Origin of the sequence: Paenibacillus faecis (genome assembly GCF_008084145.1) — a bacterium.
Taxonomy (GTDB): domain Bacteria; phylum Bacillota; class Bacilli; order Paenibacillales; family Paenibacillaceae; genus Fontibacillus; species Fontibacillus faecis.
The window spans coordinates 856868-1318240 of record NZ_VSDO01000001.1 but is presented as its reverse complement, the minus strand read 5'-3'; the positions used below and the strand labels follow the sequence as shown (position 1 = coordinate 1318240).

415 protein-coding genes, 9 tRNA genes, 1 other RNA gene, 4 pseudogenes, 4 riboswitches and 2 other annotated features (1 of these 435 running past the window's edge) are annotated in these 461373 nt (G+C 53.9%); of the genes and pseudogenes, 302 read left to right on the top strand and 127 right to left on the bottom strand.

Translation table 11 applies throughout. The annotated features are described in order from the left end of the window. Positions 1-863, bottom strand: the 5' portion of a protein-coding gene (locus tag FRY98_RS06020) for an efflux RND transporter periplasmic adaptor subunit (RefSeq protein ID WP_148450789.1). It extends 445 nt beyond the left edge of the window; only the first 863 of its 1308 coding nucleotides appear in the window; its start codon is at positions 861-863; its stop codon lies beyond the left edge, outside the window. Between the two features lie 278 nt (positions 864-1141). Here FRY98_RS06020 and FRY98_RS06015 point away from each other — a divergent pair, with 278 nt between their 5' ends. After that, positions 1142-1498 carry a DUF4190 domain-containing protein gene (locus FRY98_RS06015; RefSeq protein WP_148450788.1) on the top strand — a complete coding sequence of 119 codons (357 nt, stop codon included), beginning with the start codon at positions 1142-1144 and terminating at the stop codon, positions 1496-1498. Between the two features lie 717 nt (positions 1499-2215). Next, positions 2216-4432 (top strand): Tex family protein, encoded by a 2217-nt coding sequence (locus tag FRY98_RS06010; RefSeq protein WP_211373262.1) that lies wholly within the window; start codon positions 2216-2218, stop codon positions 4430-4432. 142 nt (positions 4433-4574) lie between these two features. Here the strand turns inward: FRY98_RS06010 and FRY98_RS06005 are convergent, their stop codons facing one another. Continuing rightward, positions 4575-5258 carry a Crp/Fnr family transcriptional regulator gene (locus tag FRY98_RS06005; protein WP_225039510.1) on the bottom strand — a complete coding sequence of 228 codons (684 nt, stop codon included), beginning with the start codon at positions 5256-5258 and terminating at the stop codon, positions 4575-4577. Positions 5259-5433: 175 nt separating this feature from the next. Here FRY98_RS06005 and FRY98_RS06000 point away from each other — a divergent pair, with 175 nt between their 5' ends. Both FRY98_RS06000 and FRY98_RS05995 read left to right on the top strand, forming a co-directional pair. Then, a complete protein-coding gene (locus FRY98_RS06000; protein ID WP_148450786.1) occupies positions 5434-6570 on the top strand; it encodes an HD-GYP domain-containing protein in 1137 nt (378 codons plus the stop codon). Positions 6571-6591: 21 nt separating this feature from the next. Continuing rightward, on the top strand, positions 6592-7383 hold the full coding sequence (locus FRY98_RS05995; protein ID WP_148450785.1) for an adenylate/guanylate cyclase domain-containing protein: 792 nt from the start codon (positions 6592-6594) through the stop codon (positions 7381-7383). A 91-nt stretch (positions 7384-7474) separates the two neighbouring features. Here the strand turns inward: FRY98_RS05995 and cmpA are convergent, their stop codons facing one another. After that, positions 7475-7612: a cortex morphogenetic protein CmpA gene (cmpA, locus tag FRY98_RS05990; RefSeq protein WP_148451205.1), complete on the bottom strand. Its 138-nt coding sequence runs from the start codon at positions 7610-7612 to the stop codon at positions 7475-7477. Positions 7613-7692: 80 nt separating this feature from the next. Beyond that, complete coding sequence (locus FRY98_RS05985; protein WP_148450784.1) at positions 7693-8046, bottom strand: hydrolase/acyltransferase; 354 nt, start codon at positions 8044-8046, stop codon at positions 7693-7695. A 118-nt stretch (positions 8047-8164) separates the two neighbouring features. Between FRY98_RS05985 and FRY98_RS05980 the strand changes: the two genes are divergently transcribed. The 11 genes from FRY98_RS05980 (at position 8165) to FRY98_RS05925 (ending at position 17019) form a co-directional block, all read left to right on the top strand. Then, positions 8165-8626 (top strand): SprT family protein, encoded by a 462-nt coding sequence (locus FRY98_RS05980; protein WP_148450783.1) that lies wholly within the window; start codon positions 8165-8167, stop codon positions 8624-8626. A gap of 335 nt (positions 8627-8961) precedes the next feature. Further along, positions 8962-9606 (top strand): Vat family streptogramin A O-acetyltransferase, encoded by a 645-nt coding sequence (locus FRY98_RS05970; RefSeq protein WP_148450782.1) that lies wholly within the window; start codon positions 8962-8964, stop codon positions 9604-9606. Positions 9607-9998: 392 nt separating this feature from the next. Further along, a tRNA-Asn gene (locus FRY98_RS05965) sits at positions 9999-10074 on the top strand. A gap of 7 nt (positions 10075-10081) precedes the next feature. Continuing rightward, positions 10082-10170: transfer RNA gene (locus FRY98_RS05960), tRNA-Ser, on the top strand. Between the two features lie 189 nt (positions 10171-10359). Further along, positions 10360-10434: transfer RNA gene (locus FRY98_RS05955), tRNA-Glu, on the top strand. Between the two features lie 5 nt (positions 10435-10439). After that, positions 10440-10522 (top strand) — tRNA-Leu (locus FRY98_RS05950). Between the two features lie 127 nt (positions 10523-10649). After that, a complete protein-coding gene (locus FRY98_RS05945; protein ID WP_148450781.1) occupies positions 10650-12302 on the top strand; it encodes an AraC family transcriptional regulator in 1653 nt (550 codons plus the stop codon). A gap of 119 nt (positions 12303-12421) precedes the next feature. Beyond that, complete coding sequence (locus tag FRY98_RS05940) at positions 12422-13396, top strand: ABC transporter substrate-binding protein (RefSeq protein WP_148450780.1); 975 nt, start codon at positions 12422-12424, stop codon at positions 13394-13396. Positions 13397-13418: 22 nt separating this feature from the next. Beyond that, positions 13419-14426 carry a FecCD family ABC transporter permease gene (locus FRY98_RS05935; protein ID WP_148450779.1) on the top strand — a complete coding sequence of 336 codons (1008 nt, stop codon included), beginning with the start codon at positions 13419-13421 and terminating at the stop codon, positions 14424-14426. Further along, positions 14419-15441, top strand: a complete 1023-nt coding sequence (locus FRY98_RS05930; protein ID WP_148450778.1) for a FecCD family ABC transporter permease — start codon at positions 14419-14421, stop codon at positions 15439-15441. Before FRY98_RS05935 ends, FRY98_RS05930 begins: the two co-directional genes overlap by 8 nt. 21 nt (positions 15442-15462) lie before the next feature. Continuing rightward, complete coding sequence (locus FRY98_RS05925; protein WP_148450777.1) at positions 15463-17019, top strand: alpha/beta hydrolase; 1557 nt, start codon at positions 15463-15465, stop codon at positions 17017-17019. A 96-nt stretch (positions 17020-17115) separates the two neighbouring features. Here the strand turns inward: FRY98_RS05925 and FRY98_RS05920 are convergent, their stop codons facing one another. Then, a complete protein-coding gene (locus FRY98_RS05920) occupies positions 17116-17964 on the bottom strand; it encodes a Cof-type HAD-IIB family hydrolase (protein ID WP_148450776.1) in 849 nt (282 codons plus the stop codon). A 150-nt stretch (positions 17965-18114) separates the two neighbouring features. On the opposite strand from FRY98_RS05920, the gene FRY98_RS05915 reads away from it, so the two are divergent. Continuing rightward, positions 18115-18432: an AzlD domain-containing protein gene (locus FRY98_RS05915; RefSeq protein ID WP_148450775.1), complete on the top strand. Its 318-nt coding sequence runs from the start codon at positions 18115-18117 to the stop codon at positions 18430-18432. Between the two features lie 14 nt (positions 18433-18446). Continuing rightward, positions 18447-19151 carry an AzlC family ABC transporter permease gene (locus FRY98_RS05910; protein ID WP_148450774.1) on the top strand — a complete coding sequence of 235 codons (705 nt, stop codon included), beginning with the start codon at positions 18447-18449 and terminating at the stop codon, positions 19149-19151. A 6-nt stretch (positions 19152-19157) separates the two neighbouring features. Here the strand turns inward: FRY98_RS05910 and FRY98_RS05905 are convergent, their stop codons facing one another. Beyond that, a complete protein-coding gene (locus FRY98_RS05905; RefSeq protein ID WP_170287033.1) occupies positions 19158-19784 on the bottom strand; it encodes a PAS domain-containing protein in 627 nt (208 codons plus the stop codon). Between the two features lie 210 nt (positions 19785-19994). Between FRY98_RS05905 and FRY98_RS05900 the strand changes: the two genes are divergently transcribed. The 21 genes from FRY98_RS05900 to FRY98_RS05800 all read left to right on the top strand — a co-directional run bounded on the left by FRY98_RS05900 (position 19995) and on the right by FRY98_RS05800 (position 40077). Further along, positions 19995-20360: a helix-turn-helix domain-containing protein gene (locus FRY98_RS05900; protein ID WP_148450772.1), complete on the top strand. Its 366-nt coding sequence runs from the start codon at positions 19995-19997 to the stop codon at positions 20358-20360. A gap of 61 nt (positions 20361-20421) precedes the next feature. Beyond that, positions 20422-20504: transfer RNA gene (locus FRY98_RS05895), tRNA-Leu, on the top strand. A gap of 570 nt (positions 20505-21074) precedes the next feature. Beyond that, positions 21075-22787: an alkaline phosphatase gene (locus tag FRY98_RS05890; RefSeq protein ID WP_148450771.1), complete on the top strand. Its 1713-nt coding sequence runs from the start codon at positions 21075-21077 to the stop codon at positions 22785-22787. Positions 22788-22859: 72 nt separating this feature from the next. Then, positions 22860-23555: an ABC transporter ATP-binding protein gene (locus FRY98_RS05885; RefSeq protein WP_148450770.1), complete on the top strand. Its 696-nt coding sequence runs from the start codon at positions 22860-22862 to the stop codon at positions 23553-23555. Further along, positions 23552-24793, top strand: a complete 1242-nt coding sequence (locus FRY98_RS05880; protein WP_148450769.1) for an ABC transporter permease — start codon at positions 23552-23554, stop codon at positions 24791-24793. Before FRY98_RS05885 ends, FRY98_RS05880 begins: the two co-directional genes overlap by 4 nt. Positions 24794-24806: 13 nt before the next feature. Beyond that, positions 24807-25838, top strand: coding sequence for a hypothetical protein (locus tag FRY98_RS28865; RefSeq protein WP_225039506.1), 1032 nt, complete (start codon positions 24807-24809; stop codon positions 25836-25838). A gap of 89 nt (positions 25839-25927) precedes the next feature. Then, positions 25928-26350, top strand: a complete 423-nt coding sequence (locus tag FRY98_RS05870; protein WP_148450768.1) for an organic hydroperoxide resistance protein — start codon at positions 25928-25930, stop codon at positions 26348-26350. Between the two features lie 182 nt (positions 26351-26532). Then, entirely contained in the window at positions 26533-26811 is a 279-nt protein-coding gene (locus FRY98_RS05865; RefSeq protein WP_148450767.1) for a hypothetical protein, read from the top strand. 85 nt (positions 26812-26896) lie between these two features. Next, entirely contained in the window at positions 26897-27313 is a 417-nt protein-coding gene (locus tag FRY98_RS05860) for a thiol-disulfide oxidoreductase DCC family protein (protein ID WP_148450766.1), read from the top strand. Between the two features lie 138 nt (positions 27314-27451). Next, positions 27452-28633 carry a CpaE/TadZ family protein gene (locus tag FRY98_RS05855; RefSeq protein WP_225039505.1) on the top strand — a complete coding sequence of 394 codons (1182 nt, stop codon included), beginning with the start codon at positions 27452-27454 and terminating at the stop codon, positions 28631-28633. Next, entirely contained in the window at positions 28605-29855 is a 1251-nt protein-coding gene (locus FRY98_RS05850) for a TadA family conjugal transfer-associated ATPase (RefSeq protein ID WP_148451204.1), read from the top strand. The genes FRY98_RS05855 and FRY98_RS05850 overlap by 29 nt, the downstream gene beginning before the upstream one ends. Further along, positions 29852-30661 carry a type II secretion system F family protein gene (locus tag FRY98_RS05845; RefSeq protein WP_225039504.1) on the top strand — a complete coding sequence of 270 codons (810 nt, stop codon included), beginning with the start codon at positions 29852-29854 and terminating at the stop codon, positions 30659-30661. The genes FRY98_RS05850 and FRY98_RS05845 overlap by 4 nt, the downstream gene beginning before the upstream one ends. A 32-nt stretch (positions 30662-30693) precedes the next feature. After that, positions 30694-31551 (top strand): type II secretion system F family protein, encoded by an 858-nt coding sequence (locus FRY98_RS05840; protein WP_148451203.1) that lies wholly within the window; start codon positions 30694-30696, stop codon positions 31549-31551. Between the two features lie 47 nt (positions 31552-31598). Beyond that, the gene (locus tag FRY98_RS05835) at positions 31599-31784 is read left to right on the top strand and encodes a Flp1 family type IVb pilin (protein WP_170287055.1); all 186 of its coding nucleotides are present in this window, start codon (positions 31599-31601) and stop codon (positions 31782-31784) included. 1 nt (position 31785) lies between these two features. Further along, entirely contained in the window at positions 31786-32436 is a 651-nt protein-coding gene (locus FRY98_RS05830; protein ID WP_148450762.1) for a TadE/TadG family type IV pilus assembly protein, read from the top strand. A gap of 117 nt (positions 32437-32553) precedes the next feature. Continuing rightward, positions 32554-34722 carry a hypothetical protein gene (locus FRY98_RS05825; RefSeq protein ID WP_225039515.1) on the top strand — a complete coding sequence of 723 codons (2169 nt, stop codon included), beginning with the start codon at positions 32554-32556 and terminating at the stop codon, positions 34720-34722. Beyond that, positions 34688-35671, top strand: coding sequence for a TadE/TadG family type IV pilus assembly protein (locus tag FRY98_RS05820; protein ID WP_148450760.1), 984 nt, complete (start codon positions 34688-34690; stop codon positions 35669-35671). Before FRY98_RS05825 ends, FRY98_RS05820 begins: the two co-directional genes overlap by 35 nt. A 47-nt stretch (positions 35672-35718) precedes the next feature. Next, complete coding sequence (locus tag FRY98_RS05815; protein ID WP_148450759.1) at positions 35719-36228, top strand: A24 family peptidase; 510 nt, start codon at positions 35719-35721, stop codon at positions 36226-36228. Positions 36229-36249: 21 nt separating this feature from the next. Then, complete coding sequence (locus FRY98_RS05810) at positions 36250-37881, top strand: DUF6382 domain-containing protein (RefSeq protein WP_148450758.1); 1632 nt, start codon at positions 36250-36252, stop codon at positions 37879-37881. 121 nt (positions 37882-38002) lie between these two features. Continuing rightward, positions 38003-39040 (top strand): FecCD family ABC transporter permease, encoded by a 1038-nt coding sequence (locus FRY98_RS05805; protein WP_148450757.1) that lies wholly within the window; start codon positions 38003-38005, stop codon positions 39038-39040. 2 nt (positions 39041-39042) lie between these two features. Then, positions 39043-40077, top strand: a complete 1035-nt coding sequence (locus FRY98_RS05800) for a FecCD family ABC transporter permease (protein ID WP_148450756.1) — start codon at positions 39043-39045, stop codon at positions 40075-40077. Between the two features lie 63 nt (positions 40078-40140). On the opposite strand, the gene FRY98_RS05795 is transcribed toward FRY98_RS05800, so the two are convergent. Continuing rightward, positions 40141-41052, bottom strand: a complete 912-nt coding sequence (locus tag FRY98_RS05795) for a TIGR01777 family oxidoreductase (protein WP_148450755.1) — start codon at positions 41050-41052, stop codon at positions 40141-40143. A gap of 66 nt (positions 41053-41118) precedes the next feature. Next, the gene (locus FRY98_RS05790; protein ID WP_148450754.1) at positions 41119-41589 is read right to left on the bottom strand and encodes a DUF2621 domain-containing protein; all 471 of its coding nucleotides are present in this window, start codon (positions 41587-41589) and stop codon (positions 41119-41121) included. Positions 41590-41830: 241 nt separating this feature from the next. On the opposite strand from FRY98_RS05790, the gene FRY98_RS05785 reads away from it, so the two are divergent. The 16 genes from FRY98_RS05785 to FRY98_RS05710 all read left to right on the top strand — a co-directional run bounded on the left by FRY98_RS05785 (position 41831) and on the right by FRY98_RS05710 (position 63349). Next, positions 41831-42946: a deoxyribonuclease IV gene (locus FRY98_RS05785; protein ID WP_148450753.1), complete on the top strand. Its 1116-nt coding sequence runs from the start codon at positions 41831-41833 to the stop codon at positions 42944-42946. Between the two features lie 29 nt (positions 42947-42975). Continuing rightward, positions 42976-43875, top strand: a complete 900-nt coding sequence (gene purU, locus FRY98_RS05780; protein WP_148450752.1) for a formyltetrahydrofolate deformylase — start codon at positions 42976-42978, stop codon at positions 43873-43875. Positions 43876-44020: 145 nt separating this feature from the next. Further along, positions 44021-46399 (top strand): DUF7408 domain-containing protein, encoded by a 2379-nt coding sequence (locus FRY98_RS05775; protein WP_148450751.1) that lies wholly within the window; start codon positions 44021-44023, stop codon positions 46397-46399. Then, positions 46396-47346: an ABC transporter ATP-binding protein gene (locus FRY98_RS05770; protein ID WP_148450750.1), complete on the top strand. Its 951-nt coding sequence runs from the start codon at positions 46396-46398 to the stop codon at positions 47344-47346. Before FRY98_RS05775 ends, FRY98_RS05770 begins: the two co-directional genes overlap by 4 nt. After that, the gene (locus FRY98_RS05765) at positions 47321-48268 is read left to right on the top strand and encodes an ABC transporter permease (RefSeq protein ID WP_148450749.1); all 948 of its coding nucleotides are present in this window, start codon (positions 47321-47323) and stop codon (positions 48266-48268) included. Before FRY98_RS05770 ends, FRY98_RS05765 begins: the two co-directional genes overlap by 26 nt. 37 nt (positions 48269-48305) lie before the next feature. Continuing rightward, positions 48306-50030 (top strand): phage tail tape measure protein, encoded by a 1725-nt coding sequence (locus FRY98_RS05760; RefSeq protein WP_148450748.1) that lies wholly within the window; start codon positions 48306-48308, stop codon positions 50028-50030. Positions 50031-50068: 38 nt separating this feature from the next. Continuing rightward, the gene (locus tag FRY98_RS05755; protein WP_148451202.1) at positions 50069-51058 is read left to right on the top strand and encodes an AAA family ATPase; all 990 of its coding nucleotides are present in this window, start codon (positions 50069-50071) and stop codon (positions 51056-51058) included. Further along, positions 51055-51945, top strand: a complete 891-nt coding sequence (locus FRY98_RS05750) for a DUF58 domain-containing protein (RefSeq protein ID WP_148450747.1) — start codon at positions 51055-51057, stop codon at positions 51943-51945. Before FRY98_RS05755 ends, FRY98_RS05750 begins: the two co-directional genes overlap by 4 nt. 38 nt (positions 51946-51983) lie before the next feature. After that, positions 51984-53951, top strand: coding sequence for a vWA domain-containing protein (locus tag FRY98_RS05745; protein WP_148450746.1), 1968 nt, complete (start codon positions 51984-51986; stop codon positions 53949-53951). After that, positions 53932-56787, top strand: coding sequence for a VWA domain-containing protein (locus FRY98_RS05740; protein WP_148450745.1), 2856 nt, complete (start codon positions 53932-53934; stop codon positions 56785-56787). Before FRY98_RS05745 ends, FRY98_RS05740 begins: the two co-directional genes overlap by 20 nt. Before the next feature lie 260 nt (positions 56788-57047). Next, a complete protein-coding gene (gene tkt / locus FRY98_RS05735) occupies positions 57048-59072 on the top strand; it encodes a transketolase (protein WP_148450744.1) in 2025 nt (674 codons plus the stop codon). Between the two features lie 34 nt (positions 59073-59106). Beyond that, positions 59107-59427 carry a pyrimidine/purine nucleoside phosphorylase gene (gene ppnP / locus FRY98_RS05730; protein ID WP_148450743.1) on the top strand — a complete coding sequence of 107 codons (321 nt, stop codon included), beginning with the start codon at positions 59107-59109 and terminating at the stop codon, positions 59425-59427. Positions 59428-59605: 178 nt separating this feature from the next. Continuing rightward, positions 59606-60490 (top strand): NAD(P)-dependent oxidoreductase, encoded by an 885-nt coding sequence (locus tag FRY98_RS05725; RefSeq protein WP_148450742.1) that lies wholly within the window; start codon positions 59606-59608, stop codon positions 60488-60490. Positions 60491-60645: 155 nt separating this feature from the next. Beyond that, positions 60646-62001 (top strand): glucose-6-phosphate isomerase, encoded by a 1356-nt coding sequence (locus FRY98_RS05720; RefSeq protein WP_148450741.1) that lies wholly within the window; start codon positions 60646-60648, stop codon positions 61999-62001. A 113-nt stretch (positions 62002-62114) separates the two neighbouring features. Continuing rightward, on the top strand, positions 62115-62747 hold the full coding sequence (locus tag FRY98_RS05715) for a YigZ family protein (protein ID WP_148450740.1): 633 nt from the start codon (positions 62115-62117) through the stop codon (positions 62745-62747). 5 nt (positions 62748-62752) lie between these two features. Further along, positions 62753-63349 (top strand): TetR/AcrR family transcriptional regulator, encoded by a 597-nt coding sequence (locus tag FRY98_RS05710; protein WP_148450739.1) that lies wholly within the window; start codon positions 62753-62755, stop codon positions 63347-63349. A gap of 1738 nt (positions 63350-65087) precedes the next feature. Here FRY98_RS05710 and FRY98_RS05705 read toward each other — a convergent pair. Continuing rightward, positions 65088-65489, bottom strand: coding sequence for a secondary thiamine-phosphate synthase enzyme YjbQ (locus FRY98_RS05705; protein WP_148450738.1), 402 nt, complete (start codon positions 65487-65489; stop codon positions 65088-65090). A 223-nt stretch (positions 65490-65712) separates the two neighbouring features. Here FRY98_RS05705 and FRY98_RS05700 point away from each other — a divergent pair, with 223 nt between their 5' ends. Then, positions 65713-66777, top strand: a complete 1065-nt coding sequence (locus FRY98_RS05700) for a sulfate/molybdate ABC transporter ATP-binding protein (RefSeq protein WP_148450737.1) — start codon at positions 65713-65715, stop codon at positions 66775-66777. A gap of 87 nt (positions 66778-66864) precedes the next feature. Here FRY98_RS05700 and FRY98_RS05695 read toward each other — a convergent pair whose 3' ends face one another. From FRY98_RS05695 to FRY98_RS05685, 3 genes are read right to left on the bottom strand one after another with little or no spacing between them, the layout of a single operon-like run. After that, positions 66865-67917, bottom strand: a complete 1053-nt coding sequence (locus FRY98_RS05695; RefSeq protein WP_373317669.1) for an ABC transporter permease — start codon at positions 67915-67917, stop codon at positions 66865-66867. Next, positions 67914-68888: an ABC transporter ATP-binding protein gene (locus FRY98_RS05690; RefSeq protein ID WP_148450736.1), complete on the bottom strand. Its 975-nt coding sequence runs from the start codon at positions 68886-68888 to the stop codon at positions 67914-67916. The genes FRY98_RS05695 and FRY98_RS05690 overlap by 4 nt, the downstream gene beginning before the upstream one ends. Before the next feature lie 3 nt (positions 68889-68891). Next, a complete protein-coding gene (locus FRY98_RS05685; protein WP_148450735.1) occupies positions 68892-70052 on the bottom strand; it encodes a COG1470 family protein in 1161 nt (386 codons plus the stop codon). A gap of 245 nt (positions 70053-70297) precedes the next feature. Here FRY98_RS05685 and FRY98_RS05680 point away from each other — a divergent pair, with 245 nt between their 5' ends. Genes FRY98_RS05680 through FRY98_RS05670 form a run of 3 tightly spaced genes read left to right on the top strand, consistent with a single transcriptional unit; the run spans position 70298 to position 72544 of the window. Next, positions 70298-70894 (top strand): RNA polymerase sigma factor, encoded by a 597-nt coding sequence (locus FRY98_RS05680; RefSeq protein WP_148450734.1) that lies wholly within the window; start codon positions 70298-70300, stop codon positions 70892-70894. Then, complete coding sequence (locus FRY98_RS05675) at positions 70875-71720, top strand: zf-HC2 domain-containing protein (RefSeq protein ID WP_148450733.1); 846 nt, start codon at positions 70875-70877, stop codon at positions 71718-71720. Before FRY98_RS05680 ends, FRY98_RS05675 begins: the two co-directional genes overlap by 20 nt. Positions 71721-71767: 47 nt before the next feature. After that, the gene (locus tag FRY98_RS05670) at positions 71768-72544 is read left to right on the top strand and encodes an MBL fold metallo-hydrolase (protein WP_211373261.1); all 777 of its coding nucleotides are present in this window, start codon (positions 71768-71770) and stop codon (positions 72542-72544) included. Between the two features lie 329 nt (positions 72545-72873). Here FRY98_RS05670 and FRY98_RS05665 read toward each other — a convergent pair whose 3' ends face one another. Beyond that, positions 72874-73677 carry a Cof-type HAD-IIB family hydrolase gene (locus FRY98_RS05665; RefSeq protein WP_148450732.1) on the bottom strand — a complete coding sequence of 268 codons (804 nt, stop codon included), beginning with the start codon at positions 73675-73677 and terminating at the stop codon, positions 72874-72876. A gap of 379 nt (positions 73678-74056) precedes the next feature. Further along, entirely contained in the window at positions 74057-75061 is a 1005-nt protein-coding gene (locus tag FRY98_RS05660; RefSeq protein ID WP_148450731.1) for a lipoate--protein ligase, read from the bottom strand. A 183-nt stretch (positions 75062-75244) separates the two neighbouring features. Here FRY98_RS05660 and cobD point away from each other — a divergent pair, with 183 nt between their 5' ends. Genes cobD through FRY98_RS05635 form a run of 5 tightly spaced genes read left to right on the top strand, consistent with a single transcriptional unit; the run spans position 75245 to position 79605 of the window. Continuing rightward, complete coding sequence (cobD, locus tag FRY98_RS05655; RefSeq protein WP_148450730.1) at positions 75245-76351, top strand: threonine-phosphate decarboxylase CobD; 1107 nt, start codon at positions 75245-75247, stop codon at positions 76349-76351. Beyond that, a complete protein-coding gene (locus FRY98_RS05650) occupies positions 76348-77085 on the top strand; it encodes an adenosylcobinamide amidohydrolase (protein WP_148450729.1) in 738 nt (245 codons plus the stop codon). The genes cobD and FRY98_RS05650 overlap by 4 nt, the downstream gene beginning before the upstream one ends. Beyond that, positions 77082-78059 carry an adenosylcobinamide-phosphate synthase CbiB gene (gene cbiB, locus FRY98_RS05645; protein WP_148450728.1) on the top strand — a complete coding sequence of 326 codons (978 nt, stop codon included), beginning with the start codon at positions 77082-77084 and terminating at the stop codon, positions 78057-78059. Before FRY98_RS05650 ends, cbiB begins: the two co-directional genes overlap by 4 nt. A 15-nt stretch (positions 78060-78074) precedes the next feature. Next, the gene (locus FRY98_RS05640) at positions 78075-78647 is read left to right on the top strand and encodes a histidine phosphatase family protein (protein ID WP_148450727.1); all 573 of its coding nucleotides are present in this window, start codon (positions 78075-78077) and stop codon (positions 78645-78647) included. A 7-nt stretch (positions 78648-78654) separates the two neighbouring features. Beyond that, positions 78655-79605, top strand: coding sequence for an MsnO8 family LLM class oxidoreductase (locus FRY98_RS05635; protein ID WP_148450726.1), 951 nt, complete (start codon positions 78655-78657; stop codon positions 79603-79605). A 457-nt stretch (positions 79606-80062) separates the two neighbouring features. Here FRY98_RS05635 and FRY98_RS05630 read toward each other — a convergent pair whose 3' ends face one another. Next, on the bottom strand, positions 80063-81634 hold the full coding sequence (locus FRY98_RS05630; protein ID WP_225039486.1) for a serine hydrolase domain-containing protein: 1572 nt from the start codon (positions 81632-81634) through the stop codon (positions 80063-80065). Positions 81635-81873: 239 nt separating this feature from the next. Here FRY98_RS05630 and FRY98_RS05625 point away from each other — a divergent pair, with 239 nt between their 5' ends. The 10 genes from FRY98_RS05625 (at position 81874) to FRY98_RS05580 (ending at position 92647) form a co-directional block, all read left to right on the top strand. Continuing rightward, positions 81874-83178, top strand: a complete 1305-nt coding sequence (locus tag FRY98_RS05625) for a putative DNA modification/repair radical SAM protein (protein WP_148450725.1) — start codon at positions 81874-81876, stop codon at positions 83176-83178. Next, positions 83175-83978, top strand: coding sequence for a TIGR03915 family putative DNA repair protein (locus tag FRY98_RS05620; RefSeq protein ID WP_148450724.1), 804 nt, complete (start codon positions 83175-83177; stop codon positions 83976-83978). The genes FRY98_RS05625 and FRY98_RS05620 overlap by 4 nt, the downstream gene beginning before the upstream one ends. A 245-nt stretch (positions 83979-84223) precedes the next feature. Further along, the gene (locus tag FRY98_RS05615) at positions 84224-85048 is read left to right on the top strand and encodes a TRM11 family SAM-dependent methyltransferase (RefSeq protein WP_225039485.1); all 825 of its coding nucleotides are present in this window, start codon (positions 84224-84226) and stop codon (positions 85046-85048) included. A gap of 127 nt (positions 85049-85175) precedes the next feature. Continuing rightward, positions 85176-85382, top strand: a riboswitch (cobalamin riboswitch). A 203-nt stretch (positions 85383-85585) separates the two neighbouring features. After that, positions 85586-86596 carry an ABC transporter substrate-binding protein gene (locus FRY98_RS05610; RefSeq protein ID WP_148450722.1) on the top strand — a complete coding sequence of 337 codons (1011 nt, stop codon included), beginning with the start codon at positions 85586-85588 and terminating at the stop codon, positions 86594-86596. Then, positions 86593-87639, top strand: coding sequence for a FecCD family ABC transporter permease (locus FRY98_RS05605; protein ID WP_148450721.1), 1047 nt, complete (start codon positions 86593-86595; stop codon positions 87637-87639). The genes FRY98_RS05610 and FRY98_RS05605 overlap by 4 nt, the downstream gene beginning before the upstream one ends. After that, positions 87636-88430, top strand: a complete 795-nt coding sequence (locus tag FRY98_RS05600; RefSeq protein WP_148450720.1) for an ABC transporter ATP-binding protein — start codon at positions 87636-87638, stop codon at positions 88428-88430. The genes FRY98_RS05605 and FRY98_RS05600 overlap by 4 nt, the downstream gene beginning before the upstream one ends. A gap of 92 nt (positions 88431-88522) precedes the next feature. Then, positions 88523-89623, top strand: a complete 1101-nt coding sequence (gene cobT, locus FRY98_RS05595; protein WP_148450719.1) for a nicotinate-nucleotide--dimethylbenzimidazole phosphoribosyltransferase — start codon at positions 88523-88525, stop codon at positions 89621-89623. Beyond that, complete coding sequence (gene cobU, locus FRY98_RS05590; protein ID WP_148450718.1) at positions 89620-90189, top strand: bifunctional adenosylcobinamide kinase/adenosylcobinamide-phosphate guanylyltransferase; 570 nt, start codon at positions 89620-89622, stop codon at positions 90187-90189. Before cobT ends, cobU begins: the two co-directional genes overlap by 4 nt. Then, positions 90186-90998, top strand: a complete 813-nt coding sequence (gene cobS, locus FRY98_RS05585) for an adenosylcobinamide-GDP ribazoletransferase (protein WP_148450717.1) — start codon at positions 90186-90188, stop codon at positions 90996-90998. The genes cobU and cobS overlap by 4 nt, the downstream gene beginning before the upstream one ends. A 53-nt stretch (positions 90999-91051) precedes the next feature. Then, positions 91052-92647 (top strand): cobyric acid synthase, encoded by a 1596-nt coding sequence (locus tag FRY98_RS05580; protein ID WP_225039483.1) that lies wholly within the window; start codon positions 91052-91054, stop codon positions 92645-92647. 112 nt (positions 92648-92759) lie between these two features. Here the strand turns inward: FRY98_RS05580 and FRY98_RS05575 are convergent, their stop codons facing one another. Further along, on the bottom strand, positions 92760-94451 hold the full coding sequence (locus tag FRY98_RS05575; protein WP_148450716.1) for a methyl-accepting chemotaxis protein: 1692 nt from the start codon (positions 94449-94451) through the stop codon (positions 92760-92762). A 298-nt stretch (positions 94452-94749) separates the two neighbouring features. Between FRY98_RS05575 and FRY98_RS05570 the strand changes: the two genes are divergently transcribed. Next, on the top strand, positions 94750-95454 hold the full coding sequence (locus FRY98_RS05570) for a queuosine precursor transporter (RefSeq protein ID WP_148450715.1): 705 nt from the start codon (positions 94750-94752) through the stop codon (positions 95452-95454). Between the two features lie 1112 nt (positions 95455-96566). Here FRY98_RS05570 and FRY98_RS05565 read toward each other — a convergent pair. Beyond that, complete coding sequence (locus FRY98_RS05565) at positions 96567-97652, bottom strand: M24 family metallopeptidase (protein ID WP_148450714.1); 1086 nt, start codon at positions 97650-97652, stop codon at positions 96567-96569. A 161-nt stretch (positions 97653-97813) separates the two neighbouring features. Between FRY98_RS05565 and FRY98_RS05560 the strand changes: the two genes are divergently transcribed. Both FRY98_RS05560 and FRY98_RS05555 read left to right on the top strand, forming a co-directional pair. Continuing rightward, positions 97814-99337: an MDR family MFS transporter gene (locus tag FRY98_RS05560; protein ID WP_276508678.1), complete on the top strand. Its 1524-nt coding sequence runs from the start codon at positions 97814-97816 to the stop codon at positions 99335-99337. Positions 99338-99413: 76 nt separating this feature from the next. Beyond that, positions 99414-99656, top strand: a complete 243-nt coding sequence (locus tag FRY98_RS05555) for a hypothetical protein (RefSeq protein ID WP_148450713.1) — start codon at positions 99414-99416, stop codon at positions 99654-99656. A 110-nt stretch (positions 99657-99766) separates the two neighbouring features. On the opposite strand, the gene FRY98_RS05550 is transcribed toward FRY98_RS05555, so the two are convergent. The 7 genes and pseudogenes from FRY98_RS05550 to queC form a co-directional block, all read right to left on the bottom strand. Then, the gene (locus tag FRY98_RS05550; protein WP_148450712.1) at positions 99767-100735 is read right to left on the bottom strand and encodes a 2-hydroxyacid dehydrogenase; all 969 of its coding nucleotides are present in this window, start codon (positions 100733-100735) and stop codon (positions 99767-99769) included. Between the two features lie 36 nt (positions 100736-100771). Then, positions 100772-101269 carry a preQ(1) synthase gene (queF, locus tag FRY98_RS05545; RefSeq protein ID WP_148450711.1) on the bottom strand — a complete coding sequence of 166 codons (498 nt, stop codon included), beginning with the start codon at positions 101267-101269 and terminating at the stop codon, positions 100772-100774. A 528-nt stretch (positions 101270-101797) separates the two neighbouring features. Continuing rightward, positions 101798-101968 carry a hypothetical protein gene (locus FRY98_RS28860; RefSeq protein WP_249043370.1) on the bottom strand — a complete coding sequence of 57 codons (171 nt, stop codon included), beginning with the start codon at positions 101966-101968 and terminating at the stop codon, positions 101798-101800. Positions 101969-102067: 99 nt separating this feature from the next. Continuing rightward, positions 102068-103023: pseudogene (locus FRY98_RS05540) on the bottom strand (IS110 family RNA-guided transposase); the annotation flags it as partial. 659 nt (positions 103024-103682) lie between these two features. After that, positions 103683-104441 (bottom strand): 7-carboxy-7-deazaguanine synthase QueE, encoded by a 759-nt coding sequence (queE, locus tag FRY98_RS05535; RefSeq protein WP_148450710.1) that lies wholly within the window; start codon positions 104439-104441, stop codon positions 103683-103685. Beyond that, entirely contained in the window at positions 104434-104928 is a 495-nt protein-coding gene (gene queD, locus FRY98_RS05530; protein WP_148450709.1) for a 6-carboxytetrahydropterin synthase QueD, read from the bottom strand. Before queD ends, queE begins: the two co-directional genes overlap by 8 nt. Next, entirely contained in the window at positions 104925-105638 is a 714-nt protein-coding gene (queC, locus tag FRY98_RS05525) for a 7-cyano-7-deazaguanine synthase QueC (protein WP_148450708.1), read from the bottom strand. The genes queD and queC overlap by 4 nt, the downstream gene beginning before the upstream one ends. Positions 105639-105761: 123 nt before the next feature. Continuing rightward, positions 105762-105805, bottom strand: a riboswitch (PreQ1 riboswitch). Between the two features lie 192 nt (positions 105806-105997). Between queC and FRY98_RS05520 the strand changes: the two genes are divergently transcribed. Then, positions 105998-107500, top strand: a complete 1503-nt coding sequence (locus FRY98_RS05520; protein ID WP_148450707.1) for a copper amine oxidase N-terminal domain-containing protein — start codon at positions 105998-106000, stop codon at positions 107498-107500. A gap of 144 nt (positions 107501-107644) precedes the next feature. Continuing rightward, positions 107645-108679, top strand: coding sequence for an ABC transporter substrate-binding protein (locus tag FRY98_RS05515; RefSeq protein WP_148450706.1), 1035 nt, complete (start codon positions 107645-107647; stop codon positions 108677-108679). A gap of 76 nt (positions 108680-108755) precedes the next feature. On the opposite strand, the gene FRY98_RS05510 is transcribed toward FRY98_RS05515, so the two are convergent. Both FRY98_RS05510 and FRY98_RS05505 read right to left on the bottom strand, forming a co-directional pair. Beyond that, positions 108756-109640 (bottom strand): TIGR03943 family putative permease subunit, encoded by an 885-nt coding sequence (locus FRY98_RS05510; protein WP_148450705.1) that lies wholly within the window; start codon positions 109638-109640, stop codon positions 108756-108758. Between the two features lie 15 nt (positions 109641-109655). Beyond that, the gene (locus FRY98_RS05505) at positions 109656-110669 is read right to left on the bottom strand and encodes a permease (protein WP_148450704.1); all 1014 of its coding nucleotides are present in this window, start codon (positions 110667-110669) and stop codon (positions 109656-109658) included. A 208-nt stretch (positions 110670-110877) separates the two neighbouring features. Here FRY98_RS05505 and FRY98_RS05500 point away from each other — a divergent pair, with 208 nt between their 5' ends. Genes FRY98_RS05500 through FRY98_RS05480 form a run of 5 tightly spaced genes read left to right on the top strand, consistent with a single transcriptional unit; the run spans position 110878 to position 114972 of the window. Further along, a complete protein-coding gene (locus FRY98_RS05500) occupies positions 110878-112095 on the top strand; it encodes a GTP-binding protein (protein ID WP_148450703.1) in 1218 nt (405 codons plus the stop codon). A 42-nt stretch (positions 112096-112137) separates the two neighbouring features. Then, positions 112138-112287 carry a 50S ribosomal protein L33 gene (rpmG, locus tag FRY98_RS05495; RefSeq protein WP_148450702.1) on the top strand — a complete coding sequence of 50 codons (150 nt, stop codon included), beginning with the start codon at positions 112138-112140 and terminating at the stop codon, positions 112285-112287. A gap of 17 nt (positions 112288-112304) precedes the next feature. Next, positions 112305-113021 carry a metal ABC transporter ATP-binding protein gene (locus FRY98_RS05490; protein WP_148450701.1) on the top strand — a complete coding sequence of 239 codons (717 nt, stop codon included), beginning with the start codon at positions 112305-112307 and terminating at the stop codon, positions 113019-113021. Beyond that, positions 112958-113833: a metal ABC transporter permease gene (locus FRY98_RS05485; protein ID WP_148450700.1), complete on the top strand. Its 876-nt coding sequence runs from the start codon at positions 112958-112960 to the stop codon at positions 113831-113833. The genes FRY98_RS05490 and FRY98_RS05485 overlap by 64 nt, the downstream gene beginning before the upstream one ends. 2 nt (positions 113834-113835) lie before the next feature. Next, complete coding sequence (locus tag FRY98_RS05480; RefSeq protein WP_148451196.1) at positions 113836-114972, top strand: metal ABC transporter substrate-binding protein; 1137 nt, start codon at positions 113836-113838, stop codon at positions 114970-114972. Between the two features lie 48 nt (positions 114973-115020). Here the strand turns inward: FRY98_RS05480 and speD are convergent, their stop codons facing one another. Both speD and FRY98_RS05470 read right to left on the bottom strand, forming a co-directional pair. Then, positions 115021-115827 (bottom strand): adenosylmethionine decarboxylase, encoded by an 807-nt coding sequence (gene speD, locus FRY98_RS05475; RefSeq protein WP_148450699.1) that lies wholly within the window; start codon positions 115825-115827, stop codon positions 115021-115023. 316 nt (positions 115828-116143) lie between these two features. Continuing rightward, the gene (locus tag FRY98_RS05470) at positions 116144-117262 is read right to left on the bottom strand and encodes a saccharopine dehydrogenase NADP-binding domain-containing protein (RefSeq protein ID WP_148450698.1); all 1119 of its coding nucleotides are present in this window, start codon (positions 117260-117262) and stop codon (positions 116144-116146) included. A gap of 321 nt (positions 117263-117583) precedes the next feature. Between FRY98_RS05470 and FRY98_RS05465 the strand changes: the two genes are divergently transcribed. The 6 genes from FRY98_RS05465 to sdaAA all read left to right on the top strand — a co-directional run bounded on the left by FRY98_RS05465 (position 117584) and on the right by sdaAA (position 123798). Further along, positions 117584-119320: a cellulase family glycosylhydrolase gene (locus FRY98_RS05465; protein ID WP_148450697.1), complete on the top strand. Its 1737-nt coding sequence runs from the start codon at positions 117584-117586 to the stop codon at positions 119318-119320. Between the two features lie 192 nt (positions 119321-119512). Further along, positions 119513-120289, top strand: coding sequence for an ABC transporter permease (locus tag FRY98_RS05460; RefSeq protein ID WP_148450696.1), 777 nt, complete (start codon positions 119513-119515; stop codon positions 120287-120289). Continuing rightward, positions 120286-121086 (top strand): ABC transporter permease, encoded by an 801-nt coding sequence (locus FRY98_RS05455; RefSeq protein WP_148450695.1) that lies wholly within the window; start codon positions 120286-120288, stop codon positions 121084-121086. Before FRY98_RS05460 ends, FRY98_RS05455 begins: the two co-directional genes overlap by 4 nt. Before the next feature lie 15 nt (positions 121087-121101). Next, positions 121102-122091 carry an ABC transporter ATP-binding protein gene (locus FRY98_RS05450; protein ID WP_148450694.1) on the top strand — a complete coding sequence of 330 codons (990 nt, stop codon included), beginning with the start codon at positions 121102-121104 and terminating at the stop codon, positions 122089-122091. Between the two features lie 120 nt (positions 122092-122211). Next, the gene (gene sdaAB, locus FRY98_RS05445) at positions 122212-122877 is read left to right on the top strand and encodes an L-serine ammonia-lyase, iron-sulfur-dependent subunit beta (RefSeq protein ID WP_148450693.1); all 666 of its coding nucleotides are present in this window, start codon (positions 122212-122214) and stop codon (positions 122875-122877) included. A 39-nt stretch (positions 122878-122916) separates the two neighbouring features. Further along, a complete protein-coding gene (gene sdaAA, locus FRY98_RS05440) occupies positions 122917-123798 on the top strand; it encodes an L-serine ammonia-lyase, iron-sulfur-dependent, subunit alpha (RefSeq protein WP_148450692.1) in 882 nt (293 codons plus the stop codon). A gap of 26 nt (positions 123799-123824) precedes the next feature. Here the strand turns inward: sdaAA and FRY98_RS05435 are convergent, their stop codons facing one another. Further along, positions 123825-124409, bottom strand: a complete 585-nt coding sequence (locus tag FRY98_RS05435; RefSeq protein WP_148450691.1) for an LOG family protein — start codon at positions 124407-124409, stop codon at positions 123825-123827. Positions 124410-124630: 221 nt separating this feature from the next. Between FRY98_RS05435 and FRY98_RS05430 the strand changes: the two genes are divergently transcribed. Continuing rightward, on the top strand, positions 124631-125398 hold the full coding sequence (locus tag FRY98_RS05430; protein WP_148450690.1) for a class I SAM-dependent methyltransferase: 768 nt from the start codon (positions 124631-124633) through the stop codon (positions 125396-125398). 56 nt (positions 125399-125454) lie between these two features. Here FRY98_RS05430 and FRY98_RS05425 read toward each other — a convergent pair whose 3' ends face one another. Beyond that, on the bottom strand, positions 125455-126486 hold the full coding sequence (locus FRY98_RS05425) for a LacI family DNA-binding transcriptional regulator (RefSeq protein WP_148450689.1): 1032 nt from the start codon (positions 126484-126486) through the stop codon (positions 125455-125457). A gap of 277 nt (positions 126487-126763) precedes the next feature. Here FRY98_RS05425 and FRY98_RS05420 point away from each other — a divergent pair, with 277 nt between their 5' ends. Both FRY98_RS05420 and FRY98_RS05415 read left to right on the top strand, forming a co-directional pair. Further along, the gene (locus FRY98_RS05420) at positions 126764-127816 is read left to right on the top strand and encodes a 2,3-butanediol dehydrogenase (protein ID WP_148450688.1); all 1053 of its coding nucleotides are present in this window, start codon (positions 126764-126766) and stop codon (positions 127814-127816) included. Positions 127817-128000: 184 nt separating this feature from the next. Further along, positions 128001-128900 (top strand): GNAT family N-acetyltransferase, encoded by a 900-nt coding sequence (locus FRY98_RS05415; RefSeq protein WP_249043331.1) that lies wholly within the window; start codon positions 128001-128003, stop codon positions 128898-128900. A 232-nt stretch (positions 128901-129132) separates the two neighbouring features. Here FRY98_RS05415 and FRY98_RS05410 read toward each other — a convergent pair whose 3' ends face one another. Then, entirely contained in the window at positions 129133-129351 is a 219-nt protein-coding gene (locus FRY98_RS05410; RefSeq protein WP_148450687.1) for a hypothetical protein, read from the bottom strand. Between the two features lie 279 nt (positions 129352-129630). Beyond that, the gene (locus FRY98_RS05405) at positions 129631-130446 is read right to left on the bottom strand and encodes a MerR family transcriptional regulator (RefSeq protein ID WP_148450686.1); all 816 of its coding nucleotides are present in this window, start codon (positions 130444-130446) and stop codon (positions 129631-129633) included. A 202-nt stretch (positions 130447-130648) separates the two neighbouring features. On the opposite strand from FRY98_RS05405, the gene FRY98_RS05400 reads away from it, so the two are divergent. Beyond that, entirely contained in the window at positions 130649-136807 is a 6159-nt protein-coding gene (locus tag FRY98_RS05400; RefSeq protein WP_148450685.1) for a phosphodiester glycosidase family protein, read from the top strand. A gap of 306 nt (positions 136808-137113) precedes the next feature. On the opposite strand, the gene FRY98_RS05395 is transcribed toward FRY98_RS05400, so the two are convergent. Genes FRY98_RS05395 through FRY98_RS05380 form a run of 4 tightly spaced genes read right to left on the bottom strand, consistent with a single transcriptional unit; the run spans position 137114 to position 142128 of the window. Further along, the gene (locus FRY98_RS05395) at positions 137114-137872 is read right to left on the bottom strand and encodes an ABC transporter ATP-binding protein (protein ID WP_148450684.1); all 759 of its coding nucleotides are present in this window, start codon (positions 137870-137872) and stop codon (positions 137114-137116) included. A gap of 8 nt (positions 137873-137880) precedes the next feature. Continuing rightward, positions 137881-140205 carry an ABC transporter permease gene (locus FRY98_RS05390; protein ID WP_148450683.1) on the bottom strand — a complete coding sequence of 775 codons (2325 nt, stop codon included), beginning with the start codon at positions 140203-140205 and terminating at the stop codon, positions 137881-137883. After that, positions 140205-141488: an MFS transporter gene (locus FRY98_RS05385; RefSeq protein ID WP_148450682.1), complete on the bottom strand. Its 1284-nt coding sequence runs from the start codon at positions 141486-141488 to the stop codon at positions 140205-140207. The genes FRY98_RS05390 and FRY98_RS05385 overlap by 1 nt, the downstream gene beginning before the upstream one ends. Continuing rightward, complete coding sequence (locus FRY98_RS05380; protein ID WP_148450681.1) at positions 141481-142128, bottom strand: TetR/AcrR family transcriptional regulator; 648 nt, start codon at positions 142126-142128, stop codon at positions 141481-141483. Before FRY98_RS05380 ends, FRY98_RS05385 begins: the two co-directional genes overlap by 8 nt. Positions 142129-142326: 198 nt before the next feature. On the opposite strand from FRY98_RS05380, the gene FRY98_RS05375 reads away from it, so the two are divergent. Further along, the gene (locus tag FRY98_RS05375; RefSeq protein WP_148450680.1) at positions 142327-142887 is read left to right on the top strand and encodes a YdhK family protein; all 561 of its coding nucleotides are present in this window, start codon (positions 142327-142329) and stop codon (positions 142885-142887) included. A 63-nt stretch (positions 142888-142950) separates the two neighbouring features. Here the strand turns inward: FRY98_RS05375 and FRY98_RS05370 are convergent, their stop codons facing one another. The 4 genes from FRY98_RS05370 to rlmD form a co-directional block, all read right to left on the bottom strand. Beyond that, entirely contained in the window at positions 142951-145047 is a 2097-nt protein-coding gene (locus tag FRY98_RS05370; RefSeq protein ID WP_170287031.1) for a 5'-nucleotidase C-terminal domain-containing protein, read from the bottom strand. 214 nt (positions 145048-145261) lie between these two features. Further along, positions 145262-145723, bottom strand: a complete 462-nt coding sequence (locus FRY98_RS05365; protein WP_148450679.1) for a GNAT family N-acetyltransferase — start codon at positions 145721-145723, stop codon at positions 145262-145264. Positions 145724-145905: 182 nt separating this feature from the next. Further along, positions 145906-146478: a nucleotidyltransferase domain-containing protein gene (locus FRY98_RS05360; protein WP_249043330.1), complete on the bottom strand. Its 573-nt coding sequence runs from the start codon at positions 146476-146478 to the stop codon at positions 145906-145908. Positions 146479-147281: 803 nt separating this feature from the next. After that, positions 147282-148670: a 23S rRNA (uracil(1939)-C(5))-methyltransferase RlmD gene (rlmD, locus tag FRY98_RS05355; protein ID WP_249043364.1), complete on the bottom strand. Its 1389-nt coding sequence runs from the start codon at positions 148668-148670 to the stop codon at positions 147282-147284. Between the two features lie 442 nt (positions 148671-149112). Here rlmD and recQ point away from each other — a divergent pair, with 442 nt between their 5' ends. From recQ to FRY98_RS05315, 9 genes are all read left to right on the top strand, one after another. Beyond that, complete coding sequence (gene recQ / locus FRY98_RS05350; protein ID WP_148450677.1) at positions 149113-150954, top strand: DNA helicase RecQ; 1842 nt, start codon at positions 149113-149115, stop codon at positions 150952-150954. Positions 150955-150965: 11 nt separating this feature from the next. Further along, positions 150966-152741 (top strand): B12-binding domain-containing radical SAM protein, encoded by a 1776-nt coding sequence (locus tag FRY98_RS05345; protein WP_148450676.1) that lies wholly within the window; start codon positions 150966-150968, stop codon positions 152739-152741. Positions 152742-152757: 16 nt separating this feature from the next. Then, the gene (locus tag FRY98_RS05340) at positions 152758-153459 is read left to right on the top strand and encodes a response regulator transcription factor (RefSeq protein ID WP_148450675.1); all 702 of its coding nucleotides are present in this window, start codon (positions 152758-152760) and stop codon (positions 153457-153459) included. Further along, positions 153456-154457, top strand: coding sequence for a sensor histidine kinase (locus FRY98_RS05335; RefSeq protein WP_148450674.1), 1002 nt, complete (start codon positions 153456-153458; stop codon positions 154455-154457). The genes FRY98_RS05340 and FRY98_RS05335 overlap by 4 nt, the downstream gene beginning before the upstream one ends. Positions 154458-154639: 182 nt before the next feature. Further along, positions 154640-155410 (top strand): ABC transporter ATP-binding protein, encoded by a 771-nt coding sequence (locus tag FRY98_RS05330; protein ID WP_148450673.1) that lies wholly within the window; start codon positions 154640-154642, stop codon positions 155408-155410. Beyond that, positions 155385-157340 (top strand): FtsX-like permease family protein, encoded by a 1956-nt coding sequence (locus tag FRY98_RS05325; RefSeq protein WP_148450672.1) that lies wholly within the window; start codon positions 155385-155387, stop codon positions 157338-157340. The genes FRY98_RS05330 and FRY98_RS05325 overlap by 26 nt, the downstream gene beginning before the upstream one ends. A gap of 105 nt (positions 157341-157445) precedes the next feature. After that, a complete protein-coding gene (locus FRY98_RS28645; protein ID WP_225039453.1) occupies positions 157446-157574 on the top strand; it encodes a sporulation protein YjcZ in 129 nt (42 codons plus the stop codon). Positions 157575-157761: 187 nt separating this feature from the next. Then, a complete protein-coding gene (locus tag FRY98_RS05320; protein ID WP_148450671.1) occupies positions 157762-163278 on the top strand; it encodes a HAMP domain-containing protein in 5517 nt (1838 codons plus the stop codon). Between the two features lie 134 nt (positions 163279-163412). Beyond that, the gene (locus FRY98_RS05315) at positions 163413-163655 is read left to right on the top strand and encodes a hypothetical protein (RefSeq protein ID WP_148450670.1); all 243 of its coding nucleotides are present in this window, start codon (positions 163413-163415) and stop codon (positions 163653-163655) included. A gap of 631 nt (positions 163656-164286) precedes the next feature. Here the strand turns inward: FRY98_RS05315 and FRY98_RS05310 are convergent. The 4 genes from FRY98_RS05310 to mnmL are packed head-to-tail and all read right to left on the bottom strand — an operon-like array spanning position 164287 to position 167181. Beyond that, positions 164287-165219: an alpha/beta hydrolase gene (locus FRY98_RS05310; protein ID WP_148450669.1), complete on the bottom strand. Its 933-nt coding sequence runs from the start codon at positions 165217-165219 to the stop codon at positions 164287-164289. A gap of 15 nt (positions 165220-165234) precedes the next feature. Continuing rightward, positions 165235-165630 carry a VOC family protein gene (locus FRY98_RS05305; protein WP_148450668.1) on the bottom strand — a complete coding sequence of 132 codons (396 nt, stop codon included), beginning with the start codon at positions 165628-165630 and terminating at the stop codon, positions 165235-165237. Between the two features lie 10 nt (positions 165631-165640). Beyond that, positions 165641-166231, bottom strand: coding sequence for a tRNA 5-(aminomethyl)-2-thiouridylate-methyltransferase MnmM (gene mnmM / locus FRY98_RS05300; protein ID WP_148450667.1), 591 nt, complete (start codon positions 166229-166231; stop codon positions 165641-165643). Between the two features lie 2 nt (positions 166232-166233). Then, positions 166234-167181 (bottom strand): tRNA modification radical SAM protein MnmL/YtqA, encoded by a 948-nt coding sequence (gene mnmL, locus FRY98_RS05295; RefSeq protein WP_148451193.1) that lies wholly within the window; start codon positions 167179-167181, stop codon positions 166234-166236. Between the two features lie 386 nt (positions 167182-167567). Here mnmL and trmB point away from each other — a divergent pair, with 386 nt between their 5' ends. Then, positions 167568-168275, top strand: a complete 708-nt coding sequence (gene trmB, locus FRY98_RS05290) for a tRNA (guanosine(46)-N7)-methyltransferase TrmB (protein ID WP_148450666.1) — start codon at positions 167568-167570, stop codon at positions 168273-168275. Positions 168276-168343: 68 nt separating this feature from the next. On the opposite strand, the gene FRY98_RS05285 is transcribed toward trmB, so the two are convergent. After that, entirely contained in the window at positions 168344-169483 is a 1140-nt protein-coding gene (locus FRY98_RS05285; RefSeq protein ID WP_148450665.1) for an MGDG synthase family glycosyltransferase, read from the bottom strand. A 51-nt stretch (positions 169484-169534) separates the two neighbouring features. Next, positions 169535-170062, bottom strand: a complete 528-nt coding sequence (locus FRY98_RS05280) for a phosphatase PAP2 family protein (protein WP_148450664.1) — start codon at positions 170060-170062, stop codon at positions 169535-169537. 561 nt (positions 170063-170623) lie between these two features. On the opposite strand from FRY98_RS05280, the gene FRY98_RS05275 reads away from it, so the two are divergent. From FRY98_RS05275 to FRY98_RS05235, 9 genes are all read left to right on the top strand, one after another. Then, complete coding sequence (locus tag FRY98_RS05275) at positions 170624-171862, top strand: glycosyltransferase family 2 protein (protein ID WP_148450663.1); 1239 nt, start codon at positions 170624-170626, stop codon at positions 171860-171862. A gap of 756 nt (positions 171863-172618) precedes the next feature. Next, positions 172619-173113: a translation initiation factor IF-3 gene (gene infC / locus FRY98_RS05270; protein ID WP_148450662.1), complete on the top strand. Its 495-nt coding sequence runs from the start codon at positions 172619-172621 to the stop codon at positions 173111-173113. Positions 173114-173174: 61 nt separating this feature from the next. After that, positions 173175-173375, top strand: a complete 201-nt coding sequence (rpmI, locus tag FRY98_RS05265) for a 50S ribosomal protein L35 (protein ID WP_044477582.1) — start codon at positions 173175-173177, stop codon at positions 173373-173375. A gap of 33 nt (positions 173376-173408) precedes the next feature. Continuing rightward, a complete protein-coding gene (gene rplT / locus FRY98_RS05260; protein WP_148450661.1) occupies positions 173409-173768 on the top strand; it encodes a 50S ribosomal protein L20 in 360 nt (119 codons plus the stop codon). A gap of 318 nt (positions 173769-174086) precedes the next feature. Beyond that, positions 174087-175157, top strand: coding sequence for a BMP family lipoprotein (locus tag FRY98_RS05255; protein WP_148450660.1), 1071 nt, complete (start codon positions 174087-174089; stop codon positions 175155-175157). A gap of 122 nt (positions 175158-175279) precedes the next feature. After that, on the top strand, positions 175280-176818 hold the full coding sequence (locus FRY98_RS05250; RefSeq protein WP_148450659.1) for an ABC transporter ATP-binding protein: 1539 nt from the start codon (positions 175280-175282) through the stop codon (positions 176816-176818). Further along, a complete protein-coding gene (locus FRY98_RS05245) occupies positions 176811-177884 on the top strand; it encodes an ABC transporter permease (protein ID WP_148450658.1) in 1074 nt (357 codons plus the stop codon). The genes FRY98_RS05250 and FRY98_RS05245 overlap by 8 nt, the downstream gene beginning before the upstream one ends. A 1-nt stretch (position 177885) precedes the next feature. Beyond that, a complete protein-coding gene (locus FRY98_RS05240; protein ID WP_148450657.1) occupies positions 177886-178845 on the top strand; it encodes an ABC transporter permease in 960 nt (319 codons plus the stop codon). Positions 178846-179043: 198 nt separating this feature from the next. Beyond that, entirely contained in the window at positions 179044-179355 is a 312-nt protein-coding gene (locus FRY98_RS05235) for a hypothetical protein (protein ID WP_148450656.1), read from the top strand. 4 nt (positions 179356-179359) lie between these two features. On the opposite strand, the gene FRY98_RS05230 is transcribed toward FRY98_RS05235, so the two are convergent. Then, positions 179360-179815 carry a GNAT family N-acetyltransferase gene (locus FRY98_RS05230; protein WP_148450655.1) on the bottom strand — a complete coding sequence of 152 codons (456 nt, stop codon included), beginning with the start codon at positions 179813-179815 and terminating at the stop codon, positions 179360-179362. 654 nt (positions 179816-180469) lie between these two features. Between FRY98_RS05230 and ilvB (FRY98_RS05225) the strand changes: the two genes are divergently transcribed. The 7 genes from ilvB (FRY98_RS05225) (at position 180470) to FRY98_RS05195 (ending at position 188010) form a co-directional block, all read left to right on the top strand. Then, complete coding sequence (gene ilvB / locus FRY98_RS05225) at positions 180470-182218, top strand: biosynthetic-type acetolactate synthase large subunit (RefSeq protein ID WP_148450654.1); 1749 nt, start codon at positions 180470-180472, stop codon at positions 182216-182218. After that, a complete protein-coding gene (gene ilvN / locus FRY98_RS05220) occupies positions 182215-182700 on the top strand; it encodes an acetolactate synthase small subunit (protein ID WP_148450653.1) in 486 nt (161 codons plus the stop codon). Before ilvB (FRY98_RS05225) ends, ilvN begins: the two co-directional genes overlap by 4 nt. Before the next feature lie 195 nt (positions 182701-182895). After that, positions 182896-183888, top strand: a complete 993-nt coding sequence (gene ilvC / locus FRY98_RS05215) for a ketol-acid reductoisomerase (protein ID WP_148450652.1) — start codon at positions 182896-182898, stop codon at positions 183886-183888. Positions 183889-184153: 265 nt separating this feature from the next. Further along, entirely contained in the window at positions 184154-185233 is a 1080-nt protein-coding gene (gene leuB / locus FRY98_RS05210; RefSeq protein WP_148450651.1) for a 3-isopropylmalate dehydrogenase, read from the top strand. Positions 185234-185383: 150 nt separating this feature from the next. After that, positions 185384-185929: a peroxiredoxin gene (locus FRY98_RS05205; protein ID WP_148450650.1), complete on the top strand. Its 546-nt coding sequence runs from the start codon at positions 185384-185386 to the stop codon at positions 185927-185929. Between the two features lie 262 nt (positions 185930-186191). Next, positions 186192-186602: a hypothetical protein gene (locus FRY98_RS05200; protein WP_148450649.1), complete on the top strand. Its 411-nt coding sequence runs from the start codon at positions 186192-186194 to the stop codon at positions 186600-186602. A 301-nt stretch (positions 186603-186903) separates the two neighbouring features. Beyond that, positions 186904-188010 carry an ATP-binding protein gene (locus FRY98_RS05195; RefSeq protein ID WP_148450648.1) on the top strand — a complete coding sequence of 369 codons (1107 nt, stop codon included), beginning with the start codon at positions 186904-186906 and terminating at the stop codon, positions 188008-188010. A 76-nt stretch (positions 188011-188086) separates the two neighbouring features. On the opposite strand, the gene FRY98_RS05190 is transcribed toward FRY98_RS05195, so the two are convergent. The 3 genes from FRY98_RS05190 to FRY98_RS05180 all read right to left on the bottom strand — a co-directional run bounded on the left by FRY98_RS05190 (position 188087) and on the right by FRY98_RS05180 (position 190570). After that, entirely contained in the window at positions 188087-188248 is a 162-nt protein-coding gene (locus FRY98_RS05190; RefSeq protein WP_148450647.1) for a FeoB-associated Cys-rich membrane protein, read from the bottom strand. Between the two features lie 61 nt (positions 188249-188309). Next, entirely contained in the window at positions 188310-190331 is a 2022-nt protein-coding gene (feoB, locus tag FRY98_RS05185) for a ferrous iron transport protein B (RefSeq protein WP_148450646.1), read from the bottom strand. After that, positions 190328-190570 carry a FeoA family protein gene (locus tag FRY98_RS05180; protein WP_148450645.1) on the bottom strand — a complete coding sequence of 81 codons (243 nt, stop codon included), beginning with the start codon at positions 190568-190570 and terminating at the stop codon, positions 190328-190330. Before FRY98_RS05180 ends, feoB begins: the two co-directional genes overlap by 4 nt. A 198-nt stretch (positions 190571-190768) precedes the next feature. On the opposite strand from FRY98_RS05180, the gene FRY98_RS05175 reads away from it, so the two are divergent. The 5 genes from FRY98_RS05175 to FRY98_RS05155 all read left to right on the top strand — a co-directional run bounded on the left by FRY98_RS05175 (position 190769) and on the right by FRY98_RS05155 (position 195813). Continuing rightward, positions 190769-191731, top strand: coding sequence for an aldolase catalytic domain-containing protein (locus tag FRY98_RS05175; protein ID WP_148450644.1), 963 nt, complete (start codon positions 190769-190771; stop codon positions 191729-191731). Positions 191732-191900: 169 nt separating this feature from the next. Beyond that, positions 191901-194027, top strand: coding sequence for a putative bifunctional diguanylate cyclase/phosphodiesterase (locus FRY98_RS05170; protein WP_148450643.1), 2127 nt, complete (start codon positions 191901-191903; stop codon positions 194025-194027). Between the two features lie 103 nt (positions 194028-194130). Further along, a tRNA-Pro gene (locus FRY98_RS05165) sits at positions 194131-194207 on the top strand. Between the two features lie 18 nt (positions 194208-194225). Beyond that, positions 194226-194296: transfer RNA gene (locus FRY98_RS05160), tRNA-Gly, on the top strand. Between the two features lie 518 nt (positions 194297-194814). After that, entirely contained in the window at positions 194815-195813 is a 999-nt protein-coding gene (locus FRY98_RS05155; RefSeq protein WP_148450642.1) for a YsnF/AvaK domain-containing protein, read from the top strand. Positions 195814-195856: 43 nt separating this feature from the next. On the opposite strand, the gene FRY98_RS05150 is transcribed toward FRY98_RS05155, so the two are convergent. After that, positions 195857-196066, bottom strand: a complete 210-nt coding sequence (locus FRY98_RS05150) for a YwbE family protein (RefSeq protein WP_148450641.1) — start codon at positions 196064-196066, stop codon at positions 195857-195859. Between the two features lie 149 nt (positions 196067-196215). Then, positions 196216-196512: a binding site (T-box leader), on the top strand. A gap of 69 nt (positions 196513-196581) precedes the next feature. Between FRY98_RS05150 and pheS the strand changes: the two genes are divergently transcribed. From pheS to zapA, 3 genes are all read left to right on the top strand, one after another. After that, positions 196582-197616, top strand: coding sequence for a phenylalanine--tRNA ligase subunit alpha (gene pheS, locus FRY98_RS05145; protein WP_148450640.1), 1035 nt, complete (start codon positions 196582-196584; stop codon positions 197614-197616). 27 nt (positions 197617-197643) lie between these two features. Beyond that, positions 197644-200094: a phenylalanine--tRNA ligase subunit beta gene (gene pheT / locus FRY98_RS05140; protein WP_148450639.1), complete on the top strand. Its 2451-nt coding sequence runs from the start codon at positions 197644-197646 to the stop codon at positions 200092-200094. 111 nt (positions 200095-200205) lie between these two features. Further along, entirely contained in the window at positions 200206-201753 is a 1548-nt protein-coding gene (gene zapA / locus FRY98_RS05135) for a cell division protein ZapA (RefSeq protein WP_148450638.1), read from the top strand. A 51-nt stretch (positions 201754-201804) separates the two neighbouring features. Here zapA and FRY98_RS05130 read toward each other — a convergent pair whose 3' ends face one another. Together FRY98_RS05130 and FRY98_RS05125 are read right to left on the bottom strand one after the other, a co-directional pair. Further along, complete coding sequence (locus tag FRY98_RS05130) at positions 201805-202179, bottom strand: cupredoxin domain-containing protein (RefSeq protein ID WP_148450637.1); 375 nt, start codon at positions 202177-202179, stop codon at positions 201805-201807. 181 nt (positions 202180-202360) lie between these two features. Continuing rightward, positions 202361-202708, bottom strand: a complete 348-nt coding sequence (locus tag FRY98_RS05125; protein ID WP_148450636.1) for a phage holin family protein — start codon at positions 202706-202708, stop codon at positions 202361-202363. A gap of 152 nt (positions 202709-202860) precedes the next feature. Between FRY98_RS05125 and FRY98_RS05120 the strand changes: the two genes are divergently transcribed. The 4 genes from FRY98_RS05120 (at position 202861) to FRY98_RS05105 (ending at position 207644) form a co-directional block, all read left to right on the top strand. Beyond that, a complete protein-coding gene (locus tag FRY98_RS05120) occupies positions 202861-205224 on the top strand; it encodes an endonuclease MutS2 (protein ID WP_148450635.1) in 2364 nt (787 codons plus the stop codon). 16 nt (positions 205225-205240) lie between these two features. Further along, positions 205241-205657, top strand: a complete 417-nt coding sequence (locus tag FRY98_RS05115) for a DUF350 domain-containing protein (RefSeq protein WP_225040447.1) — start codon at positions 205241-205243, stop codon at positions 205655-205657. A gap of 142 nt (positions 205658-205799) precedes the next feature. Beyond that, a complete protein-coding gene (locus tag FRY98_RS05110; protein WP_148450634.1) occupies positions 205800-206327 on the top strand; it encodes a hypothetical protein in 528 nt (175 codons plus the stop codon). 114 nt (positions 206328-206441) lie between these two features. After that, positions 206442-207644: an MFS transporter gene (locus FRY98_RS05105; RefSeq protein WP_148450633.1), complete on the top strand. Its 1203-nt coding sequence runs from the start codon at positions 206442-206444 to the stop codon at positions 207642-207644. A 47-nt stretch (positions 207645-207691) separates the two neighbouring features. On the opposite strand, the pseudogene FRY98_RS05100 reads toward FRY98_RS05105, so the two are convergent. After that, positions 207692-208875, bottom strand: a pseudogene (locus FRY98_RS05100) (NAD(P)/FAD-dependent oxidoreductase). A 236-nt stretch (positions 208876-209111) separates the two neighbouring features. On the opposite strand from FRY98_RS05100, the gene FRY98_RS05095 reads away from it, so the two are divergent. The 7 genes from FRY98_RS05095 (at position 209112) to FRY98_RS05065 (ending at position 214219) form a co-directional block, all read left to right on the top strand. After that, positions 209112-209612 carry an Lrp/AsnC family transcriptional regulator gene (locus FRY98_RS05095; RefSeq protein ID WP_148450632.1) on the top strand — a complete coding sequence of 167 codons (501 nt, stop codon included), beginning with the start codon at positions 209112-209114 and terminating at the stop codon, positions 209610-209612. 13 nt (positions 209613-209625) lie between these two features. After that, a complete protein-coding gene (locus FRY98_RS05090) occupies positions 209626-210837 on the top strand; it encodes an aminotransferase class I/II-fold pyridoxal phosphate-dependent enzyme (RefSeq protein ID WP_148450631.1) in 1212 nt (403 codons plus the stop codon). Between the two features lie 127 nt (positions 210838-210964). Further along, entirely contained in the window at positions 210965-211234 is a 270-nt protein-coding gene (locus tag FRY98_RS05085) for an aspartyl-phosphate phosphatase Spo0E family protein (protein WP_225040442.1), read from the top strand. Between the two features lie 125 nt (positions 211235-211359). Further along, the gene (locus FRY98_RS05080; RefSeq protein ID WP_148450630.1) at positions 211360-211929 is read left to right on the top strand and encodes a cob(I)yrinic acid a,c-diamide adenosyltransferase; all 570 of its coding nucleotides are present in this window, start codon (positions 211360-211362) and stop codon (positions 211927-211929) included. After that, a complete protein-coding gene (locus tag FRY98_RS05075; protein WP_148450629.1) occupies positions 211926-212894 on the top strand; it encodes an RluA family pseudouridine synthase in 969 nt (322 codons plus the stop codon). The genes FRY98_RS05080 and FRY98_RS05075 overlap by 4 nt, the downstream gene beginning before the upstream one ends. Before the next feature lie 22 nt (positions 212895-212916). Further along, the gene (locus FRY98_RS05070) at positions 212917-213276 is read left to right on the top strand and encodes an arsenate reductase family protein (RefSeq protein WP_211373260.1); all 360 of its coding nucleotides are present in this window, start codon (positions 212917-212919) and stop codon (positions 213274-213276) included. A gap of 46 nt (positions 213277-213322) precedes the next feature. Beyond that, positions 213323-214219 (top strand): 5'-3' exonuclease, encoded by an 897-nt coding sequence (locus FRY98_RS05065; protein ID WP_148450627.1) that lies wholly within the window; start codon positions 213323-213325, stop codon positions 214217-214219. Positions 214220-214693: 474 nt separating this feature from the next. Here FRY98_RS05065 and FRY98_RS05060 read toward each other — a convergent pair whose 3' ends face one another. Next, a complete protein-coding gene (locus tag FRY98_RS05060; protein WP_148450626.1) occupies positions 214694-215692 on the bottom strand; it encodes a helix-turn-helix transcriptional regulator in 999 nt (332 codons plus the stop codon). A 108-nt stretch (positions 215693-215800) separates the two neighbouring features. Here FRY98_RS05060 and modA point away from each other — a divergent pair, with 108 nt between their 5' ends. Together modA and modB are read left to right on the top strand one after the other, a co-directional pair. Further along, positions 215801-216640, top strand: coding sequence for a molybdate ABC transporter substrate-binding protein (gene modA, locus FRY98_RS05055; RefSeq protein WP_148450625.1), 840 nt, complete (start codon positions 215801-215803; stop codon positions 216638-216640). 5 nt (positions 216641-216645) lie between these two features. After that, complete coding sequence (gene modB / locus FRY98_RS05050; protein WP_148450624.1) at positions 216646-217314, top strand: molybdate ABC transporter permease subunit; 669 nt, start codon at positions 216646-216648, stop codon at positions 217312-217314. A gap of 18 nt (positions 217315-217332) precedes the next feature. Here the strand turns inward: modB and FRY98_RS05045 are convergent, their stop codons facing one another. Then, positions 217333-217635, bottom strand: a complete 303-nt coding sequence (locus FRY98_RS05045) for a DUF3055 domain-containing protein (protein WP_148450623.1) — start codon at positions 217633-217635, stop codon at positions 217333-217335. 236 nt (positions 217636-217871) lie between these two features. Between FRY98_RS05045 and FRY98_RS05040 the strand changes: the two genes are divergently transcribed. Then, positions 217872-218882 (top strand): HRDC domain-containing protein, encoded by a 1011-nt coding sequence (locus tag FRY98_RS05040; RefSeq protein WP_148450622.1) that lies wholly within the window; start codon positions 217872-217874, stop codon positions 218880-218882. A gap of 101 nt (positions 218883-218983) precedes the next feature. On the opposite strand, the gene corA is transcribed toward FRY98_RS05040, so the two are convergent. Continuing rightward, complete coding sequence (gene corA, locus FRY98_RS05035) at positions 218984-219919, bottom strand: magnesium/cobalt transporter CorA (RefSeq protein ID WP_148450621.1); 936 nt, start codon at positions 219917-219919, stop codon at positions 218984-218986. A gap of 414 nt (positions 219920-220333) precedes the next feature. Then, a riboswitch (SAM riboswitch) is annotated at positions 220334-220461 on the top strand. A gap of 117 nt (positions 220462-220578) precedes the next feature. On the opposite strand from corA, the gene metA reads away from it, so the two are divergent. From metA to FRY98_RS04960, 16 genes are all read left to right on the top strand, one after another. Next, positions 220579-221514, top strand: coding sequence for a homoserine O-acetyltransferase MetA (metA, locus tag FRY98_RS05030; RefSeq protein ID WP_148450620.1), 936 nt, complete (start codon positions 220579-220581; stop codon positions 221512-221514). Positions 221515-221532: 18 nt separating this feature from the next. Then, positions 221533-222720: a PLP-dependent transferase gene (locus FRY98_RS05025; RefSeq protein ID WP_148450619.1), complete on the top strand. Its 1188-nt coding sequence runs from the start codon at positions 221533-221535 to the stop codon at positions 222718-222720. After that, on the top strand, positions 222717-223886 hold the full coding sequence (locus FRY98_RS05020) for a trans-sulfuration enzyme family protein (RefSeq protein ID WP_148450618.1): 1170 nt from the start codon (positions 222717-222719) through the stop codon (positions 223884-223886). Before FRY98_RS05025 ends, FRY98_RS05020 begins: the two co-directional genes overlap by 4 nt. 154 nt (positions 223887-224040) lie before the next feature. Next, on the top strand, positions 224041-225177 hold the full coding sequence (mqnC, locus tag FRY98_RS05015; RefSeq protein WP_148450617.1) for a cyclic dehypoxanthinyl futalosine synthase: 1137 nt from the start codon (positions 224041-224043) through the stop codon (positions 225175-225177). A 106-nt stretch (positions 225178-225283) separates the two neighbouring features. Then, positions 225284-226210: a putative sporulation protein YtxC gene (gene ytxC, locus FRY98_RS05010; protein ID WP_148450616.1), complete on the top strand. Its 927-nt coding sequence runs from the start codon at positions 225284-225286 to the stop codon at positions 226208-226210. Between the two features lie 379 nt (positions 226211-226589). Continuing rightward, positions 226590-228527: a threonine--tRNA ligase gene (gene thrS / locus FRY98_RS05005; RefSeq protein WP_148450615.1), complete on the top strand. Its 1938-nt coding sequence runs from the start codon at positions 226590-226592 to the stop codon at positions 228525-228527. Between the two features lie 279 nt (positions 228528-228806). Further along, positions 228807-229304, top strand: coding sequence for a 3D domain-containing protein (locus FRY98_RS05000; protein ID WP_412067022.1), 498 nt, complete (start codon positions 228807-228809; stop codon positions 229302-229304). 112 nt (positions 229305-229416) lie between these two features. Further along, entirely contained in the window at positions 229417-229581 is a 165-nt protein-coding gene (locus FRY98_RS28380; protein ID WP_170287030.1) for a hypothetical protein, read from the top strand. A gap of 186 nt (positions 229582-229767) precedes the next feature. Next, on the top strand, positions 229768-230742 hold the full coding sequence (liaF, locus tag FRY98_RS04995; protein WP_148450614.1) for a cell wall-active antibiotics response protein LiaF: 975 nt from the start codon (positions 229768-229770) through the stop codon (positions 230740-230742). Positions 230743-230746: 4 nt separating this feature from the next. Then, the gene (locus FRY98_RS04990; protein WP_148450613.1) at positions 230747-231817 is read left to right on the top strand and encodes a sensor histidine kinase; all 1071 of its coding nucleotides are present in this window, start codon (positions 230747-230749) and stop codon (positions 231815-231817) included. After that, positions 231786-232436 (top strand): response regulator, encoded by a 651-nt coding sequence (locus FRY98_RS04985; RefSeq protein WP_148450612.1) that lies wholly within the window; start codon positions 231786-231788, stop codon positions 232434-232436. The genes FRY98_RS04990 and FRY98_RS04985 overlap by 32 nt, the downstream gene beginning before the upstream one ends. A 149-nt stretch (positions 232437-232585) precedes the next feature. Next, positions 232586-234262 (top strand): S1C family serine protease, encoded by a 1677-nt coding sequence (locus FRY98_RS04980; protein ID WP_148450611.1) that lies wholly within the window; start codon positions 232586-232588, stop codon positions 234260-234262. Positions 234263-234415: 153 nt separating this feature from the next. Further along, positions 234416-235105 (top strand): response regulator transcription factor, encoded by a 690-nt coding sequence (locus FRY98_RS04975; RefSeq protein WP_148450610.1) that lies wholly within the window; start codon positions 234416-234418, stop codon positions 235103-235105. A 2-nt stretch (positions 235106-235107) separates the two neighbouring features. Then, positions 235108-236568, top strand: coding sequence for a sensor histidine kinase (locus tag FRY98_RS04970; RefSeq protein ID WP_148450609.1), 1461 nt, complete (start codon positions 235108-235110; stop codon positions 236566-236568). A 66-nt stretch (positions 236569-236634) separates the two neighbouring features. Further along, positions 236635-237591: a 4-hydroxy-3-methylbut-2-enyl diphosphate reductase gene (locus FRY98_RS04965; protein ID WP_148450608.1), complete on the top strand. Its 957-nt coding sequence runs from the start codon at positions 236635-236637 to the stop codon at positions 237589-237591. A 128-nt stretch (positions 237592-237719) separates the two neighbouring features. After that, on the top strand, positions 237720-238436 hold the full coding sequence (locus tag FRY98_RS04960) for a CAP domain-containing protein (RefSeq protein ID WP_148450607.1): 717 nt from the start codon (positions 237720-237722) through the stop codon (positions 238434-238436). Between the two features lie 270 nt (positions 238437-238706). Here the strand turns inward: FRY98_RS04960 and FRY98_RS04955 are convergent, their stop codons facing one another. Beyond that, positions 238707-239033, bottom strand: coding sequence for a hypothetical protein (locus FRY98_RS04955; RefSeq protein ID WP_148450606.1), 327 nt, complete (start codon positions 239031-239033; stop codon positions 238707-238709). A 218-nt stretch (positions 239034-239251) separates the two neighbouring features. Between FRY98_RS04955 and aroF the strand changes: the two genes are divergently transcribed. Next, entirely contained in the window at positions 239252-240295 is a 1044-nt protein-coding gene (gene aroF, locus FRY98_RS04950; RefSeq protein WP_148450605.1) for a 3-deoxy-7-phosphoheptulonate synthase, read from the top strand. A gap of 244 nt (positions 240296-240539) precedes the next feature. Then, complete coding sequence (glnA, locus tag FRY98_RS04945; RefSeq protein WP_148450604.1) at positions 240540-241964, top strand: type I glutamate--ammonia ligase; 1425 nt, start codon at positions 240540-240542, stop codon at positions 241962-241964. A 108-nt stretch (positions 241965-242072) separates the two neighbouring features. Here glnA and FRY98_RS04940 read toward each other — a convergent pair whose 3' ends face one another. Further along, entirely contained in the window at positions 242073-243095 is a 1023-nt protein-coding gene (locus FRY98_RS04940; RefSeq protein WP_148451189.1) for a LacI family DNA-binding transcriptional regulator, read from the bottom strand. 409 nt (positions 243096-243504) lie between these two features. Between FRY98_RS04940 and FRY98_RS04935 the strand changes: the two genes are divergently transcribed. From FRY98_RS04935 to FRY98_RS04895, 9 genes are all read left to right on the top strand, one after another. Then, a complete protein-coding gene (locus FRY98_RS04935; RefSeq protein WP_148450603.1) occupies positions 243505-244869 on the top strand; it encodes an ABC transporter substrate-binding protein in 1365 nt (454 codons plus the stop codon). Positions 244870-244962: 93 nt separating this feature from the next. Next, positions 244963-245856 carry a carbohydrate ABC transporter permease gene (locus FRY98_RS04930; RefSeq protein ID WP_148450602.1) on the top strand — a complete coding sequence of 298 codons (894 nt, stop codon included), beginning with the start codon at positions 244963-244965 and terminating at the stop codon, positions 245854-245856. A gap of 2 nt (positions 245857-245858) precedes the next feature. Further along, positions 245859-246695, top strand: a complete 837-nt coding sequence (locus FRY98_RS04925; RefSeq protein WP_148450601.1) for a carbohydrate ABC transporter permease — start codon at positions 245859-245861, stop codon at positions 246693-246695. A 104-nt stretch (positions 246696-246799) separates the two neighbouring features. Then, positions 246800-249523 (top strand): GH36-type glycosyl hydrolase domain-containing protein, encoded by a 2724-nt coding sequence (locus FRY98_RS04920; protein ID WP_148450600.1) that lies wholly within the window; start codon positions 246800-246802, stop codon positions 249521-249523. Positions 249524-249626: 103 nt separating this feature from the next. After that, complete coding sequence (locus FRY98_RS04915) at positions 249627-250511, top strand: hypothetical protein (RefSeq protein WP_148450599.1); 885 nt, start codon at positions 249627-249629, stop codon at positions 250509-250511. Between the two features lie 158 nt (positions 250512-250669). Continuing rightward, a complete protein-coding gene (gene serC / locus FRY98_RS04910; protein WP_148450598.1) occupies positions 250670-251758 on the top strand; it encodes a 3-phosphoserine/phosphohydroxythreonine transaminase in 1089 nt (362 codons plus the stop codon). A gap of 730 nt (positions 251759-252488) precedes the next feature. Further along, a complete protein-coding gene (trmL, locus tag FRY98_RS04905; RefSeq protein WP_148450597.1) occupies positions 252489-252953 on the top strand; it encodes a tRNA (uridine(34)/cytosine(34)/5-carboxymethylaminomethyluridine(34)-2'-O)-methyltransferase TrmL in 465 nt (154 codons plus the stop codon). Between the two features lie 51 nt (positions 252954-253004). Continuing rightward, entirely contained in the window at positions 253005-253565 is a 561-nt protein-coding gene (locus FRY98_RS04900) for a maltose acetyltransferase domain-containing protein (protein ID WP_148451188.1), read from the top strand. Positions 253566-253664: 99 nt separating this feature from the next. Next, positions 253665-253910, top strand: a complete 246-nt coding sequence (locus tag FRY98_RS04895) for an AbrB/MazE/SpoVT family DNA-binding domain-containing protein (RefSeq protein WP_148450596.1) — start codon at positions 253665-253667, stop codon at positions 253908-253910. A gap of 318 nt (positions 253911-254228) precedes the next feature. Here the strand turns inward: FRY98_RS04895 and FRY98_RS04890 are convergent, their stop codons facing one another. Both FRY98_RS04890 and FRY98_RS04885 read right to left on the bottom strand, forming a co-directional pair. After that, a complete protein-coding gene (locus FRY98_RS04890; protein ID WP_148450595.1) occupies positions 254229-255296 on the bottom strand; it encodes a phosphodiester glycosidase family protein in 1068 nt (355 codons plus the stop codon). After that, positions 255293-255697 (bottom strand): hypothetical protein, encoded by a 405-nt coding sequence (locus FRY98_RS04885; protein ID WP_148450594.1) that lies wholly within the window; start codon positions 255695-255697, stop codon positions 255293-255295. Before FRY98_RS04885 ends, FRY98_RS04890 begins: the two co-directional genes overlap by 4 nt. Positions 255698-255899: 202 nt before the next feature. Between FRY98_RS04885 and FRY98_RS04880 the strand changes: the two genes are divergently transcribed. Further along, complete coding sequence (locus FRY98_RS04880) at positions 255900-256418, top strand: hypothetical protein (RefSeq protein ID WP_148450593.1); 519 nt, start codon at positions 255900-255902, stop codon at positions 256416-256418. On the opposite strand, the gene FRY98_RS04875 is transcribed toward FRY98_RS04880, so the two are convergent. Beyond that, positions 256415-257197 (bottom strand): DUF2161 family putative PD-(D/E)XK-type phosphodiesterase, encoded by a 783-nt coding sequence (locus tag FRY98_RS04875; protein ID WP_148450592.1) that lies wholly within the window; start codon positions 257195-257197, stop codon positions 256415-256417. The genes FRY98_RS04880 and FRY98_RS04875 overlap by 4 nt on opposite strands. Positions 257198-257380: 183 nt before the next feature. On the opposite strand from FRY98_RS04875, the gene FRY98_RS04870 reads away from it, so the two are divergent. Further along, complete coding sequence (locus FRY98_RS04870) at positions 257381-259276, top strand: PrkA family serine protein kinase (RefSeq protein ID WP_148450591.1); 1896 nt, start codon at positions 257381-257383, stop codon at positions 259274-259276. Positions 259277-259383: 107 nt separating this feature from the next. Here FRY98_RS04870 and FRY98_RS04865 read toward each other — a convergent pair. The 4 genes and pseudogenes from FRY98_RS04865 to yhbH all read right to left on the bottom strand — a co-directional run. Next, positions 259384-260096: pseudogene (locus FRY98_RS04865) on the bottom strand (aldo/keto reductase); the annotation flags it as partial. Positions 260097-260233: 137 nt separating this feature from the next. Beyond that, the gene (locus FRY98_RS04860; RefSeq protein WP_148450590.1) at positions 260234-262381 is read right to left on the bottom strand and encodes an alpha-amylase family glycosyl hydrolase; all 2148 of its coding nucleotides are present in this window, start codon (positions 262379-262381) and stop codon (positions 260234-260236) included. 337 nt (positions 262382-262718) lie between these two features. Continuing rightward, positions 262719-264215 carry a SpoVR family protein gene (locus FRY98_RS04855; RefSeq protein WP_148450589.1) on the bottom strand — a complete coding sequence of 499 codons (1497 nt, stop codon included), beginning with the start codon at positions 264213-264215 and terminating at the stop codon, positions 262719-262721. Next, on the bottom strand, positions 264212-265378 hold the full coding sequence (gene yhbH, locus FRY98_RS04850; protein WP_148450588.1) for a sporulation protein YhbH: 1167 nt from the start codon (positions 265376-265378) through the stop codon (positions 264212-264214). The genes FRY98_RS04855 and yhbH overlap by 4 nt, the downstream gene beginning before the upstream one ends. A gap of 244 nt (positions 265379-265622) precedes the next feature. Between yhbH and FRY98_RS04845 the strand changes: the two genes are divergently transcribed. Then, a complete protein-coding gene (locus FRY98_RS04845) occupies positions 265623-268520 on the top strand; it encodes a PAS domain-containing hybrid sensor histidine kinase/response regulator (RefSeq protein ID WP_148450587.1) in 2898 nt (965 codons plus the stop codon). A 41-nt stretch (positions 268521-268561) separates the two neighbouring features. On the opposite strand, the gene FRY98_RS04840 is transcribed toward FRY98_RS04845, so the two are convergent. Together FRY98_RS04840 and FRY98_RS04835 are read right to left on the bottom strand one after the other, a co-directional pair. Next, the gene (locus FRY98_RS04840) at positions 268562-269413 is read right to left on the bottom strand and encodes a DegV family protein (protein ID WP_148450586.1); all 852 of its coding nucleotides are present in this window, start codon (positions 269411-269413) and stop codon (positions 268562-268564) included. A gap of 38 nt (positions 269414-269451) precedes the next feature. Continuing rightward, on the bottom strand, positions 269452-270309 hold the full coding sequence (locus tag FRY98_RS04835) for a DegV family protein (RefSeq protein ID WP_148450585.1): 858 nt from the start codon (positions 270307-270309) through the stop codon (positions 269452-269454). 744 nt (positions 270310-271053) lie between these two features. Between FRY98_RS04835 and FRY98_RS04830 the strand changes: the two genes are divergently transcribed. Together FRY98_RS04830 and FRY98_RS04825 are read left to right on the top strand one after the other, a co-directional pair. Continuing rightward, the gene (locus FRY98_RS04830; protein WP_170287029.1) at positions 271054-271374 is read left to right on the top strand and encodes a helix-turn-helix domain-containing protein; all 321 of its coding nucleotides are present in this window, start codon (positions 271054-271056) and stop codon (positions 271372-271374) included. A 38-nt stretch (positions 271375-271412) separates the two neighbouring features. After that, positions 271413-272315 carry an IS3 family transposase gene (locus FRY98_RS04825; protein ID WP_249043329.1) on the top strand — a complete coding sequence of 301 codons (903 nt, stop codon included), beginning with the start codon at positions 271413-271415 and terminating at the stop codon, positions 272313-272315. Between the two features lie 318 nt (positions 272316-272633). Here the strand turns inward: FRY98_RS04825 and FRY98_RS04820 are convergent, their stop codons facing one another. Beyond that, positions 272634-273053: a hypothetical protein gene (locus tag FRY98_RS04820; RefSeq protein WP_148450582.1), complete on the bottom strand. Its 420-nt coding sequence runs from the start codon at positions 273051-273053 to the stop codon at positions 272634-272636. Positions 273054-273261: 208 nt separating this feature from the next. On the opposite strand from FRY98_RS04820, the gene FRY98_RS04815 reads away from it, so the two are divergent. Continuing rightward, on the top strand, positions 273262-273642 hold the full coding sequence (locus tag FRY98_RS04815) for a DUF423 domain-containing protein (RefSeq protein ID WP_148450581.1): 381 nt from the start codon (positions 273262-273264) through the stop codon (positions 273640-273642). 95 nt (positions 273643-273737) lie between these two features. Here the strand turns inward: FRY98_RS04815 and FRY98_RS04810 are convergent, their stop codons facing one another. From FRY98_RS04810 to mtnK, 3 genes are all read right to left on the bottom strand, one after another. Next, positions 273738-274256, bottom strand: a complete 519-nt coding sequence (locus FRY98_RS04810) for a hypothetical protein (protein ID WP_148450580.1) — start codon at positions 274254-274256, stop codon at positions 273738-273740. A 110-nt stretch (positions 274257-274366) separates the two neighbouring features. After that, positions 274367-275476: an S-methyl-5-thioribose-1-phosphate isomerase gene (mtnA, locus tag FRY98_RS04805; protein ID WP_148450579.1), complete on the bottom strand. Its 1110-nt coding sequence runs from the start codon at positions 275474-275476 to the stop codon at positions 274367-274369. Continuing rightward, positions 275473-276696: an S-methyl-5-thioribose kinase gene (gene mtnK, locus FRY98_RS04800; protein WP_148450578.1), complete on the bottom strand. Its 1224-nt coding sequence runs from the start codon at positions 276694-276696 to the stop codon at positions 275473-275475. The genes mtnA and mtnK overlap by 4 nt, the downstream gene beginning before the upstream one ends. A gap of 372 nt (positions 276697-277068) precedes the next feature. Between mtnK and FRY98_RS04795 the strand changes: the two genes are divergently transcribed. The 7 genes from FRY98_RS04795 to FRY98_RS04765 all read left to right on the top strand — a co-directional run bounded on the left by FRY98_RS04795 (position 277069) and on the right by FRY98_RS04765 (position 283632). Next, complete coding sequence (locus FRY98_RS04795; protein ID WP_148450577.1) at positions 277069-277542, top strand: Dps family protein; 474 nt, start codon at positions 277069-277071, stop codon at positions 277540-277542. A 287-nt stretch (positions 277543-277829) separates the two neighbouring features. Beyond that, positions 277830-278612, top strand: a complete 783-nt coding sequence (gene sufC / locus FRY98_RS04790; RefSeq protein WP_148450576.1) for a Fe-S cluster assembly ATPase SufC — start codon at positions 277830-277832, stop codon at positions 278610-278612. Between the two features lie 22 nt (positions 278613-278634). Then, positions 278635-279936: a Fe-S cluster assembly protein SufD gene (gene sufD, locus FRY98_RS04785; RefSeq protein WP_148450575.1), complete on the top strand. Its 1302-nt coding sequence runs from the start codon at positions 278635-278637 to the stop codon at positions 279934-279936. Then, the gene (locus tag FRY98_RS04780) at positions 279933-281147 is read left to right on the top strand and encodes a cysteine desulfurase (protein ID WP_148450574.1); all 1215 of its coding nucleotides are present in this window, start codon (positions 279933-279935) and stop codon (positions 281145-281147) included. Before sufD ends, FRY98_RS04780 begins: the two co-directional genes overlap by 4 nt. Further along, positions 281147-281569, top strand: coding sequence for a Fe-S cluster assembly sulfur transfer protein SufU (gene sufU, locus FRY98_RS04775; RefSeq protein ID WP_148450573.1), 423 nt, complete (start codon positions 281147-281149; stop codon positions 281567-281569). Before FRY98_RS04780 ends, sufU begins: the two co-directional genes overlap by 1 nt. Before the next feature lie 19 nt (positions 281570-281588). After that, positions 281589-282986 carry a Fe-S cluster assembly protein SufB gene (sufB, locus tag FRY98_RS04770; RefSeq protein WP_148450572.1) on the top strand — a complete coding sequence of 466 codons (1398 nt, stop codon included), beginning with the start codon at positions 281589-281591 and terminating at the stop codon, positions 282984-282986. Positions 282987-283140: 154 nt separating this feature from the next. Continuing rightward, on the top strand, positions 283141-283632 hold the full coding sequence (locus FRY98_RS04765) for an AAA family ATPase (protein ID WP_170287028.1): 492 nt from the start codon (positions 283141-283143) through the stop codon (positions 283630-283632). A 121-nt stretch (positions 283633-283753) separates the two neighbouring features. On the opposite strand, the gene FRY98_RS04760 is transcribed toward FRY98_RS04765, so the two are convergent. The 3 genes from FRY98_RS04760 to moaD all read right to left on the bottom strand — a co-directional run bounded on the left by FRY98_RS04760 (position 283754) and on the right by moaD (position 285911). Continuing rightward, on the bottom strand, positions 283754-283954 hold the full coding sequence (locus FRY98_RS04760; RefSeq protein ID WP_225038298.1) for a hypothetical protein: 201 nt from the start codon (positions 283952-283954) through the stop codon (positions 283754-283756). Positions 283955-284032: 78 nt separating this feature from the next. After that, positions 284033-285082 carry an HD-GYP domain-containing protein gene (locus FRY98_RS04755; protein ID WP_148450570.1) on the bottom strand — a complete coding sequence of 350 codons (1050 nt, stop codon included), beginning with the start codon at positions 285080-285082 and terminating at the stop codon, positions 284033-284035. 94 nt (positions 285083-285176) lie between these two features. Further along, positions 285177-285911, bottom strand: a complete 735-nt coding sequence (gene moaD / locus FRY98_RS04750; RefSeq protein ID WP_148450569.1) for a molybdopterin converting factor subunit 1 — start codon at positions 285909-285911, stop codon at positions 285177-285179. 142 nt (positions 285912-286053) lie between these two features. On the opposite strand from moaD, the gene FRY98_RS04745 reads away from it, so the two are divergent. From FRY98_RS04745 to FRY98_RS04730, 4 genes are all read left to right on the top strand, one after another. Beyond that, a complete protein-coding gene (locus tag FRY98_RS04745) occupies positions 286054-287496 on the top strand; it encodes a bifunctional metallophosphatase/5'-nucleotidase (protein ID WP_420819696.1) in 1443 nt (480 codons plus the stop codon). A 114-nt stretch (positions 287497-287610) separates the two neighbouring features. Next, the gene (locus tag FRY98_RS04740; protein ID WP_148450567.1) at positions 287611-288717 is read left to right on the top strand and encodes an HD-GYP domain-containing protein; all 1107 of its coding nucleotides are present in this window, start codon (positions 287611-287613) and stop codon (positions 288715-288717) included. Positions 288718-288814: 97 nt separating this feature from the next. Further along, entirely contained in the window at positions 288815-289954 is a 1140-nt protein-coding gene (gene yfkAB, locus FRY98_RS04735) for a radical SAM/CxCxxxxC motif protein YfkAB (RefSeq protein WP_148450566.1), read from the top strand. 32 nt (positions 289955-289986) lie between these two features. Next, positions 289987-291345 carry a hemolysin family protein gene (locus FRY98_RS04730; protein WP_148451186.1) on the top strand — a complete coding sequence of 453 codons (1359 nt, stop codon included), beginning with the start codon at positions 289987-289989 and terminating at the stop codon, positions 291343-291345. A gap of 417 nt (positions 291346-291762) precedes the next feature. Here FRY98_RS04730 and FRY98_RS04725 read toward each other — a convergent pair whose 3' ends face one another. Next, the gene (locus tag FRY98_RS04725) at positions 291763-292953 is read right to left on the bottom strand and encodes an IS4 family transposase (protein ID WP_170287016.1); all 1191 of its coding nucleotides are present in this window, start codon (positions 292951-292953) and stop codon (positions 291763-291765) included. Between the two features lie 74 nt (positions 292954-293027). On the opposite strand from FRY98_RS04725, the gene FRY98_RS04720 reads away from it, so the two are divergent. The 5 genes from FRY98_RS04720 to FRY98_RS04700 all read left to right on the top strand — a co-directional run bounded on the left by FRY98_RS04720 (position 293028) and on the right by FRY98_RS04700 (position 295256). Continuing rightward, positions 293028-293282, top strand: a complete 255-nt coding sequence (locus tag FRY98_RS04720) for a hypothetical protein (RefSeq protein WP_148450565.1) — start codon at positions 293028-293030, stop codon at positions 293280-293282. Between the two features lie 387 nt (positions 293283-293669). Then, positions 293670-293951 carry a hypothetical protein gene (locus FRY98_RS04715; protein WP_148450564.1) on the top strand — a complete coding sequence of 94 codons (282 nt, stop codon included), beginning with the start codon at positions 293670-293672 and terminating at the stop codon, positions 293949-293951. A 188-nt stretch (positions 293952-294139) separates the two neighbouring features. Further along, complete coding sequence (locus FRY98_RS04710; protein WP_148450563.1) at positions 294140-294358, top strand: spore coat associated protein CotJA; 219 nt, start codon at positions 294140-294142, stop codon at positions 294356-294358. Between the two features lie 4 nt (positions 294359-294362). Then, complete coding sequence (locus FRY98_RS04705) at positions 294363-294638, top strand: spore coat protein CotJB (protein ID WP_148450562.1); 276 nt, start codon at positions 294363-294365, stop codon at positions 294636-294638. Positions 294639-294686: 48 nt separating this feature from the next. Further along, positions 294687-295256 (top strand): manganese catalase family protein, encoded by a 570-nt coding sequence (locus FRY98_RS04700; RefSeq protein WP_148450561.1) that lies wholly within the window; start codon positions 294687-294689, stop codon positions 295254-295256. A gap of 123 nt (positions 295257-295379) precedes the next feature. On the opposite strand, the gene FRY98_RS04695 is transcribed toward FRY98_RS04700, so the two are convergent. Beyond that, entirely contained in the window at positions 295380-295583 is a 204-nt protein-coding gene (locus FRY98_RS04695) for a hypothetical protein (protein WP_148450560.1), read from the bottom strand. Positions 295584-295921: 338 nt separating this feature from the next. On the opposite strand from FRY98_RS04695, the gene FRY98_RS04690 reads away from it, so the two are divergent. After that, complete coding sequence (locus tag FRY98_RS04690; RefSeq protein ID WP_170287027.1) at positions 295922-297148, top strand: RCC1 domain-containing protein; 1227 nt, start codon at positions 295922-295924, stop codon at positions 297146-297148. Between the two features lie 247 nt (positions 297149-297395). Here FRY98_RS04690 and FRY98_RS04685 read toward each other — a convergent pair whose 3' ends face one another. The 4 genes from FRY98_RS04685 to FRY98_RS04670 all read right to left on the bottom strand — a co-directional run bounded on the left by FRY98_RS04685 (position 297396) and on the right by FRY98_RS04670 (position 302516). Continuing rightward, positions 297396-299057 carry a glycerol-3-phosphate dehydrogenase/oxidase gene (locus FRY98_RS04685; RefSeq protein ID WP_148451185.1) on the bottom strand — a complete coding sequence of 554 codons (1662 nt, stop codon included), beginning with the start codon at positions 299055-299057 and terminating at the stop codon, positions 297396-297398. Positions 299058-299430: 373 nt separating this feature from the next. Then, positions 299431-300921 carry a glycerol kinase GlpK gene (gene glpK, locus FRY98_RS04680; RefSeq protein ID WP_148450558.1) on the bottom strand — a complete coding sequence of 497 codons (1491 nt, stop codon included), beginning with the start codon at positions 300919-300921 and terminating at the stop codon, positions 299431-299433. Between the two features lie 52 nt (positions 300922-300973). Then, positions 300974-301786 (bottom strand): MIP/aquaporin family protein, encoded by an 813-nt coding sequence (locus FRY98_RS04675; RefSeq protein ID WP_148450557.1) that lies wholly within the window; start codon positions 301784-301786, stop codon positions 300974-300976. 169 nt (positions 301787-301955) lie between these two features. Continuing rightward, entirely contained in the window at positions 301956-302516 is a 561-nt protein-coding gene (locus FRY98_RS04670) for a glycerol-3-phosphate responsive antiterminator (protein WP_148450556.1), read from the bottom strand. Between the two features lie 689 nt (positions 302517-303205). Here FRY98_RS04670 and FRY98_RS04665 point away from each other — a divergent pair. The 6 genes from FRY98_RS04665 to FRY98_RS04640 all read left to right on the top strand — a co-directional run bounded on the left by FRY98_RS04665 (position 303206) and on the right by FRY98_RS04640 (position 311969). Continuing rightward, positions 303206-306382 carry a bifunctional cytochrome P450/NADPH--P450 reductase gene (locus FRY98_RS04665; RefSeq protein ID WP_148450555.1) on the top strand — a complete coding sequence of 1059 codons (3177 nt, stop codon included), beginning with the start codon at positions 303206-303208 and terminating at the stop codon, positions 306380-306382. Positions 306383-307054: 672 nt separating this feature from the next. After that, the gene (locus tag FRY98_RS04660; protein ID WP_148450554.1) at positions 307055-307411 is read left to right on the top strand and encodes a glyoxalase superfamily protein; all 357 of its coding nucleotides are present in this window, start codon (positions 307055-307057) and stop codon (positions 307409-307411) included. Positions 307412-307707: 296 nt separating this feature from the next. Beyond that, a complete protein-coding gene (locus FRY98_RS04655) occupies positions 307708-308445 on the top strand; it encodes an MBL fold metallo-hydrolase (protein ID WP_148450553.1) in 738 nt (245 codons plus the stop codon). Positions 308446-308605: 160 nt separating this feature from the next. After that, positions 308606-308977, top strand: coding sequence for a BlaI/MecI/CopY family transcriptional regulator (locus FRY98_RS04650; RefSeq protein WP_148450552.1), 372 nt, complete (start codon positions 308606-308608; stop codon positions 308975-308977). Positions 308978-308995: 18 nt separating this feature from the next. Continuing rightward, entirely contained in the window at positions 308996-310600 is a 1605-nt protein-coding gene (locus FRY98_RS04645; RefSeq protein WP_225038309.1) for a M56 family metallopeptidase, read from the top strand. A gap of 13 nt (positions 310601-310613) precedes the next feature. Further along, positions 310614-311969, top strand: coding sequence for an ABC transporter substrate-binding protein (locus FRY98_RS04640; RefSeq protein ID WP_170287026.1), 1356 nt, complete (start codon positions 310614-310616; stop codon positions 311967-311969). 385 nt (positions 311970-312354) lie between these two features. Here FRY98_RS04640 and melA read toward each other — a convergent pair whose 3' ends face one another. After that, the gene (melA, locus tag FRY98_RS04635) at positions 312355-313653 is read right to left on the bottom strand and encodes an alpha-glucosidase/alpha-galactosidase (protein ID WP_148450549.1); all 1299 of its coding nucleotides are present in this window, start codon (positions 313651-313653) and stop codon (positions 312355-312357) included. Between the two features lie 212 nt (positions 313654-313865). On the opposite strand from melA, the gene FRY98_RS04630 reads away from it, so the two are divergent. The 7 genes from FRY98_RS04630 to FRY98_RS04600 all read left to right on the top strand — a co-directional run bounded on the left by FRY98_RS04630 (position 313866) and on the right by FRY98_RS04600 (position 320880). After that, the gene (locus FRY98_RS04630) at positions 313866-314717 is read left to right on the top strand and encodes an AraC family transcriptional regulator (protein ID WP_225038275.1); all 852 of its coding nucleotides are present in this window, start codon (positions 313866-313868) and stop codon (positions 314715-314717) included. Between the two features lie 169 nt (positions 314718-314886). Then, the gene (locus FRY98_RS04625) at positions 314887-315804 is read left to right on the top strand and encodes an NAD(P)/FAD-dependent oxidoreductase (protein ID WP_148450547.1); all 918 of its coding nucleotides are present in this window, start codon (positions 314887-314889) and stop codon (positions 315802-315804) included. Between the two features lie 60 nt (positions 315805-315864). Beyond that, the gene (locus tag FRY98_RS04620) at positions 315865-316260 is read left to right on the top strand and encodes an Rrf2 family transcriptional regulator (protein WP_148450546.1); all 396 of its coding nucleotides are present in this window, start codon (positions 315865-315867) and stop codon (positions 316258-316260) included. A 216-nt stretch (positions 316261-316476) separates the two neighbouring features. Then, positions 316477-317304, top strand: coding sequence for a M15 family metallopeptidase (locus FRY98_RS04615; protein WP_148450545.1), 828 nt, complete (start codon positions 316477-316479; stop codon positions 317302-317304). Positions 317305-317309: 5 nt separating this feature from the next. After that, the gene (locus tag FRY98_RS04610) at positions 317310-317537 is read left to right on the top strand and encodes a phage holin (protein ID WP_225038274.1); all 228 of its coding nucleotides are present in this window, start codon (positions 317310-317312) and stop codon (positions 317535-317537) included. A gap of 160 nt (positions 317538-317697) precedes the next feature. After that, on the top strand, positions 317698-318516 hold the full coding sequence (gene thiD / locus FRY98_RS04605; RefSeq protein ID WP_148450544.1) for a bifunctional hydroxymethylpyrimidine kinase/phosphomethylpyrimidine kinase: 819 nt from the start codon (positions 317698-317700) through the stop codon (positions 318514-318516). A gap of 211 nt (positions 318517-318727) precedes the next feature. Beyond that, a riboswitch (cyclic di-AMP (ydaO/yuaA leader) is annotated at positions 318728-318919 on the top strand. 134 nt (positions 318920-319053) lie between these two features. Beyond that, positions 319054-320880 (top strand): APC family permease, encoded by a 1827-nt coding sequence (locus FRY98_RS04600; RefSeq protein WP_148450543.1) that lies wholly within the window; start codon positions 319054-319056, stop codon positions 320878-320880. 41 nt (positions 320881-320921) lie between these two features. On the opposite strand, the gene FRY98_RS04595 is transcribed toward FRY98_RS04600, so the two are convergent. Then, on the bottom strand, positions 320922-321470 hold the full coding sequence (locus FRY98_RS04595) for a 5' nucleotidase, NT5C type (RefSeq protein ID WP_148450542.1): 549 nt from the start codon (positions 321468-321470) through the stop codon (positions 320922-320924). A 144-nt stretch (positions 321471-321614) separates the two neighbouring features. On the opposite strand from FRY98_RS04595, the gene FRY98_RS04590 reads away from it, so the two are divergent. The 3 genes from FRY98_RS04590 to FRY98_RS04580 all read left to right on the top strand — a co-directional run bounded on the left by FRY98_RS04590 (position 321615) and on the right by FRY98_RS04580 (position 327302). Next, positions 321615-322310 (top strand): HAD family hydrolase, encoded by a 696-nt coding sequence (locus FRY98_RS04590; protein WP_148450541.1) that lies wholly within the window; start codon positions 321615-321617, stop codon positions 322308-322310. A gap of 221 nt (positions 322311-322531) precedes the next feature. After that, entirely contained in the window at positions 322532-323773 is a 1242-nt protein-coding gene (locus FRY98_RS04585; RefSeq protein WP_338114590.1) for an MFS transporter, read from the top strand. 733 nt (positions 323774-324506) lie between these two features. Next, entirely contained in the window at positions 324507-327302 is a 2796-nt protein-coding gene (locus FRY98_RS04580) for an endo-beta-N-acetylglucosaminidase (protein ID WP_249043328.1), read from the top strand. 20 nt (positions 327303-327322) lie between these two features. On the opposite strand, the gene FRY98_RS04575 is transcribed toward FRY98_RS04580, so the two are convergent. Genes FRY98_RS04575 through FRY98_RS04550 form a run of 6 tightly spaced genes read right to left on the bottom strand, consistent with a single transcriptional unit; the run spans position 327323 to position 333944 of the window. Then, entirely contained in the window at positions 327323-328432 is a 1110-nt protein-coding gene (locus FRY98_RS04575; protein ID WP_148450540.1) for a YheC/YheD family endospore coat-associated protein, read from the bottom strand. Positions 328433-328438: 6 nt separating this feature from the next. Next, complete coding sequence (locus tag FRY98_RS04570) at positions 328439-328897, bottom strand: GNAT family N-acetyltransferase (protein WP_211373259.1); 459 nt, start codon at positions 328895-328897, stop codon at positions 328439-328441. 5 nt (positions 328898-328902) lie between these two features. Continuing rightward, a complete protein-coding gene (locus FRY98_RS04565; protein ID WP_148450539.1) occupies positions 328903-330036 on the bottom strand; it encodes a YheC/YheD family endospore coat-associated protein in 1134 nt (377 codons plus the stop codon). Beyond that, entirely contained in the window at positions 330033-331409 is a 1377-nt protein-coding gene (locus tag FRY98_RS04560) for a YheC/YheD family endospore coat-associated protein (protein WP_148450538.1), read from the bottom strand. The genes FRY98_RS04565 and FRY98_RS04560 overlap by 4 nt, the downstream gene beginning before the upstream one ends. A gap of 36 nt (positions 331410-331445) precedes the next feature. Further along, positions 331446-332561 (bottom strand): YheC/YheD family endospore coat-associated protein, encoded by a 1116-nt coding sequence (locus FRY98_RS04555; protein ID WP_148450537.1) that lies wholly within the window; start codon positions 332559-332561, stop codon positions 331446-331448. Positions 332562-332576: 15 nt separating this feature from the next. Then, positions 332577-333944, bottom strand: a complete 1368-nt coding sequence (locus FRY98_RS04550) for a YheC/YheD family endospore coat-associated protein (protein ID WP_148450536.1) — start codon at positions 333942-333944, stop codon at positions 332577-332579. A gap of 140 nt (positions 333945-334084) precedes the next feature. Between FRY98_RS04550 and FRY98_RS04545 the strand changes: the two genes are divergently transcribed. The 3 genes from FRY98_RS04545 (at position 334085) to FRY98_RS04535 (ending at position 335996) form a co-directional block, all read left to right on the top strand. After that, entirely contained in the window at positions 334085-335248 is a 1164-nt protein-coding gene (locus FRY98_RS04545) for a DUF445 family protein (RefSeq protein ID WP_148450535.1), read from the top strand. Positions 335249-335282: 34 nt separating this feature from the next. Further along, positions 335283-335627, top strand: coding sequence for a YlbF/YmcA family competence regulator (locus FRY98_RS04540; RefSeq protein WP_148450534.1), 345 nt, complete (start codon positions 335283-335285; stop codon positions 335625-335627). Positions 335628-335702: 75 nt separating this feature from the next. Further along, the gene (locus tag FRY98_RS04535; protein WP_148450533.1) at positions 335703-335996 is read left to right on the top strand and encodes a hypothetical protein; all 294 of its coding nucleotides are present in this window, start codon (positions 335703-335705) and stop codon (positions 335994-335996) included. 86 nt (positions 335997-336082) lie between these two features. On the opposite strand, the gene ilvB (FRY98_RS04530) is transcribed toward FRY98_RS04535, so the two are convergent. Beyond that, the gene (ilvB, locus tag FRY98_RS04530; protein ID WP_148450532.1) at positions 336083-337804 is read right to left on the bottom strand and encodes a biosynthetic-type acetolactate synthase large subunit; all 1722 of its coding nucleotides are present in this window, start codon (positions 337802-337804) and stop codon (positions 336083-336085) included. A gap of 89 nt (positions 337805-337893) precedes the next feature. On the opposite strand from ilvB (FRY98_RS04530), the pseudogene FRY98_RS29420 reads away from it, so the two are divergent. The 3 genes and pseudogenes from FRY98_RS29420 to FRY98_RS04520 form a co-directional block, all read left to right on the top strand. After that, positions 337894-338143 (top strand): annotated as a pseudogene (locus tag FRY98_RS29420) (radical SAM/SPASM domain-containing protein); the annotation flags it as partial. A 490-nt stretch (positions 338144-338633) separates the two neighbouring features. Next, complete coding sequence (locus FRY98_RS04525) at positions 338634-339011, top strand: BlaI/MecI/CopY family transcriptional regulator (RefSeq protein WP_148450531.1); 378 nt, start codon at positions 338634-338636, stop codon at positions 339009-339011. Between the two features lies 1 nt (position 339012). Beyond that, positions 339013-340593, top strand: a complete 1581-nt coding sequence (locus tag FRY98_RS04520; protein WP_148450530.1) for a M56 family metallopeptidase — start codon at positions 339013-339015, stop codon at positions 340591-340593. Positions 340594-340662: 69 nt separating this feature from the next. On the opposite strand, the gene FRY98_RS04515 is transcribed toward FRY98_RS04520, so the two are convergent. Together FRY98_RS04515 and FRY98_RS04510 are read right to left on the bottom strand one after the other, a co-directional pair. Then, positions 340663-341001 carry a hypothetical protein gene (locus FRY98_RS04515; protein ID WP_148450529.1) on the bottom strand — a complete coding sequence of 113 codons (339 nt, stop codon included), beginning with the start codon at positions 340999-341001 and terminating at the stop codon, positions 340663-340665. Between the two features lie 21 nt (positions 341002-341022). After that, the gene (locus tag FRY98_RS04510; RefSeq protein ID WP_148450528.1) at positions 341023-341262 is read right to left on the bottom strand and encodes a DUF2249 domain-containing protein; all 240 of its coding nucleotides are present in this window, start codon (positions 341260-341262) and stop codon (positions 341023-341025) included. A 319-nt stretch (positions 341263-341581) separates the two neighbouring features. Between FRY98_RS04510 and FRY98_RS04505 the strand changes: the two genes are divergently transcribed. Next, entirely contained in the window at positions 341582-342916 is a 1335-nt protein-coding gene (locus FRY98_RS04505) for a DRTGG domain-containing protein (protein WP_148450527.1), read from the top strand. Positions 342917-342936: 20 nt separating this feature from the next. On the opposite strand, the gene FRY98_RS04500 is transcribed toward FRY98_RS04505, so the two are convergent. From FRY98_RS04500 to FRY98_RS04490, 3 genes are all read right to left on the bottom strand, one after another. Next, on the bottom strand, positions 342937-343236 hold the full coding sequence (locus FRY98_RS04500) for a YtpI family protein (RefSeq protein WP_148450526.1): 300 nt from the start codon (positions 343234-343236) through the stop codon (positions 342937-342939). Positions 343237-343301: 65 nt separating this feature from the next. Then, positions 343302-343808 carry a sporulation membrane protein YtrI gene (locus tag FRY98_RS04495; RefSeq protein WP_148450525.1) on the bottom strand — a complete coding sequence of 169 codons (507 nt, stop codon included), beginning with the start codon at positions 343806-343808 and terminating at the stop codon, positions 343302-343304. Then, positions 343805-344134: a YtrH family sporulation protein gene (locus FRY98_RS04490; RefSeq protein ID WP_148450524.1), complete on the bottom strand. Its 330-nt coding sequence runs from the start codon at positions 344132-344134 to the stop codon at positions 343805-343807. The genes FRY98_RS04495 and FRY98_RS04490 overlap by 4 nt, the downstream gene beginning before the upstream one ends. A gap of 176 nt (positions 344135-344310) precedes the next feature. Here FRY98_RS04490 and FRY98_RS04485 point away from each other — a divergent pair, with 176 nt between their 5' ends. The 9 genes from FRY98_RS04485 to argS all read left to right on the top strand — a co-directional run bounded on the left by FRY98_RS04485 (position 344311) and on the right by argS (position 355999). Beyond that, the gene (locus FRY98_RS04485; protein WP_148450523.1) at positions 344311-347934 is read left to right on the top strand and encodes a DNA polymerase III subunit alpha; all 3624 of its coding nucleotides are present in this window, start codon (positions 344311-344313) and stop codon (positions 347932-347934) included. Positions 347935-348059: 125 nt separating this feature from the next. Next, positions 348060-348548 (top strand): phosphatidylglycerophosphatase A family protein, encoded by a 489-nt coding sequence (locus FRY98_RS04480; protein ID WP_148450522.1) that lies wholly within the window; start codon positions 348060-348062, stop codon positions 348546-348548. Positions 348549-349168: 620 nt separating this feature from the next. Beyond that, a complete protein-coding gene (locus FRY98_RS04475; RefSeq protein WP_148450521.1) occupies positions 349169-349357 on the top strand; it encodes a glutamate decarboxylase in 189 nt (62 codons plus the stop codon). A 93-nt stretch (positions 349358-349450) separates the two neighbouring features. Further along, positions 349451-350356: an acetyl-CoA carboxylase, carboxyltransferase subunit beta gene (accD, locus tag FRY98_RS04470; protein ID WP_148450520.1), complete on the top strand. Its 906-nt coding sequence runs from the start codon at positions 349451-349453 to the stop codon at positions 350354-350356. Beyond that, positions 350346-351368 (top strand): acetyl-CoA carboxylase carboxyltransferase subunit alpha, encoded by a 1023-nt coding sequence (locus FRY98_RS04465; RefSeq protein ID WP_148450519.1) that lies wholly within the window; start codon positions 350346-350348, stop codon positions 351366-351368. The genes accD and FRY98_RS04465 overlap by 11 nt, the downstream gene beginning before the upstream one ends. A gap of 110 nt (positions 351369-351478) precedes the next feature. Beyond that, on the top strand, positions 351479-352900 hold the full coding sequence (pyk, locus tag FRY98_RS04460; RefSeq protein WP_148450518.1) for a pyruvate kinase: 1422 nt from the start codon (positions 351479-351481) through the stop codon (positions 352898-352900). Positions 352901-353027: 127 nt separating this feature from the next. Beyond that, on the top strand, positions 353028-353447 hold the full coding sequence (locus FRY98_RS04455; protein WP_148450517.1) for an acyl-CoA thioesterase: 420 nt from the start codon (positions 353028-353030) through the stop codon (positions 353445-353447). An 84-nt stretch (positions 353448-353531) separates the two neighbouring features. Then, complete coding sequence (locus FRY98_RS04450; protein WP_148450516.1) at positions 353532-353924, top strand: FxsA family protein; 393 nt, start codon at positions 353532-353534, stop codon at positions 353922-353924. A gap of 53 nt (positions 353925-353977) precedes the next feature. Further along, positions 353978-354215, top strand: a binding site (T-box leader). Between the two features lie 44 nt (positions 354216-354259). Then, on the top strand, positions 354260-355999 hold the full coding sequence (argS, locus tag FRY98_RS04445) for an arginine--tRNA ligase (protein ID WP_148450515.1): 1740 nt from the start codon (positions 354260-354262) through the stop codon (positions 355997-355999). 31 nt (positions 356000-356030) lie between these two features. On the opposite strand, the gene ytvI is transcribed toward argS, so the two are convergent. Next, on the bottom strand, positions 356031-357149 hold the full coding sequence (gene ytvI / locus FRY98_RS04440) for a sporulation integral membrane protein YtvI (protein WP_148450514.1): 1119 nt from the start codon (positions 357147-357149) through the stop codon (positions 356031-356033). A 413-nt stretch (positions 357150-357562) separates the two neighbouring features. On the opposite strand from ytvI, the gene citZ reads away from it, so the two are divergent. The 4 genes from citZ to FRY98_RS04420 all read left to right on the top strand — a co-directional run bounded on the left by citZ (position 357563) and on the right by FRY98_RS04420 (position 361559). Then, positions 357563-358675: a citrate synthase gene (gene citZ, locus FRY98_RS04435; protein WP_148450513.1), complete on the top strand. Its 1113-nt coding sequence runs from the start codon at positions 357563-357565 to the stop codon at positions 358673-358675. A gap of 77 nt (positions 358676-358752) precedes the next feature. Next, on the top strand, positions 358753-360048 hold the full coding sequence (gene icd / locus FRY98_RS04430) for an NADP-dependent isocitrate dehydrogenase (RefSeq protein WP_148450512.1): 1296 nt from the start codon (positions 358753-358755) through the stop codon (positions 360046-360048). Positions 360049-360063: 15 nt separating this feature from the next. Further along, the gene (mdh, locus tag FRY98_RS04425; protein WP_148450511.1) at positions 360064-361005 is read left to right on the top strand and encodes a malate dehydrogenase; all 942 of its coding nucleotides are present in this window, start codon (positions 360064-360066) and stop codon (positions 361003-361005) included. 125 nt (positions 361006-361130) lie between these two features. Then, on the top strand, positions 361131-361559 hold the full coding sequence (locus FRY98_RS04420) for a hypothetical protein (RefSeq protein WP_148450510.1): 429 nt from the start codon (positions 361131-361133) through the stop codon (positions 361557-361559). A gap of 96 nt (positions 361560-361655) precedes the next feature. Here the strand turns inward: FRY98_RS04420 and FRY98_RS04415 are convergent, their stop codons facing one another. The 3 genes from FRY98_RS04415 to FRY98_RS04405 all read right to left on the bottom strand — a co-directional run bounded on the left by FRY98_RS04415 (position 361656) and on the right by FRY98_RS04405 (position 363016). Continuing rightward, the gene (locus FRY98_RS04415) at positions 361656-362057 is read right to left on the bottom strand and encodes a nuclear transport factor 2 family protein (protein WP_148450509.1); all 402 of its coding nucleotides are present in this window, start codon (positions 362055-362057) and stop codon (positions 361656-361658) included. Between the two features lie 28 nt (positions 362058-362085). Then, positions 362086-362556, bottom strand: a complete 471-nt coding sequence (locus FRY98_RS04410) for a MarR family winged helix-turn-helix transcriptional regulator (protein ID WP_148450508.1) — start codon at positions 362554-362556, stop codon at positions 362086-362088. Between the two features lie 124 nt (positions 362557-362680). Then, positions 362681-363016, bottom strand: a complete 336-nt coding sequence (locus FRY98_RS04405) for a helix-turn-helix domain-containing protein (protein ID WP_148450507.1) — start codon at positions 363014-363016, stop codon at positions 362681-362683. Between the two features lie 175 nt (positions 363017-363191). Between FRY98_RS04405 and FRY98_RS04400 the strand changes: the two genes are divergently transcribed. Next, positions 363192-364073 (top strand): glycosyltransferase family 2 protein, encoded by an 882-nt coding sequence (locus FRY98_RS04400; protein ID WP_148450506.1) that lies wholly within the window; start codon positions 363192-363194, stop codon positions 364071-364073. Between the two features lie 170 nt (positions 364074-364243). Beyond that, a complete protein-coding gene (locus FRY98_RS04395) occupies positions 364244-365113 on the top strand; it encodes an SDR family oxidoreductase (protein ID WP_148450505.1) in 870 nt (289 codons plus the stop codon). Between the two features lie 94 nt (positions 365114-365207). On the opposite strand, the gene yfbR is transcribed toward FRY98_RS04395, so the two are convergent. Continuing rightward, positions 365208-365828, bottom strand: a complete 621-nt coding sequence (gene yfbR / locus FRY98_RS04390) for a 5'-deoxynucleotidase (RefSeq protein WP_148450504.1) — start codon at positions 365826-365828, stop codon at positions 365208-365210. A 119-nt stretch (positions 365829-365947) separates the two neighbouring features. Between yfbR and FRY98_RS04385 the strand changes: the two genes are divergently transcribed. The 10 genes from FRY98_RS04385 (at position 365948) to FRY98_RS04340 (ending at position 378416) form a co-directional block, all read left to right on the top strand. Beyond that, on the top strand, positions 365948-367537 hold the full coding sequence (locus FRY98_RS04385) for a fumarate hydratase (protein WP_148450503.1): 1590 nt from the start codon (positions 365948-365950) through the stop codon (positions 367535-367537). Between the two features lie 2 nt (positions 367538-367539). Beyond that, positions 367540-369342: a two-component system histidine kinase PnpS gene (pnpS, locus tag FRY98_RS04380; protein WP_148450502.1), complete on the top strand. Its 1803-nt coding sequence runs from the start codon at positions 367540-367542 to the stop codon at positions 369340-369342. Between the two features lie 120 nt (positions 369343-369462). Then, a complete protein-coding gene (locus FRY98_RS04375; protein WP_148450501.1) occupies positions 369463-370191 on the top strand; it encodes a response regulator transcription factor in 729 nt (242 codons plus the stop codon). A gap of 549 nt (positions 370192-370740) precedes the next feature. Next, complete coding sequence (locus FRY98_RS04370) at positions 370741-371850, top strand: methyl-accepting chemotaxis protein (RefSeq protein WP_148450500.1); 1110 nt, start codon at positions 370741-370743, stop codon at positions 371848-371850. Between the two features lie 156 nt (positions 371851-372006). After that, positions 372007-372762, top strand: coding sequence for a phosphate ABC transporter ATP-binding protein PstB (gene pstB, locus FRY98_RS04365; RefSeq protein WP_148450499.1), 756 nt, complete (start codon positions 372007-372009; stop codon positions 372760-372762). 19 nt (positions 372763-372781) lie between these two features. Further along, positions 372782-373441, top strand: coding sequence for a phosphate signaling complex protein PhoU (gene phoU, locus FRY98_RS04360; protein WP_148450498.1), 660 nt, complete (start codon positions 372782-372784; stop codon positions 373439-373441). Positions 373442-373578: 137 nt separating this feature from the next. Next, entirely contained in the window at positions 373579-376236 is a 2658-nt protein-coding gene (gene polA, locus FRY98_RS04355; protein ID WP_148450497.1) for a DNA polymerase I, read from the top strand. Between the two features lie 73 nt (positions 376237-376309). After that, the gene (gene mutM / locus FRY98_RS04350) at positions 376310-377263 is read left to right on the top strand and encodes a DNA-formamidopyrimidine glycosylase (RefSeq protein ID WP_148450496.1); all 954 of its coding nucleotides are present in this window, start codon (positions 376310-376312) and stop codon (positions 377261-377263) included. After that, complete coding sequence (gene coaE, locus FRY98_RS04345; RefSeq protein ID WP_148450495.1) at positions 377260-377856, top strand: dephospho-CoA kinase; 597 nt, start codon at positions 377260-377262, stop codon at positions 377854-377856. The genes mutM and coaE overlap by 4 nt, the downstream gene beginning before the upstream one ends. After that, the gene (locus FRY98_RS04340) at positions 377853-378416 is read left to right on the top strand and encodes a lytic transglycosylase domain-containing protein (RefSeq protein ID WP_148450494.1); all 564 of its coding nucleotides are present in this window, start codon (positions 377853-377855) and stop codon (positions 378414-378416) included. The genes coaE and FRY98_RS04340 overlap by 4 nt, the downstream gene beginning before the upstream one ends. Positions 378417-378475: 59 nt before the next feature. On the opposite strand, the gene FRY98_RS04335 is transcribed toward FRY98_RS04340, so the two are convergent. Then, a complete protein-coding gene (locus tag FRY98_RS04335; protein ID WP_148450493.1) occupies positions 378476-378697 on the bottom strand; it encodes an alpha/beta-type small acid-soluble spore protein in 222 nt (73 codons plus the stop codon). A 161-nt stretch (positions 378698-378858) separates the two neighbouring features. Here FRY98_RS04335 and nrdR point away from each other — a divergent pair, with 161 nt between their 5' ends. From nrdR to FRY98_RS04295, 8 genes are all read left to right on the top strand, one after another. Next, a complete protein-coding gene (nrdR, locus tag FRY98_RS04330; RefSeq protein WP_148450492.1) occupies positions 378859-379329 on the top strand; it encodes a transcriptional regulator NrdR in 471 nt (156 codons plus the stop codon). 36 nt (positions 379330-379365) lie between these two features. Continuing rightward, positions 379366-379551 carry a hypothetical protein gene (locus FRY98_RS04325; protein WP_148450491.1) on the top strand — a complete coding sequence of 62 codons (186 nt, stop codon included), beginning with the start codon at positions 379366-379368 and terminating at the stop codon, positions 379549-379551. Positions 379552-379720: 169 nt separating this feature from the next. Continuing rightward, positions 379721-380680 (top strand): phosphate ABC transporter substrate-binding protein, encoded by a 960-nt coding sequence (locus tag FRY98_RS04320; protein WP_148450490.1) that lies wholly within the window; start codon positions 379721-379723, stop codon positions 380678-380680. Between the two features lie 78 nt (positions 380681-380758). Continuing rightward, positions 380759-381661 (top strand): phosphate ABC transporter permease subunit PstC, encoded by a 903-nt coding sequence (pstC, locus tag FRY98_RS04315; RefSeq protein ID WP_148450489.1) that lies wholly within the window; start codon positions 380759-380761, stop codon positions 381659-381661. Beyond that, the gene (pstA, locus tag FRY98_RS04310) at positions 381658-382545 is read left to right on the top strand and encodes a phosphate ABC transporter permease PstA (protein WP_148450488.1); all 888 of its coding nucleotides are present in this window, start codon (positions 381658-381660) and stop codon (positions 382543-382545) included. Before pstC ends, pstA begins: the two co-directional genes overlap by 4 nt. Positions 382546-382555: 10 nt before the next feature. Beyond that, positions 382556-383314: a phosphate ABC transporter ATP-binding protein PstB gene (pstB, locus tag FRY98_RS04305; RefSeq protein ID WP_148450487.1), complete on the top strand. Its 759-nt coding sequence runs from the start codon at positions 382556-382558 to the stop codon at positions 383312-383314. Between the two features lie 162 nt (positions 383315-383476). After that, the gene (locus FRY98_RS04300; RefSeq protein WP_148450486.1) at positions 383477-384001 is read left to right on the top strand and encodes a PadR family transcriptional regulator; all 525 of its coding nucleotides are present in this window, start codon (positions 383477-383479) and stop codon (positions 383999-384001) included. Positions 384002-384141: 140 nt separating this feature from the next. Next, positions 384142-384771: a DedA family protein gene (locus tag FRY98_RS04295; RefSeq protein WP_148450485.1), complete on the top strand. Its 630-nt coding sequence runs from the start codon at positions 384142-384144 to the stop codon at positions 384769-384771. Positions 384772-384830: 59 nt separating this feature from the next. On the opposite strand, the gene FRY98_RS04290 is transcribed toward FRY98_RS04295, so the two are convergent. Beyond that, positions 384831-385037: a hypothetical protein gene (locus tag FRY98_RS04290; protein WP_148450484.1), complete on the bottom strand. Its 207-nt coding sequence runs from the start codon at positions 385035-385037 to the stop codon at positions 384831-384833. Between the two features lie 196 nt (positions 385038-385233). On the opposite strand from FRY98_RS04290, the gene FRY98_RS28640 reads away from it, so the two are divergent. The 5 genes from FRY98_RS28640 (at position 385234) to FRY98_RS04270 (ending at position 389701) form a co-directional block, all read left to right on the top strand. Next, positions 385234-385353, top strand: a complete 120-nt coding sequence (locus FRY98_RS28640) for a YjcZ family sporulation protein (RefSeq protein ID WP_211373258.1) — start codon at positions 385234-385236, stop codon at positions 385351-385353. Positions 385354-385487: 134 nt separating this feature from the next. Then, the gene (locus tag FRY98_RS04285) at positions 385488-386321 is read left to right on the top strand and encodes a patatin-like phospholipase family protein (protein ID WP_148450483.1); all 834 of its coding nucleotides are present in this window, start codon (positions 385488-385490) and stop codon (positions 386319-386321) included. Between the two features lie 348 nt (positions 386322-386669). Beyond that, complete coding sequence (locus tag FRY98_RS04280; RefSeq protein ID WP_148450482.1) at positions 386670-388019, top strand: lytic polysaccharide monooxygenase; 1350 nt, start codon at positions 386670-386672, stop codon at positions 388017-388019. A 132-nt stretch (positions 388020-388151) separates the two neighbouring features. Then, a complete protein-coding gene (locus FRY98_RS04275; protein ID WP_148450481.1) occupies positions 388152-388649 on the top strand; it encodes a DinB family protein in 498 nt (165 codons plus the stop codon). A 59-nt stretch (positions 388650-388708) separates the two neighbouring features. Then, positions 388709-389701 (top strand): helix-turn-helix transcriptional regulator, encoded by a 993-nt coding sequence (locus FRY98_RS04270; protein ID WP_148450480.1) that lies wholly within the window; start codon positions 388709-388711, stop codon positions 389699-389701. A gap of 1 nt (position 389702) precedes the next feature. Here FRY98_RS04270 and FRY98_RS04265 read toward each other — a convergent pair whose 3' ends face one another. Both FRY98_RS04265 and fabV read right to left on the bottom strand, forming a co-directional pair. Then, the gene (locus tag FRY98_RS04265; protein ID WP_148450479.1) at positions 389703-391760 is read right to left on the bottom strand and encodes a HelD family protein; all 2058 of its coding nucleotides are present in this window, start codon (positions 391758-391760) and stop codon (positions 389703-389705) included. A 172-nt stretch (positions 391761-391932) separates the two neighbouring features. Then, positions 391933-393123, bottom strand: coding sequence for an enoyl-ACP reductase FabV (gene fabV / locus FRY98_RS04260; RefSeq protein ID WP_148450478.1), 1191 nt, complete (start codon positions 393121-393123; stop codon positions 391933-391935). Between the two features lie 205 nt (positions 393124-393328). On the opposite strand from fabV, the gene FRY98_RS04255 reads away from it, so the two are divergent. The 5 genes from FRY98_RS04255 (at position 393329) to FRY98_RS04235 (ending at position 397306) form a co-directional block, all read left to right on the top strand. Continuing rightward, positions 393329-394075 (top strand): DeoR/GlpR family DNA-binding transcription regulator, encoded by a 747-nt coding sequence (locus FRY98_RS04255; RefSeq protein ID WP_148450477.1) that lies wholly within the window; start codon positions 393329-393331, stop codon positions 394073-394075. Positions 394076-394078: 3 nt separating this feature from the next. After that, on the top strand, positions 394079-394993 hold the full coding sequence (pfkB, locus tag FRY98_RS04250; RefSeq protein ID WP_148450476.1) for a 1-phosphofructokinase: 915 nt from the start codon (positions 394079-394081) through the stop codon (positions 394991-394993). Between the two features lie 58 nt (positions 394994-395051). Further along, positions 395052-396974, top strand: a complete 1923-nt coding sequence (locus tag FRY98_RS04245; RefSeq protein ID WP_148450475.1) for a PTS fructose transporter subunit IIABC — start codon at positions 395052-395054, stop codon at positions 396972-396974. Between the two features lie 176 nt (positions 396975-397150). Next, positions 397151-397225 (top strand) — tRNA-Ala (locus FRY98_RS04240). A gap of 8 nt (positions 397226-397233) precedes the next feature. Continuing rightward, positions 397234-397306 (top strand) — tRNA-Lys (locus FRY98_RS04235). Between the two features lie 65 nt (positions 397307-397371). Here the strand turns inward: FRY98_RS04235 and FRY98_RS04230 are convergent. Then, a complete protein-coding gene (locus FRY98_RS04230; RefSeq protein ID WP_148450474.1) occupies positions 397372-397686 on the bottom strand; it encodes a hypothetical protein in 315 nt (104 codons plus the stop codon). A gap of 193 nt (positions 397687-397879) precedes the next feature. On the opposite strand from FRY98_RS04230, the gene FRY98_RS04225 reads away from it, so the two are divergent. The 10 genes from FRY98_RS04225 to FRY98_RS04180 all read left to right on the top strand — a co-directional run bounded on the left by FRY98_RS04225 (position 397880) and on the right by FRY98_RS04180 (position 406087). Further along, entirely contained in the window at positions 397880-398764 is an 885-nt protein-coding gene (locus tag FRY98_RS04225) for an AraC family transcriptional regulator (protein ID WP_148450473.1), read from the top strand. An 80-nt stretch (positions 398765-398844) separates the two neighbouring features. Continuing rightward, positions 398845-399837 (top strand): N-acetylglucosamine kinase, encoded by a 993-nt coding sequence (locus FRY98_RS04220; RefSeq protein WP_148450472.1) that lies wholly within the window; start codon positions 398845-398847, stop codon positions 399835-399837. Further along, positions 399834-401147 (top strand): 6-phospho-beta-glucosidase, encoded by a 1314-nt coding sequence (locus tag FRY98_RS04215; protein ID WP_148450471.1) that lies wholly within the window; start codon positions 399834-399836, stop codon positions 401145-401147. The genes FRY98_RS04220 and FRY98_RS04215 overlap by 4 nt, the downstream gene beginning before the upstream one ends. Positions 401148-401657: 510 nt before the next feature. Then, positions 401658-401945, top strand: coding sequence for a Dabb family protein (locus FRY98_RS04210; RefSeq protein ID WP_148450470.1), 288 nt, complete (start codon positions 401658-401660; stop codon positions 401943-401945). A 36-nt stretch (positions 401946-401981) separates the two neighbouring features. Further along, positions 401982-402410 carry a DUF86 domain-containing protein gene (locus FRY98_RS04205; RefSeq protein ID WP_148450469.1) on the top strand — a complete coding sequence of 143 codons (429 nt, stop codon included), beginning with the start codon at positions 401982-401984 and terminating at the stop codon, positions 402408-402410. A 118-nt stretch (positions 402411-402528) separates the two neighbouring features. Beyond that, a complete protein-coding gene (locus FRY98_RS04200) occupies positions 402529-402951 on the top strand; it encodes a YtxH domain-containing protein (protein WP_148450468.1) in 423 nt (140 codons plus the stop codon). Between the two features lie 190 nt (positions 402952-403141). Then, positions 403142-403960 (top strand): glutamate racemase, encoded by an 819-nt coding sequence (gene racE, locus FRY98_RS04195; RefSeq protein ID WP_148450467.1) that lies wholly within the window; start codon positions 403142-403144, stop codon positions 403958-403960. A 182-nt stretch (positions 403961-404142) separates the two neighbouring features. Then, entirely contained in the window at positions 404143-404784 is a 642-nt protein-coding gene (locus tag FRY98_RS04190; RefSeq protein WP_148450466.1) for a TraX family protein, read from the top strand. A gap of 28 nt (positions 404785-404812) precedes the next feature. Beyond that, entirely contained in the window at positions 404813-405721 is a 909-nt protein-coding gene (locus FRY98_RS04185; protein WP_249043327.1) for a M14 family metallopeptidase, read from the top strand. A 93-nt stretch (positions 405722-405814) separates the two neighbouring features. Further along, on the top strand, positions 405815-406087 hold the full coding sequence (locus tag FRY98_RS04180) for a YkvA family protein (RefSeq protein ID WP_148450465.1): 273 nt from the start codon (positions 405815-405817) through the stop codon (positions 406085-406087). Positions 406088-406190: 103 nt separating this feature from the next. Here the strand turns inward: FRY98_RS04180 and FRY98_RS04175 are convergent, their stop codons facing one another. After that, positions 406191-407486 carry an FtsW/RodA/SpoVE family cell cycle protein gene (locus FRY98_RS04175; protein WP_170287025.1) on the bottom strand — a complete coding sequence of 432 codons (1296 nt, stop codon included), beginning with the start codon at positions 407484-407486 and terminating at the stop codon, positions 406191-406193. Continuing rightward, the gene (locus FRY98_RS04170) at positions 407483-407815 is read right to left on the bottom strand and encodes a PadR family transcriptional regulator (RefSeq protein ID WP_170287024.1); all 333 of its coding nucleotides are present in this window, start codon (positions 407813-407815) and stop codon (positions 407483-407485) included. The genes FRY98_RS04175 and FRY98_RS04170 overlap by 4 nt, the downstream gene beginning before the upstream one ends. Before the next feature lie 204 nt (positions 407816-408019). Between FRY98_RS04170 and FRY98_RS04165 the strand changes: the two genes are divergently transcribed. The 5 genes from FRY98_RS04165 to FRY98_RS04145 all read left to right on the top strand — a co-directional run bounded on the left by FRY98_RS04165 (position 408020) and on the right by FRY98_RS04145 (position 411267). Beyond that, positions 408020-408322 (top strand): iron-sulfur cluster assembly accessory protein, encoded by a 303-nt coding sequence (locus tag FRY98_RS04165; RefSeq protein WP_148450463.1) that lies wholly within the window; start codon positions 408020-408022, stop codon positions 408320-408322. 225 nt (positions 408323-408547) lie between these two features. Next, positions 408548-408781: a YuzB family protein gene (locus tag FRY98_RS04160; protein WP_148450462.1), complete on the top strand. Its 234-nt coding sequence runs from the start codon at positions 408548-408550 to the stop codon at positions 408779-408781. A 160-nt stretch (positions 408782-408941) separates the two neighbouring features. After that, positions 408942-409607, top strand: a complete 666-nt coding sequence (locus FRY98_RS04155; protein WP_170287023.1) for a TetR/AcrR family transcriptional regulator — start codon at positions 408942-408944, stop codon at positions 409605-409607. 71 nt (positions 409608-409678) lie between these two features. Continuing rightward, entirely contained in the window at positions 409679-410422 is a 744-nt protein-coding gene (locus FRY98_RS04150; RefSeq protein ID WP_148450460.1) for an SDR family NAD(P)-dependent oxidoreductase, read from the top strand. Further along, entirely contained in the window at positions 410419-411267 is an 849-nt protein-coding gene (locus FRY98_RS04145; RefSeq protein WP_148450459.1) for an EFR1 family ferrodoxin, read from the top strand. Before FRY98_RS04150 ends, FRY98_RS04145 begins: the two co-directional genes overlap by 4 nt. 84 nt (positions 411268-411351) lie before the next feature. Here FRY98_RS04145 and FRY98_RS04140 read toward each other — a convergent pair whose 3' ends face one another. Next, a complete protein-coding gene (locus FRY98_RS04140) occupies positions 411352-413283 on the bottom strand; it encodes an LTA synthase family protein (RefSeq protein WP_148450458.1) in 1932 nt (643 codons plus the stop codon). Positions 413284-413332: 49 nt separating this feature from the next. Beyond that, positions 413333-414484, bottom strand: a complete 1152-nt coding sequence (locus FRY98_RS04135; protein WP_148450457.1) for a THUMP domain-containing class I SAM-dependent RNA methyltransferase — start codon at positions 414482-414484, stop codon at positions 413333-413335. Between the two features lie 540 nt (positions 414485-415024). Here FRY98_RS04135 and FRY98_RS04130 point away from each other — a divergent pair. After that, positions 415025-415654: an O-methyltransferase gene (locus tag FRY98_RS04130; RefSeq protein ID WP_148450456.1), complete on the top strand. Its 630-nt coding sequence runs from the start codon at positions 415025-415027 to the stop codon at positions 415652-415654. A gap of 84 nt (positions 415655-415738) precedes the next feature. Here the strand turns inward: FRY98_RS04130 and FRY98_RS04125 are convergent, their stop codons facing one another. Beyond that, a complete protein-coding gene (locus FRY98_RS04125) occupies positions 415739-416983 on the bottom strand; it encodes an MFS transporter (protein WP_211373257.1) in 1245 nt (414 codons plus the stop codon). A gap of 154 nt (positions 416984-417137) precedes the next feature. Between FRY98_RS04125 and hemE the strand changes: the two genes are divergently transcribed. The 8 genes from hemE (at position 417138) to FRY98_RS04085 (ending at position 425513) form a co-directional block, all read left to right on the top strand. Beyond that, entirely contained in the window at positions 417138-418196 is a 1059-nt protein-coding gene (gene hemE, locus FRY98_RS04120; protein WP_148450454.1) for a uroporphyrinogen decarboxylase, read from the top strand. Between the two features lie 43 nt (positions 418197-418239). Then, complete coding sequence (hemH, locus tag FRY98_RS04115) at positions 418240-419184, top strand: ferrochelatase (RefSeq protein WP_148450453.1); 945 nt, start codon at positions 418240-418242, stop codon at positions 419182-419184. 385 nt (positions 419185-419569) lie between these two features. Next, positions 419570-420925 (top strand): CapA family protein, encoded by a 1356-nt coding sequence (locus FRY98_RS04110; RefSeq protein ID WP_148450452.1) that lies wholly within the window; start codon positions 419570-419572, stop codon positions 420923-420925. Positions 420926-420949: 24 nt separating this feature from the next. Then, on the top strand, positions 420950-421699 hold the full coding sequence (locus FRY98_RS04105; RefSeq protein WP_148450451.1) for a glycerophosphodiester phosphodiesterase: 750 nt from the start codon (positions 420950-420952) through the stop codon (positions 421697-421699). A gap of 46 nt (positions 421700-421745) precedes the next feature. After that, on the top strand, positions 421746-422390 hold the full coding sequence (locus FRY98_RS04100; protein WP_148450450.1) for a fumarylacetoacetate hydrolase family protein: 645 nt from the start codon (positions 421746-421748) through the stop codon (positions 422388-422390). Then, positions 422387-423223 carry a DUF92 domain-containing protein gene (locus tag FRY98_RS04095; RefSeq protein WP_148450449.1) on the top strand — a complete coding sequence of 279 codons (837 nt, stop codon included), beginning with the start codon at positions 422387-422389 and terminating at the stop codon, positions 423221-423223. Before FRY98_RS04100 ends, FRY98_RS04095 begins: the two co-directional genes overlap by 4 nt. A gap of 15 nt (positions 423224-423238) precedes the next feature. Then, positions 423239-425233, top strand: a complete 1995-nt coding sequence (locus tag FRY98_RS04090; RefSeq protein ID WP_148450448.1) for an ABC-F family ATP-binding cassette domain-containing protein — start codon at positions 423239-423241, stop codon at positions 425231-425233. 76 nt (positions 425234-425309) lie between these two features. Further along, positions 425310-425513, top strand: a complete 204-nt coding sequence (locus FRY98_RS04085; protein WP_148450447.1) for a hypothetical protein — start codon at positions 425310-425312, stop codon at positions 425511-425513. Between the two features lie 675 nt (positions 425514-426188). Here FRY98_RS04085 and FRY98_RS04080 read toward each other — a convergent pair. The 6 genes from FRY98_RS04080 to FRY98_RS04055 form a co-directional block, all read right to left on the bottom strand. Further along, entirely contained in the window at positions 426189-426959 is a 771-nt protein-coding gene (locus FRY98_RS04080) for a hypothetical protein (protein ID WP_148451178.1), read from the bottom strand. Further along, positions 426946-427983 (bottom strand): M42 family metallopeptidase, encoded by a 1038-nt coding sequence (locus FRY98_RS04075; protein ID WP_148450446.1) that lies wholly within the window; start codon positions 427981-427983, stop codon positions 426946-426948. The genes FRY98_RS04080 and FRY98_RS04075 overlap by 14 nt, the downstream gene beginning before the upstream one ends. A gap of 17 nt (positions 427984-428000) precedes the next feature. Next, entirely contained in the window at positions 428001-428336 is a 336-nt protein-coding gene (locus tag FRY98_RS04070) for a LapA family protein (protein ID WP_148450445.1), read from the bottom strand. Positions 428337-428415: 79 nt separating this feature from the next. Then, on the bottom strand, positions 428416-430206 hold the full coding sequence (pepF, locus tag FRY98_RS04065) for an oligoendopeptidase F (RefSeq protein ID WP_148451177.1): 1791 nt from the start codon (positions 430204-430206) through the stop codon (positions 428416-428418). Between the two features lie 205 nt (positions 430207-430411). Then, complete coding sequence (locus FRY98_RS04060; protein WP_148450444.1) at positions 430412-430591, bottom strand: hypothetical protein; 180 nt, start codon at positions 430589-430591, stop codon at positions 430412-430414. A gap of 42 nt (positions 430592-430633) precedes the next feature. Next, positions 430634-430867, bottom strand: coding sequence for a hypothetical protein (locus FRY98_RS04055; RefSeq protein WP_148450443.1), 234 nt, complete (start codon positions 430865-430867; stop codon positions 430634-430636). A gap of 223 nt (positions 430868-431090) precedes the next feature. On the opposite strand from FRY98_RS04055, the gene FRY98_RS04050 reads away from it, so the two are divergent. From FRY98_RS04050 to FRY98_RS04040, 3 genes are all read left to right on the top strand, one after another. Continuing rightward, positions 431091-431288: a cold shock domain-containing protein gene (locus FRY98_RS04050; protein ID WP_009222768.1), complete on the top strand. Its 198-nt coding sequence runs from the start codon at positions 431091-431093 to the stop codon at positions 431286-431288. Between the two features lie 192 nt (positions 431289-431480). Next, on the top strand, positions 431481-432485 hold the full coding sequence (locus FRY98_RS04045) for a helix-turn-helix transcriptional regulator (RefSeq protein ID WP_148450442.1): 1005 nt from the start codon (positions 431481-431483) through the stop codon (positions 432483-432485). Between the two features lie 44 nt (positions 432486-432529). Next, complete coding sequence (locus FRY98_RS04040; RefSeq protein WP_148450441.1) at positions 432530-433426, top strand: prenyltransferase/squalene oxidase repeat-containing protein; 897 nt, start codon at positions 432530-432532, stop codon at positions 433424-433426. A gap of 601 nt (positions 433427-434027) precedes the next feature. On the opposite strand, the gene FRY98_RS04035 is transcribed toward FRY98_RS04040, so the two are convergent. After that, complete coding sequence (locus tag FRY98_RS04035) at positions 434028-435251, bottom strand: MFS transporter (protein WP_148450440.1); 1224 nt, start codon at positions 435249-435251, stop codon at positions 434028-434030. A gap of 173 nt (positions 435252-435424) precedes the next feature. Here FRY98_RS04035 and FRY98_RS04030 point away from each other — a divergent pair, with 173 nt between their 5' ends. From FRY98_RS04030 to pfkA, 3 genes are all read left to right on the top strand, one after another. Next, positions 435425-435751, top strand: coding sequence for a hypothetical protein (locus FRY98_RS04030; protein WP_148450439.1), 327 nt, complete (start codon positions 435425-435427; stop codon positions 435749-435751). Between the two features lie 90 nt (positions 435752-435841). Then, positions 435842-436924: a tetraprenyl-beta-curcumene synthase family protein gene (locus FRY98_RS04025; protein WP_148450438.1), complete on the top strand. Its 1083-nt coding sequence runs from the start codon at positions 435842-435844 to the stop codon at positions 436922-436924. Positions 436925-436945: 21 nt separating this feature from the next. Then, positions 436946-437917, top strand: coding sequence for a 6-phosphofructokinase (gene pfkA, locus FRY98_RS04020; RefSeq protein WP_148450437.1), 972 nt, complete (start codon positions 436946-436948; stop codon positions 437915-437917). A gap of 387 nt (positions 437918-438304) precedes the next feature. Here pfkA and FRY98_RS04015 read toward each other — a convergent pair whose 3' ends face one another. The 4 genes from FRY98_RS04015 to FRY98_RS04000 form a co-directional block, all read right to left on the bottom strand. Beyond that, positions 438305-439663, bottom strand: a complete 1359-nt coding sequence (locus FRY98_RS04015) for an MATE family efflux transporter (RefSeq protein ID WP_148450436.1) — start codon at positions 439661-439663, stop codon at positions 438305-438307. Positions 439664-439783: 120 nt separating this feature from the next. Then, positions 439784-440965, bottom strand: a complete 1182-nt coding sequence (locus FRY98_RS04010; protein ID WP_148450435.1) for a putative glycoside hydrolase — start codon at positions 440963-440965, stop codon at positions 439784-439786. Positions 440966-441201: 236 nt separating this feature from the next. Further along, the gene (locus FRY98_RS04005; RefSeq protein ID WP_211373256.1) at positions 441202-441402 is read right to left on the bottom strand and encodes a hypothetical protein; all 201 of its coding nucleotides are present in this window, start codon (positions 441400-441402) and stop codon (positions 441202-441204) included. A 170-nt stretch (positions 441403-441572) separates the two neighbouring features. Further along, positions 441573-442394 carry a YitT family protein gene (locus FRY98_RS04000; protein WP_148450434.1) on the bottom strand — a complete coding sequence of 274 codons (822 nt, stop codon included), beginning with the start codon at positions 442392-442394 and terminating at the stop codon, positions 441573-441575. 262 nt (positions 442395-442656) lie between these two features. Between FRY98_RS04000 and cshA the strand changes: the two genes are divergently transcribed. Beyond that, positions 442657-444237, top strand: a complete 1581-nt coding sequence (gene cshA, locus FRY98_RS03995) for a degradosome RNA helicase CshA (RefSeq protein ID WP_211373255.1) — start codon at positions 442657-442659, stop codon at positions 444235-444237. 97 nt (positions 444238-444334) lie between these two features. On the opposite strand, the gene FRY98_RS03990 is transcribed toward cshA, so the two are convergent. Continuing rightward, a complete protein-coding gene (locus FRY98_RS03990; protein ID WP_148450432.1) occupies positions 444335-444439 on the bottom strand; it encodes a sporulation protein YjcZ in 105 nt (34 codons plus the stop codon). Positions 444440-444617: 178 nt separating this feature from the next. Here FRY98_RS03990 and FRY98_RS03985 point away from each other — a divergent pair, with 178 nt between their 5' ends. The 3 genes from FRY98_RS03985 (at position 444618) to FRY98_RS03975 (ending at position 446261) form a co-directional block, all read left to right on the top strand. After that, a complete protein-coding gene (locus FRY98_RS03985; RefSeq protein ID WP_148450431.1) occupies positions 444618-445409 on the top strand; it encodes a YesL family protein in 792 nt (263 codons plus the stop codon). An 85-nt stretch (positions 445410-445494) separates the two neighbouring features. Next, positions 445495-445685, top strand: a non-coding RNA gene (ssrS, locus tag FRY98_RS03980) — 6S RNA. A gap of 183 nt (positions 445686-445868) precedes the next feature. Further along, positions 445869-446261, top strand: a complete 393-nt coding sequence (locus FRY98_RS03975; RefSeq protein WP_148450430.1) for a DUF1499 domain-containing protein — start codon at positions 445869-445871, stop codon at positions 446259-446261. A gap of 91 nt (positions 446262-446352) precedes the next feature. Here the strand turns inward: FRY98_RS03975 and tpx are convergent, their stop codons facing one another. Further along, positions 446353-446874 (bottom strand): thiol peroxidase, encoded by a 522-nt coding sequence (tpx, locus tag FRY98_RS03970; protein ID WP_148450429.1) that lies wholly within the window; start codon positions 446872-446874, stop codon positions 446353-446355. A gap of 109 nt (positions 446875-446983) precedes the next feature. Between tpx and FRY98_RS03965 the strand changes: the two genes are divergently transcribed. From FRY98_RS03965 to tnpA, 3 genes are all read left to right on the top strand, one after another. Next, the gene (locus tag FRY98_RS03965; RefSeq protein WP_148450428.1) at positions 446984-447598 is read left to right on the top strand and encodes a rhomboid family intramembrane serine protease; all 615 of its coding nucleotides are present in this window, start codon (positions 446984-446986) and stop codon (positions 447596-447598) included. Between the two features lie 142 nt (positions 447599-447740). Continuing rightward, on the top strand, positions 447741-448652 hold the full coding sequence (gltC, locus tag FRY98_RS03960) for a glutamate biosynthesis transcriptional regulator GltC (RefSeq protein WP_148450427.1): 912 nt from the start codon (positions 447741-447743) through the stop codon (positions 448650-448652). Positions 448653-448798: 146 nt separating this feature from the next. Beyond that, positions 448799-449269, top strand: a complete 471-nt coding sequence (tnpA, locus tag FRY98_RS03955) for an IS200/IS605 family transposase (RefSeq protein WP_148450426.1) — start codon at positions 448799-448801, stop codon at positions 449267-449269. A 770-nt stretch (positions 449270-450039) separates the two neighbouring features. Here the strand turns inward: tnpA and FRY98_RS03950 are convergent. After that, a complete protein-coding gene (locus FRY98_RS03950) occupies positions 450040-450720 on the bottom strand; it encodes a zinc metallopeptidase (protein ID WP_148450425.1) in 681 nt (226 codons plus the stop codon). Positions 450721-450775: 55 nt separating this feature from the next. Beyond that, entirely contained in the window at positions 450776-451234 is a 459-nt protein-coding gene (locus tag FRY98_RS03945; protein WP_246565318.1) for a MerR family transcriptional regulator, read from the bottom strand. Between the two features lie 280 nt (positions 451235-451514). Here FRY98_RS03945 and FRY98_RS03940 point away from each other — a divergent pair, with 280 nt between their 5' ends. The 3 genes from FRY98_RS03940 to FRY98_RS03930 all read left to right on the top strand — a co-directional run bounded on the left by FRY98_RS03940 (position 451515) and on the right by FRY98_RS03930 (position 454853). Then, the gene (locus FRY98_RS03940; protein WP_148450423.1) at positions 451515-452963 is read left to right on the top strand and encodes an ammonium transporter; all 1449 of its coding nucleotides are present in this window, start codon (positions 451515-451517) and stop codon (positions 452961-452963) included. 70 nt (positions 452964-453033) lie between these two features. Then, positions 453034-454122: a DUF294 nucleotidyltransferase-like domain-containing protein gene (locus FRY98_RS03935; RefSeq protein ID WP_148450422.1), complete on the top strand. Its 1089-nt coding sequence runs from the start codon at positions 453034-453036 to the stop codon at positions 454120-454122. Then, a complete protein-coding gene (locus FRY98_RS03930; protein WP_148450421.1) occupies positions 454119-454853 on the top strand; it encodes an exonuclease domain-containing protein in 735 nt (244 codons plus the stop codon). The genes FRY98_RS03935 and FRY98_RS03930 overlap by 4 nt, the downstream gene beginning before the upstream one ends. Here FRY98_RS03930 and FRY98_RS03925 read toward each other — a convergent pair. Next, positions 454840-455349 carry a M67 family metallopeptidase gene (locus tag FRY98_RS03925; protein WP_170287022.1) on the bottom strand — a complete coding sequence of 170 codons (510 nt, stop codon included), beginning with the start codon at positions 455347-455349 and terminating at the stop codon, positions 454840-454842. The genes FRY98_RS03930 and FRY98_RS03925 overlap by 14 nt on opposite strands. Before the next feature lie 130 nt (positions 455350-455479). Between FRY98_RS03925 and FRY98_RS03920 the strand changes: the two genes are divergently transcribed. Further along, positions 455480-456085, top strand: a complete 606-nt coding sequence (locus tag FRY98_RS03920; protein WP_170287021.1) for a TlpA family protein disulfide reductase — start codon at positions 455480-455482, stop codon at positions 456083-456085. A 106-nt stretch (positions 456086-456191) separates the two neighbouring features. Here the strand turns inward: FRY98_RS03920 and cimA are convergent, their stop codons facing one another. Next, positions 456192-457811 (bottom strand): citramalate synthase, encoded by a 1620-nt coding sequence (gene cimA, locus FRY98_RS03915; protein WP_148450419.1) that lies wholly within the window; start codon positions 457809-457811, stop codon positions 456192-456194. Positions 457812-457975: 164 nt separating this feature from the next. On the opposite strand from cimA, the gene FRY98_RS03910 reads away from it, so the two are divergent. The 3 genes from FRY98_RS03910 (at position 457976) to FRY98_RS03900 (ending at position 461316) form a co-directional block, all read left to right on the top strand. Further along, complete coding sequence (locus tag FRY98_RS03910; RefSeq protein ID WP_148450418.1) at positions 457976-459295, top strand: DNA polymerase IV; 1320 nt, start codon at positions 457976-457978, stop codon at positions 459293-459295. A 146-nt stretch (positions 459296-459441) separates the two neighbouring features. Further along, positions 459442-459684 carry a ferredoxin gene (locus FRY98_RS03905; RefSeq protein WP_148450417.1) on the top strand — a complete coding sequence of 81 codons (243 nt, stop codon included), beginning with the start codon at positions 459442-459444 and terminating at the stop codon, positions 459682-459684. 180 nt (positions 459685-459864) lie between these two features. Continuing rightward, the gene (locus FRY98_RS03900; protein ID WP_148450416.1) at positions 459865-461316 is read left to right on the top strand and encodes a L,D-transpeptidase family protein; all 1452 of its coding nucleotides are present in this window, start codon (positions 459865-459867) and stop codon (positions 461314-461316) included. Positions 461317-461373 lie beyond the last annotated feature (57 nt).

Here is a 461373-nt window from a genome sequence, read left to right as displayed (position 1 = left end):
ACATTCTTTTTCTCCTCCAACATCACCGTAGCTTCCGCGGACATGCCGACTCGAACTCCCTCGGTCTTCAGAAGCTTTATCGTAACGTCAAACAGGGAAACCCCGTTGGAGGCGACCCCCTCGTCGGCAATATCCGAAACTTCGCCTTCAAAGGTTTGATCGGGCAGCGCATCGATTTGAACGGCAGCCTTCAGTCCCGGTTTTACTTCGGGGATATCCAGCTCATCCACCTGAATCGCAACGCTGAGGTCCTGATAATTATGGATCGCAAACAATTCGGTTCCGGTCTTAGCTTGCTCCCCGGCCGTGATGTTGACGGTGGTCACGGTTCCGTCAATCGGAGCGGTTAGCGGATCCGGGGCAGCCATATCTTCCCGAATCGAGGCGATTTCCTTTTCCGTGCTTTGAATGTTCAGCTCCTGTTTGGCTATCGACTTTTTAATGGAGGTTAACTCCTCCTCCGTCCCGCCGTCCGCGACTTTTTGTTTGAATTGTTCCTGAAGGTCCTGAAGATCCAACTGCTGCGATTTCAGATTCCTTTGCTGCGATTCGAGATTCTCGGTGAGATCATTCGCTTCAAACGTGAGCAGAACTTGTCCTTTCTTGACGACGTCACCGGCTTCGACCAACACCTGCTTCACTTTGCCTTCGTCCTTGGTCCGCACCGTTTCGCTGTCCGTAGCGATCACCGAGCCGGATCCGGAAACGCTGACGGTAATATCGCCCATGGCCGCCTTGGCCGTGCTTTGGACGGGGGAGGGCGATTCCATGTTTCGATCCGGTAAGTTCAATACGATAATTATAGCGACTGCCGCAAGGGCGGCTGCCGTGAGCCCGATCCATAGCCATCTCTTTGCTCTCATTCCATCACTCCAGCTTTCCTTGATATTAGGCACTCTTCATATTAAGGGGGCAAGTTGAATCTATTCTGAAGTGAGGCTGAAAGAAAACTGAAAATTTCCTGCCGTTTTTTTCAATGTATAAATAAGGATGGCACCAAAACTGAGGATGAAGTACAATGTTATTATCTGGACTTTTTTGGGGCATATGTGAGGGCAGGAAATGGATTCCCAAGCATAGGGATATTTTCTGGCTTTCCGGCCATGCGAATATGCAGTAATTTTTTTGAGGAGGCTTCTTCATGGATCAAAATCCGCAAGACCAGTATCAATACACGACATTCAACAATTACCCGCCCGGCTATCCGCCGCCACCCGCCAAGACGAACGGTAAATCGATCGCATCTCTCGTCATGGGCATCCTGTCCATCGTGATTCCTTATATAGGCTTTCTCCTGGGGATTGTGGCCATTGTATTTGCCAGCTTATCCTTCAAGGAGTTGAAGAGAACCGGGGAACAGGGCAAGGGATTATCCATTGCCGGTCTGGTTTGCGGTATCGTCGGAACCGCTTTGTACGGCATCATTCTCTTGATTTTAGTCTTCGCTCTTATCGCGTTTGCTTCGGTAAGCAGCGGAAATATTTACACGAACTTCTAATGGTCATCCATGTTCCCGGAGACACCGCGGCTATACGCAGCCCCGGTGTTTTTTATTAGTGGCTTTAGTCTGTTGAGCTCGCGAAGCGTGCGAAACAACAAACCGCCTGCTATAGCAAAAAAACACCAGATGGGGTCGTTATCATAGGAGTGTTCAAGTTGCTATGTATAGCGAAAGGTAAGGTGGTTTAATGGCTAATCGAAGTGATATGTCACCTACATAGTGGCGCCTAGAGTACTTCCAAGCTTCCAACTCCAAAAAGATGCAAATCTGCAGGTTTTTATGCCGATTCCCGAGCGTATGCGAAAAAAGATGCAAATCTGCAGGAATTTCCAGCGATTTTAGAGAAACGAGCCGGTTTCGCCAAAAATACCTGCAGATTTGCAGGAATTTTGAAATTTTGGGCCCCTAACAAGAAAAAAACATGCACATATGCAGGAATTCTATATTATCAAGGTTGTCTGAAGGGGACTAGCAATAAACGCACCCTTTAAGGGATAGGCAAAAGCGGCAATTGGCATAGTAGCTTGAACGAAGTGAAAGCTAGCTCTTTTAGACGCGAGCCGGTAATAAAGGCTTATAGCCTAAGAGCAAGCCACCCGTTGGACGGGTGTTTTTTATTTCCAAAGGACCGGCATTCATCTGGTGGTGGAAATACCTTGGGAAGTCTGTGATAATACTAAGCACAGAGTATTTTTGAGCGAAAGAGGGATTCTATTGTCACATACGCAAGCGGATGCCATAAAGGCGGAGGAACAAAACGGGAGGGAGAACCGCGAACGGATCGTTCAGCAGGTCGCCAAGGAACTCTCGCTGTCCCAGAAACAGGTACGCACGACGATTTCGCTATTGGACGAAGGGAACACCATTCCCTTCATCGCCCGTTACCGGAAGGAAATGACCGGGGAGCTGGATGAGAACCAGCTTCGCGAAATTGAGGACCGTACGCAGTATTTGCGCAATCTGGAGGAACGGAAGAAGGAAGTCCTTCGCATTATCGCCGAACAGGGGAAGCTGACGGACGACTTGGCCGCGTCGATCGAGAAAGCGGTCAAGCTCCAGGAAGTGGAGGATTTGTACCGCCCTTACCGGCAGAAACGCAAAACAAGAGCGAGTGTGGCCAAGGAAAAAGGGCTGGAGCCGCTGGCCGAATGGCTGAGGTCCGAGCCCAAGCAGGGGGATGCGCTGGTTGAGGCAAGCCGGTACGTGAACCCCGATTTAGGCGTTCAGACGGCGGAAGAAGCGCTCCAGGGCGCTATGGATATCGTCGCCGAAGCGATAGCCGATGAAGCGGCGATCCGCGCATGGGCCCGCAAATATACGATGGACCATGGGATGATGGTATCGGAGGCCAAATCGCCGGAGGCCGAGTCCGTTTACGAGATGTACTACAATTATCGGGAGCCGGCAAAGAAAATGCCTTCCCACCGCATTCTCGCGATGAACCGCGGAGAACGGGAAGACGTCCTCAAAGTGACGCTTGAAGTGGATGCGGAGCCGATTCATCGCTATATCGCGGGACGCTGGATTAAGGGAAATTCCGCCGTGAGCGGCATCCTTCACAGTGTCGTTGAGGACGCGTACAAGCGGTTGATCGCGCCTTCGATCGAGCGCGAGGTTCGCGGCGCCTTGACGGAGCGGGCCGAACAGCAGGCCATCTCCATCTTCGCCGGGAACCTGCGCAGCCTGCTGCTGCAGCCGCCCGTCCGCGGCAAACGCGTGCTCGGCGTCGATCCGGCCTACCGGACCGGCTGCAAGCTGGCCGTGGTCGACGACACGGGCAAGCTGCTGGAGGTCGCGGTGACGTATCCGACGCCGCCGAACAACAAGAAGCGGGAGGCGGCCGCCAAGTTCAGCGAGCTGATCGACAAGTACGCCGTCTCGCTGATCGTGATCGGCAACGGGACCGCCTCGCGCGAAACGGAGCAGTTCGTCGCCGAGGTCATCGCCGAACGGAAAGACAAAGAGCTGGCCTATTTAATTGTCAATGAGGCCGGTGCCAGCGTTTACTCCGCGTCCAAATTGGCGCAGGAGGAATTCCCCGATCTGGATGTAGCCGAGCGGAGCGCGGTTTCGATTGCCCGGCGCCTGCAGGACCCGCTGGCCGAGCTCGTCAAAATCGAGCCGAAGGCGATCGGGGTCGGACAGTACCAGCATGACGTCTCCCAGAAGCAGTTGGACGAGAGCCTGACCGCCGTTGTGGAATCGGCGGTCAACCATGTCGGGGTCGACGTCAACACGGCTTCGCCGTCTCTGCTCTCGTACGTGTCCGGGGTCAACGCGACGACGGCGAAGAATATCGTCAAGTTCCGCGAGGAGAACGGACGGTTCGTCGACCGGAAGCAGTTGCAAAAGGTGCCGAGACTCGGCGCCAAAACGTATGAGCAGTGCATCGGGTTTCTACGGATCAGCGACGGACGGAACCCGCTGGACAAAACGCCGATCCACCCCGAGTCCTATGACGTGGTGAACCGGTTGTTCGCGGAGTTGGGCGTCGATTTGGGACAAGTCGGCTCCAAAGAGCTGGCCGCCAAACTTGCGGCGGTCGACGCGGAAGCGATGGCGGCCCGGCTGGAAGTGGGGGTTCCCACACTTCGCGACATTCTGGACAGCCTTCAGCGTCCGGGACGCGACCCGCGCGAGGAGCTGCCGCTGCCGATTTTCCGCACCGACGTGCTCAAGATCGAGGACTTAACCCCGGGCATGGAACTGCAGGGGACCGTGCGGAATGTCATCGATTTCGGCGCCTTCGTGGATATCGGTATCAAGAACGACGGCCTGGTGCATATCTCCCAGCTCAGCGAAGGATATGTCAAGCACCCGATGGATGTCGTCTCGGTCGGCGACAATGTGACCGTATGGGTCCTGAATGTCGATTTGAAAAAGGGACGCGTCGGACTTACGATGCGAAATCCCCAAAAATCGGCTTTATAGATGACAGACGAAAAACCGGACAGCACATGCCGTCCGGTTTTTTTGCGGTTGCTATGGTGTGCGCCGTTAGGCGGCTTCCTTTTTATGCTAAATCGAAAGAACTTTCCTGATATGTACACAGGCTATATACGCTAGCGAATTGTTACAGACCGGCGGATTGTTTCAGCCTTTCGGGGTCCCGTACCAGCACGACTTTCTTATCGACGGAAATATATTCGCTGTTTTGTAGGTCGAGCATCACCTTGGTTACCGTCTCCCTTACGGTGCCGGACATATCGGCAATCTGCTGATGGGTCAGCTTTAGCCCGATTTGAATGCCGTCCGTTTTGCGGCGGCCATGCTCCTCCATCAGCCGAAGCAGTGTGCGAACGATTCTCGCTCTGGCGTCCAACAAGGTCAGATCTAGGATTTGCTCATTGGCTTTGCGAAGCCGGGTTAGCGCGGTCTCCAGGATCTTGAGCGTAATCTGCGGGTTTACCTTCAGCATCTCGACGAAATCGCGCCGCTTCAAAATGCACAGTACCGATTTCTCAATCGTGCGGGCGGATGCCGAGCGGACTTGTCCGCTTTCCAGCAGAGCCATCTCTCCGAAGAAGTCGCCCTCACGGAGCACCGCCAAAATAATCTCTCTGTTCTCATCATTTCGGTAGATATGGATGGCTCCCGACTGGATCAGAAACAGTTCCTCGCCATCCTCGTTCTCCAAAAAAAGCGTAGTTCCTTTTTCATATGTCCTAGTCATAAAAAGCGGAACGATTTTTTCCAGATCCGCTTCCTCCAGATGCTCAAAGAAAGGAAAATTACGCAAAAAATGCAGGTTTTTCACAGTTTTCCCTCCTGCTTCTTGCTTTGCTACCAAAGTACCGTTACCGAGACTTTTTTCACATTTTGTGGTTCACACTACAAATTCGCGGTTGTAATCCTGTTAATGTTGTCGATAGGAATAATTCGCCATCGACCAGGCATATTCCTCTATTTTGATCGAACAGGGGTAGAAAGCGATGCAAGAGTTTCATGTCAAATTATTGGAACCTGGAGACATTTTAGGTCGGGCCGTGCTTGGACGCACAGGGCTAACGATTCTGGAAGAGGGGACGGTTCTGACGGAGCAATACATCAAGAGAATCAGACAGTTGGGAGTCGTTTCGGTGGTTGTGAAGAACAGGAAACTGCCGATGCCCGAATCGTCTTTGGCGGAACAGGAGAAGCCGGCTTTAAACCATACCCATTTTTCAGCCAGTACGGGAGTGCCGGTTTCCGATTTTCGCGCCCGCAAGCAAACGCTGGCCGAGTTAATGCAGTTGGCGGAATCCGAGAAAGTTCATGGCCGGATTGCCATTCCTTTCGTAGAGCAGCGGTTCAAGCGGCTTTTTCGCGGTCTGGTGTGCGATATATCTTCCCATCAAAAAATAATGGATCTTCTGACCATGCTTCGTACGTATGACCAAGGATTGTTTAAGCACACGCTGAGTGTGACCGCACTTTCCGTGATGCTTGGCATCTCGCTTCAGTACGATAACGCGAAGTTGCTTGATCTCACTGCAGGATCCCTGCTGTTTGATGTCGGAATGACCCGGGTTCCTCAGTCCATCCTGCGGTGCGTTCGGGAACTGACTTTAGAGGAGCGCGTCATTTTGCAAAATCATACGATTGAAGGATATCGCCTTACGGAAGGGCTGGAAGGAGTGTCGGCGGTTTCGGCCAAGTGCTCGCTGCTTCACCACGAACGCTTCGACGGGTCTGGCTATCCGTTCCATATGAAGGGCGAAGACATTCCGGAGATCGTGCAAATCGTGGCTATTTCGGATGTGTATGACGCCTTGATTTCTCCGCGCCCTTACAGACAAGCCTATAGGGAAAGCGAAGCGGTTGAATTTTTGTTCGGCGCCGGCGACCGGTTTTTCGATGCGGAGCTGGTTAAAGCCTTTTTGAAAAATATTTCGGTGTTTCCGATCTCCACCACCTTGAAGCTGAGCAGCGGACAAGTAGGGGTTGTAGCGGCCCATGCCAGCGGACTTAGTCATCGCCCCTTGCTTCGGATCATCCGGGAGGCCGACGGAACACGGGTAAGTCACCCCTATGAGCTGGATTTAGCCAAAAAAAGAGACGTGGTCGTACTGCATTCATGCGTGGAGTAGGGAGAACCGGGGAGTGTAAGTGTGAGGGAACTGATATTAAGCGGCTTACCGTTTTTGCAAGGCAAGATGCCGGCCGGCGGAGTGATGCTTCTGCTCGGCGCTCAAGCCGCGTGTTTGCTATGTATTGTTCTCCTTCGGCTGCGGGGAGAACGCAGACTGCGAAAAGTTGAGCATATTATCGGAAGGTACATGGCGCCGCAGGTGGTTCATCAAATCTTGAACAGCGGAGAAGCCGGACTCAGATTGGGTGGGACTCGCCGCATTCTGACGATTCTCTTTGTCGATATCCGTGGATTTTCCCTGTTGTCTGAAACCGCGGAGCCGGAAGAAGTCGTCGCCATTTTAAACGAATATTTGAACCTCACCGCCGGCTGTATTCTTCGTTATGAAGGGACGTTGGATAAATTTATCGGAGATGCCGCGATGGCGGTCTTCAACGCGCCCTTTTTTCAGGAGGATCATCCGATGAAGGCGGTTCAGGCCGCATGGGCGATGAAAGAAGGCGCCGCAGGCTTGGAGCGAAGGCTTATGGACCGATACGGCCGTCAAGTCCAGTTCGGTATCGGTATCCATACGGGCCCGGCGGTATTCGGCAACATCGGCTCCTTGACGAGAATGGACTACACCGCCGTGGGGGACGCCGTAAATACCGCGGCCAGATTGGAGAGCCTGGCCAAACCGGGGCAAATTCTAATCAGCGAAACGACCTATGAGGCGGTTAAGGACAGGATCCGGGTAAGTTCTCCTGGCAAGCTGCAGATGAAAGGAAAAGAACAGGAAATCGTCGTTTATGAATTGGAGGGGGTTGTGTGACAATTGAAAAGCTGCACCCGTTACCAAGAACAAAGCCCGCCAAAGATGGCGGGCTTTCGTTTTGCACCATGGTTTTTCACGGGGGGATACTTTACTGCAGGTCATGATTCGGACCGCTATCGTCCCGGCGGTTATAATAGAAAAACCAGCAGTCATTCAATAATCGAATCTGTCGGCGGTCGCGCTTATGAAAGGCGCGCATTATCTGGTTGCTGAGCCACTTAGGCAACACGATCTCCTCCTCCGGCACCCTTTGTAGGTAGCATATGGGGAAACGCCGGAAACCGTGCAGGTCCAGCCGGAAGGATGCTAGGCTATTCCTTCTTCCTCGTACCATTGTTCAAGCTGGGCTTGCAATGCCCGAATCTCCGTCAAAAGGGAGATCAGCGGGTAATTTTCTTCGCGGATGGCCGAGAACGCCGCTTCCAAGTCATTGATGTAATCCAATCCGCTTGTGATGAGCAGCGATTCCTGAAGCAAATCCAGATTATCGCATTCCGCTACCGCGATGGGCAGGGCGGGAACCTTGCTGGCGGTCAGTTTATCGATTTCTTTATTCAAACGCAGGTTCAACGCGCTTAGCTGATAGGCATAATCGCGGGGCATTTCTACAAATAACAAGTTTTGCTCCTGCTGCAAAATGACGTATCTCATAAGGGCCATGTACGATATCTCCTTTTTGTTGTATCCTACTTGACAGTGTAGCGTAAGGCGAAGTTAAAATTCAAGTAACAACCTTGAGGGAGAAGATCAGACTTTGGGCGGAAAAGGGGACAAGCCGATGACCAATGAACAACTGCAAGCCTGGGTGGAGCAGATTTCCCACGACTCCTTCGGCCTTCCGTTTAGGCATCGGGCGAGCTTTAACCGGCGCCTTCGGACGACCGGAGGGCGATATTTCATGAAATCCCATGATATCGAGATCAATCCCGCGCAGTTGGAAGTTTACGGGAAAGAAGAAGTAGAGCGGATTATTAAGCACGAACTGTGCCACTATCATCTGCATTTGTCGGGGAGAGGGTACAAGCATGGCGATCCCGATTTTAAGCGACTGCTGGCGCAGGTGGGCGGAAGCCGCTACTGCCAGGGATTGCCCGGGACCGCCAAACGCAGGGTCCTGCCCTATCGGTATAAACTGACTTGTTCCAAGTGCGGGATGGAGTACCTGCGAAAGCGGAAGGTCGACCCGGCCAGATACCGATGCGGAAGATGTGCCGGCCCGCTGCGTTTAAACGCACTGTAAGGGTCAAACATGTGCTATACTTAGCTCAATACATGTAAGGAGTGAACTAAGAATGGCCCAATCGAAAGCTAAGAAAATTCGCCGGAAGCTGATCCGCGAGGGAAAAAGAAACCCGGAACTCGGCCGCAGCCCGTTCTCTTTTGCGGATTTGAGAACCCGAAAAACAAAAACGAAGCAGGATTGCATCACCAAGCAAAAACATAAGAACCACGGTTCCTTTTATGGAGACGATGGTTCTTTTTATTTTGGGAGCAATTATAGCGTATTTAGGCAAAGATTAATCGCAAATCTAAGGTATAATGAAATATCAAAACCATCGAAGGAGGGATTTTTATATGCGATATGGTCCTGATCCTAATGCCATCTACCCGAACGAGCAAATTAAAAGTCTATGTTACATTAAAAACGTGGTCACTCGACCCAATATCATAGTCGGTGACTACACATATTATGACGATATAGACGGGGCAGAAAAGTTTGAAGAGCATGTTACTCATCATTATGAATTTATCGGAGATAAGTTGATAATCGGGAAGTTTTGCGCTATAGCCAAGGGCATTGAATTTGTTATGAATGGTGCAAACCATAGAATGTCCAGCGTAACCACCTATCCTTTTAACATTATGGGCAATGGTTGGGAAAAGTCGGCTCCCACACTGGCAGACTTACCCTTAAAAGGCGATACAGTTATAGGAAACGATGTGTGGATCGGTCAAAATGTTACCGTAATGCCGGGTGTGCATATTGGTGACGGAGCCATTATCGCAGCCAATTCAGTCGTCGTAAAAGATGTTCCTCCTTACCATATCGCCGGGGGGAATCCCTGTAAAGTAATTCGAAAAAGATTTGATGACGAACTCATCGAATATCTACTTTCCATTAAATGGTGGGACTGGCCGGCCCAAAAGATTTTTGAAAATCTGGATGCTCTTTGCAGTGGGGATCTAACAAGAATCAAGGAGATTATCGATATAGGTTGAACTATTGATTTGGTTCGAAATAAAGGGAATTCTTCCCGTTAATTTGGTACGTATTCGGCTGCAGAAGCGAATTAGCTGGAAAACCTCCCGTTAATTCGCCTGAGTTTTTGTATATCGGCAACAGGACCGCGAAATAGATGGAACTTTTCCAGCTAAATCCGATCGAGAGGCCAATAGTGGTAAATTAACAGGAAGTTTTCCCGTTAATGATACGGACTCCGACGGCGGTACTTTATGTCCGAATGCCTATCTCATCCTTGCTCAGTGCCAATCCTTTAGGTCAACCTATCTAGTTATGAATTCCTTATAACCGGAGGTCAAAAATACCGCTAAAATCTTGACTTGTTTACACAAACATGATAAATTTAATTTTGTTCTGACGACACTTCTATTCCCCGATAGCTCAGTTGGTAGAGCACTCGACTGTTAATCGAGTTGTCACAGGTTCGAGTCCTGTTCGGGGAGCCATTTTCCTGGAGAGATACCCAAGTGGCTATAAGGGGACCCTCTGCTAAGGGGTTAGACTGCGTAAGCGGTGCGAGGGTTCGAATCCCTCTCTCTCCGTTCTGAGTTACATCGATCAAGAACCTCCCGTTAAATCCGGGAGGTTCTTTTTGCAGAGGGATGAGAACCCTCAATGGGAAGGTTCGTCGCGAGAGTATCCCTCTATAAAACTTTAAAAATTATTGTTGCAAGGCATTCTAGTTTCTGTTATACTCATTCTTGTCGCCGCTTCTGGGTGACACAGCGTACGGCCCGTTGGTCAAGGGGTTAAGACACCTCCCTTTCACGGAGGTAACAGGGGTTCGAATCCCCTACGGGTCACCATATATGCGGTCGTGGTGGAATGGCAGACACGCTATCTTGAGGGGGTAGTGGGCGTACGCCCGTGGAGGTTCGAGTCCTCTCGACCGCATCCTATGATTTGAGGCAGTCCCGGTAACTTCGGTTATCGGGACTGCTTTTTTTCATTTTCAAACCTAAGCTTAGAGGAATATGGTATATTGATTGATAATGATTCTCAATAAAAGGTGGTTTTTGCATTGCTTGATCCTAAAACCGATCAACCGGACCAATTCCAACCGGGGGGCGGTCCTTGGACCGTTCGCCTGTGGGATCTTGAAATCATAAAAGGGCTGCGACAGCCGGGGGACCAACGGTTAACGCTGCATTCGGCTCTCATTGTATTGCTGGGAGGCGACATCCTTATGGAACGGGATCAGCAGACCTTGCGGATGAGCAAAGGCTCCGCCTGTTTTTGTCCCAAAAACAGCACCTTCGGGATGTCAGCCGAGTCACCGGCGTCGGTAAATGCGATGGTGTTTTACTTTAGCGTTTACCAAGCCAATCAGGCGAATGAGGGGCTTCGCCATGAATTACGCGAGACCGAAATGAATAGGGAAGACGGGGTGGAGGAAAGGATCATCCATTTCCCGGGTTGGGAAGATCGCGCAGCCTTGTTATGCCGGTCCGTCTATGGCCATTTTTATCACAAGGATAAGATAAAACGTTGGAAAGCCCAACTGGACTTTCAGGAGCTGTTGTACGGGATTATAACGGCATCGGGCCATCCGGCCGGAACGGATAAGAGCCAGGCGTTGGAACGGGCGAGAAGCCATATGGAGGAGCATTACGCCGACGAGTTGACCATGGACCAGCTGGCGGGAATTGCGGAGCTCAGTCCGAAGTATTTTGCAGAAGTGTTTCGGAAGGCGTATGGACTCAGCGCGATGGAGTATTTGACGCAAATCCGCTTGAATAAGGCGAAGCAGCTCATCCTGGGAACGGGGGGAAGGCTGCGGGATGTGGCCCACCAGGTGGGGTACAAAGACGAGTTTTATTTCAGTAGGAAGTTCAAAAAAGAGTTCGGTTTGTCTCCAACCGCCTACTCCAGATCGAAGCAGAATAAGCTTGCCGTGTACGGCTCGTCTTCCGTGCTCGGTTTTTTGCTTCCACTGCAAATTACTCCTTACGCCGCGCCTCTTCACCCCAAATGGTCCCGTTCTTATTATCATGCTCTGGCGTCGGTGGTTCCCGTGCATTTGGACGCCTACCGGCAGAATTATAATAAGCGGATGAATTTGCAGAAACTTGCCGATTCCCGGCCCGAGTTGATCATTTGCGCCTCTGGTGTCGAAGCTTGGGAACAAGAAAGGTTGGAGAAGATCGCTCCAGTCTATGAAATGAAGGCCGAAACAATCGGATGGGAATCCCAGTTGGGGGAGCTTGCCGAATTGCTTGATAAAAAGAAGGAAGCCCAAAACTGGCTCGATGGTTTTCACGCCAGAGAAACGGAGATTCGCAATACATTACGGGATCGGTTGAAGGAATCTCCCCGTATTCTGCCGCTCTGTTTGCACTTGGATCAAATGAGGATTAACGAGGGCAGGGGCCTTCGGGAGGTTTTATTTGAGATGATGGGGGCTGAAAATGCGTTGTCCGGCGTCGGTCCAATCCGGCTCGAGGAGCTCGCGGGCCTCCGGGCGGAGCATTTGTTTTTGCTCGTCCGGCAGGATACGGCGACCTTAGCGTACTGGGCCAAGCTGCAATCTTCTCCCCAGTGGCTGGGCATCGAGGCGGTTCGCGCCGGGAAGGTACATCTTCTTTCTTCCTATCCTTGGCGGGAATATTCGCCGGAAGCGATCTGGCGAATGCTTGGGGAGCTGCCGGCCTGCTTTTCCGATAAAAGTCCATGAAACTTCCGTCGATAATCCATGGCGAATCTATGACAGGTTATTTACGATATTAATGATAATAATTATCATTATCATCTGATAGATAGATTCGATTCATGGAAAGGGGCAGCAGAGAAGAGATGAAACAGACGAAATGGGCAGTAGTGGGGTTGTTATTCCTTATATCGGTTGTATTTACGGCCTGCGGTGAAAAGAAAGAGGCCGCCGAGTCCCCGTCGGGGACGGAAAAAGCGGCTTCGGCCGAACAGGCGGAGACAAGAATTATTAATTATCTCGGAAAAGAATACAAGGTCCCGGCCAAAACGGACCGTATTGTCATTACGGGAGCCGTGGAAGCGATGGAGGACGCCATTGTCCTGGACGTCAAACCGGTGGGGGCGATCACCGTAGGCGGCCAATTCCCCGAGCTGTTCCGGCCGATTACGGGGGAAGCCCAATCCGTAGGAGAGAAGACCGAACCGAATTTCGAGACGATTCTGTCCCTGAAACCGGATGTGATCTTGGGCAGCACCAAGTTCAAGCCTGAAGTGATGGAGCAATTGGCTAAGATTGCCCCGACGCTTCCGTATTCCCATGTGTCTACGGATTGGGAAAGCAATCTGCGCCTGCTTGGGGAGTTAAGCGGCAAGCAAGAGCAGGCGGAGCAGGAAATCGCCAAATATAAGTCCGATTTGGAGGATGCCAAAACCAAGCTGAATGATTCCGTAAAGGGTGCGAAGGTGCTTGCGATGCGTATTCGCGTTGGCGAGCTGTACATATATCCGGAGAAGGTGTTTTTTAATCCCGTGCTCTATGAGGATTTGGGCCTAACGGCTCCGGCCGAGGTAAAGGCGGCGAAAGCCCAGGAACTGCTTTCCAAAGAAAGGCTTGCCGAAATGAACCCGGATTACATTTTCCTTCAATTCTCGCCTGATGAAAATAAGGAAAGTCCGAACGCGCTGGAACAATTTCAGAACGACCCGATTTTGAAAAACGTGGCCGCCGTCAAAAACGGAAAACTGTTTATCAATGCGGTAGATCCCCTCATCCAAGGAGGCACCGCTTACAGCAAGATTGAATTTTTGAAAGCGGCGGTGGACCGCCTGACCAAATAGTATAAATAAGGCGTGTTAAATCATGAAGCAGAAAAAAATGCTGCCGGCGTTCATTTTGTTAATGGCTCCGGCAGCCGCTATTTTACTTATCTTAATTTCAACGCGTTACGGTGCAAAACCGATGACACTGGAGACCGTGTGGAATGCGGTATTCGCTTTCGACAAGGAGCTTGTCGACCACCAGATCGTTATGACTTCACGGCTTCCGAGGGCGATAGGCTCCATGCTGATCGGGGCTTTTCTTGCCGTGTCGGGAGCGCTGATGCAGGGGATTACAAGAAACTACCTGGCCTCCCCCTCCATTATGGGCGTCTCGGACGGCTCCGTGTTTGCGGTCACTTTGTTTATGGCCGTACTGCCTGGAGCCACCCCCAATTTGTACATTCTTAGTTCCTTGTTGGGATCTGCGGCCGGGGCGGCGATGGTGTTCGGACTGGCTTGGCTGATCCCGAAAGGAATGACTCCGGTCCGCCTGGCGATTTTAGGTACGGTTATCGGGAGCTTTTTAAGCGGTGTCGCCAATGCGATTCAATCGTATTTTCAAGTATCCCAAAAATTGAGTTTCTGGTTTAATTCCCGGCTGCACCAACTCGACCCGGAGATGATCAAGCTGACCGTTCCCTTTGCCGTGGCGGGTCTGGCGTTAAGCCTGGTATTATCGAAGTCGATTTCGGCTTTGTCGCTGGGCGAGGAAACGGCGGCGGGGCTGGGGATTCGAGTCTGGCTGGTCAAAGGGCTTGCTATGCTGGCCGTCGTTATTTTGACCGGCGTATCCGTGGCCCTGGCCGGGAAAATCGCTTTCGTGGGGCTGATTGTTCCTCATATCGCCCGGTTTATTTCCGGTTCGGATTACCGGTGGATCGTCCCCGTCTCCGGTGTGCTCGGGGGCTTGTTTTTGACGCTTTGCGATTTGCTGGCGAGGTTTATCAACTTTCCGTTTGAAACGCCGGTAGGGGTCGTGACCGCACTGTTCGGCGTTCCGTTCTTCCTTTATCTGATCAAGACCCGGGGAGGCGAGCAGCGTGCGTAAATTTTCGGCCGGAAGAACGGCAGCCGTTCTCGCCAGCGGGCTTTTGCTCATCCTCGTGGCGGTCTATTTCAGCTTAACTTATGGGAATTTTGAGATATCGGTCAAAGATATCGTTAAAACCTTGTTACGGATCGATCCTCAACCGGAATATGATCTGGTCGTTTTTGAGTTCCGTTTGCCGCGGATTGTTTTGGGAGCCTGCATCGGGTTTGCTCTCGGCATAGCGGGCTGCGTTCTTCAAGGGATTACGCGAAACGGGCTGGCCGATCCGGGCGTTCTCGGCATTAATGCCGGGGCCGGCATGGCGGTCGTTCTGTTCATGTTTCTGTTCCAGGGAACCGTAAATTTAACCGGCTGGCTCGGAGTGATGACCATGCCGCTGTTTGGGCTGGCCGGAGGATTTGCGGCCTTGGCCGCGATCTATTCCTTCGCCAGACAAGGAGGAAGACTCGACCCTCAGCGGTTGATTTTGGTCGGTATCGCGATGGGAACCGGTTTTGGGGCCGTGACGATGTATGTTTCGCTCAAAATGAATCCGCAGGACTATGAGATGGCCGCGGTCTGGTTGTCCGGCAGCCTCCATGGCGCGAACTGGAAGTTTGTTGCCGCTATGCTGCCTTGGTTGCTGATCATTCCGCTGGTCATTTGGTTAAGGTCGTCGGTTTTGGATTTGCTTCAGCTGGGCGAGGAAAATGCGAAAGGGTTGGGCGTGGCGCTGGAACGGGAAAAAAATCTTTTGCTGCTGTGCAGTATCGGACTGATTAGCGCCAGCGTAGCTTTTGCGGGGGCCATCGCGTTTGTCGGGTTAATCGCCCCTCATCTGGCGCGGCAATTGGTCGGATTGCAGCATAAGCATATCCTCCCTGTCAGCGGCCTGATCGGCATCGCGATGCTCGTCATCGGAGATTTGATCGGCAAGACGGTATTCGCCCCGGCCGAGTTGGCGGTGGGCGTGGTTATTTCTATTCTTGGCGTCCCCTATTTTGTCTATCTCCTTATTCGAAACAGAAAATAACCCAATTAGCGGGAGGTCCTGATGCGGAAATTCCAACAGTTGAAAATCGGAGAGAGAGAAGTGCTGCTGTATTTACCTCCCTCTTACGAGAAAACCGTTCGCCATTATCCCGTCGTGTATGTGCATGACGGCGGCTTTCTTTTTACGAGCTGCCTCAATTATTTGGAGCATTTATTTCTGTCGGGGCAACTGCCTGAATTGATTTGTGTCGGGGTTGAAACGGCATGCCGAAATGACGAGTACACCCCTTGGCCTGCGGAAGCCCTGGCTCCGACCTCCATCGGCTTTGGCGGGATGGGACGAAGGTATATCGATGAAATTGCGGAGGTGCTTAAACCCTATATTGACCGGCATTACCGGACGATTCCGGCCGCAGACTCCACGGGAATGATCGGCGGCTCGCTCGGCGGATTGATTTCCTGGTTCGCAGGGTATTGGAGGCCGGACGTATTCGGGAAACTCGGTTTGCTGTCGCCTTCCTTTTGGTACCCGGGGGTGCTTGATTTTGTTAGAGGTTCGCAAGGACTGGACCCTAATCTTCGTGTATACATGTCCCTGGGCGGCCTTGAAGGAATCTACAAGCAAACCGTCCAGAAAAATATGGTCTACTGCGGTAAAGAGGTTTATCGCTTGATGGTGGAGCAAGGATTTCCCCAAGAACAATTGACGTTTGCCTGGGACCCGGACGGGACGCATGACGATTTGTTTATGGCTCAAAGATTTCCCGAAGCCCTGCAGCGATTGTTCCATTCAACTCCCGGGTTATTGCAGCCGGTCAAAGAGAACAGCGCGCGCTATCATATCCCGGGAACCGAGGTGTGGCGTATGAGAGCAGACCATACGGGCCGCGAATATCGTGTTTTCGTGGCTGTGCCGGACGCGCCGCCTCCTGAAGCGGGGTACCCGGTTTTGTATTCCCTGGACGGGAACGCCTCATTCGGTTCCCTGGCGGAGGCCATGCGACTGCAATCGCGGGGCCCGCACGGGATTCCGGCCGCGTTGATCGTCGGTATCGGTTATGACTCTCTCGAACCGCTGGTTACAACCGAGAGATTTCGAGATTATACCGTTTACGCCGAGGACGGGGAGTTGCCGGAACGTCCGGGCGGGACGAAATGGCCGGAAACGGGAGGCGCGGATGAGTTTCTCGATTTCCTGGAGAGGCAGCTTAAGCCCGAACTGGGAAGGCGATATCGGATTAACCGGGCAAAGCAAACCTTGTTCGGCCATTCGCTTGGCGGATTTGTCACTCTCTATGCCATGATGACAAGGCGGGAGGCTTTCCAACGCTATGCGGCGGCGAGTCCGTCAGTCTGGTGGAAAAATCATGTGCTCTACACATTATGGGAGCAGGCGGGCGAGACTTTTCCCGACGCTGGGGAATTCTCCCCGGAGATCCTCTTGATCACCGGAACGGAAGAAAAGGAGTCCATGATCCGCGATGCCCGGGAGCTGATGAACCGGCTTACTCAATCCTGCCCTAAGCTTGCGGTGGAATATAAGGAAGTGGAAAGGGAAGGCCATGTCTCCGTACTTCCCGCCTTGATTAGCGAACTGCTGCGATTTGTGACCTCTTGAACAAAATAAACACCGCTGAGCACTTGTGCCTTTCAGCGGTGTTTTCTAATGGTGAAGGTGAATGATCGTCTTAGAACCTCTTAACTTAGCCGGGCCTTAGATTAAATGCCTTAAAGCATAGGCAACACCGTGTTCGTTATTGCTGCGGGTTACTGCGGAACTGAGTTGCTTGACCTCATCAACCGCATTTTCCATAGCGATTCGGGTGCCTGCGATTTGAAACATAGAGATATCGTTATAACTGTCTCCGATCACGACCGTATCACTCAAGGGGATGCTGTAATGGTCGGCGAGAAATTTCAACGCTTTGCCTTTATCCGTAGCGGTGGAGATGATCTCCAAAGTATGATCGGCGGAAGAGGTAGTATGGACATAAGGATGATCGGCAAAATGTTCCTGAATCGCTTGAAGTTTGCGTTCGTTGTAGGTAAACACAAGCAACTTGTAGACGGACGAGCCGGTTTGCAGCACTTGTTGAGGGTGATTCACTTGTCTTATACCGAACTGTACAAATTGGATCATGGCGCTCTTCCACAGCAAATCCCGATCAATCCCGGGATTGGAGCTGAGCAGGACATCCATTTCCGCTCTCAATTTGTCTTCCCCCCGGGAAGGAGAATAGATGGCGTCCGGGCAAAAAATTTCAAAGTATACATCCAGCTCGTGCAAGTATTGCACCGCTTCCTCGGCTATTTTGCGCTCAATCGGCGTTTCGTTCAACAGGCGGCCTTCCCCGTCTATGACCGACGCCCCGTTGAAGGAAATCATAGGCAGATTATCCAAACCGACCAAATTCCGCACATCATAGCTCGCTCTTCCCGTACAAATGGTGACCTTATGTTCACCCGACTTCAGCATTTTGGCAATCTCGGCTATGCCTTCTTCGCTGGGTTTGACTTGGCTTGTCAATAGAGTTCCGTCCAAATCGATGGCGATCAATTTCATGATGGTTCCTCCCGTTTCTCTATGCTCTAGTAATAACCCTTCCGAGTATAATTTATGAAAAGCATTTCAGGTCAACCCATAGGGGTTATGTTACAATGGACCGTGATGTGGGTGACATTAAGTCAAGAGCGATAAGAAGGATGAGAAAGAATGGATGCCACACTTTGGATGATACTGCTGATCGGCTTGGGTACGTATTTGTTTCGGGCCGGATCGTCTGTTCTGGGAAGCCGGATAAAATGGTCCGACAAGACCAGGGAATGGCTGAACTTTGTTTCACCTGCGGTTCTTGGCGCGCTTCTCGGTCCTTTGCTGCTGTTAAACCAAGATCAATGGGTGAATTGGGCGGAAAATAAAGCCCTTATTGCGGCTGTTCCCACCATACTGGTTGCTTGGTGGTCCCGGAGATTGCTGCCGACCGTGGCTTCCGGAGTCGGTTTGTACGCTGTCGCTTATTACTTGCTGTAACAGGGGGTAGGACTATGAACCGACAAGATCGAATCTCGATGGCGCTTAAAGACGCATTGCCGATAGTGATCGCTTATTTTCCAATATCGGTAACCTTTGGGGTATTGGCGGCAGCCAGCGGTTTTTCCTCGCTGTATACGATTCTCGGCTCGGTATGGATTTATTCCGGAGGAGCGCAGTTCATGCTGGTCGGTATGATCGGCTACGCCGCAGTCCCGACCGCAGTGATCACGACGATTTTGCTGGTGAATCTAAGGCACATTCTATATGGAGCCACGATAGGTCCCCATATGAAGACATGGAGCGAGCCGTTAAAGTGGGCTGCGGCTTTTGGTTTGACGGATGAGGTTTATGCGGTCGTTTCCAGTCGTCTCAAAAGTGGAGAACGGCTTATGCCAGCCTATTATTTAACCTTTGCCTTTGCGGCTTACGCCTCCTGGATCGCTGGAACGAGTGTCGGTATCGGCCTAGGCGGGCTCGTTCCTCCGGAACTGTCGGACATTCTGGAATTCGCACTTCCCGCGATGTTTATCGCCCTGCTGTTTGGCGGCGAGATCAACCTGCCGACGCTTGCCTCCGCCACGACCGGTGCCGTGCTGGCTATCACTGCGGGATTGATCGGTTTGGGAGGCGCAGGAATCGTGCTGGGCGGCTTGGGCGGAGCGACCGTGGGCCTGGTTGTAAAAAATTATCAAAATAGAAAGCAAAGGAGCATCTAAGTCCCGTTAGGGATCGCCGGAGTCCAAAATGCGGGAGTATTGGGGATAGTGGGAACGGATGCAATCCGGACAAATATCGTGTGTGAAATCTGCGCAAGTACGGGCTTTGAGATATTCTTCGATGGGAACCCAGGAATTCAGCTCGTCTTTAATTTTCTTGCAGACGGCGCAAATGGGCAGCAAACCATGGAGTATATGGGCTTGGGAGAAGGCTTCGCGAAGTTTGGATTCGGTTTCTTTATATATGGTTATATCGGAGTAGAGCAGGATCAAGCCGCGGATCTCCGATGTTTCGGCATCCCGCAAAGGTACGCCTTCAAGCCTGTACCAGCGCTTACTCGTGGCGCAAAGCTGCATCTCCGCGTTGAAGGAAGGGAGCGTTCCGTCGAGGACCCGTTGAAGCCGGGTCAACCATTCGGTAATATCGGGTTTTCCGCTGTGATTTGCCGGATTTCCGAAATGCTTCAGTACATTCATTCCCGGACGGTCCCAAAGCGGAGAAAGCCCGTATTTCTCCGCCGTACGAATCCAAGTTTGGTTAACGTAACGGATCGTTCCCTCGGGATCAAGGATGGCCAGGCTTATGGGAAGACAGTTGGCGGCTTCCTGCGAAAGGAAAAACGGATCTCTCAAAGCATTCCCTCCTACTCCAGTTATTTGGGGTCAGGTGTCATCGCGCAGTTTGCATAACAAAAATAATTTGTGGAAATTTTGTGGTATAATTGGATGGAGTTAAAGCGGCAGTAAGCTTTGATTTGATTATATACGCAAATACGTCATTTTACAATCCAACAACACGCAAATGCGCGAAAAAAGACATGTACTGAAGGAAGGTCGGAGAGAGTGGCCATTTATGACCGGATCGAGTCGCTTATTAAGGATAGAAAGATGACCAAAAAACAGTTCTGTCTGGACCTGAGCATCAGCACGGGGAATCTGGGAGATTGGAAACGTGGAAAATCGACGCCAAGCACGAACAAACTGATCGAAATTGCGGCTTATTTTAACGTAAGTTTGGATTGGCTCTTGACCAGGCAGGAAGTAAGGCAGCCCTCTATGGTAATGGAACATCAGGCGTCCTACGGCAGGAGCATTGGAGAAATTTTGATGGAATACGGCTATCCGCTGGACCATAGCGAAGCGACGTTCATTCAGGAATACTTGGAATTTATTAAGCACCGCAGACAGAAGGAAAACCGTGGAGATTAATTCCACTTTACATTTCTTAAACACATCGATATAATAAGAATGTTCGCTTATGAACTGCCGCGCGGTCGTGGTGGAATGGCAGACACGCTATCTTGAGGGGGTAGTGGGCGTACGCCCGTGGAGGTTCGAGTCCTCTCGACCGCATCCTATGTTACGCAAGAAAGTCTCCGGGAATCATCCCGGGGGCTTTTTTTTGTTACAGCTTTAGCCAGTTGAGTGCGTGAAAACGCGCGAAACAAAAAACCACCTGCTATGTGGATGGTTAGTGCTGCTTATAGCAAAAAACGACCTGATGGTTTCGTTATCATAGGAGTGTTCAAGCTACGATGTATAACGAAAGGAAAAGGTGGCTTAATGGCTAATCGATGTGATATGTCACATACAAAGAGGCGCCTAGTGAGCTTCCAAGCTTCCAACTCCAAAAGGATGCAAATCTGCAGGCATTTCCAGCGATTTTAGAGAAACGAGCCGGTTTCGTCGAAAATTCCTGCAGATTTGCAGGAGTTTTGAAATTTTTGGCCCCAACCAAGAAAAAACATGCACATATGCAGGAATTCTATGTTATCAAGGTGGTCTGACGGGAGACTAGTGCTAATCGCACCCCTTCAGGGGTGGTGATGTGATTGATTTACCTGGAAGTAACACTTCTCTAACAGTCCCCAAATATTTGGATAATATACTCGATTTAGTTTAAACCAAATAGGAGGGAAGAGCATGAATAAGCTGTGGAGAAGGCTGGCTGTCAGCGGAATGGCTCTGGCGGTTATCGCGGCGGGCCCTGCGGCGATCGCCCAGGAAAACGGAAACAAGGGAGCTTCCCCCGGGAAGGCGTCCTCCAAAAACCTGATCGTGCTGATCGGGGACGGCATGGGACCGGCTCAAATTTCGGCCGCCCGCTATTACCAGCAGTACGTAAAAGGCGTGAAATCGCTCAATCTTGATTCTTATTATGTGGGGCAAGCGACTACATATGCGGATCGTGGCGAGGACGGAGGTACCGTCGTTTCCGGTATCGTCACGGATTCGGCATCCGCCGGCACCGCCTTTGCGACCGGTCACAAAACGTATAATGCCGGCATCAGCGTATCCAACGAAGACGTCTCCAAACCGTTTGCCTCGGTCATTGAAGCGGCGGAAGCCAGCGGGAAGGCCACCGGCCTCGTGACGACGGCACGGATCACCCATGCAACACCGGCTGTTTACGCTTCGCATGTGCGCAGCCGCGATAACGAAAATGCGATCGCGTCCCAATATTTGGATAGCGGAGTGGATGTGCTCTTCGGCGGCGGCAAATCCTTCTTTGTAACAAAAGAGGAAAAGGGAAAACGGACGGATAAGAACCTGATTCCGGAATTTAAAGCGAAGGGATATAAGGTGGTAGAGGATGCCCAAAGCCTGAAGTCATTGACGGCAAAAGACACTAAAGTGCTGGGGCTGTTCGGCGGCTCCCACGTCGATTACGTACCGGATCGGAAAGCGGAAACGCCTAGCCTGGCGGCCATGACCTCCAAAGCGCTTGAAGTATTGTCGGCGGATGAGGACGGCTTTGCCATCATGATCGAAGGAGGACGGATCGACCATGCCGGGCATGCGAACGATCTGCCGACTCTGGTTCAAGAGGCGCTGGATTTCGATGCCGCGTTTAAAGTGGCGATCGATTTTGCAAAGAAGGACGGAAATACGTCGGTAGTCGTCACCGCGGACCATGAAACAGGCGGATTGTCTTTGTCCAGAGATAACATTTATGAAATCAATATCGATTTGTGGGATAAGCAAAAGCATTCTTCGGAATATTTGGTCGGCGCTTTAAACGAAGCCAAAACGTTGGCGGATGTGAAGAAAATCGTGGCGGACAACACCTGGATTACGGATCTGACGGACGAAGAAGCCCAATACATCCTTGATGGCGACGGATCTTCTTATAAACGGGAAGGCGGTTATAACGCGGTGATTTCCAAACGCCTTCTGGTAGGTTGGTCCGGGCACGGCCACTCCGCCGTGGACGTAGGGGTATGGGCCTATGGACCGATCGCCGAAAAGTTGAAGGGCCAGGTCGACAACACCGAAATCGCGGTAGCCGGAGCTGAAGTTATCGGCGTTGATTTGGCTAAGGCGACGGCCGAGCTGCAATCGCGTCATATCTATCCGAAATTTAAGATCAATCGCGATAAAGAGGTGCTGTATCCGGCAAAAGCCTTGACCGAGGCGCTTGGAGGAACATACCAGGAGAGCGGGGCGACCGCTACGCTCACCGTAAGCGGCAAGTCCTTGAAGATCGATCTCGGGGGGAAAGCGGCAAAGGCAAACGGGAAGTACACCATTGATGTCGATAACGGAACCTTGTACCTGCCCCTTGGCGCATTTAACGAGCTGACCGGAAAAACGCTGAAATGGGATGCTTTGTCGGAACGAATCCTATTGAAATAAGGCTTGAAGAAATCATGCAGGAACAGGAGAATCCCTTTTCTCCTGTTCGCTTTATTTTGAAGGGGGATAGGCATGCTGGAATTTCGTGAAGTTAGGAAACAGTTTCAAGTAGCGGGAAAAACGATTCCTATTCTTGATATTCCCGAATGGAACGTCAACCAGGGCGATAAAATCGCGATCACCGGGCCCAGCGGTTCCGGAAAAAGCACGCTGCTTCATTTGATCAGCGGAATTATGAAGCCTGATTCGGGTGTTATCACGCTCGGCGGCGAGCGGTTGTCCGAGATGAACGAGCCTGCCCGGGATTCTTACCGTTCCGCTCATATCGGGTATATTATGCAGGATTTTTATCTGATCCCTTCGTTAACGGCCAAGGAAAACATTGAAATGGCGCTCTCCGGTGCCGCGAAAGGGAAAAGTCGGCGGGGCAGCGTCGATGAATGGCTTGAGCGGGTTGGACTCAAGGATCGGGGAGCCCACAAGCCCGCCCAGCTGTCCCGTGGACAGCAGCAGCGGGTGGCGATCGTCCGGGCGTTGATCCATGAGCCGGAACTGGTGTTGGCCGATGAACCGACGGGAAGCCTGGACTGGGAAACCGCGGACGAAATCGGCAACCTGCTGCTGGAACTGTGCGGCAGCCATAAGCAGACGCTTTTGGTCGTTACCCATGATTTGAATATGGCCGAGCGCTTCCCGGCGACCCAACATATTCATCAAATCAATCGGATGAACCGTACCCTGCAAGTACAGGAGGACGTCGCGATATGAGCATGCTGCGTTACATGCTTCGAAACCTGCTGCACCGCAAGTTTCTGTCACTGCTGACAATTCTGTCGGTGACGGCGACCGTCGGGTTTGTTCTTTTACTATCCATGTCCAAGGCGGGGGTGGAGGAAGGGGCGGAAAACGGGTACGGCCCTTTTGATCTGGTCATCGGCGCTGCCGGAAGCGAAACGCAGCTGGTGCTCAACACCTTCTATCATGTGGGAGCCCCTACCGGCAATATTTCCGAAGAAGCGTGGGAGGCGGTAAGCGAGCATCAGGCGATAGATCGTGCTTTCCCCATGACGACCGGAGATTATTTTAACGAATTCCCGATCGTGGGGATCGACTCCGCCTATTTCATGACAAGATACGGGGATCGGGCCTTATCGGAAGGCGGCCTATACCGGCAAACGGGGGAAGTCGTCGTCGGGGCTCATGTGGCTCAAACGCTGGGACTTCATGTAGGCGACAGCTTTACAGGAGCCCATGGATTGGTGGAAGGATTGCATGATGAGGAGGAGCATGGAGAGGAGCACGAAGAGGAGCACGAAGAGGGGCATGAAGGGGAAGAGCATGATGCGCATGAACAATTCCGGTATACGATTACGGGAATACTGCCGAGATTGAATACGCCGGATGATCGGGCTGTTTTTACGACAGTAGATCATGCATGGGCGGTTCACGGCGTGGAAAGCGGGCATCGGGAGGTTACGGCCGTCCTGGTGAAGCCCAAGACGCTGCTGAGCGGGCAGGAGTTAAGGGATGCGCTTGAGAGCGAAGCCGGGGTTCAGGTGGTGTACACGAGCAAGGCGGTGGCCGATGTGGTGAACCTGGTGGACAGAGGTTCCGAACTGATCGAAATCGTGACCCTGCTGTGCGTGTTGTTGGCTGCCGTGACGATCCTGTTGTCCCTCGTGGCCGCCGCGGGTGAGCGTACCAAGGATGCGGGGCTGCTGCGTCTTTTGGGCAAGTCCAAAGGATATATCATGGCTTCGATGGTGGGAGAGGGGCTCGCGCTTACGGCATTCGGGCTTCTTTTGGGCTATCTAGCCGGGCATGCCGCCGCTTATTTTCTTAAAGAAGCCGTATTCAACTATGCGGGCATTCAGATTAACCCGTTTCAGATAACGGCGGATCACGCGGCCATTGCCGCCGGAGCCTTGGTAATCGGCCTGGCCGCTTCCATGATCCCGGCGTTCCGAATGTATCGGACGGATGCGTTGACTCTTTTTAAAGCATAGGAGGAACAAGAGGATGAGAAACCAAAGACTAATTCCTTTGTTGATGATAGCGATCGCCATTCTCTTGCAAGCATGCGGGCAAAGCAAACCCGCCAGCTCGACCGCGGGAACCTTCGCCCAGGCTGAGGCGGCAGACGCGCCCGTGACCGTGAAGGAAGAGCCGCCGGGGGGGACGCCCGATGAAGAGCCTGACGACAAGCCGCGGCAGGAAGCGGGAGCCCCTGGAGGATCCCTCAACGAGCCCTTGAAGGATCAGGAGAAGGGTTCGATTAAACAGGATGGCGAAATCGAAAATACAGAGGGAACGGGGCAAGTCAAAGAAAATCTAGATGCGGATCTATCAGGCGGCGTTAAAGCAGTAGAGAAGAGCTTACCCCAAGCGGGAACGGCCGACGGGAAGCTGCCGGCAAAAGCGGCATCCGCCGATGGGCGACAACCGGCCAAAACGGACACGGCAAGGGAGGATAAGCCGGAGAAAGCGGAAGCGGTGACAGGAAAGCAGGCGGCAGAATCAGCGGCCGCGGAACAAGAAAACCCCACTGGAAAACAGCCCAAGGAAGCTGACACGGATTCGAAACGGGCGGCCGCCGAAACGAAAACGAAAACAAAAATAACAACGGAGCAGCCTTCCGCCGAGCCGAAAACCGCGGATATAAGCACAAAAAAGCCCGCCAAAGGTCCTCAGACCATCAGCTGGTCCGGATTTTTCGACGGTGAAGACCAGACGACCCCTTCCGAACAGTTCTGGGATCTTAGCGGTACGACGGTTACCATAAAGGGGTTTATGGGGGAGGTGCTGTCCTTTGAAAAAAACTGGTTTTTGCTCATCCCGGAACCGGGTGCGGAATGTCCGTTCGATAACGGGGATGAAACCTATTGGAATAAAATTATGATCGTGTTTGTACCGGACGACGTCAAGCTCCGATACAAATCGGAGCCGCTCCAAGTGACGGGCCGGCTCGATGTGGGAATTAAAATTGACGAGTCCGGCTACAAGACGATGTTCCGCCTTTACGACGCGAAGTTTAAGGAAATTAAGGAATAGGCCAGGGCCGGCAGTTCGCCTTTTGCGTTTCAAGACCCGTGCATTGCTTTAAATGGACAATAGACCGGTTATTGAAGGAGGTGCTTTATATGAAACCATTGTATACGGTCTCTGCCACGGTAAAAGGCGGGCGTACCGGAACGGTGGAAACATCGGACGGCGTCTTAAAGCTCAACCTTAGTATGCCCGAAGCAATGGGGGGACAAGGCGGCGGAGGTACCAATCCGGAGGCATTGTTTGCGGCCGGGTATGGTGCCTGCTTTGCGAGCGCATTGGCCAATGTAGCCCAGAAAGCCGGAGTCAAGGCGGAAGACGCCGAGGTTACCCACCATGTAAGCATCGGCAAAGACGAGGAAGACGGCGGATTTCGTCTCGCCGTACAAATCGATGTGAAGCTGCCGGGAGTGGAGCGCGCCAAAGCCCAGGAATTATTGCATCAGGCGCACGACTTCTGCCCTTACTCCAAGGCGACAAGAGGTAATATCGAGGTTAAATTAAATTTGGTGGAATAGCGCAAACATCAGCTTCAATAAAAAAGACTTCCTTGTGGCATACTAACGGGGAAGTCTTTTTCTAAGCCGGGATTCTCGATGATCGGGATGTCATCCCCTTCCAAGTTGACACATGGATGAAAATTATTTAATATGTCTAAGTACTAAAACAGGTTTTTAAATTGATAATACGGGTGATGACCATGTCTTACAGACCGAATGTAGAGAACGTGACCAAGGCTGGAAGCAATGAAAAAGAAGGTTTGTACGAATTTATCGTCAAGCTGGCCGACGGAACGGAGTGCCGAGTATTTTACCACCGTTTTCCCGAATGGCGGTTAACGAATATCAGCCGTTTGCAGAAAACGCCTTGCCCGGTCTGCCGTAAAGATTTCATTTGCAAATGCATGGATAACTTTTCGGGCGATATCGAGCGCCAAATTACAGACGAACAATGGATTGACAAGGCTTTGGCCGAATAATGAACCGATTCGGTTGCGCATAGTGAGCGCGGGGCGATCATCGCTCCGTGCTTTTCTCTATATAAAAGAGGGGAGAGGAAGCACCGTGGAACAGGATCAGTCAGCCTCCGCGATCGTTTTTTTTGACGGCGTATGCCACCTTTGTCAGGGCGCGGTGAAGTTTATTATCCGGCGCGACCCCCGGGGAAGGTTTCGTTTCGCGTCCCTTCAATCCTCCTCGGCACGGAAACTTCTGGCGGACCGAGCCCCCGATACGGGAGATACGATGCTGCTATTGGAAAAGGGGAGGATATACTCCCGTTCCGCCGCGGCCCTTCGCATCGCCAAGGGATTGCGTTTCCCCTGGCCCCTGCTCTACATCTTTATCGTGGTGCCGCCCGTGGTGCGCAATGCCGTATACCGCTGGATTGCCGCCAATCGCTACAAGTGGTTCGGAAAGGCTGAGGCGTGTATGGTCCCCACCCCGGACATCAAAAGGCGTTTTCTGGAGGATGAGAATTAGGACTTGTCCGATGAAAAAAACTGTGTTATTCTAACTGTAAAATTCAGGAATACGGGAACGGAAGCACCGTCCAAACACCGAGAAATCGGTTTTTGGGCGGTGCTTTTTTTTCGTTCCTTGGAAGGAGCGTGATGCTTGGTGCCTTTAAGGCTTGTGCTAGCCGTTCAAGATGAGCAATATATCGAGCCTTTTCTTCATTTTGCCCGCAGCGGGGAGTTTGACCGGGGATTTTCAGTCACCGCGTTCAGCCGGACGGAGGCGTTTGCGCAATATATGGAACAGTACGGAGGTCAGGTTGACGCTGTTCTTGGGGAAACCGCCTTTTTCGAAGCGGTCCGCCATGACTCCGGGGAGAGAATAACCTGCATCCGTCTTTGTGAGGATGAACAAGCCGAGGCGGTCAATGGATCTTTGTACAAATATCAACCGCTCCCTTTGCTGCTTTCCGCCGTTTTCGAGCATGTTCGGGGGAAGCGTGAGGGAACTGCCGCCCCGGAGGGAAGATCACGAGTTTACGGAGTAACGGGTGCCGTAGGCGGCTGCGGGAAGACCACGCTGGCACTCCACCTGGTCCGGCATTTGGCTTCGGAAGGTAAACGGGTTTTCTATCTGAATTTGGAGACGATTCAAAGCGGGGACTTATCCGCCCCGGGAAGAGGAGCGGCAAGCGCGGAGGCAAACGCCGGACTGGCACGCCTTCTTTATGATCTGAAAGCCGGGGAAGAGCGACAGGCGGTGCCCAAACTCCCGGTCACCGCTTACTGCCTCCGCCACCCGGTTCTTCATGGCGACACGTTTGCACCGCTCGATAATCTGGATGAACTCATGGAGATTGGCAGAAGGGAGGCCGCCGCATTAATGGAGTTCATCGCCGGAAGCGGCCTTTATGATGTTGTGCTCGTCGATACCGATTCTTTTCCGCACGAACGAACGGAAACGGTGATGGAGAAATGCGACAAATTGGTCTGGATGGTCGCGGACGATTGGGGAGCCATCAGGAAAACGGGCGCTTGGCTCGCACATCTGGAGAAAGCACGACCCGCCCTGTTTAACGCGGTCATGTCCAAAACGATGTTTGCGGCCAATCGGATTTCGGGTGAGGTCCAGGCTTTGACTCAGGAGAAAGGCATTCAAATTGCGGCCTTTCTCCCCTTGATCCCGGCTTGGACCCAGGGGAACCGGCAGGGTGGAATCATGCATTCCCCGATATACCAGCGGGAGGTGATGAAACTTATCCGGATGCTGAGCGGCCGAAAGGCGGATTCCGGGAAGGGAGGAGAGGAGCGCTTTGATTCAGGGAGATCTTTTTACCGTGCTTAGAGGGGAAATTCGCTCGGGTTTGGATGTTACCTCCACGCTGGAGGACGAACAATTGATGGCTTACATCGAGCGGCGAGTGCTTGAGGAATCGCGGATAGCCGGCCTGACGGCGGCGGAGAAGCGGAAATGGGTACGACGGTTGTACGATTCCTTCCGGGGGCTGGACGTTCTACAGCCGCTCGTCGACGACCGGAGCATTACGGAGATCATGATCAACGGGCATGATGAGGTTTTTGTCGAAAAAGATGGAAAGGTGCTCCGTCTGCCGGCTCGGTTCGAATCCAGGGAGCGCTTGGAAGACATCATCCAGACGATCGTATCCGGCGTCAATCGGGTGGTGAACGAGTCTTCCCCTATTGTCGACGCAAGGCTTAAGGACGGTTCACGCGTCAATATCGTTCTGCCGCCGATCGCGTTGAAAGGGCCGACGATGACCATCCGTAAATTTCCCGAGCATCCGATGACGATGCGGGATCTGGTCCAGAGGGGGGCGCTCGGACAAGAGGCCGCCGAATGGGTGCAAACGCTTGTGAAGAGCAAATACAACATTTTTATCAGCGGGGGGACGGGGTCAGGCAAAACGACTTTCCTAAACGCATTGTCGCAATACATCCCCTCGGATGAACGGGTGATTACGATCGAGGATTCCGCCGAACTGCAAATCGTCACCGTACCCAATCTGGTTTCGCTGGAGACGCGAAACGCCAATACGGAGGGCAGAGGCGAAATTACGGTGAGGGACTTGATCCGCTCCTCTTTACGCATGCGTCCGAACCGGATAATCGTCGGGGAGGTCCGCGGCCGGGAGGCGCTGGATATGCTGCAGGCGATGAATACGGGACATGACGGCTCCCTTTCAACAGGTCACGCCAACAGTACGGCCGACATGATCAGCCGTTTGGAGACGATGGTGCTCAGCGGAGCGGATCTGCCGATCGCCGTGGTGAGGCAGCAGATTGCCTCGGCAATCGATATTTTCATTCATTTAGCAAGACTTCGGGACCGTTCGAGACGCGTGACCGAAATTTCGGAGGTGATCGGCATGAAAGATGGGGAGGTGATGCTTAACCGGTTATATCAGTTTTGCGAGCATGGGGAGAATGAGGGAAAGATCATCGGCCGGCTGGAAAGGACGGGAAATCGTCTTCTGCATGGAGAGAAACTGGCTATGGCCGGATTCAACCGGGAATGGACGGAGGAAAAAAAGGGGGGAGGCGGGTGAAGGAGCGGATAAGCGGCGGACCGCCGAGATCTAACCGGCAAGAACCGGACAGGGTAAACCGTCCGCTTACGGATTATCGCGTTTACGTATTGTCCGTTCGCCAGAAATGGAGCTGCCTGCTGTTAGGAGGGGTCGGATTATTCGGCATTGGCTTTGTTTTCTTCCATTCCGTAACGATCTCTATGCTGCTGTCGGGAGGAACGTTTTTTCTGCCTAAACATTTGAGCAAATACCTGCTGCGAAGGAGACGGGAAAAGCTTGGCTTGCATTTCAAGCAGGCTTTGTACTCCTTGTCCTCGTCGCTGGCGGCCGGGCGTTCCGTGGAAAACGGCTTTCGGGAAGCCATCGCCGATTTGAAACTGCTCTATCCCGACGGTAGTAATGATCTGATTGCCGAACTGGCCATCATATGTACCCGTCTGGAATACGGGCAGCCGATCGAAGAAGCGCTACAGGATTTCAGCAGGCGGGCAGGCATCGAGGATATCAGCAATTTTGCCGATGTTTTTACCACAAGCAAACGCACTGGAGGAGATTTGGTGGAAATCGTAAGGCGGACTTCCGCCATTATCAGCGAGAAGCTTGAAATCAGTCAGGAGATCGCGGTTATGATCGCTCAGAAACGTTTTGAGGCGAAAGCGATGCTCGCGGCCCCCGTACTCTTTTTGATGTTCATGGACTTGACATCACCGGATTACATGAGGCCTTTGCACAGTGGGGTAGGGCTGCTGATTTCTGCCGTCGCCCTGTTGATTTTTGTGGCTTGTTCATGGCTGATACTTAAAATTATGGACATCCGCATCTAGGAGGTAGTGGCTTTTTGAAGCTCCTGGGAGGAATGTTGTTAGTGTCCCTGCTCGGTTTGTGGGGGAGCTTGTACCTTAAATCCAAAGGAAGATACGAAGCATACAACGGGCTTGTCATGGAGGGAATCCGGCTGCAAAAGATAGCCCCTCCCATGCTGTTTTTGCTGGAGAAGCTGAAATTATCCCAGAGGGTGCCTTTCTTCCTTTTCAAAATTCAACGTACGGTCCAGAAGCTTGCCGGGGATCGAAGGGGCGGTGATTTGGCCCGTCTTTTTCTGGCGGAAATGCTCTCTTACAGCTGGTTGTTGATGACGCTCGGCAGTTTGATGACCTTGCTCATGGGAGGCGATGGGAGCGGGCTATTGTTGGGGGGAATCCTGGCTGTGCTGCTTCCGGCGGCCTTGATCAATGATCTGCATCGCAAGGTAGTCCGGCGCGAAAGAGAGGTACTGCTCGAACTGCCCGAGTTTTTGAACCAGTTGATCTTGCTGGTTGGAGCCGGATCTACCGTCCAGCAGGCGATTAAGCATTGCTTGGAACGAAGGAAGGAAGAACAAAGCCACCCGCTGTATCGCGAACTGCTGCAAATGCAGAGGGAGTGGGAAAGCGGCGATTCGTTTCAGCATGCGATGGAAGGCTTCAGCAAACGATGCGGCATTCAGGAGGTGTCCGTCTTTACAACCGCTGTACTGCTCAATTTTCGCCGTGGTGGCAACGATTTTGTACTGGCTTTGCGCGATTTGTCCCACTCTCTTTGGGAAAAAAGAAAGGCGGTGAGCAAAACGCTCGGAGAGCAGGCCTCTTCCAAACTCGTTTTTCCCATGGTGTTGCTGTTTGTTGTCGTGATTATTTTAGTGGGGGCTCCGGCCTTTATGATTATGGATTTGTAGCGAGGACATTTGAATATATGTAATGGGGAGTGATGCCGGTGTTGGCTATGGTGAACGAAAAATTGAAGGGGTTTTGGCGCAATGACGAGGGGCTTGGCATGCTGGAGATGATTTTGATCATCGCGGTCATCGTAATAATTGCGATTATTTTTCGGACCCAGCTTAAGGAAATCGTCACGAGTCTGCTTGGCAAGGCCAAATCAAAAACGGAAAATTTTATGGACGGACAGTGAAATGCGGCGGCTGCTGCAAAATCAAAAAGGGAGTTTTACCCTTGAAGCTTCCCTTGTTCTCCCGGTTATTTTAACCACATTGCTTATCCTGATATTTTTCTGCATGTTTCTTTATCAACGCGCAATGCTCGGTCAAGTCGCGGCGGTTGCGGCGGAACGCAACGCCTATGTCTGGGATAATAGCCATCGAAAGCCGGAGACCGGCGCATTTGAGGAAGGAAGCTATGACCCGCTGTATTGGAGGTTGACCGATGACGGGATGCTGCAGACTATCTTCGGTATTACCGGCCAAAACACGGAAGTTCTTGCCGCACTTCCCGTAAACGGAGAAAACGAGGAAGGTGCTTTGCCTTTAAGAAAACTCAATCGGGTCGGACAGAACATTCCCCCGGAAATGAAAGGCGGGATTACCTACGATAACAAGCTTTTGCTGCGAAAAGTCGGCGTGACCTTGCATCGCTTCTCCCCGCTGGCCCCGCTTGAAAAGGCCGTTGGGGATATCACTCAAGACGCCTTGGCGGAAGCTTATATCGTCGATCCCGTGGAGTGGATTCGCAGCGTTAATCTGGCTGGATATTACGGAGCCAAATTTAAGGGCGGCGGTATGGACAAGCAAGAGGCGGGAAAAGCGCTTGCGTTGTTCGGAAAGTAGCGGCTTTAAATCTGAAAGATGTTGATTTGCGATTAAAGCTGGTGAGAGGGGACGGTAGATATAAGTTTTTTTAATCGCGAGCGTGGGGAACGGGGAGCCGTTTCGGTATTTTTGATTATGATTTTTGCCGTCGTGTTTGCCTTTGTTTCCATTTTTGTGGATTTTGCCCGCATTTCCGCCCTCCAAGCAAAAGCGGAGATGCTGGCCCATGCCGCTTCCCGTTCTGTTATGTCGACTTATGATCCGCAATTGCTTGAGAAGTACGGTTTGTTTGCTTTCGGGGAAACGGATGCCAATTACTTGATGTCCAAGGTGCTCCAGACGCAATTTGACACGTTGAACTCGAGCGAAAGCTTGCCGATTGTAAACGCCGAGCTCGATTCGTCTTCCGTTGAGCTTCTGCGTCCGCTGGGGACTTATGCGGTATTTGAACAGCAAATCAGGGAGCAGATGAAATACAAAGCGCCGATCGATTTTACGATCGAGATCGTCAACCGCTTCAAACCGATGTCCGGGATGATGAAGGAGGCCTCCAACACGGTCGACTTGCTCGGGAAGCTGCAGAAGCTCTATGAACGCCGGGAAGCGAAGCTGGACGATATGCTGGATAAACAAACAAGGGCTAGCGTCCAGGTCGAAAAATTCGGGATTTGGGTACCGAGGGCGGGCGGTTCGGCCGGAGACGGAGAGCCGGAGGATATCTCCACCGCAGCGGATGTGGCGGCCCAGTACGGAGAGTACGCCCGTAAATTGGAGGAGGACCGTGACAGAGAGCCGCTGGAAAAGATGTATACCCTGGAAATCGGCAGATATCGCTCGGGGGCTTCAAGGGTGTTCGATCGCTTAAGGGATGGCAATAGGGAGGCGGGGCAACTTCATCGGGAACTGCTGCCGGAGGCGAAACGGCTTTTGAATGAGGCTAGGGAAATCAATGCAGAGATGAAACGGATCATCAAAGAGGCGGAGGAACGGCCCGCTCAGAACGGCTATAATGCGATGGCCCATGCGGAAAGCACGGGCGGTAACGATATGTTGTCCGGCGGGGAGCAAATCGATCAGATCCGCCGGAGAAGTCCGGAACTGATCCTCCCGGAGGAGTTGTTCACCGACTTTGAACATGATATTTCGCGGCAAGCCGCTGATTATGCAAAAACGGATGCCGCCGTTTCTTCGTTTTTGGCCGTGGAGGGCTCCGTTTTAGCGGCGGCTTGCTCGGAGGGCGGATTATTTTCGAACCTAGAGCGGATGCGATCGGAAGTGGGCGGGTATGCACGGAATTACGTGGACTCCGGAGCGGGAAATCTGCTGGAGCAAAACCGAAGGAAGCTGGGGGATCACCGTTCCTCGGACGCTGAACGGAAAGCGACCGAGAAGAAAGCCGCGACCAAGCTAAAGGAAGCTGGTAATCTGATTGGACAAATTTCCGGGTTGAAAGAAAAGCTTAAAGAGGAGCAAAAGCAGTTTGACCAATTAGAAGCCTATTTCCACGCTAACCGGGAAGTGAACAGCCATTCCGATTCGGCCAAAGGGGGGAAAGACGCAGATCCGGGGGCAGATCCGTATGAAGCGGGGGGTGAAGCCATGGAGGGAATGGATTCGCTTTATGGAGGATTTTCCGGATTACTGCAGGGGATGACGGACAACTGCTTCCAAACCGAATATATTGCAAGCTATTTCCGATTCTTTGATGTCAGTTCGCTCAAGGGACTGTTGAAGAAAGGGGGCGCGGGAAAAGAAGGGGTGATTTCCGCTGCCTTTACGGCGGACCGTCAGGAAGTGGAGTATATATTGTACGGATTTCATAATCCGGCGGGAAATCTCGCAGCGGCCTACGGGGAAATTTTCACGCTACGGCTGGCGATCAGGACGATGGAAGGATTGGTCAAAAACGCCTCCAAAGGAAATCCGCTGCTGATTTTGGCATCCGCTCTCCTTTACGGGGTGGAGAATGCTATAAAAGACCTCATGGATCTGACCCAAAAAGGCAGTCTTGAGCTAAGCGATTATTTAAAGGTTCAATTTTCCTACAGGGACCATCTACGTCTATTCTTATTGGTTCACGGCCGGAACGGGAACAGGCTGTCCCGGATGCTGGCCGTCATTCGGATGAATACGGGGATTGCGACCGAGGAACGGGCTACGTATTTAAAAGGAAGCGTCAACGTCTCCTCTCCGCTCTGGTTTTTGCCGGGGGTTGCCAAGGCGATGAGTTCGGCGGGGGTTCTCTCGGGAAGGGTGGAAGGAAGCCGATATGTCGCGAGCAAACAAGCGGATTTCTCTTATTAATGAACAGCCTGGGACGAAGGGCAGCATTGTACTCGAGGCTTCCTTGGTCATGCCCCTGTTTGTCATGGTTATCTTCCTGTTCATATACATGGTTCAGATGACCCTGATCTCCACACAGATGCAAGCCGTTGCCGCCAATGCGGTAAGGCAGGTCTCCGCTCATATGTATCCTGTGGCGTTGGCGTTCTCCAAATCAACGGCGGGGGAAGGGGCGAACGGACATGAAGTTGAATCTCGGTCGGACGGTTGGAGGATGCCGGAATTATCTTTGTCCGGGTGGGCGGGCGAATACGCCTCCAAGCTGCCGCCGCCCTTCTCCGGTTGGGTTCAGTCTGCGGCGAACCGGGGGGACGAGCCTTTGCAAGAGGTGAGGGACAGTCTGTCCGAACAAGTTCTCGATCCGGCGTTGAAACCGATGCTGCGTCCTTTTTTAAAGGGGACTTGGCTGAAGGAAGAACGGCTCCATGTTCACCGGGTCACGGTCCCTGATTTGAAGACAGGCAGAAATCCTTATTTCGGCCTCGAAATCAGCTACGAACTTCCGATCAAGGTTCCTTTAACCGGGCGACGGATTTTACTCCGGACGAGGGCGGAAGAGCGGCTGTGGATCGGAGATACCGGGGAGCAAAAAGGCAAGGAGGAGGGGGAAGGCGAATCGGGCCAAGGGAAACCCGCCTCCATTTTATCCAAACCCGAACCCGCCTACGCGGGTCACCGGACTCGTGTGAAGGCCCTTATAGAACCGGGAACGGAAGCCAGACTTACAGTTTATTACAAAAGTGGGGTCAGTAAAGCCAAGTATTTGGGAACCGCAACCGCCGGAAATGACGGAATTGTGGAATGGGAATGGCTTGTTGGCGGAAATACGACACCGGGTACATGGACGCTGGAGATAGAAACGGAAGGCGGACTCAAAACAACCGCACAGTTTAATGTCGAAAGCCCATAATCCGGTTCGACGGGAAATCATTTGCCTTCGCAGGGGGATTGGGGAATATGGCTGGGGAGTATGTAGGGGTTTTTATTTTATTGGGGGCCGCCTTTTTAACGGACCTGAGATCCATGAAAATACCGAACGCCTTGACGATATCCGGCGTCTTGGCCGGGTTGCTGTGGCATCTCCTCGATGAAGGATGGGGAGGCGCTCTGTTCGCTTTGAGAGGGGCGGCCATAGGGTTTGTCCTAATGCTGGTGCTGTATTGCTTCGGCGCGATTGGCGGGGGCGACGTAAAGCTGTTCGCGGGAATCGGCGCATGGACCGGAGCTCAGATGACATTGCATATTATAGTATATTCCATCCTTTGCGCCGGTTTAATCGGGGTGATCATCTTGATTTTGCGGCGGGAAGTATTTGCCCGGATACGCGGTATTCTGCGGAACTTTCTGGGCGCTGTCCTGCTGAAGAGCTGGGCTCCCGTCCGGTCGGGATTGAAGAACCAGCTGCAATTTCCGTTTATGCTTGCGGTTCTTCCCGCAGCGATCCAGGCGGTAATTTATCTATCCTAGCGGGAGGGAGGACATAGGACGATGCCGGAATTGACGGCCGATTTTATTAGAAACGGCGGAACCTACATGGTGTTGGGCGCTAAGGGCGGCCTCCATTCGAGGCAGTTCAACCGGGTTCAGCGGAGCATGCTCTCATCGGTTTCCATCCCGAATTTACTGCGCCTGGATGTCAGGGAAGTCGATTTTGAGGTCAGTCTGCATTATGAGATCACCGGCAAGCGCATGCTGTCCCAATGCTTGAAGCAAGAAAAGATCACGATGCCTGAACTCTACGGTTTGCTGATGCAAATCGCTGAAGCGCTGGATGACTGTAAGCAATTTATGCTGACGCCGCTTAATTTTTACCTGGATGTAGATTTTATATTTGTCGAGGAGCCCTTATCCTCCGGAATTCTCTATTTTACATACTTGCCTTTTACAGAGACGCTCTCGGCCGAATCGCTTTCGGGAGCATTGATCGGACTGATCACCAGGTTGATTACGTCGGTTTCAACGATGGAGGGTGAAGGAATTCAACAACTGCTCCGCCTTTGTTCGGACGAGCTTTTTTCATTGTCCGAGTTTAAGAAGCTGCTGGTCCGTCTGATGGCGGGGGAGGAACCCGCCTCGGCAGGCGGAACGGGCTATCATGGCCCGGAGAAACTTCCCTGCCGCCCGGATTCGCGTTCTTCCGCCGCCACAATCAAGGAATATGTGCCCGAGCAAGATGTTCCTGCTTCCGCCGGCGATTTATATACATCGATCTCCGACATTTACGGGGAAGAAGTTTGCTCGGCTTTTCCCGGCGCATCGGAACCGGGGGGGCGGATTTCGCAATCGTCGGCATCTTCTCGGGTCTACACCTATATTTTTGGCGGGACGGTGCTGGCGGCTGCTCTCCTGTGGAAGCTGATTTACTTCGATCATCCCGGCAGCTTGAACAGAAGCATATGTCTTGCCTTAACGGTATTGCTAATAGCGGCGGCCTTGCTAATATTACGAGGGCGATGGTCTCTGCTGCTTGGAAGCCGACCATTGAAGGTGGGCGATGCTAACAAGAATGAAATGGCGGAACAAGCAGACGAGGATAACGAGGATTCGTCCTGGAAACAAAGCTGGCGCTGGGATCATCCATCCGGTTCCGAACTTGGCAGCACTCCTCCTTTGAATCAAGCTGCTTCAAACCAAACCGCCTCAAACCAGGCGTTCAACATTTGGCATGGAAGCGTTCTTGAACCGCAGGAGTCAGGTCCGGCCGTCCCGTCACCTCCTTTGCCTGAGCAGCGCACGGTGCTGCTCAGGGAAGCGGCGGTGCCGGAGAAGCTATCTTCTTCGACTGCGAGATTTACCCTGGAGCGTCGGCAAACGGAGCAAGCAGCGGAATCTAACCCGGAAATTATCACCCTCCGCAAAGGCAGCTTCGTGATCGGGCGTTCTGAGGAGATATGCCAATATGTGGACGTCACGCCGGGGGTCTCCCGCGCTCATGCGGAACTGATGGTACTGGAGGAGGGGTGCTCGTTAAAAGACCTGGGTTCGCGAAACGGAACGGTGCTCCGGGGAGAACCGATCGCCCCGTATAAGAGCTACCCCATGAATCCGGGGGATTCGTTTACCATTGCCGATTGCACATACATTTTGCGCCAGCGGGGCTTGGGGGCTAATTTGGATTGACCGTAGATAATCCGACCAAAAGGGTGTATAATGATCGAGAATCATTCTCAATTACATTGTTTTGGTTTATAATTGCTTTATGTCTTACTACTGTCAACTTGTCAAAAGGATGGATTAATTCATGGCAGCCACAACCCAAGCTACAAAAGCAAACCGCCGTTCCCGGCCGCTTGCGGCCAGTCTGATTTTGATCGGCGGCGTTATATTGCTCGCTTTCGCCATCGGCTTGTCCATTTCCGTCGGAGCCGCCGATATCAGGCTCTCGACGGTATGGGAAGCTCTGTTTCATTTCGACGCCGGGCGGACCGAGCATCAAATCATTCTCGACATGCGCCTTCCCCGCGCGGTAGCCGCGGCACTGATCGGCGCGGCGCTTGCGGTCGCGGGAGCGATTATGCAGGGAATGACAAGAAACCCGATGGCCGATTCCGGGCTGCTCGGACTGAACTCCGGTGCGGGACTTGCGTTGGCGATTTGTTTCGCGCTTGTCCCGGGGACGCCGTTTCTTCTGATGATGTTGTATTCTTTCATCGGTGCGGCGGCCGGGGCGGGTCTCGTATTCGGTATCGGCTTCCTCTCGAAAGGCGGCATGACTCCGGTCAGACTTACCCTGGCGGGGGCTGCTGTGAGTATGCTGCTCGTTGCGATCAGCGAAGGGATCGCCTTGTATTTCAAGGTCGGCCAGGATCTGGCGTTTTGGTACGCCGGCGCGGTCACCGGGACGACCTGGGAGCAATTGAAATTCGTCGCCGTAGGCGTTGCTGTCGGTTTGGTCGGGGCGCTCTCTCTTTCCAAGTCAATCACCCTGCTTAGTCTGGGTGAGGAAGTGGCTACCGGACTGGGGCAGAGGACGGGGCTGATCAAAGCGCTCAGCATGGTCTTCGTACTGATTTTGGCGGGAAGCGCCGTTTCGCTTGTCGGAGCCATCGGTTTCGTCGGTTTGATGGTCCCTCATGTCACCCGGTTTTTGGTGGGCGTCGATTATCGCTGGGTCGTCCCGTCTTCCGCGGTCTTGGGCAGCTTGCTGATGGTCTTTGCGGATATTTTGGCGCGGATGGTTAATCCGCCCCATGAGGTGCCGATCGGTGCGCTCATCGCCGTCATCGGAGTTCCTTTCTTCCTTTATCTAGCGATGAAGCAGAAAGGAGGGCTCGATTAATTATGAACGGACCGGATTATAGCGCTCATTTGCGGAGGAAAGCGGCGAGATCGTACGGGTTTATCCTGCTATTCGCTGTATTGATTCTAATTGTTTTTGTCATCAGCATGAACACGGGATATATACGGCTTTCGCCAGGCGACGTGTTCCGGACCTTGTTTGGTATGGGGACGGAAAAACAGGAGTTGATTCTCTATGATTTCAGGCTTCCGCGCATTGTCATCTCCGTTCTGATCGGGATGGGAATGGCGGTGTCCGGTTGTATTTTCCAGGGAATCTCCCGCAACCCGTTGGCCGATCCCGGCGTTCTCGGCATCAATGCGGGTGCCGGTTTGGCCGTTGCCTTGTTTATTTCGTTCTACCCTACGACGGCGGCGGCGCCGGTATTTCTGATGCCGGTTCTCGCCCTTTTGGGAGCCGCGTCGGCGGCGGTCCTGATCTATGTGCTCTCTTACAAAAAAAATTACGGACTTCAGCCGATTCGGATGGTGTTGGTGGGAATCGCCGTGGCCGCCGGCATTAATGCGGCGATGATCATTCTCCAGCTCAGGCTTCGTCCGGAAAACTTCCAACTGCTGCAGGTTTGGCTGGTAGGAAGCATCTGGGGCACTTCTTGGAAGTATGTTCTGGCGCTGCTTCCGTGGATCTTCATTCTGATTCCCTATGTATTTATGAAAGCACGGGCGCTCAATGTGCTTAGTTTGGGGGATCAGACGGCAACGGGACTCGGTACGCAAATCGAGCGGTCCCGGCTTGGGCTGTTGGCCGCGGCCGTCGGCTTGACCGGAGCTTCCGTCGCCGTAGGCGGAGGGATTTCCTTTGTCGGGCTGATCGCCCCGCATTTGGCGAGGCGGCTGGTTGGCCCGAAACACGAGTTTTTGATTCCGGCCTCCGCCTTGGCCGGCGGGCTTCTGGTCATCGTCGGCGACACGCTGGGCAGATGGGTACTCCAGCCGACGGAAATTCCGACGGGCATTGTCGTAGCGATCATCGGAGCCCCTTACTTCTTGTATTTGCTCGCGAAATCGAAGAATTGAGAGGTTGGGAGAGTCGCGACATCCTGGAAAAAAGCCGTCCGCTGCAAGCGCGGACGGCTTTTTTTAGGCGTGCAGATCGGCCAAAGCCTCCTGCAACCCGGGGTGAATGAATTGAAATCCGGCTTCGAGCGCGGCCGCCGGAATCACTTTCTGGCCTTCCAACAGCAGCATGGATCTGTCGCCAAGCAGCAGTTTCAGGAGGAAAGCGGGGACGGGAAACCAGCTGGGGGTTCGGTGAACCCGTCCCAATACGGCGCTGAATTGCTCATTGGTCACGGGAAACGGACTGACCGCATTAACGGGACCGGCCATCGCCGGATTCTTAAGGCAGAAGTCTATCAAGCGGATCAGATCGTTTAAGTGAATCCAAGGGACCCATTGCCGACCGGTACCGACCTTTCCGCCTAAGCCGAGACGAAAGGGAAGCCGCATCAGCGGATAAGCGCCGCCGTCGTTGCCGAGAACGACTCCCGTACGCAGCAGGATGAGGCGGCGGTCCGGGAAGCCTTGCTTCGCGGCCGCCTCCCACCGCTCCGTCACCTCCCATAGAAAATCTCCGTTCCCTTCCGTACGCTGGGCCGCTTCCGTAAATTCTCCGGTAAGTGAGGTGCCGTAAATTCCGACGGCGGAGGCCTGGACGACGACCTCGGGTCCTGGACTTAACGCTGCCGCAAACTGAGCGACCTTTCGGGTTGTCGTCAACCGCGACTCCAGGATGATCCGCCTGGCTTTCGGGGTCCATCTTTGGTTGAGTGAAGCGCCCGCCAAATTAACGATGGCTTGAACATCGCTTAACGGAGAAAGATCGCGTTCCAGCTCGCTCCATGTACAATGGATCAGTCCGGACGCGACGGAATGGGATCCACGGTTTCCGCTTTTTCTGGAAACGACGACGACTTCGCTTCCCTCTCTTACCAAATAGGCCGCTAGAGCCCTGCCGATAAACCCCGTTCCGCCAAAGATAGCGATCTTCACGGAAATCCCTCCTTAAGAAAAAGTCCGGACCTGCGATAGTCAGGACCGGATGCCGTTTTTCGAAACCTATTTGTTCATTAAATGCCGATATGGCCGGTAATCAATTTGATTTTTCTCCAGAAACTGAATCAGAAACTTGTTGTCCCGCTTTGGCGTCGCCGTAATATACCCCTTGATGCAATGATCCCGGGTCACTTCGGTGGCTCCTTCCTCCAGGGCGATACGGCCGATTTCCGCCGCGATCGAATGCTTGGCGATATCGCGGAAAGGACCGGGCACAGGCTGCACCAATAGATTAAGAAAAGCCTTGGCATCGTCCCCCCAAAGATGGCGGCTTTTTTCGACCCAGTGGTTTTGCCAGTCCAGCTTGGACATGCCGTCCGCCTTGGGAAGCACTTTCAAAAATTTCCGGAACATAAAAAATCCGCCGATCGTCATCATGCCAAGCAGCACAAAGCCCCAAAAAACGATCGTATTCAAAAACAGGTTACTTGGTCCTCCCGAGGATAGCGGAAGCAGCAGGGCCTGATAGGGCATGGGTACAATCACCTCGATATTCTAACTGTGATTTTTCTCGTTGATAAAAATTATAACGTATTTTCAAGTTTATGACGAGACTCCTTGACCCCGCCGAAAATCTACGGAAGGAACAGGAGGAACCTTTTTTGCATAATGATAGATTTCATGCTCGGGTTGAAGGCTTGGCCTAGCTTTATTTTGCTATTCAAGATAAAATAGGGATGTTTAGCGATTTACTGTCCAAAAGGGGGAAGAAAAAATGCTTAAAATTGGCTCCCATGTTTCGTTTTCGGACAAAGGGCTCTTAAGCGCAACTTCGGAGGCCGCTTCCTACGGCTCCAGCTCGTTCATGATATATACCGGCGCACCGCAAAATACGCGCCGCAAACCGATCGAATCGATGCATATCGAGGACGGCAAGGCGGCGATGGCTACGGCGGGGATCGACGAGATCGTCGTCCACGCTCCATACATCATCAATTTAGGCTCGTATAAGTCCAATACGTATCAGCTCGCGGTGGATTTTTTGCAGGAGGAAATCCGGCGGACCCATGCCCTGGGCGTGAGGAACATCGTCCTTCACCCCGGCGCGTTTACCGATAAAGATGCGGAATACGGCGTCGAACGGATCGCGGAAGGCCTGAACCAGGTGCTGAACGGTACCGATGAAACCGAGGTCAATATCGCGTTGGAAACGATGGCCGGAAAGGGAACGGAGGTCGGCCGCAGTTTTGAGGAGATCGCGGCGATCATCGACAAGGTGCAGCATAATGAGCGGTTGACGATCTGTATGGACACCTGCCATATCCATGATGCCGGATATGATATCGTCAACGATCTTGATGGCGTGCTCCGCCAGTTCGACGACCTGATCGGTCTGGATCGGCTTGCGGTCGTGCACATCAATGACAGCAAAAATCCGATCGGCTCGCGCAAGGACCGCCATACCCCGATCGGCAGCGGCTGGATCGGTTTTGAAGCGATCCACCGCGTCGTTCACCACGAGGCGCTGCAAGGACGTCCTTTTATCCTCGAAACGCCGTGGGTGGGCAAGGATCCCAAAACCCAGCGCCCGATGTACGAGATTGAGATCGCCTTGCTGCGCGGGGATTTAGCCGGGCGTTTCGGCGAGGGCATCTTGACCGAGGTGGAGCAGCTTAGCGCGTTCTTTGCCGGTCAGGAAATTCATCCGCGCGCGTTCGTGCTGGACACCTGGAATTTGCTGAAGAGCGATGCCAAAGCGAAAAAGGCGGACCCGCGTGAGCCGTTGGAACGGCTTTACGATCTCGTGACGGCAGCCGATCTGTTTCCGGAATATAATGAGGAACAGATCAACCAGCGTCTGGTGGCTTGGCTCGCAACCGCTAAAGGATAACAACGACTACAGGGGGATGCAAAGGAAAGATGGAAACTCATATCAAAACCGGCGGCCGCCCCGCCAAACCTTACGAAAGCAACCGCGCCCGGATGCTGATCTCTTGTCCGGACGGACCGGGTATCGTATCGGCCGTATCGCGTTTTCTTCATGAGCACGGCGCGAATATCGTTCAATCGGATCAGTATACGATGGATCCGGAGGGTGGCATGTTTTTTATGCGCATCGAGTTTGACCTCGATCAGCTGGAGGAGCGGGCAGCCGGTCTCCAGGAGGACTTCGCGGCGATCGCCGACAAGTTCGACATGCAATGGAACCTGTACCAGCTAAGCCGCAAGAAGAAGCTGGCGATCTTCGTGTCCAAGGAAGACCATTGTCTGGTCGAGCTTCTGTGGCAGTGGCAGGCGGGGGACCTGGATGCCGAAATTTCCATGGTCGTCAGCAACCATCCGGACATGAAGGAGTACGTTGAATCTTTCGGAATTCCGTACCACCATATTCCGGTGACGCCGGAAACGAAGAAGGAAGCGGAACGAAAGCAGCTGGAACTCGTCAACGGCAAAGTGGATCTGATCGTACTGGCCAGATACATGCAGATCGTATCGCCCGCTTTGATCGAACCGTACCGGAACCGGATCATCAACATTCATCATTCCTTCCTTCCGGCCTTCGTCGGCGGGAAGCCTTATGCTCAAGCCTATGATCGCGGGGTGAAAATTATCGGCGCGACGGCTCACTATGTGACCGAAGAGCTTGACGGAGGGCCGATTATTGAGCAGGACGTCCAGCGGGTCAGCCACCGCGACAATGTGAGCGAGCTGAAGCGCATCGGAAGAACGATCGAGCGCGTAGTGCTCGCAAGAGCGGTGAAATGGCATATTGAGGACCGCATTCTGGTTCATCAGAACAAAACCGTCGTTTTTAATTAAATATCGCTTGTTCCACCGCGCGGCAGAGGCGGATCAGCCGCGCGGTTTTGTTTTTTGGGGAAACTTTTTGCGCCGCCTGCCCGTTAAACATAAAGAAGGAATCTATGGCTGGGAACTTGTTTAGTTCGGAAAGGGGAAACTTGTGTTGCATTCAGTAAAACGATACGTCATGTACGCATGCCTTGGATGGATGCTGGCGGCATTTTGCGTTGCGGGCATTCCGGTATCCGCCGCCGCGGCCGAACCGAAAATCACGGTTCAAAGCGAAGAGGGGTTTGGCGGACTTTTCAAATCCAATGAATGGATCCCCTTAAAAATTTCGCTGACGAGCGATCGGGACATTTCGGGGGAACTGGTGGTGCAAACGGAGGTCCCTTTTACGGGAACCCGCATATCCCACGTACAGCAGGTAGAGTTGCCCGCGGGAACGACGAAGGTGGTTACCTTCGGGATCGAGGGTGACAGTTTCAGCAAAAACAACAATGAAATTCGCTTCTATCAAGGTTCGGCCGAGTCGGGGAAATACATTCCGTTCTCTTCCGGAACACCTTACCTGCAAAGGGCTTCCGTCCGCGGAACGCTGATCGGTGTTCTGGCCGCGGATCCCGATACGATGAATTTTCTCGCGGCCCTTAACGGAAACGTCAACCAGGCGGTGGTCGCCCCGCTAAAAGGGAGCGATATTCCCAACGAGGCGGCGCTGCTGGGCAGCCTGGATGTGCTTGTCATGAACAATTTTCCGGCGGACAGCCTGACCAGGGAGCAGGCGGAAGCGATCCGCTCTTGGGTCGACCGCGGCGGCTCGCTCGTATTGGCCGGCGGACAGGGCTATCCCAAGACCGCAAAAGGGTTTGAGGACCTTTCTCCGGTCGAGTATAAAGGCAGCGCGGATGTATCCTCTTTGCCGAATGTAGCGAAAGCAGGGGGGAAGCCGCTATCTTTAAACGAACCTTTTCCCGTTTCCGAGGCGAGTTTGAAGACGGGGGCAAAGGCGGACATCGCGGAAGGCGATCTGCCCCTGTTCGCCTCCTGGTCCGTCGGTAAAGGAAAAGTCTACTATGCCGCCTACGATGCGGCGATGGCGCCCCTCCAAGGATGGGCGGGGCATCCCGAAGTATGGAACCGGTTGCTGCGGGAGGAGATTTCCGCAAACTCAGGATCCATGGGCCATGGCGGTATGGGCTACGGCAGTAATTTGGCTTCCAATATCAGCTATTTACTGGATTATTTCCCTTCCTTAACGCTGCCTCCATTCTCCGCGCTGTTCTGGCTGCTTCTCGGATACGCCATCCTGGTGGCGCCTGTACTGTATTACATTTTGAAGAGAATCGACAAGCGCGAGTGGGCCTGGGGATTGATTCCCTTGATCGCGGTTTTGGCCAGCGGCGCCGTCTACATGACGGGAACGAGCGGAAAATCGAATCTGCGCAGCCATACGTTAAGCTTCGTGGAGCTGGACGGCAAAGGCCGTGCTTTAAATTCGACGGCTTCGGCTATATTTGTGCCCCGAGGCGGCACTTATAACGTTGCTCTTCCGGCGGGCACCTTTGTATCGGTGACCAGGGAGGACGGATTGCTCTCCGGCGGACAGGCCGGACAATCGAACCGTCAACTGGTCAGAGTTAAACCCGACACAACCGAAGTGAAGCTCCGGGACATGACGCATCGCTCCTTGGCCAAGCTGTGGATGGGCGAAACGATTCTACCCGAGTTCGGGGCCATAAAAATCAATTCCTCGTACGATGACCAGGGGCGCCTGACCGGAACGGTGACGAATGAAACCCATACCGATTTGAAAAAAGCAGCCATTCTTTCCGCGGGGAAAGTCTACCAGATCGGCGATCTCCCCCCAGGGAAAACCGTGCAGATTCCGGCGGGCACCGGTGTGGTTAATACGGGCGATTACGGTTCCACCTTGTATCCGCCGACGGGAAACAAGGAGGATTATTTGCTGCAGCGGCAAAGAGGCATGATCAACCAGTATATGGGCTCGGGATCGGCCTGGACGAAACATACCTTTATCGCATGGAACGAGGAGCCGCTGGAACAGGACCAGTATGAGGTTAACGGAAAGTCGCCGCAGTCCGACCGGCTTAATCTGGTTACCCAATTTTTCGCTCCGAGTTTTGAACAGGGCGGGGCGGTTTCCATTCCTTACGGGATGATAGGGGCCCGGATTACGGAGGTTACAGCAAAAGACTGGGGAACGGAAGGGTCCAACAGAGTCAACATGTCAAACGGAGAAATGACCTTGGAATACACCTTGCCGGATCTTGGCGATCTCCGGATATCAAGATTGATGATCCGCTCCACCTATCCCGGGGATAAAACGACAATAATGATTTGGAACGAAGATCTCGGGAAGTGGGAGAAGTTTGATCTTGGAGCCAAGTTCGAGGCCGACCTCACCAAGAAAGCGGAAGCTTATGTACGCGGGGGGGTTATGAAAGTGAAAATTACAGCCGCAGAATGGACCTACTTCGATCTGCCGGAAATTTCGCTGAAAGGAAAGCAAAACCGATGATTGAAATCAAAAACTTATGCAAGACATACGGCGGTTTTGAGGCGCTGAAGTCGGTGAATCTTACCATTTCCAAAGGAACGGTGTTCGGTTTCGTGGGGCCGAACGGAGCGGGAAAGACGACCACGATGTCGATCCTGGCGACCTTGCTGGCCCCCAGCTCCGGGTCGGCCAGAGTCGGGGGCTTTGAAGTGACGGAGTATCCGCACGAGGTCCGCAAGCGAATCGGATACATGCCGGATTTTTTCGGGGTTTACGACCAGTTCAAAACGACGGAATATCTCCATTTTTACGGGGCCAGCTACGGCATTCCGAGGGACGAAAGAGAGCGGCTGATTCCTCAGTTGCTCGAGCTTGTGAACTTGAGCGATAAAAAAGACGCCTACGTCGACAGCTTGTCCCGCGGGATGAAGCAGCGCCTCTGTCTGGCGCGGTGCCTGGTGCACGATCCCGAGGTGCTGATTCTGGACGAGCCGGCTTCGGGGCTCGATCCCCGGGCTCGCATCGAGATGCGGGAAATTCTGAAGGAACTGAAGCTGATGGGCAAGACGATCATCATCTCTTCTCATATTTTGCCCGAGCTGGCGGAGATGGTCGATGAAATCGGCGTGATCGAGCACGGAACGATGATTGCTCAAGGGCGGGTGAGCGAGATCCAGAATCGGCTCCGGGTCAAAAGAGTGCTGCATATCCGCGTCCTGGACCGGGCCGGCGAACTGGCCGCGCGGCTTAAGGACGAGGCGCATGTCAGCCAGGTCCTCCACGACGAGACGGGCATCCATGTTCATTTCGGCGGTGGCGATGCGGAGCAGTCCCAACTGCTGGGCGGCATCATCGGTTCGGGGTATCAGGTGATCTCTTTCCATGAAGCCCAGAGCAATCTGGAGGATGTCTTCCTGGAAATTACGAAAGGGGGGACGGAACATGAACTGGCGCAACATGTGGATTAATCCCGTCCTGGACAAGGAGTTTCGTCTGCGGATGCGGACGCCGAGGGCCGCGGTGTCGGTGCTTAGTTACGTGCTGGTCATGGGGCTTCTGGCCATGGGCATCATCTACGTGATGACCTCCGGCGGCATGGGCCAGGCCGGAAGAATCGACCCGACCAGCAGCCGGATGATGTTCTATGCGCTAAGCATCGCGCAGCTCGTTCTGATCGCTTTTATGACGCCGGCTCTGACGGCCGGAGTGATCAGCGGGGAGCGGGAAAAGCAGACGCTGAACATGCTGCTGACGACGCAGCAAAGTTCGGCGACGATTATTCTAAGCAAGCTGGTCTCCTCGCTCGGCTTTATAACCCTCCTGATCGTGGCGACACTGCCGGTCTACAGCATCGTGTTTCTGTATGGCGGGGTTTCTCCGAGCCAATTGCTTTCGGTCTTTATTTTCTATCTTTTTGTCATGCTGCTGCTCGGCTCGATCGGAGTGATGTACTCCACGCTGTTCAAAAGAACCATGGTTTCCGTGATCATGACCTACGGGACGGGACTGATCATTTTCTTGGTGACCGGACTCGTGTTCTTGTTTGCCTTAAGCATAGAACAGGCGCAGCAATACGCGGCATCCGGCCCTCCGCAGCCTTATTCCTGGGTCGGGTATGTGCTTGGGCTCAATCCGGCCGGGGCTCTCATCAGCATCCTGGAGCCTTCGTTCTCGGAATCCGCCTTCTTGGTTAACGGGGGCAATTTTCAGGCCAAGGCGCCCATTCCGTTGTGGCTGGAGTTTGTACTCGTTTATGCTGTCGGGATCGTTATTTTTCTCTGGGTGGCCATCCGCAAAATCCGTCCGGTCAGAGGCAAACGATTCCGTCCCGAGAGACCGCGGGAAACAGGCGGCGAAGCGACCGACAAGGTGATGCGAAAGCAGCCATGAATCGTTTAACTAAAAGATGACGGGAGGAGGCGGCAATATGGAGGAGTTCGAGTTCCACCGACAGTTGAAGCTCGTCCGCAGGCGATTACAGCGGTTTCGCGAACTGGACGGGATGAGATGGGGATTTCTGTCGGGGCTTGCCGCCGCCCTTCTGTGGCTGGCTGCCGGCAGATTGTGGCCCTTGGAGGGGCCATGGATGTATGCGGCGGCCAGCATAGGGGTGTTCACAGCGGCCGGCTGGCTGTACGGCCGCTTTAACTGGGTGCCGCTCGCGGAAGCGGCCCGGACGATGGACCGGGCCGAACCGGGGGAGGAGCGGCAGGATCTGCTGGCGACGGCGTTCGCCTTCGCCGGAGAAGACTCGCCGGCCGCCCGTCAGCAACGGGGACAGGCGGAGGCGTACGGCGCGGCCTATATCGGCGAGCTGAAACAGCGCCTGCCGCTGCCGCGCCGCCGCTATTGGCCGCTTGCCGCCGCCGCGGGCCTGCTGGCCGTGCTCCTGCTGGCCGTGCTGCCGAATCCGATGGACGAGACGGTGCGAAAGAACCGCCAAGCGCGGGACTGGGTTCGTACCCAACAGACGGAGACCGAGCGGAAGCTGGAGCAGTTGAAGGCGGAAACGCTGGACCCGCAGGCGAAGACGGCGTTGTCCGACGAGCTGGCCGAGCTCCGGCAGGCTTTGCGGCAGAGTCGAAATCCGGACCAAGCGTTGGACCTTCTCGAGGAAAAAATGCGGAAGCTGGACGAGATGGCGGATAAGCTTGAATTGGAGCAGCGTCGGCGCGAGGATTGGCTCGAGGCCTGGAAAAGCCGCGCCGATACCGGGAAGTTGGGCAAAGCGCTGGAGATGAAGAGCCCCGATGAAGCCGGCAAGGCGGTGGACGAGCTGAGGCAGAAGGCGCCGAGCCTTACCGTGGAGCAGCGGGAGAGCCTGGCGGAAGCGCTTCGGCAACTGGCCGAAACCGCGCCCGACGAAGATGCGGATGCGCAGCGGCTCGGGGAAGCGCTGCGGAAAGCGGCCGCAGCGCTGGAGAGCGGAGAGGCCGCCGGGGCGGACCGGGCGCTGGAGGAATTGGCCGAAGCGATGGAGCGGGACATCCGCGCCTCGGAGACCAAATCCGGCCAAGCCGCGTCCGCGTCCGAGTTGGCGGCGGCCTTGGCGGAGCAGGGGCTGGATTTGGCGGAGGACATGGCCGCCTCCGGGTTGGCCGTTTCGGGCGCCTGGGGCCAGGGCGGCCGGGCGGAGCAGTTGGCCGCCGGAAGCGCCGCGTCCGGCAGCGGCGCTTCTCCCGGCAATGCGCCGGGAGAGAACGCCCCGGGCGGCCGCGGCACCGGTGAAGGAAACGGGCCCGGCGATGGCTCAGGTGCAGGGGCCGGCCAAAGAAGCGGCGGCGGGTCGGGAATCGGCCAAGGCCAGGGCTCGGGTGCGGGGTCCGGAACCGGCGGTCGCGGTCAGGGGATTGGCGCCGGTCAAGGCCAGGGCTCCGGCGCCGGGCTTGGCAGCGGCGGCCGCACGCTGGTGACGACGCCGCGGAGTATTCAGGGCGGCGGCCGGGTCGAAACCGACGGGGGTCCCGCTACCGGAGGCAGTGTGCAAAAAGGAGGCAAGTCTCCGGTCTTGGACGGCGTCAGCCGTCCCTATGAAGAGGTCTACAGCGACTATGCGGCCGAAGCCAAACGGTCGCTGGAGCGGAAGGATCTTCCCCAGCGGATGCAGGGACTGGTCGAGCGTTATTTTACGGAAATTGACCCGGGGTCTTAATCGTTTTTTTGTATTTACAACTAAGGAGGAGATGGATGATGTTGGAACCGATGCCGCAGGTAAAGGCCTGGAGCGACACGATTTCGGCCGTGCGGGAGCAGATCTCCCGTGTGATCGTGGGGCAGACGGACGTGGTGGAGCAGATGTTGTGGTGTATTTTTGCCGGCGGACACGCGCTGCTGGAGGGGATTCCCGGTCTCGGAAAAACGGTGCTGGTCCGAACGATCGCCGATACGCTCGAACTGTCCTTCTCGAGGATCCAGTTTACGCCGGATTTGATGCCGAGCGATATCACCGGGACGAATGTCATCCGGTTCGGGCCGCAGGGGGCGGCGGACGCCGTATTCCAGCCCGGCCCCGTGTTCAGCGGCATCGTGCTGGCCGACGAGATCAACCGGGCTTCCCCGAAAACCCAAAGCGCCCTGCTCGAAGCCATGCAGGAGCAGACCGTTACGGTGGGCGGGGAGACGCGGAAACTGCCGCATCCTTTTTTCGTGCTGGCCACGCAAAACCCGTTGGAACAGGAAGGAACTTATCCGCTGCCCGAAGCCCAGCTTGACCGGTTCATGCTGAAAATTCATGTCGGCTACCCATCCCCGGAAGAGCTTAAGGAAATCGTTCGCCGGACGACCTCAGGGCCCACGCCGGTACCGGACCGACGGACCCAGGTGGCCGATCTGCTGGAGATTCGGCAGGCATCCAGGGAGGTGCTGCTGGCCGACGAGGTGCTGGATTACGGCATACGCCTCCTGATGATGACGCATCCGGAGGAACAGGCCGCACCGGAAGCGGTTCGCAGCTACGTCCGTTTCGGGTCGGGCCCGCGCGGCATTCAATCGATCATTGCGGCGGCCAAGGTGCGGGCGATCTCCAAGGGGCGTCTGCACGTGTCGACCGGCGATATCGCCGCGGTAGCGGTGCCGGCGCTGCGCCACCGGCTGTTCCTCAATTTCGAAGGGCAGGCCATGGGGATCTCGACGGATGCGATCATAAAGGAAATCCTCGCCGTGCTGGAGGGTGCCAGATGAATCAGCCGCTTCTTCCGCCTTCCCTGCTCCCCCGCTTGGAGAGACTGTCCCTGAACTCCGGACGGCAGGTCCGAGGGACGGCCCAGGGCAAGAGACGATCCGGCCGCCTCGGAGCATCCCAGGAGTTTGCCGATTACCGGGAGTACACGCCGGGTGATGACATCCGCCGCTTTGATTGGGGGGTGTACCGGCGGACGGGCCGTCCTTTTGTCCGCCAGTATTGGGACGAGCAGGAATTGATGGTCAGTCTGTATCTGGACGTTTCGGCTTCGATGGATTTCGGCGAGGAGAACAAACTCCGCTACGCGAAAAGGCTGGCGGCTGCGGTCGGCTATATGGCTTTGGCCGCGGACGACCGGGTGGCGGGGGCGGTGTTTACGGATGCGATCCGGCAAAAGCTGCCGGTGATTCGAGGCAAAGCCTCGGTGCTTCGGTTGTTCCGGTTTCTTGAAGAGGCCGTCCCTTCCGGGGTTGGGAACATCCGGACCGCGCTCAGCACCCCCGCTTCGCTGCCCGTCCGTCCCGGCATGGCCTGGATTTTCTCCGATTTGTGGCTGGAGGACGGGGTGGATGGCTTGAAGGACGCGCTCTCCTATCTGCTGGCCGCCGGACAGGATATCGTGCTGGTCCAGATCGTTTCTCCCGCGGAGATCAAGCCGGCCTTTAGCGGGGATTTACGGCTGGTGGACAGCGAGCTGGGAACGGGTAAAGAACTGGCCATAAGCGGCAGAGTCCTGGAGAGCTATGCGGCGGAATGGAAGGATTATACCGGCCGAATTTCGGCTTTCTGCTTGGAGCGAGGTATTCGCTACGTTGTGATCCCCACGGATTTGCCATTGGAAAAGGGGATTTTTCAGACCCTTCGCACTGCGGGGCTCCTCGGTTAAAGAACGGTTTTATAAACAAGGAAAGGGGGGAAGAGCGGATGGAATTCGCTTCCTGGGCCGGCCTGTGGTTCGGACTTGCTTTGCCGGCGATCGTCGTCATGTATCTGTTTAAGCGAAAATATGCGGATATGCTCGTCCCCAGCCATATGCTGTGGAACCGGGTGCTGCGCAATATGGAAGCGAACCGCCCTTGGCAAAAGCTGCAGAACCGGCTGCTGTTGTGGTTTCAGCTGCTTGTGGCCGCCCTCCTCACGGTTGCGTTGATGCTGCCTTTCGTGTGGGTTCAAGGCGGATTTCAAGGCCATACGGTCATCATTATGGACACGTCGGCTAGCATGAGCGCAGCCGCCGAGGCGGGGGAGAACGGTGAGGCGGAGCCGGTCAGCCGGTTAGACCGGATGAAGGAGCGGCTTTCGGAGTACATCGGAAACAAAGGGGTCGACGAGGAAATCACGCTGCTTCAACTCGGCGGCAAACCCGAAGTTTTAATGTCGAAGGAGTCGGACAAGGACAAGCTTCGCCGGGCGGTGTCGGGGATTTCTCCGGATTACGGCTCGGCGGCTTACCGGGAAACGCTGTCCCTGGCCACGGCATTAACACGAAGCGATTCCGGGGCACGCATCATGCTGTTTTCGGACAGCCCCTGGAACGAAGCCTTCGCGGACGTCAACAACGCGGGGAGCGAAACGCCGGTCGAATACGTTCCGGTTGAAGCCGAAGGGGAGGTGCGGAATACCGCCATCGAACAATTCGGCGTGAAGTCGAACGACCATACCCAAACGAGTATCGCCGGGGTGGCGGTCGTGAAGAACTTCGGGAGCGTAGAGACGAAAGCGACCCTGAACCTCTACGGGGACGGGGAACTGCTGGCGACGAAGACCGCGGTACTTCGGGAACAGTCTAAATCAACCTTGACTTTCGAGGACCTCCCCGGGGCCGACGTATATCGTTTGGCGGTTGAGGAGACGGATGCGTATGCTCCGGACGACGAGGCGTTTGCTTTTTTGGAACGGGCCGACTCCCCGAACGTGCTGCTTCTATCCCCGGGGAATTTGTTTCTGGAGAAAGCCGTGCAGCTTACCGGAGCCCGGTTGTCGCGGATGCAGCTTCCGGCGGAGGGAGGCGACGGAGCGGAAGGGAAAGCTCCATCGCTTCCGGAGCGCCGTCCGGATCTTATCATCGTCGACGGTCCGCTGCCGGAGTTCGCGCGGGAAGGGGAGTGGGCCGCGCTGTTTAAGGAAACGCCGCTCTGGAGCTGGGGAGGACGGGGGGACAAAATGCGCCTCGCGTCCAGCGAAGTCGTCATCGGGGAGCACCCGGTTACGCGTTATTTGACGATGGCGGATCCTCCGGCCGGACAACTGCGAAAAGCAGAGATTCCGGTCTGGGCCAAGCCAATCTGGACGGTCGGCGGGCTTCCTGCCGCCTACGCGGGGACTGAGAACGGCGTCCCGCGTCTCGTTTTTTTGTTTGATTTGCAGGACGGGGATCTCCCCCTGCGGCCCGAGTTCCCCATTTTGGTGAAGAACGCCGTGGATTGGCTGAAGGCCGGGGGAACGGCCGGGCTGGGAAGGGCGGTCGCCGGAAGCGAATTGGAGATTCCTTTCGCCGCGGATACGGTCCGGGCGGTTTGGACTCCGCTCGAAGGATACGCCGCCCGCCAGGGGAGCGGCGAAATACCGATATCCCCGGAGAGGGGAGAATTCTCCGCCAATCAGCAGGCTCCCGGCATTCCCGGTTTATGGAGGCTGCGGGTCTTTGCCAATGACGGCGCTGAGGGGCCGGGCTTTCTGCTGGAAGTGACGGCCGATCCGGCGGAATCCTCGCTTCGCGGCCCCGTCTTGTCCGCCGGCGGTGCGGGCACAGCCTCGCAGGAAAAAGAGGCGGAGACCCGTCCGGAGCAGTCAAAAACCCGGTACTCTTTGGTGTATTTGGCTGTGATCCTGGCCATCGCTGTGATTTTGACGGAGTGGGGGGTGTACCGGCGTGGGCGTTCAATTTCATAATCCTTGGGTGCTGTTGCTGCTGCTCCCATTAGGTGCCTTTGTAGTTTACTCGCTTCGCTCCGATTTCGGACTGAAGGGAGGGCGCAAAAAATGGGCCATCGGCCTGAGAACCGCCATCCTTATGCTTCTTCTTATGGTTCTTGCCGGATTTCAAACGTACGCTCTGGTTAAAGAGAAGGAGGTGGTCTTTCTCGTCGACCGCTCGGCGAGCGTCGAGGAAACGGATTCCGCGCAGGAATGGATCCGCAGAGCCTCCGCGGCAAAAGACGAACGGGATCGGGCGGGCGTCGTTTCCTTCGGTCTTGACGGTTTGATCGAGAAAAACCTGGATGCGCGTCCCGTATCCGAAGCAAGCCTGGGGGCGGACGTCAATCCGGGATTCACCCATCTTGCGAAAGGACTTCAGGTCGCGGGCGGGCTGTTTGCGGGCAAAGAGAATCGGAGGATCGTCCTGATCTCGGACGGACGGGAGAATGTCGGCGACGCGGCTGCGGAAGCCGCGCTGCTGAAGGAACGCGGTATCGCGGTCGACGTGGCGGAAATCACGCCGCCGCTCCATACGGACGCAGCGATCGAGGAATTCAGTCTGCCCGAACAACTGTATCCGGGAGAAGCCTTTGCCTTTGAAGTCCTAATCCGCAGCACCTTTGCCGGAGCCGGGGAGCTTCGGCTGTATGAGGACAACCGGGAGATCGGGCGGCATCGGATCGCGCTGGAGCGGGGGGACAACCGCCTTGCCTTGCAAGGATTGGCGAAAGAGCCGGGGCTGCACCGCTACCGGGCCGAATTTTTTGCGGGTGCGGACGAACGCGCCGAGAACAATGTCCATTATGCGTTCACCCGCGTGAAAGGCGAGCCCAAAGTGCTGATCGTCGAAGGAAAGCCGGGAACCTCCTCCAATCTGGAAAACGCGTTGAAATCCGGGCTGATCGATTACGAGGTCATCCCGCCCGGCATGCTGCCCTCGGAACTGGCCAAGTATGCCGGATACGAAAGCATTCTGTTTAATAATGTGTCCGGCGAGCAGGTCGGCGGCAAGCAAATGGAACTGATCGAACAGGCGGTCCGCTCCTTTGGCGTTGGCTTTATGATGATTGGAGGCGAGGACAGCTTCGGAATGGGCGGTTACTATAAAACGCCGATCGAGCAGCTGCTTCCCGTTTCCATGGAACTCGAGGGAAAACGGGAAGTCCCCTCCCTCGGGCTAATCCTGGTTATCGACCGGTCGGGCAGTATGACCGGGGATAAACTGGAGCTGGCCAAGGAATCGGCGATGCGTACGGTGGAACAGCTGCGGCCGAAAGACACGGTCGGCGTGGTGGCGTTCGACGACAAGCCCTGGTGGGTGGTCGAACCCCGGACGCTGGACGATAAAGAAGAGGTGATCGCTCAAATCGGCGGTATACCGAGCGCGGGCGGGACGAATATTTTCCCCGCGGTGTCGGAGGCCGCGGAGAAAATGCTGGCGGCGGAGGCGCAGCGGAAGCATATCATTCTGCTGACGGACGGCCAGTCTGCCGTGAATTCGGGGTATGACGAACTGCTGAAAACGATGGTGGACGGGAAAATCACGATGTCGACCGTAGCGGTCGGCCAGGATGCCGACGTGAATCTGCTGCAATTCTTGGCGAACGGGGCCAAAGGGCGGTATTATCTGGTGGAGGATGCCACGACGCTGCCGGCCATTTTCAGCCGGGAGGCCGCGATGATCGCCAGAACTTATATCGTCGACCGCCCGTTCGTCCCGGCGCTTGTGCAGCCGGGGGATTGGGGCGGCTGGTTCCGTGACGGGACGCCGCGCATCTATGGGTACGTCGCCGCCACGCCTAAGCTTACGGCCCAGACCGTGCTGTCGAGCCCGGAGCCCGACCCCCTGCTGGCCAGGTGGCAGTACGGATCGGGGCGGACGGTGGCCTGGACGAGCGACCTGACGGGGAAATGGTCGAAGGATTGGGTCAAATGGCCGGATTTTCCCGGATGGTTTACGGAGATGGTGAAGTGGACCTTTCCGCAATTTTCCGCGTCCCCTTACGAAGTGAACACTACGGTGACGGGAAATGAAGTGCATTTTGAAGTCACGTCGGAAGCAGCGGACGCTCCGGATGAGCTGGAAGCGGTCGTTACCGGGGAAGAAGGCGGGGAGAGCCGGGTTGCGCTCACGCAGATCTCCCCGGGCGTTTATACCGGATCGACGGACATCCGCACGCCGGGCTCCTTTTTGCTCAACCTGCAGGCCAAAGACGACAGTGGCAGCGGCAAGGCGCTAAACGGCAGCACGGGCACCGGCTTCGTCGTGCCGTACTCGCCGGAATTCCGCATTCCGGCCGGTGGGGCGCAGGAGGACAAGCTGCAGGCTTTGGCTGAGCAGACCGGCGGCCGGGTGCTGGACTGGAACGACCCGGAGGCGGCGTTCCGCTTTGAGGCGCAGCCCGAAAGGTCGCTGCGCGGTTGGGAGCGCCCGCTGCTGGCCGCGGCGCTGCTGCTCTGGCTCGCCGACATCGCCGTCCGGCGTCTGGCGCTGCCATGGTCCCGGCTGGCGGCGTTCCTCGCCGCCGCCAGCCCTTGGCGCCGCCGCGCCCGCGCGCTCGCGGCGGAATCGCCCGCTGCGTCCGCCGCCGGAGCGGACGCCGGGCTCGCCCGGCTGGCCGCGCGGAAATCGCGCGCGGCCGCCTTTTACGGCGCGGGCACCGGCGGCAAAGCCGCCGCCGATGCCCCGCCGCAGCCGCCGGCCTCCCCTCCGCCGGAGGAGGCCGGACAGGAGACCGCGCCCGCCGGGGACGGAGGCGCGGACCGGCTTGGCCGCCTGCTGGAGGCCAAGCGGCGGGGCGGCCGGTAGCGCTTGGCGCTGCCGGATTAGGGCTTCCGCGCGACCGCCGCGGGAGGAGCATTCTTTTTGGCGCTTTCAGGTATTCTTGCCTTCCCCGTGGGAAAGCTATGGACGATTGTTGAGAAAGTCATCTTGTTATGGAAAAGAGATGCAGGTAGTGGTACAATAGATAAAGTCAAAATGATCTTTTCAATTTGAATGTTTAACTTAGCAAGCTCTAGCCTTTCTTGATGCACAACGTATTTTTCCATGACCAAGGAGGAAAAGAAATGCCATTGTCAGACAACAACACCATTGAAAATTTGTCGATCACGACGATTCGTACGCTTGCGATCGACGCCATCGAAAAGGCGAAATCCGGCCATCCGGGGATGCCGATGGGTTCCGCGCCGATGGGTTATCAGCTGTTCGCCAAAACGATGACGCACAACCCGGATCATCCGACGTGGATCAACCGCGACCGTTTCGTCCTGTCGGCTGGACACGGCTCCATGCTGTTGTACAGCTTGCTTCATTTGAGCGGATATGACCTTCCGATGGAAGAGATCAAGCAGTTCCGCCAATGGGGCAGCAAGACGCCGGGTCACCCCGAATTCGGACACACCGCGGGCGTTGACGCCACGACGGGCCCGCTTGGACAAGGGATCGCCATGGCGGTGGGGATGGCGCTTGCCGAAACCCAACTCGCGGCTACCTACAACAAAGGCGATTTGAAACTGATCGATCACTATACTTACGGCATCTGCGGCGACGGAGACTTGATGGAAGGCGTTGCCAGCGAGGCTGCCTCCTTGGCTGGTCATCTGAAGCTGGGCAAGCTGATTTTCCTTTACGATTCCAACGATATCTCGCTGGACGGCGAGCTTAACCTCAGCTTCTCCGAGAAGGTAAGACAGCGTTTTGAAGCTTACGGCTGGCAGACGCTTCTCGTCGAAGACGGCAACGATCTGTCCGCCATCGCGGCGGCGATCGAAGAAGGCAAGCGCGACACGGAGCGTCCGACTTTGATCGAGGTGAAGACGGTCATCGGTTACGGCAGCCCGAACAAGCAAGGCAAGGGCGGCCATGGCGGTACGCACGGTTCTCCGCTTGGCGCGGAAGAAGCCAAACTGACCAAAGATTTTTACAAATGGGTTTATGAAGAAGACTTCTACGTTCCGCAGGAAGTCCGCGACCATTTCGCTCAAGTCAAAGAGCGCGGCATCGCGGCGAACAAAGCATGGGACGAGACATTTGCCAAATATAAAGCCCAGTATCCGGAACTGGCCGCGCAATTCGAAAAAGCGATCTCCGGCGAACTGGAATCCGGTTGGGACAAGGATCTGCCGAAATACAGCGCGGACGACAAAGCGCTGTCCACCCGCGTCGCTTCCGGCAACGCGCTGAACGGATTGACCGGCGGCGTACCGCAGCTTCTCGGCGGCTCGGCCGACCTGGAAAGCTCGACGATGACGCACCTCAAAGGTCTTCCGGTCTATACGCCGCAAAGCCGCGAAGGACGCAACCTGTACTTCGGCGTGCGCGAATTCGGCATGGCCGCGGCGATGAACGGGATCGCGCTGCATGGCGGACTTAAAGTGTTCGGCGGCACGTTCTTCGTGTTCACGGATTACCTTCGTCCGGCTGTGCGTCTTGCCGCGCTTATGAAACTGCCTGTGACCTACGTTCTCACCCACGACAGTATCGCCGTTGGGGAAGACGGTCCTACGCACGAGCCGATCGAGCAGTTGGCTTCGCTTCGCATTATTCCGGGTCTGACGGTCATCCGTCCTGCCGACGGCAACGAAACGTCCGCCGCTTGGGCTTATGCGGTGGAGAACACTTCCAATCCGGTGGCTCTGGTGCTGACTCGTCAAAACTTGCCGATTCTGGAAAAGACGGCCGAACTGGCGCGGGAAGGCGTTAAACGCGGCGGCTATGTCGTGTCGGATGCCAAGGACGGCAAACCGGTTGCCCAGATTATCGCCACCGGTTCCGAAGTGCAGCTTGCGGTTCGGGCTCAGGCCGCTTTGGCGGAAGAAGGCATTCATGTACGCGTGATCAGCCTGCCGAGCTGGGATCTTTTCGACAAGCAGGATCAGGCATACAAAGATTCCGTCATTCTGCCTGACGTGAAAGCCCGCGTTGCCGTGGAAATGGCGCATCCGTTCGGATGGGAGCGTTATGTGGGCGAGAAGGGCAGCGTCATCGGCATCAACACCTTTGGGGCATCCGCGCCTGGAGACAAGGTGATCGAGGAGTACGGCTTTACCGTGGCCAATGTGGTGAAGCACGTTAAGGATCAATTGAAATAACATCCATCAAAGAGGACCGAGGGGAGCGGGAAGCGTGGAGCAATTCAAAAATGTAACTGTAGACAAGGCCGCCAACATTTACTTTGACGGCAAAGTAACGAGCCGGACGGTATGGCTGCAGGACGGAAATAAAATTACGCTCGGAATTATGCTTCCCGGCGAGTATGAGTTCGGTACGGACTCGCTGGAAGTGATGGACATTCTCTCCGGAGACCTGAAGGTCCTGCTTCCGGGCGAAACGATATGGAGAGAGATCAGCGGACGCGGAACGTTTACCGTGCCCGCAAACTCCTCCTTCAAGCTGGTGGTCCAAAGCGTTACGGATTACTGCTGCTCTTACGGTTCAGGGGCTTAAGTTCAAGTTGGATTTCTATCAAAAGGCAGGTACATGCTCAGCGCTGTATCTGCCTTTTCCCATACGGGCGGTTGCCTGAAGGAGCCGAGTTGTGTTATTACTGAAAACACGAACTTGTATCGGTTACGGTACTGATTATGCATTCTAATGCGTATACGGACGAGGAGAGGATACGACTATGACAATCACACCTGAAAGTACATCGGTAGGCTTTATCGGAATCGGGGTTATGGGCAAAAGCATGGCCGGCCACATTCAAAACGCCGGTTATCCGCTGCATGTGTATACCCGAACGGCCGAAAAGGCGAAGGAATTGGTGGAAGGCGGAGCCGTATGGCATGAAACGCCGGGGGATCTGGCTGCGGCATGCGATGTGGTCTTTACGATGGTCGGTTATCCGAAAGATGTGGAGGACATTTATTTGGGAAGCAACGGGCTGGTGGAACGAGCCAAGCCGGGAGCTTATTTAATCGATATGACAACCTCAAGTCCGCTGCTGGCCGGGCGGATTTATGAAGCTTGCGCCGCCCGGGGACTTCACGGTCTGGATGCTCCGGTTTCCGGCGGGGACATCGGGGCCCGCGATGCCAAACTTTCCATTATGGTCGGCGGCGATGAGGCGGACTTTAACGCGGTACTGCCGCTCTTCCGGCTCATGGGCACCAACATCGTGCTTCAAGGCAAAGCAGGGGCAGGCCAGCACACGAAGATGTGCAACCAGATCGCGATCGCCTCGGGGATGATGGGGGTCAGCGAGTCGCTGGCCTATGCGCGGAGCGCGGGGCTTGATCCGGAAACCGTGCTGCGGAGTATCGAGAGCGGAGCGGCCGGCAGCTGGTCGCTCAGCAATTTGGGTCCGCGCATGATCGCGGGGAATTTCGAGCCCGGTTTTTATGTGAAGCATTTTATTAAAGATATGGGAATCGCTCTCGAATCGGTGCGGGAGATGGGATTGGATACGCCGGGGCTCGCTTTGGCCGAATCGCTTTATAAGCAGCTTGCGAGCGAGGGGTATGAGAATAAAGGAACACAGGTGCTTTTTAAGTATTATACGGAACGGTAAAATAGAGCGGGGGAGCCGGTTCCTCCCCCGGAAAGGTGTATAAAGTGCCCTTGTTTTCACGGGTATTTTACAGTATCCTAGTTACAAGTTAATGCACCATGGTTGTCCTCTGGATAGGCAGTGAGACCAATAAATAGATGGAGGTAATTATCAGCATGTCTAAAAAAGTAACGTTTGATTACAGCAAAGCATTGCAATTTGTAGGTCAGCACGAAGTCGATAATTTGGAAGCCCAAATCCGTGCGGCTCACGAGCAATTACATAACGGGACAGGCGCCGGCTCCGATTTCTTGGGTTGGATCGACCTCCCTACGGCATATGATAAAGAAGAGTTTTCCCGGATTCAGAAAGCCGCTGCCAAAATCCAAAGCGATTCCGACGTTTTGATCGTGATCGGGATCGGCGGCTCTTACCTCGGCGCCCGCGCGGCGATCGAGTCGCTTTCGCATTCCTTCTATAATTTGCTTCCTAAGGACAAGCGTAAAACTCCGGAAATCTATTTTGCCGGCAACAACATCAGCTCGACTTACGTCAATCATCTCCTCGACCTGATCGAAGGCAAGGGCTTCTCCATCAACGTCATTTCGAAGTCGGGAACGACGACGGAACCGGCGATCGCTTTCCGTATTTTCCGTGCGGCCCTGGAGAAGAAATACGGCAAAGAAGAGGCGCGCAAACGGATTTACGCTACAACCGACCGCGAGAAGGGCGCCCTGAAGAAGCTGTCCAATGAAGAAGGCTATGAAACATTCGTCATTCCGGACGACGTGGGCGGGCGTTACTCCGTTTTGACGGCGGTAGGTTTGCTGCCGATCGCGACTGCCGGGATTAACATTGAAGAAATGATGCAAGGCGCGGCCGACGCATCTAAGGAATACAGCAATCCGAATCTGGCCGAGAACGCCAGCTACCAATATGCGGCGGTCCGCAACGCCCTGTACCGCAAGGGGAAAGTTACGGAAATTCTGGTGAACTACGAGCCTTCCCTGCATTACGTATCCGAATGGTGGAAACAGCTCTACGGCGAGAGTGAAGGCAAGGATTTCAAGGGGATTTTCCCGGCATCGGTGGACTTCTCGACAGACCTGCACTCCATGGGGCAGTTTATTCAGGAAGGCAACCGCAATATTTTTGAAACCGTTATTCAGGTCACCGAAGTGCCTAGCCACATTACGATCGAATCCGATCCGGCGGATCTGGACGGCTTGAACTTCCTGGCCGGCAAAACGCTCGATTTCGTCAACAAGAAGGCGTTCCAAGGCACATTGCTGGCGCATACCGACGGTCAGGTTCCGAATTTGGTCGTCAATGTTCCGGATTTGACTCCATATTCCTTCGGTTATCTGGTATACTTCTTTGAAAAGGCCTGCGGCATCAGCGGCTACCTGCTGGGCGTAAACCCATTCGACCAGCCGGGCGTAGAGGCGTACAAGAAGAACATGTTCGCTCTGCTTGGCAAACCGGGTTACGAGAAAGAGAAAGCGGAACTGGAAGCAAGACTTTCCGAGTAATCGAGTAATCGACCAGCCTTTGCATAAAGGCAGGAATAAAGCCGCCAGGAAGCAGTTCACCGGATTTTTCCGGCTGGGCTGCTTCTTGGCACATTCATAAGGATGGAAATGACATGCTGGAACGTTACAGAACGGTGCGCCAAGCCGGAGAAAAGGAAATCGTGATCAAGAAGTCGAGATTCATCGGCCAGATCAAGCCGGTGGAGACGGAGGAAGAGGCCGTAGCTTTTATCGAAGAGATTAAGAAACGGCATTGGAACGCGACTCATAATTGCTCGGCGTATATGATCGGGGAAAGGGATGAAATCCAGAAGCAATCGGATGACGGGGAACCGAGCGGGACCGCCGGCAAACCGATCCTGGAGGTCATTCGCAACCAGGGGCTCAAGAACGTGGCTATTGTGGTAACCCGTTATTTCGGAGGCATTATGCTGGGGGCCGGAGGGCTGATCCGGGCATACACGGACGGGGCCGTCGCCGCGACGGAAGCCGGGGAAGTCATTACGCGCGTCCTGCACCGCGAGATTTTTGTGGAACTGGATTACACCTGGCTCGGCAAGGTAGAGAATGAGCTAAGAAACCGAGGCGTTCGCACGGGAGAAACCGGGTTCGCCGATAAGGTAACATTGCGTTGTCTGCCTTTGGAAGGAGAGTCGGACGCCTTTGCGGCATGGATGACCGATCTGACTCAGGGGCAGGCCAAGATGACGGAAGGTGAAAAGGTCTACTTTATTGAAGGGGAATAAAGCCTATGGCAAGAAGAGCAGTAGAGCAGGAGTTGTCAAGGGAACGAATTATGGATGCCGCGAGACATCTTTTTATCACGAAAGGCTATCGCGGAATTTCCATGAGGAGCATCGGGCAGCATTTAGGCTATAGCCACGGTTCCCTTTACTATCATTTTAAGGAAAAAGCGGAATTGTTCTACGCCATCGTCGTCCAGGACTTCAACCATTTGGCCCGGTTATGCGAACAGGTGACCAAGCGTCCGCCAAGCGAAGGTTTGACGAAGGTGGAACAGTTGATGCTGGAATTCATCAAGTTCGGTTTGGAGCATCCGCATCAATATGAAATTATGTTCATGCTTCGGGATGAGGAGATTCTGACTTATTGCCGGGCTGAACAGGCCAAATGTTTTGATATGTTCGACCGGATCATCCGCGGCTTTTTGAAAGAGGAGCGGCATCCCATGGAGGATAATCCATCCTTGCCGTTGAGCATGTTTTTGGGAATCCACGGATTTATCTCGTTTTATATCCAAGATCGCCTGACCTTCGAGGAGATTTCACCCGCCGCTATAGCCCACGTGAAAGTGCTAAGTCAAAGCAGCTATCGATTGACGTCATAGGACGTTTTTGTTTTCAGGTTTTACTTTAATCATTTACACTATCATAGCTGTACTCCTTTATTACGTTGCTTTAATAACGTTATCGACTTCCGAATTGTAATTATCCTCAACGCTGGTATGTGCCCGAAAATAGAAGGACGTGGTTCTCTCGGGAGACCCGCGTCCTTTGTTTGTTTTTCGACGCTTTTATGCAGCTAGCTCCTCCTGTTCCGCAATAATGCCAACTCCTGCTTGAGCCGGTGTTTTTTCCTCTCCACACCGGAAACTCTTCGAAAAGTCAGAAACGATAAAATTACATAACACATATAATCCATGGCCAGGGTATCGGCATGACCATCAGAAATGATTCGCTCCATTGATCCATTCTCCTTTAAGAGTTTTGAGGGGGTGAGTCTGAACGCCCGATTATCGCTGACCTGGTCAGCGCCTTCGCGGTTTTTGGGACGCTATTACGGCCGGAACCGGGCCGAAGCGGGTTCGAAGCAAGGCCGAAGTAGCTACGGAAATCAAGGCCGAAGTAGGTTCGGAACCAGGGCTGAAGCAGGTTCGGACTAGACTCGGAAGCAGGGACGAGGTAGTTCGGAAACTAAGGACGAAGCAGGTACGTAACCAACCCGAGGCAGGCCAGACCAGGCCGAAGCAGGGACTAGGCTCGGAAGCAGGGCCGAAGTAGGGACTAGGCTCGGAAGCAGGGCCGAAGTAGGGACTAGGCTCGGAAGCAGGGCCGAAGTAGGTACGGAAACCAGGAACGAAGTAGGTACGGAAACCAGGGACGAAGCAGGTCCGTAACCAGGCCAGAATCAGGCCGAAGCAAGCCCGAAGAATCTAACGGAAATAGTAGCCGCTATTCCGTCCAAAACGGCCAATTGAGAATTCTAACGGAAGCAGTAGCGGCTATTTAGTCAAAAGGGGGTCTTTTTGGCGGGAATGAGCCCAAATAGGCGCTATTATTTCCGTTAGAGCTCCGAAAATGGTAAAAAGCGCGAAATAGCCGCTATTATTTCCGTTAGAGTAGGGAGGCCTACCGTGGAGGCTAAGCTACACGGTCCGCTTAAGCCTACCCTCGGCATTTGGACCGTAACCGGGCCGAAGCAGGTTCGGCACCAGGCCAGAACGAGGCCAGAACGAGGCTGAACTAGGTACGTAACCAGGCCGAAGCAAGCCCGAAGCAAGCCCGAAGAATCTAACGGAAATAGTAGCCGCTATTTCGTCCAAAGAGGCCGATTGAGAATTCTAACGGAAGCAGTAGCGGCTATTTAGTCAAAAGGGGGTCTTTTTGGCGGGAATGAGCCCAAATAGGCGCTATTATTTCCGTTAGAGCTCCGAAAATGGTAAAAAACGCGAAATAGCCGCTATTATTTCCGTTAGAGTAGGGAGGCCTACCGTGGAGGCTAAGCTCCTCCCGTCCTCCCAGGCTCACCGCGGCCCCCGGTGTAACGGCCGTGCAATCCCCGGGCCCCCGGTGTAACGGCCGTGCAATCCCCGGGCCCCCGGTGTAACGGCCGTGCAATCCCTGGGCCTCGGTGTAACGGCCGTGCATCCCCCAGCCCCGGGCGTAACGGCCATGCATCCCCCGTGTCCCGGGCGTGTCCCGGTTCGGCTAGTGTTGGAGATTCCGGTCCCGGGCGGCCACTCTCCACGGGCACGGTTGCTTTTGCGACAATTGGGCCGCATATATCTTGCCCGGACCTCCAAAGGAAGCCGGTCCCATGAGGACAAGGCCGACCGGCCGCGCATTCTAATCCTCGATCAGCTTCACCAGATACCGGCGCTGTCTTGGGCCGTCAAATTCGCAGAAATAGATGCCCTGCCAGCGGCCCAGCACAAGATCTCCTTCCTGGATGATGACGGTTTGCGAGGACCCGGTCGTGATCGCTTTTAAGTGGGAGGCGGTGTTTCCTTCGGCATGCCGGTATTTGGGATGCTCCCACGGATAAACATCATCCAGCCGCATGAGAACATCATGCTTCACATCGGGGTCCGCATTCTCGTTAATGGTAATGCCGGCTGTGGTATGCGGGCAATAGATGACGGCAAGACCGTTAACGATTCCGCTGTTTTTGACAAGGGAGCGCACTTCTCGGGTGATGTCGCGCATCTCGTCCCTTTTGGCGGTGGATAATTCCAGGGTATGCAGCATGGGCAGATCGCCCTCCTTTACATATACTAATTTAGAAGCGCGTTTTCTAATTGTATTTTACCCGGGCGAGCTTGATCTGCCAAATCACGGCAGCCGGGCGCGTAAATTTGTTGACGAGGTGTTACGGGTTTGATAAAGTGTCAATATATAATAATCCCAAGTAATTTTATAAGAATATATAATTTTATAAATGAGATGACCGAGAAAGGATGTGGCTGTTCCCATGCATGTGGAAGTAAGAAACTTGGATAAACACTTCGGCAGTTTTCATGCCGTGAAGGACGTCAGCTTTGGCATTGAAAAAGGGCAGTTGATCGGGCTGCTCGGACCGAGCGGCGGGGGAAAAACTTCAATTCTTCGCATGTTGGCCGGTCTGGAGCAGCCGGATTCGGGGGAGATTCTTTTTCACGGCAATCGGGTTAACGGCCTGGCGCCCCAAGACCGGGGGATCGGCTTCGTGTTCCAAAGCTACGCTTTGTTCAAGCATATGACGGTATTTGATAATATCGCCTTTGGTTTGCAGGTGAAAAAGGTGCCGAAAAGCCGGATTCATGAACGGGTCATGGAATTGGTGGAGTTGACCGGACTCAAGGGGTTCGAGAAGCGTTACCCGCATCAACTGTCCGGGGGACAGCGGCAGCGGGTGGCTTTTGCCCGGGCGTTGGCGCCTGAGCCGCAACTGCTGCTCCTCGATGAGCCTTTCGCCGCTATCGATGCGAAGATTCGTCAGGAACTGCGGTCTTGGCTCAGAGAGCTGATCGAACGCGTGGGGATCACTTCGATTTTTGTAACCCATGACCAGGATGAAGCGATTGAAGTGGCGGACGAAATTATGATTATCAATGAGGGCAGGCTCGAGCAAAAGGGCACCCCTTGGGATATTTACAAGGAACCGGACACCCCGTTTGTCGCTTCCTTCATCGGACAGTCGACCCTGGTGGATCGGGCGGCGGATTTGAAAGGCTTTGAGGACGAAGCGGGAGACGCGGGGACCCAGGCCCTTATTCGACCGGAATATCTCGAAGTCGGAACCGAGCACGAATTTACGCTCTTGTCCGCCACCGAGCCTGGCGTGGTGAAGCACTTGCATTTCCGCGGCAGCGAATGGCTGGTGGAAGTGGAGGTAGGCGGCCATGTTCTGACGACGTTCCGGTCACTGGAAAAAGAAACGCTGAAGCCCGGCCAGCAGGTGCGCGTGCTCGTTCACAGGGCATATCTGTTCAATAAAGATAGAAGCTGGGTCGTGGAGAACCCGCTGAAGGGCGGGCCGATCAGCGTTATGATCTGATCCAGACGTGACCAGGGGAACAATCCGTTGGATCGCCCATAAAAAAGAACCGCGAGAACGTAAACCGTTCTCGCGGTTCTTTTGCAATTACGCTCTGGAGCGGATTTCCTGACGCATGAACAAGGCATAGGAAATACCGAAGCAGATCATGGTGGCGGCGATCAGGCCGGTCAACTGCGGCCAAATGAGAATCAGACTCTGACCCAGCGACAGCGGGCTGGCGATGGCCCCGACGAGTTGATCCATCGTCAAAGGGCCGAGCGATCGGACGCCGGGCGACAGCATCGTCGTAATCGTCTCCGAGAAGAGTTCGGTGGGCGAAAGACGGTTCAACGTCAGGATAAAATTCATCTGCCGCAGTTGTGCCGCCGGGTTCATTTGCTGCTCGGAAACGGCGGTGGCACTGTCGATCAGATTGATAATCATGCTGTAAAAAATGGTAAAAAACAGCCAGACGGAGATGGAAGACAAAGCCGAGGTAGCGGCCTGGCGGAACCGGATGGAAAAGAGGATGGACAGGTTCAGCCAAAAGCCGATATACACGACCGCAATAATTAGAAACAGGACAATTCTACAAAACTCCTCCGGAGTCGGCGGATAACCGATCGTAAACAGGCTGAGCCCCATGACGAGGAAGCCCAGCGAGAAAACGACGACCGCGATCAGGAACAGGGAGGAGACGAACTTGGCGATAATGAAGTCATCCCGGTAAATCGGCTGCGACAGCAGCCGCCCGAGTGTTCCCTTGTTCCGTTCGGAGTTCACGGCGTCGAAGCCGAGAGCGATCCCGAGCAGGGGACCGAGCCAAGACAAGAAGGTGGCGAACGACGGAACCGACAGGCTCGGGCTGGTGAGCGTAAACATACGCAGGAACAAGAAGGTGTCCCCGGCGGATTGTTCGTCCAGCGAACCGTTCCGTATGGCTGTCACGGCCGAATAGATCGATCCGATGCAGGCCAGAACGATAATGCCGATCAGGATGCCGAAGCGCCAGCTGCGGATATGGTCGCCGATCTCTTTGCCGACCATGACCCAAAACGAGGTATAGTCCCTGCGTTCCCGTCGTTCGGCCGGATTGGCGGCGAACCGCGTCTTCAACTCGGAGGTCTTTTGCTTCAGTTGGGTCCAATATGTCGTCACCGCTCTCCCTTCCTTTCAAAATAACGATGGTAGATATCATCGAGTCCGTATTCCTTCCGCCGCAAATAGGTGAGCTCCGCCTTGCTCGCGATGACGGCTTCCGCGATTAGCGGGGTAAGATCCCGATCGCAGACCACGGTCATGATGGAGGACTCGATACCGCCGGGTCGACCCGGGTCATCCTCCGGCGGCCGTACTTCCCTAACGCCCTCCAGAGCGGCGATGCGCTCAACCAGGCCCTGAGGCCAGCCGGAGGTACCGACCTCGATGAAAATGCTGCCGTCCTCATCAAGCGATTTCGACAGCGTCTTGATATCGCCGGCGGCGATAAGGCGTCCCTGTACGAACAGGCCGACCCGGTCGCAAATTTGCTGAACTTGATGCAAATGGTGCGAGGAAAGGAGCACGGTCAGCCCTTCGTCCCGGCTCAGGGACGAAATCAGCTCCAGCAGCTCCCGCACCCCTTCCGGGTCGATGCCGAGCGTCGGCTCGTCGAGGATAATGACCTCGGGATTTTTGATCAGGACATCGGCGAGACCAAGCCGCTGCCTCATCCCGCGGGAAAAAGCGCCGACCTTTTTGTTCGCATGCTCGGCAAGGCCGGTTTTCTCCAGCAGATGGACGGCCCTTTCGGCCGCCACCGGCTTGGACAGCCCGTTCAAACGGGCGGTATAGACGAGATTGTCCATCGCGGTGCGGTCCTCATAGAAGCCCACATCGTCGGGCAAATAGCCCACTTTCCGCTTGACCTTCAAGGGCTCGCGGGCGGGATCATGGCCGCAGATCCGGGCTTCGCCGAAGGACGGCTCGGTCAAGCCGAGCATCATGAGAATCGTGGTCGTTTTACCGGCCCCGTTGGGACCGAGCAGACCGAAAATTTCCCCTTTGGCAATGCTCAGGTTCAGATGATCGACCGCCGTATACTCTCCGTATTTTTTCGTGAGCTCTTTTAACTCGATAATCGGCGCCATAGTTTATCTTCTCCCGAATTTCCGGAACAGATAGTAGATTCCGGCAATAACCGCCAGAATGATCAGAACGCCTATCCATCCCCATAGTACGGAGGATTTTACGGTCACCCGGAGATCGGCGGCAGCGCTTTTGCCGGAGGAAGAAGCGTTCAAGCTGACGACGTAATCCCCGGCCAGCGCTTTGTCGCTGGATTTGATGATCGCCTGAACCTGCTTGCTTTCCCCGGGAGCGACCGACGTAATCGTCGACGGTTCAAAAGAAACCTCCCATCCTGTCGGCGCGTTCGAGGAGAAGGAAAGGTCTTCGAGGTCGGCGGAACCGGTATTCTGGACGACGAAGTCCATTCTGCGTTCCCCGCCGGCCCGGATGTCGGTGCTTAGCAGATTGTTTTTGGTAGTAAACTGCATTTCATAGGTACCGGTAACCACCGCTTCCAGCTCGGCGTTGGCTGTAGTTTCCCCGCTTGAAGCGGCGATCGGGATGTTGAAGGAGCCGGCCTGCACGTTTTCCGGCGGTTTGATTTCGATGGTGATTGATTTTTCCGCGTTCGGCTCCACTTCGACCGAAGTCACGCTGTTGCTGTCCGCCTTGAAACGGACATCCCAGCCGGCTTCGGCCTGGGCTTGCAACGCGTAGGTTTGTTTTTTGGTCGTTCGGTTCCGCAGTACGGCGCTGTAAGTGAAGGTGGAGTCTGAGTGCCCCTCCATGTTGGCCTGGTCCACGGTAAGTTCGGTTTTGAAGGTGCCCTGCTCGGAAACGTTCACGATCAGCGGCAGGGAAGAATCATCCGCTTTTAAGGTAAAGCTGTAGCGTCCTTTATTAACTTGCAGCGGCACTTCCAGCTCGAGATTGAAGTTTTGCGTCTCGCCCGGCTTGACCGCGATGCGGGAAATATCCCGTCCTCCGGCCGTGAGCGTGTACTTCCAGTCCTTTGCCTTGGTTTCCAGCGACAGGCCGGCGGAAGCGGTCGAAGATCCGCGATTGATTAAATCGATGGAATAAGACACCGTTTCACCGGGCGCGGCCGACCATTCGAGATATGGCGTATACAGCTCCAAGGCTCCGGCCGCGGCGGCCTTTGAAGGCCCTGTCGTAACGACGGTCGTCAGCGCGGTGAACAGGGCCAGCAGGAAAAACGCCGATTTGCGATAAAACTTCAGCATGACCTGAATTCCTCCTTGCAACAATGACTTAAATTCGCGGCAGCCGATCGGGACTACGGCGGAAGCGATGGGCCCCTCGGCTTCCCCGGTTCATCTCCGTCTCGATCGCTGCGGTCATAAAGGATACGAACGAAATCTCAATTTGGATTTATGCGCGAAAAAAATTTTTCGGGGTTTTCAAACGGCGCGCTTTTTGGTAAAACGGGAGGTAACGAGGGAGGAGTATGGTTCGGGAGGGAAGGAGCATGGACCTGCAAAATGATGAGATGACGCTGCGGCTGCGCCAAATGTGCGACGGATCCGTCGAGGCGTTCGACCGGTTTTACGAAGCGTACGCTCCTTTTGTCATGCAGGTGGCTATCCGGATGGTGGGCGAGCGGATGGAGGCGGAGGATGTCTGCCATGAAGTGTTTCTCGAAGCCCTCCGGCGGGGAAAAGACTACGATCCGGCCAGGGGCTCCATCAAAGCCTGGCTGGCCGTAAAAACGAGGAGCCGCTGCCTCGACCGGCTGAGGCGCAATCAACGGGTACAGCCGCTGGAAGGGGAGCTTCTTCCCGGCGGGATGCGGATTTCCGAGGAAGAACAGGTCATTTCCAGGCTGGAAAAGGAGGCTTTGAGATCCGCGGTTTATGCGCTGCCCGAGGCGCAAAGAAAGGCGATTTTGGGCTCGTATTATACCCTGCACACCCATAAGGAGATGTCTGAAGCCTGGAACGTTCCGATCGGCACGGTAAAATCATGGGTTCGCTACGGGCTTGCCAATTTGCGCAAACAGTTGGAAAAACAAGGATGGAGCCATACACCGGAAGGAGGCGGAAAGGATGAGCGATTCCGTTTATAAACAAACCGTTGGCGCTTCGCGGCCAGATCCGTTACCGGGCTGTACGGCAAGGTATACGGAAGAGGACTGGGTGGATTGGGTGCTTGGAACGGTAGCGGGACCGAAACGAGCGGAAATGCGGGCCCATTTGGAAGTTTGTCCGTCCTGCCGGCAGCTTTCCGCCGATTGGGAGCGGGTATTGCTCTATTCGGAGCCTCAAGGCGATCCGGAAGCCGGAACAGCCGGGAATCGGGAGCAAGTACAGCCTGCTGTCCCGGCGGAACGAGTACGCAAGTCGCTTCGCTGGCGGGTTCGGTTTATCGGGCTTAGAAACGAGGCAAAAGAGTTGATAAGAGGCGGCTTACGGCGGCGCGGGGCCATTTTGGCCTTCTCGTTCGCGCTGATCGTAGCCGGGGGATGGGTGCTCCGGACGGAGCACGCGGCGGATGAACCTTGGAGCACCTATGTGGAGAGATATGAGCCCGCCGCCTTGCCGGTGATGTCGAGTCCGGAGAGCGTCGCTCTCCCCCTTGATGGAGGAAGACTTGCGCCGGAATCCGGCATGGTCTGGTATAATGAGGCGTCGCGGGAGATGCTGATGCTCGTCGGCGGAATCGTTCCGCGGGAGGATCAGATCGTCGAGGTTTGGGCCGTCAAGGAAGGGAGCCGCGACAGCCTGGGGCTCCTGCAGTATCACGCTTACCGGGCCCATTTGTACGTGAAAAACAAAGAGGCCCTTCAGGAGGCGGACAATCTCGTGCTCACGGTGGAGACGAGAAACGGGGACCCGGAAGATCCGGCCCCGAAGGATACGATTTTTGTGGATTTGACCGCGGGGCGGAAATAATCGGATCTTGAGATAATGAGACATGACAGCAGAGAGGGGAAGGCCGAGTGGAACAACTGGTGTTTCTGGGGACGGGGGATGCGATGGGCGTACCTCGCGTCTACTGCGATTGCCAAGTTTGCGAAGAGGCGAGAGCGGGAGGGCTCAATCGGCGCTACCGCTCATCCGTGTCGGTAGAAAGCGAGGAGGGAAGCTTTCTCATCGATTGCGGTCCCGACTGGCGGGAGAGTATGGAACGGAGGGGGCAGCGGTTCGCCGGAACGGTGCTGGTCACGCACCCCCATTTCGATCATATCGGCGGCCTTCCGGAATGGGCGGACGCTTGCCGGTGGCTGGAACGGAAGGGGCGGATTTATGCCCCAAAGGAGGTGCTGGACGCGATAAACCGTCAATATCCTTGGCTGGAAAGAAATCTGGATTTTCACCCGATGGATGAAGGGATCTCGCTGGCGGGATGGCGTATTTCCGGCTGGAAAGTAAACCATGGAAAAAACGGCTATTCCTATGCTTATCGGCTGGAAAAGAAGGGCTATGTTTGGGCCTACTGTCCGGATTCGATCGCCTTGCCGCCGGAGCAGCGGCTTTTGTTGAACGGGCTGGATCTGCTCGTGTTGGGGACGAGCTTTTACCATGAGCTGGCCGAATTCTCCACCCGTTCCGTGTACGATGTCAAAGAAGCGCTCGAGCTGCTGCGGGAGCTCAAGCCGAAGCAAACGATATTTACGCACATGTCGCATGACATCGACTTGCGTCAGGATTACGCTTTGCCGGACGGCGTGCGCTACGCGGTCACGGGGATGAATGTGCCGCTTGCCGCCATATAGGCCAGGGGCCGGAGAAAAGAAAACGACCGCAGTTTCCGTTCATGAGCGGAAACCGCGGTCGTTTTCTTGTAGAGGCCTGACTGAAGCGGGTCAGTTAGCGCTTGATTAACGGGAAAAACTCCCTCTAATCAAGTATGTTGACGGCTGCAGCAAGCAATCAACGGGAAAAACTCCCGTTATTTTTCGGGCAAAACAACGATTCGGGCAAAAAAAGCGGAAATAGCGGGAGAAATTCCAGCTAATGACACGAATGGCCTGCATTGCGTCAATTTAGCGGGAAGTCCTCCCGTTAAATTCGTAAATTTGACGGCAGAGCCGTTCCGGTACGGTTACGCTTCTTGGCCGAGAATAAATTTATCGATCACCAGCTTGACGCCGTCCTCGTTGTTGCTGGCGGTCACATAGTCGGCGATCTCTTTCAGGGCAGGAATCGCGTTACCCATAGCGACGCCAAGGCCCGCGGCTTCGAGCATCTCATGGTCGTTCCAGGAATCGCCGATCGCGATGCACTCGGACAGCGCGCAGCCGAAATGGGCGGCCAGGAACTTCAAGGCATGTCCCTTGGTTCCTTCGTGGTGCATAATTTCAAGGAAGTTCGGCTTGGATTTGGTGATGTGGACGCTTTCTCCAAGCAGTTCCCGTAGCACCGGAGCGATTTCATCCAGGTAATCCGGCTCGTCGATAATCAGCATTTTCGGAGTCGGCTGAGCCACGAGTTTGGCGAAATCGGGTTCGACATAATACTTCGTTTTGTTTAATGCCGCATAGTCGATCAGCTTTTGATTCTCCTCGCGGGCATAAAGCTTGTCGTCGATGTAGGTCTGCAGGTGGAGGTTATTTTGGATACAATATTCGAACAGCTTGTGAGCGGCATCCATTGGGACATAACGCTCGTAAAGGACTTGTTCGTCCAGCAAATTTTTGACCAAAGCCCCCTGATACGTGATGATCGGAACATTCAGTCCGGTTTGACGGGCGATCGCCTGGGCGCTGGCGTAAGCGCGGCCCGTGGCCAATGTGACGACGGCGCCTTTCGCTACCGCCTGCTCCAAGGCCCGCTGCGTGGCCGGGGTTACTTCTTTGTCGTCGTTGATTAAAGTGTCGTCGATGTCGATCGCTACGAGTTTATACAATGGGTTCTCTCCTTTTTTGGGACGAAAAAGCTTCGCCTTTCTCTCTTTGTTCAGCTTTCTCTATTGTACCTTATGAAACCAGGATTTCAATTCACGTTTACGCACTCGATCCATTTTATACATGGCCGTAACAAAAGGTTTACCTCCGTCGAAACCACGGGGCTGCCCGAGGGTTATAAAGCGGAGCTCATATATCACGGCCATAGTGTGCAATTGAAGGTAACGAAAAAATAACGCCGGGCGTGTGTATCCTCCTACCTTTAAAGCCACGCCGGTCCATGCAAAAATGCCTGCAAATCTGCAGGCATTTTTTCCGTTTCAGGCTTAAATTTGAGAATTTCTGCAGATTTGCAGCCATTTGCTTGCCGGCCTTTTTCCTCTATTCTTCAAGAAACACAAGTCCGATAAACTCGTCTTTCTCCAGATTGCCGAAATAATGCTTGATATCGACGTCGGACAGAGCGGCACGGACATCGTTCTCCTCATAGCGTACGCCTTTCAGCTTGTCCTCGATATCGGTCACGTCGCCGACGCCGAAGAAATCGCCGTAGATCTTGATGTTCTTGATGTGGCCGTCCTTGATGTTCATCCGCAGGTCGATGATACCCACCGGAAACTTCTTGGCGTGCTTGACATTGCTCTCCGGGGACAGGCCGTAGTTCCAATCCCAGTTTTTATAGCGCTCGGCCGAGATTTGGCGGATCTTTTCCCAGTCGGCTTCCGTCAATTGGTATTGAGGAACGGCTGCCGGATCCATGCCGAAAATATGGCGGAGCAGCTCGGAGCGGAATTGTTCGATCGTCATTTTACGGTCCATAAAATCGATGATATTGGCGACGCGGCTGCGAACGGATTTCGTGCTCTTGGATTTGAATTTTTCGGGATTCGCGTGCAGGGAAGCTTGAACGTCCTCCAGGTTCAGATTAAACATTAAAGTCCCGTGGCTGAACATGCGTCCGCGGGTGGCGAACTGGGCGTTGCCCGAAATTTTCTGTTCCCCCACCTGAAGGTCGTTGCGGCCGGTCAATTCGGCGTTGACGCCGAAGGAACGCAGGGCCTCGACCACGGGCTCGGTAAATTTGCGGAAATTGTGAAACGATTGGCCGTCGTCTTTGGTGATGAAGCTGAAGTTCAGATTGCCGAGGTCATGGTATACCGCTCCTCCGCCGGAAAGCCGGCGGACGACCTGAATGCCGTTTTCTTTCACATACTCGGCATTGATTTCCTCGATCGTATTCTGGTGCTTCCCGATGATAATGGACGGAGCGTTGATATAAAACAGCAGGTAACTGTCGTCCTCAAGCGGCAAATGTCTTAGCGCGAACTCCTCGATGGCCAGGTTGACGGACGCATCGGTAATCCCCTGATTGTCGATAAACAGCATGTTACATGTTCCCCCCGTGTCTAGATTGGCGTTATGTACACTCTGAGTCTATTGTAAACCAAACCTTCCTTGAAATGAAAGACAACCCTGTTTTCTTTGCTTTTTCAAGGCTTGATTTCAACGTAAGGTGTGGTAGACTTCACCTAAAAGTGCAGTAGATTGAAAAAGACGGGGGCAATGGCAATGGTACTGGAAGTATACGGTCACGGCGGCGACATCTGGACCGCATCGGCACAATACGGGGTGGAGCCGGAACGGTTCATCGACTTCAGCGCGAATATCAATCCGCTCGGCCCGCCGCCCGGGCTGCTGGACCGGCTCAGAGAGGCCCTTCCGATCGTGACGGCCTACCCGGATCCGGGACATCGGGCCTTGATCGCCAAGTTGGCCGACAAGCTCGGCCGGGAGGAAGCGGGTTTTGTCGTCGGTAACGGGGCCGCGGAAAATATGGCGTTGGCCTTGCTTGCCGCGGGACCGAAGAAGGTGGGGATCGTCGAGCCCTGTTTCTCGGAATACGAGGCGCTCTCGCGGCAGTTCGGGGCCGAAGTGGTATCGGTGAGAGGAACGGAAGAGCGTGCTTTCCGAGCCGAACCCGAAGCGGTGCAGCGGTTGATCGGAGCGTGCGATCTGGTCTTTATCGGACAGCCGAACAATCCGAACGGGGTCCAATACAGCCGGGAGGAGCTCAGGTCTTTTGCGGAAGCCGGGGAGCGAAACGGAAGCTACGTCATTATCGACGAGGCTTTTATCGATTTTATCCCCGAAAGCGGGAGGCGGTCCCTCTTGGATGAGCTGGAACGTTACCGCCGGTTGATTCTGGTCCGGTCGATGACGAAATTCTATGCGATTCCCGGGCTTCGTCTCGGATACGCCGTCGCTCACCCGCAAACCGCCCGGGCGATGCGGGACAAGCAGGTGACCTGGAGCGTCAACGCCCTTGCCCTGCTTGCGGGAGAAATCTGTCTGGAGGCGGGAAGCGCCTTCGAGGAGGCTACGATTTCGCTGGTCGCCGAGCAGCGGGAGAGGCTGCGGCAGGGGCTGGAGCAACTCGGCTGCCTGACCTGGCCGGGGGAAGCGAACTTTCTCTTGGTCCGCCTGCCCGAAGGGAAGACGGCCGCCGGGGTGCAGGCGGCACTGGGAGCCAGGGGGATACTGGTCCGCAGCTGCGCCATGTACAAAGGGCTGTCCGACCGGGACATTCGCGTGGCCGTCAAGGATGAGTCGGCTTGCCTGCGTTTGCTGCAGGAAATGAAAGATGTATTGGTATTGACAGGGGGAGAAACGGAATGACGACACCTTTTTTGGATACGGGAGAAAGCGGGATCTACGAGTCGGCCGTCTGGCCGGGACTTCGCGTCATTCGCGGGGAGCGGCATATTCTGCTTGAAGCGCCGACGACACTGGAGAGCGTGGGCAGCTCGGTCTATGGCGGAGGCGCGGGTCCGCTTCGGCGGATGGTCAATATTTACGTCGACCGTCATTACCGCTGCGACGACCCTGTCCGTGATATCGGACGGAGTCTCCGGGAGTGGGGGTATCCCGCGGAGGAAACGGCGGGTCTGCTGACGGCGGTCCGGCTGCGGCATACCGCCGTGGCGGAGGAGCGCAACGATCATTTCGCCGTAATCTGCTGCGCGACGGCGGGAGTTTCGAACGCGGCGCGCGCCGGTGTCCGGCGGACGACGTTCCCGGCCTCATGGACGCCGGGAACGATCAACCTGATGCTTGCCGTCGACGGCAAGCTGACGCCGGCGGCGATGGTCAACGCCGTGATTACGGCGACCGAGGCCAAAGCCGCGGCGCTCGGCGATCTCGGCGTGCTCGACGCCGAGACCGGGCTTGCGGCCACCGGGACGACGACCGACGCGGTCGTGATCGGCGTAAGCCAGCGGCCGGATTGGCCGCTGCTGCACAGCTACGCCGGCACCGCGACGGACCTGGGCGGCACGGTGGGCCGCCTGGTTTACGCCGCCGTGTGCGAATCGCTGCGCGCCGCCGCGGCCCACGCGGAGCCGCGGCCGTGACGGCGGCGTGGTGGGTGCTGCCGGCCGCGTACGCGCTGGACCGGCTGCTGGGCGACCCGCGCTGGCTTCCCCATCCCGTGATCGGGATGGGGAAGGCGATCGTGCGGGTCGAGGCGGCGATCCGCCGCCTTTTCCGTCCCCGCGCCTACCGTGCCGCGGGGATTTTGCTGCCGCTGATCGTCGCCGGCGGCAGCTTTGCACTGGCCTGGGCGGCGCTGCGCTTGCTGGCCGGGGTCAGCCCCTGGCTGGCCGCCGCCGCGGAGGCCGTGCTGGTCTGGACGACCATCGCGGCCAAGGGCCTGCGGGACGCCGGGATGGAGGTGTGCGGCCATCTGCGGCGCGGCGACCTGCCGGCGGCCCGGCGTTCGCTAGGCATGATCGTCGGCCGCGACACCGGGCATCTGGAGCCGCCCGAGGTGGTGCGCGGGGCGGTGGAGACGGTGGCGGAGAACATCGTCGACGCCGTCGTGTCGCCGCTGTTCTTCGCCCTGATCGGCGGGGCGCCGCTGGCCATCGCTTATCGGGCGGTCAACACCCTCGATTCGATGGTCGGCTACAAGAACGAGAAGTACATCGATCTCGGATGGGCTTCGGCCCGGCTGGACGACATCGCCAACTACATCCCCGCCCGACTGACGGCGCTGCTGCTGGTCCCCGCGGCATGGGCTTGCGGCCTGGACGCGCGCGGAGCCTGGCGCATCTTCCGGCGGGACGCCACTTCCCATCCGAGTCCCAACAGCGGCTATCCCGAAGCGGCCGTGGCGGGAGCGCTCGGCGTTCGTCTCGGGGGAGAGAACTCCTACCATGGCGTAACTTCGTTCCGCAGTTATATGGGCGACAAGACGCGGGAATTGGAGCCCGAGGATATTCCAAAAACGGCGAGGCTGATGTTCTTCGTCTCGGGCGTTTTTGTGGTATTGGCCGTGATTTTGAGCTTATGGTGGAGCGAGGCCTGGTTCCTGACCGGGCGGTAAAAAGGAGGGGGAAGGATGGAATGGTGGCTGATCCGCCACGGCGCGACGGCCTGGAATGCGGAACGGCGGTACCAGGGGCAGAGCGACACGGAGCTGCTACCCGGGGACGCCTCGGGCTTGGCGCCGCTGCGGGAAACACTGGCCGGGGCCGGCTTTTCCGCCATATACTGTAGCGATTTGTCCCGCTGCCGGCATACGCTGCGGTTTCTTCGCCCGGATCTGGCACCTCACGCGGTTTATGACTCCCGGTTAAGGGAGATGCATTTTGGAGCCTGGGAAGGGCAAACCTACGACATGCTCAAGGATCTGGAAGTTTACCGGCGTTGGTTGGACAACCCTAAGGCCTGTACGCCGCCTGAAGGAGAGCCCTGGGAACAGTTTGAAGGGCGCGTCCGCAGCATGTACGGGGAACTCGCTTCCGTATCCGCGAAGCTGGAAAGGCAAGGGGAGTCGACGCCGCTGCTTATCGTGACGCATGGAGGCGTAATTTCTATGCTGTATACCCTGCTGGTTCCGGGATCGGATTTCTGGAACCCGCAGGCCAAGATCGGACCGGGCGAAATTTTGAAGGTCCGAACCAACTTTTGACCGGAGGATGAGGCTCTTGGCGAAACAGGAAAAACGAAAGCAGCGGCTGCGTTTAAGCGTGCTGGATCTGGTTCCCAAGCTTGGGAACTGCAGCGATGAGGAGGCCCTGCGGCAGGCGGTCCTGCTGGCGCAGCGGGCCGAGGCGTGGGGGTACCGCCGCTATTGGGCGGCGGAGCATCATAATATGGACGGTCTGGCCTGTCCGTCCCCGGAGGTTCTGCTCGCCCATATCGGCGCGTTGACGACCCGGATCAAGCTCGGCTCCGGGGCGCTGCTGCTGCCGCACTACGCTCCGCTGAAAGCGGCGGAGTGGTTCCGGATGCTGGCCGCGCTATATCCCGGGCGCATCGATCTGGGCCTGGGCCGGGCGCCCGGCGGCGATGCGCATACGGCGATGGCGCTTAGCGGCAATTTTTTGCAGCATGTGGCCCGGTATCGCCAGTCGGCGGCGGAACTTCTGGCACTGCTGGGGGATAGCTACACCTATGAGGACCGGCCGGTGGCAGCGCGTCCTGTTCCAGAGCGGCAGCCGGACGTATGGATGCTGGGAACGAACGTCAAAAGCGCCGGCTATGCGGCGGAACTCGGAACGGGGTACGTTTTCGGCCAGTTTATGAGCGAAAGCGACGGAATCGAAACGCTGCGCGTATACCGGAAGGAGTTTCGGCCCTCTGCTCTGCGGACGGAACCGGAAGCGATCGTGGCGGTTCAAGCGCTCTGCGCTCCCACGGAACGGGAGGCTCGCACGATGGCGGACCGGATGGAGGCCGAGCTGGTTGCCCGGGGAGGGCAGCCTCCCCGGGAGCGGCTGGTCGGAACCCCCGAGCAGTTGGCTGAGCGCCTGTCCGAGTTCCGGCGGATATACGAGAATGAGGAATTTTTGATCGTAACGGCGGCGCCGGATTATGAGGCCAGGCTCCATTCGTACCGTCTTTTGTCAGAAATCAATCTGTTGTAAATCAGGAGTCTTTCGAAAAACGGCCCGCCGACGGACGCCGTCTAGAACGCAGTCCCGCGTCCGCCGATGTCCAAATCGTTTTTAACCCACGGCGAGATCAAAAGGCCCAAGGGCTAGGGGCCTAGCACAATTCCAACACTTATTCCACTCCAAAAGATGCAAATCTGCAGGTATTTTTGCTGATTTATGGGGGGATTCGAAAAAAGATGTAAATCTGCAGACATTTCTAGCGATTTTAGAAAAAGGGAGCCTGTTTGGCCAAAAATTGCTGCAGATTTGCAGGAATTTTGAATTTTTTATTCCAAACCAGAAAAAAACATGCAGATATGCAGGAATTCTATGTTAGCAAGGTTGTCTATGGTTCACGTTAACTAGCGCACTGCCAGTCCCGGTTTCTCACACCGGGGAGAGACCCGCTTCCGGCGGACGCTCCGCTTTCTTTGGGGTGATTTGGATATCACCGTAACGAGGCTGCGTCAGCCTTTTTTTGCATTTTTGCGGGGAGCTTCGGAAATAAGCCGAAAACGAGCAGGCTGGCAAGCCAGGCGAAAACGGCGAGGGCGATGTTTTTCAGCCCGCTCTGCAGCCCGATGATGCTCCAGCGGTAGGCGCCAAGGTATAGCAGGACGCCCGGAACGATCAGAACAATCAGCCGGATCAGTAATCGTACACAAGGCGGTTTGGGATGATTGAGCAAAAACACGCGGCGGCCGCTGCGGATGCGCAGGGCGGCGAGCAGAAGATAAATCCCCAGACCGGCCGCAAGCCCATAAGCCACCCATTGATGCAAGGTCCTTGATTGAGCCAGCGCGACCGCTCCTTCCGGCAGTGCCCCGGTTTCAAACCGGATCCAGGCATGATACACATCCTGCCGCAAATCGATGCCGTTTTCGCTGTTGGTCAGGATGACCAAGCCGTTTTGGGACTCGGGGATAAAGCCGTAGAAGGCGTGCCAGCCCCGGTTGTCGCCCGGGTGGTAGAGAAGGGTGGTGCCGTCCGGCAGGCTACGGGAAAATATACCGAGTCCGTTTTCGCCCAAAACCGGTGTCTGCATCTCCCCGACCAGGTCGGGAGCTAGAACACCCCGCCCCAAGGGGATTCCTCCGGTCTTCGAGGTGTCCAGGCTCGCCTGCATGAGCTTTATCAAGTCTCCGGCGGTGGTGATCAACCCTGCGGCAGCCCGTTCAGTGAATCGGTAGTCGGGCAGTTCTTGTCCGAAATATCCGTAGGCTTTGGTCAGGGAGACTCTATCTTCTTTGCTTAGGCCGAAGCTGCTGGAGTTCATCCCCAGCGGGAGCAAAACCTGCTTTTCCATATAATCTTCGAACGGCTGCCCCGATACCTCTTCAATCACCATTTGAAGGATCGTATAGCCTGCCCCCGAATAGGCCGCTTCCGTGCCGGGAGTAAAGGCGAATTTTACGGGTTCGTTCAACATGCCTGCCCCCGCGAGGGATTGCTCGGGCGTGGGAAGCTCCCGGCCCGGCTCGACGCCCAGATAACCGGGATGGGGTGCAAGGCCTGCCGTATGGCTTAACAGCCGCCGGATCGTCACCTCCTCCGAAATGGTCTCCACACCTGGAATCGACCGGTTCCCCAAATGTTTGCCGACCGGGTCGTCCAACGATAGTTTCCCCTCTTCCGCCAGCCTCAAGATCCCCCAGGCGGTAACGCTTTTGGATATGGAGCCCGCCTGAAAGCGCGACGCTGCGTCCAGCTTATGGCCCGCCTTTTTATCCGCATATCCGTATTGCACCACGTAGCCGATTTTTCCATGCTCAAGAACGCCGATGGAAACGCCCGGCACCCCGTACTTTTTTTGCAATAGCGGAACCTGTTCGTCCAAGTAACGCCTGAACTCGGAGACGTTGTTTTTCTTCCCCGCGAGCCCCGAATCGGCCGGATTGGCCGCGGCGGTCGATGCGGCGTTTGCCATGGGGAAAAAGGCGCTTATTCCAGCACTCATCAGGAGAACCGGCAGCAAAGTTTTTTGGAGGATTCTGGCGGCGACCCCCGTTTGTCTGGTCATACGAATTCCACTCCCATCAGTTCAATCGCTCTTTAGTAGTGCTCAATCCTTCATGGATCTATCTCAACGACGCTTATACAGCTTTGAAGTATAGGCCGCATTACGTTTTCTTCCCATCGATTTGCCTTTAAAGGATCTTAAAGAAACCTTACACTTTTCTTACAAGAATTATGGAATATTTTGTATTTACAAGAACAAATGTTCGTATTATAATGATTCCAAAAGGAGAGATCGCTTTAATGGATGTACTGGAGAAGCTTACGATCTTGACGGATTCCGCCAAATACGATGCTTCCTGTTCCTCCAGCGGAGGGGAGAGAGCGGGCCAAGACGGTAAGTTGGGGAGCGCCGTTGCGTCGGGAATCTGCCACAGCTTTGCCGCCGATGGGCGTTGCATCTCTTTGTTGAAAGTTCTGATGACCAACAGTTGTATATTCGATTGCAAATACTGCGTTAATCGCCGTTCCAACGATACCCGCAGGGCGATGTTCACGCCGGAAGAGCTTGCGCAGCTTACGATGAACTTTTACCGCCGGAACTATATCGAGGGATTATTTTTAAGCTCGGGGATCGTCAAGAGTCCGGATTATACTACGGAACGATTAATCCGGGTGCTGGAACTGCTGCGGAATCAATATGGATTCTCGGGTTATATTCATGTGAAGGCCATCCCCGGAAGTGATCCCGAACTGGTGAACAGGCTGGGACTGCTTGCCGACCGGATGAGCGTAAACATTGAGCTTCCGTCCCGGGACAGCTTACGGCAGCTTGCGCCGGATAAGAGCAAGGAGACGATCCTTCGGCCGATGGCGGCGATTCGGGAGGGCATCCGCGAGAACAGTACGGATTTGGTGAAGTATCGGCATGCGCCGAAGTTTGTGCCGGGAGGACAGAGCACACAGTTGATCGTAGGAGCTTCGCCGGACAGCGATCTGAAGATTTTGACGCTGACCGAGGCGCTGTATCGCAAATACGAGTTGAAGCGGGTGTATTATTCCGCTTACACGCCGGTGGTGGAACATTCGCTGCTTCCGGCGCTGGACAGCAAGCCGCCGCTTCTGCGGGAGCATCGGCTCTACCAGGCGGACTGGCTGCTGCGGTTTTACGGATTCGAAGCCCATGAACTGCTGGATGAAAGAACACCGAACTTCAATCCGTTTATGGATCCCAAGTGCCATTGGGCTGTCAACCATATCGACCGGTTCCCCGTGGAGATCAATCAGGCCCCGTACGAATCATTGCTGCGGGTCCCGGGAATCGGCGTGCGAAGCGCCAAGAGGATCGTTACGGCGCGGCGAGCGGGAAGTTTGGACTTTGCCGGATTAAAGAAGCTGGGGGTCGTGCTGAAGCGAGCGCAATATTTTATTACCTGCTCCGGCAGGCGTCTTGAAGGGTTGAAAGTGAATGAAAGCACAATCCTGCGATCCCTGTTGTCCAAGAAGGAAATCTCTTTGTATCTGCCTAAGCCCCAGGTGGAGCAGCTTACGCTGTTCAGCGACGAAGAACTCGCGGCGGGCAAGGGGGCGGAAGTGATTGCGACATGAGTTGGACCCGCCAATCCGCTTACGTTTACGACGGCAGTTTTGACGGTTTTCTCAGCTGTGTGTTTGAAAGCTATGACCGTAAAGAAGAGGCGGTGGACATACGGCCGGGTGACGATTGTCTTTATACCCTGTTCGATGCGGTATGGGTCGAGACCGATTTGGTGAAGGCTTCCAGAGTCTACAAGGGAATCGGCGCCAAAATCGGTCCGGACGCGCAGGAACTGATCCGCTGCGGCTTTCTTACTTGCGTGGCCGATAAGGAGTTGCTGCTGTACCGTTTTTTGAGGCTTGGCTTTCAATATGGACGTACGGTTATGAATATGCTGACGGAGGATACGGTCCACCGGCTGCGGAAGGCGGTAAAGCATTTAAAGACGGAAAGTCACGCTTATTTGGGATTCGTTCGGTTCTCGGATTATGGCGATATTCTTGTCGCAATTATCGAGCCCAAGAATCAGGTGCTGCCGCTGCTGGCCTCCCATTTCTGCGATCGGTACCGGAGGGAATCGTTTCTGATTTATGACAAGACTCATGGACAAGCATTGATGCAGAAGCAGGAGGGTCCGCTTACAGAACGGGTGGGACTTTTTCGTCTGGACGAGCTTGTATTGCCCGAGCCGAGCCAAGAGGAGATGTCATACCGGAGACTGTGGAAGCAATTTTATGATACGGTGGCGATCCGGGAAAGAAATAATCCCCGGGCCAGGCTTTCCCATATGCCCCAACGTTACTGGGCACAGTTAACGGAAATGCAGCAGAGCCATCGATCGGCGGCCCCCTCCCCGAAGCGTTTACGGTAAGCCGCGATCTTCTGGTACAATGGTTCAGAGGATGTAAGGCCTGTATGGCTTAGCCTTGCCTTACGTGGGCCAAATTGCCCCAAGCGAGAGCAATGTGAAGAAGGAGACGGAACGTGGATTGGTATCGGAATTCTCAAAGTAGTTACAATTACATCTACCCCTATGCGTGCCACGAGAACGAGAGAGAATTGTGCAGGCTTGAGCTTCGCAGCTTGTTTGGGCAAGAGCCCGGAGCACATTCCTTTATGGAAAGCAAAACCGCTATCGGAGCGAGCCGGAGCCCTTTCATTTCCATGGAAATGAGGGTGTTGGCCAGAAGCGGCTCGCTCGAGGAGGTTTTATCCCTTGCGGAGAAACTTGACTTGAAGGGGAAGACCTTCAAAGTCAAATATCTCAAAAACGGTACGCCTCGCAGTTACGAAGACCAGCGCCGCTTGGAGAGAACGGTCGGGGCTCATATTCGGGGCACGGCCGAGATGAGGCAGCCGGACGTCCTGTTCGGTCTGTTGCATGACGGGGAGTCGTGGAGACTTGGCATATGCGAGCCGGCGGATCCTGTTTGGCAGAGGCATAAACATAAGCCCCGGAATTATTCTACAGGGCTTTCCGCCACCCTGGCCCGAAGTCTGGTAAATATCGCCGTTCCCGTTGTCTCCGGGTTCCGTGCGGTCGATCCCTGCTGCGGGATGGGCAATGTACTGATCGAGGCCCTATCGATGAGGATCGACATTGTGGGACGGGATATCAATCCGCTGGCGATCCGCGGCGCGAGGGTCAACCTGGCCCATTTCGGATATCATCATGAAGAACTTGTCGGCATCGGGAATATGCATGAAATTGACGATCGCTTTGACGCGGCGATTCTGGATATGCCTTACAATTTATGTTCCGTTCTTCCTTTGGAGGAGAAACGTGCGATGCTGTTGAGCCTGCGCCGGTTCAGCGACACTTCGGTGGTCGTATCGTCGGAAGAACTGGAGCCGGAATTGCGCCGGGCGGGGTTTCAAATTCAGGGCTTTGCCAAAGTAACGAAGGGCTCTTTTGTGCGAAGCGTTTGGGTGTGCAGCTGAGCGTCAGCGCTCTTCCCGGGCAAAATGAATATTTGGCGAAACCGTATCACGGGACGGTTTCTTTCGTATTGTAAGTTCTCGGCTTTTCCCCTATAATCCAAAAGAGATAGATCGCCTGGATTCAAGCGAATACGGAAATACCCGTCGGTCCCGAAGCCCGCAAGTTTGCGAGCCAAGGGTTAAAAGGGAAGCCGGTGAAACTCCGGCACGGTCCCGCCACTGTATACAGGGACGCGCCCAAGCATGCCACTGTCGTACGCCACAGTATGATGGGAAGGCCGGGCGTTCGTCGGAACCTGGAAGTCAGGAGACCTGCCACGGGAAGGATAGACGGTCCTTCGAGGAAAGGATAACGTTCTGCTTAGAGGAGTGATCCCAGCGTTCCGGCACCGGAATATGACGACGGTCTCCCCTATAACTTTGTAGACGTAACCCATCCGCTAGGATGGGTTTTTCTTCATGAAGAGACATCGGAGTTGAGTTGCTGCTCACCAGGCAGGCTATTCTAGAATTACAGACACAGAAGGAGAGAAAGAGATGAAAAAGTGGACTAAGATCTGGGGGATCTGGCTTCTGGCCATTCTGTTGCTCGTCACTGCAGGCTGCGGGGCGAACGGTAAAAATGCCGCGGAGGGCGCCAAAGAGGGACAAGCCCAGCAGCAGGAGACGCCGAAGGATACGTCGAACGCAGCGGACCAGGAAAGCCTTAAAACGACTTATCCGCTGACCGTAAAAGACGGTTACGGCACGGAGTTTACGTTCGAATCGGCGCCGCAGCGCATCGTGTCGCTGGCCCCGTCGGAAACCGAAGGGCTGTTTGCCCTGGGACTGGATGAGCAGGTTGTCGGCGTTTCCGACAATGACGATTATCCGGAAGCCGTAAAAGACAAGCCGAGAATGGGCGGTTTCCAGGTTAATGTGGAAGCGGTCGTTGCGGCTCAGCCGGACCTCGTTCTGGCGGGGAGCCTGGTTGGTGATGAAACGGTGAAAAGCCTGAGTGATCTCGGTTTGAAAGTGTTCCGTTCCAACGCAAAAACGATGGAAGAGGTCATGGCGAACATCCGGTTGGTCGGTCAAATTACGGATCGCCAGAAGGAAGCCGGCGAGGTTACCGGCCAAATGCAGGCCGAGTTGGATAAGGTCAAGGAAGCGGTAGGCAAGCTGCCGGCCGATCAGAAGAAGAAGGTCTATATCGAATTCTCGCCGGGCTGGACGGTCGGCAAGGGTGAATTTATGGATGAAATGATTACGCTGGCCGGCGGAGAAAATGTCGCTTCCGACCTTACCGGTTGGAACGAAATTAACGAAGAGAACATTATCAAAGCGAATCCGGATGTTATTCTTTACGCCAAAAGCGTGGTTGACGAGAATAACCGGACGCTCGCCGATATTATCAAGAGCCGCGGAGGCTGGGACCAGATCACCGCGGTCAAGGAAGGCCGCATTATCGGGTTGGACGACAACCTGCTGAGCCGTCCCGGTCCACGTGTGACCAAAGGGCTTATCGATGTGGCTAACGCGATTTACCCGGATTTGATTCAGCCGTGAGGAACAAACTGGCAGGCTACGGATTTATAGGCCTCGGGCTGCTGATTCTTACCCTGCTGGTCTGTGTGGGATTCGGCTCCGTCAAAATGCCGGTCCTTGAGATCGCGAAGATCCTGCTGCATCGCCTTCCGGGCATGGGCCATTGGATTGAGCCGACCTGGGATACGGCTTCGGAGCAAATTGTGATGCAAGTCCGGCTGCCTCGCGTGCTTCTCGGCCTTCTGGTCGGGGCGTCGCTGGCGGTTGCGGGCGCTGCCTTTCAGGGCGTGCTGCGCAATCCGCTCGCCGATCCGTTCACCCTCGGGGTTTCCTCCGGCTCTGCCGTGGGCGCGGCCGTATTGATTTTTTTCGGCTGGCAGTTTTCGCTTATCGGCGTGTTTACCCTGCCTGTCGTCGCTTTTCTCACCGGGGCGGCTACGTTATGGATCGTCATGTGGCTGGCCCGGGAAAACGGCAAAATACCGATTGAAAGCCTGATCCTGTCCGGTGTGGTCATGCAGTCCTTTCTGGGTGCCGTCGTCTCGTTCCTGACGGCGATGTCCAAGGAGACCGTGAACCAGATCATGTACTGGACCATGGGCAGCTTGAGTCTGAGGGGATGGTCCTATACGGCCATCCTGCTTCCATATTTGGCGCTGGGCGGGTTGTTTCTGTGGAGCCGGGCCCGTTCGTTGAACCTGTTTGCCTTGGGAGAACGGCAGGCGGCCCATTCCGGATTAAACGTGGAGGGAACCAAACTGCTCATCCTCCTCGTCGCTACGCTTATGACGGCGGCAGCGGTATCCGTGTCGGGAGTCATCGGGTTTGTGGGCCTCGTCGTTCCCCATATGATCCGGCTGATCACCGGACCGGACTATCGCCTGATTATCCCGCTCTCCGCGATCGGAGGCGGCATTTTCATGATGTGGAGCGACCTGGCGGCCCGTTCGCTGCTCGCGCCCACGGAAATTCCGCTCGGGGTTGTAACGGCTTTTGTCGGAGCGCCGTTTTTCGCTTATTTGCTGTATCGTAAAAAAAGAGCAAGGGAGAAGGAACTGTCATGATCCAGGTTAAGGAGGTCACCAAGTGCTACGGGAAATTTAAAGCCTTGCAGGACATTGACTGGAGCATTGCGCCCGGGGAGTTTTGGGGCGTGATCGGCCCGAACGGCAGCGGGAAAAGCACGTTGCTCAGCCTGCTCTCCGGCGTCGAAGCGCCCGATCGGGGAGAAATCTCCTTGGCCGGGCGCTCTTTGTCCTCCTACGGGCGAAAAGATCTGTCCCGGAAGCTGGCGGTGCTGCAGCAGGACGGGCTTCCTCCGATCGCCTACACGGTCCGTGAAGTCATCGAGATGGGCAGGTTTGCTTATCAGGACTGGCGTGGCCGGGAAAAACAGGGCGGGGCGGAAGAACTGCTTCAGCGGATCATGAAGAGAATGGAGCTTGAGGAACTGGCGCATCGACCGCTCAGCAATCTGAGCGGGGGACAAAGGCAGCGGGCCGCTCTGGCCAAAGTGATGGCACAGCAGCCGGAGATCGTCCTGCTCGATGAGCCGACCACTTACCTGGATATCCGCTATCAAATGCAGTTTATGGATCTCATCGCCGGTTGGCAGCGGGAGGAGGGCTTGACGGTCGTTTCCGTGATGCACGATTTAAACCTGGCATCACTTTACTGCGACCGTCTGCTCGTGCTGAACGGCGGGCGCATTGCCGGTCAGGGAGCTCCGGGCGACATTCTCGTGCCGGAAACCCTGGAAAGTGTGTTTCATGTGAAGTCTTACCGTATTCCACATCCCGATTCGGGAGCCCCGCAACTGCTGCTCCGAAAAGCGGAGAACATCATGCCGCGTTGATCCGGACTCGGCGCGCTCTCCCTCATAAAGTCTGCGGATAAAATCAATAAAGAAGACAATCAATCTAAGGTTATTCAAGGAGGCGTTTTCCGATGCTTCAAAGCGTTAAGGAGATAGCTCGTTCGATTTCCGCACTGGACGCCAAGGCGGCCGCCGCAGCCCAACTGCACTTGGATAGCTTGACCAAGCCACCGGGCAGTTTGGGCAAGCTGGAAAGCGTGGCGATGAAGCTGGCGGGAATCACGGGGCGAGTGGCAACCTCCTTCCCCAAGAGCGCCGTCGTCGTTATGGCAGCCGATCACGGTGTTTGCGCGGAAGGAATCAGCGCGTTTCCCGCCGAGGTTACTCCGCAAATGGTGCGGAATTTCCTTGCCGGCGGCGCGGCGGTCAACGTGCTGGCCCGGCAGGCCGGCGCGGAGGTGATGTGCGTGGATATCGGTGTCGACGCCGATATCGAGCATCCGGATTTGATCGCGAAGAAAATCCGGTACGGCACAGGCAACATCGCTGTCGGTCCGGCGATGAGCCGGGAGGAGGCCGAGGCGGCGATCCTCGTCGGCTTCGAAATCGTGAAGCAGGCGGCAGCGCGTGGCGTCGGGTGTTTCGTGACCGGGGAGATGGGGATCGGCAACACGACGGCCAGCGCTGCGTTAATGAGCGCCTTTACCGGGATCCCGGCACGGGAAACCGTAGGCCGGGGGACGGGAATCAGCGAGGAGCGCTGGCGACATAAAGTGGGCGTGGTCGATAGAGCCCTGGCATGCAACCGCCCCGATCCCGCCGATCCGATCGGAACGCTCGCCAAACTGGGCGGCTTGGAAATCGCCGGCTTGACCGGTGTCATTCTGGGCGCCGCGGCCAACCGCTGTCCCGTGGTGATCGACGGGTTTATTTCCAGCGTTGCGGCGCTGGCGGCGCAGCGGATCGCGCCGGAATCCGCGGGGTACATGATCGCTTCGCACGTTTCCCAGGAGCAAGGGCATGCCCAACTGCTCAGCCTTCTGGGGCTTGAGCCGATGCTGCATCTGGAGATGCGCTTGGGAGAAGGAACGGGCGGCGTCCTGGCGCTTCATCTGCTGGACGCGGCCTGCCGGATTATGGCCGAAATGGCCACCTTCCAGGGCGCGGGAGTTTCGACCTCGCACGAGAATGCCAAAGACGGTACCCCGGAAAACGGAGGGAACGGGTTATGATCGTAACGGTGACGGGAGGGGCCCGCAGCGGAAAAAGCTCGTTCGCCGAACGCTGGTGCATGAAGCATGCTCCGTCGGGATGGTATGTGGCGACCGCGCAGGCCTTCGACGAGGAAATGCGTCTGCGGATCGATCGCCATCGCCTTCAGCGCGAGGATAGCCGCTATCCCTGGACAACGTTGGAGGAACCGCTTCGGCTTGCTGGGCTGTTGAGGGAACTGCCGGGATATGACGGCTTTCACCCGGACTCTTGCGTGCTGGTCGACTGCCTGACACTTTGGCTGTCGAACGTGCTTCTGGCCGCGGAGGCCGAAGGGCGGGCCACCGAAGACGCGCTGACCCGCGAGATTGCGCGCTTGCAGGAAGCGGTCGCCGCCTATCCGGGGACGCTCGTTCTGGTGACGAATGAAGTGGGCAGCGGAATCGTTCCCGAGTACCCGCTCGGCCGGCTGTACCGGGATTACGCCGGCATCCTGAACCAGAGGATCGCCGAAATTTCGGACCAGGTCTTTTTGGTGACGGCGGGTATTCCGATCGAACTGAAAAGCAGGGAGTATTTGCTATGACACAAAAAGGACGGCCTATCCTGGCCGCTTTTCAATTTCTGTCCCGGTTTCCGGTTAAGGCGGAGCTGGATTTTACCCCGGAGCTGCTTAAACAAAGCGTCAAGCACTATCCGCTGGTCGGCGCCGCGATCGGGCTTGCCGTTTGGGTAGGGGGAGTTCTGTCGGCGCAGGCGCTCCCCGTGTTCCCGGCGGCGGTGATCGCTTTGATCCTCTGGGTCTGGCTCACGGGCGGATTGCATCTGGACGGCTGGATGGATTCGGCGGATGCCCTGTTAAGCTACCGTTCCCGCGAAAAAATGCTGGAAATCATGAAGGACAGCCGCGTAGGGGCGATGGGGGTGCTCGCTTGCGTTTTGCTGCTTCTGCTAAAGGCTTCACTGTTGACTTCGCTGCTCGCGGCGGGCAGCCTGCCGGCGGGAGCGGCGCTCCTGACGGCCCCCGTGTGGAGCCGTTGGTTTATGGCCCGCGCCATGTCCAAATGGCCGACCGCGCGTGAGGGCGAAGGTCTGGCGGGCCTGTTTCGCGGCCTGAAAGCGAAGGACACCGTACAAGCAGCGATCAGCGCCTTGGTGTTGACCGCCGCCGGATTGAGCCTGACGGCATTGTTGCCGGGGGACGGTCCGGGTCTGCTGCGGCTAGGCGTTTACTTTGTCGCCGCTCCGGTGCTGACGGCAGCGGCCGGTTCGCTGGCCGCCGGCAAAATTTGCTCCAAACTGGGCGGATTGACGGGCGACACCTACGGGGCGATGAACGAAGGGCTGGAGGCGCTGCTGCTTGTGCTGGCGGTTGTTGTTTTTCAGACAGCATAGACGGTTAGGAAGGTAACCCCGCGACAGTATTAGGAGCAAGGGAGGCGAGAGGGATGAATGAAGCGGTCCAAAACCGGGAATCCGAGCCGGGGCAGGGGAAAGTGCTCATGGTGCAGGGGACGGCCTCCGATGTGGGCAAAAGTGTAATCGTCACCGCGCTGTGCCGGATTTTTACCCGCGCCGGATTTCGTACGGCCCCATTTAAGTCGCAGAATATGGCTTTAAATTCTTACGTGACCGAGGACGGGTTGGAGATCGGCCGCGCGCAAGGGATTCAGGCGGAGGCTTGCGGCATCCCCGCGACGACGGACATGAATCCCGTACTGCTAAAGCCTACGGGGGAAATGCGGTCCCAGGTGGTGGTACACGGCAAGCCGCACGCCCATCTTAGCGCTGCGGGCTACCGGGAGGAGTTCCTGCCGGTGGCCAAGCCTTTGGTGATGGAAGCGCTCGGGCGGCTGCGGCATAAGTACGATATCGTCGTGATGGAAGGCGCCGGAAGCCCGGCGGAAATCAACCTGAAGCATCGCGACATCGTCAACATGAATCTGGCCGGATGGGCGGATGCGCCGGTGATTCTTGTGGCCGATATCGACCGCGGCGGCGTATTTGCGTTTCTGGTCGGTACCCTGGAACTGCTGGAACCGGAGGAGCGGGCCCGGGTCAAAGGATTTATCATTAACAAGTTCCGGGGAGATCTGGCGCTTTTGCGGCCGGGTCTGGACTGGCTCGAGAAGCGGACGGGGATTCCCGTGTTGGGCGTACTGCCCTTTATGCCGGATCTGGACATCGAAGCGGAGGATTCGGTGGTGCTGGATACGTACTCGTCACGTCCGACGGCCGGCCGGGAGCTGGATATCGCGGTGATCCGCTATCCCCGAATATCGAATTTCACCGATTTCGACATTCTTTCTTCGGAACCGGATGTGTCCTTGCGTTATGTTCAGCATGCCGATCAGCTCGGTACCCCCGACATCGTCATACTGCCGGGATCCAAAGATACGATCGGCGATCTGGAGTTTTTGCGTGAGCAGGGGTTGGAGCGCGCGATTCGCGAATTTCTGGAGGGCCGGCGTAACACCCGGCTTGTCGGCATCTGCGGCGGTTACCAAATGCTTGGCCGGCAGCTTCATGATCCCGAAGCCGTGGAATCCGCGGTTCCCCGCGCGGCCGCAGGTTTGGGCTGGCTGCCGGTGGAGACGACGTTTCTTCCGGGCAAGACGACGATTCGCGTCGGCGGGAGCACGCTGCCCGGGATTGCGGGTTTTGCAGACTCGGCGGGACGCGGATTTCCGATCAGCGGTTACGAGATTCATGCGGGACGGACGGAGCCGATGCGGAACGTAAGCGACACGCCCGTATCCGAAACGGTCCCGGTATTTTTCATCCGCGAGCCGGATGGAACCGACCGGTTTGAGGGGACCGCACGAAAGGACGGGAGGGTGTTTGGCACCTATCTGCACGGGGTGTTCCAAAACGACGCCTGGCGGCGGTCCTGGTTGAACGCCGTACGCGCGGACAAGGGGCTCCCCCCTCTGAAGTCGCAGTTAGCGGCCGATTCACGGAAAGAGGCCGCGTTTAACCGGCTGGCGGATCATGTGGAATCCCACTTGGATATGCGGCAAATCTACAGCATGCTGCGGCCATAGCCGGGCCAGGTCGTTGGCGTTTAACAGAACGAATGAATGATGACAACGCAAACGCCCGCGTTTAAGGTATTCCCTTATACGCGGGCGTTTTGTTCGTTTTCTGGAAGGACGCCTATATTTTAAACTTCTCCACCGCTTCCTGCAGTGTAAGCGCCTGGCGATACAAAGACTGAACGGTCTCGGTATGAAGCTCCATTTCGGACATTTGCCGGTTGGCGTAATCGGCGATCTGTTCGATGCTCTGCAGGGATTTGGCGGTAATGTTCGCGGCTTCTTCCACCGAAGCGGTGACTTCCTCCGTGCCGGCGGACACTTCCTGTGTCGAAGCGGATACCGATTGAATCGTCGAATTGATGGTTCGGATAAGTTCCGTCAGTTGGCCGAAAGCGAATCCGGCCTGGTCGACGCGCTCACGTCCGGACTTGATTTCATGGCTGACAAGCTCCATGGCGTTAACGGAATTCATGGCCTCCTCCCGGATGCTGAGCAGGTACTCCCCGATTTGGTCCGTCGCCGTACGCGATTGTTCCGCCAGCTTGCGGACTTCCTCGGCGACCACCGCGAACCCCTTGCCATGCTCGCCTGCCCGAGCGGCTTCAATCGCCGCGTTCAGCGCCAGGATATTGATTTGTTTGGTGATGTCCATAATGACTCCGACCACCGCGGCGATGGACTCCGACCGTTCATTCAGAACGGAAATATAGCTGCGCGACTGGATCGCCGCCTGTTCGATCGCTTTCATCTGCTCAACGGCCGTATTGGCGAGCGTGTTGCCAGACTCGGCCTCCGTCGAAGCCTGCCCGATCTTCTCCGTCACCACAGCGGATGAAGTGGCGATATGCTGCACGCCCTGCGAGATTTCCTCCATCGCCCTGGCGTTCTCCGCCGCGGTGGAAGCGATCGTGAAGCTGCCTTTTTCGATCTCCAGCGTCGCCGTACCCGATTGTTCGGTTAGCTCCTTGAAGGTGGAGGCGGAGTGGAGCAACTGGTCGGAACCGTCTACAACGTTGCGGGAGGTTTCCAGCACTTGTCCGATCATCGCTTTTAACTGCGCCGTCATGATCCGGAAACTGTCGGCGAGCCGGCCGACTTCATCCTTGGACGCAATTCCGATTTCCTGCCGGAAATCGCCCTGTGCCATCAGGCTGGTTACTTCCTCCAGTTTTTTGATCGGGTTGGTGATCCGCCGGCTGTTGAGATAAGCGACCAGCATCCCGACGAGAATCACAAGCAGGAAAATCCCTATACAAATCCAGAAAATTTCCGCCTTCTTGTCCTCGATGAACGTAGCGTCCATGCCTACGGCGAGCAGCGCCGAACTGCCCGGGAGGGCGATGTAGGCGGTTTTATGAGACCCGAATTGGTCGGAGTACAGCGGGCTGATGCTGGCTTTTCCTTTCGATTCGGCTTTGCGCATCGCCTCCTGAACTTCAAGCTGATCGCCGACCTTCATCGGGGATCCCTCATCCACGCCGATGACGATGGCCTGATCCTCTTTCAAGTCGAGCAGATAGGCCGTATGTAACTGAAACTCTTCCACCTTTTCGCTGAGATAGGACTCTACAATGACGCGGGAATTTTCCTTCCCGTTCAACAATTGCAGAGCTTGTGTCGTATCCATCTCTTTAAAAATATCCTTCGAGCTCGTTTGCAGCACCCTGTCAAATTGCGGCAGCACATTCCGGTTGATAATCCCCATGGAGACAAAGTAGAAACTCAGGCTGAACAACAGCGAAGACAAAATGATGACGATCGCAAACGTGGCCATAAACTTGCGGCCGATAGAATGATTGACTTTTAGCATAGAAAGCCTCCCCTGTCCCTCTCCTAATTTTCTTTATTTCTCTGCTTGACGTGATCCGGTTACCTAGGCGGTATGGCATGGTCCTAGTCTTAATTAACCAGTGTATATTTAGGACTATTTTATAGAAAAAAATGCCTTTTGAAAATGATATTTTTTATATTTTCATTTTTCAAATTACGGCAAATGAAAATAAGGGATGGCAACCGGGCCGGAGTTGTGGTATCTTGGGACTTGCTGCGCTTTGAAGCAGCCGCGGTTCGCAACCATCCCGCGTAATCAAAACTAGGAGGAGTTTCAGATGTTCAATATCGGATGGGGCATTTTTTATATGCTCGTCAATTTCGGCTTTTTCCTGCTCTGTTATCGGTTGTTTGGGAAAAAAGGCCTGTATGCCTGGATCGGCGTCGCCACCGTCATCGCAAACATTCAGGTCGTCAAGACCGTGGAGATGTTCGGCATCGTCATGACGCTGGGGAACACGATGTATGTCAGCCTGTACTTGACCAGCGATTTGCTGAACGAAAAATTCGGGCGCGAGGAAGCCAAAAGAGCCGTCTGGTTCGGCTTTTTCACCTTGATCATGACCACCGTTCTCATGCAGATGGTACTGGCCTTTGAGCCGCAGGAAAGCGACATTTCCCAGGGAGCGCTAGAGACGATTTTCGGGCTGATGCCGCGGCTCGCACTCGGAAGTCTCACCGCCTATTTTGTCAGCCAATTTCTGGACGTCCGCCTGTACTCGTGGATCCGGAAATACTATCCCAAGCGACATCAACTTTGGATTCGGAATAACGGAAGCACGATGGTCAGTTCTTTTGTCGACACGCTGATTTTCTGCTCCATCGCTTTTCTCGGACAGTATAGTCTCCAGGTTTGGCTGGAGATCCTGCTGACGACGTACGTGTTCAAATTTGTCCTAACGGCCGCGGGCACTCCCGTTCTGTATATCGCCCGGAACTTCCACCATGCGGAGGATGAGCCGGTTAAGACGGTGCCGCAATAAGCGGTTTATTATGAAGATAACCCTCGGGCCATTCGCCCGGGGGTTATTAAGACTATCGAGCTTAAGAAACTTTATAGCATGGAAAAAGACGGCGTTGGAGCACATTCGATCAATCCTTCGGGCCCGATTGCATCTGATCCGGCGCGCCTAACGGAAGCCATAGCCGCTATTTTGGCCAAGAGGGCCGATTACTCAAATCTAACGGACGCATTAGCGCCTATTTCTGTATTTTCGATCGGTGAACCCCCGAATCAGTAGGAATAGGCGCTATTATTTCCGTTAGGATCGCGATCGGCCCTATTTTCGCGAAATAGCGGCTATTACGTCCGGGTACCCACCGACCGGACGCATCCCGCGCGCCCTAACGGAAGCCATAGCCGCTATTATGGCCAAAAGGGCCGATTACCGAAATCTAACGGACGTATTAGCGCCTATTTCTGCAATTTCGGTCGGTGAACCCCCGAATCAAGAGGAATAGGCGCTATTATTTCCGTTAGGATGACGATCGGCCCTATTTTCGCGAAATAGCGGCTATTACGTCCGGGTACCCACCGACCGGACGCATCCGGCGCGCCTAACGGAAGCCATAGCCGCTATTTTGGCCAAAAGGGCCGATTACTCAAATCTAACGGACGCATTAGCGCCTATTTCTGTATTTTCGGTCGGTGAACCCCCGAATCATCAGGAATAGGCGCTATTATTTCCGTTAGAATGGCGATCGGCCCTATTTTCGCGAAATAGCGGCTATTACGTCCGGGTACCCACCGACCGGACGCATCCGGCGCGCCTAACGGAAGCCATAGCCGCTATTTCGGCCAAAAGGGCCGATTACCGAAATCTAACGGACGTATTAGCGCCTATTTCTGTAATTTCGGTCGGTGAACCCCCGAATCAACAGGAATAGGCGCTATTATTTCCGTTAGAATGGCGATCGGCCCTATTTTCGCGAAATAGCGGCTATTATGTCCAAGTATGGCCGGGCGGGCTTTCACCCAATGACTTCGCTCGAGCGGTCGAGCCTGAGTCGGACCGTATCCGATCGCTCTTGGTTCAGATCGCCGTCGCTCTTGGTTCAGCCAGCCGTCGATCTTGGCAAGGGCTTTTCACCCGCCCTACAAATACTGCAGCTCTTTGGGAAACGCCGTGAGCACCTCGACACCGGACGCCGTTACGAGGCAATCGTCTTCGATTCGAACGCCGCCGACGCCGGGCACGTAGATGCCGGGCTCGACCGTAAACACATTCCCTTCCCGGAGCGTATGCTCGTTCAGACCGTGGATGGAAGGGAATTCGTGGACATCAATGCCGAGCCCGTGGCCCAGCCGGTGGTTGAAATAGGGGCCGTACCCGGCATCCTCGATGACGTCTCTCGCCGCCTTATCCAGGGAGGCGAACGTCATGCCGGGCTTGACGGCGGCGATGGCCGCCCGGTTGGCCGCGAGCACCGTTTCATAGATGCGGACCTGCTCCGGTTTCAGCGCTCCGAACGCGAACGTACGGGTGATATCGGAAGCGTAGCCGTCGGCGTAAACGCCGATATCGAACATCACCAGGTCGCCGGGGCGCAGTTGGCGCTCGCCGGGAACCCCGTGAGGCAGCGCGGTTTTCTCGCCGAACAGCACCATGCTGTCAAAGGAAGGGCCATCGGCGCCCAGCTTGCGGATTTGGTACTCCACTTCCGCGACAAGTTCGGACTCCGAAACGCCCTCCTTGACTTGTTTGAGCGCTTGCTCCAGCACGGCTTCGATCAGCCGGACCGCACGGCGAATCCTCTCAACTTCGGCCGGGCTTTTGCAAACGCGCATTTCCCGCAGCCAAGGTCCGACATCCGCATATTCCGTCAAAGCCAGGGCTTCCTGCAGGTGTTCCAACCGGGACACCGTCATGTACTCTTTTTCAAGACCCAGCTTGCCCGCCGGGGTTTTCAAATGCTTGCTCAAGAGTTGATACGGATTGTCGGTATCGAGGTGGGTCACGATTTCCATGCCGTGGGTGGCGGCTCGTGCGGCCTCCTCATCCAAGGCGGGCACGACCAGAAACGGGGCGTCGCCGGGCTGAAAAACAACGCCCAGAAAACGTTCGTGCGGATTGCTGAGAAAACCGGTTAAATAATATACATGCTTGGGGTCGGTGATGAGCAGGGTTTGCAGCCCATGCTGCTTCATCAGCCGCTCCAAAGCGGACCATTGCTCGGTCATTACGGACAACTTCCTTTCCTGATTGGTCTTGGATAAATAATAGGTTACTACTTCTTACGGAGAAAAAAAAGAAGCTGACGCGCGGGGGAGTTTACTTTTTTCCGTATTTCACTAAACTATTATTGTTGCTTAAATTTTGAATAGATTCGGGAGGTTGCAGCGTGGCCGTTGAGAAAAAAGATACGACGAAGTTTATTTTGCTCGGGTTGATGTTGGCGATATTGATGGCGGCTATGGACAATACGATCGTCACGACCGCGATGGGAACGATCGTCTCCGAGCTCGGAGGGATGGATCAGTTCGTATGGGTGACGTCCTCCTATATGGTTGCGGTAATGGCGGGAACGCCGATCTTCGGAAAGCTGTCCGATATGTACGGACGGAAGCGGTTCTTTTTATTCGGTATCATCACATTTTTGATCGGTTCGGTATTATGCGGAATCGCGCAAAGCATCGTTCAACTGAGCATCTTCCGCGCGATTCAGGGGATCGGCGGCGGAGCGTTGATGCCGATTGCCTTCACGATTATCTATGATATTTTTCCGCCGGAAAAACGGGGCAAAATGACGGGGCTGATGGGGGCGGTGTTCGGTACGTCCAGCATCTTCGGTCCGCTTCTGGGGGCCTATATCACCGATACTTTGGGCTGGAACTGGGTGTTTTACATCAATGTGCCGATCGGCTTGGTTTCCCTGGCCTTTATCGTTCCGTTCTATAAGGAATCCCTGTCGCACAGCAAACAGCAGATCGATTGGACAGGGGCGTTTACGCTCGTCGGATCGGTCGTTTGCCTGATGTTTGCGCTGGAGTTGGGCGGGCAGAAATACGCCTGGAATTCCGGCGTGATTCTTGGCCTGTTTGCCGGATTCGCCGCGTTGTTTGTCATCTTTTTGTTTGCGGAAAAAAGAGCGAGCGAGCCGATTATCTCTTTCGGCATGTTCAGGAACCGGCTTTACGCGACAAGCAGTCTATTGGCTCTGTTTTACGGCTCGGTCTTTATCGTGGCTACCGTGTATATCCCGATTTACGTACAAGGGGTTTACGGGGGGAGCGCGACGAATTCCGGGTTGATCCTGATGCCGATGATGGTTGGCTCCGTTGTGGGAAGCATGATGGGCGGCATGCTCACTTCCCGGTTGTCTTATAAGTCCATTATGCTGATCTCCGCCGTGTTTTTCGTATCCGGCTTTTTCGCCCTCAGCACGTTGTCGAGCGATTCCTCCCGGCTGTTGCTGACGGTATACAGCGTCATCAGCGGATTCGGGGTCGGTTTCTCCTTCTCCGTGCTCGGCATGGCCGCCGTTCACCCGTTCGACATGAGCAAGCGCGGGGCGGCGACCTCGACCAACTCATTTCTGCGGTCTTTGGGGATGACGCTGGGAATCACGATTTTCGGCATCCTGCAGCGGAACTTGATGAACTCGAACCTGGAGTCGGCCTTCCAGGGAATGGGGGGACAGGCCGGGATGAACTTCGGGGATACGCGCGAAGCGCTGTCGCCAGAGAAGCGGGCTTTGATCCCGCCGGAGATTCTGAACAAAGTTACGGATGCCCTGTCTTCATCCATCGCCCATACGTTTATGTGGACGTTGGTTCCGGCGGCCCTGGCGGCGATCGTGGTGCTGGGCATGCCGGGCGATCGGCTGCTGGCGGCCCGGGGGGAAGCCTCCAAGCCTCGCGGCTAGCTAGCGTACGCCATGTGTTTACCGCACTCCAATATGAGGTATAAAGGGAATAATACCCCGGAATGAGGTGAGTGCAATGGCGGAGGCAAAAGGAAAGCCGGAGGACCCGCGGGCGAGAGAAGAGGTTCTGCCGGGGAGAGACCACCCCGAGCAGTATCCTACGGATCGGCCCAGCCTGTTCGATCTCCATGACAGCGAGCAAAACGTCGATCCGATCCCGGTCGAGGACTTGAACCTGGAGGTTCGGGAGGAACGGGACAAGGAGGCGACGAAGCAGGCGTCCTCCAGCGAGCGTAAATATCGTACCGGCTTCGAGTAAGCCACATTAAGCTATATGAAGAAAAAATCCTCCGGTTGCCCATGGTCCGCTTGTTCGGACGTAGGGACCGGAGGATTTTTTTTGGTTGCCGTAACGTCAGTCAGATCCGTCTACTTCAGTTCCCTGACAACGTTCGGAGGCGTATGCCCTTTCAGCGCGAGGACCAGGTTTTGGGCCGCGATCATGGCCATTTGGTTTCGCGTATGCTCCGTCGCGGAGCCGATATGCGGCAAAGTCACCACATTCGGCATCGTGAGCAGCGGATGGTCTGACGCAACCGGCTCATGCTCGAACACGTCCAGGCCGGCCCCATAAATTTGCCCGCTTTTCAGCGCCTCCACGAGTGCGGACTCGTCCACGGTGGCGCCGCGGGAAGCATTGATGAAAATCGCGGTCTCCTTCATCAGGGCAAATTCCGCCGCGCCGATTAACCCCTTGGTTTCTGGCGTCAGCGGGGTCATAAGCACGATGAAGTCCGCTTCCCGCATCAGTTCGGGCAAGGTGAGATAAGAGGCGTCCAGAGCGGCTTCCGCTTCCGGCTTGCGGTGCCGGTTATGGTACAGCACGCTCATGCCGAAACCGAATTTGCCCCGGCGGGCCACCGCTTCGCCGATTCCGCCCATGCCGACGATGCCCAGCTTTTTGTGGTGAACGTCCAGGCCGAACAGGATTTCGTCGTCGCTCCGCTGCCATCTGCCTTCCTTGACATAGCGGTCCAGTTCGGGAATCCGCCGGGCCGCAGACAGGATCAGGCCCATGATCAGGTCGGCTACCGTGTCGTTCAGCACTTCGGGCGTGTTCGTTCCGATGATGCCTCTGGCCTTCATCGCCGCCAGATCGAAGTTGTTGTAACCGACGCTGATGTTGCTCACGGCCCGCAGACGAGGGGCATGGTCAAGCAGTTCGGCGTCGATTTTTCCGCCGGAGGTCAAGAGACCCTCCGCGTTCCCGAGACGTTCCAACAAGCGGTCCCGCGGAACCGGGCCGTCCCCTTCCCATTTGTCCACGAGACAGTGTTCTCTGAGGTAGGCCTCCGCTTCTTCCGGAACGGGCCTTGTTACAAAAATAGTCGGCTTCATAAAAGACTCCTTCCTTCTGATCCGGCGGCGGCTGCCCTAGCGGTTATCCACTTTTTCGGGATACATGTCGTGATTCAGCAGCCGGTGTTCCGCCATGGTCTCGTATTTGGTGCCGGGGCGGCCGTAATTGCAGTAAGGATCGATGGAGATGCCGCCGCGCGGCGTGAATTTGCCCCATACCTCGATATATTTGGGGTCCATCAGCCGGATCAGATCGTTCATCATAATATTAACGCAATCCTCGTGAAAATCCCCATGATTTCGGAAACTGAACAAATACAGCTTCAGCGACTTGCTCTCCACCATTTTGATGTCCGGAATATAGCTGATATAAATGGTGGCGAAATCCGGCTGTCCCGTGATCGGACAGAGGCTCGTAAATTCCGGACAGTTAAATTTCACGAAATAGTCCCGGTACGGGTGCTTGTTGTCGAAGCTTTCCAGCATCTCGGGCGCGTAAGTGGAGGGGTACTTGACCCCTTGATTGCCGAGCAGGGTTACATCCTGCATCTCTTCCGGTTTTCTTCCTGACATGGAATGCATTAGCCTCCTTAGATGAAAAAAGAGTGTCGTGCGGAGTTGCTGACGTTGGAAATCGATATAGCGATAGAGTCGATTTAGTTGATATAGTCGATATAGTTGATTTAGTTAAATAGTCGATTTAGTTGATTTAGTTAAATAGTCGATTTAGTTGATTTATATAGGTTGAACTAAAGAATTGGCGGTGGAGAAGGGTGTGAAATCGTTTCGGAGAATACGTCACCGACATCCACAATTGTAGATATATCGGAGTTTACATCATTAACGGGAAAATCTCCCGTTAATGTACCGATCCTGGCTCTTCTATCGGATTTAGCTGGAAAAACTCCATCTTTTTCGCGGCCCTATTGCCAATATGCACAATTTCAGGCGATTAACGGGAGGTTTTCCAGCTAATTCGCCTCTCCAGCCGCATATGCACCAAATTTATACGAAAATGAATTTGTTGCTTCACAGCGCGAAATTAAAATTGACTTTAAAGCATCCCTTAAATGATTTTTGCCTTTTTTTAAAAACTAATATTTAAGCAGTCTCGGTTAGTTCGACGTGGTAACCTAGCTTTTGTAGCTTCTTCACAAGGGACTCTGCTACTTTTTTGTCGGAAACTAAATACTCGCGCCCTAATTCTTCATAAGGCACTTTATCACGAAGCATTACATAAATGATTCGTATCATCAAATGGGCGATCGCCATGTTAGCCTTCTGTGTGCCTGCCCTCTTTGCAATTCGGGAGTACACTGCTGTAAACCGGCTATCCTTCTTTTTTATCGCTGCCCATGCCGCTTGGCATAACACGGACTTTATATGCTTGTTTCCGCGGTTGTTCTTTTTTCTTTTTTTTTACCGGCACTCTCATGGTTGGCTGGACAAACGCCTGCCCAAGAGGCTAAGTGAGCTTCACTTGGGAAATGCGCCATATCGGTACCTATTTCCGCTACGATGCTCGCCGCAGCATCGAAGTCAATTCCCGGAATCGTATCGAGCAACTGTATTTCCCTCATGTGAGGCTCTACTGCCGATTCAATCTCAGCCTCGAGTTCCTGAATCTGCTTTTCTAAATAATGTATATGTTCCAAGTGCCGCTTGATCATGTTTCGGTGATGCAAGCGCAGGCGACCATTCAGTGCTTCAACCAGCAACGGGACCTTCATCTTCAGCCGGGTGTGTACCATTTTGCGTACCTCATGTACGTCAAGGACTTCCCCGTTGACGATGGATCCCAGTAAGGCACGTCCAGAAACACCGAACAGGTCCGAGATGAACGTGGTTAGTTTGATATTTGCATCCTGAAGAATTTTGTGGATTCGGTTTTTTTCCTGAGTAAGGTTTTGAATGAGTTTTCGACGGTAGCGAGTAAGATCCCGCAAATCTCGTATGGATTCATCCGGGACGAAGCTACCATCGATGAGCCCACAACGGTGTAATCCCGCAATCCATTCCGCATCGTTTACATCCGTCTTCTTGCCAGGAACGTTTTTGATATGTTGCGAATTTGCCAAGGTTAAAGTACAGGTGCCCTCAAGTATGTTCCACACCGGCTTCCAATAAACTCCTGTGCTTTCCATGGCAACCTCTGTGCATTCGTGCTTTACGAGCCAGTCTTGTAACCGCAAGAGCTCTCGTGTAGTGGTACCGAATGTTTCAATAACAGACTTGGGCTTCTTATGAAGCGGCCCGCTCAGCAGGCAAGCTACTACAGTTTCCTGGTGGACATCCAGTCCAGCACAACATTCGCGTATGGCGTCCATATTATCCCTCCAGTTGCAGTATGGGTGTGAATCATGCAACCTTTTGAGGAGAAAATTTATACACGTGCTCAAGGCAACACTCGGCGATCCTCATGGCTGCAGTTGGTCCGATTAACGGACGGGGTAGATCCCCAATATTTGGCCGACCTATGACTCACACTTTAAATGTAACAGAAAAGTAGGTGAATGACCGTACCATTTTCATTACTGGCGGTGGCCGCTAGGCCATGTTTGATTAACGGGAAGAATTCCTTTTAATTCAATGTTCCAAATCCGTATTAAGCCCACTGCGACAAGGTGCCTAGGGTACTTCCAACTCCAAAAGCTGCAAATCTGCAGGTGTTTTGGCCGATCCACGCCCCGATACGAAAAAAGATGCAAATCTGCAGGTATTTCTAGCGATATTAGAAAAACGAGCCGGTTTCGTCGAAAATTCCTGCAGATTTGCAGGAATTTTCATTTTTTTTGCCCCTGAACAAGAAAAAAACATGCAGATATGCAGGAATTCTTGTTCGACAAGGTTGTCTGACGGTGCCCTAGTCTGCAATCAATAGTTCAAACTATATAGTTAATTTAGTTGATTTAGCTGTTTTCGCGAAAGCCGAATCGCGCCCAATTAGCGGGAGATAATCCCGTTAGTCCCACGCGGTCGCGCGGCTTCAGACACCACGTTTGTTGCCCCAAACCAGCGCGTGGAGCTGGGGGAGGACCCGCACATCGTTCAGTTCGGCCGTGTCCATGACCCGATCGATCAGCCGCCCGTAGCGGTCCAGTAAATCCGCCGCATGCGCCAACGTGTCCATCCGCCGCACGTCCGGATTGCCGACCTGCACGAACATCGCCACGCCCGGATAGCGAGCGTGCACCCGCTTGGCGTAAGCCAGGTCGGCGTCGTCAAAGACGACCACCTTGAGGCTTACCGCCAGGGGAGCGGGGCGAGCCGCGAGCTTCGCGACGATGCCGTCCAGCGCCGCCCAGTCGGTGTCCATGCCCGAGCTGGGCGGCTTCGGCGAGATCGTGACCTGGTCGATCTCGGCCAGCCAATCCTGCCAGCGGGAGCCCTGGGTCTCGACCGCCACGGCGATGCCTTCGCGGCGGAGCAGGGACACCAGGCCGGCAAGCTGCGGCAGGAGGGCGGGGTTGCCGCCCGACAGCGTGACGTGCGAGAAGCGGCCGCCGCCGAGGGCGCGCAGCTCGCCGAGGATTTCCGCCGGAGCCATCCGGCGGATTTGCTCTTTGGCGCTGCCGTCCCAAGTAAAGGCGGAGTCGCACCACGCGCAGCGGTAATCGCAGCCCGCCGTGCGGACGAACATGGTCTTCTGACCGATGACCATGCCTTCGCCCTGGACGGTCGGGCCGAAGATTTCGAGGACGGGGATCGGCGGCAATGAACCGCAACCGCGTTCCGCGCTATTCATCGCCCATCCACTCCCGTCTCGCTTCGGCATAGCTGTTCGGCGTTTCGTACAGCCGAACGAACTCGGTCCGCGCTTCCGCCGAAGCATCGCGGTAGCGTTCCGAGCTTAAAGCCGCCTCCATTTTTTCATAAAGCCATACGACCATATTTTCGGCCGTCGTGTTCATCGGAGGCAGCGTTTCGTTCAGATAGCGGTGATCCAGGAAGCCTTCGATTTCGTCCTTCCAGATCTGCTTGATCGTGCCGAAATCGAGGGAGATCCCCCGCTTGTCGGGGATGGCGCTGATGCCGAAGACCACCTTGTACGTGTGACCGTGAAGGTTTTTGCATTTTCCTTCATAAGCATGCAAGTGGTGGGCCGCGTCAAAGGTGAATTCTTTGCTGACGAGCACGCGGCGCCGATGATATTGAAGCTGGGCTTCGTCGATGTCCCGGCCCAGCGCCTGCAGGTTGTCGACGATGCGGAATTCTCCGGGCATCCGGCTCATTGCGCTTCCTCCCTTGGACCGGCAGGCGCGGCTCCCGCTGATAAGGCATCTTGGGCCGCGTTCCGCCTTTCCAGATACGTTTCCATGCCGGCGCGTCTCAACTTGCAGGCGGGGCAGGTTCCGCATCCGTCGCCGAGGATGCCGTTGTAGCAGGTCAATGTGCGCTCGCGGATAAAGTCAAAGGCCCCCAGGTCATCGGCCAGCTTCCAGGTTTCGGCTTTGTCGATCCACATGAGCGGAGTATGAATGACAAACGGATGGTCCATCGCCAGATTCAAGGTGACATTCAGCGATTTAATGAAGGCGTCGCGGCAGTCCGGATAACCGCTGAAATCGGTCTCGCATACGCCCGTAACCAGATGGCGGGCGCCGATGCCTTTGGCGAGCACGGCCGCAAAGCTGAGGAACAAATGGTTCCGCCCTTCCACAAAAGTGCTGGGAAGCGCGCCTTCCTCGTGGGAAATCGGAATGTCGTTCCGGGTAAGCGCGTTCTGAGTCAACTGGCCGAGCAGACTCATGTCGAGCCGCGTCCATTTCACTCCGAGCTCGCCGGCAATCTTCTCGGCGCATTCGATTTCCTGACGGTGCAGCTGCCCGTAATCGAAGGTGACCGCTTCAACCTCGCGGAACTCTCTGAGGGCCCAGAACAGGCAGGTCGTACTGTCTTGACCTCCGCTGAACACGACAAGCGCTTTTTCATTTTTGAGCATAAAAAAACCTCTCATTCTTCATAGATTTAACCCGCTCAGGCAAGGCCTTTCGAGGGTCCACAAGAAAGAGAGTGTTCTTGAACTTTCGCCGCAAAAAAACAAACCCTGGCTATGTAAAGCAGGGCGCCATTAGTTTTTTATAGAGGGAGTTCGCGAACCTCTCCCATGCTTTGGAGCATGGACTTTCTTCTATTGTCGCGGGGCGTCGCCCCGGAGGTTATTATAGCATACGGCGGACCGTCTTGGGTATTGGGGAAAATTTCATGCCGGTAAAGAAAACGCTTCTTTTTCTCTATTTACAAGCCCGAGCCCGTGGATGATAATGGAAGGATATTATGGGAAGGAAGGTGAAATTTTTAATGAAAAAATACAGAATGAAATGGCTGGCGCTCCCCTTGGCGTTGATTCTGGTCGTTCTCGCGGGTTGCCAGGCTGTGGCCGGATTGGATATCAACAAGGCGCTGCTCCAAAGTGTCAAGGTCACATCCAGCGAATCCAAACAGTCCATGTCGGTCGAATTGGTTCCGGTTAACGGGACGATTTCGGCGGAAGACCGGAAAGTTATCGATCTTATCAATTCTATTAAACTTACCGTAGACAGCGCGAAGGTTCAGGATCTGAACCGCGTTTCAATGAAAGGGGCCGTTGGTTACCAGGATAAAAAACTGCCGTTCCATCTTTCTATGGACGAGAAAGGCATGGCGATCCAGGTCGAAGGCGCCAAGCAGCCGATATACATAGGGCTTGGCTCGACGATGGACGGAATGCCGGACATGACGGCGTACCGTGGACAAATCCAGCAGCTTTCCGAGAAGGCCACCGAATTTGTTCTGAAACATCTGCCGAATCCAAGCCAAATTTCCGTGAAAAAAGCGCGGGAAACGGTGAACGGAGAGGCTGTGGATTTGACGCATCTGCAGTTGGAAATCCGCGGGGATGAGCTGATCAGTCTGGTCAAGCCTTTCCTGACCAGTGTGGCGAAGGACGAACAGGGCATCAAGGACCTGATCGGAAGCTTCTATGACATCCTTTATCCGATGCTGAAGGAAATGGGCGGCGACTTGGGAGCCACCGGTTTTCTGCCGGAATCCAAGGAAGCCACCGTGGCTGCCTTAACGGCGGCGCTGCAGGAGGAACTGAACAAATGGCTGAACAATTACGACCAGGGCTTGAAGGACCTTATGGCCGAAACGCCGGGGCTCTCCACCGTTTTTGGTAAGGATACCGTGCTTAAGCTGGACATTTATTTTGACGACAAGCTGAACATCCGTAAGGAGAACGCGGAGTTGAACATCGCTCTGCCAGCCGCGGAAGATCTGCCGATTCAAGCCGTGAAGCTGCGGATGAACAGCGAAATGTGGAATATCGGGGGGACGGTGAACGCCGAACCGGTAAATACATCCGCCGGGGTGCTGGATGTGATGCAGGGAGACGTCACGCCGGGACAGTTCCTGCGTAACTTCGACAGTAATTCGGAAATTTACAAGCTCTTAAAGGATGAGATGAAAATCACGAGCAAGCAAATATTCATTGACCCGTTCAATGAATATTACGGCGTGACTTCCAAGAACAACACCTCGTTCATCCCGCTCCGCTATTTGTCGGAGCAGCTCGATGCGCAGGTGAAATGGAACAAGAGCACGAATCAAATCGTCATCACCGACGATATTACGGGCGGACAAATCATCGTGAAGGTCGGCGCGAAACAAGCGACCGTGAACGGGCAGACCGTGAATCTGGACCAGCCGGCGTTTATCGACACCTTCGGAACGACCTACGTGCCGCTGCGATTTATCGCGGAATCGCTCGGAGCCAAGGTAGCCGTTGATGGCGAGGGCTTTATCACCATTGAACGTCCGTAACGAAGCATCGCAAAAAACAATCCTGTGTCGCCATTTCCATGGTGATCGGGGTTGTTTTTTTTGTAGACAATCCGCACTTGTATGAGATATGATGTGTATGCAGAAAATGATAATCATTATCAACGGTGATGGAGGGTCCATGTGATGCGTTTTAGAAAATCCAGTTTGTTGTCTTTGACAGCAATTCTTCTGGTCTCGCTCGTACTTGCCGCTTGCGGAAGCCAAAACGGCGCAAACAGCGGCAACAGCGGTGGGAACGGAAATACATCGGCGGAACAAAACAGCCAGGCCGAGGGCAATCAACCCGCCGGCGGAAATGCCGGGCAGGCGCAAACCAAAGTGTTCAAGGATATGAAAGGCGATGTGACGGTACCGACGAATCCGGAGCGGATCGTATCCATTACGCACTTGGGGGATTTGGCGGCGCTCGGCGTGAAGCCGGTCGGGGCGGGTTCCTTGGCTTTGGAGAATTCCATTCTCCTGAAGGATGAGCTCGAAGGCGTGGCTAACGTGGGAGACGTCTCGATGGAGAAGGTGCTGGAGCTTGATCCGGACCTGATTATCGTGCCGTCTTATTTGCCGGCGGAGAATGTGGAGCAGCTGAAGAAAATCGCTCCCGTGGTTACGTTGGCCACGACCGGCTGGGAAGGAATCGACCCGCTGGAAGAAGTAAAAACGATGGGCGAATTGCTCGGCAAGCAGAAGGAAGCGGAGGAATTCATCACCCGGTACAAGCAAAAGGCGGAAGAGGCCAAGAAGAAAATCCAGGAAGTGATCGGTCCGGACGAGAAGATCGGAACGTATTCCATTTGGGCGAAAAACTTCTGGGTATGGCCTAAGACGAGAGATGCCGGGTATAACCTGTATGAAATGTTCGGGCTTAAGCCGCTGCCGAAAATTGAAAGTGAAGCCTTCCCGGGACAGGGGATCGATATTTCCCTGGAGGTCTTGTCCGATTACGCGGCCGACCACATGTTCGTGACGGTTTACGAGCCTGACGGCGGTGCGGAGCGCGCCAAGGAAGTGATGAACGGCGCGGTCTGGAAGAACCTCCCTGCCGTGAAGAACAACCATGTCTATATGTTGGATATGAAAGAATTCTGGATGGTGGATGGTCTGAACCTGGAGAAACAGGTGGATATTCTGACGGATCTGATTTTGAGCCAGAATAAAAAATAAATGAAGAGTACACATGTACAGGGCTGTCGTCTTTGCGGTATTAAACCGCAAGCGGCAGCCCTGTATTTGTTTGCGGTCAAAGCGGCCCGTCCAAACGCTGGAGATACTCGATGACCGCATTGCTGTTCAAAAATACATAAGGCGAATCGGGACGGGGGATTTCGGAAACGCGTTCCGCGGAGATCGTGATGATTTCTTTTCCGTCATGTTCCCCGGTCTGCAAGGTACCCTCGACTTCGACCCAGATGTCATTTCGTAAAGAGGGAAGCGGAGCGACAGAGCTGACCGGTACCCCGAACGGATAGGCATCGGCCGTACAGCACTGCACCAGGAAGCGGCTCAGCACGAATTCCGAGCGGTTCGGCGCATCTTTCTTCTGATAGACGAATCCGCTCAGTTTGATTTTTTTGCCCCGGAAGTCCTCTTTAAAAAGCTCGATCGCTCCGATCATCTCCGAAAATATTTCCGGCTTGACTTCGATAAGTTCCTGAATGTACAGGCGCTTGGCAAGTTCGGCGAACTCCTCGTTATATTTGTCCGGCGCTTTAAACTTGCCGTCGAGCTGCTCCCGGCTCAGCACCGGCGAACCCAGAATCATCCCTTTTCGGGTAGCGGCCGCGCCGTCCAACGCCCGGTCGGGAAGGACCAGACCCAGCAGCAGCGGCGTCAGAAACAAGGCGTACGCCAGGGTATGCTTGAATGCGGAACCGGTGACCTCATGTTCCATGCCGCACTCGCAAATCACGCTGTTTTCTTTGGCGAAAAAGGCGTGGTACACCAGCGTTACGGCGACGAGGACCAGTGGAATGACGCTTAAACGGAGCCACAGCTGCATCTCGGGTGCGACATAGAGCTGCAGCTTGCCAGAGGTTGCAAGGTGAGAAATGTACAGGGCGAAGCCCAGCAGGATGAAGGCACGGAGGAGATAGTGGCGTTTGGCGGCCACCGCTTCGGATTTCATGGGCAAGTCCTCCTTTTAAGTGAAATAAAATGCATCCACGGCCACGGCGCCGATAAAGACGACCGCGAAGATAAGAAAGGCCAAGTACAAGACGAATTTCGTTTTGAAAACGGAAAGCAGCATCAGGGTATTTTTAAAGTCCAGCATCGGACCGAAGACCAGGAAAGCGAGCAAAGATCCGGATGAAAAAGTCGTGAGAAACGTCTGTGCCACGAAAGCGTCGGAGGTGGAGCAGAGGGACAGCAGGAAGGCGAATCCCATCATAAAGAAATAGGAACTGACCGGACCGTTTCCGATCATCGTCAAGCTCTCCTTGGCGACGAACGATTGGATGCCGGCCGTAAGTAGACAGCCGATAAGCAGGTATTTGCCCATATCGAAAAATTCATCGGAAGTATGAACTAAAACGGCCGTCCATTTACTTCCGCGAGGCCGGTTTCTCATCTCCGTTTCCGCGGCGGATTCGGAGTTTAACGTACTTCGGGTAACCTTGAGCGGACTGCTTTTCCATGTGGCGTAGATCATGAACCCGATGGATGCGGAAACGAGAAAAGCCAGTCCCATTCGCGCATACACCATTTCGGGATAGAGTCGGAAAGCCATATAAGTCGCGCCATAGACGACGGGATTAATAATCGGGCCGGATAAAATAAAGACGATGGCGATGTAAACGGGCATCCCCTTTTGAATAAGTCTGCGGATCAGCGGAATCATCCCGCATTCGCAGATCGGAAAGACGAGCCCCAGAACACAGGCGGTGAGAATGCCGGCCACGGGATGTTTGGGAATCCATCTGTCGAGGGCCTCTTCGGTGACGAAAAGATGAAGAAGCGAGGACAATAGCGACCCTAACAAGACGAACGGCAGGGCTTCCAGAAGAATTCCGAGGAAGCTTGTCCGAAACGTTTGCAGGAAGGACAAATCCAGGGCAGGCAGCAGCCGTGGCAGCATGACCGTCAGACAGGCCAAGGTGAACGCGGCCGGAAGGAGAACCGGAAGCAGGCGGAGCGGCGCAGGCTTGTTGATCATTTGGATATCCCCTTTTTTGGACAGTTAATCATAATCATTACTATTTAAGTTGACGGCATTTAAGAACGAAAAACCAAAAAAAATTACAAAAGTAAACATGGCGGATTTCCGATTTTCGAAAAACAGGTCGTTGACAAACCGGAAGAGCGGTATTATAGTATTGGATGTTAATCGTAATAATTACGATTAGAGGAAAGGAGTTGTTCTTTTGAGCGACAACAACAAAACCATTCCGGTTACCGTACTCTGCGGCTATTTGGGATCGGGGAAAACGACGCTGCTCAATCATATTTTGAACCACCGCGGCGGGATGAAGGTGGCCGTGATCGTCAACGACATGAGCGAGATCAATATCGACGCCGGCTTGATTCAGAACGGGGCGAAGTTATCGCGGACCGAGGAGAAGCTGGTCGAGCTTTCCAACGGCTGCATCTGCTGTACGCTGCGGGATGATTTGCTTCAAGAAGTTCAGCGGTTGGCGGTTGAAGGGAGGTTCGATTATATTCTGATCGAATCTACCGGGATCAGCGAGCCGGTGCCGATCGCGCAGACTTTTACATATGCGGATCCGGAGACGGGGATCGATCTGACGGCCGTGGCGAAACTGGACTGCATGGTCACCGTGGTGGACGCGTATCGCTTCTGGCATGATTTCTCCTCCGGAGAAACGCTGCTGGATCGGGGGCAGGCTACAGGGGAAGAGGATACCCGGGATGTCGTCGATCTGTTGATTGACCAAATAGAAACCTGTGACGTTTTAATCTTGAATAAATGCGATCTGGTCGGTCAAGAAGAGCTGAACGAGCTGGAGGGGGTGCTCCGCAAGCTGCAGCCGACCGCCAAGCTGATCCGGTCCGAACACGGGGCGGTGGAACCGGGCGAGATTTTGAATACCGGATTGTTCGATTTTGAAAAAGCGAGCATGTCCGCCGGGTGGATCAAGGAACTGGAGAAAGAGGAGCATACTCCGGAAACGGAGGAATACGGGATCGGGTCCTTCGTTTATCGGCGGAGACGCCCGTTCCATCCCGAACGACTGGCGGATCTCATGGCCGATTGGCCGGAGGAAATCGTGCGGGCCAAGGGCCTCGTATGGCTGGCCACCGGTCAGGATTTGGCCGCCAGTTTAAGTCAGGCGGGCCCTTCCATTCAATTCGGCCCAGCCGGGTATTGGGTCGCGTCGTTGCCGGAGGAAGACCGTCAGGCGGTATTTCAGGAAGAACCGGAGGTCCGGCGCAAATGGGATCCGGTTTGGGGAGACCGCTTGAATGAAATCGTCCTGATCGGGATGGAGATGGATCGGCGCCAGCTTGAAGCGTTGCTCGACCGGTGCTTGCTGACGCCCGAGGAGATGGAGCTGGACTGGTCGGAATTTCATAACCCGCTGCCTTGGATTTCCGCGGAGGATTACGCGGGAATCCGGTAAGAGGATTAAGGTAGGAGTCGGAAATTAAAGGAGGTGGACGGTATGCGGGTCGTGGTAACCCTGGCATGTACCGAATGCGGCGACCGGAACTATACGACAACCAAGAACAAAAAGACACATCCGGAACGCCTGGAATTGCGCAAATATTCACCAAGACTAAAGAAATACACCATTCATAGAGAAACGAGATAAGAGAGGTCTGACTTAAGATGATTTTGTCTTCCATACGGAATGTGGTGTTCGGGTACGGGGAAGCCCCGGTTTTAAACGGCATTTCCCTGGAAATCCATGCGGGGGAATTCGTGGGGATTACCGGTCCGAACGGGGCTGCCAAAACGACCCTGCTGAAGCTGATGCTCGGCTTGCTTAAACCTTGGCGCGGTGAGGTGGTCATTCATAAAGAGACGCTCGGGGACAGGGGGCTAAAGATCGGATACGTTCCGCAGCAGGTCGCTTCCTTCAACAGCGGATTCCCCAGCACGGTGCTGGAACTGGTCAAATCGGGTTGTTATTCCCGGCTTGGCCTGTTCAAGCGGTTTGGATCGGAGGAAGAGGCGTTGGTCGAGCGCTGCCTGAAGCAGGTGGGGATGTGGGAATACCGTCACCGCAAAATCGGCGAACTGTCGGGAGGCCAGAAACAGCGGGTCTGCATCGCTCGAGCCTTGGCGGGGGAGCCGAATGTACTGATACTGGATGAGCCTGCGACCGGGATGGACCGGGAGAGCCGCGGCGGGTTTTACCGGCTCATGCGGCATTATGTCGACGAACACGGCATCACCGTCATTATGGTAACGCATGGGCTCGAAGAGGCCCAGCCGTTCCTGGACCGGATCATCTCATTGGAGCAAAAGGAAAGCGAGGAGTGGACATGTTTGACTACGAGTTCATGCAGCGCGCGTTTTGGGCCGGCGCTTTTCTCGGAATAATCGCGCCGATGCTGGGTGTGTACTTGATGCTTCGGCGGCAGGCGCTGATGGCCGATACGCTGTCGCACGTCTCGCTGGCCGGGGTGGCCTTGGGCTCGCTGATCTCGATGAACCCGCTGCTTTCCGGATTCGCGGCCGCCATTGCCGGGGGAATCGCCGTGGAATATCTGCGCCGTACCTACCGTACGTACAGCGAGGTTCCGGTGGCCATTATTATGACTTCCGGCCTGGCTCTGGCGATCGTGCTGATGAGTCTGCAAACAAGCTTGAGCAAAAGCTTCAGTTCTTACTTGTTCGGTTCCATTGTGGCCGTAAGCCCGCTGCAGCTTGGGGTCGTCGGCGGCATCGCGGCGGCGGGTCTGCTTTATTTTGCGATATTAAGAAGGCCGCTCTACAGCTTGACCTTTGACGAAGAAACGGCCAGGATCGGGGGAACCCGGGTGAAGGCTTTGTCCTTTTCCTTCGCGGTTCTGACCGGGATGACGGTGGCCGCAGCGATGCCGATTGTCGGTGTTCTGCTCGTATCTTCGCTGATGGTGCTGCCGGCTTCCCTGGCGCTGCGGATATCCGGCGGCTTTGCTTCGGCGTTGCTGATTGCGGTCGGAACCGGGCTTGCCGGTATATTTAGCGGATTGACGGTCTCCTACTATACGGATACACCGCCCGGCGGGACGATTGCCCTGATATTGCTTTTGTTTTTGGTGGCCGGGATCACCGTGAAAAAGGGAGTTCTCTATGCGAACAAACGAAAGCATCCGCTCCACCGGGAGCGGGTCCATCCAAAGAATGAAGTAAAGGAGAATGTACTTTGAAGATGAAAAAACTCGCATGGTCCGCCCTGCTGTTTAGTTTGATGCTCGTAATTTCGGCTTGCGGAGCCAAAGGAGGAGCTGGAAGCGCCGATCAGGCAGCGCCGGAAGCTCGGGATACGGCTGCTTCCGCCCCGGAAGTCCGGGAAAAAGTAAAAGTACAGGCCAGCTTTTACCCGATGTATGAGTTCGCCAAGCAAGTCGGGGGCGATTTGGCGGAAGTCGAGCTGCTCGTTCCGGCGGGCGTGGAGCCGCATGACTGGGAGCCGGCACCTTCGGACATGAAGAAGATCGAGGAAGCGGACGTGCTGGTCTATAATGGCGCCGGCATGGAAAGCTGGATCGACCAGGTGCTCGCTGCCGTAACGAACAAGGAATTGGTCAAGATCGAAGCCAGCCGCGGCATCGATGTCATGGAGAGCTCGGGAGGCCACAGCCATGGACATGACGAAGGGGAGCACGCCCATGAGCATGGGGAAGAAGCCGGGCATGAGCATGAAGGGGAGGCCGAAGCGCATTCCCATGAGGATCATGATCATGACCATGAGCACGCGGAAGGCGAAGCCCATCAGGAAGAGGGTCATGACCATGACCACGGTCACGACCACGACCACGGCGGCCTGGATCCCCACGTTTGGCTCTCCCCCGTATTGGCGATTCAGGAAGTCCGCAATATTGAGGCCGGGCTGGCGGAGGCCGCTCCGGAGCATAAGGAACAGTTCAAGAAAAACGCGGACGCTTATATCGCCAAACTGGAGCAATTGGATCAGGAGTTTAAAGACGGCCTTGCCGGCGGCAAACGGAAAGATTTTATTACCCAGCACGCCGCCTTCGGTTATCTGGCCAAAGAATACGGCTTGACCCAAGTCCCGATCGCCGGACTCTCTCCCGATCAGGAGCCGTCCGCTTCCCGGATGGCCGAGATTGTCACGTTCGCAAAAGAACATAACGTAAAAACGATCTTTTTCGAAACGCTCGTTTCTTCCAAGGTGGCGGAGACCATCGCGAAGGAGATCGGGGCGAAGACCGCGGTGCTGAATCCGATCGAAGGTTTGACGGACGAAGATAGAGCCGAAAACTTGGATTATATCGGAATCATGCGTCAAAATCTGGCGGCGTTGAAGGCGGCGCTGCAGGAATAAAGCGCATATAGCTGTATCCACACAAACATGACCGGCCCGGTGGGCCGGTCATAGTATATTTTTGCCGTAAAAAATTTCGTCCATCTCGATCTTCAGACGCTCCGTGATTTCGTCTTGTTCCCGCGGACTGAGCTGGTCCTTGGTATAGCCGAACAGATAATTGTTCAGATCAAATTCCCGCAGTTTGCATTTCGTATGAAAAATATGCTCCTGATAAACATTGACATCGATCATATGGTATTGTTCCAGCACCTCATCCGGAATGTAGTTCTGAATGGAGCTGATATCGTGGTCGATAAACAGCTTGTGCCCGTTAATGTCGCGGGTAAACCCTCTGACGCGGTAATCGATCGTCATGATGTCCGTATCGAACGAGTGAATCAGATAGTTGAGCGCCTTCAGCGGCGAAATCTCACCGCAGGTGGAGACGTCGATATCGGCCCGGAACGTGCTGATCCCTTCATTGGGGTCATATTCCGGATACGTATGAACCGTGATGTGGCTTTTGTCCAACTGGATCACCACATTATCCGGCAGGGGGCCCGGCGACTCCTCGTACGATTCGTTGGGAATTTCCACAACGGGGCCCTCGGAGACGAGCACGGTTACGCTGGCTCCCTGGGGCACATAATCCTGCTTGGCCACATTGAGGACATGAGCGCCGATAATTTCGGCGACCGTGGTCAATATATGGGTCAACCGATCGGAATTATACTGCTCATCGATATATGCGATATAGGCTTCGCGCTCTTCTTTGGTTCTCGTGTAACAGATGTCGTACATATTAAAGCTCAACGATTTGGTGAGATTGTTGAACTCGTGAAGCTGAATCCGCTGTTCTTGAGTCAGTTTCATAAGGGAATCCCCCTTCGGCTATTCTCACGGTAGTGTGTTGGCATTACCTTATTTTTATACCCCATTTGGCCGGGAAAAAACGCGCGATGGCGAGAATCGGACAAATTCGGTTCGAGATACGGATAAATTGCTTGCGGCTTTATTTTAGGGAAAAACGGGCCGAAACCTGATTTTTGGACCCGCATCAGTGAAATAAGGCCCTTTTGGCCGCTATTATTCACGAAAACGCAAATCGGGTCAAAATAACGGCCCAAAACGCCGTTATTCGGGGGTCGGCAAGATAGTTGAATCGACGGGTGGGTAAGGGAGTACGGAGCTAATCCCCGTTTAACAAGACGGTGACTCCCATCGAACGCATATCTTCGATGAACCGATCCACCTGGACCAGATTGGCCTGGCAGTACAGTCCCGGCCGTGAAATGGAACCGTCTAAGTATTGCAAAAGGCAGGCAACGACGGGGATCGCCGTAAGCTGATAGCCGTCTTCATGGTAGAGCGACCCGGTGAAGAAGGCCGGCTGGCCGTTCCTTACTCCTCGCGCCTCCACCCGAATAACCGTCCCGTAAGGCGGCTTGCTGAAACGCAGCAGCCCCCAATGCATCCATTTGCCGATCCATGGCAAGGCATGACGGGGGAAAAGCCGGAAGGCGATCATCGCGAAGGGAATGACCACCCAATCGACAAAGCCGTTAAAGCCTCCGACATAAAACCCCGTCTCCTTCAGGTCGGGGTAGCGGACGGGAAGCTCGCGCATTTCCTCCAGCATCATGGCCGTACAGCGGTTAACACCGAAGGGGGGGCCGAAATCCATTTTCCGCATGCCGCCTTTTTTCCAGTGCCCATCGGAGAAATAGGCCGCGTTAAAATCCTTGAGCTCGCCAACCAGTTCTAAAATGGTGGCTCGCGTCGGATTCAAGGCCGGCCAATCGATCCGGATGACGCTGCCTACCGCGGCCGCCTCCAGTTGATCCAGGCTGTCGGCCGCCCGGTGAACAAGTACGGCGGCCAAGCCGGGGTGAAAGCCGCCGTCCGTAATGAAGCAGCGGCCCGCTTTAAGAATTTCGGGCTCAAGCTGTTTTAAAACGTCCAATTTATATGAGGAGTACTGAATATCCAGATAGTCCGTGCCCGCCGTCAGAGCGGCGCTGGCGATTTCCGGGGTGTACCGGGAAGTGCTGGAGGCGACAACGACGATGTCAGCCGGTTGAAACACTTTAATTAAAGTGGACGTGTCGGCGGCATCGGCATACCGCCCTTCTGCCCTGACGCAGCGGAATTCCGCGTTAAGAGCGGCGGCGGTTTCCTTGGCTTTGGCTTCATCGCGGCCCGCCAAGATGAGGTGAGCGGAGGAGAATTGCATCAGCAGTCTTGCGATCATCAAGCCGGTGATTCCATAGCCGCCCAGAATAACGATTTTCATTGTGTTATTTTTCACAAAATCAGTCCTGTTCCGTTGGATTAGGAATCGTAACGGAGGATTTGCGCGTGGGGAGCGTCTCTACGGGTCCTGCTTCTAATCTAACATAGTTGCCTTTCATGGAAACATACCAACTAAAGGGGAAAGGTGACAAAATCAAAAACCACGGATCGATCCGCCGACTTTTAAAGTATGAATCGACAGTCTTTTTGTGAAGACCTGCAATTTACACATGATTTTATTTAAAATTATTCAGGTATATTCGACAAGGATAATTATGGTAGTCTGTTATATAGAAAACGCTTTCATAATCGTTACTTCCGGGAGGGATTTTAAAGGATGAAGAAAAGGCATTACCGGTCGTTTTTGTCATTTGCTTTGGCCGCGGTCATGGCGATGACGGCTTTTTCGGCGTCCGTGTTGGCGGACCCGAAAAATGAAAAGGCTTCCAGTTGGGCGGGCAAGAAGCTCAGCAGCATCCAGGCTTATGTGGAAGATATGCAGCCGGGCTGGAATCTGGGCAATACGCTGGACTCGACGGGCAGCGATGAAACTTCCTGGGGCAATCCCCGCGTAACCAAACAACTGATTCAACAGATCGCGGCAGAAGGCTACAAGAGTATCCGTATTCCGGTTACTTGGGATCAGCATATCGGAGGAGCTCCGGGCTACACGATTGATACCGCCTATATGGATCGGGTGGAGGAGGTCGTCAACTGGGCTCTGGAGGCCAAGCTCTACGTTATGATCAATATCCATCATGATTCGTGGATTTGGGTCAGCCATATGGAAAAGAAACATGATGAAGTGATGGCGCGATATCAGGCGGTTTGGACGCAAATTGCCGACCGGTTCAAAAACCACTCCAATAAATTGATGTTCGAAGCCATCAACGAGCCCCGGTTTACGGACGGGGGAACGACGGATCATGCGAAGCAGCATGCCATGCTGAAAGAGCTGATCACTTCGTTTCATAGCATCGTCAGAAGTTCCGGCGGGAACAATACGGTTCGACCGCTGGTCATTCCGACGCGGGAAACTTCTCCGGCCCGGGAGGATTTGAATGAGCTGTACAATAACATCGTCAAGCTCAACGATCCCAATCTCATCGCCACGGTCCACTATTATGGGTTCTGGCCGTTCAGCGTAAACATCGCCGGTTATTATAAGCTGGAAAAAGACACGTTAAACGATTTGACCACCACTTTCGACAATGTACACAAAACGCTGGTGGCCAAAGGGATTCCGGTCATCCTCGGCGAGTACGGCCTGCTCGGCTTCGATAAGCATACCGGCGTGATCGAGCAAGGGGAGAAATTGAAGTTTTTTGAAATTTTGACCCACGTTCTGAAAGAGAAGAATATTACGCATATGTTGTGGGATAACGGCCAGCACTTCAACCGGAAGACCTATCGCTGGAATGACCAAGAGCTGATTGATATCATGAAAGCCGGTTGGAAGAACGGGCGCGCCGCTACGGCTGAAACGGATCTGATCCACTTGAAAAAGGGCGGTAAGGTAAAGGATGCCAAGGTGAAGTTGAACTTGAACGGCAATAAGCTGACCGGGCTATGGGTCGGCGGCGAGCATCTCGTCGCTGGCAAAGACTACGCTTTAAGCGGCGAGGAATTGACGATTAAGGCGGCTCGTCTCTCCAAGCTGACAGCATCCGGACAACTGGGGCAAAATGCCGTCCTGAACGCCAAGTTTAATCAGGGACCGGATTGGAGATTCAAAGTTGTCGTATTTGATCGTCCGGTACTCGGCCACGCGACGGGAACCACCGAGAAGTTTGCCGTTCCGGTCGACTTCAAGGGGAATCAGTTGGCCACGATGGAAGCCGTCTACGCGGACGGGAAAAACGCCGGCCCGCAGGACTGGACTTCTTTCAAGGAGTTCGGATATGCGTTCTCCCCCTCGTACGACAGCAAAGAGATTCAACTGCTGCCCGAATTTTTTAAGGAAGTGAAGGATGGCGAGGTCCAGTTGAAATTCCATTTCTGGAGCGGGGAAATCGTCAGCTACCAAATTACGAAATCGGGCACGAGCGTGACCGGTCAGCCGGTAGGGAAATAAAACATTTAAAATGTGCGGGTTGTCACGGGAAAAAGAGTCCTGTGCAGCCCGTATTTTTTCTTTGTTTACGTTGTCGGCGAAAAAAGGATTGTCTCCTATGGAAAATTACGGTATGATGGAATCCTTCTTGCAAAAATCGCCTTGTCTGAAGTGGACGGAAGAGCCGTCTAATACGCTTATCGGAGGTGCTTCATGCTTTATTTCACATTGGCTTCCAAAGCCTACACCCGCAATTTGCAGTACCGCAGCGCACATATGGTGCACAATATCGCGAGCGCGATGTTCGGCTTTATGTACGCCTGTATCTGGATCGGGCTCGGCAGGGATCATCCCCTGGGAGATTACGGAACCGCAGGTATGGTGAGTTACATCTCGTTCACGCAGGCGCTCCTGTGGGTCACGAGTTTTACCACCAACGGTCTCGGCATCCCCCAGTCCGTCAGAACCGGTCAAATCTCGCTCGATTTGATGCGGCCCGTCCATTTGTTCAGCCACATGATGGCCAAGGAATGGGGCCAGATCGCTTATCAATTCGTGTATAAGTCCATCCCGATCTATCTCCTGTACGTCTTTGTCTTTTCTCTTCAACTTCCCGATCAAGGCCTGACTTATTTGTATACGGTCCTTAGTGTGCTGGGGGCCGCATACCTGTCCATTTGCATCAACTACCTTATTGGTGTCAGCGCGCTCTGGACGACCGAGTCTTCATGGCTCTATTGGGGAAACCATGCGCTGATCAATGTGCTGGCGGGATTCTTTATTCCGCTGGAATGGCTGCCCCGCTGGCTTGAACAAATCGCCTGGATGTCGCCTTATCCGTATTTGCTTTATACGCCGACCACGATTTATCTGGGGACGGGAGACCCAAGCCGTCTTTGGGGGACCTTGCTATGGTGCGGTTTGTTCACCGCGGCCTGTTTGCTGGCTACCCGGCTGATGCGCAGTAAAGTGGAGGTGCAGGGCGGATGAAGGCGGGAAGCTGGTTTCACTTGTATCGGTTGCTGATAAAGACCAGTGTCCGCAGCCGGATGCAGTATAAATTCAACTTTATCCTCGCTTCCGTGCTCGCGGCTTTAATCCAGATTTCCGAATTTTTAATGATCGCGATCGTGCTGTATAAATTCGGGGCGATTCAGGGCTGGTCCCTGTATGAAGTGGGGTACTTGTTCGCGGTCATGACGCTGTCCAAAACGGTGTACCGCACTTTTGCGGACGAGGTCCACCATCTGGAGAAATACCTCATCAGCGGCGACTTCGATCAGCTCCTGACCCGGCCGATCCCCGTCCTTCTCGCGTTGATGCCGCAAAACTTCCGGATTATGCTCGGCGAGGTTTTGCAGGGCGGGTTTATTTTGTGCTGGTCGCTGGCGGGGATGATGCGGACGGGACAGGTGGGATGGACCGCGGTGCCGCTTACCTTGATGATTATCCTGACGGGGGCGGTCATCCTGTTTTCCATCGGACTGGCTACGGCTACGATCGGATTTTGGACAACCCGGATCGAAGAGCTTCAGAACATTACGGAGGATGCCGCGCGAACGGCGGCCCAATATCCGCTGACGCTGTACCCGAAGTGGATGTCCTCCGTACTGTTGGTGGTGATTCCGGTCGGATTCGTGAACTATGTCCCGTCTTTGTACATCCTCCGCGATGAACTCGGCGTTTGGGTGCTTCCCGCGATAGCGGGGGTTGCGGCCTTGTGCCTCGGAGGGAGTTTACTGTTTTGGCGATTCGGTATAACCAAGTACCAGAGTACGGGAAGCTAAGGAGGCGTTAGCGCGATGATTGAGGCAAGAGATTTGCATAAGGAGTTTAAAACGGCCGTCGTCAAGGAAGGGCGATTTTCCGGGCTGCGGACGTTGTTCTCCAGGGAATACCGGATGAAGGAAGCTGTAAGGGGCATTAGTTTTCAAGTCGAACGCGGAGAATTTGTCGGCTATATCGGTCCGAACGGGGCGGGAAAATCGACCACCATCAAAATGCTTACGGGCATTTTGCATCCGACCTCGGGCGAAGTGAGCGTGGGCGGTTATAACCCGCACCGGGATCGCCGGAAGGCGGTCAGGCAGCTGGGGGTTGTGTTCGGTCAACGGAGTCAGCTTTGGTGGGATCTGCCGGTTAAAGATTCCTACGACATTCTGGCCGAAATGTACGGGGTGACGGCGGCGGAAAAGCGGCAAAGGCTCGGACGTTTTGCCGAGCTCTTGAATCTGGACGAATTTTGGCAGACTCCCGTCCGGAAGCTGTCGCTCGGCCAGCGGATGCGGGCCGACATTGCCGCCGCCCTGCTGCATGATCCCGAGCTGCTGTTTCTCGACGAACCGACGATCGGGCTTGACGTTCACGCCAAAGTAAACATCCGTGAATTTTTGCGGGTGCTGAACCGGGATTTCGGGAAGACGATTCTGCTTACCACCCATGATATGGACGATATCGAGCAGCTATGCGGGCGTGTAATGGTTATCAATCACGGGACATTGACTTATGACGGATCGATCCCCTCGCTGCGGGAAACGATCGGACTGCCAACGCGGATGACCTTGAAATTCCGCGGGCCGTTCCAAGTGCCGGACAATTTTGCCGCCTCCGCTTCAGCAGGGGTGTTTCGGATCCTCGGCGTCGAAGGCGATACCGTTCGTCTCGAGGCGGACCGCCGGGAAATCCGGGCGGTGGATATTATTAGGGAGCTGGACGGCTGGGGGGAAATCGACGACATCTCCATGGAAGAGCCGGAATTCGAGGAGGTCATCCGCCGCTTCTCGTCTTCGTAAACGCTGCCCTTATCGAGCCGCGTTCGGCCTTAATCCGTCCTTTATTCGAAAATTCATAGCAACGGGCCGAGTTCCGGGGTAAGCTTAAACAAAGGACTATAATTACCGGAGGGACCAAAGATGCGGTTTAAAAATGTATTCTCCATCATCGGACCGGCCATGATCGGCCCTTCGAGCTCTCATACCGCCGGAGCGGTCCGGATCGGAAGGTTCGCCCGCCAACTGTTGGGCGAACCGCCCGAGGCGGCCCGGATCTGTTTTTACGGCTCGTTCGCGGAAACCTATGCGGGACACGGTACGGACCTTGCCGTGGTCGGGGGAATTCTCGACTACCGCACGGACGACGAGCGAATTCGCCACTCGCTGCAAATTGCGGAAGACTCGGGGATCCAGGTGCATTTTACGACCGGAACCGCTCCCGGAATTCATCCGAACACCGTAAGAATCTTGCTGTCCGCTGGGGAGAGAACCTGCGACGTGACCGGGGCTTCCATCGGCGGGGGGACGATTTCCATCCGGCAAATGAACGGCTTCGAAGCGAAATGTTCGGGCGAACTTCCGACCTTGGTGATCGAGCATGCGGACCGGCAGGGGGTGCTGGCGGGGATTACCGCGCTATTCAGCCGGGAGGATGTAAATATCGGGTATATTAATACGGACCGCAAGGGAAGAACCGGTGAAGCGCTGACGGTCGTGGAGGCGGACCAAGTCATTCCGGATTCGCTGATCGGCGAAATCTCGGGTCTGCCCCATATCCGCCGGGTTTCTTTTATCCATCTCACTTAATATAGATGTCAGACCAACCTAATTTAAGGAGCGGGTTAGATGCGTTTTCGGAATTTAAGGGAGCTCATCGAAATATGCCAGACGGAATCGAAAACGATTTCGCAAATTATGCTGGAGGACCAGGCTGAGGAAAGCGGTCAGCCGGAATCCGAAATTACGGCCGTCATGACGGAGTATTATCAGATTATGAAAACGGCCGTTCATAAAGGCCTGACCGAGGATATCACCTCCACGAGCGGGTTGACGGGCGGAGACGCGAAGCGGGTGGAAACCTACCGTAAAAACGCGGAACCTTCGGCCGGCGACATCGCCTGCCAGGCCATGGCCTACGCTCTGGCCGTATCGGAGGTCAACGCCTCGATGGGGCGGATCGTCGCAACGCCGACCGCGGGCTCCTGCGGCATTATTCCAGGCGTTTTCGTCAGCGCGCAGGAGCGGTTCGGCTGGCCCGACGAGCATCTGGTTCGCGGCCTGTTCTGCGCCGGGGCCATCGGGTATGTCATCGCCAACAATTCCTTTATCTCCGGCGCGGAAGGCGGCTGCCAAGCGGAGATCGGCTCGGCGATCGGGATGGCGGCCGGGGCGATGACGGAGCTGCGCGGCGGCAGTCCGGAGCAGGCGGTGCACGCGGTGGGCCTGGCCCTCAAAAACACGCTGGGCCTGATCTGCGACCCGGTGGGCGGCCTGGTGGAGATTCCCTGCATCGTCCGCAACGGCTTCGGAGCGGTTAATGCCTTGGCCGCCTCAGATATGGCTCTAGCCGGCGTCAAGAGCGCCATTCCTTCCGACGAGGTGATCGACGTGATGCTCGAGGTCGGTTCTTCGATGCCGAGCCGCCACCGGGAGACGGCCCAAGGCGGATTGGCCCAGACACCGACCGGCCGCAAAATCATGAAAGAGCTGCGGGCAAGAAAAAAATAGCGGGCCGTCGCCCGCTATTTTTGCTTTTACAGCTGTTTTTCCGACTTTAAAAAAGTTTTAACCGTCGGCGGCTCATACGTGCGGAATTGATCAAGCAAACCTTCCGGCGTGCCGTCGGATAAAACCATGGACCGGAACTTCTCCTGAATAAACTGTTCATCGGTCATATGGTTGAAGAGTTCGATCAGGAGATCGTAATATCCCCCGAGGTTCAGCAGGCCGCAGGGCTTGCGGTGGAGGCCCAACTGGCCCCAGGTGAAAATCTCAAAAAATTCGTCCATCGTTCCCGCACCGCCGGGAAGGACGATGAAGCCGTCGGCAATTTCGGCCATCTTGGCTTTGCGTTCATGCATCGTATCGACGATGATCAATTCGGACAGGTTGCGGTGGGCGATCTCCCGATCCTGCAAAAACACGGGGAGAACCCCAATCACCTGACCGCCTTCTTCCAGAACGGCATCGGCCACGGCCCCCATCAGCCCCACGCTTGAACCGCCGTAAACCAGGGAAAGTCCCCGGGCGGCCAATTCCTTGCCCAAAGCGATGGCTCCTTCTTTGTACACGTCTTTTGCCCCGAAGCTCGATCCGCAAAACACGGCTATTTTTTTCATCCCATCGCCTCCAGTTTATGATCATACCAAATTATAACATGACAATGTCATCTCTGTTTAAATTACGGAGCAGAGTGGAGGAAATCGCGTAAGCGATAGTCGGGCTGCTTCTTTTGGCCTCAACCCCCGGTTGAGAGAACCGGAAAATTCAAATGCCCGGTTATTGTGCTTGCTCGCCGATGTCCCCTACAATGGGCTTACGAAGAGGAGCGTGATTCGTTATGAAAGAAAAGCTGGCGAGAACGATTAGTCACTACCGGAAAGAGAGGGGGTTCACACAGGAGGAACTCGCCCAAAGATTAGGCATCTCGTTCCAGGCGGTATCCAAATGGGAGAATGCTCAGACGATGCCGGACCTTGTCTTGCTGCCCGAATTGTCGAAAAATTTGCGGATCAGCGTCGACAAGCTGTTGGGGTATGTGCCGCAGGAGAGCCCGATCACGATCTATGAGGAGGAATACCGCAATAAGCAGTCCTATTACTGGGGAATCGAACCGAATCAGGCGTGCTATGAAGTTTTAAAATGCATGCCGCCCACCCGGCCGCTCAAACTGCTGGATATCGGCTGCGGCGAGGGGAAGGATGCGGTCTTCTTCGCCCGCAACGGGTATGAGGTGAGCGCATTCGATGTAACGGACGCGGGGATCGAGAAGACGAAAAGACTGGCCGAACAGACCGGCGTTCACGTTCATGCCTTTAAAGCCGATATTTCCGATTTCCGGCTCGATACCGATTTTGACATTTTATATTCCAGCGGAGTGCTGCATTATATCAAACCGGAGCTTCGAAACGAGATATTTGCCAACTATAAGCAATTTACCAGGCCCGACGGACTCCACGTTTTTAACGTCTTCGTGAACAAACCGTTCATAGCGCCCCCGCCCGAAAAAGAGCCCCATGCTTACCCCTGGCGTTCCGGTGAGCTGCTCGGCCATTATCATGACTGGCTGTTCGTCGAAAGCGCCGAGGTCGTGTTCGATTGTCATTAGTCGGGCATTCCACACCAGCATGCTATGACAAAAATGATGGGCCGGAAAATGCGCTTTTAGGCCTCGTTGCGCGAGTAATGTTTCATGCTGACGCTGGATTCCCTAACGATCAGCCGCGGCTCGAATTCCACCCGTTCATAATCCAAAGGCTGCGCGGACTGGATGCGCTTCAGCAGCAGCTCCGCGGCCAGGCGCCCCACCTCATTGCCCATAATCGATACCGAGGTGATCTGCGGAGTCGTGACGGTCGTCCATAAATTGTTGTCGATTCCGGCGACGGCCACATCCTCCGGAACCCGGACCCCCAGTTCCTTGAACCGGTTCACAATTCCGATCGCCACCATGTCGTTCACCGCATAGATGGCATCCGGCATATGTTTCAGGCTATAGAAATAATCGGCCGCCTGCCGCCCCGTTTCGAACGAGAAATCTTCACCGAAAAACACGAGCGAAGCCTCCACCTGTCTCAAGGACTGCTCGTAAGCGAGATAACGCTCCTCGATCTTGTCCTTGGGAGCGCCGGCATAGGCGATCCTTGTTCTCCCGATCTGCAGCAGATGCTCCATCACCAGCTTTCCTTCCTGGCGGGCCAATCCGACGATATCGGCCTTGAGGTCGGTGCTGAGTTTTTTTCCGTAATTGATAACGGAGACGGGAATGCCGCACTGATTGATCAGGCTTTCCAGCGTCTTCGGGTAAGCCAGCGGAAACAGAACGAGGCCGTCCACATGCAGCTTCTTAACCTCCCGCAAAATCTCAAGCTCAAGCCGGGCATTGCCCAGCGTATTAATCTGCACTACCCGGTATCCATGCTGCTTGGCCGCCTGTTCTACGGACCAGGCTATGTCGGGAATGATCGCGTTGCGGATATCGGGAACCGCCAGCGCAATCTGGCGGGTTTGGCGAATTTTCAGGCTCTGCGCCGAGGTATTCGGAACAAACCCCATCTCTTCAATGACCTGCATGATGCGCGCCTTGGTCTTCGCGCTGATGCCGCCGCTGTCATTCAGCGCCCGGGACACGGTCGCTATGCCGACGCCCGCTTGCTTCGCTACATCTTCAATCGTCACCTTTCTCCTGTTGGCCATTCGATTTTACCCTTTCTTATAGGAATCGTTTCCGAAAAATAACGAAAATTTTCACTCTTTGTTTATATTATATCATGTAACAGGCTTTGACTTTATAGTTACTATGGAATCAAATTACATTAATCACATGCAACAGGTAAAATCATTTGACAATATGTCGGATATGTGACAATATAGACATCGGAAACGTTTCCTAAATTATTTTATATTTTGACTGTTTAAGCTTTTTAATTTGTGACTTTTTCACTTTTTCTTCAAGACAGGGAGATGAGCTTTAATGAAGGCATTGAGATGGCACGGAGTAAAAGACTTGAGGGTTGATAACATTGAAGAACCGACTTCCCTTAAAGGGAAAGTTAAAATAAAAGTGGAATGGTGCGGGATCTGCGGCAGCGATTTGCACGAATATGCGGCAGGACCGATTTTCATTTCACAAAATAGCCCGCACCCGCTCACTAATGAGAAGGCGCCTGTCGTCATGGGACATGAGTTTTCCGGTCAGGTTGTTGAAGTCGGCGAGGGCGTGACGAAATTCAAAGCGGGCGATCGCGTTGTGGTCGAGCCGATTTTCGCCTGCGGCAAATGTACGGCCTGCAGACAGGGCAAATATAATCTTTGCGAACAAATGGGCTTCCTCGGACTGGCCGGGGGCGGAGGCGGTTTCTCCGAATATGTCGCAGCGGATGAGCACATGGTTCATAAAATTCCAGACAGCGTATCTTACGAGCAGGGCGCTCTTGTCGAGCCATCCGCTGTGGCGCTGTATGCCGTACGCCAAAGCCAGTTCAAAGTCGGCGACCGTGCGGTGGTGTTCGGCGCGGGACCGATCGGGCTGCTTGTCATCGAAGCGCTCAAAGCTTCCGGCGCATCGGAAATTTATGCGGTGGAGCTGTCGGCCGAGCGGAGAAACAAAGCGGAAGAACTGGGAGCCATCGGTTTGAATCCGGCGGATGTGGATGTCGTCCAAGAAATTCACCGGCTGACGGATGGCGGAGCGGATGTTGCTTATGAGGTAACCGGGGTACCGGTTGTACTGACCCAGGCGATCGAATCCACCAAGCTGAGCGGCCAGATTATGATCGTCAGCATCTTCGAGAAGGAAGCTTCCATCCATCCGAACCGGATCGTGATGCATGAGCGCAATATTGCCGGTATCATCGGCTACCGGGATGTGTTCCCGGCCGTCATCAGCTTGATGAATCAAGGCTACTTCTCCGCGGAGAAGCTGGTTACCAAACGGATCGGGCTGAACGAAATCGTGGAGCAGGGCTTTGAAGCTTTGCTGAAAGAGAAAAATCAGGTCAAGATCCTCGTTTCTCCAAATCTCTAATTGTTGAAAATATCGCAGCCGGGCAGGGCGTTCCTGTTCCGGCTGCTTTTGCGTGGCGTGTCATTTTCAAGTATAGCCGAGTTTGGCCTGGATACCCCGGGAGGCCCGTGTTAAGGTCGAGATAATAGAGCCGAAGGAGGCGTTTGCCATTAGCACGATTCCATCTCCCGCGGGAGAGGAGACAATGATCCGCCATTTTGATAAAGAAGATATGCCCATGCTGGGCGAACTGTATCAAGCCGTCATGAGAAACAAGGACGCCTTGTTTTGGTGGGTCGGCGATGAGGACAATTGGGAGAATGTATACTGCGCTTTCGAGCACGGCAGAATGATCGCCAAAGGTCAGGTCGCCGTCATTAATGTCGTTCCGCCGGGCCGGTCTACGGCATGCAAGCACTCCATTTATCTCAACTTGAAGACCGTTCCGGAAAGGGAGGGCGATACGGTCCTGCTGGATCGGGTTTATTCGCATTTGTTCGCTAGGTCGCTGGCATTGAAAAAGTCGCTGTCTACCGAATACGGCACTTTGCTTTGTATGGGAAATGATGCCGGGGAGGAAGTCAACACCCGTTATTTTACCGACAAAGGATATCGTCCCTTACACAGTCTGTTCTGCATGAGCCGCGACTTGCATGAACCGATCCCGGAACCAGCGCCGGTCCCGGAATTTGATTATTCCTGCTGGAGGATGGAGTCCGCCCGGGAGGAGCGCGAGTATTTGCAGATAGAAGCGGAAATTTGGCCGGATACGCCGCTAGGGCTTGAAAGGCTGAGGGAATACAAGGGAAAAGACCTGTGGACCTCCCTGGTGATCCGGCAAGAAGACCGGATCGTCGCCGGATTAATGGCCTGGCGGGAGGGGGACGAAGGGACGATCGAGGACGTTTTTGTCAGGGAGCCTTGGAGAAAACGGGGTTTGGCCAAGGTTTTGCTGGCACAGGGTTTGCTTTACCTTAAAGCTCACGGTCTTTCGCGCGCCAATCTGATGGTGCATACCGCAAACGCTTCCGCGCTATCCCTTTACGAATCGTTAGGCTTCAGGGCAACGAAAGAGGAGAGACGGTACGGCGTGGATTTGGAGTAACGAAAAGGGGGCGGCTGCTTTTTTATGCAAATGATAGCTGCCTCCATCTCATTCCACTGGTGAAAAATTAACGGGAATTTTGCCCGTTAATTTGGTGCCTATGCGGCGGCAGAGATGAATTACCGGGAAAATCTCCCGTTAATTCGTCCGAAATGGCGGATATCGGCGGCCCGGCCGCGAAATAGCTGGAGGTTTTCCTGCTAAATTTGATCCATGGGCAAAAAGCGGGGAATTAACGGGAAATTTTCCCTCTATTTTCGTACCACATGCCGCAGTAGGAAGCGTAGTTCCCTTCCGGAGTGAGAACGGCCACCTTCAGGCTCAAATCCACGTGAGGACGTAGCATTTCCGCACTTAAAGCCTGTTCGGTTTCCGGGGTAAACCGGAATGAGCCTTCCCCGTTGGCCTCATGATCGAAGCCCCTCCATAAGACGCGCCCGTACTGGTACAAGTCCAGGCCATCCTCCATGCTCGTGATGGAGAACCCTGCGGGCAGCTCATAGCGCGTTGGTGTTTTGTCCGGACAGAAAACGGAGTCGGTCTCCTTATGTTCCGAGGCAAAATAACCGAGGTCCGCGGCAATATCTTGAAACTCCGTGTCGGTATCCGCGATAACAACGGAAAATTCCTTTTTACTGGAAGAATATCCTACTTTGGTTAGAATTGTTCTTTACCAAAGAGAAAAGGTCTGGATGGCGATCCAGACCTAAAAGTTATACGGAAATACGGTTTATTTTTTCGTGACGGGAGCTTGAATTTCGGTCAGATAGTCGGCCGGATCTTCCCCGGTCCACGGCCCTTTATGGTAGATAGCCCGATGCGGGCCGTTCCAGCGGTAACCGTTGGATTCCAGCCAAACGCCCAGGGCATGATAGGCCGCCGACATTTCCTCGAACGGACCATGATGAAAGATGCAGGCCATTTCGGGAACGGCTTCGAGTTCCCTCACCTTGATACGGTCAGATTCGGCCGCTTGGCCCTGGAAGCACATCGTGACTTCCGCGTCGACATCCCCTTCTTTATAACCCTCATCGTAATATATCGCGTAGCATGGTGCGGTCACCTTAACATGGTGCTCCTGGACAAAATCCCCTAACTCCTTCCACAACGACCCCTCCGCGTTATAAGCGTGTAGGGTATCTCTCAGCGCCAGAACTTTATAGGTGGGAATCTGCTTAACAGTTACTTCATAGTTCATATACATATCCTCCTTGTTAAGTTGGCCGATCAGAAACTCGACGCGCCGCAGTTTCGTGTGTTCACTCTCGATGACTTCCGCAATTTGACGCTTCCGGTTTTCCAACAGGCTGAGCAGTTGTGTGGCATCCAGATCCTGATTCATTACGCCCGATATTTCCGCCAGGGAAAATCCCATCTCTTTCAAAACCTGGATTCGGTTAGCCCGGGGAATCTGCTCCACAGAGTAGTAGCGGTAACCCGTAAACTCGTCCGTGGACATTGGCTCTAACAGTCCAATTTCGTCGTAATGCCGCAGCATCCTTATTGATACTCTGACCAGTTTGGAAAAATCACCGATTTTAAACATAAGGCCTCCTCATATTTCGTTGATCCGGATCGTAATTATCATAGACCCTCCCATATTGTGAGAGTCAATGCGAAATCTCTTAACATAGTTTGCGATTCCATTTAATCTCTTGTTTACGTTTCGACAGTAAGATGTTCTTTATGTCATCGTTCTTAAGTTGATTTTGGGAGCGGAAAAACCGACAGGGAGGATATCGGGCAAAATGAGAAGGTTTAGGCGACAGATCAACGCAGTTGTAGCATTTGTATTGTTTTTATCGTTGTTGCAGCCGTTAAGCAGCGTAAACGCGGCTTTCGGCGAGCCGCAGGCGGGCGGTTACGGCCAGGTTATCGATACAAGACGGACGGAAGTCGGGCCGGAAGCCGTTTATGCCTGGATGGACATCCAGGATAACCGCGGCCGGCAGAAGATTCATGCGATCGAGTTTAATCCGGCCCATCCGGGTCTTGAACTGCAGGCCGGGACCAAAGACGGCAAGGTCTACGGGATGAAACCTTTGACAGAGATGGCCGCTTACGCGGACAGACCGGGAAACCGGGTCATTGCGGGAATCAACGGCGATTTTTATGAAATTTCAGGGATGGCTACCGGTGTTCCGAACGGCCTGTTTGTGGATGACGGCATCATTCTAAACAGCGGCAGCTCTTCCTACGCATTTGGACTTACGGAAGAAGGGCGCTCGTTATACGGAAAGCCGGTCCTGGAGAAAACCGTGACGATCGGCGGGCAAAAGACGAATTTGACCAGCATCAACCGTTACCGGAACGAGAATCAGCTCGTTCTGTTTACGCCGGATTATGCGAATTCCACGAAAACACCGGCTACAGGTGATGAGTTTATTTTAGATGTGTTGGAGGGTGAAGTAAAAAGCGGGCAAACCCTGAAGCTGAAGGTAGCCGAAGTCCGCTTGAACCAGGGGGATGCGCCCCTGGCAGAAGGGCAAGTCGTATTGTCGGCGTCCGGGACGTCCCGTGCGGTGACGCAGGATCTGAAAATCGGGGATGAACTGACGGCGAGCTTTGCGCTGGACGGAGAATGGAATGAGGCGGAGCTGATCATCAGCGGACAGGGGCCGCTCGTGAAGGACGGGGTTGTTAGAACCGGCATAGGACCAGCCGGCGTACATCCGAGAACGGCGATCGGCACCAAGACCGACGGCAGTGTCGTGCTTTTTGAAGTGGACGGTCGCGCTCCCGGGTTTAGCGAAGGGATGGAGACCGAAGAGCTGGCCGCGGCCATGCAATCCATGGGTATCGTCAATGCCATGAACCTGGACGGCGGGGGGTCCTCCACACTGGTTGCCCGGATGCCGGGGACTACGGGCGTCAAGATGATGAACCGGGGATCCGACGGCTATGAGCGAAAAGTCGGGAACGGCCTGCTGCTGGTCAATACCGCTCCCGAGCTGTCCACCACCGCAAGTTTGGCGATTCAGCCCAACGCCGAGCGGATTCTTGCGGGAGCTTCGGTCCCTTTTCAGGCAGCGGGTGTAGATGCCAACGGGCATCCCGCTCCGGCTTTGGGGCAGGTGTCCTGGCAGGTTGATCCCGCGCTTGGGACCATCGATGCGAACGGTTTGTTTACGGCCGGAGCGGCTGCGGGAACGGGCCGGGTGGAGGCGACCCTAGGGTCAGCCGAGGGCAGCGCGGAAATCGAAGTGGTGGATCAACTGACCGCCTTGGCGTTCCCGGATTCGATCAAAACGTATAGCAACGGCGAAAAGGTCGTTTTGTCCGTCAAAGCGCTGCGAAACGGGCAAACGATTCAGGCCGGCAACGAGAATTTTACATGGCGGGTCGAAGGCAACATCGGCACGATCGACGAACACGGCGTCTTTACGGCGACGAACGAGAACGGGGCGCATGGCAAAATATATGCCGCCTACGGGGATGTAGAGGCCTCGTTTGAAGTCAACGTCGGTCTCCCTCCGGTTATGCTGGAGGATTTTGAAAATGGCGTCGGAAACTATAAAGCGACTTCCGTGAAGGCTAACTCCGCCTCCATTTCCGAAATCACCGATCTGGATTATGTGCGCGGAGGGAGCAAAGCGGTTAAATTGGAGTACGATTTCACCGGTACAACCGGAACCTCCGGCGCTTATTTAACCGCGCTCGATGGGAAGTCGATCCAGATTCCGGGATACCCGGAAAAAATCGGCATGTGGGTCTACGGCGACGGGCAGAAGCACTGGCTGCGCGGCCAGCTTCGGGACGGAAACAATGCCGCCATTGCGGTGGATTTTACCGATCAAACGACGGGCGTCGATTGGACCGGGTGGAAATATGTCGAGGCGGCTGTGCCTAAGGGGAAGACAACGCCGCTAACGATGGATCTGCCGGTAAGATATATGGAGACCAAGAACACCAACAAAACCGCGGGGGCGCTGTATATCGACGACATTCGTGCGGTATACGGACCACTGGACGAAGACCGGACCCCACCGGTTTTCAAACAAAGCTCCCCCGGGGACAATGAAGTGGTGAAGACGGGAACTCCGACCATTTCCATTACCGCGGAAGATGCGGGCTACGATCCCGTGCAGCACCCGGGCACGACTCTGATCGACCCGGCGACGATCCGCGTCTATGTGGACGATCAGCAGGTGGAGTACGGGTTCTATCCGCCGAAAGGGCAGATTTCCTATCAGCCGAAAACACCGCTGGCGGAAGGAAGGCATAAGGTGAAAGTGGCCGTTCGCGATTTGAGCGGAAACCAGACCATCAAGGAGTGGTATTTTACCGTAAACCTGGGTTCTCCGTTCTATGTGTACGATACGCCGGATTCGTTGTATGCGGGCAAAACCTATACGCTGGACATCTATGCGGAAAGGGCTGCGGAGTTGAAGGAGGGGGTTGTTGCCTTCAAATTTGACCCGGCCGCCGTTAAAAATTTGGAAGTGGTACGCGGCGCAAAAGTAAGTGAAGGGCAATTAAGCTCCAACGTGGACGAACAGGGCGTCGTCAAACTGGAGCTGCATCATCTCCATGAAGCGAAGCTGGGGGACCGGGATCTTATCGGTCAAATCCGCTACACCGTACGGGGCGACTACGTCGGACCGCATACGTTGGAGGAGGCGGCCGGACAACTGGCCAAGCCGCTGAAGATCGGCTTCCATGAAGGCTCGGTCACTTCCACCAAGGGAACGGGGCAGCCGGTTACTTATTTAAGCGCGGACGTGGAAGCTACCGTGCTGACGGAGCTCGGGCTGACATGGAACACTTACGAGGTTGCCAAGGGCTATGAGGCTTCTTTCACGGTAAAAGAGGCGAGTGGAGCCGGCGCGGCAGGTGCAAAGCTGCTTCTGAACGGGGTGGAAGTACCTGATGCGGTCGCGGATGCGGCCGGTGTGGTCAAGTCGGACAAGGTGACGCAAAATACGGGGACTTTCCACATTCAGGCGGTCAAAGGGGACAGTTACAGTCCATTAATGATATTTAAAGTTGCCGAGCATGCGGGTTCCGCCGAACCGCGAAACATCAACGTGACGATGGGCTCGGACGCCGCGACGTCCCGGCACATGACCTGGCATACGGATCCGGCAACGGAGGGAACGGTGGTGGAGTTGGCGAAACGTTCGGAATTTACCGATTTCTCGGCTGGGAACGTCATTCGCATCACCGGCGGAAGCTCCCTCTATAACACGAACAACGACGGTACGATCCGCGTGCACAAGGCGGAGGTTCAGGGCCTGGAGCCGGATACGGAGTACGTGTACCGCGTTGGAGACGGCGGCGCCAACATGAGCGCGGTCGGAACATTCCGTACAAGCGGACTTACGGGAGACGCCGTAAAATTCCTGTTTATCGGCGATTCCCAAGCCGAAAACAAGAGCGGTTTTGCCCAATGGGGGAACACGCTGGACCAAGCGGTGCAGGATATGCCGGATGCCGACATGCTGGTCCATGCCGGCGATATGGTCGACAAAGGCTTTGAACAGGAGCAGTGGGATTGGTGGTTTGAGGCCGCCCAGCAAGAGCTGATGCAGACGACCCTCGTACCGATTATCGGAAACCACGAGGTCATGGGCAACAATGGAAACGGCGATTATCTCGCCCAATTCCATAATCCCCAGAACGGGTCAGCCGGTACGAAGGGCTCAAGCTTCTCGTTCGATATCAATAATACGCATTTTGTCGTTCTGAACACGGAAGGTTCGGAGGAAAGTTTTAAGGAACAGGCCGAGTGGCTGGACAAAGACTTGGCGGGCACGGACCGTAAGTGGAAGGTGCTGTTCTTCCACCAGGGTCCTTACGGAAGCATTTATGCCAATGAGCGGGCGCAAAAGATCTGGGTTCCGGTTATCGACAAGCACCAAGTGGATCTTGTATTGAACGGGCATGATCATATTTATATGCGCAGCTTCCCGATGAAAGGCGGAAAGATCGTTCCGGAAGGCCAAGGAACCCGATACGTGATCGGCGGTTCTTCGGGACCGAAGTTTTACTCGCTGACGGAGCGGTTCTGGCAGGAGAAAATATACGACGAGGACATCCACGTCTTTACGGGTGTCGAGATTGTCGGCGACACGCTTACGCTAACGGCCAAAACGGTGGACGGTACGGTGATCGACGTGTTGACCTTGGGCAAGACCGAGCCAACGCTTCAATCGATTGAAATTCAAGGTAAGCTGCAGCTCGCTCCGGGCGACAGCGATCGTCCCGTAGTGGAAGGCGTATATTCTTCGGGAGCGCGGACGATCCTCCATGAAGATATCGCGTATAACAGCAGCGAAGAATCGGTCGCTTCCATCGATGCGGACGGAACGATTAAGGCGCTGGCGGAAGGGATGACGGTTATTTCCGCAACCTATGAGGGATTGACCAATTCCTATAACCTGAAGGTTACCTTGGATGCACCTACCATGAGCGGAGTGGCCCTTCGCGGTCCGAAAGAACTCAAGCGGGGAGAAACCGGTACGGCTGTGACCGAGGCGGTTTACAGCGACGGCTCAAGCTATCCTTTGAAAGAGGGAGTTCTTTACAACTCCTCGAACCATAACGTGGCCACGATCGATGCCGAGGGCAGATTGAAGGCCGTGGGAGAAGGGGTTTCCGTCATCAGCGCGGTGTATGAGGACTGGTCGGACGCGTACGAGCTGACGGTCACCGGGGGCCCAAGACCGACGCCGACCCCGGATCCGGACCGGGATTCCGATGATTCGGAGGATTCGGATCCGGTAGATACGACGCCACAACCGGTTACACCGCCAGCAGCGGTCCAAACGCCGGGCGAGCTTATCATCGGAGAACGGGAGCTGCTTAACCGCGGGGCCGATGGAAGCGTGTCGGTGGAAACGAAGGGTGAAATCCGGAAGATTGTTCTGCCGGGCAACGCCGCCGAACTGCTCAAAGAGGCGCCGCTGCGGATTCGCTCGGAGGAGTTGCAGCTGGACATTCCGGCAGCGGTATTCGGCCAGCTTGCGGCGCAGCGGCCGGCGGGTACGACGGCAGGTTCTTCGATCATCCTGTCGGCGGAACCGGCGGGGAATGCACGGAATTGGCTGAACGGAGCAAGTGCCCGTTCGGGGGCGACTCTCTCGGCGGTCGGCGCGATGTTGACATTGTCGATGGAACTGAAAGATTCAGCGAATCGGACGATGGCTTCCACTGGCGCACTGACCGAACCCGTAACGGTCTCTTTCCCGGTATCCGCCGAAACGGATCGCGATCTAACCGGTATTTATCTCGTCGGTGAGGACGGATCCTTACGGTATGCCGGCGGGAAATGGGACGGAGACCGGATTACGGCCCAAATTCATCAATTCGGAACGTTGGCCGTCGTGAAATACGACAAATCGTTTTCTGATCTGCCTTCCGGCCATTGGGCGGAGCGGACGGTGAAGAAACTCGCGGCCAGGCTGCTCGTGGAAGGCGTGTCCGCCGACCGGTTTGAACCGGACAGACAGGTCACCCGGGCCGAATTTACCGCGATGCTCGTCCGGGCTTTGGGGCTTGAGGGCAGCCAGAGTGAGGGGGGTACACCTGTTTTCGCCGATGTGGAGGCGGGCAGTTGGTATGCCGAAGCTTTGGCGTTCGCCAGCCAGGCTGGACTGATTCAGGGAACGGGCGAAGCGAACTTCCATCCGGATCGGGCCATCACCCGTCAGGAAATGGCCGCCATGCTGGTGAGAGCTTATGCCAAGGCGGCGGGAGGCGGCGCGATTTCCGTAGCGCCGGCAAGCCTGTTCTCCGACCTGGACGGCTCGCCGGCCTGGGCTCGCAGCGCCGCCGATCAAGCCGGCGGACTGGGTCTGATGAAAGGGCGGGGACAAGGGCAATTCCTTCCGTCCGCCAACGGCACCCGCGCCGAAAGCGCACAGATGCTGCTGAATCTGATTGAACGGTTGGAGCAGCGGCAATAACCAAAGAAGACAGGACTGCCGAAGTGAGTAATGAGCGGTCCTGTCTTCTTTATTTGGGGTTTTAGGCGGTTGAGCTCGCGAAGCGTACGAAACAAAAAACACCTGATGCGTTCGTTATCATAGGAGTGTTCAAGCTACGATGTTTAACAAATGGAAAAGGTGGCTTAATGGCTAATCGAAGTGAAATGTCACACCCAAAAAGACGCCTAGCGTGCTTCCAAACTTCCAACTCCAAAAAGATGCAAATCTGCAGGAATTTTATGTTATCAAGGTTGTTTGACGGGTGGTTATGATTGTCTCCGCAAGTCAAATCCCGATCTCCCGCATTTTTATCGTCACTTCTTCCATTCTTCCGTCCAGATCCGTACCGCGGAATTTCGGAAGCTTCAATTCGCTTGCGATATTTCCGTCGCGCATAAACAGGATCCGCTCCGACCGCGCCGCAACCTTGGCGTCGTGGGTAACGAGCAGGATCGCCGTCCCGTCCGCGTTGACTTCGGCAAACAAGGCCATGACCTCCTCGCCCGACCGGGAGTTCAGTGCGCCTGTAGGCTCGTCGCCGAAAATGATTTTCGGGTTGTTCATCAGTGCCCGGCATATGCCGGCGCGCTGCAGCTGACCTCCCGAAACCTGCGTAATGTCGCGCTTTTCCAGGTCCGCGATGCCCGTTCTTTTCATCAGGACTCTTGCCCTCTCCAAAATTTCTGCGGCGTTTCTTCGGTTTCCGCGCATGGACGGCAGAATAATGTTGTCAAGAATATTCAGATTTTTCAGCAGGGTCGGCTGTTGAAACACAAACCCCATTTTCGTTCTGCGCAGGTCTGAAAGTTCGTTCTCTCCGACCTTCGTCAGATCGCTGCCATCAAACACCACTTTACCGCCGTCAATGCGATCCGTTCCGCTTAGGGCAAACATCAGTGTAGATTTTCCCGAGCCCGAGGGGCCCATCACCGCGGCGAACTCTCCTGCGTGGATTTCGAGGGAGATTCCGTCCAAAACGATGCGTTTTTCATTACCCTCGCCAAAAGATTTTACCATCCGATCCCCGATCAGCACTTTTTCCATTGGTAGGTTTACTCCTTTACATTTTCGGATATTTTGATTCGACCCGCGTTCGCTGTACCGATTAAGGTGGCGGCAAGTACCGTGCACATCATCATGAGCGGACTGAGAAAATACGCGGAAAGCGAATGGACCGAGAAATGAAACGTTGACGCTCCGAACGAGGAGATCACCGCACCGGCAAGCATCTGTCCGAGCGTGTTGGCCAGCAGGGTGCCGAGAACGATTCCGATCAACAGAACGAAAATCGAACGCGAAACATACTGTGCCGTTATATCCGAGTCCGTGAAACCGAACGCCTTCATGACGGCGATAGAATAGCGGTCCTTGGCCACAAGCAGCTTCGTAAACAGCAGCGTAACGAGGGCTGCGATCAGCAGGCTAACCGCGATGGCGGCGTTGGAGGCCTTTTTCACGGCGCTGATCGTTGACCCGAACGTCTGCCGGACGAATTCCGCAATGTCCGAAACCTTGGCAAACCCAAACCGGTTGGCATATGCCGATACCTTTTCACCGGCAAGAGCCGGGTTCGCGAGCTCGGCGCACACAATGCTCCGCATTGGAGCCGCCGAATCGTCGGCAAATACAGCCTTGGCGGTTTTGCCGCCGTTTGTCACGTCGGAATAGACTCCGACCACCTTGAGCGTTTTCTCCTCCTCGTGAAGAAGTAGGGTAAGGGGGTCGCCGACCTTTTTGCCCAGATCATCGGCATAGATGACCGAGAGGGCGATTTCGTCATCCGCAGCGGGCGCTCTGCCTGCGGAATAAGCAATAGGAAAGACCGAATGGTCGCCGAGCTCGACCTTCATATTCTCCTCCAAGCCGTTCTCCAGCTTGGCCCGAAAAGTTTTGGTGGTGAGGACGGCGTATTTGGCAATGTCTTGGTCACCGTCCATCATGTCGGTAATTTCGCCGGTTTTCTCGGAAATCCGGTCGGTCTGTTGAATGTCGATGCGCAGGTCGTAGCTCCCGATTCCCATATATTTGATAAAGCTGTTCGAAGAGATGGTATGATGCAAGTTTTGCGGAACGATCAGAATAAATGCGGAGATGACCAGAACCGCGAGCATGGTGGCGTACAGTTTTTTTCGCGACAGGACTTCCTTTATCCCCAGAAACAGATTTGTACCCAGCAAACGATTCTCGCTTAAATGAAAGCGCCGGCCGGCCGTGGTCTTTTCCTGTGAAACGCCGAAACGAATGGCTTCCGCTGCGGAAATATCTCTGAAGCGATTCAGGACCCGGTCAACATACGCCACGATGGCGAGGGAGACGAGCATCACGCCGATCCCGCCCCAAAGTAGCGCGTAAGAAGAGTTTCCGCTTTCCCCCATAAACAGCCGGATATTTTCAAGCAGCATGCCTTTGAACATAAGGGATAGGACAAAACCGAGTAAGCCGCCGGCCGCCGCCGTCGCCGCGTACTTCGCCAAAACCATTTTTTTGATGTCGGACAGGCGGAGTCCAATGGCCTTCAAAACGCCGATTTCACGGTAATCGTCTTCCATTTTCGCCAGGAGGGTAAACCGGATGCATAGCAGGGCGATGGCGACGACAAGCAGGCTGATCAGTAAAATAACGCCGATCATCATTCCGTCGGAAAGGGCGTTCAGCATTTTAAAAAGCGGATAGGTGACCGTAGGGCCGTTCGCTTCGAGACCCGCGGAAGCGTACGCGGTTTCGAACGCGCCTAGTTTGGATGCATCTTTCAATCTGAACTCGATCAGATACTCCAGGCTACCGCGCCTTTTGAGTTCGGCATAGTCCTGCTTGCTTACTAGAAATCGCTTTGAGGCGGAGAGGGTGGAGTTCATCTGGGAATCCCGGAGGAACCCCGCTACGGTCAACGCTTTCCCGCTGATTACGGCCTTGTCGCCGACCTTGACGGCGTTGTCCCGCATAAAGTGAATGGGTACATAGAGTTCACCTTTAGCCGGCCGGATCATGTTCCCGTCGAGATCAAGCAAGTAGTCAAACCTCTCGCTCTGTACGCTGAACCCGTTGTCCTGAACGCTGTTCATAAGCGTCCGATCGCCCAAAACAATCTTCGACCCGTCGATATTGAGAAATTCAAGCACCTGAAATTCATCGACGTTCCCGTTCCGCTCCGCAAAGGCGTTAAGCCGGGCCGTGTCGATCCCGCCGGAATGCATCTGCATGAAATGCGGTGTTTTCGCCGTCTTCATCAGCGTATCCAGCGCTCCGGTAAGATGGATGGCGAGGATGCATGCAAGCGAAAGGAGCATACCGGCGGCAGCGACGAAGATCAGGGTTGTGAGCGTAACGGCTTTGCTTCGGAGAATATCTTTTTGCATAATTTTAAAATATAAGTGCATTAGCCACCTCTTGTTTCAAGCTGTCTCACTGATTTGATCCGGTACAGAATACCTGAAGTCACGCAGAGCAGTGCCCCTCCAAGTATAATGAGAAGCCCCGCGCCTCTTCCGCTTCCCGTCCCGATGATCCGTCCCACACTGCCGGCAAGCGTCCCGCCGTCAAGCAGCAAGGGCGTGAACGCAACGTCCGCCAGCACGCCCGAGATCGAATAAGCGGCTACATATCCCAGTTGGGAAATCAGGCCGATCAGTCCCCAAGCTCTGCCTTGAACCGAATTTCCGATATGGGTTCGAATCAAATAATCCAAGCTTGTGTTGGCAAACGGAAGCATGCCAAAAAACAGAAACCCCGACACGCTGATGAGAACCAGATTCTCGCGCAGTCCGAACGCCCCCATAAAAATACCGGCACAACACAGCGAGACCGAGAGGATGTTCACATGCCCCCGCTTGATGGGGATCATCCCGATCATTACACTGGTCACGAGCATTCCCGAAGCGGCGATCGTAATGACTGTTCCTAATTTGGAACTGTCCGTAAAGGAAAGAATCATCGGCGTGGCCAGCGTTTGGATAAATCCGAGGAAAAACACGATCACCGAGGTCATAAGCACGAGCACGAGCACGCCTTTATTTTCGGAAACGGCACCCCATCCGTCTTTAAATTCGCGGACAAACGGTTGTTTTGTTTCGTGGTTTTTGGAAGCAAGGCCTCTGCGTACGGCGACCGTCGCGGCAACGGTAACCCAAAAAGTGCATATGTCGATCGCCAGCAGCAGCTTAATATCCGAAATCTGGAGCAGAAATCCGGCTAAGATCGGCGAAATCAAATATTTTGCCGAACCCGCCGCCTGAACCAGGCCGCTAGCTTTGGTGTACTGTTCCTTGGAAAGCAAGTCCGAAACCGTTGCTTTGTAAGCGGGGTCCATCAGTGAGGAGAACACCGAGCTGATCGTAATTCCCACGCAAATCTGCCACAGCTGAGCGCCGCCTTGAAGCATACAGACCAGAATATACACAAGGCCCGCCGCGGACAGACTGTCACCCGCCACCATGAGAAGCCTCCGATCATAGCGGTCCGCCAGCACTCCCGCCAAGGGCGTTAACAGCAGTGAAGGCAGAAACGCCAACAAAGTCACAAGCGCCGCAGCCGAAGCTTTGCCCGATTGCTGAAAAACATAGACTCCGAGCCCGAATGACGTAAGTCCGCTTCCCACGGCGGAAACAAACTGACCGGACCACAACAGAAGAAATTTCCCGAACATTTGGTTTGGACTACGCATGATCGCCCCGATTTTCACCGCCGAACATGGGCATCACGGACATTAAACTTCCGCTCTCCGCACCCAGAAGTCGCTCCGTATTAAAGACGAATGCCTGTAGGCGTGAGGCGAGTTCTTCGTCCGTCAAAAGAACAATATCGTCATCAAAAATGGTGTTCGCATAAACCACGACCATTTCCATGCATTCATACGGAAACGGGGTGTTGAACACTCCTTGCCCGATACCTTCACGGATAATTTCCGTCAAGATCGGGGGGACGCCGCCGATGATGAACTTTTGTATTTTTCGATGCATCAGCGCGTTTTCCGGCTTATGAATCTGCTCCATAATTTCCTCGCTGCTTCCTCCGCTTAAGTTCAGAGCCATAACGACGCGGACAATGCGTTCGACGACGGGGACGCTCCGATCCGCGGCCACTTCCCGTGCCGCGCTTAACAGCCGGGCGCTGTAGCGTTCGATCAGCGCGTCCATGATATCCTCCTTCGACTTGAAGTGATGATACAGCGTGCCCCGGGCGATTCCGACCTTTTCGAGAATATCGTTCGTACTGGTGCCCTCGAAGCCTTTTTGCCCGAACAGCTCATCCGCCGCGTCCAGAATTTCATTCTTTCGCTCCTCGGCGTTTTTTACGACTCTCATTTCATTCACCTCACCTTTATGCTCTTCCCATTGGACCGACTGTCTGTCGGTTATATTCTAACATGATCCTCCATCGCAAAGTCAAGATAGCGGGATAAATTTTACAAATGGATGAAATCAGGGGGGTGACAGGTTTGAGGTATACCCCAATGGGGTATATTGTGTTTGTAGCGATAAAAACAAGGAGTGAAGCAGGGGATGAAGAAGCAGCTAATTTTACTCGGTATTGCCGCGCTGATTTCTTTGAGTGGATGCCGCAATAACTCCAGCCAAAGCACTACAGAAGGCAGCGCCCCCACCGCGGGAGATGCGAGTCATTCCGAGATGAGCCATTCGGGATCGGGTGAAATTCCGTCAGGTTTAAAGGAATCGACAAACCCGAAATTCAGAGTGGGAAGTCAAGCGGTTATTCACGCGGACCATATGCCGGGAATGAACGGGGCAACGGCAACGATTGTCGGGGCTTATGAAACCACCGTCTATTCGGTATCGTACATCCCTACAACCGGTGGCGATCCGATTAATAAACACAAGTGGGTTATCCACCAGGAAATAAAAGACGCAGGGGACAAACCTTTTGAGCCGGGTGCCAAAGTGATCTTAAATGCGGACCACATGCCGGGAATGCGCGGAGCGAACGCTACCGTGGATACCGCCCAAGCCATGAACGTCTATATGGTGGACTATACACCGACCACTGGCGGAGAAACCGTTAAAAATCATCAATGGGTTACGGAGGATGAATTGTCTGCAAAGTAAGGGTGCAGAAAAAAGAGCCGCCTGCAAGGGTGGCTCTCACTTGATTTTAGTAGAACGATTCACTTACGGCAGCACAATCCTTTGTCCCGGATAAATCACGCGGGGGTTTGTAATCTTGTCTTTGTTCAATTCATAAATTTCTCTCCAACGCGTTCCGTCGTTTAGCGTTTTCTGAGCAATTCGGAAGAGATTATCCCCCTTAACTACGGTATACGTTTTTGCGGCATTCCCTTGAGCGGAGGATTCGCGGTCAGACGCTTCGGTTGCAGAAGCCTTGCTTGCGGGTGCTTTGCTTACAGGAGCTTCATTGACAGGAGATTCTTTGACGGGAGCATTGCTTCCTTCTGACGGTTCGGCCTGCCACTCTTTGACCGACTTTAAAGAATAGCTATCCGCGTCCGGTTTTACAACCACTCCGCCATTCAAATGCTCCGTAAATAACTCGACAAGCGGTACCGCATATTGAATATAAGTTTCCACTTTTACGTCAGGGTCTTTTTCGATGGCCTTTTCAAAAGTGGCATATCCATCTTTACCAAGAGCCGTGAACGAATTCGTGGCTACAACATAGGTTTTGTTCATGTCGATGGGGGACCATACCCCTGTCTTGCGATCTTTGACTTCAAGATTGTACGCGCTCTTCATTCCTTCGTCGGCGTTTAAATAAACGTCATATCTCAAGTGTGACGAATAGGGGAATGCGCCTGTCGACTGCGTAATCCCTTGCGAATAACGAATGGCTTCGTCCAACACATCGCGTATTTCTTCGCCGGTTAATTCAAGAGTCGTTATCGTATTCGAAAACGGCAGCATCGTATAGGCATCGGCCATCGTAAAATCGCCTTGCCTAAAAGTTTCTCTTACGCCGCCCGCGTTTTGGATAGCCACGTCGGCATGGGGCAGGCCGTACAAAAACGAGTCGGCAACCACCTGCGCCGCAAAGCTGCCGTTCGTGTCTTTAGGATCCGTGAAAGGTTTCGGAATTCGTTCGTTAGACAGATTTTCCTGGATAGAACCGATGACGGTTTCCATTTGGGCTTCTAGTGCTTTTCGGTAAGGCGTAATAGTTTCCTCCATAGTCGGATCGATTTGACCCTCCACTAGAACGCTGTTGTTTGCAATAGCCTTTTTAATATGGGTTAAAGCTGTCTCGTTCGCATCAACCCATTGATCGTCCACATTCACTTGATACGGTCCGCCGACAGGTAGAATCGGACTCCCTGCCGCGCTGATGATTTCGCCCTGTGCGTCAAATTTCAAATCGATCCTGCCCAAAGCTTTAGCATATTCCCATGCTTGAACAATATAAGTGCTCTTGCCGTCTGCGTTCTGAACCATCGTCGGATATTCGCCGGTTACCGGCAAGCCTAAAGCCTTTGCTTCTCCCGAAGAATCGAGCAAGTTGTGCGTGTCTCCGCCAACGATCAGGTCAACGTCGCTCGTTTCGGCTGCCAACACTTGGTCGAAATCGTATCCTAAGTGGCTCAGCACGATGATTTTATTGATGCCTTGTCTCTTTACCTCTTCCACCGTAGACTTAACGAACTCGATTTCGTCAATAAATTCGACATCCTCGCTAATCAGAGAAGATTCCTTCGTTTTTTCAATTTTGATAACGCCGATGATGGCGATCTTTTCACCGTCGACTTCTTTGATCAGATAGGGCTGGTCCAGGTTTCCGTAGAGAGGCGATCGTTTGGTCGGCTTTATGTTGCCTGCCAGAATCGGGAACCGCGCCGTCTGATACAAATCGGCAAAATGTTGGTCGCCCTCGTCAAACTCGTGATTGCCGACCATATAAGCATCAGGCCGTAAGGCGTTGATTACCTTCATGTCGGTTTCGCCCTTGTACAGGCTGTAATAGAGGGTTCCGTTTAATTCCCCGCTCTGCAATAGCAAGGAATGATCGTTTCTATGTTCACGGATTAACGAAGATATGTAAGACATTCCGCCCAATTGCAGGCGCACCTTTTCTCCTTCTTGGGCGTCGTCATAGTTTAAGTTCAGATCAAAGGTTTGGGGATCCAGATGCGAATGATGGTCATTCACGTGCAAAATCGTCAAATCAAAAGGTTCCGAGGCACGAGCCGTTGCAGGGCTGCTTAATGAAGCGAGCATCATAGCAGCTAAACCAAGCCCAAGCAAGTTTCTTTTCAACATAACTCTCTCCTTTAAGCTGATTTTTTATAAGGAGAGTTTACACGTCGAGGATTTTGATACGTTGCGTTATACGTTAAGATTATGTAAATAAAGAGGTTGGGACGAGCGCCCGTTACCGCTTTGACAGCGGGGCAGATAAATAGAGGCGTTTTTGGCGCCTATTTTATCGAATTCGACTGGGCGGGGTGAAGTAGCAGCCCCAAAGGCCGCTATTTCAGCGGGCGGCTTGAGAAATGCAGGGCATCCTTAGACTCATAGTAATGTTTCTTTCAGAGAATCCCATTTGTTTATAAAGTCGAACAGCATGATTATCTGCAAAAACTCCCAGACGAATCTCAGGATATCCTTCGGACTGCAGGTGCTCAATGGCACTTTTCATTAAGTGTTTAGAGATGCCTTTTCCTCTATACTCTTGAGTTACATATAATTCGTATATAAAGCCAATCATCTCATCGGTGAATTGGTCTTTGATTGAACCTATTAGAATCCATCCCATCAAATTATCTTTTTCTGCAGCTATTAAGTAGTAGCAGCCCCTCTCCAAAAGTGGCTCAACGAGTCGCTTGATCCTTTCGTCTGTTGGTCTAACTCTGCCCAGTGTCCCTTCAAATAAGGCTTGTGGCGAGAGTTTCAAAATGCTTTCAAGCTCCACAATGTTTGCTTTTCTGATTTCCATAGATATGATGTACTCTCCTGAATAATAATATAACAAAATAGGGGTTAATCCCCCTCTACACTTTATGTCCGCTAAGACATCTTCAACTATTAGTCTTTCCTAACCCGCAATTAGTTTTTCTAACCAACAACGACAAGGGGGCTCGATCATTTCCTTACTGCCAATACGGGTCCTGCCAATCATTATTTTTTCAGAAACTTAATCCAAGGATGCTCGCCATAAACGATCCTTAACGAACCTTGAAGCCACCGCCTTTGTTCAAAATCCAACCGGGAGAAAGTATTCTCAAAATCAACGTCATCTTTCGGTCTCGCACCTTTTGATTTGTAAAGCAATGTTATTTCCGGACGAAGGTAAGGAATTCCATTAGTTGTTTTCATGATAGCTTTAGACAATTCTCTTCGAATTCTAGGATCTCTGCGATAAACCCATTCTTTACCTTCAAGCTCATTAAGAAGAATCTCTATCTTTTCGTTTAATCGTTCTGCATACGTTTCATGTACAGGTAATTCTAACCTTTCATCTACTCCCCAGGGTTCAATTTTCCCACCGACAACCTTCTTGAATTCCCATCCAGACAAGTATTCAAGAATACTTATTTGGTCGTTTCTAAACACAACAATTTCAATGTCACTATGCTCTCTTGTAGTTTTGCCAAGAAAGAGGTCTATCGCCCAACCTCCAGCAATTGCCCAAGGCTTATTAAACCCCTTCATGGTTGTAAATACGGAAGCATAAGGTTCTATTGAAAACACCTCCTATACGTCATCCGATGTCTTTCACATTTACAACGCCAACACCATGTCATTTTCAACTCTAATTCTCTTGATGACATATCAGCAAGAGATTTGGTCTCCAAAGGCTTTATAGGTCGAACTTTACAGTAAATACAAGAAGAGTCTCTACACGGAGCAGTCAACCATTTATTACAGGAGGGACAGAACTCGTTATCGTACTTGTCGTAATAGATAATGTTTTCCTCATCAAGATATCTATATTGGTTGAACTAAAAAATTGGCGTGAGGGAGGGATATGAGATGGTTTCGGAGATACGTTACCGACGTCCACAATTGTATATATATCAGAGTTTACATCTTTAACGGGAAAATCTCCCGTTAATGTACCGCTCCTGGCGCTTCTATCGGATTTAGCTGGAAAAACTCCATCTATTTCGCGGCCTTTTTGTCGATATACCCATTTTCAGGCGAATTAACGGGAGGTTCTCCAGCTAATTCGCCTCTGCAGCAGCATACGCGCCAAATTAACGGGTATATTTCCTTTTAATTCAAATGAGCTGCAGGTGAAGAGTGCGAAAAGATGCAAATCTGCAAGAATTTAGACCGATCCACGAGGGTATGCGAAAAAAGATGCAAATCTGCAGGTATTTCTAGCGATTTTAGAGAATCAAGCCGCTTTCGCCGAAAATTCCTGCAGAATCGCAGGAATTTTAAAATTTTTGCTCTGAACAGGAAAAAAACATGCAGATATGCAGGAATTCTTGTTAGTCAAATTTGCCTGACGCTGCCCTAGCCGGCAACCAATAGTAACTTCTCTTTTATTATCTAACCAACAACGACACGCTCTCCACATGGCTCGTCTGCGGGAACATATCGACCGGCTGCACCCATTCGAGCTTGTAGCCGCCGTCCGTCAGCACCTTGCAGTCCTTTGCCAGCGTGGACGGATTGCAGGAAACGTAGACGAAACGCTTCGGTTTCGTACGGAGCACGGCTTCAAGGAAGCGAGGATCGAGCCCGGTCCGCGGCGGATCGGCGACGATGACGTCGGGCGAGAAGCCGGCCTTCACCCAGCGCGGAAGGAGCTCTTCCGCCAAGCCTTCATGGAAGGCCGCATTGCCGCGCCCGTTCCGCTCGGCGTTCGCCTTGGCGTCCGCGACGGCCTCGGGGATCGCCTCGATCCCGCGCACCTCGCGCGCGTACGGGGCGAGCCAGAGGCCGATCGTGCCGGTGCCGCAATAGGCGTCGACGACCGTCTCGCGGCCGGTCAGTCCGGCTGCCGCGCGCACCGACTCGTACAGCTTCACCGTTTGCAACGGGTTCAGCTGAAAAAACGCGCGGGGCGACAATGTGAAATCCAGGTCGCCGAGCGACTCCTGGATATGGTCCTCGCCCCAGAGGATGAACGTTTTGCTGCCGAACACGAGCGACGTGTTCTTCGGATTGACGTTCATCGCGATGCTGGTCAGCTCCGGGATGGCCAGCCGGAGCTCCTTGATCAGCTGCTCGCGCTGCGGCAGCTTGTCGCTTGCGGTCACCAGCGTGATTTGCAGCTGGCCGGACTGGAAGCCCCAGCGGACGACGAGGGTCCGTACCAGGCCTTGCCCGCCTTTTTCCCGGTAAACGGGAATCTTCAGCCGTTCCAGCACGTTCCGCGCCCGGTCGACCGCTTCATTGATCTTTGGATGCTGGATGGGACAGCCGGTGATATCGACCAGACGATGCGAGTCCAGGCCGTACAGCCCCGCGATCATCCCTTCCTCCTGCATCCCCAACTGAAGCTGGGCTTTGTTGCGATACCCCCACGGGTGGTCCATGCCGAGGATCGGCTTCATCTTCACCTGCTCCATCCCCGCGTACCGCGAAAAAGCTTCGCGAACGAGATCCTCCTTGCCCTTAAGCTGTCCTTCATAAGAAAGATGCTGAATCTGGCAGCCGCCGCAGATGCCGAATACCGGGCAAGGAGCCTCGACCCGGTACGGGGAGCGCTTCTCGATCTCCAGGATTTGGGCGGTGATGAACTTGGGTTCCACCCGGGTCACCTCGGCCTTAATCACCTCATCCGGCAGCGCGCCCCCGATAAATACCGCTTTCCGCCGGTAATACCCGACGCCTTCGCCGTTGATCCCGAGCCGTTTGACGGTCACGACGATCCGGTCGCCGGCCTTGAGCTCTTCCGCGGATTCGCGGTTCGCTACCCGGGGGGCCATCTTTTGACCGGGACCGCCTGGACCGCCGCGCGAGCCCGCTTTTCCCGAACCGGGTCCCTTGGAGCCCGCTTTCTTTGTATGCTTAAACGTTTTTTCGTGCTTGGTTTGATTTTGATTTTTCATAAAATAGCCGCTTCTCCATCCGTTATTATAATCCGACTCTACTATACCACGGAGATTGGGGTCGAGTACAAGCAAGCAGCGCCCTGAGACCTTAGCTAACTAATACGTTCTCCCGACTTCTAGAGTTGCCTCCGCATCATGCTATACCCCTCTTTTTTGCGCATGGCGTTATAATGGTAAGTATGGACCGGAACGGAGCGCATCATGTAAGGATTGCCAGTCCGGATGCGGGCCGGCGTGTTGCCCATTGCGGCTCGGCCCGGTAAACTAAACTTATGGAAGAAATACGTCCTGTTCAAAGGATCAAGGAGTTTATGTTATGAATACGCAAACCTCCCGTTTGGAACAAGCGCAGCAGCTGCTGCAAAAATATTACGGGTACCCCGATTTTCGCGAAGGCCAGCGGAAAATCGTCGCCAGTGTCCTGGAAGGGACCGACACGCTGGGAATTATGCCGACCGGAGGCGGGAAATCGATCTGTTACCAGATCCCCGCTTTGCTGCTGCCGGGGCTGACCCTGGTGGTGTCCCCGCTGATCTCGCTGATGAAGGACCAGGTGGACGCGCTGGTCACGATGGGGATCCCGGCCGCTTACATCAACAGTTCCTTGTCCGGGAAAGAAGTGAACGACCGCATTCGCGCGGCCAAACGCGGCGAAATAAAGCTGCTGTACGTGGCGCCGGAACGCCTCGAGCTCGATTGGTTCCGCGAGGAAATGAGCGCCCTGACGATCTCCTGCGTCGCCGTCGATGAGGCGCACTGCGTCTCGCAGTGGGGGCATGACTTCCGGACGAGCTATCTCGCGGTATCGCCATTTGTCAACGGCCTGCCGCGGCGGCCGATTCTCGCCGCCTTCACGGCGACCGCAACGCCCCAAGTCATGGACGATATGATCCGCCTTCTGAAGCTGGATCAACCGTCCGTGTTCGTGACGGGGCTCGGCCGGGACAATCTGGCCATGTCGGTGCTGCGCGGCGAGAACAAGCGCGAATTCATTATGAATTACGCGGAAACTCACGGGCATCAGCCAGGCATCATTTATGCGGCGACCCGCAAAGAGGTCGACGATCTATACAACCGTCTGCGGGAGAACGGAATTCCCGCGGGACGCTACCATGCCGGCCTGTCCGACCGGGAACGCGAGGAAAGCCAGGAGGCGTTCCTTTACGACGATATCCGGGTCATGGTCGCCACCAACGCTTTCGGCATGGGGATCGACAAGTCGAATGTCCGTTGGGTCATCCATTACAATATGCCGAAGAATATGGAGGCCTATGTCCAGGAAGCGGGGCGTGCCGGCCGGGACGGCGAGCCGAGCGAATGCATTCTGCTGTTCAGCCCGCAAGACATCATGACGCAGAAGTTTTTGATCGAGCAAAATCCGCAGGACGAGGACCGGAAACGCAACGAGTACCGCAAGCTCCAGCAAATGGTGGAGTACTGTTATTCCACCAGCTGTCTGCGTTTTGCCATGCTCGATTATTTCGGCGAAGTTCACGACCGCAAGCCTTGCGGCATCTGCAGCTCCTGCCGGGACGAGCGCGAGCTGGTCGACCTTACAGTGGACGCGCAGATCGTATTTTCCTGCATTCACCGGATGCGGGAGCGCTTCGGCGTTTCGCTCGTATCGTCGGTGCTGAAAGGTTCGCAGAACAAAAAGGTGCTGCAATATCGGTTTGATCAATTGCCCACTTACGGCATGATGCGCCGCAAAACGGAGCGGGAGATCTCCGAGCTGATCAACCTGTTTATCGCCGAGGGGTATTTGGCGCTGTCGGAAGGGCAGTACCCGGTGGTCCGGCTTCAGCCCCTGGCCGCCGACGTGCTCCGCGGTCAGCACCAGGTGATGATGCGCGCGCCGGAGCCGACTGCGGCGAAGGGCCAGAAGACGGGCGGCTCCCGGCGCCGCGGTTCGGGTTACGACGACGGGCCGTCGGCCGTCAATGAAACGGTCTTTGAGCAGTTGCGCCTGATCCGCCGGGATTTGGCGGAGAAGGAGCGGGTGCCCTCCTACATTATTTTCAACGATGCGACTTTGCGTGAAATGAGCCTGGTTTGCCCGACTAGGGAAGAGGAGATGCTGAAAATCAAGGGTGTCGGTGAAGTGAAATTTCGTAAATACGGCGCGCCGTTTCTGGAATTTTTTCAAAATATGGAATAGGGTTGTGAGCGATGAAAGTCATCTTAGCTACGTTAAACGCCAAATATATTCACACCTCGCTGGCGATCCGGCTCCTGAAGGCCTACAGCGGTAACCGGTTCGATATCGACCTGGCCGAGTACACGATTAAGGATCCGGTCCTGAATATCGTATCGGATTTGTACCAGAAGCGCCCGGACGTGGTCGGATTCTCGTGTTACATTTGGAATATCGAAGAGACGATCAAGGTGGTGGAGCTGCTCCGCAAAGTGCTGCCGGATACCGCGATCGTGCTCGGCGGACCGGAAGTGTCCTATGATACGGAATATTGGATGCGGCGGATCCCCAGCGTCGATTTTATCGTAATGGGCGACGGCGAGGAGACGTTCCACCATCTCCTGGAGGAGCTGGCGGGCGACCGGAAGTTCCACTTCGTGTTCGGCGCGGCTTACCGGAAGGACGGGGAAATCCGGCTCAATCCGCCGCGGCCGAAATCGGATCTGAACACGCTGCCGTCCCCGCACCGCTTTCCCGAGGACATTCCGCATCTGGGCAAGCGGATCGTGTATTTCGAGACCAGCCGGGGCTGTCCGTTCAGCTGTCAATTTTGCCTGTCCAGCATTGAGGTGGGGGTTCGCTATTATGATATCGAGCGCGTCAAGTCGGACATTTTGTATCTGATTTCCCACGGAGCGAAGACGATCAAGTTTCTGGACCGTACATTTAACATTAACCGCAGCTATGCGATGGAGATGTTCGAGTTTCTTATTCAAAACCACGGCGGATGCGTCTTTCAGTTCGAAATCACGGCGGACATTATGCGGCCAGAGGTCCTGGATTATTTGGCCGAAAACGCCCCGCCGGGGATTTTCCGCTTTGAAATCGGGGTCCAATCGACGAACGATCCGACGAACGAGCTCGTTAAACGCCGTCAAAATTTCACCAAACTGAAGCGTACGGTGACAAAAATCAAAGAGAGCGGCAAAATCGACCAGCATCTCGATCTGATCGCCGGACTCCCGGAAGAAGATTACGCGACGTTCCGCAAAACGTTCAATGACGTCTTCGCCATGCGGCCGGAGGAGCTGCAGCTCGGTTTTCTCAAGATGCTGCGCGGCACGGGGCTGCGGAACGACGCCGTCAAGTACAATTACATTTATATGGACCATGCGCCTTACGAAATTTTGGGCAACGACATTTTGCCCTTTTCCGATATCGTCCGGTTGAAGCGGCTCGAGGATGTGCTGGAGAAATACTGGAACGATCACCGGATGGACCATACGATGGAGTATCTGATTACCTCGGAGTTTGACTCTCCGTTCGATTTTTTCCAGGAGTTCGGCGACTTCTGGGAAAGCCGGGGATGGCAGCGCATCGGCCATCAACTGGAGGACCTGTTTACGCGGCTGCATGAATTTTTGGGCTGCCGGGGGATGAAGGAGCCGGAAATCGTGCTGGGCTTGATGAAGCTGGATTATTATTTGCAGCATAAATACAAACCGCGGAAAATCTGGTGGGAAGACCGGCTGGACAAGGACCGCCGGACCGCGATTTTCAAACGGCTCGCCGAACGTCCGCAGAGCGTTTCCGCCGCGTTTGCCGCTCACGGGTTTAACGAACGGGAACTTCAGAAGAACGCGGTCGTGGACGAGCTGCCTTTTTCACTGCAGGCCGTACTGGACGGGACGCAAGATTCCCCGGAGGGACAGGGCGGTTCCCTGCTGATCGTGGTCTACCAGCAGGAGCCGGCAGCGGACAAACCGCTGTTTTACACAGCGCCGTTACAGCTGTCCCCGGCTCAACGTTGAAAGGAGCGATAGTCCCATGTTCACCATTTTGATTGTGGAAGACGATCCGAAAATTACCGCGATGCTTTCCGCTCAAATCGAGAAGTACGGGTATCGCGCCGAACAGGTATCCGATTTCAGCCGGGTGCTGGAACGGTTTACGGAAAGCGGGGCGGATCTGGTCATGCTGGATGTGAATTTGCCGAACTTCGACGGATTTTATTGGTGCCGGCAAATCCGCTCCGTATCGACCTGTCCGATTCTGTTCATCTCCGCCCGGGACAGCGGGATGGACCAGATCATGGCGCTTGAGAACGGGGCGGATGACTACATCACCAAGCCCTTTTCATATGAAGTGGTGATGGCTAAAATCCGCAGCCACCTGCGGAGAGCCTACGGCACTTATGCCGCAAAACAAGAGGAACGAACCGTGGGCGGCGCCGGGCTGCTGCTGTACCCCGAACGGTTTACGGTCACGCGGGGAGATCAGGCGGTCGTGCTCACCCAGAAGGAAGCGGTCCTGCTTGAAGCGTTGATGGAGCGGGTGGGACGGGTCGTCACCCGGGAAAAACTGCTCGATCTGATGTGGCAGGACCATCATTTTATCGATGACAACACGCTGAACGTGTATGTGACGCGGATCCGGAAGAAGCTGAAAGAGCTGGGGCTGGAGGATGCCGTCGAGACGGTCAGGGGAGCGGGATACATGCTGCTGCCTTCCGTGGCGGGAGAAGCATGAGGCTTTTCTGGAAAGAACAGATTCCGCTTCTGCTCTTTTTGATCCCGCAGATGGTTCTGGTTCCTTTTCTGTATTGGCTTGCCGGGAGCCGGGAACTCGACATCGCGGTGTACGCGCTCCTGCTAAGCGTTACTTGTCTTCTGTTGTACTTGGGATACCAATACTTTAGCCGCCGCGAAGTATACCGCAAGCTTACGATTCCGCCCGGGAAACTGGAGGAGCTGATAGACCCTTCCGGCGAAACGCCGCTGGCCCTGGCGCTGGATTCCCGGATGGAGGCCGGTTACCGCCTGTTCCAGGAGGAATTGTACAAGTACCGCAGCCAGATGGAGACCAATACGGCGTTCACCAACCGTTGGGTCCATCAGATGAAAACGCCCTTATCCGTCATTCAACTCACCTTGGAAAATGAAAAAGAAGCGCTGCCCGAAAGCGTGCGCGAAAGCATTCAGGAAGAGCTGGACCGGCTGCGCGGCGGACTGGAGATGGCGCTGTACACGTCCCGGCTGGAACGGTTCGAAAGCGACTTCCGGGTGGATCGCGTCTCTTTGCGGGATGCCGTTAACCGTACGGTGGCGGCCCATCGGAGGCTGTTTATCCGGAAAGGGGTCTATCCGGTGATCGAAATCGGGGAAGAGGTCCAGGTGTATTCCGACGAGAAGTGGCTGGAATTCATCCTGGGGCAGATTGCGGTCAACGCCGTTAACTATTCGGCCGGCAAAGGGAACAAGGTGGAATTTACCGCCATGCGGCGGGGCAAAAAAGTGGTGTTGGAAATTGCCGATCATGGCGTGGGGATCCGAAAGGAAGATCTGCGCCGCGTCTTCGACCCTTATTTTACGGGAGAACAGGGCAGACAGTACCGGGAATCGACCGGGATGGGGCTTTACCTCGTCCGGGAGGTTTGCCGCCGTTTGGACCACAAAGTGGAGCTGGAGTCCACATGGGGAGAAGGGACTACGGTCAGGTTGATCTTTACCGCGGATCGGAAGTTGTAGCTGCAGATGCTGCCGTTGAGAAACGGGGCATCTTTTTTTTGCGAACAGAACCTTACAAATCGTTAAGACAGGGTTAAGAAAAATCGATGGCCCGAGCCGGAGGGATTGGATAAAGTAAAAACAAGGCTAGATGAAATGCCGCCCCCCGTACGCGTTGGGGGTGAGTGAAAGGAGAGAGTACTATGGATTTATTGCAAGTACGGGGCCTCGGCAAGGTGTATCCGGGCAAAATCGTAACGCGGGCCCTGCACGACATCCATTTGACGATTGAACAAGGGGAGTTTGTCGGAATTATGGGGCCCTCCGGCAGCGGAAAAACCACGTTGCTGAATCTGGTTTCGACGATCGACGCGCCCAGTACGGGAGAGGTGCTGATCAACGGCAAAAATCCGTTTGCGTTAAAAAGAAAAGAACTCGCAGCCTTCCGGCGCAGGGAGCTGGGGTTTGTGTTTCAGGATTTTAATCTGCTGGATACGTTGACGGTGGCGGAAAATATCGTGTTGCCGCTGACGCTTGACCGGAGGCCGCTCCGGGAGATGGAGAAGAAGCTGGAAAGAATCGCGGACAAGCTGGGGATTCGGGATATTCTCGGCAAAAGAATTTATGAGATTTCCGGAGGCCAGCGGCAGCGGGCCGCGATCGCCCGGGCTATGATCCCCGGCCCCTCGCTGCTGCTCGCGGACGAACCGACCGGCTCGCTCGATTCCAATGCCTCGCGGGCCGTTATGGAGCTGCTTGAAGGCATCAACCGGAGCGAGGGCACGACCATGATGCTGGTGAGCCATGATCCTTTGGCCGCAAGCTACTGTGACCGGGTGGTATTTATAAAGGACGGCATGCTGTCGAGCGAGATTCACCGGGGGGACAGCAGGCAGGCTTTCTTCCAGAAGATCATTGAAATGTTGTCCTTTTTGGGAGGGAACGCCCATGAGCTTTCTTCAATTCGCGTTTAACAATGTAGGGCGAAATGCGCGGGCCTATATCGCTTATTTTTTGAGCAGCGCCTTTATGGTGATGATTTTTTTCACATACGCGATGTTCATCTTCCACCCCGGCATCACCGGCTCGGAAATGGGGAGGATGACGCGGGTCGGCATGCAGGTCGCCGAATATATCATTTTCGTCTTCTCTTTTTTGTTCGTGCTTTACTCGATCAGCAGCTTTTTGAAGGCGCGGAGCAAGGAATTCGGCATTTTGACGATCCTGGGAGCGACTTCGGGAACGATTAACCGGCTGATTTTTCTGGAGAACATGATCATCGGTTTGTTGTCCGTTATTGTCGGGCTTGCCAGCGGCATGCTGTTGTCCAAGCTGTTTCTGCTGCTGGGCGCCAGCGTGACGGGGATGAACGGCCTTCCCTTTTATATGCCCTGGAAAGCGATGATCTTTACGACGGTGGCGTTCCTGCTGCTGTTTCTGTTTTTATCGGTGTTTACGCTGATATTTATACGTAAAAATCGGGTGCTCGAGCTCCTGAGCGGAAGCAGTAAACCGAAAAAAGAGCCCAAAACTTCCTGGCTGCTCGCATTGTTGGGCGTCGGCCTGCTTGCGGCTTCCGTAATGCTGCTGCAGCGCGGATCCAAAATCGGCGAGAAGGAGGTGATGCTCGCCGCGGTGACGGGAGTCGGAGGGACTTATTTTTTCTACACGCAAGTTGCGGTGTTTCTGATTAAGGTGGCTAAACGAAGCAAACGGATGCTATGGCGGGGCACGAATCTCATCTGGGTTTCGGAGATGGCGTATAAAATCAAGGATAACGCGAGGATGCTGTTCATGGTCACCGTCGCCACTTCCTTGGCCTGTATGAGCGTCGGGGTCATTTTATCGATCAATACCCAGATTGCCAAATTGTACGCCGGCGATCCCTTTGCGATAAATCTTAGCGTATACAACGAATCCGATCTGAAGAAAGACCTGGGATGGATTGAAGGTCAACTGAACAAAGAGGACATCCCGTATGAAACGGTTCGCACGGAGACGATTCAATCCTCTGTTTCGGGCGGAAATTGGGTGTACGTAGAGCTGGCTTCCTTGACGAATTACAACAAGTTGGCCGAGAAAGCCGGCGCAGCCCCGCTGGATCAGGAAATTCCGCAAGATCAAGGCGTGCTGCTGTATTCGGCGGACGATCCTCCGAAGGATTTATTGGGGCTGGAAGGGGAGACCGTCTCCCTGGAATCGCCGCTGTCCCATACGTTTAAGATTTCGGAAAAACGGCCGGCACGGCTCTTTGGCGCAGGCGGCGGCAAATCGCTGATTGTGCTGAACGATGCGGCTTATGATAAATTAAAACGGCAAATCCCTGAGGATGAGAGCGGGTGGCTCTCTTCCGACGTCCGCTTCCTGATTAAGGCATGGGATCGCCAGGGCGTACCCTCCCTGCAGGATCCGGAGGTCGCCATGACGGTCCGCTTGGTGGCGGAGAACAGGGAGAGATTGGATGACGGAGAGACGAAAAACTATCTGTCCGCCCGGGGAGACTCGTACGCGAACACCAAACAAGGGTTGTCCATGTTCATTTTCGTCGGCGTGTTTATCGCGGCCATTTTCTCCATCTCGTCGGCCAGTTTCCTGTATTTCAAGCTGTACAGCGAACTGAATCAGGACCGCCGGATGTATCATTCCCTTTCGAAAATCGGGCTGGCCGACCGCGAAATGAAGTTCGCGTCCGGTTTGCAGATCGCTCTGCTGTTTTTTGTGCCGATTCTGATTTCGGGCATCCAGACGATGGTGGTTCTGTCGCTGCTCGGCAGCGCCTTTAATTTAGGCGAAGTCACCGTTCCCGTGCTGGTGTCGACCGGTACCTTCCTGGCGGCTCAAGCCCTCTATTACGCGGTGGTCCGGTCCCGGTACATGATTCAACTCAAGCGTGTGATGGTTTAGTTTTTTGAAAAATCAGGGCCTGTGCCCAACTTGGAGGGAAGGCCCAGTCAAGCGCCGGGATACCGAATAGAATAGGGTGTACTTTAAACCAAAGGAGGAATCCATGTGAGCGGTGTTGGCGGTAATGTTGGAGGATACGGCGGCGGATATCCGGGGGGCATTTGGACATCTACCGGTGTGATTTTGGTATTGTTCATTCTGCTCGTCATCGTATCCAGAGCTTTCGTAGTATAAGCTAAGTTGAATAATCCCGCTTTGCCGTCAGGCATGGCGGGATTTCCTCTTTTCTGGGTCTTTGTGCCGGATGTCTTTACGGTTAATGACAGCGCGTTGATTTGCGTAGTAAACTATTTAAAGGTTAAGATTTTGTCATAGGTTGTATATATATGTCTATAAACAAGATGTCGGGAGAGGATCGAGGATGTCGAATCAGGATCAGCAGCAATCTCCGCCGCCCCGCGACGGGATCGACGCCGGCGAATTGCTGAATGCATTGGTAGCGATGAAAAAGGGAGACTTTACCTTCCGGATGCCTTACGACAAAACCGGTATCGCCGGAAAAGTGGCGGACACCTTTAACGAAATTATGGACATGCAGGAGAACCTTGCGGGCGAAATTCGAACGGTCGCCCAGGTCGTCGGCAAGGAAGGCAAGCTTTCCCGAAGATTCCAACATAAAAATACCGGCGGCGGCTGGGAAGTTATCGTAGAGTCGTTGAACGGTCTGGTCAGCGATCTTGTCCAGCCCACGACGGAAGTCGCCCGGGTGATCAACGCGGTCGCCCAGGGGGATTTGACCCAGAAAGTCGAAGTCGAATTCGAGGGCAGACCTTTGACCGGCGAGTATTTGCGGATGGCCAACAATATCAATATGATGGTCAATCAGCTCGGTACGTTCGCTTCGGAGGTGACCCGGGTCGCCCGGGAGGTCGGTACCGAGGGCAAGCTGGGCGGCCAGGCCGATGTGAAAGGCGTCTCGGGCACTTGGAAAGACTTGACTGACAGCGTTAATAATATGGCCGCGAATCTGACCGACCAGGTGCGCAATATCGCCGCGGTGACGACCGCCGTCGCCAACGGCGATTTGACGAAGCAGATTACGGTCAACGCGAAGGGCGAAATTCTGGAGCTCAAGGATACGATCAACACGATGGTGGACCAGCTCTCCATGTTTGCTTCGGAGGTGACCCGGGTGGCCCGGGAGGTCGGAACCGAGGGCAAGCTGGGCGGCCAGGCCGAAGTGAAGGGCGTCTCGGGAACGTGGAAGGATTTGACGGAAAGCGTCAACGACATGGCTTCGAACCTGACCGATCAGGTGCGCAACATCGCCGTCGTGACGACCGCCGTGGCCAACGGGGACCTGTCGAAGAAGATTACGGCCAACGTTCAGGGCGAGATTCTGGAACTGAAAAACACGATCAACACGATGGTGGATCAGTTGTCCACCTTTGCCTCCGAGGTCACGCGGGTGGCGCTGGAGGTCGGGACCGAAGGGATTCTCGGCGGGCAGGCCGAGGTGACCGGGGTGGCCGGGACGTGGCGGGATTTGACGGAAAGCGTCAATTATATGGCGTCCAATTTGACGAATCAGGTACGGAATATCGCGGAAGTCACGACCGCCGTCGCCAAAGGCGACTTATCCAAGCATATTACGGTGAATGCGAAGGGCGAGATCCTGGAGCTGAAAAATACGATCAACACCATGGTGGATCAGTTGTCTACCTTTGCTTCCGAGGTCACGCGGGTGGCCCGCGAGGTGGGAACGCTCGGCATTCTCGGCGGACAGGCCCAGGTTCGCGGCGTGGCCGGGACGTGGCGGGATTTGACGGAAAGCGTCAATTACATGGCCTCCAATTTAACGAACCAGGTACGGAACATCGCCGTCGTGACGACGGCGGTCGCCAACGGGGATCTGTCGAAGAAGATCACGGCCGACGTGCAGGGAGAAATTTTGGAGCTGAAAAATACGATCAACACGATGGTGGATCAACTGTCGACCTTTGCCTCCGAAGTGACCCGCGTGGCGCTGGAGGTCGGGACCGAAGGCCGGCTCGGCGGCCAGGCCGAGGTGAAGGGCGTAGGCGGCACGTGGAAGGATTTGACCGAGGGCGTCAACAATATGGCGCGAAATTTGACCGATCAGGTGCGCGGCATCGCGGAGGTTACGACCGCGGTGGCGAAGGGCGATCTGTCGAAGAAGATTACCGTCGATGCGAAAGGCGAGATCTTGGAGCTGAAGAACACCATGAACACGATGGTGGATCAGCTCAGCCTGTTCGCTTCCGAGGTGACGCGCGTCGCCCGCGAGGTGGGAACGGAAGGCAAGCTCGGGGCCCAAGCGGACGTGAAGGATGTGTCCGGGACCTGGAAAGACCTAACCGATACCGTAAACACGATGACCAGCAACCTGACGATCCAGATGCGCAATATCGCCGGTGTCACGACGGCGGTCGCGAATGGCGACTTGTCGAAGAAGATCACCGTCGATGTCAAAGGCGAATTGTTGGAACTGAAGAACACGATCAACACGATGGTGGATCAACTGAACTCCTTCGCCTCCGAAGTGACGCGGGTGGCCCGCGAAGTCGGCACGGACGGCAAGCTCGGCGGACAAGCGCAGGTTAACGGCGTCGGCGGGATATGGAAGGATCTGACCGACAACGTGAATATTATGGCCGCCAACCTGACGGATCAGGTCCGCGGCATCGCGAAGGTCGTCACGGCGGTGGCGAACGGCAATCTGGAGAAGAAGCTGACGGTGGAAGCGAAGGGTGAAATCGCGGAATTGACGGACACGATCAACAACATGATCGATACGCTGGCGACTTTCGCCGATCAGGTCACCACGGTGGCCCGCGAGGTGGGAGCGGAAGGCAAGCTCGGCGGCCAGGCGAACGTTCCGGGAGCGGCCGGGACGTGGCGGGATCTGACGGATAACGTTAACTACATGGCGAGCACGCTGACCTCGCAGGTCCGCGCCATCACCACCGTCGCCACCGCGGTGACAAAGGGAGATTTGTCCCGCAGCATCGATGTCGCCGCGGCCGGCGAAGTGGCCGTATTGAAGGATAACGTAAATGAAATGATCCGTAATCTCAAAGAGACGACCCGGATCAACACCGAGCAGGATTGGCTCAAGACGAATTTGGCCAAGTTCTCCCGTCTGCTGCAGGGCCAGCGTGATTTGTACGCGGTCTCCCGCATGATTTTGTCGGAGCTGGCTCCGCTTGTTTCCATGCAGCATGGAGTGATGTACATCAACGAGCAGATCGGCGGCGAGCCGACCTTGGTGCTGTTCGCCAGCTACGCTTACCAGCAGCGGAAGCATTTGTCCAATCAATTCAAGGCGGGCGAAGGGCTTGTCGGCCAATGCCTGATCGAGAAGCAGCGCATCCTGCTGACGAATGTGCCCGAGGATTACGTCGTGATCTCGTCGGGTCTCGGCGAGGCGGCTCCGTTGAATATCGTGCTGCTCCCGATCATTTTTGAGGATCAGGTGCTTGCGGTCCTGGAGCTTGCCAGTTTCCGCCGGTTTACCGCGATCGACCTCGACTTCCTTGACCAGTTGACGGAATCGATCGGCATCGTGATCAACACGATGCAGGCGAACCGCCGGACCGAAGAACTGCTTATGCAATCCCAATCCTTGACGGAGGAACTGCAGAACCAGCAGTTGGAACTGCAGAAAACGAACGAGGAGCTGGAGGAAAAAGCCCGGCTGCTCGTACTGCAGAAAGCCGAGGTCGAAAGCAAAAACAACGAGGTCGAAATCGCGAAACGCGTGCTGGAGGAGAAGGCGGAGCAGTTGGCCTTAACATCCCGCTATAAATCCGAATTTTTGGCCAATATGTCCCATGAACTGCGCACGCCGCTGAACTCCCTTCTTCTCCTGGCCGAGCAACTGGCGGAAAATCCCGACCGGAATCTGACGGATTCCCAAGTGAAATTCGCCCAGACGATCCAGGACGCGGGGACGGAGCTGCTGGAGCTCATCAATGACATTCTCGACCTGTCGAAGATCGAGTCGGGCACGGTGACCGCGGATTACAACGAGATTAAGCTGAAGGAAATCAAAGGAAGCCTGGAGCGAACCTTCCTCCATATGGCGGAACAGAAGCAGCTGGACTTCGCGGTCAAGCTGGACCGGAATCTTCCGGAAAGCCTGGTGACCGATCCGAAACGGCTGCAGCAAGTGCTGAAGAACTTGCTCTCCAACGCGTTCAAATTTACGGAGAAAGGCCAGGTTTTACTGCACGTCCGCAAAGCCGAGGACGGTTGGAGCGCCGGAAACGAGAAACTGAACCGGGCGAAGGAAGTCATTTGCTTCTCCGTCAGCGATACGGGGATCGGTATCCCTGTCGACAAACAGGCGATTATTTTCGAGGCGTTTCAGCAGGCCGACGGCAGCACGAGCCGGGAATACGGAGGAACCGGCCTGGGTCTCGCGATCTCCCGGGAGATCGCGACCCTGCTCGGCGGAGAAATTACGCTGTACAGCGTCGTGAACAAAGGCAGTGTCTTTAACTTGTATCTGCCGCTGTATACGGACATTCCGGGCCATGAGCCCGAGGAAGACGCCGAGACGGTCTCGGAGCCCGCTTCGGCCGCGCGTTATGTCCCGGAAGTCATCGACGTCTCGCCGCGAGAACCGAAGCGGTCCGGCGTGACGAAGGAAGAACGGGTGATCCGGGATGACCGGGATTCGATTCAGCCGGGGGATTCCGTATTTTTGATCGTGGAAGATGATGTGAAGTTTAACGAAATTCTTCTCGATGTGCTGCATAAAAAAGGGATCAAGGGAATTATCACCACCCGGGGAACCGGGGCTTTGGAGCTTGCCCAGAAGTATCGGCCGGATGCCATCACGCTGGATTTGCGGTTGAAGGATATGGATGGCTGGCTCATCATCGACCAGTTGAAAAACGATCTCAGCGTACGGCATATCCCGATTTGCGTTATTACGGTAGAGGACGATGAGATCGAGCTGCGGCAGAAAGGCGTCTACGAATACATCCGCAAACCGGTTTCCAATGAAGAGCTGGAGTCGAAGCTGGATCAACTGCGGGAGTTCTCAAACCGGGACACCCACCGGCTGTTGATCGTCATGAGCGACGAGGCGCGCCGGAAGGAATCGGTGGAGCTGCTGGATAACAACGACCTTGAAATTGTAGCTTGCGACACCGGCCGCAAGGCGCTAAATCAGTTGAAAGCGAAGAGGTTCGACGTCATCTTGATCGACAACGACCTGGGCGGCACGGATGTGTTCGGCTTGATTTACGATATTCACAAAAATATGCAGAACAAAGCCGTGCCGATCATCCTGAACCGGCAGCGGAAGTGGACGCCGGAGCAGGAAAACCAGCTCGAGGATCTGATGAAGTCCTCCGTGATCAAGGAGGTCAAGACTCCGGTGCAGATGATGGACGAAACCAGCTTGTACCTGCACCGGAAGGCGGAGAATCTGCCGGACGAATCGCGGCAAACGCTGGTGAAGCTGCATGAATCGGACGAGATGATCAAGTCGAAGCAGGTTCTTGTCGTCGATGACGATATCCGGAATATTTTTGCGCTGACCACGATTCTGGAACGGCACAATATGAAGGTGATTCCGGCCGAGAACGGGCAGGAGGCCATTCAGATTCTGGAGAATACCCCTTCGATCGAAATCGTGCTGATGGATATTATGATGCCGATCATGGACGGCTACGAAACGACACGGGCCATCCGGCAAAAGCCGGAGTTCCGGGATCTGCCGATTATCGCGCTGACGGCCAAGGCGATGAGCGGGGACCGGGAGGCCTGCCTGGAAGCCGGGGCATCCGACTACATCACGAAGCCGGTGAACAGCGCTCAACTGCTTTCGATGATCCGGAGCTGGCTGGACCAGCCTCAGGAGGAAGAAGGCAACGCCGCACCGGAGGATGCGGAAGGGGAGTAAGGGGAAGAGGAAGAGGAAGAGGAAGAGGAAGAGGTTGGCTCGTGAGTACGGCTGTCCCGTTTGTCTTGTGAAGACGAACGGGGCAGCTTTTTTAAGTGTGGATTTAGCCCGGGCAAACAAAAAAAGATGCAAAAGTGCAGGAATTTCCGCTCATTCTCTTTAACAAAAAGCAAAAGGATGCAAAAATGCAGGAATTTCCGGACGATTCTGAGAAACGGGCGTTTGCTGCCCAAAATGCCTGCAGATTTGCAGGTATTTATGAAATGGGGTTCAAATCGGGAAAAAAACCTGCAGATTTGCAGGAATTTACGTGTGTTGTTGAGTGGGACGGTTGGAGCGAGCGCCTTACTAGCGGGTTGGAAGCAAGTGGGGGATGATTTAAAGGGTAAGGGGGTACGCTACTGCAATCGTTGGCGCTGAATCCGGCCGCATGATTTCTCCAGCGTGGCGTATACGTCGGCATGCCGTACGCGTTTACACGGCGTATGCGTTGGCGTGTGCCCTGGCATGGCGTATGCGTTGGCGTGGCATATGCCATTGAATCACGCAGAAATTTGTCAGCGGCCAGCTCCACTTTAAAGTACCGAGGAATAAGCGTCTTTAGAGGCGCTATTTTGTCGAATTTGGCTCATCGGTATGAAATAGCGGACTTTTGGGCCCTTATTTTTTAGAAAAGCGGGTCAAAACCTGATTTTGGGGCCCGCATCAGAGTAATAAGGCCCTTTTTGGCCGCTATTTTGCCCCGGGAGACGAATCGGGCGCAAATAGCGCCCCAAATGGCCGCTATGCGGTGGGTGGCTTGCGGGGGGTTAGATCCAACTCGCCGCGCCGCTTCCTGGTGCCCCCTGTCAGTCGGGATTAGGTGACTACAATCCGGTCGGATCGCCATCGCGCACAAACAAAACAAAGCGACAAACAACAGGGAAAGTTCATCCGTTATTTGTCGCCATTTGTCGCCGCTGTGGTGGCGAAACCGGTCGATTGACGAGTCAAGCCGAGCCGGCTAAATTATGCCGAAGGCAAGTGCCTTTCAAGCCAAGCGAGCGCATCCGCGGTCACCTCGTCCCGGTTGATTTCGTTAAGCATTTCATGCCGGCCTTCCGGGTACAATTTGACTTCGAGATCTTCGATCCCCAGTTTCTTGTACAGGGCGATAAGACGGCCGACGCCTTTTCCGTTCAAGCCGACCGGATCGCGGTCGCCTCCGAACACGTATACGGGTTTGTCCCTGGGGATTTTCCGCATGAGCTCCGGCCGATGAATCTCGCGAAGCAATCCGAACAGTCCTTGGAAGAATCCGGCGCTGCAGATAAATCCGCAGAGCGGATTTTCGATGAACCGGTCGACCTCCCGCTGGTCGCGGGAAAGCCAATCGAATGGCGTGCGCATCGGCAGGAAAGCGCGATTAAAGCTACCGAACGAGAGCGCGTTGAGCAGCAGACTCGGGTGCTCCTGTCCCTGGAAGACCGCCTGCCACCGGGCCAGTTGCTGGCCGAAGGAGAGCATTCCCCGCGGCCCGTTGGTTCCCGAGAGGATGAAGCCGCTGTAAAGTTCCGGGGCGGTGTACATCGTCTTTTGCGTCAAAAAAGAGCCCATGCTGTGCCCCATCAGAAACAGGGGAAGATCGGGATGATCGTTCCTGGCGCCTCTGCCGACCTCGATCATATCCCGGACCATTCCGTTCAGGCCGTCGGGTCCCGGCCAGCCGAGCTGCCCCGGGTTCGCCGCCGTCCGCCCGTGTCCCCTGTGGTCGTTGGCGTACACGGCAAAGCCCGCTTGGGTCAGCGCCTCGGCAAACCGACGGTACCGTTCCGCCGTCTCGCTCATGCCGTGAGCGATCTGCAGCACGCCCCGGAGGCGAACGGAGGGGGCAGGGGTCCAAAGGTAGACGAACACCTGATGCCCCGCGTCATTGCCGAAGGTAAAGGTTTGCTGTTGCATTGGGTAGCACTTCCTTTAATGGAGTGATGGCTCAAAAAACTCGATTCGTTCCCCGTCCGGCCCGTTGAAAAAGAAGAACCGGCTGCCGTTAGGCAGAGAGCGGATTTCCGGGTCCAGCCCGGACAAGCCGAGGCGTGAAATCCGGGCGTATTCCTCTTCGATGTTCGCCACCGTAAAGGCGATATGATGGACTCTGCCTTCCCGTGGAAGCTCTTCCCCGTCACGGACATAAATCAGCTCCAACTCCACCGATTCCTGCCCCGGAAAGGTCAGAAAGGCCAGCCTCAGCGCTTCTCCGACCTCGCCGACAGTATGCAGGTGCCTGAGGCCGATCACGCGGACGTAAAATTCAATGGAATCTTCCAGGGCCGTAACCCGAATCCCAACATGCTCGATTTTTTTTACTGACATCGGAATCCCCCTATTGTTGTTGTTTTTTTTCGACGGCGATCAAATACGGAGCGGCCGGCTTCTGCGGCTGCCGGTACACGATCGCTTGCGCCGCCGCCTGCGGCAGGGCGGCCGCCCAGGATTCCACCGCCGCCGCTTCCTCATCGCCTCCCGCATGTCCCGGATATAACACGGCGGTCAGAATGCCTCGCGGCCGCAGCAGCCGGAGTGCCGCATCCAGAGCATGCAAAGTGCTGCTCGTCTGGGTAATGAGGGACGGATCCGCCCCCGCGGCGGGCAGAAAGCCCAAGTTGAACATGACGGCGCCCAGCTTGCCGCAAATATCGCCGGGCAGCGCCTGGGCCATCTCCGCGTGACTTTGCTGGAGCAAGGTCACCGCCGGAAGCAAGGCCGGCTCTTCCTTGAGCAGCCTGGCTTGCGTCAGGGCCAGGGCCTCGGCCTGGATATCGAAGGCGAATATCCGCCCGCGCGGGCCGCAGACCCTGGCGAGAAACAGCGTATCCGCCCCCGTTCCGGCCGTGGCGTCCACGGCGGCGTCGCCGGGCTGCAGCCGCTCGCCGACGAGTTTATGCGCAAAACTCAGCACCGAGAGAAATCCCATGACTATCCCCTCCAGTATTTTCCCTGCCAGGTGTCCCGGCGTTTCAGTTCATCGTCGATTCCGTTCAGGACTTCCCACTTGTTAAGGCTCCACATCGGCCCGATCAGCAAATCGCGCGGGGCATCGCCGGTAAGGCGGTGCACGATCATCTCGGGAGGCAAGAATTCGAGCGTATCGACGATAAGCTTGATATACTCGTCCTTTTCCAAAAAGCGCAGCAACCCGGCTTCATACTGTTTGACCATCGGGGTTTTGCGCATCAGATGAAGCAGGTGAATTTTGATGCCTTGCACATCCATATTCGCCACGGCGCGTCCGGTCTCAAGCATCATTTCGTGCGTTTCCTGCGGCAGCCCGTAAATAATGTGGGTGCAGACCCGGATATTGCGCCTGCGGAGCTTCTCCACGGCCTCCAGATAGCATTGCGTATCGTGCGCGCGGTTAATCAGTTCGGACGTGGATTCATGCACCGTTTGCAGGCCCATTTCCACCCAAAGATAGGTCCGTTCGTTCAACTCGGCCAAATAATCGACCACATCATCGGGAAGACAGTCGGGGCGCGTCGCGATCGACAAGCCTACAACCCCCGGCTGCTCCAGAATCGCTTCGTAATATTCCCTCAGCTCCTCGACGGGGGCGTACGTGTTCGTATAGGCCTGGAAATAGCCGATATATTTCGCGTTCGGCCACTTCAAATGCTGGCGGTCCCGAATTTTGTTGAATTGGGTCACCAGGTCGTCTCGCCGGCTTCCCGCAAAGTCGCCCGATCCCCGTGCGCTGCAGAACGTGCATCCGCCTTTGGCGATCGAACCGTCCCGGTTCGGACAAGTGAATCCGGCATCCAGCATGACTTTAAAGACCTTTTCCCCGAACTGTTTGCGCATCTCGGTGTTCCAGGTATGAAATCGTTTGTCGCCCCAAAGCATGGGGGGCGTTAATGGGGTGTTAATCATCTTTGCTCCTTTAATCCTATAAAGTCATAACGTTGTCAAAAAAATATGTTTTATGCCGTTAAATGCCCAAAATCCTTGAATTTAGCGGCTTCCCTAGCACTCATTGTATCAAAAATCATGAAAAAAAGGCATCCGGCCCGCCTTGTTTTCTTGCGATGAATTACAGATTATGTTATTTTAATTGTACCTAAACTACGTTTGGACCCCAATTCCAAAATATATCGAAGAAGGAATTCGCGAACCGTCTCCCCGGCGGTGCCGGATTCCTTTTTCATTTTTTTGCAGTGCTTCGTCATAATCCCTTTACTTTTAGATTGATCTTCGGCACAATATTTCAGTAATGGTTATAAAGCTATGGCAAAACATAAAGGCGGAGGAATGAGATGCGTTTACGCGGCAGAAAGGGAATCCGGGAGAATCTGGAGCAGCAGCAGGATCTGGTAGTTCTAAATCCCCGGGAGCATAAAGGAAAATGGTCGCAGTTGTTCGGCGATGACAGGCCTCTCCATATTGAATTGGGTATGGGCAAAGGCCAATTTGTCAGCGGGATGAGCTTCAAGCATCCGGACTGCAACTTTGTGGGCATGGATATGTATGATGAATTGATCCGCAGGGCCAGCGAAAAGGTGCGCAACATTTGGAGCGGCGAAAGCGGGGCCAATCCGCACAATGTCAGACTGGCTCTCGGCAACATAGAGTCGATTGAAGAATTTTTTGCACCGGGCGAGGTCTCGCGTATTTATTTGAATTTCAGCGACCCGTGGCCGAAGAAAAAGCATGCTCGGCGTAGGCTGACCCATCCGCGCTTCCTGGACAAATACCGCTCCTTATTGAATGAGGACGGGGAAATCCACTTTAAAACCGATTCCCGGGAGCTGTTTCAGTTTTCGCTTAATGCCTTTGCGGCTTGCGGGCTGCAGTTGAGCAACATATCGCTTAACCTGCACGGGGAAGGGATCAATGAGGAGCACGTGATGACCGAGTACGAAAGCAAGTTTGTGGGACAAGGGATGCCGATCTACCGCTGCGAAGTCAAGATAGGGGAAGCGGCTCTAGAACGTTATCACGCACATAAAATGGACGAGTTTTAATCGCCGTCCGCAAAGAAGGCCTCCGGAAATTCCGGAGGCCTTTTGCTTTTCTGCATGATGTTGATTGATTATTCCGCCAAAACCTTTTTGTCCTCGATCAGGTCCATGATAGCTTGTGCGCTTTGCAACGGATAATAGCTGGCGATATGGTCGAGCACTTCCTCACGGGTACGGACCACTTCTTCATAGTTGTTGGTGAGCCGTTTGATCCAGGCGGTGATGTCGTCGAGCGAGCCGATCGGGGTACCCCAGCCTTGGGAGGCGAAGTACTGCGAATTTTCTTCCTCCTGACCGGGAAGGGGCTTGTGAAACAGCATCGGAATTCCTTTGGCTAATCCTTCCGTGCAGGTCATGCCTCCCGGTTTCGTGATCAGCAGGTCGGAGACCTCCATCAGCTTGTCGATCTCCCTTGTAAAGCCTAGCAGATGGATATGCGGATGAATAAAGCGCGGGTCCTTCTTCATCTTCTCCAGAGATTTCGTATTGCTGCCGAAGCAGAAGATGATCTGAATCTGCTCACGATACGAGGCCAACAGGGAGTTGACCGCTTCATCCTTCATAAAACCCCAGCCACCGCCCATAACGAGCACGGTGGGCATATTTTTCAGGTTGAATTGGCTCCGGATATCCTCTTTCCGATGGCGTTCCCAAAAATTCGGATGAACCGGGATGCCTGTGATTCTTATTTTCTCCTCTTCCACGCCCCGTTCCAGCAGCTTTTGCTTGACCTGATCGGTGGAGACGAGGTAGCTGTTCACTTCCCGGCTGACCCAGGTTCCGTGGGCGTCATAATCAGTAATGACGGTGCAGAGCGGCACATCCAGCAGTTCAAGGCGCTTGATCCGCGATATGATCGCGCTGGGAATGGGATGGGTACACACAATCACATCCGGATGCAATTGACGGATAATCTGAATTGTACGCGTATAAAATATCCGATGTAAGGCAAGCGTCGTTAATCGGTTTAAGGATTTCTTATAATTGCTGCGGTACATCATGCGGACGAGCCGCGGCTGGGTGGACACCGTTTTCTTATAGGCGGTAATGATGATTGGCGCCACTCTAGGATTTAAAAAGCTTCCCAGTTCCAGTACTCTGGTCTGCACATGCGGCGCTACTTTTCGTAAACTGCTCGAGAGCGCATATGCCGCCTGGGTGTGACCGGCTCCAAACCCCTCAGACAAAAGCAAGACCCTTTGTTTTTGCACTTTAGTTTCACCTTTTCCTGCAAGGTTTTTCTACCAACTACAATATCCCCTTTACGTCCATAATGCAACCGTCCCGAGGGCTACGGAAGTCCCGATGACGGCCCCCGCAAGCACGTCGGAAGGATAGTGCAGCCCCAGATAAATGCGCGATATGGCCACGATTAAAGCCACGGGCCCGAGAACGAACGCAAGCGCCGGCATCGCCGCGATAAACGGCATGGTTACCGAAAATATGGCGGTCGTATGGCCGGAAGGAAAAGAGTGGTCCGTCAGCGGATTCCGAAAGGTGTTCGTCCCCGGGAGGGTCAGGTAGGGACGGACACGCGGGTATGTTTTTTTGGCAAGAGCGACCGGGAGGTGACTGATGGCCAAGGCGACACCCGCCTGAAGTCCCGTTTTGTTCCAAGGTTCCGGGGCTGCCAGCCAGATCAGCAAGGTGGCCAGGATCGTAAAGGTGGCTCCGCCCAGGTGGGTCAGATAGTACAGCCAGAAATTCAGAAAACTTCGGTGCAGCCGTCCGTTGATTCCCACGAACAGTTTCTGGTCCAGTCGTATCAGTTTTTGAAGCAATCGAGTCATAAAGATCCCTCCGCGCATGGTTTGCTGCAAGAAACCGGTCAAGTTGTTTGCTACATATTTTACATAATCCTCGCTCTTTATGGACAGGCGACGTTTTGTGTTAATATACCCTTTTTTTAAATTAATGTGAACGAAGCTGTGCCGTTGATTCAAATGATAGCAAAAAAGTTTAAAGAAAAATGAGTTATTGAGTAAACTTTTCTTTGCTTTTTTCGTTTGTATATTAGCTGCCTTTTTTTATATAAACGTTTACATATGAGAAAAAGGGGGGACTAAAGAAATAAAAACCGCAAAAACGGATGAAAATAAGAACAAAACGCACCGAATGCGGGAAGCGACGGTGTCTTGAGGGAATATAGAGTCACTACTGCCGGATTTTGCGGCCATCAGGTCTTACACCGGTTTGACAAATGGTGCAAAGTCATGGAAAATCGAAAAAGCGTTGAAAAGATTTTAGATTTTCAAAAAAGAAAAGCAATAAGGGTCATGAAAAACTCCGTACCAGATTTAGAGAAAAAAGACATGAAAATTTAAAGGAGTTAAAAGGGGGTACAGAGATCAATGTTGGACGCCATTATGATATCGCTGCAGGTTGTGCTTGCGGTGGTAGGGGTGTACCAGTTCGGTCTGGCGCTGTTTGGTTTGTACAAGAAAAAGAACAAGAAAACCTTTGCTCCGGCGAAATCCTTTGCCGTTCTCGTGGCGGCGCATAACGAGGAAAAGGTCGTCGGCGCTTTGATGGAAAACCTGAAAGAACTGAATTACCCGAAGGAACTGTACGATGTATTTGTCATCTGCGACAACTGCACGGACGGGACCGCCGACATTGTCAGAAGCCACGGCATGAACGCCTGCGTTCGTACGAATCCCAACCTTCGCGGTAAGGGATACGCCATCGAATGGATGCTGAAGCAGCTGTGGAAAATGCCGAGGCAGTATGACGCGGTCGTGATGTTTGACGCCGATAACTTGGCGCATCCGGACTTCCTGAATGAGATGAATAACGATCTCTGTTCCGGAGCACGGGTCATTCAAGGCTACATCGACACGAAAAACCCTGAGGACTCTTGGATTACGGCTTCCTACGGGATTTCCTATTGGTACTGCAACCGGTTGTGGCAGCTGTCCCGCCATAATTTGAAAATGGCTAACTTCCTCGGAGGGACGGGGATGTGCTTCGAAACCGAGCTCTTGAAAGAAATCGGATGGGGAGCCACCAGTCTGGTTGAGGATTTGGAATTTACGATGCGCTGCGTGGAACGCGGGATTTATCCGGTGTTTAACTACGACGCGAAACTTTTTGACGAAAAGCCGCTCACATTCAAAGCTTCCGCGCGTCAGCGCCTGCGCTGGATGCAGGGGCATTTCACGGTGGCTCGCCGGTATTTCTTTCCGCTTCTCTGGAAGAGCATCAAGGAACGGAATTTGGTCAAACTGGATATGGCCTTGTATGGGGTTAACGTCTACATCGTGCTCCTGACCTTCCTGCTGACCGCGTTTATCTGGGCGGACCAATCGCTGTTCGGCGGTCCAAATTTCGAAACGCTGTATGCCCATCTTCCGTTATGGCTCTCTTTTGTAGCGATCGGGGCCAACGTGTTTATCTTCCTGACGGCGATGATTCTGGAGAAGGTCAAATCGAAGAAAGTATACGCCTACCTGGTGCTGTTCCCGATTTACTTGGTATCGTGGTGGCCGATCACGTTTTACGCTTTCTTTACGCAGAACAACAAGCAGTGGAGCCATACGCAGCATACGCGGGTGGTACGCCTAGAAGAAGTACAAAGCAAACAAGGCTAATCTAAGGTAGCTCAAAATCCGGCTTTTGATCACGAAGTGATTCTTGCGAAGTCAAGTCGGCGTCGAATCTTGAATTCAACCGGCCCTTCCGGTGCTCACGTAGGCTTCTCCTACGCTCCGCTCCTCAGGTCCGGTTTCATCCAAGCTTCTCGGTGCTGAAAAACCGGATTTTGAGCTTTTTATTGAATGGGTAGCTCAAAATCCGGCTTTTGATCACGAAGTGGTTACTTGCGAAGTCAAGTCGGCATCGAATCTTGAATTCAACCGGCCCTTCCGGTGCTCACGTAGGCTCCTCCTACGCTCCGCTCCTCAGGTCCGGTTTCATCCAAGCTTCTCGGTGCTGAAAAACCGGATTTTGAGCTTTTTATTGAATGGGTAGCTCAAAATCCGGCTTTTGATCACGAAGTGGTTACTTGCGAAGTCAAGTCGGCGTCGAATCTTGAATTCAACCGGCCCTTCCGGTGCTCAAAATCCGGCTTTATATCGCTTGACAATGATTTGAGGAATATGTTAAAGTATTCAAGTGTGTTGCAATAACTGTTTTGGATTGCAAGCAGAGGCCATGGCTTCTCACCTGTCCAACGATCGTGTTGGCTGGTTTTGATCCAATGATTTATGAATAGACTTATTCATGAAGAATTGACGATCAATTTGGGATGCGGGCGTGGACCTGCATCCCTTTTTATTTTGAGCCATAACCCTCATTAAAGGGACAATAGAATTATTTGGAGGTGGAGAATTATCAGTAAGGAACATTTGATCAACGATGAGATACGGGCCAAAGAGGTACGTTTGGTGGGAGCCAACGGGGAACAGATCGGTATCAAACCGATCCGCGAGGCACTTCAAATGGCCATCGACCTGAATCTGGATCTGGTTAACGTGGCGCCGACGGCCAAGCCTCCGGTATGCCGGATCATGGACTATGGCAAATTCCGTTACGAGCAACAGAAGAAAGAGAAGGAAGCCCGTAAGAATCAGAAGATAGTGGACATCAAGGAAGTATGGTTCCGTGCGAATATCGAAGAACACGACTTCCAGACGAAGCTTCGCAATGTGATCAAATTTTTAAAAGATGGAGACAAGGTAAAATGTTCGGTCCGTTTCCGCGGACGTGAAATTACCCATGCTGACATCGGTAAGAAAATTCTCGATCGCGTCAAAGACGAGGTTGCGGAACTTTCCACGATTGAGCGCCATCCGAAATTGGAAGGCCGCAGCATGATCATGATTTTGGCACCTAAAAACTAAGCGCGAATCCCGGGCTTGACCGGTGAGCCGCGCAGCTCACAAACTTTGAGGGGGAAGTACAATGCCTAAAATGAAAACCCACAGCAGTCTGAAGGACCGCTTCAAAATTACCGGATCCGGTAAAGTAAGACGTTACAAAGCGAACCGCAATCACTTGCTGTCCCATAAGTCCAAACGCGCTAAACGTGTATTGGCAAACAGCCCTGTGGCTTATTCCGGTGACGTTAGCCGTTTGAAGCAACAACTTGCAAACTTGAAGTAATTTTTAACACAACTTATTGGGAGGTTTATTAATATGGCAAGAGTAAAAGGCGGATTCGTCGTTCGTCGTCGTCATAAAAAAGTATTGAAACTGGCTAAAGGTTATTTTGGTTCGAAACACCGCATCTTCAAAACCGCTAACGAGCAAGTGATGAAATCCTTGCTTTACGCATACCGCGACCGTCGCACGAAAAAACGCGACTTCCGCAGACTGTGGATCGTGCGGATCAACGCCGCTGCCCGCATGAACGGATTGTCCTATAGCAAATTGATGCACGGTTTGAAGCTGGCTGAAGTGAACATCAACCGCAAGATGCTTGCGGACCTGGCTGTTAACGATATCAATGCATTTAACTCGTTGGCTAGTGTGGCCAAAGAGAAAATCAACGCCTAATTAAGATGTTGAGACGGCCGTCGTAACTGGTTGAGAAATTACCGGAGACGACGGCCGTTTTGTGTTAAGAAACAGCATTTGGGGAAAAGCTATACATAGATAAAAACGGCCTGACCGAGGCCGGTAATCTTTGATATTTACACATAGCGAACGTTCTGTGGCAGTTATGGCAAAGGTAAGCGCTTCATTTCACAAAAAGGCGAAACTTATTTAACCTTCGGTCATTAAAAGTATGGATTTTACACTAATTTAAAGGTATAATCGGTCTGTACATGAAGCCTAGACAAGGTTAAAAATCATAAGGGGGATTTAACGTCAATGAACAGAGCCTTCAAATTTTCTTTAGTCATGGTCCTCGCGCTGATGATGATTCTGGCGGGATGCGGCAACAAAAAGGAGAACGCGGGCGGCAACGGCGCAGCGTCGAATACGGGAGCCGGCAATACCCAAACGAGCGATGAGGCGAAGAAAGGGGCCGATATCAAGGTAGGTCTTGTTACGGACATTGGCGGCGTAAACGACAAGTCTTTCAACCAATCGTCTTGGGAAGCTCTTGAGGCGCTGAGCAAAGAGCAAGGGATTCAACACAAATACCTGCAAAGTAACAGCAGCGCGGACTACATTCCTAACTTGAACCAGTTCGTGCAAGGCGGTTATAATCTGACATGGGCAATCGGCTTTGACCTTGGCGACGCTTTGAAACAAGTGGCGGACGCGAATCCAAACGCGAACCTGGCGATCATCGACAGCGTGGTTGATGCTCCTAACGTGGAATCCATTACGTTTGCCGAAAACGAAGGGGCCTTTCTGGTCGGCGTAGTCGCAGGGATGACGACAAAAACTAACAAAGTCGGGTTTATCGGCGGGGCCGAAAGTCCGGTAATCAAACGCTTTGAAGTCGGCTTCCAAGCGGGTGTAAAGGCAGTTAACCCTAACGCGGAAGTAATCCCTACTTACGCCGGCGCATATGACAAACCGGATGTAGGGAAATCGCTGGCGAGCCAGCTCTATAACGACGGCGCAGACATTATCTTCCCGGCGGCCGGACAAACCGGTAACGGCGTATTTAACGAAGCGAAAGCTCGCAATAACGCTGGCGGCACCAAAGTTTGGGTTATCGGCGTTGACAAGGACCAATCGCTGGAATTCGGCGACGACGTTACTTTGACTTCCATGATCAAACGGGTGGACGTTGCGGTTAAGAACGTAACTCAACAAGTCATCGACGGAACTTTCAAGGGCGGTACGGTAACTAATCTGACTCTGAAAGATGACGGCGTAGGTCTGCCTGAGACTTCCAAGAAAAATGTGAGCCAGGAAATTCTCGACAAAGTCGAAGAATACAAGCAAAAGATCATCAGCGGCGAAATTACGGTTCCCGCAGAGTAATCAAGCTCTGTAACGGAAGCTGCAATACGGCCGATAGTTTAATATGTACAAGCAGGCAAGGCCAGTGTTATCTTAGCTGGCCTTGTTGTTTGCGTAAATCCCATGATGGTGAGGGTGATTTCATGAGCACTGCGGCTACCGTAGTCGAGTTGAAGCAAATCACAAAATCTTTTCCCGGTGTTGTAGCCAATGATTCAATCAGCCTGACCTTGCGTAAAGGTGAAATCCATGCGCTGCTTGGCGAAAACGGGGCGGGCAAATCCACGTTAATGAACATCCTGTTCGGGCTCTACCAACCCGATCACGGCACGATCGAGATCAATGGGAAGCAGGTCACGATCGATAACCCGAACAAAGCGATCAAACTGGGCATCGGCATGGTGCATCAGCACTTTAAGCTCGTACAGCCTTTTACGGTCACCGAGAACATTATTCTCGGGATGGAACCGAAAAAGGGATTGAATATCGACTATAAATCGGCGTCCGCCCAAGTGGCGAAATTGTCGGAACAATACGGTCTTCAGGTCGATCCGAATGCCAAAATTCAGGATATCTCGGTTGGCATGCAGCAACGGGTCGAAATTATGAAGACCTTGTTTCGCGGCGCGGATATTCTTATATTTGACGAACCGACAGCGGTACTTACGCCGCAAGAAATTGTAGAGTTAATGGCGATTATGAAAAGGCTGGTTGAGGAAGGCAAATCGATCATTCTCATCACGCACAAACTGAAGGAAATCATGGAGATCTCCGACAGGGTGACGATTATTCGCCGGGGAAAAGTCATCGATACGGTCGACACGAACAACACGAACCCGAACGAATTGGCCGCCAAGATGGTGGGACGGGATGTTACGTTCCAAATTGACAAACAGGAGCCGGCTGCCGGAGAACCTGTTCTGCAGTTGAACGAGGTCAAGATGCAAAACAAGGACGGAATTCCGGTGTTGAACGGTCTGAACCTGCAGGTGAGAGCCGGAGAAATCGTCGGGATCGCCGGGGTGGACGGTAACGGACAAACGGAATTGATCGAAGCGATTACGGGGCTCCGCAAAATCAACTCCGGTTCCATCAAGTTATCGGGCAAGGAAATCGCTAATCTGCCCGTACGCAAAATAATCGAAAGCGGGTTGTCCCATATCCCGGAGGACCGGCACAAGCACGGACTGGTGCTCGATTTCTCCATCAGCGAGAACATGGTGCTCGAAACGTACTATAAGCATCCGTACAGCAAAAGCGGATTTATCGATCAGAAGACAGTAGACCGCCATGCCGAAGAGCTGGTGGAGCAGTTCGATGTGCGAACCCCCAGCATTTATACGAAAGCTCGTTCTCTGTCGGGGGGGAATCAGCAGAAAGCGATTATTGCTCGGGAAATAGACAAGAACCCGGATCTGCTGATCGCCGCTCAACCGACCCGTGGACTGGACGTGGGCGCGATCGAGTTCGTTCACCGGCAATTGATCGAACAGCGGGACAAAGGGAAAGCCGTACTGCTAATTTCTTTCGAGCTTGATGAAATTATGAATGTATCGGATCGCATCGCCGTTATTTACGAAGGCAGAATTGTCGGTGAGGTGCGTCCGCAGGACACGAACGATCAGGAGCTCGGACTGATGATGGCCGGTTTCATGGAACAGGGAGGTCAATCGCATGGATAAATTGCGCAAAATATTTTCGCTGGACAGCCTGATCGTTCCGCTTGTGGCCATTTTGCTCGGCCTGCTGGTCGGCGCGGTAGTCATGCTTCTCGGCGGTTACAATCCCCTGGTGGCCTACAGCGCATTGATTCAGCGCGTTGTGGGTAATCCGTATGATTTCGGGGAGACGATTCGTCAAATTACTCCGCTGATCTTTACCGGTCTTGCGGTCGCCTTTGCGTTTCGCTCCGGGATGTTTAATATCGGTGCGGACGGGCAGGTTTTGATCGGGATGACGACCGCCACCTCCGTATCCCTCTTAATGACGGGCGTATCCTCTAATATCGTCGTGCCGCTGGCCGTCATTGCCGGCGGGATCGCGGGCGGACTTTGGGCGGCGATCGCCGGTTATCTGAAGGCCAAGCGCGGCATTAACGAGGTCATCACGACGATTATGCTGAACTGGACGGCTTTATATCTTTCCAATTACGTGATTCGCCATTTCTTCCTGATGAAAGGTCAGAATCGCTCCGAAGATATCGGCGCTTCGGCGGCTATGACATTTTTGGGAGGCATTTTCAACAATGCGCGCGTTCACTGGGGAACGGTCATAGCCCTGCTGGCGGCTGTGTTCTTCTATGTTTATTTGTGGAAAACCAAACAAGGTTATGAAATGCGTGCGGTCGGCTTCAATGCGAACGCAGCGGATTATGCCGGGATGAATGTGGGCCGGAATGTCGTAAAGGCGATGTTCATCAGCGGTGTGTTTGCCGGTTTGGCCGGAACTTTTGAGGTGCTTGGGGTATTCCATTATCAATCCGTGTTCGCGGCATCCCCGGGCTACGGTTTTGACGGCATAGCCGTTGCGCTATTGGGGATGAATCATCCGTTCGGGGTTGTCCTGGCAGGTTCGCTTTACGGCGTGCTTACCTATGGTTCCGCCGGCATGAGCTTTGCCGCGGGGGTTCCGCCGGAATTGATCAAGATCATTATCGGCTCGATCATTTTCTTCATCGCGGCCCAGGGGATTGTAAGGTTTGTGTTGAAACCATTCTACCTCAAGCGCAAGAAAGAGAAGGTGTTGTAATATGGACATTCTTACGCTGCTTGGCCAGTTGTTGAATTCAACCCTTGTATTTTCAACAGCGCTCATATTCGCCGCGCTCGGAGGTATTTTCTCGGAACGGTCGGGCGTAGTAAACATCGGCCTGGAGGGCTTGATGATTTTCGGGGCGTTCGCGGCAGGCGTAGGCACTTATTATGCCCAGGAAGCCGGACTCGGCGGTATGGCCCCTTGGGTCGGTGTAATCGCCGCAGTCGTAGTGGGGATTCTTGGATCCCTCATTCACGCGGTCGCGACCATTACGTTTAAAGCCGATCAAACGATCAGCGGGGTCGTCATCAACTTTTTGGCGGCCGGATTAACGGTTTACATCGTCAAGCTGATTTTTAACGGCTCGGCCGAAACCCCGCTTATTGACGTGTTCGAGAAAAAAGCGATCCCGGTGCTTAGGGACATTCCGATTATCGGGGAAGGTTTTTTTAACTCGTATCCGACGACCTATCTGGCGCTTATCCTAGTCGGTATCGCCTACTATTTGCTGTTCAAAACGCCATTCGGCCTTCGCCTGCGCTCCGTCGGCGAATATCCTGGAGCAGCGGATACGCTAGGGGTAAACGTCTCGCGGATGCGCTATATCGGCGTTATGATCAGCGGTGCGTTGGCGGGGATCGGGGGCGCGACGATCACGCTCACCACGACAAGTACGTTTGCGCATAACACGATCTCGGGCCAAGGCTTTATCGCGATCGCCGCGATGATTTTCGGGAAGTGGAATCCGGTCGGCGCTTTGGGGGCCGCCATGTTTTTCGGATTCTCGCAAGCGATCCGCAACTATGTGCAGTTGTTCGAATGGTCCAGAAGCATTCCGCAGGAATTTATTTTCATGATTCCATACGTGCTGACGATCATCGTCCTGGTGAGTGCGGTGGGCCGTTCTTCGGCGCCGGCGGCATTGGGGACACCTTACGATCCGTCCAAACGATAGAACTTGAAAGAATAACGAAAAAGTGCGAGCCGGTAGGGGGATTTCTCTCCTACGGCCCGCGCTTTTTTTGTTAACGGGCCTATTTCTTATGGTGGAGAAGGCGATGGCGCAGGCGGAAACAAGGCGGGCCGAATATAGTGGTGTGAAGACGAATAGCCGGAATTATGGCTAGGGATCCCACACTGGAGGAGGGTTACCATGAGCAAAAAGGTAACAAGAAAGGACGCCGAAAAGTGGCTCGGCAAGTCGATTATCGCCTATAAAAAGGACGGTGGAATCGTAACGGGCAAGCTGGTCAAAATCAGCGGCAACCGTTTGATCGTGACGCAAAACTCCGGAAAAAAAGTCAAAACCAAAGCGATTATCCCGCTGGTTTTGTTCGATTTGCTCGCCATCGGAGCGTCCCCTTATAACTACGGCGGATATGGAGGTTACGGCCCATACGGACCGGGCCCGTACGGGGCGGGACCTTACGGATATCCTTACGGTGTAAACCCTTATTTTTGGTAAACGGCTAGCGCCGAACAAGCAGTCTTTTCTCCAGCTCAAAGCACGCCGAAGGCTGGATAAAGCGAACCGTACGGTATCCAAGTTTCCGGTAAAACTGATGAGCCCGGGTGTTGTCGCGGTCCACCAAGACTTTGGCCCGGGAACATCCGCGCGAACCGGCGAAATTTTCGGCATGGGCCAGCAGCGCTTTCCCATGCCGTTTGCGCCGGTGCGCGGGAGATACCGCCATCATATCGATATATAAAAGATCGCCGTGCACCATAAAGTGGATGAAGGCTACGGGATCGGATTCGTAACAGGGGGATACTACCAGCGTCACGCCTCTCGCCAGCCGCTTGGGCAGGTCTTTCAGTACGGCGTTTAATTCTTGCGGAGGCAGGTTGGAAAACGGGACAAGCTCCTTATGGATTAATTCGAAAATGACCGGATCATCCTGTTTGGGCCTTCTGTAGCGTATCATCCGCTCTTTTACCTCCTCCTAAGTATTTGTGAATGAAAGACGCGAACCCGAATAAAATTGGGCGCTTTACTCTATCATATGACGTAAGGAGGGCAAAGCGTTCCGGTAAAACCAACCGGATTTCAAGCGACCTCAAGAGCCGGACGTTATTCGTTGTCCGCCACCGACGCCAGGGGTCATTAAAAAACTGGCTCCAAATGGGTATTGACTCGGGATGTAAACTAATCATATAATGTTCCTAAACATTTTAACGATTACTTCAATCGGCAATCGGCGATGATGAGGACGAAGGTTTAAGGGCTCTTTGCTCAGAGAATGGATGGATTTGCTGAGACCATCCTGCATTATTCCCTTAAATGCGAGCTCACCTCGGAGCTGTTTCCCTGAAAAGCTGCAAGCGATCCTAGGTAAAGCTTGCGAACGGCGTATTAGGGGAAATCGTCAGGTCTGCGTTAAAGACCGCGGGTATGGGTTTATTGGGCCTGTACTCGTCAAGGTCCGGTACTGCGAAGAACCGGGTGAACATGGGTGGTACCACGGAAGCTAAACCTTTCGTCCCTCGGAATAGGAGACTATTCCGGCGGACGGAAGGTTTTTTTGTTGCATACAAATCAAAAAAAATCGAATTACCCATTCTTGGAAGGAGGATGACTGATGAGCGCGCAAATTCCAGCAGTGCGGTCTACAGAACAATTACGTGAGAAATGGATGAAACCGGAAGTCATTTCCGGGTCGGAAATCTTGCTTCGCAGTTTGCTTTTGGAAGGTGTCGAGTGCGTCTTCGGTTACCCGGGAGGCGCGGTGTTGTACATTTACGACGCCTTGTACGGTTTTACCGATTTTCATCACCTGCTGACGAGACATGAGCAGGGCGCGATTCATGCGGCAGACGGTTATGCCCGCGCCAGCGGTAAGGTTGGCGTTTGCATCGCCACCTCCGGTCCGGGAGCGACGAATACGGTGACGGGGATCGCGACGGCCTACATGGACTCGGTTCCGCTCGTCGTCATTACAGGCAATGTCGTTTCCAGCCTGATTGGGACCGACGCATTCCAGGAAGCGGACATCACCGGCATAACGATGCCGATTACGAAGCACAGTTACCTGGTAAGAAGTGTGGAGGAGCTGCCGCGGATTATCCACGAGGCGTTCCACATCGCGAATACCGGAAGAAAAGGCCCGGTGCTGATCGACATTCCGAAGGATGTTTCGGCCAATAAAGCCTTGTTCGAACCGGTACAATCCGTGAACCTTCGGGGCTACCATCCCACCGTTGTTCCGAATCGTCTGCAGCTCGACAAGCTTGCCGCAGCGATTCAGGAAGCGGAGCGTCCGGTCATTTTGGCCGGCGGGGGCGTGGTTTACTCGGGCGGTCACGAGGCGCTGTTGGAATTTGTAAACCGAACGGAAATTCCGATTACGACGACATTGCTCGGCCTCGGCGGATTCCCGAGCGGACATGAGCTGTGGATGGGCATGCCGGGGATGCACGGGACTTATACGGCAAACCAGTCGATTCAGCAGGCCGATCTGCTGATCAGCATCGGAGCGAGATTCGACGACCGGGTAACCGGACGGCTGGACGGCTTCGCCCCACATGCGAAAATCGCCCATATCGATATCGATCCGGCGGAAATCGGCAAGAACATAGCCACCGACATTCCGATTGTCGGCGATGTGAAGACGGTGCTGGAAATGCTGAATCCTTTGGTCGGACGGGCGGCAAAAGCGGATGCCTGGAGAGCGAATGTCCAGGAATCCAAAGCGAAGTACCCGTTCCGCTACAAGGATTCCGATACGGTATTAAAACCGCAATGGGTTATTGAGCATCTGAATGAAACGACCCGCGGGGAAGCGATCGTAACGACGGACGTTGGTCAGCATCAAATGTGGACGGCCCAGTATTACAAGTTCAATCAGCCGCGCTCCTGGATTACTTCCGGAGGGTTGGGGACGATGGGCTTCGGATTCCCGTCGGCGATCGGTGCGCAAATGGCCCATCCCGACCGGTTGGTTATCTCAATCAACGGGGACGGCGGGATGCAGATGTGCGCCCAGGAGTTGGCCATCTGCGCGATCAATAACATTCCGGTCAAAATCGTCGTTATCAACAATCAGGTACTCGGAATGGTAAGGCAGTGGCAGGAATTGATCTACGACAACCGGTACAGTCATATCGATTTGGCCGGCAGCCCGGATTTCGTGAAATTGGCGGACGCTTACGGCGTGAAAGGCCTGCGCGCCACCAACAAAGAGGAAGCCAAACAGGCGTGGAAAGAAGCGATGGAAACGCCGGGCCCGGTATTGGTGGAATTTGTGGTTGAAAAGGGAGAAAACGTGTATCCGATGGTACCTCAAGGTTCCACCATTGATCAAATGCTGATGGGGGACGATGAATCATGATAAAGAGCCATGCAATTTCCGTTTTGGTCAATGACCAGCCAGGTGTTCTGCAGCGCGTGTCCGGCCTGTTCGGCCGGCGCGGCTTCAATATCGAGAGCATTACGGTCGGGCAGTCGGAGGAAGAAGGATTGTCCCGGATGATTATCGTCACCCAGGGGGACGACAAAACCTTGGAACAAATCGAGAAACAGCTTTATAAACTGATCGATGTCATCAAGGTTGTAAATCTAAGTTCCAAGCCGATGGTCGCCAGGGAGCTGGCGCTGATCAAGGTAAAGTCGGAACCGGCGGAGCGCCCGGAGATTATGGGCGTTGTGGAAACGTTCCGCGCCGCGGTCGTGGATATCGGAACCAACAGTATGATGGTTCAGGTTGTGGGCGATACGGAGAAAATCGATGCGATGATCGAGCTGCTGCATCCTTACGGGATCCGCGAGCTTTCCCGAACCGGGGTTACGGCTATGATACGAGGAAACGCATAAAGATCAGGCCATACTAGTTTTATCCGATTCATCAACCTTCTCCGACCCGTTGGCGGGGGATTGATGAGGCCCGGGGCATAGCGAATGGAAACCCCTACCGCGAGGTCTCATGAATCACCCGTCAAACAGGCGGAGAACCAAATATAACAGGGACATGCGATACGCATACCCGCAATTTATGGGAGGGCATTAAAAATGGCAGTTACTTTGTACTATGAACAAGATGCAGAACTCAGCGTATTGAAAGGAAAGACCATCGCAATCATCGGATACGGCAGCCAAGGTCATGCCCATGCGCAAAACCTGCGTGAAAGCGGTCTTCAAGTCGTTATCGGCCTTCGTGAAGGCAAATCTTTCAACAAAGCGAAAGAGGACGGATTTGAAGTTCTTTCCGTAGCGGAAGCGACCAAGCGTGCGGATGTCGTACAAATTCTGATGCCGGATGAAACGCAAGCTTCCGTGTACAACAGCGAAATTGCGCCAAACCTGAAAAAAGGCGCAGCTCTGATGTTCGCCCATGGTTTCAACGTACACTTTGGCCAAATCGTTCCGTCTCCGGACAATGATGTGCTTTTGGTTGCGCCTAAGTCCCCGGGTCACATGGTTCGCCGTACTTATGTCGAAGGTTTCGGGGTTCCCGGCTTGATCGCGATCCATCAGGATGCCACAGGTAAGGCGAAAGAAATCGGACTGGCTTATGCCAAAGGCATCGGTTGTACGCGCGCCGGGGTTATCGAAACTTCGTTCCGTGAGGAAACCGAAACCGATTTGTTCGGGGAGCAAGCGGTACTGTGCGGCGGCGTAAGCGCGCTGATCAAAGCGGGTTTTGAAACCTTGACGGAAGCGGGTTATGCTCCGGAAATGGCTTACTTCGAGTGCTTGCACGAGCTGAAGCTGATCGTCGACCTGATCTATGAAGGCGGACTGGCAACGATGCGCGACTCGATTTCCAACACCGCGGAATATGGCGACTATGTAACAGGCCCTCGCGTAGTCACCGAGGAAACGAAGAAGGCGATGAAAGAAGTGCTTGCCGACATTCAACAAGGCAAATTCGCCCGCGACTTCATCCTGGAAAATCAATCGAACCGTGCTTTCCTTACAGCAACTCGCCGCAACGAAGCCAACCATCCGATCGAAGTTGTCGGCAAAGAGCTGCGCGGCTTGATGCACTGGATCAAGAAATAATAACTTTTTCGCAAGCCATTGCTTTAGAGCATTGCGGAATTAAAGAAATGAATCAGAACCTCCATTGTGGTACGCCGCATTGGAGGTTTTTTCTAGAGGCGTTATTCTTAAGCAGACGGACGTGGTTGCGCTTATCATCTCCCTTTTATAGTTAAAACCTATAACTCTAATAGATTCTATATCTTGGCTAAGCGTAATCAACCTATGATACAACTAAAACAGGAGTTTATTCGAGTGAGTTACCGAAGAAAGGGAGTAATCAACCATGGCAGAAGTTAAAAAAATCGCAGTGATCGCCGGGGACGGAATCGGCCCGGAGGTGGTCGCGGAAGCGGAAAAAGTGCTTAAGCGGACGGAAGAACTGTTTGGATATAGCTTCGAAACGGAACATGCTTTGTTCGGCGGCATCGCCATCGACCAGAAGGGAACGCCCCTTCCGCAGGAAACGCTGGACATTTGCCAAAAGGCCGACGCGGTGCTTTTGGGTGCGGTCGGCGGACCGAAATGGGACAACAATCCGAAGGAGCTTCGGCCCGAAACCGGATTGCTTGGCATCCGCAAAGCGCTGGGCTTGTTCTCGAACCTGCGTCCGGCCGTGGTATTCGATTGCCTGAAGGACGCGTCCACGTTGAAACCGGAAGTGCTTGAAGGGACCGACTTGATCGTTGTCCGCGAGCTGACGGGCGGCATCTACTTCGGCGAAAAATACCGCCGCGATACCGAGCATGGCCAGGAAGCGGTCGACACCTGCGCCTACAATGTGAGCGAAGTGGAGCGCATTGTGCGCCAGGCTTTCGAAATTGCGCAAAAACGCCGCAAAAAGCTGGCGTCCGTGGATAAAGCCAACGTGCTGGAAACTTCCCGATTGTGGCGCGAAGTTGTGAACCGGATCGCGCCGGAATATCCGGATGTAGAGCTGGAACACGTGCTGGTCGACAACTGCGCGATGCAGTTGCTGCGCCGCCCTGCAAGTTTCGACGTTATCGTAACGGAAAACATGTTCGGCGACATTCTGAGCGATGAAGCGGCGATGCTGACCGGGTCGATCGGGATGCTGTCCTCGGCTTCCCTCGGAGAAGGCAGCTTCGGTTTGTACGAGCCGGTACACGGTTCGGCTCCGGACATCGCCGGACAGAACCTCGCCAACCCGATCGCCACGATTCTATCGGTTGCGCTCATGTTCCGGATGACATTCGGCTATGCGGATGCCGCGGATGCGATCGAACGGGCCGTTGCCGATGTGCTGAATGCCGGTCATCGTACCGGAGACATCGCGGTGGACAAGAGCAAAGCGATCGGCACGACCGCCATGGGAGACCTCATTGTCGCCGCAATGAAGAAATAGTTTATAATAATTATAAATAAGAAATGATTACAATCTTGACTTTGAAAATTCCGAATGATACCATTTGAAATGTGGCCAAAAGCCGCAAAATAATCCTGTGATAGAGAGGCCTTTCGGGTTTCTTACATATTATAAAGGAGGATATTTCAAATGGCAGAACGATTGGTGGGAAGACCTGCTCCGGATTTTGACATGGCGATTGTAACGGGCGACGGTCAGGAGTTTGGGCGCAGAAGACTGTCCGATTATCGCGGCAAGTGGCTGGTATTCTTCTTTTATCCGCTCGACTTTACCTTTGTATGCCCGACGGAAATTACCGCTCTCAGCGAAGCTTACGCTCAGTTTAAGGAGCTGGATACGGAAATTTTGGGTGTGAGCATTGACTCCGAACACAGCCATAAGGCTTGGATCAACACACCGAAGGAAAATAACGGTTTGGGAAGATTGAATTTCCCGCTCGCTTCGGATATCACAAAGAGCGTGGCCCGCGACTACGGCGTTCTGATTGAAGAAGAGGGCGTAGCTCTGCGCGGATTGTTCATCATCGATCCGGAAGGCGAACTGAAATATCAAGTAGTGAACCACAATGACGTAGGCCGCAGCGTTGAAGAAACGCTGCGCGTGCTGCAAGCCTTGCAATCCGGCGGATTGTGCCCGATGAACTGGAAACCGGGTGACAAAACGCTTCAAGTTTAATAAGTAAATAGCCGTAAGGCCCCCTGTTGGCAAGTGTCCGCAACAGGGGGCCTTTTGCCCTCGTAATTTGCATTTAGGCAAAAGCAAATTCGCCTTAGGCAGGATTTATAGATCTAGGTCATTTTTCGTATTTTTTATAATCAACGGGTTCATCCTGTTAGCTGTAAAGGAATTTGCGGCCGTTGTCGAGAATAGATATAGGCAATCACAAATTATATCCATGGGACAGTTCGGAAACTTGAACGGGAAAGGGTGTCGGGAAATGAGTTTTTGCTGTGGCGCAAGTATGGTCGGGACCAAAGGAACATTGAAGCACTACCGCACCCAGGTTCATAATGTTCCGCTTCTTTTTTGCCCGGTTTGCCATAGAGTTGAAGTCCACTACAAAGTGGAGAACGAATATGAAGTGCTGGCGGAGTATGCTCACGGGGACGGTCTTTCCGAGATTGATTTCCAGGATTTTATTATGGAAGACGAGGACTCCATTTTTGGAAATTGCGTTAATCGGGAGGATGAAGAACCGATGGATCTCGTGCAGAACCAGATCGACATGGCGCTCGATCTGCTCTCCGTGGCCAAGCAAATCGGTGATGACAAGTGGGAGGATGAACTGAAAAAGCGCCTTGCGGTCATGAGCAGGCGCAGGGCGAGATTACTCCAACAAAATAGCTAGGCCATGAAACAGCTCTCCAATTCGGGGAGCTGTTTCTATTAAGAAGTACGACTTAACCTAAAATCCCCTTTTTTCGACAGGATCTCTGATTGACGATATTTGGAAGTCTTTACTATGATTGATTTAGGCCGTATTACATACGGCGGCCGCAGTTCGAAATTACATACAGGACGAGCTCATGGAATAGGAAACAAGGTGGATAGTTGTAGATTCATACTGTATGACAGGTATGAACATCCGCATAGTGATCGTTCGTTGTTGCAGAGGCAGAAAGATCATTCGGAGAAAAGGGGGAACCGACTTGTTGAGCGAATTCCAGGAGACACTGCTTCAGTCTGTGAAAGCGTATCAATCGACCCAGCTTGTGAAGAACAAGTACGAGAATGTACTCCAGCATCTTGACAGCGGCATTATGCTATTTGACAGCGATGGAGTTTTAACCTTTGTCAATGTTCAAATGGCCAGGCTGCTTGAAATTCCTCGCCATTCGCTTATCGGCTGCAATTTGCTTCAACTGCTCCGCCACCCTCATCTTAGCCGGTTTAAGAAGAAGAAGATCCTTAGACTTTATCGTGAAACCATCTTTTACCGCAAGAAAAATCATGAACTGGTTGATGAATACGGAAGATACTGGCTTACCACGGTGACATACGGAGACCAGATGGACGGCGATTTTTTGCTCAGCGTCAAGGATGTTTCCGACTTCAAACTTATAGAACAGACGGCTTATCAAAATGACAAACTTGCGATGCTGGGGAAAATATCGGCGGCGATCGCTCACGAAATCCGGAACCCGCTGACGGCAATCCGCGGTTTTATTCAACTGCTCCGGCCCCATTTGATTCAATTGGGGAGAGATGAATATGCCCGTATCATTTTGACTGAAATCGACCGGGCCAACGATATTATTTATGAGTTTTTAAACTCGTCCAAGCCCACCGCTCCGCAGAAAACGGTGATGAGCATTACCTCGCTGCTGAAAGAGGTCGTCTTGTTAACGGAAAGCGAGGCGCTGATGAAGGGATGCGAGATCCATCTGAAAGAAGCCGATACCGTCATGAACGTCTCCATTGACGTGAAGCAGATCAAGCAGGTACTGCTCAACATGATCAAAAATGCGATGGATGCCATCGAAGAAGTCGAAGGCGATCATGCGGGTGTGATCGATATCCATGTAAAACCGGAGGGCCGTTACGTCAACGTTACGATTCGCGATAATGGAAATGGGATGGATAAGGCTTTGCTCGCGCGCTTGTTTGATCCTTTCTTTACGACGAAAGAGAAGGGGACGGGCCTTGGGTTGTCGGTCAGCTACCGGATCATAAAGAATCACCGGGGCCACATTCACGTCGATAGTGTTAAGGGAGCCGGGACAGTCTTCGTCATCGCCCTGCCTTTGGTCATATAGTCGGGGCCCGTTGTCATTACGCTATAGATGCAAAAAGTGCTGGCAGCAAAGGATGACGCCTTTGCTGCCAGCACTTTTACTTTTTGGAACTCGGGGAAGGAGGTTCGGCGCATGCCATCGCGCAGGATTTGTTTTGCGCACAGGAAGCGCAAACGCCCTTCCGGCTTTTGCGGACCCCGCGATACAAAGCGATAGCGGCGAGGACAAACACGGTCCCGGCGATCAATATATCAGCCATATTTGGAAGCTCCCTTCAAGACGAATAGGTTGAGCAAGCTTAGATATACGCGTTATTAAAGCTATAGACCGAGCCATATTCCGCCTTGATAAATGATCAAGGCCACAAGATAGGCGAGAGTCAGGGAATAGACGATCGAAAACAGTGTCCATTTCCACGAGGCCGTTTCTTTGCGGAGAACCCCCACCGTGGCTAGGCAAGGCGTATACAGCAGGACGAACGCCATAAAACTGTACGCCTGGAGCGGCGTGAACGCCCCCGCGATTTGCCCTTGCAGCCCGGCCAGATCAGGCACATGATAGATGATATTCATCGTGGAAACGACGACCTCTTTAGCCATAAACCCGGTGATCAGCGCGGCTCCCGACTGCCAAGTGCCGAAGCCCAGCGGTTCCAGGATCCCGGCGAGCAGCCCCCCGACGGCGGCCAGGTAACTGTCGTCCATATCGCTTGCAATGCCCCCGGGTCCCAGGTAGGTCATCAGCCAAATCAGGACGGAACCGCCGAGAATAAAGGTACCCGCCTTACGCAGAAAGCCTTTGCCTTTTTCCCAAGTACTGCGGAAGAGAGTGACGGCCTGGGGCCATCGGTAAGGGGGAAGCTCCACCATAAAAAAGGACTTCTCTCCGCTGAAGATAAACCTGGAAAACAGTTTGGCCAGAAGAAGCGCGAGTACGATCCCCAGGACATAAAGTGAAAGGACGACTAACGCCTGGGACTTCGCAAAAAAGACTCCGGCAAACAGAGCATAGACGGGCAAACGGGCGGAACAGGACATCAATGGCGTCAGCAGCATCGTCAGCAGCCGTTCTTTCGGTTGTTCCAGACTTCGCGAGGCCATGACGGCCGGCACGTTACAGCCAAAGCCGATAATAAACGGAATGAGCGCTTTGCCGTTCAGCCCGACCATCTCCATCAATTTATCCATCATGATGGTGATGCGGGCCATGTATCCCGAGTCCTCAATAAAAGAAATGATCAGGAACATAATAAAAATCTGGGGAATGAAGACCAGCACACCACCCACGCCCCCGATAACTCCATCGATGATGAGCGCACGGGTGAAGTCCGAAGCCCCCACGGCTCCTAGGACCTGGATCGCCAAGCTGCTGACTGGGCCGGAAATAAAGCCTTCTAATATATCCGACAGCGGATTGCCGAGCCAGTCAAACGTAAGCTGAAAGGTCAGATACATGAGCAACAGGAAAAGCGGGACGCCCCAGACCGGATGCGCCGCAATTTTATCCAACTTTTCCGTCAGCGTGTGCGGTTTGGATTGGCTAAAATCGACCGTTTCCCGGCAAATTTGTTGAATCAGCGTTGTACGAACACTCCGGATATACTCTTGCAGCGAGGAATTATCTGTCCCCGTCAAGGATCTAAGCTGTTGTTCCGTCTGATCCCTGATCTTTGAAACGGTTGAGCGTACCCCGGCTTCAAGAAAGGGAGAGGATTCCATGACCACCGGGTTGTTCTCCAATATTTGAAGCGACAGCCAACGGGGGGATAGAGAAGGGAATAACCCGTTTACTTCCCGGGAAATAAGTTCAATCGCTTTTTCGACGACCTCTCCGTAGTCGACTCGGAATCCGGCGTTATCGCGCGCTTCCGCCCGGGACATGGCCAGCAGCAGTTCTTTGCTCCCGGCTCCGGTGCGGGCGATCAGCGGGACGACCTTCGACTGCAGCCGGGCTGCCAGCCTTGAGGTATCGATCGCCAATCCGCGGGATTCGGCCACATCCATCATATTTAAACCGATGATAACAGGCTTTCCGTACTCAAGCAGTTGAAGCGTCAGATACAAATTCCGCTCCAGCTGCGAGGCGTCGACAATGTTGATCAGCAGGGAGGGGGAATCGGTAAGCAAGAATTCGGAAGCTACGCCTTCATCCCGGGATAAAGGGTGGAGCGAATAAATGCCGGGCAAATCGGTCAGTATGCCGCTCTTGTCCTTAAGCCGGCCGACTTTTTTCTCGACCGTAACACCTGACCAATTGCCGACATATTCATAGGAACTTGTAAGCGTATTGAACAGGGATGTTTTTCCGGTATTCGGATTTCCGACCAGGACCGCATCGCTCATGAGACAGCCACCTCGATATGAACCGCGTCTTTCTTGCGGATCCCCAGGAGCTGACCGCTGCACTCCAGCACAACCGGCCCTCCCCACAGACAGTATTGTTTTACCTGAATCGCTGAACCCACCGAAATGCCCAGATCGGCCAGCCGGCGTTTGAGGACGGGATCCATTTGCCCGAAACGACAGATGGTTCCGGACTCCCCCGGCTTTAAATTCAATAAACAACTACGGCAAAAAGCCATTGGGCGTCACACCTTTCTTGCTCGGATATCGATACTGATAATCAATCTCATTTACACTAGGATTATAATATATCATGCCGTAAAAAAAGCCAACTGTGATAAATATCACTCAAAAATACGAAGCCCATTCTTTACTTTTGCTTTTACCTTCAAGTAAGATGGATATTAATACACGCAAGGGAAAGGGATCGGTAAAAGATGAAGACAAATCATTGTAAAATTGTCGATTGCACGATACGCGATGGAGGATTAGTCAACAACTGGGATTTTAGTGTGGAATTCGTTCAAAAATTGTATGCCGGTCTCAATGAGGCGGGCGTGGATTATATGGAAATCGGATATAAAAATTCGCCGAAGCTTCTGAAAGGGGCAGACCAAGCCGGCCCGTGGCGTTTTTTGGACGATGAGTTCCTGAAGCAAGTGATTCCGCAAAAAGGGAAAACGAAGCTTTCCGCCCTTGTGGATATCGGACGAGTGGATGAAAATGACATCCTGCCGCGTACGGAAAGCCTGCTGGATCTCATTCGGGTTGCCTGCTACGTCAAGGACGTGGATAAGGCGCTTAAGCTGGTGCAATTGTTCCACGATCGGGGATACGAGACAACGTTGAATATTATGGCCCTGTCCAACGTGATGGAGCATGAATTGCTCGAAGCTTTCGAATTAATCAAAGAAAGCGTCGTCGACGTCGTGTACATCGTCGATTCTTACGGCAGTCTTGACTATAAGGATATGGAGCATCTCGTGAACAAGTTTAAGACGCATCTGCCGAATAAACGGCTTGGCGTTCATACCCATAACAACATGCAGTTGGCCTTCAGCAACACGCTTGTCGCCGCTGATCTCGGCGTCGAGCTTCTCGATGCTTCGGTGTACGGCATGGGCCGCGCAGCGGGAAATTGCCCGACGGAACTGCTCGTAACGCATCTGAAAAACACCGATTACAAGCTTCGTCCGGTTCTCGAGGTGCTGGAGGAACTGTTGATCCCGCTCCGTGAGAAGGAGGAATGGGGCTATCTGGTTCCCTACATGATTACCGGTACGCTGGATGAACATCCGCGCTCGGCGATGGCGCTTCGGGCTTCGTCGGATAAAGATAAAGTCGTCGAATTTTATGATAAATTGACGACTCCGGAAGTCAGCTTCGAGAAGAAATCATAAACCGCTTTCCCTTAAACCCGGCCTGCCAAGCCGGGGTTTTTTCTATGCCGACACGCGGTCACCGTTTTTATTTATTTCATGCGGAGGCAAGCAGGAAAAGGTCGTTTTTTGTTGAATTGTACTAGTGTCACAGCTTCAAAGATACTTACCTCCGGGGGTTGAACACACAATGGGAATCAGAACAGAGGAGAGGGTAACCGTTATCCAAGGAGTGCTCGGTCTGGGGGTCATGCTGGCGGCTTTTATAACGTCCGCGGGAATTCCGGTGAAGCCGTCCTCCATTGAAGCGTTGAGAACGGTGCAATTGTTATCGGGTCTGATCTGCGGTGCGATATCCTTCGCGATCTTCACCCAAGGCTGGATCATGTTTACCGAGAAGCTATCCAGACAGCGGTTGTATTCGGCGGTGCTTTTCTTTCTATTGGGAGCCCTCGATGTGCTGTATACCGCGGGGATCGGACAAATTCGGCTGTTCGGCCTGGAAACCGGACCGGGCTTGACCGCGGCCCTTTTGATGATCGCCAATGCGGTGTGCCCGATCGGAATGCTGTTTATTTTCTCGGTTCCCGACCGGCAAATTTCGGGCAAACATAAGTTCATCGTACTGCTGGGAACCGCGCTGGTTAGCGCGGCCGGAATTGTATTGCTTTATACATATCAGAAATACCTGCCCGTTTCATGGTTGGAATCGCATCTTCAGGTCCCGGGAAGAATCGCGATATGCATCGCTGTCTTGGGTCTTCACGCGGCCGCAATCACCTCGATCCTTTACCGATATCGTCATGAGCGGCCGCCGGCGGCCATGATGGTCAACCGGGCTTTGATGTTTATGATGATGGGATTTCCGCTGTTGATGTTAGCCGATCCGGCCGAGGTTGGTTACATGCATGCCGTCGGGAGCGTTTATCTTGCCATTTCCTATTATTTCGTTTTAAAAGGGGTCTATCATCTGACGATCGACGAGCCGTTTCGCGTACAGCAGGCGGTGGAAGCGCGCATGGAATATATGGCTTATCATGACGATTTGACGGGCCTGCCGAATCTTCGCCGGTTAAAACAGATGCTGGCTGCGTTGATCGATTCCGATAATAAACACGAACCCGTTCGGGCCGGAGTCGCCGTGATCAACATCAATCGCTTCAAGGCCATTAACGATTCCTTGGGCTACAGCGCCGGAGACCAGCTCCTGAGAGAACTGGGCGACCGCCTGAAGGGACTGCTTCTTTCCGGAGAGGAAGTATTCCGGATGGGGGAAGACGAGTTTGCGGTTCTTTTTTCAGTGCCGGACGGGGTGTCCGGGTTTGAAAAGAGAGCGGAGCAGATGCTGGAATCGGTTAATCCCTCGGTCCGGATCGATGATACGGAATTTCACATCTCGCTCAGCATGGGGTTGTCGCTGTATCCCGAAGACGGCCAATCCGTCGACCAACTGATTCAATACGCCGATATGGCGGTGCATCATGCGAAGGAGCATGATCTCGTCTTTATCCGCTATACCGAGACGATGAAGAAGCGGACCCAATCGAAAGTCGAACTGGAGAATGATATGCGTAAGGCCTTGCTTCGGGGCGAGTTTTTTCTGGAGTATCAGCCTCAATTCAGCTTGAAAACGGGAAAGATGGTCGGGATGGAGGCGCTGGTCCGCTGGAATCACCCCAAACGCGGGCTGATTTCGCCTGGCGAGTTTATCCCGCTGGCCGAGGAATCGGGCCTGATCGTCCCGCTAGGGGAATGGGTGCTGCGAACCGCTTGCCGCGACACGAGAAACTGGCAAATCCAGGGGTATGAGCCGGTGTGCGTATCGGTGAACCTGTCGATGCGCCAATTCCGGCAGTATAATTTGGCCGACAAGGTGGATGCGATTTTGCGGGAAGTCGGGCTGGAGGCCGATTATTTGGAACTGGAAGTGACCGAGAGCATGACCTTCGATATCGAGACGGCGTTAAGCCAACTTCAGAGCCTGAAGCGCCTGGGAGTACATATCAGTATCGATGATTTCGGCACGGGATATAGTTCGCTCAATTATTTGAAAAATTTGCCGATCGACCGGCTTAAGATCGACCGGTCCTTTGTCAAGGAAGTCATGCTCGACGGCAATGATGCGGCGATCGTTTCCACGATCACTACGATGGCTCATCACCTTAAGCTGAAGGTGACGGCGGAAGGCGTCGAAAATGAAGAACAGCTGAACTTTTTGCGGGAGCAAAACTGCCATGAGGGTCAGGGATATCTCTTCAGTCGCCCGGTGCCCGCTGCCGTCCTGGAAAGCCAGTTCCTTAGCCGGTTGGCCGGCTAAGGAACTGGCTTTCGGCTTCCATTTCAAAAAACACTTGCAACCTTTTTTACAAAGTGTTAATATATATTTTGTCTTCGCGAGCGGGTTTACCGTGACGAAGCTTCGGGACGTAGCTCAGCTTGGTAGAGCACCTGGTTTGGGACCAGGGGGTCGCATGTTCGAATCGTGTCGTCCCGACCATTAAAGACTTGTTCATATGCGGGTGTAGTTCAATGGTAGAACTCCAGCCTTCCAAGCTGGTAGCGTGGGTTCGATTCCCATCACCCGCTTAGTTATAAGCAAACAAAAACCCTTGCGCAGCAAGGGTTTTTGTTGTTAGTGGCTTTAGCCAGTTGAGCACGCGAAGCGTGCGAAACAAAAAACACCTGCTATGCGGGTGGTGTAGTGATGCTTGCAGCAAAAAACCTGATGGGGGCGTTAGCATAGGAGTGTTCAAGCTTAGAGTGCTTCCAAACTCCCAACTCCAAAAAGATGCAAATCTGGAGGTATTCTATATGATCAAGGTTGCTGAAGGGGGACTAGTAATAAATAAGCGCACCCATTCAGGGGCAGGCAAAAGCGGCAACGGCATAGTAGCTTGGGTTATTTTACGTGTATGAGGCAGAGCTTGGGGCAAGTTTGATTCGTTTTGGATAAGGCCTCGTCAGTATAAAATTACACGCGTCAATAAACGAATGCGCATCATTTACACGTATACAAAATGTTTGTTGAAAAGTTTTGGAAGTTTGAACATCCGGCCAGCGGTTAATTATGTTCTGAACTCAATCTACATCAGGAGGTAATCGACATGGCCAAAAACAAAATTGTCGGCGTTTTTGCATCCGAACGAGATGCGTCGGAAGCGATTATGGACTTGCGGGGATTGGGGTACAAACCGGAAGAGATTTCGGTCATCGGAAAAAATAAAGAGGATATCCGGGATATTCATGAAGAAACGGGAACAAAAGCGCCCGAAGGAATCGCGGCCGGTGCGGCGACGGGCGGCTTGCTGGGCGGTGTCGCGGGGCTTCTCGCAGGTCTCGGCGCGTTGGCCATTCCCGGCATCGGCCCGATCGTGGCGGCCGGTCCGATCGCCGCGACCTTAACCGGCGCGGCCGTCGGTGCGGGTACCGGCGGATTGGTCGGCGGCCTGGTGGGACTCGGTATTCCGGAAGAAGAAGCCGAGGAATACGATGCTTTTGTAAAACACGGCAGAATTTTGGTTATGGTTGATGCGGACGAGCTTCAGGAGACGCGGGTTTACGGTATTTTCCGCAACCATCATTCCTTGAACGCCCATCATTACCGGGATGCCCAAACAACGGAAACCCGCGAACCCGCGGGTACCTTCTACCAGGAGATCGCCACGCTCGAACGGACTCCGGAGCCGCTTACGGAGGACGCTAGGGAGGAACGGCGCATGCCGCTTCGCGAGGAGCAGCTCGACATTTCCAAGCGCCGCGAGCCTGCGGGCGAAGTGAATTTACGCAAGGAAGTGGTGGAGGAGCAGCAAACGATCGACGTTCCCGTGAGCCGGGAGGAGGTCGTGGTCGAGAAAAAGGTGGTTCCCGAAACAGCGGGCGAAGCGATGGGGGAAGGGCCGATCGGGACCGGCGAGACCATCCGCATTCCGGTTTCGGAGGAACGTGTGGAAGTTACGAAGCGGCCGGTGGTCACCGGTGAGGTTGAGGTTCATAAGCGTGAAGTCCAGGACACGGAACAGGTGCGGGATACTTTGAGACGGGAGGAAGCCCGTTTGGACCGCACCGGGAATCCGCGAGTGACCGGGGATTCGGATCTGGACTAATAAATAGAAAGACGGACGGCCATCAAGGCCGTCCGTTTGCCTTTTAAACGATGGCGTCGCCGGATATAATCTGCTTTACCCGCCCCACCTGACCGTCCTGAAGCCGCACCTTGATTCCGTGAGGGTGACTCTGGGAATTGGTCAAAATATCCTTAACGATGCCGCGTGTCAGCCGGCCTGTCGGCTGGTCCTTTTTCAGAACGATGTCCACGGTGATCCCAGGTGTAATATTTTTGCGTAAGTTACCGTTCATAGCTATCATAGCTCCTTAGATGATTAGAGTTAACCTTCTGGAAGTATACACTCCAGTTTACGATACCATAGGTGGGACCGAAATCCAAAGCGGGGGCATCGGCTTGCCATAAGCGTTAACTTTGCATATAATAGCAGATAAGTCAAAAAGCAAATGCGATGATGGAGAAGAGTAGGCAGAAGCCTCCTTACAGGGAGGAGACGTCGTGGATTGAGAACGTCTCTACGGAAACAGGCTGCCGAAGTTCGCTCCGGAGCAGTTCCTTGAACCGCGCGGAAGCTTGAAGCAGCTTCTATGGCGTGCACTAGAGGATACCGGCCGCGACCCGTTACGTCGATGAAAGTGAGAGTCGATATTCCTCCGGTTACCGCCCGTTTAACGGCGGGAATCATGCGGCGGGAACGAAACTCTAACAAGGGTGGTACCACGGTCTTTTCGTCCCTTTTCGGGAGAAAAGGCTTTTTTGTTTTTCCGTGATGAATCCATCATTCATACAGCTTAAGGAGGATTTGCCGATGAAAGAACGATTGGAAGCACTCAAGCTTGAGGCGCTGGAGGAACTCGGCCGGACGGCCGATGCGGGACAGCTGAATGACCTGCGCGTCAAATATTTGGGCAAAAAAGGGGCGCTGACCGAAATTTTGCGCGGAATGGGCGCGCTTAGTGCCGAGGAACGCCCGGTGATCGGACAGGTCGCCAATGAGGTGCGCGGAGCGATTGAATCGCTGATCGATACGAAGCAGCAGGAATTCCAACGCCAGGAAACCGAACGCCGGCTCGCCGCCGAAAAGGTGGATGTAACGTTGCCCGGACGACCGATGAAACAGGGGGCGGTACATCCGCTGAACCAGGTGATTCAAGAAATTGAGGATATTTTTATCGGAATGGGTTACCGGATCGCGGAAGGACCCGAAGTGGAGACCGATTATTACAACTTTGAGGCGCTGAATTTGCCGAGAAACCATCCGGCCCGGGATATGCAGGATTCCTTTTACCTGACGGAAGAACTGCTGATGCGTACGCAGACCTCTCCGGTGCAAGCCCGCACCATGGAAGCGATGCAAGGCGAAGTGCCGATTAAGGTGATCTGTCCCGGACGCGTTTTCCGCCGCGATGATGACGATGCCACGCACTCCTTCCAGTTCCATCAAATCGAAGGCCTGGTCGTAGGCAAAAGAATCCGGATGAGCGACTTGAAGGGCACGCTTCTGGAATTCACCCGCAAAATGTTCGGCCCCAATACGCAAATTCGTCTGCGTCCGAGCTTCTTCCCTTTCACCGAGCCTAGCGTGGAGGTGGACGTCACTTGCGTGAAATGCGCCGGCAGCGGCTGCAGAGTCTGCAAAAACTCCGGCTGGCTGGAGATTTTGGGCAGCGGTATGGTGCATCCCCGCGTACTGGAGATGGGCGGCTACGATCCGGAAATCTACAGCGGCTTTGCGTTCGGCATGGGCGTCGAGCGGATCGCGATGCTGAAATACGGGGTTGACGACATCCGTCATTTTTATAACAATGATCTGCGCTTCCTGCAGCAGTTCGCCAGAATCTAGCCTCAAGAAGAAGGAAGGAGAACGAATATGAAAGTTTCCGCCGAATGGTTGTCGCAATATGTATCATTGGATCAGGTCGATGTGCTGGAATTGGCTGAGAAAATCACCCGTTCCGGGATCGAGATCGACTCGGTCGAGAACCGCAATAACGGAGTCACCCAGGTCGTGGTCGGCTTTGTCAAGAGCAAGGAAAAGCATCCCGATGCGGATAAGCTGAACGTTTGTCTTGTGGATGCCGGAACGGGCGAGGAACTGCAGATCGTCTGCGGTGCAAAAAACGTGGCGGCCGGTCAAAAGGTGCCCGTTGCCCTGGTGGGCGCGAAGCTTCCCGGCGGCCTGGAGATCAAAAAGGCCAAGCTGCGGGGCGTCGCTTCCATGGGGATGATATGCTCGGCCAAGGAGCTCGGCCTCAATGAAAAGCTGTTGCCGAAGGAGCAGCAGGAAGGCATTCTGGTGCTGCCCGAAGACAGCGAAGTGGGGACGCCGATTACGAAACTGCTGCAGTTGGACGACCAGGTCCTCGACTTCGATTTGACGCCGAACCGTTCCGACTGTCTCAGCATGATCGGCGCGGCTTATGAAGTCGCAGCGATCCTGGGCCGGGAAATCCGGCTTCCCGAACCGGAAAAAGAGCTGGTGGAAACCGCCGAGCCGGCCAGCGGCAAAGTTTCCGTTAGGAACGCTTCCCCTGACCTGTGCAGCCGGTATGCGGTGCGTTATATCTCCAACGTGACGATCGGGGCTTCCCCGCTGTGGATGCAAAACCGGCTGATGGCCGCGGGAATCCGCCCCATCAACAACATCGTCGACATCACGAATTATGTGATGCTGGAATACGGCCAGCCGCTGCACGCCTTCGACGCCGACCGGATTGCCGGAGGGGCCATCGGGGTTCGCACCGCAAAGGCGGGGGAAACCTTGGTGACCCTGGACGGCCAGGAGCGCAAACTTGAGCCGGGAGCCCTGCTGATTGTGGACGGGGAGGACCGTCCGGTCGGGCTCGCGGGCGTCATGGGCGGACTCGATTCCGAAGTGACGGAGAATACGCGGAATATCATCCTGGAATCCGCAAAATTCGACGGGGCGGTTGTGCGGAAGACTTCGCGCCAATTGGGGCTGCGATCCGAAGCTTCGCAGCGCTTTGAGAAGGAAGTGGATCCGGCTCGGGTTCTTCCGGCTCTCCATCGTGCGGCTTCACTGATGGCCCGCTTGGCCGGCGGCCATGTGCTGCAAGGCGTGGTGCAGTCCGTCGTTTCCGAGGAGCAGGAGCGGGTAATCGCCCTTTCCCTGGACAAATTGAACGAATATTTGGGAACGGAAATTTCGACGCTTGAAACGAAGGCGATATTGAGCCGATTGAATTTCGATTTCGCCGAAACGTCGGACCAGGTATTGGAAGTTCGCGTACCAACGCGCCGCGGCGATATTACCCGCGATGTCGACCTGATCGAAGAAGTGGCCCGTTTGTACGGCTACGATCATATTCCGACCACGGCGATTGAGGGACCGACGACGGCGGGCGGCTATACGAAGCCGCAGGCGCTACGTCGCGCGCTGCGCGGTACGCTGGTGCACGGCGGATGGCAGGAAACGATGGGGTACTCTTTTATCCGGGAAGGCGCCTCCCGCAAATTCCCCGAGCTTGGCGAAGGCGGCTTCGAGGTCAAGTTGGCCATGCCGATGAGTGAGGACCGCAGCGTACTGCGGAGCAGTCTGCTGCCGGGATTGCTCGATATGGCGCAGTATAACCGGAACCGCAAGCAGGAGGATCTGGCTTTGTTCGAGATCGGGACCGTTTTCCAGGGCACGGATCCTTCCATGACCGCCCAGCCTCGCGAATTATCCGTGCTCGGGCTGCTGCTGGCCGGCTCCCGCGGTGAAAAACGCTGGAATACCCCGGCCGAGAAGGTCGACTTCTATGATTTGAAGGGCGCGTTGGAAAGCCTGTTTGAATACCTGGGCCTCAACGAACAAGTCTCCTATGCGGCGGATCAGCCGCAGGGCTTCCATCCCGGACGGTCCGCTTCCATTTACCTGAACGGTTCCGGAGGCAACCGGAAGATCGGCACCCTCGGACAGCTTCACCCGGAAGTGCAGTTGGAGATGGATCTGGATGACACCTATGTGGCCGAACTTCTCCTGGAACCGCTGTACGAACAGGCGGGTGAGACGGTTTCCTACCGGGATCTGCCGCGCTTCCCGGCTATGCAGCGGGATATCGCTGTCGTGGTGGATGCCGGGATCGAAGCGGCCTCGCTGATGTCCGCGATTCGCGCGACGGGCGGATCGCTGCTTGAATCCGTCGAGGTTTTCGATGTGTTTACCGGCAGCAAGCTGGGCGAAGGCAAGAAGAGCGTGGCGTTGTCCCTGACTTACCGCGACATGGATCGGACGCTGACCGATGAAGAGGTCGCCGAGGTTCACGGTAAAGTTGTGGAGACGCTGGAGCAAACTTTTGGAGCCGAATTGCGAAAATAGCAGGAATTAAACAGAGTCACATCGAATCATTCCTTATGCAAATATTCGATGTGACTTTTGTTCAAATACAGACATCTGAGATGAAACCCCGACCGAAGGAGGCACTTGGCTGTGAATAACCCTGACCGTATTAGTGTAAATGTGGAAATATACGGCACTTCATATAAAATCGTCGGGAGTAATGCGGAATACACCAAGCAGGTAGCCCGGCGCGTCGACGAGCAGATGCGTTCCATCGCCAAGATGTATTCCCATCTCGATACCCCGCGGCTGGCGGTGCTCGCCGCCGTCCGTATGGCGGAAGAAGCGGTGCGAGCGGAGCAGCTCCAGGACGAACTGGACCGGACATTGCGTGAGAAGGCAAGCCTCGCCCAGGAAATTTCCGTGATGCAGGCGCTCCAGACGAAGCAGGAACATGATTATAAAGAATTGCAGGAGCAGCATCACCAGTTAAAAAGCGATAAGAAACAGCTTGAGGACAAGGCTAGCCGAGCCGAAGCCGGTTTGAAGGAACGCGACGAGGAAATCCGAAAGGCCACGGCCCGGATTCAGGAACTGGAGCGCCAGTTGGCCGAGCAGCGCGGGAGCAACGGGCAGCTTCAAGCGAAGCTGCGCACGGTGGAGCAGGATGCCCGCAAGGCGAAGGAAGAACGGGAGCAGTTGCAGCAGCAGCTCAAGGCGTCCGCGCAGCGGGAAGAGGCCGCCAAAACGGCGGAACAACGGGCGAAAGAGCACGGTATGAAGCTGGAGCAGCAGCTTAAGCTCGCGCATCAGTCGATTCAGGCGGCCGACGCGGAAGCCAAAAAGCATACCCGTTCGCTCCAGGAGGCCCAGGAACGCGAGAACAAGCTTCGCACGGAGCTGACGGCGGCCGTACAGAACGAGAGTTCCTGGCATAAACTGGCGGAGAAGCGAAACGATGAGCTAAGCCGGCTGGAGATCACTCTTTTGGAGGCGGAAGAGCGGACGAATTCGCTGGAGGAACAGCTTCGGACCGTAACCGGGGAACTGGAGGCGGCGAAAGAGCAGAGATTGTCCGAACAGGAGAAATCCGCGCAGCTGGAAGAGGATTTGCAATCTTTGAAGGCCAAGCTTTCGCAGGTTGAAGGCGAACGCCAATCCGCCAAGAAGGCGGCCGAACTGGCCGGCGAGGACAAGCGGCAGCTGGAAGAGGAGAGCAAGCGTCTGCGTTTGCGGCTTGAGGAAAGCGAGCGGGAAATGCAGGAATATGTTGCGCTCGCGGAGGAATTGGAGGAGTCCCGTAAAGCGGCCGAACGGCGCGAAAACGAATGGAGAGAGCAGCTTGCGGCCGCGCAGGGAGAATTGGCGTCCTGGCGGGAAACCGAGGCCGAATTGCAGCGTCAACTGGCGGAATGGCAGCAGGAATGCGCCGCCGGAGGCGAGCGGACGTTGACCCTCTCCGCGGAATACGGCGAGCTTGAGAAACAGAAGGAAGAGATCGCCGCACAGTTGCAGGAGATTACGGACAGTTACGAAATTATCTCCCATGAATATCGCTTGCTTCAGGCCGAGCGCGAAGTGGAACGCGAGAAGGTGCAGCAGCGGGAAGAGGAATACCGCCGCCTGAAAGACGACTACGCCAAGCTGCAGAACGAGTACAACGAATGGATCGAACTGATTGAGCAGGACCAAAATTAGGACAGGTAATGGCAGAGCCCCCGGCTGAAAACGCCGGGGGCTCTGTTTCTGCTATTCCACGATGATTTTGGAGATCATCGAGCCGTGTCCGCTACCGCACATGATAGAACAGGCTACTTCAAACTCTCCCGTTTCCTTCGGGATAATGACGGCTGAATCTTTCTTGCCATCCAGGTGGAGCTTGAGGCCCGGGACAAGAATGCCGTGATTGCCCTCCACATTTTTAAACGTGATTTTGACGGGAACATCTTTCTTAAGGCGATACTCCGCTTGATCAAACTTGTAGTTGGATGCTTCGATCACCAATTCGGCTTCCGGCTTTACATCGCTTGCCGCGCTGCTGTTTCCGGAACCGCTGCCTCCGCCGCAAGCAGCCAACAGGAGAATAAGTACAGAAGAAATTAAAACGGCAACTGTTTTTTTCACGCTAATCCCTCTCTGTATGACGTTTTTTTGACAATATCAAGAATTATTATAGCGTAGATAGACAGGAGGGAGTCGAACAAGATTTGAAGGAATCGTGAATTCGAACACGGGGAAACAGAACAAATCCGTCCGGGGAAGGGGACGGATTTGATTCGTTGGTCTCTATCGGGTTTGACTACTATTATTTTCCGGCGTCAAACGGCGTGGATACCGGAATGAACAGGTCGATGATCCCGATCACCAGCGCGGCCAGCAATGCTCCGATCATCGATACGGAGACGCCGGAGACGATAAACTGGGCCAACCATATCACCAAGGCGCTGGTGATAAAGCCGACGATGCCTCTTCCGAACGGAGTGACCCTTTTACCGAAGATTCCCTCGATCGCCCAGCCCAATAAAGCGATGACGAGCGCAAGGAGCAGGGCGCTGCCGAATCCGCCGATGCTGAATTGCGGAACGATCCAGCCGACAACAAGCAGAACGAGGGCCGAGACGATAAAGCGGACGACATGTCCCAAAAAATTCATGGCACTTGGCCTCCTTCTTCAAAATAACGTGTGATAATCCTCAATTATCTTGTTCCGGTCGGGACATTTTTATGTACGACGCCGGGGAAATGGCGAAAAATGGCCTCATTCGCTATAATGGGATCATAGCCCGAGGGGAGTAGTGAACGTTCTTGGACGAGAAAATTTTAAAAACAATGGAATATCCAAAAATTATAGAGCAATTGGTGAAGTATACGCAGACTCCAATGGGCAGGGAAACGGCGGAGGAATTGTCGCCCGTGACCGGCCTGGAGGATGTAAAGCGGTTGCTGCAGGCCACGGAGGAAGCCTTTACCGTCGACCGGCTCAAAGGTTATCCGGCCTTCGGCGGCATCGTGGATATCGTTCCCGCGGCGAAGCGGGCGCGAATCGGCGGAACGCTGAATCCCCATGAATTGCTCGGCATTGCCACCACGTTGGAAGGGTCTCGCCGAATCAAGCGCTTTTTGGCCAATATGCATGAGGAGCATCCGATTCCGCTTTTGTTTACGCTCAGCGATTCGCTGAGCGAGCAGAAGCCGCTGGAGGAAGCGATCAAACGCTGCATTGACGAAAGCGCGGAAGTGGTGGACTCGGCCAGTGCCGAACTCGCGCAAATCCGCCGCGAATTACGCGGCGGGGAGGTGCGGATCCGCGAGAAATTGGACGCGATGATCCGTTCCTCGAGCGTCGCCAAAATGCTCCAGGATCAATTGATTACCATCCGGGGCGACCGGTTTGTCATTCCGGTCAAGGCGGAATACCGGTCCCATTTCGGCGGGATCGTCCATGACCAGTCGGGCTCCGGAGCGACCTTGTTCATCGAGCCCGAATCGATCGTGGCAATGAACAACAAGCTGCGCGAAACCCGGCTGCGCGAAGAACGCGAGATCGAGGTGATCCTGCAGAAGTTGACCGCCCAGGTCGGAGAGCAGGCCGAACTGCTGCTTTATGACATCGATGTGCTGGCGCAGCTTGATTTTATTTTCGCGAAGGCCCGTCTGGCGCGCGGGATGAAAGCGGTCCTCCCGCGTATGAACGACCGCGGCTTTATGAAGCTGCGGCGGGGAAGGCATCCGCTGATTCCGGCGGAGCAGGTCGTGCCGATCGATGTGGAACTCGGCAACCAGTATTCGACCATCATCGTCACCGGTCCGAACACGGGCGGGAAGACGGTTACATTGAAGACAATCGGCCTGCTCAGCCTGATGGCGATGTCCGGGCTGTTCGTTCCCGCGGAGGAAGGAAGCCAGCTCTGCGTCTTCGATGCGATTTATGCCGACATCGGAGATGAGCAGAGTATCGAGCAGAATTTGAGTACCTTCTCCAGCCACATGACCAACATCATCTCCATTCTGAGCAAAATGACGCCGAAGAGCCTGGTGCTGCTGGATGAAGTCGGCGCGGGCACCGACCCGGCGGAAGGCTCCGCTTTGGCGATCGCCATCCTGGAGCATATCCATGCGTTGGGCTGCCGGATGGTGGCGACGACGCATTACAGTGAGCTGAAGGCCTATGCTTACGAGCGCAAAGGGGTCATCAACGCAAGTATGGAATTCGATGTCAACACGCTGAGTCCGACCTACCGGTTACTGGTCGGAGTTCCGGGTCGAAGCAACGCGTTTGCGATCGCCGAGCGGCTGGGGCTTCCCGGCAGCATTCTGGATTACGCCCGCGGCGAGATCAAGGAAGAGGACCAGCGGGTGGAGCATATGATCGCTTCGCTCGAAGAGAACCGAAACGTGGCCGAGCAGGAGCGGGAATCGGCGGAGAAGCTGCGCAAGGAGCTGGAAGCTCTGAGAAGCCGCCATGCTGCGGAGCTGGAGAAGCTGGAGCAGCAGAAGGACCGCAGGCTGGAAAAAGCCGAGGAAGAAGCTCGGGCGATCGTGGCCAGGGCGCGAAGCGAGGCCGAGAAGATCATCGACGAGCTGCGCAGGCTGGCGATGGAGGAAGGCGCCTCCGTGAAGGAGCATAAACTGATCGCCGCCCGGAAGCAGCTGGACGAGGCCGAACCTCAGCAGCGCAAAAAGGCGGCCGGGCGCAAAGCGGCCAAAGCGCCCCGGCAAATCGAGCCCGGCGATGAAGTTATGGTCTACAGCCTGAACCAAAAAGGGCATGTCGTCGAGCTGGCCGGCACCAAAGAAGCGCTCGTCCAGCTCGGCATTATGAAAATGAAGGTAGCGATCGATGATCTGGAACTGATCGGTTCGCCCGCACCGGCCAAACAGGCGCAGCGCACGGTTGCCAACGTGAAGCGGACGCGGGACGACCAGGTCCGCAGCGAGCTCGATTTGCGCGGATCCAATCTGGAGGAAGCGCTCATTGAAGTCGACCGGTTTATCGATGAAGCGTATTTGGCCAATCTGGGCCAGATCTACATCATTCACGGCAAGGGCACGGGGATTCTGCGCACCGGTATTTCGGATTACCTCCGGAAGCACAAGCATATCAAGAGCTACCGACTTGGAAATTACGGGGAAGGCGGAACCGGTGTGACGGTAGCCGAGCTGAAGTAAACGGGAGGGAAGCGATTTGAAGGAAACCATTGATCCGCTTCTGGAACAGCCGATCGGCCTAATGGCCGGGTATTTTTCGGTAGCGATAGTTGAATTGATCGTATTTCTTTCCTGCTTTGAACTCGTCACAAGGTACCGATGCTGGCATGAAATCAAGCGGGGGAATATGGCGGCTTCACTCGCCACGGGCGGCAAAATTTTCGGGCTTTGCAATATTTTGCAGTATGCGACCGCCCGTCCTACGATTTACGATTTCATGTCGTGGTCCTTTGTTGGAGCCTTTCTCTTGTTTCTGGCGTATGTCATGTTTGAATTTTTAACCCCGGTTTTCCATATCGACAAGGAAATCGCCGCCGGAAATACCGCCGTGGGATTCATTGCGATGGCCGTCTCGGTATCGGTATCCTTTGTGATAGGAGTATGTATAGCATAGGAGGAGAACGGCATGTTGAAGAACCTGGTCAGGGTTTTGTTCGTGGCGGCGATGCTGTTTCTGGCTGCCGGTGTCATTTTTTTGTGGAACGCTTAAAAAAAAACGCTTCGATATTTGGTGTAAAAGAAAGGAGGGGCCGTTCATGGAAACGACGATTTGCCCCTGGTGTCAAACCGAAATCGTGTGGGATGAGGAGCTTGGCCCGGAGGAAGAGTGCCCTTACTGTCATAATGAGTTGAAGGGCTACCGCACGCTTAATATCTCCCTCGGCTCCGCCGAGGAGCTGGAGGAGGAGGTAGAAGCGGACGAGGAGGCGGATACCGATCTCTGGGAAGAGGACGAAGAGAGCCATTTGAACGCGATCCGCCGGCTGGAGTCTTTCGCCGCTGCGGGCGGCGATCTGCTGGCCTATGAATCCGGCGTGGAGAAAATACTGGACGGGCAGGATGAAATTCCGGAGTGCCCGCATTGCCGGGAGTACATGATGTTCGCCGGAACCCAGCCGCTAGGGGCTGACTTTGAACCGGCCGGGCAGGAGGCGGTTGAGCAGCCGCTTGTGGCGGGTACGGCCAAACTCAACGTGTTCGTATGCTCCGCCTGCTTCCATGTGAGCAAATTTTTGTCGGAGGACGACAGAAACGCCTTGATTCGGACGGTGAGTGGCCAATAGAGGACGGCCCAAGGACCTTTTCGCGCATTTCCGGCGAAAAGGTCCTTTTTTGTGTTGGTTCCCTCCCTTTTGGGCATCTTACAGGATACACCTTAACGCTGGAGGAGCACACGCATGAAACGTTCGCTTAACGGCCAATCCCGGCTGCTCTTAGCCGTCAACGGGCTTTTCGTCCTGGCTGGAGCGTTATCGGGAACCTTCCTGAACGTCTATCTTTGGAAGGCCAGACAAGATTTCGCGATGATCGGCTGGTTCACGTTCAGCCAGCAGCTCGCGCTCGGACTGACGTTTTGGATCGCCGGCAAATGGGTGAAAGAGCGGGACAAAATGATTTCGCTCCGGCTCGGCATCGTCGTCTCCGGCCTGTTTTATTTGCTTGTCCTTTGGGCCGGTCCGCATACGGTCAACTACATCTGGCCGCTGGGTTTTCTGTTCGGAATCGGTTCAGGTCTGTTTTGGCTCGCCTTCAATGTCGTTTATTTTGAGGTCACCGATATGGAGACCCGAGATTTATTCAACGGTTGGATCGGCATTTTAGGTTCGGTGATCGGAATTTTGGGTCCATGGGCATCCGGGGGCCTGATTTCCATGTTAAAAGGGGATGTGGGCTATCGGGTCATCTTTACCCTTTCGCTCGTCGTCTACGGGATTGGAATCCTGCTTAGCTTTCGTCTGAAAAAAAGAAAACGGGGCGGCACCTACCGCTGGATGGACCCCTTTCGCCATTTTCAAAAAAACAGTCCCTGGCGGCAAGCCGTGCCGGCCTCGGCGGCACATGGCCTGCGGGAGGGGGTATTTTCCTTCCTGGTCACTTTGCTGGTCTATATCAGCACCTCCGCGGAATGGAAAGTCGGGCAATTTTCGTTTGCGACTTCCTTGGTCTCCCTGGTCAGCTTCTGGGCGGTTGGAAAATGGCTGAAAATCAGTCACCGTTATTACGGAATGCTGATCGGCGCCTTGTTGATCACGGGGGTGATCGGCCCGCTGCTTTGGAAAGTCAACTATTTTACGCTCATGTTGTTCGGGATCGGCACTTCTCTGTTTATGCCGCTGTATTTGCTGCCGGTAACCTCCTCGGTATTCGATTTGATCGGCAAAAACAAGGACAGCGTGGAACATCGGGTGGAACTGGTCGTTTTGCGCGAGCTGAGCATCATGGCTGGCCGGCTTGCGGGCACCTTGCTGTTTATCGTTGTTTTCGGGCTGGCCCCCCGTATGACGACCGTCACTTGGCTGATGCTCGGGTTGGGAGCGACGCCCGTCCTCAGTTGGATCGCGATCCGCAAATTGATTCGAGAACCGGTCGATGCGGCGTAAAGCAGCCTCTACCGCTTGCAGCCGGGCTGCACGCTGCGCCGTAAGGGCTATGGTGGAGAAGGCTTGGTGCTTCGCGACAGCGAAAACCAGGCCATATCGGGCCGCGGCTTGCCTGTCAGAGCATCGGCGATCATCCGCGCGGCCATCATAGCGCAAACCGTTCCGTTGCCGCCGTAATTTTCGAGGAAATAGCAATTCGGGTAATCCGGGTGGGTTCCGATATAGGGGAAACCGTCCCGGGTATCGCCAAAGACGGCCCCCCAAGCGTAGGCGGCTTTGAGGCGTTTGGTCCGGGGAAAAAGAGCGTGGATCCGCTCCAAAAGCTTGCCGCTTTGATGAAACTCCCTTCCTTCCTGAAGGGTTCCATCTTTCAACGGTTCGTCCAGCCCGCCGGCAATAATTCTCCCGTCGGACGTAGTCCTTAAATACAGGTAGGGCCTGGCCGTTTCCCAGATCATGGCTCGTTCATACCAGTCGCCGAGATGATTCGCAGGCTCGGTAACGACCGCATAAGTGGCGACCAGTGAAGCGCCGGGCTCTTTATGGATCATTTGCGTTTCATATCCCGTGGCGAAAATTACATGCCGCGCCCGGATCGTCATTTGACCGGTACGGCAAAGGACCCCGTCCTCTTTAAAATTCCATCCCGTTATGGGAGATTCCTCGAAAATTCGAACGCCGTTCGCCTCCGCCCGGCTTACCAACTGTGCGTCAGAGCGAATGGATGAATCTCCGCGTCCCCCTGCGTGTAAATGGCGGCGGGCCTGCGGAACGGGAAACGTGCGGCCAAGTCCGCTTCCTCCCACCACTCCACCGAAAACCCGTGCTGTGTCAACGTTTCGTATTCCCGGCGGAGCGAGGCGACCTCCTCTTCCAGGCTGGCCAGGTACAGGCTGCTGCGCTCATGAAGAGGAAACCCGGGAGCCAGTTCGCGACAGATTTCTTTCAGATCGACCAAGGCTTCCCGGCACAGCCGGTAAAAATGAACGGCCGCTTGTTCGCCGAATGTTTGAATGAGCGAGGTCAGTGTTTTGTCGTTGGCATATTGCAGGATACCGGTGTTCGCCAGCGTGCTGCCCGAGGCGATCCGTTTTTTTTCGACAAGAATGGAGCGAACTCCCCGATTCCCCAGAAGATAAGCGCACAGCGCGCCGCTGATTCCCCCGCCGATAATCAGGCAGTCGCAGGACAGGTTGCGGGTTACCGCCGGATATCGGGGGATTCGCTCCATATTCCGATGCCAATAGAAATGGCCCGTATGTAATTGCATTCGTGGTTCCTCCTCGATTTTGCCTTTCTCCATAAATTCACCGCGATAAGGAAAAATTAACCGGGCTGGAAATCTTCCATGCGACGGACGTTTTTCTTTGCAGGATGCCCAATTTCATGTAATATAAGTATTAAATTTAGATTCCGAGGGCACGAATTAGGATAGACGGTCATCGGAACAGCGCTGGAGGATGAGGCATGAAACAATTGAGCGAATTGAAGCTGAAAGTGCTGGATCTTCTGAAAGAGGACGCCCGCCGGGATCCGAAACTGCTGGCAACCCTGCTCGGTGTAACCTCCGAAGAGGTTACGGCAGCCATCGCGGAACTGGAAGAGGATCATGTCATTGTAAAATACGCGACCGTCATCAATTCCAGTAAATTGGATGATGAGAAAGTGACGGCGCTGATCGAGGTACAGATTACACCCGAGCGGGGCCGGGGCTTTGAAGCGATTGCGGAACGGGTCTATCTTTTCCCGCAGGTCAAGTCCGTGTATCTCATGTCCGGTGCCTATGACCTGTTGGTCGAAGTCGAGGGACGCAATTTGAAAGAGGTGGCCAGCTTTGTTTCCGACAAGCTGTCTCCGCTGGAATCCGTACTTTCCACAAAAACGCACTTTATTCTTAAAAAATATAAGCAGGACGGCATCATTTTCGAAGACCCTGAAGAAGACCGCCGCCTGATGATCTCTCCGTAAAGGAAGTAATAGTATGAGTGTACAATCACAAGGACAGGCAGAAACGGCCGGCAAATCCATGACATCCTACCTGGCGCCGCGGGTAAGGGAAATTCAGCCTTCGGGCATCCGGCGTTTTTTCGATCTCGCCAGCGGCAATAAGGATATCATTACGCTGGGCGTAGGCGAGCCCGATTTTATCACCCCGTGGCATGTGAGAGAGGCGTGCGTCTACTCCTTGGAACGGGGGTTCACCAGCTATACCAGCAACGCGGGAACTCCCGAACTCCGCGAAGCGATCGCCGAATATTTGTATAACAGCTATTCCGTGAAATATGATCCGAAAGATGAAATTTTGGTAACGGTGGGGGCCAGCGAGGCGATCGATCTCGCTCTTCGCGCTTTAATCGTACCCGGCGACGAGATTCTGGTCCCGGTTCCTTGCTATATCTCCTATTCGCCGATCACCCAGGTCGGAGGCGGGGTTTCCGTGGAAATCGAAACCTTTGCCGAGGACAATTTCAAGCTGAGAGCGGAACAGCTTAAAGCCAAGATTACGCCGAAATCGAAAGTGCTGATCTTGAACTACCCGAGCAATCCGACCGGCGGAATCATGAGTTATGAAGATTGGCTGCCGATTGCCAAGATCGTCGAAGAGAACGACCTGATCGTGATTTCCGATGAAATTTATTCGGAATTGACCTATGGAGAGAAGCATGTCAGCTTCGCCTCCATTCCGGGAATGAAGGACCGGACGATCCTGGTGAACGGCTTCTCCAAAGCCTTTGCCATGACCGGCTGGCGCATGGGTTACGCTTGCGGACACCCCGATCTGATTTACGCCATGTTGAAAATCCACCAATACACCGTCATGTGCGCCCCCGTCATGGGGCAGGTGGCCGCGTTGGAGGCATTGAAAAACGGGCTGCAGGAGAAGGACCATATGGTCGAATCCTATAACCAGCGGAGAAGATTGATCGTGCAGGGGCTTCGGGATATCGGTCTGACCTGCCATGAGCCGCAGGGGGCGTTTTATGCGTTCCCGAGCATCGCATCGACGGGTTTGAGCTCGGATGAATTTGCGACGAAGCTGTTGTTGGAAGCGAAGGTGGCGGCCGTTCCGGGGAATGTGTTCGGTGCGGGAGGCGAAGGCTTCCTCCGCTGCTCGTACGCGACTTCCGTATCGCAGATCAGCGAAGCGCTGCATCGCATGGGCGAGTTTATTCACAAACTGAAACAAGGCTGAGTCGTAGCGAACCTGCCGGAGAAATGGGGCTAATTAACATTTCTTTCATTTTTTAATTGATCCCTGTCCAATTGGCATGGTATAATTTCTTTTTGGAAGAGGTTTAATTTCTCAGGGAGGGATACATTTGGGTTGTGGTGAATACAATATACCCCTTGAAATGGCCGGGATTGTGATCGCTGGAGGCAATCAATCGAACCAATGGATAGACGAAGTCGATCGCAAGGCTTCACCACAAGCAATTTCCTTGGAGGATGAAATCCATTTGCTGCGGAGTAAAATGGAGATGCTTTTTCAGCAGGAGAACTCGTTCACTTCGGATATCGTAATTGAAATCAGCAGCTTGCTGGATTTGAAGATCAATGAGTTTATGAAGATCCGCCGGGAGGGCAGATAGCCGTTTGCAGGCTGGCCGCGAACCGGAACATAGTGATATCCAAATCATATTAAAGAAGATCCTTCAAGGATCTTCTTTTTTAAATTTGTGGTATATTGGAACATAGGAAAAAGGGGGCTATCCATATGGCGATTTACACAAGAACCGGGGATCAGGGGCAAACCTCGGTGATCGGCGGACGGGTCGACAAGGACGATATCCAGGTTGAGGCCTATGGCACGATCGACGAATTGAACAGCTTTGTCGGCTTGGCGGGGAGCTATGCCGATGACACGTTATTTGCCGATTTGAAGCAAGATTTGGAGCAGATTCAGCAGGAATTGTTCGATTGCGGATCCGACCTTGCCTATGCCAAGCTCGGTGAGCGTCCTTATAAGGTCGGAGCCGATTTGGCGGAGCGGCTGGAGTCCTGGATCGATCGTTATCAAGCGGAGAATCCTCCGCTCGAGAAGTTTATTCTGCCGGGCGGGACGGCTTTATCCTCCGCGCTGCACGTATGCAGAACGGTCTGCCGCCGGGCCGAACGGCAAGCGGTGTCGTTGAGCAAGAAAATGGATGTGAACTGGGAAGCGATTAAGTATTTGAACCGCCTCTCGGACTTTTTCTTTGCGGCCGCCCGGACCGCCAATGCCCGCCAGCAGACCCCGGATGTGGAATACGTGCGCAGTGCGAAGGTGTTCGGCAGAAAATCATGAGCGCTTACTATAAACCGATTACGTACACCGTGACCGAAAAGGAAGACGGCTGGCTGCTTAAAACCGTCCTGCAGCGGAAGCTCGGCGTTTCCCGCAAGCTGTTGTCGCGCATCAAACTGACGGAGCGCGGCGTCATGCTCAATGGAGAACGGGTTTATATCAGCGTCCCGGTCAAAGCCGGCGATCTGGTCGCCATCTCCCTGGAGCAGGAGGTGTCGGACGATATTTTGCCGCAGCCGATTCCGTTTGACATCGTATTTGAGGATGATGCGCTTCTGATCGTCAACAAGGCGCCCGGCGTGATCGTTCATCCGACCCACGGCCATTATACGGATACGCTGGCGAACGGAGTGGTGTACTATTGGCGGGAAAAAGGGGAGAAGGTCCGCTTTCGCCCCGTTCATCGGCTGGACCAGGAGACCAGCGGACTGGTGGCGATCGCGAAAAACGCCTATATCCATCAGCATATTTCCGAACAGCTCATCGCGGGAAAGGTGACCAAAAAGTATACGGCATTCGTTTACGGATGCCCGCGGCCGGACGAAGGGGTGATCGACGGTCCGATCGATCGGGATCCACAGGAGCCGCATCGCCGTATCGTGACTCCGGCCGGGTATCCGGCGGTGACCTTTTACAAGGTCTCCGAATGCTACGCGCTGGGCGCTATGGTGGACCTTCGCCTTGGCACGGGCAGGACGCATCAGATCCGCGTCCATATGACCTCGATCGATCATCCCTTGATCGGGGACAAGATGTATACGGGAACCGGCGGCAGGGGCCAACTCCCTGTTGTTCAACCGCCCGGGGATTCCGGGCCGTTCGACGGCGCTATTCAACGTCAGGCCCTTCACGCTTCCGAACTGGGGTTTCGCCATCCCCTTACGGGGGAGGAGCTGCTTTTTCGCGTGCCCCTGCCCGAGGATATGGAGAACTTGCGGCGAAAGCTGCAGGATTTAGATAGTTAAGCTAGCAGGAGGAATCATTCGGATGAAAAAATTGAAGGTTTATCAATACCCGCCCTGCGGCACCTGCCGCAAAGCCGTGAAATGGCTGGAGGGCCAGGGCTATACGTTGGACTCGCGGAACATTAAGGAGACGCCTCCGAACGTGGAAGAATTGGAGGAAATGATTTCGCTGAGCGGTCTGGAATTGAAGAAATTTTTCAATACCAGCGGCGATGTCTACCGTGAAATGGGGCTGAAAGACCGGTTGCCCGCCATGTCGCGGGAAGAGCAGCTGGCCCTGCTCGCCTCGAACGGAATGCTGATCAAACGCCCGCTGGTGACGGACGGCAAGCAGGCGACCGTCGGCTTCAAGGAGGACATGTTCGAGAAGGCATGGGGATAGGCGTAATCATGAGACCAATTTACGAAGAAAGGAAGCGAGCGAAATCATGAACACCGGACAAAGCGGACGGGAGAGCATTCTGCTGGTTGACGGGATGGCCTTGATGTTCCGAGCCTATTATGCTTCGGCGGCCACGGGTTATATCCGGCGCACCAAAGCGGGGCTGCCTACGAATGCGGTTTATGGATTTATGCGGTATTTTTGGGACGCGGTCCAAAAGTTTTCCCCGTCGCATATCGCCTGCTGTTGGGATCTGGGCAGCAAAACGTTCCGGACGGAGCAGTTTGCGGCTTATAAAGGCAACCGCTCGGAGGCGCCGGATGAGCTGATTCCGCAGTTTTCGATCATACGGGACGTTATGGAAAGCTTGGGGATTCCCAATATCAGCAGCCCGGGTTATGAAGCGGACGATTGCATCGGTACGCTGGCCGCCAGGTTCAGCCCGGAGATGGAGGTTCTCATCCTCACGGGGGACCATGACATGCTGCAGTTGGTGAATGAGCGGACAAGCGTCATTATTATGAAAAAGGGCCACGGCAACTATATGGTCTACACGCCGGAAACCCTGATGGAAGAGAAACAACTGGTTCCCCGCCAGATTATAGATTTGAAAGGCCTGATGGGCGATACCAGCGACAATTATCCCGGCGTGCGCGGCATCGGCGAGAAAACCGCGCTGAAGCTTGTCCAGGAGCACGGGTCGGTCGAGGGGATTCTGGCCAACTTGGACGCTTTGTCCAAATCGGTCCGGACCAAGATTGAGAACGACTTGGACATGCTGCATCTGTCAAGACGGCTGGCGGAGATCCGCTGCGATGTGGAATTGGCGTGCGGCGTCGACGAATGCCGCTTTGTCATGAACGCGGCCGCGGTCGCTTCCAAATTCGAGGAGCTCGAAATGTCCAGCATCGTTTCGTGGATGGGACTGGCGGCCACGCCATGACCTTGGACAAGTGGCAGACGCTTTTGGATAAATGAAAAGCAGCGATCCTTCCGTACGGAGGGTCGCTGCTTTTTTTCAAAAATAGGAATTGGTGTAGCGTTAGCCCGAAGGGTCTAATGGCCGTAATCTCCTCCCTTTGAAGCCTGGCGGGAGGATAAGGGTCATTTGCGGCCTTATTTTGTCGAATTCGTCCCTTCGCTCAGAAATAGCGGTCTTTTGGGGCCTTATTTTAGGGAAAACCGGGCAGAACCCCTGATTTTTGGACCCGCATCAGTGAAATAAGGCCCTTTTTGGCCGCTATTTTACCCGAAAACGCAAATCGGGGCGAAATAACGGCCCCAAACGCCGCTATTATAACAGGCGGCAAGAACGATTGCGGATAGGCAGCACCCATTATCAGTTTTAATGCAACGCTAGTGCCCCATAAAGTCCGCTATTCCTTCCGCATGAGCCGTCATTCATCAACCCATGTATTCATTGAGCTTCACTGTCGTATAAAACCTGGCCGCTTAAAGATAAATCATAACCTTGAAAGGAGCCCAGCTCCTGTCTGAATTCGGGGGATTTGACGGTATCGAGAAACCGCTCGATCCAGGCGGCCGTACTCTCCGTTTTGAGGACAACAAGGTCGTATCTTTCCTGGATTAATGGGATAAATTCGACTTCGCTGATGAGGGATACGGCGTTTTCGATGCCTACGCCGACATCGGCTTGTCCCGCCGCGACTTTGCCGGCCACCGCCAAATGGCTGGTCTCCACATCCTGATATCCATCGATCCCGGCTCGGGATATGCCGTGCAAGCGCAGCTGTTCGTCCAGGAGCACCCGGGCGCCGGAACCGATCTCCCGATTGATCAGCTTGATGTCCTTCCGTCCGAGGTCGCTCCAGGTTTCTAATTGTTTGGGGTTTCCGCGGCGGACGTAAAGACCGGCCTGACGCATCAGCAAATTGACCACGAGGTAAGAATGGCCGGTCAGAATTTTGGTGATATACGGCAAATTGTATTCCCCGGTGTTCCCGTCCAGCAGATGCGTGCTGACGATGTCGCTGTTCCCCTGGTACATGGAGATCAGCCCATCAAGGCTTCCGTCGTGCGAGCGCAGGGGGCGCAGCCCCGGCTGCGTCCGCTCGAGATGCTTGGCCAATAAATCGAGGCTCAGATCCTGGCCGGTAATGACCAGGGTTCCCGGAACCCGCGAAGCGTCCCGGGAAAGGCGCCGGTCCGAAGCCGCCGCCGGCTGCGGCGGAAGGCTCTGGCCGCCGACGGGGAACGGCTCGCTTTGAGGCCCGGAAGGGACAGCCCCGCTTTTGGCTACTCTTTTGTATTGCTCCAAATCATCCGCGTCGATACGCATTTGTTTCCCGACACGGTACGCGGGCAAGCTGCCCTTTTTGATCAGGTCGTAAACCGTTAATTTAGATACTTTCAACAGCTTGGCAACTTCTTCGGCTGTATATGAAATCTCGCTCATTCGGAGACCTCCAATTGACGAATTTATGTCTAATTATAACTAGTTATATTCAAATATAACAAAATAGAATAGAATATATTTATCTAATTCTATGGGAGGCATACATAAATGCGGCATTTCTCTGGTTCCCGTTTCCGTGGAAGTACGCTTGTATTTATTTTAATGGTTGTCATCGGACTCCTAACCTCTTGCGGCGTACCGTCCGATAAGGCGGCCACACAACAGGCGGCATCCGACTCCGAAACGGCAGCGACCGTTACGCTGACTATTTCGGCGGCGGCCAGTTTAAAAGAGAGTCTGGAGGAGATCGCTCCGCTCTTTGAAAAGGAACAGCGGAATATCCGACTGACCATGAATTTCGGCGCATCGGGTTCGCTGCAAAAGCAGATCGAGCAGGGAGCACCCGTGGATCTGTTTCTATCGGCAGGCCAAAAACAGATGACCGCCCTGATGGACAAAGGGCTCATCAAGCCTGAAAGCAAAACGGACCTGTTACGGAACCGGCTTGTTCTGGTTCGGCCAGCCGACGCTACGGGCGAGCTTTCCTCCTTGGCGGATTTGAAAAAAACGGATTTCGGGACGATCGCTCTGGGTGAACCCGAGGTGGTTCCCGCCGGCGCGTACACCAAGGAAGCGCTGGAGCATACCGGATTATGGGAGGCGCTTTCGTCCAAAATGATATTCGCCAAAGATGTTACACAGGTGCTCACCTATGTGGAATCGGGAAACGTGGATGCCGGCTTCGTTTATGAAAGCGATGCGAAAGGTTCTTCGAACATCCAAACCGGGCTCGTGGTCGATGAAGAAAGCCACGCTCCTATTCTTTATCCGGCAGGCGTGGTGTCCGCCTCCGAGCATCAAGAGGAAGCCGGCCGGTTCTTGCAATTTCTGCAATCCCGGGAGGCTCGTCAAGTGTTTGTTGACCACGGGTTCACGGTACCGGAGTAAGCGGCATGATGCATGCTTCGTTTTGGTCGCCTGTTCTGCTTTCCCTTAAGGTATCCCTTCTCGCCGGAACCTTGGCCTTTTTGCTTGCCGGATGGTTGGCCTGGCTTATGACGGGACGGAAATTTCGCGGGAAAATTGTGCTTGAAACGATCTTTATGCTTCCTATGGTACTGCCGCCTACCGTGGTCGGGTTCCTGCTGCTTATGGCCTTCGGACGCAGGAGCTTTATCGGCCGGTGGTTTGAAGCGCTGTCCGGCCTGCCGATCGTCTTTACTTGGGGGGCCGCCGTCCTGGCGGCCGCCGTCGTTGCTTTCCCGCTGGCGTATCAGTCGGCCAAAGCCGGCTTCGCTTCCATCGATCGGGATCTGCTGGCCGCGGGCCGGTCGATGGGGGCGTCCGAGCCGCAGCTATTGTTCCGGGTCGCTATCCCGCTAGCCGGTCGTTCCTTGACAACCGCGTTCGTGCTGTCCTTTACCCGGGCCCTTGGCGAGTTTGGAGCGACGCTGATGCTGGCCGGTAACATCCCCGGAAGAACCCAGACGCTGCCGACGGCCATTTACATGGCTGTGGAGTCGGGCGATACCGGAACGGCCTGGGCTTGGGCGGGCTGGATGGTGTTGATCTCCTTCCTGCTGCTGGCCTGCTTCGGCCCCCGAACGGAACGGAAGGAATAAGCGGATAAGAAAAGACTGTTAATCCGTAAAATAGGCATCTCCGACAACCTGGTACAAAAAGCTCCGCAGTTCGCCGCCCTCTTCCTCATTCAGGGCGAATACATGCTCCAGGTAACCTTCTTCCTCAAGGTCGTCGGTGCCCAAGATCGCGGTTTTTCCGTTCTGGAGATCGGTCACAAGTTTCTTGCCGTAAAAACGGTTTGTCGTGGTGACAGCCAGGTCAAAACGTTTGAGGGAGTTTCCGATAAAAGTGACAAAACGGGTGGATGTGCTCTCCGTGCTGTCGGATAAAAAGTCCAAATCCTGATTTGATGCGGTCATAAGCTGTGCCTCCTATAAAACGAGTTGTCTCCTGTCATTATAGCGGATATTCGGTCGCCCGTGGAAATGGCAACGAAAATAATCCGGATTGACAATCTCCGAAAAAATGGTACTATTAGTAACAACAGTATACGACTAGAGGAAGCACCTCTCTTGAATCATTCGGGAGAGGTGCTTTTTTTGCGTTTTTGGATTGAAACGCCTGTCGTTGCTGACAGTCGAAGGAGGTAGAAGGGATGCGGATTGTTTTTCTGAACAGCCTGGAGAAGAAGGATGGCGGGGCCACCGCCGGCGATGCCCAGGTATGGATCGGCGAAGAGGACGGGGTTTGGAGGATGGGGTGGAACGAATCGACGGGAGAGGAGGAAAGCGAGACAATTTGGTACGAAGGCGGTTCATGGTCTGAAATGCTCCATATTTATCGGCATAGGCTGGTCATCAAGCTCGGCGAAGGCTACCGTCCGGTGATCGAAGGGATATGGGATGAGAGGGAGGAGTTTCACGGAAGGGGCATGGCCGCGCAGCGGCTGATTTGTTACAGCGAACTTCACGAGAACGAAACGCTGTACAATGAGCTGTGCGGTTGGCGGCGGAAGAAAGCTTCCGCCGAACGCAAGGCCCCCTATCTTATCGCCAGCAACCGGCTGCTTCGCCTGATCAGCGTATTTCGGCCGCATACGGTGGACGAATTACTGCAGCTGCCTGGAGTCGGAGAGAACAAGGCGGCCGAATACGGGACCGAATTGCTTGCGTTAACCGCGGCGCAGGCTGGAGAACGGCCGGGCGAGTTTCCGCTCGATTGGGTGGAACGGGACATCGACGACGATACCTTTCGTTCCTGGATGTATAGGCAGAAGGAAGCTAAATTCCGCATGGAGATGGAGAAATTCAGCCTGCGCCGTCAAGCGCTGGAAGCGATGGCCCAAGGCGGCAATTTGGAAGGAATCTGCGAACGGACAGGTCTCGAACGGAGGGATGCCGTCGAACTGCTCGAGCAATTCGAGAAGGACGGGTACACGACCGAGGCGCTCGTTCAGTTGGAGTTGCAGGACATGCCGGCGGAGGAGAAAAGCTCCATCTGGCAGGCCTTTGAGGAACTCGGGGACGCCTTCCTCAAACCCGTGCTGCAGCGGGCTTACGATCAGGAGACGATAGAGACGGCCAATCTGGATCGGCTTTATGAACGAATCCGCCTGCTCCGCCTTTCCTATCGTCGGCATAAGGATCAGGCGCAGAAAGCCGGATAACTCCTAAATAAACAAAACAGCGCGTTTTCTCCGTTCAACCTCAAGGGAAGGCGTAGGCGGAGAAAAGGCGCTGTGTTTTCTTTAAAGCCGCATGTAATGTACTAAATCCAGTCCCGCTTGCGGAACAGATAGAACATGCCTGCGCCGAGGACGATCATGACGCCCAGGACGACATAATATCCGTATTTCCAATGGATTTCGGGCATGTGTTCAAAATTCATCCCGTATATCCCTGTAATCAGGGTCAACGGAATGAAAATCGTGGTGATCGCGGTGAATACGCGCATGATTTCATTGGCCCGGTTGGCGATCGCCGCCTGATAAGCTTCTCGCAAGTTACCGATCAATTCCCGAAAGGTGTCGAAGTTTTCGGAGATTTTAACGGCATTTTCATAAATATCGCTGAAATACTTTTGCAGTTGATCGTCGATCAGTCGCAAGTCTTTTTTATTTAAAATATTGATAACTTCCTTTTGAGGGCCAAGCACTTTCTTCAACCACAAAATTTCGCTTCGCAGACCGATGATCTCGTTCAGGTGCGAGCGTTTGGTGTGCATCAATATATCTTCTTCCAGCTTTTCGATTTTGACTTCGATGCGGTCACCGACAATGAAGTAGTTGTCGACCACGAGGTCGATGAGAAAATAAAGAAAGCGGTCGGGTTCGCTGACTTCCTGTTCCCAGAGAATCGGCTTGACGGCCCGCAGTTCGTTAATTTTCTGCTTCGTCACGGTGATGATGTAGTGTCTTCCCAAGAAGATGTTTAGCGCCCGCAGAAAAATTTCCTCATCATCATAACGGATGCTGTTAACTACAATAAAGTAATGGTTGTCGTAGGTTTCGATTTTCGGACGCTGCTCCTCCTCGGTGAGGCAGTCCTCAACGGCAAGATCATGCAGCGAGAACAGCGGTTGAAGCAGCGCCAGGTCATCAACGTCCGCGTCAATCCAGTAGAAGCCTTCCTCAGGCGGGGTTGTCGTGAGTTCCACGTCTTCGACCGGCTTAAATACACCGGCCACCACATGACGGATTTTCATACCAATCACTCCCTTTTCCGGCCTAGGCAGCCGGGATATGCTCATTTTTGGTTTGAGCACAGGAAAGGATCAGCACGGCGAACGCCGAAAAAGGCGTTTTATGAAAACACCGGGAAAAGAAAGTGCCCGTTACCCTCCACGTGGCGCCTGCTGATCGGTTTCCTATGCGGTTGTTTCTTCAGGTCCATGCGCTGCGGACTCGGGTCGCCTTCCATTTCTCGGATTCACCTCTTTATCATGAGTTTATGGGTTGCCTTTTTAGCACTTGTCTAGTATAACGCCGGGGGTTGAAATGTTTCAAGCCAAAAAGTTGTGGATAAAAAATGGCGTACGCCTTGTTAAAAAAGAGAATTCATGTATAATGAAATCAACCTGATTCAATTAGAATTTTAACAACAGAATATTTAGACGATTTTCTTATCAAGAGTAGGTGGAGGGACTGGCCCGATGATACCCGGCAACCGGCGATACGTCGCACGGTGCTAATTCTTGCAGAGCTTGGGAGCATGATGTGATGCTCTTAGGTTTCTGAGAGATGAGAGAGGCGCATTCAGGAATAAATGATGACCTTTCTCTTTGGAGTGAGGTCTTTTTCTTGTTATTGCCCGCTTTCACGAGGTAACCCAGTAAAATCCCCAAAAAAAAGGAGTTGGAATGTAATGCCGATTAAAGTACCGGATCATCTGCCGGCCAAGGAAGTGCTTGCGAACGAGAATATTTTTGTAATGGATGAGAGCCGGGCCTACCAGCAGGACATTCGGCCCCTCAGAATCGCCATTCTGAACCTGATGCCGACGAAAGAAACGACGGAATCGCAAATTTTGCGTTTGCTCGGCAACACGCCGCTCCAGGTGGAGATCGTATTGCTCCACCCCCGTTCCCATATTTCGAAGAATACGTCGGCGGAGCATTTGGAGATGTTCTACAAAACCTTCGACGAGATCAAGAGCCGGCGGTTTGACGGCATGATCGTGACGGGCGCGCCGGTCGAGCAACTGGCTTTTGAAGAAGTCAACTATTGGGAGGAACTGAAAGAGATCTTCGAATGGAGCAAAACGCATGTCACTTCGACCATGCACATCTGTTGGGCTTCCCAGGCCGGTTTATACTACCACTACGGGGTCCGCAAAGTCCCGCTCGAGAAAAAATGCTTCGGCATCTTCTCCCATACCGTCAACAACCCCCGCGTAAAATTAATGCGGGGCTTCGACGAAGTGTTCCAGGTTCCGCATTCCCGTCATACGGACGTATCCCGGGAGGATATCGAGCGGTCCCCGGAGCTCGAGATTTTGGCCGAATCGGAGGAAGCCGGTATCTACCTCGTCGCTTCACGGGACGGGAAGCAAATTTTTGTGACCGGACACTCGGAGTATGATGCGGGTTCCCTGAAGTGGGAATATGATCGTGACGTCGCCAAAGGGCTGGAAATCGAGCTTCCGGTGAACTATTATCCGAACAACGATCCCTCCAAGCCCCCGCGTTCGACTTGGAGAGCGCATGCCAACTTATTATTCTCCAACTGGCTGAACTACTATGTGTATCAGGAAACACCGTATGATATCGATGAAATGGCCGAACTTATATACCATATTTGATTAGTGGAGGGGTACGCAGTGGCAAAAAATAAAAAATGGCATTTGGACAGCAGGCTGGCTCAAATCGGATCGATCGAGGAACCGGTCACCGGAGCGGTTACTTATCCCATCTATCAGGCGACCGCTTTCCGCCATCCCCGGCTCGGGCAGAGTACCGGGTTTGACTATTCGCGGACGAAAAGTCCGACGCGGACCGTGTTGGAAGAGGCCGCGGCCGCCCTGGAAAGCGGAGATGCGGGTTTCGCCTGCAGTTCGGGCATGGCGGCGCTTCAGACGGTTTTCAGCCTGTTCTCGCAAGGGGATCATCTGATCGTCTCCTTGGACTTATACGGCGGAACTTACCGGCTGCTTGAACGGATTCTTTCCCGGTTCGGAATCACATCCTCCTATGTCGATACGAACGATCTGGACGCCTTGGAAAGCGTGCGGAAACCGAACACCAAAGCCGTCTTCATCGAGACGCCGACCAACCCGCTGATGATGGTGACCGATCTTGAAGCCGTAGGGCTGTGGGCCAAGCGCCATGGGCTGCTTACGGTGGTGGACAATACACTGCTGACCCCTTATTTTCAACGTCCGCTGGAACTGGGTGCCGATATCGTCGTACACAGTGCGACGAAATACTTGGGCGGCCATAACGACGTGCTGGCCGGACTGATCGTGACTAAAGGGGAGGAACTCTCCCAGGAAGTCGCCTTTTTGCATAATTCGATCGGGGCGGTGCTGAGCCCCTCCGACTCCTACCAGCTTATGCGCGGCATGAAGACATTGGCACTGCGGATGGAGCGGCATGAAAGCAACGCGCTGGCGATGGCCGAGTTTTTGCTGAAGCATCCGCAAATCGCCGAGGTATTTCATCCCGGTTTGCCCGATCATCCGGGCCATGACATCCAGAAACGGCAGTCCAGCGGTAATACGGGCATCTTTTCCTTTAAGGTTACGGATGCCCGTTATGTGGAACCGGTGCTGCGGAACCTTGAACTGATCGCTTTCGCCGAGAGTTTGGGCGGCGTGGAATCGCTCATGACCTATCCGGCCGTTCAGACGCATGCGGATATTCCGGCCGAAATCCGCGATGCCGTCGGGGTGGATGACCGGCTGCTCCGCTTCTCGGTCGGGATCGAGCACCCCGCCGACTTAATCGAAGATCTGGGCAGAGCCTTGGAAGCGGCCCGCCGCGAAGTGGAAGAGGGGGGCGCGAAATGAACGACCGGAACCGGGAAGAACGGCAATCTCCGAAACTGGACACCCGGCTGATCCATTTTGGCAGCGAGGTGGATCCGGCAACCGGAGCCTCCAGTGTCCCAATTTACCAAGCTTCGACTTTCCATCACCACGATATTTTTAATCCTCCGACGCATGATTACAGCCGGTCGGGCAATCCGACCCGCCAGGCGTTGGAAGATTATATCGCGGTCCTGGAAGGCGGGGTGCGCGGCTTCGCCTTCGCCAGCGGCATGGCCGCCATTTCATCGACCTTCATGCTGTTTTCGGCCGGCGATCACCTCATCGTGACGGAGGATGTTTACGGGGGTACATACCGGCTGCTTACGCAGATATTAAGCCGGATGAACATCGAGACGACCTTCGTCGATATGACGGACCTGGAAGCGGTCAAGGCCGCACTCCAGCCCAATACGAAGGCCGTATATATGGAAACGCCGTCCAATCCGACGCTGAAAATTACCGATATCGGGGCGGTCGCCGAATGGGCGCGGGAGCACGATCTGATCAGCATCGTGGACAATACGTTTATGACGCCGTATTATCAACGCCCGATCGAGCAGGGGGTCGACATCGTGCTGCACAGCGCGACCAAATTTCTCGGCGGGCACAGCGACGTGCTGGCCGGGCTTGCGGTGGCCCGGGACGACGCGTTGGCCGATCGTTTGAAATACGTACAGAACGGCCTCGGCACCGTACTCGGAGCCCAGGAATCCTGGCTGCTTATGCGGGGGATGAAGACGCTGGGGGCTAGAATGGCGCACAGCGAAATCAGCGCCCGCAAGCTGGCGGACTGGCTTGCCCGCCGCCAGGACATCGCGGCCGTTTATTATCCGGGTCTCGCGGAGCATCCCGGCCGTGAAGTCCAGGAAAAGCAGTCCAAAGGTTACGGCGCCGTCGTTTCGTTCGATGTCGGTTCCGGCGACCGGGCCAAACGGGTGCTCAGCCGAGTGAAGCTCCCCCTCGTCGCGGTCAGCCTCGGTGCCGTTGAAAGCATCCTATCCTACCCGGCGATGATGTCGCATGCGTCCATGCCGCCGGAAGTCCGGCTCGAACGCGGGATTACCGACGGTCTGCTGCGCTTCTCCGTAGGCCTGGAGGATATCGGCGATTTGCTCGCCGATTTGGAACAGGCTTTGGAGGCTTAAACGGCAAGGCCGCCGTATTTAAATACCGAGCACGAACAGCACCCGAAATGGATCGGGTGCTGTTTTTATGCGGATGAATATGTTACGATTTGAATATTGAATGTTTTGACATTTTATTGACTTATATATTCAGGAGACGCAAGGAGGCAGCGAAATGACTGCAATCAACCCTATATTAGACAAGGCGTTACGTGGCGAGCGTCTGGATCTTGAAGATACGATCGCATTATTCGAGTCGGAGGAAGTCGAGAAAATCGGCCATGCGGCAAATGTTCTGATGGAGCGTAAGCACCCCGATCCCATTACGACCTTTGTCATCGGACGGAACGTAAACTATACGAATGTCTGTGATGTATACTGCCGGTTTTGTGCGTTTTATCGCCGCCCGGGTTCGGAGGAAGGATATGTCTTGCCGGATGAGGTCATTTTCCAGAAAATCCAGGAAACGATCGATGTCGGCGGCACGGAAATTTTGATGCAGGGCGGAACGAACCCGAATCTGCCGTTCAGTTATTACACGAACCTGCTGCGAGCGATCAAGGAACGGTTCCCGGACATTACGATGCACTCCTTCTCTCCGGCGGAAATCATGAAAATGAAGGAAGTCTCGGAGGGGCTCTCGCTGGAAGAAGTGCTGCGGGAAATCCATGCCGCCGGCCTGGATTCGCTGCCGGGAGGCGGAGCGGAGATACTGGACGACCGCACCCGCCGCAAAATCAGCCGGCTGAAAGGCTCCTGGCGGGATTGGATGGACGTGATGCAGACGGCTCACAAAATCGGGATGAACACAACGGCGACGATGGTCATCGGTTTCGGCGAGTCGATGGAAGAGCGCGCCCTCCACTTGCTGCGCGTCCGGGAAGCACAGGATGAGTGCCTCCAAAACGGCTATCCTTCGGAAGGGTTTCTGGCCTTCATCCCTTGGACGTTCCAGCCGGACAACACGAATCTCAAGGCGGAGCGCCAAACGCCGGAATCCTATTTGAAAACGGTGGCGATCAGCCGCATCGTGCTGGATAACATCAAGAACCTGCAGTCTTCCTGGGTCACGATGGGACCCGAGGTCGGTAAGCTGTCGCTACAGTACGGCTGCAACGATTTCGGCAGCACGATGATCGAGGAAAATGTCGTTTCCTCGGCAGGGGCGACTCATAAGGTGAACATCGAATCGATTCTGTCGATTATCCGCTCTGCCGGCAAGACACCGGCCCAACGGAATACGAAGTACGAAATTTTGCGCGTATTCGATCAAAATTCCAGCATCGAACGCGACTTTATCATGCAGAATTAAAGACTGTTTCTTTTGGCAGTTCTGGCTATCTTTCCATAAGTCCGCCTCGTATATCCGTATCCTTCCCGCCATATACTTTGGGAAGGATACGAAAGGGGGAGGACTTATGGATTTTTTTTCGCTACACATGGCCACCCGCGGTTTACCAACGGAACGACGATTCTTGGATTATATTTGCGATGAGGAGAGTGCGGTACATAAAGGGGCTGCCCGGATAAAGACGCATTATGCTCCCGATGGATCCGGTCTGCTCGTTGTATTGTCGGCAACCGGAAAAGAAGGAACCAATACGGATGAAGTACGGCGTCAAGTTATAGAGGATCTCGCCCGAGGCATTTCCCGTTTTATTGTGGAGGTCAAGGAAGTTGAACTGGCTGGTGAGGAGGCCTCCAAACGGTATCGATTCTCCTCCCGCGAGGAGGAAGAGGCGGTGGCGGGATTTTGCGCCAAAATGCTGTCCGGTGAAGAAGAGGGGGATCGGGCGGCTCAACGGTACAGGATGAACGAGATTCGGACGGCGCTCGCCTCCTACTTGGAGGAAGCGCGCTATTTGGACATCGACGGATTCATCGAGTTTCGCTTAAAAGCTTATAAGGACAAGCTGCGGGAAATGGTGGACCTGGCGATGGAAGAATATCTTCTGGATCAGCAGTATGAGGAATTTATCCACCTGCTGCAGTATTTCGTTCATTTTCAGGAGCCGTTGACCCAGCTCGTTCATCTCATTCACAAGGATGATCAAGAATTCGGGATATATAATGAACAGTTTGCCAAAATAACACCGCCTTCTGTCGGCGGCGTCATTGCTCAAATGGCGGATCAGGAGATGGAGATGGAGGATATGGTCGTCAGCGCTTTAATTTCGTTGTCGCCACAGCGAATACACATTCATACATCCCGTCCGGAAGCCCAGATCATCGCCACGATTACCCGGATTTTCGGAGAGCGGGTACAATTGTGTCTGCAATGCGCGCATTGCATTTCGCTCAGCAAGGAATCCAGGCCGAAGAACCAGGAAACTTCGGGTTCTTGACGTCTCCCGAAGGAAGGCTTATAATTTACAGGTAATTCGATTTGACATTTCATTATGAAGATTCATTTGCAAAAAAGCGTCGACAAAGACATGAACCGAAATGACAGGACATTTCCAGAGAGAGGGAACCCGGCTGAAATTCCCTTGTGCACCGGTTTTGGTTTACCCCTTTGAAGCTGTGGTTTTGAACCTGCCGCATCCGGCAGCATTAGAAATCACCGGGTCATTTCCGTTACCAAATGCTTATTAAGGGCCATTCCGACAATACGGAACGACCGAATAAGGGTGGAACCACGGGTAAATAAATGCTCGTCCCTTTTCAGGGACGGGCTTTTTTTGTTGCCCTAATAGAAATATTATGCTTAAGGAGGATATAAATATGGCAATTCAAGTATCGCTGCCGGACGGTTCCGTCCGGGAATATGCGGAAGGAAGCACACTGGAGGATGTCGCGGCTTCGATCAGCAGCGGCCTGCGCAAAAACGCGGTGGCCGGCAAAATCAACGACAAGGCGGTTGACCTGAACACCAAACTGTCGAATGGGGATAAGGTGGAAATCATTACGCTCGATTCCACAGACGGCCTGGAAATTATGCGTCACAGTACGGCCCACTTGATGGCGCAGGCGGTCAAACGGCTGTTTGGCGGCAAGGAAGTCAAACTCGGCATCGGCCCGGTGATCGAAGACGGCTTCTATTACGACATGGATTTGGAACACCCGTTGAATCCCGAGGACCTGCAAAAGATCGAGAAGGAAATGGAGCGGATTATCGGGGAGAATCTGCCGATTACCCGCCGCGAGGTCAGCCGTGAAGAAGCCGTGGCGATTTTTACCGAGCTGGGCGATCCTTACAAACTGGAGCTAATCCGGGATTTGCCGGAGGACAGCGTTATTTCGATTTATGACCAAGGCGAGTTTTTCGATCTTTGCCGCGGACCTCACGTGCCTTCGACCGGCAAGATCAAAGTGTTCAAGCTGTTGAGCGTAGCCGGCGCGTACTGGCGCGGAAACAGCAACAACAAAATGCTGCAGCGGATTTACGGTACGGCCTTTGTCAAAAAAGCCGAACTGGACCACCACCTGCACATGCTGGAGGAAGCGAAGAAGCGCGATCACCGGAAACTGGGGAAAGAGCTGAACATCTTCACTTTCAACAATTTAGTGGGACAAGGCCTGCCGATCTGGCTGCCGAAAGGGGCGACGCTGCGCCGTACGCTGGAGCGTTACATCGTCGATATCGAGGAACGTCTGGGATATCAGCATGTGTACACGCCGGTGCTGGGGAACGTGGATCTGTACAAAACGTCCGGCCACTGGGAGCACTATCAGGAGGATATGTTCCCGGTCATGGCCATCGACGTTGAAGAATTCGTCCTTCGGCCGATGAACTGTCCTCACCACATGATGGTGTACAAAAGCGACCTGCGCAGCTACCGCGATCTGCCGATCCGCATCGCCGAGCTCGGCATGCAGCACCGCTACGAAATGTCGGGCGCATTGACCGGCCTGCACCGCGTTCGTTCCATGACGCTGAACGACGCCCATATTTTCTGCCGTTTGGATCAAATCAAGGGTGAGTTTAAACGGGTACTGGATCTGATCAGCCAGGTGTACCGCGATTTCGGCATCGAGGAATACCGTTTCCGCTTGTCCTACCGGGATCCGCAGGATACCGAGAAGTACTTCCCGAACGACGAGATGTGGAATACGGCCCAAGGAATGCTGCGTGAAGTCGTAGAGGAAGCGGGCCTGCCGTTCTTCGAGGCGGAAGGAGAAGCCGCATTCTATGGGCCTAAGCTGGACGTGCAGGTCAAGACGGCGCTGGGGAAAGAAGAGACCCTTTCCACCGTGCAAATCGACTTCCTGCTGCCGGAACGCTTCGAGCTTGAATACGTCGGGGACGACGGTCAGAAGCACCGTCCGGTCGTGCTGCACCGCGGGATTCTGGGGACGATGGAGCGGTTCTCCGCGTTCCTGCTGGAGAACTTCGCCGGGAACTTGCCGCTGTGGCTGTCTCCGGTTCAAGCCAAAGTCATTCCGGTTTCGGGCGCTTTTGAAGAGTACGCCCGTGAGGTGGAAGACAAGCTCCGGGCCGGTGGCATTCGTGCGGAGAGCGATTTGCGCAATGAAAAGCTCGGCTATAAAATCCGCGAAGCCCAGCTTGAAAAAATTCCTTATATGTTCGTTGTCGGCGAGAACGAGAAAAGCAGCGGCAGCGTATCCGTCCGCAAGCGCGGAGAAGGCGATCTAGGCGCAAAATCGGTAGACGAGGTGCTCGTTCTACTCCAAGACGAAATCCGCAATCACAAGATTTGAAACGTTTAAGGCTATCGTTTTCAACAAGATAACGAACGTAAATGTATAAACGAAGGCGCATGTGGAAACCCTTCCGAATAAGGGGGAGGTTTTCATATGCGCCGATTTATTTTGTGGCGGAGAACCGTCATAATATTTATAGTTTCGGTTCTCACGATCCAAGGATTAACCATGGAAAGCAAAATTTACGCCAAATCAGCTCAGGCCGCCAAGATGCAGTATGAGCGTTATTTATTCCGGCAATACCAGCGGCATTTCCAGCGGCTGGAGCATTCCGAAATGCGCGGTACACCGGAGAACCTGCTGGTTCAGCAGCGGTCGAAGCGGAGTGAGGAACCCAAAGCGGCCAAAAAGACCGTAAAAACGGTAAAAGTTGTGGCAACCGGGTATACGGCCGGTTATGAGTCCACCGGGAAGCATCCGAACCATCCGCAATACGGAATAACGTATTCCGGCGTCAAAGTGCGCAGGGACAAGGATACCGTCTCGACGATCGCCGCGGATCTGAAAATTTTTCCGCTGGGCACCATTCTCTATATTCCGGGCTACGGTTACGGAGTTGTGGCTGATAAGGGGTCCGCGATCAAAGGCAACAAGATCGACCTTTATTTTGCGACGACCAAGCAGGTGTTCAAGGAATGGGGCAAGAAGGAAGTGGAGGTCCAGGTCATCCGGAAAGGTGACGGCAAGCTGACGGAAGCGATGTTAAACAAGCTGGGCAAAGCGATGGAAGTCAGCAAAGAAATTCCTGAAAATGTATGGGATCAGGCGATTTGATTCACCGCATATTTGCGCCTGCCCGGAAGCATAATACGAAAGGCGGCAAGAGTCGCAACTCGCTGCCGGATAACGTACGTAAGTACGTGTTATGCAAAGGGAGGTGAATCTCATGCCAAATCAAAAAAACAAAGCGGCTTCTCCTGGTTATAAAACGCCAAACGAGAAGTATAATGAAGAGTTCGCTGAAGAATCGATGGCTACGGTTGCCCAAAAAGCAAAAGCTTCCCGTAACGCCGTAACTAACCCGACTGCCGGACAACAAAATCAACAATAAACAAGCGAGGCTGTTCCCAAGGTTTGGGAGCAGCCTCTTTTATGTCCGCCGAGGGTTGGTTAAAAATGGAACCGCCTCGGTCCCGGGACCGAGCCGCATTTCCAACCCGCGGCGCTGTTGTCCGCCCTTTGTTTAAGGTAAACTGAATTTAAACATTGAGCGAAGAACAATTGGAGGGAACTGCACATGCGAAGCGGATTAGGCGGAAGGCTGATCGGTGGATTGGTCTTGATCGGAATCGGAGCCTTGTTTTTATTGAATCAGTTGGGAATTACAGATCTGAGTCTGGGCTATTTGTTTGCGACCTATTGGCCGGTATTTTTGATTCTGGGCGGGATCGCCCAGCTGTCGAACGGAGGGTGGAGGGGCTCCAGCCTGATCGGGAGCGGAATTCTGATCGCGATCGGCGGTTATTTCCTGGCACGTAATATGGGGCTGATCTATTTGTCGCCGGGCGATTTCTTCAAGTTCTTTTTCCCGGTCGCCCTGATTATCGGGGGGATTGCGGTTTTGTTTAAGCCAAGGAGCGAAGCGAAGGACCGGAACCCGGATTTTCCCCCGCCCGCGCCGCCCAGACCGCCCGTACCGCCGCTTCATGACGACTATATTCCGGAAATGGAATCCCCGCTCGATTCGATCTTTGGCGATATGGAAGAGAAGGACCAGCCGAAAGAGACGAAATCGAAAACAAAACCGAAGTCAAAGCATGGCAACAAGCATGATTACGACTATCATTACAACTCCTACGGCATGGGAACGGGAGACGCTTCCGGCAAACGGGAAAAGATCAACAAGTCGGGCTTCATCGGCGACGTTCATCTGGGTCAGGATTATTTCGAGCTGCATCCGACGAATATCTCCCATTTTATCGGCGACACGATTATCGATTTGACGAAGGCGCAAATTCCCTACGGAGAAACAAAGATTAACGTATCCGCTTTTATCGGGGACGTTAAAGTGTTCGTACCCGAGGACATGGATATCGGTATTTCCGCGGAATCCAGCGCATTTATCGGCGATTTGAAAGTGCTGAACGAGAAGCGCGGGGGCTTTATGACCAACGTGCAGGTACGATCGCCGCACTATAGCGAAACCAGCAAGCGCGTCAAGCTCGTGGTCAGCGTATTCATCGGTGACGTGAAAGTGAACATGGTGGGGTAACGCGATGATCGTACAGCGGATTTTGAAAAATACGAAATGGGAACTGCTGCTCTTTTTTCTGATGACGGGCAGCCTGGCGGCGATCGTCCGCTATGTCGGCACTGTAACCGGGGTCATTGTGGTTCTCGAACCCCGGCTATGGCTTTACGACATGGTGGGTGTCGTCGTTTTGACGCTCATTATCGGGTACATCGCCGGAAGGCGTATCCAAGGCCGGATCGACCTGCTGCACTTAAATATGCTCCAAGTGGCCAAGGGCAATTTGTCCGTCCGCATGCCGGAAACGGTGGACCAGACGTTTGCCGGCGCCTATCAGGAATTCAACAATATGATGAATGCGATGGAGAAAAAGCTCCAGTTGCTGCAGCAGCTCGGCGAGAAGGAAGTCATGGAGAAGGAGCAGGCCGCAGAGATGGCTGTGCTGGAGGAGCGGCGGCGGCTGGCCCGCGATTTGCACGATACGGTGAGCCAGCAGCTTTTTGCCATTCACATGGCCGCCTCTTCGCTTCCCAAGGTGTTGGAAAATAACGAGCAGCAGGCTCAAGCCGTAATGGATCAACTGATTCAAATGTCCAATACGGCCCAGAAGCAAATGCGCGCGTTGATCGCGCAACTGCGTCCGATGGAGCTTGTCGGAAAGACCCTTTCGGAGGCGCTGGACGCGTGGTTCCCGGACTACTGCCGCCAGAACGGCTTGAAGGGAATCAAGGATATGGATTTGCAGGGCGATATGTCCGAGGCGAAGGAGCATCAGTTGTTTCTGATTATCCAGGAGGCGATGGCGAATATCGTCAAGCATGCCGGAGCCCAGCTCGTCAGCCTGTCCCTCAGGGAAGGGCCGAGGCAGGTTGTGCTCAGCATCAGCGATGATGGCCAGGGCTTTAGCGGGACCTCCCAAAAACAAGGTTCCTACGGACTGACGACGATGAGGGAGCGGGCCGAAAAACTGGGCGGACAAGTCGAAATCATCAGCAAGCCGGGAGCGGGGACGACGATACGGGTACATATACCAAAGTTTGAGGATGCCAAAGGGGAGAGCGGGAATGAACGGAAAGATCAAAGTGATGATCGTTGACGACCATGACATGGTCAGAATGGGGCTGAAAACTTATTTGATGCTGGATCCGGGTTTTGAGGTGATCGCCGAGGCCGGTAACGGGCAGGAGGCGCTGGACGTGCTGCAGCGGGAGGAGCAGCGACCCGATATTATTTTGATGGATTTGATGATGCCGGTGATGAACGGAGCCGAAGCGACAAAAGAAGTGCTGAGCCGGTTTCCCGGGCTGAAAATCGTCATTTTGACCAGTTTTCTCGAAGACGAGCTTGTGGTTCAAGCCGTGGAGGCCGGAGCCGTCAGTTACGTGCTGAAAACCGTCTCCGCGGAGGAGCTGATCTATGCCCTGCAAGGAGCTTATCGGGGAATGCCGGTGATGACCGGGGATGTTGCCCAAGCTTTGACGCGGGGACTCCGTCAGCGTTCGGTGCAAGGAGACGACTCCGGCTTGACCGAGCGGGAGAAGGAAGTGCTCCTGCTGATTGCGGAAGGCAAGACGAATAAGGACATCGCCGAGGAGCTTCATATCAGCATCAAAACCGTGAAAACGCATGTCAGCAATCTGTTGATGAAATGCGAGCTTGAGGACCGGACACAGCTTGCGATATATGCCCACAGGCAGGGTTGGGTAAACCAATAACTTCCCCGGATTTCCTTCATGGTCGCTTACTCTATCGCTTTTATCTCCTTTTTAATTGTTTTTAATGTACCCTTAAGGTTTATAGTACAAAATAAAGACAAGAAAACAAGAGAACCCCCTGAATACCGGGGGAAGGAGGGTTTAACATCATGGATGAGGAAAAATTCAAACAAGGTCAACCTTTCGGAGGGGACGGCGCTAGCGGTTCAAGCCACAAAGATCATCATACAGACGACAACTCGAATCCATCCGGCGGACAGCCGGAAAATGCGGGTTCAACCTATTATTATTCGTACGGCCCCTTTCAATCTTATGGGAAAAACGGGGAGAACGGCAGGGACGCGGGCGAGTATCGCCGCCAGCCGGAGGAAGTGGAGATCATGCGGTCCGAGCCGATCAAGCCGGCTCCACCCATTTACGAACTCAGCCAAGTTACCGGCAGTCCGCTGGGCGGCGGGTCGAACGCGGAGGGACAATCGGCCGCTCCCGCGGCTAAAAGCACGGGGAACTGGCAGTTTAACAAGCCGCCCAAGCGCTCGTCCTTCAAGTCGGTGATCGCCGGCGCTTTGGCCGGGATGCTGATCATAACGGGGGCTATGGTATTTGCGGATCGCCAGAACCTGTTCACCCCGGGCGCGCCGACGACGACGGCATCCGCACCGGTTAATTCCTCAGGCGGTAATTCCGCACAGGGGGCGGCAAATGGAAGTTCCGCTTCTTCGAAGGCGACGCAGGCGCTCTACCCGATCACCGATCAGGGAGAGGTCACGAATGTGGTCAATCAGGCGGGACCGGCGGTTGTCAAAATCGAAACGCTCGTCAAGTCCAGCAAGCAAGGAGCGCGTAGTAATCCAAACAGCAACGACCCGTTCTACCGTTACTTCTTTGGTGACGATTTTTACGGCGGGTCCGAAGGTTCCGGCAACGGAGGCTCCTCGTCCGGTTCGGATCAACTCGTCCCTACGGGGATCGGTTCCGGTTTTATTTTCGACAAAACGGGATATATTCTAACCAACGAGCATGTCGTGCATAACGCCGATGTGGTACGGGTCACAGTTCAGGGTACGGAGAAGCCCTATGAGGCGAAAGTACTCGGAACGAGCTATGAGCTGGACCTTGCCGTCCTGAAAATTGAAGGAAGCAACTTCCCTTCGATTCCGCTGGGCAACTCCGGCAACACGCAAGTCGGCGAATGGCTGGTCGCGATCGGAAATCCTAAAGGTTTTGACCACACCGTAACGGTAGGGGTGCTCAGCGCGAAGGAACGCGGACCGATCACCATTCCTGGGGAGAATGGGGAGAAGGACCGGGAATACGAGCATTTGCTGCAAACCGACGCTTCAATTAATCCGGGGAACTCCGGCGGCCCGCTCCTGAACTTGAACGGCGAAGTGATCGGCATTAACGTGGCGGTCAGTTCGGATGCCCAAGGGATCGGGTTCGCCATCCCGACCAGCACGATTACGGAAGTGCTCGACAAGCTGAAGAACAATGAGAAGATCCCGCAAAAACCGGTGCCGTTTATCGGTGCGACATTGATGACGATGACCGATGAGGTGGCCAAACAAATGGGGACCGATGTGAAGGAAGGCTCGATCGTTTCCGACATCGTGTTTAAGTCCCCGGCTTATAACGCGGATCTTCGTCCCTACGACATTATCACCGGGGCGGACGGCAATAACTTTGCCACCAAAGAAGGCCTGATCGAGTACATTCAAAAGCAGAAGGTCGGCAATGAAGTCACGTTCCATGTGGTTCGTAACGGCAAGAAGATGGATCTGAAGATCAAGATCGGCGATAAAAATGAATTTGCCGATATCGGGTAAGCAAAAGGAAAGGCTATAAACAAGTTCAAGACGGCAGGGCGTGTCCCGGCCGTCTTTTATTAAGCCTGATCGAAGAGCTCACGGGATGCGCGAATCCCGGATCTTTTTGCTAAAATAATAGGTAAAACAGTTTTGTCGAAGGAGAGATGACGGTTGAGATCCTCGATTCTGGTCATAGATGACGATGAAAAAATTACGTCCATGCTGCGGCGGGGCCTCGCTTTTGAAGGCTATGACGTCCATACGGCGAGGAACGGAGCGGAAGGGTTGTCGATGGTGATGTCGGCCGACCCCGATTTGATTATCCTGGATGTCATGATGCCGCAAATCGACGGGTTCGAGGTTTGCCGGCGGCTGCGCGAAGGGGGTAGCGGTGTCCCCGTTCTGATGCTTACCGCCAAGGACGAGGTCGAAAACCGCGTCAAAGGCCTGGATACGGGGGCGGACGATTACCTGGTCAAACCCTTTGCTTTGGAAGAACTGCTCGCGCGGGTGCGTGCGCTGCTCAGACGCAGAGAACCGGCGGGCGATACTCCGGAACATCGGCTTGTATTCGAGGATATCGTGATGGACATGGATTCCCGGGAAGTGCTCCGATCCGGGCAACGATTGGAACTGACGGCGAAGGAGTTTGATTTACTGCATCTGTTTATGCAGAATCCGAAGCGCCTGCTGACCCGGGACCTCATCATGGATAAAATTTGGGGATATGACTACAGCGGTGAATCCAATGTGCTGGAGGTATATATAGCCATGCTCAGACAAAAAACGGAGGAGCACGGCGGAAAAAGAATCATTCAGACCATTCGCGGCGCCGGCTACATTCTGAGAGGAGAGTCCTAGAAATGTCGATACGGTGGCGGCTGACAGCTTGGTATACCGGTATTTTGGCCATCACATTAATCCTGTTCAGCACCTTGATTTACTATATTGTGGAGTACAACATTTTTAGCGAGGTCCGGAAAAAGGTCGACGACCAGGCGGATCAAATCCTCAGTTCCCAGAACGTGACCCTCTCTCAAGGATGGGATCTCCAGTTGAACCGGAGCCAGGTGATCAGGCTGGAGGATGCCCGGATATTCTGGCAATTGAACAACTATGTCATGGGCGTGATGCGCCGTTCGCCCGGCCTGCAGGAGCGGGAGATTTCCTTTCCCGTCCCCGACTTGGAGGACATCGGCAAAAATAATGTCTTTCAAAGCATTATTTTAAACGGCAAATCTTATATTCTTTATGAGCGTCCGGTCTATTATGAGAATACGATCATCGGATTGCTTCAGCTTGGCGCCGATACGACCGCGGAAAATCGGATGCTGGCTCAAATGAAGACGGTGCTGTTATTCGGTTCCTTTATCACGCTTGTGGTCGCCAGCACCTTCGGCCTGTTTCTGGCCCGTAAATCGATAGCTCCGATCAGCAAAGTGATCGAGGCCGCCAACGGGATCCAGACGGGCAACGATCTCAGCGTCCGGATCGATTACGACGGGCCGAACGATGAAATCGGGCGTTTAATCGGGACGGTAAACAGCATGCTCGCCCGGACCGAAGGCTTTTATAATGAGTTGAGCGAAGCCTACTCGGCGCAGCGCAGGTTTGTTTCCGATGCGTCCCATGAGCTGCGGACTCCGCTTACCACGATTCGCGGCAATGTGGACCTGTTGAAGAAGGTGTGGTCATCCTCCGAGGATACGGGGCGGCAGGGATTGGACGAGGAGTCGCTGCAAAAATTATCGTTGGAGGCGGTCTGCGACATCGCGGATGAGTCCCAGCGGATGAGCAGGCTGGTCAACGACATGTTGTCCTTGGCCCGTGCCGATGCAGGCCAGACCCTCGAGTTGGAACCGCTGCCGCTGCGTCCGCTGGTGGAGGAAGTGATTCGCCGAGCCCAATTTCTGCCGCGCAACGCCGCCTGGCTCCAGGGCGATCTGGACGCGATTGAAGGCGCCTGCGTCCGGGGGAGCAAGGACTATCTGCAGCAAATGCTGTTTATTTTTATCGAGAACGCCTTTAAATACACTCCAGAAGGCAGCGTGAAGATCGATGCGGTTCGGGCGGGCGACCAGGTAGGCATCCGGATTGCCGATACCGGCATCGGCATGGATCGCGGCGAGGTTCCGTTGATCTTCGAACGTTTTTACCGGGCGGACCCCTCCCGCGGGGTAACGCCGGGTACCGGCCTAGGCCTGTCGATCGCCAAATGGATCATCGACGAGCATCAAGGATCGGTTGAGGTGATGACCAAGCGCGGCGAAGGCACCACATTTGTGATCTGGCTCCCCGCTGTCTTTAATGCGCTTCCCGAATAGGCTATAATAATAGGGATTCCCTTTAGAGTAAGGAAAACCGGGAACAGAAAGCAGGGAGAGCAAATCATGGAAGTCATTAAAATATCGCCGCGCGGTTATTGTTACGGAGTTGTCGATGCGATGGTGCTGGCCCGGCAGGCGGCCAAGAACCTCGATCTGCCGCGTCCGATTTATATACTTGGCATGATTGTGCACAACAGTCATGTGACCCACTCGTTTGAGGACGAAGGGATTATCACCCTGGATGGCCCGAACCGGATGGACATTTTGCGGCAGGTGGAGAAAGGGACCGTTATTTTCACGGCTCACGGCGTGTCGCCGGAAGTGCGAAAGCTGGCCCGGGACAAAGGGCTGACGACGGTGGACGCGACCTGCCCGGACGTCACCAAGACGCATGTGCTGATCGAAGAAAAGGTGGCGGACGGATACGAGGTCATCTATATCGGGAAGAAGGGGCATCCCGAGCCGGAAGGCGCCGTAGGCGTTGCGCCGGGGAAGGTTCATCTGATCGAGAAAGAAGAGGAAATCGCGGACCTTCAAGTGTCCGCCGACCGCATTGTCATTACGAATCAGACCACGATGAGCCAATGGGATATCAAGCATATTATGAAAAAGCTGCTGGAGAAATTTCCCGGAGCCGAGGTGCATAATGAAATTTGCCTCGCCACCCAGGTACGTCAGGAAGCCGTGGCGGAGCAGGCGGGGCAGGCGGATCTGGTTATTGTCGTCGGGGATCCGCGAAGCAACAACTCCAACCGTTTGGCTCAAGTTTCCGAGGAAATCGCCGGGGTGAAGGCTTACCGGATCGCGGATATTACCGAGTTGAAGACCGAATGGCTGCAAGGGATCCAAAAGGTGGCGGTGACGTCCGGCGCTTCCACGCCGACGCCGATTACGAAGGAGGTCATCGCTTATCTTGAGCAATATGATCCCGAGAATCCGGCGACTTGGGAAATCGTCCGTACGGTCAATATGAAGAAGCTGCTGCCTCCGGTAAAGGAAGGCGTAAAGACGAAATCTTAATCCCCTTGCTCACACAGGTGGAATAGGTTTTCCAACTTTTGCGGGGTCCTTCCGGGAAAGAATTCTGTTATACTCCTCTTAGAAAGGTTACAGAAGTGTAACCAAATGACTTCAGAGGAGATGACATCATGAAATCAAACCGGAAGAACAAACTGTGGATGGCCGGAGGATTAACGGCCGTCCTCGCCGCGGCGCTGATTCTGCCTAACGGAGCTTCGGCTCAATCTTACGGCAATTATACCGTTAATGCACAAAATACAACGACCTGGAAGACTTACTTCTATACGATACCTTGGAACGAATTTTATAAGCAGCCTTCATCCGAACCTCAAACCGCTCAGCCGGCCAATCCGGTACAACCTGCTCAGCCAGCGAAGCCTGTTCAGCCAGTTCAGCCAGCGAAGCCGATTGAGCAGACTCCATCGGTGAAGCCGACGCAGCCGGCGCAGACTCAAAACGGTACGGCTGTGGACAAATCCCAGTTCGCCACCCAGGTGATCACCCTGGTCAACCAGGAACGGGCCAAACAAGGCCTCAAACCGCTGTCCGGGGATGCCGCTTTGAACAAGATGGCATTAGCCAAGGCCCAGGATATGAGCCAAGGCAACTATTTTAGCCATACGTCGCCAACCTACGGTTCGCCGTTTGATATGATGAAGCAGTTTGGCATCAGCTACCGTTATGCGGGCGAGAATATCGCCATGGGCCAGAAAACGCCGACCGAGGTTGTGAATGCCTGGATGAACAGCGAAGGGCATCGCGCCAACATTTTGAGCCCCAATTTTACGCTGATCGGCGTCGGATACTATAACGGGTACTGGGCGCAGGAGTTTGTAGGGAGATAAGGTTTTAGATAGCGATTGAACAGGAGGTCCGAATTCACTTCGGGCCTTCTGTTTTTTTATATTTGGCCGCTATTTTATCCGCGAAAGCGAATCGGGCCGAAATAACGGCCCAAAACACCGCTATTATGACGGGCGGCAAAAGAGATTGCGAACAGGCAGCACCAGATCAGGTTTAATGCAACGCCAATGCGGCTAGAGACCCTCTGCGGTCGAACAAGCACCAAAATACCGGGAATAATTCCCTTTATGTTAGGCTGCGGCCCGCTTCGCTCATTCCTGGAACAAAGCATAAATAAGGGCCATCACAAACGCCGCCATTATGCCCAGCAATAGAACGCCGCAGCGAATGATGATCCGTAACCACCACGGCTTCCTTACAATCCATTCATTGACGCGTTCCATGTACAAAGCTCCGACCGCAATCAACAAGACCCATCCGTTAAAAAAATAATCTCCGAAAGTCCGGGGGTTAGGCGTATAGGAAGCGATTCCGGTCTTGCTTCGCATTACCTCATTTCTTGGAAAAACCGCCATGATGGCCGCCATCAGGATTTGGAGAAGGTAAAAGTAATAACAGACCTGAAGTAATAGTGCCATATTGCCTCCTCGTTTCATGAAATACAGCTGCCCCGCCTCATCTTTTATTTTGCCATGATTGCGGTAAGGGCGCCACAGAAGCTGCTGGGTAAAAGAAAAAGGTTGACGCACAGGAAGCAATCGGGTATAGTTGCTTTAACGGATAAAAGCTTAAAAGCGAACAAGCGTTTAAGCGCGATAGTGATCGCGCTTGATGAATAAGAAAGGATGATTCATTCATGATCGTAATTACGTCCAATCAAACACCCGAGGAGCGGGTGCAGGAAATTATCGCCGTGATTGAGAAGGAAGGACTGCAAACGCACGTCTCCCGCGGCAAGGACCGTACGGTAATCGGACTCATCGGATCGATTGAACCGAAATTGGCCGAACACCTTCGTCAGATGAAAGATGTGGAAAATGTCGTTAAAATATCGAAGTCGTACAAATTGGCCAGCCGGGACTTTCATCCGGAAAATACGGTTATCCGGATCGGTGACGTGCAGATCGGCGGCGGTGATCTCGTTATTATGGGCGGCCCCTGCGCCGTGGAGTCTCCCGAGCAGATCGATGAAATCGCGGGCCTAGTTAAAGCGGCAGGCGGCCAGGTGCTGCGCGGAGGAGCGTTTAAACCGCGTACGGGCCCTTACAGCTTCCAGGGCATCGGTGTGGAAGGCCTTGTCATGATGGCCGAAGCAGGCAAAAAACACGGCCTTCTGACGATCACGGAGGTGATGACGCCGGAATACGTCGACGTGTGTGCCGAATACGCCGATATTTTGCAGGTCGGTACCCGGAATATGCAAAACTTCGATTTGCTGCGCAAGCTCGGCGCTTGCGGCAAGCCGGTGCTGCTGAAACGCGGCTTCAGCGCGACGTACGATGAATTTTTGAATGCCGCCGAGTACATTTTGGCGGGCGGCAACCCGAACGTTATGCTGTGTGAGCGCGGAATCCGCACCTTTGAAACCTACACGCGGAACACGCTCGATCTGTCGGCGATCCCCGTGTTGCAGGGCCTCAGCCATTTGCCGGTGATCTCCGATCCGAGCCACGGCACCGGGCGTCGTGAGCTGGTGGAGCCCATGACCAAGGCATCCGTGGCTGCGGGGGCGGATGGACTCATCATCGAAATGCATACGGATCCCGATAATTCGATGACGGGAGACGGGGTGCAGTCGTTGTTCCCGGATCAGTTTGCAGCCTTGCTGCAGGATTTGGAGAAGCTGGCTCCGCTGGTCGGCAAACGTTTTGATACGCCGAAAGCAGCCCTCCAACGGTAAGAAAGCAAGGGCTTATCCACCCCAAAATCAAGCTCTCCCGTATGGATAACGGGAGGGCTTTTATACTTTTTGTCGTATAATTTGTACTTAGTGTAATAATAGCTGACATGAGATATAAAAATACCTTACATAGCTATTGACGACAAGACGTGTCAGTTCTATAATGACGACAGTATAAACATAAAGGATGAACATTAAACAATATTAAGTGTTTTAATGTTCGTGATTTGGGGAGGAAGTCATTATGTCAGCAGAGTTGGTTATGAAAACAATTCAGGAAAAGCAAATTGAGTGGGTCGATTTTCGTTTTGTTGACTTGTCCGGCCGTTCGCATCATATTACCCTGCCGGCAAAAGAAGTAGACGAGAATACATTTATTAACGGCGTCGCTTTCGACGGATCTTCCATTCCGGGATTCCGTGGAATCGAAGAGTCCGATATGGTTATGATGCCGGACCATGGCGCGGTTTTTGTGGATCCGTTCACGGCGCATCCGACATTGAACGTGTTTTGCGACATCTATACCCCCGACGGTGAAAGATATGAACGAGATCCGCGCAGCATCGCAGTCCGTGCGGAAGAATATTTGAAAGAGAGCGGTGTAGGGACGGCGGCTTTCTTCGCTCCCGAGTCCGAGTTCTTCATTTTCGACGACGTCCGCTATGAGAGCGGAATGAACAAAACCTACTATTCCGTAGACTCGGAAGAAGCGAACTGGAATACGGGCCGCAGCGAGGAAGGCGGCAACCTGGGATACAAGATTCCGGTAAAAGGCGGGTACGTGCCGGTAGCTCCGGCTGACAAGCAGCAGGACATCCGCAGCGAAATGTGCCGGCTTCTGGAAGAGGCGGGCCTCCGCGTCGAGCGCCACCATCACGAAGTGGCTACGGCCGGCCAGGCGGAAATCAACTTCCGTTTCGACACGCTGCTGAAAACCGCCGACAACCTGATGGTCTATAAATACATCGTGCACAACACGGCGATCCAGTTCGGCAAAACGGCGACCTTTATGCCGAAACCGCTGTTCGGCGACAACGGCAGCGGGATGCACGTGCACCAATCGATCTTTGACGGGGATACTCCATTGTTCTACGAAAAAGGCGCATACGCCAACTTGAGCGAAACGGCGCTGCACTATATCGGCGGGATTCTCTACCATGCACCGGCTTTGATCGCGTTCACGAACCCAAGCACGAACTCCTTCAAACGTCTGGTTCCGGGTTATGAAGCTCCGGTCAACCTGGTTTACTCCAAAGGAAACCGTTCGGCGGCTGTGCGGATTCCGGTTGCGGCGGTTACCCCGAAAGGATGCCGGATCGAATTCCGTACGCCGGACTCGACCGCGAATCCGTACCTGGCCTTCTCCGCGATGCTGATGGCCGGCCTCGACGGAATCAAGCGTAAAATCGATCCGAGAAAAGAAGGCTACGGTCCTTTCGACAAGAACATTTATGAGCTTTCGAATGAGGAAAAAGCGGAAATCCGCAGTGTTCCGGGGTCTCTCGACGAGGCGCTCAGCGCCCTGGAGAACGACTACGAGTTCCTGACCGAAGGCGGCGTGTTCACGAAAGCTTTCATCGACAACTTCATTGAATTGAAACGCGCTGAGGCAAGATCCGTGGCAATCCGGGTTCATCCTTACGAATTCGGTCTCTACTACGATCTGTAAAAATAACAAAGCAACGGCTGGACGGGAACCTCGGTTCCTTTCCAGCCGTTTTTTTGGGCATAAAGAAGGACACTCCCGCTTAGATGCAGGGGTGTCCTATTATAGTGCTTAAACAGTGATCTTGCTCCCGCAAGATTCGCGAATGACCAGTTCGGGTTCGACCACGACGTTGCTGGTTTCCGACTGGGAGTTGATGAGGTCGAACAGCAGGGACGCGGCCAGACGGCCGATTTTGTCCTTGTTCTGACGGATTGTTGAGAGAGCCGGGGTTGTGTACTTGCAGGCTTCGATATCATCGCAGCCGATGATGGCGATATCTTGGGGAATTTGAAACCCGCGTTCCCTCAAGGCTTTCATCGCACCGATAGCCAGCAGATCCGAAGCCGCAAATATAGCGCGCGGCAGGTTCGCACCCGAGTCGATCATTCGGCTTACGGCTTCATAGCCGCTCTCCTCGAAAAAGTTCTCCCCGTTCACGAACCAGTTCTCCGTAATCGGAAGCCCGAAACTTTCGATCGCGTCCTTGTAGCCCTTCTCACGCATATTCGAGATATCCGATTCGGAAGTGCTTCCGATATAGCCAAGCTCGCGGTACCCCTGCAGATAAAAATGCTCGACGACTTTGTAAGACATTTTATAATTGTCGGACATAATATAACCGGAACTTTTGCCCTTTAATTCGATATCGACGCCGATGCAGGGGATTTCGCTGTGATCCAGTTCGCTGATGGACGGCTCGACCTGCTGGCCGGTTACGATGATGCAGCCGTCTACGTGAAAATGGCGGCATCTGGCCAAATAATCGCCATCGATGGCATGGGACTTCTCATTCGAGAAGAACAGCAAATCGTAGCCCAGGAAACCCATCTGCTTCTTAAAAGCGTTCAACACCTCGACGAAGAAAGGATGCGTAAAGTCGATGTTCAATTTTCCTGCGAAAATGACCCCGATCAAATTTGATTTCTTGGTGGCTAATGTTTTCGCGGAATTTGAGGGAACATAGCCGGTTTGTTTCATAATTTCGAGGACTTTCGTCTTAGTTTCTTCGGAAATATCGCTATAATTATTAATGATTTTGGATACGGTGGATACGGAGACGCCCGCCATTTCCGCAATCGTTTTAATATTGATCGTCAAAAAGAAAGCCCCCTTCGTTTAAAACGATTTCTCAACATCGTCGTTTTCCTGGTTTTCAAACTGCGAAACGACTTTCGTAAAATAAGTTTACATTCTTCACCTTCATCAAGTCAATGAAAAATGTCGGACAGAAGGGGGTGAAAAAACAGCATTTTATGTAGGATTATTGCGGAATTAGAGCATCCGTCTCCTAATATCGAAAGCGGAATCCTATTGTTTAAAGCGGCGAAAAAATCCTCTTTACAAACTTCGGTTTTGATGTAATAATGTGTTTTGACGAAACCGCTTTCGGAAAGATAACGAAGAATTCGCTTCGATAGAGCGAAATTTACGAAAATTTAGCGAAAGATCTTTTCGAAAACGTGGCCCGTCGAACTATTTACCATTATTAGGGGGTAACAACATGGTCAAGAGAATTTCAGCCTTGGTACTTGCGGGTGCTCTTACGCTTAGCCTCGCGGCTTGCGGCGGCGGCAACAAAGGCGGCAACGCGGCGCCGGCGGGTGAAAGCGGTGGCAATGCCGCAACCGGGGAGAAGAAAGTGATCAAGATTCTCCATTGGAAACAAGAGAACATCAACAAGGCAATGGAAGAAATCAACAAGAAATTCGAAGAAAAGTATCCGGAGTATAAAGTGGAATACACGACCACCGGTCCGGACGACGAATATAAACAAGCGCAAAGAGCGCGGATTACGGCTAACGACGTAGATATTTTGGCCGACCTTTCGGGGATGAGACTTTCGCCTCAAGAATGGACTCCCGGAGCGAAAACGCCGGACTGGCAGCAATGGATCGACGCGGGCCTGATCGCGGATCTGTCCGACCAGCCGTTCGTGAAAAACTGGAACGCCAACGACATTGAAAAAGCCGGTACATACAACGGCAAAGTGTACGCGATTCCTACCGGTAAAGTGGCGATGTCCGGTTTGTTCTACAACAAGCAAATTTTTGAAGAAAACGGACTGAGCGTGCCTAAAACCTGGTCCGAATTCATCAAACTTAACGATGATTTGAAAGCAAAAGGCATCACGCCGATCGCGGTTGCAGGTAAAGACGTATGGCCGTTGAAGCTGCCGGTATTCGCGCTTCAGTCGAAAATTCTGGGCGGCGGCAACCAGCAAAAATGGATCGAAGGCGTTTGGAAAGGCGAAACCGCGTTTAACGACGCTGAAGCGATCGAAGTGCTGGAAAAAGCAAAAACGATTCAAGACAACTACATGATCGACGGATTCATGGGTATCGACTACGCTTCCGTTCCTTCCATCTTCGCGGCTGGTAAAACGGCGATGCTGGCTGACGGATCGTGGGACGCTCCGACGATTGCGACAGCGAACCCGGAACTGAAATTCGGATACTTCCCGCTTCCGGCTACTGAAGACGCCGCGAAAAACGCTTCGTTCGTAGGGAAGTACGATGTGACCTGGTATGCCGCGGAGAAAGGCCCGAACAAAGAGGGCGCGCTCAAATGGCTGGAGTTCTTCTCCGAGCCTGAGAACTACACGACATTCGTCAAAGCTGCAGGGTTCATTCCTACCCAGGACAACATCTCTACGGACAGCGAGTTCATCGACAAAGAGCTGACTCCTTACCTCGGCGACTTTGAATTGGCTTATGAAATCATGATGATCAACCGCGAAAACGTGGGCGAACATTTGGCTGCCGAAGGTGTCCACACGGAATACCTGGCACCGGGCGGACAATTCAAGACCGCTAAAGAACTGGCTGACGTACAACAAAAAGAATGGGAAGCAGCAGCTCCAAAATAATGTAGAGAGAAAATTATAAAGACCATACTGCCCTCGGGGTCTGCGTAGGCAGACCCCGATCATTATTTGATTTGGACCTGCGAGGTGAGAGAGATGTATCCATTTGGCAAAGGCTTTTCGCGATATTTACCTTATTTATTGCTTCTGATTCCTATGGCTTTGTATCTGATTTTCTATTTCGGACCTTCCGTCATGACCGTTATTTACTCCTTTACGGACGTGAAAAATGTTCCGGGAAGCTCCATGAATTTTGTAGGCCTGGACAACTATCATGATTTATTCTACTCCGGAAACTCTGGAGAACGCTGGCGCTCCATTTTAAATACATTAATCTTCATGTTTGTCGTGACGATCGTTCAGAACGGGGTCGCCTTGTTTGTCGCCGTACTGATTAACCAACGGCTACGCGGGGATTACTTCTACCGAGCCGTCTTTTTCCTCCCGGTCGTCCTGGGGGTGGCCGTTGTCGCTCTGATCTGGAGCATGATGTTCGATCCGATGAGCGGACCGGTCAACATGCTGTACGACAAGCTGTTCGGCTATAAAGATATGTTTTTTGCCAGCTTTACGCATGCGTTCGGTTACATCATCTTCGTACAAATCTGGATGTACATGGGCTATTCCATGCTGATCTTCCTGGCGGGGCTGCAATCCGTGCCGAAAGACTTGTATGAAGCGGGACACATCGACGGAACCAACAAATGGCAGGCTTTCCGCCATATCACGTTCCCGTTGATCGCTCCGTCCTTCACCGTGAATATGCTGCTTTCGATTATCGGCGCGATGTCGACCTTCGATATTATCCTGGCTACGACCGACGGTAAATTCAACACCAGAACGATGGCCTATGACGTGTATAAAGAAACGTTCCGCGGAAGCCTGGAGATGGGCTTGCCTTCGGCCTTGTCCGTCGTGCAGTTCCTGATTATCCTGGTGTTCGTCATCGTGGCTGTCAAACAGACGCGTAAGAGAGAGGTGGAATATTAATTATGAAAAATTCCAAATCGTTTACGATTCTCTCATATGCCGTCATCGCCGTTCTTTTGGTCCTCTATGTGGTTCCTTTGATTTTGGTGCTGAACGTATCCATCAAATCGTATCCCGAGTACTTGATGAATCCGATCGGGATCGTAAAAGAAGCTCAATGGGAAAACTACGTCACCGCTTGGACGGAAGGCAACTTCGCCAATTACTTCCTGAACAGTGTGCTCTACACAGGGATCGCGACCGTTCTGACGATCATCGTCTCCGTCATGGGCGCCTTCCCGGTTGCGCGCGGTTATGTGAAATGGAGCGGGTTTATCTATCTGTTCTTCCTGCTCTCGCAGTTCCTGCCGAATCCGATGGTCGCCCAGTACAAGCTGATGCTTTCGCTGCGGGAGAGCCTGAGTTTCTTCGGTTATGATACGAAGCTTGGCTATATTATCCTGAAAACCTCGGGAACCGGCGTCGTATTTATGATGTTCGTCGGATATATCAAGGCGATCAGCCGGGAGCTGGACGAAGCCGCGGGGATCGATGGATCGGGTTATTTTCGCTATTTGTTCCAAATGATCATGCCGCTCATGAAGCCGGTCATCGCGACGGGCGTTATCTTGACGGCGATCGGGATTTGGAACGACTTCGTCGGACCGATTATGTACCTTCCGAGTAAGGCGAACTATCCGATCACCTTCGGCCTGAAGGAGTTTAAGGGGCAATACGGCAACAACTGGCCGCTTCTGGCCTGCGGCATTTCGATCGTAGCCGCTCCGCTGATCCTTCTTTATACGTTCATTCAAAAATACCTCGTTGACGGTGCTCTTGCGGGTGCCGTGAAGTCCTAAACAACTCATAAGGAATCCCGTGTACCTTCGGGGAGCGGGATTCATTTATGCCAATTTACAGGATTTTGACTAGAGAAAAATAAAGAGAGAGGGAGAAAGGGAAGATGACATACGAAAGTTGGAAGTTTCTTGGCAAGAACGGCGAGTTCCGGTTGGAGCAGCCGGAAAAGAGCAGTTTTTTATATTTTCCTCTGGTAAACGAAGCGGGCATGATGTCCGCGATCACGCCAAACCTGCATGGAGAAATGACGTCAAGCCATAATACATTTCTGATGGAACCGGTTTCGGTGATGGATCTCCACAATTCCAAGGCATCACGGAATTTCTGGGTTCATATCGAAGGTGCCGGGGCTTGGTCGGTCAGCGGCAATTCGGCGAAACAAAATGCCGAGCTGTTCTCGAACGGCAAAGAAAACAGCGCGGTGGAAGCCGGGTTCCTCTGGCATAAAGTGATCCGCGAGAATGCGGAAACGGGGCTGCGTGCGGAAACGGTCAATTTTGTCCCGGTTACGGAAGATAAAATCGAGCTTATGAAAGTGACGCTGACGAATACGGGCAAGAGCGTGCTTCGACTGACGCCGACAGCGGCGGTACCGATCTACGGGCGTTCGGCCGACGATCTTCGCGACCATCGTCATGTGACATCCCTGCTTCACCGGGTGTTCACCTCGGATCACGGGATCGAGGTTCAGCCTGCGCTGTCCTTCGATGAGCGCGGACACCGGGTGAATAAGGTGACTTACAGCGTGTTCGGATCCGGTGCTGCGGGGGAAGCTCCCGTCGGGTTCTTTCCGGAAACCGAAGTGTTCGCCGGAGAAGGCGGAGCCTTGGATTGGCCGGAAGCGGTGGTGGCCAATCTGGAACCGTCCGTACAAGCCGGCGCGTCCCTGGAAGGCTACGAAGCGATCGGCGCTCTTCGTTTTGCCCCGATTCAACTGGAAGCGGGACAATCCGCTTCTTATATCGTAGCTATGCTGATTACGGACGATCGGACCCGCCCGCAGCAAATCGCGGAGCGTTATTTGTCCGCGGCCCGGTTTGACAGTCTCCTCGCGGACAATCAGCGTTACTGGCAAGAGAAGCTCGACACCGTGTCCTTCCATTCCGGCGATACCGAGCAGGACTTGTGGATGAAATGGGTCACGCTGCAGCCGATTTTGCGCCGTCTCTACGGCAACTCCTTCCTGCCATACCACGATTATGGCCGGGGCGGACGCGGCTGGCGGGATTTGTGGCAGGATTGCCTGGCGCTGATGGTCATGGAGCCGGCGGAAGTAAGACATCTGCTGCTTAACAACTATGCGGGCGTACGGATCGACGGAAGCAACGCGACCATCATCGGAACGAAACCCGGTGAATTCGTCGCCGACCGCAACAACATCCCGCGCGTCTGGATGGACCATGGCGCATGGCCGCTTCTGACGACGCTGCTGTATATCCATCAAAGCGGCGACCTGGAGCTGCTCCTGCAGCCGCAGACCTATTTCCGGGACGTATTCGTGAAGCGGTGCAAGGACCGGGACCTGAACTGGACTCCGGAGCAAGGCAACAAGCTGTTGACCAAGGAAGGAAAGGTCTACGAGGGCTCCATCCTGGAGCATATTTTGCTGCAAAATATGACGACTTTCTTCCATGTCGGCGAGAACGGCAACATCCTGCTTGAAGGAGCGGATTGGAACGACGGCCTGGATCTCGCGCCGAACCGCGGCGAAAGCGTTGCGTTTACCGCTTTTTATGCGAGCAACCTGCTGGAGCTCTCCAATCTGCTGCTTGCCCTGCGGGAGAAGAAAGGTCTGGCGTCGCTGGAAGTCGCCGAGGAAATGGCGGTCCTGTTCGATACCCTCACGGCGCCGGTCTCCTACGACAGCATTGCGGATAAACGCGCCCTGCTGGGCCGTTATTACGATGCGATCGTACCGACCGTTTCCGGCGTGAAGGTGAAGCTGGATCTTGAGCAAGCGGCCGAGGACTTAAAGCGCAAAGCCGAGTGGATGATCGGGCACCTGCGCAAAAACGAATGGATTAAGAGCCAGGAAGGCTACGAATGGTTCAACGGATATTACAACGATCACGCCGAACGGGTGGAAGGCGATCATCCGCAAGGGGTCCGCATGACGCTTACCGGCCAAGTCTTCAGCATTATGGGCGGCGTCGCGACCGAGGAGCAGGTCGGCAAAATAACCGCAGCCGTCGATCGATACTTGAAAGACGAGCGGATCGGCTACCGGCTGAATTCCCGCTTTGGCGGAATTCAACAGGATTTGGGCCGCGCGTTCGGGTTTGCGTTCGGTCACAAAGAAAACGGCGCGATGTTCAGCCATATGACCGTGATGTACGCCAACGCGTTGTATAAACGAGGCTTTGTGAAAGAAGGCTTCGAAGTTTTGGACTCCATTTACCGCTTGTCCGTCGATTTCGGGAAGAGCCGGATGTACCCGGGAATTCCGGAATACATTAACGAGAAAGGCCGCGGCATGTACCCATACTTGACGGGTTCGGCGAGCTGGCTGCTGCTGACCCAATTGACGGAAGTATTCGGCGTAAAAGGGGTGTACGGCGATCTGATGCTCGAGCCGAAGCTGGTGAAGCCGCAGTTCGACCAGGACGGCAAAGCATCGGTGGAGACGCTGTTTGCGGACCGGATGTTCCGTATTGTTTACAGCAACCCGGAAGGCGCCGACTTCGGCGGCTACCGCATCAAGGGCGTGACGTTGAACGGACAACCGGCGGCGTGCGATCTGAGCGGGAACGGGTGCCTGATCAGCCGCTCGGTACTGGAAGCTCTGCCGAAGGACGGGGTTCATCAGCTCGAAGTTCTGTTGGGCTAATCCGCGGCTGTCGGAATCCGAATCGTACTTGAAGAAAGAAAACCCTGCCGCTTAATCTCTTAAGCCAGGGTTTTCTATTTATATGAAGGGATGCATGACCTCTATGGCATATCAACTAAAGAATGAACATTTAAGCGTCGAAATTGCCGAACCGGGGATGTATCGCGGTTCACGTTTTGATTGGACCGGTTTTATAACGGGGATTATCCTGCTCGACGGAAATCATACCTTCTGCGTTCCGGAAAGTCTGATTCCCGGACAGGGAACCGGAGGCGCCGGATTATGCAACGAGTTCGGAATCGAAACCGCCCTGGGCTATGACGATATCGGTCCGGGCGGGCATTTCCCCAAACTGGGGGTCGGATTGCTGACCCGGCTTGATGATCGAAAGTACGAGTTCTTCCGGGAGTATCCGATACACCCCTTTAAGGTAAGCGTTGTCCGTGAAAATGAAGCCAGTCTGACCTTCCACAGCTTCCCCGAGGATTGCAACGGCTTTGCCGCCAGCTTATCCAAACGGATTTCCGTTGCCGGAAACCGGCTTGAGGTGGAATATCATCTGCGGAATACGGGGATAAAGGAATTGTCGACCGAGGAGTACTGCCACAACTTCCTTGGCATCGACGATCATTTCATCGGAACGGATTACGTGCTGCGTTTCCCGTTTGAATTATCCCCAACGGCGGACGAGGAAAAGACGCTGTCAGGCTTGAGCTTCAATCGGGGGGAAGTCCGTTTTGCGGACCGGCCGACCGTGCCGTTTTATTTCCGCCTCCCCGGCTTCGATGGCGGACAGTATCCCTGGATCTGGGAGCTTCTTCATGAGCCGAGCGGCGCGGGCGTCAGGGAACTCAGCCAATTCCCCGTTTCGAAGGCGGCGGTATGGGGGGAAGGGCACGTCGTTTCGCCCGAAATATTCATCAAGATCGAGTTGGCGCCGGGAGAAGAGAAGCGGTGGGCACGGAGCTACGAATTTTTTGTAAAATGAGCCTACTTTTCTTTTGTCAAATAAAGCGTTAATGTGTCAATTCTGTAAACTGTGGATTTTGACGAAATATCAGCTTGCTGGAAAAAAGAATAGTTGCTATGATAGTCCTTATCAAACTTCGAACCTGACTAGAGATGGAAGAGAAAGGATGGGGAGTAATGAGCAAGAGAGCTTACAACTTCAATGCCGGACCGGCAGCGCTGCCGCTGGCCGTACTGGAACGCGCCCAGGCGGAATTCGTCGATTTTAAGGGGACGGGAATGTCCATTATGGAGATGTCCCACCGCGGTAAAGTGTACGAGGAGGTTCATAACGAAGCGGCCAGCCGCCTGTTGAACCTGCTGGGGAACCCGGGAGGGTATAAAGTGCTGTTCCTGCAAGGCGGGGCGACGACCCAATTCGCGATGCTCCCGATGAACCTGCTGACCGAAGGCAAGAAAGCCGGTTACGTCAAAACGGGCAGCTGGGCGAATAAGGCGATCAAAGAGGCCAAGCTGATCGGTGAAACGTTCGTGGCCGCTTCTTCCGAGGAGGACAAGTATATGTCCATACCGGATCTGGGCAACCTGGTGCTCCCCGAGAACACGGCTTACCTGCATGTGACCTCGAACGAAACGATCGAAGGCACCCAGTTCCAAAGCTTCCCGGATACCGGCAGCGTACCGCTTGTGGCGGACATGTCCAGCGACATTTTATGCCGCCCGTTTGACTTGACGCAATTCGGACTCATCTATGCGGGCGCCCAGAAGAATCTGGGACCTTCCGGCGTCACGGTAGTCATCGCCAGAGAAGAACTGCTGCAAAATTCGCCGGCTCATTTACCGAGCTATTTCCGCTATGATACGCATGCGGAGAACAACTCTCTTTACAATACACCGCCATCCTTCGGGATTTATATGGTGAACGAAGTACTGAAGTGGATCGAGGAGCAAGGGGCCTTGGAAGGGATCGAAGCGAAGAACCGGGAGAAGGCGAACCTGCTGTACCAGGCGATCGACAACAGCGGCGGTTTCTATCGCGGCGCGGCGAAGGCGTCGGACCGCTCGCTGATGAACGTCACCTTCCGCCTCACTTCCGAAGAGCTTGAGAAACAGTTTATCAAGCAATCGGAGCAAGAAGGTTTCGTCGGGCTCAAGGGCCATCGCAGCGTAGGCGGACTTCGTGCTTCCATCTATAACGCAGTACCTTATGACAGCGTGAAGGCGCTGGTAGACTTCATGGGCGAGTTCCAGAAGGCGAACGGCTAAGGACCACGGGCTCGTACCCAATATACGAACCAAGAAACGGCGGCAGAGGAACCCTCTGTCCGCTGTTTTTTATTTGTGGCTTTAGCCAGTTGAACTCGCGAAGCGTGCGAAACAAAAAAACAACTGATGGTTCGTTATCATAGGAGTGTTCAAGCTACAATGTGTAATGAAAGGAAAAGGTGGCTTAATGGTTAATGGAAGTGATATGTCACCTACAAAGGGCGCCTAGTGTGCTTCCAAGCTTCCAACTCCAATAAAGATGCAAATCTGCAGGTATTTAAGCCGATTCCCGAGAGAATGCGAAAAAAGATGCAAATCTGCAGGCATTTCCAGCGACTTTAGAGAAACGAGCCGGTTTCGTCGAAAATTCCTGCAGATTTGCAGGGATTTTGAAATTTTGGGTCCCGAACAAGAAAAAACATGCACATATGCAGGAATTTTATGTTATCAAGGTTGTCTAAAGGGGTACTAGCAATAATCGCACCCCTTCAGGGGGAGGCAAAAGCGGCAACGGCGCATAGTACCTTGAACGAAGTGAAAGCTAGCGCTTTTAGACGCGAGCCGGTAATAAAGTCTTATAGCCTAAGAGCAAACCACCCGTTTGACGGTGGGTATGATTTGTGGTGTCGCTGCGGGACAGAGAAATCGAAAAACTGGTATAATATTTAGATAGCTATTCCGTACGGCTCGGCCGGACGGCGAAAAAAAACGACTCGAGGTGTTTGACAAAATGGCTTTGCATATCGTGCTGGTGGAACCGGAAATTCCGGCCAACACCGGAAACATTGCAAGAACTTGCGCGGCAACGGGCATCCATCTTCATCTGGTGCGACCGCTCGGTTTTCGGACCGATGACGCTACGTTGAAGCGGGCGGGTTTGGATTACTGGTATGCGGTGAATATCGAGTACCATGATTCTTTCCGCGAGGTAGAGGAGAAGTACAGCGGCAGCCGGTTTTTCTTTGCGACGACGAAGGCCCGGAAACGCTACACGGATTTCAAGTTTCAGGACGGCGATTTTTTCGTGTTCGGCAAGGAGACGAAAGGCCTGCCCCCGGAAATTCTGGAGGCTCATCCGGACACATTGATGCGGATGCCGATGACGGATAAGGTCAGATCGCTCAATCTGTCCAATTCGGCGGCGATCATCGTATATGAAGCGCTGCGGCAGCTTGATTTTCCCGGAATGGAATAGGTGGAGAGTCACAAGCATAAACCATAGGAAGAAGGAATCAGCATGCCTCAATTGAAAACGGAAAAAGAAAAGATGCTTGCCGGAGAGTGGTATGATGCGAGCGACGCGGAGCTTACGGCGGATAGACAGAGAGCCCGTCAATTGACGCGCCTGTATAACCACACGACGGAGGAGGAGCGGGAGAAGCGGACCGCCATCCTCAAGGAACTGTTCGGTTCCACAGGAGAGCATATTTATATCGAACCTACATTTCGCTGCGACTACGGATCAAACATCCATGTAGGAAATAACTTCTTCGCCAATTTCGATTGCGTCATTCTCGATATTTGCGAAGTGCGTATCGGGGACTATTGTTTTATGGCGCCCGGCGTGCATATTTACACGGCCGCCCATCCGCTGAATCCGGCGGAACGCAATTCGGGAGCGGAATTCGGCAAGCCCGTGACGATCGGCGACAACGTTTGGATCGGCGGCCGGGCGGTGATCGTTCCGGGGGTAACGATCGGAAATAATGTCGTTATCGCCGCCGGAGCGGTCGTAACGAAGGATGTTCCCGACGGCGCGGTAGTCGGCGGAAATCCAGCCAAAATAATAAAATACGTCGAGATGTAGGAGAACAGCAGGAATCCTGAAAAAAATAGCGAAATAAATAGGCATAGGTATTTGGTTCTATTTTTACATATTATTTTTTTCAGGAGAGGTGTACGTTTTATGAAACCTGCTGGTGTGGTCCGAAAAGTGGATCAGCTGGGAAGAATCGTTCTGCCCAAATCGTTGCGAAAGAGATATCAAATGAATGAAGGGGACCCTGTCGAGATTTTGGTGCAGGGCGATCATATTATCCTCGAAAGATATCGCCCCAAATGCGTGTTCTGCGGTTCTATGGAACAAGTGAGCGATTTCAGAGAGCGTTGCATTTGCAACCAATGTCTGATTGAAATGAACCGATTGACCTAGCCCGACGGGCGCCGGCGCGACCGCCGGGACGCAAGTACCTTCGGTTTAGCGTCGGTCAACTCTAGGCCTGCAAATAAATAAGCCTCCCGGAGGGGAAGCTCATTTATTTACAGGCCTTTTGTTTTGTCGTCGTTGTAAGACGCGGTCAGGATGCCGCACAGGAACATGGCAAACACGAGTGTGATAATCCAGAATGTCAGCGAGAAAGTCAAGGTGAACACCTCCATGTCACGGATAATTCCTGCTTACATTATACCCGTCCCTTGCGCAAAAATAAATCTTAATATGATTTATTTCATTGACAAGAGAGAGGTTGCTTTATTTGAAAAATAAAAAGTGCGTAGGCACGGGACGAAGCTGTCCATCCGACGGGTGGTTGATGACCTCCCCGTTGACCACGAGGGAGGAGGAGCCGCCTCCATCCAGGTTATAGGCGTCTTGGACGCCCATGTTTAGCAGTTTATTTTGCAGCTCGGTCAGCGTCGCTCCGGAACTTCCGTTCTCGTCGCGTCCGTCGATGACGAGGATAATCAATTGATCGTCCTTGTAGTTCCCGATAATGGTTCGGGGAGCGCGCAGCGGAGAGGTCAGCCATTTTGACGGAATGGTTGTCTTTACTCCGTTATTCAGCAGCACCGGCACAAAGGATGCGCCGAAGGAGGGCTGCAGCCGGTCCAGGTCCGCTTTGTTCCGGAACTTCCCGCCGATCAGCTTGCCCGAACGGTTCAAACCGACGAAGAACAGGTCTTTATAGGAAGGTTCAAAGCCGGTTACATATTTGCCTTCCACTACGGTCGTGCTGAGCGGATAGCGTTTCCCTTGGGAATCGGCGAATCCGCCGGCGTTGATCCCGGCGACTGCCCCGTGGCGCTGTGCGGCTTTGAGCGTCGTTTCCGCCCCGCCGAGGATGTCCTTGCCCAGCGTCATCTTCATGGCGTCCGGCGATTTCAGCTTGACCTTCATCGCGTAGCCCTTGTAAGTTCCGGGGTTGACCTTATACAGCTCGATCCGGATTTTGTCGCTCTGAATCGTCTGGAAGGGAGTCCCCAGCTTCAACGTGATTCTCCGGTTGTAGATCTGTTCCGGCCGTTTGGCTGAAGTTTGGGCCGTATTGACGATGGACGACATGGTGGACGTCGTTTTCCGGTAAAGCTCGGCGGTCTTCTTGAGCGAAGAAGACGTAAGTCTTGCCGCGCTTTCGGCCTCGTCCAGCTTCTTGCCGATTTCGCCGGTTACCCGGGGAATGTCGGAAGCTGGTGCGAACGGGACCTTCTCCTCTTGCCAACTCAGGGCGGAGCCGCTGACGAACATGGCGATCAAAAGACCGATCAACGGACCCGTCGCAAGCAGAAAAAAACGGTTGATTCGTTTAATCGGTGTAATCATTTCAGCAAATCCATCTTCTTTTGCAGCTCGGCGAGCTGTTTTTTGACTTCGTTCAATTGCGTGTAAAGCTTGTTGCTGTTGTCCGTCTTGTTCGTCGTATTGTCCTTCGTGAATTCCAGCAGTTCATTAAACGTCTGCACCTTGCTCTGCAGCGTGGCGATTTCGGTATTCAGGGCGGACAGTTGAGCGGAATAATCGGCTTTGAGCTCCGCCGTCTTGGCCTGGATGCGGGCATCCATCTGCCGGACCATAGCGTCCTTCAGATGATTGCTGTATACATAAGCGGAGGCCCCTCCCGCTCCAATGAGCAGAATCCAGATCAGGACAATCCCTTTCGCGGACGGCTTGCGGGTTTTCCTGCTGCGGTTTGGTCCGGTCGCGAGCTCCGTGTCGTAAGACATGTGATCACCTCGGTGTTCTTATTTCCAGACTACATTCTATCATGGGGTTTCTATTATCGCAAAAATCGCTAGAATTCGAACGAATATCGATTTCGGTCGAATTCCGCTGCCGCCGCAACCGCATTTCGGGTCATTGCCGGAAAAATTTGTCCTCCTGTAAAATCGCTTCAAGAGACTGATTTGAAAAGGAGCGGAACCCAGGATGACGGAAGGAAAAACGGAGCTGGACCGGCTCGTCAAGAAGCTGCCTCCGCTTTTGAAGGAAGAGGCCCAAAGATACATCGACGGGCAGGATTTCATTTCATTTCTAGGCGAGAAAGGGACTGTCGGCGAAGGAGAGGTATTGGAGATTCACAATATCTTTGGTACGGAGAATGGAACGGGCAGAGAGGGCGAGTCGGGAGGAGAAGGAGTTGGAGCAGGGGGAGGCCGGGTTTCTCCGCCCTTCGGCTTCGGCGAGCGGCTGATCCTGCTGCTGCCGCCAGGGCTGCCGGCCGAAGCGCTGCTGAAAGCCAGCCTGCCGAAAGGAGTTGCCTTTCGGCAGGCTGGCAATGCGGCGTGGGGCGGGGCGGCTAAGGCAGAGGCGGCGGAGGCGGCGGAGGAGGGCCGCGAAGCCATCGCGCTCGACCTCGCCGCGCAGCCGCCGGAGCGGATCCGGGAGGGCTTGTCCCGGATCGCGGCCGCCCTCGCGGAGTTTACCGCGCGCTCGGGCGGCGGTTAATTTGCGCTCGGGCGGTCCGGCGGCTCCGCGGGGGACGGTTCCTCCGCCTCCGCCGCGCTCGCAACTCGCGCCCAGCCATCCGTGACGCCGCTGTACAGGGCCAGGCCCTCGCGGCCTTCCGGCGTCAAGGCGTAGCGGCCGCGCGCGATGCGGCGGAACCACCCGTAGTAGTTCCGCTGCAGGATGGCCGCGGCGCTGCCGACGCCGCTGCGCTCGCGGACCTCGCGCGGCGCCAACTCGCCGCCCTCCAGGAGGGCGAGGGCCACGCGCAGCGCTCTCTCGCGGTAGGCGGTGACGAGCTTCGTGCCGTGGCTGCCGCCGACGTTGTAATCGCCGCTGCGCTCGTTGAATTCGGTGATGAGCCGGCTGGCCCGCGTCTTGATGATCTTGGCCGACGGCACGATCACCTTGTCGCCCGGCGAGCAGAGGATTTCCACGAACGGCGCCTTGGTCTTGTAATGCGTCACGGTGATCAGCCCGAGCCCGAGCCGCCGGCACAGCAGCGTGATTTCGCTCCAGCGCTGATTATGGGCGCCGCGCTTCGTCCGGTTGCGTTCGACGGCCAGGTAAACCTCGGCGCTCAGCTTTTGGCGCTCCAGACCCTGCAGCAGCAGGGGGAGGTTGAAGGTCTTTTTCATCTCCACGATGAGCGGCTGGTCGCTCCCCGGCCGAATCCCCACCAGATCGCAGTGCCGCACCTCGCTTTTGATGCTGTATCCCCGCTCCTCAAAAAACTTTTTCAAAGGCGGGTATAATTCCGTCTCATGCTGAACAGCCATCGGGATCTTCCTTTTCCACATTTTTAAGCGATTGATCTTATCCTATCCGAAAATTATATCATACCCGCAGGTCAACTTATCCGCCCTTTTCGCATAGGTATGTAATACACTTTTTCCAAAAATCGCGGTGATGGACTGCCGCGCCGGCAACGGTGTAGAGCTAGGGGACAGGAGGTACCGAACATGGATATTTTTGAACGTATAGCGGCATACCGGGCGGAAAGCGATTCGCTGGCTTGGAACGGCACATTCAAACAATATATCGAGCTGCTCGCCAAAGATCCTGCGCCTGCCATGACGGCCCATGCCCGGGTATATGAAATGATCGAGTCTTACGGCGTGGAGGAAGTGAACGGCCGGAAGCGGTATAAATTTTTTGAGCAGGAAATTTTCGGCCTGGACCGTGCCATTGAGAAGCTGGTGGAAGAGTACTTTCATTCCGCCGCAAGGCGGCTGGATGTCCGCAAGCGGATATTGCTGCTCATGGGTCCGGTCAGCGGCGGCAAATCCACGCTGGTTACGCTGCTAAAACGGGGGCTTGAAAAGTTTTCGCGGACGGACAAAGGGGCGGTGTACGCCATTTCCGGCTGCCCGATGCACGAGGATCCGCTTCACCTGGTCCCGCACGACCTGCGGTCCGAAGTGGAGAAGGAGCTCGGCGTGCGCATCGAAGGCAATCTTTGCCCCGTATGCCAAATGAGGCTGAAAACGGAATATGACGGCGATATTGAAAAAGTGGCCGTGGAACGGGTGCTTTTGTCCGAAGACGGACGTATCGGCATCGGCACGTTCAGCCCGTCCGATCCGAAGTCCCAGGACATTGCCGATTTGACGGGAAGCATCGATTTCTCGACGATTACGGAGTACGGCTCCGAGTCCGACCCCCGCGCATACCGGTTTGACGGGGAACTCAATAAAGCCAACCGGGGGCTCATGGAATTTCAGGAGATGCTGAAATGCGATGAGAAGTTTTTGTGGAACCTGTTGTCTTTAACGCAGGAAGGGAATTTTAAAGCGGGCCGGTTTGCGCTCATCAGCGCGGATGAGATGATCATAGCTCACACGAACGAATCCGAGTACAAGGCCTTTATCGCCAATAAAAAGAACGAAGCTCTCCAATCCCGGATGATCGTGATGCCGATCCCCTACAATCTCAAAGTGTCCCAGGAGGAGAAAATCTACGCCAAACTGATCGGTCAGAGCGACATGAACCATGTCCACATCGCCCCGCACGCTTTGCGTTCCGCGGCTATTTTTTCTATTCTCACCCGGCTGAAGGAGACGAAAAAACAGGGTGTAGACCTGGTGAAAAAGATGCGGCTCTACGACGGTGAAGAAGTGGAGGGCTATAAAGACGCCGACTTAAAGGAGCTCCAGAACGAGTATCTGGAGGAAGGGATGTCCGGAGTCGACCCGCGGTATGTTATCAACCGGATCTCCAGCGCGCTGATCAAACAGGATTTGCACTGCATGGGCGCGCTCGATATTTTGCGGGCGATCAAGGACGGTCTGGACCAGCATGCTTCCATCACAAAAGAAGAACGGGAGCGGTATCTCAATTTTATCGGGATCGCCCGCAGGGAATATGATGAACTGGCCAAGAAGGAAGTGCAGAAGGCGTTTGTGTATTCGTTCGAAGAATCGGCCAAAACGCTGTTCGAGAACTACTTGGACAATATCGAGGCTTTTTGCAATTGGACGAAAATCCGCGACCCCTTGACGGACGAGGAGATGGACCCCGACGAGCGGCTGATGCGGTCGATCGAAGAGCAAATCGGGATTTCCGAAAACGCCAAAAAAGCGTTCCGCGAGGAGATTTTGATCCGGATCTCGGCCTACTCCCGCAAGGGCCGGAAATTTGAATATCTTCACCACGACCGTCTGCGCGAGGCGATCGAGAAGAAGCTGTTCGCCGACCTGAAAGATATCGTGAAAATAACGACCTCCACGAAAACGCCGGATGAAAATCAACTGAAGCGCATTAATGAAGTCAGCAAGAGGCTGATCGACGAACACGGGTACTGCCCGGTTTGCGCGAATGAACTGCTCCGGTATGTGGGAAGTTTGCTGAACCGGTAAGGTAATTAAGGTACAGTCATCTGTATCGCGCCTTGAAGAGAAGTCCAATAAAAGAGAAGAGCAGCCGATCCGTTGAGGAAATGGCTGCTCTTTCTTTGGAGGCGTGGTTACGGCAAATTTCGGCCGCGCGTGCCGATATAAAGGGAATACCATTCCTCCCGGGTGAGGCGAAGCTCCATAGCGTCGCGGCAGGCGCGGATCCGGTCGGGATTGATCGTTCCGATGACGGGCTGAATGCCGGCCGGATGGGTCATCAGCCAAGCCAGCACGATGGCTTCCGTGGTCGTGCCCTTTTCGTCGGCAAGCTTGCGGACAAGCTCCGCCGTCTTGACGACGCTCTCGCTCTGTCCTTCGAGCGAGCGTCCCGAATACAATCCCTGGGCAATGGCCCCCAGGATTGAAGCTGAATATTTTCCAGGCGGCAGAACTCCAAAGTGCCCTCCGGGAACACGTTGTTTTTGGCCTCCTCCTGATTGACATGCGTGCCGACCTCCAGGAAGCCGTACTTATGCAGACTCATTTCGAGCTGGTTGACGATGAACGGTTCCTCGCAGTAGGCCTGCAGCAGTTTGATCTGCCCCTGGCTCATGTTCGATACACCGAAATGCCGGACTTTTCCCGAGGCCTTCAACCGATGGATCGCGCTGGCCACTTCTTCCGGCTCCACCAAAGCGTCGGGCCGATGCAGCAGCAGAATATCGAGGTATTCCGTGCCGAGCCGCTCCAAAATGCCGTCCACACTGTTTAAAATATGCCGCTCGGAAAAATCGAACCGATGCGGGCTCGTCCCTTCCGCGAAGCGGATGCCGCATTTGGATTGGTATCGCTTTCACATTCATTTTCACGAGTCATCCTCCCGTTACCTGTGCAACCTTCATGATGAAGCAAATTCATGGATTAGACAAAGCTATTATACCAAGCTCGGCCGGGAAGCACCAAATCCGTTGCGACAACGAGTTAATTCTGCCAGTTTACCGTCACGGTTCCAGTCCCGTTGGAAGGAGCGGTGTAAGTATGGTTGTTGCCGCCTTCCCAAGTAAGGGTTTTGCCGTTTGTTTTTACAAACTTAAACTCCAACTTCGCTCCGGCTGGTACGCTGACATCGTAGTACCATGTCGGGTATTTGGCTATGACCTGGTTATACATCGGACCGATTACCTGTTTCTCGTCCCAGGCCCCAAGCTCGGCCACATTTCCGACGAGGTAGACGTTCTCTCCCAGGCTGGTTGTCGCATTGTTCACCAGGAAGCGTACCGTGACTTGCTCGGCCGTCAATATATTGAAATTGTGGAACGGCTCACTTGTCGCACCCGCAGCGGTGTTCACGGTCACGTCGGTCTCGCCGGGGGATGCGGTAGCGGGAATGATCGCTCGGATTTGGGTATCCTCCCAGCTCAAAATATCCGAACCGGTGGCCGCCACGGTGCCGAAGTTAACCTCACCTTTGTCGTTCCCGAAGCCCCGGCCGTCAATCGTTACCGTATTTCCCGCCTTGCCCATGGTCGGACCGACATTGCCGATGATCGGCGCGGTTTCCGCAGCGGTATGCTGCCAAACTGCGGTTCCGCCGGCCGCCAGCGTGAAGGGGGTTACGGTACCGCTGCCGTCCACGGTGATCGAATTGCCGTTAAGCAGGCCGTTCAATTCATCCGAGTAAGTACCGGCAGGCAGCGAGGTCAGTAATTTCGAGATCGGATAGGATTTGGATTCGCTGCGATTGAGGGCAACGACGGCGGTGTTGTTCCCGAACTTCCGCTCAAAAATATAGACATCCTCATTCACCCAGCGTTCCTGAGTCGTTCCGTAGGCGATGGCCGGGTTTGATTTGCGCAGCGGCGCCAATGTCTGAATGAGCTTGTAGGCCGTCGTGGAAGTGTCGAACGAAGGCATCATGCCCCGGTTATTCGGATCGCCATTTCCTGTCGCATACTGCTCCGTTCCGTAGTAGATGGCCGGAACGCCACGGGAGGTCAGCGTCAGCGCCAATGCTTGTTCGGTAGGACGCTTGCTGGCGCCGGAAACCTGGAAACGGTCCATATCGTGGTTGTCGATAAAGGTGACCAGGTTATTGTCGAATTGATAAACCGCCGCCGTATCCTCGATAACCGCGTTGAGGTCCTTCATCGTTTCGGACTTATCCCGCAACACTTCGCGCACTTGCTGCGCATAAGCGAAATCCAGCAGATGCATGCCGCTTTCATTGGCAAAGCGGATGTTGTCCGTGCTGGTTTCGTCGGCGCCCAGGAACCACTCGCCGAAGGTGAACACCGGGTGTTTGCTGCTGTAAATGGAGGAGACATAGCTTTTTTGCCAGCCAAACGGCATATGTTTCACGGCGTCGAAACGGATGCCGTCAACCCCCATGTCCAGCCAGAGCTGGATCGCGTCTTTGAAATAGGTGTCGATCAGATTGTTGTTGTGATTAATGTCCGCAAGGTCATAAAGGTTGCGATAAATGCCGTCTTCAATCGTGGAAAAATCCGTGCCGCCATGATGATGGAAAAGCTGGTTGGTATCCTTCATGTAGGTGCCGAGCAATTTTCCGTTATCATACAAGGCGCCGTTCTCGGCAAAGTTGGCGTCGGTCGAAGAGGCCGGGCTGGTGTGGTTGGGGGCAAAGTCAATAATGACCTTGATGTTGTTCTCGTGCGCCGTCCGAATCAGATTCTCAAAATCGGTAAAATTGCCGAAAGCCTCATTGGTGCGCTTGAAGTCGCGCGGCCAATAACCGTGGTAGGATGTATTTTTTGTTCCGGAGTAATCGATGACCGCGGTAATGTTCTCCACAGGTTGGGAAATCCATAAAGCGGTAATCCCCATTCCGGTCAAATAGCCGTCATTGATTTTGTCGATAATTCCCTGCCAGTCCCCTCCAAAATACAGTTTCAAATTGGATTTGTCGCCGCTCGAGGCTCCTCCAGCTGGATTGTTGGCAGGATTACCGTCCATAAACCGGTCGGTCACGATTTGGTAAACCACGTCGGTGCTGTAATTCAGCTTGTTCTCAACGCTTGTATCCGATGAAGCCCATGCAGGTAATGAGGTCCCCAGCGCCATGCTCAGGGATAGAGAGAGTGCCGTCAATAGTTTGGTTCGCTTGTTCATTTGTCCGACTTCTCCTTTCAGACATGCAAGATTGAGTTTCTTCGAAATCTGGCCTGGCTTGAATCGAATGCGCCTTAACGTAAAGACTGGAAGGGGTTGAAAATAAAACGCTTCCAACTTGAATGAAATCATAATACAGCTGAATTTCCACGGAAGATACTTAAAAACGAAGAAACCGGTTTCCTCACCAAGAAAATAACATTCTCACTTTATGTAAGTCAATACCTGAATTGGAATTATTTAAAATTCATACCGCGACCGGAGTTCATTCGTATGGGTTGTCGAGCCGGACATTTCCTTTGCATCAGGAAAGGAGATAGGCTAGAGCCTATCCCCACTACAGCATTTTCCGAAAATGCTTCTCCCCGTCATAGCTGAACATGGCCGGCTTCTCTTCGACCACGGTTTGCAGATGAACCGGTCTTCCCCAAAGCCGGTACACATAGGGGAGCGTGCGCTCCAGGTACTTCAGGTCAAGCTCGATCCCCTCGTATTGATGCTTCAGCAGCAGCTCCCCGCTGCGCAGGTAGTCGCCGTCCTGGACGACGATGTACGGGGCGCCGCCGTTCACGCGGGAGGCGACCAACTGATCGCGGATATGCTCCCAGGTTTTATCGGTGATTTTCCATTCCGGCCCCTGTTTCTCGAAGATATAGAGGTCCAGGTCGCGGACCAGATCTTTGGTCAAATAGCTGCGGATAAAAGAAAGGTCCGAATCCAGCTCGCGGACTTCGAACATTTTCTCCCGTCCTTTGCCCGGCTCCCGGCCATAGCGGCGGACCTCCTCTTCCGTCGGATGGTCCCAGCGCCGTTCGATATCCTCGAAGATTTTTAAGCCGAGATAGTAGGGATTCAGGCTCTGCCGGGAAGGCTGTACGACGGAGGCGTTCAGCTTCGCGAACTCGATCGTCTCCTCGCTGGTGAGGTCCATCTCGCGGAGGATCCGCTGATGCCAGTAGGAGGCCCAGCCTTCATTCATAATTTTGGTCTCCATCTGCGGCCAGAAGTACAGCATTTCCTCCCGCAGCATGCTCATGATGTCGCGCTGCCAGTCCTCCAGGGATTCGGAGTATTCCTGGATAAACCACACGACATCCTTCTCCGGCTCCGGCGGAAAGGGAAGAGGGGCCTCCGGCTTCGCAGCGCTACCCGCCCTGGATCCCGCCCCGGATCCAGCTCCCGCCCCCGCTCCGGTTCCCGAAGACCCGCCCGTCCCGAGGCCGTCGAGCTCCCACAGGTCGTCGTAGGCTCCGCCGCGCGGCGGCTTCGACTGCGCCTCCTTCATGCGCCGCAGCTTCTCCTCCGTCTGCCTGCGCTTATCGTACCGCAGCGGCTTGATCAACTGCGGATCGACATGCTCTTGAATGCCGAGGACCGCGTCGATGAAGGACTCGACGGTTTCGGCTCCATAGAGCAGCTCGTATCTGCCGATCCGCTCCGCCGTCGCCGACATGCTCTCCACCATATCGCGGTTGGTGTTGCCGAAGCGCAGGTTGTTTTTGAAGAAATCGCAGTGCGCAAGCACATGGGCGATGATGAGCTTGTTCTGGATCAGCGAGTTGCCTTCGAGCAGGAAGGCGTAGCAGGGATTCGAATTGATGACGAGCTCGTAGATTTTGCTGAGTCCGAAATCGTACTGCATTTTCATCTTGTTGAACATCTTGCCGAAGCTCCAATGCGAAAACCGGGTAGGCATGCCGTAGGCTCCGAACGTATAAATGATGTCGGCCGGACAGATCTCGTAACGCATCGGATAATAATCCAGTCCGAACCCGTCGGCGATTTCCATGATTTCCGCAATGGCGTACTCCAGCTGGGCGAGTTCGTTGGTCATGAACGTGCCTCCTTTTCCCGCTTATGAAAAAAGTGCTTCAAGGCGCGGTAGACTTCCCCTTTTTCCTTGATCACGTAGTACATAAACCGGTCCTGCTTCAAATTCCGGTAGGCGGACATCAGTGTGCTTCCGCGGTTGTATTGGTTGACCTCCCCGTATCCGAACATATTGCTGCGTTCCAATAATTCGCCGATCAGCCGGATGCAGCGGTCGTTGTCGGAGGTCAGGTTGTCGCCGTCGGAGAAGTGAAAAGGGTAAATATTGTAGCTGGAAGGGGGATAGCGCCCGTCGATGATGTCCAGCGCTTTTTGATAGACCGAGGAACAGATCGTACCTCCGCTTTCTCCGCGGGTAAAAAAGTCCTGCTCGCTGACTTCCTTGGCTTCGGTATGATGAGCGAGAAAGACGATTTCCACCTTTTCGTATTGACGGCGCAGAAAGCGGGTCATCCAGAAGAAGAAGCTGCGGGCGCAGTATTTCTCGAACGCTCCCATCGAGCCCGAGGTGTCCATCATCGCAATGATGACGGCGTTGGATTTCGGAAGACGCACATCCTCCCAGGTTTTGAAGCGGAGATCGTCCGGAGAAATTCCGTGAATGCCCCGAACCCCCGATATCGCGTTGCGGCGGAGATTCTCCAGAATGGTGCGCTTTTTGTCGATATTGGACATTAAGCCCTTTTTGCGGATGTCGTTGAAGCGGAAGGAGACCGATTCGAGTTCTTCTTTATTTTTATCCTCAATATAAGGAAGCTCCAGTTCATCGAAAATCAAGTCCTCCAGGTCCTCCAGACTGATTTCGGCTTCCACCACATCGGCCCCGGGCTGATCGCCGGCTTTTCCTCCCTTCCCGGCATCCTTGGGGGAATCCTGCGCCAAAACATCCCCCACTTCACTGTCCCCGTCTCCTTGGCCGACATGTTTCTGTTTCTGAAAATTATGAATAAAGCGGTATTCCTCCAGATTGCGGAGGGGAACCTTGATAATTTGTTTTCCGTCCGACATGATAATGTTCTCTTCCGTGACCAGATCGGGCAAGTTTTGCTTGATGACCTCTCTGACCTTCTCCTGGTGCCGCTGCTGATCCTGGTAGCCTTTGCGGTGCAGCGACCAATCCTCTTTGGAAACGATAAAATTGGCTTTGTCCGGTTGAAACGATGACATCGTGCACACCTCCCCAAATCGCATGCTTGAACGGTGATCAGTTGTAAATAAAGTATATTCACGCGCAGCCGTGTTATGTGAGCGGGCGCTTGGCGGTTTTTGAAACCGGCTTTTTTGGGGGGAGTTTACCGGGACGATTCTAGGCATATCGACCCTACCCATCTTTTTCGGGAATCAGGTAGAATGAAGGGTGATGCAAAACTAACTTGGTGAATCTATTCTAGAAGAAAAGGAGCCGTCAACCGTGCCAAAGGATAAATGCGGACTACTAAAGCAGCTCATTTCCGAGGATAGCACTTACAAGTTACTGTACGATAACCTGCCTGACGCGATTTGTATTATCGATGCAAATGGAAACTATGTGGAAGTGAATCGCGCGACCGAAACAATGACCGGATATCCGGCTTCCCATTTTGTACATTTGTCGCTGGACGAGCTGTTTTGCGAACAGGGGAGAAAGAAAAAAGAAGAGTATTTTCTGAAAGCGCTAAACGGAGAAACCGGGACCTTCGAGATCTCTTTCAGACGGAAGGATGGGGAGATCCGGGACGGTTATACGACATATATTCCGATCCGGCATGAAGCTGAAGTCGTCGGCGTGTTCTCGATCACCAGGGACATTACGGCCGAGAAAGCCAACCAGGTTAAAGGCATGACGGAGAAGCACCGGATGGAGGAAGCTTTGCGCGAAAGCGAAGGGCAGTATCGGTTGATTTCCGAGTATTCCATGGATTTGATCTCCAGGCATACGGCCGATGAAAAGAACATCTATCTCTATGCGTCTCCTTCTTCTTACGCCCTGCTCGGATACGAGCCCGAGGAGATCATCGGCACGAGCGCCTACGATTATTTGCATCCCGAAGATGTCGATTCGGTCCGGGAATATATGCGAACCAGCATGAATTCCCGGAGCGTCTATACGCTATCCTATCGGGTCCGCCATAAAGACGGCCGGTATATCTGGTTTGAGAGTACGGGAAGATACCGCTATCTGGATTCCGGTGAAATCGGAGAGATCATCTCCATCTCCCGGGACGTAACCGAGCGAAAGCAAAGCGAACGCCGTCTCCAGGAGAGCCAGCAGCGTTACCGCTCCCTGTTCGAGTACAGTCCTTCCAGTGTGTATTCGATGGATTTGAACGGCAGGTATACCTCGTTAAACTCCAATTTGGAAGCCTTGCTCGGTTATGGCCGCGAAGAATTGCTGGGGATGGACTTTCAGCAGATCATTGACCGTGAAGACCTGACCCCGACACTCTATCATTTCGAGCAGGCGAAAAAAGGCAATCCGCAAAATTACGAAACGACCGTCATCCGCAAAGACGGTAGCCCGATGGAGATTGCGGTCACCAACGTGCCGATCATCGTGGACGAGCGGGTCGTCGGCGTTTTCGGTATAGCGACCGATATCACCGAAAGAACGCGGTATGTCGAGCAAATCGAAAAACTCAGTTACCTGCATGCCTTGATTTTGGGCTCGGTTTCCGAAGGGATCTACGGGCTGGACGAAAATGGAAAAACCGTGTTCATCAATACCGCTGCCGCCGAAATGCTGGGGTATGAAGTGTCCGAATTTATCGGCCAATCCAACCACGCGTTGATTCACCACACCAAAATCGACGGGGCGGCTTACCCGATGGAGGAATGTCCGATTATTCAGACCTTGAAGGACGGAAAGCCGCGTGTGATCAAGGAAGATGTGTTCTGGAGAAGGGATGGCTCAAGCTTTCTGGTGGAATATCGGGTAAATCCGATGATCGAACGGGGCCAACTGATCGGTGCCGTCGTTGTCTTCAACGATATTACCGGCGAACGGGAGATCATGAGAGCTAAGGAATCGGCGGAGAAGGCCACTCAGGCGAAATCGGAGTTTCTGGCGATGATGAGCCATGAGATCAGAACGCCGATGAACGGGGTCATCAGCATGACGGATTTGCTGCTCGAGACGCAGTTGGACGAGGACCAGCGATACTACGCGGAAGTGATTTCCAGCAGCAGCCGGGCGCTGTTGTCCATCCTGAACGATGTGCTCGATTTCAGTAAAATCGAGGCCGGCAAAATGGCGCTGGAATACGAGACGTTTCATCTGGAGAGTTGTGTCGCAGCCGCGGTGGAGTTGTTCTTGCCGGAAGCCGCCAAAAAAGGAATCGAGCTGGGCTATGCTATCGCGCCCGATGTCCCTTCGCAAGTCTATAGCGATCCTTCCCGTCTCCGTCAGGTGTTGGTCAATTTAATCGGGAACGCCGTGAAATTTACGGAGCGGGGTGAAATCCGCGTGGAGGTCAAACGATCTTCGGGACATGAATCGGCGGACTTGCTGGAGTTCCGTATCTCCGATACGGGCATCGGCATTCCGTCCGGCAAGCTGAACCGCTTGTTCCAATCCTTCTCCCAGGTGCATCCGATCATGAACCGGAAATATGGCGGAACAGGTTTGGGACTGGCCATCTGCAAGAAGATCGTGGAGATGCTGGGCGGAACGATCGCCGTGGACAGCGTCGACGGTGCCGGCTCCACGTTTACCTTCACCCTGTTTGCCGATCGTTCTAAACAAGATTTCTCGGAAGAAAAACGGTTTGGCGCAGGGGAGGAAGTCGCCGCAGGAGCCCAAGGAAGTGCAAGTGCGGACGGGCAATGGGGAATCGCCTCGAACGCGGCGGACACCGCGGACACCGCGGACACCGCGGACACGGAGAACGGAAAAGCCGGCCTTTCGATTCTGGTGGCGGAGGATCATCCCGTCACCTGCCAGGCCTTTGCCCAGCTGTTTGAGCAAATGGGGTATAAGCCCGACATCGTGCACAATGGCATGGAGGTCATTCAGGCCGTCACGGAGAAACAGTATGATCTGATCTTCCTGAATATCGAGATGCCCGTCATGGACGGAATCAAAACGGCCAGGCTCGTTCGTCGGCTGCTGCCGGTAGACAAGCTTCCCCTCATGATCGGACTTAGCTCCTGCGGAGGTACGGAGAAGCGGGAGCGTTGTCTGGCCAGCGGGATGTCCGCCATTCTGAGCAAACCCGTCAACGAGGAAGAGATTCGCAAGCTGCTCGCGAGCTGGAGCGGGGAACTGGATCAAACGGAGAGAATTCCGATTCACAATGAATCCCGATCAGAAAATCCTTCCGGGAACCTGTAGCAAAAAGCCTCGCCGCATAGGCGAGGCTCTTTGCTAACCGGTTACACGGCCTTGGTGTACAGAATGCCGATCGTTTTGGCGCCGCAGTGGCTGGAGATGACGCAGCCGGCGCTGGAAATGGCGACTTCTCTTGCTCCGGTTCTGGCCTGGAGTTCTTTTTGCAGCAGAAGCGCATCTTCATCCGCCAAAGAATGCGTGACGAAGATCAGGTCCTTATCCATTTCGCCGACCCGGCTGAGGGCGTTGTTCAGCAGCTGGTCCAGCGCTTTTTCCCGGCTGCCGCGGATTTTGTAGGCCGGCGTCATTTTGCCGTCGATGACCTTGATCACCGGACGGATGCGAAGCAAGCTGCCGACGAGGTTTTGCATGCCGGAGCAGCGACCGCCTTTGTATAGATAGTCGAGCGAATCGATGACGAACTCGGTTTCCACCTTGGGGCGAATCCGCTCCAGAAGCGAGACGATTTCGGGCACCGTTTTTCCCTCGTCGGCGGCTCTGACCGCCTTCATGACCTGCAGGCCGATCCCGGTGGACAGGTTGAGTGAATCGAACACCGTCACCTGGCCGTCGGGAAATTCACCGGCGGCAATCAAGGCGTTCTGGTACGTCGAAGACAGCTCCGAGGAAAGGCTTATGTAAAGGATCTGTCTGCCTTCGTTCACATATGGAGCAAACGCCGATATAAAATCGGCCGGGGAAGGGGCCGCCGTCTTCGGCAGCTTTCCGGTGGCGTCTACTTTTGCGTAAAGCTGTTCGGTCTTCAGGTCGACGCCGTCCCGGTAATTCGTATCCTCGAAGGTGACATAGAGCGGAACGATTCCGATTTCATGGTCGTTGATCCATGAAGGAGGCAGGTCACAGGTGCTGTCCGCAAAAATTTTAATGGCTCCCATTAGAAAATCCCCTTTCGGTTTTTCGCTAAACGAAAGATTTAAGCGGGAATGTTTTTTCGGGTATACATAATGGCTACGGTGCCAGGTCCGCAGTGGCTGGAGATCACGCAGCCCGCTTCGGAAATCGCTACTTCCGAGCCGGTCCGTTCCCTCAGGATCGCGGCAAGACGGCGAGCGTCGTCCTCGGCGTGCGTATGGGCGACGATGATCAGATCCCCGTCCATGTTCGCGATATCGGAAAGGGCGTTGTCGAGCATCTGCTGGACGGCCTTTTCTTTTCTGCCGCGCACCTTATAGGCGGGGATGATATTCCCCTCCACCAGCTTGAGTACCGGCCGGATTTGAAGCAGGCTGCCGATGAAGTTCTGCATGCCGGAACAACGTCCGCCTTTATAGAGGTATTCCAGGGTATCGATGACAAATTCGGTTTCCACCCGGTCCCGGCATTGCTCGAGAAGGGGGACGATCTCCCGGGCGGCCAACCCTTGCTGCGCCGCTCTCACCGCCTTCATGACGAGGAGGCCGATCCCGCTGCACAGGTTGAGCGAGTCGACGACGTGCACCCGGTCCTCCGGAAATTCACCGGCGGCGATCAGCGCGTTCTGATAGGTGGAAGAGAGCTTGGAAGACAGGCTGATGTAGACGATGTCCTCCCCGCGATCAATATAAGGAGCAAAGGCGTCCATAAAATCTTTCGGCGAAGGCGCCGTCGTTTTCGGAAGACTGCCGCCGGTCTCCACCTTGCGATAAAGCTCGGTCGGGGTCATATCCACACCGTCTTTGAACGTTTCGTCCCCAAAGACGACGTAGAGCGGAATGATGCCGATCCGGTATTCGGTAAGCCAAGCTGCGGGCAAATCGGAAGTGCTGTCGGCGAAAATTTTGACCTTTGACATAAATATCTCCTTAGATTCAGTTAGTCCAGCTTATATTCTATCAAAAAGCTTCACCGTTTAACATCTTTTGAGAGCGGGAGGGCGAGACGAACACAAAAAAATACCCGGGGCTGCCGGGTCGTCGAACGAAGCTTGGGGATCTGGGGCTCCGAACTGCTTAAACTATTAACCTATAATTTACCTATATAGGTTGCTATTGATTTGCATATTATTCAGCGGTGCAGAGGGTTCTTTTCACACTCTTGGTCTGCAACTACATCTTTGGTTTGAGAATTAAAGGGAATTCTTCCCGTTAAATTGGGTACGTAAGCGGCTACAGAGGCGAATTAGCCGGAAAACCTCCCGCTAATTCGCCTGAAATGGTGTATATCGGCAATAGGGCCGTGAAATAGATGGAACTTTTCCAGCTAACTCTGATCGAAAAGCCAAGGGCGGTACATTAACAGGATATTTTCCCGTTATTGATGTAGACTCCGACGGTGAGACTTTATATCTGCAATTGTGGATGTTGGCAACGTATATCCGAAACCCTGTCACATCCTTCTCAACGCCAATTTTTTGGTTCAACCTAGTATCGTGCTTCATCAGACAACGTGGATCACAATGAATTCCTGCATATCTGCATGTTTTTTTCTTGTTCGGAACAAAAACTTCAAAATTCCTGCAAATCCTCTAAGGCCCCCTAATTAAACTGGAGTCTCCCTGCCCAATAATTTAAACTTAGGACAAAGGGAGATGATCGGTATGGGAAAAAGGTTGAATGAAGAAAAACGTTTAAAAGTTGTGAAAGAAGCGATGGCAGGTGTTAAGGTGGGGGTATTGGCTCGAATGTACGACGTCCACCCTGAGACTGTCCGTAGTTGGATTCGAGATCATCGGGACTCTATTTCGCCTGAAGAAATTCCTGCGGCAGACGAACATGTTCAAGAGTTGCAACGCCTGCAGGAGGTAGAGCAACGCTACCAAAAGGCCGTTAAAGTCCTTGGTGAAAAAGAACTCGAAATCGAAATTTTGCGAGAGTTGCTAAAAAAGCAAAACCCCGCTTATCTGAAAAATTTGAAATAGCCGACCCATTCATTAAGCGGGGGGAACCGGCAGCTGTTGTGCTGCGCATTCTTGGGTTGTCAGAATCAACGTATTACGACCGTAAAAAGCGACTGGCCCAGTCAGCAGAAAAAGGCGAAGAACGTCCAACCGAAAGCCGTGCAGGGCGCCCTGTGCCGGGATACTCATACACGACTACAGGTGAGAAAGTTAGCGACGCACAAATTAAAGAATGGCTGCTTGAACTCCTTGAAGGAGAAGAGTTTGTCTATGGTTATAAGTTTCTAGCCCAATCCCTTCGAGATAAGTATGATCTCATCTTCAACAAAAAGAAGTCTTATCGACTTTGCCAAGAGTTAGACATATTGCAGAAACCTAGAAAGCGCCTACGCTCTCACCCTCGTCGATTACCGAGAAATCGAGTTATAACGGGGTCAAACCAACTTTGGCAAATGGACATTAAATACGGATACGCGATCGGGCAGGAACGGTTCTTTTTTATACTCAGCATTATAGATGTGTTTGACCGAATGGTAGTAGGGCAGTATAGAGGCCCGGTATGCGAAGCTAAACAAGTCGTCCAAACCTTATGGTATGCCTTGCAAGACCGTATAGAGCCCGGCGAGCCCATGCCGGTGGTTCGTACAGACAATGGTCCACAGTTCGTTAGCAAGCTATTTGGGGATACCTGTGAAAGCTTGGATCTTATTCATGAGCGTATTCCGCCACGGTCCCCCAATATGAACGCCTACATTGAGTCGTTTCACAGCGTCCTGGAGCGCCATCTGTTTAGCCGGAGGGACTTTATGACCCTGGATGAAGCTTATGAGGCACTAGACCAATACATGGACTTTTACAACAACCGAAAAATTCACGGTAACTTAAGAAAAATGTCTCCAGCGAAGTTCTCAATATGGGTGAGGACACTGGAAGACACCTCTGCCTTTCATAGAGCGGTGTAATACGGCAGAATAAGGAGCAATCCTGTGAATTCATAAACATTGTAGGGTAGGACTCCGAAATAAGGGGGCCTAGCCGAATCTGCAGGAGTTTTCGACGAAACCGGCTCGTTTCTCTAAAATCGCTGGAAATGCCTGCAGATTTGCATCTTTTTTCGCATCCCCTCGGGAATCAGCCTAAAATACCTGCAGATTTGCATCTTTTAAAGTTGGAAGGGTTGGAAAGTGTACCAGGCACCTTGATCGCCGTGGATCCCATACGATTTGGATGTCTGACGGGGCACCAGTCCGCTGTTCAGCGGATTCAGATGTTCCGCGGAACTACATCAGGGAGCCGACGGTGAACAAGAAGATCAACAGGAGCAAGGAACCGCCCGAGAAAGAGACGCCGAGAATGGCGAACAACTTTTTCCGGTTTTTGATCGCCAGGCCGATGACGCCCAAAATAAGCGCGGCGAGATGAAATACGGCCGAAACCATCATCAATAGAACGCCGAGCAAAGCCCCCATCTGATTCATCATGCTTTCGGCGATAACTTCAATCGGCTGATCCGCGATGCTGACGACGGCAACGGTAACGAGGGCCAGAGACACAATGTATCCGATGATGGCAAGCAGCACTAATATGAAGGAAGCGATCCCTGGGCCGGAGTGCTTGAGGGGAGACATAGCGTCAGGAGCATCCGGCAGGTCCGGGTAAGGTGTAAAACCATTGAATTGATGGGGTTCTTGATTTTCCATGAAATCGATCTCCTTTGAAAACAGGTTATCCTTCTCCCATTTAATGTTTCACAGTTTCCCGGAAAAATCAATATTCGCGTCCCGGTTCGGCCGATGATCGCTCAAGTTTAAAGCTGACCTTCGAGCTGGAAACCCGCCGTGGTCTGGAGTATGATAAGAGGAATGGCAGCTAATTAGCATTCAAATCGGATAGTAAGGAGGGGAAAGCATGCAGCGGAATTTTGCGGGGATCGGGGCAGTCCTGATGCTGCTGGCCGTAGCGCTGGGGGCGTTCGGAGCCCATGTTCTGGAACCGCATATCGGAGAAAAAGCGATCGGAACCTATGAAACCGGTGTCCATTACCATATGATTCACGGCCTGGGGATCCTGCTGGCTTCGGTGGCGGCCGGTTTCGGCGGGGAGGCCCGGCGGCTCGTATGGGCGAACCGCCTGTTCCTGACCGGGATCGTGTTGTTCTCGGGAAGCCTGTACCTGATGGCGGTTACGGGCTGGCGCTGGCTCGGTCCGATCACGCCTTTGGGCGGCGTTTCCTTTATCGCCGGCTGGCTGATGTTCGCCCTGGCCGTGACGGGGAGAAGCCGCTCTTAGGCGGTGGAACCGAGGCGGCCAGGGATACAGAAAAACGGCTGGAATGTCTTCCTTAGGAAGCTTCCAGCCGTTGGTTTATGAGCCGAGGGGCTTGTTTATTTTTCACTGAACTCGATAATCTCGTTAAGATTGAAGGTATATACCTGTTTTTCGTCCACATGATAGACATTGATCGTTGACGTTTCCGCAAGAAAATTCAGAATTCGGCAGGGGATGCTGATGCGTTCCCCGTTCCGGTTGACGAGCAGGCGGACGAGGCGGTTATCGGCGATGTGCCGTTTAATCCACTGTTGAAACTCCTCGCTGCCGGCGAACTGCTCGAATGGACTGGTCGTTTTTTTGGGTTCCGGCGCCTTTTTTTCCGATTCCGCATTTGTAAGCCGTTTATAGGATTTGGAGATAATGGACTTTTTTTTCTCGGTCAGCAAGGATTCGATTATTTCACCCAGCTCGATCCCCGAATTGATTTTGTAATCGATAATGTCTTCCCCTTGGTTCAGCACCTGCAGCAATGACTGCAGCGCCTTGGCGTTGGTCTCGTTCCTTATCAGAATTTCCACGTTAAAAAGATAGCCTAAGTCCTCTTTACTCTTGGTTTCGCTGTGCTTGTCCATATAGCCCCCAAAACTTCATTAAATATTGCTAGCACTAAACATCATAGCATTCCAGGGGGGACAAGGGTAGTCCCTAACCAGCATATTTTCACATGGAAATATTTTATATTTTATTTATCCGCAAAGAGCCTGGCCAAACTCTCGCGGTATGGGGCCCGAACGATGCCTTTTTCGGTGATGATCGCCGTCACCAGTTCGTTCGGCGTCACGTCGAACGACGGGTTGAACACCTTGATTCCTTCCGGCGCCGTTCTTTTTCCGAAGGCTTCCGTCACTTCGGTGTCCGGCCGCTCCTCGATCGGAATATCCTTCCCGCTCTCGGTGTCGAGGTCGATGGTGGATAGCGGCGAAGCGACATAGAAGGGAATGCCGTGGGCCTTGGCGAGCACGGCCAGGGAATACGTCCCGATTTTGTTGGCGACGTCCCCGTTGGCGGCGACGCGATCGGTGCCGACGATAACGGCTTCGACCCAGCCCTTCTGCATGACCATGCCGGCCATGTTGTCGCACAGGAGCGTGACGTCCACGCCGGCCTGCTGCAGTTCAAAAGCGGTGAGCCGGGCGCCCTGCAGGACCGGGCGGGTCTCGTCGGCGTATACCCGAAGCGTCATTCCCTGCTCGTGAGCCAGGTAGATCGGCGCGAGCGCGGTTCCGTATCTCGCCGTGGCAAGGCCGCCAGCGTTGCAATGCGTCAGCACGCCCATCCCGTCTTTGAGCAGAGGAAGCGCCGACTCGCCGATGCGGCGGCACACTTCTTCATCCTCCAGGTGAATCGACTTCGCCTCTTCCAGGAGGCCTTGCGTCAACGCCGCGAGGTTGTCCGCGTCCGGTCCGGCGGAAAGCGCCTCGGCGCGTTCTTTCATCCTGCCCAGCGCCCAGAACAGATTGACGGCGGTCGGACGCGACGTCGCCAAATGCGCGGCCGCCTGGTTGACCGCCGGCAGCCAGCCTGCGGGGGCGCCCGCGTAGCGGAGGGCGCCAAGGACGACGCCATAGGCGGCGGCGATGCCGATGGCGGGGGCGCCCCGCACCTTCATCCCGTGAATGGCGTCCCATACCTCCTCGGGCGTCGTCAGCTCAAGGAAGACGATCTCCCCCGGCAGCAGCCGCTGATCGAGGAGGAGCAGCTTGTTCTCCGCCCAGCGGAGACTCAGCAGCGGCCCGTCGGCGCTGGGGCCGGAGCCGGAAGCGGCAGGGTTTGGTTTCGGCGATGAGGTCATACGATCGCTCCTTCCGCTGCGGCGGCATGCTTGGCGATCGTCAACACGTCCTCGATCGATGCGGCCTGCCGCCCGTTCTTGATCAGCGCTTTTCCGAGGGTCAGCGCGGTGACTTTGGCTTGATGGCGAAGGGCATCATCCGCAATCGTATCGATGTCGGCCACATGCGACAACCCGACGATGCGGCGAATGACCTTGCAGCCGGCAAACCCGATCGAGTCTTGCAGCACTTTGCGGAGGTAATGCTCCCGATAAGCGGGCAGCCGGAATATCGGGTCTTCCCCATGCTCCTCCCAAAGCCGTTCGAAATGCCGCTCGAAATGCGCCCATACGTCCCGGATCGTATCCAGCAGCCAGGCGCGATGCTTGTCTTGCAACGCACGGTCGTTGTTCCAGCCCGGCTGGGCGGCGAAGTTCAAGAGCAGGTTGGCGATCACCGCGCCCAGGTCGAATCCGATCGGGCCGTAGTAAGCGAATTCGGGATCGATCACCTTGGTGGACGTTTCGGTCACAAAGATGCTTCCGGTATGCAAATCCCCGTGGATCAACGCTTCCCCGTGCGTCAGGAACTTTTCCCTTAACAGCGCAACCTCCAGATGCAGCTGCTCGTCCGTCCACAGCTTCTCCGCTTCCGCTTGGATATCCGCGGAAATGTCGTTATTTTCGGAATCCCGGTAAGGGTCGGAAAAGATGAGGTCCTCGGTAATTTTGCACAAATCCGGATTGGTGAAGGAAGCGGCCATTTCCTTTTTGCGCTGTTGGTTCATCCCGAGATCCGATGTAAAGAACAGCGTTGTGGCGATGAACCGCCCGATATGCTCGGCAAATCGGGGATAAGTGCGGCCTTCGATCAGGCCCCTCCGCATAATGACGTGATCGGACAGATCCTCCATGATCGTAACTGCCAGGTCGGAATCCCCACCGTACACGGCCGGTACGAGATCCGGGCACAGTTTGTGCTGAATGATCAGCGCTTCGCGTTCAATGCGGGCCCGGTCAAGGCTAAGCGGCCAGGATTCGCCAACGACTTTGGCGTAGGGCAGCGCTTGTTTGATGATCAGGCTTTTATTTTGAGCGGAGCTGCGGATTCTGAACACCAGGTTCAGGTTGCCGTCTCCGATTTCCTCGCATTCCAGTTCGGTTTCCGGTAAGAAAAAGTCCGGTACTTTGCGGGCGAACTCAATTGCATCTTCTACAGTTAACGGGGTATACGCCGCCAATAGAGACACCTCCATAATTAAGGGTTGGTTTGTTGTTGGATTTTATGTTGCAGTCCAGGAAAAAAAGACGAATGCATTCAATTAAAATTTTATTTTTAGTTAGTATATCGGAAAAGTAATTGATTTTGTATCCCTTTTTTTAGATATTCTTTAGATATTCTAATGAAGAGTTTCCTTTTGGCTGAACGAGGCGATCCGGGCGGGGAAATGACAGTCGCCGCGGACGTTCCCTCACATTGAAAACCTTCGTATTTCTTTTTCCAGGAACGGGGCATAATGAAGCCGGTACGATTCGTTTGTTTCGACCTTTACCGGTACGGGTAAATCAACAATGATCGGCGTTTAATACCTTATCGAAAGCGAGGGTTTATGATGGCTAAAACGGACTCGAAGACTTCCGGAAAAACGAAAAAATCCGGTTTGGAGCAGGTTCTTAACGAACAGGTTGCCAACCTGAATGTCCTTTATGTGAAAATCCACAATTATCACTGGTATGTGAAGGGGGACAACTTCTTCACCCTCCATGTTAAATTTGAGGAGCTATATAATGAAATCAGTGAAAAAATGGATGCGATCGCGGAACGGCTGTTGACGATCAAAGGCAGTCCGGCCGCGACGATGAAGGAGTACTTGGAGCTTGCCACCATCCAGGAGGCTACCGGGAAGGAAGATCCGAATACGATGGTGCAAAACCTGATCGAGGATTTCGCCACCCTGTCGGAATCGTTCCAGGAAGGGATCGAGCTGGCCGACAAGGAAGGCGATGAAGCAACCAGCGATCTGCTGACCGGATTCAAAGGCGAACTCGAAAAACATATGTGGATGCTCCGTTCCTACCTGGGCTAAACTAGGTTAGGCAACGGACATGCTTTGAAAGGGCTTTGGCCGATGGGGCCGGGCCCTTTTCTTATGGGAAGGGCTTAGTTTAGGGACCGGCATATGGGATATACCCTTGTACGTTGATTCAGGCAAAAAAGTAGGTTAGAATGTAATGAGAATCAGTGAGAATCATTAGGACACGCTAGTCTAATAATTATTATTTAGAATGATTCTAAATTGATAGTTGTTATGATATAATGACTTCAGTTCAGAAAAAGGTTGGAAATTAACGACTAATGGAGGGAGCAAAAAAAATGGCTACACATTTCGTTGTGGAAGGACTTAAAGCGACAATCGAAGGCAAGGAGATTCTGAAAGGGATCAATATTGAGATAAAGGGCGGGGAAATCCACGCGATCATGGGTCCGAACGGGACGGGGAAAAGTACGCTGGCTTCCGCGTTGATGGGGCATCCGAAGTATGAAGTTACGGACGGGAAGGTTACGCTGGACGGCGAAGACGTCCTTGACATGGAAGTTGACGAACGCGCCCGCGCCGGCTTGTTCCTGGCGATGCAGTATCCGAGCGAAATTGCCGGCGTAACGAATTCCGACTTCCTTCGCAGCGCGATCAATGCTCGCCGCGGCGAGGGCAATGAGGTATCGCTGATCAAATTTATCCGCCAAATGGAAGGCAAAATGAAGGAACTTGAAATGAATCCCGAGTTTGCCCACCGTTATCTGAACGAAGGTTTCTCCGGCGGGGAGAAAAAGCGGAACGAAATTCTGCAGATGATGCTGCTCGATCCGAAAATCGTCGTCCTTGACGAAATCGACTCCGGTCTCGACATCGACGCCTTGCGGATCGTAGCGAACGGCGTAAACTCGATGCGCAGCGAAGAGCGCGGTTTCTTGATCATTACGCACTATCAGCGTTTGCTTAACTATATTACACCGGATTACGTCCATGTCATGATGCAAGGCCGCATCGTCAAATCCGGCGGTCCGGAACTGGCGGAACGTTTGGAACGCGACGGTTACGACTGGGTTAAGGAAGAACTCGGCATTGTGGACGAAACCGTAGGACAAGAAGCCTAAGCGGAAGGAGGAGAACCCAAAGATGACAACTCAAACCGTTCTTCCGGTAGAACCGAATACACTGCAGAGCATTTCCGCGGGCAACGGGGAACCGGCTTGGTTGACCGAAAGCCGCGTGGGGGGCCTCCGGCTCGCCGCGGAGCTTGAACTGCCGAAGCTGGAGAAGACGAAGCTGGAACGCTGGGACCTGAGCCATTTCGGAGCTTTCCGTTCGGGCCAGCCGGCCCGGTCGCAGGAACTGCCTGCCCAAGTCGCATCCCTGGTCGATTTGAAAGAGGACAGCAACCTGCTTGTCCAACACAACAGCTCGGTCGTTTACACCCGGTTGTCCGCCGATTTGGCGGCGAAAGGCGTTATTTTTACCGATCTGGAAACCGCTGTGCGCGAACATGGCGATCTGGTTAAAACGTACCTGCATACGGCGGTGAAGCCGGAGGAGAACCGGCTGACCGCCTTGCATGCCGCGCTTTGGAACGGCGGGGTCTTCCTGTATGTTCCGAAAAATGTCGAAGTGGAAATTCCGCTGCAAAGCATCTTTCTGATCGACGACCCGTCGGCCTCTTTTGCTCCGCACGTATTGATTGTGGCCGAGAGCAACAGCCGCGTCACTTACGTCGATAACTACATTTCCGGTTCCTATGAAAGCAAGATCGTTCATAACGGAGCGGCGGAAGTCTTCGTCAAGGCCGGAGCGAAGGTTCAATTCGCTACGGTGCACCATCTCAACGAGCAAACGACGGATCTGATCCATCGCCGCGCCGTGATCGACAATGACGGCAGCATCGAGTGGATCGTCGGCGAAATGAATGCCGGAGATTCCGTGAGCGAAACGCTGTCGATTCTTAAAGGCAACGGCTCTCTGTCCGACGCGAAAGTGATCGCGGTCGGTTCCGGCTCCCAAAAGCTGAACTACACGACCAAAGCGATTCACTTCGGCAAGAGCTCGGATAGCCAAATGATCACGCGGGCCGTCATGCGCGAGCAGGCGACTGCGATTATTAACGGGATTACGAAAATTGAAAAGGGCGCAACGAAAGCGAACGGCGAGCAGACCGAAAAAGTGTTGATGCTGAGCCCGAAAGCGCGCGGGGACGCCAATCCGATTCTGTTGATCGACGAGGATGATGTCACGGCGGGTCACGCCGCGTCCGTCGGTCAAGTGAACCAGGAGCAAATTTACTATCTGATGTCCCGCGGGATTACCCGCGAGCAGGCTGAGCGTTTGATCATCTATGGTTTCCTCGCTCCGGTCGTTTCCGACATTCCGCTGGAGCAGCTGCAGGAACAATTGCAGGGCCTGGTGGAAAGGAAGTTAGGCCAATGAACGCGGAGCTGATCAAGGAGCAATTTCCGATTCTGAATCAGGAAATCAACGGCCATCCGCTCGTTTACCTCGACAGCGCGGCGACTTCCCAGAAGCCGCGGGTCGTGCTTGAGGCGCTCCAGCGATATTACGAATACGATAACGCCAACGTGCACCGCGGCGTTCATACGTTGGGCAGCCGGGCGACGGATGCCTATGAGGGAGCCCGGGAGAAGGTGGCCCGGTTTATCGGGGCGGCGCGGACCGAGGAGATTATTTTTACCCGCGGTACGACGACCGCGCTGAACCTGGTCGCCTCCTCCTACGGCCCATCGGCCGTAGGCGCCGGGGACGAAATCGTCATTACGCAAATGGAACACCACAGCAACCTGATTCCGTGGCAGCAGCTCGCGCTGAAAACCGGGGCGACGCTGAAATTCATTCCGCTCCAACCGGACGGCCATATCGCCATTGAGGATGTGGAGAAGACGGTGACCGACAAAACGAAAATCGTCGCCACCAACTACGTGTCCAACGTGCTCGGCGTGGTTAATCCGGTGAAGGAGATGGCGGAAATCGCCCATCGACACGGCGCGGTCATGGTCGTCGACGGGGCGCAAAGCACCCCGCACATGAAGGTGAATGTCCGGGATTTAGATTGCGATTTTTACGCCTTCTCCGGACATAAGATGTGCGCTCCGACCGGGATTGGGGTACTATATGGTAAGAAGCATCTGCTGGAATCGATGGAACCGATCGAGTTCGGCGGTGAAATGATCGACGATGTCGGCCTGTACGAGTCCACCTGGAAGGAGCTTCCGTGGAAATTCGAAGGCGGTACGCCGATCATCGCCGGAGCGGTGGGTCTGGCGGCAGCGATCGATTTCCTGGAAAGCATCGGGATGGATGAGATCCACCGGCATGAAACCCGGCTCGCGGCTTATGCCATCGAGCGGTTGTCGGAGATCGAGGGCGTTACGCTCTACGGACCGCGCCAACGTGAGGTCGGGCTGCTGACGTTCAATCTGCTTGATGTGCATCCCCATGATGTGGCTACCGTGCTGGACTCGCAGGGTATCGCGATCCGGGCGGGCCATCATTGCTGTCAGCCGCTGATGCGCTGGCTTGAGGCCAGTGCGACGGCAAGAGCGAGTCTGTACTTGTATAATACGGAGCAGGACATCGATCGTTTGGCGGAAGCTTTAATCCAAACAAAGGAGTACTTCGCGTAATGCAATTGGACGATTTATACCGCCGCGTTATTATGGATCATTATAAAAACCCGCGCAACCGCGGAAAGTTCGAAGATGGCGGCCTGACGGTCGACCTGAACAACCCGACCTGCGGAGACCGCATTTCGCTGCAACTGAAAGTGGAAGACGGCATCGTCAAGGACGCCCGTTTTACGGGAGAAGGCTGCTCGATCAGTATGTCTTCCGCCTCGATGATGACGGAGGCGGTCAAGGGGCGGACCTTTGAAGAAGCGATGGAACTCGCGGAGCGTTTTTCTTCCTTGATGAAGGGGGAGCCCGCGGAATTCGACGATTACGAGGATATCGAAGCCTTGTCCGGCGTCAATAAATTTCCCGCCCGCATCAAGTGTGCGACGCTGGCGTGGAACGCCCTGAAAAAAGGGATCAACGAAGGATCATAACTTAAGGAGGTAATGCAGCATGGCTAAGAAGGCGCCTGAGTTGGAAGAGTACAAATATGGCTTCCGGGATGAGCACAAGGCGGTTTTCCAGACGGGGAAAGGCTTGACCCGCGAAATCGTCACGGAAATTTCCCGTATTAAGGAAGAACCGGAATGGATGCTGAACTTCCGGCTGAAATCCCTGGAACAGTTCGAAAAGATGCCGCTCCCGCGTTGGGGCGGAGATTTGGATGAGCTGGATTTTAACGATATTCAATACTATGTTAGACCGTCGGAGAAGCAGGGGAAAACATGGGAAGAGGTTCCTGCCGAAATTAAGGAAACCTTCGACAAGCTGGGGATTCCCGAAGCCGAGCAGAAGTTTTTGGCCGGCGTATCCGCGCAGTATGAATCCGAAGTCGTTTATCACAGCATGCAGAAGGACCTTGAAGACCAAGGCGTTATCTTCATGGATACCGATACGGCTTTGAAGGAACACCCGGAAATTTTCCGCGAATATTTCGGTACGGTGATTCCGCCGGCGGACAACAAGTTTGCCGCCCTGAACAGCGCCGTATGGTCCGGCGGCAGCTTCATTTATGTGCCGAAGGGCGTAAAATGCGAAGTGCCGCTGCAGGCCTACTTCCGGATTAACTCGGAGAACATGGGACAGTTCGAGCGTACGCTGATCATCGCCGACGAGGACAGCTTCGTACACTACGTGGAAGGCTGCACGGCGCCGATCTACAGCACGAACTCCCTGCATAGCGCCGTGGTGGAAATCATCTGTAAGAAGAACGCGCGCGTCCGCTATACGACGATCCAAAACTGGGCACCGAACATCTACAACCTCGTTACCAAGCGTGCGGTTGCGGAAGAAAACGCGACGATGGAATGGGTTGACGGAAATATCGGCTCCAAGCTGACGATGAAATATCCGGCGGTTGTGCTGAAAGGCCGCGGAGCGAAAGGCAGCGTGCTGTCGATCGCGGTTGCGGGCAAAGGCCAGCATCAAGACGCCGGGGCGAAGATGATTCATCTGGCACCGGATACGACGTCGACGATCGTCTCCAAGTCGATCAGTAAGCATGGAGGCAAAGTGACCTACCGCGGCCTGGCTTCCTTCGGACGCCAAGCGGAAGGCGCGAAATCCAACATCAAGTGCGACACCTTGATTCTGGATAATGAATCGACATCCGATACGATTCCTTACAACGAGATTATGAACGACAACATCGTACTGGAGCATGAGGCTACCGTATCGAAGGTTTCCGAGGAACAGCTCTTCTACCTGATGAGCCGCGGGTTGTCCGAAGCCGAAGCGACGCAAATGATCGTTATGGGCTTTATCGAACCGTTCACCAAGGAGCTGCCGATGGAATACGCGGTGGAAATGAACCGCTTGATCAAGTTCGAGATGGAAGGCAGCATCGGGTAAAGTAAGTTTCAACCGATGAGGCCATATACGGAATCCGCAGAATTTTTCTGCGGATTCTTTTTTTGTTATGCTTTGTCCAAACCACTATTATTTTTTATCATATTCTAGTAGAAGAAAGGAGCTAGAGTTTGAACATGAAAGGGTGAGTCCTAAAATGAATATACCTCTTTTTATAGTAACGGGCTGCAGCGGTTCCGGAAAAACTACCATATCCCAAGAGCTTGGAAAACGGATGCATGATTTCACAGTGTTCGATATGGATTTGATTGTGAATCACGACGACTATCAGACAGCTTGTAACAATTGGATAAGAATAGCCTATCAGCTCGCCAAGTATGGCAGGAAAACTATTTTGTTCGGAAATGTTCCTTCACCATACAATATACAAATTTGTGACCGCATCCGCTATTTTAGCAACATAAAATATCTTCATCTTCACTGTAGTCTTGAAGCCCGGATGCAACGGCTGTTGGCTAGGGGAGGACCTTGGAACAAGCAAAATATATACCATTATCATCAGTTTGCCGAACGATTGCTTGTGCAAGCTCGAGAATCAAAACCACCCACTCCCGTTATCGATACATCGAAATTTTCGGTTGTAGATTCGGTGAAAATGATATCAAGCTGGGCAAAATCAAACGAATAGTATCATCGGATTTGTCAGAGAGAACATCGGTTATTTCGGCAAAATTAAAACACGCGTCCGTTTGCGAGGGCGGGTTCGCAGACGGACACGTGTTTGCGTGTCTGGAAAATTATGTACTTTATTACTGGAACGGAATAATTCTAGTGACATGCTTGATTTCATCCAGCATCAGCCATACCGCTCCTTCGATCGTGCGGACCTGTACTTTCTCGGGATGAGAGGACCATTTGGGCAATCCGACGACCGAATCTCCGTTTTCCAATGTCAGGACGACCTGGTGTTCCAATGTAACTGCCATTTTTAACTCATGCATGATGTTCATTTCAGCCACCTTCCTGATCTCACTTCTATCTATATCGGATGAACGGGCTGTTTTTTTAATCATTTTATTGGGTTTGTCTCACATATAGACTTCCGAAATCGAAGTTTCTTTCTCTTTGGACAGGTCGACAAATCGGGTGTCGGTTTGGACGAGCGGCCGGAAGAAATCGGTCTGGTTCGTCATCACGATCGATCCCATCTCGCCGGAACTCAGCAGCACCCGCTTGCCGATGAAATTCGGAAGCAGGTGGCGGATCAGCGCCTGGGTCGGCTCGGGGCTCAGTTTTCCGAAACTGAGGCTGTTAAGCTCCCGCAATACGGTCAGGAATTCCTGTTTGCTTTGATAGACCCGGTTCGAGGTCATTGCACTATACACGTCGGCGACAGCGGCTATTTTGGCGTACGGATGAATCTCCGAACTGCGCAAGCCTTTCGGATATCCGCTGCCGTCCTCCCGCTCATGATGCTGCAAAGCGACGAGGGCCGACAATTCGTCTCCGGTCGATTTCAAAATAATGTCGTGGCCGTATGTCGTGTGGCGCTTGACTTCCTCAAATTCCTCCGGGGTCAATTTGCCGGGTTTATGTAGTATTTCTTGGGGAACGAGGCTTTTACCGATATCGATCAAGTACCCCGCCTTTCCCGCCGCAAAAGCTTCCTCTTTAGGATAGCCCAGCCAGGAAGCGATATAATAAGAAAGCATTCCCACCTGCAAGGAATGGTTATATGTATAATTGTCGCTGTCATTTAACAGCAAGAGCAGGGAAACCACGTCTTTTTGGGCGATCAGTTCGTTCATCATCGGCGTAAGCAGCTGATTGATCTTCTCCTCGTCAAAGGTGCCATTGGACAACGCTTCCAAGAAAATCGACTCAAACCCGTCCACCGCTTCATCAAAGTAAGGCTGAACTTTAAGTACATGCTCCGGGATCTGCTGCCTCGCGGCCGCGGTCTGAGCTTTGGCGGTTTGGGGAGAAACGTCGACATAATCAATTCCATGCTGCATCAGTTTGACAATTGCGTCGTTGGTCAGCTCTTTATCCTTCTGAAGAACAAGAACACCAAAGTTGTTGAATACGTCGGCTTCTAGCCGGTCGCCGGGACTGAGATCCATAATATGTACTTTCAAGGACATTGACACCTCGTTAATCTGCATTTTTTCTTAATCATAGCAGGGAATAATTGGGTTGACAATGCTCTTGATAAGACAAAAGGCCTTGGAATTAGGAAAATGTTCCCGGAGCCGAAGGATCCCAGGGTCCCAATCCGTGGCCTTTCCATTCGCTGCCGTCTTCCCAGGCTTCCTTCTTCCAGATCGGAACGATCTGCTTAAGCCGCTCGATAGCGTAACGGCTGGCTTCGTAGCAGGCTGCGCGGTGCGGCGAAGAGACGGCGATGACTACGCTGGCTTCGGCGATGTCGACCCTCCCGATCCGGTGACTGATGGCGCAGCGGGTTCCGGGCCATTTCTCGCCGATTTCGGCGCCAATTTGCCGCAATTTGGCCAGGGCCATGGGAACGTAAGCTTCGTACTCCAGATGAATCGTCCGGCGCCCCTCCGTCATTTCGCGAGTTGTGCCGATAAATGTTAAGGTGGCTCCATGATTGGCGGTAATCACTTTATGGGAGATGCGATCGATGGATAGCGAGCTTTCGGTGATGGCGAACATCCCGTCTTCGGACTCGCTGCCGGTTCGTTCCTTCGGATCTTCTCCCCCCGAGACGGGCGGAATCAGCGCCACTTCGTCATGTTCGGCGATGGGGCTGTCTCCGGCGGCGTATTCCTGGTTAACGGCGACAAAGGAAACGTCGATCAGGGAGGCGGCGGCAGGGTACGCTTCGGCCAGCAGCTGTTTCAGCCTTCCGGCGGTAAGCGCGGCTTCCTCGCAGGCAAACCGGAGGCTTGACGTTCCGATCCGGTCGGCCAGGCCCGCAAATAATGAAATTTGAAGCTCCATGTTACTTCACCTCGGAATGGATTTTAAGCTCTTTTAATATATCATATAAGGAAGACAATACGTAAACGTAAGGTATATAATATTCTTTATAATTAAGTGTCAGTATTGCGTCAATTTTATGACAACAAGGAGGCCCAACATGCTGCCGGAGACGGACCAGGAAACGCTAACCGTGATATATACCAATGATTTGCATAGCCACTTCGGGGCGATGGGACGGATCGCCGGTATGATTGACGAGCAGCGCGGCATTCCCGATACTTCCTTGCTGTTGCTGGACATCGGGGATCATATGGATCGGGCCGCCCCCGAAACGGAAGGAACCTTGGGGCAGGCGAATGTGGATATCTTGAACCTGACCGGCTACGATGCGATCACGGTCGGGAACAATGAAGGTTTGACGTTCACCCCGGACCTGCTGGCACAGGCTTATGCGGGGCTGCTGTGCCCCGTGGTGTGCGGCAATCTGCGCGATCTCGCCACGGGAGAACTTCCAAAATGGGCGAAGGAGCATCTTGTTCTCCGCCGTGGAGGGTTCACTATAGGACTTGTGGGAGCTACCGCTTCTTACCCGGATTTTTACAAGCTGCTGGGTGTGGAGGCTCTGGACCCCCGCATTACGATTGCGGCGTCGGTAAAACGGCTGCGGCCACAGGTCGACCTCGTTATCGTAATGTCCCATCTTGGTCTACCGATGGATAAAGAACTGGCGGAATCGATTTCCGGCATCGATCTGATTATCGGCGGTCATACCCATCATTTATTGGAGGAGCCGCTATGGGTCGGGAACACCGCGATTACGGCGGCGGGAAAATTCGGACAGTACCTGGGCCGAATCGTGTTCCGCAAAAGTTCCGCACCCGCAGGCAGACCGATGATGGTGGAGGGTCATTGTCTTCCGGTCCGGGAGGGGGCGGCCAATGAGCGTATCGAGAAGGCGATCTCCATTCACAAGCTGGGAGCCAAGCGGCGCTTGGACCGAACCGTCGCGGTCAATGATCGGCCGCTGCCGATCGGCTATACCGAGGAATCGCCGTTCGGCAACTTGCTGGCCCAGGCGGTGCGAAGATACACCGGAGCGGACCTGGCCATCGTCAACAGCGGCCAATTGCTGATGGATCTCCCCGCGGGGGAAATCAGTGAAGGCATGCTGCATGAGCGCTGCCCTTCTCCGATTAATCCTTGCCGGATGCGTTTGAAAGGAAAGGATATTTTGTACAGCTTGGAGCAATCGTTGCTGGATGAAACGGCGAACAAGGCGGTTTACGGATACGGCTTCCGGGGAAAGGTGCTCGGCGGCATCTGCGTGGACGGAATGGAGATTAGGTATGAGGCCGATGCCGAGCCTTTTCATAAAATCATCGAAGCCCGTGTTCAGGGAGTCCCGGTTGAGCCCGATAAAGACTATCTGGTCGGAACCCTGGATATGTTTACGTTCGGGATCGGGTATGAACGATTGAAGAACGGGACCGGGACCGAGTATATGCTTCCGGATTTTTTACGGGATCTGTTGAGGATGGAACTGCAGACGACGGGAGCGGTGGAAACCTGTTTTCTGCCAAGGTGGAAAAAAAGTGCGAATTAGACGCTGTAAGCATTTCCTATTACGGTAATCTATTCTATAATAAATAGAAGTTTTTTCATCACCCCTTGACTACTTAGAGAAACAGCAAACAATGAGAGACGGAAGTGGTTTTTTGTGCGCCTTATCCCAGTGAGCTCCTTACAGCCCGGAATGAAGCTCGGAAAAAAGATATACAACGAAGATGGAATTATTCTGCTGTCGGAGAATGCTGAGTTAAGCGAAGCGATTATCCGCCGTTTGCGGGCCCACGGATTGGATTATGTTTATGTGGCCGATGCGCGGACGGAGGATGTGGTCATTCAGGACCTGATTGAAGACGAGACCCGCCGGAAGGCGCTGCAGGAAATCCGCACCAGCTTTCGGAAGCTGACGGAGCCGACGATGAAAGGACTTATTTACCCTTATATGGGCAAGACTTTTACGGGCCTCGTGGAATCCATTATGGACGATCTGAGTTCCCGCGAAGATGCCATGATCATGATGATGAACATCAACAGCATGGATCACTATTTATACCGGCATTCGCTCAACGTATGCGTTTATACGCTTTTGCTCGGACAAATTTACGGGTACAGCAAGGAAGAATTGACGCTGCTCGGTTTGGGCGCGATGCTTCACGATATCGGTAAGACCAAGCTCCCCCTGGACCTGCTGAACAAACCTTCACGGTTGACGGATGAGGAGTTCGAACAGATCAAGCGGCATCCGGTTATCGGTTTTCAAATGCTCAAGGATGAGCCGGGAATCCCGTTAAAGTCGGCTCACTGTGCTTATCAGCACCATGAGCGGATCAACGGCACGGGTTATCCGCGCGGTTTGAAAGGGGAGAATATTTCCGAATTTGCCCGCTGGATTGCGATTACGGATGCCTATGACGCGATGACGACCCATCGGGTCTACCGTCCGGCCATGCTCCCCGATCAAGCGCTGGAAGTGCTGTACACGGGCTGCGGAGAATGGTACGAGAAGTCCAAGCTGGAATTGTTCCGCGACCATGTGGCCATCTATCCGCTTGGCATGACCGTGAAGTTAAGCACGGGAGAGCAGGGCGTGGTGGTTAAGATTCATAAGGAGATTCCGCACCGACCGGTGATCCGGGTTATTACGGATCCCTACGGCGCGGAGCTGAAATCGCCATACGATCTTGATTTGTTGAGTCAGTTGTCCATCGTCATTACCAAGGTGGACAGAATGGAGAACAAAACGGAGAAGACGGTCTGACGGCCGATTCCTTAGCAAGCCTATCACAGGAAGATTCTGCACCGGTTCGGGTGCATTTTCTTCTTTTTTAGGTTAATAAAAGAAATAAGGTGAGTAAATGTTGAATTTAGAGAACCATAATAGAAGCAGGCACTTGGAGATTACGCCAAGCAATGACCCGTGGGACCCGATCGTCTCGCTGAGGGAATACGGACGGCATGTGCTGACGAGCGTGGAAATGACGGTGACGAATCTGTGCAATATGCGCTGTGAGCACTGTGCCGTAGGCGACAGCCTGGTGATGAAAGAGCCGGACATGATTCCGCTAAAGGTGATGCTGGATGCCCTGGACCGGGTGGAGCACTTGCGCACGATCAGCATTACGGGCGGGGAGCCGACCTTCCGTAAACAAACCGTAGACGAGGTGATCGTTCCGCTGCTTCAGTATGCCAAGGCGAGAGGGATCCGCTCGCAGATCAACTCCAATCTTACGCTCGACTATGAGCGCTATGAGAAGCTCCTGCCTTACTTGGACGTGATGCATATTTCGTTCAACTACACGAGCGAGCGGGATTTTCACGAAGTGGGTTTTGCGCGCAGCGGGCATGCGGTGAATCCGGACGTCGCTTACCGCATGTATCATAAAATGATCGAGAACGCGGCAAGATTAAGCGAGGCGGGCATGTTTATTTCCGCCGAATCGATGATCAATTACCGGACCCATGCGAAGCTTCCGGAAATCCACCGGCTGATTCTGGAGATGGGCTGCCGCCGTCACGAGGTGCATCCGATGTACGCGGCCGATTTCGCCGAAGGCTTGCCGGTGCTGCCGCTTGCGGATATGCGCCGGGCGATTCACTCCCTGCTGGACGCGCGGGACCCCGAGGTGTGGATGCTGTTCGGGACGCTCCCGTTCTTCGCCTGCAACGGCAACGCGGAGGATGCCGAGCTGCTGCGGCGCCTGCGCCGGGAGCCGAACGTCACGGTGCGAAACGATCCGGACGGCCGCAACCGGGTGAACGTCAATATGTTCACGGGAGATGTGTACGTGACGGATTTCGCGGCTATTCCCGCGTTTGGAAACGTGATGGACACGGGGCTCGATGCGATTTTTGACGACTGGCTGAACAACCATCCTTTGAATCAAAAAGTAAACTGCCACTGCGATGCAGCGGGTTGCTGCGGGCCGAATTTGCTTGTCGCCGACATGTATTACAAAGACATCGATTTCAAATCCCGTAAAGCGATCACATTATAGAAAAGAGGGCAATTTACATGCACTACGCCATCATTGACGGACATACCGAGTTTCATTGGGGCAAGCTCATTATGAATCTCTTGATCGTTTTTATCCTGGTCTTCTTGAACGGTTTCTTCGTGGCGGCGGAGTTCTCGCTCGTCAAGGTGCGTCAATCCCGGTTGACGCAGCTGGTGAGCGAAGGGAACCGCCGCGCTGTCTACGCGTTGCGAGTCAACAAGAAGCTCGACGCTTATTTATCGGCGACCCAGCTCGGAATTACCCTGGCCTCGCTGGGGCTCGGCTGGGTCGGGGAGCCGGCGGTGTCGGAGCTGTTGATCGAGCCTCTGATGCATCAAATGGGCGTGTCCGATCCGACTTTGATCTCCACCGTTTCGGTTGCGGTCGGCTTTGCCATCATCACCTTTTTACATATCGTCATCGGTGAGCTTGCGCCGAAGTCGCTGGCGATTCAAAAATCCGAAGCGGCTTCCCTGTGGCTGTCGGCTCCGCTGCTGTTTTTTTATAAGGTGTTTCTGCCGGTCATTTGGCTGTTGAATTCGGCGGCCAACGCGATGCTCCGGGCCATCGGCATCGAACCGGCGGGTGAGGGGGAAGCGGCCCACTCCGAGGAGGAGATCCGCATCCTGATGAACCAGAGCGCCAAGAGCGGGGTCATCGACAAAGATGAGATGAAGCTGATGGACAACATCTTCGATTTCTCCGACATGCTGGCCCGCGAAGTGATGCTGCCCCGCACGGACATGGACTGTCTGTACACGAACCTGACGTGGGAGGAAAATATGCGGATTGTTGCGGAAACGAAGCATTCCCGCTATCCGGTCGCGGTGGAGGACAAGGACCAGATTATCGGGTTCGTGCATATTACGGACCTGCTGCTTCCCGAGTCGGACAGCCCCCTGAAGCTGGAGGAGATGGTGCGTCCGATTCTGAACGTGCCCGAGTCGATGGAGGTCAGCCATGTTCTTCGGTTGATGCAGAAAAAACACTCCCAACTCACCCTAGTGGTGGACGAGTATGGCGGAACGGCCGGGCTGTTGACCGTCGAAGTGATTTTGGAGGAAATCGTCGGCGACCTGCATGACGAATTTGAAGATGAGCTGCCTGAGGTCGAAGTGCTGGCTGATGGCGTATACTCGGTCGACGGGCGCATGTTGCTGGAGGACGTCAACGATCTGGTCGGCATCGACATCGAAGACGACGAGGTGGACTCCGTCGGCGGCTGGCTGTTCAAAGAGCTGGATGGCATGCCGGTTAAAGGGAAGAAGAAGGTCGTCCGAAACGTCACCCTTGAGGTGGCGGAAGCGGGACGCCTGCGGATCACCCGGGTGAAGATTACGAAGGAAAAACCCGCAGACAAGGGACAGCAGGAGTTCGAGCCGGGGGAATAGAGGGAAGAGGCGTCAGATCTTGAAATGGACAAGATCTGGCGCTTTTTTTGTGCTTTGTTGATGGGGAAGGGGGATGAACGCGATTGTAGCCGCGATGATGATATTTTCAAAAAACGACAAAATATGCTATTAGTTATTGGATTTATTCTCCGAGATAAATAAGAGAGGGGTTAAAACCCACCCGAGTTGCATTAAACAAATTAAAATCGAGAACATTGGTCAGCGACCAACTCCGTTTTGAGGTAGGGGAGCACTAGCGTTGCATTAAGTAATTTGATTATGAATAATTCCCCTAAATTTACTTTTAATCAATATTTTTACATTATGTTTTTCTTGGTTAAACAAAAAAAGCTAAGGGGGAAAAGGCCCTACGCATTATCCTTTTTTTTGAAAATTACTATTCCTGTTCATTTGTCATTAGCGTATGATCAGTCTCGGCTCCATTGACTTCTTTGCTTTTTTTGGTGGCCTGCCATTTCGCTTGGTTCGCCCCTTCGAGGTTCGTGTTGGCTTGCGGTAGAGGGCTTTCATCAGATCTTCCCACGGCTTTTCCGCATAGATACGAATCAGTTGAAGAAGATCCCACATCGATTTTTTACAGTCCAGGGTCAACTTGACGAGCAAGCATAAAGCATAGGCGATTAAAGCGATATACATTTGGTTCCAGATGACTTCTGGCGTATATCCATGTGGTTTAACTAATCGAATATGCTGTTTGACCCACTTAAAAAACAACTCGATGTGCCAACGATTTCGGTAAATCTCAGCGATTTGGTGTGCAGACAAGTCAAAACGGTTCGTTACAAGGCGATAAGTACGCTTCTGGTCATCATAAAACTCAATTAGGCGAAAAACCCCAGGCAAGCCCGGAAGCTTCACATCAGCATCACGGATGAAACCCTTCTGTCTTTTGGGCAGTTCCCTTTCCCGGATGATCGTTAGCCGGCTATTTTCCTTGACGCGACATACAAATTTGATCTTGTCCTCTAGCCATTGTTGAAAATGCTCGTACACTTGGTAACCACGATCCATCACATAAGTCGCGTCTTTGTCGACCGTGAATTCAAGAGCCACTTCATGGTCCGCGATATCCTTGGTGGAGGCGATGATTTTACCCGGATACATGGTTTTGGAGTCCACCACGACCAAGGAGGTGTGCATCTTCGCGCCGTGATTGGTTTCTGAACAGTAGCACCATTTTGCGAGAATAGGTGGCAGAGTAACTCCCGTCGAATCTAAGAGATTTAGTTTACCAATACCCGGAGTAATTCCCTTCAAGTTCTTCGTTTGCTGCTTGATTCGTTCCATGATCGAGAAAAAGAGCGTTTGAAGATTTGCCATAGGCAGTTGCTTCATTTTTCGTGATAACTGGGCAGCACTGATACTTTCGAGTTGAAGGAATTTCTGAAAATCGCGATTGGCGGCTAAATGCTCTGCTATCACTTTATAGGAACCGCGCTGGTGCAACTGAGCCTCAATAAACAGAAGAGTCGCAGAACCGACAAACAATTTCCGGGCACGATAATCCAAAGATGTATTACGAGAAGGGTCCACATTTAATAACTTTAGACATTGACAAATGACAGTTTGATTAGGTACGTTATCCATAGTCATCTCCTTATTGTTGAGGCGTTTTTATGGATAACGCGAGGGTAACTCAACAATAGGAGATGTCTTCTTTTTTGTCTGCGAAATTTAATGCAACGCTAGTGGTAGGGGAGGTGAATAAGGGTCATTTAAGGCGCTATTTTGTCGAAATTGGCTCATTGGAACTGAATAGCGGCTGTTTAGGCTCTTATTTTTGGAAAAAAGCGGCCCAAACCCTGATTTGGGGTCTGCACAAGGTAAATAAGGTCCTTTTTGACCGCTATTATGCCCGTGGAGCCGAATCGGGCCAAAATAACGGCCCAAAAGGCCGTTATTCGGCGGGCGGCTAGAGAAACTGCGGGGATCAGACCCAGTTCGCAACGCCGCTGCTAAAATCGGCGAATAAGTCTCATAAAGGCTGGCAGCTATGTCAGGTTTGACGTAACGCTAGGGTTATCCGCTGCTTCAACTATGATTTGGAGTAAGGTACTCGGGTACATACTCATGCTCAAGCCCATAGACATCAAAATCCGTGTTAAGCCCACGGTAACCAAGGTGGCAAGCACCCTTCCATCCCGCAAAAGATGCAAATCTGCAGGAATTTAGGCCGATCCAAGAGGGGATGGCGAAATACATGCGGATATAGGCATTCTATGTTAATCAGTGCAGTGCTCAGTGTTGTCTGATGGAACGGTAGTTTTGGGAAACAATACAAGGTATATGAGGTGGAGGCCCCCATGAAAGTAGAGTTCATGATCTGGGGAATCAGCGCTTTATTTGGAGGTTTTAGTTATTTCTTGGTGGCTGCCATGCTTCTGTCCATTGGGGGAACCTTTTTTCCTTATGATCCGGTAACGTTGTATACGTCGATGATTCTATTCCTGTTGTTACTTGGGATACTTATAGCAGTCTGCTATTGGGCGAAAAAGAAAAACCCAGCCTTTTCTATCACGATTACATCCATTATCTATCTCCTTTTTCTGATAGCTACCCCTGCTTTCTTGAACGCAAGGTTCTAATCGATTGAACAAGGAAGCAAACCGAATGTGGCCAACGTTGGATCTTACGGACAAGATCTGACGTTTTTTTTATGTCTTCCCGGGAAATCGGGTTCAGAAACTGGGCGAACGTCATATGTTAATGATGAGGATGCCGGGGCTAAGTTGTCCCGTGCAGATATGGAACCCCTTAGAAGGAGGAGTCAAGATTGAGTTTTCCGAATGAGCAATCTTTTGCCCCATTTATCGGCCCATGCGATCCATGCCCTCCCATAACATGCAAAACTTACAGCACCCCGCCGCATTTGTTTATTTGCTTTCAGCCGCCTAATTGGCCCCAGTTCACTCCGCAGGAAGCTTTGAGACATGGCACGTTGTGGCCCGCATTGTACAGTCCCTATGAATCCAGATGGGGAAAAGGACGGTGATGAAATGAGTTCCACATCCAAACCGCATTGCGATCCGGAGTACTACGCGTTATTAGAGAAGCTTCAGGCACTGGATTTCGTGCTTGTCGAGCTGAACCTTTATCTCGATACCCATCCGGACGATTTGGCTGCAATCCAGCAGTTCAACCAGTTAACCCAGGAGCGGACGCATTTGGCAAATCATTTTCAGCAACTTTACGGGCCGCTGCAAAATTTTGGCCGCTCCTTTTCCAAGTATCCGTGGGAATGGTCGCAGGCCCCGTGGCCATGGCAGGTATAAAAACCTGCCGCCTGCACTTAAAGAGCTAAAGGAGGTAACTACGAAGCAATGTGGATCTATGAGAAAAAGCTTCAATATCCGGTTCGGGTCGGCAAATGCGATATCCATATGGCGAAGCTGTTAATGGAGCAGTACGGCGGCGCGGACGGTGAATTGGCGGCCGCTTTGCGTTATATGAATCAGCGGTACACGATCCCGGATAAAGTGATCGGGGTCCTTAACGACATCGCCACCGAAGAACTGGCGCATCTCGAAATGATCGCTACCATGGTCTATAAATTAACTAAAGACGCCACCGTGGAGGAACTCAAAGCCGCCGGCCTGGACAGCCATTATGTGGCCCATGACCGGGCGCTCTTCTACGAGAACGCTTCGGGAGTTCCCTTTACAGCCGCCTACATTCAGGCCAAAGGCGATCCGATCGCCGATCTGTACGAGGATATCGCGGCCGAGGAAAAAGCGCGGGCTACATACCAGTGGCTGATCGACATGACCGACGACGTCGACCTGCAGGACGGCCTGAAGTTCCTGCGCGAGCGGGAGATCGTGCACAGCTTGCGGTTCCGCGAATCCGTGGAGATTTTGAAGGATGACCGGGATAAGAAGAAGATTTTTTAGATAGAAGCTTGTTCAGAGTAGAGGAAAGGTGAGGAAAGGCAGTAAGGGACGTTCAGAGATGAGCGTTCTTTTTTTGTGTACAGGGCTTTAAGGATATTTAATTAGATTATTAATTCTCAATTCTCAATTCTCAATTCCTTCCGCTTTCCTTATACTGAAAATATCAGAAATTTCCTCAATATTTATATTATGAATAACCTCCTCTGATTTAATTCTTAAAATGTTCTTTTGAAAAGCCAAAGCTTTTCCTCTAATAACTTCACCATTATGCAAGAAGATAACAACATGTTGGTTTCCTTGCACATTCCATTCTATAAATTCCAGCAATACAGTCACCTTCTTATCATGGAATTTGAATAGGCCCCCCTTCTGTGGGGTAGTGATTACTCTTCAACTTTCACTTTACCAAACGAAGCGGTGTTTTTCTATTTTTGTCAATCCAACCATCCAATTGACTTTAAAACTAAGCTACATATACTGTTTTGAGCTAATTTTGGCTCTGCGAAAGTTGAGTTAATAACCTAAGTACGGTACTAAAGTGAGAGTACATGCAGTTGCTGGGGAAGGTACTTCTTATATTATTCTTGTCCCTCTTTGCCTAAAGTGCTAGAATGCTGTCATATGATGGTAAAATTTTGGGTTTAAAGGATAGGAGAGAGGAAGGATTGAATAGAAAACTGCTTTTTCCTGCTCTGGCATTGGTATTATGCCTCGGCTTAACCGTTCCGGCAATGGCCAGCACAGGTACGGTGAACAGCCCGACCGCTGTGAGCGCAGGCAGTGATCATAGCGGCTTAATTGATGCGAACGGTTCCCTCTGGATGTGGGGACTTAACGAAGAAGGACAATTAGGAAATGGCGGCCGTGGTAACGCTAAAACAAAAGGGGATTTCACCTATCAAACCGTTCCGATAAAAGTGTTGAATAATGTAGTTTCTGTCAGTTCTGGCGGAAAAAACACTGCTGCGATTAAGACTGACGGCTCCCTCTGGATGTGGGGGGAGAACTACTACGGGCAATTGGGCAACGGCACCACAAAGAATTCCTTAGTTCCTGTTAAGGTGATGGATAATGTCGCTGCTGTTAGTCTTGGAGGAAGTTCTGTCACTTCTGGCTATACTGCCGCTATCAAAACAGATGGTTCCCTTTGGATGTGGGGAGCTAACGACTATGGGCAGCTGGGCAACGGCACCACAAAGGATTCCTTAATCCCTGTTAAGGTGATGGACAATGTGGCTTCCGTTAGTCTCAGCGAATTCCGCCACGCTGCCGCCATCAAGACTGACGGCACTCTGTGGATGTGGGGACGTAACGGACAAGGACAGTTGGGCAACGGCACCACAAAGGATTCCCTAGTCCCTGTTAAGGTGATGGACAATGTGACCGCCATTAGCCTAGGCGCACTACACACTGCCGCCGTCAAGACTGATGGTTCCCTGTGGACATGGGGATTTAACGAAGGAGGACGTCTGGGCAACGGTCTCAAAGGCACTAAAAACATTATCGTCCCGGAAAAAGTAATGGATGGCGCAGTGTCTGTCAGCTGTGGCGGCAGCCACACCGCCGTAGTCAAGGCGGATGGCTCATTATGGATGTTCGGAAATAATGGCATGGGACAGTTGGGCATTGGCGACACCGGAAACGAGGAAATGAATATTGGGCATGGAGATTTCTACGTGCAGACCGTCCCTGTCAAATTGATGGATCATATAGCCTTCGTTAGCAGCGGCGGCAACCATACCATTGTTGTTAAAACGGATGGCTCTGTCTGGTTGTTTGGCCGCAGCAGCAATGGCAACTTGGGAACCGTGAAAGGTAACGGTGTGGATATATATAACAATGCCATGCAAACCACCCCTGTAAAGCTTTCCAGCCTGAGGGCAAGGAATTAAACTTCCTACTGCTTTTTTGGTTCTTCGCTCTATTGGGTGGGCAGCGAGCATAATGTTAGGCAATTTTGAAGGATGACCGGGTTAAGAAGAAGATTTTTTGAGGTGAAGTGCGACAAGATGGCCCCGCAAGTAAACTGCGGGGCCATTTTTCTGCTTGGGGTTTTCAGATTTTTGAGATTCAACCCGTAGTGCTGCGATAGAAACGATCCGTATTTAATATAGCTCATCTGCTGACGGGGCTCATGCATCACTGCTCCGTCTGCGGAGTGACCGCTTGATGCAGGGCGATGTCCAACTCTTGCGTATATGCTTCGCGCTGTTCCGGGGTCCAGCCGAAGGCGGAGGCCATAAATTCGATCACAGGCTGCTTCCATTCGCGTACCCACCGGATGTTGAAGAACAGCGCGCCCGTACGGCGAATGAAGAAGTCCACCGGTTTGACGGTCATTTCTTCATCGATGGCATAGAGGAGCGGGACGAGCACTTCCGGCGGCAGTCCGCTTTGTTCCGCGCCTTCCCGCCGGCGCTCCGCCAGTTCGAAGATCCGGTCGACGTTGGAGCCGTACAGACGCGCCCAGTGTTCGGCAAGCGCGGCATCCAAACCGCGGCGAACGCCTTCCTCGCTTTTTTGCCGGACAAACTGCGGAAAAGCGTCGGAGCCGCCTACATGGCCGCCGGAGATCGGCAGGTGTTTCGTCTTCGCAGCCACGAACGCCAATCCTTCCTCCCGGCTTAATAGCCGCATGACCAGATCGACGATCGTTTCGGCCATTTTGCGGTAGCCGGTAAGCTTGCCGCCGGCGATCGTAATCAATCCGGACGGAGATTGCCAGATTTCATCCCGGCGGGAGATTTCGGAGGCGCTTTTCCCCTCCTCGTAAATGAGCGGCCGCACGCCGGCCCAACTGGATTCGATGTCCGCCTCGGCAAGCTGAACCGCCGGAAACATGTAGCGAATCGCCGCCATAATATAATCGCGGTCTTCCTTCGTCATGACAGGATGAATCGGATCGGCTTTGTAAAACGTATCCGTCGTGCCTACGTACGTCTTGCCGCCGCGCGGGATGGCGAAGACCATCCGCCCGTCCGGCGTATCGAAGTAAATGGCCTGCTTCAACGGAAACTTTGATTGATCGATGACCAAATGGACCCCTTTGGACAATTGAAGGTGCTTCCCGGTCTTGGACCCGTCTTTGTCGCGAAGCTCATCGACCCAGGGCCCCGAGGCGTTGATGATTTTCTTCGCCCGGAATTCGTACGCCGAGCCGTCCAATTGATCCACCACGCGAACGCCGGCAACCTTGTTGTTTTCATATAAAAAAGATTCGACCTTCATATAATTTATAGCCTTAGCGCCATAGCGAACGGCTTCTTTCATAACTTCAATCGTCAAACGGGCGTCGTCCGTCCGGTATTCCACATAATAACCGCCGCCCACGAGCCCCTCCTGTTTCAGCAGCGGCTCGCGGGCCAGCGTCTCCTGCCGCGGCAGCATCCGGCGCCGTTCGCCGCGCTTGACCCCGGCCAGGAAGTCGTAGACGCGCAGGCCGATGCCCGTGCTGAATTTGCCGAATGTGCCGCCGCGATAGAGGGGCAGCAGCATCCATTCCGGCGTTGTCACATGCGGGCCGTTCTCGTAAACGATGGCGCGTTCTTTACCGACTTCCGACACCGTTTTGACATCAAACTGCTTCAGGTAGCGAAGGCCGCCATGCACCAGCTTGGTCGAGCGGCTGGAGGTGCCGGCGGCAAAATCCTGCATCTCGAACAGCGCCGTGTTCAGCCCCCTCGTCGCCGCATCCAAGGCGATGCCGGCCCCGGTAATCCCTCCGCCGATCACAATAAGATCCAGCGGTTGCTGCTTCATGGCTTCCACTATCGCTTTGCGGTTTGTCGCGGAAAATGTCACTGTCATTCCAATAACCTCCCTCGTCATAAAGACGGCGTAATAGTGCGGTTTCAACAACCTCTGACCGTAATGAACAAAAAAACCGCAATGACACCTCAGCCCAGGGCTAAAGTGTAATTGCGGTTTCAAGCTTCTCCAACCGAATTTAAATATTAACTTATTAATAGTACGTGTTCAAAAAGTTCAGGTTTTCAGGACCGAGAAGGTTGGATGAAGCCAGGGACCGAGTAGCGGAGCGTAGACAGATCTACGTGAGCAACGGAGGGCCCGGCTGAATTCAAGATTCGACGTCGAATCCACTTCACGAGCTCTGCTTCGTCCTGGAAAGATGACTTTTTGAACAACCTCTAAAAATTGTAGCATATTTCCGGCCTTATTTGAATACCATGGTCGCCTTAATCGCTTTGGCCCAGCCGGCGTACAATTCACCGCGCCGCGCTTCCGGCATCGTCGGCGTAAAGACGCGGTCGATGCTCCACTGCGCCGCAATCTCATCCCGGCTCTCCCAATATCCGACGGCCAGGCCGGCCAGATAAGCGGCGCCGAGCGCTGTCGTCTCATAGACTTGCGGACATTCCACCGGTACGCCGAGCATATCGCTCTGAAACTGCATCAGGAAATTGTTCTGCACCGCTCCACCGTCCACGCGTAGTTTGGTAAGCTCTATTGAAGAGTCGGCCTCCATGGCGCTGAGCACGTCTTTGGACTGGTAAGCGAGCGATTCCAGGGTGGCGCGGATAAAATGCTCTTTGGAAGTGCCGCGCGTCAAGCCGAAGATGGCTCCTTTCACTTCGCTGTCCCAATAGGGAGTCCCCAGTCCGACGAACGCGGGAACGACATACACGCCGTCGGTCGTATCCACTTTGCTTGCGTACTGCTCGCTGTCCTTCGACTCCTTGAGCATGCGCAGGCCGTCGCGGAGCCATTGGATGGCGGAGCCCGCCACGAATACGCTGCCCTCGAGCGCATATTCCACTTTGCCGTCGATGCCCCAGGCGATCGTCGTCAGCAGGCCATGCGAAGATTGAACGGGCTGTTCGCCGGTGTTCATCAGCATGAAGCACCCGGTGCCGTAGGTGTTCTTGGCCATGCCTTCTTTGAAGCAAGCCTGCCCGAACAGGGCGGCCTGCTGGTCCCCTGCAGCGCCGGCAATTGGGATTTCCTCGCCGAAGAAATGATAGTTGACCGTCTTGCCGTAAATTTCTGAAGAGGAGCGCACTTCGGGGAGCATCTGCTTCGGGATCGTCAACAGCTCCAGCAGTTCATCGTCCCATTTCAATTCATGAATGTTGTACATGAGCGTGCGCGAAGCGTTGCTGTAGTCGGTAACGTGCACTTCGCCTCCGGTCAGCTTCCAGATCAGCCACGTATCGATCGTGCCGAACAGCAGCTCGCCGTTCTCCGCTTTTTCCCGGGCACCCGGGACATGATCGAGAATCCATTTGACCTTCGTACCCGAAAAATAAGAGTCGATCAGCAGCCCCGTTTTGGAGCGGAACAGTTCGCCGTGGCCGGCGGCTTGTAATTCGTCGCAGATCGCTTTCGTCTGTCTGGATTGCCATACGATCGCGTTGTAGACCGGGCGGCCGGATTCCTTATCCCATACGACCGCCGTCTCGCGTTGGTTCGTAATGCCGATGCCGGCGATTTGGCTCGGCTTCACGCCGGACTCGATCAGGCAAGTCGCGATGACGGCGAGCACCGTTCCCCAGATTTCCAGAGCATTATGCTCTACCCAACCCGGTTCGGGAAAAATTTGCGTGAACTCTTTCTGCGCGACGTGGACGATTTGGCCCGCTTTGTTGAATAAAATGGCTCTCGAGCTCGTTGTGCCTTGATCCAGCGACAAAATGTATTTTTCCATGTGAATTTCCTCCATATTATAGAATTAAGTATGATCAATCATATGATTGCGCTTACAATGATACGCTGTGTTTGACGCTTTTGCCGGAGAAAATAAGCGCGATACCGAAGATGATGACCGCTATACCCGCCACGACCCAAATGGCCGGGTCCGATTGGCCCAGGAATACGTTCTTGTAAAATAGCGCCCCCAGCGACCCGCCCAGCAGCGGCCCTACGACCGGGATCCAGGCGTACCTCCAGTTGGAGCCGCCTTTGCCCGCGATCGGCAGCAGCGCATGCGCGATTCTCGGTCCCAAGTCGCGCGCCGGATTGATCGCATATCCGGTCGTTCCGCCTAGCGACAAGCCAATGCTGACGATCAGAAAGCCGACGATCAGCGGGTTTAGCCCATCCGTAAACTTGTTGGCGCCGATGGCCAAAATCCCGAGCACCAGAATGAACGTCCCGATCATTTCGCTCATCAAGTTGGAGAAAGGATGGAACACGGCCGGACCAGTGGCGAATACACCCAACTTGGTGGCCGGATCTTCCGTCGCCTTCCAATGCGGCAAATAATGCAGGTACACAATGACGGCCCCGAGGATGGCCCCGAGCATTTGCGCCGCGATGTACGAGGGGACGTCGGCCCAGGGGAAATTCCCAATCAGCGCCAGCCCCAGGGTCAGCGCCGGATTGAGATGGGCGCCGCTGATCGAACCTACCGCATAGGCGCCCATCGCGACCGCCAGCCCCCAACCCAACGTGATGACGATCCAGCCCGAATTCGCCGCAAAAGATTTTTTAAGTGATACGCCTGCACATACGCCTCCGCCCAGTGCAATCAGTATCATGGTTCCAATCAACTCTCCCCAAAACGCTGACATGAAAACCCCTCCCCATGATTATCCATGTTCGGAGAACACAAAAAGACCTACATCAAGTATGCGCTCAAACCACCCATGCCGGGGTGGGGCACCTTCCATGTAGATCTCCGAGTCTCCATAACATTATTAACTTGAATCAAATTTTATTTAAATTTGTAAACGTTGTCAATCACTTTTTTTCAAATTCTCGCCACAAATTCTTGTTCGAAGTGGTCACCGCTTCGGCGCCCGCTTGCAGAGCCAGTTCTACATCAGTTTTTGAAGAGATGAATCCGCCCGCCAGAATCGGCAGGTTCGTTCGGTCTTTCACCTTGCGGATCACGCTCGGCATGCCGCCGGGCAAAACTTCGATGACATCCGGCTGCGTGCTCTCCAGCAGCTTGCAGCTTTTCTCCAAGGCGCTGTTGTCAATCAAAAAGATGCGCTGCACGGCGACGACACCTTTTTGCTTTGCCTTTTGAATGACGCTGGACTTGGTGGATAATATCCCGTAAGGCCGGTACTCCTGGCAAAGATACTCGGTCGCGTATCCGTCGCTCTGCAGGCCTTGAATCAGATCCATGTGCAAAAACAGCTTTTTGTTCGCTTGATGCACCATGCCGCAGGCGTGTTTGAGCTGGGCGATATGGACATCGAGCAGCACGAGATACTCATACGAGGAGGCCACGGCCTTCTCCAAATCTTTCATCTGCCGCGACGCAGGCAATATTCGCTGTTCATAGAAATTCATATCTCAGGCCCCTTTGGTCAGACGTGTACATTCCATGATAAGTGTGATTTTAATCCTAGGCAAGCACATGGAGCGATTTTAAAATCGCCCGTTCCGAATCCGAGTAAATCCGAATGCCGATTTTGAACGCGCTTCCGAGAACTGCAACATTTCCGATCGAATCGCTTCGAGGCAAGCGATGGAAGGATAATAGCGGCCTTTTGGGCAGTTATTTCGGCCTAATCCGGCTCCGAAGGCAAAATAGCGGTCAAAAAAGGCCTTATTTCTCTGGCATGAGCTCAGAAATCTGGTTTTTGCCCGACTTTCTCTAAAATAAGGCCCCAAATGACCTCTATTTCGCACCGAAGAGCCAAATTCGACAAAATAGCGCCTAAAATGGCCCTTATTTACCCACCCGTCTGGCTCAAAGGGAGGCTGTTACAGCCGCTAGTCCCCTCTGGTTAATGCAACGATCGTGGGTTTTGCCCGCTTTTCCCTAAAATAAGGGCTTCTATATCCGAACAAATCTGTCACAGAATTTTCCAAAAAACCGACTTTCATCTGTTTCACCTTCCAATATTTGTGTTATTGGAGAAGTATGTCTCGTGCGTGGGACATATTTTAGTTTCTTTAATTCCTGGAGGGTGAGTATATAATTTCCTCCAAGGTCAAACCTTTTCATATGTTGGAACAAGGAAGGAGGATTTGGAATGGAACACCCATCTATTCCGCAGCCGAAAACGAAAGGTATTCTTGGAAATCTCCCCGATATCGATTCAGATCGGCCGGTGCAGTCCTTCATGAAGCTCGCCAAGGAATACGGCCCCATCTTCCGCCTGGATCTTCCGGGAGGTCAGCAAACCATCATCTCGGGGCATCGTTATGTCGAGGAGGCCTGTGACCAGTCCAAGTTTGACAAAAACGTGTGGAGTCCGCTGCAGAGGGTAAGAGCGTTCGCGGGAGACGGATTGTTTACGAGCTGGACGTATGAACCGAACTGGAAAAAAGCGCATCATATTCTGCTCCCCAGCTTCAGTCAGAGAGCCATGCAGGGATACCATGGAATGATGGTGGACATTGCGCTTCAGCTTACGCAGAAATGGGCCCGGCTAAATCCGGGGGAGTCCGTCAATGTCCCGGATGATATGACCCGGCTAACGCTGGACACGATCGGTTTATGCGGTTTCAATTACCGCTTTAACAGCTTTTACCGGGAGCACCCGCACCCTTTCGTGCTTAGCATGACAAGAGCTTTGGATGAGGCGATGAACCAGGGGCAGCGGCTGGGTATTCAGAACAAACTCATGCTGGTGACCAAACGTCAGTTTAATCATGACATTCAGTCGATGTTCTCGACGGTGGACCAAATTATCGCCGAGCGGCGTGCCGGCAAAACCGAAGGCAAGGACGATTTGCTTGCGCACATGCTGACCAGCAAAGATCCCGAAACGGGCGAGGCGCTGGATGACGAGAATATTCGCTACCAGATCATCACCTTCCTCATAGCGGGTCACGAGACGACCAGCGGTTTGCTGTCCTTCGCTTTTTATTTCCTGCTTAAACATCCGGACAAGTTGAAAAAAGCCCAGGAGGAAGTGGATCGCATCCTGACGGATCCCGTGCCGAGCTATAAACAGGTCAGGGATTTGAAGTACATTCGCATGATTTTGAATGAAAGCCTGCGATTATGGCCGACCGCTCCGGCTTTCTCTTTATACGCGAAAGAAGACACCCTCCTCGGCGGCAAGTATCCGATCCGCCAAAACGAAGCGGTAACGGTTCTGATTCCGATCCTTCACCGGGACAAGGAAGTCTGGGGGGAGGAAGTCGAAGAATTCCGGCCCGAGCGCTTCGAAGACGAAGCCAAGATCCCGCATCACGCGTTCAAGCCTTTCGGGAACGGGCAGCGGGCCTGCATCGGCCAGCAGTTCGCCCTGCACGAAGCGACGTTGGTGCTTGGCATGCTGCTGAAGCATTTTGAACCGGTGGATCATACCCAATACAAGCTGAAGGTAAAAGAAACACTGACGCTCAAGCCGGATCAGTTTACGATGCAGGTCAAAATCAGACGACAGCCGATGATCGGGATCGCGAATCCCGAGGAAACCGCTGCGGAGAGCAGCCGGGAGTCGGCGTTTATTCAGCCCGATTCGGATCTGAAAGGACACGATACGCCGCTTCTGGTGCTGTACGGCTCCAACTTGGGCACCGCCGAGGGGATCGCGCGGGAGCTGGCGGATAACGGCAGACTGCTGGGATTCAGAAGCGAGGCCGCAAGTATGGATTCCTTCGTGGGCAAGCTTCCCGCGGACGGGGCCGTTCTCATCGTCAGCGCCTCTTACAACGGGAACCCGCCCGATAACGGCAGACAATTTGTGGAGTGGTTATCCGGAGAAGAGGCCGGCAAATTGAAGGGAGTCCGGTATGCCGTTTTCGGCTGCGGGGACCATAACTGGGCCAGCACGTACCAAAAAGTCCCCGTCTTTATCGACGAGCGTCTCCGGGAGCTGGGCGCCGAGCGCTTGCTAGAGCGGGGAGAAGGGGACGCCAGCGGTGACTTCGAGCTTCAATATGAAGCTTGGAGGGATAAGCTATGGGCCGGGATCATGGACGCTTTCGGGCTGAAGTACAAGGGAATCGAGAAACAGGAAAGCACGCTCTCGCTTCGTTTCGTCAGCGGTATGGTCGGTACGCCGCTAGCCGAGACCTATGACGCTTTTCATGCGGAAATTGTGGAAAACCGGGAGCTGCAGAGTCCGGAAAGCGACAGAAGCACCCGTCATATTGAGATAGCCCTCCCCGAAGGGGCGGAATATCGGGAAGGCGACCATCTCGGCGTGCTGCCGCGGAATCCCCGCTCTTTGATCGAACGGGTGATCCGGCGGTTTCAATTGCGACCGGACGACCACTTGCTTCTGGAAGGCGGCGGACGCAGCGCGGCTCATCTGCCGCTCGGCAAGCCGGTCGGTCTGATGGAACTGCTCGGAAACAGCGTCGAGCTGCAGGAGACGGCCAGCCGGGCCCAACTGCGGGAAATGGCGGCATTTACGACCTGTCCTCCTCACAAAAAAGAACTGGAAGCGATGCTTGAGGAAGGAACCTATCAGAACGAGATTATGAAAAAGCGGGTGACGATGCTGGAGCTGCTCGAACGCTACCCGGCTTGCGAAATGCCGTTCGATCGTTTCCTTGAACTGCTGCCGCCATTAAAGCCGAGGTATTACTCCATATCAAGCTCGCCCAAAAAGTCGCGGAACCGGGTCAGCATCACGGTCGCGGTCGTTGCCGGTCCGGCGCGAAGCGGACACGGGGAATACCGCGGGATCGCTTCGAACTATTTGCGGGAGCTTGGGAAAGGAGAGGCGGTGGCCGTATTTATCAGACGGCCAGGCTCGGGATTCGAGTTGCCGGAACATTCCGAAACGGCGATGATCATGATCGGTCCGGGCACCGGGTTGGCCCCGTTCCGCGGGTTTCTTCAGGCGCGCGCGGCGCAGCGTGAGGAAGGCAGAACGCTCGGGGAAGCTCATTTGTATTTTGGCTGCAGAAGGCCCAATGAGGATTTTCTCTACAAAGAGGAGCTGGAAGCCTTCGAGGCGGAGGGCATCGTCAAGCTGCATACCGCTTTCTCACGGGTGGACGAGTCATGCAAGGTGTATGTTCAAGATAGGCTGAAGGAGGACAAAGAGCGTTTAATCGGCCTGCTGGATCAAGGGGCTCGCCTATATGTATGCGGCGACGGTACGCGGATGGCGCCCGATGTGGAGGCTACCCTCCGGGACGCTTATCAAGAAGTCCATCAATGTGATGAAGCGACGGCGGTCCGTTGGCTAGACGGCTTGCTGAGTACCGGCCAATATGCCAAGGACGTGTGGACCGGCATTTAAAGTACGGCATGCCACCGCCTACGTGCTTTCAACAGTATTGGAAGTGGAATAAACGTGAGAAGGACGCAACCCAAGCGAAGGCACGGGGGCGTCCTTTTTATTTGAGGCTTTAGCCAGTTGAGCTCGCGAAGCGTGCGAAACAACAAACCACCTGATGGGGTCGTTATCATAGGAATGTTCAAGCTACGATGTATAACGAAAGGAAAAGGTTGCCTAATGGCTAATCGAAGTGATATGTCACATCCAAAGAGGCGCCTAGTGTGCTTCCGAGCTTCGAAGCATCAAACTCCAAAAAGATGCAAATCTGCAGGTATTTAAGCCGATTCCCGAGGGAATGCGAAAAAAGATGCAAATCTGCAGGCATTTCCAGCGATTTTAGAAAAACGAGCCGGCTTCGTCGAAAATTCCTGCAGATTTGCAGGTATTTAGAAATTTTGAGTTTAAACAGGAAAAAAGCATGCAGATATGCAGGAATTTTATGTTATCAAGGTTGTTTGACGGGGGACTAGTAGTGAAAGCTAGCGCCTTTAGATGCGAGCCGGTAATTAAGGCTTATAGCCTTTGAGCAAACCACCCGTTCACACGGGTGGTTTTGTTTGGAATCAACTGGAAGGATAATACAATTCGTTCGTTGAATAAGAATTACGATACCTAAATTAGAGGAGGGGAAATATGCAAACAGTGATTCCTGCATTTCGTATAACGGACTATGAAAAAAGTAAGGCCTTCTACGTGGAGGGAATGGGTTTTCAAATCGACTGGGAACATCGGTATGAACCACATTTTCCCGTTTTTGTTCAGATCTCCAGGGATGAAATGACCATTTATTTGACGGAACATACCGGAGACTGCCAAGTTGGTGGATTAATTCATTTTTTTGTTCCGGATGTGGATAGCTGGTACGAGGAATTAAAGAGCAAAAAGGATATCCGCATCACTGAGCCACCAAATGAGAATCTGGAAGGGCTTCGCATGATGAAAGTCGTGGATCCGGATGGCAATCAATTACGTATTTGCACCCTTGTTTAAAAGAAACGAGGCGTAAACTGATAAAGTACCAACCACCAACCTGTCGATAAGACAGGTTTTTTTGCATATTCGGATGATTTACGGAGATTATCCCAGATAGTACCCGATGGGGTACTATCATCTGTCCCCTGGCCTTGCTATGATTACGTTGTGCACGGGATCTTCAATTCAGCGGGAGGTGAAAAGGATTTTAAAAAGGTTGCAGCCGCTCTTGGCACAGCCGTTCGCATTACGGAAGGTCCCAGGTGCCGGGTGGATCAACGTATCTTTTTATCATGAAAAATAGGGGAGTTAAGATGGCTGAAATACATGGCTTGGAAATCGAATTCGATCAGAACGGAGAACAGCAAACCATTTGGCCGACGCTAATCAAGGGCAACGCGGAATTAATTCTTATCGATTGCGGTTATCCCGGGTTTTTGCCTCGCTTGGAAGCTGCTGCGGCAAGATCGGGGTTCAGCCTGGATGCGATAACCAAATTACTGTTGACACATCATGATATGGACCATATGGGTTCCGCCGCGGCGCTGAAACGGACATATCCGCGCGTGGAGATTATGGCGTACGGGCCGGAAATCCCTTATATAACCGGAGGCCGGAAAGCGTTACGGATCGAGCAGGCGGAAGCTTCTTTGTCTCAAATCCCCGCGGAGGAGAAACAAGCGGTCGAACAGTTTATCGGCTTCTTGAAAACGATCGAGCCGGTTGAAGTGACCCGGCCGTTGCTTGAAGGAGAGCTTCTGCCTTGGTGCGGAGGGATCGAGGTTGTTCCGACACCGGGGCATACCGCCGGGCATATCTCCTTCTACTTACCGGCCAGCCAAACGCTGATCGCCGGAGACGCGGTCGCCATAACCGAAGACGGGAAACTCGGCTTAGCCAACCCGCAGTATGCGGAGGATTTGGAGGAAGCGGTCAAGTCCATTCACAGATTGCTGAACTACCGTATTTCGCAACTGATTTGTTATCATGGCGGAATCTATCAAGGCGATGCGGAAGCCGCGCTTCGGCAGTTGTTGCGGGAGTATGATTAATCAAAAAGAGAGATGAAAGAAGCCCGGCGAAAAAGCCGGGCTAATCTCATTTATTGCGATGGGAGGTATCAAGTTGACTTTTTATTCTACATTTTGTAGAATTTAATTTATAAACTACAAGTTGTAGAAAATACGCGGTTGATCACAAAGGAGCGTTGTTATGAAATCCGTGCAAAAGATGTCGGAGGCGGAGTCAGAGGTCATGCGTGTGGTTTGGGCGGCGGGCGGACCGGTAACCTCCCAGGTTATCCTTGCCGAACTGAACAAACGGAAGGACTGGAAGCCGACCACGGTTTTGACTTTTTTGACCCGTTTGACCGAAAAAGGGCTGCTGCGGACGGAGAAGCGGAAGAAGGTCAACTACTATACTCCCGTGTTTTCCGAGGACGAGTACAAACATCTGGAAACGAGAGCCTTTCTGGAAACAGTTCACGAAGGTTCGGTCAAAAATTTACTCGCGGCCCTATATGACGCCGATGACATCAGCCCCGAGGAGATAGAAGAATTGAAAAAATGGTTTTCCGAAAGGTAGGGGGAGCGAGTGGGAACGATGTTGGCGATCACGGTGGTCGTCCTATCGATAACGGGAACGATCTTGTTTGGCGCGCTATGGCTTGCGAAGCCGCTCACATACAAATTATTCGACGCCCAGTGGCATTACCGTACACATAAGATCGTACTGCTGTTTTTGCTTCTGCCGATCGGAGTTATCGGCGGATTGATGTATATGCGCCCTCATGAATTAAACGGGCTGACCGAGGCTGACCCGATGCTGCAGCAAACAACCGTATACCTTGCGGATCAGGGAGCGGCAATCGGCCGGATCTGGACAAATTCACCGGGTTACACAAACATTTGGATGAATTGGGGAGTTTCGACGGAGTTGCAAGCTTTGCTGCCCCAAATCGGGTTTTGGCTGCCGTTCGTTTGGCTGGCGGGATTGGGGGTTACGGGCTTTCGATCATTGTCGGCCTATTTCCGGTTCCGCGCCAGACTTCGGCGTACCAATCTTCCCGTGGAAGGGGAAGCCCTGGAATTGTTCGCCTCCATTAAACGGGAAATGGGGATTCAAGGTAGCGTCTCGCTTCAATCGAATGATGCCGTGCGCACGCCCATGCTGATCGGACTGAGGCAGGCGACTCTGGTATTACCGGAAATCGAGCTGAAAGAACGGGAATTGCGGCTCATTTTTCGCCACGAACTAATCCATTACAAACGGAAGGATCTACACTTGAAGGTGCTGGCTCTGCTGGCTTGTTCGATCCATTGGTTTAACCCCGCGGTCTATCGTTGGCGTAAAGACCTCGACCGCTACATGGAAATGTCCTGCGACCAGCAGGTTGTTGCCGGAATTCCCGAGCAGGAAAGACGTTTCTACGGCGAAACCATTCTGAATGTGCTCGAACGCTCGACAACCCCCAGGGCGGCCGGGATATTTACCGGCTTTAGCGAAAACGCCGCTTGGATTAGAGACAGGCTGGTGCATATTTTGAAGGCAACGAAAAGAAGCAGACGTTCGGCTATTTTATCCGGAATATCCGCAGTTGTTGTTGCATTGGCCGGAGTCGGGGTCGCTACGGTGGTGGATGCCAAGGTAGAACCGGCGTCTGCCATGTTATCTCCCCAGAACATGAAGTCCACCTCGGTTGCATCGGTTTCTGCGGTGACTTTTTCCACGACCGACGTTGACATCAGTTACGAGGCTCAGACCGGCAGCGAATCCTCGCTAACGGAGGACGAACGGAAAGAGGAGCGGCATTTCGTTAAACTCGACCGTCAAATAAACGAGCTAACCGATGCCGACATCTATGACATTTATAAACAAGAGGCGATTCCATACTCGGATCCGATCGATTTTCAATTGGCGGATGGTACGATTACATTCCCTGGAGTGGACAAAATTCCGCTGAGCAGCCGTTGCGGGAGCGAGAAAAGTTCTTACGCAGCCAAAGTATATGCCTCCAGTAAGGTATTGGATTATGCGAACTACGCTCAACTGGAGACTCAACTATCGCGTATTGATGCTTGGGTGATCGAGTCTTTGAACAACCACGTCAGCGACCCGGAGGCCATTCGGGCCGAGATCGTTCAAACTTTGGCGGACCGCTTGAAATTGCCCGCTGATCTGATAACGGTGGAATTGAATGTACTTTAAGGGGGGACCGGGGATGCTTCGACGAAAAATGCGGTTGGGCATAGGTTTTATCGCCCTATGTTTGCTTATTGCAGGGTGTTACCCTACGTCCGGGCAAACAACACGGCATCGTTTCCTAAAAGTGATGTATTTTGGGGAGAGGAGCTTTTATGAAGATTACGGGGATTTGTTTTTAAGCAGGTACGGGGATGTCGATGTGGAAGTCGCTGTTTTGGATTCAAGCACGATAGACCCGGCGAAGGAGTATAGTGTGGCATTGCGTGAATTCATTCAACGCGAGAATCCGGATGTATTCTATTTATCCTCTAGTGAATACGAACGTTTTGTGCAGGAAGGTCTGCTGTCAAGCCTCGAACCGTTCATCAAGTCCGATCAATACGAGCTTTCCGGCATGCAGGGGCCGATTGTCGACTTTTTGAGGGAACTGGGAGTGGGACAACTCTACGGACTTAGTCCAACCTTTTACGTCCCGGCACTATACTATAATGCGGATTTGTTCAAACAGTATGGCGTTCGTCCTCCACAGGATAACATGACCTGGCGGGAAATCCTACAATTGGCTGCCAGGTTCCCTGCGGACGGACAAGGAGAGCGGCGCATCTACGGTCTGAGCGTTCCTTTCGTGCAATCGGCGGGTTCCCTGGCCGACAGAATTGCCGGAACGCAAGGATTGTCCGCGGTAAACCCGAAAACGATGCAGGTGACCTTGAATACGGATTCGTGGAGAGATGTTTGGGACATGGCGGTAAGCGCGGTTCAATCCGGTACCGTTTATTTGCCGGAAACCCCGTTTTACGGCGGCTCGCTGCAGGACTATCTGGACAATGATTTATTCTTGCAAGGGCGGGTAGCGATGAAGCTGGACGATGCGGGTTTGCTGGAAACTCTGGAGAGTCTGACTAAGACGATGCCGAAGTACAAAACCTTTTCATTCGATACCGTCACGGGGCCTGTCGATCCCGCAGATCGGTCCGCTTCACGCGACGTCGAGGTCGGTCAAATCTTCGCCATTCGCTCAGGCACCCCCAACCTGGAGGCTGCATGGGATTTTATCAAGTATGTAAACAGCGATGACTACGCCTCCATCAAAGCGCGAGTCATCCACAGCAGCTTGTTGACGCGGACGAGTCATTATAACGATAGCCGGTTGGAGGCTTTTAACAAATTGCGACCGTTATCGGTCGATTACGGCCGCGAGGCCAAACTTCCGGATTCGTTTGCAGACAAATTCAAGACGCTGACAAGCGATGAACTGGATAAGGTTGTGCGGAAAGAAAAGACTTTGAAAGAGGCGATGGAGTTTGTATCCACATCGGGCCAGTCGCTGTTGGAGCAAGCGATGAAGACAGAGATGTTAGAAACACCTTAATATGAACGTTCTTTCTTATCCGCCATTAGAATGATAAAATTTAGGATATAGGCATGCCGGTCGGAAAGTATAAAAGGGTAAGGGGCGGATCAGGGTGAGGAAAGGAATTGGGTCGCTGTTTAAATATATCGTTTTAGGTGGACTGGGTTTGTTAGCCTTATTTTATTTAGGGATGACGCTTTCGGCGATATTGCTGGCCATCTTTGAGTTTAAGCATAGTTGATTTTTTGTTGCCACTACCGGACGTTTCCTCCCTTTAATGTCATATTCCCCCATGCCGTTTTGCATTGGATCAAATAATTGGCGGTCTCGTCATGATTCGCAAACGGAGAGTTGAGGAAGCCACCTTTCATCCGAAAGGTGGCTTCCTCAATTTGGTTTTCGCTTATTTGTAAGCCGGCAGCCAGTCCCCGTGCGCTTCGATCAGGTCGTCGCACAAGGCGACGATGTCGTCGATCGACAGCTCGGCGGCCGTGTGCGGATCCAGCATGGCGGCGTGGTAGATGTGCTCCTTCTTGCCGGTCATCGCCGCTTCGATCGTCAGAAGCTGGGTGTTGATATTCGTCCGGTTCAACGCGGCGAGCTGCGGCGGCAGAGCGCCCACATAAGTCGGTGTCACCCCGGAGGCGTCGACCAGGCAGGGAACTTCGACGCAGGCCTCCGCCGGCAAATTGGTGATCAGGCCGGTATTCATGACATTGCCGCCGATTTTGTAAGGTTTATTGGTCTCCATCGCTTCCAGAATATATGACGCGTATTCCAGGCTCCGGGTATGTTCGATTCGCTCGCTGGCGAACAGCTTCTCCCGCATTTTTGCCCAGCCTTCAATCTGGTTGATGCAGCGGCGCGGGTATTCGTCCAGCGGGATGTTGAAGCGCTCGATCAGTTCGGGGTACGAACGCTTGATGAAATACGGATGATATTCCGCGGAATGCTCGGACGATTCGGTCACATAGTAGCCGAAGCGGAACATGAGCTCATAACGGACCATATCGTCGTGGATCTCTTTCTGCTTCTCGGCCGCCCGTCGTTTGATTTCCGGATACAGATTCTCCCCGTTCCGCTTGACCTCCAGCAGCCAGGCCATATGATTGATGCCGGCGATCTTCGTCTCCACCCCGTTCGGATCCATGCCGAGAGTTTCGAACAAACGCGGCATGCACACCTGAACGCTGTGGCATAGCCCGACCGTTTTTACGCCGCCGTGTGTGTTCATCACATTCGTCAGCACCGCCATCGGATTCGTATAATTGAGGAACCAGGCATCGGGGCATACCTCATGAATATCCCTGGCAAAGTCAAGCATGACCGGGATCGTACGCAGGTTGCGGAAGATCCCGCCGATGCCCAGTGTGTCGCCAATCGTTTGACGCAGTCCGTATTTTTTCGGCACTTCAAAATCGGTGATCGTACAAGGGTCATACCCGCCGACCTGAATGGCGTTAATGACGTATTTGGCGCCGCGCAGCGCCGCTTTGCGGTCGCTGTAGGCCTTGACGGTGCAGCGGCTCCCCAGCGATGCCGTCATGCTGTTAAGCAGACGTTCCGAGTCGCTCAAGCGCTCGGCGTCAATATCGAACAGCGCGAGCTCGAACCCTTGCAGCGCTTCCGTCAGCATCACATCCCCCAGCACATTTTTGACGAATACCGTACTTCCCGCTCCTAAAAAAGTAATCTTCGACATCCACTCATCCCCTCCATCAGGATCAAAATATTAAGATAGCGCTATCATGTACCTTCACTATACGCCCGCCGTCCGCGAACAGAACATGGAGCGACGCCTTGAAAACATGTCATTATCCAACTTGAATTAGGGGAGGGGGCCGCCGGATCGGCATAGAGCATGGTATAATATTGCTTATTTAAATGCAGTGCGTATGGAGGGAGGCTTACGGTTTGGCGCGCATCGATATAACCTATTACCACTCGGATGTCCAGGAGCAGATGGATTTGAAGCTGCTGTTTTTTGGGAAAGAAGAGTGCCTGCCCGGACATTTTTGGGGCCCGGGTGTTCGGGATGCCTATATCATCCATTTCGTCCATAGCGGACGGGGGCTGTTCAGCATCGCGGACAAAACATATGACGTCCGGGCGGGCGAGGGGTTTTTGATTCCTCCTGGCACGATCGTGCACTACCAAGCTTCCGACACCGATCCCTGGACGTACTCCTGGTTCGGTTTCCGGGGCCTGCAAGCGAAAACGTATTTGGAGCGAGCTTGTTTGACGCCGCTTACCCCCGTGTTTACACCGCTCGCCGGAAGAGGCTTCGAGAGCTTCTACGACGAGCTGTTGTCCGTACGGCCGGAGCGCGGCGGCGATGCGCTCAGCCTCGGTATCCTCTATCGTTTGATGGCCGGGCTGATTTCTTGTTCCCCCATTGAAGCGGAGGAGAGAACTGCCGACGCCAAGGAGGTCTATGTGAGCCATGCGATCGAAATCATCAAGAGCAGCTACAGCCAGAAGATCAGCATGCTGGAGATCGCCCGATCCGTCGGGCTTGACCGGACGTACTTGTCCAGTCTGTTTAAAGCCCGGTTCGGCGTCTCCCTGCAGGGGTTCCTGCTGGAGTACCGCATGCGGCGGGCGGCCGAACTCCTTCGGCGCCCGGAGCTATCCGTCAGCGACATTTCACGTTCCGTCGGTTATAATGATCCGTTCCTTTTTTCCAAAATGTTTAAAAAGGTGAACGGCTGCTCGCCCAAGCACTTTCGGGAAGGGACGGAACGTAGGGGGGGCCATAGCCAATAGACCGGGTCGCTAAGCGGCCCGGGTCCGTAGTCGCGATATAAATGACGTCGGCTGGCAGTAAAAAGTTACATCTGTCGGGTGTTGACGGTTAGGACAATCGAGGTTATTATAGATACATTAAGTCCATAATATATGAAACACTTGATTATTAACCAGAAGGAGAGGATGAATGATGAAAATATATGATGTCGGGATTATCGGCGGCGGACCGGCAGGGCTTAGTGCAGCCCTTGTACTAGGAAGGGCGAGAAGAAGCGTGCTCCTTCTCGATGAAGGGAAGCCGAGAAACCGGGTGACTCGCGAAGCGCACGGGTTTTTGACGAGAGACGGAATCGCCCCGGCGGAATTTCGCCGGATCGCCGCGGAGCAGCTGGGCAGATATCCGTCGATCGAGCTGGTGGAGGAGCGAGCCGAGGGCGTGTCGGGAGATGATGGGAGATTTGAAATTACATCGGCCCAAGGGAATGTGTATCGCGTCAGAAAGCTGCTGTTTGCAACCGGAAAAAGGGATCTCCCGCTCGAGATCAGCGGCCTAAGCGAGATTTACGGCAAATCCGCGTTCGTCTGCCCCTTTTGCGATGGCTGGGAGCTTCGCGATAAACCGCTGGTTCTGATCGCTGCGGGTGAAAGAGCGCTGCACATGGCGAAGCTTCTTACGGGGTGGACCGATCAAACGATCCTCTGCTCAAACGGCCCCAGCGGATTGAACGCCACGGAACGCGATGAACTTGGGCGGCACAGAATCCCGTTATGGGAAGCCCCGATTCGGCAAATTGAGTCCGCCGGCGGTCAAGTGGAACGGGTGCTGTTGGAAGACGGAACAAGCGTTTCATGCGAGGGGATCTTTTTCGCGCCGAAGCTGGAGCCGGGGTCGGAGCTGCCAAGATCGATCGGATGCGAGATGACGGAAGCGGGGACAGTGATCGTTTCGGACGACTTCGGAAGGACCCGCGTGCCGGGCGTATTCAGTGCCGGAGACGCGGCGACGGAAATGCACCAGGCCATCCGGGCGGCTTCCATGGGTTCCGCCGCGGCGGCGGGCATCCATATGGAGCTGGTTAACGAGGCGTGGAACCGGTTGGCTTGACACCCTTGGGCTTCACGGATATTATAGGCACCATGAGTCCATATTTCGGGGTGAAGCGATATGAAATTTTCCAAGGCGACGAATTACGCCTTACACACGATGCTTGCGCTCGTGGCCGAAGATCCGGTCAAGCCCGTCGGAGTTCAGCAGCTGGCCGATGCCCAGAACGTTTCTCCGACGTATTTGTCGAAGATTTTGACCAAACTGGTGAAGGCGGGCATGATCGAGTCCGTGTCGGGAGCGAACGGGGGCTATCGACTGACGAGAAAGAAAGAGGAAATGACGTTCCTGGATGTGATACAGGCCATCGAAGGAACCGCTTCTCTCTTTGACTGCAACTTTGATCACGGTTCGGAATGCCTGATTCAACAGGTCATGGTGGAGGCGGAGGAGAAGATGGAGCAGCATCTGAGAGCCACCAAGATGGTAGACCTGGCAAAAAGGATGAAAAATTAGGCCAATAGGCGGTTCCTCGCTTGACGGGAAATTCGGATGAACTAATCCGGGTTTCCTTTTTTGTTTCGCGGGAATTACTGGAGCCGGAGCTTTGGACCTAGATGTAAATCCTTAGCAGAACTTGATATAAGAGGTGAAAAAAGTTCATCCTCCACAGCGTTCGCTCGATATTTCATACTGGAACAGACGAGAAACGCAAAGGGGGGAGTTTGAATCATGTCGCTGACATTGGAAGAAGTTCAAGCGAAGTCCGCGGCGCGGTTGGCCGGCCTGCATGAAGTCGTTAAGCTCGCGGCCGAGAAGCTGATCGAGCGCTGCTATCACCGCGGAGTATATATCCGGATTACCCAGGGGCTCCGAACCATGGCGGAGCAGGAAGCGCTGTATGCCCAGGGGAGAACCAAGCCGGGCGCGATCGTGACGAATGCCAAGCCGGGATACAGCTTTCATAACTTCGGAGTGGCGATCGATTTCGCTCTGCTGCTTCCGGACGGTAAGTCGGTCTCCTGGGATATGTCGATCGATGGGGATCGCGACAAAACGGCGGATTGGCACGAAGTCGTCGCTGAGGCAAAGGCGCTGGGTTTTGAATGGGGAGGCGATTGGCGCTCCTTCAAAGATTATCCGCACCTGGAAATGACCTTTGGACTGACTACGGCGCAATACCGTGCAGGGGGCAAACCGTCACAGGCGGCCGTGGAAGCGATGTTGAAGAAAATCAATGCCAAGGAGGGAGAAGAACCGATGACCGCGGAGGAAAAGAAGGAGTTTGAAGCGTTAAAATCGACGGTCCGGGAGCAGGCGGCGCTGATCCAAACGCTGACAGGCAGCAAGGATACGTTGAAGGAATGGCTGACCCAGGTGGATGGCCGGGTCAAAACGCTGGAAGGAAGTAATTGCATGGACGTGCCGGAGTGGGCAAAAGAGGCGGTTCAAGCGGCTCAGTCGGCCGGTTTGATCGATTCGCCGTCCGGGGGCAGTCTCAGTTTTTACCGCTTGCTTACGGTATTGCACCGCAGTAAATTAATCCGTGTGGAGGTATGATTGGAATGAGTAAATGGAAAAACTACGGACTCTGGGTGTCGTTGGTATCCGCGATCTTATTGGCGGTGCAAGCTGTCGGAGCGATTTTTAATTTCCAGCTTGCCCCCGAAAAATACGATCAGATTATGGCGGCCGTCAATTCCCTGCTCGGGGTTCTGGTAGTGTTGGGCATCGTGAGCAATCCGGAAGCCGGCAAAGGTTTCCTGGACAAGAAAAAAGCAGCCGACAAATAGGTGAAGCAGCCCCGGCCGATTCGGTCGGAGCTTTGACTTTTGCCTCAAGGAATCGGGGAAGTTGACAAAAAAATCACAATGTAAAATCATTAACATAACTCCGCAAGTAGTGCTACAATGGATGGAAGTAATACAGAGATAGGACAAAGGGGTAATCGATATGACAACCATACTTAAAACATTGACCATAGCCGGGAGCGATTCCAGCGGAGGGGCGGGAATCCAAGCGGATTTGAAGACCTTTGAGGAATACGGAACCTATGGTTTAAGCGCGTTGACCACCATCGTGACGATGGATCCTGACCGCGGCTGGCATCACAGCGTTTATCCGGTGGAGGCGTCTCTGGTTGCCGAGCAGTTGAAAACCGTGTTTGCCGGCGGCCCGGTTGCCGCGATGAAAACGGGGATGCTGGGCAGTGTGGCGATCATCGAAGTGGTCGAGGACACCATTAAGCGGCATGGACAACAGAACGTCGTCATCGATCCGGTCATGGTCTGCAAGGGGGAGGACGAAGTGCTGAACCCCGAGAGCGCCGACGCGATTCGCGACCTGCTGTTGCCGCTGGCAACCGTAACTACGCCGAACCTGTTCGAAGCGGGCGTGTTGTCCGGGATGGGACGTCTGACCTCGGTGGAGGAGATGAAGGAAGCGGCCAAGCGGATTCGGGAACGGGGCGCCCGGAATGTCGTCATTAAAGGCGGAAAGGCGCTCGAAGGCGAAAAAGCGCTCGACCTGTTCTATGACGGTACCGAATTTGTGATTCTCGAGAGCGATAAAATTGAGCCGGCTTACAACCACGGGGCGGGTTGTACGTTTGCCGCCGCGGTAACGGGCGGGCTGGCCTGCGGGATGACCGTCAAAGAAGCGGTGGAGAAAGCGAAGAAATTCGTGACGGCCGCCATACGTTCCGGTTACGCGTTTAACGAATTTGTGGGTCCCGTCTTCCATGCGGGATATCGCTTGAACGGCGAGAAATAAACGAGGGTTATCCGATTCAAGGTCTTGTTCTCCTTTGGGGGAGAGCAGGACCTTTTTTTATTTTACAGGATGCTGAAAATTCATGTAAGGAAATGAAAAGAGATAAAGTAAGCGCTTTATTCGGGTTTTTTGCGGCGAAGTTTCGTAAAATCAGTCACATGCAGGGTTTTACTTGCATCCGGGAAAGGAGTATATTCACTCATGGATTTCATAACATGATTCGCTGAATTTCCAGAAGAGGAAAACGGGGGAACCGATTTGCCGTTAACGTTCGGCCGGAAAAGCATCGACCGGACTAAGCGGCAGGGGGTGAATTCGCGAACGGCTTCAGCCGGACGTGAAGGGGTGATTCTCGCCACCCTAATCCGACAGCTAACCTCGTAAGCGTAGTCCGGGAGAGGATGATACTGTGACCGTGTACCTTAAACATGGACCGCAGGGGTTCTGACCTCTGTGGTTTTTTGCCGTGCGTAAGTATGCTTTTTTTCCGGAGAAAAAGGGTATTCTATCTTAAATCAACTATGAGGTGTTGCAGTTATGTTTATGTTGCTGAAAAGAGTGCTCATCGGCCAGCCGCTGAAATCTACGGCGCTCGGAGAACAAAAGCTCACCAAGACGAAAGCGCTGGCGATCCTTTCTTCGGATGCCTTGTCTTCCATCGCCTATGGTCCCGAACAAATCCTCATCGTGCTGATGACGATCGGAGCGGCGGCCTTCTGGTATTCCGTTCCCATTGCCGTCGGAATTCTCGTGCTGTTGACGGCGCTCGTCCTTTCCTACAGACAAGTGATTTTCGCTTATCCGCACGGTGGAGGAGCCTACGTGGTATCGAAGGAAAACCTTGGGGTCAATGCGGGACTGCTGGCGGGCGGAGCGCTTTTGGTCGATTATATTTTGACGGTAGCGGTCAGTATTTCGGCGGGAACGGACGCCATTACCTCGGCCTTTCCGTCGCTGCATCCTTATAATGTGCCGATCGCCTGTCTGCTGGTGATCCTGATTACCGTGCTCAACCTGCGCGGCCTTACCGAGTCGGCCTCCATTCTCGCCTACCCGGTATACCTGTTTGTCCTGATCATGTTCATTACGATCGGAGCGGGCCTGTACCGCATTATGAGCGGCCAGGTCCCGGCGGATCTGCATGCCCCGATCGGAACCCCTGTCGCGGGATTGACCTTGTTTTTGCTGTTGAAAGCTTTTGCGTCCGGGAGCTCCGCCTTGACCGGGGTGGAGGCGATTTCCAACGCGATTCCGAATTTCAAGAACCCCGCGCCGAAGAATGCGTCCAAAACCTTGGCGGCGATGGGCATTCTGCTGGCCTTGCTGTTTTCCGGCATCGTCTGTCTCGCTTATTACTACGGCATCGCGCCGAAAGGCGAGGAAACGGTCGTATCGCAAATTGCGTCGGCAACTTTCGGCAGGGGCGGGATGTACTTCGCGATTCAGGGAATTACCGCCATGATCCTCGTCCTGGCCGCAAATACGGGATATTCGGCGTTCCCGCTGCTGGCGGTCAATTTGGCGAAGGATAAATATATCGCCCGGATGTTTACCGTCCGCGGCGACCGCCTCGGTTACTCGAACGGAATTGTGTTCCTGGCCGCGGCTTCCATACTGCTGATCATTGTATTCAAAGGGCAGACGGAGCATTTGATTCCGTTATATGCGGTCGGGGTCTTTATCCCGTTTACGCTGGCGCAGACCGGGATGCTGGTGAAGTGGATTCGGGAGAAACCCGAAGGATGGAGAGTAAAGCTGACCATTAATGCCGTAGGCGCGCTGATTAGCTTTACGGTCATGATGATGTTTTTTATTACGAAGTTTCCGCAGGTTTGGCCCGCGCTTATCTTTTTACCTGCCATCGTCCTTGTGTTTCATAAAATTCATAAGCATTACGAGGCCGTCGGCGATCAGCTCCGCATCACCACTTGCGAGCCGGCGGCCCGCGTCCAAGGCAACGTGTTCGTCATCCCGGTCGCCGGAATCACGCATGTGGTGGAGAATACGCTGAACTACGCCAAGTCTTTAAAGCCGGACCAAATTATCGCGGTATACGTGGCCTTTGATAAGGAAACGGAGAAGCAGTTTGAAGAAAAATGGAAGCAGTGGCAGCCCGATATCCGCCTGGTGACCATCTATTCGCAGTACCGGAGCATCATTCAGCCGCTGACCAAATTTATCGACACGGTCGAGCATAAGGCCAAGGAGCTGAATTACGGGGTGACCGTGCTGATTCCGCAGTTTATTCCGAAGAAACGGTGGCACAACGCGCTTCACAATCAGTCGAGCCTGTTGATTCGCGCCTTCCTGCTGTATCGCCGGGATTTAATCGTCACCACCGTTCCGTACCACTTGAAAAAATAGCCCGATGGTTGTGAAGCCCTCCGCATTAAGCGGAGCCGGCTTCAACCGAGCATGCTTCGCACCAGTTCGTTCATGCCTTTCCAGGAATCTTTCAGCACGAAGTCCTGCTGGATTCCCGCGTTCCACGGCCTCGGGATCAGAATCGTCTGCTTTCCGGTGTCCCTTGCGGCAAGGATATTATGCGGCCCGTCATCGATGAGCAGATCAAAACCAAGCAGATATTTGCGCTTGGCCACGAAGAAGTTCTCGAACGGGATAAACGGCAGGTGCCTTTGCAGCCAGCGCCATTTCTCGGCAACCGAGGACGGCCGGGCGGCGGTGACGATAATGACGTCGTAGTCCGCGGTCATCCTGCGGATTTCTTCTACCGTGTATTCGTCAAAAATGTCCAGTTCTTCATACAGACCGGGCCGGCCGAAGAACAAATCGTCCGTGCAGGCGGGGTGCCAAATCCCGCTTAAATCGAAGCTGACGATCTGTTCCAGCGTCAGCGGCAGGTCGGGATACATTATATTATGGTAATGGATAGCTTTCGGTATGAGATGGCAGATCGTGTCGTCCATGTCGATGGCTATTATTTTTTTGCTCATGATACATCTAGTTCTCCCCGGCATTCAATGCGTTGAATTTATTCGTAATTGTAATGGACCCGGCGGGAAAGCGCAAACTTTACAAGGAATGGAGCTATGGCATATTATGGGGCTATACCAATACAGACAGGAAGGAATGTGGAGATGGAGAGGACCCAGGCCAAACTTAAGAAACCCCAAGCGATGATTTTCGATATGGACGGTACGCTTTTCAAGACCGAGACTTTACTCATTCCCGCGTATCACCAGTTGTTCGACCGGCTAAGGGAAGAGAAGCTGTATGAGGGGGACACGCCTCCCGATGAACTGATGCTGAGCTGTTTGGGCATGCTGTTGGAGGATATATGGAAGAAAGTGATTCCGGACTGCAATGAGGCCGTGCACCGGAGGGCGGACGAATTGCTCCTGGAGCTGGAGCTTTCGGGGTTGAAGGAGAACACCTCCGAGCTGTACCCCGAGGTGAAGGAGACGCTTGAGGCGCTCAAAGCGCGCGGAATCCGGTTGTTTGTGGCCAGCAACGGGCTGGAGCATTATGTGAAGGGGGTAGCCGAAGCGCACGGCATTACCTCGCTGTTTGAAGGGATTTACAGCGCGGGCGAGTATATGACCCCGTCCAAGGTCGACCTCGTGCGGCTTCTTCTGGACAATCACGGTGTGACAAGCGCCTGGATGGTCGGGGACCGTTCCTCGGATGTCGAGGCGGGCAAGGAGAACGGACAGACCGTGGTCGGCTGCGCTTATGCCGATTTCGGAGACAATGCCGAGCTGGCCGGTTCCGACGTATTGATCCGCTCTTTCGGCGAGCTGATTTCCCTCGTGGATCAAGCGGAAGACGTTTAGATATCCTGCAGTGAATTATTTATGGAGGTGTTTTACATGCGACAAGTCTATTCCAATCCGATCGACCGACAAACCGGAATTCATCGAAAACAAATAAAAACGGTAGGTGGCCGCATCTGCGGTAGGGATTGTGATTAGCGCAATAGCGAATAGCGAATAGCGAATATTACCTTTTAGGGACCTGAAATAGTGCGCCGCCTACCCGAAAGGCGGAATCCGTTTTGCATAATGTTCAAGCGGCAAAAATATTTTATTTGATGAACTTCATGACTGCCCTGGCAAGCAGTACGATATTTACGACTTACAGCATTTATTACGTTACTGAGCTTGGCCTGAACCCGTTGGAGCTTGTTCTGATCGGCACGGTGCTGGAGCTGACGGTATTGATCTTCGAAGGGATTACCGGCGTGGTTGCCGATACTTACAGCCGCAAGCTTTCGGTCATCATCGGCATGTTCATTTTGGGCGCGGGGTTTGCCTTTGAAGGCAGCATCGTTTGGCTGCAGGACTTCGGGCAGATGATCCCAATCGTCGTCTGGGTGTTGCTGGCCCAATTGGTGTCCGGCATCGGCCACACCTTCATCAGCGGCGCGGACAGCGCCTGGATCGTTGATGAGGTGGGCGAGGCCTCGGCCGGTTCCATTTTTATGCGCGCCAAACGGGTGGCGTTGACGGCGACTCTGGTGGGCATCGGCGTTAGCGTAGGCCTTTCGGTGCTGGCGCCGAATCTGCCGTACTTGGCGGGAGGCCTGATGTATGTGGCTCTCGGACTGCTCCTCATCCGTCATATGAAGGAGACTCGCTTTGTCCGGCCGTCGCGGAGCGAAAAGTCTTCTCATTTCAAGGAGATGCGCCGGACCTGGACAAGCGGGGCAAGGGTGATCGCGGGCAGTCCGCTGCTGCTGATCCTTGTGTTCGTAACGCTGTTTAGCGGCGCGGCTTCGGAAGGCTATGACCGATTATGGGAAATTCATCTGATTCGGGAAATCGGCTTTCCGGATCGGTCGTTTTCCATGGCTGTTTGGTTTGGCCTGATTAGCGCGGCGTCCACCGTTTTGGGGATGCTGGCGGTAGGCTATACCGAGAAAAAGCTGAACATGAGCAATGAGCGGGCCGTGTCCGCGGCTATTTTTTTGCTCACTTTTATTCGTATTGCCGGCATGATTTCGCTTTTCCTGGCAACGGACTTCGTCTGGGCGCTGGCGTCCGTGCTGGCCGTAAGCGTAGTCGTTACCGTGAGTGAGCCGATCTATGCGACGTGGCTGAACATGAATCTGCGCAGCGACACCCGGGCTACCGTCCTGTCGATGGTCAGCCAGTCGGACGCGCTTGGTCAAACCGCGGGCGGCCCCGCCGTCGGATGGATCGGAAACCGCTTCTCCGTCCGGGCCTCCCTGTTGGCGGCGGCGGTATTGCTGCTCCCGATACTGGGCGTGTTCGGACGGCTGCTGCGCAAGCGGTAAAGTAATGGAATATAGAGTTAAAAGGGACCGCCCCTCAGGTTACTATGTGACTTGAGGGGCGGTTTTTATGGGGATTATCTTTAAGAAAAAGCGAGCCAGCCCTGATTTCGGGATTCTCAAGCCGTCCGAAATTAGCGGCGTTTTGGGCTGTTATTTCGGCCAGATTCGCTTTTACGGGTAAAATAGCGGCTAAAAAAGGCCTTGTTTTTGCTCTGGTGCGAATCCAAAAATCAGGTTACGGCCCGCTTTTCTCCACTGGCGTTGCATTAAACCTGACATGGTGCTGCCGATCCGCAATCTCTCTTGCGCCCGTTATAATAGCGGCGTTTCGGGCCGCTATTTCGCCCAGATTTGCTTTTTCGGGAAGAATAGCGGCTAAAAAGGGCCCTATTTCTCTGGTACGAGCCCAAAAATCCGGTTTTTGCCCGACTTTCTCTAAAATAAGGCCCCAAAAGACCGCTATTTCACACCAAAGAGCCAAATTCGACAAAATAGCGCCCCAAAAGGCCCCTATCCACCGGCCAGAGTTCAAAGGGACACGATTACTGCCCCTCCGCCCGGTTTCTTTAATTTGTCCAGTGTATCTTTAATTTCAACCCTGTTTGCAAAGGCTTTCATAGGATAAATTGAGTATTGAACCAGTTGCGCCTATTGGCGGGGAGGTGGTGCCGCAGCGGCTAGACTCATTTCCTAAAGCAAGGGATCATCATGACGAACGAAGAGGAGGGTATTGATGAAAGTACGATCCAAGAAAAGAACGCTGCCCAAAGTAACGTCGATGGTATTGACGGCCGCGCTGCTGCTCACGGCGGTTCCGTTATCCGCTCAGGCGGGGGATACCTGGCCGTTTCAAGGCGAAAGCGCGCACGGAAAAAATCAGCCGAGCGTCCACGGGTACACCAGCGGACATATTCTCGAATGGAGCCCGGAACGGGATCCCGATGCCGCGCTGCTGAGGTCCCACGTGCCGCTGCAAAAGAGAATCGCCCCGCTGTCGGCCACGCAGGCCAATCCCGCATTGAATCCGGAGGTCCGGATGATGAACATAGCGGGCGATTACGGCAACGCGTTTATCGAGAATGCGCCCTATACGAACAAATTCGCTCAATATCATTTTAACTTCTGGCAATATATCGATTACTACTCTTACTGGCACGGGACGGCGACCGCCTACACCCCGCCGGAATATTACGACGAACTGGCCCAAAAAGACTGGCAGCAGAAATGGTTCGAATTCGGCATGCTGAACATCCCGAACCCGACTTATACCGATGCCGCCCATAAAAACGGCGTGCTCTCCCTGGCCGGGATCTTCTTCTCGAACAATGACCGCGGACAGCAAACCTACAAACAGATGCTCGTCAAAGATGAGAACGGAGAATTTCCGGTGGCGAAAAAACTGGTCGAGATGGCGCGCTATTTCGGTTATGACGGTTATTTCGTCAATCAGGAGGAACAGCGTCCCAACGTGGCGGTCCAGGATATTCCCGACTATATCGCATTTATGAAAGCGCTTCAGAAGGGCGGGCTTTACGTCCAATGGTATGATTCCTTGGATACGAGAAACGGGGCCAATACATTTGCCCGCACGTTTAACGACAACAATATTTCGTTCCTCTACGATAAAAATACCGGCGAGCAGGTCTCCCAATCCTTCTTCTTCGACTACGGCATGGGAGACAGCCAGATCGACGCCGCCGCAACCTACTTGAACCAGGTCAATCAAGCGCACGGGACGGATTTCGATATGTACGAAGTCGGCTTCGCCGGGCTGGAGGCGGGCCGCGACCGGTTCAAAGACATCAACGGCAAAGCTTTGAAGGATAAGCTGGAAGACGGCCTTCCGCGTCTCAGCATCTCCACGTTGGGCGCGGATTTTGTTCATGCCGGGCTGGATGAGGATATGAATCAATCCTGGCCCGTCCGCCATCGGGCGGAGAACGACTACCAATGGATGACTCACCTGCGCGAGCGGCTCTGGTGGTCCGGACCGAACGCGGATCCGAAGAATACCGCGGTTTCTCCGGTAAATACGGTCTCCGACGTGTATGCGGACAACCGGTATTGGCCGGGGATCGCCTCGGTCATCGCCGAGCGTTCGGTTATAGGGGACACCCATTTTTACACCCGGTTCAACACGGGGCACGGCCTGTCGTATTATGTGGACGGCAAAGTGTCCAACCCGGACGAATGGTCGAACATGAGCCTTCAGGATATCCCCGTGACCTGGCAGTGGTGGCAGGATACCGAAGGGAACCGGCTCACCGTGGATTTCGACTATGGCCCGGAATATAACGCCGGCGGCATGGATCGCTTCGATTATGAGCGGGTCGGCGCATACCAGGGCGGCAGCTCCCTGGTCGTGAGCGGGGAGTTGAACGCCGAGAACTTCCTGCGCCTGTACAAAACCGATTTGGACGTAAACGCGAAATCCAAGCTGTCCCTTGCGTTTAACAAAAGCTCCAAGAACGACAAGTCCACCATGCATATCGGTCTGGTCTTCGCGGACGCCCCGGACAAAGTCGTCAAAGTGGAAGTGCCGAAGAGCGGAAAGCGAACGAAGGGATGGGAGACGGCCGAGCTGGATTTGGGCGCTTACGCCGGTAAATCGATCGCCGCGTTCGGCCTGGTATTCGATCCCGGTCACAAGCGGATACCGGATTACCAGATGAACATCGGGGAGATCCGCATTTATGACGGCTCCGCCGTCAAGCCGGCCGCACCGACCGGGCTGGCCATACAGGCGGCCTACACCGACAGCGGGGAACTGGAGCTGAAGTGGAACCGCGACCCGGATTATACCAAGGTCAAGCAGTACAATGTCTACGTGAACGACGTATATGTAGGCGGGAAATACGATGAAGTATTCTATATCAAAAAACTCCCGGCCCGCTCCGGCAAGATTAAAGTAGCCGCCGTCGGAGCGGACGGCCTGGAAGGAAAGGCCGCGGAGCTGAAATTCGATTTGACCGCGTCCCCGTCGAATCTGCGGGTCGACTCCCGGGCCGACGGCACCTTCGCGGTCGATTGGGACCTACCGAACAAGGCCGCCGGCGACGTTACGGTCAGCGTGAAGTCCCTGAGCTGGATCACGACGGAACAGCCGGTGTCCGAGCGCTTGACCGTACCGGCCGGTTCGAAGACCGCGGTGTTCAAAAATATGCCGGTGAACGGCGACGATTATCTCGTAACGGTCGCCCTGGGGGACAAAACCCCGGTTGCGGTCAGCGGCCGGTTCATCGATACGGTATCGGAGCCTTATGCCGAGGCATGGTCATGGGAAGGAAACACCTTGAATCTGCCGATGCCGAATACCCGGGACTGGCGCTACATGTACGTGTACGAAGACGGAGCGCTCCGCTCCTTCCCGACGACATACAATGTCGGGGACAAAGACCGGATCATCCGCGGCCGGACGACGAAGGCCAGCCTTCGCTTTACTTCCGCGGCAAGTAACGTGTACGTGATCATGGAAGACTACGCCGGGAACAAATCGGCGCCGGTCTACTTGCGAGGCGAAGAAGAATAGAACGTTGAAGCCGCTCCTCCTCATGATGAGGAAGGGGCGGCTTCGCGTTTGTACATCCAAAGCGCGTACTCCAAAGGTTTAACGATCGCACGGCGATAGGCCTCGGCATCCCCCGTTTGGATGAACACCTCGCGCGCCGGCTTGGGGTTGACCTCCAGCAGGTAGACCCGGCCGCTGCGATCGATCGCCAGATCCAAGGCCAGCTCGCAGAGGGCTCCGATGTTTGATTCGAGGTAGGCGGCGACATCCAGACTCAGCTTTTCGGCCGCTTTCCGGATTTCGGATCGCTTCTCCTCACTGTTCGAGATGTGCCGGAGCAGGACGTTCATCGGCGCGGCCTTCCCTCCTCCGTGCAGGTTGGAGGTTACGCTGCGGTGCGGCCCGATGCGGCCGGCGCACCCGGTCACCTCCCATTGGCCTTGCCCGTTCTTCTGCACGAGCATCCGGTAATCGTGTACGCGGCCGTCCGGCAGTTTAATCTGTATGCCCTGCTGGGCAAGAAACCTGCCGCGGCCTTTCCAGTTCAGCAAAAAAGCGCCGAGCCGGGATTTGTGCATCTTTTGCGCGGGGATGATCTTCCGGTTTTGACGGCGGCCCTGAATGAGAAAGTGGTCGCCGCCAAGCCGCTCCACCCGCACGATTCCGCGGCCCCCGGTACCGTTGATGGGCTTGACGTAAACGGACGGATAGCTTCGGAGCAGCCGGAACACATCGCCGCCGTTTTGAAACAGCACCGTTTCGGGCAAGTGTTTGCGAAAGGAGGATTTGTGCGACAGGATCTGGTATATCGTCCACTTGTTGCGCAGCGGCCGGTTTAAATACTTCAAGCTTCCGTATTTGGCCCTGAATTTCAGCAGCTGCTCAAACCGCTTGCTCCGCTGAATCCGGCAACGGTCGAAGATCAAATGCGGAAATCCCCGCCATTTTCGCGACCATTTTTTTGAACTCGGATCGTAGACCATCGCATGGATCAATTTCTTTTTGTCATATACATCCATGGGGGTGAATACAAAAATATCAAGACCGAGCTTTTGACCTTCCGTAATCATTCTTTGGTAAATATGCCGTTCCTCCAACTGCTTCTTGTCGTTCAAATATAGAGTCAAAATGCCGAGGACGGGTTGCGCCACGGAACATCACCTTCTTTCTTCCAGGATAAGTTCGGACCGCCCGCCTGGAGCTTTGACCATGCCGCCGGCGGTGAGTCCGGCCCGGAAACACATTTGCAGGCCGGAAACGCTGCTTAAAGGGACGCGGCAGCTGAGTTTCCCTAGCACGGAAATTTGCCGGCCCAGCAGTTTCGATCCGAGTCCTCTTCCGCGATAGAGCGGATGAACAACGACCAGACTCAATCCGCGCCCATAATCGGTGACGCAGGAAAAGCCGGCCAGTCTCGGGCCGTCCTCGGCTTTGATTTTGGCGAGCAGAAGAAGGGAGCCGGGGGAATGCAAATGGCGGGGAGTCAGCTTCATCAGTTCCCGGACCGTATTCGCGGGCAGGGCGGTTCTTCCGTATTTTTGCGTAAAGGCGATCAATTCGGCTTGCTGGATTTCCCAGGGACTTCCCTCTTTCGGCCGCCAAGTCTCAATCAACATCGCGGTCACCTCTTTAACGGCTCCAAATCCTTGCCTTGCCGGTATAAATAATGACTGAACTGGAAAATGCGCTCCAGCGACTTTTTGCGGATATGGGGCTCGTCAAACTTCATCGGTTTGGCGTTGGCCTCAAAAAACCAGATCTTCCCCTCGTGGTCGATACCCAGATCCATCGACATTTCCCCGAGCGTATGCCCCGCGCCTTTCTCGATTTGCTTGGCGATCAGAAGCGCGTTCGACTTCAGGCGGCTCATGAGGTAGTTGGTCATCTCCTGACCGAACACCGACAGGAGCATTTTTTCGGGGTCTTCTACGCTGCCGCCCTGGGGCACATGCGTCGTGATTCTCCGGAAGCCGGCCAGTCGTGCCCCGACGCCGGTAACGGTCCAGACGCCCTTCCCTGTCTTCTGCACAAGCACCCGCAAATCGAAATGCCTGCCTTTGTACGAGACCAGCTCGATTCCTTCCTGAACGATATACCGGGTCTTTCCGGTTTCCGCTTTAATGCGTTTCCACAGCAGTTGGGGCTTCCCGGTTTTATACACGACGTTTCTGCGCTTTACCCCCTGGATCGTGAGCCGGTAAGGTTTCAGATCCTCCCTGTCGTATTGAAGCAGCATGATGCCTTTTCCGGCCTTCCCGCTTTCCGGCTTCAAATACAGACTGCCGTACTCTTCCAGCATCGGCAGGAGGCTGCCCGGGGTGCGCAGCCGTTTGGTGTTGGGAACGAGCGCACGTGTGGCCCGGTTTTTTTTCAGCCAATCGAACAGCGTCCATTTGTTGAAAAAGAACGGGTTAAACAAATGGATGCTGCCGTGTCGGAGACAGTCGTCGATTTTCCGGCGGACCGAAGGCCTGCGCTCATCCTCCCGCCGCGGTATCCGGTTGTAGATGACTTGAGGCAGCGGAAGCCACTGCCTTTTCCACTGCTTTTCTTCCGTATGATACAAATAACCCTGGACTTTTTTGGCGGTCAGCTTCAAGTCCTTGGTTGTCACGACATAGACCGGGAAATCCAGCTCTTTGCCGATTTTGACGATATCCCGAAAATTCGCCCGGTTTCCGCGGAATTGCGTCAGGTCGTCCTCGACCGTGAGGATGGCCACGACGGGCTTGGCTTCGCCTGCAAGCTGACTCATCCGTTTTCCCTCCTCCGGAACTTGCTCAAATACAGACAGTGCTCCAGGATGTGATCCACCGAAGCGCGTCCTTCCGCCCGCAGCGACGGGTGCTTAAAGATGGAGCGTCCCGGTTTGGCGTTCGCTTCGAACATCCAGATTTTCTCGTCGCGGTCGATCCCGATATCGAAGCCGATTTCCCCGATCAGATGCTGGTGGTGGCTCTCGATCGCCTCAGCCAGTGTGATGGCGACGCTCTTGGCACTCCTCAGCACCTCATCCGACCGGGGACCGAAGGTGCGGGCCAACGCCTGCTCGGGGGTTAACAGGGAACCGCCGTTTTTGAGGTGGGTGGTTACGCTGCCTTTCCCGGCTTTCTTGGCGCCGATGCCGACGACCGCCCATTGATTTTTCCCGTTCTTATGCATGTGGAAGCGAAAGTCGATCGGGCAGCCGTCGATTTCGATCAGCCGTATGCCCTGTTGGGCGACGTAGCCGCGCAAACTGCGGCCGTGCCGGGCCTGGAGGGTGCGCATCATGCTGGCGAAGGAACCGAAGCGGAGCAGCGCGTTTCTGCCGTTTTTCCGATATCTCGCGTAATAGCCGCTCCTCTGGATTTTGGACAGCCGATAAATCCCGTTGCCGAGACTCCCGCTGTTCGGTTTGTAGTAAATCAGGGAATGGCGATCCAGCAGGTCCTTGATCTGCTCGGGGCTCGGGCTCATGATCGACTCCGGCACATACCGTCCCACCAGGGGATCTTTTTCAAGCATGCGGTAAATATCGGATTTGTTAAAAAAGCTCCAGTTAAAGAACGGAATTCTGCGCCGGATAAATCGGTCGCGGAGCTGGGTGATCGCCGGCGTGGTTTCGGCCCGCCTGCTCGGGAGACGGTTGTACACGACATCCGGCAGGGGAACCTTCTTTCGGATGAAATGGCCGGATTCACCCAGAAAATATCCGTTGATCGTCTCGCTGTCCCACTGAATATCCCGTGGCGTAAAGGCAAAGATATAAGACAATTTGCTTCCCTGTCTCAGCAGTTGCTTGATGAACCCGGTCCGGGAACCGAAAGGGTTGGTGGCGGATGAAGTCGGACCGTCCGAAAGCACGCCGATCAGAGGCCCGATCTGAACTTCCCCGTCTTGCAGACTGCGCAGGAATATGCCGCCGGCTTGGGGGATTTTAATGCCTTTGCGGATGCCGGAGGCGAGATAAAGATGCTTCCCCGGTTTTTTGATCGGTTTGACGGTCGCGGGGATCCGCTCGCCGCCGAATCTGAGGTGAACCGACTTCTTCCCCGACAGCTTCAAGTTTTTCATCAAAGAGCCGGACACGTAGACGACCCTTTGGGGCTGCTGCGTGAAATGGACGTTGCAAAAAGTCAAACTCATGAATTTTTCCTCCTAACAAAGTCTTCCGTGCCTCATTCAAGGTTTGCTCAGCAGCAAATAACGGGCGTACAGAATCGGATTCTCCACCGACTTTCTGGCGCTCCTGCGGTCCCCGATTCGGAAGAAGGAGGAGCGGCCGGGCTTGGAGTTCACCTCCAGGACCCATATGCGGCCAACCTTTCGGTCGATGCCGAAATCGATCCCGAGTTCCGCCAGGCGGCCGAAATGCGACTCAAGCGCCGGAGGAATCCGCAGCGCCAGATCCCGGATCGAGGCGAGGGCGGCCTTGGCTCCCGGCATCCCCAGCTCCCGGATCAGGACCGGTAACGCCCGGTGAGCGGTGCCTCCGCCGTGCAGGTTCGAGGTGAGCGCGTTCCTTGCGCCGACCCGCGCAGCCGTACCGGTAATTTCCCAGGCTCCGGTATCGTTTTTCTGCACCAGTACCCGAATATCGAAAGGCTCCTTTTTGGCGGTGCTTAGTTCCAAAAAGGGCTGGATCAGAAAGGACCGGCCCGAAGTGAAGCGGTGAATCCAGTCGAGACCTTCTTCACTGTCGGAAAATTGCTTGTGGAGTATTCCATTTCGCGGGTCCCTTCCGGTAATTTTGAGGCCGCCGTGAAGTTCGGATCTCTTTACATGCAGCGTTCGCTTGCCGTGGGTTCCGTGCTCGGGCTTCAAAAAGGCTTCGCCGCCATGCTGGCGGAGCCAGACGGCCAAATGTTCCGGGCCTTCATAGCGGGCGGTTTCCGGCAGATGAGGTTCGAACTCCGGGAATTTCCGGAGCGCTTGATACACCTGCCATTTCCCGGTTAACCCCCGCGTCAGGTAAACGAAGGGATGCTGCTCCGATAATCGGGACAGCGCCTGCCTTTTGCGCTGCTGCTGCCTCCGGTCGTGGGTGAAGCACCGGTCGTAAATGACGTCCGGAGGCGGGAAAAGCTTGTGGTGCCATCCTCCGTTCTCATAACTGTAGCCGGGGACGGACTCGCTTCCCGGTCGGAGGAACGACGGGCAAAACACATAAACGGTCATCCCCCGGCTGGAGCCGATTTGACACAGTTTACGGCAGTATCCCGGTTCCGCGAAAGGAACGGGGGCCCGGCCTTCGGCGACCAAAATGCCGATAACGCCTTTGGTTCGTTTGCTGAACATCACTCTTCTTCCTCCTCAGAAGCCGGACAAATAACTGGCGTATTCTACCACCTGCTTGACGGAGGGACGGATCTTGCCGCCTCCGATCGGGGTGTTGTCGTTTTTGGATGGCTTCGAATTCACTTCAATCAACCAGATCCGCCCTGAGGTATCGAGAGCGAGATCAATGCCGAGTTCCCCGAAATGGGCGGGAATATGATGGTCGACGCCCTCCGCGATATCCAAAGCGGCTTTGCGCAGCCGGACCGGGACTTTGCTCTTTATTCCGGCAGGCAGCGCACTCCGGGCGACGGCTTCTTTGACCGTGCTTAACGAACCGCCCCGGGCCAGGTTGGAAACGAAGTGCTGGCTTCCGGCGGTGCGGGCCACGATGGAGGTGACATTCCATTTTCCCGTCTGGTTTTTCTGCACCAAGGCGCGAAAATCGACCGGCCTGCGATCCGTCTCGATCAAAGTCAGTCCCTGCTGGATCTGGTAGCGTGTCGTTTTCATCTTGCCGGCAAGGGAAGAGAACAGCTTGGCGAGGCTGGGATACACCTGCCGACGCGTTCCTCCGACCTGGGCGGTGAGCGTTTGATAAGATCCGCCGTCCAGTTTGGAGATCCGGATGATGCCCTTGCCGAGACTTCCCCTGATCGGCTTGAGAAAGACGACGGGATGTTTGGCGCACATCGTTTTTAGTGTAAGAAAGTTACGAAAGAGATGGGATTCCGGCAAATACCTGGAGAGCGAGGCGTCACGCTGCAGCGCGTCGAACACTTCGGTTTTGTCTAAGAATTTCTCATTGAAAAAATGACTGCCGTAGCGGGATTTTACTTCTTTCAAGAAATGCTGTACGCTAGGTTTGTTCTCAAGCTTTCGTGAAGTAAGGCGATTGTAGAATACATCCGCCGCAGGAACCTGGGCCTTTTTCCATCCGTCGCCGTATACCCAGGCCGATAGTCGGCTGGAATTGGAACCGATATGATTCGGTGTGAAAAAATAAACATACACCCCTTGACGCTGACAGGCGTTAACGAGCTCTTTGCAGAACAGGGTGATCGGTCCGAACGGCCGTTCCGCTGAATCCGGATAGTCCTTGCTGATCAGCACGCCGACCAGCGGTCCCAGCTGCAGAGTCGTGGAGTGGGACCGGTAGGTCAGCCGCAATGAAGAGCGCGGCATCAGGCCCATTTTGTCGGCCAGCTCCTGACTGATGCGCATTCCGTCATATTTGGCCAGCGGGACGACCCGAACGGACTGCCGGAAGGAACCGAAGACGATTTGCATCTGATGATGAACAGGGATTTTCCATTGTCTGACCAGTTGTTCCCCAAGAACAAGGTAATCGTTCTCCAGCAAATTCGGACTCATGATCTGGATTTTCAGTTTTTTGGAGGGCATGAAGCGGATCTCCTTCCAAGCTTAGGCTTCATATCTAGGATGTAAAATGGTCATCTGCATAAGCGCATGTAATGCATCATATGAGGACATAGAATCCTTGGTGATTAACCCAGGCAAGCGGTTGAAGGAGGTTTTTTGAGGTGGACGATTGGCTTTATGTGGTCGTCAGCGTGGCTGTCGCCGCCTTCGTCGGCGGGGTCACGAATCATTTTGCGATTAAAATGTTGTTTCATCCCCGAAACCCGGTTTATATCGGAAAATATCACGTTCCGTTCACGCCGGGTCTGATTCCCAAGCGAAGGGAAGATATAGCGGAGTCGCTGGGCAACGTGGTTGCGGAATACCTTGTGACGACCGAGGGCTTGCAGGAATTGATGCTCCGGCCGGCGTTCAAAAACCAGGCGGAGCAGTACCTGCTGTCGGCGCTTCACCGTCTAGCGGCGAATCCGAACACGCTGAAGGAAGCGGCGCTGAGCGTCTGGGAACCCGAACAGTGGGAAGCGCTCAAGGGCCGCTTGGCTGAAGCGGGGGGCGCGCTGGCCGAGCGGGGAGGCCGGTATCTTTGGGACCGTCTCGGCCTCGACGGACGGAAGCTGAGCGAAATCGTACCGGGGTGGACGGAGGACAACCGGGAGCGATGGAGCGCGGCTGCGGCGGACGCGGTGCTTCGGGCGGTGGAGGAGGAACTTCTTTCGGCCGAGGGCCAGCGGATGCTGTCCAAGATGGCGGCGAACATGGTCGATCGGGCGGGCGGTTTTCTCGGCACGATGGCGGCGATTTTCGTGGACGAGGATAAGTTGGTCCGCAAGCTGACGCCGACACTGGTCCAGGCGCTCCGGGGAGAAGAGGCCGGACGCAGGGTCGCTCTGGCCATTCGGGGAAGAATGGAGCAGCTTGGCGAGAAAACCGCCGCGGAGCTGCTGGAAATGCTGGCCGGACAGGATGCGGAAGGATGGCTGGCCGATCAGATCCAAAATCTGCCCTTCGAGAAGTGGCTCGCTTCCGCCGAACAGGTAAAAGTCGCTTCCCTGGTGGCCCCTTGGCTTTCCCGGGCCGAGGCGGCGCTGCCGTCCGTGACGGAGCGGCTGATATCCTGGGTTGTTAAAGGCATCCCCGCCGCGATGCGGGCGATCCAACTGCCGAAGCTCGTTCAGGAGCAGGTGCAGAAGTTTCCGGTGGAACGGCTGGAGGAGGTCATCCTAAGCGTGTCGGGCAAGGAGTTCCGGGCCATCACCTGGCTCGGGGTGCTGCTCGGGGGCATCATCGGCTTGTTTCAGTCGCTTTTGATGCTGTGGATGGGGTAACGCAAAAAACATTATTTTATTGGAGGATGAAACTGTGAATATTTACGATAAGGCGAATGAACTGGCCAAAGCATTAAAGGAGAGCCCGGAGGTGGCGGAGATTACCTCCGCCATGAAGCTGGTGGACGCCGATCCCGAGAGCAAGCGGATGCTGGACGATTTCCGCAACCGCCAGAACGAGCTGCAGCAGCAAATGATGACCGGTGAAATGCCGTCTCCCGAAGAGATGGAGAAGATGGAGAAGCTGTTCGAGGTGCTCAGCATGAACCTGAATATCCGGCGCCTGTTTGATGCGGAGCGGCGGCTCAGCGTCATTATCCAGGACGTCAACAAAATCATTACGGACAGCCTTCAGCATTTATACGGACCGCAAATGTAAAACTTGTCTCATATTTCTCCTTGGTCTTCATAGAATAGAAATATAGATTTGAAGACGAAGGAGCTGCGGTCATAAATGAAGACGGTGAAGAAGAAGAGTAAAATCAAGCATGTCGTGTATTTGATCCTGGCTTTGGCGATGCTCGTCTACGCTCTGCCCATGATTTCCTTTGAGCCGGGCGCGGGCTGGGTATCGGTATTCGGCGCGGTGTGGGCCGCCTTCGCGTTTCTCGTCATCGGCGCGCATCTGCATTTTATCCTCGGCGTAAATGAGGAGAAGCAGCGGGCGCTTGACGCGGTCCGCCGGGCGAAGCTGCGGGAATGGCAGAGCAAGTGGACGGAGGAAGGCAAGCAAGGCCATGGCATGTAAAGGAACATAAAAAAACTGTCGGAAAAGCCGGGGTTACGGCTTCATCCGACAGTTTTTTTGTTTCAGGCGGAGACGATCCTGTCCCTTTATTCGAGAATCATGCGGTCGTGGCTCTCCCCCGGGGGGACGATCGGGTACACGTTCTGCTCTTCCACGACGCGGAATTCCATCAGGACGGGACCGGGCAAATCCAGTCCCTGGCGAATGATTGCCTCCGCTTCGGACAAGCTGGAAGCGCGCAGGCCGGTAACGCCATAAGCCGCCGCGAACGCTACATAATCCGGGGAGGTAATTTGGACGGAAGAATAGCGGCGCTGGTGGAACAACTGCTGCCACTGCCGCACCATGCCGAGATAGCCGTTGTTCAGAATGGCGATTTTGATCGGCAGCCCGTAGTCCACCGCGGTCATCAGCTCCTGCAGATTCATTTGGAAGCTTCCGTCCCCGGTGACGCAGAGGACGGGCTCATGGCGTCCGGCGGCCTCCGCGCCGATGGCGGCGCCGATCGCGGCAGGCAGCCCGAAGCCCATCGTGCCGAGCCCTCCGGAGGTCAGGAACGACCGGGCCCGCTTGAACTTGTAGTGATGGGCCGTCCAGATTTGATGCTGGCCGACATCGGTGGCCACGATCGCTTCACCGTCCGTCAGCTTATTGAGCAGCGAGATCACCTCCTGGGGATTCAATGTCCCCGGTTTGGCGGTGAAGTGGGGCACGCTCCTCTGCCAGCCGGCCGCTTCCGCCGCCCAGGACCGAACGCCGCCGGGGGAGGAAGCGGCCAAGGCCGTTAGGCCCTCCAGCAGTTCGGACAAGTTTCCGTGCACTCCCAGGTGAACGGGGATATTTTTGCCCAGCTCGGCGTCATCGATGTCGACCTGAACCTTCCAGGAGTTCGGCGAGAACGCCTGGATCTTTCCCGACAGCCGGTCGTTGAAGCGAACGCCGAGGGCCAGCAGCAGGTCCGCCTGGTGGACGGCCCGGTTGGCCGCATACGTGCCGTGCATCCCCACCATGCCGAGATAGAGCGGATGGCCGGACGGAAAGGCGCCGATGCCCATCAGCGTGCTGACGACCGGGATGTCGGCGTGTTCCGCCAGCTGGCGGAGCGCTTCGGAAGCTCCCGAGGAGACCACGCCGCCGCCGGCAAGGATGACGGGACGCTCGGCGGAGGCGAGGCGATCCGCGATCAGGCTGATCGTTTCCCGCGAAACGGGGGGCACGGGCTCGTACCCGCGCAGAGTAACGTGGCGTAAAGGGGCTTGCTCCGTTTTGGCGTTCATGATGTTCTTCGGCAGGTCCACGAGCACGGGACCGGGCCGGCCGGAAGTCGCGATATGAAACGCCTCTTTGAGAATTCGGGGAAGCTGTTCCACCTCCATGACGACATAGTTATGCTTGGTCACGTCCATCGTCATGCCGAAGATATTCACTTCCTGGAAGCTGTCCCGTCCGATCAGATCGGTCGAAACCTGACCGGTCAGCACGACGAGCGGGACGGAGTCCATGAACGCGTTGGCGATGCCGGTTACGGCGTTCGTCGCTCCCGGGCCGCTGGTGACCAGCGCCACGCCGGGCCGTCCGGTGATCCGCGCGTAACCGTCCGCCGCATGAACGGCCGCTTGCTCGTGCCGGGTGAGAATGTGACGGATATCCGGACAATCGTACAGGGCGTCGTAAATCGGGATCACCGCTCCGCCGGGATAACCGAAGAGGGTGTCGACCCCTTCCTCGCGCAGGCAGCGGATAAGCAATTCGGCTCCGGTGACCGTTTTTGAAGCCTGGACAGGGTGATTCGCAGTATGGTTTGGCATTTGGTTCCCTCCCGTATTTTTGACCCATTCTAGCGGAAAGGAAGATAAGCCGGAGTGACTCCGGTCATAAAGCGGGTATATTTTTCGGATATGTGATTGATAAAAAAAGCTTGCACGTATCGATGACTCCGAGCGCGACACCCGGAGTAACGTTCTCTGCCATGGAACGGGGGAAGCAGGCGGGTTATCCCGCTGGGTGTTTAATCGCGACAGTTGAACGCGGACATCCATGATAATCATTTTCGCGGCACCCCGAGGTCCTGCCGGATGACGATGCAAGGGATCGATTATTTGCGGGAGCTGGATATTCCGAATCAAATCAATACGACCGGGTCCCGTTAAAAATTTGAAGATGATAGGGTTTCGGATACACGTCGCCAACATCCACAATTGTAGTTATGAGGTACCATCGTCGGAATCTGGATTATTAACGGGAAAAGTTCCTGTTATTGTACCGCTCTTGGCTCTTCGGTCGGATTTAGCTGGAAAAACTCCATCTATTTTGCGGCCCTATTGCCGATATACACCATTCCAGGCGAATTAGCGGGAGGTTTTCCAGCTAATTCGCCTCTGCAACCGTATACGTTCCAAATTAACGGGAAGAATTCCCTTTAATTCGAACCAAGAACCCTTTACACCGATGTGAAAATTTTCAAATCAATAGTTCAAGCTAATGTCTAATAGAATCGGCAGGGGCTCACCGCCCGTAAACCGCACATCACATTTTATGAATAGAGCGGGCTAAGCCCCAGGGGAAAACCGCTTGACACTATAACAGACAAGTGTAGAATATTAAAAGTAGACAAATGTAGAAAATGGAGGTTCGGCGATGAACTTGATGAAGAAACTTCCGGATGCCGAATTTGAAATCATGAAGGTGGTGTGGGCCAATAAACCGCCGATTACAACCGGGACGGTAATGGAGCAGTTGGGAAAGGAAAAGGCATGGAAGGCACAAACAATTATAACTTTGATGAACAGACTGGTGGAGCGCGGCTTTTTGCGGAGTGAGAAAAAGGGAAAAGAACGGACGTATTTTTCGCTGATAAGTAAGGATGAGTATTTAAAATTTGAAACCGATGACTTTATCCAGCGATTTCACGGAAATTCCTTCTCCAGTTTAATCGCTGCGTTGAACGATAGCAGGAAATTCAAGAAAAACGATCTCGATGAGCTTGAGAAATGGCTAAAGGAAAAGAGGGAGTGATTTGACGGATTTTTTATCTCTATTTATCCAATGCTCGATTTCCATGTCCTTAGTAACATTGGCGTATATGGCGATGCTTCCTTATTTGGCTAAAAGATACGCCGCAAAATGGTTATACCTCATTTGGTGGGTAGTCTCAATCGGCTGGTTGATCCCTCTCCGTCCGCATATTGCGATCCCTTTTGTTCCTGTCCATAACGGCTCGACTACCGCCCCGTTCTTGAGTGAGCACGGAGATATAAGAGCGACAACCGGCATGGTAACACGTATAGTGGGCGAAAACGACTATACGGCCGCCACTTCATTTCTGGAATGGCGGATCTTTGCGGGGATTTGGTTGATCGGTGTCTTACTGGTGTTGTCCTTCCAACTTTATCGTCATTTTAGATTTTTGAAGCTGACCAACCGTTGGAGCGAGCCAGTGGCCGAAAACAAGATCCTGGAAATCTTTGAAACTTTGACTTCGGAGTTAAATATAAAAACCAAGGTACGGGTAAAATTCTGCCGCGTTATCTCATCACCGATGTTAACCGGTTTAATTCGGCCGGTGATTCTGCTTCCCCGGGATATCATGGAGGAAGAGGAGTATCGGTATATTATGAAGCATGAACTGATCCATTTTAAACGGTTCGACCTTTGGCTTAGGTTGATGATGCTGGGAGTGAAATCCCTTCACTGGTTCAATCCCCTGGTGTATTTGATGGACCGAACGATTTCATTGTATGGCGAAATCTCTTGTGATGAGCGGGTTCTCCAAGGAGAGGGTTTTCATAAGCGAAAAAAATACGGCGAACTCTTAATAAAAGTGATCCGAAACGGATCAATAACCGGCACTTCCATATCCACCAATCTGTTTGGAGGGAAACGTAACATGCGAAAACGCATAGATTCGATAATGGCTATTCGGCAAAAAAAGAACGGTGTCGTGATCCTCGCCCTGATATTGACCGGATTGTTTTTGATATCTGCCGTCTGGAACTCCCCGGAAGCCAAGGCGGGAAATCGGCAGATTCCTTCCGCCAAGGCCGAGGCGCTTGAGGTGGTTGTGGAGAACTGTAATGTTCGAGTGCAGCTCGCTTCGGATCAAAAGCTATCCTTTGTCTCCGATGCGGAATTCATAGAGGTGGTACAAAACACCAAAAAGACGACGACTCAAATCACCATCCGGCCGAAACGAGGTCAATCCGCGACGGATGCTGCAGACATGGTCACTTTGCTTGTACCCGAGCAAAAATACAAAACGGTTACGGTCAAGGGTGACAAAGCCGGCATTTCTTTGCCGGCCTTGAACGCCGATCTTGATCTTACGATCATCGACGGAAGTTTGTCGGCCGTCCTGCCGAAGGGATTTGCCAACACCCTTAAAATGGCTGTAGAAAACGGGGCCGGAAGTCTTCATATCGATCAGGGAGCCAGTAACTACAAGCTCTCCATGGGCATTAAAGAAAGCGCACTAACCATTCCGGAGCAATTCCCCGGATACAAACATGGAGCGTCAAGTTTTACATACAAAAGCGGCAAGGGAAAGGCGCAGGTTCAAGTCGATCTCAGCGGCTCCGCCTTCTCGATCAGCGATAATTAAAAAAATCGGCCGGACCCTACCCACCACGATAGGCGCATAGAGGCCCGGCCGATTCCGATTCAAGCCCGTTTACGACTCGGGAGCCAAAGCGCTGGACAAGCGCGCCATACCGCTGAGTCCTTTCATTCCTCCGTACAGCGTGTAGAAGAAGGAGTCCGGAGCCTCCAGCGAAAAGGAGAGATACTGCTTCGGATCGATGCCGAGCATTTTTTCGAACAACTCCGCCGTGTCGTAGGCGTAAAAACAGAAGTAAGTGTATGCGAATTCCGGCATCTTCTCGGCGATCGTCACGATTTCGGCCGCGTAACGCTCCAAATCGCTTTCGGCCTCGGCGATCATGGCGAGCGCGTCTTCCAAGCCCACTTGGATGTTCAGGGTCTTTTCATCGATAATCTCAATCGTGGCCAACGGGATCACCTCCTTGGCTTCTTATTCCGTCTTTCCGATTTTCACCCGGAAAACATCCGGGCCTTGCTCCAGATAGTCCCAAGTAAAGCGTCCGGGATGCATCGCTTCAAACTGAAAACGCAGCGGCACGGGATCGTGATCGTTGACGAGCAGCATCGCTTCACCCGGCTCCAGGCCGTTGAAGGCGGCGAAGATCGTTTTATGTTTTAATTGCGGCGGATACTCCGTGGCGTTGACGGTTGTTTTGATGGTTTGGCTCATGGTTGGCCCTCCTGTTTATTTAAAATTGAAGCTTTGCACTCAGTATATCAACCGGCTCATGTGCAGTTGTGATACAAATCACAAAATAAAATCACAGGTATAATTTCTCCACAAGGCTTCGGTATTCCGACAAAGTCCAAGTGAGGCGCCTCACGAACGCTCCGCAAAAGTGCACCCTTTCAGGGAACGGATAATCAATGTAAACGAAGGTTATCGGATCTTTCGGTGGAGCTTGCTCACGGAATGTCCGCTTTTTTTTGCGTCCGGATCGTGTATAATGGATACAGAATAGTACAGATTGGGATTGGGGGTATAACAGTTGCAGGGGCATGAGGAAAGCGTAACCAAGCATGAGCAGCTGCTACAGCATATCGAGAGTCTCAAAATCGGAACCAAAATATCGGTGCGCAAACTGGCGAAAGGGATGGGAGTCAGCGAAGGAACCGCCTATCGTGCGGTTAAGGAAGCGGAGAATCTCGGGATCGTCATCACGAAGGAACGGATCGGAACCGTTCGCGTAGAGAAGAAGCCGCGGAATATTACCGACCAACTGACGTTCGGGGACGTGGTCGAAATCGTCGAAGGGCATGTGCTGGGCGGAGCCGACGGCCTGGACAAAAACCTTCATAAATATGTGATCGGCGCAATGAAGATCGACGCCATGGCCCGCTATATCGATGCGGGAAGCCTTTTGATCGTAGGGAACCGGGAGGACGCCCATTCGCTCGCACTGGAACAGGGCGCGGGCGTGCTGATTACCGGCGGTTTCGGAACGAGCCGGGAAGTCAAAACTTTGGCCGACCGCTTGTCGCTGCCGATCATCTCTTCGCGGCACGATACGTTTACGGTAGCCTCGATGATCAACCGGGCGATCTTCGACCGTCTCATCAAGAAGAAAATTATGCTCGTGGAAGATATCGTCGTGCGTAAGCCGAAGGTCAACATGCTGAAGGTGACCAGCAATATTTCCGACTTCGATCAATTGTCGATCGAAACCGGGGCGCAGCATTTTCCGGTGGTGGACGAATGGAACCGCGTCATCGGCATCGTCAGCCGCAAAGATGTGGAGGAACTCAGCGGGGACCAGAGCATAGAAAAATGCCTGACGCGCCATCCGATTACGGTCGGGCTGCAAACGTCGCTCGCTTCGGCGGCCCAAATCATGGTTTGGGAAGGGATCGACTTCCTGCCTGTCGTCGACCGCAACCGGAAGCTGATTTCTTCGGTAACGCGGAGGGAAGTGCTGCAGGCCATGCGCGATGCCCGGAATCAGCCGCAGCTTGGCGAAACGTTCGAGCATCTCATGTGGAACGGATTCGCGGAGGAAAGGGACGAGAACGGCCGGCTGTTTTTTCACGGGATGATTACGCCGCAAATGGCTACGGACCTCGGAACGATTTCCCATGGCGTGCTTACATCGCTGATGACCCAGGCGGGCCTGAACGCTGCGAAGGATGCGAGCGGGGCGGACTATGTGGTGGACAACCTGACGACGTATTTCGTCCGTCCGGTGCAGATCGAGAATCCGGTCGTCATCACGCCGGTTGTCCTGGAGATGAGCCGCCGGGCGTGCAAGCTGGAAATCGTCATGACCTATCAGGATTTCCTGGTGTCCAAGGCCGTCATGACGCTGCAGTCCATCGACCACGCTTAAGCGTGGTCATAACGCTGTCGTTATTCCGGGTTCCGGCGGGAGAAGATTCCGTGGTTGCGGATGCCGGCGAATATATTGAAGGCGCCGAGCACCATAAACAAGGCGCCGACGACAACGCGAACCGTCGAGCCGCTAAAGATAAGCATTTGAATCAGTGCAAGCATGATCAGCATGGTGCCCATACTGATATTCGATTTGGCCTGGGCGATCCCGCGGATCCGCGCATCAAGCGAACGCCGGGATTTAATGCTGAAAAAGATGGAGCAGACGCTGGAAACAATCAGGCAGGCGTATAGAATATAGGTTAAAGCTTCAATCATGGGAAGAAGTCACGGCTCCTTTTTAAATGATGGAATTGTGATATTTATCATTGTAGCATGATTCCTTAGCTTCGCACATAGGGCCTGATATCGACCCAGATCTGGAGTACGCCTTCGCTCACCAGCATCGTTTTCACCTGAATCGCGTATTCCTTGTCCCGCACGGCATAAATTTTCCGGTCCAGCAGCGTCCGGGCCATTTTGGCGTCGGAGTCGATTTCGAACATGCTACGGCCGCGCAGCACTTCCAATTCCTCATGCAATTGCTGAACGACCTCTTTGACGGCCAGCGCGTCCAAGGGCGGGTCGCGATCTTCGACCCGGACTTTTATTTCCTTGATCACGGTAGAGCGTTTATGGTACTTTTTCAGCGTTTTGTTGTCTTCCTCCGCCTGATAGAGTTGAATTTGCAAATCTTTATTCTCCAGCCAAAGTTTATTGAAGCTGGCCTGATAGACGATGTTGAACCCGATGCTGCCGGCGACCATGCCGAGAATAAAGACGGCGGCCAATTGCATAAACCGCTTAAAACCTTTTAGGGTTTCCCGCGCTTCGACTCTGCGTTCGCTCATCCCCGGCTGCCTCCGCACATCCACCTCACGAGTTCCGAGCCCATATGGGCCCCGAGAAACGCAAACAGCAAATATAAAATTTGCTTGATCGCCGGGGACAAATTCCCGTCGAAGAAATTGCTTTCGATGACCCGCATCGGGTCGATCGTACCGCCAACCGCGGCGGCGAGCGCCCATATCTTAATCCTTCCCGCGATATCCAGCATCGTCTGCGTCGGTGGCTGCATGGACACGATGGCCCCCAGTCCCCCGACCATAGCCCCCCCGACGACGATGCCGAACGCTACAAAAAAATCCATGACCGCCTTAGTCAGAAACGTACTCATCCGATAGGCCTCCCTCTTCGCAAATCCATCCGTTATTTCGCTTGTCCATTCCGGTTCTATATCATTCTATGGGCGCAATCAGGCAATCTATGATAAAATATTTAAAAAGGGAACAAATGTTTTGATTTAAGTCCTAGTCCACAAAATTTTGGTTCCATTGGAAAGGAAGGAAACGCATGGACAGCTTCGTTCATCTCCACGTACATAGTGAATACAGCCTCCTCGACGGCGCGGCCCGTCTGGAAGATCTGGTTGCCAAAGCGGCCGCTTTTGGCATGAAGGCGTTGGCGCTGACCGATCACGGCGTGATGTACGGCGCGGTTCCTTTTTATAAATTGTGCCGGTCGCACGGCATCAAGCCGATTATCGGCTGCGAGATGTATTTTACAGCGGGCTCCCGAAAGGAGCGGGGGAGCCGGAAGGACCAGCCGATCCACCACCTGATTTTGCTGGCCAAGAACGAGGTCGGGTACCGGAATCTGATGCGGCTTTGCTCGATCGGCCATCTGGAAGGCTTTCATTACAAGCCGCGGATCGATTGGGAGGTGCTGGAGCGCCACAAGGAAGGCCTGGTTTGTCTCAGCGCCTGCCTCGGCGGCGAGGTACCGCATCATCTGCTGCACGGGCGGCCGGAAGAGGCGAAGCGGGCCGCGCTTCGTTACCGCGACGCGTTCGGGGAAGACTTCTACCTGGAGCTTCAGGATCACGGCATGCCCGAACAGAAGAAGGTTAACCCGCTGCTCGTCGAACTGGCGCGCGAAACGGGAATCGGTCTGGTGGCCACGAACGACGTGCATTGTCTCGGGGAAGAAGACGCCGAGGTCCAGGATGTGCTGATCTGCATCGGAACGGGCAAGACGGTGGAGGACGAGGATCGCTTCAAGATCGGGACCAGCCAGCTATATATGAAGAGCGGACCGCAGATGGCCGCCTTGTTTCCCCATATTTCCGAAGCGTTGGACAATACGGCGAAGATCGCGGACAAATGCGAGCTGGAGCTTACGTTCGGGCGGCATATTTTACCCGAATTTCGGCCTGTACCGGAAGGGATGACGTCGGCGACTTACCTGGCTTCGCTGTGCGAGCGGGGGCTCGAAGAGCGGTATGGAGACCAGGAGATTTGGCGGGATGAAGCGGAGCGGGCGAAGCTCCGGGAGCGGCTTCATTACGAGCTTGAGGTCATCGGCAGCATGGGCTTCTCCGATTATTTCCTCATCGTGTGGGATTTTATCGCCTATGCGCACCGCCACGGTATCGCCGTCGGACCCGGGCGGGGTTCGTCGGCCGGAAGTTTGGTTGCTTATGTGCTGCGTATCACCAACGTCGATCCGATCAAATACCGGCTCCTGTTCGAACGTTTTCTCAACCCCGAGCGCGTGACGATGCCGGATATCGATATCGATTTCAGCGACGAGCGGCGCGACGAAGTGATCGCCTATGTGGCTGACAAATACGGCGCCGAGCATGTCGCGCAGATCATTACGTTCGGAACGATGGCGGCGCGTGCGGCCGTCCGCGATGTGGGCCGGGCGCTGAACGTGCCCTTCGGGGAGGTCGATAAGGTCGCCAAATTGATTCCCGGAAACTTGGGGATGACGATTGAACGGGCCATGAAGGAAAGCCCGGATTTGAAGCAGTTGTACGACACGCAGCCCCGGGTTCGCAAATTGCTGGATACGGCCCGGAAAGTGGAGGGTATGCCCCGGCACGCCTCCACCCATGCCGCCGGCGTGGTCATATCCCGCGATCCGCTGACGGATGCGGTACCGCTGCAGGCCGGCGGTGAAGGAACGGCTTTGACCCAGTATTCCATGGAGAATCTGGAATCCGTCGGCTTGCTGAAGATGGACTTTCTCGGCCTGCGCACGCTGTCCATTATCGAGCGATGCATGCGCTGGATCGGGGAGCAAACGGGCGATACGCCGGATTTCCGGCTGGTTCCCGACGACGATCCGCTTACTTATGAGATGCTCGGTAACGGCGAAACGACCGGCGTATTCCAGCTTGAATCGGCGGGGATGCGCCGGGTGCTCCGCGAGCTGAAACCGACGGTCTTCGAAGATATCATCTCGGTTTTGGCCTTGTATCGGCCGGGTCCGATGGAGTTTATTCCGAAGTTTATTTCGGGCAAACACGGGCAGACGGCGGTGGATTACCCGCACGGGGATCTGGAGCCGATCCTCAAGGATACGTACGGCATTATCGTGTATCAGGAGCAGATTATGCAGATCGCTTCCCGGATGGCCGGATTTTCACTGGGGGAAGCGGATTTGCTGCGGCGAGCCGTATCGAAGAAGAAGCGCGAGGTGCTGGACGAGCAGCGCGGCCACTTCGTGGCCGGAAGCAAGGCGCAGGGATACCGCGAGGAGGAGGCGAACGCGGTATACGATATGATCGTGCGCTTTGCGGATTACGGCTTCCCCCGGGCCCATGCGGCCGCTTACGGCGTACTCGCTTTTCAAACGGCCTATTTGAAAGCTCACTATCCCGTGCATTTTATGGCGGCCATGCTGACCGCCGTCATGGGAAGCCACCGCAAAGTGGCGGAATATATTGTCGAATGCCGGCGGATGGGGATTACCGTGCTGCCGCCGGACGTGAACGAAAGCGGGATTCTTTTCACACCACAGGCGGGAGCGCCGGGCGAAAGTGCGGACCGTGACGCTCACGGCGGGGATGGGGGCGCCGCGTCTTCCCTCGGCATTATCCGCTTTGGGCTGGCGGCGATCAAAAACGTCGGCACCCAAGCGATGGAGAGTATTTTGCAGGAGCGGAAAGAGCGGCCGTTCGACAGCTTGCTCGATTTTTGCCGCCGCGTCGATCTTCGGGTATGCAACAAGCGGGTGATCGAGTCCCTGATCCAGGGCGGCGCCTTCGACGCGCTGCCGGGCCACCGGGCCCAACTGCTCGCCATGTTGGACGAGACGGTGGAAGCGGCGCTGAAATGGCGCAAAGAACGGGAGGATCTGCAGATCCAGCTATTCGACTTCGAATTGACGCCGAATTGGGACATCGAGTATCCGGAGATTCCGAAGTTTACGGCGACCCAGCAACTGGAGCTGGAACGCGAGCTGCTCGGCCTGTACCTCTCAGGCCATCCGCTGGACGACTATGAGGATGTCCTTGAGGATGAAGGGACGGAACGCCTGATGGAGCTGGCCGATGCCGTCGATGGCCGTAAAATTGTGGCCGCCGGGATGGTCGTTTCCGTGAAGTCGATCACGACGAAACAAGGGAAGGCCATGGCGTTCATGGAGCTGGAGGACCAGATCGAACGCTGCGAGGTCGTGCTGTTCCCCGAGGTGTGGCGGCGGTGCTCCGGGCACGTCGCCAAAGGGGCTCTGCTGGCGCTTCGCGCCACCGTCCAGCAGCAGGACGAAGGCTTCAAGCTGCTGGCCGACGAGGTGGCGCCGCTCAGCGCGCAGAGCCTCGCGCAGTTGAAGCGCGGCCTCGCCCGGGGCGGACGCGCCGCGGCTGCGCCGTCGGGCCCGGGCCCAGCCGCGCCCGGCGCCCGCGGGCCCGCTGCGCCTGCGGGTGCGCCAGGCGCAGCGCGAGATCGGAAGACGCCGGCGCAGCAGCGCGTCTTCATCAAGATCACGGCGGCGGCGGAGAACGCCGGCCTGCTGGAGCAGCTGAAGGCGCTGCTCGTGAAGCATGCCGGTCCCGTGGAAACCGTGCTGTTCTACGAGAGCACCGGCAAGCTGCTCGCCTTGAACGAACGTTACGGCGTCAAGCCGTCTCCGGAGCTGCTCCGGCAATTGGAGGAGCTGATGGGGCCCGACACCGTCAAAGTCAAATAAACTGTAAAGCCGGGGGTTCATGTCATGAGTCCCCCCGGCTTTTTTTCATGAACATTTCAAGTTTGCCCCGCATACACATAGGAACACCAGATAGAAGTGTCCAATGAATTCGGGAGGGATCGGATTTGTCCTATGAGGTAGCGGAGGCTTGGCTTAAGCGCAGGGGAGTGACGCTGGAGGAAATCGCCGGAATCGTATACACGCTCCAGGCGCCGTATCATGCGGACCTGAAGGCGGAGGAATGTTTGGACAGCGTCAGAGCGGTGCTGAACAAGCGAGAGGTGCAGTATACCTTGTTCACCGGGATCGCGCTGGACGAACTCGCGGAGCGCAAGCTGCTGCCGGAGCCGCTTCAGGCCATACTCGAAGCGGATGAGCCGCTGTACGGGGTGGACGAGACGATGGCCCTCGGCATTACGAGCGTCTTCGGCATGATCGGTCTGACGAGCTTCGGTTATTTGGACAAGATGAAACCGGAAATTATCGGCAGACTCAACAATGAGGGGGGACGCATCCACGTGTTTCTGGATGATTTGGTGGCGGGTCTCGCCGCGGCCGCGTCCGCCCGGATCGCCCATAAGAGCAGCGGGGCCGCGGTTTACCCGGCGGAATAGGGCGTGATAAGGCGGAATAAAGAGTGATAAAGTGAGATAAAGTGAGATAAAGTGAGATAAAGTGAGATAAAGAGCGGTAAAGTGCGGTAAGTGCGGTAAAGCGTGATAAGACGTGATAAGCCGTCAGGCTGTGGTGCAATGCTCCAGCCCCGGCGGTCACTCCCGCCGCCGCCCGGAATAGCGGTCGTTTGGGGCGCTATATCGGTCCGATTTGGCTATGGAGGGAAAATAGCGGTCAAAAAAGGCCTTATTTCCCTGTTGAGGCGCCCGGAATCGGGATTTTGCCCGATTTCCCCAGAAATAAGGCCTCAAAAGACCGCTATTTCCTGCCCATGAGCCAAATTCGACAAAATAGCGCCTCAAAAGACCGTTATTTCCCCCTCCCGCCTAAAGGTGGGGGGAAACGCCCTTACGGCGGGCAGCTCCAGCGCCAGCCCCGGCGATCACTCCCGCCGCCCTTCGGAATAGCGGCCAGATTTAACGCTGCAGCCGAAGCGGCTTAATCCCCCGTTTTTTCTCCGGCACCAGGTTCCGTCCCTTTGTTGCGGGATTTTTCAAAATTATGTTATCATTACTCTATTATATGGGCTCGAGAAAAGATTGGGGGCTTAGAAGAGGACATGTGGACTGTTATGTACATTGCGCCCACCGCCAAAATGGCGGACATGATCAAGACGAAACTCACCGAAGAAGGCTTTCTTGTCCAAACACGTCCTGTTAATCTATCCAAACAGCAGTTTGAAATTTTAGTTCCTTCCGGCGAACTGGAAGAGGTTCAAGAGGTTCTTAATTCGATATTGCATCCCTGAGGGCAAGGAAATAGGCATGGGCTACTTACCGGCATTGTTTCCTTGTCTTGCTGTGATGCGGCCAATAAATTTAACGGCTGAAGAGGTGTAGTTGTGTTTAAAGACTTGTTTCAGAAAAAAAGGAAATACGCGACCATTCCTTCAGAACGTTTGGGGACCAGCCAAAGTCCGCAGTCGGGAGACCGGCCGAAGCGTGAAATACCTGAGGGTCTGATGAATAAGTGCAGCCGTTGCGGCAGCATCCAATACAGCAAAGAGCTTGAGAAGAATCTTAAAGTCTGCTCCTCCTGCGGGCACCATATGCGTTTGAACGCCTTGGAACGGATTCAAATGACGTTGGATGAGGGAAGCTTCCTTGAATACGATGCGGATTTGGTATCCGTCGATCCGCTTGATTTTCCGGGGTATGTGAACAAGCTGGAGCAGCAGAAGCTGAAATCCGGGCTTCGCGAGGCTGTTGTCACCGGAGAGGGGACGATTGGCGGATTTCCGGCGGTGGTGGCCGTGATGAGCTTTGATTTCTTCACGGGCAGTATGGGCTCCGTTGTTGGCGAGAAGATCACGAGAGCCATTGAAACGGCGACGGAGAAGCGTCTGCCGCTGATCATCTTCTCCACTTCGGGCGGCGCGCGGATGCAGGAGAGCATTTTAAGTCTGATGCAGATGGCCAAGACCAGCGCGGCGCTAGCCCGTCTGGACGAGCAGGGCGGCCTGTACATTTCGGTCATTACGGACCCGACAACGGGGGGCGTTTCGGCCAGCTTCGCCATGCTCGGCGATATCATTATCGCCGAACCCGGCGCGGTATTCGGTTTTGCCGGCCGGATCGTGATCGAGCAGACGATTCGCCAGAAGCTGCCGGATGATTTTCAGACGGCGGAGTTCAATTTGCAGCACGGTCAACTGGACATGGTCGTCCATCGCAAAGAGCTGCGGGCAACTTTGGCCCAGGTGCTGGATCTGCACAGCGTGAAGGGAGGAGTTAATCATGGCGGGTGAGCTGCCTTTTGAAGCCCCTCTCGTGAAGCTTCGCGAGAAAATCCGGGAGCTGGAGCAGTTCGGTCAGGAGAAGGGGATCGATTTCAACGAGGAAATCGCCCGGTTGGAAGAGCGGTACAAACAGCTGGAGGAGGAGATCTACAGCAGCATCTCCCCTTCGCAAAAGATGCATTTGGCGCGGCATCATCAACGTCCCACTTCCCTGGATTTGATCGAGCTTATTTTTGAGGATTTCATGGAACTCCATGGCGACCGCGTGTTTGGAGACGATTTGGCCGTTGTCGGCGGACTGGCGAAGCTGAACGGGACGCCGGTCACCGTGCTCGGACAGCAGCGGGGTAAGGATACCAAGGACAATATCGCCCGCTTCTTCGGCAGCGCGCATCCCGAGGGCTTCCGCAAGGCGCTTCGCCTGATGCGGCAAGCGGATAAATTCGGCCGTCCGATCGTTACGTTTATCGATACGAAGGGAGCTTACCCGGGGATTACGGCGGAGGAAAGAGGACAGTCGGAAGCGATCGCCCGGAATTTGCTGGAGATGGCCAAGCTCCGGGTTCCCGTCGTCTGCGTTGTCATCGGCGAGGGTGGCAGCGGCGGCGCGCTTGCGCTGGGCGTCGGAAACCGGGTTTTGATGCTGGAGAACGCGATCTATTCCGTTATTTCGCCGAATGGAGCGGCTTCGATTCTTTGGAAGGACGCCTCCAAAGCCGACCAGGCGGCGGAAGCGATGAAGATTACCGCCCAGGATTTGCTGGAGATGGACGTGATCGAGGAGATCGTACCGGAGCCCCGAGGCGGCGCTCACCGGGACTACCAGACTACGGCCATGGCGATCAAGGAGAGCGTGGTTCGGCATTTGGAAGAATTGTCGCTGATGAATCCGGACGAGCTCGTGGAAGACAGATACCGGAAATTCCGTAAAATCGGGGAATTTGCCGAGGGCGGAGCGAGCCGGACGCCGGAAATCGAAGCAGAGCCCATTATAGATTCCTCCCTAGTGGGTAATGACTAGATAGACTGTTACAATATGATAAACTTCCTATACAAAATGGGGAAAATGTAGTAAATTTAATTGTTGGAAATGATGCATAGAGAGAACTAAATAAACGGAGGAAACCCAAAATGCGCAAAACAAAAATCGTATGTACTATCGGTCCTTCCAGCGAATCGTTAGACAACACCAAGAAATTGATCATGGCCGGGATGAACGTCGCTCGCCTGAACTTCTCCCACGGAGATTTCGAGGAGCATGGCAACCGGATCAAAACGATCCGCCAAGCGAGCGAAGAGTTGGGGAAATCAATCGCCATACTGCTGGACACGAAAGGTCCTGAAATCCGCACCGGCAAATTGAAGGAAGAACCGATCGAGCTTGTGCAAGACGAGTTCATTACTTTGACCACCGAAGAAATCCTCGGTGACAAAGACCGCATCTCCATCACCTACAAAGAACTTCCTGGCGATGTGGAAGTCGGTTCGACCATTCTGATCGATGACGGTTTGATCGGTTTGACCGTAGTGGATATTCAAGGAACGGAAATCAAGTGTCGGATCGTCAACGGCGGTACCATCAAGAGCAAGAAGGGCGTTAACGTCCCGGGCGTGAACATTTCCCTGCCAGGCATCACCGAGAAAGACGCTAACGATATCATCTTCGGGATCGAACAAGGCATCGATTTCATTGCGGCTTCCTTCGTTCGTAAAGCCAGCGACGTTCTTGAAATCCGTCAATTGCTGGAGCGTCACAATGCAACGCACATCCAAATCATTTCTAAGATCGAAAACCAGCAAGGTGTGGACAACCTGGATGAGATTTTGGAAGTTTCCGACGGCCTGATGGTTGCCCGCGGGGACTTGGGTGTGGAAATTCCGGCGGAAGATGTGCCGTTGGTGCAAAAGCGCATGATCGAGAAATGTAACCGTGTCGGCAAACCGGTTATCACGGCAACGCAAATGCTGGATTCGATGCAGCGCAACCCTAGACCTACGCGTGCGGAAGCCAGCGACGTGGCCAATGCCATTTTCGACGGTACCGACGCGATCATGCTGTCCGGCGAAACGGCTGCCGGGAAATATCCGGTGGAATCCGTGTTGACGATGTCGCGTATTGCCGAGAAGGCGGAATCCGCGCTGGAATATCGCGAAATCTTCATCAAGCAAAGCAATGCCCAACAAACGACGGTAACCGAGGCGATTTCCCAAGCGGTAGCCAACTCCGCCCTGGATCTGAACGCCAAAGCGATCATCACTTCGACGGAAACGGGCTATACCGCTCGTATGGTCTCCAAATACCGTCCGAAAGCGCCGATTATCGCCGTGACCACGGAAGACCAAACGCTGCGCCGTCTTGCGCTGAACTGGGGCGTAACTCCGGTCAAAGGCCAATTGGCTTCTTCCACGGACGAAATGTTCGACAACGCGATGAAGGGCGGATTGGATTCCGGTCTTGTGAAGGAAGGCGATCTGGTTGTGATCACCGCGGGGATTCCGCTGGGACGCTCCGGTTCGACAAACCTGGTCAAAATCGGACAAATCCGCAAGTAATAGCTTTAGATACAGCAAGCCGCATATCGGAAGCAATGGTTTGCCCGTGCCAACGGGCTTTCCATTGCTTTTTTGCTAGATTAAGCCGGGCTTATAGTAGATTTGAACGAAAAAGGAGGGACCCGGGATGCATGTTAGCGAACTGGCGATCAAACCCAAATATTTTGAATTCGACATGATGGGCATTGTCTATCATGCGCACTATCTGGGCTGGTTTGAGGCGGGACGGACCGCGCTGATCGAGGAACTGGGACTGAACTATATTCATATGGAGCAGGCGGGATATATTTCGCCGGTTCATGAGATGAAGGTCGAGTACCGAAAAGGCATCCGTTACGGGGACGACGTATTGCTTCGCACCTGGATCCGTTCGAACGGCGGGGTCAAAACGGAGTATGCCTATGAGGTCCTTAACGGGGAAGGCGAACTCTGCGTCGTCGGATCCTCTACGCATTACGTGGTCCGCAGGGAGGATTTCAAGCCCGTTCAGTTCAAAAAAGTATTTCCGGATTGGTACGACGTATTCGAGCGGGCCAGTAAATTTTGATTCCGGCAGACCAAAACGTTACAATACTCTTTAGAGCTTTGCTATAATTCATGGAGTTACGCCGCAGGAAAAAGGAGTTATTGTATGCGCAAATGGATAGCGGGATTTGTCGTGATCGTTCCCCTGGTAGAATTTTGGGGTTATGTTTGGGTCGGGGAGCGGCTTGGCGTTGGAAAGACGATCTTTCTGACCTTGGCCACTTCGGTTATCGGCCTCCTAATGATGCAGTTTGAGGGCCGAAAACTGATGGCGGATGCCAAATCTCAAATGATTGGCAATCAGATTCCCGGCAAGATGATGATTGAGGGTCTCTGCGTATTCGGCGGCGGAATCCTGCTGCTGATTCCGGGTTTTGTTACCGATGCGATCGGGTTTACGATGGTATTTCCTTTAACGCGTCCCCTTTATCGTCTGCTATTGATGAAATGGATCGGCAAAAAAATCAAAGACGGAACGATTACCTTTTTCCGGCGTTGACTTTTTGACCTTTTTTCGCTATAACTAGTTTTAACCTATTTGAAATTTCATATGAAATATCTAGGAACGGGACAGTACGCTGCTGGAAACCATAATAGCGAGCCGGGAAGGTGGAAGCCGGTATGGGGAAGCTTAGCGGAAGCGGGCCCGGGAGATGGTTTGCCCAAAGCGTCGGGTTCGCCGAGCCGTAAGCAAACCCGGGTGTAGGCCGTTATCCTTCAGAGGGGTCGGGACTTTTGTCCCGGCACGCAGAGTGGTACCGCGGGAACTGTAAAGTCTCTCGTCTCTTCATGAGATGAGGGGCTTTTTTTATTTGGAGAAAAGAGGGGATTGAAATGGAACGGTTTAAAAAGATCATCGCCGAACAGCTCGCCGGCCTGTTGCATGAAGTGACGGAAGAGGAGATCGGGGGGCTGCTGGAAATTCCGCGCGATGCCGCGATGGGGGACTTGTCTTTTCCCTGCTTTACGTTAGCCAAACAGCGCAAAGCTTCCCCCGCGGGGATCGCCCGGGAGCTTGAGGAGGGGCTTCATGCCCGGGGAATCGCCGGTTCCGGCCTTATCAAAGTGTCGTCGCAAGCGGGTTACGTCAACTTTTCTTTGGATCACGCCGCAGTAGCCGAGGCGATATTGCCCGGAATTTTAGAAAGCGGGGAACGGTATGGAGCGGGGGAGGACGGCGAAGGGAAAACGGTCGTGATCGATTTTTCCTCCCCGAATATCGCCAAGCCTTTTCACGTGGGACATCTGCGATCCACCGTCATCGGAAGCTCGCTGTACCGGATATTTTCGCATCTGGGTTACCGTTGTGTCGGGATTAATCACCTGGGTGATTGGGGGACGCAGTTCGGGAAGCTGATCACGGCCTATCTCCGTTGGGGAAACGCCGCCCGCCTGGAGGAAGCGGCTATCGACGAACTGCTGGGGCTGTACGTGCGTTTTCATGAGGAGGCCGACAAAGATCCCGCTTTGGAGGATGAGGCCAGAGAGTGGTTCGTCAAAATGGAGCGGGGAGACGCGGAGGCTAAGAAGCTGTGGAAACGGTTCGTCGATGTAAGTCTGGCGGAATTCCAGAAGATCTACGATCGGCTCGGCGTGCGGTTTGATTTTGTGACCGGGGAGAGCTTTTACAATGAGTATATGGATGAGGTTGTGCGGGAACTGAGGGAAAAACGCCTGCTTGAGGAGGATGAGGGCGCTTGGCTTGTCCGCCTCGAGGAGTACGGCATGCCCCCGGCCTTGATTCTGAAAAAAGACGGCAGCTCCCTCTACCCTACCCGCGACATAGCGGCGGCGCTGTACCGGAAGCGGACCTTCGGTTTCCATAAAGCCTTGTATGTGACGGACTATTCGCAAAGCCTGCATTTTAGCCAATGGTTTAAGGTGATCGAACGGATGGGCTACGGGTGGGCGTCCGAACTTGTCCACGTTCCGTTTGGTCGGGTCAGCCTCGAGGGCGAGGCCCTGTCCACCCGGAGGGGGAAGGTCGTCCGGCTGGAAGAGGTGCTCGATCAGGCGGTTTCCAAAATCCGCGGAATTATCGAGGAGAAGAATCCCGAGCTGGAGAACAAGGACGAGGTGGCCAAGCAAGTCGGCGTGGGGGCCGTCATCTTTAATGATCTTAGGGGAAACCGGATCAAAGACATCGATTTTTCCTGGAAAGAGGCGCTGAGCTTTGAAGGAGAAACAGGGCCATACGTGCAATATACGTATGCCCGGGCCTGCAGCGTACTGCGCATGGGTACGGAGGTCGCGGATGTGCAGGAGGTCAACCTGAAACCGGGAACCGATTGGGATCCTCGGCAGTTGGACGGCGAGGCGGAGTTCAGGATGATCAAACAGCTTGCCTTGTTCCCGGAAGTGGTCCGGCAGGCGGCCGTCAAGCTGGAGCCTTCGCTGATTACGCGCTATTTGGTGGATACCGCCCAGGCTTTTAACCGTTTTTACCACGATTGCCCGATCTTGAAAGAAGAAGCGACGCTGCGCCTCGCTCGTCTTGCCCTCGTTCAAGGGGTTCGGTTCACGCTAAAGACCGGGCTGGGGCTGATCGGTCTCCAAGCGCCGGAACGGATGTAAGGCCGGCGTGAGAAAGAAAGGCCGCGATGCGTCATCGCAGCCTTCCGTTCACGATATAGTTGCGGAGATCGCGAAGCACGCCCGCGCGAATCATGGCGCCGACGACGACGAAGGAGACGGGGCCGATGATCAGCCCCAATACGCCGAACAGCTTCAGGCCGACGAACATGGCGATCAGCGTGGGAAGGGGATCGAGGCCGACGCTGCTCGCCAGCACTTTGGGCTCGATCAGCTGGCGCGCGACCAGAATGACGCCGTACAGGATCGACAGGCCGATCCCCAATCTGAGGTCCCCCGTCATATAGGCATAGACCAACCAGGGGATCATGACGGTTCCGACCCCGAGATACGGGAGCAGATCCACAAGGCCGATTAGCAGCGCATAGGTGAATGCGGAATCGACGCGAAGAATCAGCAGGCCGATCAGGACGATCACAGCCGTAATCGAGATCATGATGAACTGGGCGCGCAAATACCCGAACAGCGCTTTTTGCAAATCCCTCCAGACCTCTCCGGCGGTCTTGCGAAAGGCGGGAGGGATAAAGCCGGCGAGAAACCGGATATGGCGCTCCCAGTTTTTGCTGATAAAAAAAGCGGCCAGCAAGATGACGACCAAAATCAGCCCGAGATTGGGCAGCGAGGTCAACAGTTGAACGATCCCGCTTAGCAGTCCGCTGAGCAGGCGGGATATAGCCGAGCTGATCGTGCTTGTCGTGTTGTCGATGTTCTGATTGATCGTGTTTTCGTAATTGGGATTGTCGGCCACAAAGCGGTTGATTTCATTAATGATGTTTTGGATTCCTTCGCTTTGGCTCCATTCGACAAACCAATTCCGCCAGTTTTCGATATGCTGGTCCAATGATTCGGCCAGGCTGATCAGTTCCTTGACGAGCCGCGTGATGGCGGCGGACAGGACGACTCCGGCTCCCCCGAAATAAACGAGCAGCGCGGCGGTTACCGCGAGCCAGCGCGGCAGTTTGACGGCGTTCTGCAACCAGCGCACGAAGGGATTCATCGCATAGGCGATCAGCCAGGCGATCAGGAACGGATACATTAACGGCAGCACCCAATAAAAACCGCCGATCAGCAAAATGAGGACTAGGAGCACCCAGGTCCCGCGCAGCAGGCGTTTTCTCAACACATTATCCAAACGGCATTCCCCTTTTCGGACAGGTCCTAACTCTACCCTATTACTTAGCCTCTTTTTCTATGCCGGAAACAATTTATTCAGGAAGTTCATGAAGTCATCGAAAGAGAAAAGGTATAAAGTGATATTTATCATTGCAAAACGAAAGCGATTTCAAAAAAACATTTATCGTAGTGATAAAACAATTTGATATCCAGGATGGGGCTGTTCGGGTTCCCTTGCTTTCAAAAATCCAGTATGATGAATTTACAGGCTGAACCGAGTTACCGATGAACACGGTACCCGGCGTCATAGCCAGATATCTACTTCGTCCGGGCCTTGTTTTTGCCATGCTCTGAAAATTTTAAACTTTTAAATTGAAAATGTTTTCATTGGCTTGTTCGGCTCATATTTCGTTTTCAAAGGAGAGATGCACTATGACGGCTACCAAAGGACTGGAAGGGATTGTAGCAGCGACTTCATCCATAAGCTCGATTCACGACGGGGTTCTTGCCTATCGCGGCATTAATATCGATGACCTGGCGGAGCGGGCAACGTATGAAGAGACTGCTTATTTGCTTTGGTACGGCAAGCTGCCCACCAAAAATCAGTTGGCCAACCTGCAGAATCAACTAAGCGAATATGCGCCGGTTCCGGAAGCGGTTCTTGAGCAAATGAAGCTCTATCCGGCCAACGCGAATACGATGGCTGTGCTCCGCACCTCCGTTTCGGCCCTGGCTTTGTATGACGAGCAGGCGAATGACAACACCCGCGATTGCAATCAGATCAAAGCGATCAAACTGCAAGCTCAATTGCCTACGCTGATCGCCGCCTTTGCCCGGATTCGCGAAGGGAAAGAGCCGGTTGCTCCGCTGAAAGGCGTATCGCTGGCCCACAACTTCCTCTACATGCTGTCCGGCGAGGAGCCCGATCCGGTCGCCGTCCGTGCCTTGGATCAAGCGCTTGTTCTCCATGCGGATCATGAGCTGAACGCCTCGACCTTCTCCGCCCGGGTCACAATCGCCACGCTTTCGGATATTTACTCCGGCATTACATCCGCCATCGGCACCCTGAAGGGCCCGCTGCATGGGGGGGCCAATGAGGCGGTGATGCAGATGCTGAGCGAAATCGGCACCTTGGATCAAGTCGAGCCTTATATTCAAAGCAAGCTCGCCAACAAGGAGAAGATCATGGGCTTCGGACACCGGGTATACAAGAACGGGGATCCCCGCGCCAAACATCTGCAAAAAATGTCCCGTCAGCTGGGATTGATGAAAGGCGACACGACCCTTTACGACATTTCGGTCAAAGTGGAGGAACTCGTAACGAACCAAAAGGGGCTGAAACCGAATGTCGATTTTTATTCGGCCTCGGTTTATACGATGCTGGGCATTCCGAGAGATCTGTTCACACCGATTTTTGCGATCAGCCGCTTGTCCGGATGGACCGCGCATATTTTGGAGCAGCTTGACGACAACCGCATCATTCGTCCTCGCGCCGAATATACGGGAGCGACGAATCAGCAGTACATTCCGATCGATTTGAGATAAACGCTGGCCAACCCGGGAAACCGGGTTGCCATTGTGTTAAAATGAATAACACACGATTATAAGGAGGAAACCAAAACATGCTGCAATTGGAAAAGTTCAGCCTTCCGACCGAAGGTGAGAAAATCGTTATCGATAACGGTAAACTTCAGGTGCCGAATAACCCGATCATTCCTTTCATTGAAGGGGACGGTACCGGCCGCGACATTTGGAAAGCCTCCAAGCGGGTTCTGGACGCCGCGGTGGAGAAAGCTTACGGCGGCGCGAAAAAAATAGCCTGGTACGAAGTGTTCGCGGGGGAGAAGGCCTACAATACATACGGGGAGTGGCTGCCGGCGGATACGCTGACCGCGATTCGCGAATATATTGTGGCGATTAAAGGTCCGTTGACCACGCCGATCGGCGGCGGCATCCGTTCGCTGAACGTGGCGCTCCGCCAGGAGCTGGATCTGTACGTTTGTCTTCGTCCGGTCCGCTATTTCAATGGCGTTCCGTCACCGGTGAAACGTCCGGATCTCGTGGACATGGTTATTTTCCGCGAGAACACGGAGGATATTTACGCGGGCATCGAGTACAAAGAAGGCTCCGAAGAAGTGAAGAAAGTGCTTCAATTCCTGCAAAACGAAATGGGCGTGAAGAAAATCCGCTTCCCTGAAACCTCCGGCATCGGGATCAAGCCGGTTTCGGAAGAAGGGTCGAAGCGCCTGGTTCGCGCTGCGGTGGAATATGCGATCAAGCACGGCCGCAAGAGCGTTACGCTCGTGCACAAAGGCAATATCATGAAATTCACGGAAGGCGCCTTCAAAAACTGGGGTTATGAAGTGGCTGAAGCCGAATTCGGAGACAAGGTGTTCACTTGGGCCCAGTACGACCGGATCAAAGAAGAATCCGGAACCGAAGCGGCCAACCAGGCTCAGAAGGAAGCTCAGGACGCCGGCAAGATCATCATCAAGGACGCGATCGCGGATATCGCGCTTCAGCAAGTGTTGACGCGCCCGACGGACTTCGACGTGATCGCTACGCTGAACTTGAACGGCGACTATTTGTCCGACGCCTTGGCGGCTCAAGTCGGCGGAATCGGCATCGCGCCGGGAGCGAACATCAACTACGTTACAGGGCATGCGATTTTTGAAGCCACGCACGGCACGGCTCCGAAATATGCGGACCTTGACGTGGTGAATCCGGGCTCCGTCATTTTGTCCGGCGTAATGCTCCTCGAGCATTTGGGCTGGCAGGAAGCGGCCGACCTGATTTACAAAGGCCTGGAAACCTCGATCAACAACAAGACGGTTACCTACGACTTTGCCCGCCTGATGGAGGGTGCTAAGGAAGTGAAGTGTTCCGAGTTCGCGGATCAAGTCATTAATAACATGTAGGAGGTCTTGATCAACGTGGCGATTCGTCGTAAAAAGATTACGGTCGTCGGCGCCGGTTTTACCGGCGCGACTACCGCGCTGATGCTTGCGCAAAAAGAACTCGGTGACGTCGTTCTCCTCGATATCCCGCAGCTTGAGAATCCGACGAAGGGCAAAGCGCTCGACATGCTCGAAGCCGGCCCGGTTCAGGGATTCGACAGTAAGATCGTCGGCACGTCTTCTTACGAAGACGCCGCGGATTCCGACATCGTCATCATCACGGCCGGGATTGCCCGCAAGCCGGGGATGAGCCGCGACGATCTCGTGAATACGAACGCCGGGATCGTGCGCTCCGTTTGTGAAAACGTGAAAAAGCATTGCCCGAATTCCACGGTGATCGTCCTGAGCAACCCGGTGGACGCGATGACACATACGGCATACCGGGCGCTCGGGTTTCCGAAAAACCGCGTGATAGGTCAATCCGGCGTGCTTGACACCGCGCGGTACTGCACGTTTATCGCGCAGGAGCTGAACGTTTCGGTGGAAGACGTTCGCGGCTTCGTGCTCGGCGGCCACGGCGACGACATGGTGCCCCTCGTTCGTTATTCCAGCGTTGGAGGCATTCCGATCGAGACGCTGCTTCCACGGGAGCGCATCGAAGCGATCGTCCAACGTACGCGCGTGGGCGGCGGCGAGATTGTCGATCTGCTCGTCAACGGCAGCGCCTATTATGCGCCGGCGGCATCGCTCGTGCAAATGACGGAAGCGATACTGAAGGACAAAAAGCGGATTTTGCCGGTTATCGCTCTACTGGAGGGCGAGTATGGCTATGACGGTCTGTTCATGGGCGTACCGGTCATTTTGGGCGGAGGCGGCATCGAAAAAGTGTTTGACCTGGAGCTGACTCCCGACGAAAAGGCGGCGTTGGATAAATCCGCGGCCTCCGTGCGCAGCGTCATTTCGATGGTGCGAGGGTAAACGTGTCAGAAATGTGAATATCTGAAAATAAGGAATCCTCTCGAAACGGGAGGATTCCTTTCTTTTAATGGCAACTCTCGCTATAATAGATTGTAATAAATCTAATTGACAAAGGTGGTTGTGATATGTACGGAATCATGATGTTTCTCCACATCGTGGGTGCCTTGGCGCTGGGCTTCTACCTGGTGCTGCCGATCGTGTTCAGCAAAGTGCCCAAGCTGACGCCGGCCGCTCAGGAAGGTACCGTGTCCGCCATAAAGACTTTGAACACGTATGCGCAAATCGGCTTGGTCATTCAACTGTTGACCGGCGGATATTTGATTACCGGCGGCGGTGGCGGGTACACGAGGACCTGGATCATTGTTGTTATTGTGTTGTTCCTGGCCATCGGCGCGTTCAGCGGGATGCTGGGCAAGCCGCTCCGTCAGGCGATCGAAGGAATCCGCAACAATAAAGGCATTCAGGATGCCGGCAAGCTTCGGACCTTCAGTACGCTGCTTTGCCTCTGCGTGCTGCTGATTTCCTTCTTTATGGTGTACAGAAACATTATTTAACCCTTCTTATAAGAGTTTCCCTACATAAGGGCATGAAGAAACCATTCCAGAGCCGGGCGAAGCGGATCGCCACCCGGTAAGGAATGGTTTTTTTAACTAGCTCACGCTCGCAATGTCCTTGAACTCCTCCCCGGGGGAAATCGGGCGCGACAGCTCGTGGCAGCGAACGATTTTGTCGCCTGACCATTGGAACAAAGCGATCAGTTCCACCTGTCCGCGGGCCCCGTTGTTCTTCGTCACGTCCACTTCATATCGAACCACCGCCGTCTGCTCCTCCTCGTCAAACAGGATATCATGAAAAGGGGACACCCGGATCTGACGGGTGATTCTTTTCAGTTCGGCGATATGATCTCCGAATGCGTGCAGATCGGACGATACGCCGTCCGTAGTCTGCATATAGTTGCCGGCAAAGTAATCCGGAATCTTGTCGGTATTTAAATTCCCCACGATGTCCCGGTACATTCCCTCCAAAAATAATATTGCTTCCGATTTGTTCATTCTACTAACCTCCAAATTCAGGGATCGATTAGATCAAGTTGGACCATGCGGTGAGGAATCGGATAATCACGTCAAGTTCCTCGTTCGAGAAAGCTTTAAACAGTTTGATGTACTCCTCTTTCATACGCTCATGGATCCGGTCATGGGCTTCAGCCAGCGCATCGCCTTGTTCGGACAAGCGATAGTAAATTTCCTTCTGATTAGCGGCATGCCGAGAAGGAAGCAACAGCTGTTGCTCCACAAGCGGACGGACCGCTTTGGTTACCGCGGGTTTGGAAAGATGGAGCCGTTCGGCAAGCAAGGTGTTGTTTAATGCTTCGGGCTGTTTTTGGACCATAGAGAGAATGTGGAGCTGGGTGAGCGTCCACTTGACACCCGTGGGCGTTAATTCGGAAGCCAGCTTCTCGACCGCCGTGCTTCGCCGCTGCATCCGCTTTTCTCTTCTCATGATAAACTGCTGAACAGCTTCAAGGGCTTGATTGTGCTTATCGGTTTCCATAGGGTCGACCTCTTTCTATTTTTGTTAACCGGTTAACTATATTTTAGTTTACCAGTTAACAAAAACTTGTCAAGCACGAAAAAACGCGAGATGAAGAAAAACCCTCATCCCGCGTTTTCTATGTCTACTTATGCATATCATCCAGGTGGGCAAACATCAGCTTCAGGATGTCGAGCGCCAGTTGCTTTTCTTTCGGCGAACGCTCCATCATGATCTGCCTGACTTGATTCATAAATTGGTCATCGTTAATTTCGATGGAATCATGCAGCAAATAGTCGACGGTAACACCCAGTTGATTGGCCAGTTTAACGAGCGTTTCCAACGACAAACTGCGTTCGCCCCGCTCGATTTGCCCTATGTATGCGTCGGAAACCTCGATTTTCTCCGCGAGTTTTTCCTGGGTCAGATTCATTTTGTGGCGTTCCTGCCGAAGCCGTTTGCCTAGTGCGTCATAGTCCATATTACCCCTCCTGTATTTACCATAGTGAGATTGAGAGGCAAAGATAATAAACTGATAGTTTTGTTTCTGTTTACTGAAAGCATGAATTGGAGTATTATGGTACTTGGAATCGGATAAATCAAGTAGGTTATCCTGATTTTGGGTTTATTTATTATGCTGCTAAGGAGAATTTTTTATGTCTTCCCAACCTATGGTTTCTATCATTATGACGGTAAAAAACAACGGGATCGACCTGTTCATGGCCATGGAGTCTTTAAAGGTTTCGCAAACTTCCATCCCATACGAGTTGATCCTGGTCAATGAGGGATCGGTCGACGGATGCTGCGATTTTTTGATGAATTATCATTTTCCCCGGCCGTTTCGCCTGTTAAAAGGTCAAACCGGAGTCCCTTCGCGGAACTTGGGAGCGGCCCACGCCTTCGGAACTTATCTGATCTTTTGTACGCCGCGGTTGTATTTTGAAGATCATTGGATGGAAGCTCTGCTGGCCCCTATTTTGGAGGGGGAGGCGGAAGCGGTGTCTCCGCGGATGGAGATTCACGAATCCTCCCGTTTCGCCCCCGAGCTCCGCTACGATGGGGAGCTGCTTCGCAGTATGGAGCAATACCCTTGGAGAACCGAAGACGAAGCGCTAGCCTGGCTTTCTCCGGAATGCTTTGCGATTTCGCGGGAGAAATTTAAGGAGATCGGCGGAGTGGAGGAAGGATTCATCGGTAAAGGGCTGGAAACCTCCGAGCTTTCGCTGCGAACCTGGCTTTTGGGAGGTCGCTGCCGACTGGTCTCGGAAACGGCGCTTATGATCGTTTACAGGCAGAATTTCCCCATCGATGACCGTGCTCTACAATGGGGGAGCGATTTGCTCAGGCTCGCCGAGCTGCATTTCCGGGAGGACCGGATTACGGCCTGCCGGGATTTGGTGGCCCGCGTGTTCGGTGCGGAAGCTATGAAGCAGTCGGAGGAGATCGCCCGCACGGCCGCTTTTTCCAGAGATAAATATGAGACCCGGCGCCTTCGGGACGACTCCTGGTTTTTCGGCCATTTCGGGATCCCGGTTTAAGCGATTTCCTGTTTGGTCCCGTCCCTTCGGTGGTAAGTTAGTTCTGGATGCAACAATACCTTCACGTCGAGTTGTCTCTCACCGATTAAGGAGTTCGGCATAAGCTTCGGCGTGTAGGCCTATCCTAGAAAGGGAAACCAGGACTACTATTGACGGAAGGAGAATGAACCATGTCAGGAAACGGGCAATCCAAGCAAACGATGCCTCCGCAGCACCAGGATCAACAGCCGGGTATCGAATCGGACATGCATCCCCGCCCCGAGTATGAGGGGACTTATTTGGCGGCTGGCAAGCTGCGCGGCAAGGTGGCTCTCATTACCGGAGGAGACAGCGGGATCGGTCGCGCGGTAGCGCTCGCGTATGCGAAAGAGGGCGCCGATCTGGCCATCGTATATTTGAACGAACATGACGACGCCAACCACACAAAGGCGGAAATCGAGCGGGAAGGCCGCAAATGCGTGCTGATTCCGGGGGATGTGGGCGATGAGAACTTCGCCAAGCAGGCGGTCAAACAAACGGTCGACGCCCTCGGCGGTCTGGATATTCTGGTCAATAACGCCGCGGAACAGCATCCTCAGCAGCAAATCGAGGATATTACGACCGAGCAGTTGGAGCGGACGTTCCGGACGAATATTTTCTCGATGTTCCATTTTGTGAAAGCGGCGATGCCGCACTTGAAGAAAGGCAGTGCGATTATCAATACGGCATCGGTCACCGCATATAAAGGAAATCCGACGCTGATCGATTACTCTTCCACAAAAGGGGCGATCGTCAGCTTCACGCGCGCCCTTTCGATGAACATCGTCGGGAAGAAAGGAATTCGCGTCAACGCGGTCGCGCCGGGACCGATCTGGACGCCGCTTATTCCGTCGACCTTCGACGCCAAGCAGGTGTCCGAGTTCGGCGGCAATGTCCCGATGCAGCGTCCGGGCCAGCCGGAAGAATTGGCCGGGGCTTATGTGTACCTCGCCTCCGACGATTCTTCCTATATGAGTGGTCAAGTCCTGCATATCAACGGCGGCGAAATCGTCAACGGATAAAAGGATAATTGAATAAAATCCTGAAAATAGAGGCGTCCCTTCGTTCGTGACAAAGAACGAAGGGACGCCTTTTTTGAACTGTTTCCTCTCTCAGCTACTCCACCGGACGGGTGGCCTCATCGGACAGTTCGTCCAGGGTCATTTCAAAGCTCGGCGCAAACTCTCTTAAGAAATAGTCGATTTCCGGCAGGCGCATGTGCTCCAGCTTGGTAAGGAGCTGTTGTTTGGCCACCGCAAATTCGCGGTTACCGGCCGCCATCTCCCAGGCGCATTTCAAATAAGCGTCAAGGGTGTCGGCCGCCTTCACCATTTTCATCAGCTCGGCGTCCCCATCGGGGCCTGCATGAGTCGATGGCGATACTAAAGGTGCATATACGGTTTGCAGTGGAGGAGGCACCATGGAGAGCAGCCGTTCGGCGGCGATTCCCTCCATTTCACGGAAGCTTGCCAGGAGCTTGGGATTATGGTGCTTGACGGGCGTCGGGATATCCCCGGTAAACACCTCGGTGGCATCGTGAAACAAAGCGAGCGTGGCGGCCCGTTCGGCGTTCAATCGGCGCCCTGTCAGGCTGTTGCCGATTTCGCATAACAAATGGGCGAGCAGCGCGACATGAAAGGAATGCTCCGCGACGTTTTCGGCAGCGGTGCTCCGCATCAGACTCCAACGCTGAATGGAGCGGAGACGATACATATAAGCAGAAAAATGGTGGCTCATCCGTGAGAAACCTCTCTTTTTGATATGATGAATTTGAAGATATTTTCAACCTCGGGGAAAGTACTATGTTATTATAAAGCTATCGAGAAATACAGGACAAGAGAGGGGAAGATCGGATCATGCACCAGTTTGAAGAGAGCGTATATCAATTGATTGTGGAAACGTCAACAAACTTGCCCGGCGATGTCCGCAGGGCGGTGAACCGGGGGCGGGCCATGGAGAACCAGGCGACGCGTGCGGGACTCGCGCTGTCGACGATCACACGGAACATTCAAATGGCCGAGGAGCAAATTTCCCCGATCTGCCAGGATACCGGAATGCCGACGTTTATCGTCCATACCCCGGTGGGGACGAACCAGATCGAAATGAAGAAAGCGATCCGGGCGGCGATTCAGCGGGCGACGAAAGACGGCAAGCTGCGGCCGAATTCGGTGGACTCTTTGACGGGCGAGAACAGCGGCGACAACCTCGGCCCGGGGACGCCGGTGATTCATTTTGAACAGTGGGAGCAGGATTACATCGATCTCCGTCTGATTCTAAAAGGGGGCGGCTGCGAGAACAAGAATATCCAGTACAGCCTGCCTGCGGAGCTGGAGGGGCTTGGACGCGCCGGCCGCGATTTGGACGGCATCCGCAAATGCATCCTGCACGCGATTTATCAGGCGCAGGGACAAGGCTGCAGCGCGGGGTTTATCGGCGTCGGCATCGGCGGAGACCGGACAACCGGCTACGAGTTGGCCAAACAACAGTTATTCCGCGAGGTGGACGACGTCAACCCCGTTCCCGAGCTCGACCAACTGGAGCGATACATTATGGAAGCCGGGAACCAGCTCGGCATCGGCACGATGGGGTTTGGCGGCGAAGTTACGTTACTCGGCTGCAAAATCGGAGCCGCCAACCGGCTGCCGGCGAGCTTCTTCGTGTCGGTCGCCTATAACTGCTGGGCGTTCCGGCGTCAAGGCGTCAAGCTGAACCCGTCCACGGGAGAGATCCAGGGTTGGATTTATCCGTCGGGCAGCGAGGTCCAAGTCGGCGATTCCCTCGAAGAACCGGCCCGGGAGGCCGCGGCCACGACGCCCACCGCCGGTCAAACGGATGGCTCGAACGGTGCCTCCCAGCCCGGACAAGGCCGCGAAGTCGTTCTGCGTACGCCGATCTCCGAGGAACAAATCCGCGACCTTCGTGTCGGCGATGTCGTCATCATCCAGGGCGAGATGCACACGGGACGGGATGCGCTGCATAAATACCTGATGGACCATGATGCACCGGTCGACTTGAACGGGGCGGTCATTTATCACTGTGGCCCAGTCATGCTGAAGGACGGGGACGAGTGGCATGTCAAGGCCGCGGGGCCGACGACCAGCATCCGCGAGGAACCTTATCAAGGCGATATCATCAAGAAATTCGGCATCCGTGCGGTCATCGGCAAGGGGGGCATGGGGCCGAAAACGTTGGCTGCCCTTCAGGATCATGGGGCCGTCTATTTGAATGCCATCGGCGGAGCGGCGCAGTACTATGCGGAATGTATCAAAAAGGTCAACGGCGTCGATTTCATGGAGTTCGGCATTCCCGAGGCGATGTGGCATCTGGAGGTGGACGGCTTTGCGGCGATCGTGACGATGGATTCCCATGGCGACAGCCTGCATGCCGGTGTGGAGAAGGCTTCTCTGGAAAAGCTGTCTACTTTTAAAGAAACGGTGTTTAAATAAAGATGAAAACCTTTCGCACGAGGCTTACCTTGATTTTAATGAGCCTGGTCGGCGTCTCGATGTTGGCCGCCGGCCTGACGATGGCTCAGGTTTTTAAAGATTCCCACATCCGTGCGCTAGAGGAAAATATGGCACGGGAAATCAATTTGCTGGAGAGCACGTTCGCTTTCATTCCTCCCGATCGCCCGGATGCCGTCGATTATTACACGGACCGGGCGCGGGAGCTTGACCGGTTGACGGATTCCCGGGTGACGTTCGTCACCCTTGACGGAAAGGTCATCGGGGATTCGGAAATGCTTCCCGGGGAGATGGACAACCACGCCGAACGCCAGGAAATCCGGTCTGCCGCCGGAGAGGCCGTCGGCAGCGCAATCCGGTACAGCGAAACGATCGGCCAGGATATGCTGTATGTCGCGCACCGGGTCAAATCCGACCGGGGGTTTGAAGGCTATATCCGGCTCTCGATGAGCCTCGAAGCCGTAGGGAAAGAAATGACTAAAGGCTGGTATTTGATGGCGGGCGGGCTGCTTCTGTTGTTTATCGCGGCCGCCCTCGTCAGCTACCGCGTCGCGTCCGGGCTTACGAAGCCTCTGGAGCATATCACCCGGGTGGCGAACCGGATTTCGCGGCTCGATTACGACGCCCGGGTAAATTTGGACCGCAAGGATGAAATCGGCCAGCTGGGCCATGCGATCAACGGAATGGCCGACAGCCTGCAGCAGCAGCTTAAAGTAATCCACGATAACGAGGATCTGATGCAGAGCGTCCTCGCCAACATGACCGGCGGCATTCTTATGGTGGATACGTCCGGGAATATCGCGCTCATCAACCGCGAGGCGGAGCGGATTCTTCATTTGCGGAGCGACCAGGTTTTAGGGAAGTCGTATCAGGAGCTGAAACGGAATTACGAGTTCATGAAGTTTGTGGAAGAGGGGATCACCCGCAAGGAGTTTTTGCGGGAGGAGCGGAATTTGTATTCGCCCGAAGAACGGATCGTGCAGTTTGACGGTGTCCCCATGTTTGAGGATGACGGGAGCTATCGGGGGATGCTGTTCCTTCTCCAGGATGTTACCGATATCCGCCGGCTGGAGGTCATGCGCAGCGAATTCGTGGCCAATGTGTCCCATGAACTGAAGACGCCGATTGCCGCGGTGAAGGGATTCGCGGAGACCTTGCTGGCCGGAGGCGTGAAGGACGAGGATACGAAGCGCTCCTTCCTGCAGATCATCCTGGATGAAGGCGAACGGTTGAACCGCCTGATCGGCGATATTTTGGAATTGTCGAAGATCGAATCGAAACGGGTACCGCTGGAATATGCTCCGGTACATCTGAAGGAGCTGTTTGACAGCATTTTTGAAATGCTTGATCCGGCGGCCCGCAAGAAATCGATCGTGCTGCTCCAAGGGGTTCCCGAGCATTTGTTTATTGAAGGGGACGAGGATCGGCTCCGGCAAATTTTTATGAACCTGTTGTCCAACGCGATCAGCTATACGCTGGAGGGCGGTCGGGTTAAAGTGGAGGCGGAGGTGCTCGGCGACGGGGACGAAGCGGAAAAAGTTCGAATTACGGTAACGGATACGGGGATCGGCATTCCGAAAAAAGATCTGCCCCGGATCTTCGAACGTTTCTACCGGGTGGATAAGGCGCGTTCCCGCAGTTCCGGCGGTACGGGGCTCGGGCTTTCCATCGTCAAGCACTTGACGGAGCTGCACCGGGGCACGATTCGGGTCGAGAGCAAAGTCGGTGAAGGGTCCTCCTTCATCGTCGAGCTGCCGTTTATGCAGTATCATGATGCAGAAAGTTAAACTTGCTTTTTCCGTATTTTTATATTTTTACACCCCGTTAACATATCCATGTTATGCTTGGCTTGTTTAAGGGCTTGAAATGGGATCGATCTGCAACTACTGGAGAAAATGGGGGTTACTATGACGCAGCGATTGTTGGTAATAGAAGATGAGCCGACGCTTTCGAGACTGCTGTCTTACAATTTGACCAGCGAGGGGTACGAAGTCGTGGTGGCCGAACATGGTCAAACCGGTTTCGATACGGCGATGCAGCAGGATTTTGACCTCATCTTGCTGGATCTGATGCTTCCCGGAATGAACGGGTTTGAGATCATGTCCAAGCTGCGTGGAGAGGGCATCAAGACGCCGATTATTATTTTAACGGCCAAAAATGCGGAGCAAGAGGTAGTTGAAGGACTGAAATCGGGGGCCGACGACTATATTACCAAACCGTTCGGCGTGGCCGAATTGTTAGCTCGGGTGGCTGCCGTGCTTCGCCGTTCCAACGGGCAGGAAGAACGCGAGCCGGCGGCGGCGGCGTCCGATGAGGCACAGATTTCTCTCGGGGCGCTGACGGTGTATCCGGAGAAATACGAGGTAACGCTGAATGGGGAACAGATCACGTTAAGGCCGAAGGAATTTGAGGTGCTCCTTTACCTCGCCCGGAAGCCCGGGGTTGTCATGACGCGCGACGACCTGATGAATGCGGTGTGGGGATTCGACTATATCGGCGGCCAGCGGACGGTGGATGTCCATGTCAGCTCGCTGCGCAAAAAGCTGGAACTCGACCCGGGTTCGGTTCATATCGATTCGATCCGCGGGGTTGGCTATAAACTTGTCGTGAACAAGAAGAAATCGGTCCATCATTGATTTTTCGATGATGGACTTTTGTTATGTTATAGCAAAAACACCTGATGGGCTCGTTATCATAGGAGTGTTCAAGCTGCTATGTATAACGAAAGGAAAGGTGGCTTAATGGCTAATCGAAGTCATATGTCACATCCAAAGAGGCGCCTAGTGTGCTTGCTTCCAAGCTTCCAACTCCAAAAAGATGCAGATCTGCAGGTATTTAGGGTCGATCCCCGAGGGGATGCGAAAAAAGATGCAAATCTGCAGGTATTTCCAGCGATTTTAGAGAAACGGGCCGGTTTCGTCGAAAATTCCTGCAGAATTGCAGGAATTTTGAAATTTTTGGCCCCGAACAAGAAAAAAACATGCAGATATGCAGGAATTCTATGTTATCAAGGTTGTCTGACGGGGGTCATGATTCTGAAATTCCGAACTTCTGAAATTTTTACAAAACAATGAATATTAGTCTATTTTACATAGGTCTATCGTCCTGTGAATATTCCCGTAACAATATTGCACTATCATTTCTGACATACCCCTGTTGGATATAGGGACAAGGAGTGGTAGGAGATGAGCAATCAGGCAGTTCTGGAACTACAGCGGGAAACCGGCACAGCGACGAGGGAATATTGCCGGCGCGTTCCGGTGATCGGACCGCGGGAATTATGCCGGGAGGTGCTGCAGATGTTTCAAAAGCAGGCCGAAATCCCGTGCATCGTCATTTCCGACGAACATCATTCCCCGGTCGGATTAATTATTCGGGATACGTTTTATCGCCATCTGGCCGGCCGCTTCGCCGCTGACCTGTTTTATGAACGGCCCGCCTTGGAATTTTCCGAGCGTTCCCCGCTGCGCTGCGAGCTGTCCGTCCCGGCGCACGAATTGCTGGATGCGGCGCTTGGCCGTAAGGGCCATCATTTTTACGATTGTCTGATCATAACGGAGCGGGGAAGGTTCTTCGGCATTATGACCGTCCAGGACCTTATGATGCTGTCGCGGAATTTGCAGCGGGAGGCGGAAGAAGCGAGGAGGATCGTCGTATCACAGAGCGCAAACCGCGTGCTGGAGATCGAAATGGCGGCGGGACAGGCGTCCGAAGCCGCCAAGCGCAGCCTCAAGGAGTCCGAGCGGATGACGGAGCTGGCGAACGCGGGAAAGCTGGAGCTGGAAGAGGTGAAGGCGATGTTTGCCCGCGTCGCCGAGTTGACGCGCTCGCAGGAAAGCCAGGTGACCGAGCTGGCCGCCCGTGCGGGGGAAATCTCGCAAATCGCGGCCCGGATTCGCGAGCTCGCGGACCAGAGCGGGATGCTGGCGATGAACGCGACGATCGAAGCCGCGCATGCGGGGGAGCATGGACGCGGATTCGCGGTCGTGGCGAACGAGGTCCGCAAGCTGGCCTTTCAAACCAAGAAGCTGTCGGGCGAAATCGGCGCGACGTTGGAGCTGGTGGGGAGCCTGGTGGGGCAAACCGCGGACACCGCCGTTTCGACGACCAGAGAGATGGAAGAAAGCCAGGGGCGGGTGAACAAGGCGGAGCTTACGTTTTCCCAACTCGTCGAGTCGGCCCGCCAGACCGAGAAGCGGGGAAAAGAAGTCGCCCATTCCGCCGAAACCGCGGTGCGGACGACCGGGCTAGTCAGAGAAGAATTAGCGAAGCTCGTCGAGGCTGATGAAGCGTGAATTTTAACACAGCGTTTACAAATGAGCTTATCCCCTTTTACATATATGAGGTAAAATCGACATGTACCCATTTACCTAAGCATCAGCACGGGCTCGCCAAGCGTGAGGTCCGTGCTTCGTATTGAGAATACATTTCTACAGAGTGGGAGAAATGACATGACCTCGATTATTCATATTGAAAAACTGAACCTTTACTATGATCAGTTCCACGCTTTAAAAGAAGTATCTCTCGACATTCCGGAGAAGGCGATCACCGCTTTTATCGGTCCTTCCGGTTGCGGAAAATCGACGCTGCTTCGGACGTTAAACCGGATGAATGATATGATTCCGGCCACGAGAATCGAAGGCTCCGTGAAAATCGCAGGGACGGAAATCTACGGAGAGGATGTCCAGGTGGAGACACTTCGGAAGCAGGTAGGGATGGTGTTTCAGCAGCCGAATCCTTTTCCGAAATCGATCTATGATAATGTGGCTTACGGGCCAAGACTACATGGGATGAAAAATAAAGCCCAGCTTGACGAGATCGTCGAGCAGAGTTTGCGCCAGGCGGTTTTGTGGGATGAAGTGAAGGACTTCCTGAAACGCTCCGCACTTAGTCTATCCGGCGGCCAGCAGCAGAGGCTTTGTATTGCCCGGGCAATAGCCGTCCAGCCGCAAATATTGCTGATGGACGAAGCGACATCGGCCTTGGATCCGATTTCGACGCTCAAGATCGAAGAACTGGTGCAGGAATTAAAATCCAGGTATACCATCGTAATGGTGACGCATAACATGCATCAGGCAGCGCGGATTTCCGACCGTACGGTCTTCTTCCTCAACGGGGAGATCGTGGAGGCCGACGATACGCGCACACTCTTTTCCACCCCGCGGGATTCCCGTACTGAAGACTATATTTCCGGCCGTTTCGGTTAACAGAAGGAGGCAACCCGAGATGATACAAAGAAAAGAATTCGACCAGAACCTGGAGGACCTGAGACAACTGCTCAGAAAGATGGGCGAGCACGTGGAACACGCCCTTAGCGAGGCCATCTCGGCGCTTAAGGCGCTGGATACAGATCTGTCCAAAAAAATCGTGGAGCGCGATGTGATTCTTAACGAAATGGAAGAACAGGTGATGGACCTCGGCTCCCGTCTTATCGTCACCCAGCAGCCGGTAGCGAAGGATTTGCGCCGGATTATCGTCGCTTTTAAAATTTCCAGCGACCTGGAACGGATGGGGGATCTGGCGATCGATATCGCCAAGGTTACGATCCGTCTGGAAGGCCAAACCCTGATCAAACCGCTGGTGGACATTCCGAAGATGGCCGAACTGGTTATCGCGATGGTGCGGGAATCGCTGCAATCCTATCTCGACGAAAACACCGACCTGGCTTACAAGATGGCGAAGGACGACGATGAAGTCGATCATTTATACAGCCAAATCATCCGGGACCTGTATTCCCATATGACGGAGCATCCCGACACGCTGCAGCAAGCGATGCTGTTGACATTGGTAGGCCGTTATATCGAGCGGATTGCCGACCATGCCACCAATATCGGGGAGAGTACCGTATATCTGGTTACGGGTCACCGGCCGGACTTAAATCAATAAATGATTTCAAGAGCAGTGCAAGTAAAGGGAGTTTCTCCGGCTATTGTCGGAGGCTCCTTTTTTTGCTTTTGCTTTTTTATATAAGGGGCGCATGTGTTAGAATAGGTAGAGGATTAAGCTGAAGGACGAGGTGTCATATGGAAAAATTGATGCTAATTGACGGCAACAGCATTATTTATCGCGCTTTTTTTGCGATGCCGCCGCTGACCAATTCCAGCGGATTGCACACGAACGCCGTTTATGGATTTACGAATATGCTGCTGCGTATCATCCAGGAGGAAAAGCCGACCCATATCCTGGTTGCTTTTGACGCGGGCAAAGAGACATTTCGTCATGAAGGCTATCAGGAATATAAAGGAGGCCGGGAAAAGACGCCTTCCGAGCTGTCGGAACAATTTCCGCTGATGCGGGAATTGCTGGAGAGCTTCGGGATTTCCTGGTTTGAGCTGCCCGGCTACGAGGCGGACGATATCATCGGCACGATCAGCAAGCAAGGGGAAGAATCGGGCCGTGAGGTGCTGGTTGTGACCGGGGATAAAGATATGCTGCAGGTCGTCAGCGATAAAGTTACGGTGGCGCTGACGCGGAAAGGGATCAGTGAGGTGGAACCTTACGGTCCGAAGGAGATCGAAGAGAAGTACGGGTTGACCCCGCAGCAGATCATCGACTTGAAAGGGTTGATGGGCGATGCTTCGGACAACATTCCGGGGGTTCCCGGCATCGGGGAGAAAACGGCGCTGAAGCTGCTGCATCAATTCGGCTCCGTAGAGGAAGTTTTGTCCCGTACGGATGAGCTGAAGGGGAAGATGAAGGAAAATTTGGTCAACCATGCCGAGGATGCAAGAATGAGCAAACGGTTGGCGACGATTTTCCGCGAGGTCCCGGTCGAACGGACTTGGGACGATATGGTATTTAACGGGCTCCGGGAGGAGACGGCGGTGCCGATGCTGCGCAAGCTGGAGTTCAAATCGCTGCTGGAACGGCTGGATTTGGGCGGTGACACCGCCGGGGCGGGAGCTTCTGCGGAACCGGAGCAAGAGGTCAACGTCACGATCGTGGATGCCGGAAACTTACCGGAACTGGTGGAGGCACTGCCCGGGATCGAAGCCATGCATGTGGAATCCGCCGGCGAGAATCCGCATCATTCCACTGTTATGGGCATGGTGCTATCGACGGCGGACCGTCAATTCTACATTTCCCCCGAGTTTTTGAAGAGCGGGGAGGCGGAGCCCGTTCTTGCCTGGTTGTCCGATCCAACCATTAAAAAACGCGGGTATGATCTTCATCGCACTGATCTGGCCCTTCACTGGCAGGATATCCCGTTCGCCGGGGCGGATTTCGATATCCAGCTCGCCGCGTACTTGCTGGATCCGACGGAAGGCGATCAGACGCTGAGCGCCTTGGCCGCCAAATACGGACTGTCCTTCCTCGCTTCGGATGAGGAGGTATACGGCAAGGGAGCCAAGTTCAAAGTCCCGGATGAGGAAACGCTCAGCCGCCATCTGGCCCGCAAATGCGGGGCGATTGCGAAGATCGTTCCGATCCAGCAGGCCGAGCTTGAGAAGAACGAGATGAACCGGCTTTTCTATGAGCTGGAGATGCCGTTATCCCGGATCTTGGCGGATATGGAGAAGCAGGGGGTTGCGGTCAACCGGGATGCCCTGATCGAGCTCGGCAAAGAGTTCGAGGCTCAGATCAACAAGCTTGTCTCCCAAATTTACGAGATCGCCGGTCAGGAATTCAACCTGAACTCCCCTAAACAATTGGGCGAAATCCTGTTCGATAAACTTGGTCTTCCCGTGATCAAGAAGACGAAAACGGGGTATTCCACCGATGCGGAAGTGCTGGAGAAGCTGGCTCCTTATCATGAGATCGTTCAGTATATTTTGGAGTACCGCCAGTTGGCCAAGCTGCAGTCGACCTACGTTGAAGGACTGCTGAAGGAAATTAACGTCAAGACCGGAAAAGTGCACACCTATTTCCGCCAGACGGTAGCGGCCACGGGCCGGCTGAGCAGCCAGTTCCCGAACCTGCAGAACATCCCGATCCGCCTTGAAGAAGGTCGAAAAATCCGCAAGGTTTTCGTACCGTCGGAAGAAGGCTGGCTGATTCTGGGGGCCGACTATTCGCAAATCGAGCTTCGCGTGCTTGCGCATATATCGGACGATCCGGGCCTGAAGGAAGCGTTTCTGCACGACATGGACATCCATACGAAGACCGCGATGGACGTCTTCGGCGTGCCCGCCGATCAGGTGGATGCCAATATGCGCCGTTCCGCCAAGGCGGTAAACTTCGGTATCGTCTACGGGATCAGCGATTACGGGCTTTCGCAGAACTTGAACATCACGCGGAAGGAAGCGGCTCGTTTTATCGACCAGTATTTCGACGCTTTCGAGGGCGTTCGGCGCTACATGGACAACATCGTCCGCGACGCGAAGCGGGACGGCTATGTTAAAACGCTGTTGGAACGCAGGCGTTATCTTCCGGAGATTAACGCGTCCAATTTCAACCTGCGTTCCTTCGCCGAGAGAACGGCGATGAATACGCCGATTCAAGGCACCGCCGCCGACATCATCAAGCTGGCCATGGTGCTGATGGACGAGGCGCTTCGAAGCCGCGGGCTGCGCAGCCGCATGCTGCTGCAGGTGCATGACGAACTTGTCTTTGAAGTTCCGCCGGAGGAACTCGACATCATGACCAAGCTGGTTCCGGAAACGATGGAGAAAGCGCTGGACCTGTCCGTGCCTTTGAAGGCCGAGGTCAGCAGCGGTACGAACTGGTACGAGGCCAAGTAATTTTGCTGGGACGGGAATTCGGCGCTACGGCCATTCCCGGGAAGCTGTACTATAACATCGAGGTGAAATGACAATGCCGGAATTACCGGAAGTGGAGACGGTCCGAAGAACGCTGACCGGACTCATTGTCGGCAAAACCATCCAATCCGTCCGTGTGCTGCTGCCGCGGATTATCCAGCGCCCGGACGATATCCGGCGCTTTGAGCTGGAGCTGGCGGGGCACCGCATCCTGGATGTGGGCCGCCGGGGGAAATTTTTACGGATCATTATGGACGGGCTGGTGCTGGTCTCCCATCTGAGGATGGAAGGCCGGTACGGCCTTTATGACGGCGGCGATCCGCTGGAAAAGCATACGCACGTCATATTTCATTTTACGGACGGCACGGAATTGCGTTATAAAGATGTACGCCAATTTGGGACGATGCATCTTTTTTTGCCGGGCGAGGAATTTAGCCACAAGCCGTTGGCCAAACTGGGTTTGGAACCGTTGGACGAAGCTTTTACCGAAGAGGCGTTCCGGAAGGCGATTTCGAGACGGACTACGAAGATTAAGCCGGCTCTGCTGAACCAGGAATACGTGGTCGGGCTGGGGAATATTTATGTGGATGAAGCCCTATTTCGCGCGGGCATTCACCCGGAGCGCCCGGCCAACCGGCTCGGCGACGCCGAACTGACCCGTTTGTACGAGGCGATATTGGACACGCTAACGGAAGCGGTAGAGGCCGGCGGTTCATCGATCAAATCTTATGTGAACGGGCAGGGCGAAATGGGCATGTTCCAGCATTCGCTGCGGATCTACGGCCGGCAGGGAGAGCCTTGCGTAAACTGCGGACAAGCCGTGGAGAAGACGGTTGTCGGAGGGCGCGGCACCCACTTTTGCCCGCACTGCCAGCCGCCGTACACGGAAGAATCGGTCGTCGGAAAGGGAAGCGTTCAAGCAAAGCCGAAGGGGAGAACTAAAGCGGCAGCGCAAGCGAAAGGTTCCGCTTCGGCTCGGGCTCATACCGGAAATGGAGTGAGAGGATGAATATCGGATTAACCGGAGGCATCGCAACCGGAAAAAGCACCGTATCGCAAATGTTGGTTGGGCGCGGTGCGGCATTGATTGATGCCGATGTCATCGCCAGAGAGATCATGGAACCCGGCCATCCCGTGTTGGCTGAGGTGGTGAAGAGATTCGGAAGAGAGATTCTGCTTCCGGACGGGCGCCTTGACCGCAAGAAGCTCGGTGCGATCGTTTTTTCCGATTCCAGGAAGCGCAAGACGCTGGAAGCGATCACGCACCCGGCTATTCGCGCCGAGATGAAGGAACGGATGGCGGCAATCGAAGCGGCGGAGCCGCGAAGGCTGGTTGTGGCGGATATTCCGCTTCTTTTTGAGTCGGGTCTGGAAGGGTTGTATGAAGAGATCATGGTCGTCTACGTGCCGCGGCCGATTCAATTGGAGCGTTTGGTGCTCCGGGATCGGCTGACTTTGGAGCAAGCGGAGGCCAGGCTTCAAGCCCAGATGGATATCGAGGTAAAAAGGGAGAGGGCGGATGTGTTGATCGATAACAGTCGTGGCATGGAAGAGACGAAACGTCAAGTTGACGCCTTTTGGCGGAATAAGGGACTGGCATGAGTTGGCTTCGTAAAAAAAGAGTGCTGCTTTTGTTGCTTTTGGGCTTTATCCTGATCTTATTCTTCAACTCGGCATGGCTGTCGTTTTTTTATCCTATCCCTTATAAAGAGGAAATTCGCCATCATGCTCGCAGCAACGGTCTGGACCCGCTGATGGTGGCCGCGATCATCAAAGTGGAAACGAATTATAAGCCGGGCTCGGAATCCAAAAAAGGGGCGCTCGGCATCATGCAAATCATGCCGGATACGGCGAAATGGGTCATCCAGAAGGCCAAGCTGGAGGATGTCCCGCTGGATCGGGTAAAAGAGGAAACGGAGACCAATATCCGTATCGGAACCTGGTATCTGAAATCGCTCTCCGACCAGTTTGACGGAAATATGATTGCGGTTATCGCGGCATACAATGCGGGGCCCACCAACGTGAAGAACTGGCTTCGCAGCGGACGGTGGGACGGGCGGCTGGAGAGCGCGAAGGATATTCCTTTCGGCGAAACGCGGCATTATGTACAGCGGGTTTCCCATTACTATAAACAGTATTCAAGTATATATGAGAATTTCTGATGCAAAAAGAAGCATGGGCAGCTAACAGGCTGCCCACCCTTCCTGTCGATCGGTTACTATTATCTGAATTGACCTGCCAGCGTTTGCTCGGCCAGGGTCACCAAACGTTTAGTGATGAAACCACCGATCGAACCGTTCTCATAAGAAGTCAGGTTACCAGCATATCCGTCTTGTGGGAAAGAGATGCCAAGCTCTTGAGCGACTTCATATTTCATTTGTTCCAGCGCTCCGGAAGCTTGTCTAACCACCAGGTCATTCGAAGAATTGTTGTTTTGGGCCATGATGTTCACCTCCTTGTGGTTGGTAACAGTATTATGCTCGGGAGTCGGCCGCTTCATTACCTATTTTTAAAGTTATTTATTGGAATTAAGAAAAAAAGCCGATTCATAGTTCAATTTAGACGGATATAGAGTTAGGTCGGGTAGGAAAGGAGGGAGATTCTTTGAAGTGTCCCTATTGTGATTATTTAGGCACGAAAGTGCTGGATTCCAGACCGGCGAACGAGAACCGTTCCATTCGCCGCAGACGTGAATGCGAAAAGTGCAGCCGCCGTTTCACGACCTTCGAAATGGTTGAAGAAATGCCGCTGATCGTGATTAAGAAGGACGGCAGTCGGGAAGAATTCAGCAGGGAGAAGCTGCTGCGCGGTTTGATTCGCGCTTGTGAGAAAAGACCGGTTTCCGTGGAGCAATTGGAGTCCATTGTATCCGAAGCGGAGCGGTCTCTTCGGCAATCGGCAAATGCGGAAGTGGAAAGTCGCCAGATCGGCGAACTGGTTATGGAACAACTGTATCCGGTCGATGAGGTCGCTTACGTTCGGTTCGCGTCGGTTTATCGACAATTCAAGGATATCAATATGTTTATGAAAGAACTTAAGGGTCTTTTATCGAAAACGACCGGAGAAGACCAATGACTATCGGGTATATTCTTTACAAGGAGTGAGGAATGGATGAAGGCGAATCGGCTTATCGGACCGGCTTGCGGCTTTCTGGGAGGCACGACTTTCGGCAGCGGCCTCGCTTTTTTGCTGGGATGGATGTCTTATCCCGTCATCGCCTCCGTTTCCTTTTTCGGTTTGTCCGGAGCGGTTCTGGGAGCCCTAGCTGTAAAGATTGTACGAAAACAGGCGGACTAAAACTTCAGTTCGCGCATATAACATGGATAAACGTTTGTCCGGAGATTTTTCTGGGCAGGCGTTTTTTTATTGTTTATTTTTTACACTGCGTTAACAAAACGAATACATGGCTTTGATGTTTGCTACTTATAATCAAGTTGTACAAACAAATGAGGGGGAAACTTGAACAATGAAAAAGAGCTTGATCTTGGTAATGACTTTGGTTTTAAGTTTCGCCTTGGCTGCTTGCGGTCAAGGGAACAAGACGAATAATGCAGGCGGCGGAACTAACGCAGGAACAACGAATTCCGCAACCGGAGATACAGGCGCTGCTGGCGGCGGCGAAACGAGTACTTCCGAGCTTTCCGGTTCGATTCTGGCTGTTGGCTCCTCGGCGCTTCAACCGTTGGTGGACCAAGCCTCCAAGAAATTCATGGAGAAAAATCCGAAAGTTTCGATTCAAGTTCAAGGCGGTGGCAGCGGAACCGGTTTGACCCAAGTATCCGGCGGTCAAGCGGACATCGGCAACTCCGATGTATTCGCTGAAGAGAAACTGGACGCAGCGGCTGCAAAAGAACTGGTTGACCATCAAGTAGCTGTCGTGGGTATGGCGGCTGTGGTAAATCCGGAAGTGACTGTCGATAGTCTGACGAAAGATCAATTGGTCCAAATCTTTACCGGTAAAGTCACCAACTGGAAAGACGTAGGCGGTCCGGATCAAAAGATCCAAATCGTCAACAGACCGTCCAGCTCCGGTACGCGCGCTACGTTTGAAAAATATGCGCTCGGCACGAAAACCGAAGACCTTCCAGGCGCCATTCAAGAGGATTCCTCGGGTACGGTTCATAAGCTTGTAAGCGAAACGCCTGGCGCGATCGGTTACCTGGCTCTTTCTTACCTGGACGATAAAGTGAAAACTTTGAAATATGACGGCGTAGAAGCAACGGAAGAAAATGTAGCCAACGGCACTTATCCGGTATGGGCATACGAGCACATGTACACGAAAGGCGAGCCGAATGAAGTGGCAAAGGCGTTCCTTGACTACATGGTATCCGATGAAGTGCAAAACGCGGATGTCGTAGAGCTTGGTTACATTCCGGCCAGCAAAATGCAGGTGAAGCGCGATCTGGATGGTAACATCACGAAATAATAGATCGACATCATCATACGGCAAGACAAGAGGCGGAGTATTCTGCCTCTTTCTGTGCTTTCAAAAAGGAGAGGTCTCATGGCTCGGTCCAGAGAAAATCGCAAAATAAAACAGCACATTATGGAAGAGTGGACTGGTAAAGTTTTTACCTCCTTGTGTATTGTGCTTCTCGTTGTGACTATTTTTTCGCTAGTCTATTTTGTCGCCACCAAAGGCTTTAGCTCCTTCATCAAGGATGGCATCTCCATTGGAGAAATCTTTGGAGGGACCCAATGGAAGCCGGAGGGAGAACCGCCTTTTTACGGGGCGCTTCCGTTTATCATAGGTTCCTTCAGTACGTCGATTATGGCCGCGATTATCGCCGCCCCGCTTAGTATATGCGCGGCCTTGTTCATGGTGGAGATCATGCCGAAGATCGGGCGGAAATATTTGCAGCCGGCCATCGAGCTGCTGGCGGGGATTCCTTCCGTAGTTTACGGGTTTGTGGGTCTTAGCGTCATCGTTCCGTTTTACCGGGATATTTTCCCGGGGCAAGGTTTGGGGATCGCCGCGGGGGCGACCGTGTTATCCATCATGATTCTGCCTACGATGACATCGATCGCAACCGACGCGCTCGCGGCTCTGCCTCCGGGCCTGAAGGAAGGCTCTTATGCGCTTGGAGCGACCCGTTGGCAGACGCTGGCGCGGATCGTCATCCCGACGACCCTCCCGTCCTTGATGACCGGGGTCGTGCTGGGTATGGCCCGCGCCTTCGGCGAAGCGCTCGCCGTTCAGATGGTCATCGGGAATGCGCCGCATATTCCGCGGTCCTTGTTCGAGTCCGCTTCCACGCTGACCAGCGCCATTACGCTGAGCATGGGGAATACCGTCATGGGTTCGCCGCAAAACAACGTATTGTGGACGCTAGCGCTTATCCTGATGTTGATGACCTTCGTTTTCGTCTTTATTGTTCGCTGTCTTGAAAGGAGAGCAAACCGATGAACGCAAAAACCGCAGATAAAGTCGCAACAGCCGTCATTATATTTTTCGCCGGCGTCATTTTGCTGATTATGGCCGGTTTGCTCGGTTTTATTCTGGTCCGGGGAATCGGACATATCAGCTTCGACTTCCTGACGTCTCCACCGGAAACGATCAAGGAAGGCGGAGGGATCGGACCTCAGCTGTTTAACTCGCTCTTCCTGCTCGTTCTCACGATGATCATTACGATTCCGCTCGGACTCGGAGCGGGAATCTATATGAGCGAGTATGCGAAGCCCGGTAAGATTACCGATTTTATCCGTCTTATCGTGGAAGTGCTGTCTTCATTCCCGTCTATCGTAGTGGGCTTGTTCGGCCTGCTTGTGTTCGTTAACGTGTTCGGCTTCGGCTTTTCCTTGTTTTCGGGTGCCCTGGCTTTAACCGTATTTAACCTGCCTCTGATGGTCCGGATTACGGAACAGGGGATGGCCAGCGTTCCGCAGGCCCAAAAGGAAGCCAGCCTGGCTTTAGGCTTATCCAAATGGAAAACGATCAAATCGATTATGCTTCCCATCGCTATGCCGATCATTCTGACCGGTACGATCCTTGCCGCGGGCCGCGTTTTCGGTGAAGCCGCCGCCCTGCTGTTCACCGCGGGGATGAGCAGCCCGAGACTCGATTTTAGCGATTGGAATCCGCTGAGTCCGATGTCGCCGCTTAATCCGTTCCGTCCGGCCGAAACGCTGGCCGTCCACATCTGGAAGATCAATTCCGAGGGACTTGCGCCGGATGCGCCGGAAATCGCCGCAGGCGCTTCGGCCGTCCTGATTATTACGGTTTTGCTGTTCAACCTGCTGGCCCGGTGGATCGGACGCATGCTGCACAAGAAATTTACGGCAACGAAATAGGAGGACTCCCATGCAAAATATAGAACTGTCCACCAAAGATTTGAGCGTATTCTATGGGGAAAAGCAGGCGGTTAAGGAAATTTCCCTCGATTTCGCTTCCCGTCAAGTTACGGCGCTGATCGGTCCGTCCGGCTGCGGGAAGTCCACTTTTTTGCGCAGTCTGAACCGGATGAACGATTTAATCGACGGGGCTCAGATTACCGGGGAGATCTGGATCGGGAATGAGAACATCAATGATCCGAAGACCGATGTGGTATTGCTGCGCCAGAAAATCGGCATGGTCTGGCAAAGACCGAATCCGTTCCATAAGTCCATATACGAAAATATTGCCTTCGGGCCAAGGTATCATGGCATCCGGGATAAAAAGAAGCTGGATGAAATTGTGGAAGAGGCGTTGACCAAGGCGGCCCTTTGGAATGAGACGAAAGACCGGCTGCACCGTTCAGCCCTCTCGCTATCGGGGGGACAGCAGCAACGGCTGTGCATCGCCCGGTCGATCGCGGTAAATCCAAGCATCATATTGATGGATGAGCCGGCTTCGGCACTCGATCCGGTGTCCAGTGCAAAAATCGAGGAACTGATCGCCGAGCTAAAGCGTGAATATTGCATTATCATCGTCACGCACAACATGCATCAAGCCGCGCGCGTATCGGAAAAAACGGCCTTTTTCCTCATGGGCGAACTGGTCGAATTCGATGATACGAGCAAAATTTTCACCAATCCGTCGGATAAACGGACCGATGACTATATATCCGGCAGATTTGGATAAAATCATTCCGAATACCGAACCGAAGAATCCGGCTGGCCCAAGGGGCCGGTCGGATTTTCCTTTTTCTTGTCATTTAAACAAGTGATTGGCACGATCTGGAGGATCGAGTAAAATAAGAGGATATGGCGCCTTTACGGGTTATCACGGTTCGGAGGATCGGGAATGGATATCGACATACTGATTTTGGCTCAGCTGATGCAAGGGCCGAAGCATGGTTATGAAATCAAAAAAAATATCCTGGCTGTACTGAACAGCCAGAGAATGATCAACAACAACTCGCTGTATCCGAAGCTAAAGCGGTTTGAGGAACGGGAAATGGTGAGTAAAACGATGGAGGAACAGGAAAAGAGGCCGAATCGCCATGTCTATGCCATCACGGAGACGGGACGTCGGTTTTTTTTAGAAACCATTCATCATTTTTCGTCGGATTTGATCGAAGCGGATGAGGAGTGGAACCTTCGGTTGGCCTATTATCATTTTTTGGACAAGCCGACGCGTATGCGACTTCTCGTCTTCAGACGACAAGCGTTGGCCGCAAAGCGGCTGCGTCTGGAGAAGCTGGGGCGAGCGGACCGCGACGCGGATCAGCCCATGTTCTCCCGTGAATTGTCGCGTTACCTCCAGGAAATGATGGTGAAGGAAGAAGAGATCATCGTTCGGCTGCAAACCGAGTTGGACCCGCTGTAAAATACCGGACCCGGGACGGGGAAGCAACGCGACCGGAGGCTATTTTGGATTTGCCTTTTTACGATCATACTGATAATATACTTTTTCGGGCAGTGCAGTCTGGCTGAACCGGTTAACTGGAAAGAGGAGACAAGATATATATGCAATTGCTCGAGTGGATAGAGGGGATGTTCCGGGAGTTTGGCTACTTTGTGCTCTTGCTCGGTCTTCCCGTTGATTTCATCGCACTGCCGCTGCCCCCGGGGCAAACGACATTAACCTACACCGGCTACTTGTCGTATAAAGGAGTGCTTGGCTTTCTGCCGTCGATTCTCTCAGGTTTTGCGGGTTCGGCGATAGGAATTACGATTACCTACCTGATCGGGCATCATGTGGGTGCTCCGCTGGTGGAGCGATACGGCAAATGGATTATGCTGAAGCCGGCCTATTTGGAGAAAACGCGTAAAATTTATGATAAATACGGCAACAAAATGTTGCTGATCAGCTTTTTTGTTCCGGGCGTCCGGCAATTTTTCGGTTACTTTGTCGGTATCATCCGGGTGCCGTTTCGAACTTTTGCGCTATATGCTTACCCAGGCGCGCTCCTGTGGGTGTGCGTTTTTGTCGGGATCGGTTATATATTCGGCGAGCAGTGGCAGCAGGTCATCGTGCTGGTGGAGAAATATCTCGTTTATTTCTTCGGAGGCTTGGGCGTTTTATTGGCGGGAATCTTATATATGAAATGGCGGAAGTGGAGAAAATGGAAGCTCAAACAGGTCAAAACTCCATAACGCGAGTGCCGGATCATCGGCAGGATACATAAAAAACGCCGAGATTCGGCGTTTTTTGCTTAACTTTTCTCTTTTCCTTCATCCTTGGTTTCCTCACGAACTTTAACCAGTGACAAAAAGGCGAAAAGATCTCCCAGCACGGTAAGGCCCGCGCCAATGAGGGCCAAATCGTCCGCTGTCACCTCCGTGTTGGTGATTGTATTGTTGCCGCCGCTCGAGTTCTTTTTATTTTTGCTCCTGATCGCCATTTTTCCTCTGTTGGGCAAACGAACCACCTGCTTTAAATCGTCTTTACCTCAGCATATGCCGCGATGTCGTGAAGGGGGTAGGCGCTCTCGAAGGTTGGACTTTCGCCCTTGCCGGCAGTAAGGAGCAATTTGGGCTGGATTCTATGCGGATGCCGTGGCTTTGGGGCGCTTAGCTTAATATGATACCGTATACTGAGATAAGGGAGGGAAAGTCATGTCGGGATATTGCGAAAACGGAAATAACGGCGGATACGTCGGCGGAATTTGGACTTCTACAGGTGTTATTCTGGTACTGTTCATCCTGCTGGTTATCGTATCCAAAGCTTTCGTATAAGACCCCCTTTACGCCGAGAAAGGGCCTTGCTGTCGCAAGGTCCTTTCTCGTGATTTTACTTCTTCGCTGTCCTGGTCTATGATAAAAATAAGAAGAATTTTACAGGTATTATGTGGATTGTAAGGAGGATTTGCGTGCCAAGTTTAGTGTTGGAAGGTGGGACCCTTCGTCCGATTTTTAGCTCCGGCATCATGGATGCACTGCTGGACGAGGGGATCATGTTTCCTTATTGCATCGGCGTTTCGGCGGGGATCAGCAACGGAATTTCCTATATTTCCAAGCAAAAGCGGAGAAACCTGGAGATTATGGAGAATTACCGAAATGACCCCCGATACATAGGGTACCGGAATTTTTTCAAAAGCCGTAGTTTGTTCGGTTTGGATTTCATTTTTCAGGAGATTCCTTCCCGGCTGGTTCCCTTCGATACGGAAACTTACCGGTCTTATACGGGGAAGGTGCTTGTCGGCGTGACCAATGCGCATACGGGGCTGCCCGAATACATGGACGGCCTTGAAGCCGATGAACAGTGGACGCTGCTGCGCGCGACCTGCGCCATTCCCTTTGTTTTTCCGGCGATCGAGTTAAATGGCCAGAAATATTATGACGGAGGACTTGCGGATCCTATCCCGGTCCGTAAAGCGATCGCCGACGGGAATGAGAAGCATCTTATTGTTCTGACCCAGCCGAAGGGGTATGAGAAAAAGCTGAGCAAGCGTACCGTACGGGCGGCTCGGCTGCTCCGCCGCAGATTTCCCAAACTGGAGGAGGTTCTGCTCACCAGGCATAAGCATTATAATGAAACCGTCGCGTTGTGCGAGCAACTGGAACGGGAAGGTCAGGCGATTCTTCTCCGGCCGGAGGTTCCCCTCGACAGCTTCGAGAAGGATATTGGCAAACTGCGCGAAACCTGCCGGCAAGGGTACGAGCTGGCGATGAAGCGAATGGATGAAATCCGGCGTTTATTTTAGCATGAGGCGATCCGAACATGAAAGCTCCGAATCCGATTCGGAGTTTTTTTGCGGGATCAAACCACGGAATAGGCGGAGATTATAAAAAACTACAATTTCTGTCATTAATCACGGAAACTTGGGTTTTATTCACACAAATTTCAAAATTAAGGTTATAATGGGGCAAGTTAGACAAACCTGGCAAGTCACTTCTCAGATCGTTTTCGGTCTTTGCGTATATAGATCTCGAAAGAGATGTATATAAATCGGGTTCGGGAAGGAAGTGAGGCGGCCTTACGTACACTGGAGTAACAGGAAAGAACGGCAGGATGGAAACGGACAACTTCAAAATCAAAGGAGGCATAGGTGATGGCAGCTATTCGTCTATCGAGATTTTTTACGATGAAAGCGGTTACTTCTTTGGGGGTTATGTTGTTTGCTGTTTTTTGTACAGTCCTGTTATCGGAAAAAGCTTCCGCCCACGGTTACGTTGATTCTCCCGGAAGTCGGGCGATATTGTGCAAGAATGGCCAGAATACCGACTGCGGCGCGATTATTTATGAACCGCAAAGTCTGGAAGCGCCGAAGGGATTTCCGGCGGCCGGGCCGGCGGACGGGAAAATTGCCAGCGCCGGCGGCATATTTCCTAAGCTGGATGAACAGTCCGCCACCCGGTGGAGCAAAGTCAATATTTCCTCCGGTCCCAATACGTTCACTTGGAAATTGACAGTTCCGCATGCGACAAGCAGTTGGAAATATTATATTACGAAACCCGGATGGAATCCGAATGCCCCGTTGTCGCGGAATTCTTTCGATCTGACTCCGTTTTGTTCCGTGGATTACGGCGGCGCTCGTCCGCCTTATACCTATACCGATACTTGCAATGTACCGGAAAGAACCGGCTATCATGTGATTTTGGCGGTTTGGGAGATCGCGGATACAGCCAATGCTTTTTATAACGTCATCGACGTGAATTTCGGAGGGACAAACCCGGGAGACACCCAAGCCCCGAGTGCCCCGGGCTCCTTGACTGCCGGTGGAGTGACTTCCACCACGGTCACCCTGTCCTGGAACGCCTCCACGGACAACGTGGGCGTCACGGGATACCGGATTTACCGGGGAGGAAATTTGGTCGCGTCGGTCTCGGGCACGACTTTGAACCACACCGTCACCGGTTTGTCGGCGGATACGGCTTATACCTTCACTGTGAAGGCGGTGGACGCGGCCGGGAACGAATCGGCGGCGAGCAACGCGGTGAACGTGAGAACGGGTCAAGTTGTCAACGATACACAAGCACCCACGGCCCCGGGGAATCTTCATGTAATGGGAACGCCGACTTCTTCCAGCATCCCGCTGATGTGGAATCCTTCCACCGATAATGTCGGTGTAACCGGCTACCGCATTTATCGGGGGGGCACGCTGGTCGAAACCGTAAGCGGCACGACCACTTCGTATACCGTTACGGGACTAAGCGCGAATACGAGCTACAGTTTTACGGTTAAAGCGGTGGACGCGGCCGGGAACGAATCGGCGGCGAGCAACGCGGTAACCGCGAAAACATCCGAAGCGCCTTCCGTACCGGAATGGTCGCCGAACGTCGCCTATGCCGCCGGGACGTTGGTAACCTATAACGGTATCGTTTACGAATGCCGGCAGGCTCATACCTCGTTGCAAGGCTGGGAGCCACCGGCAACGCCGGCGCTGTGGCGGGTGCAGTAAGAGCTCATCGATGATGTGAGGTAAGAGAAATAATTTCATAAGTTGGATCAAAAAATCACTGACCGAAACTGTCAGTGATTTTTTTGTATACTCGTACCGTAAAGAAAATAAATACGCGATGGAGGAATACAAATGTTCTGGAGAATAGAAGCTTTTATCCAAGAATGGGATGAAGAAAGGAAAATAACGGAGAAAGTAATGGCGGCTCTTACGGACGATTCTTTGCACAAACAGGTGATTCCGGGCCGCAGGACATTGGGGGATATCGCCTGGCACCTCACGCTTTCACCGCATTACATGACCGGCTGCGGATTGAGCTTTGACGGGCCGGAGGGAGGAGCGGAAGTTCCCGAATCGGCGGATTTTATTGCGGAACAATACGGAAAAGTAAGCTTAGCTCTGCAGAACGCGGCTCAAACCCAATGGGATGACGACCGGCTACAAGAAGTACAGGAGATTATGGGACAACCTTACCGTAACGGGGAAATGCTGCGGTTTACTCTCATGCACCAAGCCCATCATAGAGGGCAGATGACGGTGCTGATGCGACAGGCCGGATTGAGAGTTCCTGAAGTCTATGGGCAAACCTACGAATCCTGGATCGAAGCCGGGATGGAACCGCTGAAATAAAAAAGGTACAATGGAGAAAATTCGGGGGACCTTCCCTCAAGGAATTGAGGTACCGCTGCATGTCCAAAGCCGATCAGATGTTATCGATTCTCTGGCTTCTCCGTTCGGGCCGGAAAATGACAGCTCAAGAAATCAGCGACAGGCTGGAGATCCATGTCCGTACTGTTTACCGCTGCATTGATTCGTTGTGCGCCAGCGGCGCGCCGATTATTGCCGAGCCGGGTCCGGGAGGCGGCTACAAATTGCTGGGTCGCTTTATGGATTCCCCGCTTATGTTTGACAGGGATGAACAAAAGGCCCTGATTCATGCCGCCACTTTCGCCAGGGAAGCGGGTTACCCTTATACGCAGGCTCTGGAACGGGCGGTGGGCAAACTGAAGCTGTATACCAATGAAGAGCAGCTTAGCGAAATGAAGCGGTCTGATCAAGGCTTGTCGGTCATTCAGACTCCACTGGATGAACGGGAAAGAAATCTTGTGGCGCAGCTGGAACGAGCCTCGGCGGAAGGCAGAACGCTTGAAATGACGTACGCCAAGGGCAGTGGAGCCTCTACTTTTCGAGCGTTCGATCCCTATGAAATCGTGCATTGGAAGGGCTGTTGGTATACGGTAGGGTACTGTCGCCTTCGCGGGAGTATCCGCAGCTTTCGGGTAGACCGAATTACCGACCTGACAACTACGGAGCAGTATTTTCAGCGTCCGGAGCATTTCTCGGCCAAATCGCATCTGTTTGCCGGTCTCCTTCCCGGCTCCCTCGAGAGCGAATCGTTGGTGATCCTCCGGGTTTCCGGGAAAGAGCAGGTCCTGAACGAACTGTGCCGGCATTGGTTATTCGGCCACGCGCTGGTCGAACGGGATCAAGAAGAGGCGGTATTTCGGCTGGGCAAAGAATCGTTGGTTTCCTACGTACCACACCTCCTTCTCCCATACGGAAGGGCCCTGCGCATCCTGGAGCCTGACTGGTTCATCGAAAGACTGATCGAGGTAAGCCTGAACATTGCGGAACACTACCGTGCCGCGAGCGGGCTGCCAAAAACATTACATCAGCCGTGAATTAGGCTGGCAGGAAGCGGGACGGCGTTCCTGCATACGTAACAGCGAGCTGATGCATAGCTCTGGTACAAGCGATATACAGTAAACTTTGATCCATCTCGTTCCGGTAATTGTTATGAGTGGCAAAGGGGACGAGAACGGAATCGAACTCCAAACCCTTTGCCAAATGTGCGGTAGTTACGACGATACCTTCGTGGTAGTGCTGGCTGTTGAAGTCTAGCCTATTGGCGGGAATATCGCGGTTTTGCAGATAACGGTAGACACGATCGACTTGAGCCGACGACTTACAGATGATCCCCAATGAGCGGTACTTTGAACGAAGAAAATTGTCGGTATGCTGATGAATCCGGTCCATTTCTTCGGAATCTCCATCGCATGGCTCTATATGAGGTTCCTCGCCGTGCCGTTTTACGGGAATGAGGTCCGGGTTGTTTTTGATCGTCCGGGCAAATTCGGTGATTTCCAAGGTGGAACGGTAGCTCTGATTCAATTGGACGGTATCGGCGGCCGGGAGCATGGACTTGATTTTTTCCAGCGAAGTCGAGGAGTACGGATTCACGGATTGCCCGGCATCGCCAAGAATCGTTTTCTTACAGGTAAATAAAATCGAGAGCACCGCGTACTGAACCGGCGTATAATCCTGCATTTCGTCCACGACCAAATGCTTCACGAATTCATAAGGCGTTAAGCCTTCATAATAATGTTTTAAATAAATCAGCGGAAATACGTCGCTGTATTCGATCGTTTTGGGGCGCAGGGGTTTGAAGAGTTCGGGCTTTCCCATGTAGGCGTAGAACGCCTTGTATAAGGCTAGAAGATTGGGATGCCGATACATTTTTTGAATGGCGGAGCGGATACTCCGAGCTGCCGACGCGGAAGGTTTTTCACCGTCCGGCCCCTTGATTTCTGCGATAATCAGGTCGGCGACCTTCCCCGATCTTGCTTTCACCGGCATTCTGCGCAGATCATAGAAGCGCGTGCGGATCAGTTCCTTGGGAATAAAAAAGGATTGTATTTGCAGATCGGCAGCAACCAAGCCGTTAAGATCTGAAAACTCGATAAACTCGTCCAGTTCCGCGACGAATTCGACTCTGGATTTATAGGCGATGCGCTCTTTGACTTGCGGATCATCCCGCTGAATCAAGTCCACAACCTGCTCGTCGAAGGTTTGGAAGCGGCAATAGCGGTCCAATTCGGCGGAGGCGAGTTCCTGGACTCCGGTCTCGAGCATATTTTCCTCTCCGAGTTCAGGCAGAACATTGGAGATGTAATCGGAGAACACCTTGTTGGGAGACAGAATCAAAATGTTGCGGGAAGTCAGCACGCCTTTCTGTTTATATAGGAGGAAGGCGATCCGGTGGAGGGCCACCGAAGTTTTTCCGGAGCCGGCCACGCCTTGAATGATCAGCTCGTGTGAGGTTTCGTTCCGGATGACGGCATTCTGTTCCTTTTGAATCGTCGCGACGATATTTTTCATTTTTTCATCCGATGTGGCGCTAAGTTCTTTTTGCAGGACATCGTCATGGATATTCATCGAACTTTCGATCATATATTCCATACTTCCGTTCCGGATCTTGTACTGTCTTTTCAAGGCGATCAGACCTTCGACTTTACCGTCCGGCGCCTCGAAGTAAGCGGGGCCGCGCTCAAAATCATAAAAAAGCGTGGCTACCGGCGAACGCCAGTCGTAAATCAGATTGGTTTGATCCTCTTCTTCGGAAAACGCGTGAATTCCAATATAAAAGGGTTCGTCGTCTTCTTCGCCGTTCAATTTAAAATCCACCCTCCCGAAGTAAGGGGACTCCAGCAGCTTGCCCAGCTTTCTCAGCTTGTCCTTGGCCTTCTCTCCCGCATCGATCCGGAGGCCGATATCCATCCGGTTTGCCGCTCTTTCGGCCGGATCGAGTTGACCGATGTTGGACCATACATATTTTTTGGCATCAACGATCTCTTTGTAGGATACGGATACTTGTTGACTTATCTCCTCCACAGCCTGCCGGAGCTTGTTTGTTATTTCCTTCAGAAACATGCTTTCTTGCGTTTCGGTTCGGTTGATCATACCGTTGCCTCCTCTTGTCGGAATACCCCTAAGTATAGAAGCAACGCCAAAAAAGTATAGACTTATACTTTCCTTTGTAATATTATATTTTGTACGTGGCTCCAAAAATACCTATACAAAATAACGGTTGGTCCAAGGTTTTGCCTTGTTCCAACCGTTTTTGTTGTTTCCTTTATTTTACGTTGAGTACTTCGACAACAGGATCGGTCTCTTGCTCATAATCCACGCCGTCCACTTCAAAGCCGAACAATTGGAAAAATTCCCGGCGGAATCCCTCCAGATCGGAGAGCCGGTAAATATTTTCCGAATCCAGTTCATCCCACAGCTTCGCCACTTCGGCTTGCACATCGTCTCGCATTTCCCAGTCGTCGATCCGAATTCGACCTTCCGCGTCTACCGGGGTTTCACCGCTCACGTATAGTCGGTCGGCAAACAAACGGTACATCTGCTCGATGGTTCCCTCATGAATGCCTTTTTCCTTCATGGTCTTATAAAGCGCGGACATATAAAGCGGGACAACCGGAATCGCGGAGCTGGATTGGGTGACCAGCGCCTTGCTGACCGTAACGTAAGCCCGGCCTCCGCCTTTCGAGAGGCGGTCCGAAAGGTCTCTGGCCGTCTGTTCCAGATGATCCTTGGCCCGGCCGATCGTTCCTTCCCGGTAGATCGGCTGCGTGATGTTGGAGCCGATATAGGAGTAAGCGACCGTCACGGCATGTTCCGCCAACGCACCGGCTTGTTCCAGGGCATCGATCCACAGCTTCCAGTCATCACCGCCCATGACGGTTACCGTATCGGCGATTTCCTGTTCGCTGGCCGGCTCAAGCGTAACGGTGCTGACTTCGCCGGTATGAAAGTTCACGGTTTTGTTGGTATAAGAGCGGCCGATCGGTTTCAGCACGGAAGTATGTGTCTCACCGGTTTCGGGATGAGTCCGGCGGGCTGTCGCCACACTATAAACGACCAGGTCGACCTGCCCCAGTTCGCTGCGGATCAGGTCGGCCGTTTTCCGTTTGGTTTCCGCGGAAAAGGCGTCTCCGGTCACGCTGAAGGACTTCAGTCCGGCTTCGCCGGCGGCTTTCTCAAAAGCGGCCGAATTGTACCACCCGGCGGAAGCGGTTCTTGTGGCGCTGGCCGCGCTCGGACGGTAAACTCCAACGGTATTGGCTCCCGCTCCGAAGGCGGCGACGATGCGGGAAGCAAGCCCGTACCCGGTGGATGCGCCAATGACAAGCACATTTTTGGGACCGTGAATCGCCGGGTGTTTCTTTACATAGTCAATTTGCTGCTCTACTTGGCGCGCGCATCCTTCCGGATGGGCCGTAGTGCAAATAAAGCCGCGGGTTCTAGGTTTAATGATCATAGAATCGGTTCGTTCCTTTCTTCAAAAACTAAACTATAGCCTATTTTAAATTTGATTGATCTTCACTATTGTACCTGTAATTTTGAATTTGCAAAAGTTTGGTCACAAAGTACGACTAGATTGAACGAAATTGAATGATTATGAAATATTTTGGTTGTTTTTTAATGATTTTATGGTACTATAGGAGCAGATGGAGGTTTTGATTATGCTGACAGAAGAGAGATACGGAGTAATTTTACAGCGCTTACAAGAACGTGGCGTCGTGAGGCTCCAAGAGTTAACCGAGCTGTTGGGTGCCTCGGAATCTACCGTCAGGCGGGATCTTGTCGATCTTGAGGAACGAAAACTGTTAAAGCGCATTCACGGAGGAGCCGCCCTGCCGGGGCAAAAAAACCTCGAACCGGGAATGGAAGAGAAAACACTCAAAAACGTTCAAGAAAAGCAAGTCATTGCTCGCTTGGCCGCCAAGCAGCTTAATGACGGAGAATGCATTTATCTGGATGCAGGTACTACGACATTAACCATGATCCCCTACATTGAAGCGCGGGATATTACCGTTGTCACCAACGGACTGTCCCATGTCGAGGCGCTGGTAGCCAAAAATATACGGAGCTATCTGCTCGGCGGGATGATGAAGATGCATACCAAAGCCGTAATAGGCAGCATCGCGCTCCAGAATATGGACAATTTCAGGTTTGACAAATGTTTTTTGGGAGCGAATGGGGTGGACCCCAAGATGGGATATACTACTCCTGACCCGGAAGAAGCGCTGATCAAGAGGCGGGCCCACGAGTTATCCGGCAGCAGCTATGTCCTTGCCGATTCCAGTAAATTCGGTGAAATCACATTCGCCAAACTGTTCGATCTGGAGGAAGCCGTATTAATCACCGAAGCGGTGCCTCAGCCTTGGAAAGATCCGATCGGGCGAAAAACTAAAATAATCGAGGGATAACATATGATTTATACTGTGACATTAAACCCTTCTATTGATTATGTGGTAGAGGTTCAAGATTTAAAGCTGGGAACTTTGAACCGGATGGAAAGAGATCTGAAGCTTCCCGGCGGGAAAGGGATTAACGTATCCCGGATATTGAGCAGACTCGGCGCGGAGAATACCGCACTCGGGTTTCTTGGCGGCTTTACGGGCAGTTTTATCGAACAATTTTTGAATAAAGAGTCCGTACGTACCGATTTTGTGCAAATTTCGGGAGATACCCGAATTAACATCAAACTGAAGCATGGTGAGGAAACGGAAATCAACGGCCTGGGACCCAAGATCGGACCGGATGAATCCGCCGCGCTGCTGCACAAGCTTTCGACGCTGAACGGCGAAGATATCGTCGTCTTGTCGGGGAGCGTTCCCCCTTCGCTCGGTGCCGGTTTTTATGAACGGCTGATTGCGGTCTGCGAGCAAACCGGAGCCCGGTTTGTCATCGATACGACCGGGGAGGCCCTGCTTAGAGCGCTGGAACATCGACCTTTGCTGATTAAGCCCAATCATCATGAATTGGCGGAATTGTTCGGAGTGACTTTGGAATCGAAGGAAGATATCATCACTTACGGTCGGAAACTGCTCGAGAAAGGAGCGCAGCACGTGCTGATCTCCATGGCTGGAGAAGGGGCCTTCCTGATCGCCGGAGACAAGGTCTATCATGCGAACGTTCCGTCCGGAACCGTCCGGAATTCCGTAGGCGCCGGGGATTCCATGATCGCCGGGTTCGTCGGGACGCTGGCCCAAGGCGGAGATCTGCTGGAAGCGTTTCGTACCGGGGTCGCTTCGGGGAGCGCCACGGCGTTCTCCGACGATTTGGCGACGGGAGAGAAGATCGAGCAACTGAAAGGCCAGGTCGCAATTTCGCAGTGGTCGTAAACAGTCGTCGTAAGATCGTGATCTTATTGGGAAGACATTAAACAGGAGAGTGAGCAAAATGAGAATTACGGACCTGATGATCAAAGAAGCGATGATCATGGACCTGGCGGCGACCACCAAGGAAGCGGCCATCGATGAGCTGATCGCCAGCTTGGCCAAGAACGGACGGATCAACGATCCGGTGGAATTCAAACAAGCGATCCTGAAGCGTGAAGGCGAGTCCAGCACAGGGATCGGCGGCGGCATCGCCATGCCCCATGCCAAGACGAAAGCGGTCAACCAACCGACCGTCGTGTTTGCGAAAAGCGCTAAAGGTGTGGATTTCGAAGCCTTGGACGGCGAGCCGGCATACTTGTTCTTCATGATCGCCGCCCCGGAAGGAGCCGGAAGCACCCATCTGCGCACGCTGGCCGCGCTCTCGCGGCTGCTGATCGACAGCGATTTTATCGATAAGCTGAAAGAAACAAAAACGCCGGAAGAAGTCGCGGCTTTGTTCGATGCCAAGCAGGCGAACGAGGAGGAAGCGAAGAAGCCGGCGGAGGCGCAGGCAACAGCCCAGGCTCCTAAGAATGCCGCCGCTGACGCGCCAGCGGACGAGGAAGCGTTTGTGATCGCGGTAACCGCCTGCCCGACGGGAATCGCCCATACGTTTATGGCCGAGGATGCCCTGAAGAAGAAAGCCAAGGAGATGGGCGTCAGCATCCGGGTCGAAACGAACGGCTCCGAGGGAGCGGGCAATGTGCTGACCCCGGATGAAATCCGCCGGGCGAAAGGCGTGATTATCGCCGCGGACAAGAACGTCGAGATGGCCCGTTTTGACGGGAAGCCGGTGCTGCAGCGTCCGGTCAGTGACGGAATCCGCAAGCCCGAGGAACTGATCCGGAAGGCGCTGAACGGCGACGCGCCGATTTATCGCAGCGCGGGCGGCGGAGCCGTAACGGAGAAAGGCGAGAAGACCGGAATCGGCAGCGGCATCTATAAGAACCTGATGAACGGGATATCCCACATGCTGCCGTTTGTCGTCGGCGGCGGGATCCTGCTCGCCATCTCCTTTCTGATCGAACAAGTGGCCGGCGAGAGCAGTCCGCTGTTTCAACTGCTGCAGACGATCGGCGGGGGGAACGGTGCGTTCCATTTCCTGATTCCGATTCTCGCCGGATTCATCGCTATGAGTATCGGTGACCGCCCCGCTCTGATGCCGGGGATGGTCGGCGGGTTGATGGCCGTCAACTCGAACGCGGGCTTCCTTGGCGGTCTTGCGGCCGGTTTCCTGGCGGGCTATGTCGTCATTTTGCTGCGCAAAGTGTTTGCGGGCTTGCCGAAAACTTTGGAAGGCTTGAAGCCGATTCTGCTTTATCCGATATTCGGCCTGTTGATCGCCGGGACGGTGATGTTCTATGTGGTTGATCCGATTTTCAGCTGGATGAATGAAGGCTTGATCAATGTATTGAACAATCTGGGCACGGGGAACATGGTGATCCTTGGTATCATCCTCGGCGGCATGATGTCGATCGACATGGGCGGTCCGTTCAATAAGGCGGCGTATGCCTTCGCCATCGGGGTGTTTACCTCCAGCGGCAATACGAATGGAGCAATGATGGCCGCCGTAATGGCGGGCGGGATGGTACCGCCGCTGGCGATCGCGTTGGCCACGACGTTCTTTAAACGCAAATTTACGGAGCAAGAACGCAAATCGGGCCTTACCAACTACATTCTGGGCCTATCCTTTATTACCGAGGGAGCCATTCCGTTCGCCGCTTCCGATCCGCTGCGTGTCCTGACATCCTGTATTCTGGGCTCCGCGGTGGCGGGCGGATTGACTCAACTATGGAAAATCAACGTGCCTGCGCCGCACGGCGGGATCTTCGTAGCCGCGCTGGCCAACCACGCCTTGCTGTTTATGCTCGCGGTAGTCATCGGAGCCGTTGTTTCGGGTTTTGTGCTCGGCGTTTGGAAGAAAAATGCGGAACCACAAGGCTAAACGGATTCAATATTGTACGAAAAGGGATGTCCCCGGCGCCACATATTTGGCGGGGACATCCCTTTTTTAATCCGCCTTGGAATTCTTGAAAGACCAATGCTAACTAACTTTTTTTGTTTTTATAGTTGACAACTATTCTGCCCCATGGTATATTATATTTCGTTCGCTAATGATATGGGGCGTTAGTTCAGTGGGAGAACGCTTCGCTGGCAGCGAAGAGGTCAGGGGTTCGACCCCCCTACGCTCCACCATATATCGCGGACTCTTAGCTCAGTTGGTAGAGCAGTTGACTCTTAATCAATTGGTCCAGGGTTCGAGTCCCTGAGAGTCCATCCTTTATTGAGAAATACCCCCTCGTTTTCGAGGGGGTATTTCTTTTTTGCACAGAGTGAAACGTTCAATCGTCGAAAGTGACGGCCGTAATCCGGGATACGGGAACCGTGATCCTTTGTCCGGTTTCATCCTGCAATTCGAGCGAATGGTACTGGACGGACACCAAGGTCCCCCGAATCAAGGAGGAGTCGATTTGAAGGGTCAAGGTTTTACCCAACGCGGCCCTCAGCTTCTCGCGGGTATCCGGGTCCGGAAACCTGCTTTCTTCCAAGCGCTTTTCCATCCGGTCGAGCCGGTCGGACAACAGCTCCAGCCTGGCTTGAAGGATGCGAATACGCCGGCGCATCGGAGAATACAGTAAAAATCGCAGCAGACTCATGGCATTTCACCTCACTTTCCGGTAGGGATGTCGGCTCCCCGGGAATCTATGATTTCCCCCGGGAGTTACTATAGAATATGTTTGATAGTTTGATAGGGTATGGACCGAAAGCGCGGTTGTACAGGATTGGGGTTTTGTGGTTCAATGAGGGAAAAGAGGTCTACGTATGATTTCCATGAGGGGGAACTCAGAAATGAACCGCTCCACAGTTGCACCGATCCAGCCGGATCATATCTCGCTGCCGGTACATTTTCCGCTGACGATCTCCAGCTCCACCGGGGTAACGCCTTCGTTTCAGCGGCTTCATTGGCACAGGGCACTTGAAATCAACTGGATCGCCGGCGGAAGCGGTATTTATTTGATCAACGGTCAAGAATTTCAATTCGAACGGGGCGATCTCTTTCTGATTGACTCCCACGATTTGCATCGGGCTTTTGAGGGCAAGAATCTGGAAATGGTGATCGTCATGTTCGATCCGACGCTCTTAGCCCCCGAACAGAGGTATGATCCGGATATTATGCAGCCGTTTCGGCAAACGGGAGTGTGCTTCTCCAATCATATATCCCATACCCATCCCGCCAGCCCGACGCTCCGCGGTTATATCGAAACCATGATGCTGGAGTATAGCAGCGCTTCCCCCTCCCATGCTTCGGTCATCCGCGGGCATTTGCTGCTGTTTCTGGCCGAGGTGAACCGGAAATGTCGCTTGAACCCCGGAGATTCGCGGCGCACGAAGGCCAAGCACCTGGACCAGATCCGCCAGGTGATCCGGATGATGGACGCCGAGCTGGCCCGGCCCTGGACGCTGAAAGAGTTGGCGGAGCTCGTCCATTTAAGCCCTTCGCGATTCAGCGCCTTGTTCAGTCAAATGGCGGGAACGTCGCCGATGAACTATCTGGTTCAACTGCGGCTGGATTACGCCGTAAGTCTTTTGGAACAGGGGGACCTCAGCATCCTGGAGATTGCGGAAGCCAGCGGGTTCCGCAATCTGTCGAACTTTAACCGCTTGTTTCTGCATCATATCGGGATGCCGCCGAGCGCCTTGAAAAAACGGCTGTTAGGTGAAGAAAAACAGTAAGATTGTATCAGAAAACAGGACTATTGCAGAGGAAATGCGATAGTCCTGTTTTGTATGCTGGAGGAGAAGGAGAGATGCGTATGGGGTATTTTTTGGGCGTTGATGCCGGCGGGAGCAAAACGTTCTGCCTGATTGTGGACGATAAGGGAAATGTACTCGGGCGGGGAATAGCCGGCAACGGAAACCATCAGATTCATGCGTCGGAAGCGGAGCAAAATATCGCCTCAGCTTGTTTGCAAGCTTTAGCGGAGTCGAAACTCTCCCCCTCGGCGGTCGATCACGCTTTCTTTGGTCTTGCCGGAGCGGATCGTGAACCGGATTTCCGGGTGCTGCGGCCCATGATCGCAAGGCTCGGGTTCCCCCGCTGGTCGATCGCCTGCGATACGATGATCGCCATGCGGGCGGGAACGGACCGGCCCTTCGGAGCGGTGGTCATCTGCGGAACCGGATTTAACGCGGCCGCCCGGAACCGGGCGGGGGAAGAACTGCAATACGGCGGTTTTGGCTATTTGTTCGGCGACGGCCAAGCGTCCGGAAGGGACTTGGCCAATTTCGCTTTTCGCTCGGCGATCCGGGCTTGGGACGGACGGGGCAAACCGACGCTGCTTCAAGATCTCGTGCTACGGGCGACCGGGTTTCCCGGCGTACCGGAGATGAGGGACGCCGCTTTGGACAACGGCTACGTCCCGCCCTTACATTTGGCGGAACTGGTGTTTGAGGCGGCCGCTCAAGGGGATGAGGTTGCTTCGGCACACCTCACCGAACAAGGACGTGAATTGGGCAACGCGGCGTCTGCGTTGATCCGCAGGCTCGGAATGGAGAACGAAACGTTTGATGTCGTGCTCGGGGGCAGCGTTTTGGCCAAAAGCGCCACCAGCCTCATGCAGGATGCCTTGGCGGAAACCGTGCGTCTGACAGCGCCCCGGACGCGGGTTACGCGGATTACGATGGAACCGGTCGCCGGCGCCGTACTGAGCGCCATGGATCGGGCGGGTTTCGCGGCGGGTCCCGGGATGCTGAAACAGCTTGAGAAAATAACTTTTGTCGATAAAAAGGGAGTGGTGAATCAATGAAGGAACAAAACCGGAAGCACGTGAAAATCGCGGTGATCGGAGGCGGATCGTCGTATACCCCCGAACTGGTGGAAGGACTGATCCAAGGGTACGATGAAATGCCGGTATCGGAGCTTTGGCTGGTGGATATCGAACAGGGGAAGCACAAGCTGGAAATCGTGGGGAATCTCGCTAAGCGGATGGTGAAAAAGTCGGGACTTCCCATCGAAGTCCATTTGACTTTGGACCGCAGAGCCGCGATTCAGGGAGCGGACTTCGTCACCACGCAAATGCGCGTGGGTCTGCTGGAAGCCCGAAAGCTGGATGAGCATATCCCGCTGCGGCACGGTGTGATCGGGCAGGAAACGACCGGTCCCGGAGGGATGTTCAAGGCGCTGCGGACGATTCCGGTCATTCTTGAGATTTGCCGGGATATCGAAGAGCTGGCTCCCCAAGCCTGGATGCTGAATTTCACCAATCCGGCGGGGATGGTGACGGAAGCGGTAACGAAATACTCCCGCGTAAAAACCGTCGGGCTGTGCAACTCACCGATCAACTTCAAGAAGTTTCTTGCCGAGGCGTTCGGTACGCCGGAAAGCCGGGTATTGCCCGAATTTGTCGGCATAAACCATCTGCATTGGGTGACCTCCGCGCTGGTCGACGGGAAAGAGGTGCTGCCGGAGCTTCTTAGAGGGAAGAAGGAGTACTCGGCGAGAAACGTTCCCACCCTCGGATGGGACCCGCAGTTTCTGCAGTCGCTCTCCGCGATCCCGACCTACTATTTGAAGTATTATTACATGACGACCGAAATGCTGAACGAACAAATCGCCTCCTTGGAAAAAGACGGGACCCGGGCCGAGGTCGTCAGCCGGGTGGAGAAAGAGCTGTTTGAATTGTATGCCGACGAATCGCTGGAGGAGAAACCGAAGCAATTGGAGCAGCGCGGCGGAGCTTATTACTCCGAAGCGGCCGTCCATTTAATGCAGTCGCTCTATACGGGACGGAACGACATTCAAACCTTGAATGTACCCAACGGCGTGATTTATGATTTCCTTCCGGCGGACGCCAGCATCGAAATCAATTGCGTCGTCACCGCCGGCGGCCCGATTCCGCTGGCTCCCCGGCATGTGCCGCAGCATATCAAGGGACTGCTTCACGCGGTAAAGACGTACGAAAGCCTGGCGATCGACGCCGCGGTCAGCGGGGATCGCGGACTCGCGCTGCAGGCGATGGTTCATCATCCGTTGGTCCCGTCGGTTTCTACGGCAAAGCTGCTGCTGGATGAAATGCTGGAAGCGCATCGCAGTTATTTGCCGAACTTTTATGTTTAAAAGGCAGCCCGGTACCCTTTGACGGCCGAGTAGGTAAAATAAAGGCCATTTGCGCCGCTATTTTGTCGAAATCGTCCCTTCGGTGAGAAATAGCGGTCTTTTGCGGCCTTATTTTAGGGAAAAGCGCGCCGAAACCTGATTTTTGGACCCGCACCAGAGAAGTAAGGTCCTTTTTGGCCGTTATTTTTCTCAAAAACGAAAATTGGGTCGAAATAACGGCCTAAAACGCCGCTATTGCCGTGGGCGACCGGGGAAATGGCAGGCTCTTGGTCGCCGGATTCAGCCCGCTACGCCGAAGTAAGAATCTAACATAGACAGTACCAGAGCGGAGAATGCTCATTTTCTCCTACTGTGATGGCTGATGAAGCATTAATGCCCATAAACGCCCGGTGCCCGAGAGAAGGCACCGGGCTGTTTTGGCGCCGCGGTTTATGTTATATTTTGTTTAGTGAGCAAGGACATGCACGGTTCTCAAGACAGCCGTGACGACGACCGAGGGAGAGTGGGCAAGTGATCAAGCATATCGTATTGTTTAAACTGAAAGATTCGTCTCCGGCAAGTATCGAAACGACCGCCGGGGTGCTTCGCGGACTCAAAGGCAAGGTGGAGCAGCTTCGCGACCTGGAGGTAGGAATCGATGTGGTGAAATCGCCCCGATCCTATGACATTGCTTTGGTAGCCACCTTCGATTCGCTGGAGGATTTGGAAGGTTATCAGGTTCATCCCGAGCATCAAAAAGTGATCGAACATATGACGCAGGTCCGGGAAAGCCAGGTTGCGGTGGATTTCGAATTTTAAAGCGGCGCGCCTGACGGCCCAAAAGGAGGAAGCCCCTTGTATTATGTGAACCGGGAACAAATCGAGCGCAGGCTAAACGTGCTTCCCGAGCTGGAGCAAGTTTTTGCGGCGGCCAGCTCCGCCGAGGATAATCCGCTTCTTCTTCGGTATGCCGAGGAACGGGCGCTTCATTTGGCAATCGAGATCGTAACCGATGTAGGAAGCTATCTGATTGACGGATTTATTATGCGTGATGCCAGCAGCTATGAGGACATTATAGATATAATGCGCGATGAAAAAGTGATCGGTCAGCAACTGTTCGAGTTGTTAACCGAACTGGTGCGATTGCGCAAACCGCTCGTGCAGGAGTATTTCGAATGGGACCGGAGCGCCGGACAGGCGCTTGCCCGGAAACTCCCGCCAGCCATGGAGGAATTCGCGGGAAATGTCCGCGCCTATCTGGACAAGGAGAACATTCCGTCCTAGAGAGGCGAACCGATTTTTTCTCCCGCGCAGTGGCAGGACGAACCCCTCCCGCTTATAATGAACTATCGATATAGGCATTCGCCCGGTTAGGGGAAGGCCGGATAAGGAGAGATGTAACGTGAGTAAAAACGCGAAGGGTTGGATTTGGGGAGCCGCGATCGGCGCGGTCGTCGGCTCGGTAACGGCATTGTTGTTCGCTCCGAAGCCGGGACGTGAACTGCGCAAGGATATCGCCGACGGAGCGCGTCAGGTTGGGGAGAAGACGCAGCAGGTGGCCGAGAAAGTCGGCGAGCAAAGCGCCGAACTGGCCAGCCGTGTGAAGGAAACGGCCGGCGGCCTCGTAAGCGAATTCCAGGCTTGGCGCGCCGCCAAGGAGAAGGAAACCTTGGAAGAGAAGGAAGTACGCGTATTGTCCATCGAAGAAAACGAGGCGCCGGAGGAGACGGCGTTGATCGGTGTGGCCGAGGAAAAGGAACAGGCCGATAGTGAAGTCTCTCGCGATCAGAACGCTGCCGTAGGCGAGACGGAACAGAATTCATAATACCGGCCGGACCGCCGGTCAGGATGAAGACCCGAAAGGGTCTTTTTTCCGTCCTCCGGATAATAATGGAAGCCTCCTGCTCAGTTGTCCCTCCGCATAAATTGAGTTAAGATTTAGGTACGCTTTATGACCCGAATACATAAAGTAGAAAGAGAAACGAAATTAAAATAACTAGTCTAAAGGAAGCGGTATGTTCGTGCAGCAGCAAGCCATCGCAATACTGGACTCCGGTGTGGGAGGCCTTACCGTCGTTAAGGAAGTCATGAGACAGCTTCCCCGGGAGAAAATCATTTATTTCGGGGATACCGCGCGAGCTCCCTACGGCCCCCGATCCTCCGAAGAGGTTCGCCTCTTTACGGAACAAATCGTTCGATTCCTGGTTCAATTCGACCCGAAAATGATCGTTATCGCGTGCAATACCGCTACAGCCGCGGCTCTGGACTATATCCAATCCAAGGTCGCCGTCCCCGTGCTCGGCGTGATCCATCCGGGAGCCCGCGCGGCCATTAGCGCCACGAAGACCGGAAAGATCGGCGTGATCGGGACGATCGGCACGATCCGCAGCGGGGCCTATACCGCGGCGCTAAAGGAGCTGAATCCGGCGATAGAAATCGTCAGCGAAGCTTGTCCTACGCTCGTTCCCTTGGTGGAGCAGGGGCGTTATGAAATGCCGGAGGCCCTGCAGGTAGTGGAAGAGGCACTCCGTGAAATTCGGCAGTATCCAATCGATTGTTTAATTCTCGGTTGCACTCATTATCCTTTTCTGACTAAAACGATGACCCGGGTGATGGGCCCTGCGGTGAAACTGATCAGCTCCGCGGATGAAACCGCCCGGGAGATCAGCACGGTGCTTCATCAAAAGGGAAGGCTCGCGAGAGGCAGCGAAATCCCTGTGCACCAATTTTTTTGCAGCGGTGACCCAGAGCTGTTCCGGAGCATTGCGCTGCAGTGGCTCGGCAGACAGATTGAGCTCACTCCGATTGTCTGGCAGGTATCCAACCCGTCCTGATAACCGCAGAACCTTTGGACTTGGTGCCAAAGGTTTTTTGTTGTTCTCCTCTCGCAAAAATACGCCTGTGACGCAAAATCGTGGTTAATTATATGCATAGCAAGCATTTCCTGCCCGTATTTTGTGTAAAGTAAAATAGAGGTTAAGGGAAATCATATATTATGTGAAAAAGGAGCAACTTTATGCAACTCATTGCCATGATTACGATGCTGATCGACCACATCGGGCTGCTGTTTTTTCCTGGCGAGGTGATCTGGAGGGTGATCGGCCGAATCGCTTTTCCCATTTACGCTTACGCGCTTGTCCAAGGATACGAGCACACCTCCAATTTCAAAAGATATGCCACCCGTTTGCTGCTGATTGCCGTGATTTCCCAAATTCCGTACCAGCTCGTGCTGAACGATGCGGGGCTGAATGTCGTGGTCACTCTGCTGGTGGCCATCCTGGTGCTGAAAATTCTGGATCACACCCGGCCCGGAATCCTTTCGGTGCTGATTATTTCGGGTTTCGCCGTCTTTATGGAGGTTTTGCCGTTTGATTATGGGGCATATGGACTGCTTCTGGTGCTTATATTCAAATATGCGCAATCCACCGGGATGCTGCTGATGCATTTGTTGTTGAATTGCGTTTATTTATTCTCCTACGGGTGGACCATCCAGATGATCAGCATTCTGCCTACCTTGGTGATCGCCTATGGTCCGGGCTTATGGAAACGTTTGGAGTCCATGCGGGTGCCCGCTTGGGTCTGGAGGTCGTTTTATCCGGCGCATCTGTTCGTTCTTACCCTTGTCGTTTACGGCGTAAGACTGGGCACCGGGGAATGAATTTTAGGCGGGAAAGGATGGGGATGGAGTGAATTCCGATCGGAAGGCCAGGCATGTTCGACCGCTGGTAACGGTAAAGAATTTTAACGGGTATCGGAATGCCGATTATGTAAAACAAGTGCGGGAACTGACGCGGCGATATCCCGGCATCCGGGCCAGACCCATCGGGCAGAGCGTGCTTGGCGAACCGCTGCTTGCCCTGGTGTTGGGAGCGGGCCCGGAAGCCATCCACATGAACGCGGCCGTGCATGCCAACGAGTGGATCACGGCCCCGCTGCTGCTCCGGTTTGTGGAGCGGTTGGCGGAAGCCCGGGAGGCCGGGGAGGCGTGCGGCCTGGATGCCGTCACCCTCTGGACGGTCCCCATGGTCAACCCGGACGGCGCCGACCTGGCGCAGGACGGCATTCCGCCCGGCTGCGCCCGGGCGGAGGAGCTCGCCGCGTGGAACGGCGGCAGCGGCGATTTTCGCCGCTGGAAGGCCAATATCCGCGGCGTCGATTTGAACGACCAGTTCCCGGCCGGCTGGGAACTGGAGCGGGAGCGCCGGGGCGCGAGCGGCCCGGCGCCGCAGGATTACGGCGGTCCGCATCCGCTCAGCGAGCCGGAGGCGGCCGCCCTGGTCCGGCTGACCCGCGAAATGCGGTTCAGCCGGGTGCTCTCCTTGCACACGCAGGGCAAGGAGATTTACTGGAACTACCGCGAGCGGGAGCCGCGGGAGGCGGAGGCGTTCGCGGGCCGGCTTGCCGCGGCCGGCGGATACCGGGCCGTAAAGCTTACGGGAAGCGATGCGGGCTACAAGGACTGGTTCATCGACGAGTTCCGCCGCCCCGGGTTTACCGTGGAGGTAGGGGAAGGCGTGAACCCCCTGCCTTTGGAGGACTTCGAGGAGATGTATAAAGAACTGGAACCGATTCTGGCCGAGTTTATCCGCGGATAACGCGGCTTTTTTTTGAATATATAAATGTATATTTGAACGTATATAGAAAAAATGGGTATCTTATCTTATAACGGTATAGAGAGGGGGAGTTCCATGAAATGGTCAAAGATTTGGTCGCTGCGCCGTTGGGCGCATGTGTTCCGCCGGCTTCCCGGGCTAATGCGGTCTCCCCGCGTTCCATTGACGGACAAGCTGCTGATGACGGTCCCGGCGGTATTGTATTGGGTGCTGCCTGACGTGCTGCCTTTTATACCGATCGACGATATCGCGGTGACGATGCTGCTGATGAATTGGTTTGTGGACCGGGCGGAGCGCAAGGATAACCAGCCCCCAAGGGAAATCGACAAGGACAGGTTGATTCGATGAGCGTGAAAAATACCCCGTGGACAAGAGAACCGCAGGAGCTTTTGTGCACCTGCGGTTTTTGGATTGTGTCGTCGTGTCAATGAAGAGGATATCAAGATGGCCGTCAATGGACTCGAACCATATCCTTTCGCCGATAAACACCGTATATAAGCCCGATGGCTCCCAGTTGCGCCATCAGCCCGCTTCCTCCATAGCTGATCAGAGGGAAGGACACGGCGGAAATCGGGAGAAGCCCCAACGACATGCCGATGCTCCATACGAATTGAACGGAGAAGAAAGCTCCGAGACCGGCGATGAGCATTTTCCCGTACGGATCCCGAACGGACATGGCCGCATTGACCAGTTGGGTGACAAACAGCAGGACGATCATCAAAACAAAGATGCCGAAAACCCAGCCCAGGCTGTAAATCAGATAGGTGAACACGTTGTCGGAATGAATTTGGGGCAGCACTTCCATGAACGAGCCGAATCCATGCCCCCGCCATCCCGCCGAGCGAACAGCCTCTTCAATTTGGAGGTAAAGGTACCCCGAGCCCTCCGCATCCTCCCAGGGGCGCAAAAAAGCGCTCAGCCGCTCCTGACCGTAACCGCTGAGCAGTAACGGCAATACAAAAATCGACGCGACCATGGAAAGGTAAGTCAGGACCCAACGCCAGCCGTATCGGGAAAAGCACAGCATCAGAGCGAAGGCGACGGCATAGAGGATCAGGCTCGGGAAGGACGGAATCACCGCGAACAGCAGCAGCGGGAGGATTCCAAGAACAACAAGCTGCCCTAAAGCGGTCCGGCGCTTTTCGTACTTCCGGGAGAGAGCACCCGCCGCCGCAATGAGAAACAAATAAGGACAGATCGCGGTGGGGTTAACCCCACCGAGGATAAAAACGCGCAAGCCGTTTACGTTCGGGCTCACATAGTTGGTGATCCATATAAGAACAACCGCCAGCCCGTATAACATCCATGAATAATTGTTCAGAATCCCGTAATGGACACGGCTAAGAATGAACAAAACGGCCAATCCGATCCCTATAAAGACCGCCTGCTTGCCGAAAAAATCGATGTCGTACCAAAGTCCTTCTCCGGCTTGATAACTGAGCCGCACGGCGTACATAGCCAGCAAAGCGATCGTCAGCAGCAGAGCCAGGGAGAGCAGCATCATCCACGGCACGCGCGGCCGGTGCACCCGGTTAAACCCTTCGGCAACCGAATCCGTATTCCCCATCTGAGCCATGGCCTGCCGCGCGGCGGCCTCGTCATCCAAACCTTCGGCCCGCTTGGCTTCCCATAGCTCGTCCAAATGGCCGGCGATCTCCTCTCTTATTTCTTGGCGCAGTTCGCGCGCTTTGACCTGCCTGGATACCCGGTTCACATATTCTTGTAATAGCGGATGCAAGTTTTTCATGCAGGTCCCTCCCCGAGTACCCGATCCACAGACCCCCGGAACAGCTGCCATTCACGCTTCTTCTCCTGAAGCTGGCGCCTGCCGCTGTCCGTGATCCGGTAGTACTTGCGCTTTCGACCTTCGGCTTCCTCCCAATAGGCTTCCAACCAGCGCTCCGTCTCCATGCCATGAAGAATCGGATAAAGCGTTCCTTCCTTCAAAGCAAAGGTCCCGTCCGACATCTGTTCAAGCTCTTTGATCAACTGGTAACCGTATAAATCCCGCTTGTCCAGCAGTGTCAAAATCAGCATGCCGGTGCTTCCCTTGAGCAGTTCCTTATTAACTTTCAAGCAGACACCACCTTTCCAAATTCATACAGCCATTATACATAGATTTAGTATGCATAGCAATCCTATGTATTGGAATATTAGGATCCTTCCTATTAGTTCTTAACCCGGACGAAACGGAAATATCCGGAAGCCTGGCCTTGCTTGTTTCACGGCATTTCTTTACAATAGGTATGCCGGAATGTCACTTAGGATAGGAGAGATCATATGAACGTCAAAATTACCCGCAATGCGGCAAAGGTAATAAAGAAGGAACTGGAAAAGGAAGAGAACCAGGGGCTGGCCCTGAAAGTGTTCATCACTCATTCGCACGGCGATCACGCCCACTATGGCCTGGACCTGGTGAAGCCCGGCGACAAGGATCAAATCATCAAGACAGACAAGGAAATCGATGTGATCGTGGAAGGCACCGATCCGTTGCTGGACGGCGTCAAAGTCGATTACTTGTATTTTCCCCAGGAGGGCTTCGTTATCACCAACCCTTCCAAAGGCAACCACGGAGATCATTAATTATTCGGTTCAGTTCGGTGAAACCGTTAAGCTCGGCACTTAAAAATTCCCAAAATGGGACGATTCTCGCGCTCGAGATTCCCATTTTGGGAATTTTTTTTGTCTACGGTGGATTGTGCACCGATCGGGTTCGTGAAATGCTTTAGGGGAATGGAAAATCGGCAAGGATCGTGCTATAATGAACAATCGTATATTAGTACAGTAGATAAAAAGAAGGGAAGCATCATGGCTAACGATATTCGGATTTGCGATAAATGTAATCATATTCGTATGAAGACGATGGTACCGAAATTGCAAAAGCTCGCACCGGACGCCGACATCAAAATCGGCTGCAAATCGTATTGCGGCCCTTGCGGCAAAAGAGCGTTCGTATATATTAACGGCCGTTACGTGAGCGCGCCGACGGAGGATGAAGTGCTGGTCAAGGCCGCCCCGTTTGTGAAAAAACCGAAACTTTAGAAGACGGCTGGTTGGGGCTGCCGGGAAATTGAACCGGAAAACGCGGCCAATGGATTGCCGCCGGGGCTTATGCTCCGGCGTTTTTTGCATTTCGCTTGACATGTTCATGACTTCATTTTAAAATCTAACCAGTTAGTTTATTTTAGTGGAGAAGATGATGATGACCGAAAGAAAGAAGAGGACTTACGATGCCGCCCGCACTAAAGCGATCATTCTTGATGCGGCGGAAGAGCTGTTTGCGGAACATGGATACTCCGCTACGCGAATCGATGCGATTGCTGATGCGGCGGGCTATAACAAAAGTCTTATCTATCAGTATTTTAAAGATAAGTTGGGACTTTATACGGAGGTGGTCAAGCGGGCGGACCTGTTCGGAAACAAAATGTCGGAAGAGCGGGTTGGGGACCTGCTTAAGGATGAGACAACCGCTTCGGACCCGGACAAGTTCCGACAGCTGCTTGAACAGGTGATTGACTTTTCCTATCAGCTATTGACGGATCATCCCCGTTATTTGAAAATATTCGCCTGGGAAGCCGCTGAGAACTGGAAGACGTGGAAGCAAATCGCCTACAATCCGGATGATGATTTTCCCCGGTTGTATGAATTGACCTTGGCGGCGAAGAAGAATGGAATAATCAGACGGGACATGGAACCGATGATGGTGCCGATGATTCTGATGAATACGGTAATCCCTTTCCTCCAATCTTTCCGGAGATTTAGCGAGATTTTTCCGGATGACCGTATGCCGCCGATGACGCAGGAACAGTTTAGAGAACAGATCGCAAAATTCGTTATTTACGGCGTAATGGAGCCAAGTATCCTGTAGCTTAGGGAGCTTGGCCATATTTTCGCTTTAAATATAAATAACTAGTTAGATTAAATTGGAGGACGGATGTTATGAGATTTCAGCAAAAGGTCGTTATTGTTACCGGAGGAGCCGGCGGGATCGGCGCCGCGGCAGCCCGATTGTTCGCGGGGGAAGGAGCCAAGGTGGCTATTGCCGATTTATCCGAGGAAGGAGAGATGCTGGCGGATGAATTAACAAAAAGCGGACTTGTCGCAAGTTTTATAAAAACGGACGTGACCCAAGAGGGTGAGGTCGAGCGGATGGTGGAGAAAACCGTCGAACGTTACGGCAAGCTGGATATTCTGTTCGCCAACGCCGGTGTCGGGGCCGATGGCCCGACGGACCAGTTAAGCCTTGAGGATTGGAAGCTTGCCGTTGATATAAACCTGACCGGTGTGTTTCTTTGCAACAAATACGCGATCAAGCAAATGCTGAGCCAGGGGAACGGCGGCGCGATCGTCAATTGCGGCTCGGTCCACAGCCATGTCGGGAAAGCGAGAGTCAGTGCATATGCGGCCGCCAAAGGCGGGGTCAAAATGCTGACCCAATCTACGGCGGTAGCTTACGCGGCCAGAAATATCCGCGTAAACGCCGTATGTCCGGGATATGTCGATACGCCGATGATCAACCGCTTGGGCGAGGAGGTCAAGAACTACCTCATAGGTTTGCACCCCGCAGGCCGATTGGGTACGGCTGAGGAGATCGCTAAAGCGGTTCTGTTTCTGGCCAGTGACGACGCTTCATTCATCACAGGAACCAGCCTGATGGTGGATGGGGGATATACGGCGGTATGACGAGCATGCGGATTTTTTATTTTTCGGGAACGGGCAACTCGCTGTTTATCGCCCAGGAGCTGCACAAATCGTTTCCCGAGTCTACCGTTGTACCGATCATCCAAGTAACGGACTATTCCATTAAAGCCGATGTCGTGGGTTTCGTTTTTCCGGTTCACGCGTTTACGATGCCGGCGCCGGTTAAATATTTTTTGGAGAAAATAAATCTGGAGCAGCCCTCCTATCTTTTTGCCATAGCCACGCGGGGAGGCTCTCCCTGCCATGTGTTTCGGGATATGGATCGTCTGCTTCAAAAAAAAGAAAGGGCGCTGAACGCCCACTGGTTTATCGATATGCCCAACAATTTTTGCCATATCGCGGATACGCCCGATCAGGCGCTCATAGAAAGATTGTGCGCGGAAGCGCGGGTCAAGCTGGAACCGATAGCGGCAGCCATCGGAAACAGGGAAGAAGTGCACGCGACGAACTCGGAAAAGTCGTTTTGGAGAAAAAAGCTGCTTTTTCCGGCTTTGTCGGTGGTCTTGCGCAAAACGGATTATCTGCATACGGACAAAAAATTTTATGCCGACGACCGTTGTATCGGATGCGGCCTGTGTACGAAAGTGTGCTTGTCCGGGAAAATTGAGCAGCAGGAGGGCAGGCCGATTTGGAAAGAAGGGACGGAATGTTATTTTTGCTTCGCCTGCATCAATTATTGTCCGCGCCAAGCTATCCAAATCCGGAAAACCAAATCGATGACCAAAGGCAGGTACCGTCATCCGCTATACACGGCGCATGATATAGCCCGGCAGAAGGGCGGAACGGAGAGAAGACGAAGCGGCTGCGCGGAAAGCGGAGAAGTTTAAGGTGAGCCAAGGCCGACCAGGTTTCAAGCGGAACCCGGCCGGCCTTTTGCCACGTTACAGATGGTATTCCTGAGCTGCCGTATTCTACAACTGAGGAATCAAATCTTCCGTAATCAGTCTGTCCGAAATTTGCAGCTGTTTCTTGGCGCGCTCGTACGGAACCCGGCACGGTTCGATCCCGGTTTCGGTTCGGGTAGCGAGTTCATAGCAGGCGCCGTTCTCGAACAGATTGTCCGGGGACGGAATATAATACAGTTTCCCGTCGGTAAAGGCGCCGGACCGGAGAACGACAAAAGGGGTCCCGGACGCGAACAGGTTGTTGCCCATCATATAGTACCCGTCCGTGGGGACGCCCAGCAGATGCAAAAGCGAAGGAGCCATATCAAGCTGGCCCGACGGCCTGCTGTCCACGCCGGCTGCTTTGCCGCCGGGCAGATGCACGAGCAGGGGGACCTGATTCATGATTTGATGCATATCAAGCTCGGTCAGCGGCCTTCCCAAAAAGCGCTCGTAGTCTTTTTTATCCGGAATGGAATTATCATGATCGCCGTACACATACAGGATCGTATTGTCCCAAATCCCCTTCTCCTTCATCCCCTCGATCAACTGGCCCAAGGCTGCATCGGCGTAATGTATCGATTCGAGATAATTGCCGAAGATCGTATCTTTGAACTCCCCGGTATCCAGTTCTCTGACCGAGGCGGGAAGGGAGTACGGATGATGGCTGGAGAGCGTGATCAAAAAAGAATAAAAAGGCTGCGATTCCTTGCTCATCAGCTCCAGCGATTGGCGGAAAAACGATTTGTCCCCCAGCGACCAGCCTAGCGGCTCGTCCATGGTGAAGTCCTTTTTGCTGTAAAAATGGTCATACCCCATCGCTTTATACATGTTGTTACGGTTCCAGAAACTGCCCTCGTAAGCATGGAAAACGGCGGTTTCGTATCCGCGTTCTCCCAAAATTTGCGGCAGGACGTCATAGCGGTGATCGGGATACCGCACGAAGACCGAGCCGGTGGGAAGCGGGTGCAGGGAACTTTGGGAGGAGAAATCGGCATCCGAAGTCCGTCCCTGTCCTGTCTGATGATAATAATTGCTGAAATACAAGCTTTCCTTCATCAGTTTATTGAAATTCGGCGTGATCTCCCGTCCGCCGATTTCGCGGCCGATCATGAAGTTCATAAAGGCTTCCACCTGTACGACGAGAACGTTGCTGCCCCGGTAGGCGCCGAAACTCTCGTTGGTTTCATTGCGGGCCTCCGCTTGCTTCGCGAACCAGTCCCGCATCTCGTTCTTTTCCTGCTCCGTCATCCTTGTTTCACCGCCCATATGCTCCTTTGCATACCGGTAGATGTCGTAGCCGTGAAAACCGAGCAGCCCGGTCACATTGTACAGCGAAATATTCCACCAGCCGCCTTCAAAAAGCCCCGTGGCCCATGTTTTCGTATAATGGCGGATCGGACCGAACGTGAGCACGAAGCCCAAGGCAAAGACGGCGAGTCCCCCTACAAAACGGGAGATCGGCTGGGTGCGGTCTTTCGCGCGATTTTTGAAGCCGGCGGTGGTTCCCGATTTTTTTTCCAGGCGTCGATATCCCGGCATAACGCGCATAACCAAAACGAAGACCAGCCATAATAGCCAGTCGGCCGCAAGCCAGAGATCGGAGAGATGCAGGAGGGAGCGGATGCTCTCTCCCAATTCCCCCACTTGGCCCGCTTGAAACAGGACGGGCACGGTGATGAAGTCCGCAAAATAGCGGTAATAGACCAGGTCCGCGAAAATCAGCACGGTCAGCAGCACGTTCAAGACCGCCAGAGCGATCGTCCGGCCCCGGCGCGGGAGCCATAGCGTCCAGAAGGAAGCCAGCATCAGCGAACCGGTCGCGATGAGATGGTCGAGCTTGTTCATATCTATATTCTGGGCGTGGAGGTTGGCGTGCAACAGTTTAAGTTTCAACAATAGGACGACGATGAACAGGACGTACCCCGAATGACGCTTCAGTTTTAAAAAGACGGCCATCAATTAGACGCCCCTTTCCGAAAAAATGGAGAAACCCTCCACCCGAAGCTTAATGCCGCGGGGGAAGGGGTCCGAGATACTGCAGGTATTGGCATTCAATCCGTCCGTTGAACAATTTGCGCCGTTTGTCGGCTTTGCGCTGAAAATCATGCTCGAACTGTTTGGTCGGCGTCAGTGCGAAGAAAGACCAGGTCGGCAGCTCGGCGTATACGCGGCCCAGCTGGCCGATCAACCGGCGTACTTCTTTCTCTTCCCCGATCCGTTCGCCGTACGGGGGATTGGTGATCATCACGCCGTACTCTCCCTCCGGCTGGATTTGGACAGCCGGCAGAGTCTTGAAGGCGATCTCCTTGGCCAGACCCGCGCTCTTGGCCGCGGCCTGGGCAATCTCGATCGCCTTCGGATCGATGTCGCTCCCCGCGATATTCAGCGGAATATCGTCCTTCACGGCATCGATCGCTTCCTCGCGAGCCTCCTGCCACAGCGGCTCCGGCAGAACCGGCCAGGCCTCGGAGTTAAAGGTGCGCCGCAGGCCCGGCGCGATATTCCAGCCGATCATCGCGGCTTCGATGGGCAGTGTGCCCGATCCGCAGCACGGATCGTAAAACGGCCGCGACGGGTTCTGATGCCAGCGGCTGAGCAGGATCATCGCGGCGGCCATCGTTTCCTTGAGCGGCGCTTCCGTAGCCACTTTGCGGTAACCGCGCTTGTGCAGCGCCGGGCCGGTCGTGTCGAGCGTCAGCAGGGCCTTGTCGTTCAGCAGATTGATCTCGATGACGTAACGCGGTCCATTTTCCTGGAACCAGTCGTTGCGGTAGGTCTCCTTCAACTTCTCGACGACGGCTTTTTTGACGATCCCCTGGCAGGCGGGCACGCTGCTGAGCTGGGATTTGTGCGATCGGCCTTCGACGGGAAACTCGCCGTGAACCGGAATCCAGTCCTGCCAGGGCAGCGCCTTTGTGCCTTCAAACAATTCGTCGAAGGTGAGCGCGGTGAATTCGCCCATCTTGATCAGAACCCGATCGGAGGTGCGGAGCCACAAGTTGCAGCGGCAAATATCGTACAGGTCTCCTTTAAACGTAACCCGGCCGTTTTCCACGACCATCTCCTCATAACCCAAATCTTTAAGCTCGCGCGCTACGACGGCTTCAAGCCCCATCGGCGCGGTGGCGATCAATTCCAATTGTCCTTGTCCCGGCATTTCTGTTTATCAACTCCATGTTCATTGGTTTGGCAACTCGATCGGCAAGTTTAGCAAGATGATTTCTCCATCTACCCAAGCTTAGCCGCTGATTAACGGGAAAATCTCCCGGTAATTTTCCTCTCGATGGCCCTTGGATCGGATTTTGCTGGAAAAGTTCCATCTATTTCACGTCCTGATCACCGCTTTTGATAAATTCAGGCGATTTAGCTGGAGCTTTTCCCGCTAATTGTTTCCGCAGCCGCATATATCCCAAAATAACGGGAACTATTCCCGCTATTTGCACCAGCGCTGGATTAACCTGAGGGGTCCATGGCTGTACCCGCCTCCCTTTGAAGCCGGGCGGGTGGATAAGGGTCGTTTGCGGCGGCATTTTGTCGAATTTGGCTCTTTGATGTGAAATAGCGGTCTTTTGGGGCCTCACGTCGCCCGATTCTCTTGTGGTTCCCGTGTAAAAACCATACAATTCAGTATAGGACAATGTCTATGAAGATACAAACCGAAAATCGCGAACGGACAAGGAAAAAGGAGTGTGCGGGAATGATAACCCCTGAACAATACAGTGAGGATTTATATCGGGAGGACGAGGTTCTCAGGAAGGTGACCGAGTCGATTAAAGAGAGCGGGATGAACGACGTGTCGATTGCGCCGGGGTACGGGCGGCTGTTAACCCTGCTTGCGACCGTCTCCAAAGCCCGCTCCATTCTGGAGATCGGCGTGCTCGGCGGGTACAGCGGAATCTGCCTGGCCCGCGGGCTCGCGGAGGGAGGCCGCCTTCTGTCCCTGGAGCTCAAGGAGGCCAACGCCGCTCTGGCCAGACGGAATCTGGAGGCTGCCGGTTTTGGCGGGCTTGCGGAGTATATGGTGGGTCCGGCTCTGGACAGCCTGGAGCGGTTGGCGGAGCGGGGAGAGCAGTTCGATCTGTTTCTGATCGATGCCGATAAGGAAAACTACCCCGTCTACCTGGAATATGCCATCCGGCTGGCGAAGCCCGGGGCGATTATCGCCGGCGACAACACCCTGCTCCGCGGACGAACGCTGAACCCGGACAAAAACGGCCCATCGGTTCAGGCCATCCGCAAGTTCAACGAAATGATCGCCACCGACGAGCGTCTGCTCAGCACGATGCTGCCGGCTTACGACGGTCTGGCCCTTGCTATCGTGAAGTAGCCGCCTTCGCGAAGAGCGGAGCAGGCGCAAAAAGCCCGCCCGGTAATTTAAGTATATCGGGCGGGCTTTCCATGTCCGTCGCGTCTATTTGAACGCGGCGTGTTTCGGATGAGCGTAGAGCTTCCAGCGAACCCAGGCGGTATTGACCAGCAGCAGGATACCGGAGACGATAAAGAGGCCTTCGATGCCGATGAAGCCGGAGAGAAAGCCTCCGATCAGCGAGCCGAGCATGTTGCCGAGGGCCAGCGTACTGCTGTTGAAACCGAACGCGCGGCTCTCCATTCCGTCCGGCGTGTAGAAGCGGATGAGCGCGTTGACGCTGGGCAGCAGGCCGCCCATGAAGACACCCATCAGGAACCGCACGAGGATAAGCTGCCAGACGGATTGCACGAACGCCTGCGGAATCAAGGTGATGGAGGCTCCGATCAGGCAGAAGGTCAAAATCCGGTGCGCCCCGACCTTGTCGCTGACGCGGCCGAGGATCGGGGAGGTGATCATGTTGGAGATCCCCGTGACGGCGCTGACGAAACCGGCCCAGAACGCCACATCCGTGGGGACGCCGTGAAGCTTCTCCACGTAGATCGGCAGCAGGGACATCGGGCTCAGCATCGCGAATTGCAGCAGGAAGGTCACGGCGAAGAGCGCCGTGAGCTGCGGCGTTTTGTTCAATTCGACAAAGCCTTGCAGCACCGAGATTTGCGGGGTATGCGCCGCCTCTTCGCGGTCGAAGTTTTCCCGCACGAACAGCCAGGCCAGGACGGAGGCCAAGAACAGCAGAGTCCCGGTGATGTAAAAGATCGGGCGAAAGCCGACCCATTCCGCCAAAAGTCCCCCGATCAGCGGGCCGAGAATGGTTCCGGCCACGTTTCCGGACTGGATCGTCCCCATGGCGAAGCCCATCCGTTCTTTGGGCGCGGTGCCCGATACGAGCGAGACGGCGGCCGGGTTGAACCCGGAGATCGTCCCGTTCAACAAGCGAAGCGCCAGCAAATGCCAAGGCGCCGTGGCAAAGCCCATGAGGGATATAACGATCGCCATTCCGAAGCCCGAGCGCAGCAGCATGATTTTTCGTCCATATTTATCGGCAAGCTTGCCCCACAACGGCTGAAAAATAAAAGATGTAGCAAAGTTGGCGGCAAAGATCATCCCGGCCCAAATGCCGATCTCGTGCTCGCCCTGAACGTTTAGGTTTCTGGCCAGATACAGCGATAAAAACGGGGTGATCATCGTCATTCCCGCGTTGACCAGAAATGAGCCGAACCAAAGCACAATGACATTGACTTTCCATGATTTCAAAGTGCTTTCACTTCCTTTCCGAATAACAGGCATTTTAAACAATTCTTATAAGTATATCACAATTTCGACGGGCCGCCCGGGCCGCTCTGTCATACGATTGTCATGGGACAAACCGGTGTGACAGTTGTTACTTACTTTTAAAAAGGGCATAATATATATTAGAGATTTAAGATTGGAGGCTATACTCGTGGCTTATAACGATCGGTTTATCCGCGCCTGCCGGAAGCAGGAGGTAGACCGTCTTCCGGTTTGGTACATGCGTCAGGCGGGAAGATACGATCCGGAATACCGGAAGATTAAAGAGAAATACAGTCTGCTCGAAATTTGCCGGCAGCCCGAGCTTGCGGCGGAAATTACGATGATGCCGGTGCGCAAGCTGGGCGTGGATGCGGCTATTTTGTATTCCGATATCATGAATCCGGTTGCTTCAATCGGCATCGATTTTGATATCGTTAAGAATATCGGACCCGTCATCGACAATCCGATTCGAACGCGCGAAGATATCGAGCGCCTGAAACCGATCGACGTGGAAGGGGACCTGTCCCACATTCTGGAGACGATCAAGCTGTTGGACAAGGAGCTGGAGGTGCCCCTAATCACGTTTGCCGGCGCGCCCTTCACGATTGCCAGCTATTTGATCGAAGGTCGTCCGTCAAAAAGTTACATACGCACGAAAAGCCTCATGTACGGGGAACCCGAGCTTTGGGATAAGCTGATGGCCAAGCTTGGCGATATGGTCATCACCTACTTGCGAGCGCATGTGAACAGCGGCGGCAAAGCGTTCCAGCTGTTCGACAGTTGGGTCGGAGCGCTGGCGCCGAAGGATTTTGAACGTTACGTCCTGCCTACGATTACCCGTATTTTTGCCGAACTTGACGATTTGGATGTACCGAAAATCTATTTTCCCGGCGTTAGCTCCGGTGAACTGCTGCCTACCTTGACGAAACTGCAGGCGGATGTGATCGGACTTGACTGGCGGGTATCGATTTCCGAAGGGCGCCGGCGTCTGGAAGGGAAGTTTGCCGTACAGGGCAATCTCGATCCGTACATCCTAACCGCCCCTATGGATACCATTAAACAGTACGCCAAGGAATTGATCGATCAGGGGACGGAAGCCCCCGGGTATATTTTTAACTTGGGGCACGGCTTGTTCCCCGAGGCCTCGCTCGAGAAGCTTCGCGAGTTAACCGATTATGTACACGAATATTCGGCGGAAGTGATCGCACGTCGGGCTCATGTCCATTGATTTGAAACGGTATCATCACATGAACTTATAGAGGTGAACAATCGTGACAACAACCAAAATCGGCGTACTCGTCATGTCTTACGGCACGCCGCAAAGCCTGGACCAGGTTGAATCGTACTACACGCATATCCGGCGGGGGCATCCGCCTACGGCCGAGCAGCTCAAAGAACTGAAAGACCGTTACGAAGCTATTGTCGGCGGGGTTTTTCCGCTGCGGGCCAATACGGACCATCAAGTGGCCTCGCTGCAGGAGACGTTGAACCGGCTCAATCCTCACAAGGATAAACAATTCGTTTGCTATCAAGGCTTAAAGCATGCGTCGCCGTTTATCGAGGACGGGGTTGAGGCGATGGCGAAGGACGGAATTACGGAAGCGATTGGGATTGTTCTGGCCCCGCATTACTCCGTCATGAGTGTCGGCGGTTATATCAAGCGGGCGGAAGCGAAGGCCGGGGAAGCCGGAATCGCCATGAAATTCGTACGCGACTATCACCTGCATCCAAAACTGATCGAAGCGTTGGCGAAGCGGGTATCGGCGAAGCTGGATCAGTTCGAGGAAGCCGGAGCGGTCCGGGATCAAGTGAGAGTGCTCTTTAGCGCGCACAGTCTGCCGGAACGCATTCTCGCAATGGGCGATCCTTATCAGGATCAGCTTTTGGCCACTTCCAAAGCCGTTGCCGATCAAGCGGGCGTGACCTCCTGGCAGTTTACCTGGCAGAGCGCCGGCCGAACGGCCGAACCGTGGCTGGGGCCGGATATTCTCGATACGCTGCGCACGCTGAGCCTGGAGCAAATCGAGGACGTTCTGGTCGCGCCGGTCGGTTTTGTCTCGGATCATCTGGAGGTGCTGTATGACCTCGATATCGAGGCGAAAGCGATCGCCAAAGAGCTGGATATGCGGCTGGAGCGCATCGACTCGCTGAACAGCGACCCGCTGTATATGGAGACGCTGAGCGATGTTATTTTCCAGGCATATGCCAATAACTAAGCGCTAGCGCCACCTGACACGGGGCCGTCTATATAAGTCTTTTCGCCTGGACGCAGCGGGTTGAATCCGGGCCCGCAATTACCGCTAGCCGTTTCGCGGAAATAGCGGTCTTATGGGCCGGTATTTCTGCCCGATTCGCTTTTGCGGGTAAAATAGCGGCGTAAATGGCCCTAATTCACCTCCCGGGCTGTCAAAGGGTAACGGGTGAGCTGCACCGAAAATGATAATCTGTTAGCTTGGAAATGCAGAAGTCATAATTTTGCTCCGAACAGGGCCCTTCGCTTATAAAATAGGCGAGGGGTTCTATTTATTTCCGGTTAGCTGATATAATAAAATCAATCATGCTCAATGATGTAAGGCTAGTATGGGGGAAAAGGAGTAGAACATGTATCCACCACGTTCCGAGAAACACAAAAAGAAGAAGTCGGAAAAACAGCGGAGGCAGATCCGCTTTTGGATGGGGGTCAATGTATCCCTGATTTTAATTATCGCCGTATTGGGGCTGTACTTCGTTCTCGGCGAACGAGAGATGAACGGCACTTCGGGGGAGGATTCGGGTCAGGCGGCGGGCGCGCCGGCGGGAGAACAAATCCCGGGGAATGACGAGGCAAGCCGGACCGATGACGAGCCTTCAAACGGGGAACCGGCTTCGCCCGAAGAAGACCGCAACCCGGAAACTGCCGCGAACGATGAGCCTTCAAAAGATCCGGCCAAGGTGGACGAACCGCAAACGGTAGGTGAAGATGAGGCAGGTTCCGAAGCGGATCGCGAACGGGAGGTCGACTCCGGAGAGCGTCTGCTGATTCATTTTGCGGGGGATACGATCTTTTCGAGCAAAGTCGCTGAGAAGCTGGAAAAGGAAGGCTACGATTACCCTTACCGGTATGTCAGGGACTTGTTTCAGAACGACGATCTCAGCGTCGTGAATCTGGAAACGCCCGTGACGGATGGGGGGACGGCGGCCGAGAACAAGACGTTTGTGTTTAAGTCATCGCCCAAGGCGCTTCCCGAGCTGGCAAAGGCCGGGGTGGAGGCGGTCAATCTGGCGAACAACCACACCCTGGATCAAGGGGTGGAAGGACTTTTGGATACGATAGCGCATTTGAAGGAGAGCAAACTGCACTTTGTCGGAGCGGGTAAGAACAGTACGGAAGCCTATGCCCCGGTATACATCGAGCGTAAAGGCATCGTGATCGCGCTGTGCGGCTTTACCCGCGTCATCCCCGAGAGCCACTGGGCGGCGGGCAAAGGACCGGGGGTCGCGGCGGCGTACGATGCTTCGCAGGCCGTTAAAGCGATCCAAAGCGCCCGGAAGAAGGCGGATTTGGTGCTTGTCTCCGTTCACTGGGGCAAAGAGCGCACCACCAAGCTGGAAGAGCACCAAACTTCGCTGGCCCATCAATTTATCGATGCCGGCGCCGATTTGGTGATCGGCGGTCATCCGCATGTGCTGCAGGGGCTGGAAAATTATAAAGGAAAATGGATCGCTTACAGTACGGGGAATTTTATTTTCACGAAATCCAAGGATCCGAAAACCTGGGAGACCGCTGTGTTTGCCGCGGAATGCAGCCGCAGCGGGAATTGCGACTTGAAGCTGATCCCTTACAAAACCGAGCTCGGCCAACCCGTGCCAATGACGGAGGAGGAGGGAGCCAAGCTGTTGAAAGAGGTGGAGAGCTTCTCGCCGGGGGTCTCGATCGGGGCTTCGGGCAAGGTAAGTTTGGCGAACGGCTCCGAATAAGCACACAGGAGGGAGCGTGAAAGGATGTCCAACCCATGCGTAGCTCACCGGGGATTTTCCAGCATTGCGCCGGAGAACACGCTGGCCGCGATTTCGCTGGCGATGGAGCAGCCTTTTGTACATTGGGTGGAAGTGGATGTTCAACTGTCCAAAGACGGCGTTCCCTTGCTGATACACGATTTCACATTGAACCGGACGACCAACGGCCGGGGACCGGTGAAGGACAAAACCTGGGCCGAGCTGCAGACGCTCGATGCGGGACGCTGGAAGTCCAAAGCATACGCGGGGGAAAAACTCGTCAGCCTGGATCAGTTTCTTGATAAAATACAGGGACGGTTACGGGCCAATATTGAAATAAAAACGCAAGGCAATCTGTACCCGGGGATCGAGGAGAAGGTTATCGGCGCGATCAAAAAGCGGCGGATGGAGCAGGAGGTCGTTCTCACCTCCTTTGAACCTCGAATTTTGGCCAAGGTCAAGGAAATCGGGCGGGGGATTCGGACGGGTCTGATCATCGACGGGTATCCCAAAGATTTATTGCTGCGTCTGCAGCTGCTGGAATGCTCCTTTCTTTCCATCGGTTATCGTCATCTGACCGCGGAGCTTGCCGGAAAAGCGGCAAAGCGGGGAATCGAGGTCATGGCCTGGACCCTGGATGACGCCCGCCGGATGCGCAAGGTGGCGGACATGCACAAGGATATCCTCCTCTGCACCAATCGCCCCGATATATGGCGGAAAGCGATCGGCGACCGGGAGGAACAGGAGAAGACCTGAGCACAGTAGGTCTAACTTATAAAGACAAATCGGGAGGCGTTAAGGGATGAACAAAATGATATCGAACGTGTACTGTGTCGGCCGAAACTACCGGCTTCATGCCGAAGAGCTCGGCAATGAGGTGCCGGCGGAGCCGATGATCTTTTTGAAGCCGTCGCACGCGGTCGTTTCGATGAACGGTACGGGGATTTCGCTACCGGAAAACCGCGGTGAAATTCACTACGAAACCGAACTCGTTCTACGGATCGGCCGTTCTTATGAGCCGGGCATGACCGTGGACGAGCTTGTCGATGTGATGGCCTTCGGCATCGACTTTACGCTGCGGGATGTACAGAGCGAATTAAAGAAGAAAGGTCATCCCTGGACGGCGGCCAAAGGCTTCAAAAACGCCGCTCCCCTAACGCCTTATCTCGCTTTTCCGGGGACGGTGCAGGTTGCCGAGAACGATTTTACCTTGCGCAAAAACGGGGAAGTCGTTCAGCGGGGAAACGTTCGGAATATGATCTTTTCTCTGCAGCAGATTGTGGATTATATCGCGGACCGGTACGGTCTGGATGAGGGGGATCTGATTTTCACGGGCACGCCGGAAGGGGTAGGGCCGGTGGTTCAGGGGGATCGCCTTGAAATCTCATACGGACCGGATTTGTTGGGCAGCTGTGAAATCGTATCCGGTCCGCAGGCCAAACAATGACGGACTGGATCGTAGGGGCGCTCTGCGCCCTTTTGGTTTCCGGGGCGGCCTATCGTAAACAATCGCTGTCCCTTTCGGGAATGATCGCGGCCGCGGTGATGGGCACCGTGTATTATGCGGCTGGGAATTTGTTCTGGTTCGGTTTGCTGCTGATCTTTTTTATAACTTCCACGGCATTCTCCAAATTTCGCGGCGACCGGAAACGGGAGTTGGAGAAATCCTATGCCAAAACCGGACGCAGGGATGCCGGTCAGGTGTTTGCCAACGGCGGGATCGGGATGCTGGCCTGCATCGGTAACGCGCTTTGGCCGAATCCGGTCTGGGCCTGGTTCTTCGTAGGCTCGATGGCCGCGGTAACCGCCGATACGTGGGCGACGGAGTGGGGCGGACTAAGCAAAACCCCGCCGCGGTCGGTGCTGACCTGGAAGCCGCTTCCCGCCGGGACCTCCGGCGGCGTATCGCGGCTGGGCAGCTTCGCCGCGCTGGTCGGGGCGCTGCTGATCGGCGCGGCCGCTCAGGTTTTGCTGGATTTGACGGCGGGCGGGAGCGGGTCGAACGGGACGGCCGCCTATTTTGCGTCTTTATGGCGCTGGACCGTGATCGGCGGCGTAGCCGGTTTTACCGGCGCCTTTGCCGACTCCCTGCTGGGGGCGACCCTGCAGCGGATGCAGCGCTGCCCGAAATGCGGCAAGAGCGTGGAAGTGGACACGCATTGCGGCACCGCTACTTTGCCGCTGCGGGGCTTGCGCTGGATGAACAACGATGCCGTGAACATACTCAGCGCCCTGGCTGCAGGTTTTATCGCCTGGGGGCTTGGCGTCATGCTGACTTAGAAAGTGGGAATAACGATGAATATTTTGACTGCGGAACAACTCGGAAAAAGCTATGGCGAGAAAATCCTGTTTCAGGACGTTTCCTTTGGCATGGATGAACATGATAAAATCGGCGTCATCGGCGTAAACGGAACCGGAAAATCCACGTTTCTGCGCGTCATCGCCGGCCTGGAACCGGCGGACGAAGGAAAGGTGTCGGTGAACCGGGATACCCGAATCACCTTCCTGGCCCAGAATCCGGAGTTCGATCCGGAGATCTCCGTCTTGCGCGCCGTCTTTCAACACGGCGGTCCGGAACTGCTGGCCGTCTCTTCCTACATGGAAGCGATCGAGGAATTGGAGCTGCATCCGGAAGATACCGCGCTGCAGTCCAAAGTCTCGAAGCTGAGCCAGGAGATGGACCGGCTGGGGGCTTGGAGCCTGGAGAGCGAGGCCAAGAGCGTGTTGTCCAGGCTCGGCATCACCGAGTTCGGGAGAAAGATCGGCGAGCTCTCGGGTGGTCAGCGGAAACGGGTGGCTTTGGCCTCCGCGCTGATTGTCCCTTCGGAACTGCTCATTATGGACGAGCCGACCAACCATATCGACAACGCCTCGGTGGCCTGGCTGGAAGCCTATTTGCAGAAACGCCGCGGCGCCCTGCTGCTGATTACGCACGACCGGTATTTTCTGGATCGCGTGTGCAATGTGATGCTGGAGCTGGACCAAGGGCGATTGTTCCGTTACGAGGCGAATTACAGCCGCTTTCTGGAGCTGAAAAGCGAGCGCGAAGAACGGGAAGCGGCGTCGGAGCAAAAGCGCCAAAACCTGCTGCGCAATGAGCTCGCGTGGATCCGGCGCGGCGCCAAGGCCCGTTCGACGAAGCAGAAGGCCAGAATCGAACGGTTTGAGAAGCTGCAGAACATGAAAGTGGAGCACAAAAGCGAGGCGCTGGATATCTCGGTGGCTTCGGCCCGTTTGGGCCGCAAAATCGTGGAAATCTCCGGGCTGCGCAAGTCGGCGGGGGAACGTCTGTTGATCGGCGAGCTTACCTACACAGCCGTCCCCGGTGACCGGGTCGGCATCATCGGACCGAACGGCAGCGGCAAATCGACGCTGCTGAACATGATCGCCGGTCGCGTGAAACCGGATGCCGGCGAGATTGAGCTGGGGCAGACCGTCAAGCTGGGGTATTTTACCCAGGAGCATCAAGAGATGGACGGGAAGCAAAGGGTCATTGAGTATATTAAGGAAGCGGCGGAGGTCGTCGAAACGGCAGACGGGACCAGAATTACGGCCGCCCAAATGCTGGAGCGGTTTCTGTTTCCACCGGCGATGCAGTGGACGCCGATCAGCAAGCTGTCCGGCGGGGAGAAGCGCAGGCTGTACCTGCTCCGCGTGCTGATGGGAGCGCCGAACGTGCTTCTGCTGGACGAGCCCACCAACGATCTGGACATCCAGACCCTTACTGTTCTGGAGGCTTATCTGGATGAGTTTCCGGGCGCCGTCTTCGTAGTATCCCATGACCGTTATTTTTTGGACCGGACGGTGGACAAAATTTTTGCGTTTGAAGGCGGCGGCCGGGTAGCCATCCACGCCGGCGACTATAGCGAATACGAGGAGCGCACGCAAGGCGGTCTGTCCGGGGCAGCCGCCGATCCGGCGGCGAAGCCGGGAACGGAGACCGGGGCTGGACGCAAGGTCGCCGGGAAGCGGGAAGAAACTTCGGCCGTCCCGGCGGGCAGCGGGGCTGGGGCTGGAGGAAGCGGTAAGGATCCTGCCCGCGGGGAGAAGCTGAAGTTCAGTTACAACGAACAGCGGGAATACGAGACGATCGATGAAAAGGTGGAAGCCGCCGAACAGCGGCTGGCCGCGTTGACCGAAGCGATGGCGGAAGCGGCCAGCGATGCCGTGAGACTACAGGAGCTGATGCGTGAACAGCAGGAGGCGGAGGCCGAGCTGGAGGGGCTGATGGACCGCTGGGCCTACCTGAACGAGCTGGCCGAAAAGATCGAGCAGCAGCGGAACGGGTAGTCTTGCCTTCCCACATCTGGAAAACAATGCTACAATGAACTGAAGATATTCAATTCCTTGAAATGGTGGTGAGGGGATGGATATGTTCGGGGGATTCGACGGGCCCAACCGGCCTCATATGAATGCGGTGGATGAAGATGTGGCCAAAAGCAGATTCAAGGAAAAAGAGCAGCGCCTGCATCGGTACGGTCCACCCGGGTTCGTACGCGAGTCCGTTAATTTGCTGATCGCGGTCGGCGTTTTGGTGATCGTGTTTTATTTGATCAAATGGTTAGCTTGATCGTCATAAAAAGACGGTCTCCGAACGCAGTCTTTGGAAAGAAGACTGCGGGACGGAGACCGTTTTTGTTTGGGGCTTTAGCCAGTGGAGCTCGCGAAACGTGCGAAACATAAAACTGCTATGCGGGTGGTGTAGTGATGCTTATAGCAAAAACCACCTGATGGGGTCGTTATCATAGGAGTGTCCAAGCTACAATGTATAACGAAAGGAGAAGGTGGCTTAATGGCTAATCGAAGTGATATGTCGCTACAAAGAGGCGCCTAGTGTGCTTGCTTCCAAGCTTCCAACTCCAAAAAGATGCGAATCTGCAGGAATTTCTAGCGAATTTAGAGAAACGAGCCGGTTTCGTCAAAAATTCCTGCAGATTTGCAGGTATTTTGAAATTTTGGGCCCCAAACAAGAAAAAACATGCACATATGCAGGAATTCTAAGTTATCAAGGTTGTCTGAAGGGGACTAGTAATAATCGCACCCCTTCAGGGATAGGCAAAAGCGGCAACGGCAAAGTAGCTTGAACGTAGTAAAAGCTGCAGCGTCCTTTAGACGCGAGTCGGTAAATAAAGGCTTATAGCCTTAGAGCAAACCACCCGTCAAACGGGTGGTTATAATGTGCCGGAATAATTGCGCCGGGTCAAGCGGCTTACGCCTTCAAAGCCTGACGGGCAACCAACGTGGATTACTTGATCGCAATAATTTGCCGCAAGTCCCGGGAATCGCCATGCAGCTTCGTTTCCGCCGCATTCATTTGCGCGGATCCATCCCCGTCGAGGAAGATGCCTTCTTTTGCGATGTCGGGGGCGATTTCCTCCTTCACCGCTTCCCGGAAAGCCGCGGCGGTGCAGCGGTCCGGGGTGACGATCAGCCACAGCGTCCCGGTCGCGTCAAAGACGAAGCCCGAGCGGAGGCGATTCTCGTCCGGGTTGGGCAAATGTTCCCGCTGTACGGTCGCCTCCCAGCCGGATTCGTCTCCGAGCCCCATGCTGACCCCGCCTTGGGCAAAATACCGGCCCCGGTCCTTTACCCGGATTTCGCCGGCCGAGGAGACGACCTGGACCGAGAAGGTGCCGGCGACCTCGTCCCAGACGAGCGTGCCGCGGGGATACTTCTCGTTAAACCAGCCGGAGCCGTACGCGCCGGCGGCGCCGCTGACCGGCTTGTCGCCGTTCACGGCGATCGACAAGACGGCTTCCCGATAAAAGAAGCCGCCATTGATGCCGTACACACGGTAGCCGCTCAGCGGACGGTCGGCAGCCCGAAGTTCGACACGCCCCGGCGACACCGCCATCGCATGAAGCGTGACGCCGTTGTCCGCCCGCGACTCCTGATAAACGTAGGGGTGCGGGAGAATGAACCGGCTGCCCCAATACTGCATCAGCAGAACCGCCAGAAACAGCAGGGCGGCCGAAGCGGACGCCGTGGCCCACCGCTTCCGGTCAGCCGGCCACATAGGCGGCAAGCAGTTTCGCCGTATTTATGATCGCCTGCTTATGCGTTCTTTCCATTGCGTGCGAGGCGTGAACGCCGGGGCCGATCAGCGCGGCCCGGATATTGTGACCCCCGCGCAGGGCGGCGGAGGCATCCGATCCGTAAAAAGGATAAATATCGACCGCATGGGGGATGTTCAGCTCCTTGGCCAGCCGGATCAGCTTCCCGGTCATGTCATAGTCGTAGGGGCCGGAGGAGTCTTTGGCGCAAATGGAGACATCGGTCTCCTTGCAGCTGAGGTTGTCGCCCATGGCGCCCATGTCGACGGCGATCATCTCGTTGACGCCGCCAGGGATCCAGGAGGCGCCGTGCCCGACTTCCTCATAATTGGAAATGAGGAACACCAAGTCATGGCGGGGCGTCCAGCCCTCCCGTACGCTCGATTCCAGCAGTCCGAACAGAGCGGCGACGCTCGCTTTATCGTCCAGGTGGCGCGATTTCACGTATCCGCTTGGGGTAATCACCGACCGGGCGTCGAAGGAGATGAAATCTCCCACCGAAATCCCCAGCTTCAAAACATCCTCTTTGGATTCGACAAGCTCGTCGATCCGGACTTCCATGTTCTTCTCTTCCCGTTTGAAATCCCGGGCATCGGCGTATACGTGCACGGACGGGTGGGAAGTCAGGATCGTTCCCGTATAGACTTTTCCCTCGCGGGTATGAATTTGGCAGTATTCGTTCTCGATCCCCGCCATCATAAAACCGCCGACGGAAGTGATCGCCAGCGTTCCGTTGGCGTTGACGGCGCGGACCATGGCCCCCAGCGTGTCGACGTGGGCGCTTAGTGCGACGGTCCGGGAGGAATCTTCGCCCTTTAGGCTCAGCAGAGCTCCGCCTTTTTCGTTTTGCGAGAAGGGAATGCCCAGTTTTTCCGCCTCCGAGCGGATCAATTTCATAATGTCATGAGTAAATCCGCTGGGACTCGGGGTATCGAGCAGCCGTTTCAGCAGGTCCAAAATATAAGACTCGTTCAGTTGAATATGCATGTGGAAACCTCCCTGGTTTATTGAGCTTCATCCGCTTTCGGGGATGGCGGGTCTTCCTGATTTTCGGCAGGGACCGCGGGCTCAGGAAAAACATAACCCGTAGCCTCCTGGATATGTACGAGCTTGGCGTTCAGGATTTTTATTTCCTTTTGCATACGGTAGCCGCGATAAATTCCGAATGCTCCGACGATGATGCCGCCGAGCAGTGTGGAACCCAGGATCAGCAAAATCAAAGGCAGGCTGAACGAACCGAACAGCAGGTTGACCGGCACGGGGTCGACATTGATTACGGCAAAGACGGCGGTAATCAGCGCAAACACCATACCCAAGATCAAAGACCATTGAATTTTCATGAGGATGCACCTCCTTCTACTAGACAGTATAAAATCCCTTGCCCGCAAGGAGCAAGGGATTCACTGGGAATTGCGCGTCTTATTTTGTCAATTTCTCCATCTGTTCGATAATGTCCTCAAATACGCTCATCGCCTCTCGGATCGGCTCCGGCGAGGACATATCCACGCCCGCCTTGCGGAGAATGTTGATCGAGTAGTCGCTGCCGCCGCTCTTCAGGAAGCCGAGATAGCGATCGACCGCCGGCTGTCCCTCCTCGAGAATTTGCTTCGAGAAGCTGGTCGCCGCGGAGAAGCCGGTCGCGTATTTGTACACGTAAAAGCTCGTGTAAAAATGCGGGATCCGGGCCCATTCCATTTCGATGTCCCGATCCACGTTCATCTCCGGCCCGTGATATTTCACGTTGAGATCGTAATAAATCGACGAAAGCTCCTGCGGCGTCAAGGATTCGCCGGCCTCGGCCCGCTCGTGCACGATCTTCTCGAATTCGGCGAACATCGTTTGACGGAACACGGTCGTCCGGAACTGGTCCGCATAGTAAGTGAGCAGGTACATTTTTTGCTTCGGATCGGTCGCCCGCTTCAACAGATAATCCATCAACAGCGCTTCATTCGTGGTCGAGGCCACCTCCGCCAGGAAGATGGTGTATTGGGCATCCCGGTACTTCAGGGCTTCATCGGAAAAATACGAATGCAGCGCATGCCCCATCTCGTGAGCGAGGGTGAACATGCTGTTGAGGTTGTCTTTATGATTCAGCAACACATACGGATGCGTGCCGTATGCCCCCCAGCTGTAAGCGCCGGTCCGTTTGCCTTCGTTCTCGTAGACGTCGATCCAGCGCTGGTTAAAGCCCTCGCGCAGCACGTTCAAGTAGTTCTCGCCGAGCGGCTCCAGCCCTTCCTCCACCATTTTTTTGGCTTCTTCATAGGAAATATCCCATTTGTATTCTTCCACCAGCGGAGCAAACAGGTCATACATATGAAGCTCGTCGACCCCCAGCAGCTTCTTGCGCAGCTTCATGTAGCGGTGAAGCAGCGGAAGGCTTTCATGGATCGTATCGATCAAGTTGGTATAAACTTCCTTCGGAATATTGTCGCCGTAAAGGAACATTTCCAGAACGGAAGGATATTTCCGCACCTTGGCGTAAAACATGTTCTTGTTCACGTTGGCGCTCAATGTAGCCGCGATCGTGTTCTTTTGCTTGCCGTAAGTTTCGTAGACCGCTTTGAAAGCCCGGCGCCGGACGTCACGGTTAGGATTCTCCAAAAATTGAATATAGCTGCCGTGGGTCAGTTCCACTTCTTTCCCGTTTTCATCTTCAATCTTCGGAAATTTCATGTCCGCGTTGTTGATCATTCCGAAAATATGCTGCGGCGCTTGCGACAAATTGCCGACCTGGGCGAGCAGGGCTTCCTCTGTCTTACTGAGGACATGGGCTTTTTCCCGTTTGATTTCCTGCAGGGTGAATTTATAGTCGGCCAGATCCGGGTTTTCGATCAGCGCGTCCAACTCGTTCTCCGGCAGCGACAAAATTTCCGGAGTAATAAAGGATAAGGCTTCGCTGACTTCCACGTTCAATTTTTTGGCTTTCTGCGTCAGCGCCTGGTATGTAGGGTTTGTGGTGTCCTGGTCGTGGTTCAGGTGAGCGTAAACATAAAGGCGTTCCAGACTTTCGGAAATTTCATCCTCCAGAGCGAACACGGCCTTAATCTTCTCCGGGCCGTTCAGCTTGCCCTCGTAGTCGGCAACTTTTTTCTTAAGCTCTTTCAGCGCTTCGTAAGACTGGTCCCAAGCCTTCTGGTCGGGAAACATATCTTCCAGTTTCCATGTGTTCTCCGCTTTCACTTGGGAACGTTTCGGTAAGGTGCTCATTGGAATCCTCCTTTGTTTTGGGTAAGCTGCTGCGGCGTTTGCCGTCATATGCGGTCGGGCTGCGGTACCGGGCAGGACCGCGGCCGTCAGGCTGACGGCCAGCAGGAGGGAGAGAAGGCGGTGCTTTTTCATAATCGATTGGGAACCTCCCTGAATCTAGAGACATTTCCCTATTATGCCCTCCGCCGGCCACCGTTATTTATATTTATGTACCCATGGTGTATAAACTGTAGATCATCAAAATAAACGCTACCGCGACCATAATGACCGCGGTCAAGGCGAAACCGCGCCGAAGCCGGGGAGGGACGTTGTTTCTGCTCAAAATCAGCACGACGCCCAAAGCAAAAGCGCAAACTATAAAAATAAAAAGATTGGAATTGTCCATGCATTGACTCCATTCACAACATATTCGGGGACCCGTACGGCATTAAACCTGTTTAAAGGCGTTCATGATGTCATGCCATTCTTCTTCCCGCCCCGCGTAGTCCTCTTTGGGAAAACGGTTCTGCGCCCATTGCATTAGCGCGGGACGGCTTAGAAACGTATGGGATTCCTCGCCCCACTGGTCCGAGATTTCCCGGAGGATGATGTATTTTCCCTGGACTTCCACGGTCATCATATTCCATTTGTCTTTTTTATATATTTCGTGTTTTTTGATCATCGTAACGACTCCGTTCTTTGGCGGTTAGACTGCTTATGTTATGGAAATATTTTTATGTAAAATGATACCTCACGCCTTAAAGGAAAGCAAATGATTACGTTCTCCGGATGAAATTAAAACGATGCGGAACTTCACCGAAAATGTCACGTTGCAATGTGCTGGGGCATAGAGTATAATATGGGTATTCGTCAATGATGACGATTATTTTTAGGAGGTTGTTCATTTGAAAGGTACAGTTAAATGGTTTAACGCAGAAAAAGGCTATGGCTTTATCCAAGTTGAAGGCGGCGAGGACGTATTCGTTCATTTCTCCGCTATTCAAGGAGAAGGTTTCAAAACTTTAGAAGAAGGCCAAGCGGTTGAGTTCGAAATCACCGACGGTAACCGTGGTCCTCAAGCTGCTAACGTAATCAAATTATAAGACCAATTCCGGTCTGCCGGATCACTTATAAAGTTTGGTTCTAAGCACGATAATGAAAGGCACAGCTCTAAATGGGCTGTGTCTTTTTTTGGTATAATCTGAAAAAATACATAACGTCTCAATAATTGGTGACAGGCTGCTGTCACCGATCTTTTGTTAAGCTGGTAACGTACCGGGAGGGGAACACGATTTATGAAACGGATGGACCGGATGATGGCGATTATGATGGCGCTGCAGCAGCGGGCCGAGACGGCCCAGTCTCTTGCCGATAAGCTGGAAGTGTCCAAGCGGACGGTACTGCGGGACATGCAGGCATTGTCGGAAATGGGGGTGCCGCTGTATGCCGTTTCCGGCCCGGGCGGCGGCTATCGGCTGATGGAAGGCTACCGTCTGGCGCCGCTGCAGTTAACCTCGGACGAGGCGCTGACCTTGCTGATGGCGCTGGACGGAATGGCCAAGTACAGCGATGGTCCGTTCCGGCAGGCGCGCTGGACTGCGGCCGACAAAATCCGTTCGGCGCTGCCGGAAGGGACGCTGGGCGAAGTCACCACGTGGCTCGCGCATATCGGGCTGGAGGTGCCGGACCGCCGGAGCAGAACGCCGCATTTGGACGCCCTGTTCCGCCACGCGGCCGAAGGGAACTGGGTCCGGGCGGTCTACCGGTCCCAGCGCTACCGGCGGGAACTCCACCTTCGCCCGATCCGCGTCTACGCGGCTTACGGCTTCTGGTACTGCGTGGCCGAATCGCCGCTGCACGGGGAACAGCGCACGTTTCGCGTGGACCGGTTCGAGGCGGTCGGCAGGGCGGAGCCACCGGAGGGCGCGGTGATGAAGGGGGCGGCCGGCGCGCCGGAGATCCCCGCCGCAGTGGCTTCGGCGGATGGGGGACCGGATTCCTGCGGGCTGTACGCCTCCGCTGCCGCGGGTCTGCCGCCCGACTCGGCCCCGATTCCCGTCGCCGCCCGGCTGACCTACCGCGGGGCGCTGCTCGCGGAGCAGGACCCCGATATCGGGCATCTTGTCAAGCAGACGGGCGACGAGGTCTGGGAGCTGGCATTTGCATGTCCGGCCACGGAATGGGATTGGGCGATTTCGTTTTTTTACGGTATGGGGCTGGATGTCGAGGTCCTGGAGCCTCCGGCGTTGCGCACCGCCCTGCGTGAACGGGCTCAGGCCGTTGCGGCCAGGTATGTTTAAGAAGGCCCGCGGCCCTCAATTTGAACGATGGAGGCTTGGTTACTATGAACGGATTACGTAAAGAGATTTTGGAACGCGGCCGGGAGTTTGTTTACGGTCATGCGCGCTTGCTGGATCGGATGCGATATGCTTACGCATTCGAAGACGGCACCAAGCAGCGGGTGCTCGATGCTTTGCGTCCTTACCGGAACGGGGACGGTGGGTTCGGGAACGGACTGGAACCGGATATGCGCTGTCCGGACAGTCAACCGGTGACGACCGAAACCGCCTTGATGGTTATCCGGGAAGTCGACGGCTGGGACAGCGAGCTAATGGACGGCGTGCTGAAGTATTTGAAAGAGCTGACGTTGGGAGGCGGAGGATTTCCAAGGGCGACGACGGCCGTCAACGCCTATCCGCACGCCCCTTGGTGGACGACGGAGCAGGGCGGCGTCCCTTCCTTGAATCCGACCGGCAGCATCCTCGGGATGCTGCTTGAACAGCAAGTACGGACGGATTTTAAGGAAGAAGCCTGGTTTAAGGAGAACGTCTCGTTCGTGTGGCGCTGTCTCGAAGAACAACTTCCCGGTGATTTTCACGATGCGGCGCAATGGATGTCGTTCTTGGAACATGTCCCTGAAACCGACCGGGAGCGAGCGGCGAAATACCGGGCCCGGTTGGATGAATGGCTCACGGGACCGCAAGGCATCGAAAAAGATCCGCACGCCCAGGGCTACGTCCATAAGGTGCTCGACTATGCGCCGGCCCCAGGTTCCTACGCTTCCCGCCTGATATCCCCAGAGGAGCTTACGATTCATCTGGATTGGCTGATCGGTGAGCAACAAGCGGACGGCGGATGGAACATCAGTTTCCCGGCGGTCAGTCCGGCCGGAGAGCTGGAGTGGCGCGGCTGGATTACGGTGCAAAACTTGAGGACGCTTAAAGCGTACGGTGTGGTTTAGCTCAGCCGCCGGGCTTTGCTGCCGGACAATAAGTGTACAAGCGAAGGTATGACTGATGCGATGTGGTCTGGTGTGATGTGGCCTGTGTAATCTGACCGGTGTGATCTGACTGGCGCGATAGAGGCCTTTTGTCCTGTTGCGGGCCCCATAAATCAGGGATTGTCCTGGGACAACCTGGATAACATAAAATTCCTGCATATATGCATGCTTTTTTCTCGTTTGGAGCAAAAAAATTCAAAATTCCTGCGATTCTGCAGGAATTTTCGACGAAACCGGCTCGTTTCTCTAATCTCACCGGAAATACCTGCAGATTTGCATCTTTTTTCGCATCCCGGCGCGAATCGGCTAAAATACCTGCAGATTTGCATCTTTTTGAAGTTGGAAGTGTGGAAATGCTGGAAATGCTGGAAGTGCTGGAAGTGTAGGAAGTGTACGAAGTGTACGAAGTGCGCCAGGTGCCTTGATCGCTTTGGGCTAAATGGGGCGCTAGCGCCGCAACGCCGCGAACCCTGCAGCCGTGCCGAATTCATAGACGAAAGAGCACTAAATAGGCTTACTTTCCTACTCGGAGAGTAAGCCTATTGGCCTTTCTTATAAGCCGTTACCGGATCTCCTCTCCGGCTTTTGCGTTCGCCGCAGGGGACACATCCGCTCCGGTTGCACGCAGCCGCGGGCCCCTGTGCAAGTATCGGCTGGCGAAGCCGACGCCGGCCAAGAGGGCGAAGCCCATGGCGACGAGATAGAAGTCGTGCCGCCCGAACCGTTCGAAGAGGATGCCGCCGAACGTACCGCTCAGCAGCCCGGAGGCGCTCGACCAAGCGATGGTAAACAGCGCCATCCCCGTCGCGCGGTAATGATCCGGGATCAGCCGGGTCAACATCCGGATCGAGGTGACGTAAAACACGCCGAAGGACAGGCTGTGCATCAGTTGAATGGCGATGATCGCCCCGGCCGAGTCCGCCGCGCTGACCAAAAAGAAACGGGCGGCAAAGATCAGGCTGGCGAAAACGAGCAGCGGAAGTTCCTTGATTTTTTCACCGTACAGGCTGAGCAAAATGAAGATCGGAATCTCAGATAAGGAAGAGGCGAGCTGCGACCAGCCGATCAATTTTTCGCTGGCGCCGAGTTGATTCAATGTCACCGTCAGGAACGCATCGTTCATCCGTACGGCGATCGCCAGGGAAAACACGCAGCCGAAAAACCAAAGCAGCTCCTTCTGCTTCAAAATGCCCCAGATGCCCGACATATCCATTTTTGCGACCGGACTGTCCTGATCCTTGATGAAACATGTGATGAACAGCGCGATTGCGGCGATACCGATAGCCACCCACATCGTTCGGGAGGATCCGATCATCGACAGGACATAGCCGATAAACAGGGCGAAAAAGGCGTATCCGATCGAGCCGAAGATCCGTACGGTCAGAAAATGCTTGTTATGCCGTTTGGCCGCGTTGATGGCGATCGTATCGGATAGCGGGAAAGCCGGGTAATAGAAAAAGTAATACATCGTAATGACCGCAATGATGACGGAAAATTGAGTCGACACCGACAGAAGCGCGCTCATGATAATCTGTCCGATGAGCAGGAGGATCATAATTTTTTTGATCGTCCGGTATTTGTCGCTGGCAACGCTCCAGAACAGATTCGCTATCAGCGAAATCATCGGGCCCAGGGCGTAAAGCAGTCCGATTTGACTATTGGAGAATCCGAGCTTGGCATAGAACAAAGGGAAGTAAGACGCAACAAGCACGCTCGTGCCGAATATGGTAAATGAAAAAGCCCGAAGCCATGGAAGCTCCGGCCGCGAGGTCGGGGAGGAATTCATTGTTCGCTAAGCTCCGTTTCGTCGTTTATGAGCTGCACGCTCAGAGAATATTAGCTAGTTAAGGCCTAGTATAGCACAGACGCGCAAAAAAGAGTCTAGTATCCTTGCAGGTTCTGTGTATAATATGAGGCATATGCGGAAGGCGAAATTTGTATGCTCCGGAGGGATGAAGGATGCACGGTTCCTGCTTTATCTATGACGAACGCCTCGGGATTCATGTCCCTTCGCTGGACCGGCCGTTTGAAGAGTACAGACCCGCGGAGCGGCTGGCCATGATTGAACTTTGGGAGGACACCCGCGGGCGGATCCCGGATAAAGTGAAAAAACTGGAACGCGAAATCGAACGCAAGCTGGCGCAAATGAACGAGGAGAGTGATTTTCAGGCCAGCTGCAGGCTGAATGGGGAAATTGCGGAGCTGGCCAGCATCATCAACGATTTGCATATTTGGTACCGGACGACGCAGGAGGAGCCCGCGATTTCCGGCAAAAGTCACTTGTGATTTTGTTTATTTGTGCAAAAAGTTGGATCATATTATAATATAGAATGATTTTTATCATGCATTACTTGATGATGTAGTGGAGGCAGGCCATTGATAGAACTGGAGCAAAGCCGAAATCAGTTTCCGAAAGAACCGATCCGGTTGATGAGCCGTGTCTATAAGTTCATTCTTCCCGGAGTGCGGAACGAACTGGATGGCTGGAGACAGGAAGCGGGTGCGATTCCCGATCCTGAGCTGAGAAGACAAGCGCTTGCCAGCATCGCGACGAAGGAATTCCATTGTCAGGGCGGTTCGGTGTATGCCGCGGCGAATTTGGCTCAGCGCGACGTATTGATTCCCTTAATCGTGGCGTTTCAAACGATTAGCGACTACCTTGACAATTTGTGCGACCGGAGCACGTCCATGGACGAACATGACTTTCGCCTGCTTCATCAAAGCATGCTTGATGCGGTGAATCCTTGCGCGCAGGTACGGGATTACTACGCGCTGCGCGAGGAGAGCGACGATGGAGGCTATCTTCTGCATCTAGTACAGACTTGCCGGTCGAATATTCTGAAGCTTCCCGGATATCCGGCGGCGAAGCCTTACATCGTGGATCTGGTACAATTGTATACCGATCTTCAGGTGTACAAGCATATCGCTCCGAACCGCCGGGAGCAAGCGTTGGTCCGTTGGTGGGAACAGCACAAGCATCGGACTCCTCATTTGCGCTGGAACGAGTTCGCTGCGGCGACAGGCTCCACGCTCGGGGTGTTTATGCTATTTTTGGCAGCCAGCAACCCCGATCTGGATAACGACAGCGCAGAGATCATTCAACGCTCCTATTTCCCTCATGTTTGCGGATTACATATCATGCTCGATTATTTGATTGACCAAGCGGAGGATGAGGTAGGCGGAGATTTGAACTTTTGCAGCTATTATGAGAACAAAGAAACGATGCTGAAACGGATCGCGCTTATTGTGGAGGGAGCCCGTCGGGACATTAAGCGGCTTCCGGCCTCTTCTTTTCATCGGATGATCATCGAGGGATTGCTGGCGCTTTATTTATCGGATCCGAAGGTAAGCGAGCAGCGCGAAATCCGGGACGTGTCCAGGCAATTGATGCGAAGGAGCCCGCTGATGCGGTTGTTTTTCTTTGCCAACAGCCTTTGGATACGCAAACAGCATCTTTAATAACAATTAGGAGGAAAATTCATGTCAGCAGTTAAAAAAATCGCAGTCCTCACCAGTGGAGGAGATTCCCAAGGCATGAACGCGGCGGTGCGCGCCGTAGTTCGCAGCGGCCTGTTTTACGGCCTGGAGGTGTTCGGCATCCAGCGCGGTTATCAAGGGCTGTTAAACAATGATATCTTCTCCATGGATATCCGCAGTGTCGGCGATATTATCCAGCGTGGGGGCACGATTCTGCAATCGGCCCGCTGCCTGGAGTTCAAGACGCCGGAAGGTCAGCAGAAGGGCGCGCAAATTTTGCGGGACCGCGGCATCGACGGCCTGGTCGTGATCGGCGGGGACGGATCCTACCAAGGCGCCGAGAAGCTGAGCAAGCTGGGTATCAAGACAATGGGCTTGCCGGGGACGATCGATAACGATATTTCGTTTACGGACTACACGATCGGTTTCGACACGGCTGTCGGCATTGTGGTGGATGCGGTGAATAAGCTGCGGGACACGATGTCCTCCCATGAGCGCGCTTCGGTCGTTGAGGTCATGGGTCGTCATTCCGGAGATATCGCCCTCCACGCCGGGCTTGCGGCGGGAGCGGAAACAATCCTGATTCCGGAAGTGCCGTTCGATCTGAATGAAGTGGCGGACCGCATGAAACAGAACTTCGACAACGGCAAGAGACACAGTATCGTGATCGTGGCCGAAGGTGTCGGAACGGGCGAAGAGGTCGTTCAGGCGATCAAGAAACGCCAACCTACCGTAGAACCTCGGGCGACGGTACTCGGGCATATCCAGCGCGGCGGATCGCCGACGCCGTTCGACCGCAACCTGGCCAGCCGCTTGGGCGATTTTGCCGTACGCAGCCTGATTGCCGGAGAATCGAACAAGGCTTGCGGCATGATCGGCGGCGAAATGGTGCTGACGGATATCGAGCAGGTGGTTTCCACCAAGAAGGAGTTCAACATGGAACTGTATGAACTGGCTTCGCGGCTTTCCCAGTAAGCTTGACGGCATCTTAAACGATCGATTATAAAAAAGACCGGCTTCCTCCTGTCAGTTGAATGACGTGGGAAGCCGGTCTTTTTTTGGGGGGTGGTAGTATAAGATCCCACCGTCGGAGTCTACACCGTTAACGGGAAAAATTCCCGTTAATATACCGCTCTTGGCCCCTTGATCGGATTTAGCTGGAAAAGCTCCATTTATTTCGCGGCCCTATTGCCGATATACGCAATTTCAGACGAATTAGCGGGAGGTTTTCCAGCTAATTCGCCTCTGCGGCCGCATACGCGCCGAATTAACGGGAACAATTCCCTCTAATTCGAACCAAACTCTTAATAGCAGGTCAAGAGTGTGAAGAGAACCTTTTACACCGCTTGGCTTCAAGAAAGTTTAAGCGCTCAATCGAAGTTCCATTCGCTTTTGGATGACGAACAACCGCCGCAAGAGCAGGATGGCCGCCACGCCCAGCCCTGAAATCAGGCCGATCCAGTAGCCGTAAGGACCGAGGTTCGTGAAGTTGGCCAGCCCGTAGCCGAGAGGCAGGCCGATCACCCAGAATGCCAGCAGCGTAATCCAAAAGCCCGGATTGACGTCCTTGTAACCGCGGAGTACCCCTTGCACCGGCGTGGCAATCGCATCGGAGATTTGAAAGAAAATGGCGTAGACCAAGAAATGCGAAATCAGGGCGATGACTTCCGGATCGCTGGAGTACAAGCCGGCGACGCCTTCGCGGAACACCATCAGAATGACGGCGGTCAGCAAAGACAGCCCCGCGGCCGTGAAGATGCCCAGCGCGCCGTATTGCTTGGCGTCTTTGGGCCGCTTGGCACCGGTCTCGAAGCTAACGAGTATCGTCAGGGCCAAGCAGATGCTGAGCGGGATCATATAAAGCGTCGAAGCGAAATTGTTGGCGGCCTGATGCGCCGCGATCGTCAGGGTGTCGAACCGGCTCATCAACAGCGTTACGGCGGCGAAGACGGCCGTTTCAAAGAAGATGGCAAAGCCGATCGGCACGCCGATCTTCATCAGTTCTTTCCATTTCGCCAACGAAACGGCATGAAATTTGCGAAAAACGCCGTAACCCGCGAACGGCTGCATTTTATGCACGATCCCCAGGGCTAGCAAGAAAATACACCAATACGTAAAGGCGGTGGCGATGCCGGAACCGATACCTCCAAGGCGGGGAAAACCGAACTTGCCGAAAATCAGCACGTATCCCGCGCCGACGTTCAACGGGAGGGACACGAGGGTGATCAGCATCGATACCCGGGTTTGGCCCAGGGAGTCGATAAAGGAGCGGATGACGATGTAGCCGAATAAAGGCAGGATCCCCGTCGACAGGGCCACGAGAAAATAGAAGGCGACATGATGGACTTTGGGCTCGAGCTGCATCCCGTTCAGGATCGGGGAGACCAGCAAACCGCCGGCAATCAGCACGGCCAGACTGACCGCGACTGCCAGCCACAGAGCCTGCAGCACATGGTATCCGACTTTGCTCTGCTGCCCGCCCCCGACCAACTGGGAGACGATCGGTGTAATCCCCATCAGAATGCCGCTGAGCCCGGTTTGGACCGGGATCCAGATGCTTGAGCCGATGGCGGCCCCCGCCAGATCGGCCGGGCTGGCGTGGCCCGACATCGTTGTATCGAAGAAAGTCATGAGCGACATCGTTACCTGGGTCACCAGAATAGGCAATAGGATGGTTAGAAACTGTATGTATTTTTGTTTTAGATTCCGGGTTTCTTTCATAAGGCACGGCTCCATTTCATTGAATCAGGACCCAGGCAATTTCCCCGGGTCCTGCAGGTTGGTTATGTTTCGTTCCATTTACGAATTAATAGGATTTAAATCAGTGCGGTTCGATTTGATCTAGAACTCGACGCCTTCGGTATAGCGGTTGGAGGCGTTCCACAGCAGATATTCATCGATGTTCATCTCGTTCAGGGCGCGGATCTGCTCCTGCACTTCATGTTTTCCGTACTTGGTGTAATGGCCTTTTCCCAGCCAGCTGGCCGTGAAATCCTGGATCCAAGGACGGATAACGGGCTGTTCTTCGCCAAGAGCCGCCAGCTTCTTCTGCGTATCCGCAATCGCTCCTTTGATCGTTTGGTACGGCGCCTTATCGGGGTCCTTGGCGTTAAACCAGCCGGTTGTATAATGGCTCGGATAAATCATCGGGCAGATGATATCGACCTGGTCGGAAATTTTCACAAAGTCCTGACCGATCCCCTCGGCGGCAGGGACGGAGGCGGCATACCCGAAAATATCGACAGAAACTTTGATGCCGAGCGGCTCCAGTTGTTCGCGGGCGTATTTCACGAAAGCCGCAACCGTATCGATCCGGCTCAGTTCGTTTTTCGTGTATTTCAGCGTATCGGCCCGCTTCTCAAAACCCTCCGGAAAACGGACATAGTCGAATTGAATTTCCTTGAAACCGTGCTTGGCCGCTTCTTTGGCAACCTCTATATTATAGTCCCAAACTTCCTTGCTATACGGGTTGACGAATCCGTCTCCGTTGCCGTTGGTCCAAACGCTGCCATCGCTCTTGCGGAACGATAGCTCCGGTTTGTTCTTGGCCAGGATCGTATCCTTGAACACCACGACGCGGGCGATCGGATAAATTTCATGTTTGTTCATCCGCTCCATCAACCCGTCAATATCCCGGATAAAGGGCTGCGGTTTGCCCAGTTTCTGCAAGGTCGGATTGTCGGTTTTATATGTAATATATCCGGCATCGTCCTTGATATCGATCACCATCGCGTTCAGCTCCGTGCTGTCCAGCAGGTTGATCAGTTTGTTCAGCCGCTCTCCTCCGGCGCTATAGGCCGTCACATAAATCCCTTTCACCTTCGGCGCATCCACCCGAGCCGGAACGACCAACTCGGCCTTGGGCAGTGGATTATCCCGTCGGCCTTGGGTCAGATTTGCGGCGAAAGTTTGATAGGAGGACTGCAGGATGGTATGTATTTGACCTTTCCCGGCCTCTTCCGCAGGAGGACTTCCGCTATGAGTCCCCAGGGCCAAAAGCAAAAGTGTCCAGATGATATTCATAATCTACTCTCCCTTGTATACACTCGTTTCTGATTATATCCGATGGGTGGCGAACAGAAAGAACAGCTTTGTCATCATTTTTCGCGCTCCGTATTCCCTTGATTTATAACGCAAAATCCCGTCTATTAAACTTCTATTCTATGATTTCGTCATAAAAGAGGGCGCGTAAACAAAAGCAAGACCGCTTCTCCCGTCCTTATGACGGAAGAAACGGCCTTGGGAGTAAACTCTTTATTTCAATGAAGATATGCGCTGTTTTGGTGCTCGCAAATGCTCAACTGGATAATTTCCATGGCATCTTCCGGTTCCAAGATAGTCAGACCATCGCGCAGGATGATCATGGAGTTCAGTTCCTTTTGATTTAAAAAAGGCAGCATATCCGGGAACCACTTCATGACGATTTGTTCCAGTTTTACCGTTTCTGCTTCCACATCCATCACCCTTTCCCCCAAGAATCATTCTTTGCCGGAATCATTCCTAAATCGGAAAAGCCTAAAGCCTGTGAAATAAGGTAAATCGGACACCGTATGGAGTTGACGAAGGAACCGCTTGTTACTATTATAACACATTACGGTGTAAATGGAACGGCGGGAACATAGGGGAAAACTTACCTTCTGCGGAAAGATCCCATGACGCCGACGGTTTCGACGATATTTACGAACGCTCCGGGATCGGTCCTTTTGATGATTTCCCGGAGTTCGGCCAATTCGTACCGGGTCGTAACGGTCATGAGCATATCTTTTTCCTTATGGGAAAAAGCTCCTTCCGTTTTGATTTTGGTCACCCCGCGAGGCCTGCAAAGGAGTTGTTCGAGCAGTTCTTCGGTCTTGTCCGTAATGATAAACAGCGTCACTTTCGTATGGTTGATGTAAATGAAATCCAGCACTTTACCGGCAAGGTAAATGGAAACCATAGAGGCCAACGCCAAATTCCAGTTGCCTTCCAGGTAGCCCATCGCCAAAATCACCGCGGCGTTCAAACCGACCAGAATGCTGCCCACCGGGAAGTCGCGGAAGCGGGTCACGATGGAGCCCAGGATATCAAATCCCCCCGAGGAGCCGCCGACGCGGAAGGAGATGCCGCTGCCGATTCCGACCAGCACCCCGCCGAAAACGGCGGAAAGCAAGACGTCGGAAGCCAGCGGTTTTTCGGGGAGAAGCTCCATCAACCAGGTCACCCCCGCGACTGAGAGCATGCTTAAGCCGACGAATTTTTTGCCGAGCAAAAACCACCCCGCGATCAGGATCGGGATGTTATAGGCCAAATACATGACACTGATGCTTAGCGGAGAGAAATATCCGGTCAACATGGCCAGGCCCGAGACTCCCCCGCTCAGCAAATGATGCGGAACAAGGAACAGATTGAAGCCTGAGGCGATAAACGCTGCCCCGATCAAAATGACCACCGAGTTCCTGATTTTCTTGAACACAAAATTTCACCTCGCGTTAATCTGGAAGTATACCAACCTGCTTGCTGGTATTCTTGTTTCGTTTTGTGCTATAATGTTTGAGATGTTCTTGAGTAGGGATCCTTTTCCATTTTAAACGGTGAATACCGTCCTCTGATTTCTTCGTTCCAATCCGCTATGTAACTTTTATGGAGAGATTGGATAGTCTATAAACGTTTGAATGCTACTTAAGAATACAGTCAAGAATGTGGAATGTCCACTATATAGAAGGAGTATGAAAAATTTGAACACATTTGCAGATTTCGGCTTAGAGCCTAAAGTGTTACAAGCGATTACGGAACTCGGTTTTGAGGAAGCCACCCCGATTCAGAGCAAATCCATTCCGATTGCCTTGACCGGCCGCGACCTGATCGGACAAGCACAAACCGGTACGGGGAAGACCGCAGCTTTCGGTCTGCCGCTGATCAACAAAATCCCGAAGGAAGAAGAGCGTATCGTGGCTCTCATTATGACACCGACGCGTGAGCTCGCTATTCAGGTAGCCGAGGAGATCGGCAAGCTGGCCCGTTTCAAAGGCACGCGTTCCCTTCCTATTTACGGCGGCCAAGACATCGTCCGCCAAATTCGCGCATTGAAGAAGAAACCCCAAATCATTATCGGTACGCCGGGCCGACTGCTCGACCACATCAACCGGAAGACGATCAAACTTGACGACGTTCAGACCGTCGTCCTGGACGAAGCGGATGAAATGCTGGACATGGGCTTCATGGACGATATTCAATCCATTCTGAAGCTGGTTCCCGAAGAACGTCAGACGATGCTATTTTCCGCTACAATGCCTTCGAATATCCAGAAGCTGGCGCAGCAGTTCCTGAAAAATCCGGAGCATGTGTCCGTTATTCCTAAGCAAGTCAGCGCTCCGCTGATCGACCAGGCCTATATCGAAGTCCATGAGCGGCAGAAATTCGACGCCCTGACCCGCTTGCTCGATATGGAATCTCCCGAACTGGCGATCGTCTTCGGACGTACGAAGCGCCGGGTCGACGAGCTCTCGGAAGCTTTGCAGAAGCGCGGCTACTCCGCGGACGGACTGCATGGCGACTTGTCGCAAAATCAGCGCGATAACGTGATGCGCAAATTCCGCGACGGCAGCATCGACGTGCTTGTTGCGACGGACGTGGCGGCGCGCGGTCTCGACGTATCCGGCGTCACCCATGTCGTCAACTTCGACCTGCCTCAGGATCCGGAGAGCTATGTGCACCGGATCGGCCGTACGGGCCGTGCCGGTAAGGAAGGGGCGGCATGGTCGTTCGTCACTCCGCGTGAGATTGATCATCTGCACTTTATCGAGCGCATTACCCGCCACAAAATCGCCCGCAAACCGCTGCCAAGCATCGCGGAGGCGATTGAGGGCAAACAGCGGATTACGGCGGAGCGCATTCTCGAGCTGGTTGAAGCGGGCGAACTGAACGAGTACAAAGGCATCGCTATCCAACTGCTTGAACAATACGACTCGGTGAATCTGTTGGCGGCCGCCTTCAAATTGATTACCGGGGACAAGAACGACAGAGCGAATATTGAGCTTACGCCGGAGGAACCGATCCGCGTAAAACGCCGGAATCCGGACATCCGTTCCAGCGGGCGCAAGCCTTCGGGGTACGGCAACCGGGGCGGTGGTGGCGGCGGTTACCGCCGGGATAACCGCGACGGCGGCGGCCGCGGCGGCTATGGCAACAAGGGCGGTTACAGCAAGGACGGCAACCGGGATTCCTACCGTTCCTCCGACCGCAAACCGCGCTCATCCAACTCTAGCGGTGACCGCAAACCGTACAAACGCGAGGATAACTCCTCGTTTGACCAATAATTCGCTTCCGCAAGGAACGAAAAGGGAAAGAGGACGAATATGCATATTCGTCCTCTTTTTTGCTTTCTTTCCAGAAAAGGTGAATATTCACGTGAGATCAGATCAGAAACGAACGGCTCACGATGACAAGCAAAATGAACAGGACCAGAATCGTTCCCGTCGAAGTCCAGATACCACCGTATCCTCCGCCTACTTGGGACATGAAATAACCTCCTTAATAAATATTGGATGTTTGAAATTTCTTTATATGGTATGGCGGGGTGCCCCGGCGGGTTTAGACGGCGGCCCAAGGCGAGTAAAATAGGCGCTGGATAGTCATTGTAAAAACATGCTATAGTAGTATATAGACAAATTCACTACTTTCGGAGGGAGAACTTTACTTGGAATACAAAGGGTTAATGGGCGGTTTTTATAAAATTACGGAATGGATTATGCGGGTCTCCGGCAGCAATCTGCTGTGGGTGCTTTGTTCCTCACCTTTCCTTTTTGTTTTGATGACCAAGTTTTTGTATATGCAAAATCCGGAAGCTCCGCCGGAGAATGCCACCTTATATCTTATGGCTATTTTGGCACCGTTTACAATTTTTCCGGCAACCGCAGCGCTGTTCACCGTCGTGCGTAAATGGGTCATGGGGGAATCCGATTTAAGCATTATCAAATTGTATTTCCGCGGCTACAAAGAGAATTATAAGCAGAGCATGGTTGGCGGCTTATTTTATACGCTTTTATTCGTAATCATGTACGTCGATTATTATTTTTATATGACCCAACTAAACAACATGCAACTGCTCGGCATGATCATGATGATCTTCCTCGTGTTGCTTTCGATATCGCTGTTCAATTTCTTTTCCCTGGTGGCGCATTATCATCTGAAGGTGACCTTGCTGATCAAAAACGCGATCCTGCTGACGATCATTCGTCCGTTCCGCGCACTTTCCACTTTGATTTGCGTGGTGGTGTTGGCTTTCCTGACGCTGCGCTTTATGTGGCTGGTTTTCATTGGCTTTGCTACCCTGACCGCACTGGTCGCTTTCTACAACTTCTTTATCGCGTATAACAAGATCCAGGAGAAGGTGGAGAAAATGCGGGAGGCCGAGGAGAGGGACGCCGCCACGGAAGCCGAAGCTTCGGTTTCGGAGCTGTCGGAAGGCGAAGCGAAGGAGAAGGATTGATCCGTATTCATGGCTTCAATGGTTGAGGGGGAATTTTCCTTAATCGCTAAGTTTACATTTCCTTAACGAAGTTTTATAATAGGTTTACGTCCTGCGATGTGCGTTTCGGTTCTATGTTGTTTTGAACCAATGACAAAGTCTCGGGAGACTTACATTGCGTCATGGCTGAAAGGCCCTATCCATGTTGATGAGGGGACTTCAAAAATGCCGCTGCGGTCACCCACCTGCGAATGCAGGTTCGAGACAATGTAACCGGACGGCATAGGCGGGTCTCTTTTTTATAGAACTGGATGAATGAAGTGCCTGGAACTCCTGGGATGGGAGCTTCGAGGCGCTTTTTTTGTGGAGTGAGCCATCGGGAAAGGGCCCTCTCTTTTGTTTGTTCGTCAACAATGTTAGAATATACATAGATGAAATCGTATTCTTGTTGTGTCAGTAGGATAAAGGAGGAAGAGCGGCTTGTCATTCAAGAGAACGTTAGTCGGTATTTTCCGCAGCCAAGAGGGAACGAGCGACCGCGCGAAAATGCCTGAATTGAAAACAAGATATTATCAATTATCCAGGGATAGAATGTGGGAGGAGGTTTCCTCCACGTTGAAGAAAATCCCCGGTTACAAAGTGCTGCACGAGGTGCCTTCGGTCGGAGAAATCACACTGGAGAAACGCACGAGCCTGGGAAGAGTTATGGATATTACGGTCTCGATCGTATCCACCGGTCCGATGCGTACGGCGGTAGACATTTATTCGGCCACCCGTGGATCGTTCGGCGATCTAGGGGCGAATTACCGGAACATTCTGCATTTATACTCGATGTTGGATAAGAAACTGTCGTCCTACAAAGTGACGTCCTAGCCCGGAAGGAAAAGAAGCGAGCAGGGAGGGCTTCCCTCTTTGCTCGCTTCTTTATGCAAACCGATATGAATCGACTAATTGTTTACATCCATTAGCCCAGCAATTCTTTGACCGCGGCCACCGGCTTTTCGTAGTCAGGATGCTCGGACATTTCTTTCAGCACTTCGACATAGCGGATTTTATTCTCCTTGTCCACCACGAAGACGGCGCGCTGATCCAGGGCGAATTCCTTAATCAGAACCCCGTAGGCTTTGCCGAACGAATTGTCTTTGTAGTCGGACAAAGTAACGACGCGATCCACACCGGCAGCTCCGCACCAGCGTGCTTGAGCGAATGGAAGATCGCAGCTGACGGTCAGAATAACGACGTCATCGCCAAGGCCGGCGGCTTCCTCGTTGAAACGGCGGGTTTGCGCGTCGCACACGCCTGTATCCAGGGAGGGGACGACACTGATGAGTTTAATCTTGCCGGCAAAGTCCTGAAGAGTGGCTTCTTCAAGCAGGTTTTTATTCAGCCGGAAGTCCGGAGCGGTGTCGCCGACTTTAAGTTCCGGGCCCACCAAGGTGAGGGGATTGCCTTTAAATGTTGCCACGCTTGTGCGTTCTTGTGTCATTTCTTTCTCCTCCTAAACATGAGATAATGGGTTCAGTCTTCATTATAGTCGTTTTAATTTGGGATTGTCCAATATTTAGGAATTCATGATTGTGCAAAGGAAGGTTCCGATGATATTTATTCGTTATGAAAACTGGAAAAGCTATCTCCGCTATTATCCGGTAACCAGCTTGATCCTAGCGGCAAATGTGATTATGTTTCTCGTCCTTACATTCAATGGTGGATCGGGCGACGCTTTGACTCAGCTGAAATACGGCGCTCTCACGAATGTGGAGCCCTTCGCCAGCGAGTGGTGGAGGCTTTTCTCATCCATGTTTCTTCATCACGACCTGACGCACCTGATCTCCAACTGTTTTGCCATATTGGTGTTTGCCCCGCCGCTGGAGCGCCTGCTTGGACATTGGAGATACGCCCTGCTTTATTTGGCCAGCGGCCTTGTGGGGAATCTGATCAGCTTGGAGATTTACCGGCAATCGATGGAGAATCATTTGTCCGTGGGTGCCTCCGGGGCGATTTATGGGGTGTACGGCGCGTTTTTGTATATTGCCCTGTTGCAGAGACATCTGATGGATACAAGCTCGCGGCAAACGTTGTACAGCCTTCTGATCATCGGGGTGGTCTTCTCCCTAATGGTTCCTCAGGTCAACTGGATGGCGCACTTTGGCGGCTTGATTGGCGGGTTCTTCCTCTACGGTCTTATTATTCGGGTGTTAAAACGACGTTGAACCCGCAGGATCGTCCATGGTACATTAGAGGTAAATCACCACTTTCTCTAGAAATTCGTCGATGCATGGATTGTAAGCCCTTTTATGCTGATCAGCCCTTATGCGGATTTTATGAACAGATGCGAAATGGAGCGATAGATTCGTGGAATTAAGACAACTGCAATACTTTCTAAAAGTGGCGAGAAAAGAGCATGTCACCCAGGCGGCGGAGGAACTGCACGTCGCCCAGTCTGCGGTGAGCCGACAAATCCACCAGTTGGAACAGGAACTCGGCGTAAACCTATTTATGCAAAAGGGCAGAAATCTGCAGCTTACGGCGGTCGGCCAGCTCTTTTGCAGCCGGGTGGAGAGCATTTTGAAAGATCTGGACCGTGCGGTGAATGAAGTCCATGAGTTTCTGGACCCCGAACAGGGGGAGATTCGGCTCGGCTTTCCGAACAGTCTGGGCATTCATATTATTCCCAGCGTCGTCGCCGAGTTTCGCAAGCTCTACCCGAACGTCAAGTTCCGGTTTAGACAGGGGACTTATCCAACGCTGATCCGGGACGTCGTATCCGGAGAAGTTGATTTGGCGTTCATTTCGCCTTTTCCTGAGAATCACGATCAAGTTGTCGGCAACGTCGTGCTGACCGAGGATTTGGTGGCGATCATGCCGCCGAGCCATCCGCTCGCCGGAGAGCAAAGCATCAAGCTGAGTCAACTGAAAGACGACAAATTCATTCTTTTCAGCAAAGGCTATTCCTTGCGGCCTATCGTTTGGCAAGCGTGCCAGGAAGCTGGATTTACGCCGAAAATCGCTTTTGAAGGCGAAGAAACGGATACGATCCGCGGACTGGTCGCCGCGGGAATGGGGGTAAGTCTGCTGCCGGAGATGGCGCTGTTTCAGAGCTTTATGCTCCAGCCCAGCCGTGTGCGGATTTCGGAGCCCAAGGTGACCCGAACGATCGGACTGATCCATCGTGCGGATGAGAAACTGCCACTCGTGGCACAATCTTTTCGGGTTTTTCTGCTGGAGTATTTCGGCCTGCAGGTTGATACGCCGCCGAGTCAATGACGAGGCGGTTTTTTTGTCGAAGAAAACCCCCAGTTTGACTGGGGGTTCAGGAAAGCTTATAGCTATGAGTAAAAATCCCTTGACCTTTATGATAAAATGATAGCCGGTCTGCCAACCGCATCATGAAATCAAGGAGGACAAGGGAAATGGATAAGAGCAGTCTAGCACATACACGCTGGAACTGCAAATACCATATCGTATTTGCGCCAAAGTACAGACGACAAGTGATCTATGGGAAATTAAAAAGAGAAATCGGAAAAATCATTCGAGAGCTATGTGAGAGAAAAGGTGTGGAGATTCATGAGGCGGAGGCATGCCCAGACCATATTCACATGCTGGTAAGTATCCCTCCTAAGTTAAGTGTGTCGGAATTTATGGGATACTTGAAGGGAAAAAGTTCGCTGATGATCTTCGATAAGTTTGCGAATCTAAAGTATCGGTACGGAAATCGACAGTTTTGGTGTAGAGGATACTTTGTGGATACGGTAGGACGTAACAGGAAAGCGATCGCCGAATACATTCGGAATCAGCTAACAGAAGATAAGAACTACGAACAACTCACGATGAAAGAACTGTTCGACCCGTTTACGGGTGAGTCGGTAGGAAAGGGCAAGTAAAAAAGCCCCTTTAAGGGGCATGCCCGAGACCGCTCGCGGTTGGCAGACTTTCAGTGCGCCTTCTTAGGCGCTTGCTAGTACCATGCCCTTATAGGGCTGATGGAAGCCACCGGCTAAGCCGGTGGTTATGACTGATGGGGGCTTCAGCCAGTGGAGCTCGCGAAGCGTGCAAAACAAAAACCACCTGATGGGGTCGTTATCATAGGAGTGTTCAACCTAACTATGTATTAACGAAAGGAAAAGGTGGTTTATGGCTAATCGAAGTGATATGTCATATACAAAGAGGCGCCTAGTGTGCTTCCACACGTCCAACTCCAAAAAAGATGCAAATCTGCAGGAATTTTAGGCCGATCCTCAAGGGGATGCGAAAAAAGATGCAAATCCGCAGGAATTTCTAGCGAATTTAGAGAAACAAGCCGGTTTTGTCGAAAATTCCTGCAGATTTGCAGGAATTTTAAAATTTTTGGCCCCAAACAAGAAAAAACATGCACATATGCAGGAATTCTATGTATCAAGGTAGTCTGACGGGGTACTAGCTAGAGTAAATAATCGCACCCCTAGAGGTAGGCAAAAGTGGCAACGACCTAATAGCTTGAACGTAGTGAAAGCTAGCGTCTTAAGACGCTAGCCGGTAATAAAGGCTTATAGCCTTAGAGAAAACCACCCGTCAAACGGATGGTTATGATTGGGGACAAGATCGAAGTAAATCAAAAAAGCGCAGGAGCCTTGGAAACCAGGACTCCTGCGCTTTTTTTTCTCGTAAAGATTCATTATTCCCGGTTGCCTACAAACAGCAGGATGTACCGGAGCAGCTCGAGCAAGGACAGCAGGGCGGCGGCAACATAAGTCAAGGCGGCGGAATTTAGGACCTTGGCCACGCCTTGTTCTTCGTTAGGCGAAATAAAGCCTTGCTGCAGCATGATTTTGCGTGCCCGGTTACTGGCGTTAAATTCTACCGGCAGCGTAACCAACTGAAACAGAACCGCTGCGGAGAAGAAAATAATCCCTAGCCCGATCAAATTGAACATGCCGAACAAAAAGCCGGCGAGCAGCAAAAACGGCGCTATGCCCGAAGCGAAATTGACGACGGGAAACATTCTGTGCCGCAGGACGAGCATAGGGTAGGATTCCTTGTGCTGTATGGCGTGCCCCACCTCGTGGCAGGCCACGGCCACGGCCGAGATGGAGTTCTCGTAATAAACCGGTTCCGACAACCGAACGACCCGGTGAATCGGATCGTAATGGTCGGTCAGCGAGCCCCGAACAGGTTCGATCGGAACATCGTACAATCCGTTGGCATCCAGCATGCGACGGGCGGCGTCATGACCTGTCAATCCGTACATATTCGGTACTTTTGCCCATCTTTTAAAGGTACCGGATACCCGGAACTGTGCCCATAAGGTCAAGCCGAACGCCAATAAAATGGGTATAAGCATTACGTCAGAGTACATTTGTCATTCCTCCAAAAAAGTCATAGAAGCTAGGGATGTCTAAGGAAAAAGTGCTCTAACTGAAGGGCCCGTTGTTAAGAATAATACGCAGCGCCTCGATGCATGCCAGGCTTTGCGGCATCAGATGGGAGAAAGCCTTCTTCGCTTGGCCCGGTTTCAGACTGGAAATCAGCGGTTCAAGCTCTTTAACCTCCCGCTCCAACTGCTGCATGTGCATCTCAAGCGAACTTAGCCTTTCGGTAACCAGTTCTTCGCTCGAAACTTTACTCCATTGCTGGAGCTTCTCACGGATTTCCTCCAGGGAGTACTTTTCCTGCTTCATCTGAATAATACGTTCCAAGCGTGACAAGGTTTCAGAGCTGTATAATCTGTAGTTCTTTTGCGTCCGTTTTTCGGGAGCAATCAAGCCGAGTTTGGTGTAATAGTCGATGGTGCGTTCGCTGATCCCTGCGGCTTTCGCCAATTCCCCGATCCGGTAAAGCTTTACGACTCCAATAGGATCACCTCTCTTCATCAATATATCCATAAAGGAGCAGATACGGCAAAAGGAACCTGCCATATCTTTCTTACTAAAATATGATACTCCACAATGAAGTATACAGTCAAACGTTATACTTTATATTTTTCAGTTACTTAATTACAATATAGTCGATTGTTTTACACTTTATGTTAGGTTATTTGCACTTTTGCTGTTTTTTTCAAAAAAGGTATTGTCATGTTTATATTTTTCGTCTTATAATCACCTTAACATTTTGATTTGTGTTAGGAAATATGACATTAGGGAGTGGGTCTCAATGAAAAAGAAATGGCTGTTTGGACTGTTAGGGGCGGTAGCGGCATTCGCTTTTCCGGTATCCGCGTTTGCGGCCGAAGGGGAATTGACCGCACCGGTTCTGGAAATCGGCTTAAAATCCTTGTTTGTCTTCCTGGCCGCGATGCTGGTGTTCTTTATGCAAGCCGGCTTTGCTTTATTGGAAGCGGGGTCGGTCCGGATGAAAAACGCGGGTCATGTCGCAGGGAAGACCGTTCTGACGCTGGGTATTACCGTGATCGTCTGGTGGGCTTTCGGCTTCGGCTTCGCTTTTGGCGACGGCAACAGCTTTTTGGGGACGACCGGATTTTTCTACGGAGGCCAAGACGCCATCGGATCGTTCTCCGTATTTTCTGAAGTAGGTGTTCCGCTGGATCTGATGTTCTTGTTCCAAATGGCCTTTGCGGCCGTATCGCTGGCGATTGCCTGCGGAGGCATGGCTGAGCGCGCCAAGCTGAGCGTATATATCGTGTTCGGCGTGTTGTTCCTGACGATTATGTATCCGATTGTGGCTCACTGGGTATGGGGCGGCGGCTGGCTGGGTTCTCTGGGCATGCAGGATTACGCCGGTTCGACGGTAGTGCATTTGACCGGTGCGACCGCGGCGCTCGCGGCGACCATTCTATTGAAACCGCGTTTGGGCAAATACAGCAAAGACGGCAAACCTAACAGCATTCCGGGCCACAACCAAGTGTTAACCGTGCTCGGCGTCATCATTCTTTGGATCGGCTGGTTTGGTTTTAACCCCGGCAGCGCATTGACTCCGCTGGGTGACGGATTCTTCGGTTATGTCCTGATGACGACGAATCTGGCGGCTGCGGCCGGTGCGGTAGCGGCGCTGTTGATCTCCTGGGCCGTGATGGGCAAATCCGATATTCCGAGCATGCTGAACGGCGTTCTGGCGGCGCTGGTGGCCATTACGGGTTCCTGTGCTTTCGTCGACGCTTGGGCTTCCATCGTCATCGGCGCGGTAGCCGGCGTGCTGACTTTCTTCACCGCCAGATGGTTTGAACGGGCCGGCATCGACGATCCGATCTACGCATTCTCGGTTCACGGAATTGCGGGGGTATGGGGAGCGATCTCCACAGGCTTGTTCGCTACACCGGAATTGGCGGAAACGACGGGTGTGGGGAAGGCCGGTTTGTTCTACGGCGGAGGTTTCGGGCAGCTTGGTGTTCAGCTTCTCGGGGTTGTCGGAACATTTGCCTTCGTACTCGTGTTGTCCTTCCTCCTGCTCGGCGGTATGAAAATGCTGATGGGGCTGCGCGTCACGGAAGAAGAGGAAATGATGGGGCTGGACATCAGCGAACACGGTACCTACGGGTATCCGGAGCAAATGAATCTGTTGAATCAAGGCGGCTTGGCGGCCGATCCCGGCGCAAAGGCGGGTGCCGATAAACCAAGAATCGTGAAAAGCGATCCAGCCCTGTAAGAAATAACAGCATATATAAGTAAATAAACTTATATAGTTTGAACATCCGGGTAGAAAGGAAGTCGGGCCTATGAGCGAATCGGCCATGAAAGAGGTGAACCTCCAATCGATCCGGGCGGCTTCCGATCCGGAGGGATTGGGATCGGCAAGACTGGAGGAACAGACACGTCTGTACGAAGGTTTTGCGACCACGAACATTGGAGTTTGGAACCGGCTGGTCGGGGAACTGCATGATGCCGTGATGTCCCGTGCGACAGAGATATGCGAGCGGCAGTTAATGAAGGAGGGCTTCGGCCCTCCTCCCGCTCCATATGCCTTTATCGCCTTCGGCAGCGCGGGCCGGAACGAGCAGACGCTTTGGAGCGATCAGGATAACGGACTCGTGATAGAGGAAAACGGGGATCCGGCGGCAAAAGATTATTTCGCTATCTTTGGCCCCCGGCTTTCTCATATTTTGGAGAAGTCCGGATATCCGCCTTGCCCGGGAAATGTTATGGTCTCCAACCCGCTTTGGAGAAAGACCGTTAAAGAATGGGGCAGGCAACTGGAAAACTGGAGAAGCGAGCTTGGCTGGGAACAGGTGAGATACTTGATGATTGCGGCGGACATGCGTCACATCGCCGGGGACGGCTCGTTATCCGCAGCGTTCCGCCGGGTGATGCACGATGTTTTTGAGCGGAAGTCATCGCCGGAACAGGACCTTGGGGCGGCCGTTCTCCGCAATACCGTACGCCATAAGGCGGCATTGAATGTACTCGGACAAGTGATCACGGAGCAGAACGGGGAACATGCGGGTGATTTTGACGTGAAGTACGGACTTTATTTACCTATTGTAAACGCGATCCGCTACCTTGCGGTGGTGTATGGCGTCAGCGGGTCCTCCACCCTGGAGCGGTTGAACCAGCTAAATCAGCTGGAGGCCGTTCCATTCAGGTGGCTGGAATTAAGCCAGAAGGCGTTTTATACCGCGCTGCGATTTCGATCTCTCGCTTCGTATAAAGAGGAAGGCGGCGTTCTGTCGGGGACGGGATTCTTGCCCGGGGAATGGCTGCGCAAGAAGGAGATTCGCAGTGAGCTACGGGAGGCTTTGGGCACCGTAAAGCTCATGTACCGCACCCTGCAACGGCAGCAGCGATACGCAGAAAGGAAATGGCTATGAAGGAACCGATGAAGGGAAACGGCGGATTTTGGGATGCGCTCAAAGGCGGGGGGATCTCTCCTCGGATCGCCTCCATGCTGGGGGCGCCGAGCGCGCAGCAAATCGCGTTTGTGCGTTCACTGACCAAGGGGCAGCGCCGGCCGGAGACGCTTCACGTTCCGCTAAGTCAACTGAAAACGGCGGTATTTGATTTGGAAACGACGGGCTTCCATTATCATTACGGTGATGAGATTTTGTCCTTCGGGGCGGTGAAGATGAACGGCGAGGAAATGACGGGCGAAGTGTATTATTCCCTTTGTAAGCCGGCTTGCTCCGTACCGGAACGCATTGTCGAGCTGACGGGTATTACCCAGGAAATGGCCCAGAATGCACCTGCTCTGTTGCAGGCCTTGCGAGAATTCATGGCCTTTGTCGACGACCGCGTACTGATCGCGCACGGAAGCGCGCATGACAAAGCGTTTTTGGACGTGGCCTTGTGGAAGACGACCAAAGCGCATCTGGGGCACCGGGTCCTGGATACGATGATGATCGCTCAGAAACTGGCTCCCGATCGGAAGGTCTCGTCGCTTGACGACTGGCTCCGCGTCTACGAAATTCCGATTTTGCAGCGGCATCACGCGCTGGAGGACGCCAAAATGACCTCCTCTCTCTGGCAGGCGATGATCGGCCAATTAAGAGAACGGGGTGTGATCACATTGGGGGACCTTTATCATTTTCTTAGCAAAACGTAATCATTATTTTGCTCAGATCGTACTTTAAACGTTCGGTCTCCTCAATGAAATAGGCATTCAATAAGAAGTCGTCCGGATCATCGGGCGGCTTTTTTGCTTGGGCCGCGGCCTTGCCGTCTCCGAAGGAGACCGGTGAGCCGATCATATAAAGTGGAAAAAGGGAGCCGAATCGCGGCAGATCTTCCAGATCCGTCGCGGAGGGCTCGGGCAGTGTGGTGGGATGCGAATGATAAATCCCGATGAAGTTTGGGGTGAAGCAGCACTTTACCCACTCCTCGGGTTTTAGCAGGAAGGCATGATCCGGATTTTCCGCCGCATTGGTGAGTGGCCTGTAGTTCTCGACCACAATCAGCTCGGGGTTACGCGCGCCGAACAAGGCGCCGCAGGCCTCGCGAGGTAAACGGTCATAGGTGTCCGCGGCGATTTCATCGCGCACGGACATGGGCAGGAGGATCGTCGGGGTTTGATAGGGTTTTCGATCGACAAGACACGTCATAGCGGCGATTTTCCTCCTTGAGAAGATCCTGCTGGCACATGTTTGTAACATTTTGCGTAAACGGGGTACAATAGAACAAATAAAGTAAATTTCAAGCGTATCATACCATAACATAAAGGAAGTTGCGCACATGAGAAAGAACGGTTGGATCTGGGCGGGATTGCTGTTGCTGCTGTTGACCTACGCGGTTTATGATAACCAGGGGAATGGATGGTTGTCCTTTCTGGGGAACGGAAAATCGCAGGAGGCCAAAGAGGCGGGGGCAGCCGGGAAAAACCAGGCGATCGACGCCATGGTGGCGGCCAACGTCCCGAAGCCGGGGACGAAAGCTCCCGAGTTTGCTCTCGTTGGATTGGATGGGAAAACCTACCAGGTTGGCGGTAAAAGGGATAAGCCGCTGTTACTTAACTTTTGGGCTTCCTGGTGCGACCCTTGTAAAGAGGAAGCTCCGGACCTGGTCAAGCTGGCGGAGAAGTATAGCGATACCCTGGACGTCTTTGCGGTTAATGTCACCTTTTATGATAAGCTTGATGACGCCAAGGCCTTCGTGAAAGATTACGGATATACATTTCCCGTATTGCTGGATGAGAAGGAAAAGGTTTACCGAAAATACAATGGCGTCGCTTTTCCGACGAACGTGCTGATCGATCCGGATGGGAAGATCCGAGATGTTGTCGTCGGGACTCTTCCCCCAGAGGAACTGGAGGCCAAAATCCGCAAGCTTGTGGAGAAGTAGCCGACAGCCCGATTCATCCAAATGAACCAACTTAAAAAACGTCAGAACTTCTCTTCCCAAGACGGGTAGAAAAACTCTGACGTTTTTTTTGGGGGGATTCCCCGGTTTAGTGATTCACCAAACCGCGTCCGGCCGATGGAATTTCAGTGTAATCCTCCCGCTTGGTCTGGCCGATCAGCGCGTAGCGCAAACTGTCGACGAGGGCTTCCCAACTGGCCTCGATGACATTGCCGGATACGCCGACCGTGCTCCAGGAGTTCTCGTAATTCCGGGATTCGATCAGAACCCGGACCTTGGAAGCGGTGGCGTCCTTGTCGTCGAGCACTCTTACCTTATAGTCGGATAAGTGTATTTCCTGCAGGGCAGGGTAATAAGTGATAAGCGCCTTGCGGAGGGCGTTATCGAGCGCGTTGACCGGTCCGTTCCCCTCGGCGGCGGTATAGATGCTGTTTCCGTCGATGTTCAGTTTAACGAAAGCTTCCGAAATAACCGGTTTGCCCGCGGATTTCTCGACCAGCATCTTGAACGATTCAAAGACGAAGAGCTCCTTAAGATCGCCGTTGGCCTGTCTCAGCAGCAGCTCCAGCGAAGCGTCGGCCCCTTCGAATTGATAGCCTTGATGCTCCAGATCTTTGATCTTGGCGATGACTTCCCGCGTATTCTCGTTCTCGGGATCGAAGGCGATGCCCATTTCCTGCGCCTTGGAGAGGACGTTGCTCTGTCCGGCCAGTTCGGAGACGAGGACGCGCTGGCGGTTGCCCACCGTTTCGGGAGCGACATGCTCATAAGTGCGGGAATCCCGCAAAATCGCCGAAACATGGATGCCGCCCTTGTGGGCGAAGGCCGCCGTCCCCACATAAGGCTGGTTGACCGGCATGTAAACATTGGCGATTTCGCTGATGTAACGCGCCGTATTGGTCAATTGCTTCAGTTGGTCCTCCTCCAGAACCTGGTAGCCCAGCTTGAGCTGGAGGTTGGGAATGATGGAGCACAGATTGGCGTTGCCGCAGCGCTCGCCGTAACCGTTCATCGTTCCCTGGATTTGTTCCGCGCCGGCCCGTACCGCGCTAAGCGAATTGGCCACCGCCAGCTCGCAATCGTTATGGGTGTGAATGCCCAAACGGGAGTTTGTCACGCGTCCTGCCAGCACGCTGACGATGTCATGCACTTCATGCGGCATCGTTCCGCCGTTCGTGTCGCACATGACGAGCCAATCGGCCCCGGCTGCTTCCGCTTTGGCCATGACGGAAAGGGCGTATTCGGGGTTGTTCTTGTAGCCGTCAAAGAAATGCTCGGCGTCGAAAATAACCTCAAGACCCTGGCGCTTCAAATAAGCGATGGAGTCGTAGATCATTGCCAAGTTCTCTTCCAGCGTTGTTTGCAGCGCCGTGTGGACGTGGAAGTCCCACGATTTGCCGACGAGCGTGGCGGCCTGAACTCCAGATTCGATCATCCGCTTCAGATTCGCGTCATGCTCGGCCAGGCTGTCTTTTCGCCGTGTGCTTCCGAAAGCCGTGATCTTTGCCTGAAGCTTCAGTTCCTGTACGCGCTTGAAAAACTCGATGTCCTTGTTGTTGCTGCCGGGGATGCCCCCTTCAATATAATGGACACCCAGCTGATCCAGCTTCTTGGCAATCTTCAACTTATCGTCGGCCGATAGACTAATGCCCTCGCCTTGGGTACCGTCCCGCAGGGTGGTGTCGAAGATAGATAAAGCCTTTGACATGTTGGATGTTCCTCCTTAATGGATGTCCTCTGGAATACAAGCTCCGATTTTAATTTCTTATTATAGCATTTGTCTTTTTGAAATGTAACACGGATTTTAGGAATTTGCATTCGGCGCTTGTTGACCTGCCTTCGGGCAACGGGGTATGCTGGAATCAGGAAAGTATGAATGAGGGGACGGTATTGGACGTGACTGGCAATATCGATAACGATAAATACTATCCCGCCCGCGGCAGAGTTGTGCTGCATATCGATATGAACGCTTTTTATTGTTCGGTACATGAGGCGGAAGAGCCGGAGAAATACCGGAATCGGCCCACGGCGGTGGCGGGGAGCGTAGAGCTTCGCAAAGGCATCATCGTCACCTGCTCTTACGCGGCCCGTAAACGGGGAATCTCCACGGGGATGACCGTGGCCCAAGGGCTGAAGAAATGTCCGGAGCTGATTCTGATCAAACCGGACTTTCATCTGTACCGCAAATATTCCCGGGCGTTTATGGATATCGCGTACGAATACACTCCGCTGCTTCAGGCCGTTTCGATCGACGAATGTTACCTGGATATCACCGGGTCGAAACAGTTCGGCACCCCGCTTGACATTGCTCATGAAATCCAGGCCAGAGTGGCGGATGAACTGGGGTTGCCTTGCTCGATCGGGATCGCGCCGAACAAACTGCTGGCCAAGATGGCTTCCGATATGAAAAAGCCGAGGGGGATTACCGTTCTGCGCATCCGCGACGTGCCGGCGCTGCTCTGGGACAAGCCGTGCGGCGAGCTGTTCGGGATCGGCCGGAAGACCGCCGAGAAGCTGAAGCGGCTCAGGATTCATACGATCGGCCAACTGGCGGCCGCCGACGAAAGGCTTCTGAACGAGAAATTCGGCGTGGCGGGAAGCTGGATGAAGCGGGCCGCGAACGGGATCGACGATTCTCCGGTACGGGAAGAGCGCGACAAGAACAAATCGATCGGGCATACGACGACGCTGCCCCGGGATGTGACGCAGACGGAAGAAGTGCAGCGCGTGCTGCTGAATTTAGCGGATCAGGTAACCCGGCGGCTGCGGCGACAAAACCTGGTGGCCCAAACGGTCCAGATTACGATCCGTACGCCCGACATGAAGACGATAACCCGCTCGCAAAGCCTGGACACCGTCATCGAGCGGGCCGAAGATGTCTACAGGGAAGCGTGCGAGTTGTACCGTCGTCACTGGAATGAAGGGAGGCCGATCCGGCTGCTCGGCATCACGCTGCAGAACCTGGTCGCCAAAGAAGAATCCGCCGTACAGCTCGATTTGTTCAATTACGAGCAGCAGCCCAAAAAGGAATCCTTGACGAAGACGATGGACCTGCTTCGCGACAAATTCGGCGAAAACGCCGTTCTTACGGCCGGCATGCTGACCGATGATCCTTCGGCGTTGATCCGCAATCACAAAATTCGCGGCACTTCATTGCAGACGGATTTTCTCAGAGAGCCGAAGGAACCGTGAGCCGAAGGATCGATCCGTAGAAATCATCTGTTTTTGCGATGGGATTATTCGGAAAGAGAATTGAAATTGCTTTCTATTTATATTATATTGAACTTGGTGACAAACTAAGAACCGGACTTGTACCGTTTATTCAGGAGGCAGATAAAATGGCTAAATATACTTGGGTTGAGAAAGACACATGCATCGCCTGCGGCGCATGCGGCGCAACAGCACCGGATATCTACGATTACGACGACGAAGGCTTGGCCGAAGTTATTTATAACAGTGACGCCAACCGCGGTGTCACCGAAATTCCGGAGGACCTCTACGATGACCTTCAGGACGCCTGTGACGGCTGCCCGACCGATTCCATCAAGATTGCGGATGAACCTTTCAACAAAGAAGGTTAAACCGGCTCCATATTGAACACGGTAAGACATCTCCTGTGCCATTCGCAGGGGGTGTCTTTTGTATTTATAGGCAAAAAGTCGCGATTTTCGGCTGACCTCGGGATGGCGCTTAGCAACCCGGCCGGCTCTGCCGATAAAGAATAAAGAGAAATGTCAATTTTGTCCATGTGGAGGATTTCGATGAGCAACTCGGCTTACCTCAAGAAATACGTGGAGAATCATCCCAAAAACAAAATGGCCTGGTACTTGCTCGGCAAAGAGTATGAGGCGACGGGTCAGGAAGGCAAGGCCCATTACTGTTACATCCAGGCCGGAAGCGTATACGAGGCCTTTGAAGCAAGTAAAGTTCCGGCCGATCTATGGAAGGAATATCAGGAGAACCTGCTGCGGGAGTCGATGCGCAAGGAGAAGCAGGCGACGCTATGGCGCAAAATCGGAGTCGCGCTGATGCTGCTGCTGTTTTTATGGATGCCGTCGGCCCAGGCGCCGGGGAGCTCGTCGGCCGCTCAGTCGGGCATAGAGGAGGGCGGCCTCGGGGACCAGGATCTCACCGCGGAGCTGCCGGAGCGGGGCCATTCGCCGGGCTCATCCGGGAAGAGCGGCGGAGAAGCGGGAGAAGCCGGTGAAGGCGGGGGCTATACAGCCAAGCCGTACTTCGGCGATCCGAAGCGCAAGCATACCGCTATGGCCGAAATGTTAACGGACGATGCTCCCGCGGCCGGCCGGGAAACCGCGGTGCTCGGGATGGTCCAGTCCGGCCGGTGGTCCCTGTGGTCCAAGGAGATGCCCGTCGTTTACGGGGTTGTCCGCCAAGCCCAGGCCGGAAGAACGACGCTTCAATCCTATGACGCCAAAACTTGCGAGTGCACGCCGCCGGAAGCTTCCGGACTCCGGAAAGGCGCTTTGCCCTGGATCGAGCGCCAGGAATCGCTGGCCGCGCTTTCTTCCGCCATTCGGCACTATAAGGAGGAGGAAGGCCGCTGGCCGGAAAGTTTGCAGTCCCTGACAGGTTCATTTCCGAATAACTGGCTCGCGGGAAGCGATCCGGTGATGGAAAAGGCGTTCCAACCGCTGCTGGCGAGCCTGAAGAAGGAAGCGGGAGCGGGGACGGAAACGGCGAAGGGCCAGAACGAGGAGGGTTCGGCAGGGGACAAGACGGGGACTTTGTCCAGTACGGAACCTTACTTTGCCAAACCATTGGAGGTGATCGTGGACACCGCGAATCATCGTTTGGCGGTAGTCAGCGGGGACGTTATCCTCCGCAACTATAAAGTGGGTTTGGGCGGCGAGAGAACACCCGAAGGCGTGTTCCGGATCACCGATAAAGTGGTGAACCCGAACGGGCGGGATAACGGGGAATTCGGGAGCCGGGGGATGCAGCTTTCGGAAACGAACTATGCGATCCATGGCACAAACGAGCCCGACAGCATCGGCAAGAATGAATCTTTGGGGTGCGTGCGGATGACCAAGCAGGACGTGGAGGAACTGTTCGACCTGGTTCCGAAGGGAACGAAGGTGACGATCGGAAAGGGGATTCTTCCGAAGCCGGAGTCGGTGCCCGAGGAGCGCTTTAAGCTGGACAACCGCCAGGATCAGACCAATCCCCAGCGTACTTACCATTGGCTGAACTAGTGCCTCATCAGCTATCGTAATAGGGGACTCTTCGCCAAAGCGTAGCGGGTTCAATTC

What these genes read in the sequence shown, in the direction of transcription:
- sufC (WP_148450576.1), top strand. Translation starts at nt 277,830, where the DNA reads ATGGCTACACATTTCGTTGTGGAAGGACTTAAAGCGACAATCGAAGGC.
- FRY98_RS04920 (WP_148450600.1), top strand. Translation starts at nt 246,800, where the DNA reads ATGACATACGAAAGTTGGAAGTTTCTTGGCAAGAACGGCGAGTTCCGG.
- rlmD (WP_249043364.1), bottom strand. Translation starts at nt 148,670, where the DNA reads ATGGCCCCCCGGGTAGCGAACCGCGAATCCGCGGAAGAGCTCAAGGCC.
- pstA (WP_148450488.1), top strand. Translation starts at nt 381,658, where the DNA reads ATGAACGCAAAAACCGCAGATAAAGTCGCAACAGCCGTCATTATATTT.
- pfkA (WP_148450437.1), top strand. Translation starts at nt 436,946, where the DNA reads ATGTCAGCAGTTAAAAAAATCGCAGTCCTCACCAGTGGAGGAGATTCC.
- FRY98_RS05230 (WP_148450655.1), bottom strand. Translation starts at nt 179,815, where the DNA reads ATGATACGCTACAGAAGGCCCAAACAGGATGATCCGGTCATTTTCGAA.
- feoB (WP_148450646.1), bottom strand. Translation starts at nt 190,331, where the DNA reads ATGAGCGATGCGGTCCTGGTCGGAAATCCGAATACCGGAAAAACATCC.
- fabV (WP_148450478.1), bottom strand. Translation starts at nt 393,123, where the DNA reads ATGATCATTAAACCTAGAACCCGCGGCTTTATTTGCACTACGGCCCAT.
- FRY98_RS04510 (WP_148450528.1), bottom strand. Translation starts at nt 341,262, where the DNA reads ATGAGCCAAACCATCAAAACAACCGTCAACGCCACGGAGTATCCGCCG.
- glnA (WP_148450604.1), top strand. Translation starts at nt 240,540, where the DNA reads ATGTCAGCAGAGTTGGTTATGAAAACAATTCAGGAAAAGCAAATTGAG.
- liaF (WP_148450614.1), top strand. Translation starts at nt 229,768, where the DNA reads ATGCGAAGCGGATTAGGCGGAAGGCTGATCGGTGGATTGGTCTTGATC.
- pheS (WP_148450640.1), top strand. Translation starts at nt 196,582, where the DNA reads ATGAAAGAACGATTGGAAGCACTCAAGCTTGAGGCGCTGGAGGAACTC.
- coaE (WP_148450495.1), top strand. Translation starts at nt 377,260, where the DNA reads ATGAATATCGGATTAACCGGAGGCATCGCAACCGGAAAAAGCACCGTA.
- FRY98_RS05650 (WP_148450729.1), top strand. Translation starts at nt 76,348, where the DNA reads ATGACGACACCTTTTTTGGATACGGGAGAAAGCGGGATCTACGAGTCG.
- FRY98_RS04090 (WP_148450448.1), top strand. Translation starts at nt 423,239, where the DNA reads ATGAATATTTTGACTGCGGAACAACTCGGAAAAAGCTATGGCGAGAAA.
- FRY98_RS04010 (WP_148450435.1), bottom strand. Translation starts at nt 440,965, where the DNA reads ATGAATATCATCTGGACACTTTTGCTTTTGGCCCTGGGGACTCATAGC.
- FRY98_RS05065 (WP_148450627.1), top strand. Translation starts at nt 213,323, where the DNA reads ATGAACACCGGACAAAGCGGACGGGAGAGCATTCTGCTGGTTGACGGG.
- aroF (WP_148450605.1), top strand. Translation starts at nt 239,252, where the DNA reads ATGATCGTAATTACGTCCAATCAAACACCCGAGGAGCGGGTGCAGGAA.
- mqnC (WP_148450617.1), top strand. Translation starts at nt 224,041, where the DNA reads ATGACTGCAATCAACCCTATATTAGACAAGGCGTTACGTGGCGAGCGT.
- FRY98_RS05375 (WP_148450680.1), top strand. Translation starts at nt 142,327, where the DNA reads ATGAAGAAGCAGCTAATTTTACTCGGTATTGCCGCGCTGATTTCTTTG.
- FRY98_RS04655 (WP_148450553.1), top strand. Translation starts at nt 307,708, where the DNA reads ATGGCTGAAATACATGGCTTGGAAATCGAATTCGATCAGAACGGAGAA.
- FRY98_RS04045 (WP_148450442.1), top strand. Translation starts at nt 431,481, where the DNA reads ATGAAACGGATGGACCGGATGATGGCGATTATGATGGCGCTGCAGCAG.
- FRY98_RS05570 (WP_148450715.1), top strand. Translation starts at nt 94,750, where the DNA reads ATGTTCAATATCGGATGGGGCATTTTTTATATGCTCGTCAATTTCGGC.
- FRY98_RS04855 (WP_148450589.1), bottom strand. Translation starts at nt 264,215, where the DNA reads ATGACCAACGAACTCGCCCAGCTGGAGTACGCCATTGCGGAAATCATG.
- FRY98_RS05405 (WP_148450686.1), bottom strand. Translation starts at nt 130,446, where the DNA reads ATGTTTAAAATCGGTGATTTTTCCAAACTGGTCAGAGTATCAATAAGG.
- FRY98_RS05200 (WP_148450649.1), top strand. Translation starts at nt 186,192, where the DNA reads ATGAGTTTTTGCTGTGGCGCAAGTATGGTCGGGACCAAAGGAACATTG.
- FRY98_RS04220 (WP_148450472.1), top strand. Translation starts at nt 398,845, where the DNA reads ATGGGGTATTTTTTGGGCGTTGATGCCGGCGGGAGCAAAACGTTCTGC.
- FRY98_RS05910 (WP_148450774.1), top strand. Translation starts at nt 18,447, where the DNA reads ATGAACCGACAAGATCGAATCTCGATGGCGCTTAAAGACGCATTGCCG.
- FRY98_RS03920 (WP_170287021.1), top strand. Translation starts at nt 455,480, where the DNA reads ATGAGAAAGAACGGTTGGATCTGGGCGGGATTGCTGTTGCTGCTGTTG.
- FRY98_RS05420 (WP_148450688.1), top strand. Translation starts at nt 126,764, where the DNA reads ATGAAGGCATTGAGATGGCACGGAGTAAAAGACTTGAGGGTTGATAAC.
- FRY98_RS05635 (WP_148450726.1), top strand. Translation starts at nt 78,655, where the DNA reads ATGAGGCTCTTGGCGAAACAGGAAAAACGAAAGCAGCGGCTGCGTTTA.
- FRY98_RS05675 (WP_148450733.1), top strand. Translation starts at nt 70,875, where the DNA reads ATGAGCGATTCCGTTTATAAACAAACCGTTGGCGCTTCGCGGCCAGAT.
- FRY98_RS04555 (WP_148450537.1), bottom strand. Translation starts at nt 332,561, where the DNA reads ATGTTCAGCAAACGAACCAAAGGCGTTATCGGCATTTTGGTCGCCGAA.
- FRY98_RS05640 (WP_148450727.1), top strand. Translation starts at nt 78,075, where the DNA reads ATGGAATGGTGGCTGATCCGCCACGGCGCGACGGCCTGGAATGCGGAA.
- FRY98_RS04385 (WP_148450503.1), top strand. Translation starts at nt 365,948, where the DNA reads ATGCACCAGTTTGAAGAGAGCGTATATCAATTGATTGTGGAAACGTCA.
- queF (WP_148450711.1), bottom strand. Translation starts at nt 101,269, where the DNA reads ATGTCAGGAAGAAAACCGGAAGAGATGCAGGATGTAACCCTGCTCGGC.
- FRY98_RS04135 (WP_148450457.1), bottom strand. Translation starts at nt 414,484, where the DNA reads ATGCCGGGACAAGGACAATTGGAATTGATCGCCACCGCGCCGATGGGG.
- FRY98_RS04830 (WP_170287029.1), top strand. Translation starts at nt 271,054, where the DNA reads ATGGGAAAAAGGTTGAATGAAGAAAAACGTTTAAAAGTTGTGAAAGAA.
- FRY98_RS04700 (WP_148450561.1), top strand. Translation starts at nt 294,687, where the DNA reads ATGTGGATCTATGAGAAAAAGCTTCAATATCCGGTTCGGGTCGGCAAA.
- FRY98_RS04820 (WP_148450582.1), bottom strand. Translation starts at nt 273,053, where the DNA reads ATGGAAAATCAAGAACCCCATCAATTCAATGGTTTTACACCTTACCCG.
- FRY98_RS04340 (WP_148450494.1), top strand. Translation starts at nt 377,853, where the DNA reads ATGAGTTGGCTTCGTAAAAAAAGAGTGCTGCTTTTGTTGCTTTTGGGC.
- FRY98_RS04370 (WP_148450500.1), top strand. Translation starts at nt 370,741, where the DNA reads ATGAGCAATCAGGCAGTTCTGGAACTACAGCGGGAAACCGGCACAGCG.
- FRY98_RS04300 (WP_148450486.1), top strand. Translation starts at nt 383,477, where the DNA reads ATGGATATCGACATACTGATTTTGGCTCAGCTGATGCAAGGGCCGAAG.
- FRY98_RS03905 (WP_148450417.1), top strand. Translation starts at nt 459,442, where the DNA reads ATGGCTAAATATACTTGGGTTGAGAAAGACACATGCATCGCCTGCGGC.
- FRY98_RS05710 (WP_148450739.1), top strand. Translation starts at nt 62,753, where the DNA reads ATGGCAAGAAGAGCAGTAGAGCAGGAGTTGTCAAGGGAACGAATTATG.
- FRY98_RS05755 (WP_148451202.1), top strand. Translation starts at nt 50,069, where the DNA reads ATGTTGGAACCGATGCCGCAGGTAAAGGCCTGGAGCGACACGATTTCG.
- polA (WP_148450497.1), top strand. Translation starts at nt 373,579, where the DNA reads ATGGAAAAATTGATGCTAATTGACGGCAACAGCATTATTTATCGCGCT.
- FRY98_RS04375 (WP_148450501.1), top strand. Translation starts at nt 369,463, where the DNA reads ATGACGCAGCGATTGTTGGTAATAGAAGATGAGCCGACGCTTTCGAGA.
- FRY98_RS05625 (WP_148450725.1), top strand. Translation starts at nt 81,874, where the DNA reads ATGGATGTACTGGAGAAGCTTACGATCTTGACGGATTCCGCCAAATAC.
- pepF (WP_148451177.1), bottom strand. Translation starts at nt 430,206, where the DNA reads ATGAGCACCTTACCGAAACGTTCCCAAGTGAAAGCGGAGAACACATGG.
- FRY98_RS04535 (WP_148450533.1), top strand. Translation starts at nt 335,703, where the DNA reads ATGAAGACGGTGAAGAAGAAGAGTAAAATCAAGCATGTCGTGTATTTG.
- FRY98_RS04595 (WP_148450542.1), bottom strand. Translation starts at nt 321,470, where the DNA reads ATGAGCAAAAAAATAATAGCCATCGACATGGACGACACGATCTGCCAT.
- pstB (WP_148450499.1), top strand. Translation starts at nt 372,007, where the DNA reads ATGACCTCGATTATTCATATTGAAAAACTGAACCTTTACTATGATCAG.
- icd (WP_148450512.1), top strand. Translation starts at nt 358,753, where the DNA reads ATGCTGCAATTGGAAAAGTTCAGCCTTCCGACCGAAGGTGAGAAAATC.
- FRY98_RS28860 (WP_249043370.1), bottom strand. Translation starts at nt 101,968, where the DNA reads ATGGCGATCGCCCATTTGATGATACGAATCATTTATGTAATGCTTCGT.
- FRY98_RS03945 (WP_246565318.1), bottom strand. Translation starts at nt 451,234, where the DNA reads ATGAAGAGAGGTGATCCTATTGGAGTCGTAAAGCTTTACCGGATCGGG.
- FRY98_RS05175 (WP_148450644.1), top strand. Translation starts at nt 190,769, where the DNA reads ATGAAGACAAATCATTGTAAAATTGTCGATTGCACGATACGCGATGGA.
- FRY98_RS05935 (WP_148450779.1), top strand. Translation starts at nt 13,419, where the DNA reads ATGAAGCAGAAAAAAATGCTGCCGGCGTTCATTTTGTTAATGGCTCCG.
- FRY98_RS04145 (WP_148450459.1), top strand. Translation starts at nt 410,419, where the DNA reads ATGACGAGCATGCGGATTTTTTATTTTTCGGGAACGGGCAACTCGCTG.
- FRY98_RS05190 (WP_148450647.1), bottom strand. Translation starts at nt 188,248, where the DNA reads ATGGCTGATATATTGATCGCCGGGACCGTGTTTGTCCTCGCCGCTATC.
- FRY98_RS05520 (WP_148450707.1), top strand. Translation starts at nt 105,998, where the DNA reads ATGAAAAAATACAGAATGAAATGGCTGGCGCTCCCCTTGGCGTTGATT.
- FRY98_RS04080 (WP_148451178.1), bottom strand. Translation starts at nt 426,959, where the DNA reads ATGTGGCCGGCTGACCGGAAGCGGTGGGCCACGGCGTCCGCTTCGGCC.
- FRY98_RS04615 (WP_148450545.1), top strand. Translation starts at nt 316,477, where the DNA reads ATGTCGCTGACATTGGAAGAAGTTCAAGCGAAGTCCGCGGCGCGGTTG.
- FRY98_RS05510 (WP_148450705.1), bottom strand. Translation starts at nt 109,640, where the DNA reads ATGAAATCCGAAGCGGTGGCCGCCAAACGCCACTATCTCCTCCGTGCC.
- FRY98_RS04485 (WP_148450523.1), top strand. Translation starts at nt 344,311, where the DNA reads ATGGACAGCTTCGTTCATCTCCACGTACATAGTGAATACAGCCTCCTC.
- ilvN (WP_148450653.1), top strand. Translation starts at nt 182,215, where the DNA reads ATGATAAAGAGCCATGCAATTTCCGTTTTGGTCAATGACCAGCCAGGT.
- FRY98_RS05760 (WP_148450748.1), top strand. Translation starts at nt 48,306, where the DNA reads ATGGAGGAGTTCGAGTTCCACCGACAGTTGAAGCTCGTCCGCAGGCGA.
- FRY98_RS05870 (WP_148450768.1), top strand. Translation starts at nt 25,928, where the DNA reads ATGAAACCATTGTATACGGTCTCTGCCACGGTAAAAGGCGGGCGTACC.
- FRY98_RS04085 (WP_148450447.1), top strand. Translation starts at nt 425,310, where the DNA reads ATGGATATGTTCGGGGGATTCGACGGGCCCAACCGGCCTCATATGAAT.
- ilvB (WP_148450654.1), top strand. Translation starts at nt 180,470, where the DNA reads ATGAGCGCGCAAATTCCAGCAGTGCGGTCTACAGAACAATTACGTGAG.
- FRY98_RS03965 (WP_148450428.1), top strand. Translation starts at nt 446,984, where the DNA reads ATGATATTTATTCGTTATGAAAACTGGAAAAGCTATCTCCGCTATTAT.
- FRY98_RS04670 (WP_148450556.1), bottom strand. Translation starts at nt 302,516, where the DNA reads ATGAATTTCTATGAACAGCGAATATTGCCTGCGTCGCGGCAGATGAAA.
- ilvB (WP_148450532.1), bottom strand. Translation starts at nt 337,804, where the DNA reads ATGCCAAACCATACTGCGAATCACCCTGTCCAGGCTTCAAAAACGGTC.
- FRY98_RS05915 (WP_148450775.1), top strand. Translation starts at nt 18,115, where the DNA reads ATGGATGCCACACTTTGGATGATACTGCTGATCGGCTTGGGTACGTAT.
- FRY98_RS04030 (WP_148450439.1), top strand. Translation starts at nt 435,425, where the DNA reads ATGCACGGTTCCTGCTTTATCTATGACGAACGCCTCGGGATTCATGTC.
- FRY98_RS05630 (WP_225039486.1), bottom strand. Translation starts at nt 81,634, where the DNA reads ATGACCAGACAAACGGGGGTCGCCGCCAGAATCCTCCAAAAAACTTTG.
- FRY98_RS05580 (WP_225039483.1), top strand. Translation starts at nt 91,052, where the DNA reads ATGAATGAAGCGGTCCAAAACCGGGAATCCGAGCCGGGGCAGGGGAAA.
- FRY98_RS04705 (WP_148450562.1), top strand. Translation starts at nt 294,363, where the DNA reads ATGAGTTCCACATCCAAACCGCATTGCGATCCGGAGTACTACGCGTTA.
- FRY98_RS05940 (WP_148450780.1), top strand. Translation starts at nt 12,422, where the DNA reads ATGAAACAGACGAAATGGGCAGTAGTGGGGTTGTTATTCCTTATATCG.
- FRY98_RS04055 (WP_148450443.1), bottom strand. Translation starts at nt 430,867, where the DNA reads ATGATCAAAAAACACGAAATATATAAAAAAGACAAATGGAATATGATG.
- FRY98_RS04270 (WP_148450480.1), top strand. Translation starts at nt 388,709, where the DNA reads ATGTCCAAAGCCGATCAGATGTTATCGATTCTCTGGCTTCTCCGTTCG.
- FRY98_RS05180 (WP_148450645.1), bottom strand. Translation starts at nt 190,570, where the DNA reads ATGGCTTTTTGCCGTAGTTGTTTATTGAATTTAAAGCCGGGGGAGTCC.
- FRY98_RS04075 (WP_148450446.1), bottom strand. Translation starts at nt 427,983, where the DNA reads ATGCATATTCAACTGAACGAGTCTTATATTTTGGACCTGCTGAAACGG.
- FRY98_RS05425 (WP_148450689.1), bottom strand. Translation starts at nt 126,486, where the DNA reads ATGGCCAACAGGAGAAAGGTGACGATTGAAGATGTAGCGAAGCAAGCG.
- FRY98_RS04325 (WP_148450491.1), top strand. Translation starts at nt 379,366, where the DNA reads ATGAAGGCGAATCGGCTTATCGGACCGGCTTGCGGCTTTCTGGGAGGC.
- FRY98_RS04405 (WP_148450507.1), bottom strand. Translation starts at nt 363,016, where the DNA reads ATGGACTATGACGCACTAGGCAAACGGCTTCGGCAGGAACGCCACAAA.
- FRY98_RS06015 (WP_148450788.1), top strand. Translation starts at nt 1,142, where the DNA reads ATGGATCAAAATCCGCAAGACCAGTATCAATACACGACATTCAACAAT.
- FRY98_RS04255 (WP_148450477.1), top strand. Translation starts at nt 393,329, where the DNA reads ATGCTGACAGAAGAGAGATACGGAGTAATTTTACAGCGCTTACAAGAA.
- FRY98_RS05335 (WP_148450674.1), top strand. Translation starts at nt 153,456, where the DNA reads ATGAGGCTTTTCTGGAAAGAACAGATTCCGCTTCTGCTCTTTTTGATC.
- FRY98_RS04880 (WP_148450593.1), top strand. Translation starts at nt 255,900, where the DNA reads ATGACGGAAGGAAAAACGGAGCTGGACCGGCTCGTCAAGAAGCTGCCT.
- moaD (WP_148450569.1), bottom strand. Translation starts at nt 285,911, where the DNA reads ATGGAGCTTCAAATTTCATTATTTGCGGGCCTGGCCGACCGGATCGGA.
- cobS (WP_148450717.1), top strand. Translation starts at nt 90,186, where the DNA reads ATGACACAAAAAGGACGGCCTATCCTGGCCGCTTTTCAATTTCTGTCC.
- FRY98_RS05800 (WP_148450756.1), top strand. Translation starts at nt 39,043, where the DNA reads ATGAACGGACCGGATTATAGCGCTCATTTGCGGAGGAAAGCGGCGAGA.
- FRY98_RS04130 (WP_148450456.1), top strand. Translation starts at nt 415,025, where the DNA reads ATGATAACCCCTGAACAATACAGTGAGGATTTATATCGGGAGGACGAG.
- sdaAA (WP_148450692.1), top strand. Translation starts at nt 122,917, where the DNA reads ATGCGTTTTCGGAATTTAAGGGAGCTCATCGAAATATGCCAGACGGAA.
- FRY98_RS03925 (WP_170287022.1), bottom strand. Translation starts at nt 455,349, where the DNA reads ATGACGTGTCTTGTCGATCGAAAACCCTATCAAACCCCGACGATCCTC.
- FRY98_RS04295 (WP_148450485.1), top strand. Translation starts at nt 384,142, where the DNA reads ATGCAATTGCTCGAGTGGATAGAGGGGATGTTCCGGGAGTTTGGCTAC.
- FRY98_RS04190 (WP_148450466.1), top strand. Translation starts at nt 404,143, where the DNA reads ATGCAACTCATTGCCATGATTACGATGCTGATCGACCACATCGGGCTG.
- FRY98_RS05415 (WP_249043331.1), top strand. Translation starts at nt 128,001, where the DNA reads ATGATCCGCCATTTTGATAAAGAAGATATGCCCATGCTGGGCGAACTG.
- trmL (WP_148450597.1), top strand. Translation starts at nt 252,489, where the DNA reads ATGGCTTTGCATATCGTGCTGGTGGAACCGGAAATTCCGGCCAACACC.
- FRY98_RS03935 (WP_148450422.1), top strand. Translation starts at nt 453,034, where the DNA reads ATGAGCGAATCGGCCATGAAAGAGGTGAACCTCCAATCGATCCGGGCG.
- FRY98_RS04475 (WP_148450521.1), top strand. Translation starts at nt 349,169, where the DNA reads ATGTGGACTGTTATGTACATTGCGCCCACCGCCAAAATGGCGGACATG.
- FRY98_RS04415 (WP_148450509.1), bottom strand. Translation starts at nt 362,057, where the DNA reads ATGAACAAATCGGAAGCAATATTATTTTTGGAGGGAATGTACCGGGAC.
- FRY98_RS05830 (WP_148450762.1), top strand. Translation starts at nt 31,786, where the DNA reads ATGCGGCGGCTGCTGCAAAATCAAAAAGGGAGTTTTACCCTTGAAGCT.
- FRY98_RS03950 (WP_148450425.1), bottom strand. Translation starts at nt 450,720, where the DNA reads ATGTACTCTGACGTAATGCTTATACCCATTTTATTGGCGTTCGGCTTG.
- FRY98_RS04600 (WP_148450543.1), top strand. Translation starts at nt 319,054, where the DNA reads ATGTTTATGTTGCTGAAAAGAGTGCTCATCGGCCAGCCGCTGAAATCT.
- FRY98_RS05890 (WP_148450771.1), top strand. Translation starts at nt 21,075, where the DNA reads ATGAATAAGCTGTGGAGAAGGCTGGCTGTCAGCGGAATGGCTCTGGCG.
- cimA (WP_148450419.1), bottom strand. Translation starts at nt 457,811, where the DNA reads ATGTCAAAGGCTTTATCTATCTTCGACACCACCCTGCGGGACGGTACC.
- FRY98_RS04780 (WP_148450574.1), top strand. Translation starts at nt 279,933, where the DNA reads ATGAACGCGGAGCTGATCAAGGAGCAATTTCCGATTCTGAATCAGGAA.
- FRY98_RS05235 (WP_148450656.1), top strand. Translation starts at nt 179,044, where the DNA reads ATGAGCAAAAAGGTAACAAGAAAGGACGCCGAAAAGTGGCTCGGCAAG.
- purU (WP_148450752.1), top strand. Translation starts at nt 42,976, where the DNA reads ATGGAAACTCATATCAAAACCGGCGGCCGCCCCGCCAAACCTTACGAA.
- pfkB (WP_148450476.1), top strand. Translation starts at nt 394,079, where the DNA reads ATGATTTATACTGTGACATTAAACCCTTCTATTGATTATGTGGTAGAG.
- FRY98_RS05040 (WP_148450622.1), top strand. Translation starts at nt 217,872, where the DNA reads ATGCGGATTGTTTTTCTGAACAGCCTGGAGAAGAAGGATGGCGGGGCC.
- FRY98_RS05110 (WP_148450634.1), top strand. Translation starts at nt 205,800, where the DNA reads ATGGAAACGACGATTTGCCCCTGGTGTCAAACCGAAATCGTGTGGGAT.
- FRY98_RS05550 (WP_148450712.1), bottom strand. Translation starts at nt 100,735, where the DNA reads ATGAAGCCGACTATTTTTGTAACAAGGCCCGTTCCGGAAGAAGCGGAG.
- FRY98_RS04275 (WP_148450481.1), top strand. Translation starts at nt 388,152, where the DNA reads ATGTTCTGGAGAATAGAAGCTTTTATCCAAGAATGGGATGAAGAAAGG.
- FRY98_RS05310 (WP_148450669.1), bottom strand. Translation starts at nt 165,219, where the DNA reads ATGCAACAGCAAACCTTTACCTTCGGCAATGACGCGGGGCATCAGGTG.
- FRY98_RS04320 (WP_148450490.1), top strand. Translation starts at nt 379,721, where the DNA reads ATGAAAAAGAGCTTGATCTTGGTAATGACTTTGGTTTTAAGTTTCGCC.
- rpmG (WP_148450702.1), top strand. Translation starts at nt 112,138, where the DNA reads ATGCGGGTCGTGGTAACCCTGGCATGTACCGAATGCGGCGACCGGAAC.
- FRY98_RS05725 (WP_148450742.1), top strand. Translation starts at nt 59,606, where the DNA reads ATGACAATCACACCTGAAAGTACATCGGTAGGCTTTATCGGAATCGGG.
- FRY98_RS04280 (WP_148450482.1), top strand. Translation starts at nt 386,670, where the DNA reads ATGGCAGCTATTCGTCTATCGAGATTTTTTACGATGAAAGCGGTTACT.
- cobU (WP_148450718.1), top strand. Translation starts at nt 89,620, where the DNA reads ATGATCGTAACGGTGACGGGAGGGGCCCGCAGCGGAAAAAGCTCGTTC.
- FRY98_RS05565 (WP_148450714.1), bottom strand. Translation starts at nt 97,652, where the DNA reads ATGACCGAGCAATGGTCCGCTTTGGAGCGGCTGATGAAGCAGCATGGG.
- FRY98_RS05155 (WP_148450642.1), top strand. Translation starts at nt 194,815, where the DNA reads ATGGCCAAAAACAAAATTGTCGGCGTTTTTGCATCCGAACGAGATGCG.
- FRY98_RS05075 (WP_148450629.1), top strand. Translation starts at nt 211,926, where the DNA reads ATGAGCGCTTACTATAAACCGATTACGTACACCGTGACCGAAAAGGAA.
- FRY98_RS05615 (WP_225039485.1), top strand. Translation starts at nt 84,224, where the DNA reads ATGGAAAGCAAAACCGCTATCGGAGCGAGCCGGAGCCCTTTCATTTCC.
- trmB (WP_148450666.1), top strand. Translation starts at nt 167,568, where the DNA reads ATGCGTTTACGCGGCAGAAAGGGAATCCGGGAGAATCTGGAGCAGCAG.
- FRY98_RS04160 (WP_148450462.1), top strand. Translation starts at nt 408,548, where the DNA reads ATGGCTAACGATATTCGGATTTGCGATAAATGTAATCATATTCGTATG.
- FRY98_RS05745 (WP_148450746.1), top strand. Translation starts at nt 51,984, where the DNA reads ATGGAATTCGCTTCCTGGGCCGGCCTGTGGTTCGGACTTGCTTTGCCG.
- FRY98_RS05070 (WP_211373260.1), top strand. Translation starts at nt 212,917, where the DNA reads ATGAAAAAATTGAAGGTTTATCAATACCCGCCCTGCGGCACCTGCCGC.
- FRY98_RS04665 (WP_148450555.1), top strand. Translation starts at nt 303,206, where the DNA reads ATGGAACACCCATCTATTCCGCAGCCGAAAACGAAAGGTATTCTTGGA.
- FRY98_RS05435 (WP_148450691.1), bottom strand. Translation starts at nt 124,409, where the DNA reads ATGAAAAAAATAGCCGTGTTTTGCGGATCGAGCTTCGGGGCAAAAGAC.
- FRY98_RS04890 (WP_148450595.1), bottom strand. Translation starts at nt 255,296, where the DNA reads ATGATTACACCGATTAAACGAATCAACCGTTTTTTTCTGCTTGCGACG.
- thiD (WP_148450544.1), top strand. Translation starts at nt 317,698, where the DNA reads ATGACAACCATACTTAAAACATTGACCATAGCCGGGAGCGATTCCAGC.
- FRY98_RS04955 (WP_148450606.1), bottom strand. Translation starts at nt 239,033, where the DNA reads ATGGCACTATTACTTCAGGTCTGTTATTACTTTTACCTTCTCCAAATC.
- FRY98_RS04885 (WP_148450594.1), bottom strand. Translation starts at nt 255,697, where the DNA reads ATGTCTTACGACACGGAGCTCGCGACCGGACCAAACCGCAGCAGGAAA.
- FRY98_RS04985 (WP_148450612.1), top strand. Translation starts at nt 231,786, where the DNA reads ATGAACGGAAAGATCAAAGTGATGATCGTTGACGACCATGACATGGTC.
- FRY98_RS04175 (WP_170287025.1), bottom strand. Translation starts at nt 407,486, where the DNA reads ATGAAAAACTTGCATCCGCTATTACAAGAATATGTGAACCGGGTATCC.
- recQ (WP_148450677.1), top strand. Translation starts at nt 149,113, where the DNA reads ATGAATACGCAAACCTCCCGTTTGGAACAAGCGCAGCAGCTGCTGCAA.
- FRY98_RS05920 (WP_148450776.1), bottom strand. Translation starts at nt 17,964, where the DNA reads ATGAAATTGATCGCCATCGATTTGGACGGAACTCTATTGACAAGCCAA.
- FRY98_RS04455 (WP_148450517.1), top strand. Translation starts at nt 353,028, where the DNA reads ATGCATGTTAGCGAACTGGCGATCAAACCCAAATATTTTGAATTCGAC.
- FRY98_RS05620 (WP_148450724.1), top strand. Translation starts at nt 83,175, where the DNA reads ATGAGTTGGACCCGCCAATCCGCTTACGTTTACGACGGCAGTTTTGAC.
- thrS (WP_148450615.1), top strand. Translation starts at nt 226,590, where the DNA reads ATGGCAATTCAAGTATCGCTGCCGGACGGTTCCGTCCGGGAATATGCG.
- FRY98_RS05505 (WP_148450704.1), bottom strand. Translation starts at nt 110,669, where the DNA reads ATGATCAACAAGCCTGCGCCGCTCCGCCTGCTTCCGGTTCTCCTTCCG.
- FRY98_RS04970 (WP_148450609.1), top strand. Translation starts at nt 235,108, where the DNA reads ATGTCGATACGGTGGCGGCTGACAGCTTGGTATACCGGTATTTTGGCC.
- FRY98_RS05240 (WP_148450657.1), top strand. Translation starts at nt 177,886, where the DNA reads ATGGACATTCTTACGCTGCTTGGCCAGTTGTTGAATTCAACCCTTGTA.
- FRY98_RS05280 (WP_148450664.1), bottom strand. Translation starts at nt 170,062, where the DNA reads ATGACTCGATTGCTTCAAAAACTGATACGACTGGACCAGAAACTGTTC.
- FRY98_RS05700 (WP_148450737.1), top strand. Translation starts at nt 65,713, where the DNA reads ATGCATGTGGAAGTAAGAAACTTGGATAAACACTTCGGCAGTTTTCAT.
- FRY98_RS05370 (WP_170287031.1), bottom strand. Translation starts at nt 145,047, where the DNA reads ATGTTGAAAAGAAACTTGCTTGGGCTTGGTTTAGCTGCTATGATGCTC.
- FRY98_RS04965 (WP_148450608.1), top strand. Translation starts at nt 236,635, where the DNA reads ATGGAAGTCATTAAAATATCGCCGCGCGGTTATTGTTACGGAGTTGTC.
- FRY98_RS05320 (WP_148450671.1), top strand. Translation starts at nt 157,762, where the DNA reads ATGTCGAATCAGGATCAGCAGCAATCTCCGCCGCCCCGCGACGGGATC.
- tpx (WP_148450429.1), bottom strand. Translation starts at nt 446,874, where the DNA reads ATGACACAAGAACGCACAAGCGTGGCAACATTTAAAGGCAATCCCCTC.
- FRY98_RS05095 (WP_148450632.1), top strand. Translation starts at nt 209,112, where the DNA reads ATGAAACAATTGAGCGAATTGAAGCTGAAAGTGCTGGATCTTCTGAAA.
- FRY98_RS04100 (WP_148450450.1), top strand. Translation starts at nt 421,746, where the DNA reads ATGAACAAAATGATATCGAACGTGTACTGTGTCGGCCGAAACTACCGG.
- FRY98_RS04395 (WP_148450505.1), top strand. Translation starts at nt 364,244, where the DNA reads ATGTCAGGAAACGGGCAATCCAAGCAAACGATGCCTCCGCAGCACCAG.
- leuB (WP_148450651.1), top strand. Translation starts at nt 184,154, where the DNA reads ATGGCAGAAGTTAAAAAAATCGCAGTGATCGCCGGGGACGGAATCGGC.
- glpK (WP_148450558.1), bottom strand. Translation starts at nt 300,921, where the DNA reads ATGGAAAAATACATTTTGTCGCTGGATCAAGGCACAACGAGCTCGAGA.
- FRY98_RS03900 (WP_148450416.1), top strand. Translation starts at nt 459,865, where the DNA reads ATGAGCAACTCGGCTTACCTCAAGAAATACGTGGAGAATCATCCCAAA.
- FRY98_RS04675 (WP_148450557.1), bottom strand. Translation starts at nt 301,786, where the DNA reads ATGTCAGCGTTTTGGGGAGAGTTGATTGGAACCATGATACTGATTGCA.
- queC (WP_148450708.1), bottom strand. Translation starts at nt 105,638, where the DNA reads ATGCTCAAAAATGAAAAAGCGCTTGTCGTGTTCAGCGGAGGTCAAGAC.
- FRY98_RS05450 (WP_148450694.1), top strand. Translation starts at nt 121,102, where the DNA reads ATGATTGAGGCAAGAGATTTGCATAAGGAGTTTAAAACGGCCGTCGTC.
- FRY98_RS04620 (WP_148450546.1), top strand. Translation starts at nt 315,865, where the DNA reads ATGAAATTTTCCAAGGCGACGAATTACGCCTTACACACGATGCTTGCG.
- rpmI (WP_044477582.1), top strand. Translation starts at nt 173,175, where the DNA reads ATGCCTAAAATGAAAACCCACAGCAGTCTGAAGGACCGCTTCAAAATT.
- FRY98_RS04525 (WP_148450531.1), top strand. Translation starts at nt 338,634, where the DNA reads ATGAACTTGATGAAGAAACTTCCGGATGCCGAATTTGAAATCATGAAG.
- FRY98_RS03990 (WP_148450432.1), bottom strand. Translation starts at nt 444,439, where the DNA reads ATGTCCCAAGTAGGCGGAGGATACGGTGGTATCTGGACTTCGACGGGA.
- FRY98_RS04580 (WP_249043328.1), top strand. Translation starts at nt 324,507, where the DNA reads ATGAAAGTACGATCCAAGAAAAGAACGCTGCCCAAAGTAACGTCGATG.
- FRY98_RS05715 (WP_148450740.1), top strand. Translation starts at nt 62,115, where the DNA reads ATGCTGGAACGTTACAGAACGGTGCGCCAAGCCGGAGAAAAGGAAATC.
- FRY98_RS04860 (WP_148450590.1), bottom strand. Translation starts at nt 262,381, where the DNA reads ATGAACAAGCGAACCAAACTATTGACGGCACTCTCTCTATCCCTGAGC.
- FRY98_RS05490 (WP_148450701.1), top strand. Translation starts at nt 112,305, where the DNA reads ATGATTTTGTCTTCCATACGGAATGTGGTGTTCGGGTACGGGGAAGCC.
- FRY98_RS05460 (WP_148450696.1), top strand. Translation starts at nt 119,513, where the DNA reads ATGCTTTATTTCACATTGGCTTCCAAAGCCTACACCCGCAATTTGCAG.
- FRY98_RS05325 (WP_148450672.1), top strand. Translation starts at nt 155,385, where the DNA reads ATGAGCTTTCTTCAATTCGCGTTTAACAATGTAGGGCGAAATGCGCGG.
- FRY98_RS05365 (WP_148450679.1), bottom strand. Translation starts at nt 145,723, where the DNA reads ATGGAAATCAGAAAAGCAAACATTGTGGAGCTTGAAAGCATTTTGAAA.
- FRY98_RS05690 (WP_148450736.1), bottom strand. Translation starts at nt 68,888, where the DNA reads ATGGCGCCGATTATCGAGTTAAAAGAGCTCACGAAAAAATACGGAGAG.
- cobT (WP_148450719.1), top strand. Translation starts at nt 88,523, where the DNA reads ATGCTTCAAAGCGTTAAGGAGATAGCTCGTTCGATTTCCGCACTGGAC.
- FRY98_RS04095 (WP_148450449.1), top strand. Translation starts at nt 422,387, where the DNA reads ATGACGGACTGGATCGTAGGGGCGCTCTGCGCCCTTTTGGTTTCCGGG.
- FRY98_RS05380 (WP_148450681.1), bottom strand. Translation starts at nt 142,128, where the DNA reads ATGAGAGTCGTAAAAAACGCCGAGGAGCGAAAGAATGAAATTCTGGAC.
- pstB (WP_148450487.1), top strand. Translation starts at nt 382,556, where the DNA reads ATGCAAAATATAGAACTGTCCACCAAAGATTTGAGCGTATTCTATGGG.
- FRY98_RS04245 (WP_148450475.1), top strand. Translation starts at nt 395,052, where the DNA reads ATGAGAATTACGGACCTGATGATCAAAGAAGCGATGATCATGGACCTG.
- FRY98_RS04560 (WP_148450538.1), bottom strand. Translation starts at nt 331,409, where the DNA reads ATGAGTTTGACTTTTTGCAACGTCCATTTCACGCAGCAGCCCCAAAGG.
- FRY98_RS04265 (WP_148450479.1), bottom strand. Translation starts at nt 391,760, where the DNA reads ATGATCAACCGAACCGAAACGCAAGAAAGCATGTTTCTGAAGGAAATA.
- cobD (WP_148450730.1), top strand. Translation starts at nt 75,245, where the DNA reads ATGGTACTGGAAGTATACGGTCACGGCGGCGACATCTGGACCGCATCG.
- FRY98_RS03910 (WP_148450418.1), top strand. Translation starts at nt 457,976, where the DNA reads ATGAATGAGGGGACGGTATTGGACGTGACTGGCAATATCGATAACGAT.
- metA (WP_148450620.1), top strand. Translation starts at nt 220,579, where the DNA reads ATGCCGATTAAAGTACCGGATCATCTGCCGGCCAAGGAAGTGCTTGCG.
- FRY98_RS03930 (WP_148450421.1), top strand. Translation starts at nt 454,119, where the DNA reads ATGAAGGAACCGATGAAGGGAAACGGCGGATTTTGGGATGCGCTCAAA.
- FRY98_RS04230 (WP_148450474.1), bottom strand. Translation starts at nt 397,686, where the DNA reads ATGAGTCTGCTGCGATTTTTACTGTATTCTCCGATGCGCCGGCGTATT.
- FRY98_RS04715 (WP_148450564.1), top strand. Translation starts at nt 293,670, where the DNA reads ATGAAAGTAGAGTTCATGATCTGGGGAATCAGCGCTTTATTTGGAGGT.
- FRY98_RS05170 (WP_148450643.1), top strand. Translation starts at nt 191,901, where the DNA reads ATGGGAATCAGAACAGAGGAGAGGGTAACCGTTATCCAAGGAGTGCTC.
- FRY98_RS05970 (WP_148450782.1), top strand. Translation starts at nt 8,962, where the DNA reads ATGCGATATGGTCCTGATCCTAATGCCATCTACCCGAACGAGCAAATT.
- FRY98_RS05205 (WP_148450650.1), top strand. Translation starts at nt 185,384, where the DNA reads ATGGCAGAACGATTGGTGGGAAGACCTGCTCCGGATTTTGACATGGCG.
- FRY98_RS04610 (WP_225038274.1), top strand. Translation starts at nt 317,310, where the DNA reads ATGAGTAAATGGAAAAACTACGGACTCTGGGTGTCGTTGGTATCCGCG.
- FRY98_RS05660 (WP_148450731.1), bottom strand. Translation starts at nt 75,061, where the DNA reads ATGCTGTTTATCGACAATCAGGGGATTACCGATGCGTCCGTCAACCTG.
- speD (WP_148450699.1), bottom strand. Translation starts at nt 115,827, where the DNA reads ATGAAACTGACTCAAGAACAGCGGATTCAGCTTCACGAGTTCAACAAT.
- FRY98_RS05820 (WP_148450760.1), top strand. Translation starts at nt 34,688, where the DNA reads ATGTCGCGAGCAAACAAGCGGATTTCTCTTATTAATGAACAGCCTGGG.
- FRY98_RS05790 (WP_148450754.1), bottom strand. Translation starts at nt 41,589, where the DNA reads ATGCCCTATCAGGCCCTGCTGCTTCCGCTATCCTCGGGAGGACCAAGT.
- FRY98_RS05080 (WP_148450630.1), top strand. Translation starts at nt 211,360, where the DNA reads ATGGCGATTTACACAAGAACCGGGGATCAGGGGCAAACCTCGGTGATC.
- FRY98_RS04815 (WP_148450581.1), top strand. Translation starts at nt 273,262, where the DNA reads ATGCAGCGGAATTTTGCGGGGATCGGGGCAGTCCTGATGCTGCTGGCC.
- FRY98_RS05765 (WP_148450749.1), top strand. Translation starts at nt 47,321, where the DNA reads ATGAACTGGCGCAACATGTGGATTAATCCCGTCCTGGACAAGGAGTTT.
- FRY98_RS04640 (WP_170287026.1), top strand. Translation starts at nt 310,614, where the DNA reads ATGCTTCGACGAAAAATGCGGTTGGGCATAGGTTTTATCGCCCTATGT.
- serC (WP_148450598.1), top strand. Translation starts at nt 250,670, where the DNA reads ATGAGCAAGAGAGCTTACAACTTCAATGCCGGACCGGCAGCGCTGCCG.
- FRY98_RS05020 (WP_148450618.1), top strand. Translation starts at nt 222,717, where the DNA reads ATGAACGACCGGAACCGGGAAGAACGGCAATCTCCGAAACTGGACACC.
- FRY98_RS05250 (WP_148450659.1), top strand. Translation starts at nt 175,280, where the DNA reads ATGAGCACTGCGGCTACCGTAGTCGAGTTGAAGCAAATCACAAAATCT.
- FRY98_RS04625 (WP_148450547.1), top strand. Translation starts at nt 314,887, where the DNA reads ATGATGAAAATATATGATGTCGGGATTATCGGCGGCGGACCGGCAGGG.
- mnmM (WP_148450667.1), bottom strand. Translation starts at nt 166,231, where the DNA reads ATGGGATTTCTCTCGGTGCTGAGTTTTGCGCATAAACTCGTCGGCGAG.
- FRY98_RS05105 (WP_148450633.1), top strand. Translation starts at nt 206,442, where the DNA reads ATGAAACGTTCGCTTAACGGCCAATCCCGGCTGCTCTTAGCCGTCAAC.
- queE (WP_148450710.1), bottom strand. Translation starts at nt 104,441, where the DNA reads ATGAATAGCGCGGAACGCGGTTGCGGTTCATTGCCGCCGATCCCCGTC.
- FRY98_RS04015 (WP_148450436.1), bottom strand. Translation starts at nt 439,663, where the DNA reads ATGAAAGAAACCCGGAATCTAAAACAAAAATACATACAGTTTCTAACC.
- phoU (WP_148450498.1), top strand. Translation starts at nt 372,782, where the DNA reads ATGATACAAAGAAAAGAATTCGACCAGAACCTGGAGGACCTGAGACAA.
- sufB (WP_148450572.1), top strand. Translation starts at nt 281,589, where the DNA reads ATGGCTAAGAAGGCGCCTGAGTTGGAAGAGTACAAATATGGCTTCCGG.
- FRY98_RS28865 (WP_225039506.1), top strand. Translation starts at nt 24,807, where the DNA reads ATGAGAAACCAAAGACTAATTCCTTTGTTGATGATAGCGATCGCCATT.
- FRY98_RS05245 (WP_148450658.1), top strand. Translation starts at nt 176,811, where the DNA reads ATGGATAAATTGCGCAAAATATTTTCGCTGGACAGCCTGATCGTTCCG.
- FRY98_RS05400 (WP_148450685.1), top strand. Translation starts at nt 130,649, where the DNA reads ATGAGAAGGTTTAGGCGACAGATCAACGCAGTTGTAGCATTTGTATTG.
- FRY98_RS05090 (WP_148450631.1), top strand. Translation starts at nt 209,626, where the DNA reads ATGAGTGTACAATCACAAGGACAGGCAGAAACGGCCGGCAAATCCATG.
- FRY98_RS04550 (WP_148450536.1), bottom strand. Translation starts at nt 333,944, where the DNA reads ATGCCCTCCAAAAAACTGAAAATCCAGATCATGAGTCCGAATTTGCTG.
- FRY98_RS05840 (WP_148451203.1), top strand. Translation starts at nt 30,694, where the DNA reads ATGTTGTTAGTGTCCCTGCTCGGTTTGTGGGGGAGCTTGTACCTTAAA.
- FRY98_RS05455 (WP_148450695.1), top strand. Translation starts at nt 120,286, where the DNA reads ATGAAGGCGGGAAGCTGGTTTCACTTGTATCGGTTGCTGATAAAGACC.
- pheT (WP_148450639.1), top strand. Translation starts at nt 197,644, where the DNA reads ATGAAAGTTTCCGCCGAATGGTTGTCGCAATATGTATCATTGGATCAG.
- FRY98_RS05980 (WP_148450783.1), top strand. Translation starts at nt 8,165, where the DNA reads ATGACCAATGAACAACTGCAAGCCTGGGTGGAGCAGATTTCCCACGAC.
- FRY98_RS04105 (WP_148450451.1), top strand. Translation starts at nt 420,950, where the DNA reads ATGTCCAACCCATGCGTAGCTCACCGGGGATTTTCCAGCATTGCGCCG.
- FRY98_RS04165 (WP_148450463.1), top strand. Translation starts at nt 408,020, where the DNA reads ATGAACGTCAAAATTACCCGCAATGCGGCAAAGGTAATAAAGAAGGAA.
- FRY98_RS04795 (WP_148450577.1), top strand. Translation starts at nt 277,069, where the DNA reads ATGGCTAAAACGGACTCGAAGACTTCCGGAAAAACGAAAAAATCCGGT.
- FRY98_RS05805 (WP_148450757.1), top strand. Translation starts at nt 38,003, where the DNA reads ATGGCAGCCACAACCCAAGCTACAAAAGCAAACCGCCGTTCCCGGCCG.
- yfkAB (WP_148450566.1), top strand. Translation starts at nt 288,815, where the DNA reads ATGTTGAATTTAGAGAACCATAATAGAAGCAGGCACTTGGAGATTACG.
- FRY98_RS05785 (WP_148450753.1), top strand. Translation starts at nt 41,831, where the DNA reads ATGCTTAAAATTGGCTCCCATGTTTCGTTTTCGGACAAAGGGCTCTTA.
- racE (WP_148450467.1), top strand. Translation starts at nt 403,142, where the DNA reads ATGTTCGTGCAGCAGCAAGCCATCGCAATACTGGACTCCGGTGTGGGA.
- FRY98_RS04140 (WP_148450458.1), bottom strand. Translation starts at nt 413,283, where the DNA reads ATGGCCGTCTTTTTAAAACTGAAGCGTCATTCGGGGTACGTCCTGTTC.
- FRY98_RS04150 (WP_148450460.1), top strand. Translation starts at nt 409,679, where the DNA reads ATGAGATTTCAGCAAAAGGTCGTTATTGTTACCGGAGGAGCCGGCGGG.
- argS (WP_148450515.1), top strand. Translation starts at nt 354,260, where the DNA reads ATGGAACGGTTTAAAAAGATCATCGCCGAACAGCTCGCCGGCCTGTTG.
- corA (WP_148450621.1), bottom strand. Translation starts at nt 219,919, where the DNA reads ATGAAAATCCGTCATGTGGTGGCCGGTGTATTTAAGCCGGTCGAAGAC.
- FRY98_RS04930 (WP_148450602.1), top strand. Translation starts at nt 244,963, where the DNA reads ATGTATCCATTTGGCAAAGGCTTTTCGCGATATTTACCTTATTTATTG.
- modB (WP_148450624.1), top strand. Translation starts at nt 216,646, where the DNA reads ATGATGCATGCTTCGTTTTGGTCGCCTGTTCTGCTTTCCCTTAAGGTA.
- FRY98_RS04005 (WP_211373256.1), bottom strand. Translation starts at nt 441,402, where the DNA reads ATGGATGTGGAAGCAGAAACGGTAAAACTGGAACAAATCGTCATGAAG.
- FRY98_RS04925 (WP_148450601.1), top strand. Translation starts at nt 245,859, where the DNA reads ATGAAAAATTCCAAATCGTTTACGATTCTCTCATATGCCGTCATCGCC.
- FRY98_RS05150 (WP_148450641.1), bottom strand. Translation starts at nt 196,066, where the DNA reads ATGAACGGTAACTTACGCAAAAATATTACACCTGGGATCACCGTGGAC.
- FRY98_RS04125 (WP_211373257.1), bottom strand. Translation starts at nt 416,983, where the DNA reads ATGCCTGTTATTCGGAAAGGAAGTGAAAGCACTTTGAAATCATGGAAA.
- FRY98_RS04915 (WP_148450599.1), top strand. Translation starts at nt 249,627, where the DNA reads ATGGCATATCAACTAAAGAATGAACATTTAAGCGTCGAAATTGCCGAA.
- FRY98_RS04990 (WP_148450613.1), top strand. Translation starts at nt 230,747, where the DNA reads ATGATCGTACAGCGGATTTTGAAAAATACGAAATGGGAACTGCTGCTC.
- FRY98_RS04960 (WP_148450607.1), top strand. Translation starts at nt 237,720, where the DNA reads ATGAAATCAAACCGGAAGAACAAACTGTGGATGGCCGGAGGATTAACG.
- FRY98_RS06000 (WP_148450786.1), top strand. Translation starts at nt 5,434, where the DNA reads ATGCAAGAGTTTCATGTCAAATTATTGGAACCTGGAGACATTTTAGGT.
- FRY98_RS04660 (WP_148450554.1), top strand. Translation starts at nt 307,055, where the DNA reads ATGCAAACAGTGATTCCTGCATTTCGTATAACGGACTATGAAAAAAGT.
- FRY98_RS04180 (WP_148450465.1), top strand. Translation starts at nt 405,815, where the DNA reads ATGAAATGGTCAAAGATTTGGTCGCTGCGCCGTTGGGCGCATGTGTTC.
- FRY98_RS05390 (WP_148450683.1), bottom strand. Translation starts at nt 140,205, where the DNA reads ATGCACTTATATTTTAAAATTATGCAAAAAGATATTCTCCGAAGCAAA.
- FRY98_RS04215 (WP_148450471.1), top strand. Translation starts at nt 399,834, where the DNA reads ATGAAGGAACAAAACCGGAAGCACGTGAAAATCGCGGTGATCGGAGGC.
- FRY98_RS05750 (WP_148450747.1), top strand. Translation starts at nt 51,055, where the DNA reads ATGAATCAGCCGCTTCTTCCGCCTTCCCTGCTCCCCCGCTTGGAGAGA.
- FRY98_RS05705 (WP_148450738.1), bottom strand. Translation starts at nt 65,489, where the DNA reads ATGCTGCATACCCTGGAATTATCCACCGCCAAAAGGGACGAGATGCGC.
- mtnA (WP_148450579.1), bottom strand. Translation starts at nt 275,476, where the DNA reads ATGACCTCATCGCCGAAACCAAACCCTGCCGCTTCCGGCTCCGGCCCC.
- FRY98_RS04110 (WP_148450452.1), top strand. Translation starts at nt 419,570, where the DNA reads ATGTATCCACCACGTTCCGAGAAACACAAAAAGAAGAAGTCGGAAAAA.
- FRY98_RS05255 (WP_148450660.1), top strand. Translation starts at nt 174,087, where the DNA reads ATGAACAGAGCCTTCAAATTTTCTTTAGTCATGGTCCTCGCGCTGATG.
- FRY98_RS04225 (WP_148450473.1), top strand. Translation starts at nt 397,880, where the DNA reads ATGAACCGCTCCACAGTTGCACCGATCCAGCCGGATCATATCTCGCTG.
- FRY98_RS05045 (WP_148450623.1), bottom strand. Translation starts at nt 217,635, where the DNA reads ATGACCGCATCAAATCAGGATTTGGACTTTTTATCCGACAGCACGGAG.
- FRY98_RS03940 (WP_148450423.1), top strand. Translation starts at nt 451,515, where the DNA reads ATGAAAAAGAAATGGCTGTTTGGACTGTTAGGGGCGGTAGCGGCATTC.
- FRY98_RS04335 (WP_148450493.1), bottom strand. Translation starts at nt 378,697, where the DNA reads ATGGCCCAAAACAACAATTCTTCGAATGACCTGGTGGTTAGACAAGCT.
- FRY98_RS05865 (WP_148450767.1), top strand. Translation starts at nt 26,533, where the DNA reads ATGTCTTACAGACCGAATGTAGAGAACGTGACCAAGGCTGGAAGCAAT.
- melA (WP_148450549.1), bottom strand. Translation starts at nt 313,653, where the DNA reads ATGTCGAAGATTACTTTTTTAGGAGCGGGAAGTACGGTATTCGTCAAA.
- sdaAB (WP_148450693.1), top strand. Translation starts at nt 122,212, where the DNA reads ATGCGGTTTAAAAATGTATTCTCCATCATCGGACCGGCCATGATCGGC.
- FRY98_RS04725 (WP_170287016.1), bottom strand. Translation starts at nt 292,953, where the DNA reads ATGGATAACGTACCTAATCAAACTGTCATTTGTCAATGTCTAAAGTTA.
- FRY98_RS28380 (WP_170287030.1), top strand. Translation starts at nt 229,417, where the DNA reads ATGCCAAATCAAAAAAACAAAGCGGCTTCTCCTGGTTATAAAACGCCA.
- FRY98_RS05885 (WP_148450770.1), top strand. Translation starts at nt 22,860, where the DNA reads ATGCTGGAATTTCGTGAAGTTAGGAAACAGTTTCAAGTAGCGGGAAAA.
- FRY98_RS05815 (WP_148450759.1), top strand. Translation starts at nt 35,719, where the DNA reads ATGGCTGGGGAGTATGTAGGGGTTTTTATTTTATTGGGGGCCGCCTTT.
- ilvC (WP_148450652.1), top strand. Translation starts at nt 182,896, where the DNA reads ATGGCAGTTACTTTGTACTATGAACAAGATGCAGAACTCAGCGTATTG.
- modA (WP_148450625.1), top strand. Translation starts at nt 215,801, where the DNA reads ATGCGGCATTTCTCTGGTTCCCGTTTCCGTGGAAGTACGCTTGTATTT.
- FRY98_RS05305 (WP_148450668.1), bottom strand. Translation starts at nt 165,630, where the DNA reads ATGTCAGTAAAAAAAATCGAGCATGTTGGGATTCGGGTTACGGCCCTG.
- tnpA (WP_148450426.1), top strand. Translation starts at nt 448,799, where the DNA reads ATGGATAAGAGCAGTCTAGCACATACACGCTGGAACTGCAAATACCAT.
- FRY98_RS05880 (WP_148450769.1), top strand. Translation starts at nt 23,552, where the DNA reads ATGAGCATGCTGCGTTACATGCTTCGAAACCTGCTGCACCGCAAGTTT.
- FRY98_RS05340 (WP_148450675.1), top strand. Translation starts at nt 152,758, where the DNA reads ATGTTCACCATTTTGATTGTGGAAGACGATCCGAAAATTACCGCGATG.
- FRY98_RS05345 (WP_148450676.1), top strand. Translation starts at nt 150,966, where the DNA reads ATGAAAGTCATCTTAGCTACGTTAAACGCCAAATATATTCACACCTCG.
- FRY98_RS05555 (WP_148450713.1), top strand. Translation starts at nt 99,414, where the DNA reads ATGGCGGAGGCAAAAGGAAAGCCGGAGGACCCGCGGGCGAGAGAAGAG.
- FRY98_RS04465 (WP_148450519.1), top strand. Translation starts at nt 350,346, where the DNA reads ATGGCGGGTGAGCTGCCTTTTGAAGCCCCTCTCGTGAAGCTTCGCGAG.
- FRY98_RS04495 (WP_148450525.1), bottom strand. Translation starts at nt 343,808, where the DNA reads ATGAGCGAACGCAGAGTCGAAGCGCGGGAAACCCTAAAAGGTTTTAAG.
- FRY98_RS05515 (WP_148450706.1), top strand. Translation starts at nt 107,645, where the DNA reads ATGCGTTTTAGAAAATCCAGTTTGTTGTCTTTGACAGCAATTCTTCTG.
- FRY98_RS05925 (WP_148450777.1), top strand. Translation starts at nt 15,463, where the DNA reads ATGCGGAAATTCCAACAGTTGAAAATCGGAGAGAGAGAAGTGCTGCTG.
- FRY98_RS04155 (WP_170287023.1), top strand. Translation starts at nt 408,942, where the DNA reads ATGACCGAAAGAAAGAAGAGGACTTACGATGCCGCCCGCACTAAAGCG.
- FRY98_RS05600 (WP_148450720.1), top strand. Translation starts at nt 87,636, where the DNA reads ATGATCCAGGTTAAGGAGGTCACCAAGTGCTACGGGAAATTTAAAGCC.
- FRY98_RS05385 (WP_148450682.1), bottom strand. Translation starts at nt 141,488, where the DNA reads ATGCGTAGTCCAAACCAAATGTTCGGGAAATTTCTTCTGTTGTGGTCC.
- FRY98_RS04060 (WP_148450444.1), bottom strand. Translation starts at nt 430,591, where the DNA reads ATGGACAATTCCAATCTTTTTATTTTTATAGTTTGCGCTTTTGCTTTG.
- yfbR (WP_148450504.1), bottom strand. Translation starts at nt 365,828, where the DNA reads ATGAGCCACCATTTTTCTGCTTATATGTATCGTCTCCGCTCCATTCAG.
- FRY98_RS04450 (WP_148450516.1), top strand. Translation starts at nt 353,532, where the DNA reads ATGCGCAAATGGATAGCGGGATTTGTCGTGATCGTTCCCCTGGTAGAA.
- FRY98_RS05680 (WP_148450734.1), top strand. Translation starts at nt 70,298, where the DNA reads ATGGACCTGCAAAATGATGAGATGACGCTGCGGCTGCGCCAAATGTGC.
- FRY98_RS04400 (WP_148450506.1), top strand. Translation starts at nt 363,192, where the DNA reads ATGTCTTCCCAACCTATGGTTTCTATCATTATGACGGTAAAAAACAAC.
- FRY98_RS04645 (WP_225038309.1), top strand. Translation starts at nt 308,996, where the DNA reads ATGTTGGCGATCACGGTGGTCGTCCTATCGATAACGGGAACGATCTTG.
- FRY98_RS28640 (WP_211373258.1), top strand. Translation starts at nt 385,234, where the DNA reads ATGTCGGGATATTGCGAAAACGGAAATAACGGCGGATACGTCGGCGGA.
- FRY98_RS05330 (WP_148450673.1), top strand. Translation starts at nt 154,640, where the DNA reads ATGGATTTATTGCAAGTACGGGGCCTCGGCAAGGTGTATCCGGGCAAA.
- FRY98_RS05480 (WP_148451196.1), top strand. Translation starts at nt 113,836, where the DNA reads ATGAAAAAACTCGCATGGTCCGCCCTGCTGTTTAGTTTGATGCTCGTA.
- FRY98_RS04650 (WP_148450552.1), top strand. Translation starts at nt 308,606, where the DNA reads ATGAAATCCGTGCAAAAGATGTCGGAGGCGGAGTCAGAGGTCATGCGT.
- rplT (WP_148450661.1), top strand. Translation starts at nt 173,409, where the DNA reads ATGGCAAGAGTAAAAGGCGGATTCGTCGTTCGTCGTCGTCATAAAAAA.
- FRY98_RS05000 (WP_412067022.1), top strand. Translation starts at nt 228,807, where the DNA reads ATGCGCGGTACACCGGAGAACCTGCTGGTTCAGCAGCGGTCGAAGCGG.
- FRY98_RS04895 (WP_148450596.1), top strand. Translation starts at nt 253,665, where the DNA reads ATGAAACCTGCTGGTGTGGTCCGAAAAGTGGATCAGCTGGGAAGAATC.
- FRY98_RS05720 (WP_148450741.1), top strand. Translation starts at nt 60,646, where the DNA reads ATGTCTAAAAAAGTAACGTTTGATTACAGCAAAGCATTGCAATTTGTA.
- FRY98_RS04410 (WP_148450508.1), bottom strand. Translation starts at nt 362,556, where the DNA reads ATGGAAACCGATAAGCACAATCAAGCCCTTGAAGCTGTTCAGCAGTTT.
- queD (WP_148450709.1), bottom strand. Translation starts at nt 104,928, where the DNA reads ATGAGCCGGATGCCCGGAGAATTCCGCATCGTCGACAACCTGCAGGCG.
- FRY98_RS05395 (WP_148450684.1), bottom strand. Translation starts at nt 137,872, where the DNA reads ATGGAAAAAGTGCTGATCGGGGATCGGATGGTAAAATCTTTTGGCGAG.
- FRY98_RS04760 (WP_225038298.1), bottom strand. Translation starts at nt 283,954, where the DNA reads ATGAACATCATGCATGAGTTAAAAATGGCAGTTACATTGGAACACCAG.
- FRY98_RS05770 (WP_148450750.1), top strand. Translation starts at nt 46,396, where the DNA reads ATGATTGAAATCAAAAACTTATGCAAGACATACGGCGGTTTTGAGGCG.
- FRY98_RS05430 (WP_148450690.1), top strand. Translation starts at nt 124,631, where the DNA reads ATGAAAGAAAAGCTGGCGAGAACGATTAGTCACTACCGGAAAGAGAGG.
- FRY98_RS04935 (WP_148450603.1), top strand. Translation starts at nt 243,505, where the DNA reads ATGGTCAAGAGAATTTCAGCCTTGGTACTTGCGGGTGCTCTTACGCTT.
- FRY98_RS05575 (WP_148450716.1), bottom strand. Translation starts at nt 94,451, where the DNA reads ATGCTAAAAGTCAATCATTCTATCGGCCGCAAGTTTATGGCCACGTTT.
- FRY98_RS04040 (WP_148450441.1), top strand. Translation starts at nt 432,530, where the DNA reads ATGAACGGATTACGTAAAGAGATTTTGGAACGCGGCCGGGAGTTTGTT.
- FRY98_RS05060 (WP_148450626.1), bottom strand. Translation starts at nt 215,692, where the DNA reads ATGAGCGAGATTTCATATACAGCCGAAGAAGTTGCCAAGCTGTTGAAA.
- pyk (WP_148450518.1), top strand. Translation starts at nt 351,479, where the DNA reads ATGCGCAAAACAAAAATCGTATGTACTATCGGTCCTTCCAGCGAATCG.
- tkt (WP_148450744.1), top strand. Translation starts at nt 57,048, where the DNA reads ATGCCATTGTCAGACAACAACACCATTGAAAATTTGTCGATCACGACG.
- FRY98_RS05985 (WP_148450784.1), bottom strand. Translation starts at nt 8,046, where the DNA reads ATGGCCCTTATGAGATACGTCATTTTGCAGCAGGAGCAAAACTTGTTA.
- FRY98_RS04870 (WP_148450591.1), top strand. Translation starts at nt 257,381, where the DNA reads ATGGATATTTTTGAACGTATAGCGGCATACCGGGCGGAAAGCGATTCG.
- pnpS (WP_148450502.1), top strand. Translation starts at nt 367,540, where the DNA reads ATGAAAACCTTTCGCACGAGGCTTACCTTGATTTTAATGAGCCTGGTC.
- FRY98_RS04490 (WP_148450524.1), bottom strand. Translation starts at nt 344,134, where the DNA reads ATGAGTACGTTTCTGACTAAGGCGGTCATGGATTTTTTTGTAGCGTTC.
- FRY98_RS04765 (WP_170287028.1), top strand. Translation starts at nt 283,141, where the DNA reads ATGAATATACCTCTTTTTATAGTAACGGGCTGCAGCGGTTCCGGAAAA.
- FRY98_RS05825 (WP_225039515.1), top strand. Translation starts at nt 32,554, where the DNA reads ATGATTTTTGCCGTCGTGTTTGCCTTTGTTTCCATTTTTGTGGATTTT.
- FRY98_RS05810 (WP_148450758.1), top strand. Translation starts at nt 36,250, where the DNA reads ATGCCGGAATTGACGGCCGATTTTATTAGAAACGGCGGAACCTACATG.
- FRY98_RS05835 (WP_170287055.1), top strand. Translation starts at nt 31,599, where the DNA reads ATGGTGAACGAAAAATTGAAGGGGTTTTGGCGCAATGACGAGGGGCTT.
- sufU (WP_148450573.1), top strand. Translation starts at nt 281,147, where the DNA reads ATGCAATTGGACGATTTATACCGCCGCGTTATTATGGATCATTATAAA.
- FRY98_RS04565 (WP_148450539.1), bottom strand. Translation starts at nt 330,036, where the DNA reads ATGAGTCAGCTTGCAGGCGAAGCCAAGCCCGTCGTGGCCATCCTCACG.
- FRY98_RS04980 (WP_148450611.1), top strand. Translation starts at nt 232,586, where the DNA reads ATGGATGAGGAAAAATTCAAACAAGGTCAACCTTTCGGAGGGGACGGC.
- FRY98_RS04035 (WP_148450440.1), bottom strand. Translation starts at nt 435,251, where the DNA reads ATGAATTCCTCCCCGACCTCGCGGCCGGAGCTTCCATGGCTTCGGGCT.
- FRY98_RS05465 (WP_148450697.1), top strand. Translation starts at nt 117,584, where the DNA reads ATGAAGAAAAGGCATTACCGGTCGTTTTTGTCATTTGCTTTGGCCGCG.
- FRY98_RS05610 (WP_148450722.1), top strand. Translation starts at nt 85,586, where the DNA reads ATGAAAAAGTGGACTAAGATCTGGGGGATCTGGCTTCTGGCCATTCTG.
- FRY98_RS04875 (WP_148450592.1), bottom strand. Translation starts at nt 257,197, where the DNA reads ATGGCTGTTCAGCATGAGACGGAATTATACCCGCCTTTGAAAAAGTTT.
- FRY98_RS05685 (WP_148450735.1), bottom strand. Translation starts at nt 70,052, where the DNA reads ATGCTGAAGTTTTATCGCAAATCGGCGTTTTTCCTGCTGGCCCTGTTC.
- yhbH (WP_148450588.1), bottom strand. Translation starts at nt 265,378, where the DNA reads ATGTCATCGTTTCAACCGGACAAAGCCAATTTTATCGTTTCCAAAGAG.
- sufD (WP_148450575.1), top strand. Translation starts at nt 278,635, where the DNA reads ATGACAACTCAAACCGTTCTTCCGGTAGAACCGAATACACTGCAGAGC.
- pstC (WP_148450489.1), top strand. Translation starts at nt 380,759, where the DNA reads ATGGCTCGGTCCAGAGAAAATCGCAAAATAAAACAGCACATTATGGAA.
- FRY98_RS04570 (WP_211373259.1), bottom strand. Translation starts at nt 328,897, where the DNA reads ATGTTGATTGAGACTTGGCGGCCGAAAGAGGGAAGTCCCTGGGAAATC.
- FRY98_RS04835 (WP_148450585.1), bottom strand. Translation starts at nt 270,309, where the DNA reads ATGTCAAAGGTCAAAATTTTCGCCGACAGCACTTCCGATTTGCCCGCA.
- ytxC (WP_148450616.1), top strand. Translation starts at nt 225,284, where the DNA reads ATGGATTTTTTTTCGCTACACATGGCCACCCGCGGTTTACCAACGGAA.
- FRY98_RS05275 (WP_148450663.1), top strand. Translation starts at nt 170,624, where the DNA reads ATGTTGGACGCCATTATGATATCGCTGCAGGTTGTGCTTGCGGTGGTA.
- citZ (WP_148450513.1), top strand. Translation starts at nt 357,563, where the DNA reads ATGACGGCTACCAAAGGACTGGAAGGGATTGTAGCAGCGACTTCATCC.
- FRY98_RS04070 (WP_148450445.1), bottom strand. Translation starts at nt 428,336, where the DNA reads ATGAAAATTCAATGGTCTTTGATCTTGGGTATGGTGTTTGCGCTGATT.
- FRY98_RS04810 (WP_148450580.1), bottom strand. Translation starts at nt 274,256, where the DNA reads ATGGACAAGCACAGCGAAACCAAGAGTAAAGAGGACTTAGGCTATCTT.
- FRY98_RS04840 (WP_148450586.1), bottom strand. Translation starts at nt 269,413, where the DNA reads ATGGGAGCCATTAAAATTTTTGCGGACAGCACCTGTGACCTGCCTCCT.
- FRY98_RS05125 (WP_148450636.1), bottom strand. Translation starts at nt 202,708, where the DNA reads ATGAATTTTTTGGGACATGTCGTCCGCTTTATCGTCTCGGCCCTCGTT.
- FRY98_RS04420 (WP_148450510.1), top strand. Translation starts at nt 361,131, where the DNA reads ATGTACGGAATCATGATGTTTCTCCACATCGTGGGTGCCTTGGCGCTG.
- mutM (WP_148450496.1), top strand. Translation starts at nt 376,310, where the DNA reads ATGCCGGAATTACCGGAAGTGGAGACGGTCCGAAGAACGCTGACCGGA.
- FRY98_RS04590 (WP_148450541.1), top strand. Translation starts at nt 321,615, where the DNA reads ATGGAGAGGACCCAGGCCAAACTTAAGAAACCCCAAGCGATGATTTTC.
- FRY98_RS04500 (WP_148450526.1), bottom strand. Translation starts at nt 343,236, where the DNA reads ATGATTGAAGCTTTAACCTATATTCTATACGCCTGCCTGATTGTTTCC.